The 461373-nt window shown below is 41.2% G+C and carries 259 protein-coding genes, 13 pseudogenes, 2 riboswitches and 2 other annotated features (1 of these 276 only partly in view); of the genes and pseudogenes, 170 read left to right on the top strand and 102 right to left on the bottom strand.

What is annotated here, in order from left to right; all coding sequences use genetic code 11:
- Nucleotides 1–94: 94 nt before the first annotated feature.
- Complete coding sequence (locus GOP56_RS03515; RefSeq protein ID WP_163244520.1) at nt 95–457, bottom strand: hypothetical protein; 363 nt, start codon at nt 455–457, stop codon at nt 95–97.
- Between the two features lie 346 nt (nt 458–803).
- On the opposite strand from GOP56_RS03515, the gene GOP56_RS03520 reads away from it, so the two are divergent.
- From GOP56_RS03520 to GOP56_RS03530, 3 genes are all read left to right on the top strand, one after another.
- Nucleotides 804–1262 (top strand): hypothetical protein, encoded by a 459-nt coding sequence (locus tag GOP56_RS03520; RefSeq protein WP_163244521.1) that lies wholly within the window; start codon nt 804–806, stop codon nt 1260–1262.
- A 67-nt stretch (nt 1263–1329) separates the two neighbouring features.
- The gene (locus GOP56_RS03525) at nt 1330–1872 is read left to right on the top strand and encodes an RNA 2'-phosphotransferase (RefSeq protein ID WP_003337317.1); all 543 of its coding nucleotides are present in this window, start codon (nt 1330–1332) and stop codon (nt 1870–1872) included.
- Nucleotides 1873–2142: 270 nt separating this feature from the next.
- Nucleotides 2143–2730, top strand: coding sequence for a hypothetical protein (locus tag GOP56_RS03530; RefSeq protein ID WP_003345484.1), 588 nt, complete (start codon nt 2143–2145; stop codon nt 2728–2730).
- A 187-nt stretch (nt 2731–2917) separates the two neighbouring features.
- Here the strand turns inward: GOP56_RS03530 and GOP56_RS03535 are convergent, their stop codons facing one another.
- A complete protein-coding gene (locus GOP56_RS03535) occupies nt 2918–3742 on the bottom strand; it encodes a CPBP family intramembrane glutamic endopeptidase (RefSeq protein WP_121474116.1) in 825 nt (274 codons plus the stop codon).
- Between the two features lie 471 nt (nt 3743–4213).
- Here GOP56_RS03535 and GOP56_RS03540 point away from each other — a divergent pair, with 471 nt between their 5' ends.
- From GOP56_RS03540 to GOP56_RS03560, 5 genes are all read left to right on the top strand, one after another.
- On the top strand, nt 4214–6187 hold the full coding sequence (locus tag GOP56_RS03540; protein ID WP_163244522.1) for an AraC family transcriptional regulator: 1974 nt from the start codon (nt 4214–4216) through the stop codon (nt 6185–6187).
- A 298-nt stretch (nt 6188–6485) separates the two neighbouring features.
- Nucleotides 6486–7136 carry a hypothetical protein gene (locus GOP56_RS03545; RefSeq protein WP_163244523.1) on the top strand — a complete coding sequence of 217 codons (651 nt, stop codon included), beginning with the start codon at nt 6486–6488 and terminating at the stop codon, nt 7134–7136.
- Between the two features lie 93 nt (nt 7137–7229).
- A complete protein-coding gene (locus GOP56_RS03550) occupies nt 7230–8006 on the top strand; it encodes a nucleotidyltransferase domain-containing protein (RefSeq protein ID WP_163244524.1) in 777 nt (258 codons plus the stop codon).
- A gap of 620 nt (nt 8007–8626) precedes the next feature.
- Nucleotides 8627–9241, top strand: coding sequence for a superoxide dismutase (locus GOP56_RS03555; RefSeq protein WP_163244525.1), 615 nt, complete (start codon nt 8627–8629; stop codon nt 9239–9241).
- A 95-nt stretch (nt 9242–9336) separates the two neighbouring features.
- The gene (locus tag GOP56_RS03560) at nt 9337–9987 is read left to right on the top strand and encodes a helix-turn-helix transcriptional regulator (RefSeq protein ID WP_068793395.1); all 651 of its coding nucleotides are present in this window, start codon (nt 9337–9339) and stop codon (nt 9985–9987) included.
- 300 nt (nt 9988–10287) lie between these two features.
- Here the strand turns inward: GOP56_RS03560 and GOP56_RS03565 are convergent, their stop codons facing one another.
- A complete protein-coding gene (locus tag GOP56_RS03565) occupies nt 10288–10842 on the bottom strand; it encodes a hypothetical protein (protein WP_163244526.1) in 555 nt (184 codons plus the stop codon).
- Nucleotides 10843–10930: 88 nt separating this feature from the next.
- The gene (locus tag GOP56_RS03570; protein ID WP_163244527.1) at nt 10931–11530 is read right to left on the bottom strand and encodes a CPBP family intramembrane glutamic endopeptidase; all 600 of its coding nucleotides are present in this window, start codon (nt 11528–11530) and stop codon (nt 10931–10933) included.
- 335 nt (nt 11531–11865) lie between these two features.
- On the opposite strand from GOP56_RS03570, the gene GOP56_RS03575 reads away from it, so the two are divergent.
- From GOP56_RS03575 to GOP56_RS24160, 4 genes are all read left to right on the top strand, one after another.
- Complete coding sequence (locus GOP56_RS03575; protein WP_003337328.1) at nt 11866–12480, top strand: hypothetical protein; 615 nt, start codon at nt 11866–11868, stop codon at nt 12478–12480.
- Between the two features lie 315 nt (nt 12481–12795).
- On the top strand, nt 12796–12945 hold the full coding sequence (gene scfA / locus GOP56_RS03580) for a six-cysteine ranthipeptide SCIFF (RefSeq protein WP_003346275.1): 150 nt from the start codon (nt 12796–12798) through the stop codon (nt 12943–12945).
- A gap of 77 nt (nt 12946–13022) precedes the next feature.
- Complete coding sequence (gene scfB, locus GOP56_RS03585) at nt 13023–14429, top strand: thioether cross-link-forming SCIFF peptide maturase (RefSeq protein ID WP_022585185.1); 1407 nt, start codon at nt 13023–13025, stop codon at nt 14427–14429.
- A 153-nt stretch (nt 14430–14582) separates the two neighbouring features.
- Nucleotides 14583–14714: a hypothetical protein gene (locus tag GOP56_RS24160; protein WP_256380002.1), complete on the top strand. Its 132-nt coding sequence runs from the start codon at nt 14583–14585 to the stop codon at nt 14712–14714.
- Nucleotides 14715–15066: 352 nt separating this feature from the next.
- On the opposite strand, the gene GOP56_RS03590 is transcribed toward GOP56_RS24160, so the two are convergent.
- Nucleotides 15067–16968: a BglG family transcription antiterminator gene (locus GOP56_RS03590; RefSeq protein ID WP_121474129.1), complete on the bottom strand. Its 1902-nt coding sequence runs from the start codon at nt 16966–16968 to the stop codon at nt 15067–15069.
- A gap of 167 nt (nt 16969–17135) precedes the next feature.
- Between GOP56_RS03590 and GOP56_RS03595 the strand changes: the two genes are divergently transcribed.
- From GOP56_RS03595 to GOP56_RS03620, 6 genes are all read left to right on the top strand, one after another.
- A complete protein-coding gene (locus tag GOP56_RS03595; RefSeq protein WP_121474130.1) occupies nt 17136–17762 on the top strand; it encodes a YczE/YyaS/YitT family protein in 627 nt (208 codons plus the stop codon).
- Nucleotides 17763–17922: 160 nt separating this feature from the next.
- Nucleotides 17923–18237, top strand: coding sequence for a PTS sugar transporter subunit IIB (locus GOP56_RS03600; RefSeq protein ID WP_003337342.1), 315 nt, complete (start codon nt 17923–17925; stop codon nt 18235–18237).
- Nucleotide 18238: 1 nt separating this feature from the next.
- Complete coding sequence (locus tag GOP56_RS03605; protein ID WP_003342177.1) at nt 18239–19489, top strand: PTS sugar transporter subunit IIC; 1251 nt, start codon at nt 18239–18241, stop codon at nt 19487–19489.
- Nucleotides 19490–19531: 42 nt separating this feature from the next.
- Nucleotides 19532–19885, top strand: a complete 354-nt coding sequence (locus GOP56_RS03610; RefSeq protein WP_163244528.1) for a PTS lactose/cellobiose transporter subunit IIA — start codon at nt 19532–19534, stop codon at nt 19883–19885.
- Between the two features lie 2 nt (nt 19886–19887).
- A complete protein-coding gene (locus GOP56_RS03615) occupies nt 19888–21324 on the top strand; it encodes a glycoside hydrolase family 1 protein (protein WP_163244529.1) in 1437 nt (478 codons plus the stop codon).
- Between the two features lie 119 nt (nt 21325–21443).
- Nucleotides 21444–22880 (top strand): glycoside hydrolase family 1 protein, encoded by a 1437-nt coding sequence (locus GOP56_RS03620; RefSeq protein WP_163244530.1) that lies wholly within the window; start codon nt 21444–21446, stop codon nt 22878–22880.
- A gap of 223 nt (nt 22881–23103) precedes the next feature.
- Here the strand turns inward: GOP56_RS03620 and GOP56_RS23280 are convergent, their stop codons facing one another.
- On the bottom strand, nt 23104–23271 hold the full coding sequence (locus GOP56_RS23280) for a hypothetical protein (protein ID WP_174250653.1): 168 nt from the start codon (nt 23269–23271) through the stop codon (nt 23104–23106).
- A gap of 617 nt (nt 23272–23888) precedes the next feature.
- Between GOP56_RS23280 and GOP56_RS03625 the strand changes: the two genes are divergently transcribed.
- Nucleotides 23889–25364, top strand: coding sequence for a protein adenylyltransferase SelO (locus tag GOP56_RS03625; protein WP_163244531.1), 1476 nt, complete (start codon nt 23889–23891; stop codon nt 25362–25364).
- A gap of 180 nt (nt 25365–25544) precedes the next feature.
- Here the strand turns inward: GOP56_RS03625 and GOP56_RS03630 are convergent, their stop codons facing one another.
- Nucleotides 25545–25748 carry a hypothetical protein gene (locus GOP56_RS03630; RefSeq protein WP_003342165.1) on the bottom strand — a complete coding sequence of 68 codons (204 nt, stop codon included), beginning with the start codon at nt 25746–25748 and terminating at the stop codon, nt 25545–25547.
- 141 nt (nt 25749–25889) lie between these two features.
- On the opposite strand from GOP56_RS03630, the gene GOP56_RS03635 reads away from it, so the two are divergent.
- Both GOP56_RS03635 and GOP56_RS03640 read left to right on the top strand, forming a co-directional pair.
- Nucleotides 25890–27194 carry an AAA family ATPase gene (locus GOP56_RS03635; protein WP_163244532.1) on the top strand — a complete coding sequence of 435 codons (1305 nt, stop codon included), beginning with the start codon at nt 25890–25892 and terminating at the stop codon, nt 27192–27194.
- 15 nt (nt 27195–27209) lie between these two features.
- Nucleotides 27210–28937: a VWA domain-containing protein gene (locus GOP56_RS03640; protein ID WP_163244533.1), complete on the top strand. Its 1728-nt coding sequence runs from the start codon at nt 27210–27212 to the stop codon at nt 28935–28937.
- A 104-nt stretch (nt 28938–29041) separates the two neighbouring features.
- Here the strand turns inward: GOP56_RS03640 and GOP56_RS03645 are convergent, their stop codons facing one another.
- Nucleotides 29042–29884, bottom strand: coding sequence for a 5'-3' exonuclease (locus GOP56_RS03645; RefSeq protein ID WP_050816505.1), 843 nt, complete (start codon nt 29882–29884; stop codon nt 29042–29044).
- A 294-nt stretch (nt 29885–30178) separates the two neighbouring features.
- Between GOP56_RS03645 and GOP56_RS03650 the strand changes: the two genes are divergently transcribed.
- Nucleotides 30179–30376: an alpha/beta-type small acid-soluble spore protein gene (locus GOP56_RS03650; RefSeq protein ID WP_003337354.1), complete on the top strand. Its 198-nt coding sequence runs from the start codon at nt 30179–30181 to the stop codon at nt 30374–30376.
- A 104-nt stretch (nt 30377–30480) separates the two neighbouring features.
- On the opposite strand, the gene GOP56_RS03655 is transcribed toward GOP56_RS03650, so the two are convergent.
- Both GOP56_RS03655 and GOP56_RS03660 read right to left on the bottom strand, forming a co-directional pair.
- Nucleotides 30481–31149, bottom strand: a complete 669-nt coding sequence (locus GOP56_RS03655) for a DUF2642 domain-containing protein (RefSeq protein ID WP_163244534.1) — start codon at nt 31147–31149, stop codon at nt 30481–30483.
- Nucleotides 31150–31190: 41 nt separating this feature from the next.
- A complete protein-coding gene (locus GOP56_RS03660; RefSeq protein ID WP_163244535.1) occupies nt 31191–32171 on the bottom strand; it encodes a hypothetical protein in 981 nt (326 codons plus the stop codon).
- A 237-nt stretch (nt 32172–32408) separates the two neighbouring features.
- Here GOP56_RS03660 and GOP56_RS03665 point away from each other — a divergent pair, with 237 nt between their 5' ends.
- The 9 genes from GOP56_RS03665 to GOP56_RS03705 all read left to right on the top strand — a co-directional run bounded on the left by GOP56_RS03665 (nt 32409) and on the right by GOP56_RS03705 (nt 39706).
- Nucleotides 32409–32687 (top strand): hypothetical protein, encoded by a 279-nt coding sequence (locus tag GOP56_RS03665; RefSeq protein ID WP_003337357.1) that lies wholly within the window; start codon nt 32409–32411, stop codon nt 32685–32687.
- Between the two features lie 133 nt (nt 32688–32820).
- Nucleotides 32821–33885 (top strand): nicotinate-nucleotide--dimethylbenzimidazole phosphoribosyltransferase, encoded by a 1065-nt coding sequence (gene cobT / locus GOP56_RS03670; RefSeq protein WP_121474137.1) that lies wholly within the window; start codon nt 32821–32823, stop codon nt 33883–33885.
- A 59-nt stretch (nt 33886–33944) separates the two neighbouring features.
- Nucleotides 33945–35048: a threonine-phosphate decarboxylase CobD gene (cobD, locus tag GOP56_RS03675; protein WP_121474138.1), complete on the top strand. Its 1104-nt coding sequence runs from the start codon at nt 33945–33947 to the stop codon at nt 35046–35048.
- 16 nt (nt 35049–35064) lie between these two features.
- The gene (gene cobU / locus GOP56_RS03680; RefSeq protein WP_163244536.1) at nt 35065–35661 is read left to right on the top strand and encodes a bifunctional adenosylcobinamide kinase/adenosylcobinamide-phosphate guanylyltransferase; all 597 of its coding nucleotides are present in this window, start codon (nt 35065–35067) and stop codon (nt 35659–35661) included.
- Complete coding sequence (cobS, locus tag GOP56_RS03685; RefSeq protein ID WP_163244537.1) at nt 35658–36428, top strand: adenosylcobinamide-GDP ribazoletransferase; 771 nt, start codon at nt 35658–35660, stop codon at nt 36426–36428. The genes cobU and cobS overlap by 4 nt, the downstream gene beginning before the upstream one ends.
- A complete protein-coding gene (locus tag GOP56_RS03690; protein WP_163244538.1) occupies nt 36422–37060 on the top strand; it encodes a histidine phosphatase family protein in 639 nt (212 codons plus the stop codon). Before cobS ends, GOP56_RS03690 begins: the two co-directional genes overlap by 7 nt.
- Nucleotides 37048–37743 (top strand): adenosylcobinamide amidohydrolase, encoded by a 696-nt coding sequence (locus GOP56_RS03695; RefSeq protein ID WP_003337363.1) that lies wholly within the window; start codon nt 37048–37050, stop codon nt 37741–37743. Before GOP56_RS03690 ends, GOP56_RS03695 begins: the two co-directional genes overlap by 13 nt.
- Nucleotides 37744–37745: 2 nt before the next feature.
- The gene (cbiB, locus tag GOP56_RS03700; protein WP_121474142.1) at nt 37746–38732 is read left to right on the top strand and encodes an adenosylcobinamide-phosphate synthase CbiB; all 987 of its coding nucleotides are present in this window, start codon (nt 37746–37748) and stop codon (nt 38730–38732) included.
- Nucleotides 38733–38872: 140 nt separating this feature from the next.
- The gene (locus GOP56_RS03705) at nt 38873–39706 is read left to right on the top strand and encodes a GTP pyrophosphokinase (protein WP_003342140.1); all 834 of its coding nucleotides are present in this window, start codon (nt 38873–38875) and stop codon (nt 39704–39706) included.
- Nucleotides 39707–39812: 106 nt separating this feature from the next.
- Here the strand turns inward: GOP56_RS03705 and GOP56_RS03710 are convergent, their stop codons facing one another.
- Nucleotides 39813–41192, bottom strand: coding sequence for a class II fumarate hydratase (locus tag GOP56_RS03710; RefSeq protein ID WP_163244539.1), 1380 nt, complete (start codon nt 41190–41192; stop codon nt 39813–39815).
- Between the two features lie 185 nt (nt 41193–41377).
- On the opposite strand from GOP56_RS03710, the gene GOP56_RS03715 reads away from it, so the two are divergent.
- The 8 genes from GOP56_RS03715 to GOP56_RS03750 all read left to right on the top strand — a co-directional run bounded on the left by GOP56_RS03715 (nt 41378) and on the right by GOP56_RS03750 (nt 48664).
- On the top strand, nt 41378–42607 hold the full coding sequence (locus tag GOP56_RS03715; RefSeq protein WP_003337368.1) for a D-alanyl-D-alanine carboxypeptidase family protein: 1230 nt from the start codon (nt 41378–41380) through the stop codon (nt 42605–42607).
- Between the two features lie 149 nt (nt 42608–42756).
- Nucleotides 42757–43593: a protein phosphatase 2C domain-containing protein gene (locus tag GOP56_RS03720; protein WP_163244540.1), complete on the top strand. Its 837-nt coding sequence runs from the start codon at nt 42757–42759 to the stop codon at nt 43591–43593.
- A 52-nt stretch (nt 43594–43645) separates the two neighbouring features.
- The gene (yfcE, locus tag GOP56_RS03725; protein WP_163244541.1) at nt 43646–44191 is read left to right on the top strand and encodes a phosphodiesterase; all 546 of its coding nucleotides are present in this window, start codon (nt 43646–43648) and stop codon (nt 44189–44191) included.
- Between the two features lie 61 nt (nt 44192–44252).
- Nucleotides 44253–44558 (top strand): ArsR/SmtB family transcription factor, encoded by a 306-nt coding sequence (locus GOP56_RS03730; protein ID WP_003337371.1) that lies wholly within the window; start codon nt 44253–44255, stop codon nt 44556–44558.
- Nucleotides 44559–44676: 118 nt separating this feature from the next.
- Nucleotides 44677–45702, top strand: coding sequence for an LLM class flavin-dependent oxidoreductase (locus GOP56_RS03735; protein ID WP_163244542.1), 1026 nt, complete (start codon nt 44677–44679; stop codon nt 45700–45702).
- A gap of 48 nt (nt 45703–45750) precedes the next feature.
- A complete protein-coding gene (namA, locus tag GOP56_RS03740; protein WP_096885475.1) occupies nt 45751–46767 on the top strand; it encodes an NADPH dehydrogenase NamA in 1017 nt (338 codons plus the stop codon).
- A gap of 259 nt (nt 46768–47026) precedes the next feature.
- Entirely contained in the window at nt 47027–47692 is a 666-nt protein-coding gene (locus tag GOP56_RS03745) for a GntR family transcriptional regulator (RefSeq protein ID WP_163244543.1), read from the top strand.
- 45 nt (nt 47693–47737) lie between these two features.
- Nucleotides 47738–48664: a DMT family transporter gene (locus GOP56_RS03750; RefSeq protein WP_163244544.1), complete on the top strand. Its 927-nt coding sequence runs from the start codon at nt 47738–47740 to the stop codon at nt 48662–48664.
- Nucleotides 48665–48873: 209 nt separating this feature from the next.
- Here GOP56_RS03750 and GOP56_RS03755 read toward each other — a convergent pair whose 3' ends face one another.
- The gene (locus GOP56_RS03755) at nt 48874–49980 is read right to left on the bottom strand and encodes an Ada metal-binding domain-containing protein (RefSeq protein ID WP_163244545.1); all 1107 of its coding nucleotides are present in this window, start codon (nt 49978–49980) and stop codon (nt 48874–48876) included.
- A 144-nt stretch (nt 49981–50124) separates the two neighbouring features.
- Here GOP56_RS03755 and GOP56_RS03760 point away from each other — a divergent pair, with 144 nt between their 5' ends.
- The 20 genes from GOP56_RS03760 (at nt 50125) to GOP56_RS03850 (ending at nt 69879) form a co-directional block, all read left to right on the top strand.
- Entirely contained in the window at nt 50125–50745 is a 621-nt protein-coding gene (locus GOP56_RS03760; RefSeq protein ID WP_121474850.1) for a bifunctional transcriptional activator/DNA repair enzyme AdaA, read from the top strand.
- Nucleotides 50729–51277 carry a methylated-DNA--[protein]-cysteine S-methyltransferase gene (locus tag GOP56_RS03765; RefSeq protein ID WP_163244546.1) on the top strand — a complete coding sequence of 183 codons (549 nt, stop codon included), beginning with the start codon at nt 50729–50731 and terminating at the stop codon, nt 51275–51277. The genes GOP56_RS03760 and GOP56_RS03765 overlap by 17 nt, the downstream gene beginning before the upstream one ends.
- Nucleotides 51270–51983, top strand: a complete 714-nt coding sequence (locus GOP56_RS03770) for a 2OG-Fe(II) oxygenase (RefSeq protein WP_163244547.1) — start codon at nt 51270–51272, stop codon at nt 51981–51983. Before GOP56_RS03765 ends, GOP56_RS03770 begins: the two co-directional genes overlap by 8 nt.
- Before the next feature lie 57 nt (nt 51984–52040).
- Nucleotides 52041–52862, top strand: coding sequence for an SPL family radical SAM protein (locus tag GOP56_RS03775; protein ID WP_163244548.1), 822 nt, complete (start codon nt 52041–52043; stop codon nt 52860–52862).
- A gap of 438 nt (nt 52863–53300) precedes the next feature.
- Complete coding sequence (locus GOP56_RS03780; RefSeq protein WP_163244549.1) at nt 53301–56585, top strand: collagenase; 3285 nt, start codon at nt 53301–53303, stop codon at nt 56583–56585.
- Between the two features lie 201 nt (nt 56586–56786).
- On the top strand, nt 56787–59273 hold the full coding sequence (locus GOP56_RS03785; protein WP_163244550.1) for an ATP-binding cassette domain-containing protein: 2487 nt from the start codon (nt 56787–56789) through the stop codon (nt 59271–59273).
- Nucleotides 59274–59295: 22 nt separating this feature from the next.
- Nucleotides 59296–59721, top strand: a complete 426-nt coding sequence (locus GOP56_RS03790) for a MarR family winged helix-turn-helix transcriptional regulator (protein ID WP_121474153.1) — start codon at nt 59296–59298, stop codon at nt 59719–59721.
- Nucleotides 59722–59733: 12 nt separating this feature from the next.
- Nucleotides 59734–60603, top strand: coding sequence for a GNAT family N-acetyltransferase (locus GOP56_RS03795; protein WP_163244551.1), 870 nt, complete (start codon nt 59734–59736; stop codon nt 60601–60603).
- A gap of 114 nt (nt 60604–60717) precedes the next feature.
- Nucleotides 60718–60891, top strand: a complete 174-nt coding sequence (locus GOP56_RS23285) for a hypothetical protein (RefSeq protein ID WP_174250654.1) — start codon at nt 60718–60720, stop codon at nt 60889–60891.
- A 124-nt stretch (nt 60892–61015) separates the two neighbouring features.
- Entirely contained in the window at nt 61016–61501 is a 486-nt protein-coding gene (locus tag GOP56_RS03800; RefSeq protein ID WP_163244552.1) for a GAF domain-containing protein, read from the top strand.
- 552 nt (nt 61502–62053) lie between these two features.
- Nucleotides 62054–62590: a DUF4241 domain-containing protein gene (locus tag GOP56_RS03805; protein WP_163244553.1), complete on the top strand. Its 537-nt coding sequence runs from the start codon at nt 62054–62056 to the stop codon at nt 62588–62590.
- A 421-nt stretch (nt 62591–63011) separates the two neighbouring features.
- Nucleotides 63012–63689 (top strand): helix-turn-helix transcriptional regulator, encoded by a 678-nt coding sequence (locus GOP56_RS03810; RefSeq protein WP_254068593.1) that lies wholly within the window; start codon nt 63012–63014, stop codon nt 63687–63689.
- A 254-nt stretch (nt 63690–63943) separates the two neighbouring features.
- A complete protein-coding gene (locus tag GOP56_RS24300) occupies nt 63944–64096 on the top strand; it encodes a laterosporulin family class IId bacteriocin (protein WP_158332768.1) in 153 nt (50 codons plus the stop codon).
- A gap of 88 nt (nt 64097–64184) precedes the next feature.
- Nucleotides 64185–64670, top strand: a complete 486-nt coding sequence (locus GOP56_RS03820; RefSeq protein WP_163244555.1) for a hypothetical protein — start codon at nt 64185–64187, stop codon at nt 64668–64670.
- Nucleotides 64671–64741: 71 nt separating this feature from the next.
- On the top strand, nt 64742–66523 hold the full coding sequence (locus GOP56_RS03825; protein WP_163244556.1) for an ATP-binding cassette domain-containing protein: 1782 nt from the start codon (nt 64742–64744) through the stop codon (nt 66521–66523).
- 4 nt (nt 66524–66527) lie between these two features.
- A complete protein-coding gene (locus GOP56_RS03830) occupies nt 66528–66962 on the top strand; it encodes a peroxiredoxin family protein (RefSeq protein WP_163244557.1) in 435 nt (144 codons plus the stop codon).
- 38 nt (nt 66963–67000) lie between these two features.
- The gene (locus GOP56_RS03835; protein ID WP_163246796.1) at nt 67001–67492 is read left to right on the top strand and encodes a MauE/DoxX family redox-associated membrane protein; all 492 of its coding nucleotides are present in this window, start codon (nt 67001–67003) and stop codon (nt 67490–67492) included.
- Nucleotides 67489–67905, top strand: a complete 417-nt coding sequence (locus tag GOP56_RS03840) for a hypothetical protein (RefSeq protein WP_163244558.1) — start codon at nt 67489–67491, stop codon at nt 67903–67905. Before GOP56_RS03835 ends, GOP56_RS03840 begins: the two co-directional genes overlap by 4 nt.
- Nucleotides 67906–67931: 26 nt before the next feature.
- Entirely contained in the window at nt 67932–68321 is a 390-nt protein-coding gene (locus GOP56_RS03845; protein ID WP_003337398.1) for a DUF6941 family protein, read from the top strand.
- 661 nt (nt 68322–68982) lie between these two features.
- Complete coding sequence (locus GOP56_RS03850) at nt 68983–69879, top strand: macrolide 2'-phosphotransferase (protein ID WP_174250701.1); 897 nt, start codon at nt 68983–68985, stop codon at nt 69877–69879.
- 152 nt (nt 69880–70031) lie between these two features.
- On the opposite strand, the gene nadE is transcribed toward GOP56_RS03850, so the two are convergent.
- The 5 genes from nadE to GOP56_RS03875 all read right to left on the bottom strand — a co-directional run bounded on the left by nadE (nt 70032) and on the right by GOP56_RS03875 (nt 74602).
- The gene (gene nadE, locus GOP56_RS03855; RefSeq protein WP_163244560.1) at nt 70032–70853 is read right to left on the bottom strand and encodes an NAD(+) synthase; all 822 of its coding nucleotides are present in this window, start codon (nt 70851–70853) and stop codon (nt 70032–70034) included.
- Nucleotide 70854: 1 nt separating this feature from the next.
- Complete coding sequence (nadD, locus tag GOP56_RS03860) at nt 70855–71493, bottom strand: nicotinate (nicotinamide) nucleotide adenylyltransferase (protein WP_003337402.1); 639 nt, start codon at nt 71491–71493, stop codon at nt 70855–70857.
- Nucleotides 71494–71507: 14 nt separating this feature from the next.
- Complete coding sequence (locus GOP56_RS03865; protein WP_121474164.1) at nt 71508–73142, bottom strand: nicotinate phosphoribosyltransferase; 1635 nt, start codon at nt 73140–73142, stop codon at nt 71508–71510.
- 53 nt (nt 73143–73195) lie between these two features.
- Entirely contained in the window at nt 73196–73750 is a 555-nt protein-coding gene (locus GOP56_RS03870; RefSeq protein WP_163244561.1) for a cysteine hydrolase family protein, read from the bottom strand.
- A 75-nt stretch (nt 73751–73825) separates the two neighbouring features.
- Entirely contained in the window at nt 73826–74602 is a 777-nt protein-coding gene (locus GOP56_RS03875) for an NUDIX hydrolase (RefSeq protein WP_163244562.1), read from the bottom strand.
- A gap of 328 nt (nt 74603–74930) precedes the next feature.
- Here GOP56_RS03875 and GOP56_RS03880 point away from each other — a divergent pair, with 328 nt between their 5' ends.
- From GOP56_RS03880 to ribE, 5 genes are all read left to right on the top strand, one after another.
- Nucleotides 74931–75314: a VOC family protein gene (locus GOP56_RS03880; protein ID WP_163244563.1), complete on the top strand. Its 384-nt coding sequence runs from the start codon at nt 74931–74933 to the stop codon at nt 75312–75314.
- A gap of 298 nt (nt 75315–75612) precedes the next feature.
- A riboswitch (FMN riboswitch) is annotated at nt 75613–75752 on the top strand.
- 318 nt (nt 75753–76070) lie between these two features.
- Nucleotides 76071–77225, top strand: coding sequence for a bifunctional diaminohydroxyphosphoribosylaminopyrimidine deaminase/5-amino-6-(5-phosphoribosylamino)uracil reductase RibD (ribD, locus tag GOP56_RS03885; protein ID WP_174250655.1), 1155 nt, complete (start codon nt 76071–76073; stop codon nt 77223–77225).
- Between the two features lie 16 nt (nt 77226–77241).
- Complete coding sequence (locus tag GOP56_RS03890) at nt 77242–77916, top strand: riboflavin synthase (RefSeq protein WP_163244564.1); 675 nt, start codon at nt 77242–77244, stop codon at nt 77914–77916.
- Between the two features lie 25 nt (nt 77917–77941).
- Nucleotides 77942–79138: a bifunctional 3,4-dihydroxy-2-butanone-4-phosphate synthase/GTP cyclohydrolase II gene (locus tag GOP56_RS03895; RefSeq protein WP_163244565.1), complete on the top strand. Its 1197-nt coding sequence runs from the start codon at nt 77942–77944 to the stop codon at nt 79136–79138.
- Between the two features lie 19 nt (nt 79139–79157).
- Nucleotides 79158–79631, top strand: a complete 474-nt coding sequence (ribE, locus tag GOP56_RS03900) for a 6,7-dimethyl-8-ribityllumazine synthase (RefSeq protein ID WP_163244566.1) — start codon at nt 79158–79160, stop codon at nt 79629–79631.
- 311 nt (nt 79632–79942) lie between these two features.
- Here the strand turns inward: ribE and loaP are convergent, their stop codons facing one another.
- Nucleotides 79943–80524: an antiterminator LoaP gene (gene loaP, locus GOP56_RS03905; protein WP_163244567.1), complete on the bottom strand. Its 582-nt coding sequence runs from the start codon at nt 80522–80524 to the stop codon at nt 79943–79945.
- Between the two features lie 546 nt (nt 80525–81070).
- Between loaP and GOP56_RS03910 the strand changes: the two genes are divergently transcribed.
- From GOP56_RS03910 to GOP56_RS04045, 17 genes and pseudogenes are all read left to right on the top strand, one after another.
- Nucleotides 81071–81736 (top strand): MBL fold metallo-hydrolase, encoded by a 666-nt coding sequence (locus GOP56_RS03910; protein ID WP_163244568.1) that lies wholly within the window; start codon nt 81071–81073, stop codon nt 81734–81736.
- Nucleotides 81737–81769: 33 nt separating this feature from the next.
- Entirely contained in the window at nt 81770–85066 is a 3297-nt protein-coding gene (gene fabD / locus GOP56_RS03915) for an ACP S-malonyltransferase (protein ID WP_163244569.1), read from the top strand.
- An 82-nt stretch (nt 85067–85148) separates the two neighbouring features.
- A complete protein-coding gene (locus GOP56_RS03920) occupies nt 85149–89813 on the top strand; it encodes a type I polyketide synthase (RefSeq protein ID WP_163244570.1) in 4665 nt (1554 codons plus the stop codon).
- Between the two features lie 29 nt (nt 89814–89842).
- Entirely contained in the window at nt 89843–100654 is a 10812-nt protein-coding gene (locus GOP56_RS03925; protein WP_163244571.1) for an SDR family NAD(P)-dependent oxidoreductase, read from the top strand.
- 23 nt (nt 100655–100677) lie between these two features.
- Nucleotides 100678–108684 (top strand): SDR family NAD(P)-dependent oxidoreductase, encoded by an 8007-nt coding sequence (locus tag GOP56_RS03930; RefSeq protein WP_163244572.1) that lies wholly within the window; start codon nt 100678–100680, stop codon nt 108682–108684.
- Between the two features lie 9 nt (nt 108685–108693).
- A complete protein-coding gene (locus GOP56_RS23675) occupies nt 108694–126312 on the top strand; it encodes an SDR family NAD(P)-dependent oxidoreductase (protein ID WP_254068595.1) in 17619 nt (5872 codons plus the stop codon).
- A 23-nt stretch (nt 126313–126335) separates the two neighbouring features.
- Nucleotides 126336–132776 (top strand): SDR family NAD(P)-dependent oxidoreductase, encoded by a 6441-nt coding sequence (locus GOP56_RS03995; protein WP_163244573.1) that lies wholly within the window; start codon nt 126336–126338, stop codon nt 132774–132776.
- The gene (locus GOP56_RS04000) at nt 132773–146425 is read left to right on the top strand and encodes an SDR family NAD(P)-dependent oxidoreductase (protein ID WP_163244574.1); all 13653 of its coding nucleotides are present in this window, start codon (nt 132773–132775) and stop codon (nt 146423–146425) included. The genes GOP56_RS03995 and GOP56_RS04000 overlap by 4 nt, the downstream gene beginning before the upstream one ends.
- A complete protein-coding gene (locus GOP56_RS04005) occupies nt 146422–146670 on the top strand; it encodes an acyl carrier protein (protein ID WP_163244575.1) in 249 nt (82 codons plus the stop codon). Before GOP56_RS04000 ends, GOP56_RS04005 begins: the two co-directional genes overlap by 4 nt.
- The gene (locus GOP56_RS04010; protein WP_163244576.1) at nt 146639–147874 is read left to right on the top strand and encodes a beta-ketoacyl synthase N-terminal-like domain-containing protein; all 1236 of its coding nucleotides are present in this window, start codon (nt 146639–146641) and stop codon (nt 147872–147874) included. The genes GOP56_RS04005 and GOP56_RS04010 overlap by 32 nt, the downstream gene beginning before the upstream one ends.
- Nucleotides 147875–147898: 24 nt before the next feature.
- On the top strand, nt 147899–149158 hold the full coding sequence (locus GOP56_RS04015; RefSeq protein WP_163244577.1) for a hydroxymethylglutaryl-CoA synthase family protein: 1260 nt from the start codon (nt 147899–147901) through the stop codon (nt 149156–149158).
- On the top strand, nt 149158–149922 hold the full coding sequence (locus tag GOP56_RS04020; RefSeq protein ID WP_163244578.1) for an enoyl-CoA hydratase/isomerase: 765 nt from the start codon (nt 149158–149160) through the stop codon (nt 149920–149922). Before GOP56_RS04015 ends, GOP56_RS04020 begins: the two co-directional genes overlap by 1 nt.
- A gap of 6 nt (nt 149923–149928) precedes the next feature.
- Nucleotides 149929–150672, top strand: coding sequence for a polyketide synthase (locus tag GOP56_RS04025; RefSeq protein ID WP_163244579.1), 744 nt, complete (start codon nt 149929–149931; stop codon nt 150670–150672).
- A gap of 31 nt (nt 150673–150703) precedes the next feature.
- The gene (locus tag GOP56_RS04030; RefSeq protein WP_163244580.1) at nt 150704–156508 is read left to right on the top strand and encodes an SDR family NAD(P)-dependent oxidoreductase; all 5805 of its coding nucleotides are present in this window, start codon (nt 150704–150706) and stop codon (nt 156506–156508) included.
- 312 nt (nt 156509–156820) lie between these two features.
- A pseudogene (locus GOP56_RS04035) lies at nt 156821–167878 on the top strand (SDR family NAD(P)-dependent oxidoreductase); the annotation flags it as partial.
- 51 nt (nt 167879–167929) lie between these two features.
- Nucleotides 167930–181033, top strand: coding sequence for an SDR family NAD(P)-dependent oxidoreductase (locus tag GOP56_RS04040; RefSeq protein ID WP_163244582.1), 13104 nt, complete (start codon nt 167930–167932; stop codon nt 181031–181033).
- A gap of 319 nt (nt 181034–181352) precedes the next feature.
- Nucleotides 181353–182366 carry a hypothetical protein gene (locus tag GOP56_RS04045; RefSeq protein WP_163244583.1) on the top strand — a complete coding sequence of 338 codons (1014 nt, stop codon included), beginning with the start codon at nt 181353–181355 and terminating at the stop codon, nt 182364–182366.
- Between the two features lie 304 nt (nt 182367–182670).
- Here GOP56_RS04045 and GOP56_RS04050 read toward each other — a convergent pair whose 3' ends face one another.
- Entirely contained in the window at nt 182671–183255 is a 585-nt protein-coding gene (locus GOP56_RS04050) for a LysE family transporter (RefSeq protein WP_163244584.1), read from the bottom strand.
- Nucleotides 183256–183369: 114 nt separating this feature from the next.
- Between GOP56_RS04050 and GOP56_RS04055 the strand changes: the two genes are divergently transcribed.
- Entirely contained in the window at nt 183370–183924 is a 555-nt protein-coding gene (locus GOP56_RS04055; RefSeq protein WP_003337418.1) for a helix-turn-helix domain-containing protein, read from the top strand.
- A gap of 633 nt (nt 183925–184557) precedes the next feature.
- On the top strand, nt 184558–185256 hold the full coding sequence (locus GOP56_RS04060) for a BclA C-terminal domain-containing protein (RefSeq protein WP_163244585.1): 699 nt from the start codon (nt 184558–184560) through the stop codon (nt 185254–185256).
- Nucleotides 185257–185461: 205 nt separating this feature from the next.
- On the opposite strand, the gene GOP56_RS04065 is transcribed toward GOP56_RS04060, so the two are convergent.
- Nucleotides 185462–186238, bottom strand: coding sequence for an ANT(4')-I family aminoglycoside nucleotidyltransferase (locus GOP56_RS04065; RefSeq protein ID WP_163244586.1), 777 nt, complete (start codon nt 186236–186238; stop codon nt 185462–185464).
- A 186-nt stretch (nt 186239–186424) separates the two neighbouring features.
- Nucleotides 186425–187453 carry a PocR ligand-binding domain-containing protein gene (locus GOP56_RS04070; protein ID WP_163244587.1) on the bottom strand — a complete coding sequence of 343 codons (1029 nt, stop codon included), beginning with the start codon at nt 187451–187453 and terminating at the stop codon, nt 186425–186427.
- A 197-nt stretch (nt 187454–187650) separates the two neighbouring features.
- Between GOP56_RS04070 and GOP56_RS04075 the strand changes: the two genes are divergently transcribed.
- The 3 genes from GOP56_RS04075 to GOP56_RS04085 all read left to right on the top strand — a co-directional run bounded on the left by GOP56_RS04075 (nt 187651) and on the right by GOP56_RS04085 (nt 191412).
- Nucleotides 187651–188784, top strand: coding sequence for a glycerol dehydrogenase (locus tag GOP56_RS04075; RefSeq protein WP_163244588.1), 1134 nt, complete (start codon nt 187651–187653; stop codon nt 188782–188784).
- A 1-nt stretch (nt 188785) separates the two neighbouring features.
- Nucleotides 188786–190549, top strand: a complete 1764-nt coding sequence (dhaK, locus tag GOP56_RS04080; protein WP_163244589.1) for a dihydroxyacetone kinase subunit DhaK — start codon at nt 188786–188788, stop codon at nt 190547–190549.
- A gap of 278 nt (nt 190550–190827) precedes the next feature.
- Nucleotides 190828–191412: a Crp/Fnr family transcriptional regulator gene (locus tag GOP56_RS04085; RefSeq protein ID WP_163244590.1), complete on the top strand. Its 585-nt coding sequence runs from the start codon at nt 190828–190830 to the stop codon at nt 191410–191412.
- On the opposite strand, the gene GOP56_RS04090 is transcribed toward GOP56_RS04085, so the two are convergent.
- Nucleotides 191409–192140, bottom strand: a complete 732-nt coding sequence (locus tag GOP56_RS04090) for a DUF4386 domain-containing protein (protein WP_163244591.1) — start codon at nt 192138–192140, stop codon at nt 191409–191411. The two genes, GOP56_RS04085 and GOP56_RS04090, sit on opposite strands and share 4 nt — an antisense overlap.
- 140 nt (nt 192141–192280) lie before the next feature.
- Between GOP56_RS04090 and GOP56_RS04095 the strand changes: the two genes are divergently transcribed.
- The 3 genes from GOP56_RS04095 to GOP56_RS04105 all read left to right on the top strand — a co-directional run bounded on the left by GOP56_RS04095 (nt 192281) and on the right by GOP56_RS04105 (nt 196059).
- Nucleotides 192281–193096, top strand: coding sequence for an AraC family transcriptional regulator (locus GOP56_RS04095; protein ID WP_163244592.1), 816 nt, complete (start codon nt 192281–192283; stop codon nt 193094–193096).
- Nucleotides 193097–193663: 567 nt separating this feature from the next.
- Complete coding sequence (locus tag GOP56_RS04100; protein ID WP_163244593.1) at nt 193664–194971, top strand: NtaA/DmoA family FMN-dependent monooxygenase; 1308 nt, start codon at nt 193664–193666, stop codon at nt 194969–194971.
- A 95-nt stretch (nt 194972–195066) separates the two neighbouring features.
- The gene (locus GOP56_RS04105; RefSeq protein ID WP_163244594.1) at nt 195067–196059 is read left to right on the top strand and encodes an ABC transporter substrate-binding protein; all 993 of its coding nucleotides are present in this window, start codon (nt 195067–195069) and stop codon (nt 196057–196059) included.
- Nucleotides 196060–196625: 566 nt separating this feature from the next.
- Here GOP56_RS04105 and GOP56_RS04110 read toward each other — a convergent pair.
- Nucleotides 196626–197492 (bottom strand): alpha/beta hydrolase, encoded by an 867-nt coding sequence (locus GOP56_RS04110; protein ID WP_163244595.1) that lies wholly within the window; start codon nt 197490–197492, stop codon nt 196626–196628.
- A gap of 201 nt (nt 197493–197693) precedes the next feature.
- Between GOP56_RS04110 and GOP56_RS04115 the strand changes: the two genes are divergently transcribed.
- The 11 genes from GOP56_RS04115 (at nt 197694) to GOP56_RS04165 (ending at nt 211558) form a co-directional block, all read left to right on the top strand.
- Nucleotides 197694–199376: a PucR family transcriptional regulator gene (locus GOP56_RS04115; protein WP_254068598.1), complete on the top strand. Its 1683-nt coding sequence runs from the start codon at nt 197694–197696 to the stop codon at nt 199374–199376.
- A gap of 183 nt (nt 199377–199559) precedes the next feature.
- The gene (gene allC / locus GOP56_RS04120) at nt 199560–200792 is read left to right on the top strand and encodes an allantoate deiminase (protein ID WP_163244596.1); all 1233 of its coding nucleotides are present in this window, start codon (nt 199560–199562) and stop codon (nt 200790–200792) included.
- A 55-nt stretch (nt 200793–200847) separates the two neighbouring features.
- Nucleotides 200848–202128 carry an MFS transporter gene (locus GOP56_RS04125; protein WP_003337435.1) on the top strand — a complete coding sequence of 427 codons (1281 nt, stop codon included), beginning with the start codon at nt 200848–200850 and terminating at the stop codon, nt 202126–202128.
- Between the two features lie 64 nt (nt 202129–202192).
- Nucleotides 202193–202957 carry a (S)-ureidoglycine aminohydrolase gene (gene allE / locus GOP56_RS04130; protein WP_022585260.1) on the top strand — a complete coding sequence of 255 codons (765 nt, stop codon included), beginning with the start codon at nt 202193–202195 and terminating at the stop codon, nt 202955–202957.
- Nucleotides 202958–203077: 120 nt separating this feature from the next.
- Nucleotides 203078–204127: an ureidoglycolate dehydrogenase gene (gene allD / locus GOP56_RS04135; protein ID WP_068793437.1), complete on the top strand. Its 1050-nt coding sequence runs from the start codon at nt 203078–203080 to the stop codon at nt 204125–204127.
- A 37-nt stretch (nt 204128–204164) separates the two neighbouring features.
- Nucleotides 204165–205214 (top strand): ureidoglycolate dehydrogenase, encoded by a 1050-nt coding sequence (allD, locus tag GOP56_RS04140; RefSeq protein ID WP_003341985.1) that lies wholly within the window; start codon nt 204165–204167, stop codon nt 205212–205214.
- A gap of 121 nt (nt 205215–205335) precedes the next feature.
- Nucleotides 205336–207078, top strand: coding sequence for an acyl-CoA synthetase FdrA (gene fdrA, locus GOP56_RS04145; RefSeq protein ID WP_163246800.1), 1743 nt, complete (start codon nt 205336–205338; stop codon nt 207076–207078).
- A 102-nt stretch (nt 207079–207180) separates the two neighbouring features.
- On the top strand, nt 207181–208446 hold the full coding sequence (locus tag GOP56_RS04150) for a YlbE family protein (RefSeq protein ID WP_163244597.1): 1266 nt from the start codon (nt 207181–207183) through the stop codon (nt 208444–208446).
- Nucleotides 208447–208472: 26 nt separating this feature from the next.
- Nucleotides 208473–209387: an oxamate carbamoyltransferase subunit AllH family protein gene (locus GOP56_RS04155; RefSeq protein ID WP_163244598.1), complete on the top strand. Its 915-nt coding sequence runs from the start codon at nt 208473–208475 to the stop codon at nt 209385–209387.
- Nucleotides 209369–210325, top strand: coding sequence for a carbamate kinase (arcC, locus tag GOP56_RS04160; RefSeq protein ID WP_003337444.1), 957 nt, complete (start codon nt 209369–209371; stop codon nt 210323–210325). Before GOP56_RS04155 ends, arcC begins: the two co-directional genes overlap by 19 nt.
- Nucleotides 210326–210574: 249 nt before the next feature.
- Nucleotides 210575–211558 carry a glycerophosphodiester phosphodiesterase family protein gene (locus GOP56_RS04165; protein WP_163244599.1) on the top strand — a complete coding sequence of 328 codons (984 nt, stop codon included), beginning with the start codon at nt 210575–210577 and terminating at the stop codon, nt 211556–211558.
- A 402-nt stretch (nt 211559–211960) separates the two neighbouring features.
- Here GOP56_RS04165 and GOP56_RS04170 read toward each other — a convergent pair whose 3' ends face one another.
- Nucleotides 211961–212356 carry a RidA family protein gene (locus GOP56_RS04170; protein WP_068793331.1) on the bottom strand — a complete coding sequence of 132 codons (396 nt, stop codon included), beginning with the start codon at nt 212354–212356 and terminating at the stop codon, nt 211961–211963.
- A gap of 425 nt (nt 212357–212781) precedes the next feature.
- Between GOP56_RS04170 and GOP56_RS04175 the strand changes: the two genes are divergently transcribed.
- The 7 genes from GOP56_RS04175 to GOP56_RS04200 all read left to right on the top strand — a co-directional run bounded on the left by GOP56_RS04175 (nt 212782) and on the right by GOP56_RS04200 (nt 223175).
- Nucleotides 212782–213777: a DUF2167 domain-containing protein gene (locus GOP56_RS04175; RefSeq protein WP_101668196.1), complete on the top strand. Its 996-nt coding sequence runs from the start codon at nt 212782–212784 to the stop codon at nt 213775–213777.
- 427 nt (nt 213778–214204) lie between these two features.
- Nucleotides 214205–214408 carry a hypothetical protein gene (locus GOP56_RS23685; RefSeq protein ID WP_254068600.1) on the top strand — a complete coding sequence of 68 codons (204 nt, stop codon included), beginning with the start codon at nt 214205–214207 and terminating at the stop codon, nt 214406–214408.
- 236 nt (nt 214409–214644) lie between these two features.
- On the top strand, nt 214645–216255 hold the full coding sequence (locus GOP56_RS04180; protein ID WP_254068602.1) for a fibronectin type III domain-containing protein: 1611 nt from the start codon (nt 214645–214647) through the stop codon (nt 216253–216255).
- 23 nt (nt 216256–216278) lie between these two features.
- Entirely contained in the window at nt 216279–221603 is a 5325-nt protein-coding gene (locus GOP56_RS04185; protein ID WP_254068604.1) for an RHS repeat domain-containing protein, read from the top strand.
- Nucleotides 221604–221622: 19 nt separating this feature from the next.
- On the top strand, nt 221623–221910 hold the full coding sequence (locus tag GOP56_RS04190; RefSeq protein ID WP_174250656.1) for a magnesium and cobalt transport protein CorA: 288 nt from the start codon (nt 221623–221625) through the stop codon (nt 221908–221910).
- A 585-nt stretch (nt 221911–222495) separates the two neighbouring features.
- A complete protein-coding gene (locus GOP56_RS04195) occupies nt 222496–222819 on the top strand; it encodes a hypothetical protein (protein ID WP_163244601.1) in 324 nt (107 codons plus the stop codon).
- A gap of 26 nt (nt 222820–222845) precedes the next feature.
- The gene (locus tag GOP56_RS04200) at nt 222846–223175 is read left to right on the top strand and encodes a hypothetical protein (protein WP_163244602.1); all 330 of its coding nucleotides are present in this window, start codon (nt 222846–222848) and stop codon (nt 223173–223175) included.
- Between the two features lie 452 nt (nt 223176–223627).
- Here GOP56_RS04200 and GOP56_RS23690 read toward each other — a convergent pair.
- Nucleotides 223628–223891: pseudogene (locus GOP56_RS23690) on the bottom strand (IS3 family transposase); the annotation flags it as partial.
- Between the two features lie 64 nt (nt 223892–223955).
- Between GOP56_RS23690 and GOP56_RS24305 the strand changes: the two are divergent.
- The 9 genes and pseudogenes from GOP56_RS24305 to GOP56_RS04240 form a co-directional block, all read left to right on the top strand.
- Nucleotides 223956–224336, top strand: a pseudogene (locus GOP56_RS24305) (RHS repeat-associated core domain-containing protein); the annotation flags it as partial.
- Nucleotides 224310–224858 carry a DUF3990 domain-containing protein gene (locus GOP56_RS23695; RefSeq protein WP_371807986.1) on the top strand — a complete coding sequence of 183 codons (549 nt, stop codon included), beginning with the start codon at nt 224310–224312 and terminating at the stop codon, nt 224856–224858. The pseudogene GOP56_RS24305 and the gene GOP56_RS23695, both read left to right, overlap by 27 nt.
- 20 nt (nt 224859–224878) lie before the next feature.
- Nucleotides 224879–225154, top strand: coding sequence for a hypothetical protein (locus GOP56_RS04210; protein ID WP_163244603.1), 276 nt, complete (start codon nt 224879–224881; stop codon nt 225152–225154).
- A 508-nt stretch (nt 225155–225662) separates the two neighbouring features.
- Complete coding sequence (locus GOP56_RS04215; RefSeq protein ID WP_254068608.1) at nt 225663–226100, top strand: hypothetical protein; 438 nt, start codon at nt 225663–225665, stop codon at nt 226098–226100.
- Nucleotides 226101–226289: 189 nt separating this feature from the next.
- Nucleotides 226290–226685, top strand: a pseudogene (locus tag GOP56_RS24310) (RHS repeat-associated core domain-containing protein); the annotation flags it as partial.
- Nucleotides 226686–227861: 1176 nt separating this feature from the next.
- A complete protein-coding gene (locus GOP56_RS04225; protein WP_163244604.1) occupies nt 227862–228488 on the top strand; it encodes a hypothetical protein in 627 nt (208 codons plus the stop codon).
- Between the two features lie 736 nt (nt 228489–229224).
- A pseudogene (locus tag GOP56_RS23705) lies at nt 229225–229566 on the top strand (transposase); the annotation flags it as partial.
- A gap of 135 nt (nt 229567–229701) precedes the next feature.
- Entirely contained in the window at nt 229702–231054 is a 1353-nt protein-coding gene (locus tag GOP56_RS04235) for a glycosyltransferase family 2 protein (RefSeq protein WP_163244605.1), read from the top strand.
- A gap of 161 nt (nt 231055–231215) precedes the next feature.
- Nucleotides 231216–231404 (top strand): hypothetical protein, encoded by a 189-nt coding sequence (locus GOP56_RS04240; protein ID WP_254068610.1) that lies wholly within the window; start codon nt 231216–231218, stop codon nt 231402–231404.
- A gap of 35 nt (nt 231405–231439) precedes the next feature.
- Here the strand turns inward: GOP56_RS04240 and GOP56_RS04245 are convergent.
- A pseudogene (locus tag GOP56_RS04245) lies at nt 231440–231589 on the bottom strand (helix-turn-helix domain-containing protein); the annotation flags it as partial.
- 1285 nt (nt 231590–232874) lie between these two features.
- On the opposite strand from GOP56_RS04245, the gene GOP56_RS04250 reads away from it, so the two are divergent.
- The 13 genes and pseudogenes from GOP56_RS04250 (at nt 232875) to GOP56_RS04310 (ending at nt 245776) form a co-directional block, all read left to right on the top strand.
- Nucleotides 232875–233327, top strand: coding sequence for a nucleoside deaminase (locus GOP56_RS04250; protein ID WP_163244608.1), 453 nt, complete (start codon nt 232875–232877; stop codon nt 233325–233327).
- 224 nt (nt 233328–233551) lie between these two features.
- Nucleotides 233552–233869, top strand: a complete 318-nt coding sequence (locus GOP56_RS04255) for a LysR family transcriptional regulator substrate-binding protein (RefSeq protein WP_254068694.1) — start codon at nt 233552–233554, stop codon at nt 233867–233869.
- Between the two features lie 62 nt (nt 233870–233931).
- Nucleotides 233932–235413 (top strand): HAMP domain-containing sensor histidine kinase, encoded by a 1482-nt coding sequence (locus tag GOP56_RS04260; protein ID WP_163244609.1) that lies wholly within the window; start codon nt 233932–233934, stop codon nt 235411–235413.
- On the top strand, nt 235410–236105 hold the full coding sequence (locus GOP56_RS04265; protein ID WP_163244610.1) for a response regulator transcription factor: 696 nt from the start codon (nt 235410–235412) through the stop codon (nt 236103–236105). The genes GOP56_RS04260 and GOP56_RS04265 overlap by 4 nt, the downstream gene beginning before the upstream one ends.
- 133 nt (nt 236106–236238) lie before the next feature.
- Nucleotides 236239–237720, top strand: coding sequence for an S-layer homology domain-containing protein (locus GOP56_RS04270; protein WP_163244611.1), 1482 nt, complete (start codon nt 236239–236241; stop codon nt 237718–237720).
- Between the two features lie 110 nt (nt 237721–237830).
- Nucleotides 237831–238490 carry an ankyrin repeat domain-containing protein gene (locus GOP56_RS04275; RefSeq protein WP_174250657.1) on the top strand — a complete coding sequence of 220 codons (660 nt, stop codon included), beginning with the start codon at nt 237831–237833 and terminating at the stop codon, nt 238488–238490.
- Between the two features lie 256 nt (nt 238491–238746).
- Nucleotides 238747–238869: pseudogene (locus tag GOP56_RS04280) on the top strand (helix-turn-helix domain-containing protein); the annotation flags it as partial.
- A gap of 181 nt (nt 238870–239050) precedes the next feature.
- Nucleotides 239051–239320: a CPBP family intramembrane glutamic endopeptidase gene (locus GOP56_RS23710; protein ID WP_254068695.1), complete on the top strand. Its 270-nt coding sequence runs from the start codon at nt 239051–239053 to the stop codon at nt 239318–239320.
- Between the two features lie 434 nt (nt 239321–239754).
- Nucleotides 239755–240438 (top strand): response regulator transcription factor, encoded by a 684-nt coding sequence (locus GOP56_RS04290; RefSeq protein ID WP_003337491.1) that lies wholly within the window; start codon nt 239755–239757, stop codon nt 240436–240438.
- Nucleotides 240439–241440: a sensor histidine kinase gene (locus GOP56_RS04295; RefSeq protein WP_163244612.1), complete on the top strand. Its 1002-nt coding sequence runs from the start codon at nt 240439–240441 to the stop codon at nt 241438–241440.
- 101 nt (nt 241441–241541) lie between these two features.
- Complete coding sequence (locus GOP56_RS04300) at nt 241542–242480, top strand: VanZ family protein (RefSeq protein WP_163244613.1); 939 nt, start codon at nt 241542–241544, stop codon at nt 242478–242480.
- A gap of 24 nt (nt 242481–242504) precedes the next feature.
- Entirely contained in the window at nt 242505–243188 is a 684-nt protein-coding gene (locus GOP56_RS04305; RefSeq protein WP_163244614.1) for an ABC transporter ATP-binding protein, read from the top strand.
- Nucleotides 243185–245776 (top strand): ABC transporter permease, encoded by a 2592-nt coding sequence (locus tag GOP56_RS04310; RefSeq protein ID WP_163244615.1) that lies wholly within the window; start codon nt 243185–243187, stop codon nt 245774–245776. The genes GOP56_RS04305 and GOP56_RS04310 overlap by 4 nt, the downstream gene beginning before the upstream one ends.
- 59 nt (nt 245777–245835) lie before the next feature.
- On the opposite strand, the pseudogene GOP56_RS04315 reads toward GOP56_RS04310, so the two are convergent.
- Nucleotides 245836–246186: pseudogene (locus GOP56_RS04315) on the bottom strand (DUF4062 domain-containing protein); the annotation flags it as partial.
- Nucleotides 246187–246958: 772 nt separating this feature from the next.
- Here GOP56_RS04315 and GOP56_RS04320 point away from each other — a divergent pair.
- Nucleotides 246959–247792 (top strand): hypothetical protein, encoded by an 834-nt coding sequence (locus GOP56_RS04320; protein ID WP_254068612.1) that lies wholly within the window; start codon nt 246959–246961, stop codon nt 247790–247792.
- Between the two features lie 513 nt (nt 247793–248305).
- Here the strand turns inward: GOP56_RS04320 and GOP56_RS04325 are convergent.
- Nucleotides 248306–249298, bottom strand: coding sequence for a DMT family transporter (locus GOP56_RS04325; RefSeq protein WP_163244616.1), 993 nt, complete (start codon nt 249296–249298; stop codon nt 248306–248308).
- Nucleotides 249285–249944: a GntR family transcriptional regulator gene (locus GOP56_RS04330; RefSeq protein WP_163244617.1), complete on the bottom strand. Its 660-nt coding sequence runs from the start codon at nt 249942–249944 to the stop codon at nt 249285–249287. The genes GOP56_RS04325 and GOP56_RS04330 overlap by 14 nt, the downstream gene beginning before the upstream one ends.
- A 108-nt stretch (nt 249945–250052) precedes the next feature.
- On the opposite strand from GOP56_RS04330, the gene GOP56_RS24315 reads away from it, so the two are divergent.
- Entirely contained in the window at nt 250053–250145 is a 93-nt protein-coding gene (locus GOP56_RS24315) for a hypothetical protein (protein WP_371807980.1), read from the top strand.
- A gap of 324 nt (nt 250146–250469) precedes the next feature.
- Here GOP56_RS24315 and GOP56_RS04340 read toward each other — a convergent pair whose 3' ends face one another.
- A complete protein-coding gene (locus GOP56_RS04340; protein WP_163244619.1) occupies nt 250470–251249 on the bottom strand; it encodes an alpha/beta fold hydrolase in 780 nt (259 codons plus the stop codon).
- A gap of 127 nt (nt 251250–251376) precedes the next feature.
- Between GOP56_RS04340 and GOP56_RS04345 the strand changes: the two genes are divergently transcribed.
- The 4 genes and pseudogenes from GOP56_RS04345 to GOP56_RS23715 form a co-directional block, all read left to right on the top strand.
- The gene (locus GOP56_RS04345) at nt 251377–251514 is read left to right on the top strand and encodes a hypothetical protein (protein ID WP_163244620.1); all 138 of its coding nucleotides are present in this window, start codon (nt 251377–251379) and stop codon (nt 251512–251514) included.
- A gap of 482 nt (nt 251515–251996) precedes the next feature.
- Nucleotides 251997–253160 carry a DUF2325 domain-containing protein gene (locus GOP56_RS04350; protein ID WP_163244621.1) on the top strand — a complete coding sequence of 388 codons (1164 nt, stop codon included), beginning with the start codon at nt 251997–251999 and terminating at the stop codon, nt 253158–253160.
- A gap of 108 nt (nt 253161–253268) precedes the next feature.
- A complete protein-coding gene (locus GOP56_RS04355; protein ID WP_003339259.1) occupies nt 253269–253517 on the top strand; it encodes a hypothetical protein in 249 nt (82 codons plus the stop codon).
- Nucleotides 253518–254086: 569 nt separating this feature from the next.
- Nucleotides 254087–254388, top strand: a pseudogene (locus GOP56_RS23715) (helix-turn-helix domain-containing protein); the annotation flags it as partial.
- Between the two features lie 1451 nt (nt 254389–255839).
- Here the strand turns inward: GOP56_RS23715 and GOP56_RS04365 are convergent.
- Nucleotides 255840–256118 (bottom strand): transposase, encoded by a 279-nt coding sequence (locus GOP56_RS04365; RefSeq protein WP_163244622.1) that lies wholly within the window; start codon nt 256116–256118, stop codon nt 255840–255842.
- A gap of 92 nt (nt 256119–256210) precedes the next feature.
- Between GOP56_RS04365 and GOP56_RS04370 the strand changes: the two genes are divergently transcribed.
- Nucleotides 256211–256441: a helix-turn-helix domain-containing protein gene (locus GOP56_RS04370; RefSeq protein WP_163244623.1), complete on the top strand. Its 231-nt coding sequence runs from the start codon at nt 256211–256213 to the stop codon at nt 256439–256441.
- Nucleotides 256442–257198: 757 nt separating this feature from the next.
- Nucleotides 257199–258416 carry an exosporium glycoprotein BclB-related protein gene (locus GOP56_RS04375; protein ID WP_174250658.1) on the top strand — a complete coding sequence of 406 codons (1218 nt, stop codon included), beginning with the start codon at nt 257199–257201 and terminating at the stop codon, nt 258414–258416.
- 1124 nt (nt 258417–259540) lie between these two features.
- Here GOP56_RS04375 and GOP56_RS04380 read toward each other — a convergent pair.
- On the bottom strand, nt 259541–260146 hold the full coding sequence (locus GOP56_RS04380) for a prolyl hydroxylase family protein (RefSeq protein ID WP_163244625.1): 606 nt from the start codon (nt 260144–260146) through the stop codon (nt 259541–259543).
- A 344-nt stretch (nt 260147–260490) separates the two neighbouring features.
- On the opposite strand from GOP56_RS04380, the pseudogene GOP56_RS04385 reads away from it, so the two are divergent.
- The 4 genes and pseudogenes from GOP56_RS04385 to GOP56_RS04395 all read left to right on the top strand — a co-directional run.
- Nucleotides 260491–260974: pseudogene (locus GOP56_RS04385) on the top strand (sigma-70 family RNA polymerase sigma factor); the annotation flags it as partial.
- Nucleotides 260964–261196: pseudogene (locus GOP56_RS23730) on the top strand (hypothetical protein); the annotation flags it as partial. The pseudogenes GOP56_RS04385 and GOP56_RS23730, both read left to right, overlap by 11 nt.
- A gap of 149 nt (nt 261197–261345) precedes the next feature.
- Nucleotides 261346–261429, top strand: a complete 84-nt coding sequence (locus GOP56_RS24320; protein WP_371807987.1) for a hypothetical protein — start codon at nt 261346–261348, stop codon at nt 261427–261429.
- 95 nt (nt 261430–261524) lie between these two features.
- Entirely contained in the window at nt 261525–261722 is a 198-nt protein-coding gene (locus GOP56_RS04395) for an LCP family protein (protein WP_163244627.1), read from the top strand.
- A 210-nt stretch (nt 261723–261932) separates the two neighbouring features.
- On the opposite strand, the gene GOP56_RS04400 is transcribed toward GOP56_RS04395, so the two are convergent.
- Entirely contained in the window at nt 261933–262340 is a 408-nt protein-coding gene (locus tag GOP56_RS04400) for a YybH family protein (RefSeq protein ID WP_101668220.1), read from the bottom strand.
- Nucleotides 262341–262455: 115 nt separating this feature from the next.
- Nucleotides 262456–262575, bottom strand: a pseudogene (locus tag GOP56_RS24325) (IS1595 family transposase); the annotation flags it as partial.
- Nucleotides 262576–262937: 362 nt separating this feature from the next.
- Here GOP56_RS24325 and GOP56_RS23735 point away from each other — a divergent pair.
- The 4 genes from GOP56_RS23735 (at nt 262938) to GOP56_RS04420 (ending at nt 266323) form a co-directional block, all read left to right on the top strand.
- The gene (locus GOP56_RS23735; protein WP_254068613.1) at nt 262938–263558 is read left to right on the top strand and encodes a hypothetical protein; all 621 of its coding nucleotides are present in this window, start codon (nt 262938–262940) and stop codon (nt 263556–263558) included.
- A gap of 565 nt (nt 263559–264123) precedes the next feature.
- Nucleotides 264124–265041 (top strand): stalk domain-containing protein, encoded by a 918-nt coding sequence (locus tag GOP56_RS04410; protein WP_163244628.1) that lies wholly within the window; start codon nt 264124–264126, stop codon nt 265039–265041.
- A gap of 99 nt (nt 265042–265140) precedes the next feature.
- Nucleotides 265141–265638, top strand: a complete 498-nt coding sequence (locus GOP56_RS04415) for an RNA polymerase sigma factor (protein WP_163244629.1) — start codon at nt 265141–265143, stop codon at nt 265636–265638.
- Entirely contained in the window at nt 265622–266323 is a 702-nt protein-coding gene (locus GOP56_RS04420) for a DUF4367 domain-containing protein (protein WP_163244630.1), read from the top strand. The genes GOP56_RS04415 and GOP56_RS04420 overlap by 17 nt, the downstream gene beginning before the upstream one ends.
- Before the next feature lie 252 nt (nt 266324–266575).
- On the opposite strand, the gene GOP56_RS04425 is transcribed toward GOP56_RS04420, so the two are convergent.
- The gene (locus tag GOP56_RS04425; protein WP_163244631.1) at nt 266576–268252 is read right to left on the bottom strand and encodes a multicopper oxidase family protein; all 1677 of its coding nucleotides are present in this window, start codon (nt 268250–268252) and stop codon (nt 266576–266578) included.
- 801 nt (nt 268253–269053) lie between these two features.
- Here GOP56_RS04425 and GOP56_RS04430 point away from each other — a divergent pair.
- A complete protein-coding gene (locus GOP56_RS04430) occupies nt 269054–269248 on the top strand; it encodes a hypothetical protein (protein WP_163244632.1) in 195 nt (64 codons plus the stop codon).
- 166 nt (nt 269249–269414) lie between these two features.
- Here GOP56_RS04430 and GOP56_RS04435 read toward each other — a convergent pair whose 3' ends face one another.
- Nucleotides 269415–269615 (bottom strand): hypothetical protein, encoded by a 201-nt coding sequence (locus GOP56_RS04435; protein ID WP_041752139.1) that lies wholly within the window; start codon nt 269613–269615, stop codon nt 269415–269417.
- A 168-nt stretch (nt 269616–269783) separates the two neighbouring features.
- Here GOP56_RS04435 and GOP56_RS04440 point away from each other — a divergent pair, with 168 nt between their 5' ends.
- Nucleotides 269784–270050 (top strand): hypothetical protein, encoded by a 267-nt coding sequence (locus GOP56_RS04440; protein ID WP_022586544.1) that lies wholly within the window; start codon nt 269784–269786, stop codon nt 270048–270050.
- Between the two features lie 163 nt (nt 270051–270213).
- On the opposite strand, the gene GOP56_RS04445 is transcribed toward GOP56_RS04440, so the two are convergent.
- The 5 genes from GOP56_RS04445 to GOP56_RS04465 form a co-directional block, all read right to left on the bottom strand.
- Nucleotides 270214–270546, bottom strand: a complete 333-nt coding sequence (locus GOP56_RS04445) for an AzlD domain-containing protein (protein WP_068793064.1) — start codon at nt 270544–270546, stop codon at nt 270214–270216.
- Entirely contained in the window at nt 270537–271265 is a 729-nt protein-coding gene (locus tag GOP56_RS04450) for an AzlC family ABC transporter permease (protein WP_022586542.1), read from the bottom strand. Before GOP56_RS04450 ends, GOP56_RS04445 begins: the two co-directional genes overlap by 10 nt.
- Before the next feature lie 79 nt (nt 271266–271344).
- Entirely contained in the window at nt 271345–272154 is an 810-nt protein-coding gene (locus GOP56_RS04455) for a TrmB family transcriptional regulator (RefSeq protein ID WP_096885679.1), read from the bottom strand.
- 527 nt (nt 272155–272681) lie between these two features.
- A complete protein-coding gene (locus GOP56_RS04460) occupies nt 272682–273161 on the bottom strand; it encodes a CBO0543 family protein (protein WP_338120865.1) in 480 nt (159 codons plus the stop codon).
- A complete protein-coding gene (locus tag GOP56_RS04465; RefSeq protein WP_163244633.1) occupies nt 273082–274269 on the bottom strand; it encodes a DUF2515 domain-containing protein in 1188 nt (395 codons plus the stop codon). The genes GOP56_RS04460 and GOP56_RS04465 overlap by 80 nt, the downstream gene beginning before the upstream one ends.
- Nucleotides 274270–274364: 95 nt before the next feature.
- Here GOP56_RS04465 and shc point away from each other — a divergent pair, with 95 nt between their 5' ends.
- Nucleotides 274365–276257 carry a squalene--hopene cyclase gene (gene shc / locus GOP56_RS04470; protein WP_163244634.1) on the top strand — a complete coding sequence of 631 codons (1893 nt, stop codon included), beginning with the start codon at nt 274365–274367 and terminating at the stop codon, nt 276255–276257.
- Nucleotides 276258–277004: 747 nt separating this feature from the next.
- Nucleotides 277005–277430, top strand: coding sequence for a 3-hydroxyacyl-ACP dehydratase FabZ (fabZ, locus tag GOP56_RS04475; protein WP_163246803.1), 426 nt, complete (start codon nt 277005–277007; stop codon nt 277428–277430).
- Between the two features lie 471 nt (nt 277431–277901).
- Here fabZ and GOP56_RS04480 read toward each other — a convergent pair whose 3' ends face one another.
- The 4 genes from GOP56_RS04480 to GOP56_RS04495 form a co-directional block, all read right to left on the bottom strand.
- Nucleotides 277902–279131: a DUF438 domain-containing protein gene (locus GOP56_RS04480; protein ID WP_163244635.1), complete on the bottom strand. Its 1230-nt coding sequence runs from the start codon at nt 279129–279131 to the stop codon at nt 277902–277904.
- Nucleotides 279132–279437: 306 nt separating this feature from the next.
- Nucleotides 279438–280127, bottom strand: a complete 690-nt coding sequence (locus GOP56_RS04485) for a Crp/Fnr family transcriptional regulator (RefSeq protein ID WP_121474236.1) — start codon at nt 280125–280127, stop codon at nt 279438–279440.
- A 220-nt stretch (nt 280128–280347) separates the two neighbouring features.
- Nucleotides 280348–281055: an iron-sulfur cluster repair di-iron protein gene (ric, locus tag GOP56_RS04490; protein ID WP_121474237.1), complete on the bottom strand. Its 708-nt coding sequence runs from the start codon at nt 281053–281055 to the stop codon at nt 280348–280350.
- A gap of 410 nt (nt 281056–281465) precedes the next feature.
- The gene (locus GOP56_RS04495; protein ID WP_003337573.1) at nt 281466–281984 is read right to left on the bottom strand and encodes a hypothetical protein; all 519 of its coding nucleotides are present in this window, start codon (nt 281982–281984) and stop codon (nt 281466–281468) included.
- Nucleotides 281985–282344: 360 nt separating this feature from the next.
- Between GOP56_RS04495 and GOP56_RS04500 the strand changes: the two genes are divergently transcribed.
- The 5 genes from GOP56_RS04500 to cyoE all read left to right on the top strand — a co-directional run bounded on the left by GOP56_RS04500 (nt 282345) and on the right by cyoE (nt 296714).
- The gene (locus GOP56_RS04500; protein ID WP_163244636.1) at nt 282345–285626 is read left to right on the top strand and encodes a non-ribosomal peptide synthetase; all 3282 of its coding nucleotides are present in this window, start codon (nt 282345–282347) and stop codon (nt 285624–285626) included.
- Between the two features lie 6 nt (nt 285627–285632).
- Nucleotides 285633–290294: a type I polyketide synthase gene (locus GOP56_RS04505; RefSeq protein WP_163244637.1), complete on the top strand. Its 4662-nt coding sequence runs from the start codon at nt 285633–285635 to the stop codon at nt 290292–290294.
- 30 nt (nt 290295–290324) lie between these two features.
- On the top strand, nt 290325–291563 hold the full coding sequence (locus tag GOP56_RS04510; protein ID WP_163244638.1) for a MupA/Atu3671 family FMN-dependent luciferase-like monooxygenase: 1239 nt from the start codon (nt 290325–290327) through the stop codon (nt 291561–291563).
- The gene (locus GOP56_RS04515) at nt 291560–295513 is read left to right on the top strand and encodes a non-ribosomal peptide synthetase (protein WP_163244639.1); all 3954 of its coding nucleotides are present in this window, start codon (nt 291560–291562) and stop codon (nt 295511–295513) included. Before GOP56_RS04510 ends, GOP56_RS04515 begins: the two co-directional genes overlap by 4 nt.
- Before the next feature lie 349 nt (nt 295514–295862).
- Nucleotides 295863–296714 (top strand): heme o synthase, encoded by an 852-nt coding sequence (gene cyoE / locus GOP56_RS04520; protein WP_068793051.1) that lies wholly within the window; start codon nt 295863–295865, stop codon nt 296712–296714.
- Nucleotides 296715–296865: 151 nt separating this feature from the next.
- Here the strand turns inward: cyoE and GOP56_RS04525 are convergent, their stop codons facing one another.
- Nucleotides 296866–297954, bottom strand: a complete 1089-nt coding sequence (locus GOP56_RS04525) for an ETX/MTX2 family pore-forming toxin (protein WP_163244640.1) — start codon at nt 297952–297954, stop codon at nt 296866–296868.
- A gap of 264 nt (nt 297955–298218) precedes the next feature.
- Nucleotides 298219–299682, bottom strand: a complete 1464-nt coding sequence (locus GOP56_RS04530) for a BglG family transcription antiterminator (protein ID WP_163244641.1) — start codon at nt 299680–299682, stop codon at nt 298219–298221.
- Nucleotides 299683–300210: 528 nt separating this feature from the next.
- On the opposite strand from GOP56_RS04530, the gene GOP56_RS04535 reads away from it, so the two are divergent.
- Nucleotides 300211–301056 (top strand): M15 family metallopeptidase, encoded by an 846-nt coding sequence (locus GOP56_RS04535; RefSeq protein WP_163244642.1) that lies wholly within the window; start codon nt 300211–300213, stop codon nt 301054–301056.
- 441 nt (nt 301057–301497) lie between these two features.
- A complete protein-coding gene (locus GOP56_RS04540; RefSeq protein ID WP_254068696.1) occupies nt 301498–302139 on the top strand; it encodes a L,D-transpeptidase family protein in 642 nt (213 codons plus the stop codon).
- Nucleotides 302140–302682: 543 nt separating this feature from the next.
- Here the strand turns inward: GOP56_RS04540 and GOP56_RS04545 are convergent.
- The 3 genes from GOP56_RS04545 to GOP56_RS04555 are packed head-to-tail and all read right to left on the bottom strand — an operon-like array spanning nt 302683 to nt 304706.
- Nucleotides 302683–303573: an alpha/beta fold hydrolase gene (locus GOP56_RS04545; protein WP_163244644.1), complete on the bottom strand. Its 891-nt coding sequence runs from the start codon at nt 303571–303573 to the stop codon at nt 302683–302685.
- A gap of 18 nt (nt 303574–303591) precedes the next feature.
- Nucleotides 303592–304098 carry a DUF1330 domain-containing protein gene (locus GOP56_RS04550; protein ID WP_163244645.1) on the bottom strand — a complete coding sequence of 169 codons (507 nt, stop codon included), beginning with the start codon at nt 304096–304098 and terminating at the stop codon, nt 303592–303594.
- Nucleotides 304095–304706, bottom strand: coding sequence for a DUF2239 family protein (locus GOP56_RS04555; RefSeq protein WP_163244646.1), 612 nt, complete (start codon nt 304704–304706; stop codon nt 304095–304097). Before GOP56_RS04555 ends, GOP56_RS04550 begins: the two co-directional genes overlap by 4 nt.
- A 364-nt stretch (nt 304707–305070) precedes the next feature.
- Here GOP56_RS04555 and GOP56_RS23580 point away from each other — a divergent pair, with 364 nt between their 5' ends.
- Nucleotides 305071–305202: a DUF4158 domain-containing protein gene (locus GOP56_RS23580; protein ID WP_163244647.1), complete on the top strand. Its 132-nt coding sequence runs from the start codon at nt 305071–305073 to the stop codon at nt 305200–305202.
- 72 nt (nt 305203–305274) lie between these two features.
- Entirely contained in the window at nt 305275–305421 is a 147-nt protein-coding gene (locus tag GOP56_RS24330) for a hypothetical protein (protein WP_371807981.1), read from the top strand.
- A gap of 932 nt (nt 305422–306353) precedes the next feature.
- Here GOP56_RS24330 and GOP56_RS04570 read toward each other — a convergent pair.
- From GOP56_RS04570 to GOP56_RS04640, 15 genes and pseudogenes are all read right to left on the bottom strand, one after another.
- Nucleotides 306354–307142 (bottom strand): arsenite methyltransferase, encoded by a 789-nt coding sequence (locus GOP56_RS04570; RefSeq protein WP_163244648.1) that lies wholly within the window; start codon nt 307140–307142, stop codon nt 306354–306356.
- 117 nt (nt 307143–307259) lie between these two features.
- Nucleotides 307260–307676 carry an arsenate reductase (thioredoxin) gene (gene arsC, locus GOP56_RS04575; RefSeq protein WP_163244649.1) on the bottom strand — a complete coding sequence of 139 codons (417 nt, stop codon included), beginning with the start codon at nt 307674–307676 and terminating at the stop codon, nt 307260–307262.
- A gap of 8 nt (nt 307677–307684) precedes the next feature.
- Nucleotides 307685–308746 carry an ACR3 family arsenite efflux transporter gene (gene arsB / locus GOP56_RS04580; protein ID WP_163244650.1) on the bottom strand — a complete coding sequence of 354 codons (1062 nt, stop codon included), beginning with the start codon at nt 308744–308746 and terminating at the stop codon, nt 307685–307687.
- Between the two features lie 38 nt (nt 308747–308784).
- Nucleotides 308785–309108: an ArsR/SmtB family transcription factor gene (locus GOP56_RS04585; protein WP_094701491.1), complete on the bottom strand. Its 324-nt coding sequence runs from the start codon at nt 309106–309108 to the stop codon at nt 308785–308787.
- A gap of 126 nt (nt 309109–309234) precedes the next feature.
- Nucleotides 309235–310728: a hypothetical protein gene (locus GOP56_RS04590; protein WP_163244651.1), complete on the bottom strand. Its 1494-nt coding sequence runs from the start codon at nt 310726–310728 to the stop codon at nt 309235–309237.
- A gap of 16 nt (nt 310729–310744) precedes the next feature.
- The gene (locus tag GOP56_RS04595) at nt 310745–311740 is read right to left on the bottom strand and encodes an ATP-binding protein (protein ID WP_163244652.1); all 996 of its coding nucleotides are present in this window, start codon (nt 311738–311740) and stop codon (nt 310745–310747) included.
- An 11-nt stretch (nt 311741–311751) separates the two neighbouring features.
- Nucleotides 311752–313698, bottom strand: a complete 1947-nt coding sequence (locus GOP56_RS04600) for a transposase family protein (protein WP_163244653.1) — start codon at nt 313696–313698, stop codon at nt 311752–311754.
- Entirely contained in the window at nt 313676–314353 is a 678-nt protein-coding gene (locus GOP56_RS04605; protein ID WP_163244654.1) for a TnsA endonuclease N-terminal domain-containing protein, read from the bottom strand. Before GOP56_RS04605 ends, GOP56_RS04600 begins: the two co-directional genes overlap by 23 nt.
- A gap of 1013 nt (nt 314354–315366) precedes the next feature.
- Nucleotides 315367–316107, bottom strand: coding sequence for a YheC/YheD family protein (locus GOP56_RS04610; RefSeq protein WP_174250659.1), 741 nt, complete (start codon nt 316105–316107; stop codon nt 315367–315369).
- 337 nt (nt 316108–316444) lie between these two features.
- A complete protein-coding gene (locus tag GOP56_RS04615) occupies nt 316445–317743 on the bottom strand; it encodes an MFS transporter (protein WP_163244655.1) in 1299 nt (432 codons plus the stop codon).
- Nucleotides 317744–317828: 85 nt separating this feature from the next.
- Complete coding sequence (locus tag GOP56_RS04620; protein ID WP_163244656.1) at nt 317829–337007, bottom strand: non-ribosomal peptide synthase/polyketide synthase; 19179 nt, start codon at nt 337005–337007, stop codon at nt 317829–317831.
- Nucleotides 337008–337734: 727 nt separating this feature from the next.
- A complete protein-coding gene (locus tag GOP56_RS04625; protein WP_163244657.1) occupies nt 337735–339270 on the bottom strand; it encodes an FAD-dependent oxidoreductase in 1536 nt (511 codons plus the stop codon).
- 161 nt (nt 339271–339431) lie between these two features.
- Nucleotides 339432–339721 (bottom strand): annotated as a pseudogene (locus tag GOP56_RS23740) (M24 family metallopeptidase); the annotation flags it as partial.
- A gap of 72 nt (nt 339722–339793) precedes the next feature.
- Nucleotides 339794–340171 (bottom strand): replication termination protein, encoded by a 378-nt coding sequence (locus tag GOP56_RS04635; RefSeq protein WP_022584904.1) that lies wholly within the window; start codon nt 340169–340171, stop codon nt 339794–339796.
- A 377-nt stretch (nt 340172–340548) separates the two neighbouring features.
- On the bottom strand, nt 340549–341223 hold the full coding sequence (locus tag GOP56_RS04640) for a DUF1232 domain-containing protein (protein WP_163244659.1): 675 nt from the start codon (nt 341221–341223) through the stop codon (nt 340549–340551).
- 196 nt (nt 341224–341419) lie between these two features.
- Between GOP56_RS04640 and GOP56_RS04645 the strand changes: the two genes are divergently transcribed.
- Entirely contained in the window at nt 341420–342016 is a 597-nt protein-coding gene (locus GOP56_RS04645) for a hypothetical protein (RefSeq protein ID WP_163244660.1), read from the top strand.
- 589 nt (nt 342017–342605) lie between these two features.
- Here GOP56_RS04645 and GOP56_RS04650 read toward each other — a convergent pair.
- The 3 genes from GOP56_RS04650 to GOP56_RS04660 form a co-directional block, all read right to left on the bottom strand.
- Entirely contained in the window at nt 342606–343472 is an 867-nt protein-coding gene (locus GOP56_RS04650) for an SDR family oxidoreductase (protein ID WP_163244661.1), read from the bottom strand.
- Nucleotides 343469–343882: a hypothetical protein gene (locus GOP56_RS04655; RefSeq protein WP_254068615.1), complete on the bottom strand. Its 414-nt coding sequence runs from the start codon at nt 343880–343882 to the stop codon at nt 343469–343471. Before GOP56_RS04655 ends, GOP56_RS04650 begins: the two co-directional genes overlap by 4 nt.
- A 227-nt stretch (nt 343883–344109) precedes the next feature.
- On the bottom strand, nt 344110–344652 hold the full coding sequence (locus tag GOP56_RS04660) for a MarR family winged helix-turn-helix transcriptional regulator (protein ID WP_163244663.1): 543 nt from the start codon (nt 344650–344652) through the stop codon (nt 344110–344112).
- Nucleotides 344653–345084: 432 nt separating this feature from the next.
- On the opposite strand from GOP56_RS04660, the gene GOP56_RS04665 reads away from it, so the two are divergent.
- Both GOP56_RS04665 and GOP56_RS04670 read left to right on the top strand, forming a co-directional pair.
- On the top strand, nt 345085–345567 hold the full coding sequence (locus GOP56_RS04665; protein ID WP_163244664.1) for a DUF2975 domain-containing protein: 483 nt from the start codon (nt 345085–345087) through the stop codon (nt 345565–345567).
- Between the two features lie 10 nt (nt 345568–345577).
- The gene (locus GOP56_RS04670; protein ID WP_163244665.1) at nt 345578–345796 is read left to right on the top strand and encodes a helix-turn-helix domain-containing protein; all 219 of its coding nucleotides are present in this window, start codon (nt 345578–345580) and stop codon (nt 345794–345796) included.
- Between the two features lie 469 nt (nt 345797–346265).
- Here the strand turns inward: GOP56_RS04670 and brnQ are convergent, their stop codons facing one another.
- The 7 genes from brnQ to GOP56_RS04705 form a co-directional block, all read right to left on the bottom strand.
- Nucleotides 346266–347636 (bottom strand): branched-chain amino acid transport system II carrier protein, encoded by a 1371-nt coding sequence (brnQ, locus tag GOP56_RS04675; protein WP_163244666.1) that lies wholly within the window; start codon nt 347634–347636, stop codon nt 346266–346268.
- Between the two features lie 59 nt (nt 347637–347695).
- Nucleotides 347696–347942, bottom strand: a binding site (T-box leader).
- A gap of 72 nt (nt 347943–348014) precedes the next feature.
- Nucleotides 348015–348267: a binding site (T-box leader), on the bottom strand.
- 109 nt (nt 348268–348376) lie between these two features.
- Complete coding sequence (locus tag GOP56_RS04680) at nt 348377–350161, bottom strand: ABC transporter ATP-binding protein (RefSeq protein WP_163244667.1); 1785 nt, start codon at nt 350159–350161, stop codon at nt 348377–348379.
- The gene (locus GOP56_RS04685) at nt 350152–351954 is read right to left on the bottom strand and encodes an ABC transporter ATP-binding protein (protein WP_163244668.1); all 1803 of its coding nucleotides are present in this window, start codon (nt 351952–351954) and stop codon (nt 350152–350154) included. The genes GOP56_RS04680 and GOP56_RS04685 overlap by 10 nt, the downstream gene beginning before the upstream one ends.
- Nucleotides 351955–352052: 98 nt before the next feature.
- Nucleotides 352053–371516, bottom strand: a complete 19464-nt coding sequence (locus GOP56_RS04690) for a non-ribosomal peptide synthase/polyketide synthase (protein WP_163244669.1) — start codon at nt 371514–371516, stop codon at nt 352053–352055.
- Nucleotides 371517–371620: 104 nt separating this feature from the next.
- Entirely contained in the window at nt 371621–382387 is a 10767-nt protein-coding gene (locus GOP56_RS04695) for a non-ribosomal peptide synthetase (protein ID WP_163244670.1), read from the bottom strand.
- A 98-nt stretch (nt 382388–382485) separates the two neighbouring features.
- On the bottom strand, nt 382486–385713 hold the full coding sequence (locus GOP56_RS04700; RefSeq protein WP_163246806.1) for a non-ribosomal peptide synthetase: 3228 nt from the start codon (nt 385711–385713) through the stop codon (nt 382486–382488).
- Between the two features lie 610 nt (nt 385714–386323).
- Entirely contained in the window at nt 386324–387340 is a 1017-nt protein-coding gene (locus GOP56_RS04705; protein ID WP_163244671.1) for an NADP-dependent oxidoreductase, read from the bottom strand.
- A gap of 175 nt (nt 387341–387515) precedes the next feature.
- On the opposite strand from GOP56_RS04705, the gene GOP56_RS04710 reads away from it, so the two are divergent.
- Nucleotides 387516–388193, top strand: a complete 678-nt coding sequence (locus GOP56_RS04710) for a TetR/AcrR family transcriptional regulator (protein ID WP_163244672.1) — start codon at nt 387516–387518, stop codon at nt 388191–388193.
- Between the two features lie 164 nt (nt 388194–388357).
- Here the strand turns inward: GOP56_RS04710 and GOP56_RS04715 are convergent, their stop codons facing one another.
- The 19 genes from GOP56_RS04715 to metE all read right to left on the bottom strand — a co-directional run bounded on the left by GOP56_RS04715 (nt 388358) and on the right by metE (nt 416285).
- A complete protein-coding gene (locus tag GOP56_RS04715) occupies nt 388358–391054 on the bottom strand; it encodes a cytochrome P450 (RefSeq protein ID WP_163244673.1) in 2697 nt (898 codons plus the stop codon).
- Between the two features lie 65 nt (nt 391055–391119).
- A complete protein-coding gene (locus tag GOP56_RS04720; RefSeq protein ID WP_163244674.1) occupies nt 391120–391692 on the bottom strand; it encodes a TetR/AcrR family transcriptional regulator in 573 nt (190 codons plus the stop codon).
- 737 nt (nt 391693–392429) lie between these two features.
- The gene (locus GOP56_RS04725) at nt 392430–392753 is read right to left on the bottom strand and encodes an ArsR/SmtB family transcription factor (protein WP_064017443.1); all 324 of its coding nucleotides are present in this window, start codon (nt 392751–392753) and stop codon (nt 392430–392432) included.
- Nucleotide 392754: 1 nt separating this feature from the next.
- On the bottom strand, nt 392755–393183 hold the full coding sequence (locus GOP56_RS04730) for an SRPBCC family protein (protein ID WP_003339359.1): 429 nt from the start codon (nt 393181–393183) through the stop codon (nt 392755–392757).
- Between the two features lie 277 nt (nt 393184–393460).
- Nucleotides 393461–394534 carry a DmpA family aminopeptidase gene (locus GOP56_RS04735; protein ID WP_163244675.1) on the bottom strand — a complete coding sequence of 358 codons (1074 nt, stop codon included), beginning with the start codon at nt 394532–394534 and terminating at the stop codon, nt 393461–393463.
- A gap of 126 nt (nt 394535–394660) precedes the next feature.
- Nucleotides 394661–395152 (bottom strand): DinB family protein, encoded by a 492-nt coding sequence (locus GOP56_RS04740; RefSeq protein ID WP_003339361.1) that lies wholly within the window; start codon nt 395150–395152, stop codon nt 394661–394663.
- 96 nt (nt 395153–395248) lie between these two features.
- Nucleotides 395249–396265, bottom strand: a complete 1017-nt coding sequence (locus tag GOP56_RS04745) for a helix-turn-helix transcriptional regulator (protein ID WP_163244676.1) — start codon at nt 396263–396265, stop codon at nt 395249–395251.
- A 280-nt stretch (nt 396266–396545) separates the two neighbouring features.
- Nucleotides 396546–397859 carry a cytochrome P450 gene (locus GOP56_RS04750; protein ID WP_163244677.1) on the bottom strand — a complete coding sequence of 438 codons (1314 nt, stop codon included), beginning with the start codon at nt 397857–397859 and terminating at the stop codon, nt 396546–396548.
- 10 nt (nt 397860–397869) lie between these two features.
- Nucleotides 397870–399468, bottom strand: a complete 1599-nt coding sequence (locus GOP56_RS04755; RefSeq protein WP_163244678.1) for an AMP-binding protein — start codon at nt 399466–399468, stop codon at nt 397870–397872.
- Nucleotides 399465–400493, bottom strand: a complete 1029-nt coding sequence (locus GOP56_RS04760) for a GNAT family N-acetyltransferase (RefSeq protein WP_163244679.1) — start codon at nt 400491–400493, stop codon at nt 399465–399467. The genes GOP56_RS04755 and GOP56_RS04760 overlap by 4 nt, the downstream gene beginning before the upstream one ends.
- Before the next feature lie 33 nt (nt 400494–400526).
- Nucleotides 400527–401846 (bottom strand): diacylglycerol/polyprenol kinase family protein, encoded by a 1320-nt coding sequence (locus GOP56_RS04765; RefSeq protein ID WP_163244680.1) that lies wholly within the window; start codon nt 401844–401846, stop codon nt 400527–400529.
- Entirely contained in the window at nt 401843–402985 is a 1143-nt protein-coding gene (locus GOP56_RS04770; RefSeq protein WP_163244681.1) for a BtaA family protein, read from the bottom strand. Before GOP56_RS04770 ends, GOP56_RS04765 begins: the two co-directional genes overlap by 4 nt.
- Complete coding sequence (locus GOP56_RS04775) at nt 402978–405656, bottom strand: PEP/pyruvate-binding domain-containing protein (RefSeq protein WP_163244682.1); 2679 nt, start codon at nt 405654–405656, stop codon at nt 402978–402980. The genes GOP56_RS04770 and GOP56_RS04775 overlap by 8 nt, the downstream gene beginning before the upstream one ends.
- Before the next feature lie 21 nt (nt 405657–405677).
- Nucleotides 405678–406604, bottom strand: a complete 927-nt coding sequence (locus tag GOP56_RS04780; RefSeq protein WP_163244683.1) for a UbiA family prenyltransferase — start codon at nt 406602–406604, stop codon at nt 405678–405680.
- Nucleotides 406597–407895, bottom strand: a complete 1299-nt coding sequence (locus GOP56_RS04785) for a hydroxymethylglutaryl-CoA reductase (protein WP_163244684.1) — start codon at nt 407893–407895, stop codon at nt 406597–406599. The genes GOP56_RS04780 and GOP56_RS04785 overlap by 8 nt, the downstream gene beginning before the upstream one ends.
- A 1198-nt stretch (nt 407896–409093) precedes the next feature.
- Nucleotides 409094–410116, bottom strand: a complete 1023-nt coding sequence (locus GOP56_RS04790) for a FecCD family ABC transporter permease (RefSeq protein WP_163244685.1) — start codon at nt 410114–410116, stop codon at nt 409094–409096.
- Entirely contained in the window at nt 410116–411132 is a 1017-nt protein-coding gene (locus tag GOP56_RS04795) for a FecCD family ABC transporter permease (protein ID WP_003339371.1), read from the bottom strand. Before GOP56_RS04795 ends, GOP56_RS04790 begins: the two co-directional genes overlap by 1 nt.
- A gap of 436 nt (nt 411133–411568) precedes the next feature.
- Complete coding sequence (locus GOP56_RS04800; protein ID WP_163244686.1) at nt 411569–413293, bottom strand: ABC transporter ATP-binding protein; 1725 nt, start codon at nt 413291–413293, stop codon at nt 411569–411571.
- Between the two features lie 697 nt (nt 413294–413990).
- Nucleotides 413991–416285, bottom strand: coding sequence for a 5-methyltetrahydropteroyltriglutamate--homocysteine S-methyltransferase (gene metE, locus GOP56_RS04805; protein WP_163244687.1), 2295 nt, complete (start codon nt 416283–416285; stop codon nt 413991–413993).
- Between the two features lie 165 nt (nt 416286–416450).
- Nucleotides 416451–416647, bottom strand: a riboswitch (cobalamin riboswitch).
- Between the two features lie 278 nt (nt 416648–416925).
- Here metE and GOP56_RS04810 point away from each other — a divergent pair.
- From GOP56_RS04810 to GOP56_RS04845, 8 genes are all read left to right on the top strand, one after another.
- Nucleotides 416926–417141 carry a spore coat associated protein CotJA gene (locus GOP56_RS04810; protein ID WP_035318030.1) on the top strand — a complete coding sequence of 72 codons (216 nt, stop codon included), beginning with the start codon at nt 416926–416928 and terminating at the stop codon, nt 417139–417141.
- Nucleotides 417142–417143: 2 nt separating this feature from the next.
- A complete protein-coding gene (locus GOP56_RS04815) occupies nt 417144–417425 on the top strand; it encodes a spore coat protein CotJB (RefSeq protein WP_003339375.1) in 282 nt (93 codons plus the stop codon).
- Nucleotides 417426–417441: 16 nt separating this feature from the next.
- Nucleotides 417442–418011, top strand: coding sequence for a manganese catalase family protein (locus GOP56_RS04820; protein ID WP_003337643.1), 570 nt, complete (start codon nt 417442–417444; stop codon nt 418009–418011).
- A gap of 237 nt (nt 418012–418248) precedes the next feature.
- A complete protein-coding gene (locus GOP56_RS04825) occupies nt 418249–419994 on the top strand; it encodes an ABC transporter substrate-binding protein (RefSeq protein ID WP_163244688.1) in 1746 nt (581 codons plus the stop codon).
- A gap of 132 nt (nt 419995–420126) precedes the next feature.
- Entirely contained in the window at nt 420127–421083 is a 957-nt protein-coding gene (locus tag GOP56_RS04830) for an ABC transporter permease (protein WP_003337645.1), read from the top strand.
- Between the two features lie 11 nt (nt 421084–421094).
- Nucleotides 421095–422024 (top strand): oligopeptide ABC transporter permease, encoded by a 930-nt coding sequence (gene opp4C / locus GOP56_RS04835; RefSeq protein WP_163244689.1) that lies wholly within the window; start codon nt 421095–421097, stop codon nt 422022–422024.
- A gap of 11 nt (nt 422025–422035) precedes the next feature.
- Nucleotides 422036–423121, top strand: a complete 1086-nt coding sequence (locus GOP56_RS04840) for an ABC transporter ATP-binding protein (protein WP_246329057.1) — start codon at nt 422036–422038, stop codon at nt 423119–423121.
- A complete protein-coding gene (locus GOP56_RS04845) occupies nt 423118–424086 on the top strand; it encodes an ABC transporter ATP-binding protein (RefSeq protein WP_163244690.1) in 969 nt (322 codons plus the stop codon). The genes GOP56_RS04840 and GOP56_RS04845 overlap by 4 nt, the downstream gene beginning before the upstream one ends.
- Before the next feature lie 234 nt (nt 424087–424320).
- On the opposite strand, the gene GOP56_RS04850 is transcribed toward GOP56_RS04845, so the two are convergent.
- The 8 genes from GOP56_RS04850 to GOP56_RS04885 form a co-directional block, all read right to left on the bottom strand.
- Complete coding sequence (locus tag GOP56_RS04850; RefSeq protein WP_305792560.1) at nt 424321–427404, bottom strand: cyclic peptide export ABC transporter; 3084 nt, start codon at nt 427402–427404, stop codon at nt 424321–424323.
- Between the two features lie 99 nt (nt 427405–427503).
- Nucleotides 427504–435282, bottom strand: coding sequence for an amino acid adenylation domain-containing protein (locus GOP56_RS04855; RefSeq protein WP_163244691.1), 7779 nt, complete (start codon nt 435280–435282; stop codon nt 427504–427506).
- A gap of 15 nt (nt 435283–435297) precedes the next feature.
- Nucleotides 435298–446706, bottom strand: a complete 11409-nt coding sequence (locus GOP56_RS04860; protein WP_163244692.1) for a hybrid non-ribosomal peptide synthetase/type I polyketide synthase — start codon at nt 446704–446706, stop codon at nt 435298–435300.
- Between the two features lie 60 nt (nt 446707–446766).
- Nucleotides 446767–448356, bottom strand: coding sequence for a serine hydrolase domain-containing protein (locus GOP56_RS04865; protein ID WP_163244693.1), 1590 nt, complete (start codon nt 448354–448356; stop codon nt 446767–446769).
- Between the two features lie 7 nt (nt 448357–448363).
- Nucleotides 448364–449599: an ACP S-malonyltransferase gene (gene fabD, locus GOP56_RS04870; RefSeq protein WP_163244694.1), complete on the bottom strand. Its 1236-nt coding sequence runs from the start codon at nt 449597–449599 to the stop codon at nt 448364–448366.
- Between the two features lie 78 nt (nt 449600–449677).
- Complete coding sequence (locus tag GOP56_RS04875; RefSeq protein ID WP_163244695.1) at nt 449678–459139, bottom strand: non-ribosomal peptide synthetase; 9462 nt, start codon at nt 459137–459139, stop codon at nt 449678–449680.
- Between the two features lie 13 nt (nt 459140–459152).
- Nucleotides 459153–460187, bottom strand: coding sequence for a TauD/TfdA family dioxygenase (locus GOP56_RS04880; protein WP_254068617.1), 1035 nt, complete (start codon nt 460185–460187; stop codon nt 459153–459155).
- 950 nt (nt 460188–461137) lie between these two features.
- Nucleotides 461138–461373, bottom strand: the 3' end of a protein-coding gene (locus GOP56_RS04885) for a hypothetical protein (RefSeq protein ID WP_163244697.1). 253 nt of this gene lie beyond the right edge of the window; 236 of the gene's 489 nt are visible here — the last part of the coding sequence; the start codon falls outside the window, past its right edge; its stop codon occupies nt 461138–461140.

A 461373-nucleotide genomic window follows, 5' to 3' on the forward strand; every position in this document is an offset into this window, starting at 1 on the left:
TTTCAGATTATTTCAAGTATGGTCATATATGGTTCAGATTAATTTTAAGCAAAAAACAGACCGTGAGAGGGGGAACCCACGGTCTGTTTGTGAATTAGAACCAAGTTATATAGATCCTGTAAGTCGTTTTACTTTTATGATCATGAATTAACGCAGGCTCAAATGGGGTAGGATTAAGAGCTATAACTTTTGTTCGGTTATTTGCAATATCCGGTTCAAGTCGAATCGTACCTGGTGCTCCTTCTACAAAAAATCCTGTATTTGGAATATAAAGATGATTGTCAACTACAAGGTTTTTCGTAACGATGCTATAACCAGGATACACAATGCTTGGTTGAATTGCATGTGCTGGGTCAGGGGATCGTTCAAGAGTAGAGTGTGCACTAACAGCTTGTGCTCCAAACATCAAAGAAACTGCTATTAGTGAGGAAGCAAGAATGTTTACTTTCTTCATCATTACCACTCCTTCAAATTTAGACACCCACAATGAGAATCAATAATATGTATTTTTTGAATATGAATCCTGCTACACAAAGGGCTATGTTTGAATTATATACATTTTTTACCATTTTTACATACAGAACAGAAGTCGAACAAACAATTAATTTTAGGCGGCTATTAACAAGAATAACACGAGCATAAATGAATAAATTACTTCTTCCCATTTCGTAGATTCCGAATAGAGATTTTTCTAAATAATCGCTATCTGAATATCGGACCAAACTGATATAATATGCTTACATGTAGCATGAAAAAATGGTTCCAATACATCAACGAAAGGGAAAGCCTAATAGGGAGATAAAATGAAACAAGAATTCCTTTATTTCATCTGTAAAATAACTAATGATGATTCCTTTAACGAATTAAAAAGCTTGTTCCATAAACTAAAAACAGCAAAAGAATCTGGTAAACTGCATGACGGTGACTATGTACTTTGGAAGTCATTTTTTAAGAAAGAGCAATTGGTAAAGTTTTGGAACCCGTCACAGCAAGAATTGGATGAGCATTGGAGCCTGTATCATTCGTTATCCGTTGACGAGAGAAATACAGATCCTAGATTAAAAGTACCATGGGATTTTGAATCATGGTTAGATGCAATCGCCAGTGCTGAATATACGATTATAAGCTGTGAACGTATAGATCAAAATAGAGGGAAATTTGAATATGACCCATGGGCATTTCCGTATGGAAGCGCTGATGCTCTTCGATTCTTACTTCATATTTTTGACTGTGACATTATTGAAGAAGAAACTGGATATTGAAAATAGTAGGGACCGGAAGCTGCTTTACATAATACAATGACAAACATTGAAATAGGAAGTGTAGAATATGAATTATCAAAAATTGAGTAAAGAAATTTCATATGCTTTGCGACATGCACCACATGAATATGAATTAGAATTAGATGAATATGGATGGGTTCAAACTGAGCAATTATTGCATTCCCTACATGAACAACCAGTATGGCGTAATGTGAGTGAAAAGGACTTGCAAGTTATGATTTCACAATTTGATAAGAAACGATTTGAAATGGAAAATGGAAAAATGAGAGCCCTCTATGGCCACTCAACAGCGAAAAGAGTTTTGAAAGAGGAAAGTGAGCCGCCAGAGTTTCTTTATCATGGTACACCAAAACGATTTGTTTCATTGATATTGGAACAAGGGCTATTACCTAAAGGAAGACAATATGTTCATCTATCAGAAGAAATTCAGACTGCAAAACAAGTGGGGAAAAGAAGGGATACGCATCCAACTATTTTAAAGATAGAGGCAAAAAAAGCATGGGCGAATAAAGTTACCTTTTATCATGGAAACGAAATGGTTTGGCTGGCGGATAAAATAGATAGGCAGTATATTTCGATCCTTGAATAAGGAGTAAATAGAGGGATACTGTTATTCCATTTTTTTGGACTTGAAGGATAAGTATACTTTTAGGTAGATCATTTGATAGCAGGCTTCAAAATGCTGTAAGGAAGCTGTTTTTTACAGAAATTAGCGGAATTGGTAAGAGAGAATTCCCCCTATAAACAAGGAAAGGAGGGTCAAAAAAGGTTCATGTAATGGACTAGGTGTATAAATATGCAATTCTACATTGCGTTGAGTCCTTTTATTGCTTATAATCATCAGCGAGGTGGTTAATATATGTCATTAACAGTTAAAATTACCATAAAGGACGACAAAGGAAAAGAAGCTGAAATAGAGCTACAAGAAACGGATAATCTAGCAAAATTAGTTATTGTTCAAAATGTATTTAACTTATTTGGTGTTGATAAAGATATACTGGACACAGTGAACGAATTTGAAAAGATTGGCAAGGCTTACAGTCATTTTTTTGACAATATGAAACAAGAAGAAGAGCAGTTGGAAGAAAAGGATATAAGGGAAAAACGCATTGTTAATAATGAACAAATTAGGGAACAAATGATCAAAAGCTTTCAGGAGATCGAAGAGACGAAAGAGGCTGAAGCTAAGCCAGTTGATGATTCAGATTACTTAACTACAGGTATCAAGGAAGACTCAAATGGCAAAAAACGCTATAAATTAAGATATGAATGTCCAATCTGTATGAATAAGGGCGTACATTATATTTACAAAAATTCGACTGAGACGTGGTGCCATTCCTGTGGAAGTAAGATGCCTATCAAAGCAGCACACAAGGATGGATTCCCAAATAGAGATTCACACGGGAATTTTTATCGAGCAGGAGATTACTATGATTACACCTGTTAACAGTGATTACTCATAGTTGAATCGAAATTACTTTGGATGAGATGTATAAAAGTGACATGAATCTGATGACCCCCAGAGGGTTTCTGGGGGTTTAATGAAGTGCTTGGTTTTCCGTCGCTTTTAGCTAGTAGGCCAAATACTAGGATTATGCCAGTATAAGTAGTGAAAGCATCATAAAACAAGTATTTTACAGGCTACTAATGGCTCTGACATTTTGTTTACGATATATTTTCCATGTAATAAACAGCGTAATCAGTAATATGCAAGCAGTTAGATAGCTCCCCTCAGCACCAAAAGCTCCTCCAGAAAGCATGGCATCCCCGATCGGTTGAACCTTTACAAGGGAAGGCGCTTCTGATTCGCCACCCGAAACTGCAAATCCAAAAGCAGATTGTAAGAAATTCCATATAAAATGAGCACCAATAGGCAGCCATAGCTTGCCAGTCATCTCTCTCATTACACCTAGAAACAAGCCATCGAGAAAGAGGAACAGCATTGGGAGAAGTGACTCGGTAGAACCTGTGTTAAACAAATGAATAGATGCAAACAAAAGAGAGGTAAGCAGAATTGAAGCTTTCATGCCAAATGACTCCTTTACAAGTCCCTGAATGTATCCTCTCACCAGTCCTTCTTCAACGATGGCAACCACTATCCACTTAGGAATGGTAGACAGAATAGCCGCCAGAAGATAGACATCTATTTGTACGCTTGTAAGCTGTACCCCACCGAATAACCAAATAAGTGCACAGGAAAGGAAAATTGTGCAGGCTCCTATTCCAATACCCATTATGAGCTGCTTCCAGCTTTCCTCTCTTCCAAATCCTAGAGGCCAAAGAGATTTTCTTTCAAATAGCCGATAGGTAATCCATACGCCAATCAGCATTCCTATTTGAGACAAATATTTGAGTGAGGCAGGCAATAGTGCATGGAGGAGAAATGAAGTGAGGAAGCCTATAAGGATTGTAAGTGCTATTTTTGCGATGACTTGTAGGGAGAGTACGATGGTTTTCATTGAAGAGGCCTCCTAGATCTTTTACCTATCATATCTTTCCATTTTAAGCGATTGGATGAGTATATGAAAGACTCATTACCTTATTTTCACAAATATTCCACCACTCGATTGAATCATTTTCATATAAAGCTACTGTTGCCAAATGACTGATCCATAACGTGATTATTCTACATTAAGAAGCAGGGAGCATTAACAGATCGGAGTAGTTTTTATCTTTGATGAATGGTAGATAACTCATCGTACAGTGCATTCATTGATAATGATAACTATTATCATATATAATGAAGGATGCATAATGATACAAGCTAGGATGACGAAAGCAACAATCCTATCGGTAACCATCCGGTGGGATTGTATGCGGTGTGCGGCAGTGCTGCCTGACAACTTGATGTCATAATTTTTGCATGATGGCAAGGGGCGCTCATTGTTTGTTCAGGTAGTCGTGATATGTAGCGTGCTTTAAGGAGATGAATGACAGATATGCAAATGAACGACTATTTTGTGTTGTGGAATCATGCTTTCATTCGGGTGTTGGATATCCGTCATGCGATCCTGAGGGTAGGAGAAGAGCTTGGCTCATATCGACTCCCCACAAGCAGTTTTTTGTATGCAACTCGTGGTGTTGCCCAAATACTGCTTGACGGGGAAGTTCATCGATCAGAGAGATTCCATGTACTCCATAGCGGGAAGGGGACATGCTTAGAGATTATAGGGATAGAAGACGAGTTTGAATACTATATGATTCTATATAAGGCTACACTTCCACGTCCATGTAGCCAGGACATTCTGGAACTGTTGGAAACTAGCAATCCTTTTCAAATACAGTACAGCTTTTCACCAAATGACCCAATCTCACTATTCCATAAAGTGAAAACTATGAATCAAGAATGGAAACAACCAAGGTCAATTGAACGTTTTTATGTTAAATCAGAGTTTTATCAATTTGTCTACAGTATTCTACGGCAGCTCCAAGGTCAAGAGATTGATGTAAAAGAGCCGGGAATTGTTACACAAGTGATTTTGTATATGCAAAAGCATTACTCGGAATCGATCACTCTCGAATCCCTTGCAGAGACTTTGAACTACAGTGTTCCCCACTTATCCGCTCTGTTCAAAAAGGAGACCGGGCACAGTCTGATTCATTATCTGATTCGGATAAGAATGGATAAGGCAGCAAGTCTACTAGTAGAAACGGATGCAACATTACGTGAAATAGCTGTCAGTGTAGGTTATGAGGACCCGTATTATTTTGGGCGTCTATTCAAAAAGTACAAGGGTGTTTCGCCTGCCCGTTATAGAGTTAGAGAGCTACAGCATCCAACAGAAGAAAGTCCTTCTAACTTCATTCGATCCTCCATTGAAGTTCAAAAGGGCTCGCGCTATATTGAGGGTGATATTCATGATCAATATAAGAGAGAGGGACTTACACCGATGTATAAACAATCTAGGTCAACTACTACGGCAACATTATTCCTTTGCTTTGCGTTGCTTCTCAGTGCGTGTTCTGTTGGCACTTCAAACACGAATACAGCAACTTCGGGAAAGCAATCGTCATCTGCTGGCTCAGTATCGCACAATTCTACTCAAACGAATTCCGGTCAGGCTTCTGAAAGCGCACCAACCAAAATAATATCGACGGTTAGCGGTGACATAAGAATTCCCGTTAACCCCCAAAGGATTATAGCTGACCAGTATCTGGGCAGTTTTATTGCGCTTGGTATTACCCCCATTGGAACTCCCGGACTGCACCGGAAAAATCCGTATTTTGGCGAAGCACTCAAGGAAGTGGAGGATATTGGTGATGTGGAGGGTTCATTGGAAAAGGTGATTGATTTACAACCAGACCTGATCGTAACAGGGTCGGCAGAAGATCATAGCAGATATCAGCAATTATCCAAGATTGCCCCTACCATATCAATTCCTTATGGCGAATTAAAAAATGCCCATGAAGAGCTGACTTACTTTGGCAAGCTACTAGGTAAGGAAAAAGAAGCTGAAAAATGGCTTGCGGAGTACGATCATCGTATTTCTGTAGCAAGAGAAAAAGCAAGGAAAGCAGTGCCTTCTAATGCTACCTTTTCTATATTTGAGCTTACACCCAAGGGGACCTATGCTTACGGGGACAATTTTGGACGAGGTGGTCAAGCTGTATATCAAGCATTGGGATTCAAGCCTCCAGCACCGATAGCAGCCGAAATTAGTAAAAAACAGTGGGTTGAGCTGTCTAATGAGTTACTACAACAATATGCAGGCGATTATATCATCCTGACCTCTGACGACCGTACCTTAGAGGACTTGAAAGCCGATCCGATCTGGGCTTCTCTTGATGCAGTCAAAAACAATCGTGTATACATATGGAAAGAAGAGCGATCCTGGTACTTTGACCCAATCGCAGTATTGTCACAAACAGAGGAAATCGCGGATTGGCTGGCAGGTCAGCGCTAAGTGTGTATAGAAACATTATTTATAAATGAAATTTGAATAAACAAAGCAATCACTCAGTGAAGTGTCCCGTATACATGTTAGGTAGCCTAGAGCTTTTCCATAGTCGATGTAAGAGGATGCTTCACTGTTTTGCTTGATATGAGCTTTATGGATGTTCTTGTTTCATATTTCACAATTTAACTCGTTATAATTATGAAAGAGGAATTTCCCGTTATTTACGAAAAGAATGCTTATAATACGTTATCCTAATTGCTTTCTATCCATTTATTGCTTATAATCATTTTCGAGGTGGTCTAAAATGTCATTATTAGTCAAAATTTCCATTAAAGATGATAAGGGCAAAGAAGCGGGAATCGAGCTTCAGGAAAACGACTATTTAGCTAAATTAGTGATTATTCAGAACGTATTTAATCTTTTTGGTGTGGACAAGGATATTCTAAAAACAGTAAACGAGTTCGAAAAGATAGGTAAGGCCTATAGTAATTTCTTTGAAAATATGCAGCAAGAAGAGGAGCAGAAGATAGAACAGCATTTGGACAATAATGATGAGAACCAGAAGATAGAACAGCATCTAGACAATAATGATGAGAACCAGAAGATAGAACAGCATCTAGACAATAATGATGAGAACCGAGAACAAGTAAGTGCGGATTTGCTGGAGGATAAGAAGTCAAATGAAAGTCATGAAAATGTTGTTCATGTTGCAGATTATCTTACAACAGGAATTAAAGAAGATGCAAACGGAACAAAACGCTACAAATTAAGATATGAATGTCCCATTTGCATGAATAAGGGCGTTCATTATATTTACAAAAATTCGACTGAGACCTGGTGTCATGCCTGTGGAAGTAAAATGCCAATAAAATCAGCACATAAAGATGGATTTCCCAACAGAGATTCACATGGGAATTTTTATCGAGCAGGAGACTATTACGATTACTCAAGCTAACATTTCTCCCAAAACTAGCAGGATATCTTACAACTTATGATAAAATAGGATATGACCAAAATTTATAGATAAACTTCATAGTGGGAGAAAAAGATGAAAGAAGCTATACAATATGAAATCAAAAAATTGGAACAAGAACACAATATCAGAATTTTATTTGCCGTAGAATCCGGAAGCCGGGCATGGGGATTCCCATCACAAGATAGCGATTATGACGTGCGCTTTGTCTATATCAGACGTCCTGAATGGTATCTTTCAATCGATGAAAAACGCGATGTAATTGAAGTACCCATTACTAATTTGCTAGACATTAACGGATGGGATATTAAAAAGGCGCTCAGACTGTTTAGAAAGTCAAATCCTTCCTTGATGGAATGGCTGAGTTCGGAAATCGTTTACCACGATGCTTATGGATTTAAGGATGAGATGATAAAGCTGAGGGAGCGTGTTTTTTCTCCACAAATTTCGATTCATCACTATCTTGGCATGGCGAAGGGGAATTATAGAGATTACCTCAAGGGAGAACAGGTAAAAATAAAAAAATACTTCTATGTTCTTCGGCCTTTGCTAGCTTGCATGTGGATTGAGAGATACAAGGTGAATCCACCCATACTGTTTCAAGAATTGGTAAATAAATTAGTAGCTGATGCAGCGGTAAAAAGCGCAATTGAGAAGCTGCTTAAAAGCAAAATGGCTGGAAAAGAAATTGCCCTTGAAAAGCGTATTGATGTGTTAAATGACTTTATTGAAGAGGGGTTTGCACATCTTAGCGACATTTCGCCTACGTATAGTCGTGAAATGAACGATCCAACTGCCCAGCTTGATGACGTATATCGCAAATACCTAAGGCTAGTCTGGGATTTCAAATAAGAGATTTATCGAAGCGTCTCTTTTTCATCGGGTGACGGATTGTTTACAGACATCTGATCTCGATCATTTTTTCGTTTAGGGATACATAATAGAATTGATTCTTGTTACTCTTGTGATGATTTCAGACACTACATTCAAATTACTTTACTAGGACAAGTTTGAATAATTTGAATAGCCGGCCTTAATGGTCGGCTATTTTTACATTTCTAAATGAAGGAGCATAATTACCTGAAACTAGGTGGGTGCAATAAGTACGCTGTATATTTTTCTTACAAAAATTTATTAATAAGCACAATCAACGCTGATCCAGGGCATTGATCAGCTTTCTATTAAAGGAACGCTATTATGCATATAGCGTTCTTTTTTGGTGGAATTTGACCTTATTTTCGAAATCAAACACGATCTTTCAGATGGAGCGAAATGATGGATATATGTCCCATTAAGAAGGGAAGTTATAAGGATTTTTGGGGAGGCAAAATTGTTCAAAGTCATGCGTGGATATTTCTTTTGAAATATATACCAAATAAGTTGCGTAGGGTAAAAATATTTGGTTGTGTACAAAATATTTTATATCGTGTAAACTAAGGATGTAATCAATCAAGATAGGAGGAAATAATTGAATGGAGCCATTTTCTTTACCGAAGCTGCAATACAATTATGACGAGTTAGAACCTTATCTCGATGCCAGAACCATGGAAATCCATCATGGCAAGCACCATGCAACTTATGTGACGAATTTGAACAAGGCAATCGAGAACTATCCCCAGTTCAAGAATGCTACTGTAGAAGAATTGATCAGCAATTTGAACGATGTACCGGAAGAAATTCGTACAGCGGTTCGAAATCATGGAGGTGGACATTATAGTCATAGCCTGTACTGGTCCATCATGAGCCCAACTGGGGGCGGGAATCCTGATGGTGATATAGCGAAGGGAATTGAAAAGCATTTTGGTAGCTTTGCAGAGATGAAGGATGAACTAACAAAAGCTGCTGTAAGCCGATTCGGAGCGGGGTGGGGATGGCTGGTTGTCAATGGGGACAAGTTGGAAGTTACCAGTACGCCCAATCAGGATACTCCTTTTATGGAAAATAAAACGCCGATTCTGGTCGTCGATGTTTGGGAGCATGCTTATTATTTACAGTATCAGAATAAAAGGCCAGATTTTGTCTCCTCCTGGTGGAATGTCGTTAACTGGGAGGAAGTTAATCGTCGTTATAACGAAGCGATTCGTTAATTTTGAATTTTCTAAGCTTTGCAGAAGAGACAGATATGCTTCTGCAAAGTTTTTTACTATAAATCTCTTATCTTGCTCAGAGAGGAAGGGTGTCCATGAACAAACACGCGGTTCGATTACGAGAACAATCAACAAGAAATGAGATATTGCTGTTGCTCAAGAAGCGTGGTTCAGTAAGTGTCCAGGAAATGTCGGAGCATTTGGGAGTAACGAGGATGTCTGTTCGCAAGCATTTATATGCGTTAGAGAAGGACAGTTATATCCAATCTAGTATTCTGCGTCAGCATGTAGGAAGACCAACTTATTCCTATCGACTTACGGTTTTATCCGAAGAATTATTTCCGAATGAATACGATAGTCTGGCCATGGAATTGATTCAGGAGATCAATGACATGTTCGGGGAATCGTTAGTGAATAGCTTATTTGAACGGAGAATGGCAAAGATCGAGAAAAAGTACCGTGAAGCGATGTCAGGACAAAATTTTGAGGAAAGAGTAGCAACCTTGGCCAAAATTCAGGATCAAGAGGGATACATGGTCAAATTAGAAAAAAAACAAGATGATACATATTTATTGGATGAAGCAAACTGTCCTGTTGTAGAAATTGCAATCCGCAATCGCCAAGCATGTCAATGTGAGGTTGCTCTATTCGCAGCGTTGCTTGACGCCGATGTGCAGCGTACGGAATGTATTGCGGACGGGAATGTGAGATGTCGTTATTTGATAAAGGAGAGGGGCAAGAGCTAAGGCTAGTGGGGGAGAAGAAGATGAATCGCAGCTGATAACGGAAATGATCAATGTATAGGGAGGAGAGAGTCGGGGTTTTGCATTAGCAACGCTATTATTTATGGTTTGGGAGTCAATAAATAAACTTGGTATAAAATATATCCTTACATAAGAAGAACGGTTTTTAAAGTCAATGTTTGAAAAGGAGAATTACAATCTATTGAGTTTGATACGTGATCATATAAAACAGGACAAAAAGGTAGTTTTATCTTTTTGTCCTGTTGATTTATTTTCTACAACTGGTAGGTCTGTCTATGATAACTAAAAGTGTGCCAGTAGGTATGTTTCTTTCAGTCTTTGAAAGTTTTCACTTGATTTTGCAAGATCGTTATTCAATCTTTCTATCTTTTTAATGAAATCGCCTGTTTTCGTTTTAAGTTCAGAAAGAAATTGTGCTTTATTTATAATCTCATTTTCCCATCCAGCATCATAGATGGAACAAAGCGGAACGGGAGTTACAAATTCCTTAGGAACCCTATCTGTTGCCAGTACGAAATCAATCAATACATTTTCATTCCTATTTTTAATTACGATCCAGTTATCGGGTTCTTCTATGGTTTTAATAGCAGCATATCCCTCCTTTTTTAACATGATTAGAGCCTCATTTAGCATTTGAAACCATGATATGATCCATTCTTCGAATAAGTTGAATTCATGGATCGTTGCATCTTCAGAATAATATCCATACTCCTGCTCATTAAAAGAAAAGAGTATCAATCCTAAGAAATCATCACCGTAATCTTCTATAAGCTCTTCATGCGTAAGGGAGGAAATTTCTGATTCAGACAAAGCAAGTTGATAATTAATACGAAACATATTAACTCCTTTCTAATAACCAAAATCTTTTAATGTGTATCTATGTGGACCATAAGCAGTACTAAGATCGAAATATCAGTAAACAAGGTTATTTTTTAACCCTTATTAAATTGTATTTGAATAATAGCGTTATTCCTAAGTTCATTAGAAAATGCACAACAAATGGTACTAAAATATTGTTTGTTTCAAAATATAACCAGCCAAAAGTAAAACTTGGTATGCTTATATTTATTAGCATGATAGGCTTTTTGAAGTATTGATTATGAAAACCTAAGAAAAATAAAGTAGTTGCTATAATTGCAATCCATTGGCTCTCTATAAATATGAAAAGTAAATTTTGAATAATTCCTCTAAACAAAAGTTCTTCAAATAACGCTCCTAAAAGCATAAAGACAAAAATAGGTAACAGTGAATAATTTTGATAACTCTTGTTTGTATCGTCAATGTATTTTGAGGGAATGTAAAGCGTTAAGATTACACCAAACAAAAGTAGAGCAAACGAAGCACTACATATATGCATTATCATTCTGATTGGTTTTTCGAACGATAGGAAATTATGAATTGTGAGTACATCATAAACGATAAGAATAAAAATGATGGCCACGCAAATGAATGTAAAAGAAGAGAATACGAAAACAGCGTCTTTTGGGTTGAAATCCTTTTTTGTTTTCTTGGTTTTGTCTTTCATAGCTTACCTTCTTTTCTGTGACTTTAAAATAATGAAAATACCTTATATTCCTATTTTATCAGAAGGTATAATATCTACAAATAATGATGTAAAAAGCAACAATCTTTTAGAAAACAGCCTAAAGAAAAAGGCAAACAAAAAGTCAGAAGGAGGAACTAGATCAAAATTTCTTTCAGAATGTAGCTGTAGATACGAAAAGAATTGAAGCAATTTTCCTACGATTTTCTAAACAAACATCTATTAACAAATATACTGTATACTAAAGACTTCTATTAGCAAATGGTATAACCCGATTTGTGATGAGGAAATTGATATTACGTAAGGGAGCATTAACAATGGGTAAAATGGATGAACAAATTTTAGTGGTAAAACGAACGGAACTATTTGATAATGAGCGGTTGGCTTTCCAAGGAATTGAAAAGGAACCTGACAGAATCACGAGGCTAATGAGTAATATTTCATCTCATTATTCTGTTATGAGACGCGGAGATGCTGAGGAAGATCAGGGCTTTAAGCAACCAATTCCATATGTAGTAATTCGCAAGGGCAATGAGCTGTTCATGTACAAACGTCTATCAGGCGGTGGAGAAGCACGCCTGCATGACAAGCTGTCTTTAGGTACAGGGGGTCACATGAATGACGAAAATAGCAGCAGCTTCGAGGAAGTTTTAGAGATTAACTTACTTAGAGAGCTAGAGGAAGAGCTGGACATACAAGCAGCAGATCGAGAGTTTAACACGATTGGCTTTATCAATGATGACGTAGAAGAAGTAGGTAAAGTACATATTGGACTTCTTGTAACACTTGATTTAGATGAAGATGCGACTGTGAGTGTAAGAGAAATTGATCAGTTGGAAGGCAAGTGGACAACCATCGAGGAATTGTTACAGCCGGATATATACGGAAGATTAGAAAGCTGGTCAAAATTCGTAGTAGATGTATTGAAGTAGAACGCAGCGGGGGAGCTGACTCCCCCAGTTGTTAAAATGAACAGGTAACGTGGTATGATGGCAAGGGTTTTTACATTTTTTCTAAAGAAAAACAGCGAGCATTTTACGAAAAAAAGATGATATTCTTCCGTGAATTGGTTTTTGAGGGTAGATGAGACATCTATATAAGCGAAATCAAGTGAAGTTTCACAGATAAGACATTAGCTATAATTGACGTCAACCAGAGGCGTTGTTAAAATTATCTAGGTAATATTGTGAAAAAAATCACGATATTGATTCTCATTGCTTCAAAATAGTGAAAAGGGGTTGTACATCATGAAAAGAATCGTAACATTGAGCACGCGTAAATTGCAGGATACCGCAAAGTTTGGTGGATGTGGCGCATGCCAGACATCCTGTCAGTCAGCTTGCAAAACTTCCTGTGGAATTGCTAATCAGCAATGTGAAAACAAATTGAACAGATAGGTAATGGAAATGTACCGCCCAACTGCTTTGCGGATGGGCGGCAATTTTTATGGGCAAAAGGAGCTTGATTATCAAGTATGATTCATCAATATAAACTAAACGGATACAACATTGTGCTTGACACCTATAGTGGATCGGTACATGTTGTCGATGACCTCGCTTATGAAATCATCGCACTTTACGAAAATACTTCTACAGAAAAAATAGTGGCAATGATGCTGGAAAAGTATGCACATGATTGTGCTATTACTGAGCTGGACATCCGTGAAACCATAGCAGATGTCGAGGAGCTAAAAAAAGACGGGCAACTCTTTACTGAGGATGAATTTAAGGATCTCTCTATTGATCTGAGAAATCGTCAGACCTATGTAAAGGCTCTATGCTTCAATGTTGCGCATACCTGTAATCTGTCATGTGAATATTGCTTTGCTAGTCAGGGGAAATACCACGGAGACAGAGCGATCATGAGCTATGAGGTTGGGCAAAGAGCTATCGATTACCTATTGGAAAACTCGGGTCACCACCGAAATCTCGATATCGATTTCTTCGGCGGAGAACCGCTTATGGCTTGGAAGGTTGTCAAGCAGATAGTCGCTTACGCAAGAAGTAAAGAAAAAGAGTACAAAAAGACATTTCGGTTCACCTTTACTACGAATGGTATGTTACTTAATGATGAGGTTACCGATTTCTTAAATCAAGAAATGTATAATGTTGTATTAAGCCTTGATGGCAGAAAAGAGGTTCATGATCGACTTCGTAAAACAGTCACTGGAGAGGGAAGCTACGATTTTATTGTTCGGAAGTTCCAGGATTTTGTCAAGAAGCGTGGAGACAAAGAATACTATGTACGTGGAACCTACACCCAGAACAATCTCGATTTTACCAATGACATTTTTCATATTGCAGACCTTGGATTTGATAAACTCTCGATGGAGCCTGTTATCTGTGATCCAAGCGAGCCCTATGCGCTAACCGAGAATGACCTCCAAGAGATTTATAACCAATATGAAATTCTCGCGAAGGAAATGCTTCAACGTAAGGAAAAGGGCAATGGGTTTACCTTCTACCATTATATGCTTGACCTCTCAGAAGGCCCTTGTATTCAGAAAAGAATCGCTGGCTGTGGTTCAGGAACCGAATACCTTGCTGTCACTCCATGGGGTGATCTTTTCCCTTGCCATCAATTTGTAGGGGATGAGAATTATTGTATGGGAAACATTTGGGATGGGATTACCAAACCAGAGTTGCAATACAAGTTTAAAGAAAGCAACTGCTATTCGAAGCCGGAATGTCAGGACTGCTGGGCAAAACTGTACTGTAGTGGTGGTTGTCCTGCTAATGCGCTTCATGTGACAGGCTCCCTCAATGGAACCTACGACTTCAGTTGTGATATCTTTAGGAAGAGAATTGAATGTTCCATGATGGTTAAGGTAGCCGAATCGATCAGCGCTATGGAGGAGCAAGTCGTGGACTGGGATCACTAATGTGTAATGTTTTAAAAATAAATAACCCATATGTTGTCAGTAGAGAAGAGTTCCTTTAGTAATATGGGACTCTTTTTTATATACATCAATAGTAAGGTGGTAACTAAGGGATAAAATGTGAAGTGGTACAGAAAAAGGTGGGGAGGTTTTCTTATGCAAATGAGGAACAGTGTTCTAGATATAGGAATTGGAAGGATAAAAGCTACTCGCCATGTCACATTAGAATTAGTTCTTGCAAGTTGCATTGTAGGTATTTATATCGTGTATAAGATATCTTTGGCTTGAATCAATCTGCCGCCGCAACTAGTGAGTAATTCGAAGGGATTAATACTTGTGCTAGTAAAGTAAAGTCATTCCGCTTATGGTTGAGGAGGAAAATTGGTATGCAATCTCTTCTGCTTGCTCTTGTGTAATAATTTCAAATGCATCCCCATAATGAGCCTCCTTTTATCACCTAGAACATTTCTTAGTTTAACAAGAAAATAAGATCTGGTTATACCTGATAAGCTGAGTTTATCATATGTGTTTATAAGAATGTAAAAAAGCAACTGCTCATAAAGTCAGTTGCTTCCATTATAAAGGTTTTTGCAGATATACCGTGATAGTCTTACAAAAGAAAATAGCAGCTTTTAAATAATTAGCTCTCATGTAAAAGCCTCGTCATCTTGTCCATAAAATCCTCATAGTCCTTGGCTTTAATTAGTTCATTGACATTTTTCCATTCCGATAGAATATTGATCACGCCTTCGAAAAAGGGGCTGAATAATTCGCGCTGATGTTTGTTGATTGAAATCATCACAATGGCTTGCACCTTCTCTTTTCCCCAATTTACCGGGCGGTCCAGAATCATAATGCAAATACCTGTCTTTTCAGCATCCATATGCATAGAATGTGGAACAGCTACATTGTTGTTAAAGGCAGTGGAGGACATTCGCTCTCTCTCTAATACAGACTTTCCGTAGTCTTGGGACACATAGCCTTTCTCATAAAGCAGATTCGACATGAATGCAATGTAGGCTTCATCACTGTCGAGATATACATTCTTCATAAATAAATCTTCATCAAAATATAAGTCAAGATATTGCTTTAGGCTGCGTATCTTTTTTTGCTTATTTAGTTTGTTTATTTGACTTTGAATATATTCATAATCTTCTTCTGTCAGGTAAGGGTGAACAAATACAGATGGGACTTGTTCCTTCTGTAAAGGCAGTGTGCTGATGATTAAGTCTATTTCCTCGAATAAAGCAACCTCACTGGAGTCAGATGAAACTTTAATAATCTCTAAAGAATCATGAAATTTCTTTTCTAGCTTTTGAATCAGTTGTACTTGCATATCATAGTAGTTAGGACAAATAACTGCACATAAAATCTTCTTTTCTAGGCTTACCTTTCGTTCAAAGTAAGACCCGATATGAAAAGCAATATAAGAAATCTCATCCTCCTTAATATGAATGTTTTCCATCAGCTGAATTTGATTGGATATAAAGACAGCCAGTTCATAAATGAGAGGATAGGAATGCTTTAATTTATGTGTTAAAGGATTTTTAGCCATTTGCTCATTCTTTGCCCGAAAAATTAAATTGCGTATATGGAGCGTGAAATTGACAAAAAATTCATCATCAAGGATTTCAATAAAATAACGTTCATGTACCTTCTCTAGCAATTTTTTAGAGAGGTTCACATAATGCTCATCGACATAATGATTTAAAGAGCTAGGCGTCAATGACTGATAATTAAGCAATGTCGTTTTACTTGATAAAAGCAAAATAAAATTATAGCGCTCCGATTCGTTAAAACGGATACTGTACTGTGCTTCCAGAAAATCAGCGATTTTATTGGCTGCTTTTGTTTCAAGATTGCTTTTTAATTTATGGAGATTAGTTGCTTGAATAACCGAGTTGTTATTTTTTATTCGGTCCACGGTAATAACAAGGTGGAGGAGGATATTATTCATAATATAATCGTTCACATACAAATTATGTTCGCTCAGAATGGAAACGATTTCATTTTTTAGTAAAGAAACATCATAATCCGGAAAGGAATCTTGAACAGCTTTTAAGCTTAAAAATTCGTTGGAGGTTTCTTGTGAAATAATAAAGCTCATTAATTTCCGCTTATCGCTCTCTTCACCTGTTAAAATGAGCATGTCTTTTCTATGGCGGATTTTTAATTGATAGGGCTTAATAATTTTATTTGCATGAACGATGTCATTTTCGATTGAAGAAACACTTAAAAAAAGTCTATCACCAAGATCAAAGATATTTACCCCTTCCGAGTGTAGAATTAATTCCTTCAATATGACTTTCATACGATCCATGGGAGAAGTAGGATTATCGTCTGTTTTTACTTGGTTCCTACTTACAAGCTGATATCCTTGGGGAGAGGAAGCGATAATGATTTGATCCTGGTTAATTTCGTTAGCATATTTTCTGATGGTTCTTGTGGACACTTTAAAATAATTCGCCAAGCTTGTCGCTGTACACCAATCATTTTTAGATGCTAGGTATTGAATGAAAGCCTCTTTACGATCATTTTTCATAACAGAGCTCCTTATATGAAAGATATAGGGTTCCTCATTTTATTATAAAAAAAGAATAATATGCATGCGAATAAAAAAAGTTCCTACAGATAGGAACTTTTTTTAGTTGGTTCCTTCAGAGGAAAGATGAAATACTTTCATACAAATGAACGCTAAATGAGGGAACTATGAAAATGAGTCAAAAAATGATGAATTATACACTTGTTGTCATTAGCACAGTTGTGACAGCCTTTGGGATTTCACTGGTTTTGCTGGCGGAATTAGGGGTAGATCCGATTAGTACGTTCTTATTGGGCGGACTACATTTTATTCCGATTCGATTTGGGACAGCAAGTCAGATCTTTAGTCTGACCTGTTTAGTCATTAATTATTTTCTTAACCGAAAGTTTTTCGGGGTGGGAAGTCTTATTTTCAGTATTGGATGCGGTTATTTTATTAACTTATTTCTTGCAATGGATGGAATGATTTCATTATTCCTGCAATCTATACCAAGTATATGCATTGCATTGATTGGTATCTTGATTTACGGATGTGGAACAGGTCTCTTTTTATCTACAAAAACAGGAATGGGACCGTTAGAAGGCCTTATGTTCTTTTTCTCCACGCGATTAAACGTGACCATAAAGGTAACAAGAATGACCATTGATGGAATTTTAGTCGTTACGGGGATTTTATTAGGTGGTTTATACGGTATCGGAACCATTCTTTGTATCTTTTTAGTTGGACCTGTTATTGAACTTTCATTAAAGGTTTTCACATCGTTATCAAAAAAAGTTGGAAAACGATCTATGTAGAAAGGATAGTATATTTGCTTTTTTGAAAGGTAGAGAATAGAAAATATGAGGTCAATTATCGTTCCTATGGGTAGGAACTTTTATTGTTGGTTTTAAAATTCGACCAATGCAATACTAAGCATGTAAGCGAAACCAAAAAATGATTCAGGGGGAATTACAAATGACAAGAGTATTGTTAATCTGTGGAGCAGGTGCTTCAAGCGGCTTTATGGCAAACGCTATTCGTAAAGCAGGCAAAAAAAGAGGAATGGAAATGTCTGTACAAGCACGAAGCGAGTCACAATTATCGGAGTATCTAAATGAAATCGATGTTTTGTTAATTGGTCCTCACTTGAAATATATGGAGGATGAATTGAAAGAGAAAGTAAGAGACTATCAAATTAAAGTATCTGTAATCCCGCAAATCATTTATGGCACTTTAGATGGCAATAAAGCGTGCGACCTTATTACTAACCTACTTGAATCGGGTGAATAACATGATGGAGAAAATAATGACTTTTATGAACGAATCGTTTAGTCCAAGGGTTAATAAAATCACGAAAAACCCGTGGGTATCATCGATCCAGGATGCGGTTATGACTATTCTGCCTCTAATCCTTGTCGGTTCGCTAATTACGATTGTCAGTCTATTAAATAGTGTATTTTCGTGGCTCCCTGATTTTTCTTTAATTAATACATTTACATTCGGTCTGCTGGGCTTATTCGTTTCCTTCTTAATCCCATATTTCATTATGGAGAAAAAGAAACTCGATAATAAAAAGCTAATAGCAGGATCAACAGGTTTGGCTCTTTATCTGTTCTTATTGTCGCCAGTCATCTTGGAGAACGGACAAATTCAGTTCATGCTAGATCGATTTGGAGCAACTGGTATGTTCCTGTCATTGATAGTCGGCTTGTTTGTTGGATTTGTACTTGTTCAATTCTCCAAATTCTCGTTTTTCTCAGAGGATTCATCAATTCCGGACTTTATCGTTGTTTGGTTTGACACACTTATTCCGATTACGCTGATTATGCTGACTGGATGGCTGATTGGTGTTCAAGCAAAAATTGATTTCTTTGAAGTAATCTTAGCGATCTTTAAACCCTTATCAAGTATTGTTCAAAGCTATCCTGGATTTGTTTTATCTGTCTTCATTCCAGCGTTTCTGTACACTTTTGGTATTAGCGGCTGGGTAATGATGCCAGTTATTTATCCCGTTTATTTATCAGGTCTTGCCGAAAATGCACAAGTAGCAGCATCTGGAGGAACCCCATCCAATATCGCAGTTATGGAAACGCTTTATGCCTTTACAAGCATGGGTGGAATCGGAACAACCTTACCTCTCGTTATCATGATGTTCTTCCTAGGAAAATCAATGCGTATGAAAGCTATTGGACAGGCAACGATCGTTCCCTCTATCTTTAATATCAATGAACCATTAATGTTTGGGGCGCCAATAGTCTTTAACCCATTTTTAATGATTCCGATGTGGATCACTGCAATTGTTATTCCGAGTATTACGTACTGGGTGCTGCATGCAGGCTGGGTAAGTATCCCGACGAAGACTTTCATGCTTTGGTATTTGCCAATGCCGATTTCATCATATTTGGCAACTCAAGATTGGAGAGCTATTGTTTTAGCAATGATATTATTTGTCGTAGCATTTATTATCTTCTTCCCGTTCTTTAAAGCTTACGATATTCAAGAGAGGAAGAAAGAATTAGAAGTAAGCGAATATGAACAGTAATTCGTTATAGCATTCCAAAACAACAATAAAGGAGATTGTACCATGATTGATAGAGAACAAGAACTAGAAGCGCTGTATTTAATATCAATGCAAATGATTTTACATGCAGGTGATGCCCGCAATGATGTCATGGAAGCATTAAAATGCTGCGAACAGGAGGAATACGACCGTGCTGAAAAAGTATTAGAAAAAGCAAATAAAGATATCGTTGCATCTCATAAGCTGCAAACAGAAACCGTACAAAAAGAAGCACAGGGAGAGGAAGCCATTTTCTCACTGCTGTTTGCCCATGCCCAAGATACGTTAATGACTGTAAAGAGCGAATATGAAATTGCCAAACGGTTAGTTCGCGTTTTTAGAAGAATTGATGAAAAAATTGATGGAAAGAAGGCATAACCATGAGAACGTTTGAAGGTACTTTTCCAAAAGATTTTCTATGGGGCGGTGCGGTTGCGGCTAACCAATGCGAAGGTGCTTTTGGGATTGGCGGAAAAGGAATTAGCCTTGCTGATGTTCACCGGTATCGTAGTGATCAAGATATTACAAGTCATGATTCTGATATGACTCTTGCGAAAGTGAAAGAAGCGATTGAAGACAAAGTCGGTTACTATCCGAAAAGACATGGAATCGACTTTTATCACACTTATAAAGAAGATTTACAGCTTCTGGCCGAAATGGGCTTTAAAACTTTTCGAACATCTATTGATTGGTCCCGTATTTTTCCGAATGGTGATGACCAAGAGCCGAACGAAGAAGGGCTTGCTTTCTATGATAAGTTAATTGATGAAATCAGAAGTCTTGGTATGGAGCCAATTATTACAATGCTTCACTACGAAACACCGTTAAACATTACACTTCAATATGGAGGATGGAATAATCGCAAAGTAATTGATTTTTTCGTCCGGTATGGAGAAGTATTGCTTGATCGTTACAAAGACAAAGTGAAATATTGGATTGTGATCAATCAAATCAATTTAATGTATCATGAATCCTTTAACTCGGTTGCGATTTGCAAAGACCAGGTGGATCATTTAGACGAGGCTAAGTACCAGGCTATTCACAATCAGATGGTTGCATCGGCTCGTATTGTTAAAAAGGCGCGAGAATTGAGTTCTTCTCTTCATATGGGCACTATGCTGGCCGATTGTACAGCCTATCCAGAGAGCTGCCATCCGGATGATATTGTACTGGCGCTGAAAAGAAATCGCCTACAATATTACTTTACCGATGTTCAATTTAGAGGCGAATACCCTGGCTATATGAGACGTTTCTTTCATGAAAATGATATTTCAATTAACGAACAGCCAGAGGATGCAACTATTTTAAAACAAAACACTATGGACTTTCTGGCCATCTCATACTACTATTCCTCCATGGTTTCAGCAAAAAGGAATGGTATGAACCCCATTGATTTAAGTAAAAACCCGCATCTTAAAGCAAATCCATGGGGCTGGGCTGTCGATCCTAAAGGCTTATATAACGCATTATGCCAATATTATGATCGCTATCAAGTGCCAATCATGATCGCTGAAAACGGTTTTGGCATGTATGACAAGCTGGAAGATGGGATGGTTCATGATGATTACCGTATCACGTATCTATCTGAGCATATCACCCAAGTTAAGGAAGCTGTTAAAGATGGTGTGGAAATTTTCGCGTTTTGTGCTTGGGGACCGATTGATATTGTCAGCTGTTCTTCGGCTGAAATGGAAAAACGCTATGGCTTCATTTATGTTGATATAGACAATGAAGGGAATGGCTCGCGAAAACGTATTAAAAAAGACAGCTTTTACTGGTATAAAAAAGTGATTGAAACGAACGGAGAGTTTATTTAACGGAATATTCAATCGGATCACCTGTGCATACCAGTTAAAGTTGGAAGAGTTTGTATACAAATAAAAAATGCTACATCCAGCAAAATGTATTGACAAGACAATAAAGGGAGGCAAGCAACTTGAGAAAAAATCCAGCTACATTTCCTAAAAACTTTTTATGGGGAGGCGCCATTGCGGCAAATCAAGCAGAGGGTGCTTATTTAGAAGGCGGAAAAGGACTTTGTGTAGCAGATATCAATAAGTTTACTGATGACGTGAGTATTAAGGAAAAAGGCAATTATGAATTGACAACAAAAGACATTCAGTTTGCTCTAGAAGATAAAGAAGGTCATTATCCAAAACGGTCATCGATTGATTTCTATCACCGTTATAAAGAAGATTTAAAAATGCTTGCAGAAACGGGAATGAATTCGTTTCGTACATCTATCAACTGGGCACGCATTTTTCCGAAAGGCGATGAGACAGAACCGAATGAAGAAGGATTGAGATTTTACGATGATCTTATTGATGAGATTATTAAAAATGGAATGGAACCTCTCATTACCGTTTCCCATTATGAAATGCCATTGCATTTAGCAACCGAATATAATGGATGGTATAACCGAAAAATGATCGATTTTTTTGTCCACTACTGTGAAGTATTATTTAACAGATATAAAGATAAAGTGAGATACTGGATTCTTGTAAACCAGATTAACTTAATTACGTTTGAATCATTCAATCACCTCGGTATTCCGGCAGATCGTGTGGAAAACTTGTTGGAAGCCAAATACCAAGGTGCACACAATGAGCTTGTTGCTTGTGGGAGAGCAACAAAAATAGCAAAAGAAATCAATCCTAAGATACAAATCGGAATGATGCTCTTTGATGCAATTTCTCATCCCGCAACATGTAAGCCGGAAGATGTACTGGCAACGGTAAAACGCAACCAAATGGAGTATTATTTCTCTGATATTCTCATGCGTGGTAAATACCCAAATTATGCGTTCCGCTTCTTTGAGGAGAATAATATTACGATTCAATTCGGAGAACATGATGAAGAAGATTTTAAAAATACAGCAGATTTCTTTAGCTTCTCATACTACTACACGCGAATTTCTGATGCAGAAAGTGCAAAGAAGCTTAACTCTGCATACTTAAATCCGGAGCTGAAAGCAAGCGATTGGGGCTGGTCCATTGATCCGATCGGTTTAAGAACTGCTTTAAATCTGTACTATGATCGCTACCAAAAACCGATCATGATTACTGAAAACGGTATTGGTGCATATGACAAGGTTGATGAGAACGGCGAAATTCATGACCCGTATCGCATTGAATTCCTTAAACGCCACATTGAACAAATAAAAGAAGCAATTAAAGACGGTGTGGAAGTAATCGGCTACTATCCGTGGGGACCAATCGATATTGTCAGCTGCTCATCATCCGAAATGTCTAAACGCTACGGTTTCATCTACGTCGAAAAAGATGATTATGGCAATGGAACACTCGAAAGAAAGAAAAAAGAGAGCTTTTATTGGTATCAGAGGGTTGTTCAGTCGAACGGAGAAGAGTTGTAATAAAAGAATCTTACAAAAAAGTTTACCTGATATTTTTACGAATCCCGAAAGATAATTGGTTAACCGGTGAAGCAATGTAGCGATGTCATTACATGTAAGAACGAAAAATGCCACCTGCTATACATGCGAGTCGTTTCATTTACTAATCAGGAAACTGTAACGAATTCCCTCAAAACCATGTAGGAAATACTGTTTTCCTACGTTGGTTTTGAGGGACTATGTTTTATTTCTTTTTAAAAATTATTTTTTTGAATATAGGTTCTAAAATAAATCCAGCAACTAATAAACCGAGTCCATTTGCTATCATATTACTTGGAATGAACATATTAAATAAATAAATCATCGTTCCGTAAAGTATAATTCTTAATGTTATCATTGCAGTATTAGACATATAATTATCTCTCCTTTTAGTTTGAATATTAAAAATAATACCAGATATCTATTTATTATCGGTAATAATGTCCATATTGTCTTTGAGAAATGGTATGCCGTTTAAATAGTTCTTTTCGTGGAAATGACTATGTGTGACAATCTGTTATGGAGACGATTAAGAATTGAAATACAGTATTAAGCTGTGTATAGTTTGCTATGATAAAAAATGAATACAAAACATTATGTAAGTTTGCTTAAGGAGTGGGATGGGGTATATTTTTATATGCTCAAGACTTACTTGTAAAGCAATTTTTATAATGCGGATAGGTTGAAGAATGATGGTCTGAAGGAGGGCAGGAGTAGCTCTCTTTTTTATTTTTCATAAAGTTGATTGCCTATCTGCTTAGTATAATAGGAATTTACTTGTTTTCAAAAAAACGAAACTAGATGAGAAAGTGTGCCATATAAGTGTGGAAAGGGTATAATAAATTGGAAAAAGTAGACACTAAAAGGGATTGGCTAGTGCTGGAATTGAGATAGAGATAGCCAAAAGTACATAGAATATCAATTGTTTTTGTGTAAAGGAAAAGTAAAGATACAAAAAACATAAATAAGAAAAGGGGAAATGGAGATCCGATGACGCAGAGAAAGGCAATGCAAGAAGCAGGATGGAACTTTGACAACAGTTATGCACGTTTGCCAGAATCATTTTTTTCAAGTCTCAACTTAAACCCTGTACGCTCACCAAAGCTGATTATTCTTAATAAAAAGCTGGCAGAAGCACTTGGGTTAAACATGGAGGCACTTCAAAGCGAAGATGGAGTAGAAGTGCTTGCTGGCAATCGAATCCCCGGAGGTGCTTTTCCTATTGCTCAAGCTTATGCGGGTCATCAATTTGGGCATTTTACGATGCTAGGAGATGGACGGGCTCTGCTGCTTGGAGAGCAGATCACCCCTCTAGGTAAACGCTTTGATATACAACTAAAGGGTTCAGGAAGAACATCATACTCTCGTCGGGGCGATGGTCGAGCAGCACTTGGGCCGATGCTACGTGAATATATCATCAGCGAAGCAATGCATGCGCTTGGTATTCCTACTACCCGCAGTCTAGCGGTGGTGACAACCGGTGAGACTGTCATTCGTGAAACTGACCTGCCTGGTGCAATTCTAACACGAGTGGCTGACAGTCATATTCGTGTCGGCACCTTTCAATACGTTTTAAAATGGGGCACGATTGATGAACTCCGAGTCCTAGCGGATTATACATTGCAAAGACATTTTCCAGAGGCTGAGGCTGGTGATAATCCCTATCTTTCATTACTTAAGGAAGTTATCAAGCGTCAGGCCTCACTGATTGCTAAGTGGCAACTAGTAGGCTTTATTCACGGGGTGATGAATACCGATAACATGGCCATTAGTGGAGAAACCATTGATTATGGTCCTTGCGCTTTCATGGATGCCTATGATCCGGCAACAGTATTTAGTTCCATAGACATTCAGGGGCGTTATGCCTATGGCAATCAGCCGCGTATTGCTGCATGGAATCTCTCGCGATTCGCTGAAACCCTCTTGCCTCTGCTCCATGACGATCATGAGCAGGCGGTCAAACTGGCCCAGGATGCCATTTCAGATTTTACTGAGTTATATCACAGTAATTGGATTGCGGGAATGAGAGCAAAGCTTGGGATCGGTAATGAGGAGAAACAGGATGAATCCCTTATTGAAGATCTCCTCACAATGATGCAGAAGTATCGAGCGGACTATACCAATACCTTCCTTGCATTAACCTTTGGTAGGCTAGAGGATACGGTTCTGTCTGGAACCTCAGAGTTTGCCCAGTGGCATGAAATGTGGCAGGCTCGCCGAGGCAGGCAGCAGGGATCGAAATCAACCTCGTATCAATTGATGCAAAACAGCAATCCTGCGCTAATTCCACGGAATCATCTGGTAGAAGAAGCTTTAGAGAGCGCAGTACAACAAGGCGATTACAGCGTGATGGAGCAGCTTCTTGTTGCTCTTTCCAATCCTTACGCTCACTCTATCGAACAAGCTGAATATTGTACACTCCCTCCGCAGTCAGCTATTCCTTACCGAACTTATTGCGGTACCTGATTATATAGAGCCGTTTGAGGATGATATGACTACATCCATTGTTTGTACAATCTTGGATTACCAAGCACCTGTTTTATTTATTGAAGCTTTGCTGAAGTAAATAATTAGGCAGTCAGGATATGTGAATTATTTCATGAAAAAAAGCTCGTGCTTCCTCTTGGAGTACCGAGCTTTTTTGTGTTAATACGAATTGCTTTTGGACTCAGCTTTTGGTAAAGCTTGCATGGGAGAGCGGCTGTCCACTTTTCCGAAATGGAGAATTCTCCATACTTCAAAGATAAGATGATGGGTCACGTGATCCAATTCTTCCGTACGAGAAATAATTTTGTAAATTCGATCCATCATGACCTGATATTCTTCTTCGCTTAAGTGCACGTGGGGCATATTGCAATCACCTTCCAATTTATGTGTTGTATCCTTATTGTCACCTTACCACCAGCGGTTTTAATCAGTGCTCAACTTTCTTTTTTTTCTTCCATATGTCATCATGGAAGCAGATTTGTTTCAGAGAGGAGCAGCAGATGTATGAAGCCAAATACGAAAGCTATGCAACGTGGTATACAAAGCGCTATTAAGCAATTGGAAGGGCGTTTTTTAGAGCGGGAGGAATTGATTCGTCTGCTGTTTTTAGCGGTCATGAGCGGTGAGAATGCTCTGTTAGTAGGCCCGCCAGGAACTGCAAAATCACAGCTAGCTCGTGCTTTCTCACAATTATTTGGTACCAATCATTGGTTTGAATATTTATTAACACGCTTTAGCACACCTGATGAATTATTCGGTCCCATTTCCATACAGCAATTAAAGCAGGATCAATATGTGCGCAAAACAAAAGGATACTTACCAACGGCACAATTTGCATTTTTGGATGAAATTTTTAAGGCAAACAGCGCTATCTTAAACGCCTTGTTATCTATCTTGAATGAACGCGTCTTCTTTAATGGTCAAGAGAAGGAGGAAGTACCATTATTGTTTGTGATGGCGGCCTCTAACGAGCTGCCTGACGATCAGGAGCAATTAGCGGCGTTATATGATCGGTTTCTTATTCGATGTGAGGTTGGCTATTTGAAGCTTGCTTCCAGTTATGAGAAGATGTTTCAGCTTGATTTTGAACCTCTTCCTACCTTATTTAACATGTACGAAGTAAAAGATGTACAAGGGGCGGCTTCTAAGGTGCATATACCGGAATCACTTGTTTACTTCTTATACAGATTAAAACAGCAAATGGAAGATAAAGAGTTCGTTATATCTGATCGTCGTTTGCGTAAAATTGCACTAGTATGGCAAACCTCCGCTGTATTGAATGGACGGGATGAGGTTTCTCTCTGGGATACGGTGTTTACTCCACATATGCTTTGGGATGTACCTGAGGATTTACCAGTACTGACTGAGCTGTACCAAGAGAGATTTATGGAATCCTTGAAGGTAGAGCTAGAGAAGGAGCTTCCCTTGCGCTATTATGAACAGATTTCAAGCAAATGGATGGAAAAAGAGGATGAGCTTCATGCTTTCCAATTTAAAAAGGAAATTGGCTCCAAAATGACTAAGGAAGCTTCAGAGCAAGCAAAAAGAATGCTGGAGCAGTGCCGGATAGAACTGGAAGAAACAGGACGTCATCTACAGCAAAAGCTGACGGACTGGCTTAAGCAGGAGGCGGACTTGCCTGGTTATCTTTTGGAGAAAAATTTCATGCTATTACATGTGGAGTCTTATACGGTGAAGTTCGCGCACCTGCGTCTGGAGGGAGAACGACATTTGCAAATCCTACAGGGCTTGTATCGCACGCTGTTTGACCGAGAGCTTCCCGGAGTCGAGTACGACTATACTTTGTAATGGTGGTGACGGGAGATGTTTGTACGACACCAGCGTGTAGATCGCTTTGTGTTTGATGCTTATTTTCGTTCTTCTCGTATTGCAAAGGAATGGGTCGAGGAAACGATGCGTAAATCGCCATGGTTTAGTGAGGCACTGTTGTTTGATTTCTTCTTAGCTTTTTATTTGAAGCAGCCAGAGGTAAATGAAGCTAGTGATGCTGTTCCTTTTCATCGTTGGATGGTTCGTTCTTTGTTGCGTCAGCATTTTTACCAAAGTATTCATCCAAGAACCATAGCTAGCGAGAGCGCCTCCTTTAAAACGGCGAGTAAGGCACTTATGTGGCTAGTCTCTAGCTTTGAAGAAGAGGTACAGCGGCGTAAAAAAATGGACAAGATACTAGGTGTTTCAGACCAATCACAGCAAGGGCAAAATATTGACCAGCAATCGAGTGATCCTGAGCAAACGGATCAGCTACTAGAACGCTTGACCCAAAAACAGCAGGAGCAATTACGGTTGGTAGGCTACACCTTACAGCAGGGGAAGCAAATGGTAGAGAATAAGGAAGAATCTCAATCTGCTCGTCCGCTGGCAGAAGAAGAGGTGCAATTACTGCGCAGTCGAATCATAGAGATGCAAGAAGAGATGAAAACGAATTATATAAAGCGTCCCAAGCTGTTGCAGAAGGTAAAAAAGCTGGAAGCAGAATTGATGCAGAGACAAAAGCAGGTAGAGCGTCTCATAAAGCAAGAAAAGTCGGCAATACAGCACCTAGAACAGGAATTGGGTGACTGGTTACAGCAATCTTTAAAGAAGTCATTACAGACCGAAGAGCAGGATACCTCCTATTTATTTGCCTTGGTAGAGGCGAGTCAACGTTTCTCGAATCGACGGTGGGGAAGTGATCTGGGGAAACTCAGAAGGGAAACATATGAAAAGTATTTAAAATGGGTGGAGCAGCTTTCCAAGCATCCAGACCTACTACACTTTTTGCAGGAAGTGGGACGTAATGTTCACGAATTTTCTATGCGTAAAAAAAAGCGTAAAGAACGACGTATGCCGGAAGAATATGATGATTTAAGGCAGAGTGGAGATTTGTCTCATTTGTTGGCGAGTGAAGCATTGTTACTTGCTGATCCTGATTTAGAAACCTATTTTATGGTTAAGGCGTTGGAACAAAAATTACTAACATACGACACGATAGGCTGGCGCGATGAGCCTCCTAGTGGACCTGTAATTTGCATGTTGGACAGTTCTCATTCTATGCGAGGTGCAAAGCTTCGGTTAGCCCAAATTTTTGTTATGACCTTTGCAGCTATCTCTTTATTGGAAAAACGTGATTTTATGCTTATGCTATTTGGCACAAAGAGCGAGGTTATTGAACGACCCTTGTATTACAAAAAGCCAGATTGGATGGGGTTTTATGAGCTAGCTCAGCAGGCTTTTGGTGGAGGCACTAATTTCGATGAGCCAATAAAGCGGGGCATACAGATATTGTATGAGAATCCCAAGTTCGAAGCTGCTGATTTCGTTATGATTACTGATGGTATCGGAGAAATATCTCCGCCGGTGCGTCAATTATTGGGCCAGATGGCTGTGGATAAGCAGGTTAAATTGCATTCCTTAATCATGGGAACGGCACGACAACATCTCGTTCAGACCTATGACCTGATTGGGATTTCCCATCAGGTACGCTTTGCTACCTCATGGGAAACCAATGACCCACAGAACAGCGGACTCTTCCTTGATGTGTTTGCTCCATAGCGGAGTGCTACAGTTTCATTAGTATGTCCAAAATAAAAAACTATATATCGAAAAGAGCTGTAGACCGATTAGGTTCCACAGCTCTTTTTGGTTTGCTCTTCTTCTTATCCAATCCGCGCAAGCATCGTTTTACTAAATTCTAATTCATTCATTTTTTCTAAAACCAATACTGGATCATATTCCCAGCTTGCTTCCTCTAACATTAACTCCACAGGAGCATCAGATAGAATGGTTGCTAATTTTTGACTTAGATATACCTGTTCTTTATTCTCTGTCAATTTGGCTCGCATTTTAGGTGTTAGCGAATCTACATTAGCATACAGATTATCTAGGGTACCATGCTCTGTTATTAATTTCACTGCTGTTTTTTCCCCAATGCCAGGACAACCGGGGATACAATCAGAGGTATCTCCTTGCAGGGCTTTTACATCAATAACCTGAGCAGATGTAATACCTTTTTGTTCGAGTAAGGACTGTGGGCAGTAATGCTCATGTTTCCCGCCGTTTTTCAAAATTTTAACATGTACCTGATCACAGACAAGCTGTAGGCTGTCATAGTCACCCGAGCATATGATTACTTCATGACCTTCTTCAGCAAATCGTTTGGATAACGTACCTAAGATATCGTCCCCTTCATAACCTGACAAGCCTACATTAGGTATAGAGAAAGCTTGGGTAACCTCCTTCACCAGCGAGAACTGAGGAATTAACTCGGCAGGTGGTTCGACTCGATTCGATTTATAACCATCGTACCATTGACTACGCAATAAGGACTCGCGTGAAGCAACATCCCAAGCAACGATCAGATGAGTTGGTTGAATGAGGTCTGCATAATCAAGCATCATTTTGGTAAAACCATAGACAGCATTCGTGTACAATCCGCTTTTGGTTTGACGAATACTGCCTGTCCATGAGGAGGCATAAAATGCACGGAAAAGAAAGCTCATGCCATCCAATAGTAAAATTTTATTCTTCAAAGCAAATAACTCCTCCCATAATAAACGCCAACTGTCTCTGTTTCGCTATTATAGCATGAAAGGCGGGGATTGGCTGATTTCTAGAAAATAGTAAAAAAAAGCAGGAATGAAAAAAATGAAATGATACATCATATAGATACACCTCCATAAACAGTAAAGAAATAGCGTAGCCGTCAGCATTGAGCCTATCCAAAGTGGATCGGTTGAATGCTGAAGGCCACATTAGCCTCAGCAAAAATCCAAATAGAATGGAGATGAAAGGTTATGGCAGCTAACAACAATTCTAGCAACAACCTTTTAGTTCCTCAAGCTAACCAAGCTCTTGACCAATTGAAATACGAAATCGCTACTGAATTCGGCGTACAATTGGGACCAGACACTACTTCTCGCCAAAACGGATCTGTTGGTGGAGAAATCACGAAGCGCCTTGTTTCTTTCGCTGAGCAACAACTAGCTCGCTAATTAAACAACAGCATACGTGGATGATGAGGGATGAAAACCCCCTCATACGAAAAGGAGGGTCGGTTGCCTTAAGCACCGATCCTCCTTTACTTTTTGCAGAGATGTTAGGAAGAAAGATGAATCGTTTTAATATGCTGTACATTCCAATTGGTTCGATCACCCGTCATATTGATAAGTTCTAACAAATTGTTTTCTAAACGGCTAACTATTCCAATCTTGTGAGGATCATCACCTGTATCAAGGATAATAAGTTCTCCTTCCAGCCGTTTCATCTGTTCTTCAAAAGAACGAGAAAGCGGAATTTGAGATGCTTTAATCTGTAGATGATGATTACTAAGAGAGAAGGGGATAAAGCTTCGGCTATAGGGGATCAGCCATTTTACATGATGGAGGGAAATAAACATAGTCTTAAAGACCGGGGAATAGAACACTAGATAATTGTTTAGTATAGTCGTCACATATCCGTGCAAAGAGTGTGAACCTGTTACATTAATTTCTATAAACAAGCCCTTTGCTTTGTTCAGAATATTCCGATAAGATAAAGCTTCTTTATTTAAAAGAATTGGACTTTCTTGTAGCTCAAAAGGATTGACTAGATCAGAGCATATCTGTTTGATTGATTTTACATGAATCCAGGGTACATAGATGTAACGTGTACCTTCATATAGAACGAGGATATCAATCCCCTGATCCATCACTTGGCCTACAACGTTATTATTCTCAGGTAATGTTACTTCAACAAACTGATTTAAAAAAGGAGAGATGGGTTCCAAGTAGAGCTTCCTCCTTTCCTAGGAGAACGGGAAAGTAACATCTATCTGTTCCATTTTGGATAAGACATACCTGGCAATTTTATGGTAACCGATTGGAGCGAATTTCCTCTTTGATTGAAAGGATATGGTGTTTTTAACGAAATTTGATGCTTTGAGGGCTTCTTTTTTGGATGAATTCTTACTGCAGGCGGTGTGGAGAAGTACTTTTGTTTCTGTCTATCGCGTTTTTTAACACGCAGACAGAAAACTTCTCGATTACCTACATGTCTAGCATTCTGATTAGCAGGGGAGACAGTGTCAGATGAAGATGAAGATGATGAAGATGATGATGAAGATGATCTTGTTGTTGTTGTTAAACTAGCAATAGTTGCTTTTGAAATCCAGACGAGTTCTTTATTATGGACTAAGGCAATTTGATTTTGATCAGCTTCGGTCAAAATTCCTGAGATGGGTTCATAACTAGTGAAATGAACGTGAACGAATGTATTTCGTAATTTGTCTAATAAAGCGGAGAAATTAGGTGCATCATGAAGTTGATATAAAGGGCTTTTCGTTCTAATTTTGGAATGAGTTCCATCCTTTTGAGAACGCCCATGTGTTTTGTTTAGAATACCAATGCACTTGATTTCACTTAGCTGATAATATACTAATGTCCCTTTTTCGGTTTGCAGGGCTACATAGTCAGTGCCAGCGAAACGAAGTAATCCTGTGTATGAATCTTTCCCAGTTCGATTAATTCGTACTCTTTTATTAACGAGCGATTTTAATAGCTGTTCGTATGATTCAGCTTCGATAACCTCCTGAGGGATTCCTTTTTTAATTTCAAAAGGCGGGTTTCGAAAATCCTCTTCAATACTAGTGAGCGGCGGCAAATAATAATACAAGACTTGGCTATCTTCTGTTAATTGAACGAGGTAGTTTGATTTGGTAGCCAGTAGGATTCCACGTATTGTTTCAGCTCTACCTCTATAGAGGCGCACAGTCTTGCCGACCAGAGACTGTAAAGTGGTGATATCGAACATGTTATACATAGCCCCTTTCATTTGACCAATCAGGATATTTACAATGCATGTATATGTATCCCCTGACATTCTTGCTGTAAACAAGAGCCCTTTTCTGGAATAATTCCACATTTGCCCTAGATTTTAGCCCTTTCTTGTTGCACTGGTTATTCACACAAACGGCAAGAGCGGACTAGTCATATGTTAGTAGGGAAATCATGTGCTTTTCAATCATGCACAGGAGAGGGGAAATAGTCAGTGAAAAAAAGTACCGCGAAACGAATTTTGCGTGATTATCCTGAATTTGAAGCGTGGCTAAAGCAACAGCCAACACGTGTTGCCAGAGTGTTAAGCAATCCTGCGACGATGGATAAATATTTAGAGCAATGGGAAAAAGAAAAAAAGAGACAACAGCGAACCTCTCTCGCATCCCTTGTTAATTTACAAAGTATTTCCGAAAAGACACGTAAAGTAAATGAGAAGCTGACCAGTTTGCAAAGTATTTTGGACGTTATTTCAGATAACAAAAAAATATAAGTGAATAATTTGTGGATTTTGTGGGGTGGTGGTGAGGAAGCCAACCCTTTTTTCTTTTATTCTGCTATACTAGAAAAGTAAGATATTTATTCTAAACGGGCAATCGACCTAGACATCTGAGGAGGAATTTGACATGAGCTTTAGCGATAAATTATCTGGAGTAATACATACGATACCAGCAATAGATCTGGTAGCAGCCGAGCAAGCAAAAAAAGAACTAAAACGTTTGACTAAACCTGTTGGAAGTCTAGGTGTTTTAGAAGATATAGTTGTTCAGTTAGCAGGTATTACAGGACAAGCTAAACCGCGTATCGGGCGCAAGGATGTCGTGGTCATGTGTGGTGATCATGGTATTGTGGACGAGGGTGTAAGCGCATTCCCTCAGGAAGTAACTCAACTCATGATGGTTAACTTCATCAATGCTGGAGCAGCAGTAAACGTGTTAGCTAGACAAGTGGGGGCCGAGGTAACAGTAGTTGACATTGGCTCTAAAGCACCCGAAGTACCTGAGAATGTAATCAATAAGAAAGTGAAAGCAGGAACAAACAACTTTGCTAAAGGCCCAGCAATGAGTAGAGAAGAAGCTGCACAAGCGATCTTGGTTGGAATTGAAACAGCGCAGGAACTGGCGAAAAAGGGTAGTAATGTCATCGCTTTGGGTGAGATGGGAATCGGAAATACAACGCCTAGCGCGGCGCTTACCAGTGTATTATTAGGTCGTCCGCTGGAAGAAGGTCTTGTAGGACGAGGTTCGGGTATAAATGACAAATCTCTTTTAATCAAACGTGAAGCAATTCAACGCGGTATTGAGGTAAATAAGCCTCAGGCAGACGATGCGTTGGATGTACTTGCTAAGGTAGGTGGCTTAGAGATTGCCGGGATGGCTGGGGTAACGCTTGGTGCTGCTCTTTCTCGCATTCCTGTACTATTAGATGGGGTGATTGCTTCTGCGGCGGCATTGGTAGCTGCACGTCTTCAACCAGCAATTATTCCTTATCTTATGGCCACTCATTTATCAGTGGAACCTGCCCATCAATATATTCTGGAAGACTTAGGAATTCGTCCATCTCTTCACTTAAATATGCGATTAGGGGAAGGAACTGGAGCTACATTATTTATGCCAATGATGGATTCTGCTTGTCGTGTACTGCAAGAAATGGCTACCTACTCTGATTTAGGTCTACCTGATCCAGAGTAATTGATCTAAAGATCGTTCAACTGAGATTAGGTGAGGCATTAAAGAAGAGGAGCATGATTATGATAGAGCGTTTTGGACATGGTGGCGACATATGGACGGCTGCAGAATCCTTTGGGCTAGAGGCAGATCGTATTCTAGATTATAGTTCAAATATTAATCCATTTGGACCTCCTGAGCAGCTTTTTTCAATATTGAATCAAGCGCTACCACAGGTCCTTCGATATCCTGATCCTACATGCCGTAATCTTCGCAAAGCGTTAGCAAGTTCGCTTGGATCTCATATACAACCGGAAAATATTTTGGTAGGGAATGGAGCTGCTGAGTGCTTGCACTTGGCGGTTTCTGCTCTCAAGCCACGGATTGTAGGGATTATTTGTCCCTCTTTCTCGGAATATGAAGCGATTGCCAAGCAAGCTGACTGTGAGATTCGCATGTTATTTACAACGAAAGAACAGCAGTTTTTACCTGATGTTGAGGAGCTATGCGGCTTTGTGCAACAGGTGGATATGCTGTTTATTGGACATCCTAACAATCCAACGGGGAATTTTTTACCACGTAACGAATTACAAAAGGTGGCTGTTGCTTGTGAACAACACAATACCTACCTTTGTGTGGACGAAGCATTTCTGGATTTTGTAAATCAAACTGAGGAGCATTCTTTAGTAACTGACTTACACAAGCTTCCCCATGTGCTTTTATTTCGCTCTATGACTAAAATGTACGCGATTGCAGGGCTGCGACTCGGTTACGTCATTGGTCAAGAGCAAGTGATTGAATGTCTAAAAGCTAAACAAATCTCGTGGAGTGTGAACCATTTGGCCCAAGTGGCAGGTGAATTCTTACTTCAGCAGCATGATTACGTACTGCGAACGCAGGAATATGTTGCTGCGCAAAGAGAGAGCTTGCTAAAATCTCTTGAAGCACTACAGGGGGTTACAACTTTTAGAAGCGAAACCAATTACTTATTAGTTCATATAGACTCTACTCCATCTCATCTTCTTCAGGAAGAGATGGCGAAAAGAGGCATTTTAATTCGAAATTGTAGTATGTATCCAGGTTTAGGTGAAGGATATATACGACTTGCGATAAAAACACAGGAAGAGAATGAACGAATGGTAAGCGTGTTCCGTGAATCCCTACAAATCCTGTCAACTAGGAGATAAAAGGAGCGAAGGTATCATGAGGATCATTCTTATTACAGGTGGCGTTCGATCGGGGAAAAGTGCTTTTGCTGAAAGGCTGGCCCAACAACAGAAGCAGAAGCATGGAGGAACCCTCGTGTATCTTGCAACAGGGCAAGCTTGGGATGAAGAGATGCAGAATCGGATTCATTTGCACAGGGAACGAAGAGTGAATAATTGGGAGACGGTGGAAGAGCCGTATGAATTAGAGTCGGCGATCCGGACCATGGCTGAATCCGATACGCATGAAGCAGCTTCAGAGTCATCGATTGTTTTATTGGACACATTCTCAGGCTGGATTGCGAACATATTAATGCAGATGCCTGAAGATCAACTAAGTAAGTCTGCCATCCGGCAAGCTTGTCAACAACAAGTCATCTCTTGTGTATCTGCTATGCGCTCCTTAGATCGGACATGGATAGTGGTAAGTGATGAAGTGGGATTAGGTGGGGTAGCGTTATCTAAATTAGGCAGGGCATTTCAGGATATTACTGGCTTTGCGAATCAGATCGTAGCACAATATGCTGATGAAGTATATCTAGTAGTGGCTGGTATCCCGATGAAGATCAAGGGGAGCGAGGCGAGTGACAAATGAATGCGTTTTGGAGCGCCTTAACCTTTCTTACGCGCATTCCGGTACGCTTTCAAGCGACAGAGCAGGATTGGTATCAAAGCGTAAAGTATTATCCTTATGTAGGAATGGTAATAGGAATTTTTTTAGCGGGAATCGCAGGAATTACGCAGTGGATTTTTCCTGATATTCTCCTTTCACTTGTAGTGATAGCTTCTTGGGTCTATATCACTGGCGGTCTGCATTTAGATGGTTGGATGGATACCGCAGATGGGCTCGGTTCTGCTCGTTCACGTGAACGGATGCTAGAAATCATGAAAGACAGCCGAGTGGGAGCAATGGGAGTCCTTGCTTGTGTTCTTTTATTGGCAGTAAAGGTGGTGTCTCTATACTGGATCACAACTAGCGTACCTTTGCTGTCACTTATTTACTTATTGATCATCATTCCATTTGCAGCTCGTGTTTCTTTGCTTGGATGCGTTTATTTTTGGCCTTATTTGCATAAAGGAAAGGGATTGGCGTCTGGATTTAGAGAGCATGTGTGTATGAAGCACATTATCATTTCAATCGTTATCTCATGTCTTGTCGCTATCGTTTTAGTTGGATACCAATTAGCGATCATTTTTTTCGTACTCACGGTGGTCACGCACTATCTGTTTAACCGAATGATTGTCAAACAGCTGGGCGGCTTAACGGGCGATACCTATGGGGCACAAATTGAATGCATTGAAATGGTATTGCTTCTTGGGGCGGTCAGCTACCTGTATCACGGAGGTTTTGTCGGATGGTAAAAGTTATTTGGTTACGTCATGCTGTAACGGCTGAAAATCTGGCAAAACAATATATTGGACACTATGATGCACCTTTATCGAACAAAGGAGTGTCACAGGCGCAGCAGGTCGCAAAATTCTTAGCGAATCAACCGCTCACAGCTATTTTTTCAAGTGATTTAATGAGAGCAAAGGAAACAGCGACGATCGTGGCAGAATTTCATCCAACGCTTTCGGTCCGAACCAGTAGTGACTTACGCGAGGTGTTTTTTGGTGAATGGGAAGGGTTGACGTACCAGGAGATCGAGCGAATGGATCGGGAGAGAATTTATCAATTTTATGATAACCCGTGGAATGTTGCTCCTCCTGGCGGGGAGAAATTACTCGAATTACAAAAGCGGCTAGAGCAATTCGTAAATAGAGAAATCAGCCCTTACTGTACCCAGACAAAATGTTATTCGAGTGGTACTGAAGAGAGGCTTCAGAAAGAACCAATTTTACTGGTGGTTACTCATGGTGGAATGCTGCGCTTGGTTTCTGCTCTTTTATTAGAAAATGATCCAGGTCGTTATTTTGATTCGTCCATTGGACATGGGCAATTTCTGGTTACGTGTTGTCGAGAAGACGGAGAGTGGGAAACATGCAATTTATAAAAGATTGGTATTTGGATGTAAACGAGAAACGGGTGCTTATTCACTATCCGAAAGGCTTTCGCGCCTGCTCTAGTGCTGTGTTTGGTGGTGGAATTAGCGAGGCGAAGTGGGTCCTAAACCAGTATGTTGGAAAGAGCTACTTATCAGATAATCCCGAGGAGGATATTCGAAGGTTTGTTTTGCAAAATCAAGCCATACCTGAACAAACTATTGGATTGTTGACAGCAGCTTGTGTGGAGGATGTAGGAGTCTCTACGTTAAAGGGAGACGAATTTGAACTTTGTGCAATTGTGACAACCGGTGTCGGCAATGCAGCTAGAGCAGGTACCGTAGAACAGCGCTATAATGCCTATGCAGCAGGTACGATTAATACTGTCGTATTCATTGATGGGAATTTGACAGACGGGGCTCTTGTAAATGCTGTTATTACAGCAACAGAGGCCAAAACGATTGCATTGGCAGAAATGGGAATTAGCGATGGAGAGGGCAGGGGTGCGACAGGAACCACCACAGATGCTATTGTAGTAGCGGCTACATGTGACCAATCACATTATCAGTCCGTCCATCCCTATGCTGGAACTGCTACGAACTTGGGCCATGCAATCGCTTGTGCAGTAAGGGATGCAACTCGCATGGCGCTTACCCATGAGCTAAATCGAAAAGAGCGTAGGAGTGCAGAATAATTATGGAAATAATGCTAGGAACTAGCTTGTTATGTGCCTATCTATTAGATCTCATTATTGGTGATCCACGTTGGATTCCACACCCCGTGATTGGCATGGGAAAAGTGATTAGCTGGTTGGATCGTCGTATTCGACCGGTATATCAGTCCCTTGTCAACCGCGGGCGTTCGGCCTTTCTCTCAGGTCGATTGCTGGGTCTTTTGTTTCCAGTGGTAGTCGTTGGCTTGGCTTTTTTAGTTCCCTATTATTTGCTAAAGGGACTCGCTAGCATTCATCCGTGGCTGTCTTATATCGCCGAGGTTGTGTTGATTGCTACCACAATTGCTACGAAAGGACTGGCTCAGGCTGGGCAAAAGATTTATGCGGCTTTACAGAAGGGCGATCTAGGAGAAGCTCGATTTCAATTGTCCATGGTAGTAGGGCGTGATACAGAGCAGTTGGATGAGAAGGAAATTTCACGTGGCACTGTGGAAACAGTAGCGGAAAACATTGTGGATGCAGTAACCTCCCCCTTATTTTTTGCCATGCTAGGTGGGGCCCCGCTCGCTATGGCATATAGGGCAGTTAATACGCTAGATTCAATGGTAGGCTATAAAAATGAGAAATACTTACACCTTGGTTGGGCTTCCGCGCGGCTAGATGATATCTGTAACTATATTCCCGCTCGGATCACCTTTATCTTTTTAATCCTAGCAGCGTTCTTACTGGGAAAGGATTGGAAAGACGCCTGGAAAACAGGAATTCGTGATGCAAGCAAGCACCCAAGTCCAAATAGTGGCTGGAGTGAAGCGGCTGTTGCCGGTGCCCTACACATTCAACTAGGTGGAACCAATACCTATCAAGGGGTTGTTTCTCACCGTGCACTCATGGGGACTCCAAAGGTGGAGCTTCAGGCAAAACATATTAAACAAACCATTCAGATTCTGTATGCAACCACTTTTTGCTATGCCTTATGCGCTTTCATTTTAAGAGGCTTGCTCTTATACTAAAAGAAGGATCGGTCCGAATAAGGTTGGAGTTTGCAGGATTTCGACACGAAAACGGCAGGATTTCTTGCTGCTACGTCGAAATACTATAAAAGAAATGCTAGACTATCGTGTCATCCGAGATTGATGGGGGTTCTTAACCTATGAGCGAAATTAAAAACATAAAAGCTCGCATACCCAAAAAAGTATTAAACCGACTCGTCACTATTTTAAATCCGTATGAGCAAGTTGTTGACGAATTAAAGCTAAAGGTAAAAGGAATAAAATATGGTTTTCTAAAAGGCGGACGCTACTCTCCAATTGAATTTGTAGTTGGGCGAGTCAAGAAAACAGATAGTCTAATACGAAAAGCCCTTCTTAGAGGCATTGATTTTGCCCAAGATGATTGGGAAAAAAGATTGTGTGAGGAAATTACCGACATCGCTGGTATCCGTGTCGTTTGTCGCTATATTGATGATGTGCGGGAAGTGCAGAATCTGTTGATGGAACGGGAAGATTTTGTGGTACATGACGTTAAAGACTATATTACCAATCCGAAAGAATCTGGCTATCGTAGTATTCATATGATTGGTGATTATACGGTGTATCATGGCAGTGAAAAGAAAATCTTGCCTTGTGAGGTACAAATCCGGACGTTGGGCATGAACTTTTGGGCAACAAATGAGCATGAATTACGCTATAAATATGACGGAAATATTCCTTCCGACGTATTAGAGCAACTGCATATTGCTTCAACTGTCACTAACCAGTTAGATGAGCTGATGAACAGTTTGCGTCAGGAAATTATGACCCCACCAGAGCTTGACACTGATATGGAAGAAAGATTGGAAGAAATCTTCTCACTTTATGTCAAACAAGATTTTGAATCAGCTGAAGCGTTATACAAGGAACACTTTATTGGGTATGAAGAAGCTTTTCTGGATAATCCAAAATTCCGTATGATCAATGAACTGTTAAGTAAACGGTTTGGAAAATAACAGATGTACGTATAACATAGAATAGCCTCAGTCTACGTGACGAGGCTATTTTACTATCAATAAAGCTTAGATTATATTTGTCGATAAGCTACTGGTTTGGTTTGGGTTAGACGAGCCGTTCAGGATTTAATAACTCATTGATTTCGCTTATTGTCAATTCGGTGTCTCTCGCAACGATTTCTCTGACCGTTTTATTCTCTTGATAAGCAGTCTTGGCGATTTTGGCGGCTTTCTCATAGCCAATTACAGGATTAAGGGATGTTGCAAGCGCCGTACTTTGCTCAACATAGTACTGACAACGCTCTGCATTAGCCTGTAGCCCCTCTATACATTTTGCACGGAATACTTCCATTGCGTTCGTCAAAATTTGAATGGAATGTAACAGATTATATGCAATAACTGGCATCATCACATTAATCTCCAATTGAGCACCCATCGTAGCGGCTGTGATTGTGGCATCGTTACCAATTACTTGGGCACAAACCATATACATCATCTCAGCCATCACAGGATTTACTTTGCCTGGCATAATAGATGATCCAGGCTGAACAGCAGGCAGGATCAGCTCGCCAAGTCCAGTGCGTGGCCCTGAGCCAAGTAAGCGTAAGTCGCTAGAGATTTTTAATAGATGAATCGCGAGCTCCTTAACAGCATGGCTTGCTTGAATGGCTCCTAAGGTGTTTTGCATAAAAGCGAACCGATCACGCGGCTTTTTAAACGGCAGGTCTGTTCGAAGCACAATCTCGCGTAATGTTCGATCAGCGTACTCAGGATGAGCGTTAATCCCGGTACCTACCGCATTTCCTCCGATACCAATCACGTATAGCTCCAACAGAGCATGTCGAATACTTTTTTCAGCCGTTACGAGTGCTGCTGCATAGCCACCAAATTCCTGCCCGAGTCGAATGGGAACAGCATCCTGTAAATGGGTTCGTCCTGATTTGATAATGGGATCGAATTGTCTGGCCTTCTGTTTTAGAGCGTAATGAAGCCGCTGAAGAGATGGCAGCAATTCTTTTTTTATCATCTCGACAGCACTAATATTGATGGCGACATGTATCGTGTCATTCGTTGATTGTGCCATATTCACATGATCGTTAGGATGGACAAGTGTGAAGTCTCCTTTTTGACCGCCTAATATTTCAATCGCGCGGTTTGCGATAACCTCATTAGCATTCATATTTTGAGAGGTACCCGCACCAGCTTGATAGACATCTACTACAAATTGATCGTCCCATTTGCCATTAATCACTTCTTCTGCGGCTGTTACAATAGCGCTAGAAATATGTTCGGGTAAATTCCCCACCTCTGTATTTGCAACAGCCGCAGAGGCCTTGATGATTCCTTGTGCTTTAATAAAGGCTCGTGGTAAACGAAGGCCGCTAATGGGGAAGTTATGGGTAGCGCGTGTGGTTTGCGCATCGTAATATACAGATCGTGGGATATATACCTCACCTAATGTGTCTTTGCTGATGCGTTCATCCATTTGTAACACCCTTTCCATAAAAAAATTATGTTAATAATGAAAAGCCAGAAATGCCGTCAATACAACATTTTTACCCATTTTCCCCAGCATTTTATCGATAGAATGTCCAAAATTGTACTTGTTCAATGCCTTTTCCATTTGATAGAGTGGTGAGGTAACTTGTTCGTAGAAAGGATTTTACAAGCATGAAAAAATGGATGAAAACGTTCTTGGCAATCGGTATTTCTCTAATTACGTTTGGAATTCAGCCAAGTTACGCTGCGCAGCCACCAGCCCTGCCGCTTGAAGAAATAAAAGGGGAAGGTGCTATTCTCATGGATGGCTCGTCAGGAACCGTGCTATTTGAGAAAAATCCCCAGCAGTATTTATTTCCTGCTAGTATTACCAAAATCGCCACCGCTATTTATGCTATTGAGAACGGAAATAGTAATGATATAGCGACCGTTTCTAATAAGGCGAGAACGGTAGAAGGTTCCCGGGTCTATCTAGCAGAGGGTGAACAAGTATCCATGCGGAATTTACTCTTTGGGTTGATTTTAAATTCAGGTAATGATGCTGCCATTGTGATTGCCGAACATATGGCTGGTTCCACAGAAGCATTTGCTGAAAAAGTGAATGCCTATTTAAAAGAAAAAGTGGGAGTGAAACATACTCATTTTACAAATCCACATGGGTTGCATGATGAGAATCACTACACAACTGCTGCTGACATGGCTAAGATTGCGCAGTATGCTATGAAGAATCCCTTCTTACGTGAAATTGCCGGTACAAAACGTTATGAATGGCACCAAAAAGAATGGGATACCGTGCTGGTCAATCATAATAAAATGCTAACTACCTATGAGGGAACGACAGGTTTAAAAAATGGCTTCACGGACCAAGCACGAAATACTTTGGTGGTTACAGCTAAACGCGGTGATACAGAACTGATCGCCGTTACCATGAAGGCACCATCTAATGTGGTTAGCTATCAGGATGTCCACAAAATGCTCGATTTTGGCTTTGCAAATTATGAATCGAAAAAGATCGTAAATGCAGGACAGTATCTGGTGTATCAACCCCAGAATGATACAGAGAAAGCAGCAAACTTTTATACGGATAAGGATTTATTCATCACGGTTCCCAAACAGACTACATACGAACAAAAGCTACTTAGCAACGGGGACCTTGTATTGACTTTATCCAACGGAGAAGAAAGAAGGCTACATCTGCAACCTGAAGTACTCCCGACAGCAGTGTCTACTACAGAGGCTGGTGAGCAGGCTCCTACTCATAATCCAATTGCTCTTTATGGCGTTGTCGTATTCTGGGCGTTACTTAACTTGTTTTTCATCCTTTTCTTCATTCGTTTATTACGCGCGAAACGACGTACGAGGCGTACGAATAATGTGGTGCTGAGAAAACGAGCGAACTAAAAATAAGCAAGCTCTATGAGCGATAGATGCGACAGAACAACCGGACATGCCGGTTGTTCTTTTTTTGCAGAAAAAAGTTATAATAGAAAAATAAGTATGATTATTTAAAATATAAACAGATACATTGAAGAATGTAGGAGGGTACTATAATGAGAATGGAAACGTTTACTAGCAAGGGTATCGGCTTTTTAAACGAAGATGCGTTGATTGTTCATCCAACCCTCCCTCTATTTGGTGTGGTTGATGGTGTTACTTCATTACATGGTTTCATGAATGATCTTAAACAGACCGGCGGATACTTGGCTTCAACAACCATTGCTCGTTATTTTACACAGATACATCGTCTTATTCCGTTACAAGAGCACATATCGACTGCTAATTTGCTCATACGCCTACATATGCAGGAGGCTGGAATTGATCTTTCTTCCAAACAGAATCTTTGGGGAGCCGCAGTTGGAATCGTGACAATCGAGAAGAACGGTATATCTTATGCTCAGACGGGAGATTGCATGATTTTTGCTGTATATGAAAATGACAATGTACGTATATTAACTCGTCAACAAGTGGAAGTTGTAGAAGAACGCACCTTGCAAAAATGGTGCGAGGGTATTGAGAATGGTTTACTATCTCGCACGGAATTAAGCCTATTCATTCGAGATTTGATGATTCAAAATCGTGAATTGCAAAATGAACCACATGGTTACGGCGTACTAAACGGAGAGAAACAAGCCATAGAATATGTGGAATATGGCAGAATAAATCGTGCGGGAGTAAAGCATGTGGTCATAATTACAGACGGATTATTTTGGCCATTAGCGAATCAGGAAAAGCAGGATTGGTCAAGGATGATTCATAAAATGATAGAGATGGGACTCGAAAACTATGCAAAAGCCTTAACAAAGCTAGAAGGAAGCGATCCAGAATGTGTGAAATACCCAAGATTTAAAACGTCTGATGACAAAACGGGTATTATTCTTACACTATAAGCGAAGATTGGTATAATAGGGGAATGAACCAAATGAAAAGGTGGTAATCAGCATGAAGTTATTTTTTCTCTCAGACATCCACGGTTCTTTGACCTATGCGAAAGCAGCCTTAGAAGCATTTGAACGTGAGCAAGCAACCCATATCATCCTAGTAGGAGATGTGATGTATCATGGACCACGCAATGCTTTGCCAGATGGATACAATCCGTCAGAAGTAGCCAATCTGCTAAATAGGTATGCTGACAGAATTGTAGCTGTACGTGGAAATTGTGATTCAGAAGTAGATCAAATGCTTCTTCATTTCCCGATTATGAGTGATTCTCATACAATAGTTATGGATAAACGGCGTATTTTTGTGACACATGGACATATTTATCATGAGGATCATCATCCAGCATTATCGGCTGGAGATGTGTTAATTCATGGTCACACACATATCCCGGTGGCCAAGAAAAAAGGAGATCTGTTTATACTAAATCCTGGTTCTGTAGCTATTCCTAAAGAGAATCATCCGCATACATATGGAGTGATTGAGAGGGATCAGTTCTGGATTAAAAGGTTGAATGGAGAAGTGTATATGGAGACTTCACTTATCTAGCACTGATTTGAAAATGAATACTGCTATTGACATATCGGAAAATATCGATATAATCAACGGTATGGATTATGTTATGATTTTTAAAGCTTTATCAAATGAAACCAGATTGCAAATGTTACATTGGCTAAAGGAGCCAGAGCTGCACTTTCCGCCATCTTCCTGTAATTACGAGAATTTTCCAGGGGGAATCTGTGTAGGACAAATTCAAGAAAAAGCAGGTCTTTCTCAATCAACTACGTCACAATACCTAGCGATTATGCAACGGGCGGGGTTATTAGAGGCTAGACGCTTTGGCCAATGGACGTACTACCGCAGAAATGAGGAAATGCTGCATAAGCTGGCTACATACTTCCGAGAGGAGTTGTAAAAGAAGAGTGGAACACCGTTTCATTTTTCTTTTTTTAAGCCAATATCGAAAATTTCCGATATACCGATTTATATTACTGTCGCGATTTCACATGAAGCATTTGCAAAAGGAGAGACCCATGAAAATTAGTGTACTGGATCAATCGTATGTAATAGAGGGTGGAACCCCAGAGCTAGCTTTGGAGCAAACGACTGAGCTAGCGCAGTACGTAGATGAAATTGGGTATCACAGGTATTGGGTGTCTGAGCATCATCATTCCGAAGCACTGGCTGGTTCTTCACCAGAAGTTCTTATCGCTTATTTAGCGGCAAAAACAAAAAGAATCCGTGTCGGGTCGGGGGGTGTAATGCTACCTCATTACAGTGCTTATAAAGTGGCAGAAAATTTTAATGTTTTAAGTGCTTTGGCTCCAGGTCGTATTGACGTAGGAATTGGCCGTGCGCCAGGGGGAATGCCGCTTTCAACTAGAGCCCTACAGGATTTACAGGCGCGTGATATTGATACCTTTCCAGAGCAAGTCCAGCATCTGACTAGCTATATTGATGACAAATGGAGTGAAAAGCAGCCTTTGCCAGGATTGAAAGCTACCCCAGTCCCATCGCATAAGCCTGAAATCTGGATGCTTGGATCTAGTGACAATAGTGGAATTGTAGCTGGACAATTGGGATTACCATATGCATTTGCACATTTTATCAATTCCCAGCCAGGGGCGATGGATCAGGCTATCAGCCATTATCTACGTACGTTTACTGCATCATCACGTCTTATGCAACCGAAAGTACTTGCTGCCATGAAAATTATTGTGGCGGATACGGATGAGGAGGCGAATGAACTCGCGTTAAGCGCGTTACATCTTACGCATTTATTGTATCGAGGGCGGTTGCAACCGCTTGCTAGTCCAAAGACGGTAAGCACCTATCCATATACAGCAAATGAATTAACTGAGTTAGAAGCGATGAAGCATTCTATTCTAATCGGATCTGTAAAAACCATTACCCTCAAAATCAGAGCGCTACAAGAGCGATATCCGATTGAAGAATTGATGGCCGTTTCCCCTATTTATGATATAAATGCCCGTAAACGATCCTATGCTTTATTACAGCAGGCTATTGCTGAAGCCGATACGGGTAAACCATACCGCTAAAAAACATTCAAATATATGCAAAAAAAACAAAATCGAGGAGGAAGTAAGATGACTGTTAAATTATTTCAACCCTATCAATTAAAAGAGGTTACATTGAAAAATCGGATTGTCATGGCCCCTATGTGCATGTATTCTGTAACTGAAAAGGACGGAAAAGCTACTGACTTTCATATTACGCACTATACAACGCGCGCAGTTGGACAGGTAGGTCTTATAATCGTGGAAGCAACTGCTGTTGAAGAGCAGGGACGGATTTCGGAATTTGACCTGGGAATATGGAATGATGACCACATAGCCGGATTACATAAAATTGTCGAGCAAGCACATCAGTACGGAGCTAAAATGGGAATTCAATTAGCCCATGCTGGGCGTAAAGCAGAGGTTCCTGGTTCCATCTATGGACCATCTGCGATTGCATTTGATGAGAGCAGCCGTGTTCCAGAAGAAATGTCAGTTGAAAAAATCAAACAGACAATAGAAGCATTTAAGCAAGGTGCGGTGAGAGCTAAACAAGCGGGCTTTGATGTTCTTGAAATTCATGCGGCTCACGGGTATTTATTACATGAATTTTTATCCCCGCTCTCTAATCAACGAACAGACGAATACGGGGGCTCTCAGGAAAATAGATACCGCATGTTATCCGAAGTAATAGCAGAGGTGAAAAGTGTTTGGGAAGGGCCATTGATGGTGCGTGTTTCCGCTACCGATTATACAGAAGGAGGCTTAACCATCGAGGATCACGTACAATTCGCAGCTTGGATGAAAGAGCAGGGCGTGGATCTCATTGATGTTAGCTCTGGTGCACTTGTACGGGCAGCTATTAATGTGTATCCAGGCTATCAAGTAAAATTATCAGAACAGATCAAAGAAGAAGCGAACATCCCCACTGGTGCTGTAGGGTTAATTACCTCTCCGTTACAGGCTGAGGAGATTTTACAAAATAATCGTGCAGATATAATCATCTTAGGCCGCGAGCTGTTGCGAAATCCATATTGGGCTAGAGGTGCGGCAGATGAATTACAAGTAGAGATTGAGGCACCTAGACAGTATCAAAGGGGCTGGTAAGCTACAATTGTGACCACATCAATTTCTTACAAGATGTAAATAGATTAACCATAAGAAGCTAGTAATCCTTTTAGCATATAGGATACTAGCTTCTTTGTGTAAAATGATATCTAAAAGGCCTATGCTACTTTAGAAATGTATAGAAAACCAGCAATTCGTTTGACCTTATAGATAAAATGTTATAAATTATAGTATATATATGAAATATATTTCTGATAATTTAAATAAAACCTAAATGATTTTATAAAGAGGGGTTACTATGCCAATTCCTAAGAATTACACTTCTTCTATTCGATTAACTGCGAAAGAAAAAGCTTTTCGTCAGCTACAAAGCTGGATTATCGATGGAACCTTAGAGCCAGGGGAGAAGCTATATGATGCTGAAATTGCAGAGGCGATCGGTGTGAGCAGGACTCCTGTGAGGGAAGCCTTTCAGCTACTAGAGGTTCAAGGCTTTATTGAAACATATCGAGGACGGGATACAAGAGTTACTACTGTTTCAAAGGAAGATGTACAGACAATGTATGTACCGCTTGCTTCACTTCAAGCATTAGCGGCCCAATTAGCTGCGACTGCAATTACAGAAGAGCAAATTGCTACATTAAACGAGATCAATGCCAGCTATAAACAGGCAATCTACGATAAAGATATACCAAAAATTGTAGAAATGGATAGTCAATTTCATACATTTATTTTAGAAATTGTGGACAATCCCTATATCATAAATTTTACATCTGTTCTGCAGCTACATATTCAACGCTTAGAATATATCTTTTTTAAACAACAGCACATTCCTAAGGAAGAGTCTATTGATGAACATGAGAGAATCGTGCAAGCCTTTGTCCAGAAAAATGGAAAACTAGCTGCAGAGATTATGGAACAAAATTGGCTGCGTCCTATGAAAGAAGTATATCAGCTGATGTAATGATATAAACAATCTTGAAGATGAACAGATCAGTGAGGAGACCATATGAAAACGGAACAGATTGTAATGTCGAGAAAATTCGGAGTTACCCTCGTACTAACAGGGGCTATGCTGTGGGGAATATCTGGGACTGTTGCTCAATATTTGTTTCAGCAACAAGGCTTCAGTCCTGAGTGGTTAGTCGTTATACGTCTTTTACTGTCGGGTATTATTCTATTAGCAGTTGCCTATAGAAAAGAGAAACAAAATATCTGGGGCATATGGAAAAACACCAAAGAGCGACTCAGCCTTATCTTGTTTGGTATTTTAGGAATGTTGGCTGTTCAATATACTTATTTTGCAGCTATTAAGCATGGAAATGCAGCGACAGCTACTATTCTTCAATATTTGGCCCCTGTGCTAATTACATGCTATGTGGCGATTCGTCTAAAAAGGCTACCCATGTTAAAAGAATTACTAGCTGTCGTTCTAGCTCTCTTAGGAACGTTCTTACTGGTTACACATGGAAGCATCAATAGCCTCTCTATTTCTGGCTTAGCATTATTCTGGGGGCTAGCCTCGGCGGTAGCATTGGCTTTCTATACATTACATCCACACAAGCTTCTTGCTAAATGGGGAGCAGCTATCGTTGTAGGCTGGGCGATGCTAATCGGAGGTATCGGCTTTAGTTTTGTTCATCCCCCTTGGAGGCTGGAGGGACAATGGTCGATGTCTTCCACTTTAGCCGTAATGTTTATTGTACTATTTGGAACACTGATTGCCTTTTACTGTTATTTGGAAAGTCTTAAGTACCTTAGTGCCCCCGAAACTAGTTTATTAGCTTGTGTCGAGCCTGTTTCTGCCGCCGTCCTATCAGTGATTTGGCTACAGATACCCTTTGGTTTAACGGATTGGTTGGGTACCCTGTGTATTCTTATTACCATTGCCATCCTATCCTTGGGTGGGCGTAGGGAAACAGCTAAGACCAATTAGCTTCTCCAACTTATCGAAACGAAAAATAAATAAATAGAGCAATACAAGGAAAAGGCCGGTATCCCGATAGGGAATACTGGCTTCGTGTTTTTGTGAATAAAAAAGAAAAGCTGTTCTCTGTAGGGGCAAATTCCTGAATACCTCCATTTTTGACTCCACTAAGCTATAACACTGATGAACAGTTCATCTGATACGGCTCTACAGCTAGGCTAATAGAGAAATCTCCACAAATAAAAGGTGGCATAGGCTTCCCAATTTGTCCATGTCGCAGAAAGCTTTACAATTTCTGCTTTCGTGGGCTTTTGTGGGGTGCCCTGAAGATATTTAATCGCATTGTGTAAACCTACATCATCTATTGGAAAAGCGGAGGGCATCCTCAGGCAACGCATTAAAACGTAATTAGCAGTCCATGGTCCAATGCCACGGATTTTGACAAGCATGTTTTCCGCTTTTTTATAATCTCCGCAGTTCCCTAATTGCTCTTTGGTTATGTTACCTTCCACCATAAGCTGAGCTACACCAATTAAATACTCACATTTTTTCCCTGTCATTTGTAATCCCTTCAAGTCTTCTATTGTCAGAGCGGCGATCTCACACGGGGAGGGGAATATCCAATACGTTTCACCATCACATTCAATGCTTCGGCCAAAGGCCTCCACCAGTCGTCTTTTCAGCGTATAAGCGAAGGGTAGATTGATTTGCTGCCCGATAATTCCCCAGCAGATTGCTTCGAACAGATCAGGAATTCCAATGTTTCGGAGACCACTAAAAGTAGTAACTGCTCTTTGTAGCAATGCATCTGATTTAGCCAAATCGTAAAAAGGGCGCAAGTCTGTATCCAAATCAAACCAATCTCTTACATAACGGGCGACCTCGGCTCGTATCCATTTGCAGGATGGTATTGTAGTTCCTAGAAAACGAATGTGTAGCATGTTATCCTGATCCGAACGTATTTCTACTACAGGTGTTTCGGCTTCAATAGGAATAGCTCTGTAAATTCGGTGGTTTTTACAATAAAATAAGCATTCATTAGGCTCTTTGGACAAATATTTCATATTTTCGTTAAAGCTGAATTCCTTTGGCACGACCAGTGTTAGCTCACTCTGTTTATCCGTCCAAGCGTCTATAGGAAGAGTGGAACAGCATTTTCTACAAGGCCGGTATCCTGCCTGTTCAGCATTCGCCCGCGACTGAAATTGAATCGTGTTTTCTGGATGAAACTTTTCCGTACACCATGGGAAACAATATATCTTCTCTATTTTTTTACCAGTGAAATAAGGAGCATCCCACTTCGGATACCTTGTTGTTTTTTCCATAAAAATCCTCCATTCCATGCAAACAAGCACACTACTAGTTGTAACATAAAAGGCCTCTATAAAATTTCACTATCTTGCTATTCCAATCATAAAATCGTACATAGGTTCGTTCTGGAGGGTATACTGTGGATGGAGGTGAACCAGATGAGAGATATCCAAAGGCAAGGAGAGAAGAATAATTATCTAACCGATGAAAAGTGGCAAGCAATCATTACTAACGATGCATCGTACAATGATACATTTTTTTATGCGGTGAAAACTACAGGTATCTTTTGCAGACCTTCTTGCAGGTCTAGAGAGCCTAAAAAGGAAAATGTTCGAATATTTTGTAGCGCAGAAGAGGCGCTGTCAGAAAATTTCCGACCTTGTAAGCGATGCAAGCCAACAGGACAACGTTTGCCTGATGTTGAATGGGTGGCACAGATTACGGATTATATCAAAAAAAATTACAGTGAAGAATTAACGCTAGAGCTTTTAGCAGATATATGCCATGGAAGTCCTTATCATATGCATCGAACTTTTAAACGCATTAAGGGAATGACCCCAATTGAATATATTCAACAGACGAGAATAAAGAAAGCCATGGATTATCTCATTCAATCTGATATGACGATTACCGACATCGCAATGACTGTGGGGATGCCCAACACACCGTACTTCATCACTTTGTTTAAGAAAACAACAGGACAGACGCCTAAAAAATTTCGTCAGTTAACTAAGAATACACAAGACATGGAGGTGTTGCATAGTGACAGCAAAAAGTAAACAGATCATTTATTATTCAAGGCTGGTTCATTCGGATTGGAACCTATATATTGCTGCTACAGCGGCGGGACTTTGTTATGTAGGTTCGCAAAATCATCCTTTTGAGGAATTGGAAAATTGGGTAAGGAATCGGTTTCCGAAAGGTGAATTGGTGCAGGATCATGAAAAATTACAAGGCTATGCAGCAGAATTGGTTGCGTATTTTCAAGGCACACGTAAAGACTTCTCTATCGACTTTGATTTATATGGTACTCCATTTCAGCTCGCGGTGTGGAATGCTCTTTGTGAAATACCATATGGGCAAACCCGTTCCTACTCTGATATTGCGCTTCAAATACAAAAACCAAATGCGGTACGTGCTGTTGGAACAGCAATTGGTGCTAATCCCGTTTTAATTACGGTTCCCTGCCATCGGGTGATTGGGAAAAATGGTTCACTAACGGGCTACCGGGGTGGATTGGAAATGAAAACCAAGCTTCTGCGCTTCGAAAATGAAAATAGTTTGGTAGAGGGGAGTAAGCTATATGCCTGATTGCCTCTCAGAACGGAGTGCCACCATAGATTGGAATACAGTGCAACAGACGATGGATGAGCAGGGCTATGCTACAATTCCAGCATTCTTAACGAAGAAGGAATGTAACGAAATAATAAACACGTATGAAAAAGAAGAGTATTTTCGGAACACGATTGATATGGCTAGATTTCGATTCGGCATCGGGGAGTATAAATATTATCAAGCTCCCCTTCCTACTATGTTGCAACAGCTTCGTGAAGGCTTCTATCCTGAATTGGCTAAAACGGCTAACCGATGGCTGAAGCAGCTTGATGATGAGGCATGTTACCCACCTTTGCTCTCAGAATTTCTTACGGAATGCCATCAGCAGGGGCAGACAAGATCAACACCCTTACTCCTTAAATACGAAGCTGGAGGGTATAATTGTCTGCATCAGGACTTGTATGGAGATGTCTACTTTCCATTTCAAGTAGTATTCGCCCTCTCTCAAAAAGAGATAGATTATACAGGCGGTGAGTTTTTGTTGCTGGAACAACGGCCAAGGGCGCAAAGCCGAGGGCATGTGATAACCTTAGAACAAGGATCAGGACTCATTTTTCCTACTAACAATCGGCCTGTACTAGGTTCACGCGGGTATTATAGGACCAAGATAAAGCATGGTGTCAGCACGATTACTTCTGGTACAAGATATACGCTTGGTATTATTTTTCATGATGCAAAGTGATCTACGCCTGACAAATATACCTAAAACAAACGAATATGCAGCAAAGGTGCGACTGAGATGAAGAGTGAGTTTTTTTATAAATATCCCAAAACACTGCTAAATAAAGGGACAGGCTTTCTTTCCGATTACACTCATTCGTTGAATCCTTATACGGGTTGTTCCTTTGGATGTTCCTATTGCTATGTACGACAAATGCCTGTATCGATTTTTCGTAGGGAGGAGTGGGGAACCTGGGTGGACATCAAACGGGAAGCGGCAAATGTATTACGTAAGGAGCTCAGAAGGGAAAAAAGCAAAGGGAAGGTAACAATATTCATGTCATCAAGCACAGATCCTTACCAACCAATTGAACATAAGGAAAAGGTGACAAGATCTCTTTTGGAGGTCATGCTGGAGAACCCTCCTGATTTTTTATTTATCCAGACCCGTAGTCCTCTTGTTAGTCGAGACATTGATTTATTATTACGCTTGGAGAAGAAGGTTCGAGTAAGCATGACCATAGAGACGGATCGAGAGGATATCCGGAAGCATTTTACACCTCATGCACCGCCTATTCCTGCCAGATTAGAGGCACTTCAGCGTTTAGCAGATGCAGGTGTACCCACCCAGGCAACCATCGCTCCACTATTGCCCAGCAGTGAAGAATTCCCTGATAAGCTACGAACGCTAGTTGATCGCATCTGTATTGATGATTATTTTATGGGGGACGGTAGTGGAGGAAGACGAACTAGGAATCTGGGGATCGACTCGTTCTATCATAAGCTAAATGCAGTCGAATGGTATCATCCCTCTGCCTATCAATTGGTGTATGAGCGATTTACACGTGTTTTTCCCACTGATCAGGTATTTGTAAGTCAGAAGGGATTTGCTCCTTACTGAAAAATCCAAACGATTAGTAGCATGTAGCGTCCTGTTAGGGAGGCTATTTTTTTGTGTAAAAATGAATAATCAATTGGAGTGCGGCTCGAAACTTTCTTAAATAGTTTTCCAAATTGAGTTGTAGCAGGGGTAGTTTCCATTAAAAGTAAGTTGTCTTTCATCCAATTTGAAAACGATAGGATTGTCATCGTGTCTTGAAGAATATGAGAGCAATTTTTTATTAACATAGGTAGCAAGAAATCAAAAATAAAATATAGTTTATTTTTCGAATTTTCAATAAACATTTTATACAAAACAATCATTTGGTTAACAATATTCTATATTTCGACACAATTTAGATAAAAATAGGCATTAGGGAATATTTCCAATTTTGGATTTTTAGCCGATACTATTGTATGGAAATAAAATTCCAATTTAAAAAAGGAGTCGATTAAAAAAATGAATTACAAGTGGCTAAGTATGATGACGGCAAGTGCAGTTTTACTCTCCAATGGTGCATTATGGCTACCTACACCTGCCAATGCAGCAACAAACACAGTAAACAAATCCGTATTTTCACTAAGTAAGCAGCCTCCTTTACCTCAGTTCAAAACAGGTGCAGGGGTACTCGGAGCTGAGGTGACTCCACTGGGAGAAGAGGAGCTCCGTACTGAAACTTTTTCCCAGCTAGAGAAAAAAAGCAAGCGAGCTAAGCGACAAGCCCTTCAAGCAACTCATGCTGAACAACAAACGTACAGTATGTCGGACTTAAATCGACTTAGCTATGACGAGCTAGTAGAAGTTCTACGTAAGATAGAATGGAAGAATATCCCTGATTTATTCAAATTTAATTCAGATTCAGTTGAATTCTATTCAGACCGCGATCGTGTCCAGGCCGTTATCAATGCCCTTCAGGACAGTGGCAGATCCTTCACTGATCAGGATGCACGCGGAATTTCGACATTGGTAGAGGTTTTACGTTCAGGTTATTATCTGGGCTACTACCATAAAGAGTTAAAATACCTTGATCAGTCAGATTATAAGGAAAAGGTACTACCTGCTGTTAAAGCCATCATGGCAAACAAGTATTTTGCATGGGGAAATAATACACAACAGGAAGTTATCGGTGCTACGGGGAAACTTATCTCAAACACTACGGTAGATGTTGAGATCATAACAAAGATGACTGGACTAGTTTCAGACTTTATTGATCATTTTGATGAGTATGGAAAAGATCGAGAGATGAGCAGTTCCTTTTATTCTGTAATTCAAGGAATTGGATACGTGCTCATGTGGCAAGTGCGTGAACCAGAGGATCAAAAAGCGTTCAATGGTAGTATTGATAATTACTTGGAACAAATGTTCCGCATCGCCCACAAGGATCGGGCATCTAGTGATCTTTCGTGGCTAGTGAGCAACGGTTTGTATTACACCGGTTCTTTAGGGCATTATCATAGTACCCCGGAGAAAGGTAATAAAATTTTGACGGAAGCAATGCATTTGTATCCAAAGCTTAGCGAATTGTATTTTGTGGCAGCAGAGCAGATTTCTTATCACTATGATGAAAAGGATTACTATGGTAACCAAATTGATCTGAAGCAATTAAAAGAAGAAGGAAAAAAGGAATATCTGCCAAATCGCTATGAATTTGATGGAGGAAAATTTATCTTCCGTACAGGGGATCAGCTAACGGAGGAACAGCTACAGCGACTTTATTGGGCTGCGAAAGAAGTAAAAGCTCAATTTCACCGTGTCGTAGGTAATGACCAGGAGCTAGAAAAGGGTAATCCTGATGATGTGCTAACTGTGGTCATCTACAATAGCCCTGATGAGTACAGAATGAACAAATCTTTATACGGTTATGAAACGGAAAATGGTGGAATTTACATTGAAGGGGATGGGACATTCTTTACCTATGACAGAACCCCAGAGCAAAGCATTTATTCACTGGAGGAATTGTTCCGTCATGAGTTTACCCATTACTTACAAGGTCGATATGTGGTTCCAGGATTATTCGGTCGAGGAGAGATGTATCAAAATGGACGCTTGCCTTGGTTTGAAGAAGGTGGGGCAGAATTTTTTGCCGGTGCTACCAGAACAGATGGCATTCATCCACGCAAATCTGTTGTAGGTAACATAAGATATGATGATCGAGCTAGCCGTATGTCTGTATCAGATACCCTGCATGCTCAATATGGTTCCTGGAATTTTTATAATTATGGATTTGCCATGCAGTATCATTTGTTCCAAAACGATTTTCCAATGATGGACCGCATTCATAATGCGATTATGAAAAACGACGTGGCCCAATTTGATCGATATATTGAGCAGTTGAGTAGGGACAAGTGGGTAAATGACGCATATCAACAGACGATTGATGAGCTGGTGCAAAATTATGAAGATTGGGATGTGCCACTGGTATCGGATGATTATCTAAAGGATGTGGAGCCAAAGCAGAAGGAAGAAATTTATGCGGAAATTTCTGAAGTTACAGGCTTGCGTGACATAGAGACCGCAGAGCACGAATCAGAATTTTTCAATACCTTCACCTTACACGGAACCTATATTGGCGACAGATCAGCAGGAGAAGAGCAAGACTGGAAAAAAATGAATCAAGTAACAGATGACTTCTTGAAAGAGTTAAGTAATAAGTCATGGAATGGTTATCAAACCGTAACCGCTTACTTTGTGAATTATAAGATAACGAAGGATGGAAGATTCTCCTATGATGTAGTGTTCCACGGCAAATTGCCAAAAGGTAGCGATAGCGGGAACCTAGCCCCTGAAGTAGAAATAAATGGTCCGTATACAGGAGTTGTAGCTGAGTCGGTTTCGTTTAGTAGCAAAGGAACACGCGATAAAGACGGAAAGATTATGTCTTACCAATGGGATTTTGGCGATGGTCAGACAAGCCAAGAAGAGAATCCAACACACGTGTATGCTGAAGCAGGAACCTACGAGATAAGCTTGCAGGTAACCGATGATGCTAAACAAAAAGTGACCAAAAAGACAACAGTAACCATTAGTGAAAAAGCGAATAAACCGTCAGATAACTCTAATGATTCTTTCGAAAATGCCAGCAAGCTAGAAGCATTTGGTAAACAATTGAAGGCTGAGCTGAACCAAAAGAAACAAAATGATGTATTCTATTTTGATGTGAAAAAAACTGATAACATTGATGTTTCAGTAGAAGTAAAGAATGGACAAGGAGTGGCGTGGAAATTATTCCACGAGGATGATCTGAAAAATTATATTGCCTATCCAAATCAAATCGAAGGCGATCAGTTAATGACGACTCTTGAAGCAAAACCAGGACGATATTATCTTAAAGTGTATTTAACAACACAGGAGCCCGTTTCCTACAAGTATCAAGTAAGTCTGGCTGGTGGCTCGAAGGATTTTGCAGAAAGTGAGCCTAACAATCGATTCGAAGATGCGAATGGTCCATTGCCGCTAGGTGAACCTGTTAAAGGAATACTAGATGAGGACGACAATGCAGATGTCTACCGTTTTGAACTGAAAAAAGAGAGTGATTTAGAAATTATTCTGAAGCATACGAAAAAAGAGGGAATTAACTGGTTGCTCTACCATGAGGATGATTTGAAGAACCCCGTTTCGTATCCAGTAGAGCTTGACAAGGGAAGAATGAGCGCTACTTATACAGCCGAACCTGGTCTATACTATCTATATGTCTATAAATATGAAGATGAGGTAATCCCATATACCGTATCGGTAAATAAGTAGGATTATAAAGCAGTAAGAAGCAATTATATTTATAATTATGCACCCCTTACAGTAAGCATTGATATCCTTTCTATGGATATCGAACAATGTGGCTGTAAGGGGTTTTCATGTTTATCTAGCAGTGAGGAGACTTTACAACATGGAATTCGATCCATATAATTGAGTGTGTCAACTATTAACTAACTCAAGTGTGGTGATCATATGAACAACAAACGGGATTGGATTGAAATTCGGGGAGCCAGACAAAATAATTTAAAGAATATTAGCGTCAAATTTCCAAGAAATAAGTTATCAGTGGTAACAGGTGTATCTGGATCAGGTAAATCTACCTTACTGTTTGATATTTTGTGTCAGGAGGGAGAGCGAAAGTTTATTGGTGCAACTGGTAGAGTACCGGATCATGTACAGAGACCTGATTATGACGAAATTTATGGATTATCTCCCATTATTAGTGTGAGTCAGCAGCAATTTAATAAAAATCCCCGGTCAACGGTCGGAACCTACAGTGAAATTTATACATACCTCCGGCTTCTGTATACAGCAATAGGAGAGAGGGCATGTCCGCATTGTGCCAAAACAATAGAATATTCAATTTTGCGCTCGTCTCCCGTTCATACAATTAAAAACGGTCATGAGGTCTTGGAGGTGTATGCTTGTCCTTTTTGTCGTAGGCCTGTAGAAAATATTACAATGGCCCACTTTTCTTTTAACACCTTAGCAGGGGCTTGTTCAAAATGCTTCGGCTTAGGGAAAATCGTCGAACCAAATTTTGAAACGATTCTTGATGCTTCTCTTTCTATTAAAGAAGGCGGGATTAAGGTTTGGAAGAAAGGCTTTGTTTGGCATTTCGGTCCTTTGCTTGTCCGGGCGGCCAATTACTATGAGATTCCTTTTCGAGAGGAGGATTTACATACTCCGATCGGTGAGCTTGATGAGATCATGAAAACACTGCTTTTCTATGGTACGGAGGATGAGCGAATCAGAGCCTTGAAACCAGATAAACCAGCACCTAAAGATATGAAAGAAGGAAAATACGAGGGTGCTGTTAATAGTCTGATGAGGCGTTATTTTGAAGAATCACAGCAAGATGAAAGCGTTGAAAGAGAAGAGTACATGCCGTTCCTACAACATGCAGTCTGCCCCGAATGCCAAGGGACTCGATTGAAGAAAGCTAGCCTAGAAGTAAAAGTGAACAACACACCTATCCACCAGCTCTTTTCAAAATCAATCGAAACGCTGAACGAATGGATTGATGCTTTGAAAAATCATTTGTCTATCTCCAATTATGAAGCCGTTCGTCCTATTTTGGCAGATCTGAAGGAGAGAGTCGAGAGTCTTTGTAAAGTTGGATTAGGATATTTATCTCTCGATCGAACTTTTACGACGCTATCAGGTGGTGAGACACAGAGATTACGACTGTCAGCTCTGTTAAACTCTAATTTAACTGGCATGGTCTGCGTGCTGGACGAGCCGACTACAGGACTACATCCGCAAGATACCGATAAATTGATCACCTCCTTGCAATTACTCCGTGATCTTGGCAATACAGTGATTGTGATTGAGCATGATTTAGAGCTCGTCAAGCACGCAGATTACGTTGTAGATATCGGTACTGAGGCGGGAAGTGAAGGCGGTTTTCTAGTTGTACAAGGAACACCTGATGAGTTACAAAATAAAGGAAACTCCGTAACAGGTAAATGTTTGAGACAGAATAGAGAAGCGATCAGGCAAACAACGCGGAGATGTCAGGCTGGCTTACCAATCAAACAAGCGAATAGCCATAATTTAAAGAATGTGGACGTGCATATCCCATTACATGTGATGACGGCTATTGTCGGTGTTTCAGGCTCTGGAAAGTCAACGTTAATCTTTAATGAGCTGCTAAAGAAGTGGGATCGTAACATGGAAGGGAGAGAAAAAATCAATCGAATAGTAGTAGTCGATCAATCCTCAATGGGCAGAATCGAACGTTCTAATGCGGCTACCTATACCAAGGTGTTCGATGATATTCGTCAGGCTTATAAAGAAACAGCACACAAACAGGGTATAAAAATGACAGCATCTGATTTTTCCTTTAATGTGGCAGGAGGTAGATGCGAACACTGTAAAGGCACAGGAAAAATAAAGCTACAAATGCATTTTATGTCCCCACGCTATCTGGTTTGTCCTACTTGTGAGGGAAAGCGTTATAATGAAAAAGTACTGCAAGTAAAAATAGATGGATATAACATTGCTGATGTATTAGAGATGACTGTCAAGCAAGCACTAGCTTTATTTTCGAAGATGGATAAAATCAAACAAAAGCTTGTCTACTTAGATAAAATTGGCTTAGGATATATAAAATTGGGTCAACCAGCGAATACCTTGTCTGGTGGAGAGGCACAAAGAATCAAATTGGCCTCGGAGCTAGCTACTGCTGCTGGACGAAACACACTGTATATTTTAGACGAGCCTTCAGTGGGATTACATGAAAGAGATACGGATAAACTCATTCAGGTTCTCCATGAATTGGTCGATAGAGGAAACAGTGTTGTTGTGATCGAACATCATTTGAGCTTGATCCGTCAGGCTGATTGGATTATTGAGATGGGGCCAGGCGGTGGGGAAGACGGGGGGCGCGTAATCGCTCAAGGAACTCCTCAACAACTGAAGGGCAATCCGAATTCTGTTATCAAACCATATTTATAGAGCTTTGAAGGAAGGTGCTTTTTTGACAAATTCATTGGAAGACAGCTTTATTCCGTTTCAATGTGAAATAGTAAGCCGTCATAATAAATTTAATATCGAGGGAATTACGTCTGCTCAGTACAATGTTTTAGAGCTTGTCCAAACTCAAGGTCCAAAAACAACAAATGAACTGGCAAGTGCACTAGGGATAACGGTATCAGGTATCTCAAAATTAACCAAAAAACTTTTGCAGAAAGGATTGATTGAACAACAACGCAGTCAAGCAGATAGGCGGTATTATCATATTGTCTTGACAGAAGCGGGAGTGGATTTTCTCAGGAAAGCAGAAAACTCACGCAAGGAAATCCTTCAATTAATCGGAAAAGCACTTTCAAAAGAAGAAATCGAAGCCTTTAGCCGAATTTGTTCCAAGTTGCATACATATTTGACTGATCATAAAGCAAAGTAGGTGACTGACCCTATGAATGGGCTAGAAAATGTAATATCCCCGATAACAAAATTTGAAGAGTCTGATATTCCAGGATTAGTAGAGCTCTCGTCTTCGGTAGGTTGGGATTATGACCAAAATGAAATCAACACCATTATGTTATCTGGCAACGTCTATGGACATAAAAACAAAGACGGGAGAATTGTCTCAAGTGCAGCCATTATTCCATACGGAGTGAAACTAGCCTCTATTGGCATGGTCATTGTAAGTCAGGAATATCGAGGACTGGGCTTAGGAAGAAAAGCTACACAAAAATGTTTAGAATCGATTCCTGATCATATGCCAGCTATGCTTATTGCTACAGAGGATGGGAAACCCATGTATGAAAGGATGGGCTTTCATTCTACAGACTGTGTTCATAAATATCTTTGTTCAACCTATCGTTTTACCCCTTCAAGTAGGAATATAGTAGCTCATATACAGCCGATGCATATAGAAGATTTCCCACAGGTCATAAAAATAGATAAAGATGCCTTTGGTGTAGAGAGAGGAGCTTTTCTTCGCCATAGATATAATCAGGCAAAAGAGGCAGTGCTTGTGAAAAGTCCTGACGGTCAGGTAGTAGGCTATGGTTTATCTATACTTGGGCCCATTAATCTCATAGTAGGCCCTATCGTCGCTCCGAATGCTGATATAGCATTCGCAATAGTGAATCAATTAGCTAAGCAACATTCAGGTAAGGTAAGAATTGACGTACCCTCAGACAATGAGTCGTTTATGTCTTATCTTGAAGCATGCGGGTTTGTAAAGGCGAATCAGCCACCTATCATGATTACAAAAGCAAATCATTTACCTGCTCGTAACAAAACATTATTCGGAATTGCAGCGCAGATATTTGGATGAAGCATTCCAATCTGAATGAAGCACCCGTTTTCTGCAATAGCAGGAACACACAAGACCCTGACATTCTCCTGTCAGGGTCTACTTATTCTGCAATGAAAAAGCAGTTACTCGCAAATGACAGACTATCAAATTTTGTCCCCGGATCGTCAAGTTCAAATGACAGCTTACGGAGCTGATTTGAAGGTTATGGCTAACATTTCAAAGCAGGATTTCACTCACAAAGGTAAACTCATAAAAGCCGGTTCGCTAATCATAATAGCTGGGGATAAGCAGATCGTGTATCAGTAGATAAAAGTGTAAGAAGATATACAATTTCAATTCTAATGGGAGGATAAAGCGTTATAATAGGAAAAAGAGAGAGTACTAACTGACAATCTCATTTCGCTATTAAAATCGTGAGGTGACCGCATCCATGTTTCAAGCAGAGGGATATACAGGCAATAAACAAGAGAATTATGAGCTTCTTATAAAACAGCTAGATGCATTAGTAGATGGGGAACCCAATGTGCTCGCTAATCTGAGTAATGCAACTGCTTTATTAAATCAATTTTTGACGGAAGTAAACTGGGTAGGGTTCTACCTATATGACAAGGAGCAAGATTCACTAACTCTTGGTCCATTCCAAGGACTGCCGGCTTGCACACGTATTCCAACAGGGAGGGGTGTGTGCGGAGCAGCAGTTTCGAAACGATGCACGATGAGAGTAGCAGATGTCCACGCTTACCCTGGCCATATTGCTTGCGATGCGGCATCTCGCTCTGAAATTGTTATTCCTATTTTTAAAGGGGAAGAAATCTTTGGGGTACTCGATATCGATAGCCCGATTACAGATCGTTTTGACGAAACAGACGAGAAGTATTTAGAAGAATTTGTCCTACGTGTAGCAAAGTGTGTGTAGAATAGAACAAAAAAGAATTGATAGCAGAATAGAAATGACTATCAACCAGGCGTCTCACGAATAAGGGCGCTTGGTTTCTTTTTGCTACATAACAATTAGTGGGTTTTATGACCTTTCATTATTTATGCAGAGGTGTAGTGGGTCTGGTTGCAGTGCCAGTACTTGCTGTCTTCTCTTTAGGAATGTACATTTGCTGCTTTGTCTCAGTGATTGGCGGAGTGCTGTATATAGCGGGGATTGACATACATATAAGCCTTTGGAAGTTTGGTCAGGTATCACTGCTATCTAGTTTTTTTAATGCAGTAATGTTTGGTGGGATTTTATTACTACTAGCTGTTGGAAGCTGGGGCTGTTTCAAGTATCTTGTCACTATGTTAAGAAAGGCTGAAATATACCGAATGGTTCATGTTGTAAGAAAAAAGAACCTGTATAATGAATAACAGGAAATCTGAATTCATTTTTATGCTGATCGTATCATTTTTTTCTCAACCTGTTTGGGAATCTCTTCTTTTTTACTAGTATATGTTGATCACTTTGAGGAGGAAACGAGGAATGATTAATCTAGGGACATTTCAAGTTGCATCTGGGGCATTAGTGGTATCAGATCCTTGCTATAATTATGAACAAGGCATTTCAGGAGTTGTAGAGGAAGCGGTAGTAGGTACGTGGATTGGCGTCATTGATCGAATAGACACAGGAGATTGGGGAGAGCGATGTGCCTTAGTATGTGCTTATCACGCGTCAATTGACCTTGAACAGGTGACGAATTGGGAAGTATGTAACTTTATTGTAGGAGTAGACAGTGGTCAAGCGGGAATCTTTGAGCGTCAAATCTATCGAGTGGATGAGTCTGTAATTGGAGAAACGAAATTCATGCCTGAGCAAAGATGGTATTCTTCCTGTTGCGACCAGACATTGAGTGAACTCCAAGCTGGAGTGATTAATGGTGGTGTCGTATCTAGCTCAGGATTTGGCGACGGTGGCTATGAGGCATTTATCGCGAAAAATGCTGAAGGAAAAGTAATAGCGGTACAGATCGTATTTATTACTGAAGAGGATTTACTTGAAGAGGAGGAAGACGAGAAGTAGCCTGACATCCAAAGGGACCTGGACGGTTCCTTTTTTTGGTGGTAGGGATACGTCCATGAAAGGAGAAGCCCATGAAGAAAAAGTTTACATACAAATTAGATAAATTTATAGATATCGGCACCTATACAAAGAATGATAAGATAGTAACCTCACCTTTTGTTGTCTTCTCTCTTTGGATAGACATGCAACAAAAAGGTTTTTTTATTTTTAGGAATTCGTGAAAGTAATGATATATAGCAAGGGTAGCGGAATTGTACGACTGGATATCCTACATTTAGTTGATAACTTAAATACAATTTTATGCGTGTAATAAAAATGTTTAATTTTTGAAAAAATATAATTTTCAGTCGACATCTGTTATATATTTTTGTTTTAATTTACAATATATGTTAGGTTTTATTAAAACATAAATATTAGTGAGGTGTTATCGTTGCAACAGCACACAGAGATACCGATAGTGACAATTAACCATTTGCTAGCGTATCTTAAAGAAGAAATTCACTTTGTTCAGCCTTTTTTTCATAATCCTCATTTCTTCATTGTTACCAACAAGGATGCGAACAGCATAGATTTCATGTGCTCAGATGGAAAGACGATGAATGAGGAGCTGGATGACTCTTTTAAGAAGAAAATGATAGCGTTCTCAATGGAAACGATCCAAGAGGCAAGTTCTACAAGAAATCCCGCAATTTGCTATGGAAATGAAATGTTTCCAAATGAACTGCCAGGATGGATCAGTCTTGGAAGTCCGATCTTTATTAATAATACAAAAAAGGGATATATTAGCTTAAACTATCAATCAGAAGAGCATATCTCCTACATAGTGAATATTTTTTGCTACATCATAAAAACAGTAGAATGGCAATTAAACAATGTAAGTACTTCTCACAAAGAGCAGGAACTGGAGAAAAAATGTAAAGATTTTCAGTTAACCAAGAAAGAATGCGAGATTGTCCATAGTCTTCTTGAAAATATTTCAATTAAAGATATTTCGAAACATCATTTTATATCGGTAGAGACGGTTCGAACCCATGTAAAAAATATATACAATAAGGTTGGAGTAAATAATAGAGTGGACTTAGTTAGAAGATTTGTATAACTACAGTAGAAAAATCCCCCCTGAAGGTGATTTTAAATGAAATTGGATATAATATAATAAAAATGTAAAAGTTACCACTTTGAATCACCTGATAGTTTTACCTCAGTATTCATTACTGGTAATTTTTCGAAGTGGTTCGCAGGTCTTTATATCTCTAGTGCGCTTTTTCCATGGAATAGAGTATGAAGTCTGTACCACAAAACAAAATGAATTAAATTCAAAAAATTCAAACATTTGAATGGAGGATGAAGAGTATGGCTTGCCAATGTCCAGATGCGATCTCAGGTTGGACGCATACAGATTACCAGTGTCACGGTTTGGAGAATAAAATGTATAGACATGTTTATGCAATTTGCATGAACGGTACTCAAGTATATTGCAGAACAGAGTGGGGTAGCAGCTGCTAGGTTCTACACATTAATAAGGGAAGAAAAGGAACACTCTATATTCATATAGAGTGTTCCTAGTCCTTTATGTAAAGGAGAGGATAAAAGAATGGAAACAGATAATCATAAAAAATTTTTCAAAAACCCCAATCGTTTTTTGGAAAAGATCGGGACTTATTTTCCGGAAGAAATGAATGTAATGAAAGATGGACCGGCCATAGATTTTACATGGGTTCGTAAAGAGGCTTGCGGAACCGTTATTTACATCATGAGTGAAACATGCAATTTTTGTAAATATGATGCGATAAAAGAATTCGCTGATAAATATAATAAGTTTAATCATCTGATTTTCTTATATGGATCAGAGGAATATAAAGAGCAGATAAAAGAAGAGTATGGAATCTCTATTCCGATCGAGTTAACGGATCTAAAAGAGATAGGGGAAAAATTATTTATAGAGTTGGTTCCCACTATGATTGCTATGAATCGTGTAGGCCAAATTATCACTTGCGGTAGTTTTCGCAATGAAGTGGAGTCACTTGAGATGAGAATGGAACCGTTTCTGGATGTCTATTACTCCTTGGAGAATATTTAAAAATGAGCCTAAATGGCAAGGGTTCTGTACATAGCTCGAGCAACCGAGAGCATTTGGGATTTTTTCAAAAGATGCGACACAGACAACAATTATTTCTGTATGCATGTAAAATCATCTGGAATTTTAACAAAACCTATATGCTTTTGGTCTGCTCCTTAAGTATTATTCTTGCTCTACAATCAAACGCTATTATTGTTGCGAATAAATATACAATCGATAATCTTGTCAGTTCACAAATCTATCTTGCACTACTTGGAATTGGAATAATGCTGTTCCTTGAACTGCTTCAGGAGACGTTTGAACTTTTCTTGCGATTCTATAATACGAAATGTGATGAACAATTTGGAATTTACAGGGAACAAATCTTATTTGACAAGCTAGCAGGTATGCAATTGCTAGAGCGTGAGCATCCCAGCTTTTTAGGAAAGATACAGGTATGGTCGCTTGGACTGATGAAAATACAAGCTACCTTTCAATCCGGAATACAATGTGTAAAAGCATTACTGACAGGGGGAATTTCCATTTATGTGCTGGTAAGTGGGTATTGGCTTATCGGTGCTATTATTATTGGGTTTTCCCTTGTAAAAAGTGTATTTGTGTTTAAGGTTATCGATCCGCTGGTTTCTATGAATTTACAAATGGCGCGGGCCCATAACCTATCTACATATTTTCGCGATCTGCTAGTTCGAAAAGAGGCACAAAAAGAGTTTCTCTTATTTCAGGCTTTCTCCTTTTTTAAAGAAAAATGGCTCGATGCAAAAACAAACATCATGAACATGAATATAGAAATCACGAAATTAAATGTAAGACCAGAATTTATAAGTAATTTGTTAACTGTATGCAGCAGATTAATGATTATGGTGATGATGGTCTTCCTTGTGGTAGAGAAGAGGATGACTATCGGAGATTTCGTTGCAATATCTTTGGCTGCCTCGTTGGCTGAACGAAATATCCTGTCTTTATTTCTCCAGTGCAAAAATCTATTAGAAAACCTGCGCTATGTAGATGAGTATCAGAAATTAGATTTGATTACTCCGAGCAAGAGGGAAAACCAAGCAGCGATAACAGATTTTCAGCTAAAGCAGGGGATAGAGGTAATCGATTTAACCTTCACCTATCCGAATAGGGAGGAAGCCGCACTTCATAAGATCAATCTCTCGATAAAAAAAGGGGAGAAGATTGCTATTATTGGGGATAATGCAGCAGGAAAATCTACGCTGATCAAGCTATTGCTAGGCTTATATCAGGCACCGGATAATACGATTTTTTATGATGGTGTGGAGCAAAAGCAATTAGATGTTGCAGGTTTATGGAAAAGCTGTGGGGCAATCTTTCAGGATTTTATGAAATATAAGGTAACGATTCAGGATAATATCTGCTTGGGAAATGAAAGGAAAGATGATCAGGAGCTGTATCATTTGCTTGAACATCTGAATATACAAGATTTTTATCGGTTAAAAAACGGTTTGTCTACCAAGCTTGGAGACATTCATGAGGATTCGGTAGACCTATCCGGTGGTCAATGGCAAAGAATCGCACTTGCTAGATTATTATATCGCAATCTGGATCTGATGGTTTTAGATGAACCCACTTCAGCATTAGATCCAAACAGTGAAGTGAAGGTATTTGACGATATCCTAGAGCTAGCGAAGGATAAGACACTCTTCATCATTTCTCATCGAATTGGAATCGGGAAAAAGGTAGATCGCATCTATTATATGAGGCAAGGAAGTATTATCGAGCAAGGAACTCACCAGCAATTAATGAATGCAAAGGGTGAATACTATCGAACCTGGGAACGTCAAAGCGAGTGGTACAATTCAGAATTAGTCTACGAAAATAGGGGGTCATAATACCATGTCAAAAAAACTAGTTCGTGATACCGGTTTAGAAATAGGTACACCCATTCCACACATTCACTTCATAAATTGGGATTCATCACAACTAGAGCTGAAATTTTTGCCTAAAGGGGCTGCTTTAGTTTTCGTCTCCGTCTTTTGCTCCTATTGTATCGATTTATTACCTCACCTTGGATCGATAAGTCAGAGTCAGGATATGCAGCTTTATCTTTTTTCGGATGGAGAAATCGAGGATCACGCAGAAATGGCAGATTATTTTGAATGGAATTTCCCCGTGATTCAACTGAAACATCAGGAAATGAACGAAATCTTTAAGGTTAGCTATCACCCGTTCCTCCTTCTTACTGATTCAAAGGGTGTGATTATTAGCAAAGGAGATATCTACAAGGCAGAAGATTTTCATAAAATTCTAGAAAGTGTAACACTCCAATGATGTCATATCTGCTCTTACTTCCGTATGGTTTTGCGTTCATGTTCTTTGTTTCCGCTATTACAAAGTGCTTTTCAATGTTTGAATTCAGACAATCGATTGTACACTTTGATGTTATATCGAGAAAATATGTGATGCTCAGCTCCTATCTGGTTATTCTTATGGAATTTGTCTTAGCGATTTGTTTTGCCCAGCTTGCTTTTTTACATGCGGCTTTTATCCTAACTGGCTTGCTGATGATTTTTTTTACCGGACTTTTCATACGAGCAAGTAAGCAGAAAAAAAGCTTTGCCTGTAGCTGTTTTGGGGGTAGTACCAAAAAGACAAACATAAAACTTGCCATCCTGCGAAATTGCTTGTTATTGCTTGGAGCGAGCGGAGGTTTTTGGATAGCTAACCAGCTAGAGGCAATACCAAATCCCCCTGAGCAGATCATGCCGTGTCTCATTGTAGCAGCGTTTTTCATACCGATTTACAAGGAATTGACCATTTTATCTAAACTGAGAAAGAAAATGAGGATGATGGTGCCATGATGGGTTTCGTGTTAAGTGTTGGGGGCATCATACTTGTTTTGATCATCGGAATGAAGATAACCAAAGCCTTCTATTATAAAAGGTATCTTCAAATCTATGTTTCTGGCAGTAAGGAGATTACGGATCTGCATGACAAGAGTATTTTTCTCTTTCTATCTTATACAGATCCTAGCAATGCTGAATATCTTGCGGAAATCAGCCACCGCTTCCCTGATTATCAGATCTATATCATCTATAAGGCGCCTGAATGGAAAGCAAGGGTGTTTTCTCGCCAAATCAATGAACATACGAAGCTACGGGTTGATGAACAGGGGATCGTGTCTGATGATTTAGGGATTTCAGCTTTTCCTGCTTTTCTTACTTACCAGGAGGTTTTCAAGAAAATATCGATTGTACGCTTTCATACGTATTAAAATTACAAGCGAGGTGTTTGTCTTTCATGCATAGTCAATTGGTAGTAGTAGATAACATCGAATTTAGCAAGGAACATAAAAAACACGACATAGGGCAAATCCTTCATGACATCACGATTCCAGCATTGCCCTGCGTGTATACTTTTCAGATGTTTATCGCTCTGAAAGAATTACCTGATCAGGCAACCTTTGAGCTTCAATTGAAAATCAAAGATCGGAATGGAAAAGATGTTGGGATTTCGAGTCCCATCACAATGTATCATGAACGCAAGGATGAGCAATCCTCTGAAATGGAAACATCGTTAAAAATGTCTACGGTACTTAGCTTGGAAGGAACATATAAAGCAGAACTATATTATGATGGAGAAGTGATTACAACTCATCCAGTCCATGTGCGGCTGGAGCAAGCATCATAGGAACAGGAAGCCTGCTTTTTATTGCAAGAGATAGTGAATGATCATTTTATGAAGCTACCTAAGCTTCGTTATTCATTAGGGCTTTTCGGAATTGCAAAAAAACAACTAAATGTGAAAGGCGCTGACAAAGCGGTATAAGCAAGAAAAAATTGTATTTTTTTTAAGACTTATGGTATTCTGAAACAAATTTATTGAACGGAGGGTTTTCTCATGGCATACATAAGATTCCGATTTACTACTTTGTCCCACTAATTTAATAGTGATCAAAGGCTCTGCCTGTGTGTAGAGTAATCGGGATTAGTCTGCCTTTTTATAAGAAAACTCTATGAGAACGATATAAAAAAGGGATGGACATTCGCTGTCTGTCTTTTTTTGTATCGTAAATTTATGTAAGCCAAGAGACGCGTGTAATGGTAAGATCATCATTTTGGGATAGAAGCACGCTGTTTTACTACCCTGATAGCTAGTAAAGAGTAGGCTTGCACCAAGTATTTACATGTTCTCTTGTATCGCGCCGTCTCACACGAACAACGTAAATGGCACCCGACTTATTTTTGGTGTTCTTTTCCCGTTACTCAAGCACAGGTAGCAATGCCTGTGTATTTTGTTTTGACACAGTTTCGGGTGTAAAAATACTAAAATAAAGGACGTGTAGCATATGATGATAAAAACAGACGAACAAATTCTGGCGGATGCGAAAAAGCATGGACTGCTACTAAAAGAGGATTCGTTAAAGAGAGATGATTCTGGAATAGATTTTCAGGTTGTTATGGTGCGCGATCTGAATGGAGTACAATGGGTGTTACGGTATCCAAGACGAATAGACGTTCTACCCTCGGCAAAAAAAGAGAGACAGATTCTACCCCTGATAGAATCGCGAGTGTCGGTACAAGTACCGATTTGGAGAATTTACTCAGAAGAGCTGATTGCCTATCAGTTGTTAAAAGGTGTACCAGCAGGAACGATTGATCCAGAAGCAAAGGCATATATTTGGGAAATTGACGAAAAAAATGTACCAGATGTCTTTCATGAAACGCTTGCCCTTGCAATCGCCTCCCTACATCGGATTAATCCGAACACTTGCAGAGAGGCTGGGATAGAACTGGAGACTGCTGAAGAAGCAAGGGCTTCGATGAGAGCGAGGATGGATAAAATCAAAATGACATTTGGAGTAAGTAATGATCTCTGGAATCGCTGGCAAAATTGGCTTGCAAATGATACGCTTTGGCCCACGAAAACGGTACTCATTCATGGGGATCTGCATGCGGGACATATCCTAGTTGATGAAGCATCACGAGTAACAGGCTTGATTGATTGGACAGAGGCAAGGGTAACTGATCCTGCCCATGATTTTGTGGCTCATTATCGGACTTTTGGAGAAGAAGCTCTGCAAAGATTAATCTATCACTATGAGCAAGCAGGTGGAAACGTTTGGCCGAATATGGCTGATCATGTTATTGAACTAGCTGCTAGTTATCCTGTTGCCATTGCTGAATTTGCCGAAAAATCAGGGCTAGAAGAGTACAAGCAGATGGCCAAACAAGTGCTGGGTGTATAATTCCTTGATAAGGAGAGCAGGCTCAGATTGAAAATGTATGGATTGAAAAAGCTGCCTCTCCGAAAAAGCATGATATTATCCCCTTCGAGTAGACAGTGTAAAAAGCTCTCCCACCTGACGGAGGGTGGTACACTCTACTTGGAGGGGACTTTTTACTTCCACCAGTCATCGAATGGAGTTACTGGCAAGCGGCGCTTGTGCTCGGTTTTATCATACTTTTCTTCGATTTTTTCCACGATTTCAGCAGATACAGGCTTCAGGGTTAAATAGTTATCTAAATCATCGTAAGAAAAGCCAAGGGCGGTTTCATCAGGTAATTGAGGATGGTCATCTTCAAGATCGGCTGTAGGAACTTTCAAATATAAAATTTCAGGTACTCCTAGATACTGCAGAATTTGTCTTACTTGCCCCTTGGTCAGACCGGAAAGGGGGACAACGTCAGCGCCTCCATCTCCATATTTAGTGAAAAATCCGGTAGTTGCCTCGACTGCCTGATCAGTCCCAAGAACTAATAGTCCTAAGTGACCGGCTATATCATATTGAACCTTCATGCGTTCTCTTGCCTTTGCATTACCCTTGTGAAAATCTGACAGTTCAATCCCCGTTGATTGTTTAAGCTGTTCAAGAGAAGTATCAACGGCCGGCTTGATATTAACCAGCATATTTTGATGAGGCTTGATGAATTGAAGTGCCTTCTGGGCGTCAGCTTCATCTATTTGAGTTCCGTAGGGAAGACGAACAGCCGCGAATTGATATCGTTTATCCGTCGCATGCGTAAGCTCATCGCAAGCAACCCGGGCCATGATACCCGTTAAGGTAGAATCAATTCCGCCGCTTACTCCCACAATGTATCCATTAGCTCCAGATATAAGAAGGTATTGCTTTAAAAAATCTACCCTGTCACGAAATTCACGTTTGGGCTGTGCATCTACATGAACATGTAGCTTTTTGATCATTTCTGTTTGTTTTGCCATCTCAACGGACCTCACTCACATATAATTGATGTTCCTTGATGTAATCCAAAACCTCCTCAGGCAGGAGAAAACTAGCTTCACCATCATTGCGAAGCTCACCGCGAATGTAGCTAGAGCTAATTCCCATACTGATTCCTTTTGACATCGTCAGGAAATTTTCATCATTATTGCGTAACAAGGGGTCCTTAGCGATTAAATCATCAGAATGATAGCCTTCTCTTGCCATGACAATAAACTTGTTGTTTTTCACCAATTTTTCAGCATTCCCCCAGGAGGATATGCCTTCTAAAAGATCTGCTCCCATGATAAAAAAGATTTCATCTTGCGGATACAGATTTTTGAAATGATTCATTGTGTCAAAGGTATATGTTTCACCGGGTAACGCGTTCATTTCAACGGTAGAGATTTCAAATAAAGGTTCCCCAAAACGATTTTTCTTGTTTTTGCACGTTTCTAAAGCAAGCTGAAGCATATGTAAGCGGTGGTGATCTTCAGTCTGAAGTATCTTATCTCTACGCAGGGAAGAGCAGGGAATAAAAAACACTTTGTCCAGACGTTTACGTTTTGCCACAGCAGCAGCTGTAAAAAGATGTGAATAGGTAATAGGATCAAAGCTACTTCCGTAAATACCATATCGCATGAAGGGTTCCTCCTTTAAGATTCTATGAGAGCAAGCTCGCGTATTTCGTTAATCATTTTATCTTTCAGCTCCCGTAATTCATCAGATAAAGTAACGGGATATACCTCTGGATTGTCTAAGCGAAGATATTCCTCCCAGAATGTATTCTTTTGGGCTTGATGGAACTGCTTGATTTCTTCCAGGGATGGTTTATCATAAACCAGCTTTCCTTCTTCAAAGATAGGAACTAATAGCTCGACTGTTGTAAAATGGCTTACACGCTTCATTTTTAATGGATGCACTGGATGCTTCAGTTGAATCTCCTTGAGGCCTTGAATATTCTCATGCTCAAGGCAAATATAATCACCTTTTGCCATACCATCCTGATCGTATATCCGATAGGTTTTTTTACAACCAGGATTAATAATCTTGTCTATATTTTCAGAGACTTTAATTAGAGCCACCCAGTCCTTTTCGGTTCTTCTTGCAACAATTTTGTGTACACCACCTAGGGCAGGAGTATCATAGGCAGTGATAAATTTGGTTCCAATGCCCCAAATATCAATTTTAGCTCCTTGATGCTTCAGAGAGGTAATCGTGTGCTCATCTAGGTCACTGGAAGCGGCAATTTTTACATAGGGAAAACCTGCATGATCTAGGATTTTTCGAGCTCGTTTAGATAAGAAGGCTAAATCGCCACTATCTAAACGAATGCCAGTAAGCTTCTGCCCATGTTCCTCCATCCGTTTAGCCACTTTAATGGCATTGGGAATACCTGAACCTAAAACATCAAAGGTATCGACAAGAAGAATACTTTTAGCGGGAAAAACCTCAGCAAAGGCGAGAAAGGCATCTAGTTCATTTGGGAAAAATTGAACAAATAAATGAGCATGTGTACCTGTAGTAGGAACACCATATTTTTTCCCAGCTTTCAGATTAGAGGTGTAGTCAAATCCAGCGATATAGGCTGATCTAGCTCCCTGTACGGATGCGTCACGTCCCTGAGCACGTCTTTTTCCCATTTCAATTACACTTTGCCCATCTGCTGCTGTCACAATTCGAGACGCTTTTGTCATGAGCAGGGATTCACTGTTCACTGTATTAAGCAATTGTGCTTCGATCCAGATACACTCCATGATAGGGGCAATCATTCGTATGTAAGGAGTGTTTGGAAAGACGATTTGACCTTCTTTCATTGCTTGCAAGCTCCCGGTAAAACGTAGTGAGCGAAGTTCTGACAGGAAAGCTTCCTCATACATGCCCTTGGACCGCAGATATTCAATGTCACTTTCATTAAAGTATAAATTCTCTACAATATCAATTAACTGGTCGAGTCCCCCAAAAGCAACGTATCCCCCTAGCTCACCAGTAAAATCACTGCTTGGCTTAACAAAAGGAGCTTTACGATAAAAATCATCAAAGACAACTATCGTGCGGTGTAGATTTTTTTTGTATAAAGCATACATCATCGTAATCGCATATTCATCCACATCAAGACCGTAATCTCTGGAGGGATCATAAAAGGGAAGGATTTCAAATTCTTGTTTTCCGCAAAGAGGGCAGGGAGTTTCTTCAGACGTCATTCTAAAAGCAGGTTGTTTACAGAAGAGGCACATATGAATATAGCGATATATTTTCGGATCAACAATATCAAAGATTGTTTTTGTCATTTTCGGCCAGTCCCCTCGTTATATATTCTTGAGTGAAAAGCATACATAATTAGTCAATAATGATTAACAACCTGTATTCCCATTTGGTTTTTAAAATGCTGTAATGCCCAATCGTGTCCTACAGGGTTGAAACTTGCAACTGCATCCTCATGAATAATCACCTCGAAGCCAAGATACCAAGCAGATACGGCCGTATGGAGAATACATATATCCGTGCATGTGCCGACAAGATGAATTTGGCGAATACCGCGCGTATGCAGTTGTAGTGCTAAGTCAGTTCCTTCAAATGCACTGTATCTTGTTTTATCCATCCAATAAATGGACGCTTCCTTTTGTTTATAGAGGCTATGTAGTTCGCCATATAATTGGCGTCCTTCACTTCCGATGATATTGTGGGGCGGATAGAGCTTCGATTCAGGATGAAATGGATCAATTTCTTTGTGTGCATCTACAGCTATTACCACAAATTCACCATTCTGAAGAAAGTGATTGGTAAGATGAACAATCCGCTTTTCGATTTTTTGGGCAGGCTCTCCGCATGTCAAAGCGCCATTGGTTGCAACGAAATCATTCGTGTAATCGATGATCAGGATAGCTTTTTGACTCATAAATATATACCTCCATTTTAATTGTTTGATTTAACATAGTTAATATGACTATATAAATGAGTAAAAAAAGAAGGATTAATAGATGCTCACAAATGGCACGTAGTCAGTAAATTTATATAATTTGGCTGGATTTTGTGAGTATTTATTCGAGTATTTAGCAGAACCTTCCGCATCTCTGACTTCTTCAATAATCCCTTTTCTATTTATGGTAGACACCAAGCGTCTGCTAAAGTTAGAGCGATCTACTTTAAAATCAGGTACGACTGTCTCAATGACTTGAAGCAACTCAGATAAGGTAAACTCTTCGGGTAGAAATTCTTTCGCGATATTAGTCTGAACCATAATCTCTTGGATTTTTTGTAGAGCATCCTTTAAGATTTCGTTGTGATCAAACGCCAAATTCATGGACATTGCTTCCCTAACCGTGAACAAACGCGCATCTACAGCATCGTCATCAGCCTTAAATCCAGTCAATGCCTGCTCATTAACAAGGGCATAATAGGCAACGGTTGGAATCCATCCCCCCGGATCACGGCCTGGAGTATAGTAGGCTTTTAGCTGCTTAATATGTACCTTCTCATTTAAGATGTGTGTTTCCTCACGCAGCTCACGTTCAGCACATTGATCAAGTGTTTCGTGTTCATTGAGAAAACCACCAGGAAAAGCCCAATACCCTGGAAAGCGATCGCTTTGTGGATCACGCTGAATCAGCAATATTTTTAGCTTACGATCGGGAAGGGATTTGTGCTTGGTATCTTTTCTAGGCTCCGATGTAATCGTAAATATACAAATGTCGGTAGGTAAGCCATCAGGAGATCGATAGACTGGCTTTTCCTTTGGAGGAATTTGCAAAGTGTGAAGCTCCTTTCTACGTGTTCTTGAGGTTATTTTATATAGTTATTTTTATATTGTCAATACGACTATATTAAATTCAGGACTTTTTACATACATTCTTTGCTTATGGGGAAGGAGTTGTATTTAATTATATATGTAGCTAAGGCTATATCTAAATACTTGTGCAAAAATTAGGGAAGCGGAAAGGGCAATCGGTCTTTTTAAGGAGTTGGAATGGAAGTGAAAGTTTGATCAATAATATAGATGGATAAATGCACAAATTCGTTCCATTTTGGTATATTCTCTGTGTTCAGCTTGAATTTATCTTAGAAGAAAGGGAATTTCAATGAAAATTAAACTAACAAGTATATTTGTCAACGATCAGGATAGAGCTCTTTCATTTTATACAGAGGTTTTAGGCTTTGTGAAAAAAAGCGACTTTCCAGTAGGAGATTTTAAATGGATAACGGTTGTTTCGCCGGAAGGCCCGGAAGAAATTGAATTGCTTTTGGAACCACTGGGGCATCCCGCTGCGAAAACATTTCAAAAAGAAATGTTTGAGGCAGGAATTCCTTTAATGACGTTTGCTGTTGACGATATTCACAAAGAGTATGAAAGACTGCTAAAACTGGGTGTAGTGTTTAAGAGTAAGCCTGTAGATATAGAAGGGACATCCATTGCTGTGTTTCATGATACATGCGGTAATCTTATCCAACTTTTTCAGGGATGATACACAAGCATGAAGTAAAAGCGGCTTGGAAGATTAGCAGACAGACATTACTAATGCTCCTTTTCAACATAAATGAACGTATTCTCCATGATGAGGATGTCGGCATTAGACGTTGGACAAGCAGTGACAATCAGGATAGTAGGACGTAGGTTTCTAGTGTAAACACAAAATTTTTCCCGTTACTAGGAAGACCAAGCTGTAGCTTATTATCCAACAAAATACAAAGCGTTTGACAAGAAGTCAGAAAAGTAGCCGTTCCCATGTATGGATACTTGTGTTATACTACAGGCAATTGCATAACCACCTTCAGGGCAGGGTGAAATTCCCGACCGGCGGTAATGACGATTATGTCTGAGCCCGCGACTCGCAAACCGTTTTTGCGACTGACTTGGTGAAAATCCAAGGCCGACGGTATAGTCCGGATGGGAGAAGGTACAAGGCTTATCACATTTTTCAATGAGGATACATGACTTAGATTGTGGTGGCCATCGCAGACTGTTTTTTCATAAATGAGAAGACGGTTTATTTAGATATATTCAAAATATGTCAGTCAAGGCATGATCTATTTGCGGTGGTGTAACACTTTATGTATCCGTTTTTTGAAAAATCCGATGGTAGGCTGTATTTCTCTATGCCCTTTTACTGAAAAGGGCATTTTTTTATTGTAAAAAATAGGTTATGAAAGTAACCAAGGTGCGTTTGCAAGAGTAAAAGCAAGATACACAGAACAAAAAAACACAGAAAGGAGGAACGCTTATGAATGAGCTTCAAGAATGGAAAAGGAGCGAATGTGAGAATCAAGTGCTGTTGGATCAAGCTTTTATGAAGATAGCAATTCAATTGGCAGAAGAGGCGAGTCATCAGACATCTCCTAATCCTACAGTGGGTGCTGTTATTGTGAAAAATGGGAGCATTGTTGGTCTAGGAGCCCATCTGCGGGCTGGTGAGTCTCACGCTGAAATTCATGCCTTACGAATGGCTGGGGAAAAGGCAGCGGGGGCGACTGTATACGTAACCTTGGAGCCATGCAGTCATTATGGGAAAACACCACCCTGCGTTCAAGCGCTACTAGATGCAGGAGTGGCACGGGTTGTCATTGCCATAGAAGACCCTAATCCACTGGTGGCAGGTAAAGGTGTAGCAGCTTTAAAACATGCTGGTATAGATGTGCAGGTCGGTGTATTCGAAAAGGAAGCCCGAGAATGCAATGAATCGTTTTTTCATTATATTCATACGAAAAGGCCGTTTGTTACATTGAAGACGGCCAGTACATTAGATGGGAAGCTGGCTACAGCAACCGGCGATAGCAAATGGATAACGAGTGAATTGGCACGCAGGGAAGTTCATGCGGAACGGGCTAAGTCTGACGCAATTTTAGTGGGTATAAACACGGTGATAAAAGATGATCCCTTACTGACAGCCCGGTTGTATGAAAAGGGAAGACAGCCGATACGAGTCGTTCTTGATCAAACCCTTCGTATTCCAAAGACAGCTACGATTCTCAAAGATACTACATCGCCAGTTTGGATTTTTACCACAAGAAGAGCTTCTCAACAAAAAGTAGATTTCCTGCGTGCAAAAGGAATTCGAATCACGGTGCAACAAGAGGATCAAGTAACGATACCATTTGTCCTCCAAACCTTGGGAGCGGCAGAAATTGTATCGGTACTTGTAGAAGGTGGCAGCAAGATAAGCGGGGCGTTTTTAGAGGCACAAGCGATTCAAAAGGTAATAGCCTATGTCGCTTTTACACTTGTGGGTGGAGTGGAATCTCCAGTCGCCTACGGAGGAAACGGTATTCCTTTGATGAAAGATGCGATTCAACTCAGAGATGTAGCAGTAGAGAAGGTGAGTGAACATGAAGTAAAGATAACGGGTTACCCACTTTGGACGGATAATGGCAATTCATAAGGAGTGAGGACGATACATGTTCACGGGGATTATTGAGGAAGTAGGTACGATCACTGGATTTTTAGCCAGTCAAAAGGCTGGCAGCCTGCATATTAACGCCAGGCTGGTTGTAGAGGGAAGTAAAATAGGTGATTCCATTGCAGTAAATGGAGTTTGTTTAACGGTTACCGAGTTGACCGCTAACGGCTTTGTAGTTGATGTTATGCCAGAGACGCTGAAGAGAACGAATCTGGGTGAGCTCCGGAATGGTGAGCTAGTAAATTTGGAGCGGGCGATGTCTATTGGCGACAGATTAGGTGGCCATCTGGTATCAGGGCATATTGATGGGAAAGGGAGAATTTTAGCGAAAAGGCAAAATGAAAATGCCATACTATTCGAAATAGAAGCGGGAGCAGATATCCAGCGTTATCTCATTCCCCAAGGCTCTATTACAGTAGATGGAATAAGCTTAACAGTGGTTGCCATCAAAGCCAACTCCTTTTCCGTCTCGGTCATTCCTCATACCGCAGCAGTTACTACGCTCGGAAAGAAACAGGTGGGGGACTGCGTAAATCTTGAAAATGATGTGATTGGTAAATATGTGGAACGGCTACTAGCTTCTCAAGGAAGCTTACTCCATTCTTTGCATTCTGCTTGCAACAAGCAACATTCTGTAACAGAAAGCTTTTTACGTGACAATGGGTTTGTCTAATACCAATGGCTAGGAGGGAATCTACATGCTTCACACGATAGAAGAGGCGCTAGAGGAATTGCGTCAGGGAAAGCCCATTATTGTGGTCGATGACGAGAATCGGGAAAATGAAGGAGATTTTCTGTGCATGGCGGAGAAGGCAACACCTGAGATGATTAATTTCATGGTTACCCATGGAAGAGGGCTGGTTTGCGTTTCGATTGAGGATAAAAGAGCTCGTGAGCTACAGCTAAGACAGATGGTGGAAAATAATACAGATCATCATGGAACAGCTTTTACAGTGTCCATAGATGAAAGGGATACGCATACAGGGATATCAGCGCATGAGCGTTCACAAACGATCATGGCAATGCTTGACCCGCAAGCAGAAGCTGATCGTTTCCGGCGCCCTGGACATATTTTTCCATTGGTTGCCAAGGAGGGCGGAGTATTAAAGCGGGCAGGACATACAGAAGCGGCGGTAGATCTGGCAAGGCTTGCTGGTGGGTATCCTGCTGGGGTAATTTGCGAAATCATGCAAGAGGATGGAAGCATGGCACGTTTACCTGCTCTATTAGAAATAGCGAAGCGTTTAGATGTAAAAATTGTTTCGATCGAACAACTGATTCATTATCGTATGCAAAGCGAATCGCTGGTGAAGAGGGAGGCAAAGACCATTCTGCCTACAGAATACGGAGATTTTTGCATTTTTGCCTACTCGAATACGTTGGATGGAAAGGAACATGTAGCTCTTGTTAAGGGAGATATTCGCCCTGATCAACCTGTCTTAGTGCGTGTGCATTCTGAATGCTTAACAGGCGATATATTTGGTTCTCTTCGTTGCGATTGCGGACCACAATTGCATGCTGCCCTGCAACAAATCGACGAGGTAGGAACCGGAATTCTGCTATATATGAGACAGGAAGGGCGCGGAATTGGCTTAATAAACAAATTAAAAGCTTATCAACTACAGGAAGAAGGCTTAGACACTGTTGAAGCCAATGAACGGCTAGGCTTCCCCGCTGATTTACGTGAATATGGAATTGGTGCACAAATCTTGCGTGATCTGGGGGCTAAGAAATTGCGTCTTTTAACCAATAATCCTAGAAAAATCGTGGCACTCAATGGATATGGTCTAAAAGTAACGGAACGAGTACCGCTTCAAATGAAAAGTCATCAGCATAATTACCATTACCTGCATACCAAGCAACAGAAACTAGGACATATGCTAACTATATTATAATGAAGAAATGAGGATGAATATGAAAATCTGGGAAGGCAAGCTCGTCGGTTCAGGATTGCGTATAGGAGTTGTTGCTGGTCGTTTTAACGAATTAATTGTCAGTAAACTAGTAAGTGGGGCTTTAGATACATTAAAACGGCATGGTGTGGAAGAAGCCCAAATTGAAATGGCATGGGTTCCGGGGGCCTTTGAGATTCCACTTATGGCGAAAAAAATGGCCGAAACAGCGCGTTTTGACGCGATTATTACATTAGGAGCAGTGATTCGCGGATCGACTCCTCATTTTGATTATGTTTGCAATGAATGTGCAAAAGGAGTAGCAGCTCTTTCTATGAGCAGTGGAGTACCTATTATTTTTGGTGTCCTGACGACTGATAATATTGAACAAGCTATTGAACGTGCTGGGACAAAGGCCGGAAATAAAGGATGTGAAGCGGCCACTTCCGCTATTGAAATGGCCAATTTGGCACGTAGCTTTGAACAAACCTGCTAAATGGTATTAAAATGTGAGCTACCGATAGATTCGGTAGCTCTTTTCTACAAAAAATAGAACGTTGTAATTGTTAATGAAAGAATACGAATAAAGCAGATTTATGTTTGGAACTTTAATAATTCTAAATCTATTTACGAACAGACTGAAGCTTTCTTACGAAAATCTATAAATGCTATTGAGATTGTAACTAAGCCAAGGAGCTTACAATCCGAAGATGCTTGATGGGTAGAACTTTTACGGGATGACTACAGTGATAGGCAGATAAGTGGAAGTAATCATCTGATAATGGCAAAAAAGTGAACAATAGTTCTTTAGTTGCTAATATTTAGATTTTTTAAGCTGGAAAGTATTTCAACACCAAGATCGACCAATTTCTCTGAACCCATAAATTTTATGAGTACTTTAGCGCGTTTTTTGTGTCGATCTACTTTTTTAATCTGTCCTTCCATTCCTTTCAAGGGACCAGAATTGACATAGACCTCTGAATTTTCTAAGTGAATTTTTGAATACGTAATGATGTCTGTATTGCCTAATAATCGTAAGAGCGGGGACATTTCTTCATCATCAATAGCTGAAAAATTCGTGATTGAAGTATCCTTCTTAGCATGATTGCTACTTGTTAATTTTGAATATATGGGACCTATATTAACAAATTTGTATAGGTTAGGTATTTCTTTGATTTTGTAAAAAATACTTGAAGTCATATCCGTTTTAATTAAGACATAGCCAGGGAATAAAATTTTAATATTGTGAAAAATGGCTCCGTTCTTTTTCTCAGGAACTTTTCTCTTAGGTATGAGAGCATACAAAGTTTGTTCATCAAAATAATAGTTCAAATGATCTTTAACTATTTCTTCGCCGCCTGATCTTACGTAAAGAGCATACCATTTCAAAGTAATTATTCCTTTCAAAAAGTTTTTTTACGTACATCTTTCAGTAGTCAAAATGTCTGGGTGCTATGTAAAGATTTTTATTTATGTTGAATATAATTATAGGCTAGTTGAAAAGTAAATCAACCATAATTTTTTCAAACTTTTGTTAATTAATAACCATAAAATGTTATTCAATTCTATTGTATAAAATAACAAATTGACAATTATCGACATTCCACAGTATTATTTGTATAATACCACTAATTATAAAATTAAGAATTTTTTCTTGATCATATAGGCAAAGCATTTTCACTGTAACGACTATTCATTCTCTAGTGGAAACTAATCGTTGTTTCGGCACGTTAGGGGAAACTAGGGTACATACATGAAATGATAAGTAGTGTACATATTTGTAGACGATATGGAGAAGGTATGTCTGCAAGCTTACATAGCATGCAAAATGTAACCGCAATCAGCGCAATTTACATACATAAAAAATGTAAGAGGGGAGTAATTCCTCTTTTTTGTTTTTAGATAAACAACTTTGAAAGGAGATATGCGGATCATATGAATGATACGTATCGTTTATACAAACTCAAAGTTGGTTTCAACTACAGTTATATCATCATGGATCAAGCTACGGGGAAGGCAGCAATTGTGGACCCTGCATGGGATTTGGAACGTATTACAACCATGCTTGCTGACCTCGGTGCAGAGATAACGATGATACTGCTTACTCATTCACATTACGATCACGTTCATTTGGTAGAACCGTTAGTGAATCGGTATCAGCCAAAGGTATACATGTCTTCCATAGAAATCGACTATTATCAGTATCATTCTCCTCATTTGCATTCCTTTGTTGATGAAGATGAGATTATGCTGGGAGAGACAAAAATCATTTGTCTTCTAACACCGGGACATACGGCAGGAGGTTCCTGTTTTCTCTTATCTGCTGCATTGTTAACAGGGGATACCATCTTCGTGGAAGGCTGTGGAATTTGCGATACGCCGGGAGGATGTCCAGATCAAATGTATGAAAGCGTACAAAAAATTCGAAATAGGGTCGATCCAAATGTTCGCGTATATCCGGGGCACTCATATGGGAAAGAGCCAGGATATCCCTTGGGCTATCTTTTGAAAAACAATATTTATTTCCAAATCGAAAATAAAGAACAATTCATCAAGTTTCGGATGCGTAAAAATCAGAAAAATTTATTTGATTTTAAATAAGGGTACTGGTTGTATGAGAAAGGAGGAGCGTGGATGGAAAAACCGATTGTGTTTATGTTTTCAGGACAAGGCTCACAGTATTTTCAAATGGGAAAAGAATTATTTGACCAGAATCCGAGATTCAGAAGATGGATGCTACAGCTAGATCGGATCTCATCTTCCATTACAGGGCAGTCCGTACTTGAGATTTTATACGATCCAACAAAAGCCAAAGGAGATAGGTTTAATCAGACGAAACATACACATCCGGCCATTTTTATGCTGGAATATGCATTGGCCAAGACCTTGATCGAAAGTGGTATTCGTCCGGCCTATGTACTTGGGAGCAGTCTTGGAGAATTTGCCGCCGCCGCTGTTGCTGGGATTTTAGACGCAGAGCAAGCTCTTACGGCCGTACTTAAACAGGCAGAGGTGTTTGAATCTACTTGCGTTCCTGGAGGTATGCTAGCTGTTTTAGCAGAGCCGGCCGTTTATGAAAATAGTATTCTAAAGAACGAAACAGAGCTTGTGGGAGTGAATTATCATTCCCATTTTGTTATATCTGGGGGTATGGTTCAGATACAAGCGGCTGAGAGATTTTTAAGGGAGCAAAATATCATTTCCCAGCAACTCCCGGTCTCTTTTGCGTTTCATTCGTCACTGATTGATCCTGCTGAGCTGGATTACAAAGCCTTTCTCTTTACACAAAGACAAAAGCAGCCTACTATTTCCTTTGTTTCAGGGGTAAAAGGAAGGGTGATAAGTGAAGTAGACAGCGATTATTTTTGGAATGTTGTACGACAACCGATCTGTTTTTTCGAAGCTTTGCAGGCTATGGAGCAAGAAAGCGATTATATCTATTTGGATATTAGCCCTTCTGGGGTCTTGAGCAATTTTGCCAAAAGGATTATCCGTTCTGATTCTCAATCGGAATGTTACAGCATTTTGTCATCATACGGGGTGCAACTAGAGGTAATCGAGCGTTTGCAATGTGCTGGTAAGGAAAAAAACATGCTTTCAAAGGGAAGGAAGAAAAAAAAGATGACAACCTTTTTGTTTCCAGGACAAGGCTCTCAGCATAAAGGCATGGGAGAGGCGCTGTTTGACGAATTTGCTGAGATAACTTCAAAAGCAGATGATATTCTCGGTTATTCCATTAAGGAGTTATGTCTGGAAGATCCTAACAAGCAGTTAGGAAGTACCGATTATACACAACCTGCTTTATACACTGTCAATACGTTAAGCTATCTGAAAAGAGTAAAAGAGACTGGACAGAAGCCGGATTTCGTGGCTGGCCACAGCTTAGGGGAATACAATGCTCTATTTGCGGCGGGAGCCTTTGATTTCGAAACGGGATTGAGAATAGTAAAAAAACGAGGCGAGCTCATGGCCAAAGCTACTGGTGGAGGTATGGCTGCCGTCATGGGCTTACGTGAAGAGCAAATCAATGCGGTTCTGCAACAAAACGGGCTTACATCAATTGATATTGCTAATTATAATTCGCCTTCTCAAATTGTTCTGTCGGGAAGAAAGGAAGAAATCGTACAGGCTCAACCAGTCTTTGAAGCGGCCGGAGCCGTCATGTATATTATTTTGAATGTGAGTGGGGCATTTCACTCCCGCTATATGGAGCAAGCAAAACAGGAATTCGGACATTTTTTAGAGCAATTTTCATTTGGAGCCTTGAGCATTCCTGTCATTTCCAATGTAACCGCCCGTCCTTATAAACAATGTGATATCAAACAAAATGTAATGAAACAGATAACGAGCTCGGTGAAGTGGACGGAGACCATCCGATATTTGATGGGAAAAGGTGAGATGGAATTCGAGGAAATAGGGCCTAAAGATGTTCTGAAAAAACTGTTGAATACGATTCGTCGAGATGCCACGCCGCTTGTAATTGATGAGCAAGAGGAACAAGTAAATAACGCAGATGATGCCCAGACAGGTGTCACTTCAATTGAGCCAGTGCTGCAAGCAGAGAATCAACCGATAAGCACCACGAGAGAGCTGACAGCGACTTCGATTGGAAATCAGGCATTTAAGCGCGACTATGGTTTGAAATACGCCTATGTTGTTGGGGCCATGTATAAGGGAATTTCGTCTAAAGAGTTGGTGGTCAAGGTTGGAAAATCTGGAATGCTTGGATTTTTCGGCAGTGGTGGTGTAAGCCTGGATGACATTGAAAAAGCTATTCAATACATTCAGAGGGAATTAAAGGATAATCAGCCTTATGGGATGAATTTTTTGCATCACCCAGATAAACCAGATTTAGAAGAGAAAACAATTGATCTTTACTTGAAATATGGAGTTACTGTGATAGAAGCCTCCTCATTCATGTCCATGACTCCCTCATTAGTTCGGTACCGTGCAAAGGGATTAAGCCTTGGTATAGACAAAACGATTACAATTCAAAACAAAGTGATTGCCAAGGTGTCGCGTCCAGAGGTTGCGGCAGCTTTTTTACGTCCTGCACCAGAGAGAATCATCGAAAAATTGCTTCACGAACGAAAAATCACTGCTGAGGAAGCAGAATGTTTACGAAAGATACCTATGGCGGATGATTTGTGTGTGGAGGCGGATTCAGGCGGACACACTGATCAGGGAAGTGCATATGCCTTAATGCCGGCTATGATCAAGCTACGAGATGAGATGATGAAACAGCATGGGTATCCCAAAACAATCAGAGTTGGTGCCGCGGGTGGCATAGGAACCCCGGAAGCGGCAGTGGCTGCATTTATGCTGGGGGCTGATTTTATTGTTACAGGCTCTATTAATCAGTGTACGGTTGAAGCTGGGACAAGCGATGCGGCTAAGGATCTGCTTCAGCAGGCAAATGTGCAAGATATGGATTACGCACCGGCAGGCGATATGTTTGAAATAGGGGCAAAGGTGCAGGTACTCAAGAAGGGACTATTTTTCCCATCCAGAGCAAATAAGCTATATGATCTTTACCGGCAGTATAATTCCTTAGATGAAATCGACGAGACCACGAAAAAAAGAATTCAAGAAAAATACCTGAAAAAAAGCTTTGAAGAAGTATACAAAGAAATCATCGCTTATAAAACACCACAGGAACTCGAAAAAATCGAACGCAATCCAAAAAATAAAATGGCTGCCATATTTAAATGGTACTTTGCCTTCTCGAATCGTTTAGCGATTAGCGGAAGCCCCGAGTATAAGGTTGATTATCAGATTCATTGTGGCCCTGCTTTAGGTGCATTTAATCAGTGGGTACAAGGAACTGCTTTAGAGAATTGGAAAAACAGGCATGTTGATGAAATCGGGGAATTTTTGATGAAGGAAACCACCGAATTACTAAAAAAACGCATCGTGTCATTCATAGGTTAATTGCTGAGCAAAGTTAATGAAATGACTGAATTTTTAGTCATCTAGTAATTGAACGGATTCCTAACGGAAGAAGGTGAAGCTAATGTCGGGAAATGAATTGCGAAATTTTGAAAAAAATTCAAGTGCAAACAGTCTGGATGTAGCCGTCATCGGTATAGCCTGTAGGTTGCCCGGAGCTAGGAATTACGAGGAATACTGGGAAAATCTAAAGCAAGGAAAATCCAGCATCCAGGAAATCCCCAAAGACCGTTGGGATTGGAGAGCCTTCTGGGGAGATCCGAGAAACGAGGATAATAAAACCGACAGCAAGTGGGGCGGCTTTATTGACGATGTTGACGCCTTTGACCCTAGTTTTTTTGGCATCTCAGCTACAGAAGCCGAGACAATGGACCCACAGCAACGAATTATGCTGGAGCTATCTTGGTCTTGCCTGGAAGATGCAGGGATTTGTCCTTCAAAAGTATCCGGCAATAAAGTTGGCGTGTACATGGGTGTTTTTAATTTTGACTATAAAGAATTACAAGAAAAAAATTCTCGCACCATTGAAACCTATTATTCTACAGGCACAGCAGCAGCAGTGGTTGCTAATCGGATTTCCCATTGCTTTAATTTAAAAGGTCCAAGCATAGCTTTGGATGGTTCCTGCTCAAGTTCATTAAACGCCATTCATCTTGCAGCCCAATCGCTACATTCAGGTGAATGCAGCATGGCACTAGCAGGTGGGATCAGTCTATTATTAACACCAACACGTCATATCTCTTTTGCGAGAACTGGAATGCTGTCTCCCACCGGCTCATGTAAGTCATTTGATGAAGCAGCCGACGGGTATGTGCGCAGTGAGGCGGCAGGTGTTCTACTGCTCAAACCGTTGAAGCAAGCAATTGAAGATAAAGATTTAATCTACGGGATTATCAAGGGCAGCGCAATGAACCATACAGGAAAGACACATACTTTAACCTATCCGAATCCTGAAGCTCAGGCAGAAGTCATTATTGATGCTTATACAAAAGCGGATATTGAACCTGAGGAAGTTACTTATATCGAAGCTCATGGCACAGGGACCCCCAAAGGCGATCCATTGGAATTTCAGGGGCTTCTCAAGGCATTTACAGCCATGGCTAAGAAAAGAGATCGGAAACTTCCCAACAACTTTTGTGGAATAGGATCAGCAAAATCCAATATTGGACATGCTGAATCAGCCGCGGGAGTTGCAGGCGTGATTAAAGTCTTGATGGCAATGAAACACAAGCAATTACCAGGGCTACAAAACTTCAATAAGCTAAATCATCGAATTACGCTAAAGGATAGTCCGTTTTATATGGTTGATCGATTGCAGGAGTGGAAGCCGCTCACTGGGGAAAACCATGAGCCCCTTCCCAGACGTGCGGGAGTCAGTTCCTTTGGATTTGGTGGAACAAATGCTCATGTACTCATTGAAGAAGCCCCTGACAAGGTTTTTGAATATGCCAAGTCCAAAAAGCAACGCCCATGCTACTTAATTTGCTTTTCAGCAAAAACAGATGAAGCACTCGTACGCAAAATGGAGCAACTTTCTGCTTGGCTGGACTCAAAAGGAAAAGAATGTCACCTTGATGATATCAGTTCCACTTTATTGAGGAACCGAGAGCATTTTCGAATCAGAGCAGCTTTTGTGGTAGAAAATAAACAACAGCTTATTGAGCGTATTACGGAAGTATTGAGAAATGGTAATACAAAACATTACTTCAAAGAGGCTGTTTCTAGGAACACAAAATTCACACAAGTCCTTTTTGCAGAGGTAAGTAAAAATATAATGAAAGAACTGGGGAGTGATGTAGTAAAACAAGAAGAGTATGTTGAAAAATTATTGGGTTTAGCTGAATTGTATGTGAACGGCTATGATTTGGAATGGGGATGCCTCTTTTCTGCCGAGACTGTTCATGTACAGCTTCCTACATACCCTTTTGCTGAGGAACGATATTGGATTCCTGAGCTACATGCGAGGGAAACAACAAATCATCAGAACATGGACATGCTTCACCCGCTGTTGCATAAAAATACATCTGATTTTTTCGAACAGCGATTCAGCTCGGTGTTTACAGGGGAAGAGTTTTTCTTAACGGACCATGTGGTGAAGCATCAGCGTGTTCTACCCGGTGTGGCCTATCTTGAAATGGCTCGGGAGGCGGTGGAACGATCAGCAGGAAGGGAGCTAGACGAAAAGATAAGAATAACCATGAGAAATGTGGTTTGGACACGTCCTGTGGTGGTAGCGGATAAGGACGTTTCAGTACATGTTGCCCTTACTACCGAAAATGATGGAAAATTTGGATATAACATCTATACCCAACCGGAGGGCGCTCATTCTGCGTCCGTTGTTCATAGTTATGGGGACATTCAGTTTATTCAGGCTGATGAACGCCAGATGGTAGATTTAGAAGCGATTCAGATGCAGTGTACAGAAGGCATGCTTCCTTCACAAATGTGCTATGAGTATCTTACACAGATGCAGCTTCAATATGGCCCGGCACACCAAGCTATCGAAAGCATCTTTATAGGGGAAGAACAGGCTCTAGCTAAGTTATCCTTACCAGCCGTTATCTCCACGACTCAGAATTGCTTTGTGTTGCATCCTAGTTTGATGGACGCTGCTTTGCAGGTGTCTATATGCTTTTTGGCAGTAGAAGAGAGCTTGCTCGACCTTGCAAACAATCAGAATGTGAAGCCTTCTTTGCCATTTGCATTAAATAAGCTTGAAATACTAAAAGCATGCACGCCTGAGATGTGGGCGTTTGTGCGATATAGCAATAGAGGTCAAGCGGGGAATAAGGTACAAAAACTGGATATTGATCTATGCGATGAACAAGGTGTGGTTTGCGTCCGAATGCAGGGTTTTTCTTCCCGAGTGCTGGAGGGTGAGTTCTTGTCCGGTCATCAGGAGGAAGAGAAGGCTTCTTCTGAGATCAGAGAAGAGCCACATATCGGGCTTACCACACTGGTTCCAGTATGGGATGCTGTTGCGTTGGAGAGAGGACAAGGCGGTTTTTCCGCGACAGATCAGATTGTCGTGGTGGGAGGAACGCAGGAAAATCACAAACAGCTTCAACAGTACGATCCAAAGGTACAAATTACAACGCTTCTAATTAAAGATAGCATCGAGCAAATCGCAGAAACATTAAAGTTGTATGAGCCCATTAACCATGTAGTGTGGATTGCATCCAATGCGTCATCGGATTCCCTACAGGACGATAATTTAATCGAGGAGCAGAACGCAGGAGTACTGCACGCCTTTAAAACGATCAAAGCCCTGCTGCAACTCGGCTATGGCACCAAAAAGCTGAGCTGGAGTGTGATTACGGAGCAGGCCCAGCCGATTCATTCCCACGATTCTATCAATCCAACCCATGCGAGTCTGCATGGATTAATTGGTTCGATGGCAAAGGAATATCCGAACTGGCACATCCGTCTGCTGGATATGGAAAGAGGCAGTGATTGGCCGCTTGCGGATATGCTTACCCTTCCTGTGGATGTGGAGGGGAATGCTTGGGTATATCGCAATGAGGAATGGTATCGCCAACAGCTAATTCCTGTACATCATACGAAACAGGAGGAAACGAAATACCGACATGGTGGTATTTATGTAGTGATTGGCGGTACAGGCGGTATCGGAGAGGTTTGGAGTGAATACATGGTCCGAACCTATCAGGCGCAAATCATTTGGATTGGACGCAGAGAAAAGGATGCATCGCTTCAGGAGAAAATAGATAGACTAGCTAGTCTGGGGCCTGAGCCGTACTACATCGCGGCAGACGCTAAGAATCGGGACGCTTTGGAACGAGCATATAAGGAGATAAAAGAACGGTTCACCCAGATTCATGGGATCATTCATTCCGCGATCGTATTACTGGATCAAAGTCTTGAGAGAATGGAAGAGGAGCGTTTTCATGCGGGATTATCAGCAAAGGTTGACGTGAGTGTACGAATGGCACAGGTCTTTGGGGCAGAGGCACTCGATTTTGTTCTGTTTTTCTCTTCGATGAACTCTTTTTCAAAGCCAGCCGGACAAAGCAATTATGTGGCTGGATGCACCTTTAAGGATGCATTTGCACATCAGCTAGCTAGAGAGTGGACCTGCCAGGTGAAGGTTATGAACTGGGGATACTGGGGAAGCGTTGGCATTGTAGCTTCAGATTCTTATAAGAAACGGATGGAGCAAGCGGGCATAGGCTCCATAGAGCCGGCAGAAGCGATGGAGGCTTTGGAGGCATTGCTTACTGGAGGTTTTAACCAAACGCTTGTAATCAAAACATTGAGGCCAGTAGCTTTAATAGGGACCACCCAGAATGAATGGATTGAAATTTATCCAGACAGTATTCAATCGACTATACAAACACTAAAGAATCGTACATTCTCGTATACAAAGGAAAACCGCGCCTTCTGCAAATCAACCGAGTCTACTACCCAAGAAACCGCGGAAACTGATCCATTGCTTAAGAAGGTGCAGACAGTTGTCATAAAACTGGCTTGTGGTATTCTTCAGGTTGATAAGGACGAAATTGATCTAGAGGCGGAGCTCAATGAGTATGGGTTCGAGCCTATCTATGTATCCGAATTAACAGACACGATGAACAGAGAATATGGGCTTGAGCTAGAGCCTGTTGAGCTTTTCGACCTTCCAACGCTAAACCATATTGCGAAATACTTATGCAACAAATACGAGCCGGTGTTTGCTAATCGTGAGCTGATGGTGCTAAACGGGCAGAATTAATGCAATATCAAAGAAAGGATGGCCTGCAAATGGAGGGATTCAGAGGAGGAAGCCTGCAAATGAGGTGGTGCGACGAGCTTCTGTACAGGTTGCTTTGGGGTCAGCTTCAATCTATGGGATTGTTTACAGAAAAACGTTCGACAATAGCTGCTCTCAAGGCAAAAATGGGATTGCGTGATCTATATAACAGATGGTTTGAGGAAAGCATAGCAGCGTTCGCAAAGAACGGATACCTAGAGGCCAATGGTGACTCGATCACGGTAGCTGATTGCAAGCTTGTAGATACTAAGCATTTATGGACAGCATGGGATCAGAAGAAAGAAAATTGGCTTCTCGATTCTAATATCAGGGCTCAAGTCGTCCTCGTGGAAACCACCTTGCGGGCATTACCAGACATTTTACGAGGAAGGATTCCTGCCACTGATATTATGTTTCCAAATTCCTCTATGGAGCTAGTGGAAGGCATTTATAAAAATAATCTGGTAGCTGATCATTTTAATGAAGTGCTTGCCGATATTGTGGTTGCGTACGTTCAAGAACGGTTGAAGCAGGATGAGTTTGCGAAAATCCGAATTCTTGAGATCGGAGCAGGTACAGGCGGAACCAGCGCGATGGTGTTTAAAAAGCTGAAGCCGTATCAAGCTAACATAGAAGAATATTGCTACACAGATTTATCAAGAGCTTTTCTCATACATGCAGAAAAAGAATATGGTCCAGATAATCCATATCTAACGTATCAGATATTTGACTTGGAGAAACCAATTGCTAATCAAGATGTTCCTGCTGGTGAATATGAACTAATTATTGCAACGAATGTATTGCATGCTACGAAACAAATCCGGCACACTTTACGAAATGCTAAGGCTGTTCTGAAAAAAAATGGCTTACTCTTACTTAACGAGTTAAGTGACAGTTCTTTGTTTACGCACTTGACCTTTGGATTGCTGGAAGGATGGTGGCGGTACGAAGATCCAGAGGTGCGAATTCCTGGCTGCCCTGGAATCTACCCCGACATCTGGAAAAAGGTATTGAAAAATGAAGGCTTTCACTCTATTTTCTTCCCGGCAGATGTGTATCATGCTTGGGGTCAGCAGATCATTGTTGCTGAAAGCGATGGAGTTGTTCGTCAGCAGCAGATCGAAGCTCCGTTACATTCCGATAAACCGGGCAAAAAGGATACACGTCCATCCACAGACTTAGCGAAATCGTTACACCCGAAGCAACAAAATAAAGGTCAGGTATCTATAGCTGGAAGAAAAAAGTCAGCAGAAGATATTACAGAACAAACTGTCAAGGATCATGTGAAAGAAACGATTAAAGAACAATTATCTGTAGCCTTAAAAGTGGATAGTAGCTTAATCGATGATGAGGAATCCTTTGCAGATTACGGAGTAGATTCCATCTTGGGTGTTCATTTGGTAAGGCTCATTAATGACTCTTTAGCGGTGGAGCTAGATACGACGAGCCTGTTTGACTATAGCTGTGTGAATCAATTGACAGCGTATATTTTGTCTACTTTCAAAGAGCAACTTGCAAACACACTGGTAGCACAGGTACGTACGTCAACGTCAACCGGTAGCTATAAAGCTCAGCTCCATGAGCCTGTTCCCACACTTATTCAGGATGAAGTTCCTGCTGCATCTAATCAGATGTCGTATCGGATGAAACCTGCACACAGAGAAGCGAAGTTCAGAAGCCATCAGGAGTCAGAACATACCAGTAGTACGAATGAGAAGGATCGTATTGCAATTATCGGAATGAGTGGTAGGTTTGCTCAATCTAACACCTTACACGAGCTATGGGAGCATATTTCGCGTGGTGACGACCTGATTGGGGAAATTAGCCGGTGGGATATCTCTACTGATGCTTCATGGGAAAAACAGAATGTGTGCAAATATGGCAGTTTCTTAGATGACATCGATCAATTTGATCCGATGTTTTTTAATATATCAGGATTAGAAGCTACCTACATGGACCCACAGCAACGACTCTTCCTAGAGGAATCCTGGAAGGCTTTAGAGGATGCCGGTTATGCTGGTGAGGCTATTTCCAGTCGGAAGTGCGGAATATATGTTGGTTGCTGTGGAAGCGATTATTCATTGCTATTTGACGAGGAATTGCCGGCTCAATCGTTTTGGGGAAACGCAGCTTCGGTTATTCCAGCACGAATTGCCTATTATTTAAATTTACAGGGACCTGCTGTTACGGTAGACACAGCTTGCTCCAGTTCGCTGACAGCTATTCATTTAGCTTGCCAAAGCTTATGGTCGCACGAGACTGAGATGGCTTTAGCAGGAGGTGTTTTTGTACAATCAACGCCGTTATTTTATCAAAATGCAAATCGAGCAGGAATGCTATCTCCTACGGGCCGATGTTATACCTTTGACGAGCGGGCTGATGGATTTGTGCCAGGAGAAGGAGTTGGGGTAGTTGTCCTAAAACGCCTTGAGGACGCTATTGCTGATGGGGATCACATCTATGGCATCATTTCGGGATCGGGACTAAATCAAGATGGCACGACAAATGGGATTACAGCTCCCAGCGCGAATTCCCAAGAACGTCTGGAATGTCAGGTATACGATCGTTTTCATATTCATCCAGAGCAGATACAGATGGTGGAAGCCCATGGAACAGGAACGAAGCTTGGTGACCCTATAGAGTTTCAAGCTTTAACCAGAGCATTTCGCCGATATACGGATAAAAAGCAATACTGCGCGGTTGGTTCCATAAAAACGAATATTGGACATACAACAGCCGCCGCAGGAGTGGCTGGAGTCATTAAGATTCTGCTTTCATTACAACATAAACAGATACCCCCATCTTTGCATTATCAAACAGGTAACTCCAATATCCGGTTTGAAGAGAGTCCGTTTTATGTAAATACGGCATTATCTGCGTGGAATGTGGAGTCGAGTCACAAACGACGGGCTGTGGTCAGCTCTTTTGGATTTAGTGGAACAAATGCACACATGGTTATCGAGGAGCCGCCGCAGGTAATGAGAGATTATGAGAAGAGACCGGGTTATCTCATTGCGGTATCGGCTCGCTCAGCAGATCAGCTTCGTCAACAGGTAGAGCAATTGCTTCATCATGCTCAGCATAAACCTGAGGTGGATTTGGGGAATATGAGCTACACGCTTCTGTTAGGAAGAAAGCAATTTCATCATCGCTTGGCTTTTGTCGCGGAAACGCTGGACGAGCTGATAAAATTGCTACGAAAGTGGTTGGAAAAGGGCAAGTCACCGCGAATCTATCAATCGGAGCTTGGAGAAAAGGAGAATCGGGAGCAACTGTCTCTTAAGGGCTACGGTGATGAATGTATTGGGCAATGTGTACAAACCGATCAGCCGAGCGTTTATTTGGAGCATTTATCCGTTGTTGCCGAATTGTACGTACAAGGCTACACATTGGAATTCGAACGGCTGTTTACCGGAGGAGGATATTCGAGAATATCGTTGCCTACCTATCCCTTTGCCAAAGAGAGATACTGGGTGTCTTCATCGAAAGCCAAGTCTCCTCTTACCCGTGAAACAGCTTTACTCAAAGCAGAGGTCTTACATCCGCTCGTTCATCGAAACACTTCAACCTTATCTCTACAGCGCTTTCAATCAACATTTACCGGTAGGGAGTTTTTCTTAGCCGATCACGTGGTGAAGGGACAACGGCTGTTGCCAGGGGTAGCTTATCTTGAAATGGCTAGAGCCGCCATGGAAGCCGCTGTAGAAGACAAGGAATATGCTATGACAGGGATGAAGCTAAAAAATATTGTATGGACCAAGCCTATTCCAGTTGACAAGGAACCCGTTCAGATTCATATCGGACTTTATCCTGAGGAAACAGGTGAGGTTACCTTTGAGATATCTAGCGAACCTGATGAGATGCACAGCAATCCCATATTCCATAGCACAGGCCAAGCAGTATTTGAGCAGATAAATCAAAGAAGATCGCTCGATATTCAAGAAGTAAGGTTGCAATGCACTCAAGGCTTGCTGACCTCAGCCCAATGCTATGAGACATTTAAGAATATGGGCATTGCCTATGGTTCTGGGCATCGGGGAGTACAGAAGATATACGTGGGAGAAGGCAGAGCATTGGCAGAGCTATTGCTTCCTGAATCCGTCTCTATTACGAAAAAACAATTCGTTTTGCACCCCAGCCTGATGGATGCTGCACTGCAAGCTGCAACACTTGTATTGCTACATATCGATGGCACGAATGCTGAAGAAAAAAACGTATCAAATAAGCCACCTTTGCCATTTGCATTGGAGGAGCTAGAAATAGTAGGGGAATGTGTTCCTAGAATGTGGGCACACATTAGATACAGTGAAGGAAGTCATCCGAAAGACAAGCTACCAAAGCTAGATATTGATTTATGCGATGAGCAGGGAACCGTTTGTATACGGATGAAAGGATATTCCTCAAGGGTGTTGGAAGCAGATGCCGTTTTGGAAACAGCTTGTACACAAGGAACCCTAATGCTACTACCTGAATGGAAAGAAGAAGCGATTAAATCGAACGTTTTGGCTCCTGAGTATGGAAGGCACATGGTTTTCCTTTGTGAACCGACATCAGCGCTTTCCAGTGAGCTACTGGCTATGCATACAAATATTGAATTCATCACATTGTATGCTGAACAGCAGGATGTCCATTTACGTTTTCAGGCATATGCACAGCAGGTTTTTGAAGAGATTCAAAGGGTGCTTATTGATAAACCAAAAGGAAAAGTACTGATCCAAATCGTAGTTCCGTCAAATCCCGAGCAAAGACTTTTCGCCGGGCTTATTGGACTATTAAAAACGGCTCAACTCGAAAATCCTAACGTCATTGGACAAGTAATCGAAAGTGGGGAGCAGGACGCAGTTCAAATTCTTCACAAATTAAAAGAGAATCAACATAGTCCCCAATCTGATCATATACGCTATCAGGACGAAAAACGTTTGGTAGCAGGCGTGAGGAGAGCAGAGCCTACCTACAGCCTAGAGAAGCTTCCGTGGAAAGAAAACGGTGTCTACCTCATCACGGGAGGGGCAGGCGGTCTGGGATTGATTTTTGCCGAAGAAATTGCCTCCAGCCAGAAAAGAGCAACAATCATATTAGCTGGACGATCGCCTCTATCTTTAGATAAAGCGCTTCATTTAAAGGAGATTCAGGAGAGCGGTTCCTATGTCAAGTATCAGCAGGTGGATATTACGAAAATTGAAGAGGTTGAGAGCCTGATTCAAAGGATTCAAAAAAGCTTTGGTCGGCTAGATGGGATTATTCACAGTGCTGGCATCATTAACGATAATTTCATCCTGAAAAAAAATAAACAGGAATTGGGTGAGGTCCTAGCTCCTAAGGTGTCAGGCTTAGTTCATTTAGATGAAGCGACCAAGCATATCAATCTGGACATTTTTGTCCTGTTTTCTTCCATAGTAGGATACTTGGGAAATGCTGGGCAGGCAGATTACTCTACAGCGAATGCTTTTATGGATGCTTATGCCAGGTATCGTAATGAACTGGTCATGGCGAAACAGCGGCAGGGTCATACTGTGTCGATCAACTGGCCTCTCTGGCAGGAGGGTGGGATGCGTGCTGGTAATGAAGCAGAAAAACAGTTGATGAACAGCATTGGTATGCTTCCGATGAGCACCTCGACTGGCATTAGTGCCTTCTACCAAGGAATTGCTGTGGGCGAGTCACAAATCATGTTTATGGATGGATACCTTGAACAGCTTCAAAAGGTATTTGTCGAGGCCCCCTCCTTGCCTGTTCGTTCCTTTACGGAGGAGCCCTCCTTTAAACAGCATAAGACTCCTGTACTGTCACCTGCAAAAGATCAGCTTCATGACAAAGTGATATTGCTGGTCAAAAAACTGCTTTCTTCTGTTATTAAGCTACCAGTCAATCGTATTGAAGAAAATGCCCCCATGGAGATATACGGGATCGACTCGATCATGGTTATGGATTTGACTGCGCAATTAGAAAAAACGTTTGGTTCTTTACCAAAAACCTTATTTTTTGAATTTCAAAATATCAAGGAGCTAGCAGCATATTTTATCGAGAATTATGAACAGCCATGTTTGGAGCTGTTAGGAATCAGGACGGGTAAAGCTTCAGAAGGAGACATTGTAGAAGCTGGTAAGAATTCTACAGTGGAGTCAAAGCCTGCAAAAGGGAATGTACCACGTCAACAATTACACCGCATTAGACCTCAGTTCAAACATATGCATCGTAGCGAAGACGAGGATAATATCGAGAGAAAAAGCGACGTAGGTTTATTGGATATCGCGATTATCGGGGTTTCGGGACGTTATCCGGGTGCAAAAAACGTACAGGAATTTTGGGAACATCTAAGAGACGGAGTGGATTGCATCACTGAGATTCCTCAAGATCGCTGGGATTTTAACCTGTACTATGAAAAAGATAAAATGACTCCCGGAAAGACAAATAGCAAATGGGGGGGCTTTATCGAAGGCGTGGATCAGTTTGACCCGCTTTTTTTCAATATTTCACCAAGGGATGCCGAATTAATGGACCCGCAAGAAAGACTATTTTTAGAATGTGTCTATGAAACCCTTGAAGACGCTGGCTATACCAGACACAATATCGGCAAAAACGATGACACTGGTATGCGGGGGAACGTAGGCGTTTTTGTCGGAGTGATGTACGAGGAATATCAGATGTATGGCGTTGAGGAAACCCTGCGAGGAAATCCGATTGCACTTGGTGGTAATCCTGCCTCGATCGCCAATCGGGTATCCTACTTCTGCAATTTTAATGGACCTAGTATAGCCATCGATACCATGTGCTCCTCCTCATTAACAACGATTCATCTCGCTTGTCAGAGCTTACAGCGTGGAGAATGCGAAGCGGCTGTTGCAGGTGGAGTTAATATTTCGATTCATCCTAATAAATATTTGTTGCTTGGACAAGGAAATTTTGTTTCTAGCAAGGGAAGATGCGAAAGCTTTGGACAGGGTGGCGATGGTTATGTGCCGGGAGAAGGAGTAGGTGCAGTCCTGCTTAAGCCGCTCGGGAAGGCGATTGCAGATGGGGACCAGATTTATGGTGTTATCAAAGGAACGGCGATAAATCATGGGGGAAAAACCAATGGATACTATGTTCCGAATCCAAATGCTCAGGCGAGTGTGATTGCAAAAGCATTTGAACAGTCCGGTATTTCTGGTAGAGCTGTCAGCTATATAGAAGCACATGGAACTGGAACTTCTCTAGGAGACCCAATTGAAATCGCAGGTTTAGCCAAAGCCTTCAGAAAGTATACCAAGGACAATCAATTCTGCGCGATTGGCTCAGCGAAATCAAACATTGGCCATTGTGAAAGTGCCGCTGGGATTGCAGCCGTAACGAAAGTGCTTTTACAGCTTAAATACGGGATGCTAGTTCCTTCCTTGCATTCTAACGCATTAAACCCAAATATTGATTTTACTCTTACGCCCTTTATTGTTCAGCAGGAGATATCTGAATGGAAGCGTCCCGTTATTGAAGTAAATGGGGAGGACAAAGAATATCCACGGATTGCTGGTATATCCTCTTTTGGAGCGGGCGGTTCGAATGCCCATGTCATTATAGAGGAGTACACACCAGAGGATCATCAGCATGCGTTTCCGTCTGTCATGCAACAAGGGCCAGCTATCATCGTACTTTCGGCAAAAAACGAAGAACGGCTACGGCTTCAAGTGCAACGATTGTTGGCTGAAATAGGAACTCATTCGTTCCACGACAAAGAGCTGTCTACTATCGCGTATACGCTCCAGGTGGGTCGAGAGGCGATGGAGGATAGGCTCGCTGTTATTGTGAGTACGATCCAAGAGCTTGAAGAAAAACTGACAGCTTTTTTAATGGGACAAGAGAATATAGAGGGTTTGTACAACGGACAAGTAAAGCGCAATAAGGATGCTATCGCTATTTTTGCCGCAGATGACGATTTACAACAGGCCGTTCATGCTTGGATGGATAAACGAAAATATGACAAGCTGTTGGATTTATGGGTTAAGGGCCTTGTTGTTGATTGGGATAAGCTCTATAGCGGTACTAGACCACGTCGCATCAGTTTACCTACTTATCCTTTTGAAAGAAAGCGATACTGGATACCTGAAGCAGTGGGTAAACAAACGGATGGAATAATGCAAGTATCTACCATGAACACTTACCTGCATCCGCTTTTACATCAAAACACATCTAATTTTGTCGAACAGAGCTTTTGTTCTACTTTTACTGGGAAAGAAGCATTTTTAGTAAAGGATGCAAGCACAGGGCAAAGAGTGTTAACCGGAGTAGCTTGTTTCGAAATGATTAGAGCCGCTATAGAGGAATCTGTAGGGGATGTACCTTATGAGCAATCTACACTACGCCTTACAGATGTTGAGTGGAAGCGGCCGATTGTGATAGACGAAGGGAGAGTCGGGACACATATTAGCCTCTCCCCAAAAGAAAATGGCGAGATTGTTTATAAAATTTATCAGAAACCATCAAAAGCTAGCACGGAACGAATCATATACGGTGAAGGTAAAGCCGTATGGAATCCAGTGATAGAAGAAATACAAACACTGGATATTCCAGTAATAAAAGCTCAATGCAACGAGAGCGTAACACAAAGCAGTGCCGAAACTAGTGAGGCAGAGCAAAAGTGGATAGAGACAGTCTATCTAGGAATTAGACAAGCTTTGATGAAACTGTCTTGTCCTGCTTCCGTTTTTGATAAATCAAGTCCTTTTATCCTGCATCCTAGCTTGATGGATTCCATTCTGCAAACTGCTACAATTGTGCAGAGTTATCCTGATCAAGCGTTAGAGAAGAACGTTAAACCGTCTTTCGTATCTTCTAATCCATTTACATTGCAGGAGCTTGAAATACTAAAGCCTTGCACGCCTGAGATGTGGGCGTTTGTGCGATATAGCAATAGAGGTCAAGCGGGAGATAAGGTGCAAAAACTGGATATTGATCTATGCGATGAACAAGGGATGGTTTGTGTCCGAATGCAGGGCTTCTCTTCCAGAGTGCTGGAGGGTGAGTTCTTGTCCGGTCATCAGGAGGAAGAAGAGGCTTCTTCTGAGATCAGAGAAGAGCCGTATATCGGCCTTACCACACTGGTTCCAGTATGGGATGCTGTTGAGTTGGAGAGAGGACAAGGCGGCTTTTCTGCGACAGAACCAGATCAGGTTGTCGTGGTGGGAGGAACGCAGGAAAATCACAAACAGCTTCAACAGTACGATCCAAAGGCACAAATTGTAGCGTTTCCAATTGAAGATAGCATCGAGCAAATCGCAGAAACATTAAAGTTGTATGAACCCATTAACCATGTAGTGTGGATTGCACCCAATGTTTCATTGGATTCCCTACAGGACGATGATTTGATCGAGGAGCAGAATGCAGGTGTACTGCACGCCTTTAAAACGATCAAAGCTCTGCTGCAACTCGGTTATGGCACCAAGAGGCTGAGCTGGAGTGTGATTACGGAGCAGGTTCAGCCGATTCATTCCCACGATTCTATCAATCCAACCCATGCGAGTCTGCATGGATTAATCGGTTCGATGGCAAAGGAGTATCCGAACTGGCACATCCGTCTGCTGGATATGGAAAGGTGCAGTGATTGGCCGCTTGCGGATATGCTTACCCTGCCTGTGGATGCGGAGGGGAATGCTTGGGTATATCGCAACGAGGAATGGTATCGCCAACAGCTAATTCCTGTACATTATACGAAACGGGAGGAAACGAAATACCGACATGGTGGTATTTATGTAGTGATTGGCGGTACAGGCGGTATCGGAGAGGTTTGGAGTGAATACATGATCCGAACCTATCAGGCGCAAATCATTTGGATTGGACGCAGGGAAAAGGATGCAGCGCTTCAGGAGAAAATAGATAGATTAGCTAGTCTGGGACCTGAGCCGTACTACATCGCGGCAGACGCTAAGGATCGGTACGCTTTGGAACGAGCATATAAGGAGATAAAAGAACGGTTCACCCAGATTCATGGGATCATTCATTCCGCGATCGTATTACTGGATCAAAGTCTTGAGAGAATGGACGAGGAGCGTTTTCATGCAGGATTATCAGCAAAGGTTGACGTGAGTGTACGAATGGCACAGGTCTTTGGGGCAGAGCCACTCGATTTTGTTCTGTTTTTCTCTTCGATGAATTCCTTTTTGAAATCCTCAGGGCAAAGTAATTACGTGGCTGGATGCACCTTTAAGGATGCATTTGCACATCAGCTAGCTAGAGAGTGGACCTGCCAGGTGAAGGTTATGAACTGGGGGTACTGGGGAAGCGTTGGAATTGTAGCTTCAGATTCTTACCAGAAACGGATGGAGCAAGCGGGCATAGGCTCCATAGAGCCGGCAGAAGCGATGGAGGCTTTAGAGGCATTGCTTGCTGGAAGTCTAAATCAGGTTGCCCTGCTGAAGGTTAGAAATAGTAAAGCTTTGAACGATCTGAGGCTGGAAGGATCGATTCAGTTATATCCAGAGCAGTACAAAATCAAGCTAGAGAGTGAAAACATAAGAAATCGGATTGTAATGCCTTCGATTCCTATGCAAGATCGTTTATCTTATTTTCCGACAGAAGAAGGCAATTTCAAGATACAGTCCACTACGGAAACAGTAATGAACACTTTGGTGTGCCTTGCCGCTCAGGTACTCAATGTCACAGCAGAAGACATTGATCCGGATACAGAGCTTAGCGAGTATGGATTTGATTCAATAAAGCTAGATGAATTAATGGAAAGAATCAATCAACGGTATCATCTGGAGATAACTGCTACCCTATTTTTAGAACATTCGACCTTAACAAGCTTCGGTGAATGTCTGGTTGAGCAGTTTGAACAATGTTTGAAGGCATAAAATCAAAGATGGGGGCTTTTTGAATGAAGGAGATGGAAGAGCTTCTTTGCAAGTTACTCTGGGGGCAACTACGGTTATTGGGGTTGTTTTCTAAGGAAGGTATACTTGAGGCCGAATTCGAAGCTAAAGCCGGAATAAAGCCGAAATATGACAGATGGCTTCATGAAACATTAATGGTTTTGACACAGCATCACTATCTGTCCTACAACGGAACAAGCTTCTTTGTTACCCATTCAGAAGAAGTTGATCTGGATGCTTTATGGAGCGAGTGGAATCTTCAAAAACGTGTATGGATAAAAGATCGGAGCATGAAATCTCGAATCGTTTTTGTTGAAGCGACACTGAGAGTATTACCGGACATTCTTACGGGGAAAGTACCTGCAACAGATGTCATCTTCCCGAACTCTTCTATGAAATTAGTTGAAGGCATTTATAAAGAAAATCCACTGGCTGATTACTATAATGAAGTGCTTGCCAATACGGCAGTGGCATATATGCAAGAAATACTTGCTCATGATTCTAAAGCCCGGTTTCGCTTGTTAGAAATTGGAGCAGGAACCGGGGGAACCAGCGCGATGGTTTTCCAAAAACTGAAACCATATCATGAGCATCTTGATGAGTATTGCTACACGGATGTATCAAAAGCTTTTCTACAGCACGCTGAACAGGAATATGGCCCGCATAATCCCTACTTAACCTATCAAATCTACGATGTCGAAAAGCCTGCGGACAGACAGAGCATTCAAATCGGTGAGTATAATCTAGTGATTGCCACTAATGTGCTTCATGCAACATCAAACATTCGGCAGACACTTCGGAATGCTAAGGTATTGCTGAAGAAAAACGGTTTGTTGTTAATCAATGAAATCAGTTGTAAGTCTGTATTCGCTCATCTGACATTCGGGCTTTTAGAGGGATGGTGGCTGTATGAAGACCCGTCCTTACGTATACCGGGATGTCCAGGATTAGTACCAACATCCTGGAAGCGAGCTTTAGAGCAGGAGGGTTTTCACTCTGTCTTTTTTCCAGCAGAGAAAGCCCATCATTTGGGTCAGCAAGTTGTGGTGGCTCAAAGCGATGGGGTAGCCCGATTGAATCACTTGTCTAAAAATAACCCTGCTCCTAAACAATCTGCATCGCAAAAGAAAAAAACTACTTTACAACCGACTTCAGCGCAGAGGGTAGACGATGTAACAGATCAGATGATTAGGGATTTTGTAAGAGATGCACTCATTGAAAAACTGTCGGATTCTTTAAAAATGGACGCTCAACTAATCGATGCCGACGAATCCTTTTCTGATTATGGATTAGATTCTATCACCGGGGTTCAATTCGTTACGGTATTGAATGAAACATTACAGACGGAGCTGTTGACGACAAGCTTGTTCGATTATAGCTCTGTTCATAAATTGACGGATTACATTGTGTCGGAATATAAGAAAGAAATTTCAGACAGGCTGGGCGTATCTGCTCAGCCTGTAAGTGTGAACATGCGTGTCCTAGAAAAACAACAAGAGCCCGTATCAGAGCATAGTGAACACAACCGATTCTTAAGTAAAGACGCACCTTTAGACTTACAGACTGCAGACAGCCTAGAATGTCAGCGTGAATCATTTTCGAAAGACCCCATTGCGATCATCGGCATGAGTGGAAAATTCGCCAAGGCGGATACTTTAGAGGAGCTATGGGATCATTTAGCCAATGGGGATGATTTGATAGAGGAAGTTACCAGATGGGATCTTTCTAAGTATTTTGGTAAAACAAAGTATTGTAATCATGGTGGCTTTATTAAAGACATTGATCAGTTTGATCCTTTCTTTTTCTCTATTTCAGGGACTGAGGCCGCTTATATGGACCCACAACAACGGCTTTTTTTGGAGGAAGCGTGGAAGGCATTAGAGGATGCTGGGTACGCAGGTACAGGGATGGATGGACGTGCCTGCGGAATTTACGTGGGCTTTAATATGGATTATTATTCCGAGCTGATTGGAGAGGAAGCCCCCGCACAGGCGATGTGGGGCAATGCTGGCTCGGTGATTCCAGCTCGACTCGCCTACTATTTGAATCTGCAAGGGCCTGCTGTTACTGTGGATACAGCTTGCTCAAGTTCGCTGGTATCCATTCATCTGGCATGTCAGAGTTTATGGTCACGTGAAACAGAAATGGCATTAGCGGGTGGTGTTTTCCTTCAGCCGACACCGGGCTTTTATATCAGTGCTAACCGAGCTGGCATGCTGTCTCCAAAAGGGCGTTGTTATACCTTTGACGAACGTGCAGATGGTTTTGTGCCGGGAGAAGGTGTCGGTGTGGTTGTGCTGAAACGACTACAGGATGCGATCGCTGATGGTGATCATATCTATGGAGTGATTCGAGGCTCGGGTGTGAATCAAGATGGCACAACAAATGGGATAACTGCCCCAAGTGCCAACTCACAGGAACGCCTGATCCGCCATGTTTATGATTCCTTTTGCATTGATCCACAAAACATACAATGGATTGAGGCACATGGAACGGGAACAAAGCTGGGAGATCCCATCGAATATCAAGCCTTAACCAGAGCATTTCAAGGGTACACAGACAAAACGAAATACTGCGCGATCGGTTCAATTAAAACCAATATTGGGCACACAACAGCAGCGGCGGGAGTAGCTGGGGTAATAAAAATTTTACTTGCTCTCAAGCATAAACAGATTCCACCTTCGATCAATTTTCAAACGGGAAATTCCAACATTCAATTTGCTGATAGCCCGTTCTACGTCAATACTTCACGTAAGGCTTGGGATGTGCAAACTGGATTAAAGCGATGTGCAGCAATAAGTGCGTTTGGCTTCAGTGGAACAAATGCACACATGGTAATAGAGGAAGCTCCACAAATCATGCATCGTCATGCGGATTTACCTGGAATTATATTAGCCCTATCCGCTCGTACAAGTGACGAACTTCGTGAACAGGTAAGCCAATTGATCAAATATTGCGAAAGAGATCGAGATGTCAACTACCATAATATGAGCTATACGTTACTCGTGGGAAGAAAGCATTTTCCGTATCGTGTTTCTTGTGTGGCGAGAAATGGAGATGAACTGGTCAGCACTCTTAAAGAGTGGCTAATGAAGGGGACAGCCGCAAGTGTATACCAGACAGAGCCGAACAAAAATGATCAGCGTGAAAAAGCGACCTTGAGACGGTATGGGAACGAATGTATCGAAAAGTGCTTGCAAATAGGCCATGAGGACGAGTATTTGGAGCAATTGTCAACAGTAGCGGAATTATACGCGCAAGGATACACATTGGAATATAAACGCTTATTTGCAGGGAAGACTTTTTTCAAAATTCCATTGCCAAAATACCCCTTTGCCAAGGAACGCTATTGGGTGCCCGATACAAAAAATCTGCCTAAGAAACATGAAGAATCAACAAAAAGAAAAGCAGAGCTCCTTCATCCGCTCCTTCATCATAATACATCAACCTTGTCTGGACAGCGATTTTGCTCGATTTTTACCGGGGAGGAGTTCTTTACATCTGATCATGTAGTGAAGGGACAGCGGGTATTTCCAGGGGTAGCATATCTGGAGATGGCCAGGGCGGCAGTGGAAGCTTCCGTGGGGGATCACAAGGAAAAACTGTCAGGCATTAAGCTGACAAACGTCATTTGGTTACGGCCTATTGTGATTAGTGAAGCACCTGTGGAAGTTCAAATCAAGCTTTCTTCTACAAATGAAGCGATTGCGTATGAAATATGTAGTGAGCCAATATCAAGTAACACCGAGCCTATATTGCATAGTCAAGGGAAGGCGATAGTGAGTTCATTTGCGAAAATACCGACTCTCCCTATTCCAGAAATTCAAAAGCAATGCAATGGTATAGAGATTACGTCTGAAGAGTGCTATGCGATGTTTCGTAAGATTGGACTAGACTATGGCGAGTGTCATCAGGGAATCGAATATTTGTATGCTGGCTCAGGTCAAGTCTTGGCAAAGCTAACACTGCCAAAAAAGATTTATGAAACAAAGGATTCCTTTCTGCTGCACCCTAGCTTGTTAGATTCAGCGTTACAAGCGGTGTCAGGTTTAACGTCAGTCACTATTCATTCAGATAAAACAGCATCCTTTCATCAAGTAAAGCCAGCTCTTCCATTTGCTTTGGATGAGGTGGAGATTTTCGGCGGATGTGTTCCTTCTATGTGGGCTTATATACGCAGCAGTGGAGATAGCCTTACAGATGCCAGAACACAGAAGGTAGATATCGATTTGTGTGATGAACAAGGAACGGTTTGTGCAAGGATTAAGGGACTCATGTTCAGGGAAATTGGAACAGAAGCTGAAGAAGGAATTATCACGACAGCATTGGAAAAAGAGGACACTACTACACTGCTTCTACAGCCAGAATGGATAGAAAAACCAGTTACTGCTCATGACAGCTCAGAGTCTGACTTGTTCCGTCAAGTGGTCATTTTATGTGAGCTTGATGAGGCTATCAGGGATGACCTTATTCGTACTGTTTACAAGGATGGTATCGATTATCTCGTATTGGATTCAAGCGGCACAAATAGCATGGCAGAGCGATTTCAACTATATGCTTGGCAATTGCTAGAAAAAATTCAAGGTCTCCAAAAGGGAAAAATAAAAGGAAAAATACTGATACAAATCGTAACGTCTAGCACACCGGAGATGCCGGTGTTTTTAGGATTATCTGGTCTTTTATTGACAGCTCGGATAGAAAATCCTCAAATTGTCGGACAAATGATAGAAGCAGAAGCAGGTGCTACTGCGGAGGCACTATTTCATAAGCTGGAGGAAAATAGCCGTTCCCCTCATGACTTCTCGATTCGATATGAGGCTGGTAAGCGTTTGGTTGCTACTTGGACTGAGGTTAAAGAGCTTTTCGAACAAACGAGTCTTCCTTGGAAAAACAGCGGAACCTACCTGATTACTGGAGGTGCTGGGGGGCTTGGTTTTATTTTTGCCTCAGAAATTGCACATCAAGTAACGTCTCCAAAGCTTATTTTAATTGGACGATCTGCAATCACGGAAGATGGCTTAGCTAAGCTTAAAGAATTGGAGCGCGCAGGCGCTTATGCTGAATATATGCAAGTAGATATAGCACATGAGCATCAGGTACAAGAAATGATTCGGCATATTCAGGAGAAGTTTGGCAGTATTCAAGGAATCATTCATAGTGCGGGAGTAGTTCAGGATCGTCTTATGCTCAATAAAACACAAGATGAACTAAACAATGTAATGGCCCCGAAAGTAGCTGGTCTCATTCATTTAGCCGAGGCAAGCAGGAATAGCAATCTCGATTGGTTTATCGTATGTTCCGCGGCCGCCGCTGTACTAGGTAATGCGGGTCAAGCTGATTACGCAGCCGCCAACGCCTTTACCGATGCTTATGCAGCGTACTATAACAAAAAGCTAGGTCAAAACCAAGGGCGGATGATATCCATCAACTGGCCATTATGGAAAGACGGCGGCATGAAGGTAAATCAAAGCACAGAAAAAATGCTAAAGGAATCGCTAGGGATGGTGGCTATGCCGTCTCAGAATGGCATCCGTGCTCTGTATCGGGGGATGGCAACTTGTCAAAATCAGATCGTCGTTTTGGAAGGAAATGAGCATCAGTTAAAGCAAGCTGTTGGAATTTTGCCGAGGAAGCAAGAGCTCAAGATCTATAATGTTGAGAATGCTCTATCTCAGGAAATGCTGGAAGAAAACACGATCAGCTTTGTAAAACAGGTGTTAGCGGAAGCCATCAATCTTTCAGTTGACCGAATTCAGCTTGGGACCACCTTTGAAAAATACGGACTAGATTCCATCATGCAAATTGAATTGATTAAAACGTTGGAAAAAGTGACAGGCGAGCTTTCCAAAACATTGCTCTTTGAATACAACACGACTCAGGAATTGGTTGAGTATCTCGTTGTTAATCATCGGGATAGATTAAACGAATGGTTCTTATCTCACAAAGAGGAAGCATCCGGACAAGCACCCGCAGTTGCTATTGATTGGAGCACCACTACGGATTTTTCCAATGAAAGTAAACAGGCACCGAATTCCCAAACTACACAGCTACCTGAACATTCCGTAGCAAGCAATATACAGGATAATGACGACATCGCGATCATTGGCATCAGTGGTCGATACCCGCTTTCGAAAAACGTAGAAGAGCTGTGGGAGCATTTGGTGAGGGGAGATAATTGCATCACAAAGGCATCCATAATGAGCAGGAGTTCTTCTTTTGTAGGCTCTTTATCGGAAAATTTATCAGAGGAGAATACACCACAATATTACGGCGGATTTTTAGATGATCGGAATCGATTTGATCACTATTTGTTTGAGATGGAGACATCTGAAGCTCTGGAACTCCCGCCAGAAGTCCGCTTATTTTTGGAGACGGCCTGGGAAACCTTTGAGGATGCTGGCTATTCCAAGGATGCCTTGCGAGCGTTTCAAAGGAAAAATGCAACCGGTATAGGTGTGTTTGTCGGAGCAATGTACAACCAATATCCATGGACAATGCCTTCTATGGAACAAGCGGTGCTGCATTCGAATCGGACTGATTGGCAAATTGCTAACAGAGCCTCCCATTTTTTTGATTTAAAAGGACCGAGCATCGCTATTAATACAGCTTGTTCCAGTTCACTCACGGCAATTCACCTAGCATGCGAGAGCCTGAAGCAAAATAGTTGCTCTATGGCTATTGCCGGTGGAGTTAACTTGACCTTAGATCCTTCTAAATACGTTTCACTAGACCAAATTAATTTCTTGGGAAGCGGCAATCAAAGTAAAAGCTTTGGAACAGGTGATGGGTATATTCCAGGGGAGGGTGTAGGAGCAGTTCTATTAAAGCCTCTCTCACTAGCTATGGAAGATCGGGACAAGATTTATGGAATCATTAAGGGGAGCTACATGAATCACAGTGGCGGAAGACAAAAGTACAGTGTCCCCGATCCAAAGCAGCAAACCGAATTAATTGAAGAGGCGATCAAACGATCCGGTATAGACCCAGAAACCATTACCTATGTGGAATCGGCCGCTAATGGCTCTGAGCTTGGCGACCCAATAGAAGTAGTTGCCCTTCGCAATGCGTTTGCAGCGTATACAAGCAAAAAGCAATTTTGTGCATTAGGCTCCATTAAATCCAATGTGGGACATCTGGAGGCGGCATCAGGAATATCTCAGCTAAGTAAAGTGCTTCTCCAGCTTAAACATAAAACCCTTGTTCCAACGATAAATGCGAGCGTACGAAACCCGAATATAAAGCTAGAGCACACGGCCTTTTATTTGCAAGAGAAAACGGAAAATTGGGATCAGCTACAAGACTTCGAAACAGGTCGCACCATTCCACGTAGAAGCATGATTAATTCTTTCGGTGCGGGAGGTTCGTATGCGAATCTGATCATTGAGGAATATCTCGGTGATACTCCTTCAAAAGCAAAGGATACTGATTCCGAAGAAGTTCTGCTTATTTTTTCTGCCAAAACCAAATGGAGCCTAATGGAGTATAGCAAGCGGCTGCTGGTACTGTTGAAAAAGAATGATTCTGTATCGCTTAGTGATCTGGCGAATTCGTTATACAGAATCAATCAGAATTTAACATATCGGATTGGACTACTTGCATCGTCACTAGAGGACGTAAAAGCAAAGCTGGAGTCACTTCTTCAGCATGAACCAGCAGAAGACAGTGTCTTTATCTCGTTAGATGTGCCATTTCAAGATTATACTCCTCCTTCAACCACTTCATCACAGGATGAAGGATTAAAGGGCCTAAGAGAGTTAGCAGAGGACTGGATAGCAGGTGCTTCTATCGATTTTTGGAAACAGTGCGGCAATATGGACTCTCCTTTGATCGATTTGCCTAAATATGCTTTTGACCATCACGTGGAGTTTGATTTTCATCTTGATCATTCTACAGTAATTGATGAAAATGCGGAGTTTAATGAAGAGTTTTATCGGGAAATCTTGGAGAAAGTTTCTAAAGGTGAAATTTCAAAAAACAAGGCATTGCAATTATTTAACAAATTAGAGGTGTAAGGTGAATATATGAAATCTAATGAATGGGATTCCCTGCTAGAAAAAGTGAAAAGCGGTCATCTCCAAGTTGATGAGGCAATGGAACAGGTAAAAGGCAGGATGGCTGAGCGTAAAAATGGCGTATCTTCTCTGCGCCTACGAGAAGAGCGAAATCTTGCGCCGGAAATCTATGAATGTAACGAAAGCTTTCTTAAAGATCATAAGGTTCATAAAGAAGAGGTTATTATTGGCGTGACGCATGCTAGTTTAGCATTAAATGCCTTTTTTACGTTGTTTCCTCAGGAAAACAATGCCTGCCTTCATAAACTCAATTTTATAGAGCCTATTGAGGTCAAAAAAGGGCAGCGTGTTGAGGTTGTAGTACAACCTTTTGAGAAGGGTACAAGCGTTGATTTTCACGTCATGTACAAACACGAACCATCTGCTGCATGGAAAATGACGGCAACGGGAAGCTTTCGAAAATCACAATTATGGAACAAGAGGGTAGATATAGAGAGCTTAAAAAAATCGTCTAAAGAATATGTTCTTATGGATCGTATTTACTCAATTAACTCTGTAGTTGAATTAGGAGACAGCTTTAGAAATATTAAAGAGCTGTATAAAGGTGATGATTACGTTCTTGCTCACGCTGTTCTAACGCAAGACTCTTTTAAAGAAAATCATGATTATGTACTTCATCCGCTCCTGATTAATAGCGCCTTTTTGGCTACGGTTCCTCTCATGAATCAGGGAGAGGACTGGGATGGTTTTTTACCTTTTGGCATCAAGGAGCTTACATTTTGTAAAACAGAAAAAGTAGAGCAGTGCTGGATCGTAATTAAACTGGTCAAGACTTCGGATGAGTTGATTATTTTTAACGCGGAGCTTGTAAATGAGGAGTCAGAGGTTATTGCCCGCTTCACGGAATGCTCCATCAAGCGTCTTCGTTTCACAAACAAAGCCATTAAACAGGATGAAACGAACCCTAGTTCCTTATCAAATACCAGCGATCTGTTGGGTAGGATTCAACAATACTTTGTAAATAAAATACGTTCCATTACCCAAGGTAGGCTTACGATCACCAATTTTAACGCAAACCTCATGGAGCTGGGCTTGGATTCTTCGCAGTTGATTACACTTACAAATGAGATCGAAAAGGAAATGTCTATCGAGTTAACTCCAACCTTATTTTTTGAATATCCCAGTATAAAAGAGCTTACAGCGTTCTTTTTCAGGGAATATAAGGATTTATTTCACGAGATGCTAGGCTCTTCCTCGGACGAGATGAGTCAGGCTGAGGCTCCAACCATGGCTACTCAGGATATGGTTATGCAGCAGTCAGATACAATTCAGACAGCCTTTCAAACGAATCAACAAAATATACAGACAGAGCTGGCCATATCGACAGGTACGCCTGATTCTGGCAAAGAAGATATCGCCATTATTGGTATGCACGGGGTATTTGCTGACTCAGCTAACCTAGACCAATTCTGGAGTCATCTCTTTCGTCAAAAGGACTTAATAAAGGAAATTCCGCTTGATCATTGGGATTATCGCCCTTGGTACGATGAAAATGCGGAAGCTCAAAATAAAACCTACTGCAAATGGGGCAGTTTTGTTGATGATGTAGATAAATTTGACGCGGAATTTTTTAACATTTCTCCACGGGAAGCGGAGTGGATGGACCCGCAGATTCGGCTTTTGCTACAAAGTATTTATGCAACTGGAGAAGACGCGGGCTATATCAAACAATTGCGAGGAAGCAACACGGGTGTATTTGTCGGCGCCTGCCTGCATGATTATGCAGATCGTATTGCAGAGATGAATCTTCCGGTAGATCCTTACATCGGTACAGGAAACGCCCAAACTGTTATTGCCAACCGTGTTTCGTTTATCTTTGATTTCAAAGGTCCGAGCATGGCTATAGATACAGCATGTTCGTCCTCTTTATTTGCTTTGCATTCGGCTTGCCAAGCATTACGAAACAAGGAATGCGACATGGCTTTTGTGGGGGGCGTGAATCTATTATTGTCCTCTTGGCATTATCGATATTTTTGCAGTATCGGTGCTTTATCACGCTCGGGTCGATGCCACACCTTTGATGAATCTGCTGATGGCTATGTACCGGGGGAAGGTATTGCGAGCATTTTATTAAAGCCGTTATCGCAAGCAAAAAAGGATAACGATCACATCTACGCAGTAATCAAAGGATCAGCCGCCCTGCATGGAGGTCATACGCCATCACTGACCGCACCAAGTGTAGCCGGAGAGGAAAATGTAATTCTAAAGGCTTGGGAGAATGCTGGTATCGAGCCTGAAAGCTTAAGCTATATTGAAGCCCATGGAACCGGCACTAAATTAGGTGATCCCATCGAAATTAGCAGTGTTAAAAAGGCGTTCAACCATTTTACAGGCAAGCAGCATTTTTGTGCGATTGGGTCGGTGAAGGCAAACATCGGACATACTGAGGGGGCGGCTGGTCTTGCCGGGGTGCTGAAGGTAATTTTACAAATGAAGCATAAGCAAATTCCTGCGATGCCGATGTTTCATAAACTGAATTCATACATTCAATTGGATAATTCCCCCCTGTATATTAATCGGGAAAATCAAGAATGGAAAAGTCCAAATGGAGTTCCCAGACGAGCCGGAGTTAGCTCCTTTGGCTTCTCCGGCGCTTATGCGCATGTAGTGCTTGAAGAATATTTGCCAAAGACGCAGGAGCGAGACAGCACGGGTTTTCAGGCTGAAAAACCTGTTGTCATTGTGATGTCAGCAAAGAATGAAGAGCGGTTACATGAACGTGTCAAACAATTCCTATCAGCAATTGACGACATGCAACTCACAGATGCTGATTTGCTGAGTATAGCCTACACCCTTCAGGTGGGCAGGGAGCATATGGAAGAACGCTTAGCAGTAGTTGTGTCTTCTATTATGGAACTCGAACAGAAATTGGAGGGGTATTTAGCAGGACACCCGAATACTGAAAACGTATGCAGAGGCTTGGCACAAAGCAATCATCAGTCTGTGTCCGCATTTGTGGCTTATGAGGAAGGGAAGGAAGCTGTTAACAAGTGGATTGCCCAAGGTGCATATATAAAACTGGCAGAGTTGTGGGTGAGGGGAGCAGATATTGAGTGGGATGAGCTATATAGCAAGAGTAGCCCCCGCCGTATGAGTCTTCCAACATATCCTTTTGCCCGGGTTCGCTACTGGATACCTGAAATAGAAGTAAAAAATAGTGTCTCGGTTCAGATTCACCCTCTGCTCCATGAAAATACCTCGGATTTTACCGAACAGCGATTCCGTTCCGTGTATACAGGCCGTGAGTTTTTCCTAGCAGACCATCTTGTAAAGGGACAACGTGTTCTTCCAGGGGTAGCCCATCTAGAAATGGCACGTGCCGCCGTGAAGGTTGCAGTGGGGGATTTAGAAGAAGACCGATCTGCCATATGCTTAAAAGACGTAGTGTGGACGAAGCCGATAGCTGTGGGAACTGAGCCGGAGTCGATATTCATTGGACTATTTCCGCATGAAAATGGAGATATCGCGTATGAAATCTATAGTGACTCTCAAATGGCAGGTAGCGAACCAATCGTACACAGCCAAGGTACAGCGTTTCTAAGCAATGTTTTAGAATCGCCCGTGTTGGACGTAAAAGGTATACTGGCTCAATGTAAAAAAACCAAATTAAACGGGACTCAATGCTATGCGTCATTTAAAAAAATGGGTATCGAGTACGGTGCAGGCCATCGGGGAATTGAGAATATCTACATCGGTACGGGACAGGCATTGGCAAAGCTTATGATACCTTCTACTGTTACGAATACAAAAGATGATTATACCCTGCATCCAAGCATAATGGATTCCGCTTTTCAAGCCTGCATTGGTTTGGTCGACGGCGTGGAAGAAGGTAGGCTTTCTTCTGCTAAACCGACTTTACCATTTGCCTTGCGTGAAATTGAAATTTTTGGCGGTTGCAAGCCAAGCATGTGGGCTTTCATTCGAGATGCCGCAGGTAATCATACAGAAGACAAGTTTCAGAAATTTGATATTGATCTATGTGATGATCAGGGCAAGGTTTGTGTTCGGATGAAGGCATTATCCTCAAGAGTTTTAGAGGGAGAAATACAAGTCAGGGATAGCTTCTCTCTTAAAGAAACAAATTCCCTGATAGATTACTCGGATGACATCAACATGCTGATCCCTGTGTGGGATGCCGTAGCGGTTAAGAAAACACAGACCGCTTTTCCTCATACTGACAGAGTGGTACTCATCGGAGGGGAACAAAAGAGTCGTGTTATAGAGCAAAAGCTCCCTTACGTTCATCGAATAAATATTCGCCCTGACGATGATGCAGAAGCCATTGTCCACAAGCTAAATGAATATGGTCAGATCGATCATATTATATGGATTGCACCACAGTATGAAATGGAATCCGTAACAAATGAAACATTGATTGAACAGCAGGAAAAAGGTGCTATTCTGTTTTTTAGAACACTCAAGGCATTGCTTCGTTTGGACTATGCTTCCAGAGAGTTAGCGTGGAGCATCATCACGACACAAGCTCAGGCTATCGATAAAAATGAGAAGGTTAATCCTACACATGCAAGCTTACATGGATTAGTCGGTACTATGGCGAAAGAATATGCCAACTGGGGTGTACGACTTTTTGATTGGGAAGCGAACGAGGATTGGCCTATTGATGATATGTTAACCATGCCCTATGATTCTCTGGGGAATAGCTGGTTGTATCGAACAGGGCAATGGTATAGACAAAAATTAGTTCCCTACCATAATCCGATATTGGAACATACAAGATACAAACAGGGCGGAGTCTACGTTGTAATCGGTGGCTCCGGCGGTATTGGCGAAGCATGGAGCGAGTATATGATTCAAACCTATCAGGCCCAGATCATTTGGATCGGTCGACGGCAAAAGGACGAAGCTATACAAGCGAAATTGGACAGGCTTGCTCAAGTAGGTAAAGCTCCTTATTATATCGCGGCAGACGCGACTGACTTACATGCCCTGACAATGGCTTATGAAGAAATAAAACAACAATTTTCGAAGGTCAATGGGGTCATCCATTCCGCAATTGTGCTGTTAGACCAAAGCTACGCTCAAATGGATGAAAAACGCTTTATAGCCGGACTTGCCCCTAAGGTTGATGTGAGCGTGCGGCTTGCGCAGGTTTTTCAGAAGGAAGAATTAGATTTTGTCTTGTTTTTCTCTTCACTTAGCTCATTTACCAAAGCAGCCGGGCAAAGCAGCTATGCCTCAGGCTGTACCTTTAAAGATGCCTTTGCCCATCAGCTTTCGCTGGAATGGAAATGTACCGTGAAGGTGATCAACTGGGGCTATTGGGGAAGTATAGGGACTGTAGCTACAAAGGACTATCAGGAGCGCATGAGACAGGCTGGTTTGGGTTCTATTGAGCCTGCTGAGGCTATGGATGCATTGGAAAAGCTACTCTCTGGACCAATCAATCAGTTAGCTCTGTTAAAGACGACGAAATCATTTATGATGGACGGTATTTACTTTGATGAAGCAGTGTCTGTGAACTCAGCTATTAGTAAGTCCAGCATCAATAGCATCCGTGAGCGGGAAGAAAACGCTAACGGCCTGTTGGAAAGCCTCCAAGACTCCTTAGCAAGAATGGCTTCTTCTATTCTGGAGGTGCATCTGGACGAAATCGATGGCGATGCTTGGCTACATGAATATGGCTTCGAACCTGTTACGTTAACCGAGTTTGGCAATAGTCTTAATCAGCAATATGGACTTGAACTGACAACCAGTATTCTTATTGAACTTCAAGCTCTAAATCGTATTGCTGAATATCTGATAGAAGAATATGGGGATGTTCTTGCTCCTTATTTCCTAAAAGCTATTTTACCTAAATCAAACACATCCATGATGGTTGAGCAAATGAAGCATATGGAAGCAAGGCTTGCTAGATTACTATGGGCTCACTTTTGTTCCTTAGAATGGATTCCATTTGATTTTGCCAGCATGGAAGATATAAAAGAGAAAGCGCGAGTTCAACACAAATACCACAGATGGTTTGAAGAAAGCATAGCGTTTTTTGTTGAACATCAGTATTTGACGCAGGAAGGAAAATCCTACAAAGCAATTGAAACCACATCGGTGGATATGCGGGAAGAATGGAAAAAATGGGATCAACAAAAGCAAGAATGGCTTGCGAATGAAGACATGAGGGCTCAAATCATTGTAGTGGACAAAATGATGAGGGCTTTATCCGATATTCTTTTAGGCAAGGTACGTTCAACTGATATTCTCTTCCCCAATTCCTCAATGGAATTGGTAGAAGGCGTCTACAAAAACAATTCATTATCTGATTACTATAATGAGCTGCTAGCTGATACGGTTGTGGCATATGTTCAAGAGAAAATCAAGGAAGATTCCTCCGTGCAGATTCGCATTTTAGAAATAGGGGCAGGTACTGGCGGAACAAGCGCTATGGTTTTTGCAAAACTGAAGCCATATCAAGCTTACATAGGGCAGTATTGCTACACGGATGTGTCAAAATCCTTCCTACTTCACGCCGAGAGGACATATGCAAAACAAAATCCATATGTAACCTTCCAAATCTTTGATGTGGAAAAATCGTTAGTCCAACAAGGGATTCCTGTAGGTGAGTATGATATTGTTATTGCGGCAAATGCGCTGCATGCTACCAAAAATATTCAGAGAACCCTACGTAATGCAAAAGCGGCGTTGAGGAAAAATGGGTTACTTCTTTTAAATGAACTTACTGGCAAGTCGTTATTTAGTCATTTGACCTTTGGCCTGCTGGAGGGCTGGTGGCTGTACGAGGACGCAGGACTGCGAGTTCTTGGCTGCCCAGGATTGAGTCCGATAGTCTGGAGAAAGGTGCTAGAGAGAGAAGGTTTTCATTCGGTATTTTTCCCAGCGCAGAAGTGCCATTCTTGGGAACAGCAGATTATTGTTGCAGAAAGCGATGGTGTGATTCGACAACAGCTCCCTGATTTCGAGGAAACAGGCGCAGACTCTTATTCACACGAGCAAAACAGCAATAAGATGCTCGCGTCCATTCATTCTACTGAGCCAGAACGATTACTGACACCAAATAAACCACAACCAATTCCACATAGTAGCATTGCTACGTTTGGAATTGCTGTGACGGATCAAATGCTAGAAGATCATGTCAGAACAGTCATTCGCGAAAATGTAGCAGCTTCTCTGAAGATGGAAGAGGATCACATCCGGAACGACCGCAGCTTTTCCGAGTATGGAGTAGATTCGATTGTAGCGGTCAATTTAGTGAACCTGCTTAACAAACAATGCAATGTAAAGCTACAAACAACCGTTTTATTTGATTTCAATAATGTAGATCAATTGACAAAGCATATCATTTCTGAATATCGAGACGTTTTATTAGAATCTCTACACGAAAATGTGCCTATTTTAGAGGAACCGAGCATGCAATACCAGGAAGCGTCAATGCCACAAGCTGTTGAAGAGCAAAAGCATAAAGCTTATAGCCGTACACGTCGTAGCTGGCGGAACAACCGTTTTTCTACATCGGCCGTTTTATCTGCCTCAGACACTGAACTTGGGCAGCAATCGACCTATTACCGGGTTGTGATGGATCGGCCAGGAGGAATAGAAGACATAAAGGTCGTTCGCTCTGAAATTCCAGCTTTGCAAGCGAATGAAGTTCGCATTTCAGTTCGTGCTTTCTCCTTAAACTTTGGAGACCTTCTTTGCCTGAGAGGGTTATATCCTACAATGCCTCCATACCCGTTTACACCAGGGTTCGAAGCCAGTGGTGTTGTTATCGATGTTGGTGAAAGTGTGACCTCGGTTCAACAGGGGGATGAGGTAATCGTGGCGCTGGGAGCATCCTTTGGAGGACAAGCCAGCTTGATTACTTGTCCGGAAGAGCAAGTGTTTATCAAGCCTTCAAGCATATCGTTTGAGGAAGCATGCACCCTACCTACTTCAGCCATGACCATGATAAATGCGTTTCGCAAAGCTGAGTTAAAACAAGGGGATAAAATTTTAATTCAAACAGCAACTGGGGGAACAGGACTTATTGCTGTTCAACTGGCCAAGCATTATGGCGCTGAAATCTATGCGACAGCAGGTTCTAAGCATAAGCTAGATTATTTAGAGAAGCTGGGTGTCCCTTACAGGATTAATTATGTTGAGACGGATTTTGAACAGGAGATCAAGCGACTTACGAATGGCGCAGGGGTAGATGTCATCATCAATACTTTGCCAGGTGATGCGATCCAAAAAGGATTGAACTGTTTATCTCCTAATGGTCGATATATAGAGCTTGCGATGACCGCTCTGAAATCAGCTAAAGCGATCGATCTATCTGTTTTAGGCAGTAATCAAACCTTCTATAGCGTGAATTCTAGAAAATTAGCCAACGAAAATCCGGAACAAGTAAGGGAATATTTCCATGAGATGCTGACTTTGGTTGAGGCAGGAATTGTGCAACCTACCATTTTTAAGGTTATCTCATTTGATCAAATCAAAGAAGCGTATCGTTATATGGAGGACAGAAAGAATATTGGGAAAATTGTTGTCAGCATCCCTGATGAATATCAATACAGAGAGACGGGACTAGCCGATAAAGCTCTTATTCCTACAACGGGTTCCAGAATGCTGGCATCACATCAAGATCAAATTGCCATTATTGGTATGAGCGGACGATTCGCCAAATCGGATTCAGTCAATGAATTATGGGAGCATCTTGCGAAGGGAACAGACCTGATTGAAGAAATAACAAGATGGAATCTGGCGGATTACCCGGCGTCCAAAGAAAATAATTTTTGCAAATACGGAAGCTACTTGGATGATATTGATAAATTTGATCCGTTATTTTTTAACATTTCAGGTCTTGAAGCCACATATATGGATCCACAGCAACGACTCTTTTTGGAGGAAGCTTGGAGAGCCTTGGAGGATGCTGGCTACGCGGGTACCGATAACGGAAATCGCAAGTTCGGCGTTTATGTAGGAAGCAGCGGTGGGGATTACACGCAATTATTCGATGACAAAGCCCCCGCTCAAGCTTTCTGGGGAAATGCGGGTTCAGTCATTCCTGCAAGGATTGCCTATTATCTAAATTTGCAGGGGCCTGCGGTCACCGTTGATACAGCATGTTCCAGTTCGCTTGTTGCCATCCATTTGGCTTGCCAAAGCTTACGGGCAAACGAAACAGAAATGGCGTTAGCTGGCGGGGTATTCATTCAGACTACTCCGACATTCCACATGAGTGCGAATAAAGCGGGAATGCTTTCTCCAACCGGTCGCTGTCATACCTTTGACGAGCAAGCAGACGGATTTGTCCCCGGAGAAGGGGTGGGAGCCATTGTTCTCAAACGCCTCCAAGACGCCATTGCCGACGGAGATCATATCTATGGTGTCATTCGCGGTTCAGGCTTGAATCAAGATGGAACGACCAATGGATTAACAGCCCCAAGTGCTATGTCACAAGAGCGTTTGATACGGGAGGTATATGACACGTATCAGATTGATCCAAAACAAATTCAGATGGTAGAAGCTCATGGAACAGGCACCAAATTGGGAGATCCGATTGAGTATCAGGCGCTGACGAAAGCGTTTCGGAGCTATACTGATCAGAAGGAATACTGCTCGATTGGCTCCATCAAGTCAAATATTGGACACGCGGCCGCAGCAGCAGGGATTGCTGGTGTTATCAAAATATTACTTTCCTTACAGCACAAGCAAATTCCGCCTTCTTTGCATTTTCATAATGGTAATTCTAATATCCAGTTTGATGGTAGCCCCTTCTATGTAAATACTGAGCTTAGAGCCTGGGATGTGGAAGATGAGGCGAAACGTTGCGCTGTTGTCAGTTCCTTTGGATTCAGTGGTACAAATGCGCATATTGCTATTGAAGAGGCGCCGAAGATTGAACGAAAACATGCGGAGAAGCCAGGTTACCTCATTGTTTTATCCGCGTGCACATACGATCAGCTAAAACAGCAGGCCGAACAAGTACTCTGCTTTTGTGAACAACAGGACAACCTCGACTGCGGTAATGTAAGTTACACGCTTATGCAAGGCAGAAAACATTTCCAGCATAGATTGGCTTTAGTGGCTCGTAGTCAGGATGAGCTGATCAGACTGCTCAAGAAGTGGCTGGAAAAAGGGAAAGCGTCTCAAGTTTACTATTCAGAGAGCAACAGCAATGATTCTAGAGTTCAGCAATCCTTAAAACGATTCGGAAATCAGTGCATTGCCGAATGCCAAAATACAATCAAAGCCACTGAATACCTAGAACACCTGTCATCAATCGCAGAGCTGTATGTGCAAGGCTATCCCTTATCCTATGAGCAATTATTTGAAAAGCAAAAGTACGCAAGAATTCCTCTGCCTACATATCCTTTTGCCAAAGAACGATACTGGATTTTGGATAGGAATGTAGAAACACAGCAAAATCGAAATGTTCATTCAGAGGGGCAAAAGGCTGGTTCAACTGCTGCAAATCAGATGACCAGAGCTTCTGTATTACATCCGTTGCTTCACCAGAATACTTCCGATTTTACAGAGCAAAGATTTAGCTCAACCTTTACAGGTGAAGAATTTTTCCTTTCAGATCATGTTGTAAATGAACAAAGGTTATTACCTGGTGTAGCTTATTTGGAGATGGCGAGAGCAGCGATGGAGTTGGCGACAGGAGGTAAGAATGACACGCTAGGCAACATCCGCTTGCAAAACGTAGTATGGGCAAGGCCGATCATTGTATCCCAGCAATCGGTTCATGTACACATTAGACTCTATCCTGAGGATAATGGCGAAGTTGTCTATGAGATTTATAGCAATACAGAAGCAAGTGGCGAAGATGTTGTCATGCATAGTCAAGGCAGAGGCTCTTTTGATGTTCATGATCAACCTGTACAGATTCTGGATTTGCAAGAATTACAGGCTATGTGTAATGGAAGAGAACTATCGGCTGAAGAATGCTATGAAGCTTTTACGGATATGGGAATTATCTATGGACCTAGCCATCAGGGAATCGAAAAAGTGTACGCAAAAGATGGCAAACTATTGGCTAAGTTATCCCTTCCTCCTAGCATTACTGATACGGAAACAGAATATGTGCTGCATCCAAGCATGATGGATTCTGCTCTACAGGCATCCATAGCCTTTTTGATCGGGAATACTGACTTCCAGCCCTCTCTGCCATTTGCTCTTCAAGAGCTTGAAATATTTGATAGATGCACGGCTGAGATGTGGGCTTTACTTCAATACAGCAGTGACGGACAGCCACAAGCAAATGTGAAGAGACTAGATATTGACTTGTGTGATTCGCATGGAAAGGTCTGTGTCAGAATGAAGGGTTTCTCATCGAGAGTCTTGGAAGGCGACCGGCAAAATGAACGTGTGCTTCAGACGGATGGGATTGAGCCAGCTAAGAAGTCATGGATGGAAACAAACCTGTTAACACCAGTCTGGGATAGGGTACAGGCAGATGAACAAGTAATTTTTCCAGCTTCACATCATCGTATTGTTATTGCCGGGGAAGAGGATGAGAGGCTTCAAGCAGTCAAACTGCATTTTCCAACAGCGCAGACCCTAAAGCTGGACTCTCAAGACTCAATCACTGAGGTTGAGGAGAAGCTGAGGTCTTACGGTACCATCGATCATATCGTATGGATAGCTCCGAAGCATTCCTTAGAAGCATTGGCGAGTAATGGACTTATTGATCAGCAAAATAAAGGAGTGCTTCAATTCTTCCGATGGGTAAAGGCTATCCTGCGTCTGGGCTACGGTATCAAAAACGTAGGCTGGAGTATCATAACCGAACAAACGCAACCCATTCATGCTAACGATTCTATTCATCCAGCACATGCGAGTCTGCATGGATTGATAGGCTCAATGGCGAAAGAATATCCTAATTGGTCCATTCGCCTAATCGATTTGGAAAAGGATCGTGCTTGGCCGATTGCGGAAATGTTTCGTTTGCCTGCCGATAAAAAAGGAAATGCCTGGGTGTACAGAGAATCGGCATGGTATCGCCAGCAGTTAGTTTCTGTTTCCCATTTTGAAGCAGATCACAGTAGGTACAGATATGGTGGCGTATATGTGGTAATCGGTGGTGCTGGAGGTATAGGTGAGGTATGGAGCGAGTATATGATTCGCACCTATCAGGCACAGGTTGTCTGGATTGGTAGACGCCAGAAGGATGAAGATATTCAGAAAAAAATCAACAGGCTAGGAAAGTTAGGACCAGAGCCAGTCTATATTGCAGCAGATGCGAAAGATCAGCATGAACTTACACAAGCATATGATGAAATTAAAGCGAAGTATATGCGGATTAATGGCGTAGTCCATTCAGCCATTGTTTTGTTGGATAAAGGCTTAGCTAATATGGATGAGGAGCGTTTCCGAGAGGGGCTGTCCGCCAAAGTTGATGTGAGTGTGCGGATAGCGCAGGTTTTTGATAAGGAACCTCTTGAATTTGTATTGTTCTTCTCTTCTATTACTTCTTATACGAAGCCAGCCGGACAAAGCAATTATGTGTCAGGCTGCACATTTAAGGATGCATTTGCGCACCAGCTTTCCCTAGAATGGTCCTGCCCGATCAGGGTGATGAACTGGGGCTACTGGGCTAGCGTGGGAATTGTAGCATCGAAAGCTTATCAAGACAAAATGGCACTGGCAGGCATTGGTTCTATTGAGCCAGATGAGGGCATGAAATCGCTTGAGGCCCTGCTTGCAGGATCATTACAACAAATGATGATGATTAAATCTACAAACCCAACTCTCCTAGAAGGAATGGTACTGGAAGAACAAATAAATGTCCTTCTTGAACGAATGACATCCCATGTACGAAATGTAGAGAATCGTGTTCCAGCAGAACAAGATTCGCGGATTCAATCTGTACAAACAGACATGAGCCAGCCAATGAAGGAGATGGAAGAGCTCCTCGGCAAATTGCTTTGGGGTCAGTTCCACATGATGGGATGGATAGACTATGACAATTGTACAGCCGGTAATCTACCATCTGGCTTGCAGACTTCATACCATAGATGGTTTGAAGAAAGTATAGAGGTACTGAAGAGTTGCTCTTACCTACAATGCTCTAGTGATATGAATGTAACGATCAAGACAAATGAAGTGAACCTTGAAGCGGCATGGAAGGAGTGGGAGAGTAAAAAAGAGGCATGGCTTTGTAACAACAATATGAAAAATCAGGTGATTTTAGCAGAAAAATCGCTGCGGGCTCTGCCTGATATTGTGACGGGAAAGGTGCTTGCAACTGATATTCTCTTCCCAAATTCTTCAATGGAGTTAGTAGAAGGCATTTATAAGCATAATTTGGTGGCAGATTACTTTAATGAGATGCTAGCTGATACCATTGTTGCTTATGTACAAGAGAAAGTAGAACAGGATAGTAGCTCAAAAATCCGCATTTTAGAAATTGGAGCAGGAACAGGAGGAACTAGTGCGATTGTCTTTGATAAGGTAAAACCTTATCAGGAGCATATCCAGGAGTACTGCTACACAGATTTGTCTAAAGCCTTCCTATTGCACGCAGAAAAAACATACGGCTCACAAAATCCTTATGTAACGTACCAACTTTTTGATGTAGAGAAGCCATTGGAGGAACAAGGCATTAGCGTAGGGGCATACGACTTAGTTATTGCGACAAATGTCCTGCATGCCACTCAAAACATACGGCAAACATTACGAAATGCGAAGGCAGCCTTACAGAAAAATGGCTTGATTCTCATCAATGAGATAAGTACAGCTTCATTGTTCACTCATGTAACTTTTGGGCTGTTAGAGGGCTGGTGGCTGTATGAGGATGCCGAGATACGAATTCCGGGATGTCCGGGATTATTTCCAAAAACCTGGAAGGAAGTGCTGGAAGCAGAAGGATTCCGTTCTGTTTTCTTTCCAGCCTGGAAAGGGCATGTGTTAGGTGCTGCCATTATTGTGGCAGAAAGTGACGGAATGATACGCCAGCCGCATTCCTCATCGGAGAGACCGATTATGCAAGGATATGATCAAATGAGCCGTCAATTGACGTTTGAAAGGTACGAATCAGCTAGTGAAAATCAAGGTTTGCAGGATTCGAACATACAGATTAATCATTCTACTAGACCAAAAACAAGCAGCGCTGGTCAAATCGGATTGGATGTAGGGGATCAAATGGTCAAATCAAAAGTTAGATCGCTGATACGTGAAAATATTGCTGAAGCATTACAAATGGAAGAGAAACGAATCCAGAATGACAGAAGCTTCTCGGAATATGGCGTGGATTCGATTATTGCTGTAAATCTAGTCAACCTGATTAATCAAAGATGCAATCTCACACTACAGACAACTATTTTGTTTGATTACAATAATGTAAATGAATTAACAGAATATATGATTCGTGAGCATAAGGCTCAGGTGGTTGAAGCTCTTTGCGAAAATAAAACGGATCAAGGATTAGGCTCAAGATCAGGATCAGGGTTAAGTTCAGGCTCAGTAGCAAGCGGTATTCAGATAAATCCCTCGGCTGAAAGCCTTGAGGATAAGCAAAGAGCCTATAGTCACAAGCCGCTTACCCGTAACCGTTTTAACAGACAGGAAGCAACCTTGACATCTGTTCCAGTCACTAATTTGGAAGACACAACCACCTTGTCAACCTATCATAGAGTAGTGATTGAACGACCGGGCGGAATCGATGATCTAGGGATGGTTCAATCAGCAATCCCTACCGTCAAAGCCAATCAAGTTCAGGTAGCTGTTCGAGCATTTTCCTTGAATTTTGGAGATTTGCTATGTGCAAGAGGACTGTATCCTTCCATGCCTCCATATCCATTTACACCGGGATTTGAAGCGAGTGGTGTTGTTGTCGATGTCGGAGAGGGGGTCACCTCCGTACAACGGGGAGATCAGGTAATAGTCGCTATGGGAGAGGATATTGGTGGACAGGCAAGTCTTATTACCTGCTCCGCTGAGCATGTCTATCATAAACCTGAAACTCTAACGTTTGAGGAAGCTTGCTCACTGCCTGCTGTCGCGATCACGATGATTGATGCTTTTCATAAAGCACGCATCAAACGCGGAGAAAGAATCCTAATACAAACAGCGACAGGCGGCACCGGACTGATTGCGGTTCAGCTAGCGAAATATTTTGGCGCGGAAATCTATGCGACAGCCGGCTCTCAGCACAAGCTTGATTATTTAGAGAAACTAGGTGTGCCTTATCGGATTAATTACCTAGAAACGGATTTCGAGCAGGAAATTAATAGACTCACGAATGGACAAGGGGTTCATGCTGTAATTAACACATTATCGGGTGACGCTATTCAAAAAGGGATGAACTGTTTAGCTTCGGGAGGAAGATATATCGAGCTTGCCATGACGGCTCTCAAATCGGCCAGAACCATTGATTTGTCTGTTTTAAGTAAAAATCAATCATTCTATAGCGTAAACATCAGAAGGCTAGCTCTCGAAGAGCCAGAAACCCTACGTGGCTATTGGGATCAAATGGTTGCTTATGTAGAGCAGGGGATCATTCGACCAACTATCAGTCAAATTGTTCCCTTCCCTCAGTTCAAAGAAGCGTATCACTGTATGGAAAACAGAAAAAATATTGGCAAAATTGTAGTGAGTATTCCTGAAGGATTCCAGCATCTAAGACCAACAGTAAGTGATAATTCCTTGGTAACCATGAATGATTCGGGAAATTCAGCCTTAAGGCAGGATGCGATTGCCGTTATTGGAATGAGTGGACGGTTTGCGAAATCGAACTCCGTACATGAGCTATGGAAGCATCTAGCTGCAGGCACTGATTTAATTGAAGAGGTTACCAGATGGAATCTTTCAGAGCACGATGCTGATTGCACTCCAGAAGGGATGGACTCTTGCAATCACGGAAGCTTTATGGATGAGATCGAGCAGTTCGACCCGCTCTTTTTTAATATTTCAGGCTTGGAAGCGACCTATATGGACCCTCAACAACGCCTTTTTTTGGAAGAATCCTGGAAGGCGTTAGAGAATGCTGGGTATGCAGGTTCAGGTGAACACACCCATCAATGCGGAGTCTATGTTGGTAGCTGTGGCGGCGACTATGCCAGATTATTTGGAAAGGGCGCTCCTCCTCAGTCCTTTTGGGGAAATGCCGGATCTGTAATCCCGGCACGAATTGCCTATTACCTTAATTTGCAGGGTCCTGCCGTAACGGTTGACACGGCTTGCTCAAGCTCGCTCGTCGCCATTCATTTAGCTTGCCAAAGCTTGTGGACAAAGGAAACAAACATGGCACTTGCCGGTGGGGTTTTCGTTCAGTCCACACCAGAATTTTATTCGGTGTGCAATCGAGCTGGAATGCTATCTCCAAGCGGACGCTGTTACACCTTTGACGACAAGGCTGACGGATTTGTACCCGGAGAAGGAGTTGGGGTTGTTGTCCTCAAGCGCCTTCAGGATGCGTTAGCTGATGGAGACCATATTTATGGAGTTATTCGAGGCTCAGGCATTAATCAGGACGGTACAACGAATGGAATTACGGCTCCGAGTGCGAATTCACAAGAACGTTTGGAGTGTCAGGTATACGATACCTTCCATATAAACCCTGAGCAGATTCAAATGATTGAAGCACACGGAACAGGAACAAAGCTAGGAGATCCAATTGAATATCAGGCGCTGACGAGAGCATTTAAAAAGTATACAGATAAAAAAGAGTATTGTGCGATCGGTTCGATCAAAACGAATCTCGGACATCCAGCCGCCGCCGCTGGTATTGCCGGATTTATCAAAGCTTTGCTCTCGCTTATGCACCAGAAGATTCCACCTTCCTTGCATTTTGAGTCAGGAAATTCCAACATTCGGTTTGAGGAAAGTCCGTTCTATGTCAATACAGCTCTCAAAGAATGGACAGTTGACGCGGGTGTCAAGCGACGTGCGGCTGTTAGTTCCTTTGGATTCAGTGGGACAAATGCTCATATCGTGATCGAGGAAGCACCACGGAATGAGAGAAGGCATGTAGAAAAGCCTGCCTATATGATTGTATTATCTGCCCGCACTACCCATCAGCTACGCCAGCAGGTCGAGCAATTGGTGCAATATTGTGAGCTTGAGCCTACTGCTGACTTTGGAAACATGAGCTTTACCTTATTAATGGGAAGAAAGCATCTTACTCATAGAATTTCTTGCATAGCCCGTAATCAGGCCGAGCTAATAGAATTATTGAAAACATGGCTGAAAAAAGGCAAGGCTATGCAAATCTATCAGGCTGAGCTTCATGGAAACGAGGAGAACATCCAACAAGCTCTGCTACGTTATGGAAATCAATGCATCGAAAATTGCCGACATCATAGCCAGGATCGAGATTATATGGAGTATCTATCTGTCATTGCAGATCTCTATGTGCAGGGATATCCGCTGGAATACGAACAATTATTTATAGGCGATGGATATGGGAGAATCCCTTTGCCTACATATCCATTTGCTCGTGAACATTATTGGGTTGAAGAACCGCGCTCTTCCAAAGAGAGGTCTGCTGTAAGCCATGGTCAGCATGCGTTTGACGAATCACTTTGGAATGAATTATTTGATCAGGTGATCAATGAATCAATTCATGTCGATACCGCTGTTTTGAAAGCGAAGAAATTCCTAATCAACTAGGAAGGTCTCTTAGTAGGAGGGATATGATGGAAGCTTTTCTACAATATATTTTTCGTGAAGTAAAATCCAATCGATTGTCCAAGCAAGCTGCAACCAGTCTCATTCGTCAGTTTCAAACAAAACCTGTTTCTATGGAGACAGGTTTTGTTCATCCTCTCTTGCATCGAAATACTTCTGATTTTACCGAACAGCGGTTTAGCTCTACGTTTACGGGACAAGAAGCGTTTTTTACAAATGACAGGAGTACAGAAAATGGGTCATTATTGGGATTGGCTCACCTTGAAATGGCACGAGCCGCATTACAGAGGGCTTTAGGAGCTTATAAAGAGGGCTTTGTTCCAATCCGATTAAACAATGTAAGATGGGCTCAGCCTGTGGCTATATCTGAGCAGCCGATTGAGGTTCATATAGGCCTTTTCCCCGAAAAAAGCGGAGAGATTGCATTTGAGATTTATAGTGAAACGAATCAGAGCGGGTGTGAAGCCCTCGTTCATAGTCAAGGTCAAGCGATTTTGCTACCAGATGGTTTTGAGGTACCACATATTGATATTGATTCTGTAGTAAATACATGTGAAAAAATCACATCCAGCTCAAAGTCTGGCCATGCTACGAATAACGCTGTGGGAGAGACAAGTTCTTCTGTTTATCCAAATGAGGAAGAAATCTATATAGGGGAAGGGACAATCCTTGCTTCCTTTACAATAACCGACTCGCTGTGGAGAGACTCCTTTGTGTTGCAGCCAGATGTAATGAATGAAATCCTGACGAGATTGCTAGGCTATTTGAAGGGCACTGAGGGAACGGATTGTTTTGTCCCTATGTCCTTGGATGAGATAGAGATATATCAGCGTTTTCCTTCAAAAGTTTGGGCTCTCATTCGTTACAGTGATTCTGCTGCAGAAGGCGATATGCTTGAAAAAATTGATCTGGATATTTATACAGAGCAGGGAAGCCTGTGTACTCAAGTCAAGGGCTTAACAATGAGTACATGGAAAATGGATTTACAGCAATCGCTCGCTATTTCAAGTACCTTCTTGCTTCAGCCTCACTGGGTAGAGCAAGCATATATTTGGCAGATTGCTAACCCACATTATACAGATCATTTCGTCATTCTTAGCGAGCCGCATGGACTCTTGCTAAAAAAACTTGAAGAACAAATAAATGGGGTACGTTTTCTGACGCTGGAATCGCTGGATAATCGAATGGAGGCAAGGTTTCAAAGCTATACAGTGCAAGTGTTTGAGGAAATTCAGAGGATCCTGCAAGAAAAGCCTAAAGGAAAAGTACTCATCCAGATGATTATGGGTATGAATGAAGAAGAACAGACAGACAGTGGGCTTTTGGGACTTTTAAAAACTGCTCAGCTTGAAAATCCAAAGCTATTCGTTCAGATAATTGAGATGGACGACCAAGATCAGCTCGTATCGAGGATAGCAGAAAATGTGGGATGTGAATCGGATCAGCATATTCGATATCAGGATGGCAAACGCTTTATTTCTGAATGGAAGCAAAGCGTTTTTTCTCATGAATTAGCAGATATTCCATGGAAAAATGGCGGAAATTACTTAATTACCGGTGGAGCCGGTGGTTTAGGCTTTATTTTTGCAGAAGCAATTGTTCAGCAGGTCCAAAATGCCACAATCATTTTGACGGGGCGGTCGACTTTAAGCAAACAAGCGGCTTCGAAAATAGAGAAGCTACAGGAATATGGAAGTCGAATCGAGTATAGGCAGCTCGACATAACTCAGGAAACAGCCGTTATCAGTTTTATTCAGAATATTCAAAATGAATTAGGCGGATTGCAAGGGATTATTCATGCCGCAGGTGTAATTCGTGATAGCTTTCTTTTGAAAAAAACCAAGGAGGAGCTAATCGAAGTCTTAGCTCCGAAGGTTACAGGACTTGTAAATCTGGATCAAGCTAGCCGAAATCTAGACTTGGATTTCTTTGCAATCTTTTCATCGCTAGCAGGGGTTTTTGGCAATCCAGGTCAATCTGATTATGCAACGGCGAATGCTTTCATGGATAGATATGCAATCTATCGAAACACTTTAATCACACGAAATGAACGCAAGGGCAAAACGATCTCTATTAATTGGCCTCTCTGGAAGGAGGGGGGAATGCAGGTTAATGAAGAGAATGAAAAGGTGCTCTTTGACAAAATGGGGATGACCGCCATGCCAAGTCAAATGGGCGTCCAAGCTTTTTATCATGCTCTTTCTTTAGGCTTGAGCAATCTGATGGTGCTTCATGGATATGATCCTAAAGTACAACAATTTCTAGCGTGTGCATCTCCAGAAGATCAGGAGTCACTTGCACCGGAGCTAGATGGAGAAATAGCGCCGCAAATATTGCTGGAAAAAACGCTTTATCAACTCAAGGTTTTATTTGGTGATATCACCAAGCTGGATGTCGATAAAATTGAAGCAGACGAGCTTCTTGAAATATACGGTATTGACTCTATCATGATCACAGAATTGAATCATAGGCTCTCCGCCATATTCGGAGATTTATCTAAGACCTTATTTTATGAGTATCAAACGCTAGGGGCTTTATCAGCTTACTTGGTTGCTGATTTTCCTAAAGCCTGCTTACGCTGGGTTGGTATAACGAAAGAGCCTTTATCAAAACCCAAAACCGGTCTAAAGCCTACCAAGCTCGAAAGCCACATTCCTATGCTGTCTTCATGGCGAGCTGGAAAGAAAACGCTGAGAGGCTTCAGCCAGATAGACGAGCCCAGAGAGCCGATAGCCATTATCGGGCTTAGCGGACGCTATCCGCAAGCAAGAAACCTAGATGAATATTGGAGTCGATTAGCGGAAGGGAAGGATTGCGTTACAGAAATCCCTAAGGATCGGTGGCCGTTAGAAGGATTTTATCATCCTAACCCTCAGGAGGCTGTAGCACAAGGCAAAAGCTATAGCAAATGGGGAGGATTTCTTGAAGATTGTACTCACTTTGACCCGTTATTTTTTAACATTTCTCCTTTTGAAGCAAACAGTATGGACCCTCAAGAACGAATATTTGTTGAGTCATGCTGGGAAGTGCTGGAGGACGCCGGATATACAAGAGAAATGCTGTTATCTAGGCACGATGGTCGAGTAGGCGTTTTTGCTGGGATCACAAAAACAGGCTTTGCTTTATACGGTCCAGATGTAAGGAAGCAAGGGGAGAGAATCATTCCTTTTACATCTTTTAGCTCTGTAGCGAACAGAGTATCCTATCTTTTTAATTTGCGTGGGCCAAGCATGCCTATAGACACGATGTGCTCCTCCTCGCTAACAGCCATTCATGAGGCTTGTGAGCATATTTATCGTGGAGAATGCGAGATGGCGCTGGCGGGTGGGGTTAACCTATATCTTCACCCATCCAATTATGTAGAACTATGCGCTCACCGAATGCTTTCAACAGATGACAAATGTAAGAGCTTTGGAAAAGGGGGCACTGGTTTTGTCCCAGGTGAGGGTGTGGGCGTTGTTCTATTGAAGCGTTTGTCTCACGCTATCAAAGATCGTGATCATATTTATGCAACAATCAAATCTACTAGCATTAATCATGGCGGGAAAACCAACGGCTATACGGTTCCCAATCCGATAGCACAGGGTGAATTGATTCGAGCAGCTCTTGATAAAGCAGGAATCAATGCGAGAGAGATTAGCTATATCGAAGCTCATGGCACGGGAACAGAGCTTGGAGACCCGATAGAAATGACTGGACTTACACAAGCTTTCCAAAAAGATACACAAGAGAAAGGTTTTTGCGCGATCGGCTCGGTGAAATCTAATATTGGACACCTAGAAGCAGCAGCGGGTATCGCAGGTGTTACCAAGATTGTGCTTCAAATGAAGCATCAAAAACTGGTTCCAAGCTTGCATGCCAAACAGCTAAATCCAAACATTCGTTTTGAGCAATCTCCTTTTGTGGTGCAACAAGAGCTAACAGAGTGGAAGCGTCCTACTTTCATAACGAATGGTGAGGCAAAAGAATATCCAAGAATGGCAGGGATTTCTTCCTTTGGTGCTGGGGGATCAAATGCTCATATTTTGATTGAGGAATATATTGAGGATAAGCAAGGGCTGCGTTCACCTGAGATTACACAACAAAATCCTGCGATATTCGTTCTATCGGCTAAGAATGAGGAACGGCTTTTCGAGCAGGCTAAAAAATTGCTTCATGCCATTCAAAAACAATCATTTTCAAACGAAAATCTTGCTGACATGGCATATACGTTACAAATCGGACGCGAAGCTATGGAGGAACGCTTGGCGCTCATAGTGAGCTCTTTAGATGAATTAGAACAGAAGCTACAGCAATTTTTGCATGGAAAACAGGGAATAGCCGATTTATACAGAGGTCAGGTCAAATCGAACAAAGAAACCTTAGGAATTTTCGCAGCAGATGAAGAGCTACAGGAGGGTATCAATCAATGGATACACCGCAGGAAATATGCTAAGCTGCTTCATTTCTGGGTTAGAGGCCTATCAATTGATTGGAACAAGCTATATGGCGAAAATAAACCGCGTTGCATCAGTATGCCAACATATTCATTCGCTAGAGAGACTTATTGGCTGCCAAAAGCTAAGTCAAGCTATTACGAGGATCAACCGCTGACAAACACCAGAGAAACAGAGTGCAGGCTAGACCATGCAGAAGGTATGACGGCTTCATCTGAACATGTAGAACCTCTGCCGGCAGAGACCATCATGCTGACACCTGTGTGGGATGAAACGTCAGCTCCTCGTCATTCTCTCTTTTTATCTCCAACGGATCGGATTGTCGTAATGGGAGGAAATCAAGAGAGTAGAAAATATGTCCAAAAGCAATTTCCTACTGCGCAGGTTTTAGAGATTTCCCCAGAAGCAAAAGCAGAGGATATCGCTACAAAAATAGGCGAGATGGGCACGATTGATCATCTTATCTGGATTGCCCCTGTAAGCCCGATAAAAGATTCAAAGGATGAGATGTTGCTAGAGCAGCAGAATCAAGGTGTATTTCAGGTATTCCGATTGATTAAAGCATTATTGCAGATAGGATATGGGACGAAGAAAATCGGATTGTTTTTTATTACCATTCAATCTCAGATTGTTCACAAGCAAGAAACGATTAATCCAACTCATGCAAGCGTTCATGGATTAATCGGCTCGATGTCGAAGGAATATCCGAATTGGAAGGTTCGATTGGTTGATGTAGAAGCCGAGAAGGATTGGCCTATTCGAGATATCTGTTCACTCCCCCATGATCCACAGGGGAACGCTTTCGTTTATCGAGATCATCAATGGTATCGCCAAAGCCTGATTCCTATTCAAATGCCTTTGGTACCTGAACAAACCCGGTATCGCAAAGGAGGCGTGTATGTCGTAATCGGCGGTGCTGGAGGGATTGGAGAGGTATGGAGCGAGTACATGATCCAAAAATACCAAGCGCAGGTTGTTTGGATTGGACGCCGTGAGAGAAATGAGAGCATTACAGAGAAGATGGACAGGCTAGCGCTTCTGGGTCCGTCTCCTATATATATCACAGCGGATGCGACCGATCAGCAGGCGATGCGTAATGCCTATGCCAAGATCAAAAAACAATTTCCACAGATTCATGGGGTTGTACATTCAGCGATTGTGCTGATGGATCAAAGCTTAGCGAACATGGATGAAGATCGTTTTCGGGCTGGACTCTCTGCAAAGCTAGACGTGAGTGTGCGTTTGGCCCAAATTTTTGAAAATGAAGCTTTGGATTTTGTTCTATTTTTTTCTGGAATGATGTCATTTGCCAAGAAGCCGGGACAGAGCAATTATGCATCCGGCTGCACGTTTAAGGATGCTTTTGCAGCACGTCTTTCTAAGGAATGGTCATGTGCTGTCAAGGTTATGAACTGGGGATACTGGGGAAGCGTAGGTATTGTCGCTTCCAAGGCTTATCAAGCTCGGATGGCTCAAGAAGGCATAGGATCAATTGAACCTGCGGATGCCATGAAAGCATTGGAAGCTCTGATAGCGGGACCAATGGATCAGATGGCTTTGATAAAAATGTCTACATCCTTAGACAAAGCAGCTAGCAGACCAGAGTGGGTGGAAATCTATCCTGATAGCGCTGCATCTGCTATCAGGGATGTAAAGAATCGAATCCAGCTTCCTGAAATCCCTATCACAACCTATCAGCTATCATCTTCTTTTAGTCGGGAAAATGTCTCGAATGTATTTGATAGAACGATAGATTTTCTTATACAGAAGATATCAGAGCTGCTTTTGGTAACTGTCGAAGATATTGATGCAGGGGCTGAATTAAAGGAATACGGCTTTGATCCTATCAAGCTGATCGAATTAACCAATAAGCTTAATCAACAATTCAATCTGGATGTAACATCAGCAGAGCTTACGGAATGTGTCACGGTAAAGCAAATGGCCCAATATATAGTTGACCGTGAAGGGAACTTTTTTGAGAAGAATGGAAAAGAGGGGACATCTACATGAATAAAATGGATGAGCTTCTTTGTAGGTTGCTCTGGGGACAGTTGCAGTCTATTGGCATGTTTAACAAAAAAATAATGAACATTTCGGAATTAAAGACGCTACTAGACCCTCAATACAGTAGTTGGTTGGAGGAAACCTTAAACAAATTAGCTGATAATCACTATCTAAGACGTGAAGAAGATTTATGTCATGTGATGGATACGACTTCCATAGATGTTAATGCGGTTTGGAAGCAATGGGATGCAGAAAAAACCGAATGGCTGTTAGACCCCAATCGGAAAGCACAAGCTACCCTTTTAGAAGCAGTAATGCGGGCTCTGCCAAAAATCGTCACAGGCAAGGTTTCGGCAACCGATATCTTATTTCCGAATTCTTCTATGAAGCTGGTAGAAGGAATCTATAAGCACAACCCCGTTTCTGATTATTTTAATGAAGTGATCGCCAATACAGTCATTGCCTACATTCAGAATCGGATTGAGCAAAACAACTCCGAGCGGATTCGCATCCTAGAGATTGGTGCGGGAACGGGCGGTACTAGTGCTATGGTGTTCCAAAAAATAAAGCAATACCAAGAGCTGGTGGAGGAATACTGCTATACAGACATTTCAAAAGCATTTCTCATTCACGCCGAAAATGAATATGGCCCTTCCACACCTTATTTGAGTTATCAAAGGCTAAATGTGGAGGAACCAATTTCGAGACAGAATATCCAACTAGGTACCTATGATATTGTAATTGCGGCTAATGTGCTACACGCAACCAAGAATATTTGCCAAACCCTACGAAATGCCAAGTCAGCTTTAAAAAAGCATGGCTTAATCCTGTTAAATGAGATGAGCGAAAATACTTTATTTACGCATCTAACGTTTGGACTGCTTGCAGGGTGGTGGTTGTATGAGGACCCATGGCTACGTATTCCGGGATGTCCAGGCTTATACCCGCATCAATGGAAGGAGGCTTTGGAGCGTGAAGGCTTCCATTCCATCTTGTTCCCAGCTCAACAAGCTCATGAATTGGGTCAGCAAGTAATAATAGGAGAGAGTGACGGGATAGTAAGATTACAAGAATCATTTCCAGCAAGCACGGCAGTGCTTAAGACAGAATCTGAGAAGAATTCGACCTCGTCCTCTGCAAGCAGTAGCATGGATGAATACTCAGAGAATCGTCGCTTAAGTCATGCTAAAAATCAGACAGAAACGGCGGAGCATCTCGTAACTGTGGATGATTACCTACTAGAGGATTATGTACGGGATCGTCTTAAAGCAAGTCTATCGGATGCAATACGAATTGATCATACAGAAATCATGGATGACGATTCTTTTGCCGACTACGGACTGGATTCCATTACGGGCGTTCACTTTGTGCAGTCTCTCAATGATGCATTTAACCTTACTTTGCGTACGACTGTCCCGTTTAATTATAGTTCAGTTCAAAAACTAACAGCGTATCTATTAGAAGAGTTCCGAGAAGCTATTTTAGACGCTTATCTGCAAAAGACGAAGCCAATACAAATACAGGGGAAAGAAACAGAAAGAGTAGAAGAAGTGGTAGTAGAAGTCAAAGAAGTCAAAGAAGAGAATCCCACAAGACCTGCTTATGCAGGAAACGATCAAGAAACAATGGACTCTTTGAAAAAAGAACCAATTGCGATCATCGGAATGAGCGGTCGATTTGCAAAATCAAATTCTGTAGATGAGCTTTGGGAGCATTTAACCAACGGTACTGACTTGGTTGCAAAAGTCACCAGATGGGATACACCTAGCTATTATGGTAGCTTACTTGAAGATTACGACCAGTTTGATCCTGTATTCTTCAATATCTCAGGAGTGGAAGCTACGTATATGGACCCACAGCAACGGCTTTTTCTGGAAGAATCATGGAAAGCGCTGGAGGATGCCGGGTATGCAGGGGCCGTTCTGGACGGGAAATTATGTGGTGTATATGTAGGCTACAATATTGGAGACTACATGCAGCTGATTGGTGATAATCCTCCTGCACAAGCGATGTGGGGAAATGCTGGCTCTATCATTCCAGCCCGAATCGCCTATTATTTAAATTTAAAAGGACCTGCCATTGCAATTGATACAGCCTGCTCCAGCTCGCTTGTTGCTATTCATCTCGCTTGTCAGAGCTTATGGGCAAAGGAAACTGATATGGCATTAGCGGGTGGGGTCTTCGTACAATCTACCCCGAGGTTTGTTGCGAGTGCAGAACGGGCTGGCATGCTGTCAGCGGGTGGGCGTTGTTTTACCTTTGACGATCGAGCAGATGGTTTTGTGACTGGAGAAGGTGTTGGGGCGGTTATGCTCAAACGTCTACAGGATGCTGTTACAGATGGAGATCATATCTATGGAGTAATCTCCGGATCTGGGATGAATCAGGACGGAACTACGAACGGGATCACGGCACCTAGTGGAAATTCCCAAGAACAATTAGAACGCTATGTCTACGATACCTTCCAAATTGATCCAGAGAGGATTCAAATGGTGGAAGCTCATGGAACAGGAACAAAATTGGGCGATCCGATAGAGTTTGAGGCATTAACGAACGCTTTTCGACATTATACAGATAAAAAGGACTATTGTGCGATCGGATCAATTAAAACCAATATTGGACATACAATTGCGGCTGCAGGAGTTGCGGGCTTTATTAAAATTCTCCTATCTTTGAAACATAAGAAAATTCCGCCATCCCTGCATTTTCAAACCGGTAATTCAAATATCCAGTTTACCAATAGCCCATTTTACGTAAATACACATCTCAAAGAGTGGGATATTGAACAAGGCGCTAAGCGTTGCGCTGTAATTAGCTCCTTTGGCTTTAGTGGAACGAATGCTCACATGGTGATTGAGGAGGCGCCTAGCCATGTAAGACTACATGCGGATAAGCCGGGCTATCTAATTGTATTATCAGCGCAGTCGTATGAGCAGTTACGAACACAGGCGAATCAGTTGGTGAAATACTGTGAAAATAACCCACAGGTGGATTGCGGGAATATGAGCTTTACTCTTTTGATGGGGAGAAAACATTTTAACCATCGATTGGCGTGTGTTGTCAAAGATGGCCAGCATCTGAGTGAACGATTGAACAAGTGGCTCCGAAATGACAACGATGCAGTCGTGTATGTTTCTGAAGTTGGCGAAGGAGAATTTCGGGAACAACAATCCATTAAAAGATATGGAATTCAATGTATTCGTAGCCTTCAAAAGGCTAACAGTTTAAAATATGCTGAGCTTTTGACTGAGATTGCTCAGCTATTTACACAAGGATACACATTCGATTTTGAACAATTGTTTTCAGATGAACAGTACAACCGTATTCCATTACCAACGTACCCCTTTGTCAAAGAGAGATATTGGATCTCTGAGAAGCAGAATGCTATAGGAGAAGCAGAAACGATGAAGCAAGAAAGTATCATTCATCCTTTAGTACACAAAAATACCTCCGATCTGTTAGAACAACGTTACAGTAGCACATTCACAGGTGAGGAGTTTTTCCTGACAGATCATGTTTTACATAAGAAGCAAATTTTACCGGGAGTTGCTTACTTGGAAATGGCTCGCCTTGCTGTTGAACTTGGTGGAGGCCCTGTCTTAGACGGTAAAAAGGAGGTTCAGCTAAACCATGTAGTTTGGGCACGACCGATTATTGTAGATGATCAATCTGTTCATGTGCATATTGGACTTTTCCCTCAGGTAAATGGAGACATTGCTTTTGAAATTTACAGCCTGTCACAACATGCCGATGATACCAAAAAGATTATTCATTGTCAGGGTCAGGCAACGAGAAAATCAAAAGGCGAGACGTATAACGTGAATCTTGATGAGCTACAAGCAAGATGTAACAAGAGCAGGTTTTCATCGACTCAATGCTATAAAGCCTTTCGAGAAATCGGTTTTGATTATGGCCCAAATCACCGGGGAATCGAACAGCTTTCGATTGGCTCGAACGAAGCTTTAGCTAAGTTGTCTCTACCGAATACCTTATTTGACACGAAAGAGCCATATTATCTACACCCTGGTATGCTTGATTCAGCTCTGCAAGCGATGGCGGGGGTGTTAGCTGCTGAAGGTGATTTTGAACCTTTTGGTAGTAATACTCGGTTAAAACCACATTTGCCTTTCGCTATACAGGAGATTGATATTATCAGTCCATGCACTGCTTCTATGTGGGCATATATTCGAAACAGTGAAGGATCTGAAGCGAACGAAGGAATCAAAAAGATGGATATTGATCTGTGTGATGCTCATGGAGCGGTTTGTGTCCGAATCAAGGGCTTTGCTTCTCGAATGCTGGAAGGAGAAGAATATTCAATCCATTCTAGTTCTGATACAGGTCTCTTATTTTTTGAGCCTACTTGGAAGCATGAAGCTGTGAATCCCACAGCGAAGGATTTTGATTATGAACAGCATTGGGTAATTCTTGGTGAATCTTGCGAAGCATTTCAAACCAGCATAGAAAGCCAGATAGCTGATGTACGCTGCATCAGCTTACAATCCACAGAGACAGCAATTGACAAGCGTTTCACTGCGTATGCCGAGCAATTATTTGAAGTACTGCATTCGATGCTAACAACACAATTACAGGGGCAAATCCTGCTGCAAGTAATCGTTTCCAGACAGGAAGAGCAGCAATTATTCGCTGGTTTATCAGGTATGCTAAAAACGGCACGATTGGAAAATCCAAATTTGCACACTCAATTAATTGAAATCGAAAACGCGGACTTTTCGCAGGACATCACACAACTCCTTGAGGAGAATAAAAAAACGCCCCACACTCAGCATGTTCGCTATGAAAATGGCAAGCGTTTCTACGCTTATTGGAGTGAGGTTGAGCGGCAGGCAGCAGAATCAATTGAAGCACCGTGGAAGGACGGAGGAATTTATCTCATCACTGGTGGAGCCGGTGGTTTAGGATTGATTTTTGCTGGAGAAATTGCAAAATGTACGAAAAATGCAACAGTAATTCTTACCGGAAGATCACCCCTGAATGCATCCAAACAAGAGAAAATCAAGCTGTTGCAGACACAAGGGCTCCAAGTAGAGTACCAGCAAGTGGATGTGGGCCAATTCAGTGAAGTACAAGGGCTAATTCAAAGGATTTGTACCCAATTTGGCTCTTTGAACGGCATCATCCATAGCGCTGGTCTGATTCGCGACAATTACATTATTCATAAAAACAAGGAAGAGCTTCGAGAGGTTTTATCTTCTAAGGTTTCGGGATTAGTCAATTTAGATGTATTAACTCAGCAACTGCCACTCGACTTTTTCCTTCTTTTTTCTGCTGTTGCTGGAGCCTTAGGAAACCCGGGGCAAGCCGATTATGCTACCGCCAATGCTTTTATGGATGCATATGCAACCTATCGAAATTCCTTAGTAGATTCGCAATTACGTCATGGTCATACATTTTCCATTTGTTGGCCGCTCTGGAAGGATGGAGGCATGCATATTGATGAAAAAATCGCGAAGCTAATAAAGCAAAGAACTGGAATGACAGCGTTGGAAAGTGACACAGGAATTCATGCTCTCTATCAGTGCAGGGCCCTTGGAAAAGATCAAATGATCGTAATCGAGGGAAACATGGAACGGCTGCGAGATACATTTCTAACACCATTCGCATTGGAGGATGTATCGAAGCCTATTGCTGACGTAAATAGCAAGGTAGCTCCTTCTACTAGAGAAGAATTGCTGCGTGAAAAGGCAACAACCTATTTTAAACAACGATTGTCTTCTGTTATTGGACTCCCATCACAGCGTATTGATGAGAATGCACCTATGGAAAAATACGGGATAGATTCACTTATGGTCATGCAATTGACGGATCAATTGGAGAAGTCATTCGGTTCCTTGTCCAAAACATTATTTTTTGAGTTTCCTAACATTAGGAAGCTGACTACCTATTTTTTAGAAAATTACCGGGACAAACTGATGGCGCTCATCGGGCTAGAGGAGCCAGTTGTTGAAAAGGAGAAAAGGCTCGTGACTCCCTTACAGACAACAGGAATATCGAATCAGACGATTGGAAGTAAGAGTAGAGCGCGTTTTTACGAGCAATCCTCCAAGATGGAAAATGAAGGGGAAGCCCGCAATCAAGACATCGCTATTATAGGCTTGTCTGGACGCTATCCAGGTGCAAGAAACCTTGAAGAATTTTGGGAAAACCTGAAAGTAGGCAAAGATTGCATTACTGAGATTCCCAAGGAGCGTTGGGATCACAGCTTGTTTTATGATGAAGACAAGAGCAAGCTGGGCAAAACGTACAGCAAATGGGGAGGCTTTATAGACGGCGTAGATCAATTCGATCCGCTTTTCTTCCATATTTCACCTAGAGAAGCAGAGGTTATGGACCCACAGGAGCGTTTATTTTTGCAATGTGTATACGAAGCCCTGGAGGATTCAGGTTATACGCGGGAAGCTCTTGGCTTGAATCGTATAAGTGGACAAGCTGGTAATGTTGGCGTTTATGTGGGGGTTATGTACGAGGAATATCAGCTATATGGAGCTCAGGAAACAGCGTCGGGCAGACCGATTGCCCTGTCGGGAATTCCTTCATCTATAGCGAATCGAGTCTCTTATTATTGTAATTTTACTGGACCTAGCATGGCGGTGGATACGATGTGTTCTTCTTCTATTACCGCTATTCATTTGGCATGCCATAGCTTACAGCGCGGCGAGTGCGAGGTGGCTGTAGCAGGCGGTGTCAATGTTTCTGTTCATCCGAATAAGTATTTATTTTTGTCGCAGGGAAAATTTGCTTCCAGCAAGGGGCGTTGTGAAAGCTTTGGTCAGGGCGGAGATGGTTATGTGCCGGGAGAAGGCGTCGGAGCTGTATTGCTAAAACCGTTGTCCAAAGCTATCGCAGACAAAGATAACATTTATGGCGTGATAAAGGCTACATCAATTAATCACGGCGGCAAAACCAATGGTTATTCCGTACCCAATCCTAATGCACAGGCTGAAGTGATCAGACGAGCATATCAAGAAGCTGGAGTAGATCCAGGGACGATCAGTTATATCGAGGCACATGGCACAGGAACCTCACTGGGAGATCCAATCGAGATTGCCGGGCTGACAAAAGTATTTGAAGAATATTCTAACGAGAAGCAATTCTGCTCAATCGGATCAGCTAAGTCAAATATCGGTCATTGTGAAAGCGCCGCGGGAATTGCTGGACTAACCAAGGTGTTGCTACAGGTAAAGCATTGTCAATTGGTTCCTTCTCTGCATGCTCAAAAGCTTAATCCGAATATTGATTTTATCAATACTCCGTTTGTTGTACAGCAGGAGCTTGCGGAATGGAAAAGACCTATTTTCAATAATAAGGAATACCCGAGAATAGCAGGTATTTCATCCTTTGGGGCAGGCGGCTCTAATGCACATATGATTATTGAGGAATATATTCCGCTAGAGGAACCAATTGCTGCTCAGTCTGTCGATCGTCAAAATCCGGCTATTATTCTGCTGTCGGCTAGGGACGAGGAGCGTCTGCGGGAGCATGCGGTACAATTATTGGAATTTATTGATAGACAGTCGTTCACAGGCTCTGTATTGGCCGATTTGGCCTATACACTCCAGGTAGGGCGCGAGGCGATGGAAGAGCGTTTGGCGATGATAGTGAGTTCGATGGAGGAACTAAAAGAAAAATTACACGGGTTTATAGAGGAACCTGCAAGACTGGACGACTGCTTCTGGGGGCGTGTTCACTCCAATAATGAGATGCTGCCTATTTTGACGCAGGATGAAGACTTAGCGCAAGCCTTTGACGTATGGCTGGAAAAAGGAAAATACGAGAAAATTTTAGGACTCTGGGTAAAAGGTGTGGATGTAGATTGGAGTAAGCTTTATGGGGAACGGAAGCCACGCAGAATAAGCTTACCAACCTATCCTTTTGCCAAAGAGAGGTATTGGGTTCCGCTATCTGGTGCAAAGACCGAGAGCATAGACAACCATGCGCTACAGTCTTCTCAGCTTCATCCGATGCTACATCACAATACATCTGATCTCTTACAACAACGCTTCAGCTCGACCTTTACAGGCAGGGAGTATTTCTTTACCGATCATCTTGTACAAGGGAAAAAGGTTTTACCCGGAGCCGCCTATATGGAAATGGCACGGGCAGCAGTAGATTTGTCTGCAGGAGCTTTCCAGAGTGCAGGAAACGGGATCATTTTTAAAAACATGACGTGGTTGCGTCCTTTGGAAGCATTCGAAGAGACTCTTGACGTGCATATAAGGGTATATACGGAAGAGCATGGTGATATTGCCTACGAGGTCTACAGTGAAAATCAGGAAGAAACACAGGAAATGATGATTCACAGCCAGGGTACTGCGCTGTTTGCTTCACTGGAGGATTCTCACATTTTGCCGCTCCAAGCGTTACTATCCGAATGCAATCAAAGAGTAATCCATGCGGACGAATGTTATAAAGCTTTTAAAGCAATGGGGATTGAATACGGTAGTGGGCATCAAGGGATAGAGAGCATCTATTTGGGGAGGGATCAGGTAATTGCGAAGCTATCTCTTCCAGCGACAGTGTGGGACACAAAAAATCAATATGTTCTACATCCAAGTATAGTTGATTCTTCCCTACAAGCATCTATCGGGTTATTTTTAAGCGATGTCAATCCCGTCATGAATGTAGCGAACAGTGAGGCAGGACCTTTCATTCCTTTTGTAGTGGAGGAGCTACAAATTCGTAATGGCTGCACTCCAAAGATGTGGGCGTGGATTCGTTCCAATTCTGCAACAAGCTCCGCTGATCAGGTGAAAAAGTTTGATATTGATCTGTGTGACGAACAAGGAAAGCTATGCGTCCGAATGAAAAACGTATCTGCAAGAGCTTTAAAAGTGAAGAAGAGCTACAGCGATGCCCCGATTGCAAAGGAAACGCTTCTGCTTGAGCCTTACTGGAAGGAAAGCACCGAACATCCATTGACAGGGGAAGTTCGTTATGAAAAACATGTAGTCATTCTTTGTGAGCAGGATGAAACATATAAAAAAATAATTGAACATGAACTAGCAGGCTCACATTGTCTAATCTTGCAGGCAGAATCCGAGAATCAGAGCATTGATCAGCGCTTTCAATCGTATGCAAAACGGATCATAAAGGAAATCCAAGAGATATTACAGCAGCATATGGAAGGAAAGCTATTGGTTCAAATCATAGTTCCTAGTAAGGGAGAACAGAGGCTCTTCGCTGGCTTAGCTGGAATATTGAAAACGGCAAGATTGGAAAATCCCAATATAGTAGGGCAGCTAATTGAATGGGATACGGATATTTCGGCACAAGCATTGCCTGAGATTTTGCAAGTAAATAGTCAAAAATCGCTGGACACCTACATTCAATACCAGGCAAATAAACGCTATATACAAGAGTGGAATGAAATAAAAGTTTCTGAGCAAGCTGAAGACCTGCCTTGGAAGGACAAAGGGATTTATTTGATTACGGGAGGTACTGGTTCGTTAGGGTTCATTTTTGCACGGGAAATAGCAGAGCGAGTCAAGGATGCAACCCTGATTCTCACAGGCCGTTCACCTTTGGATGATTCGAAGAAGGCTCGATTAACAGAACTGCGATCATTAGGAGCGAAGGCGGAGTATCGTCGAGTAAATGTTAGCGATGCAGGTGCAGTGAACGAACTGATTGATAGTATAGTAAATGTTACGGGTCCTCTAAACGGGATTATTCACAGTGCAGGCGTGACTAAAGACAGCTTTATCCTAAAAAAACAAACGGATGATATTACAGCGGTCTTGGCTCCTAAAGTGACTGGACTGGTAAATGTAGATCAAGCAACTAGTCATTTGCAGTTAGACTTTTTTATTCTTTTTTCCTCATTGGCTGGATGCTTGGGTAACTATGGTCAAGCTGATTATGCCGCAGCCAATGCCTTTATGGACACGTACGCTACATACCGGAATGAATTGGTAGCCTCTGGACAGCGTCAGGGTATGACACTTTCAATCAACTGGCCTCTATGGGAAGAAGGCGGGATGCGTGTTAATGAAGATACGATGGAGCTGTTTAAGCAACATACGGGGATGACTACCATGGGCACGAAAAACGGAATTAGAGCTATGTATCGCGGATTTATGGCCGGTGCAGATCAACTTCTGGTTATGGAAGGTGATTCCTTCCGCATGCGAGCAGCATTGCTTAGGAACGTGACCGGACCGGAGCAAAGAGTGCCTCTAGCTCAGCTAAATGAAATAAACAAAGCAGGGACAGCTATAGCTACTAACAGCGATGCCTTGCTTGACAAAACATCAGACTATTTCAAAGAGCTGCTTTCTTCCGTTATCAAGCTACCTGTCCATCGAATTGATGCAACTGCTCCATTTGAAAAATACGGAATCGACTCCATCACTATCATGCATATGACTAGTGAGCTAGAAAAGAAATTTGGGCCACTTTCGAAAACGTTATTTTTTGAATACCAAACTCTTCAGGAACTAACGAGTTATTTCCTAGAAGCTCACCGTGAGCGACTAATGGAAATCGTAGGCTTAAACGAACAACCAGACAAGCCTGTGAAAGAAGCGCCATCTCTACAGGGGTCAGTAAATGAAACAGGAAAACAAACGACTATCCTTCCTAAAATCAATCGTTTTGCTCATGGACAAGCTGGATTCCCAAAAATGCCGGAACAGAAAATGAGTCAAGCAGGATGTGAAGATATCGCAATCGTAGGGGTGGCTGGCCGTTATCCTGGTGCAAGCAACATCGAAGAATTCTGGAGAAATATAAGGGATGGCGTTGATAGCATTACAGAAATCCCTAAGGGTCGTTGGGACCACAGCCTGTATTTTGATAAGGAGCCGGGCAAGCTTGGCAAGACCTATAGTAAATGGGGCGGCTTCTTAGAAGGTGTCGATGAGTTCGACCCCCTTTTCTTTAATATCTCCCGCAGAGAAGCGGCATTTATGGATCCCCAAGAGCGGCTATTTTTGCAATGTGTATATGAGGCTATGGAGGATGCAGGGTATACAAGGGAGACTCTGAACAAGCCAGGCGGCGGTCTTGCCCATAGTGTAGGGGTTTATGTCGGCGTTATGTATCAGGAATATCAGTTATATGGTGCTCAAGAGACCATTCAGGGAAGACCAATGGCTCTTTCCGGCAGTGCGTCCTCAATTGCTAACCGAGTGTCATATTTCTGCAATTTCCATGGGCCGAGTGTAGCTGTTGATACGATGTGCTCTTCCTCTTTGACGGCTATTCATTTTGCCTGCCAAAGCTTACAAAATGGTGAGTGTGATGCGGCAATAGCAGGTGGGGTCAATCTTTCGATACATCCAAATAAATATGTAGCTCTTGGGCAGGGTAGGTTTGCTTCTAGTAAAGGAAGATGTGAAAGCTTTGGAGCAGGTGGAGACGGCTATGTACCTGGGGAAGGCGTTGGAGCTGTTTTGCTTAAGCCAATATCTAAGGCAATTGCAGACCACGATCATATTTATGGCATTATTAAAGCTTCAGCGATCAACCATGGCGGCAAAACAAACGGATACTCTGTACCAAATCCGCATGCACAAGCTAGTGTAATTGACAGGGCTTTGAAGAAAGCAGGGATTAACCCGAGAACGATCAGCTATATCGAAGCACATGGTACAGGAACCTCTCTAGGAGATCCAATTGAGATAAAAGGGCTGTCCAAAACGTTTGAAGCTTACACACAGGATAAGCAATTTTGCGCGATAGGGTCTGCTAAGTCCAATATTGGCCATTGTGAAAGTGCAGCGGGAATAGCAGGCCTGACCAAAGTATTGATGCAACTTAAATATGGTCAATTAGCTCCTTTGCTTCATGCAAAAACCTTGAATCCAAACATTGCATTTAGTCAAACCCCATTTAAGGTTCAACAGGAGCTTGCACAATGGAGCCGGCCAGTCATAGAAATAGATGGGGAAAGAAAAGAGTACCCGCGTATTGCTGGTATCTCGTCCTTTGGCGCAGGTGGATCAAACGCACATTTGATTCTTGAGGAGTATATGCAGGAGCAGCACACACAGGAGCAACCGAGAGTAGATGCTGACAACCCTGCCATTATTGTCTTATCTGCAAAGAATAAGGATCGTCTAAAAGAACAGGCGCAACGCCTTGTAGCTTCAATCAAAGATCGGGGAATACCGGACACGGAGCTTGTCAATATGGCATACACACTTCAGATAGGCCGAGAAGCATTCGAGGAACGGTTAGCTTTGGTGGCTAGCTCAATTCAGGAGCTTGCACGCCAATTACAGGCGTATGCACAGGGGATAGAAGACATTGAGGATTGTTATTCTGGACAAGCAAAAGGAACTAAAAAGACGGAATGGTCTGTTGAACAGCCGGATCAGAAAACGCTAGAAGAGTGGATTGCAAAGAAAGACTATGAAATGCTTCTGCAAAATTGGGTACATGGAATTCACATAGACTGGAATCTTCTTTATGCGAATGTGAAGCCTCGCCGAATTAGTTTGAATACCTATCCGTTTGCAAAAGAGCGCTACTGGATTCCAGCGACAAAAAGGGAAAGCTTTACTGATAATGGCTTGGGTGCAAATAAACAGCCTGAGCCTGCCGACATCCGTACTGGTAAACGTAGGATAATTGAAGCCACAGAACAACAGATGGACAGCAAAGATTCTGCTTCCCCAAAAGCCAAACAGCCAAACAGCGTCATATTACCGCTATTAAAAGAAGTGAATCAAGCAATTCAAAAACCGAACGAGCAGGAGCTGCAAGTACGGACACTTTCGTTGACTCATTTGAACGATCATCTCTCTGAACCTAATCAGGAAAGCAGTCCGACAAAGGAAAGCCTGACATTCGTGCATAAAGAAGCAAACTCATCTAAGCCTACTTACTCTTTGGAAACACTACGTGCAGAACTGACTGAGAGTCTGGCAAAAGCCATGTTCATGCAGCCTGAGGAAGTGGATGCTGATAGCAAATTTATCGATATTGGAGTCGACTCGATTATTGGAGTTGAGTGGGTCAAAGCTATAAATAAAAGGTACAAAACCGCAATTACTGCAACCAAAGTATACGATTACCCAAGTATTCGGGAAATGGCGGAATATTTGCACAAGGAATTGTCAGAGTCTAAGGGTGATGAAACGGCGGACATGTCTGAACCAGAACCCATGTTAACTGCTGGGCTAGAGAAGGAACTATCAACTGCTGTAGAGGAACTAAGCACCTCCACGATTTTGGGTACTGATCAAGCAGCAGCAAGTCCAATCAGCTTTACCAAAGAAACGAATCCAGACAAAGCTAGCATGTCCTTACAGTCCTTGCAGGAGGAATTGGTACAAAGCTTATCTGAAGCCATGTTCATGCAGCCTGAGGAAATAGATGTGGACAGTAAATTTATTGATATCGGTGTCGATTCGATCATTGGAGTTGAATGGATTAAAGCTATAAATAAACAATACGGCACTTCCATAACGGCTACCAAAGTGTACGATTATCCGAATATTCGAGAACTTTCGATGTACCTGATGACCGAGATAGATAAATCCTTTGCTACTACAGAAGTAGAGTCCACATCCAAGCGTTCATTTGAAACGGTTGATGACATTCTTGAGAGAGTAATAAACAAAGACCTAAATATTGAAGAAGCAGATCAGTATCTGAATCAATTCCTATCCGAGGGGGAGAAAAAATGAGCAGAGAAGACATTTTTAAACTCATCATCCAACATACTTGCGAAATTATACCGGACCTTGAAGATCATCATTTTCAGCCATCAGACAAACTTGTCGATCTTGGTGCAAACTCCGTGGATCGTGCAGAAATCGTCATGATGACGATGGAATCTGTTTCTTTGAAAGTACCACGTGTGAATTTAGCAGGAGCCACTAACATAGGAGAACTGGCTGATGTCATCTTCGAAAATTTACAGTCGCAATGACATTTTTATCACAGGAATGGGTGTCACTACCGCCATTGGACAAGGACAAGCGGCATTTACTGAAGCACTGATGCAGGGAAAGCACTCATTTGATGTCATGAAGCGTCCAGGCAGACAAAAGGGAACCACATTTTTGGGTGCTGAAATTACGTCCTTGCATCTCCCAGAGCGTTTATCGAAGCGCTTGTTACGGACAGCCTCCTTTTCAGGGCAGGTGGCGCTTGCTACTTTGCTAGAAGCCTGGGAGGACGCAAAACTAGACGATGCAGATAGTCACCGTATAGGGCTGGTTATCGGAGGGTCCAATCTGCAACAGAGGGAGCTTATACAAACCTATGAGGCCTATGCGGATCGAATTGATTTTATAAGGCCAACCTTTGGAATTTCATTTATGGATAGCGACTTTGTAGGGCTATGCACGGAGCAGTTTGGGATTCAAGGGTTCGGTTATACGCTGGGAGGAGCCTCAGCGAGCGGTCAAGCCGCGATCATTCAAGCGATACAAGCCGTCAGGTCAAATCAGGTGGATATCTGCATCGCAATGGGGGGCTTAATGGATCTGTCGTATGTGGAGCTTCAAGCGTTTCATGCATTAGGAGCAATGGGGTCAGAGCGATACGCGAATAATCCAGACTTGGCTTGCCGGCCTTTTGATCGTCATAGGGACGGTTTCATCTATGGAGAGTCATGCGGTGTTGTAGTGATTGAAAGGGCTGACTTGGCGTATAAACGTCGAGTCAGCCCCTATGCATGCCTTACCGGGTGGGCGATAACAATGGATGGAAATCGTAATCCGAATCCTTCTTATGATGGAGAGGTTCATGTCATTCGAGAAGCATTAAGACAGGCAGAGCTGTCTGCTGATCAAATTGACTACATCAATCCTCATGGAACGGGGTCACCTCTAGGCGATGAAACGGAAGTGAGGGCCATTTATGATTGCGGGCTTGCTCATGCCTATTTGAATGCTACTAAATCGCTTGTCGGACATGGATTGAGCGCGGCGGGAACAGTGGAAGCGATAGCAACTCTGGTGCAGATGAAAGAATCCAGATTACATCCGACCCGAAATTTAGATCAACCTATCCATGATTCTCTTAATTGGGTGAAGGGTCAATCCATTCGGCATGATATAGCGAATGCTCTTACTTTAAGTATGGGGTTCGGCGGTATAAACACTGCTTTATGTTTGCAAAAGGTGTAAAAAAGCGACAAAGGAGAATGTCTTTTGACTCTAGTTGGAATTGAATCGATGAACGTTTATGGCGGAACGGCCTATCTGGATGTCATGGACCTGGCCGTTCACCGCAATTTGGATACAACCCGTTTTGATAATTTATTAATGAAGGAAAAGGCCGTTGCTCTACCTTATGAGGACCCCATTTCTTTTGGCGTCAATGCAGCAAAGCCAATTGTTGATTCTCTTACCGAAGCAGAAAAAGACCGGATCGAATTACTCATTACCTGCACGGAATCAGGTATTGATTTTGGCAAGTCGATTAGTACCTACATCCATCATTATCTAGGGTTAAATCGCAATTGTCGTTTGTTTGAAATAAAGCAGGCCTGCTATTCAGGAACTGCCGGGCTTCAGATGGCTGTCAATTTTATCTTGTCCCAAACATCTCCTGGTGCTAAAGCCTTGGTTGTAGCTACCGATATATCGAGGTTTTTTGTGGCAGAGGGAGGAAGTGCTTTAACAGAAGATTGGTCTTATGCAGAGCCAAGTGCAGGAGCGGGGGCGGTCGCTCTGTTGGTTAGCGATAGACCATATGTGTTTCAAATCGATGTTGGTGCAAACGGCTACTATGGATATGAGGTAATGGATACTTGCAGACCGATCCCGGACAGTGAAGCAGGAGATTCTGATTTATCTCTTTCCTCCTACTTAGATTGCTGTGAGCAATCCTATTTAGAATACAAGAAGCGTGTCATCGGCGCGGATTACAAGGATACCTTTCAATATCTTGCTTTTCATAGCCCCTTTGGAGGAATGGTGAAGGGAGCTCATCGAACGATGATGAGAAGAATGCTCAAAGCTAAGCCCTTCGAAATCGAGGAGGATTTTAAAAAGCGTGTATTGCCTGGAATTTACCACTGCCAACGCGTGGGAAATATTATGGGTGCAACAGTTCTTCTGTCTTTAGCTAGCACGATTGATCATGGAGATTTCGACACGGCAAAACGGATTGGGTGCTTTTCGTATGGATCCGGCTGCTGCTCAGAGTTTTACAGTGGAGTAGTTACCGTGCAGGGGCAAGAGGTGTTACGGCGTTTTGAGATTTCTAAGCAGCTTGATGAACGCTATCGGCTACGCTTTGACGAATATCAAACATTATTAAAAGGGGACAATGCGGTGCGCTTTGGTACGCGAAACCTAAAGCTGGATTGGGGTATTATACCAGAGGTTTTTTCCGCGTCTCGAAAAAAACCAAGGCTGTTTTTAGATGAAATTCGTGAGTTTCATCGGATTTATAGGTGGACGTAATGAATTACGACACGATTAAGGTCCGGATTCAAGAATCGATATGCTTCGTACAATTTGATCGACCTGAGGCTAACAATGCCATAAACGATCGTTTAATAGAAGAATTAAATCACGTATTGGCTTATTGTGAAGAGAAAATGACAATTGTCGTACTGGAGGGGTTACCGCAGGTGTTCTGTATCGGCGCTGACTTCCAGGAGATTCATCAGCGAATGTCGAATGGGCAGGTCGGAAAGAGTAATCCGGAGCCGTTGTACGAGCTATGGACAAAGCTTACAACCGGCTCTTTTATCACTATCTCTCATGTTCGTGGAACAGCAAATGCGGGTGGAATCGGATTTATTGCCGCCAGTGATATTGTGGTTGCAGATGAAACCGCCCAGTTTAGTTTATCAGAGCTTCTGTTTGGGCTTTATCCTGCTTGCGTGTTACCGTTTCTGATTCACCGTGTCGGCAGACAAAAGTCCCATTATTTAACCTTAATGACTCAGCCGATTTCAGTTCAGCAAGCGTATGAATGGGGGTTAGTTGATGCTTGGGACGTGAAGAGTGATGTGTTACTTCGCAGGCATCTTGTCCGTCTAAAAAGGCTGCCTAAAGCAGGGATTGGCAACTATAAACGCTATGTAAACGATTTGGATCATTTTTTGCAACGATCTAAGGGGTTGGCTGTATCAGCCAATCGGGACATGTTTTCTGACCGCGGCATTCTGGAGGGGATATACAGATATGTCGACAAGGGCGAATTTCCGTGGGAGGATTGATAAAGCATGCAAACTGTTGATTTACGTGAAATTGAAGCTGGGATTGTTCAAATTACAATGCAAGACCGAGTTCATAAAAATACATTTTCTAATGAATTGGTACTCGGATTGGCCGAGGCATTTCAAACGGTTGAACAGAATGAAAGCTATAAAGTGGTTATTCTGACCGGCTACGACAGTTATTTCGCTTCGGGAGGTACGCAGGAGGCTTTGCTTGCCATTTATAATGGCCAGTTAAAATTTACTGATTCTAATATATATAGTTTAGCGCTAGACTGCCGTATTCCGGTCATTGCTGCCATGCAGGGCCATGGGATTGGAGGCGGATTCGTCCTAGGGCTGTTTGCTGATTTCGTTATCTTGAGCCGGGAAAGTGTATACACCACCAATTTTATGAAATATGGCTTTAGTCCAGGAATGGGTGCTACTTGTGTTTTACCCAGAAAGCTGGGGCTTAGCTTATCGGAGGAGCTTTTGCTAAACGGTGGTAATTATCGAGGAGCAGACCTTGAAAAACGGGGAGTGCCTTTTCCGGTTATGCCACGGGATCAAGTGATGGAATACGCACTAGATTTAGCTCGCCAGATAGTTGAGAAGCCAAGAGTGTCACTGATTGCATTAAAGGACCATTTGGTAGCGTCCCTTCGGGAGGAACTTCCGGGGTTTATTGAAAAAGAAGTCGCCATGCACGAAAGGACATTTCATCAAGCAGAGGTAAAGGAACGGATCATATCCTTATTTGGAAAATGAACATCAAATTTTCAAAAGTGAGGTAACTCTGATGAATTTTCAAGAGATTCTACGTGCATTGCAGGCTGGAGTGATCAATTCAGAAGATGCAAAAAAAATGATTACAGGTGTAGCGAAAACCACCGATTCAAGGCATCACTCAGCTTATTTAGATGAAAAAGCACATGGACCGAACGAGAAGGTTGCAACAAACGAACAGCACCTACATAAAGAAGTCGTTATGACAAAATCACATGGTCTTGTCTTATCGACTGTGCATAGCTTGGATGAGCTGTCTTTACAGGCATGGGATGTACCAGAGCCGGAGAAGGGAGAGGTGACTGTCCAAGTAAAAGCTTCGGCCATTAACTTTCCAGATACGATGTGTGTGAAGGGATTATATCCGACAATGCCGGATTATCCCTTCGTTCCCGGCTTTGAGGTGGCAGGAATCGTCACCAAGGTAGCCCAGGATGTAACGGAATTCCAAGTGGGTGATGAAATCATTGCCCTTACAGGAAAGCAATTGGGGGGACACGCCACTTATGTAAATGTTTCTGTAGCGAATGCCGTTCGCAAGCCGCGAAGTATTTCTTTTGAGGAGGCGTGTAGCTTACCAGTTGTCTTTTCCACCGTTTATCATGCATTTGAAACAGGGCAGCTTGGTTCAAAGGAGCATGTACTAATTCAAACGGCTACAGGGGGATGCGGTCTTGTGGCGCTTCAATTAGCCAATCTTAAAGGCTGTGTGTGTTACGGAACCTCCAGTAAATCAGAAAAATTAGAGATTTTAAAAAGAATTGGCGTTTCCCACGCTATCAATTATCGGACTACTGAGTTTGATCAGGAAATCAAAAAAATAACAAATGGGAATGGGATTGATGTTGTATTAAATATGCTGTCGGGTGAGTCTATTCAAAAGGGCTTAGATTGTTTGGGGCCATCTGGGCGATATGTAGAACTGGCTGTTCACGCATTAAAAACCAGTAAAAAATTGGATCTATCTAGACTAGTACAAAATCAAACCATCTACAGTGTTGATTTGCGTAGGTTAAGCGCTGCTAAAGGCTTTAATAAAGAGCTTCTCAATACGATGGTAACCCTTCTAGAAGCAGAAAAAATAGTTCCTATCGTATCAAGAGTCTATCCGCTTCGACAAATTGCTGAGGCATTGGAATATGTAGGGGAAGGTAAGCACATTGGTAAAGTTGTCATCAGTCATACGGCTGAAGATATGATGGATTATTCTGATCTTTTGATACGACGACTACAGCTACAAAAGGAAAAATCTGAAGACAGTTTATTTATACAACAAGAGAAAGCTGTCGTGAACCTGCAATCCATAAAAGCACAGCAGCACGAGGGAATTGCAGTTATTGGAATGTCCGGCCAATTTCCAAAATCAAAGAATATCAATGAATTTTGGAATAATCTAGCGCAGGGAAAGGATTGTGTGACAGAAATTCCACCCGAGCGTTGGTCGATAGAGGAGTATTACGATCCAGATGTGAATAGTCCTGGAAAAACCTATTGCAAGTGGATGGGTGCTTTAGACGATGTGGATAAATTCGACCCTTTGTTTTTTCATATTTCGCCTGTGGAAGCCGAATATATGGACCCCCAACAACGTTTGTTCTTAGAAAACAGTTGGAAATGCATTGAAGATGCTGGATTGAGTCCAGCCGCATTATCTGGTAGCCGTTGTGGAGTGTTTGTTGGATGTGGAACAACAGATTATGGCCGTTCTCAGGGGCAGCAGGAAATGAATGCTCAAAGCCTGATGGGAGCGTCTGTTTCGATTTTAAGCTCTCGAATTTCATATTTACTAAATCTAAAGGGACCTTGTTTGGCTATTGATACAGCTTGCTCTTCCTCGTTGGTTGCAATAGCGGAAGCATGCAATAGTCTTGCGCTTGGAAACTGCGACCTTGCACTTGCAGGCGGCGTCAGTGTGATGACCGGGCCATCCATGCACATTATGACCAGTAAAGCAGGCATGTTATCCAAGGATGGTCGTTGCTTTACTTTTGACAATCGTGCGAATGGATTCGTGCCTGGCGAAGGTGTAGGAGTTGTGCTCGTAAAACGCTTATCCGATGCGATTCGAGATAACGACCCGATTTACGGTGTGATTCGAGGATGGCGCATCAATCAGGACGGAAAAACCAATGGTATTACGGCGCCAAGTGTGAATTCACAAGTGAAGTTGGAGAAAGAGGTTTATGAAAGATACGGCATTCATCCTGGAAATATTTCCCTTATTGAAGCGCATGGAACCGGAACAAAGCTGGGCGATCCGATTGAAATGGAGGCACTTACAGAAGCGTTTCGTGCTTATACGAATAAACAGCATTACTGCGCGGTTGGATCGGTGAAAAGTAATATTGGACATCTGATGGCAGCGTCGGGTGTTTCTGGAGTCATCAAAGTATTGCTTGCCCTACAGCATCGTATGCTTCCACCGACGATTCATTTCGAGTCCTTAAATGAACATATATCATTGGAAAGAAGCCCTTTTTACATGAATACAAAGCTACAACCGTGGTCTACTCCTAACGATATTCCTAGATTGGCATGTGTTAGCTCCTTTGGCTTCAGTGGAACAAACGCCCATTTGGTAATAGAGGAGTACGTTGCCAAAACGCCTCGCCCCAATGTATCGGTCACAGCTAACAAGGATAAATTACTTCTGTTTCCTTGGTCTGCTAAAAACGGGGAGCAATTACATGAACAGGTTAAATTGATGAAAAGCTTTGTAGAACGTTCTGAAAACATTAGCTTAGAGGATGTTGCCTATACCCTACAGGTGGGGCGGGCTCCTATGGACTTTAGGCTGGCAATTGTAGCGAATTCAAAAGCAACGTTGATCACTGCGATGGAGGCATTTCTGAATGGCCGGACTTCTGTATCCATTTCGAAAGGACAAGTCATGAAGGGCAAGGAAGGATTGACCATTTTCGAAGAGGATGAGGAAGCCGCTGCTTTACTTACAGGCTGGCTTCAAAAAGGAAAGCTTAAAAAGATTGCGGATGTATGGGTAAAAGGGCTGACAATAGATTGGGATCAGCTAAACAGGAAAGCAGGGAGACGACGTATTCACCTTCCAACCTATCCTTTTGCAAGGGAAAGCTATTGGTTACATGAGAAAAAGCAAGAAAAGGAGTTCCCATCACAAGCTGTCATTCATCCTTTGTTGCAGCAGAATACCTCTCAGTTCGCAGAGCAGCGTTTTAGCTCCACCTTTACAGGTGAAGAGTTTTTCTTGAAAGATCATGTGGTATCGGGACAGAAGGTATTACCCGGAGTAGCCTATCTAGAGATGGTGAGGAAAGCAGTCGAGCAATCGATTGGAGATGTAGTCCAATCGGTCACACAAATCAGCTTTGCAGACGTAGTTTGGGCAAATCCTATTCGCGTGGGGGATGTACCTTTTAAGGTTCACGTAAGCCTTGTTCCAGAGGAAAATAATACGATCAAGTATTTTGTATACAGTAATCCAGTTACTGAATTAGATCGAGTCATACATGGTCAGGGAAAAGTTATTCTGCACCCTTACAAAGAAGGATCAGCCATGAATATCATAAAACTCCAAGCAGAATGTAGTCTACAAACGCTTTCATCAAAACAATGCTATGCCTCATTTGATCAACTAGGAATCCGTTATGGATCCAGCTTCAGGGGCGTAGAGAAAATTTATATGGGGCAAGGTAAATTACTTGCCAAACTGTGCCAACCGTCTTCGGTAACGAAGGGCGTTCACCCATTTGTTTTACATCCAAGCTTAATGGACTCAGCGCTTCAAGCGACTATCGGCTTTGCGTTACGAAGAGAAGAGGAAGATGCCATTCGCAAAGGTACTGCTATGAGGACATACCTGCCTTTTGCTCTGCAAAGTCTTGAAATATATGGGGAATGTACGCCGAATATGTGGGCCTTTATCCGTAGAAGCGATCAAGATGTAACAGATGATAGCCTGCAAAAATATGACGTTGATCTGTACGATGAAGAGGGAAATAGTAAGGTCAAAATATCGGGATTTACCACAAAAGCAGTCGGATCGAGTAGCAAATTAAATCTTACTCCCACCAGTGAAACAGGAAATGTCCTGAATGGAAAAATAAAGCTAACTCCTGTGTGGGATCGAGTAGTGCTGGAAGGACAAAAGCGATATACAGACGATTCGAAATCAGTCCTTATCGTTGGCGGCTCATTGGAGGACAAAAATCGAATGAAGCAGCTATATCAAGATGCATGCTTATTAGATTTTTCTTCTTCCATGACCATAGACGAGATTGCTAAGCAGTTAGAAGTGCATGAATCCATTGAGCATTTTATTTGGATGGCACCACATGGGAAAAGGCATTCCGTAACCAATCATGCCCTTATTGAGGAGCAAGAGCTAGGTGTATTACAGGTATTTAAAATCATGAAAGCCCTGCTTCGATTAGGCTACGGTAATAAAGAGATGCAGTGGAGTGTGATAACCATCCAAGCTCAGGCCATCAGAAAACAGGATGCGATTGATTCTACTCATGCTGGACTTCATGGGTTAATTGGCTCGATGGCGAAGGAATATCCGAACTGGAAGGTTAGGCTAATCGATCTTGAAGCAGATAAAGCTTGGCCGATCGAATCTATTGGTCATGTACCAATAGATTCGAACGGAAATGCTCTAGGGTATCGCGCTGGGCAATGGTATCGTCAGAGGCTGATACCGTGTGAGATTACCTCAACTGGTAGTTCATCTTATCGGAACGGAGGCGTTTATGTTGTCATAGGGGGAGCAGGTGGAATCGGTGAGGTATGGAGTGAATACATGATTCAAACATACCAAGCTCAGATTGTTTGGATTGGTCGACGAGGTATAGATGCTTCCATTCAAGCACGAATAGATAGACTTGCATCATTCGGACCAGCCCCTATTTATATGTCAGCTGACGCTACAGATCAGGATTCTTTACAGCAAGCTTACGAATCAATTAAATCACAGTATCAACGTATTCACGGAGTCATCCATTCAGCGATTGTACTGCTGGATCAGAGCATAGCGAATATGGACGAGGCTCGTTTTAGAAGTGGTTTAGCTGCCAAAGTGGATGTCAGTGTGCGGATGGCGCAAGTCTTCCAAAAGGAACCGCTCGATTTTGTGATATTTTTCTCATCTTTTAATTCCTTTCTTACATCTCCTGGGCAAAGCAATTACACATCTGGCTGCACGTTTACAGATGCCTTTGCACATCAGCTTGCAAGGGAGTGGCCTTGCGCAGTTAAGGTGATTAACTGGGGCTACTGGGGAAGTGTGGGGACAGTTGCTACTCAAAAACATCGCGAACGTATGGCTCGTGTTGGGATGGGTTCTATTGAACCACAGGAAGCGATGGAAGCGTTGGAGGCTCTGCTGGGAGGTAGTGTGGATCAGCTAGCATTTATCAAAACGACAAAGCCTTTGAAGATGAGTGGAATACGAGCGGATGAGAGTATTTTTTCCGTCCCTACACGGTCAGGTTCAATCATGGAACGAGTAAAAAGCCGTTTTACACAATCTCAATCCAGCTCTCCTTTTATCACTACAGAAGACATCCTAGTAACAGGAAAGGCCGATGCTAAGCTTTTACAACTCAATCGGCAGTTTTTGAGTACTACCGTGTCCAACATTCTGAAGGTGGATACGACGGAAATTGATATGGATGCTGAAATGACAGAGTATGGCTTAGACCTTTTAAAGCTGTCGCAGCTTGCCGATGCCATAAATCATGAATATAAGCTTGATTTGACACCTGGATGTTTGCTTGAACATGTGACTTTAACACAACTGGCAGACTTTCTTACTAGAAATCTACAAAAGTTCGTTCACTGATGTGAGTATAGAGGAGGCCTTCAAGTGAAGGGAATCGATGGGAGAGACTTACAAATAAAACGTCTTGATGAGCTTCTCTGCAAGCTACTGATCGTTCAATTGCAAAAAGTAGGTTTTTTTGTAAAGAGTAGAGAGGTCAAAGAGGAGCTCCATAAAAAGGTTGCATTGCATAGCTGGTATAATAAATGGCTCAAGGAGAGCATTAGGTTTTGCATCCAAAACCACTATGTGACCGATGATGGAGAACATTATGTCGTTCAGGCTAATTTTCCGACCGATTCTAATGAGGTGTGGAATGAATGGAATCATCAAAAGCAAGAGTGGCTACAGGATCCAAATGTTAGATCGCAGGTCATCTTGGTAGAAGCTACGTTGCGTTCATTGCCAGATATTGTAACAGGCAAAGTGCTTGCTACAGACATTATGTTTCCTCATTCCTCTATGGAGCTTGTTGAAGGTGTGTACAAGCATAATGATGTTGCAGACTATTTTAATGACATTCTCGCTGATTGTGTAGCTGTCTATGTAGAAGAACGGTTGGAACTTGATCCTTCTGCAAAGATACGCATTCTGGAAATCGGTGCAGGAACCGGGGGAACAACTGCCAGAGTATTGGGCAAACTGAAAGCTGTGCAAGCTCCTATCGAGGAGTATTGCTACACAGATATCTCGAAAGCCTTTCTGTTTCATGCGCAAAAAGAATATGGCCTTCACTATTCATTTTTGACCTACCAATTATTGAATGTAGAGGAGCCTATTTCAGATCAGGGGATTCATACGGGCTCGTATGATCTGGTCATTGCGACAAACGTACTGCACGCTACCAAAAATATTCGCTCTACGATTCGAAATGCCAAGGCTCTTTTACGGCAAAACGGGTTATTGCTGATCAATGAAATGAGCAGTAACCATTTATTTATCCACCTGACCTTTGGACTTTTGGAGGGCTGGTGGCTGTATGAGGATGAAGCACTTCGTATTCCGGGATGTCCTGGCCTATATCCAGAGGCTTGGAAAGCACTTTTGATAGAGGAAGGCTTTCAATCCGTCTTTTTTCCAGCAGAAGCCGAGCACGGAATCGGACAACAAATCATTGTTGCTGAAAGCGACGGAATTGTCAGATATAAACGCCCTACAGAAGCAAGTATTAGTCCAGCAAAGCATCAGATTAGTAAGCCTTCAGCAGAGCGTAAGAAAAGTCTACCTGCAACACAAGCAGTCGGGCAAGCAAGTATCCCACTGGAATTGCTGCGTGAAAAGAGCATAGAGGAGCTGAAAAAGCTAGTAGGTGAAACCTTGAAGCTTCCTTTCCATAAAATCGAATCCTCGGTATCTTTGGAATCATACGGTATTGACTCGATACTAGTTATTCAATTGACCGATCGCTTGCGTCAGGTATGTAAATCAGTATCGAGTACGTTGTTTTTTGAATACCCGACCATTGATGCCTTAGTTGATTATCTTATGGAGACAGAAAGAGAAGCGTTGATGTCCCTATCAGGTCTAAAAACATATCTACCAGAAGCTGAATCTCTTATTCCTGCGCAACCCTTAGCACAAGCAATAGATACTTCTCTTCAACTGATAAAACCCGATAGCAAGCGCTTTTGGAAGCCAGACGTCGAAGAGAAGCTTGAAGTAAAGAATCTACCTTCAGAAATACAAGACATTGCCATCATCGGTCTATCAGGCAGATATCCAGGAGCGGACAATGTAGAGCAATATTGGCAAAACCTGCGTACGGGGAAAAATTGTATTACCGAAATTCCTGAGAATCGTTGGGATTGGAAGGATTACTATGATGCCGAGAAAGGGAAAAAGGGGACTATCTATACGAAATGGGGAGGATTTATCGAAAATATAGACACCTTCGATCCTCTTTTCTTCCAAATCTCTCCGAAAGAAGCCGAACAAATGGACCCACAGGAGAGACTGTTTCTAGAGAGTGCCTATGCTAGTATTGAGGATTCAGGATATACACCAGATCAGTTAAGTGATAGTGGAAAAGTAGGAGTGTTCGTTGGTGTGATGAACGGAAACTATCCGACTGGCGCAAGTTACTGGTCGATTGCCAACCGGCTGTCCTATCTGATGAACTTTAAAGGACCGAGCTTGGCTGTAGATACAGCCTGCTCCTCTTCACTTACAGCAATCCATCTGGCTTTGGAAAGTCTCTACAGCGGAACCAGCGAGTGTGCGATCGCAGGTGGGGTCAATCTGGTTGTCGATCCAATCCATTATGTCAGGCTCTCAGCAATGACCATGCTATCTTCTACAGATCAATGTAAGTCGTTTGGAGATCAAGCAGATGGTTTTGTCGATGGTGAAGGTGTTGGAGCTGTTGTGCTAAAGCCGCTTCACAAAGCAATTGCGGATGGAGATCATATATACGGAGTTATTAAAGGTAGCATGCTAAATGCCGGGGGGAAAACGAATGGTTACACAGTTCCCAGTCCCTCTGCTCAATCACAATTAATCGCGGAAGCATTGAAACGTTCGAAGGTCCATCCTCGAATGGTAAGCTATCTCGAAGCACATGGCACGGGTACAACACTTGGCGATCCGATTGAGATCGAAGGGCTGACCAGAGCTTTTAGGTCGGATACGATGGATAACCAATTTTGCGCAATCGGTTCGGTAAAATCCAATATTGGACATTGTGAAAGCGCAGCAGGTATTGCAGGTTTGACTAAAATTCTGCTGCAAATGAAGCATGGGAAAATTGCACCGACTTTGCATGCCAACGCTTTGAACCCTAATATTCATTTTGAACAGACTCCATTTGTTGTCCAGCAAGAATTGTGTGAGTGGAAACGTCCCGTCATAGAACGGAATGGGGAGCTTCTGGAATGTCCTCGTATAGCAGGGATTTCATCCTTTGGGGCCGGGGGTGCTAATGCACATGTCGTGATTGAAGAATATCAGGAGACGCACACCCATACTTTTTCAGGATCAATGCATAAACCAGCGCTAATCGTACTATCCGCTAAAAATGAAGATCGATTAAGGGAACGGGCTAGACAGCTTGCGACAGTCATGCAAGCAGAATTATTCGATGATGAGGCTCTTCTGGATATCGCCTATACACTTCAGGTGGGACGACAGGCAATGGAAGCAAGATTGGCTTTTACAGCGGCATCGATTGGAGAAGTGAACCAAAAGCTGAATCGCTATTTGAAAGGAAGCATAGACGGCGCTGATATTTATAGTGGACAAGCGAAGCGAAATAAAGAGCCCCTGTTGGTACTAGGTGTAGACGAGGATATGCAAGGAACAATCGAGGCTTGGATCGCTAAAGGCAAGTACGGAAAGCTTTTAGAATTTTGGGTGAATGGGCTTGTGATGGATTGGAGTAAGCTTTACGGTGAAAGCAAGCCTCGTCGTATCAGCTTACCTACCTATCCTTTTGCTAAGGAACGCTACTGGATTGCAGCGCCAAAGGCTATAAAAAGGGACAGCCTGACAAAAGATGCAGCAGTTCATCCGCTTCTCCATCAAAATACCTCTGATTTATGGGAACAGCGCTACAGCTCATTCTTTACAGGAGAAGAGTTTTTCTTCAATGACCGGCTTTCGAGTGGGAAGCGGATGCTTTCACCAGTTGCCCTTTTGGAATTAGCAAGAGCGGCAGTAGAGCAATCTACGCCTCTTTGGATAGAGAATAAGAAAGGCTTCCGTGTTAAAAACATGTTGTGGTATAACCCGATTACTGTGGATGATTCGGGTGTAGCTCAGGTTAACATTGGGCTTTTCCCTACCGATGATACAGAGGTTACTTACGAAATTTATAGCGGCTCACAAGCATCCGCAAAAGAGCGTACCTTGTATGGAGAAGGAACAGCTTTACTTCAGGCGGTACAAGCTCCATTAGCTCTTGATCTGAACAGTATGAAGGCAGACTTTCAGCGTATTGAGGATTTTACAAGTATGCATGGTATGAAAGAAATATATACCAGACCAAAACAGGTATTAGCTAAGGTACATGTATCTGAGTCAATGAACGCTACGATAAATGAATTTGTCATCCATCCGTTCTTGCTTGAAGCCGTCCTACAATCAGCTCAACATTTAGATAGAAATAAGATTCATGCCAACAATGTACTTCCGTCTACACTTGAGGAACTTGAAGTGTATAGCAAATGCACACAAGATATGTGGGCGTGGATACGATACGGTGAAAATGAATTATCTGATGGAGAGATCAAGACTGTGGATATTGATCTGTGTGATCTGGATGGTACGGTTTGCGTTAGTATGAGAGGACTACGCTTACAGATATCGGATGAAATCCTAAGTGAGGCTTTGGAGGAAAAACAGAAGGCCACAGATTCACAACCATTTTTGGATGAGCCTTATGAAATCCTGACCTTTCAGGAAGGTTGGAGAGAACAGCCTATAGAGAAGCAACAGAAGCAATCTCTGAACACCATAGTTTGTTTTTTGACTGATCCCGTTCGCCAACGTTTCGTAACAGAAATGGCAGAGCGTATGAATTCAGAGGCAAAGCTTATTTTCATCTCACAGGATGCTGTCTACAGGAAACAAACTCGGCAAATCTATGCAGTGAATCGCAACGATCGTTCTCATTTTGAAGAGGCCTTTACGAGTATAAAAAATGATTTTGGCGCGATAGATGCCATCCTTTATTTATGGCCTTTAGAGGACGAGAGTTGTAGAAAAGACTATGCCAGCATTGTTTATATGGTGCAGGCTTTGGATAGCTCCAAGCTTAAAGCTGGCCGATTATTGCTGGGGGCAGCGTATAAGAATGATCTTGAACGCTGCCATGCAGAATCTTGGATTGGTTTTGAGCGTTCTCTAGGATTTATTTTAATGGACACTCAAATGTCAGTTGTCATTTATGCGGATGGGAATGCTGCCGGACAAACACTAGAACAGCATAGAATACAGATACTGTGGGCTGAGCTAGAAGGGGCCGATTGTAAGAATGTTCTGTATGCAGAAGGAAAAAGATATGTATGTGATATACAATCAACCCATCCACAAGTTGAAAAAAGCTTGATTGAACGTGGGCAAACCTACCTGATAACGGGTGGATTAGGCGGCCTTGGTATGCTCTTTGCGGAGTATCTAGCAAATACATACAATGCCAATCTAATATTGACAGGGCGATCTCAACTAGATCAAGCCAAGCAGGAGAAGCTTGCTAGACTGGAAGGTTTGGGAAGCAAGGTCTTTTATATTCAAGCTGATATTTGTAAGTTAGAATCCATGAAAAAAGGACTGGAGCAAGCAAAAGAATTTTTTGGTACCAACATAAAAGGTGTCATTCATGCCGCAGGTCTACAAAGTGATCGAAGCATATTAGAAAAAGATATGCTGAGCTTTTATGAGGTGCTTGAGCCGAAAATTGCGGGAACGAGTACTTTAGACGAATTGCTGAAAAAGAATGAACTTGATTTCATTTGTTTCTTTTCATCAGCCTCAGCCATTCTTGGAGACTTTGGCTCTTGTGATTATGCTGTTGGTAATCGTTTTCAAATGGCGTTCGCCGATTATTGGAACAAAGAGAGCCAAAAAGGACTTCGAAAGGGAAAAGCAGTTGTTATCAATTGGCCTTTTTGGAAAGATGGCGGAATGGATATCGGAGGAGACGAAAGTACGGTTATGTACTTAAAGTCTAGCGGTCAACGTGCTTTAGAATCAGAGCAAGGGATTGCACTGTTTGAACGCTTGCTTGCCCAGGCTAACACCCAGCATTTAGTGCTGTACGGACAACCAAACAGAGTGCAACGCTTTCTGAAGCATGTACAGGGAGGAAAAGAAGCTTCATTTAATAGCCAATCGATTGTTTCGGGGCGGGGCAGACGAGTGGAGATGAACGGATTTACTATCGAACAATGTCTGGAGTGGGATGTAAGAGAGAAAATCAGTCAAATCCTTAAAATTCCAAGAGATCGGATTGATAAGACAGATAACTTAGCTGATTATGGTTTTGATTCCATAAGCCTGACGGAGCTTGCAAAGGCTCTGACCAAGCATTTTGAGATTGAAATAACGCCAGCCTTATTTTTTGGTTATTCCACATTGGAGAAAATGATCCAATATTATCTGAAAGAGCATGTAGATCAGATAGAACAATTTTATCGAGAAGCCACTGCTAGCGATTCTGTACGGAAATCAATCCCAGCAGAGTCGACTGTGACAGCAAAGTCCAATCGAGAACAAGCTGGTAGAAAGCGTGAGTTCAGATCAACACGCTTCAGGGAAGAGAGAGCCTCAGCTAATCTTATAGAGCCTATTGCGGTCATTGGAATGAGTGGAAGGTTTCCTCAAGCAAGAAATATTGAGGAGATGTGGCAGATTGTAGTAGATGCCAAGGATACTATTCAATACCCTCCTGAGGAACGGCGCAGTTTAACTGAAGCTAAAATAGACCGGAAATGCGGCTGGGTTCCAGGGGTGGACGAGTTTGATCCTTTATTTTTTGAAATCTCCCCTCGGGAAGCAGAGCTGATGGATCCAAGGCAACGATTACTGCTTCAGGAAACCGTGAAAGCTTTAGAGGATGCAGGCTATGGGGAAAAGCAGATCAAGAATGGGAAGGTCGGAATGTTTGTTGGGGTTGAGGAAGGGGACTATCAGTTTGTTGTGAAAGAAGCTGGAACCATCACATCCAACCATAATGCGATTCTGGCATCACGTATCTCCTATTTCTTGAATTTCAATGGCCCGGTACTAGCGATTAATACGGCTTGTTCCTCGGGTCTTGTTGCTGTGCATCAGGCCTGCATGAGCCTGCGTAACAACGAATGCGAAACAGCTATCGCGGCAGGTGTAAGTCTTATGCTTTCCCCTGTATTTCTAGAGGGGATGAGCCGAGCTGGTATGCTGTCAAAAGACGGTAAATGCTTCGCTTTCGACAAGCGTGCGAATGGAATGGTTCCCGGGGAAGCTGTGACGGCTGTTGTACTGAAAAGATTATCCCAAGCTCAAGCTGATGGCGATCCGATCCATGCAGTAATTCAGGGAAGCGGCATTAACTATGATGGAAAAACCAACGGAATAACAGCACCAAGCTCAATTTCCCAAGCAAACCTATTACAATCCGTTTATGATCAATATCAGGTGGATCCAGAAGATATCGAATATATTGTTACTCACGGTACAGGCACAAAGCTAGGTGATCCAGTTGAAATTCATGCACTACAGGAGGCTTTTAAGAGATATACCAAAAAAGAAGAGTTTTGTGCACTTACCTCTACCAAAACGAATTTTGGACATTCGTTTGCAGCATCCGGATTAGTCAGCTTCATTAGCTTGATTCAGGCATTCCGCCATCAAATTATACCTGCGAGTCTTCATTTTGAACAGGAAAATGAATATATTCGCTGGAAGAACTCTCCTTTTTATGTCAATACCGAAAGCAGGGAGTGGACGGCTGCAAAAGGTAAAGCTCTAACTGGAGCCGTCAGTGCATTCGGTATGAGTGGAACGAATGTTCATATGGTTTTACAGCATTATCCTGATAAGTCAACGGGGTATGAAATGAAAAAGCCACCTTATCACATACTTGCTCTGTCAGCTAAAAGTGAAGAGGCTCTACAAGAAAAAATACGGGATATGATCCGTTTTCTTGAGGGAGAAGGGGCCAACATGAGCTTGCCGCAAATTAGCTATACCCTTCTAGAAGGACGACAACATTATCTTCACCGCTGTGCAATCGTGGTTCAAGATGTGGAAGATGCTTTAAACGCTTGGAGAATGCTAGTCGCGAGCAAGAAGGCTCCTCATGTTTTTCAGGGTAAGGTGTCGCGGGAATTTATTGCGCAAATGGCTATGGAGCGATTTATACAAGAACTGCTCAAACAAAGTGAAGCCCAGCATGAGCAAAAAACAAAATACCATGAAACGCTGCTTGCTTTGGCTGATTTTTACTGCCAAGGCTATCACATAGAGTGGGACAAGCTGTTTGGTAAAAACAAACCAACTCGTATCCATCTTCCTGCCTATCCATTTGCCCGTGAACATTACTGGGGGGCTTCTGTAGTTGCACAGTCAGCTAACAGCACAGCAACAACCCTTGATGCTCGCGAGTCCCATGCTTTGCCTAGCCCAGTGCGGCAGGAAAATCGTCTTTTGCAGAAACATTGGGAGCCATGCGAGCCGGTATTCTCTTCAGGAGATCGTAACGGCAGTATCGTTATCCTGACAACGAATCAAACAAGAGAATTAGCCATGGAAATTAGCAAACAGCTCCCTCGTAGCGAGATACGGGATGTGTGTGACCTTGATGTCATGGTCCTTCAGCAAAACGAGTGGGAATCCTATGCCGGTTGCATTGATTTAGTTGGTTGCTCAGGTGAACAGACACAATCACTATTAGGTATTTCATGGTTGCAGCAGCTCATTGACAAAGGCAACAAGAATGGCTTACTGCTCCTTGGGGTTACCAAAGGACTTGAAGCACTCCGCAACAATCACATTGAGCTGTCTGGAGCATGCCGAGCTGGATTATATCGAATGCTGCAAAGCGAGTATAGTCATGTTCGTTCACGCCACGTCGATCTTGAGGATAGTGAGGATACCCAACTGCTGGCTCAACATATTGCCGCAGAATGTAACACAATCGGTGAAGAATCCGAGATATGCTATCGGGATGGGCTACGGCTTCAGGCATGTCATGTGGAGGAAGAGGTTCCTTCAGAAAAATGGGACATGAAGCAATCATTAGATTTTCCACCCGACCAAGTGCTATTGATTACAGGTGGAACACGAGGGTTAGGGGCACTGTGTGCGAAACACTTTGTTGCTACCCATGGCGTCAAGAAATTGGTCTTAACCGGCAGAGAGACACTTCCTGCGCGAGAAAACTGGGATGATTATCTAGGGCAGGATACGTCTGTAGCAAAAAAAATACAAGTGGTCCGAGAATTAGAATCCCAAGGAGCATCGGTAAAGGTCCTTTCTGTTTCATTAACTGACCCAGAAGCTGTAAAGACCAGTATGATTGAAATTAAGAGTTCAATGGGACCTATCGGTGGAGTCATTCATTGTGCAGGAATTGGCGATCGAGATTATCCAGCCTTTATCCGAAAGCCTCTGGAACGAATTCAAGCGGTATTAGAGCCAAAGGTTGCTGGTCTTCAGGTGCTGTATGAATGCATTAAGAATGAGCCACTAGCATTTTTCCTATTATTTTCGTCCGTGTCTGCGGCGATTCCAGCACTTGCTTCAGGACAAAGTGACTATGCTATGGCTAATGCATATATGGATTATTTTGCTTGGGCAAAGAGACATGAGTGTCCGATTACAAGCATTCAATGGCCTAGCTGGAAAGAAACCGGTATGGGTGAGGTTAGAAGTATAGCCTACCAGCTTTCGGGACTGTATAGTCATACCGATGCACAAGGTCTGCGGTTACTAGATTTTGTGTTAGCGAACAAGCTGAATGCTGTTGTCCTTCCTGCAATGGTTAATCCAGATGTATGGAAGCTTGAGCATTCTATGCTGCGCAAGCTTCAGGGGCCAGCTACCGATAACGCGTCTGCTCGCGCTGTACCGATAGAAACAGGCCAAGCTTTGGGTCCGGTGCAGGAGGTAGCAAAAAACTGGTTACTTCAATTGTTTTCCAAGGAATTAAAAATAGATCAGGAAAAGCTAGAGACTAACATTCCGATACAGGATTACGGGGCCGATTCTATTATTTTAGCGCAATTAATGCGTTTGATTAGTCAAGAAGTGAATGAAGAGATAGATCCATCTATTCTGTATGAATATGCAACCATTGACGCGTTAGCGGGATGGCTGGCTAACACGTATAGTGACACCTTATCGCATAAATTTGGATCTACCTGGACTACTCCAAAAGCGTTAGATCAAAAGCCACAAGACGATTCATTTTCGGTATCACCAGCTCCGTTATCAGATTTGTCTGATAAAGAAGCTGATATTGCCGTAATAGGTCTATCATGCCGGTTGCCAGGGGCTAATCAGCTAGAAGAGTATTGGAGTCTTTTGGCAGAAGGAAGGAAAGCGATTAACTTTGTTCCAGAAGAACGCTGGGGCTATCAAAACCATTTTGTTGCAGGATTACTAAACACTGCCTCAGGGCTGGCTCACGCCTATTTCCATATTCCTGAAGAAGATGCTAAGGCAATGGACCCCCAAGCCCTAATGGTTTTAGAAGAGAGCCTCAAGACACTGTATCATGCTGGCTATACCCAAGATAATGTTAGGGGCAAGGCGATAGGAGTGTATCTTGGTGCACGTGCCCAGCATTGGCCTGATGAGGAACGACTTCGTCAAGCGAGAAACCCTATTGTGGCAGTAGGGCAAAATTATCTTGCTGCGAATATTTCGCAATTTTTCGACTTGCGGGGACCTAGTCTCGTGATAGATACTGCATGCTCGTCAGCATTGGTTGGCATGAATATGGGGATTCAAGCATTACTCAGTGGAGAAGTTGAAGCGGCCTTAGTAGGGGGAGTTAGCTTATTGAATGGAGATTTCTCCCATCGACTGTTTGAGCAAAGAGGCATTTTAAGCAAAGAGCCAGACTTCCATGTATTTGACCAGCGCGCCAGCGGGGTTGTTTTGGGAGAAGGAGCTGGCATGGTCTTGCTGAAGACGGTCAATCAGGCACAAAAAGACGGCGATCGCATTTATGCCGTGATTAAAGGAATTGCGATTAACAACGATGGCAGAACGGCAGGCCCTGCCACTCCAAACGTACACGCTCAAAAAGAAGTGATGCAACGGGCACTGGATAAGAGCGGTCGAGAGGCGAAGGATGTTGCATACATCGAAACAAACGCTTCTGGCTCAGAGGTCACCGATCTATTGGAATTGAAGGCCATCCAATCGGTATACCGTAGCAACAATACGCTTCCTTGCGCTTTGGGGTCAATGAAGCCAAATATCGGACATCCGTTAAGTGCTGAAGGAATCGCTAGTTTTATTAAAGTGGTGTTAATGCTCCAGAATCGCCGATTTGTCCCGTTTTTGTCGGGAGAACAGCCTATGAAACATTTTGATATGGAAAACTCCCCATTCTATTTCCATCGAAAGCTTACAGAATGGATAGGTTCTGTAAGAATGGCGGGAATAAATTGTTTTGGAGACGGTGGTACAAATGCTCACGTGCTGGTTGAAGCGTGGGAGGAAACAGAAGCCAGCCGTATAAAACGGTCTCCGATAGCTCCCCCCATTTTCATCAGTAAGAGGGAGCCTTCCGATTTGCCAAGAACAGAGACCAATGAGACAAATGAAAAACCGTCTGATGCTGAGATGAGTAAAGTGACAAAAAGCTCCTCTGTAGATAAACAACAAAGAAAGGGCAATATATGGAATTTGAATCAAGCCCAAAACGATCATCAAAGGAAAAGCACGTTTTGGAAACAGCACTAGAAAACATGACAAGGTTTTTGTTCCATTAGAAATAGAGGAGGAAGTTACTTCATGACAGAGCAATTTCTCTTAAGCGTTGAGCATCCGATATTACAGAATCATAAAGCGTTCGGTCAGGAATTGCTGCCAGGTCCTGCTTATATTGATATGATGTATCAAATATTTCGGGAGCATGGTTACGACTATAAGGAGCTGGAGCTACGCAATGTCTCCATTTACAATCCACTAGTTGTGGGTCAAGATTTCGATGTGCTAGTTAGCATTCAGTGCGAAGAAGTGGAAGAAGGACATTGGAAAATTGCTGTGGAGGGACAGGAAAAGCGAGGTCAACTCCTAAGCGATGAGAAAAAGAGGTACATCACGGCTGAAATGCATCGGGTGTGTCCGATTATGTTTGAAGAAACCGTGGATTTACAAAGAGCGAAACAGCAGGCAACCCAAAGTACGTCATTAGAACAAGCCTACGAGCAATTTAGAGCTCTTGGGCTTGTTCATACTGGCTTTATGAAGGCAATAGGAAACAGCTTTCATGCGGAAGCAGGGGTTCTGGTGGATATTTCCTTAGATGGAGAGGCACTTGAAAGCGCAAGTGATGTCATGTTCCATCCCACTTTAATTGATGCGAGCTGCGTTGGAGCTGCAATTCTATTGTCCTCTCTCGTGCATGAGGAAAACCAACTATTTTTACCGATCTTTTTTGAATCGTTTAGAGGTGAAATTCTTGTACAAGAAAGCTGCGTAACGAGGGTGCAAGCATCATCAGTCAAACGGAAAAATGAAGTCCTTAGTATGACGTTAGAGTTGTTCAATCAAGATGGGAAGAAAGTTGCTGAAGTTGCCAATTATACGATGAAAATTGTGCGGAGAGCTGAAGTAAACAATTCAGCCACTCTTGAAAAATCCCAAGCGGAAAAAGGTTTATCGTCGCTGCCATCATCTGGTAGCGACTCCACCCCAAACCTTGATCCGAAAAGTGTGACAGGAACGGAAGCTTTTTTACGCCAATTGCTGGCTACACGATTGGATAAGCCGGAAGAAGAAATCGACTCATACGTTGGTTATTATGAAATGGGATTGGATTCACCTGGCTTATTAGAGGTTGTGAAAGCAATCGAGATCAAAGTAGAAGAATCGCTTCCACCGACGCTATTATTTGAATATACAACTATTGCCGAATTATCTGGGTACCTGATGGAAAAGTACGCATCCCACTTCAACGATCATTACTCGGCGGAAAAGGAGATCGAGCAACGGATTGAGCAATCGCTTCATTTGAATTCCTCGCCGATTTGGCAGGTAAACGAACGAGAAACGACTGCTCACATGAATCAGGAAGCTCAATCGCAAGACAACGAGGGCGATATAGCTATTATAGGTATGGCTGGTCGTTTTCCAAAGTCCAATAACCTTGAAGAATTCTGGGCTAATCTTAAAGCTGGTAAAGATTGCATCAGCGAAGTCCCTCGATCTAGATGGGATTGGAAACAATTCGAAGGGCTTACATCTCCTTCAGGAAAAAGCGTCTCTAAATGGGGAGGCTTTATTGATGATCCAGACTGCTTTGATGCCCAGTTTTTTAGAATCTCGCCACGTGAAGCCGAAATTATGGACCCACAAGAACGTCTGTTTTTAGAGACATGCTGGGAGGCGATAGAGGATGCAGGCTATAAGCCGTCTACCTTAGTTGCTCCAAAGGGCAAAAATAAAAGAAATCACGTGGGTGTATTTGCTGGAGTGATGCATAAAGACTATGCCTTGCTTGGCTCGGAACGAATGTCACAAGGTCAGTTGCTACCGCTTTCACTAAGCCACTCGTATATTGCAAATCGTGTATCCTATTTTTGTAATTTCCATGGTCCGAGCATAGCGATTGATACGTTATGCTCGGCATCGCTTACTGCTGTGCATATGGCTTTAGAAAGCATAAAACGAAAAGAGTGTGAGGTAGCTCTTGCCGGGGGTGTTAATCTATCGTTACATCCTGATAAATATAAGACCTTGGGTATTGCCAATATGCATGCAAGCGATGGATATTGCCGCACTTTTGGCAAAGAAGGGGATGGATATGTTTCTGCGGAGGGAACTGGTGCTGTTCTCTTAAAGCCACTGCGCAAGGCAATCCAAGATGGTGATCACATCTATGCAGTTATTAAAGGTAGCGCGGTCAATCATGTAGGTACTGTAAGTGGAATCACCGTGCCAAGTCCAGTAGCTCAAGCTGACTTGATAGCGACTTGCCTTGAGAAAACAGGAATACATCCCAGAACGATCAGCTATATAGAGGCTCATGGAACGGGAACCTCATTAGGCGATCCAATTGAAATACAAGGCTTGGTGAAAGCGTTCCAGGAGTATACACAAGACCGCCAATATTGCTCGATCGGCTCGGTGAAATCCAATGTTGGGCATGGCGAATCGGCTGCGGGAATTTGTGGCTTGATTAAAGTCGCGTTGCAGCTCCATCACAAAACGCTAGTGCCTTCGCTACATTCAGAAGAAATAAATCCGTTTATTGATTTTACCCAATCTCCGTTTTATGTACAGCATCAAACAAATGAATGGAAACAACCTGTCCACACTGAAAATGGGGTTTCCGTCAGCTACCCTAGACGAGCAGGATTAAGCTCATTTGGGGCATACGGGTCAAATGCACATATCATTCTGGAGGAATTCATCCCGCGTGAGGAACAGCTTTCTTCACTAGCTGGTAAAAATTCCGAAACATTTGTCGTCCCTCTTTCAGCTAAAAATGAAGAGAGACTGCGTGCGTACGCCACAAAACTGCATCGATATCTAGCGGTAGAGCATTCAGCTAAATCTATACAGTCCAATCAGGACATGCAGGCTTTACAAATGGGGCCAATGCTTACAGCCATGCTCAAAAAAATGCTTGCAGACATTATCCAAGTAGAAGAGCACGAAATCGAAAACGAGCAAGAGTGGAACGAATATGGGATTGAGATTGCACATCTTACGAAGGTAAAAGAAGAAATTCTGAAATATTTGCTCATCGACATGGAAGTAAGCGAACTTATCCAGATGGGCTCAATTGCTTCTGTCGTAACTTATCTCATCGATCATCATACAGATAAGCTTATAGCTAGTGGTCTCATACTGTCTGATTCTCCAATAGCTGTCACCAAAAAACAGGAGGAGTTTTTACCAGAAAAAAGAGAAATGAACCTCGTGGATGTAGCTTACACGTTACAGATAGGACGTGAAGCGATGGAGGAAAGGGTAGTATTTGTTGTACAAGATTTGGCTGATCTTATCGGAAAATTAGAAGCATTCAGTGAAAGTAAGCAACCCATGGATCAATGCTGGAGGGGACGCATTCAAAAAAATAAGGAACACGATCGACATCAGGATGCTCACAAGCTTATGCCCGAATGGATAGCACAAGGAAACTACGCACAAATAGCAGAATCATGGGCTAAAGGACTACATGTGGATTGGAATTTGTTCTATGGGGAATGCCAACCTAAGAGAATTGCATTACCAACCTACCCATTTGCTAAAAATCGCTATTGGCTACCAGAGCTTGTAGCTAAATCACAGCCAGCACTACCAGACCAAGTAAGCAGTGCCGTAGTGCAGTCAAATTTGGACAAAAACATAAGTTCAGATTTGATCAACAGTAGCTCGAACCAAAACCCGAACCAAAGCTTACATGCTGAGGATTCATTAGTTGGCACCTTCATGCTTACTCCAGTATGGGATGCGGTGGACGTTCGCGAAGATCATTCCCTGTTTCCAGTTGTTTCAGACCGAATTCTGATGATCGGTGGAGAGGAACAAGCGCGTGATGCACTGAAAGCCATTTATCCCAACATGAAGATGCTAGATATTTCAATAAGTCATTCAATAGAAGAGATTGGGCGAATGCTAAAGGAATACGGTAGCATTGATCATATCCTGTGTGTGGCTTCTCATCGTCAGATTCAATCGATGGAAAACGAGACATATTTGCATGACCAAAAACAGGAGGTTCTCGTATGCTTCCGAATGATTAAGGCGCTCCTTTTGCTTGGCTATGGATCAAAAAATCTAGGTTTGAGCATCATCACCACACAAGCACAGCCTATCTCCAAAAAGGATGCAGTAAATCCGGCCCACGCTAGTATCCATGGATTGATTGGATCATTGGCGAAAGAATATCCGAATTGGAAAATCAGGCTGTTTGATATGGAGGCTGGTCGTGAGTGGCCGTTTGTTTCCATGCTTACATTACCTGTAGAACGTAAAGGGGGAGCATGGGTCTATCGCGATCGTGTGTGGCACCGAATGCAATTAATCCCTTCAGGTAGACCATCTATTCAGGAATCGCAATCAATGTACAGGCAGAAAGGGGTATATGTCGTCATCGGCGGCGCGGGAGGAGTCGGAGAGATATGGAGTGAATACATGATTCACAACTATCAAGCTCAGATCATCTGGATGGGGCGCCGACAGATTAATGATGGAATCCGTACAAAATTAAACAAGCTAGCTCGTATAGGTCCTGCCCCTATCTACATGGCAGCAGACGCATCAGATCGAAAGGCCCTGCAACAAGCATATGCCGAAATCAAACAGAAATTTGGGCAAATACATGGCGTTGTTCACTCGGCAATGGAATTGTTCGAGAAGCGTTTGGATGATATGCAGGAAGACGAATTCAACGCAGCATTATCGGCAAAAATGGATGTCAGTGTACGGATGGCTCAGGTCTTTTCCGAGGAGCCTTTAGATTTTGTTTTGTTCTTCTCATCACTGATTAGCTTCATCAAAAACCCAGAACAGAGCCATTACGCATCAGGTTGTACATTCAAGGATGCGTTTGCTCATCAGCTAGCTTCTGAATGGTCGTGTAGGGTGAGAGTAATGAATTGGGGATTCTGGGCGAATGCTGAGGTCGAGTCTTTGGAGCAGTATCAGATGCTGCATGACATGGGGATTGGTCTTCTTGAGCCTCGGGAAGGTATGCAGGCTTTGGAAATGCTGCTGACAGAGTCTAATCAACAGATGGCGGTGATGAAGACAACCAAGCCGATTCCCGTTGAAAACATGAATCCTAAGGAATACATGTCAATTTTAACAGGAAATACAACATCTAGTGCCGCGCACACACACCTGCTGACACGAATGGATACCTCCAACTCACTAATACAGCAAGTAAAGGCGGAGAAAAGTGAACAGGCTCAGGTTATGAACGAGCTGCTAAGTAAATTGCTGTTTGTCCAGCTGCAAGCGGCGGGCCTATTTACCGAAAAGATTTCTCATATCAACCAAATAAAAGATAGAGCAGGTCTCAATGGAGCGTACGAACGATGGCTTGAAGAAAGCCTTTCCTTACTGATAAATAAAGGATTCCTTCAAAAAGAGGAAGACTTCTATACTATTACGGTATCGCAGGAAATGAATGCTCAAGCCATTTGGAAAGAATGGGAGCTACAAACAAGTTCCTGGCGTGAGGATGCTAATTCACAGGCTCAGGTTGCTTTAGTAGGAACGATGCTTCGAGCCCTGCCAGATATTCTTACTGGATCGGTTCCTGCAACCGATGTTATTTTTCCAAACTCGTCTATGTCGTTAGTAGAGGGCATTTATAAGAATAACGCGATCGCGGATTATTACAATGGCGTTCTGGCGGATGCGGCGGTCGCCTATTTACAGGAGCGACTTGAACAAGAGCCGACCACACAAATCAGCATCTTGGAAATTGGAGCAGGGACAGGGGGAACCAGCGCTACCGTTTTTCAAAAGCTTGCCTCCTATCAATCTCATATAAAAGAATATTGCTATACAGATTTATCTAAGGCATTCTTCATGCACGCTCAGAAAGAATACGGTCCCAAGAACCCTTATGTAACCTACCAGTTATTTAATGTGGAGAAGCCACTATGGGAACAAGATATTCGTTCTGGTGAGTATGATTTGGTCATTGCTGCCAATGTACTTCATGCCACAAAAAACATTCGTCAAACATTACGAAATGCAAAGGCAACATTAAAGAAAAACGGATGGTTATTGATAAATGAAATTAGCGACAATGCTATCTTTACACATGTAACCTTTGGCTTACTAGAGGGCTGGTGGCTGTATGACGATCCTGAAGTACGCATTCCAGGTTGTCCAGGGCTGTATCCTCATACGTGGCAGACGTTGTTAGAGCGGGAAGGATTTGATTCCGTACTCTTTTTCGCACAAGAAAATCATGATCTGGGTCAGCAGATTATTGCGGCAAAAAGTGATGGAATCATTCGGCAGACAAGACGTTCCAAATCTATTGCATCTTCAGATAAAAAGAGCATAGAGGCATTAGAGAGACAACCAGCACACCATTCGAATGCACCTGCTGCTGTGAAAGGTATTGCTGCGAGTTCCACTTCCGCCGATGCTTTTGGAGTAACCGAGCAAATGCTACAGGATCATGTCAGAGAGCTTATTTCAGAGAATCTTGCACAAACCTTAAAGCTTGATATCAAGACGATCGATTTTGATGATTCCTTTGCTGATTACGGTTTGGATTCCATATCCGGTGTGCATCTGATTAACACGCTTAACGAAATGCTGAAAACAGATATGAAAACCACAGTCCTATTTGATTACAGCTCCGTCAATCAGCTTACAAATTATATCTTATCTGATTTTAAAGCTGTTGTTTCAGCATCAATCGGGCAAGAATTCCTACCAACAGATTCAATGGATGCAAAGAGCAAAGATTATCAAGCCATTCCAACAGAAGCTGAAGAAGCAACGGAAACAGATCATTCGGTTCAAAAGGAACCAATTGCGATTATTGGGATGAGCGGGCGGTTTGCAAAATCGAATACGGTTGACGAATTGTGGGAACATCTTGCAAATGGCAAGGATTTAATTGAAGAAGTGACGAGATGGGATTTATCTTCCGTTTCGAACGGAGCCACTCCATATTGCAAGCATGGTAGCTTCCTTGATAACATCGATCAATTCGATCCGCTTTTCTTTAATATATCTGGCTTTGAAGCTACATATATGGACCCACAGCAAAGAATTTTCCTGGAAGAATCTTGGAAAGCATTAGAGAATGCTGGTTATGCTGGGGATGGAATGAACGGACGCCCATGCGGTGTGTACGTAGGATATAACATTGGGGATTATGTACATTTGATCGGTGATGATTCCCCTGCACAAGCCATGTGGGGAAATGCTCCTTCCATTATTCCGGCTCGAATTGCCTATTATTTAAACTTACAAGGTCCAGCAGTAACGGTAGATACGGCTTGCTCCAGTTCCCTTGTGGCCATACACTTGGCGTGCCAAAGCTTGTGGACAAGAGAAACCGAAATGGCATTAGCTGGGGGAGTCTTCGTTCAAACCACACCAGCATTCTATATTAACTCAAATCGAGCAGGGATGTTGTCACCAACGGGCCGTTGTCATACGTTTGACAATCGTGCAGATGGATTTGTTCCAGGGGAAGGGGCAGGAGTGGTTGTCCTTAAACGGTTAAAGGATGCGATTGCAGACGGTGATCACATTTATGGGGTCATTCGAGGTTCCGCTATCAATCAGGACGGAACCACCAATGGGATTACCGCACCTAGTGCAAACTCTCAGGAACGTCTCGAACGATATGTGTATGATACATTTGATGTTCACCCGGAACAAATTCAAATGGTTGAAGCCCACGGTACAGGTACGCGTCTAGGTGACCCGATTGAATTTGAAGCATTGACCCGGGCATTCCGACACTATACAGATCAAAAACAATATTGCTCGATAGGCTCCATCAAGACAAATATTGGACACGTTACAGCAGCGGCAGGGGTTGCAGGGTTGATCAAAATTCTACTGTCGCTTCGACATAAACAAATTCCTCCTTCTCTGCATTATGAGGAAGGAAACACAAATATTCAGTTTGAAGAGAGTCCTTTCTATGTAAACACGAATCTTAGGGAGTGGGAAATTGATGCGAATTCAAAGCGCTGCGCTGTCACAAGCGCCTTCGGATTTAGCGGAACCAATGCCCATATGGTGATTGAAGAGGCACCGCACTCTGTACGAAGTCATCAGCAACAACTAGGTTACCTAGTAGTTTTGTCTGCGCGTAGCTATGAGCAACTGCGTCAGCAAGTGCGTCAATTACTAACACATTGTGAACGTGAACAGCATGTAGATTTGGGAAATATCAGTTATACGTTGTTACTTGGCAGAAAGCACTTGAATCATCGCTTCGCGTGCGTGGTGCGCAATGTGGATGAGTTAATGAAGCTCTTAAGTAAGTGGCTGGATCGAGGCAAAATGGCTCAAGTTTATGTATCGGAGTTATTGGAAAACAAGATTAGAGAACAGCCGTCCTTAAAGCGCTATGGAAACCAATGCATTCAAAATAGCCAGACATGCTTCTCTACAGATGAGTATCTGGAGAATCTGTCTACCGTTGGTGAATTATTTGTGCAGGGCTACACACTTCATTATGAAGGGCTATTTGCAAATGATTTCTATTCCAGAGTTCCATTGCCGACCTATCCTTTTGCCAAAGAACGTTATTGGATAGCAAAAGACAATAAAGCAGGACAGGATGTAATAAATAAGCAAGAGGTAACCTTAGAATCAGCTCTTCATCCCTTGTTACATCGTAATACCTCAGATTTTACAGAGCAAAGATACAGCTCAAGATTTACCGGAGAAGAGTTCTTTGTTACGAATCAGTTCGTAAGTAAGCAGAAAGTGTTACCAGAGGTCATTCATCTGGAAATGGCACGAGCAGGGGTAGTAATGGCGGCTGGAATCGAATATGAAGATGGTACAACGATTTGTCTCAAGGACGTTACGTGGGCTGACCCTGTTGTTCTTGGTACAAAGCCAGAGGATGTTCATCTTGGACTATATCCTCAGGAAAATGGTGATATCGCCTATGAGGTTTATACAGTTGCTCAGCCTGAAAGAAATCAGAGGATGATTCATAGCCAAGGTAAAGCAATTCTAGTTTCGAAAATAGAGGCCCAGACGCTCGATGTGAAAGACTTACTAGTACAGTGTAATCGGGAGGTACTAGTAGGTACACAATTCTATCAGACATTGACAAGTGCAGGATTCAATGATAGAGCCGGATATCCGGGAATCAAAGCACTTTATGCGGGTGACGACCAGATATTGGCTGAGCTGTCCTTATCGCAATCGCTCTCTGATTCAGTTGAGCAATACGTATTGCATCCCGGACAAATAGATGGGGTGCTTCAAGCTGCCATTGGATTATATTCGAATTGGGCAAATACAGCTTTAGAAAATTGTACAGGTAATCAGGTGAAGCTTGGTCTTCCAATCTCTCTTCAAGAATTGGAAGTTTTAGCTCCGTGTGTGTCTCAGATGTGGGCTTGGATTCGAAAAAGTGATATAGCCAGCCTTCAGGAAAATGTACAACAGCTCGATATTGATTTATGTGACCAAAAGGGGAATGTATGCATTAGGCTAAAAGGGATTTCTTCTCGAATCATAGGAATCGAGAACCATTCATTGAAGGATTCCCCATTAGACCGATACGTGTTGCCGACCTCGTCTTTGGGGGAAACTGCTTCTACGAATAATTCGGAAGCCATTTTAGCTAAATCAAATGAACCAATGGAAAAAGGGAAGAACACTGTTTCGACGCTGGACAAGAATAAGCTTCTGAAAAAAGCAAGCAACTATTTCCGACAGATGCTATCGACTTTTATCAAGATGCCCGCTAATCGAATCGACGAGGAAGCTCCGTTAGATAAGTATGGGATCGATTCGATTATGATTGTGCAACTGACAAATGAGCTTGAAAAGGATTTTGGCCCATTATCCAAAACACTGTTCTTCGAGTATCAAAACATGCGTGAAGTAAGTGAATATTTCCTAGAAAACCATCGTGAACGTCTACTGGAGCTTCTCAATGTGGAGGAACATTCACAGGTACATGGATGGAAGATTGTGGAGCCGATCAATTCAGCTAGTCCAGCAAACTCTTCGCTTATCTCAGATGCTTCTACTACATCAACGAATTCCTTAGGCAGTCATTCAAAAGGAAACTGTTTTGCTTCCAGCAGCACGAAACGATATCTGGGGTGTTCGCAGGAGAGTCAGGAAATTGCCATCATTGGAGTATCTGGACAGTATCCAGGAGCATCTAATGTAGAGCAGTTCTGGAACAATCTGCGAAATGGGATAGACAGTATTACTGAGATTCCGCAAGATCGTTGGAATCACAATAAATATTACGATCCGATCAAAGGAAAGCCTGGCAAGAGCTACTGCAAGTGGGGAGGATTTATAGAGAATATAGATCAATTCGATCCTCTCTTTTTCAACATTTCTCCATTGGAAGCAGAAGTAATAGATCCTCAAGATAGACTATTTTTGGAAACGGTTTGGAACTTAATGGAGAGTGTAGGCTATACAAAACATACGATTCAAAACCAGTATGAAGGTAAGGTTGGGGTTTATGTTGGCTCAACATATCAGCATTACCACCTGCTACATTCAGATAAGCTGAAAAATTCGCTTCTCTCTTTGGCTTCATCGAGCTCGATTGCGAACAGGGTATCCCACTTCTTTAATTTCCAAGGGCCTAGCATAGCGGTTGATACGATGTGCTCTTCTTCTGCGATCGCTATCCATATGGCTTGCGAAAGCTTAAGGAAAGGAGAATCTACACTAGCGATTGCCGGGGGCGTTAATTTAACATTGCATCCAGATAAATATGTTGGATTGAGCATGCTTCAAATACTGGGAAGTCATCCAGAGAGCAGAAGCTTTGGTTCTGGTGACGGTTATCTCCCTGCTGAGGGAGTAGGAGCCGTACTGTTAAAACCTCTGTCAAAAGCTATAGAAGACAACGATTCTATTCTAGCTGTGATTAAATCAACTGCGGTTAATCACGGAGGACGTACAAACGGCTACGGAGTTCCGAATCCTAATGCACAAGCAAAACTGATCGAGGATAACTTTAAAAAAGCTGGGATTGATCCGGCGACAATTAGTTACATCGAATCTGCTGCGAATGGGTCTGCTTTGGGAGATCCTATTGAGATCACTGCCTTAGGTAAGATATTTAACAAGACAACCAATGAAAAAACATATCCGATTGGTTCTGTTAAATCAAATATTGGACATGCCGAAGCAGCATCGGGAATTTCTCAACTGACGAAGTTGATTTTACAATTGAAATATCAACAGTTAGTTCCATCTATAAAGGCAGATAATCTCAATCCTAATATTCGTTTTGAAGACACTCCATTCTATGTTCAGCGAGAATTGGAAGAGTGGAAACGTCCTGTGATTCAAACAGGAGCACATGAGAGTGAATTACCACGGCGTGCTATGCTAAGCTCGTTTGGTGCAGGTGGCTCGAATGCCCATATCATTGTGGAGGAATATATTGCTCCACAGCCAAAGGATTCTGTCATCACCATTGAAAATACGCCACAAATGATTGTTTTATCTGCAAAAAATAAAACCAGTTTACAGGCATCGGCTCGCCAGATGCTGCAATTTATCAATGAAGCTGAGCATATTTCTCTTGCAGACCTAGCGCTTACACTGCAAACCGCACGAGAAGCGATGGAAACCCGCTTAGCAATCATCGTCGCAAACCGCGAAGAGCTGGTCAGAGGCTTACAAGAATATCTGTTCTCTACAGAGTCTGATACGGAGGAAGCATTTACTCTACCAATTTATACAGGAGAATTGGGACAGCAGCGTTCAGAGATTACACATTTGTTATCAGGAAAGACTGGAGAAATGTTTTTGCGCGTAATGGTAGCCGAGCTGGATTTAGAAAAGCTTGCGGTATATTGGACAAATGGGGGCGAGATTCCATGGAAGATGATCCACCAAAATCGGGTGGCCCGGACAATCTCCTTACCAACCTATCCATTCCAAAAGCGTCGTTGCTGGATTGGGACAAGACGTGAAACGGAGTCTGTCAAGGATTGTGATTATCAGGTAAACAATTCGCTAGATATTCCAGAAGCTCCTGAGAAATCGATGAAGGAACAGGTGCTCGATATTATTTCTCGTCTTTTAGGAATGGAGCCTTCTGAAGTCCATCTGGATCGGCCACTGCAACAATATGGTATGAACTCGATTCATTTTATCCAATTCCTACAACAGCTCCAGGTACATGTGAATGCTTCTGTTCACCTACTGCAATTGCAGGAATGTAGAACGGTTCAAGAAATCCTAGATATGCTTGCTACGCTATCGAAAAAGGATACAAAGGGTCCTCAGGTGCCTATAGAGACGCTCCTAGCAAAGACTTGGGCTGAGTTTCCTGAATTAGTACGCTTGAATAGAGGCGTACAAGGTCGGCCGGTGTTTTGGATTCATGGTTCTACTGGCGGAGTTGAAGTTTACAAGGAGATTGCCCAATACAGTGAACGTCCATTCTATGGGATTCAAGCCAAAGGCTGGATGAACGACTCATTACCATTACAGGGTATCTATGAAATGGCTGCCTACTACGTTAAGATTATTCGAAGTATACAACCCGAGGGTCCGTATGATCTGGGGGGATATTCACTAGGCGGCCTGCTAGCCTATGAAGTGACGCGCCAGCTTCAGGTAATGGGAGAGAAGGTTGATACCCTAGTAATGCTGGACACGTATTATGACTCAGAAATCCAATCGGCTGAAATCTCAACGAAGTCCAAAAATTTACAAACCATTAACATTGCTTTGGTAGCGGCAAAATCTGCTGAACAGGCTAATCCGATGCATTCCCTCATTCATAGGGATGAATTGAATTGCCTTGCGGATGATGAGACATTTTTGGATCAGCTTATTGAACTTGCTCAAGAAAGAGGAATTCCGGCTCCAAAGGATCAACTCAAGGCACAAATTCAGCAAAATGTAAGGATTCAAAAGGCTTTCGACCTAAAACATTACGCGGCATCTCCGTTAGTAGACCCACATGGAGTAACTTGCTATTATTTCCGAAATAAAAGTGAACTGTTTTTAGGGGAATTAGAGCCTTATTTTGTAACGGAGGAAGATTCCCTCTCTTTGGACCATCGAGCATATTGGCAGGGGTGGATAAGTCAATTGCCTAACCTAAATCTAGTAGATGTGGACTCACCTAACCATATGTTCCTCCTGGCAGAACCACAATCACTACAAGCAATAATTGCTATATGTGAAAAGCTGTACGCTACAGATGACAAGTAATTTTAATGATTACAATCGTTTTTACAATAAATCAGCGACATCAACGCTCGATCTTAGTAAGTTTCATCTATGATGTCGTAAAGAGACCTGTCCTTTTCTGGCGGGTCTCTTTTTTTTTTCAGATTTATTTGGCGGATTCACAAAATTTATTGCTCCAAACGAGCAAAAGAAAAACTAGGAATAGGAGAGGAGAGCAACCCTATCTTTTTTCGAAAGAGAACTTGTGTCTTCATCAGGCTCCTTTTTTTATTGATAAGTGTAACAATATCTGTTTTGCTGGATCAAATAAGTGATTAACAAACAGAAAGGATGTCATACGATGAAAAAACAAGCGCTTTTAGCGGTATGCACACTTACTCTATTGGTACAGACCGTACCATCTTTTTCTGGGGTGATATCATCCGTGTATGCAGCAGAGAATGTTTTACCGGCTACACAAATGAAACTACCATCCCTTACAGAACTAGACAAAAATGTGATTGAAACAATGAAGAAGGCCATGCAATCTATAGCAGAAGGGGTTGAAATTGAATTAGACGAAATTGTTGGGCAAAATCCGAGCTCCTGGGTCGTTAAAGCCAAAGATAATCGAGGCAATATCCTTGTCGATAAAAAAACGGGCGAGGTAAAGCATGTGAATGTCAGATTTTCATTTGAAGAAGTGAAACCCAGCTTACAAGAATCCGTTATGAGAACATTAAAGGGGCTAGATGAAAAACGAACTTTTAAGATTACTAGCGTAGAAAGAACGAAATGGGAGAAGGAGGATGTCTGGTTGTTTCGATCAGATAATGACTCAGCTTCTGTCTTACTTGATGCACTGACAGAACAGGTAATTTCTGCTGGAGCCTCGTATAAGACTGAACAAATTGATCCAAGCAAAGTAAAAATCGCCGAGAAAGCGATAAAAGAGCTGGCCAAAACTCAATCGGTTCAACTTCTACCAACTGCCAGAATCTATACTAGTTCGAAAGAAAGCATCGATAAAGTGTGGTCTTTTGGGGACAGACAGCACGGTTACTCCGTATATGTAGGTGCTAAAACAGGTAAATTGGTGTCAGTATCCTCAAGCAAAGAGGTTGACTATGTCTCCGATGAGGAACGCCAAAAGGTATTTGCAAAACCTTTCTATACCAAAGAAAAAGCGATACTCGCGGCCAGTCCAATGGTAAAAAAGTGGTTTCAATTAGACCTCAAAGGCTACGATGTTTCCGTTCATGATAATGAGTATACTTTTACTAAAAAAGGGATGCCAACGATCAAGGCTAGCATCAATAAGAAAGGAACCTTTTGGACTTTTTCTATTAAACCGGAAAAAGGGTTGATGAACTAAATTGATGATAGATTGTCCATCACTTATAGGGTTACTTCCTGTTTGAGAGAAGGATACAGTATCTACCCGCCAAGTAATCGTTTGGCGGGGATACTACCAATTGTCTTTTTGATCTGATTGTTCCTCGGTAAGTTCAGCACGATCTTGATCAGCGAGCTCTTGCACGAACAGATAAAGAGCGAGTCTTTTCCCTACATTTTGCTACTTCTGACCGAACTCAATTCCTCTGTAAAAAGGTAGTGTCAACACAGGTTTTTCGTCATGTAATCAAATCTTTCTTTGCAGATTTTTGAAACTCTTCTGCCTAAATGAAAAGGATCGAAATCGCACTATATAATAACAATAAAGCCATAACTACGTTACATTGATTTCTATACTTAGATAAGACTGTTTTAAAAATCGAACCAAATACACTCCAACTGAAAGTTCCCATAAAGCCAATAAAAGCTAGAAGCAATGAATTATATAATAAGCTAAGATGTAAAGTGTGATAGGGAATGATAAAAGTTGATATTACGGTTATGCCATATAAAATACCTTTTGGATTCACAAATTGTAAAAGCATACCTGCTAAAAAACTGTTACTTTTATCTCTATCAGTATCTTGATCATGATTTGTACTAGTAATGATTTTGATAGCCAAATATATCATATAGGCGGCACCTAGAATGGACATAATCAATTCAATTTTTGGAATAAAATTTTTAAGCACAAGATTAAAATAACAGCTCATTACGATGATGACGAAAAAACCAGCCCCTACTCCTAAACAAAATCGCAATGTCTGCTTAAAGCCATATTTATTCGCGAATAACATAGCCATAATGTTATTTGGGCCTGGTGTAAAACTAGAAACAAAAGCATACAGCAGCATTGATAAGAAAGGCATATCAGAACCTCCTTTTGTGTTGTATGTTATAATGTACAGAACGAACAATATAACGATTTACTTTTTATTGTACGAAACGAACGTTATCTTGTACAGAAGGATAGGAGTGTTTTTATGGAGGAGATACATCTTATCATTGCAAAAAACGTAAAAGCCTTTCGTGAAAGTAAGAAATTAAGTCTTGAAAGAGTTGCTGAACTAACTGGAGTAAGCAAAACGATGATCGGTCAAATCGAAAGAGGGGAATCGAGCCCTACGATTACAACTATCTGGAAAATCGCAAATGGATTAAAGATTTCTTTTACTTCACTCATAAATAATCCACAACCAGATACTCAAGTTGTTTTGAGAAATGAAATTAAAACATTATCTGAAGACAATGGAAAATATCGAGTCTTTCCCAATTTTTTGTTTGATGATGACAGACGCTTTGAAGTTTACTCAGTCGAGATAGAAAAGGGTGGTTTTCTAAGCTCTGATGCGCATATGGAGGGAACGGAAGAGTTTCTCACTATTTTTGAAGGGGAGCTAACTGTATGTGTAAATAACAATGAGTATACGATTAGAAGTGGTGATTCTATCAGATTTAAGGCAGATAGCCCCCATACCTATCATAATGCAGGAAGGACATTAACCCGATTGAGTATGATTTTGTATTATCCAACTTAATTCCTACTGCTAGGGGTATTTCATCATCTTTAGGCTAAACTTATATAAGTTTTATCTAAGCGGAATTTTTTAAATCACTTTGAAATTTTCTGAAAGGCTTAACAAGGGACTTCTATACACAGAAGTCCCTAATTCTTCTTTAAATTCCCCATTATCCATTCACAATACCTAATAGAAAAAGTTCTTTGAAGGAAGTATCTCTTCTAAGGATTTTTCTATTTTATCCCAAATTCCCCAAATAACTTTCTCTCCATATGATTTTGAAGCAAAATTCTACGTTTTACTTCTAGGAGAATACTATTCCCTCCATATACGTATTAAAGGATTTCTGATTCTTTTCATTAAGCTCCTCAAATTGATAAATTAATTTATCCCAATTATATGTCAAATGCATACAGTTTGGGGATTAGAGGTAGTTTATGTTTTTTTGGCCTCTTTACCTAGAATCTTATTTTGGAACCTTTATACATGAGCAACTCGACAACAAACTTAATCATATTTCTAATTCTGTTACAACTGTCATGTTTTATACGGTTTTTGCCCTTTAAAAGAACTAATTGGAGAAATAGTCCAATCGGACATTATCTCTGTAGCATACGATTTAGTAACGTATGTTAAAGGAGGAATTTCATTATGGGTAACCATGAAAGATGCTGGCAATGTGGACATAAAAAATGCAGATGTAAGAAAAATAATAGCAAGTGCAAAGTAAAGAATAAAATCAAGATTAATGTACCAACCGGAGCACAAGGAGCAACCGGAGCAACAGGAGCAACCGGGGCAACCGGGGCAACCGGGGCACCAGGAGCAACAGGAGCAACCGGGGCAACAGGAGGAACAGGAGGAGCAGGAGCAACCGGAGCAACCGGGGCAACAGGAGCAACGGGAGCAACAGGAGCAACAGGAGCAAGCGGAGGTCTTTTAGGTTTCGCAAATATATTTGACACAACACAACAAACCTTAGCATTAAATACTGCGGTCACTTTTAATACGAATGGAATCATCTCACCTCCAACTTTAGTTACCCATACTCCAGGCACTGCTCCCATCACGATAAATCAAACAGGTACTTATCTCATTACTTATGAGGTATTTCCACAACAGGGCACTTCCGCATTTGCTTTATTCAATGGTCTAGTACAAATACCAGGCTCAAATTTTGGAGCTGGTTCAGGTAACCAAACTTATAGCGGGCAAGTGATCACCACTTTTACAGCAGGGGATGTTCTTACCTTACGTAACATTGATGGGAATACCGTATTACAAAATAGTGTATCAGGTGCGGGTCCTGCAGTTGTAAGTGCCTCTTTAGTAATTGAAAAAATTGCCTAACATACAAAATATTCAGTGATTACTCTGTTTGAAGGCTGTTGAAAAAATTCGATGGCCTCTTTTTTTTGTAATTTTGCCTAACATCATAAATGATAAATCCATTTTTTCTTGAGAAAAATCACCATAATAGAAGAAAGCCCCACTAAAAAGCGGGGCTTTCTCAACAATCTAAGGCCTCTCTTGCAGGGGCTCGTTTTTTCCTTGATCAAAAAGGAATTCGTTCTGAATGAATCACATAATGATGTTCCGCTACCCAGGCTATGAGGCCATTCCAAAAATCTTCGCAGGCGACAATTATTTTGGACGGTTCTGCTAAGTTTCCAGACATCACCAGTCTAGCTACCTCGTCAAACCCTGCCGGACGATTCGCGAGTTCCAATGATTCGGGCAAAACCATGGCCCCAGTCGAGTAGAGTTTTTGATTGTGCAACCCGATCACCATGGCACCGTATTGTGCAAATTGCATGGTCAAATAGGGCAGATAGGTAAGATGGCCGTTTAGACGTGCATTTCTAAGCTTCCCGATAAATTCATACATTTCTCCTACAAGAACTCCATTGACTGCCTGTGTAAAATCTTCCTTTGTTGGTGAATCTGCCGCATTTTTTAGCGTTGAAAAAAAGTCCTTAGGATCATACAGACTAAGCAGGGCAAAGAAGGGGCCATGTGTAAGTGGCCAATCTCCTTCCACAGTAGCGGCTGTTTTCAGAAGGACATTTGCACTGTATACATTCACTTCAGCTTTCCAAGGTCCCGCTGACCATTCATAACTAAATTCTACGTCTTCGCTGGATTCTTCTAATACACAAAACATCTCAATGTCTGAAAAAGGGCCGTCTGTACCTCGGGAAACAGATCCATAGATTCCTATGGCCAGGACTTTATCTTTGTATACCTCATGTAACCTCGCGGCAATTTCTTGGCAGTTTTGAAGTCTTTCACTTCGAGAAATTTTTACAGGTCCATTCATATTCTCATACATCTCCCTTTGTAAATTTTGGGGTGAGGTTGATACAATACATGAATGGAGGACCTCGGGATTAACGGGGGACAATTTTTGGATGCATAAGAACTCCTCCCCATACATTATGGGGGATTATACCCAATCAGACTCAATTTCCTGCATGGGACAATTGGAAAAGGAAATCTTTCCCTGCCCATTTCTTCCCTAGGTACCATCCCTCTTACTATATACATTACGATAGACAGAAGGTGTTATCCTTTCGAATTTCTTGAATGTTTTAATAAAATAGCTAGGCTCGCTGAATCCTAATTCATTGCTGATTTGAGAAATGGAGAGATCGGTTGTCTCTAAAATTTGTTTAGCCCACTCTATCTTCAAGCGTGGAAGGAACACAGAAAAATTCTCCCCGGTTTCCTTGGTGAACAAACGACTGAAATAGCTAGGGCTAACATGGCAAATAACAGCCATATCCGCTAATGTAAAGTTTTCATTTTTATGAGCATAAATATAATCAAAGGCCGGTTGAAGAATGGTGCTGGTGGAAATTCTTTTATGGGTAGACATGTTTATGATCTGACTATCAATAAGCGTATTTTCCAGCTCTTTTTTTATGGTTTGGATATTACGGTACGAGTGATCGGCAATAGCATTAATAACAGGTTTGTCCGATGTGAGCGCATGACGATACATATCAATAGTTGAATTTTTCGTGATGGCTTCTTCCACAATGTAATTGCATAAGTGATACAGCATTTCAGAAATGGTTGTTATTTCATCATAGGACAAGACGGGAAGGGAGGCATAGTCTTGTTCCAAGCCAAGGAGCTTTTTATGGGTATCGACATTGGTTGGCCGGGTTACTATTTGTTCCAGCTCCAATGGATTATCACGTAATTTTACCTGCCCTGCCATAATAGCTCCAATATACTGATTGTTGACAATAATAGGGATGGCGATATCTATAATATGGAAATGGCACAGATAGATATACGGCCGATTCAGTCGCACAGCCTCCAATCCGCCTCTTGCATCACATTTTTGGCAGTATTCGGACAATGCAAGGTCTTTTCGTATCGCTTGACAGAAGCTCTGGCATTGGCTGTGCTGTGTCACGGGTACACCCTTATAATCAGTTGTGATAATCGCCATTTTAGTGACTAGAGAGAGTGAGTCTTGCAGTTTCTGCCACTTTGTTAGATCTATAATTTTGTCCAATTTAACATGCAAGGTCATGAGATCTACTCTCCTTTCGTACCTTCGCATTATTATAGCATAATAGTCTGATGGCAGGACAAGATAATACCATTTTGGGACATGCAGGACAAGATAATACGATGAGAAAGCGCTTTATTTGGAGTAAATCGTTCGATGATCTTCGGACAAGGTAGCTCTATAATGGGGATATAATCGCACAGAGGAGGATTATTCAAATGAGAAAAGCGTTTATTAGCCCAACTAAGTATGTTCAAGGTGAAAATGAATTAGTCAATCTAGGGTATTTCATCAAGACATTTGGTGATTCTGCTCTTCTAATTGCTCATCAGGATGACATAAATCGTGTAAAAGATAAGCTTGAACATACCATGGCACAATTTGGCGTAACGATAATTGAGAGCGGTTTCAATGGAGAGTGTTCTCGTAATGAAGTTCATAGATTACAACAACTTGCGAAGGAACACGCTTGTTCCTGCACGATTGGATTGGGTGGAGGAAAAGCGATCGATACCGCAAAATGCGTAGCAGAGGGCGAGGCGTTAATTATCGTTCCGACCATTGCTGCGACGGACGCTCCAACAAGCCATTCTGCTGTCCTTTATACACCAGAAGGGGAATTTGATGACTATGCCTACTTTAAACAAAGTCCAAGCGTAGTGCTGATCGATACAACTGTTATTGCCCATGCACCTACGCGTTTTCTTGTCTCGGGCATGGGAGATGCGCTTTCTACTTACTTTGAAGCTAGAGCAACTTCTAACTCTTATTCCAATGTGAATGCAGGAATTCCTTGTGGAGCAATATCTGGAGTAGGTCAGCCAGCCAAAGGAACAAAAGCTGCTCTTGCCCTTGCAAAGCTCTGCTATGAAACACTGCTGGAAGACGGACTTAAAGCTAAAATCTCTTGTGATTCTAATATTGTTACTCCTGCGCTTGAAAACATAATTGAAACCAACATTCTTTTATCAGGTCTAGGGTTTGAAAGCGGAGGTCTGGCGGCGGCACATGCCATTCATAATGGGTTAACCGCATTGGAAGGAACCCATTCGTATTATCATGGTGAAAAGGTCGCATTTTCAACACTTGTTCAATTGGTGCTTGAAAATGCAGACAGGAAAGAAATAAACGAGGTATTGAATTTTTGCGTAAGTGTAGGACTTCCGGTGTGTCTTTCTGATATCGGTGTAACGAGTGTCACCAGAGCCGAGCTGATGAATGTCGCAAAGAAAGCTTGTATACTAGAAGAGTCTATTCATTCTATGCCTTTTCCTGTGAGTGAAGAAGATGTAGTAGCCGCCATTATGGTAGCGGATCAAATCGGGCAGGAATTTAAGAAAAAGGGTGAGTAATGTGAAGAAAATCATGAACAAGCCGGAAACGCTGGTAAGAGAAATGTGTAGTGGAATGGTACTTGCACATCCGGATTTAGAATTTATAAGTAAACATAAGATAATGAAGAAAAGAGAAATCAATACAGATAAGGTTACGCTTATTAGCGGTGGAGGCAGCGGGCACGAGCCTGCACATGCAGGATTTGTTGGGAGCGGAATGTTAGATGTTGCTGTCTGTGGAGATGTATTTGCTTCGCCATCTCAGATTCAGGTCTATCAAGCGATCAAAGCCTCTGCCAGTAAGAAAGGTACGTTGCTGATCATTAAAAATTACAGCGGAGATATCATGAATTTTAAAAATGCGGCACATCTTGCAGCCGAAGACGGGTTGCTAGTCGATTATGTCAAAGTTGATGATGATATCGCAGTGGAAGACAGTCTGTACACTGTTGGAAGAAGGGGCGTTGCCGGAACCGTATTGGTTCATAAAATTGCCGGAGCAGCAGCAGAAGAAGGAAAGGAATTAAGTGAAGTAAAGGAAATAGCTCAAAAGGCTATAGATCGCACCAGAAGCATTGGCTTTGCACTTACATCTTGTACAGTTCCTGCTAAAGGGACACCTACCTTCGAATTGAGTGAGGATGAGATTGAGTACGGTGTAGGCATCCACGGAGAGCCAGGAATTCGCAGAGAAAAGCTTGTATCTGCTAATGAATTAGCCAAGAAAATGGTAGCAGATTTATTCCGAGATATGAACATCAAAGACAATTCACAACAAGAAATTGGCGTATTGATTAATGGATTCGGCGGATCGCCATTACAGGAATTGTATTTGCTGGCAAATGCAGTTGTTCGTGAAATCAATAAGAGCAACGTATCGATCTTTAAGGTATTCGTTGGCAACTATATGACAAGCATAGATATGGCAGGTGCTTCGGTGTCGTTCATCTCACTAGACGATCAACTTAAGCGTTATTTAGAGGCAAGCTGCGATACCCCAGCACTACAAATTAACCAGCCATTTAGCCCGTTGCGTGCAGACGAAGTAGTATTGGAGTCGCAACAACTGAGTCACACCGTTTCTTATCAGTGTGAGACGGATAAGCAATATGCAAAGATTGAGAACAATGTATTCTCGCTACACAACCTAATATATTTGATTGACAAAATGAGTGAGGTCATTATCGAAAATGAGGTTGCTTTCTGCGAGCTAGATTCTCATGCAGGCGATGGTGACTTCGGCATGAGCGTGGCGAAAGGCTTCAAGCAATTGAAAAATGAGTGGCAGGAAATTACCCAGCATCATGTCACCGATATAGGAGATTTTCTGAATGCCTGCTCCTTGGTCATTATGGAGCATTGTGGTGGGGCTTCTGGGCCGATTTGGGGATCAGCCTTCCGAGCCGCAAGTAAATTTGCCAAAGACAAGACCGAATTATCCGTTTCTGAGTTCGCTGGCATGATGAAGGCTGTTGTCAAAGGCATTCAGGATACGGGTGAAAGGTCCTTTGGAAGAGGAGCAGTGGTCGGCGATAAGACCTTGATTGATGCGCTTGTACCTTTTTCCGATTCCTGGGAGCAAAGTGCTAAAGAGGGCGATGATAGTAAGACAGCAGCTACCAAAGCGGCAGAAGCTGCAGTACTCGGAGCTAAGAAGACCGAGTCCATTGTCGCTAGAATGGGCCGAGCAGGAACAGTCGGTGAAAGAAGTCTCGGGTATCCAGATGCAGGAGCTTTTGCATTGGGAGTTATTTTCACACAGCTAGCTCAAGCTCTAGAGTAAACGGATTAAAGCAACTCCTAGATTAAAGCAACTCCCTAAATGTAAAATGGGGCTGTCCCTGAGTCGTAAAAGATGACAAAAGGCAGCCCTATTATTGTTACTCGTAATCATGTAAGGTGGGGATTATCAATACCTGCTCTCTTTTTCCCTGCGACAGAGAGTACTTCCGATCTAATGACAACAGCTTCTCAAAATAATGTATAGATGTCGGAGTATGATATAAATAAGAGATGAGAATACCCATAATTCCTTCATGTAAGAGAGAAAAGGAGAGAAAAATGAAAAGCACCTTGTTCAAGTATATGTCTAAGTTTACATCTCTTAGTGAAGAGGAACAAAAGGCTATCGCTGAAGATATCCTAATTGAGAAATATAAAAAGGGAACAGTGCTCCTTAGACAAGGGAATGTCCCCACAAAATGTTATTTCGTATTACGGGGATGTGTAAGACAATACATGATAGATGAAACAGGGAAAGAAGTCACGTCCAATTTCTACACAGAAGAGCAAGCGGTCTCGATTTTCAATCGTCATCAGCAAAATAAGCCATCTGCCTATACCTTTACTTGTATAGAAGACTGTATCATGGTTGTTGGTGATCTTAAAGTCGAAAAGGACATGTTTCAAAAACACTCACAATTAGAAACCATGATACGCAAGATGGTAGAGGAAAACCTGGGCGAGGTACAAGATGAATGGACTTCATTTATCGCTTCTACACCTGAAGAACGCTACAAAGCGCTATTGCGAAAAAGACCTCATTTAGTCAGTCGTGTACCCCAGCATCAATTGGCGAGTTATCTTGGTATTACTCCCGAGTCATTAAGTAGAATCAAGAAGCGGATTAATACCAGTGAGTCTTAGGAAGGCTGTGAAGCACTTTTGGGGAGTGTTCCTCCTCTGAGCAGTAGCCATATCCCAAAGCCTAGTTCGCCTGCAATCATTGGTAACGTAAATACAAGAGTAAGTATTGCAATTATTCCATCATATTGTGAAAAAAACGTTTTGCTTAGGTGAATGAGAATATAACCCATTGAAGCAAGCAGCAATAATATACTGATCACTTTAGGAATGCTGTCTGATTGGAGGGCCACAAAGCCAACCATCAACAGGTGTCCGCCAAAAACAATCAAACCAATAGACCAAATAGATTCGAATGTTTCAAGAAATAGCATCATAAGTGACTGAATTTGCTCGATTTTAAAAGAGGATAAATAATTTGGATATCTTGAGAGTAGTAGCACAAATACCAAGTTTAGTATGGCAATTCCCAATATTGTCGAATAGATTAGACGGAAGCATGCACCGAGTAATGAAAGGTTTTTATTAATGGGCTTCAGGAAAATATACAGGGCCCATGCTACTATAGTGTCACTTATCAGGATGATGACCCACCCAAAAATTTCGGCTTTGAATAGGCTATTTGATGACATGATGATATGAAATGTGGCGCTGGCATCGCCCTTTATCACAAGGCTTTCATGGACAAAACCATAGGAAAAAAATGCAGCAAGTGCCATGATGATAATTGATGTGCCAGCAGTTATGGCGGCTTTTCGCTCATTTGATAACGCTTTTACTGAGGTAACCATAAGATAGCCTCCTATATGACAATGTTTATCTTTATGTTAATAGGAGGAGCTTGACTGGTCATTGACGTAAATCAAGAGACCATACTTATTTGTTCGTTTTCAAATTTTTTACTATTGGATAAGGAGCAGGAGCATAAACAATGATAGATGTGGATAAATTAGCAGGGATATTTGCTAGTGGTTCCTATGATGTAGAAGGTGCCTACCGGTTAGTCATCCAGCCGAAAAGTATATTACGCGAATTTAGAACCGAAAGGCATGGATTTCTATTTACCATTCGTGGAGAAGCTAGAATGTGCGTGAATGGAACTGCCTACGAATTACATCCAGGAACAGTACTACATGCGGCTCCAGGCATGCAACTGGACTCGCAGGTTTTAGGCCAATCTGAGTACGAGTACTATTTGCTTTTTTATAGATTGGACAAGCTAGGTGATGAAAATAGCGGTCATGTATGCGACTCTCAATTCAAGCTGGAACCGGGAGCAAATCCGAGAGTGATAGAATTGCTGATCATGATGCATCAGAATGCCTATACACTTGGCGGGATTGAGAAACTTCGTGTCAAGGAATTATTCTTAAGCATCATGCATCAAGTTCTGGTAGGTTGCAAGCATCGAGAGAGTGGCTGTTCACCGAGTAAAAGGGTGATAGAGGAAGCCATTGCATACATTAACAGACATTATATGAATCCGCTGACACTCGACGAATTGGCTGAGTTGCATGGGATGAGTCCCAAACGCTTCTCCTACTACTTTCACAAATATACTGGGTTCCGTCCGATCGACTATGTCATTCATTATCGTATGGAAAGAGCGAGCGAATTACTGAAAGTGGGTAATTTTCCTATCAGCGACATTGCGGTCAGTGTAGGGTATGCCAATCCGCTATATTTCAGTAGAGTCTTTAAAAAGAAATTCGGTGTGTCTCCCTCCGCATACCTAACAAGTAGATGATCACATATCTAGAGTTATTGAAAGCAGGATTCCATTGAAGAAAGCAAGCCAAATCTTGGCTATGCTGTATTCGAGCGCGCCTTGAATCGACGAGCGAGTGCGTCATCAGGCTGCAACGGCTGGTGATGAATCTGGAGGGCAGGCTACTTCCTGTTTACCTCAGTATTCCTTTCCTGTACCGTCGTTGCCCTGTTCTGAATATCAGCTACTTAATCATTTAGCATACCTAGATTAGATAATGATGCATATGACATTCGTGATTTGTGCATTTGCTTTTGATTTAGTTCTTGCTACACTATTCATTGATAATGAGAATCATTGTTAATTTGGGGGGTGAATAAGTAAAGGAAAGGGCGTGCCCGTCAATGGTCGATTTGACCAAGAATACCTAGGACAGGCTCGACCGCGATAACGCTTTTGCCGAGCTTGGCTCAAATCTAGGCGGTTCTCATCATTGATCATCGCGATGTTACTATGGAGTGGCGATGTTGATGAATGTTCAATCGGTCGACTTCGCCTTCTAAAGCATGTTTCTGATCGAATTATTTAGTCTGAAAGGGTGATAAAATGACGGAAAATAGCCAATTGTGCATCGGATTATCTCTATCTGCAACTTGGATGAAAGGTGACGGATGGCGGCGCCCAGACAGCGGTGTGGAAAAAATGGGTTCTATAGATTATTACATTGATTTGGCAAAAATAGCGGAGAAGGCAAAGCTCGATTTTCTTTTCAGGGCGGATTATCTTTATGTGAGCCCACAGATGTTGGGCGATTCCGCTAATTTCGGTAGTCCTGACCCTACGATGATATTCGCAGCGATTGCTCGTGAAACCGAGCGGATCGGGCTGGTTACGACTATTTCTACGACTTTTAATCCGCCGTATGTTGTTGCTAGGCAGCTTCAGTCTTTGCATTGGCTTAGCAATGGACGTGCTGGCTGGAATATAGTCACTTCTATCGAAGGCGCCGAAAATTTCGGCGATTTCCCTATGCCTTCACCGGAAGTAAGATATACGAAAGCAATGGAATTTACAGATGTTGTACGTAAGCTCTGGGAAAGCTTTCCGAATGAAGCAATTATAATGGACCGGGAGTCAGGCATGTTTTCTGATAGGGATAAGGTTTCCTCAATTGATCATTCAGGTGAGTTCTTCAGTGTCAAGGGTCCGCTTACTATGCCCGCCCATAAATCGGGATCCATTCCTTTTTTTCAAGCAGGTGCGTCGGATACAGGACGGAATTTTGCCTCTACAGTAGCGGATGCTATATTTGCGGCGATGCCAGACCTTGAATCCGGAGTGGAATTACGAACTGATCTGAGAAAAAGAGCCAAGGAACATGGACGAAATCCGGACGCCATCAAAGTTTTGCCTGGATTATATTTTTTCTTGGCCGATACTCGCGAGGAAGCGAATGAATTACATAAGGCTGCACATGCACATTTGAGTATGGAGCGCAGACATGCATCGCTCCAATCAGTGCTCGGTCTTGATTTAAGCAGCTTTGCTTTGGATCATCGTGTCACTGCCGATATGCTGCCTGATCCCAATCAGCCAGTCCGTAGCCGAACCCATGCTGAGCTGTTGCGCCGGTATATTACTAACCATCAGCCTACAGTCGAAGAGGTGCTGGCAAGGCCGGAGGTTGTCGGATCTGCCCACTGGGTTTCTGTTGGAACGGTTGATGACGTGGTAAGCGATATTATTGAGCGGTTTGAGGCTGGAGCGATTGACGGATTTATAGCTCTTCCGGGCGGTTCAGAAAAATCAATGGAATTATTTTTTGATAAACTGATGCCGCAGTTAGTTGAACGCGGCTTGTTCAGAAGCCAATATACGGGTGTCACCTTGCGTGAGCATTTGGGGATTACATAAGCTATTGCTTTGAGACAGGGATTCAAGAATGGAACTAGATATCGATCATCAAAATTTCTATTTCGAAATTTTGTTAAAAGGGGCTCAGCTGAAAAATGAATAAAAAGCTTATGCTGGTTGGATTGATAGCATTATTCATGCTGGTTTTGGCTGCATGTGGAGGAGCAAAACAAAAAGAAGCAAGTTCAACCTCTATGAACAACAAAGAAACAGCACGAGCCGAAGTGGACAATGCAGGAGCGAGCGACACAAGAACGATCGAGTATCTCGGTGAAAAGTATACCGTTCCACAAAAGGTAGAAAAAATTGTGATTACTGGGGCTATGGAAGCGATGGAGGATGCGGTAGTGCTTGACGTTCACCCAGTAGGGGCAATATCGATAGGTGGAAAGTTTCCAGAAATGTTTGCTTCGGTAACGCGCAAGTCGGAATCAATTGGTGAAAAACAGGAACCCAACTTTGAGAAAATATTGCTATTAAAGCCAGACGTTATTTTAGGTTCATCCAAGTTCCAAAAAGAAGCAGTGGAGAAATTGCAAAAAATCGCTCCCACTATTTTGGTATCGCATATTGCTACAGACTGGAAATCTAATTTGAAGCTAATGGCAGAATTAACAGGAAAGCAAACAGAGGCAGACAAGATTCTATCTCAATATGAAACAGATACACAAGCAGTAAAAGCATTGTTGAAAGAAAAGCTTCAAGGCAAAAAAGTAGCCGCTGTTCGCATTCGTGGGTCACAAGCTTTCGTTAACCCGAGAGATGTTTACTTTAACCCTGTCTTATACGACGAAATTGGTTTGGAGGTTCCGCAACAGATAAGCATGGCGAAAACGCAAGAAGCGATCTCTATCGAGCAGCTGGCGGAAATGAATCCGGATTATTTATTTGTGCAATTCTCTACGAGTGAAACGCAAGAAGCGAAACATGCATTTGAAGACTTGAAAAAGAATCCCGTCATACAAAACCTGAATGCCTTTCAACAAGATCACGTATATGTTAACGTGGTTGATCCGCTTATGGAAGGAGGTCCCGCTTATAGTCGAATGAGGTTTCTAGAAGGTGTGCAAAAGCATCTAGATAAATAATTGAAAGAAGAAAAATTGCAGCAAATGGATCTGATGCTCATGAAAGGGACGATTTCATTTGCGATTGTTGGATGGTGCTTGCTTTTGTTGTCCCTCGTGGACATCGATCAAAGAGGTATGGCTGGAATCCATACATCATCAAAGATTAAAAAAGAGGTGTTTCACTTAAAGAAACCACTTCTTTATCAGAGTGATTGACTTTAGATACTGATGTGTATGTTGTGGTTAAATTGTATTTTTTGTTTAAAGATAGTTCGATGAACCGTCTCATAAGTAACGGATAAGTTGTTGAACTAACGGGTTCGATAGGTAAATAAAAAGAGGCAGTCAGAAGAATGTTTTTTCGTTCCTGACTGCTTCTTTCATTTTGAAATCAAAGTACATAAGCGATTTACATGTAGCTCTTACTATTTGTAATAAAGAACGACAGAACCACACTATTTTGTGTTTTTTATTGGTTTTATTTATTTTGAAAAAATAGAATTAATAGGTAGATAGTCATGTCGCTGGGAGTAGAAATCAGTAACTGGCTAGAATTACAAAAAAATACGTTTTTTTATCGTATTTTAAGTCAAATGACAATACAGAAAGTCAAGCACTTGAGCAAACGCACGCTGGACGTTTTCTTTCTCTGGTTGTCGATCAAATAAGTGGTCTTCACCAGGGAGGGTAAGGAGTGTATGCTCGATTCCAACGCCTTTTAACCGTTCGGCCATAGATATAGATTCCTCGCAAGGAACATCATGATCTGTTTCCCCATGTAGGAGCATAATAGGAGGGAGCGAGGGATTTACGTACACAATCGGACAAAGTAGTCTCAGCTCTTCCTGATTTCGTATTGGGTCCAGTCCTGTTGTTTCCCGAATCCAACTACCTTGCTGACGATAATATAAATAAAGACCGAATCTTTGCTGGATGGAGCTTTCTGTAAGTACTTCTTTCGTAATTAATTGATCGGCTAACTCCTTGGGGACAAGCGTTTTCTGTAAGTAAAAGGGACTCGGCTCTGACGCCCAATTCCCCCGAATATCCCCATACCCGTAAAAAGAGACGATTGCTTTTACATACGACTCTTTAGAGCCTGCAAGTAAAGCGAGATAACCTCCCGCAGAAGAGCCTATTACAGCAATCGCTGATGGCTCGATGCCAAGCATGCCCGGGGCTTGGTCACGAACCCATCGTAGAGCATCTTGAACATCTTCGGCTATAGCAGGCAGCTTGGTTTCGGGAGCCAATCGATAATCGATAGAGAAAACATGGAATCCAGCCTGATTATATTGCGTGATGTGTTCCGGCAAAATATCTTTTCTCGATCCAAAAATAAATCCGCCACCATGGATATAGACAATAACAGGGGCATTCGTTTTGCTAGTGCTATAAAAATCCCCGAGCAAATGAATCCCATTAACGGTTTTATAACAAATTGTTCTCACTTTATTTCTCCTTTTTAAGTCTGTCTTTTCTGTTACGATGTATCTTAACGAAGACTTCTAGTGATAGTATTGGTATGCTTATAGTACTGTCTTCTGTCATCAGACTCAATAGCTGGCATGGGAACACATAAGAAAATGGAGCCTTTTCTCTATATAAAGACAGCTAAGATTATTTCGAATGAAGGGGTTGGAGTTAAGGATATGGAGTTCAGGGTAGAGCATATACTGAGAATGCAGAGATTACAGGATGCGAAGGTATTGGGTGGCGAGAATGGGCTTTCCAATGTGATTAAAGGGATCACCATAATGGAAGCACCCGATATTGCAGATTGGCTAAAGGGTGGCGAGATGCTGCTGACTAGCTTATATCCGATCCGTAATTATACAGAGGACGAGCAACGAGAATTTGTCTTACGTCTTGCTGAAAAGAAAGTCAGTGCTTTGATGATCAAAAACCACCGATTCGTCCAAAAAATCCCGGATGCGATCGTGGAGGCGGGTGAACAGGTAGCTTTGCCCATTATCCAGATTCCTCAAGACATTCCTTATGTGGACGTGCTTTATCCAGTTATGGAAGAGCTATTTAATAATCAGGTGATGAAGCTTAAATACTTTATCGAAGTCCATGACCGCTTCACGGCGCTTTCCCTAACGGATGCCGGTCTGGAATCCATTATTACTACATTAGGTGAATTGATTGGAAACCCTGTCGCCATTTATGACCGGAATTTTGTTTGTATGACGGCTACTTCCTCATACACGATGCCTATCGAACAACGGGACAGTTTAGTAGAACGTGAGAAAGAAGTTGAAACCAAATTCCCTTATTACTGGTTGACGGCGCAGATTTTAGAAGGTGAATCGCAGCCTCAATTTGTCGAGCAGGTAGTCGTACCCATTCGGACGATCAATCATATTAAAGTGCATCTAGTCATCACGGAAGCCCATAAGCGGCTGGAAGAGCTAGATTTTATTGCGATGGAAAATGCTGCTACTGCCCTATCTCTTGAGCTAGTCAAGCAATTTGCCGTAGCAGAAGTGGAGCGGGAATTTAAAAATGACATTATTGACGATCTTTTAGCGGGTAAAAGCCAAATGCTAGAGACGGTTTATCATCGAGCTAATTTGATCGGTTGGGATTTAGATCGTTCCTATGCTGTGCTTTTATTTCATGTAAAAGAAGAGTTTACGTCATTGAGCCAAAATGAAATGGATAAGCTGCGAAGCACACGGAGCTTGCAAACAAAAACCTTCAGCGATTTACATGAAGCTGTGCGCTCTCATTTTGTGAATGGTATTTTTCGAAGACGAGGAGATACAATTATCCTGCTCTTGCCAGTTAACGAGCAGGAAGGAAAGGGGAAAAGCTGGCTATCTGCTGTGAAGGAGAGGGCACGTGAGATTCAAGAGAAGATCCGTGCTAAAGCCAAAGACATTGTTGTACAGGTCGGCATCGGTAATGTAGCAGAAACGGTAATGGATATTTCTCGAAGTTATCAAGAGGCACAGGATGCATTGGATTTAGGTGAAAAGCTCTATGGAAAAGAATCGATTACCGCCTTTGCCGAGCTTGGACTGTTCCGTTTGCTCTGTCAATTTCCAGACCCTGCTGTCCTAACTTCTTTCATACCTCCTTCTTTAAATAGATTGGTTGAAAGTAAGAGTGCTATTAAAAATGATCTTCTGCATACGCTTGAGGTATTTTTAGAGCATAACCAAAATGCTGCAAAAGCAGCCCATGATTTATTTGTCCATTATAAAACGGTCATGTACAGACTAGAACGGATTAGAGAAATAACGAGCATGGATTTTGAGGACTCGGAGGAGATGCTAGGAGTCCGGGTAGGCCTTAAGATTCTAAATCTGGTAAAAACTGAAAAATAAAATAACAAAAGCAAGATAAACGGGCCTATGCCCGTCTTTTTTTTACCCAAGATGGATAAATACCTAGCTTGACTTTTATCCACTCCTGTTAATGACTCTATGATAGTAAGCGCTTACAATGAGAGTGCAAGTTAGGAAAACGTCATACGAATCAATTCATCTTCAGAGAAAGGAACAGTGAGTATGGGAGAGTTAAGTAAAGAGATTGTACAGCATTTAGAGTGGCTGGGCCATTTTGGAAAAGAACCTGAAGGGGGCATTTCCCGATTTCTCTACTCGAAAGAGTGGTTAGAAGCTCAAAAAGCTTTAGAAGATTGGATGAATAAAGAAGGCTTTGACTTCCATTTTGACGAGGTAGGTAATCTATTTGGAGGCCTACGAGGAACAAAGTATCAGGATGAAACTATTTTAACCGGTTCTCATGTGGATACGGTAGGCAATGGTGGATTCTACGATGGCCAATACGGTATTATCGCAGGATTGCTTGCGATTAAATACCTAAAGGAAAAATACGGAAATCCACTGCGTAATCTACAAGTGGTATCCATGGCTGAGGAAGAAGGTAGTCGTTTCCCTTATGCATTCTGGGGTTCCAAAAATATCGTCTGCACAGCCAAGCGCGAAGAAGTAGAAAACATAGCAGACTTTGATGGCATAGCCTTTGTGGATGCGATGAGAGAATGCGGCTTTGGTTTTCGGAAAGAATCCACTGAGATTCGTAAAGATCTGAAAACATTTGTAGAAATCCATATCGAGCAAGGCAGTGTTCTGGAAAATGAGAAAAAATCTGTAGGCGTAGTCCATAGTATTGTTGGCCAACGCAGATTTACCGTAGAAGTGACAGGGGAAGCTAACCATGCTGGTACGACCCCGATGGGTTATCGCAAGGATACTGTTCATGCCGCTAGTGCCATGATCTGTGACGTGATGAACAGAACGAAAAAGCACGGAGATCCATTAGTAGCAACGGTAGGCAAAATTGAAGTTAAACCAAACGTGGTTAACGTGGTTCCGGGCTATACCCTATTTACAATGGACATTCGCCATACTGAGAAAGAAGCGCTTGTTCAATTTACGGAAGAAATTATGGCTTCTATGAATACCATTGCAGAAGAAATGGGCGTAGGCTTGAAGGTTGATATGTGGATGGATGCTGACCCAGTTCCTATGGATAAACGTGTAGTTGAAGTAATCGAAAAACAGTGTAAGGAAAAAGGTTTGAATTATAAGCTAATGCACAGCGGAGCAGGACATGATGCTCAAATTCTAGCGCCGTTTGTTCCATCAGCAATGATTTTTGTACCAAGTAGAAAGGGAATTAGCCACAACCCGGCTGAGTATACTGAGCCTCATGATTTAGCCGAGGGCGTAAAAGCTCTGATCGGTACACTTTATGAGCTAGCCTATAAAGAATAGGTGACATCTTGGCGTATTGTTTGCCCATAACCTCATCGTAAGGAGCAGAAAAGAGATGAACGAACATACACCAGCAGCTAAACAAGGTGGTCTTGAGTATTGGAAAAAGGTCGTCATTCTGTTTTGTCTTGGGTGGACTGTCATCTGGATTTACAGAACTGTACTGAACCCGATTTTACCAGAAATTAAAGTGCAGCTTGGTGTGGAATCAGATGCTAGCATGGGTCTAATCTCCAGTATGTTTTTTCTGGCGTATACCTCTATGCAGATTCCATCCGGCTTTCTCGCTGATAAATTTGGAAGAAAAATAATGCTGATCCCGGGCTTCTTAATCTTTGCTTTTGGAGCCTTTACAGTAGGGATTGCACCATCTTTGGCTTTCCTGTTAGTGGGAAGCTTCCTAGCAGGACTTGGACAAGGTACTTATTATGGGCCAGCTTATTCAATCTCATCCTCCGCAATCCCAAATGAGAAGCGAGGCTTTTCCACTGCCATTATTAACAGCGGCTCGGCGCTCGGAATGGCCCTAGGATACATCGGTTCCTCTTACATGGTAAAGGGACTCGGCTGGGACTGGAGACCTCTCATTTATGTTACAGGTGCTTTAATTATTATTGTTGTTATTGCCTTTGCTAAAGTGATTAAGGAAAAACCAGCAGAAAAAGCTGTTGAAGGAACAAAGGAAAAAGATCCGAATGATAAAGCAACAATGAAAACGCTTTTTGGCGATATTCGCATGGTTTCTGCTTATGTCATTTACTTTTCCGTGTGTTACGGGTATTACATGATTGTAACCTGGCTTCCTAGTTACCTGCAAATGGAAAGAGGCTTTCAAGGTGCTGCTATCGGCTTTGCTTCTGCTTTGGTTGCCTTTGCTTCAGTACCAGGGGCCTTATTGTTCAGCCGTTTGTCTGACAAGTTCAAGCATAAAAAGATAATGGTTGTTATTTTGCTACAAATTATAGCCGCAGTTACCTTGTATTTAACGGTGGCGGTGCAAAACAACGAATTACTGATTTTGTTCCTAATCATGTATGGATTCTTCGGTAAACTAGCCGTAGATCCAATTATGATCTCTTACGTGGCAGATATTGCTCCGAAACAAGGATATAGCACAACGTTTGGTGTGTTTAACTTTTTTGGAATGATGTCATCTGTAGTTGCTCCGTTTGTAACCGGTTTAATTTCAGACGCTACAGGAAGCAAAATCTTGGGCTTTTACCTCGCAATCGGTATTATTATAGTATGTACCGCATTCCTGTTCTTTGTGAATGTAAAATCCTCACGCAGGAAAAAGGTAGAAGCCAACGAACAAGACTTCAAATTTAGCAAATGATTTCGTTAGTCTTGTACTGACGGAAGCATGGCCCAAAAAAATAGAGAATTGGAGAGAAATGACAATGGGTTATCCAACTGACTTACTATCCAGCCGTTCCATCATTAAACATGGCAAGTATGCTTTGATTGCTCCGGAGGGCTTGGTTAATAACGTGGTTCCGGGTTTTGACAACTGCTCGATTTCTATTTTGGCAACTCCGAAGCTTGGAGCAAGCTTTGTCGATTATGTGGTTACGATGCATAAGGGTGGCAAAAATACAGATGGCTTTGGTGGACAAGACCTTGTCGAAACCTTCGTATATGTTCTTGAAGGTGAAGTAAAGGCATCTGCTGATGAACAGGCTTACACATTGACAAGTGGCGGATACCTATACTGCCCACCAGGAACAACCATGTATTTGGAAAACCTAAAGGATGGTGACAGCAAGCTATTCTTGTACAAGCAGAAACATAAACCGTTAAAAGACTTGAAACCATGGGTCGTTTCCGGTAACTCAAATGATATCCCGGAAGAAGATTATGATGGCATGACTGATATGCGAATTCAGGATCTTCTACCAAAAGAAATAGCTTTTGATATGAATTTCCACATTTTGACCTTTGATCCGGGTGCATGCCATCCATTCATCGAAACGCACGTTCAGGAGCATGGAGCATACTTACTCTCTGGTGAAGGAGTGTACAACCTCGATAACGAGTGGATTCCTGTGAAAAAAGGCGATTATATCTTTATGGGTCCATATGTGCAGCAGGCTTGCTACGCTGTCGGTCGAGAGAAGCTTGCTTATGTTTACTCGAAAGACTGCAACCGAGACGCGGATCTCTAAGAGAAGTGCCTCAGCAGACGAGGAAGATGGTAAAAGGTGACTGCTTTTTACCATTCTCCTTGTTATAGCTAAGGAGCAATCACAGTATTGCTGAAATCCAATGTAATAGAGGTGTCGGAATTGAGAGTATCCAGACAAGAGTTAAAAGATCTGATTACCAATAAACTGCACAAAGCAGGTTTGACCCAAGAGCATGCAGAAGGTGTGGCGGAGGTTCTGGTCCATGCCGACATTAGAGGCATTCATTCCCATGGAGCCATGCGTGTAGAATACTATGCAGAACGGATTGCAAAAGGTGGATTAAATACTGATCCTTCGTTTACATTTGAAAAAACAGGCCCTAGTACAGCGGTATTTGACGGGGATAATGGAGTAGGTCATGTAGCCGCTAAGCAGGCGATGGACGAAGCTATCAAGATGGCCAAAGAAAACGGGGTAGCTGTTGTTGGAGTCAGAAGAATTGGACATAGTGGAGCTCTTTCTTATTTTGTACGTCAGGCTGCAAAATCAGGGATGATTGGTATTTCTCTGTGCCAATCTGATCCGATGGTCGTTCCTTTCGGAGGTTCTGAGCCGTACTACGGTACCAATCCAATTGCTTTTGCTGCCCCTAGCAATGATAAGCGCATCATGACACTGGACATGGCGACAACTGTACAGGCTTGGGGAAAAATTCTTCATGCTCGATCTAAACAGGAATCCATCCCGGAAACTTGGGCGGTGGATAAAGAAGGCCATCCAACCACAGATCCTTTCAAGGTAAATGCCCTGCTTCCGATCGCGGGTCCAAAGGGCTATGGCTTGATGATGATGGTGGACGTGCTTTCAGGTATTCTGCTTAATCTTCCATTTGGGAATAAAGTTTCCTCCATGTACCATGATTTGACTGAGTATAGGAACCTTGGTCAGCTTCATCTTGTAATTAATCCAGCTTTCTTTACAGATGCAGATATGTTTAAACAACATATTTCTGCTACAATGGACGACCTGAATCAAATTAAGCCGGCACCCGGTTTTAAACAAGTGCTTTTCCCAGGTCAAAACAACGACATGATTCAGGAAGAATATGAAAAAAATGGCATTGAAGTTGTCGATGATGTCTATGAATACCTAGTTTCGGATATCGTCCATCGAAATGCCTATGATCATAAAGACCCCTTTGCTAAATAAAATAGGCGGTTGTAGTGTGAAAGGGAAGGTGGCATAAATGAGAGTAAGCAAACAAGAGCTAAAGGAGTTAATCACTCGCAAACTCCATAAAGCCGGATTGACAGAGGAGCATGCAGAAGGAGTAGCTGACGTTCTGGTTCATGCGGATGCAAGGGGTGTTCATTCTCATGGTGCCATGCGTGTAGAATACTACGCCGAACGGATTGCTAAGGGTGGTACCAATGCGTATCCTGCGTTTACCTTCGAAAAAACGGGTCCTTGCACTGCTATTTTTGATGGTGACAATGGGGCAGGGCATGTAGCGGCTAAGGTAGCAATGGATGAAGCTATCGCAATGGCCAAAGAGAACGGTCTTGCAGTTGTAGGTGTTCGCAGAATCGGCCATAGTGGAGCCCTCTCTTACTTTGTTCAGCAGGCAGCAAAAGAGAAGATGATTGGAATCTCTTTGTGCCAATCTGATCCGATGGTCGTACCATTTGGGGGCTCAGAGCCGTATTATGGTACAAATCCAATCGCCTTTGCTGCACCTGGGGATGGGGACGACATGATTACTTTCGATATGGCGACAACCGTACAGGCTTGGGGAAAAATCTTACATGCGAGATCAAAAAATGAAACCATTCCAGATACATGGGCGGTAGATAAAGAGGGTCATCCAACCACAGATCCATTCCAGGTGAACGCTTTGGTACCAATCGCTGGACCTAAAGGATACGGATTAATGATGATGGTAGATGTACTTTCCGGTATTTTACTCGGATTGCCGTTTGGAAATAAAGTGTCATCGATGTATCATGACCTGACAGAATACCGGAATCTGGGACAGCTTCATATCGTAATTAATCCTGCTTATTTTACAAGCATGTCTGGATTTTTACAAAACATTACCAATACAATGCAGGATTTGAATCAGATAAAACCAGCTCCTGGGTTTAAAGAAGTATCTTATCCGGGACAGCGTAGTAAAATTCGCGAGGAAGAGAGCGAGAGCAACGGGATCGAAATCGTGGATGATGTGTATGACTATTTAGTGTCGGACGTTGTTCATAAAAACCAATACGACAAGAAAGATCCTTTTGCAAAGTAAGTTCATAGCTAGCCTAGAAAGAGATGTCATCCTATAGCAGCATCCCTATTCTTTAATCAATTGACGCTGTGATGCTTTAATGAATAAATCAACTTATCTGACGGAAGAGGTGCTCGTACTAATGCTACATTCCATCATTAAAGAAAATTCCTATCAAGATTCGGTTAATCTCATGCTCCTAACAAACAAGATTTCCACGATGGATGGAGTCAAACAAGCCTCCATTATGATGGGAACACCTGCGAATAAAGAGATTTTCCAAAATACGGGTATGTTTACCGATGAGCTAGAAAAAGCAGGACCGAACGACATGTGCATCGTGATTGATACAGACGATGAAGACAAAGTAGCTCAGGTGCTGACCACCATTGAAGAGGAGCTGAAAAACCAAGCTATCAGCAGTAGCAAACAGGAATTCGAATCCGTTCGAACTTGGGATAAAGCGATGCAGGCTCTGCCTAAGGCTAATCTTGCTCTGATCTCTGTACCTGGTCAATATGCAGCCGAAGAAGCAGAAAAAGCACTTGATCGCGGTCTACATGCTTTTATCTTTAGTGATAACGTTACGATTGAGGATGAACTACGACTCAAACAAAAAGCCCATGAAAAAGGCTTACTGGTTATGGGGCCTGACTGCGGAACAGGGATTTTGTCCGGTGTTCCGGTAGCTTTCGCTAACGTGGTAAAAGAAGGCAACATTGGTGTCGTGGGAGCATCAGGTACTGGTATTCAGGAAGTTACCACTCTGATTGACCGTTTGGGTGGAGGCGTAAGCCATGCAATCGGAACAGGTGGTCGAGACCTTTCTGAAACGATCGGTGCAATTACAATGTTAGATGCTATTGCAGGACTTGAGAAGCATCAAGCTACCGAGGTAATCGTAGTTATTTCAAAACCTCCTGCAAAAGAAGTTCGTAACCAGGTGGTTCAGCTTTTACAGCGCATTTCAAAACCAGTAGTTGCTATTTTTGTAGGTGAAGAGCCTGAAACACATGAAGGCAGCGTATATTATGCTCACACATTGGAAGAGACTGCCATGATTGCCGTGGATCTGTCTAAAGGAAAAGAAATCAAGGCCAACTACAATATGCTAAGTACAGAGGCTCCGAAAGTTGAGCTGAAACCAGAACAAACCGCCATTAAAGGTCTGTACTCAGGTGGTACGCTTGCTTATGAAACCGCTATCCTGATGTCGAAAGGTCTTGAATTAGGACAACTCATTCATGAAGACGGCTATATGCTAAAAGCCAAAGGTCATGAGGTAATCGACTTAGGGGATGACAAGTATACACAAGGCAAGCCTCATCCAATGATTGATCCGGAGACAAGAATCCATTACATTGAGCAGGCAGCTTTGGATGAATCCACAGCGATCATTTTACTAGATGTTGTTTTAGGTTACGGTGCCCATGATGATATGGCTAGCGCATTGTTGCCTGTCATAGAGAAAGCTCAACGTAATGCTAGAGAAAAAGGCAAGAACCTGTATTTCGTAGCAACGGTGTGCGGAACTGAAAAAGATCCACAAGATTACCACGAGCAAAAGCAAAAGCTTGAGCAAGCTGGCGTTATCGTAAAAGAAAGCAACAATCAGGCTGTTCGGACAGCTCTCGCCATGATGGGAATCCAGCTTAAGGACAAGGAAAAATCACTGGTTGCTAGTAACCAGAATGAACAAGAAGATAACAAGGTTTCTGAATCCATTGTTAAGCTTTTGAGTGGAAAGCCGGTAGTGATTAATGTGGGACTCAAAAAATTTGTAAACGCAGTAACTAGCTACGGTGGAAGTGCTGTACATTTTGATTGGCGCCCGGTAGCTGGAGGAAATGAAAGAATGCGTAAGATCTTGAGCTTATTGAAGTAAGCTGTCATTTAGAACATAAACAATTCGTTATTATTAAAACGCTTACAAAGCATATATATAAGAACATACAAATAAACTAATATCCAATTAGGAGGATGTAGCATGTACGGACCTTATCAAACAATTGATGAAGCAAATCAGGCAGTTATTCAAAAAATTGTAGCTGGTGCTCCTTTTCTAGTAGATGTAGTTCCTGCCAAATCCGTAGTAGAGGAATTAAACGGTCGGGTGCTTCTCCACGCAGGTCCACCTATTCAATTCGAGGACATGACAGGACCAATGCAAGGGGCTTGCGTCGGAGCATGCTTATTCGAAGGGTGGGCGGCGAATGAAGAAGAAGCGATGACCATGTTAAAACAAGGGGACATCACATTCATTCCGTGCCATCATGTCAAAGCTGTAGGACCTATGGGCGGTATTACATCAGCCAACATGCCACTATTGGTTGTGGAAAATCAGACCGATGGAAATCGTGCCTATTGTACGATGAATGAAGGAATCGGAAAAGTACTACGATTCGGAGCCTATTCTGAGGAGGTTATCCAGCGTCTAAGATGGATGAGAGATGTTCTGGCGCCTACTCTCTCTATGGCTTTGCATCAGACTGAGAACGGCTTAAATATTAACGTCATGATGGCAAAGGCAATTACGATGGGAGACGAATTCCATCAACGCAACATCGCAGCCTCTCTTGTATTTTTAAAAGAAATCAGTCCTTATATCCTGCAAACCGATGCATCTGAAAAAGACAAATTCGATGTAGTGAAATTCCTAGCAGATACTGACCAGTTTTTCCTGAACGTTGCGATGGCAACCTCGAAAGCGGTGTTGGATGCTGCAAGAACAATTCAGCACGGCACAGTGGTAACAGCTATGTCTAGAAATGGAAAAAACTTCGGAATACGTATCAGCGGTATGGGAGACGAATGGTTTACAGCCCCAGTTAATACGCCTCAGGGATTATTCTTTACAGGCTATTCCCAGGAAATGGCGAATCCTGATATCGGTGATAGCGCTATTACAGAAGCATTTGGCGTTGGCGGTATGGCTATGGTTGCAGCACCAGGTGTTACGCGTTTCGTCGGTGCGGGCGGATTTGAAGATGCGCTAGCAACCAGCAATGAGATGACAGAAATTTGCATTGATCATAACCCTAACTTCACGATTCCAACTTGGAACTTCCAAGGTATCTGCCTCGGAATCGATGCACGAAAAGTAGTAGAAACAGGCATCACACCAGTCATCAATACTGGAATTGCCCACAAGGAGCCTGGTGTAGGTCAAATTGGCGCAGGTACGGTTCGTGCACCGCTCGCTTGCTTTGAAAAAGCTCTGGAAGCTTATGCACAAAAACTGGGATTAATTTAACAAAACGCAGAAAAGGGGAGAGCGACATGAAAGAATTACTACAGATAAACGGGATGTACAGCCAGTCTGTACACCCTCTCCTCCAAACCGGCACCCCCGGCTATATCCATAGTGTGTTTCAGAACGGATTTAATATCGGAATGGAAGATGGGCTTATTTTTATCGGGGGAACAAAGAACGGACTGCTTCCTTTTGGCATTCACGTGGAGGATAGTCTGGTACCCAAGCTTGTTTCTTTGATCAAGCAAGGGGAAATCGTTCGCTATGACAGCGGCATGTCGGCTCTTCTCTTTTCCACGTTTTATATAAAATTGAACCCTAAACATGCTTATCATCTCTATGTAGAACCGATGACGGAGCATCCTGAATCCTTGCTTCGGCATTTGAAGGCGTTTGTAGTTGAGCTAGTAGAGGATAATCGGCCTACAGGAGCTGATATTTCCGTAGAGCATTATATCCACTGCTTCATGAAGGAATCCTTTGGGTTTTGTTCGGAAAGCGAACGGAAGGTGTTACAACTGATGGATGCTGCTTCAACCGAGAGCTTCTCACAGATCGATGAAGTTCTCAGGTACTGGATTGGTCGAGGAAAAGGCCTCACTCCTTCTGGAGACGACATGCTGGTGGGACTGCTTGCAGTGGATGCGGTAACGGAAGTGCTGACGGACTCCTTCCGCTTGCACGTAACCAGTCTGGTGGAGAACGAAGCACTGACAACAGATATCAGTCGGGAATATCTGAAGTATGCGCTGAAGAGGGACTTTAGCTCGGTGGTGACAGATGTTTTACATTCTCTACTACAAAAGGATACAGACAGCTTGAATGAGAGGATTAGAGATTTGTTACGCGTAGGTCATAGCTCAGGTCTGGATACAGCATTTGGCATACTGATCGGTATGCTGATAATAAGGAGGAATTCAAATTGTCACAAAAAGTTGTAATTGCTCTTGGGGGCAACGCTATTTTACAACCCAAACAGCAGGCTACTTATGAAAATCAACTGGAGAATATCCAGAAAAGCTGCGAGGTAATCGCACGTATTGTGAAGCAGGGATACGAGGTAATTATCACACATGGAAACGGTCCGCAGGTCGGAAATATTTTGCGTCAACAGGACGAAGCAAAAGAAGTAGTTCCGCCATTCCCTCTTGATGTGTGCAGTGCAGAATCCCAAGGCTTTATCGGGTATATGATGAATCAATGCCTATTAAATGAGCTACAAAAGCTCGGACTAACTAATTCCGTAATAAGCATGCTGACTCAAACGGAAGTATCAAAGGAAGATCCAGCATTCCAAAATCCGACAAAACCGATAGGCGTTTTTTACAGTGAAGAAGAAGCCAAGCGCCTTACTGAGGAAAAAGGTTGGATTGTGAAGGAGGACGCAGGCAGAGGCTGGCGTCGTGTAGTTCCGTCTCCAATGCCAAAAGCGATTATCGGAGCTGACTTAATCCAATCCCTGACCGATCAAGAGAACATCGTTATTGCTGCGGGTGGAGGAGGTATACCTGTATCCCGTCAATCGGACGGAACTCTTGTAGGGGTGGAAGCTGTAATCGATAAAGATCGAAGTGGTTACCAGCTTGCTCAAGATGTGAATGCCGATATATTTATGATCTTGACAGATGTTGAGAATGTGTATGTGAACTATGGCAAACCAAATCAAAAATCACTTGAAACGATATCGCTGGAAGAAGCTAAGCAGTATGCTGATGAAGGTCAGTTCAGTGCCGGAAGCATGGGACCTAAAATGGAATCAGCCATAGGCTTTGCCGAAAAAGGTGGGACTGCTATCATTTGTTCCTTGGATCAGGCGGATTTAGCTTTGGCAGGAAAAGCAGGTACCCGCATCACTCAAGCTATATCTAGCGCAAAGTAAATAATAGAAGAGCTTATTTCGACACGAGCAGTTCTATAGTCATGTAAATGACAATAGGACTGCTCTATTCTACTTTATGACAAAAAAACCATTCCAACTAACAATCAACTACATATTTGTTATTTTTATGTGAGTAAAATGTCATCTCAGCATCATTGTAAAACCAATCAGATCAGTTATAGTATGTAAAAGTATGAATGTAATAAACACAACGTGAGCTATCAACAAGAGATGGAACAGGAGAAACCAATGAACATGATAAAGAAACTATTGAAACGAAAAATCGTCTGGATATGTCTTGTCCTATTTGTATTTATCTATGGTAACAACAGTTCTTTGTTTGCCCATCGACCCGATGGATCACCTCTGTTGCTTGCCCATCGAGGACTTGCTCAGACCTTTAGCATGGAAAATATCACGAATGATACCTGTACAGCCGAGCGAATAATGATGCCAGAGCATCCTTATTTAGAAAATACCATCCCTTCTATGGATGCCGCTTTTAAAGCTGGTGCTGATATAGTAGAATTCGATGTTCAATGGACAAAAGATAACAATTTCGTTGTTTTCCATGATTGGACTCTTGAGTGTCGTACGAATGGGAAGGGTGTTACAAGAGATTTTACAACCAAAGAGCTGCAAGCACTCGATATTGGATACGGCTACACGGCAGATGGCGGTAAAACCTTTCCATTCCGAGGGAAAGGAATCAATCTAATGCCAACTCTGGATGAGGTGCTAAACCATTTTCCTGATCGTTCCTTTCTGATTCATATCAAAAGCAATGATGCCAATGAAGGAATTCAAATGGCAGCTTATCTGCAAAAACTACCCGCTAGCCGGCTGGACCAATTAACTGTGTATGGCGGGGATAAGCCGATAGCTGAGATAAAAGTGCGAATTCCTAGCCTGAGAACCATGTCAAAGGCTTCGTTGAAAAAAGATCTTCTTACTTATATGGCAATAGGGTGGACCGGCTACGTTCCCGCTAGTCTAAAGCATGCCCAGTTACATATACCTGATCAGTTTGCTCCTTGGTTATGGGGATGGCCAAATCGTTTTCTGAATCGGATGGATGAAATGGACACACGAGTCATTATTGTAGGTGGAGATGGAGAAGGATTTTCAAGTGGATTTGACTCTCCTGAGGATATCAAACGCCTACCAAACAATTACAGCGGTGGGATATGGACAAATCGGATTGATAAAATAGCTCCTTTATATAAACAGTAGACTATCCTTTTCGGGCAAATAGATTTTTCTCGGTAGCACTTTCTATAGAATAGGCAGAAAGATAATAAGAGACGAGGCACATTTAAATAGGAAGGAATCGGTATAAAAATAATACACATAATATATATTATGTAAAGTTAGCTCTTCTTTTCATGAAGTTAGCATCCATTCTGCTAGGGTTCAGAGATATAAAACTACAACACTTCCCACACAAAATTGGCCAGAAACATTTTTAGATCACACCAACTTGCGAAACAAAAGCAAAAGTGTTTTTTGTAAACAGATAAGGACTAAAGATAGAAGCTCATTTATCTTAGTCTTTATCTGTTTTATTTATTTTAAGGTTTTATACAATTGATGATTATGTAACACAAACAGCAACTCTGTAAGGTACGTGAAAGGTCAGTTTCCTACCGCAATTGCCTCTACTTCAATTAATAGTTCATCTTTTATCAGTTTTCTAACTTCTACTGCTGAACTAGCTGGAGGATTCATTGTATTAATGTACTGATCCCGAATATCTCTAACAACTGGCATTTGCGAGATATCTGTCAAGAAAAAAGTTAATTTCACTACATCATGAAAGTTTAATTCCGAAGCCTCCAAAGCTATTCTGATATTTTCAAATACTTGTTTTGTTTGTAAAGCTAAATCTCCCATTCCTACTATATTACCCTCTGCGTTAATTGCAACCTGTCCAGAAACATATATTGTTCTACGGGCATTGCTAACATCTACTACATGGGAGTAACCAAAAGTCGCTGGCATTGCTTCAGGATTTATAAATTTTTTTTGCAAGGCGCTTCTCCTCCTTGTTTTATCAAACAAATTTTAGAGTGACATACTCACCTTGTAGATGAGAACCACCAAATCTAAATCTAAAAATTAGGATTCATATGGGGGTATAATTATGTCATTTCCCGTAAGATTGGTACAATTATTTCACATAAAATGACAAAAATCTACCTACTTAAGCCCTTTATGAATTGCTATACAAGGAACACAGGTCGCTATTCAAAAGGAAAATAGATAGAGAATAAAAGTGTAAAATGTATCCAAAGACTCTTGTAAAATATACATTAATCAGAATAATGCGGTTAGTTCCTAAATGCCCATGACTTTCTGCTTAATTATTCACAACTTATATATCATTTACCATTATTAAATCAATTGTTAAGATTACGTTTGTATATCATACTAATTTTGACAATGGAGGCATCTAGGTGAAATCAAAAAGCATTTATTCTGTCATTCTTGTATTACTTATTGCCGTTTTTACCACTTCTGTCTATGCAGCAGAAAATCTAAAGTGGGTGAAAGGGGGGACAACCGTTCATGTAGGAGATCGTTTAGCTACTTTTAAAATCCCTGATAAGCTTGCTTATTTGAACAAAGAAGATACAATCATGGTCCAAAAACAATTCGGTAACTCTACATCGTCACGTGAGATTGGAAGTGTATATCCTACTTCGGATCAGGAAAATTGGTTCGTAGTAATGGAATATGATGAAGTAGGACACATCATGGACGATGAGCAAAACAATATTGATCAAGATGCAATTCTGAAGAGTTATAAAGAAGGAACAGAAGAGCATAACAAAGAACGTAAGCCAGAAGAACAAATTCATGTAGTAGGTTGGGATGTACCCCCTTCCTATGATGCAAAAACACATACCCTGCAATGGTCAATGCTTGCCGAGGATAATAACAAAAATCCGATTATCAACTACAATTTGCAAATGTTAACAAGAAAAGGATATGTTTCGTTTATTCTTGTATCTGATCCAGCAACACTAGCGAAGGATAAAAAGACCTTAACGGAGCAAATTGTGCCTCAATTCAAGTTGGTAGAAGGAAATCGATACGACGATTATGATGCGTCTACAGATAAGCTAGCTGACTATGGCTTGACTGGACTCGTTCTAGGTGGTTTAGGCTTAGCTGTTGCTAAAAAAGTAGGTTTTCTTGCACTTATTTTAGTATTTTTGAAAAAAGCATGGATTGTTGTGGTTCTTGTATTAGGTGGTATCTTTAAAATGGTCATGAACATCTTCAAAAAGAAAAAGAACCCTGTGGAAGCATACGGTGTTATGGATGCGGAGGCTAATCCTACCTCTTCAATTGAGCAAGCTCCAGTAGTAGAATCAACTGAATCATCGGCTCCTTCTAATCAAACTGACTCGACATCTGCTTCAAACGATAATTCTAAAACGCTATAAATAGTGAAACCATCTTGGGTAACCGAGGTGGTTTTTTACTTTTTATAAGAACCGTATGTAAGTAGTAGAAAGAAGTAGAAATAAACGGTGGTCCAAATGTAATAATCAGGTGTTCGTTACTAGGTCCCCCAATACCTCCTGTTCTTTTATCTTCACGTTGTAGAACGCTATTGACTTAGTGTTCTTTTTTATTGTCAAAAGCAGTTTATTTTTGTCGAAAAATTTAATGCCGTTGCGAATAAAGTTAAAAAACTGAAATCGTAGAACAGCGTGGTAAAATATTGCTCTAAAGGAAGGGCGAGGGGAATGTCATTAAGATTTTTTATAATGGAATAAATTAACTTCATGGATACCCTTGTTACGATCCAGCTTTCATTATAAGACAACTATGTTTTGCCAATTTGGAAATGGGAGGTAACTATCTCGTATGTACAACATGATTAGAAAGTGGACGGCAATGATATGGATTATCACGCTGTGTATCAGTATCTTGCCAGGAGGTGAAGTCATTGCTTTAGAGCAAACAGATCAAGCAATACCATCAGAGCCAACGACAAGCCAGACGTTGGAACAGAGGGGATTTTACAGCCTGCGAAGGAAAAGACGCCCAGCTCTGATTCTTCCTCTCTAGCTACGCCAGAAACGCCAGAGCCCTCAGAAAACACGGCTTCAACCGTTGAACAAAAATCTGAGAAAGAATCTGGGATAGAACCTGACCAAGAAAAAAAAGAAAATCAGGAAAACCAGCAAAAACAACAGACCCAAGAGCCTGAAACAAACTCCGAACTCATTTCTATACCGGGAGATGAATCTTCCGTTTCCTCTCAGCTTACTCAAGAAAATGAGGTAACGCTTGAAAAAGAGACCGTGGAAAAAATTCTGCAAGAACAAGAGACAAAACAAGCTGTTACCATTTCTCTTACATCTGAACGAACATTACCACAAGAAGAGCTTGATCCAAGTAAACTTATCGAAATAGAGAAGTCGATGTATGAAGCTGCTGCACCAGAGATTACTTATAACGACAATCAGTATAGGGGTCAGCTGGTTAAAGGAAAATACTTCGCTACTGTACTAGATAAAGACGATCAAAAAACAGTGATTCTCAGCATTGAATACAGTGGGAACATTGAGCGTTCCCCGCTTACCCTTGAGCATTTTGAACTAGGAGACGAGCAGCTTACAAATCAACCTAAGGTTTCGCTTCGCAAGAAAAGATCGATTTTAGAAGAGGAAGAGCCGCCAACAAGACCCGGTCTTTTGAAAGCATTTGAAACGGATGATAAAAAAATGGTCATCAACTGGACTGGTTCGAAAAGCAATGTTGCTTTAGCAGGTTATGAAATCTATCGAAATGGGAAGCGCATTGCTATTACAAAAACGACTACGTTTACGGATAGTGATCAAGATCCCTTGGTTTACAGCTATGTGGTTCGAGCGATCGATTTAGCAGGTAGACGTTCCGAGCCAAGTAATGTCGCGGTTCCCATTCCCTATAAAAAATCGGTCCAAATCTATAAGAAAGAACGGTTTTATGATGATTCATCCTGCTTAACTAGAGAGGAATCTGCTTTCAGAGAGGCACCTAGCCGAATTACCTATCAGGATAAGGATAACTACAGTGGGTATGTAAAAAAGGATAGTTATATTTTCATCGGTTGTGGTGGAAAAAATGAGGATAAGTATGCTGATATCGATGTGATTTACAAGGGTGAGGTTTATCGAAGTTTACATGAACTTTCCACGAAGCCGGTTAATCTCGTAGCATCATCTGTTATCGAAAACGAAGTTACGTTAACATGGGACCCTGTCGTAAAACCAAATGATCCGATTCTATCGTATACCGTGATCCGAAATGGGGAGAATCCTAAAAATGTAAGCAATAATAAATATGTCGATAAGAATGTACAGCCTGGCATGCAATATCATTATCAGGTCGTTGTCATTTTTGAATCCTTAACCGTATCGTTACTCAGCGATGAGTTAAAAGTCCAGATACCTGGTACCGTGACGAATCCGCAGCTAATCCTATCTACGAATGTACTTCAGGAGTCAAGTCAAAACGATGGCAGCATAGCTACACCTTTAAGTGTTTATCTCAAGCAGGGAGTTTTTGCAAAAGATCTCTCTAGCGGGATCACGATTGAAAATTTGCCAGAAGGTTTAACGGTCTCGACAAAACGTGATTCAGACAATCAGATAACCATTCAATTGAATGGAAAAGCCAAGATTCATGATAAGCCAGTGGACAACCTGATGGTGAAAATAGAGAAAAAATGTATTGTTGGTGCAACTGCTGAAGCAAAAAGCGATGCCTTCTCGATTGCTTTTCGTGAGAACCATATCGCAGCCTTGTATGAATACGAATACAATGAGCAAAATCAATTAATCGCTATTAAAAAAGACGGAACAGTTATTCTTCATTATTTATACGATGAAAATGGAAATCTACTAACGAAAAAAACCGTACAGGAGTAAAATAAAGGGTTTGGGAGGAATTTATGTATAGAAAATGGGTTTCCTCTTTCTTATGTGTTGCCATTCTTTGGACAGGGTTATTTACAAACGCATTCGTTGTTGGGGCAACAGATGCGCCAGAGAAAAACGAGGAAATAAGAAAGACAAATGAAAAGGATACAAAAGATTGGATTATAGAGGAACAGAAAAAAGTAGAACAGCAGGAAAAAGAACCAACATCTACGAAAGGGGACGTAACTAAAGAACAAATAGCCCAAATGAAGTGGGAACAGCTTCCGCTTGCGTCTGTTCAACAGCTTTTTGATCAGGGGGATCGCACACTTTTACAAATCGTTGCCTATTATTATACCGATGTGCATCAGCTTTTGACAGAAGAAGAGATCAATCAGTTGTACACGTGGAATGACGAACAGGTCATGGGCCAGCTTGCCAACTTATCAGCCGAAAAAGTGAAGCTGTTAGAGCAATACGCCCCTAGTGTCATTCAGGCTTTACAGGATTGGAGAGACAAGGACAAACCAAAAGCAAGAGTAAAGCGCATGGCATCGGCTCTTGCGCCAAGTCCAAGCATGCACTTTACAGAAAAGGAACAGCCTATTCGTCATTTTACCAATCATGTGGAAAATCCCGTAGATGATATCTATCTAACCTCGAACATGCTGGAAACAGATTTGACACTTGAAGGAAAGCATGGAATGGATTTGGTTATCCAGCGCCGATATAACTCGTTATCTAGTAAAATTACGGCCCCGGGGTTCGAATATAGTGAAACGGCGAAAGAGAATAGAACCACGATCGTAAGAGAAGAATCCGGTACCTTGCCCCATACGGTAGGAACAGGCTGGAGCTTTAATCTTCCAACCTTTGATGAGATAACAAAGGAATTAGGGATTAACGTGCATGATTATAGTAATCAGCAATTTTATGAGGCAAAAAATACAAAACACCCTGTTTCCCAATTTATCATGTCCGGTGATGATTGGAGTACGATTGATAGTAGCAAAAAGCTTCCCTACCAGAATATTAAATTGCCTTCTCTTATGACAAACAGAGAGTTAGGTTTTGCAAAAGATGGTTATTCCTATTCCATTGAATATAGGGAAAAAGGTAGTACGTATATTGTTGAAAAGCAAAATATCTATGGAGATAAAATTACGTACAAGATTCCCGATTATAAAAGTACGATCGAAATTATTGATACCGTTGGAAGAAGAGTGGAGATTGGGTATGGGAAGGAAGGAACGATCGATTTCCTTAAGGTGTATAACCAAAAAAATAACCTGATCAAAGAGCTTAGATACCATTATGGAGATCCGAACAATACACAGCGGCTGGAGAGTGTAGAAGAAGTAAAGGATGGAAAATCTACTACAATTGCTAGATACAGCTATAAAACAGCAACTGCGGAATATAACTACATCAAGTCATACGAATTGCCAAAAGAAAATAACGAGGCTGTGAAGCCAGATCAGCTTGAATCGGAAGCCTATCTAGCAAAAGACAAACAAAAACGGCAGTTTATTGAATACTTACTACTACAAAAGGTAGAGTATCCTACACAGGGATTAACAGTAGATTATACCTACAGCACCTATAATCCCGAGCCTGCCAATCCGTTTGAACGCGGAGTCATTAGGCTTTATCAGGATAACCAAGCGATCTCCTACTATACGTATCATCCGGTCACCTCGGTTCGATTTAGCTATGATCAAACCTCATCTTTGTTTGGAAATACCGAACGAAAAAGCTTTATCTATTACTACAAATTCACCAATCAAGGAAAGCCGACAAAAGAGATTTGGAAGACTCCTAAGTCTGGTATTACGCGTTTGAGTAACCATCCGCTTCGTCAGGGAGACGTTGTGACCATAGAAGAAACCAATAGTTTTTCCTCGCAATCGACGGAAAGAACCTATCGGGTTAATGAAAACGAACATTTTAATCTGGTTCTTGAAAAGAAGACAAGTCCCAAAGAGCAATCCGAGCCGGTAGCAGCAGATGGGAAAGCTTATCGATATAACCCGGTGAGCTATACCAGCTACGCCTATGAAGGAATTAAAACAAAGCCAGCGTATGTCTATCATTTTGTAGATAACCTGCCAGAGGGAGAGGCTAAGCAGTATTTATTGGCACCTCAGATCGATAAGCGCGACAAGATCGAAAACCTCTCCTCCTTAGCAAATGAGACAAGCTATGAGTATGACCAAAATGGAGATGTGACAGAGCAAAAGGACCCGAATGGGTTAACAACCCATTACAGCTACAAAGAAGTAGGGACAATGCGACTACCTGTTCTCGTGGAACAAGCTGTCGGAGATGGACATGCCAAAAAGCAAGAGTATGTTTACAATCGGGACAATCTACTGGAAACAGAAACCATTACAGCCAAATATCCAGGACAGGAATATGAGGATAAGCTGCTTCGTACGTACAAGTATGGGGACAAAAAGCTTCCAATTTCCTTAACAGAGGTTCAATTTGGGGCAAGTGATGAATTCTCGCATTTCTCGAAGTCCTTTACCTATGACCAGAATGATCTGCATGTCTCTACGGAACAAATTACGGTCTATAACGGAGAAAACTCCCTAGAAACGTATGCATTTACCTATAGGTATGACGATTTAGATTTCTTAGTAACCAAACAATTTCCTGATGAGAGCATAGTAGGGTATTTCTACGATGAGCTTGGCAGGATTCAAAAGGAAATGTTTATTTCCGCAGATGGTGATAATCGGGAGACAAAATATTCGTATACAAACAGGGATCGTACAGTGATGAAATCGTTGCCTAACAAAACAGGTCTGATTACTTCATATACACCTGCTGGGGAAGTCGTGTTCTCCGTAGAGGTAGATAGTCAGGGCAATCGACGTACTCTTGTAGAAAATAGCTATGCAGAGGATGGAAAACGATTAGTAGCAACATATCCGTATGGGAAAAAGGAAAAAGGAACCACATACAGCTATCACAGTGATGGAACCATAAAGACTATCACAGACGCGCTGAAACGCACGACCACCATGCAATACGCTAATGAGGCCGAGGATAGCAGTTTGATAATTCCGGTAGAAAAAACGATTGCTCCCAATGGATTAGAAACCACAGAGCTTTATGATCGTTATGGACAAATGATTACCAGTATGGTTCATACGACAGACGGCACGTTATCAACGGAAACTCAAATGCAGTATGACCGCTTTGGCAATCCAACGCATAAGCAGATCACAAATGAACAGGGAGAAAAACGCAGCTGGGACTACAAATATGATCTGCGAGGAGAACCCATCTATGTAAAAGACCCGGAAAAGAATGTATATAAATTCCAATACGATGCAAACGGGAACCTGATGAGTACCTTTGAAAATGACAAGGAGACGGCCCGTTACGTATACAATGGTCTCTCATGGAAGCTTCGCGAGATTGACCCCGCTACTCAAAAGGTCAAAGAGAATTACGAATATGATCGGAGTGGGAATCTGGCAAGCTTTAAAGATCAGAAGGGAAATATTCGTAAATATACCTATACACCATTCTATGAGCTGGATACGATGCAGGTGTTGTCAGGTAAAAAAGTAGTAGAGACAGAGAAGAATACCTACGATCAAACGACACGTCAGCTCCTGACACAGCAAAACAACGATACAAGGGTTTCCTATACGTATGACAGCTTTTTACGTCCGACTTCCATGACCACATTTGGACGTACGTACGAACAAAGATACGCGGATGAAGATGATACCCCGGACTCGATTGTATATCCAGATGGAACTGCAACAGCTTACACCTACGATGAGCTAGGACGTATCTTATCCGTCAAACATCCAGGAATGGGCAAAATCACCTATGCGTACGACACATCTACGACAGGGGATACCGTGCATGTCCAGTATCCAAACGGTACCCAAATCGAGAAAGGCTTCAATTCATTTGGCCAGACAACAGACGTGCAGCATTTCCAAGCCAACAACAAAGCATGGACAGAGCAAAACCAATACAATGGTTTTGGAAATCTAGTGGAAACAACGGTAAACCAATCTGCTTCCACGTTCGGCTATGATAAACTGGATCGGATTCGTAAGGAAACAACACCGACAAGAGAACAAACGTACACGTACGACGAACGGGGCAATCGCCAAAGTATTTTGACGGCAAAATCTCCAACGATTGCAGACAGCTCGTACACCTACGATGCTCTTAACCGTCTTAAAACCTTTACAAAGAACGGAAAAGAAAGCACCTACACATACTTTCCGGGTGAGCTTAGAGCAAGTAAAGAAATAAACGGCAAGACAACTCACTATGTCTATCTAAATGGTAACGTGATTGAAGAGCTGGATGAAAAGAATAACCTCCAAGCCCGCAACATCTGGGGGAATGAGCTACTCTACCGGGATGATGTGAAAGATGACAAACAAGGCTATTACTATACAAATGCCCATGGTGACATTGTAGAAATAAAGGATATGGCCGGGCAGACCCTGAATAAGTATGAGTACGACCTCTGGGGAAATATAGAGAGCAAGCAGGAAACGATGTCCAATCCGTTCTTGTATGCGGGTGAGATGTATGATGAAGAATCGGGCTTGATTTATCTGCGTGCTAGGTATTATGATCCAAATGATGGAAGGTTTATAACAGAGGATACGTATAAGGGGCAAGTGGATAATCCGCTTAGTTTGAATCGTTATACGTATGTGAAGAATAACCCGCTGCGCTACATTGATCCTACAGGGCAATGGGAACAAAATATTGGTGCTAACTGGGTAATAAACGAAGCAAAGAATAAATGGGCTTTGGCTCAGACTGAGGGTGAGCGTAAATACTGGAGTAATTACGCTAATGATATAAGAGCGAAAATGACTAAAGCAGGATATGCCCAGTCAGATATTATGCAATCCTCGGATGCTATAATTCCTGATTCACAAGTGATGAAGATGGCACGAGAATCTTCTCCAAGGCTTACTTTTATCGCAGACTTTAATAAAGCAATATGGGATTATCCAGGAGAAGCCGCTGCAGTCAAAGGTGCGTTTATCATTGGAAGTATATTTAATAAGGGGAAGGGCTTTAGTAAGCTAGACGAAGGATTAAACTTTGCTGCTAAAGCTGCTCAGCATATGGATGAAGCTGGAAGATTTGTGCCTGTTCAAATTCAACAAGCGGTTATAAAATACGGGAAAGGATTTGCTGACCCAAGAGGCTCCCAAGCTAAGATGTATTACGATATAATTTATCGAAATGGTAAAAAGTACAATATAGAAGTGCTCTACGATGTAGCTACGAACACAGTCTATCATTTTGAATATGCAAGGAAGGCTATGGGTCATCTCCCAGCTATACCGAAGTAAAATGAATGAGGTGGAGAATGTGAGCGAACGAACTCCTAAAGAACGCTTGTATTGGCTAATTGAATTATTACAGAAAAACGAGATTGAATTACCAAAATTCTGTGATGAGTTTTCGTATACCTACAATATTGATCTCGATTATGATGAGTTAACAGAACTTGAGAGTGAGATGTTTCGTAATCTAGCGGACGTTGCCTCAAGATTTTCTCCCTACGAGGAGGATCATAAACTCGATCCAAAAGCATTTTATAAAATAGAGGATGTTAGAGAAGCGGTTAGTATAGTAGTAAATAAACTGAACATTTGAAGGAACACGTAAAATCGTTTTTAACCCCCTAAACGAGTATCAATGCTCGTCTGGGGTTTCTTTTTGGCCTGTAGAAAGAGGAGATGAAAAGAATAACCTCTAAACCTGTAAAATTTTAGGATATAGACTACTCTACCACAATGATGTGTAAAGACAAAAACAAGGTTATTACTATACAAATGCCCACGGTGATATCGTAGAAATAAAGGATAAGTCTGGTCAAACTCTAAATAAGTATGAGACGATCTATGGGGAAATGTAGAGAGCAAGCAGGAAAAGATGTCTAACCCGTTCTTGTATATGTTGATCCTACTGGGAATTGGTGTGAATCTAAGATGGAAAATGGGCACATCCTGGCGGATGTAGTAGTAAATCCAGCAAAAAGTCTCAGATAATGATCATAGTATCATTGAAAACGGTAAAGTTATTGGTGCTTTCAAATATGATGATGGTAGTGGGGCCAGAGAATTAGAAGGATTTGAAGATCCATTTACTTACATTACAGGTGTTGGTGGGCTACTAAAAGGAGCTGTAAAAACAGGAGCTAAAAAAGCTACACAAGAAGCTACCAACTTATTAATTAAAATGGACTTACAATTTTTTTCTAAAGGAACAAGTAAATATACTGAGCCTTGGATTCAAAAAAGTGCTTATAAAGGTATTACAGACAAATTTGGAAAAAATGGGGCCCATAAATTTGCAGAAGCAATGAAAAAAGGTTTGGTAGGTCCAAAGGGACAAGAAGGAATAAAACCACTTAAAGGATCTCTTAAAAAAAATGGAGTAATATATACACATGAAATAAAGGTTCTTGACAAACAACTGGGAGACTATCGAATTTATGGACGCTTCGATAAAGAACGTTCACAATTTATCTTTGATTGGTTTGATAAAGGATTGCATAATTAAAAATTTTAATTTGGGAGTGATAGTATTTGACTTTTGATGAATTAAGAGAATGGTCTATACAACATAATGTTGAAAAAAGGACAAAAGAAGGGTTTTTAGATGTTATTACGAACATAGGAAAAGATTCTCCTAATAGGATTGATGAATATTTTGAAGACAAATTCAATCCTGAATATCTGGAAATCAATATTTATAAAGTTGCTTTTACAATTTCAAATTGGCCAGAATGTGATTTTAACTATATTGCATCTTATGCCAAAATCGAATATAAAGGAAAGAATATGGGGGTTTATAAGCTAATTTTTAATCATGAAGGTGAAGTAGAAGATGATTACTGGTCTTCCAATGAAGATTAACATTTTTTGCAGTCTTCCTTGTAACAAGGCTCAGTGTGGATATGCTAGAAAAGGTGCTTCTTTATGGGGTATCTCCGAAAGAAGTAAATTGGCCAGTCGTTAAGTTCCAACAAGCAGGCGTTACGAATAAGAAGATATTTTATTTAATTCACATCCTTCGTCTTCAGACATCATAGGATTTATTATTGAGTCTGTGATATTACTGCTGTTAAGGGAAGATATCGGTGCTGAAGTGTATTACGAGAATGTGATGAGACTCTTTATTTGGTTATGATTATCTGACGGGTATCCATACAACACAATCTATCGAACCCATAGTTCCTAATATTAAAATATGGGGATGTTGTGGAACTCTAAAAAGACCTTTTTGGTGATATTATCCCCTTTGAGTAGACAGTGTAAAAAGCCCACCGACGGTGGGTGGTACACTCTACTTGGAGGGGATTTTCCCATTGAACTACTACTTCTGGTGACACCTCCTTTCCCACTCCTTGTACTTTTTTAAAACATCAAGTTGCTGTTTTAAGAACCTATTTTCTTGTTTCAATTTCTCCAACTCTGATATAAACTCCGCCCCTTTCCCATACGTGTACTGTTTACCTACAGGCTGCTCAAAACGATGTGTCTCGCCATTTCTATACCATCGCATCCATGTTTTTAATTTTAATACAAAACTGATCCATCACTTCTTTCACGGGGATACCAGCCAATCTCATCTCAACAGCCTTATGGGGTTTCTTTTTTCCTATAAAAAAAGCTAGATAAAAGAACAACCTCTAAGCCCGGAACATCTGGGGGAATGCGCTTCTCTACCGGGATAATGTAAAGGATGAAAAACAAGGCTATTACTATACAAATGCCCATGGTGACATCGTAGAAATAAAGGATAAAGCCGGTCAGACCCTGAATAAATATGAGTACGACCTATGGGGAAATGTAAAGAGCAAACAGGAAACGATGCCCAATCCGTTCTTGTATGCAGGTGAGATGTATGATGAAGAATCGGGCTTGATTGATCTGCGTGTCAGGTATTATGATCCAAATTATGGAAGGTTTATTACAGAAGATACGTATAAGGGGCAAGTGGATAATCCGCTTAGTTTGAATCGGTATACGTATGTGCATAACAATCCTTTGAGCAATGTTGATCCTACTGGGAATTGTGTATGGGATGCTTGCATAGGTGAGGCCGCGGCGGTAACGTATATAGCAGGTGCAGTTGTTACGCTAGCTACGGTTGCTCTTGGAATAGAAACTGGAAAGGCTTTACATGATTCGAGAACAAGAACGGATACAAAGCCTTTAGCTGTACCAATCGAGAACACACAAAACAAAAAGAAATTAATACCGCTATATCACGCAACTAGTAACTCTGGAGCAAAATCTATTTTAACCAATGGTATTGATGTAAAGTATGGACGAGCAAATTTGGACTTTGGACAGGGATATTACGTTACAAGAGATGTTAAACAAGCAGTTGATTGGGTTAATAGTAGATTTAGTGGAAAAGGCTCAATAATGATTTTCGCCGTTGATCCAGACGAAATGAAACAATTTCGTGGATTGCATCTATGGGGCGGTAAACAATGGGAGGAATATGTAAGAGACAATCGAGCGGGTAAGTTATTAAACGCTTATGATTATGTTGAAGGACCATATTTAGCAAATCCAAGCGCTTTATAATTAACGTGGGAGGTCGGAAGGTGATTAAATTTGACTTTGTTACTGATAAAGATGCAAACGAATATTGTCAAAAAATCATAAAGAAAATGAGGGAGTGTTTCGGTATCACTGAAGAAGAGGCAATCGGAAGGATAAATAATAAATGGAAGGGAATCTCATTTCTTGGTGAGGATCATATAATATATCATGAATTGGATGATTTTTGGGCTTATGATATTTACTACGGTTCTGATTCACGTTGGTGGGCAAGAAAGGGCGATCTAGACTTAAAACCAATACCGTTTCCAGAGAAATAATCGAAATTTGAACCTTAACCCTCAAACCTCAAACCCCAAACGAGTATATACTCATCTGGGGTTTCTTTTTGACCTTGTAGAAAGAACTAGATGGAAAAAATACCCTCTAATCCCGGAACATCTAAGGCAATGAACTGCTCTACCGCGATGATGTGAAAGGTGAAAAACAAGGCTATTACTATTCAAGCCGCAGCTGCAGGAACAAATATCCCTTTGTCTTAAATGGATTAAAAGCAGGTGGTCATGAAATATGGGCACACCCAAATGCAACTAAACATATGGTTAATTACCTAACTAAAAACCCTCTAGTGAAAGAACTCAGCCCGAAAAGTAAACAGATGATAGAACAGCTGACTAGTTTTAGGACAGCTGTGGAGAAGGCTATACCAAACCTTAAACTGGGAAAAATTTTATGAATATAGGACAGTGGGAAATTGGAATAAATGTCTCTGAGACTGAGGCCGTGATTTATCACGCCTTATTCAAATAATTGGGGAGGTATGTATATATGAAGTTACGTTATTCGTCTGTCACTGATAGTATTACTTCTACTTCTCGCAGTATTGAATATATGGGAGATAAGTTCGTACTTGTAACTATTACTATAGATGTCCCTACACCTGGAAAGTCATATTTCTTTAAAGGGGGCTTTCAGTGGAGGCTGTATGATAAAGCAGAACCTTTAATAGTTTCATTGAATATAAGAGATGATATAGATGTTAGTAATGGGATTTTGACAGAAATTAGATTTTTTATTAGTGAACCCTTTATTCAAAAATCTGTTAGGATGCTCAACCAAGAAAAAATACAAGGTGTACCTATATTAGGATTAGGCTGTAAAGAAACTAATGATGGATATTATCATGAGCAAATGGGAAATTACACCTTCTATCTTATTGATAACTTTTATATTGTTTATTTGGTGATATTGAGGTGGCAACAGTGATACAAATAAATGAGGAGTTTGGTTGTTTACTTGACTGTCAGAAGGAACTTTCAGGTTTTTTTATTAGCAACCTTAGCGATCAAGAGATAAAAGTGTTTCATAATGCTAACTTAGTATAATCTCATATTAATTGCCCCAACTAGTAATCACAGTTGGGGTTTCTTTTTTCCTATAGAAAAAGCTAGATAAAAGAACAACCTCCAAGCCCGGAACATCTGGGGGAATGAGCTTCTCTACCGGGATGATGTAAAGGATGAAAAACAAGGCTATTACTATACAAATGCCTATGGTGACATCGTAGAAATAAAGGATAAAGCCGGGCAGACCCTGAATAAATATGAGTACGATCTATGGGGAAATGTAAAGAGCAAACAGGGAAACGATGTCCAATCCGTTCTTGTATGCAGGTGAGATGTATGATGAAGAATCGAGCTTGATTTATCTACCGCCAGATATTATGATCCAAATGATGGAAGGTTTATAACAGAGGATACGTATAAGGGGCAAGTGGATAATCCGCTGTCGTTGAATCGGTATACGTATGTGCATAACAATCCTGTGAGTAATGTTGATCCTACTGGGAATTGGTGTGAATCTAAGGATGGAAGGTGGACACATCCTGGCTCATGTAATAACAAGGGCATTAAATTCAGCTAGATATCAATGGAAGTATTATCAAAGAAAACGGTAATAAAATAGATATCTTTGATTAGGAAATGCCTAATGATAGAATTCGTGAAGATTTAGAATTAGAGGTAAGGCTATTATTACTGTTAGCTCCGTTACTAAAGTTTTTCGCTTGGTAAATCTACACAAGTTACAAAAAGAGTTTAGAGTATGAAAAAGGGAGATTCAATAATCGCTGGAAGGCTTTCTGAAAGAATGGCTCCGGATACTCTACAGGCAAGAGTTGAACAAGAAGCTAGATCGATAGAATGAAAAGCACTAGCACGGGCTTGAAAAAAGGGACAAAGGTATATAGTGATTTTATTATGTTGACCCAATGGGGAATCCTCCTATGGTTGTTGAGAATGTGATAAAACGTGGAATGCGAATTGAAGGTAATACCGCAGGTACTTGGGTTTATAGACTTGGGAATGTCAGAGTTATTCAAATAGTGCAGGTAATGTAATTACAGTTATTCCAAAATAGAAATGAGGTAAATCATGTTTAGCAAATTTGACGAGTATGAATTATTAGAGCTATTTTGTAAAGAACCAATAGTCCTCCATGAAAAAGAAACAGGTATGTATATACTCAAAGCAGGACAAGCATGGGTTTAATCTACAATTGTATTTATCTGTTTTTGAGAATGTATGTACCTTGAGTTTGACCCATAAAGATCTGGAAGATTCAATTTTTGAATTTGAACTAATTGATGTTGAAAGTATAAGAACGGAGAGTGATCTTTTAATCATTAGACAATCAAACTCACATAGAGATATTCCTGTTAAATTTAAACCAAATTTTTCGTTAGAAATACAAAAATTTAAATAGACTCCAAAATACACTCCACATGAGTAGTACATGCTCGTTGGTGTGTTTTTTCTTTGATCATACTTAATTAATAGAGGATCAAGTATACCCCCTTTCAAACTTATTAGGTGGTCAACGACTTAATAGGATATGGTATAGGGATATGAGAAGAAAGGGATTAAGCTTCATTTTGAGTATAATCCAGAATCAAATCCGTATTATTTTATTTAACTATTGTACTAAAGTCTATCTCAATCAAGGGAAGGTAAAGGAAGGAGGGGGAGAATGAACGAGAGAATTGCCATTACTAAACTAGTTGACGATAAGGGACACGGTCATGATTCGAACCTTTATGTACGATTTAGAGAAAATGATACTGTTCATTTAATGTTGGTAGGAAAATCTCTGTATTTTGAAAGCAACGAAGCAACATATGATCAGAGTCTTCTTGAGTTAATAACAAAGTTACCAGAAGGATATAAACTAAAGTTCTTAAATAGTGTACAATCTACAAATGGTAATTCTATAGAAATACTAACGATAGAGGAATATATTGCTGTCACTAGACAATATGACCCTGACGAACCTCAATTAAAGTTCAGATTAGTATGCGACTACAGAGGCATAACCTTTGAAGCGGAAGCTATTGAGGATTTTTCCATCGCTTTACAAGCACTTCAAGACAAAATGGACGTATCCTTTACCATTTGTGCTTTTTGCTCAAATGGTGATTTCAGGTCAACTGGTGGAGAAGACTTAAGACATGGTTGGTACTGTTTACGGGATGTATTAAATCGTCACCCTGATTTACCTTGGTTTCAACGGGAACATGAATTTCAAGAAGCGTATTCGAGTGTCAATGCGTTTCATTGGTGTCCTAGTTACGTAAAAGCAGTGGATAGAATGTTTTAAATAGTGTACAACGGAACCCCAAACGATAAACTACTCGTCAGGGGGTTCTTTTTGTTTGAGTTGCCGGGGTACTTTTTAGAAGCGGGATCATACAAATACAATCAATAAAAATTAATAAATTTATTTGATAAAATTAGAAGGCTTATTCCAACTTGAACGATGAGAAGAAATGAGCACTTGTTCTTAAGAAACAATCACAAGCAGAAATATGAGGTAATCTTAGCGGAAGTAAGCAAACGAACAGGGAGAAAAACGTAACTGGGACTATAAATATGATCTATGAGGAGAACAGATCTATGTAAAAGATCCGGAAAAGAACATATATAAATTCCAATACGATGCAAACGGGAACCGATGAGTACCTTTGCAAAATGACAAGGAGACAGCCCGTTATGTATACAATGGTCCCTCATGGAAGCTCCACGAAATCGATCCTGCTACTGAAAAGGTCCAAGAGAATTACTAATATGACCAAAGTGGGAATCTAGCAAGCTTTATGGATCGTAAAGGAAATACTCGTAAATATACCTACATATGCCCAACTTCTATGACTACATTTGGGCGTACGTACGAACAAAGATACGAGGATGAAGATAATACACCGGACTCGATTGTGTATCCAGATGGAACTGCAACAACTTGCACCTATGATGAGCTAGGACTCATAAAATCACCTATGAGTACGATACATCCACAGCAGGGGATACCGCACATGTGCAGTATCCAAACGCCTGTATTACGTGAATGTACCCGATCAAAAAGTTGCCAAAAAGTAATTACTAGAAATGTCTGGGAAAACAGAAAAGAATGGGTTCGTCAGAACTGACTTAGTAGCCAGGAAGATATCCATATAGACTGCGCTATCAAACGATAGAGCGAAGTTTTGCAGATTCGAAAGAACTGCATGGACTTCGCTACAGCCGTTTATGGGGAAAAACAAATTAACAGGCGCAGATGCTACTGATGGCAATTGTACACAATATAAAAAAAGATCGCTCTTCACCTCGCTAGAGTAGCTAAGGTAGAGAACGATCATTTCGTGCAACAAGACAATCAAATACTGCTTGAGGTTAACTAATAAATTGGGTTTCTCGACAACCTGCTATTAAATTGTTAAATTTCCAAAATATACATTTTTACTTTCAATTGTATGTATAGTATTTTTTATAGGTATTTATTACTGCATCTTATATCTAAAAGAGGGGATAAGCTCATGAAACCTGAATTGAATCCCATTAACCCCCATACAGGACATACCTATAAGAAAACGTATATCCCAGTAATAACAAAATTCTGGATCAGTCACGCAGCTGCTTTGCTTTGGATGTGCTTTTCTATTTACTTGGCGCTTCCATGGTTAGAAGACCTTGCGCATATTGTATCCTTTCCTTTAGCTTTATTAATTATCGGAGGTATATCATACATTCCTGGCTATATGAATGCCTTTTTAGTAATAAGTTTAATTCTTGATCGTCAGCCTGCTTTCAAAAATGAATTTCCTCATGATGAGATTATCGTTCTTATAGCTGCCTATAACGAAGAGAGACAAATCTATCAAACTTTGCAATATATAAATAAACAAGATTATCACGGGAAAATTAAGGTATTTGTTATTAATAATTGTTCTACAGATCAAACAGTTCACGAAGTCATAAAAGCAAAAAAAGAATTAGGTATTGAAATTACATTACTTCATGAAGAAATGCCGGGAAAATTCCATGCCTTGAACCATGCTCTAAAATTTGTTGAAACTCCTTATGTCATTACGATCGATGCAGATACACTGCTTCCTAAATCCTCTATACGTTATCTTGTAGCACGTATGAAATCTAGCCCAGAAAATGTTTGTGCTGTTGCTGGCTCGGTTCTGACCAAAAACAGCAGAGAAAACTTTTGGACAAAAATTCAAGAATGGGATTACTTTTTAGGTATTGCGTCTATTAAAAGACTTCAAGGCCTATATCAAGGAACTTTAGTTGCCCAAGGAGCCTTTAGTATATATAAAACACAATGTGTAAAAGAAGTCGGTGGTTGGCCAGATGCTATAGGTGAAGATATTGTTTTAACATGGCGTTTACTTGAGAAAAAGTGGAAAGTTTATTTTGAGCCATTGGCAGTTTCATTTACTGAAGTACCTAGTTCCCTTAAGCATTTTGTCAGACAGAGAGCAAGATGGGCAAGAGGTATGATAGAAGGTTTAAATGAAATAAAGCCATGGAACCAGCCTCAAGTATTTGTTAAATACTTAACTGGAATTAATTTAATCATGCCTTATTTAGATCTTACTTATACACTATTTTGGCTTCCTGGGCTGATATTGACTTTTTTCGGTTATTACTGGATTGTTGGTCCAATGACACTTCTTGTTTTACCTTTAACCCTAATCAGTTATAGTGTTCTTTATTTTTATCAAAGAAATTTTGTATTTAAACCTTTAAATCTTAGAATTAGAAAAAACTTTATAGGCTTTATTTTCTTTATTCTTGGCTATCAAATGATTATGTCACCTATCTCTGTGTATGGTTATATACAAGAATTTTTTAAATTTAAAAGAAACTGGAAGTAAGAGAGTTATCGAAGAATGAACCATTAGCTTGGGGTGTATTAGTTCAGCAAGCTAAAGTAGCAGTCAAATATGTGTATTCCCGTCTACATAAAATTTTAATAGAACGTAACGAGTTTCTGGATAGTAATTTGTTCAAATCTATCTTATCAGCATGTAAACGTATGACTGATTTAAATTACACCAAGCAAGATGCAATAAAAATCTCTGCTAAAAAATTTAAGGTAACTCAAAAAGAAATTAAAAAATATGTAGATTTACTTGGTATAGAAAGTAAGAGGTATATTGAATCTAAGAAAATTTTTTTAACAAAAGACAACGCCAGCTTTGGCCACAGAGAGAGCAGGAAGTAACACAAGATATAAATGTGTCGTAACTAAGTGCGATGTTATTGTTTATTGTATTTCTCTGAAAGTCCATACCTTTTCATTTTGTTATAGAGGGTGCCGCGTGACATTCCTAATAGTTGCGCGGCTGCTTTTTTATTTCCATATGTGGGCTCTAATGCCTGCAATATTTTTGTTTTTTCCACATCGCCTTCTCTTCCGTACCGGGCTGGCACATATTCATTGGAAGAACAAATTGTTATGATACGTTGAAAAAGCTGGATGATGCGTCCACTATTAAATGATGGGGTGTTTGTGCTAATAAATCTTCAATTTAGTTTTTGATATATGAAAAACAAAACATTATTCTAACCAAACAACATGTTATTAACTACTTGATAATTTGTTTACCCCTTTGAATTTTAATATTGCTGAGACTACATATAGGAAACAACATACAGTAAACCAGATACCAGTACTTGAAAACATATAGTAGATGCTTAATGGTAGCGACCAGACGAATGAAATAATGATTACTGGTGGAGAAACGAATGACGATACTAATCCAAAAATAGCAGGAAATAGTATAAAGAACAAAAATACCAAGAATAGCCCTTTAATTGTTTCATCACGAATTATTGCTACATACCATAAATAAATGCTCATTACTGAAGCAATAAAACCACATAAAAAAACCGAAAAATAAATAAGGATTTCTTTTCATATTACTCACCTCTTATACAGTTCTAAGTATATGTTTACCAAGCAGATGTACGTATAATCTAAATTTGGAAAATATTGATATTTATTAATTTAGATTATATAATCGAATCGATTCTGTCCATATATAAATAGTTTGAAAAGGAGGGTGTTTTAACAAAAACAACTCAAAGATTACCTATAAGTTTATGCTAATTATTATAATGATGATTTTGGTCTTAAGAACTGGAGAACGCATGTAAATCAAGAACTTAAGATGATAGCCTTGCCTTTTAGTGACGGTGATGGAGGATTTGATTATTCATGGGATTATGATGCTAGTGGAGATTCTAGTGCATTGGTAAGCTTCACTTTAACACTAGCATGGCTTGATATCTAAAATTATTTCCAATGAATTATTCATTATTTTCAATATAGTTAATTTTATCTATTGCCATTCCTATTATAAATGAGTTACATAAATACCCCTACCATTACTTTAATTAACGGCAGGGGTATTTGTATCCTTGTTTCTATAGGTACCATGTTCTATGTAAAAAAGGTACAGAATAACAGGAAGTAAAATTGACAATTGTCGTATTAAGTAATTATGAGGATTTTGAAACTTACAAGTATGCTTATAAAATGGCAGAAATCCTTCTAGGAAAAAGCTTGAAAGAGTAAAGGGTAAAGAATAGATAGCATTGAATGAATTTGCTTTTTTCAGCGGTTGATTGTGTTGTTTGTCTTGTACACTTTATTCGCTAGAGTAAACAAATGAGATGGAGGTATAAAACAATGGATTTTTTGAAATTGGCTGCTGAAGCGGCGATCGAAGGCATGGATAATCAAGCGGGAGGGCCGTTTGGGGCAACCATTGTTAGAGGAGATGAAGTTATTGCCGCTGTAGCCAACACAATGATGCGGGATACGGATCCTACTGCACATGCGGAAATGGTAGCAATCAGAGAAGCTTGCAAAAAATTAAGCACAATGGACTTGTCTGATTGCGTAATTTATGCAACATGCGAACCATGCCCGATGTGTGTAGGGGCAATCATTTGGTCTGGCATAAAAAAAGTGTACTATTGCAACACCGCAAAAGACGCGGATAAGCACGGTTTTTCCGATATACATCTTCGTAAATATTTGACAGGAGAGGATAAGAGCATTCTGAACATGGTCAAGGTCGAGAAAAGAGAAGATTGCGATTATTTATTTGAGCATTTCCACAACCTGAACAAAAAATAGTTCATGTGGAGAAACAGATCCGGACCGTCCCTCTATTGTCAAACCCCAAGAAGCTGAACCTTTGTAAAATGGAAGCGACGAGCAGGAGAATGAGCTTTATATGCTGCTGGACCGCCTTGTGACCATCCCATAATGCAAGGAGGAGTATGTGTTGACAGTGTCTAAGGAGGCATCCGCTGGCTAACCGGACCTGCATTGATCTGGATGAACTGAGAGACCTTCCCATAGTCCCGTATCCCGAAGGTTTTCTGGGGCGTGATATCGTTGAAGAGATTGTCTGTCAATGTGGATGTAAGCTCCATTCCGTTCTTGAAACCAGCTCAGTTACCTCTTCGATTATGAATCTGATGAAAGCCAATATTGGTGCAACCGTACAGCCACATCCGTTAATACGGCAAATTTGTGAACCGGTTTTACACACGATACGCATCAAGGATGGCGCGCTCAGCCGCAGCTTGTCAATTATTTACCACTCCGACCGTTATCTGAGCCGAGCAGCCAAAGCATTTATTGAACAAATACAAGAGTATTTTCAAAGCTAGTCCAGGAGTTATAGTCAAAAAACGATGGTATGTTCTATTCCCCTATTCGAACGAGGTGAGCTATGTCCATTAGAGTCAAACTATTGCTGTCTTATACAGGTATGCTTATCATTAGCCTTTCGGTCTTTTTCTTGACTGCCAGTCTGGTCACGATCGCAGCGACAGGTGACATTAACAGTATTCGGGATCTCTATAAAGTCCATTACCAGCTTAATCCGCTGACTGAACAAGAGGAATCGATCTTTCTCGAATTAAAATATCTCGCCAAAAACGAACCAGATCATTTGCAAAATGAAGAGCTTTTGCTGGACTACGATTTCAAGCTTAAAACCGTGAGGGCAGGTCTCTTTGTCCGCCGGGAAAACCATCAAGTATTTGCGTCGCGTACCTTTAACCAGCCTGCATTGGAGGAGAATCTCCCTACCTATGATCTGGACAACAATCAGATTCGCAATACCTTTAACATTGGCGAAAGATTTTATGCCTACGCTAAATACGACTTCCGCTTCTCGGATGGCGCCAAAGGCGGCGTCTTCGTTATACGCGAGCGAAGCCCTTTTGGTGAAGTGATACGCAGGCTGTTACCCATCCTCATTCTGATTCTCATCGGCGTCGTCGTGGTTGCGAATATGTTGTTATACCGCTGGATTACCAGAAGCGTCGTCAAACCCCTTGATTTACTTCGGACCTCAGCTGATCACATCAAAGAGGGTAATCTCCAATTTTCACTTGATCTGCGCTCAAAGGACGAAATCGGTCAATTGAACGCGGCGTTTGAAAATATGCGAAAGAGACTGCTTGAATCGGTTCAGCTTCGATTGAAAGACGAGGAGAATCGGAAAGAATTAATCTCCAACATCTCCCATGATTTGCGTACGCCTATTACTAATATAAAAGGCTATATCGAAGGAATTCGAGATGGGGTCGCAGATACTCCTGAGAAAATGAACAAGTACGTGAACATCATTTATTCCAAAGCCGTTGATCTGGATAAACTCGTAGACGAACTATTTCTATACTCCAAGCTTGATTTAAAGCAAGTATCGTTCTTCTTTGAGCATGTAGATATTGTTGGTTTTTTGGATGAGTGTATTGATGAACTGTATTATGAATTGGAGGAAAAAGGAATCCTGCTTGAGTGGGGGAATCGTCCAGATCATAGCATTCAAGTAATTGCCGATGTAGAGAAATTAAAACGTATAGTACTTAATATTATTAGCAATGCTCAGAATTTTATGGACAAAGAACAAAAAATGATTCGCGTCTCCGTACAAGTTACCTCAGTATGGGTCACCATTGAAATACGGGATAACGGGAAGGGCATCCCACTTGAAGCCATACCCCATGTTTTCGAACGATTTTATCGTGCAGAGCAATCCCGCAATTCTTCAACAGGCGGAAGCGGACTGGGACTTGCCATTGCGAATCAAATCATAGAAGGACACGGAGGCTCCATCTGGGTAAGCAGCGAGCTAGGCATCGGCACGAGCCTGTTCTTTACCCTGAAACGAATAACGAACGAAGGAGGTATACCTAACCTATGACGACACGAATCCTCATCATTGAAGATGAAACTACGATCGCTGAGCTGCAGCGGGATTATTTTGAACTAAATGGATTTCTCGTTGATTTATGTTATTCAGGCAATGAGGGTTTACTGCTTGCACTTCAGGGGAATTACAATCTTATTATTGTGGACTTGCAGCTTCCTGTGATGAACGGCTTTGAATTATGCAATCAAATCAGACAAAGCAAGGAAGTGCCGATTCTGATTGTCTCTGCGAAAAAAGAAGAGATTGATAAAATTCGGGCCTTTAATCTTGGCGCCGACGATTACATTACCAAACCATTCAGCCCTAGTGAGCTAGTGGCGAGAGCCAGGGCTCATCTAGCGAGATATGAACGGCTATTGGGCAAACAGGAGAATGATCATAAGTCCAAAATTCATATTCGCGGCCTGGTCATTGATAAAGCTGCCCACAGAGTCTACGTACGAAATCAAGAAGTAATATTTACAACCCGTGAATTTAACCTGCTTGAGTTTTTTGCAAGCCATCCCAATCGTGTCTTTAGCAAAAATGAGTTATTTGAACGAATATGGGGCATGGATTCCAGTGGGGATATTGCAACCGTTACCGTACATGTTCGCAAGTTGAGGGAAAAGATAGAAGTCGATCCTTCCAACCCGCAGTATATCGAAACGGTCTGGGGTGCCGGATACCGATTTTCCGTGTGATCGTTTTTATAATTTGTTAAGAAAGATTTTAGAATCGGTTTATCCCGAGTTTCTTCGGGGTTTATATCCCTCCTTTATTATACAGTTATGACAAACTACTCACTATGCCTATTATTTGAAGGAGGAGTTACCGATGAATGAATATTCTAATAAACTGGCTGTCTTGATGCTGGCAGCTGCCTTGGGAACGGCATCCGTTCCATTTACGGCTCTGCATGTAGAAGCTGCATCAACGAGTCTCTCATCACAGGAAATTCAACAAGCAGTCAATAATCTCGCTGAGCTTCGCGTGATGCATGGCTACGAAAAAGGCTCCATACGGATTGAGAACCAGATCACTCGCGCCGAACTGGCGAAAATGGTCGTCCTCACGTTTGGTCTCCAAGGGAAAGGGGGCAATTTACCTAGCTTCACAGATGTAAATCAGGATGATTTGTACTACAAGTATGCCGCTGAACTGGTAGCACAAGAAATCATGCAGGCGGAAGAAGGACGCTTTAATCCACATGGAACTGTGACACATGCGGAGTTAGTACAAATCGTGTCCAAAGCGTTGAAACGTGATATGAAATCCGTGAATTACTGGATGGAGCGTTTTTATCGAGCCGATAACAATGCCACTCACGGCGAGACAGCGTACTTGCTGAATATCGCTCGTCAGGCGATTCCTTCGGCAAATGCGAAAATTACGAGCGTTCGTCCGTTGAATACCATTACCTTGATTGTGACTTTTGACGCTCCTTTGACAGCCGAGAATGAAGTCTTTGCCAAGACAAAAGAAGACTTTGTATTTAACGAAGGACTGAGCTTGAATAATATGCCGCGGTTAAAAACGGGTTCGATTGCTACGTATATTGTACCAACAACCGTACAAAAACCAGGCACAACGTATACCCTGACCTACAGAGGCAAAAAAGTGAGTACATTTACAGGAAACGCCACGAAACTTGACATGACGGAAGCTAGACAGGTTTCGAACGATACTTTCGAATTGGAAGCTCTCAAGGCTAATGGAGTTGTAGACTACGGATATGTTATCAGCGCATACAGCGGTGGCCGCGGAGCGAATGCATTCGTCCTGGATGAGGACAACAGAGCGGATGGAAGAACCTATCAGATCATCTCCTCCGGTCAAGGTAGAGAAGTCATGATTACATCGGAAGGCGGTCAACCGATCGTAGCTAAATACGTCCCGTTCACCCAATCAACGGATGGTAAGCAAGAACCAAAATTCCGTTTGCCGGAAGGTCAGGTGCTGACACCCGGAGTTAAGTATACCGTTACCTCGAATTGGACGGAAATCGCCAATCCGACATTCGTAGCCGAGAATATCCCACCGCTAAATATTGTCAAAGCGGAGGCAATCAGTGAAACATCTATAGCCGTTACTTTGGCGGAGGACCCGGGAGATGAGCTATTCTCCGGCCGCAGTGTGGAATTGACCGATGGAGAGGGTAATAAACTGACCGGTACTTATAAATATTCCAGTCGCAAGGGTGCAGTGGGCGTGTTCGATCTTGTGCAGGACAGCAAACTGACTAAAGGAGTAGCTTATACCGTTACACCCGTTGGCGACTGGGCCGGCCAGTCCAAGGTTGAGCTGACGGTCAAATAACAAATCTGTAGATGAAGCTTTAGAAATCAAAGGAAAGGTGTGGGTTCGCTGTGCTACGCGGAATTAGTCTTTTGATCTTGGCTATCACTCTTTCGGGGAGCGAGATAAATATGGACTCTTTGTTATCAAGCGGAAAGCGGCAAACAACCCAAGTGGTGAACGAAGAAATGGACAAGTTGAATCGCGCTCTGTTAAAAGCTGCAAATCAGGGAGACAAAGAAGCCATTTCGAAACTTCTGACGGATGGCGCTGATATTGACGCTACGGATGAAAGAGGCCGAACCTCTGTTATGATTGCCGTACACACGAACCAATTAGAGCTGTTTACGTTTCTAATCGAGAAGGGGGCCGATATTAACATCAGGGACAATCAACTTGACAATCCTTTACTCTATGCAGGAGCGGAAGGTAAGTTGGATTTTTTGAAAGCAGCCATTGTATCAGGTGCTGACACGACGATTACCAACCGTTATGGAGGTACCGCCCTTATTCCAGCGGCTGATCGCGGGCATGTTGAGATTGTTCGAGAGCTGCTCACGAACTCCGATGTAGATGTGAATCACGTCAACAATCTGGGCTGGACCGCTCTGCTGGAAGCCATTATTCTTGGAGATGGCGGCAAAAATCATCAGGAGATCGTAAATCTGCTGATTGAGCACGGAGCCGATGTGAATCTGGCTGACAGAAGTGGAGTAACACCTTTGCAGCATGCCAAAAAACACGGCTATCAGGAAATGGTTGACGTTTTGACGAGCGCTGGTGGAAAATAATCACTCAAAAAGGATAGAGCCCTGATGATTTCAGTATGGTTCTATCCTTTTTTGCTAGCATCGCCGATCTTGAATCGAAACGTGAATCTTGTTTGAAGTGATGCTTGATGAAAATTAATGTCTAATAATCTTTTTTTGTTTTCTTTGGAGATATCATTGTGTAGGGCATAGCCCAATGAGTAAGTGGGGGATAAATGTCGGTAGGCGTTAGCTTACTCCGTTGGTATAAATAGGTTAGTAATACTAAAAAGCTGAGATGAGAACAGTTATTGTAAACAAGGCGTATAAGTTTCGTATCTATCCGAATAAAGAACAAGAAATTTTTATCGCTAAAACAATCGGTTGTTCTCGCTTTGTTTTCAATCATTTTTTTGCGCAATGAAACAGCAGTAGAGCTATTCTTTCCATTGAGTGATCATCCGGGGATTGCGGCAAGTGCTGATGAAACTAGAACAGCAGCTTCATCATTAGTCTCGGAATTATTGATTAATAACGGTGTTCACAATTTATTCCTGTTGTTTTGGGAAGAACTTATTGTGATTTTACCATTTATTGCTGTAATGCAATTTTTCTATCAAAAAGCAAAATTTAGTCGTAAGAAGGCCATGCTCGTTGCCTTGCTATTATCATCTATTTTATTTGGATTATTCCATCTCCCAACGTATGAATGGAATTTAGTTCAAGCAATTGTTGTTATTGGGATAGGACGTATTTTTGATACTCTTGCGTATATTGTAACTCGAAATTTGTGGGTATCGTTTATTGTCCACTTCTTGTACGATATGATTATATTCTTAATGGTATTTTTGTCTGTATACTATGTAAAATAAACGTTTAATAAGGTAAAAAGAAGAAATTAAATACCTTGATGGAACCCGCTGAGTTACGGTTTTCGTCACCACTTGACTTGGGATCAGGAGTTGGCAAGAGCTTAAGTCAGAAATATGATAAAATGAAGGGATTGTTTTTCATGAAGGTGAGTAGTAAAGAATCTCTGAATAGTTTTTTTATGAAGAAAGTGAGACAAGCCCATATACCCGTTATTTTCTGTTCAACATTCTTTCTTGGATTACATTTCAAAAAATTGGGGTTATTGAAAAATACAAAAAGCATTTTAACGAACAAATAGAAACTGGGAGAATTATCAGGTAGTAGAATGCCACAGTAATTCATATCTGAGGATATCTTTTGAAAAAATAAAACACTCTCATTTCCGTAGTGAACTGACTTCATAAAAAACGACCCTACGTAAGGATGATCTGCATTGAAAATTTTATTAGTCGAAGATGATAAGACGATCGCGTCGGGACTGGAATATTCGCTGCAGCAGGATGGTTATTCAACCGTTCTCTGCCATGATTTCGCTTCAGCCAAAAAGGTGCTCGCCGAAGACATCGATCAGTTCGCTTTATGCCTGTTCGATTTACAACTTCCGGATGGAAGCGGTTATGAATTGTGCAAGATGGTGAAAGAGAGACGAGACATTCCGGTGATCTTCTTAACGGTGATCGACGATGAGGTTAACGTCGTGATGGGGCTCGACATGGGAGCCGACGATTACATTACCAAACCTTTTCGAGTTCGTGAGCTTCTCTCCCGGATCAAGTCCGTCTTGCGGAGATACCAGAAGCCGTCCCATGCCAGAGCGATCATCGACATCGACAATGTTCGAATCAATACGCTGGAAGGCAAAGTGCATAAAAACGGCGCCGAAATTCCGCTGACCGCCTTAGAATATCGCTTATTGCTGATCTTCGGCAACCACGTTGGACAGGTCCTCACAAGGAATCAGCTCTTAGAGCAAATCTGGGACGTGGCCGGCGAATTCGTGAACGACAATACATTAACGGTGTATATCAAAAGGCTGAGGGAAAAGTTGGAGGATGATCCAGGACATCCGACTTTGATCAAAACGGTACGCGGTTTAGGCTATAAGGTTGGTGATTAGATGCTGCGGAATCGGGAATTTCAAATGTTATTGCTCGTCATGGGCTCGATCAGCATAACGGCGACCGCCGTTTCTGCTTTCTTTTCGTCCGTCGCAGCGATATTCGTTTTCATTGTATCCATGCTGCTTATTGGTACGAGCTTGTTATTCACGAGATGGAGATATCGCGAGCTAGCGAAGCTGTCCGACTATTTGAGGGAAATAAGCAACGGTAATGATTCCCTCGACGTTCGCGATAACCAAGAAGGCGAGCTAAGTATTTTAAAGAATGATATTTACAAAGTGACGCTCATGCTATCGGAACACCGGTCGCTATTGCAGCGCGACAAAATTCAACTGACGGATGCCATATCTGATATTTCGCATCAGCTCAAAACACCGCTCACCTCCATGACGGTGATGGCGGATTTGTTAAGTGCCCCTGACCTGCCTCCGGCTAAAAGAACGGAATTCACCCATCATATTCGCATCCAGCTTGAACGCATCGACTGGCTTGTTTCTTCTTTATTAAAGCTATCGAAAATGGACGCGAAGACCATCCAATTCAAAAAAGATCGAATCCCCATGAAAAGCCTGATCCAAAAGGCATTAGAGCCGGTTATGATTCCGATGGATATTAAGGGACAGACGTTTTCCATCGCGGGCGATGACAACGTCTCTTTTGTCGGAGATTTCAATTGGACTGCTGAGGCGGTCATCAATATTTTGAAGAACGGCGTGGAGCATACGCCTGAAGGCGGAGCGATCGACATCGCATTTTCCGAAAACGCGCTATTTACGGAAATCGTCATTGCTGACAACGGAAAAGGCATTCCGAAAGTAGATTTGCCTTATATTTTCAAACGTTTTTACAAAGGAAAGAACGCTAGCGAAGGGAGCATTGGTATAGGGCTTGCGATGGCTCACAGCATCATTGCCAGCCAGAACGGCGTGATCGATGTGACGAGCGACAGTGAGAATGGTACGCAGTTTCGGATTAAATTTTATAAGCACGTGATTTAACGGCACTCCGTAAGTGACTGAATTGTCACCTCCATTGTCACTGGAAAGTCATTTTAGACAGATAAAATGATATTCAACAGATGAACGATGGAGGTAAGACAATGCATTTGAAGCAACAGCGTAAGATTATTTTTGCAATTACTATATTATATACCCTTTTGATTCTTTATTTTTTGTTTTTCGCTTTCGGCAGAGTAGGTAAGGTAGATCAAATCACCGAGTACACCTTTATTTTTTTACCGGACAGTTTTTTTAGGCTGCCAGGTCTATACGATCTTCTACATCCTACGCTGATGGATTTAATAGATTTCGGGAACATCGCAGCCTTCATCCCTTTTGGCATATTGATTCCGTTGTTATATCGAACCAACTTTGTACGCTTGATGACTTTGTTCATCCTGTCCATTCTCGTGCTGGAGACTATTCAGGCACTAACATTCCTCGGCAGCTTTGACATTAACGACGTCATACCGAACTCATTGGGTGCGGCAGTCGGATTCGGGGCGTACAAACTTGGCTTTCGTACAAAAAACAACTGGAGAAATATTGCCACTACGGGTATTTCCAGTGTTGTCTTGATGCTTGGGGTGTGGGGGGTCTTCGGGATGCTTGACCAAGTGTTCACCAAAGAAATGGGCCCCTTTGTGGCGATAAACGAATTGAAGGATAGTACCGGGAATCCATCAACGGGAACCAAACAGTCCAGTCTTAAGATTGGCGGTCAAGACGTGGAACCCAAATATAATGTGTATAGCATCGAAGGTAAAAACAAGGAAACGTACACGTATACGTTAGGCAATAAGAAGGAGTTGTATCTTTTCTTGAATTATGGAATTCCCGATCAAAAGGATTTCCAGGGCAGCATCAAGCTTACCGTTGATGGACATGAGTTCCTGGCCGTATCTGCAGAAGATCAACGCCATGAACCGGATACGAGCTTAATTTTTCTCCCACAAGCAAATGAGCTTACGATAACCATTGAGGGGAATGAAACCCTATGGGATGTTGGATTTAAAGAGATGGTATATACCTGGAATTGAGCATTTAGGGAAGGAGGTATGGACATGGAAATTTTAAAAATCGAGCATCTGTCTAAAGAATACGGCACAGGCGAATCGGCGGTGAAGGCGCTTGACGATGTTTCTTTTTCGATCCAAAAGGGCGAATTCGTGGCGATTATCGGCCCGTCCGGCTCGGGGAAATCGACGCTACTTCATATGCTGGGCGGTGTGGATCGGCCGACTGGCGGTAAAGTTTATGTTCAGGATACGGACATGTATGCCTTGAACGAGACGCAGCTGGCCATCTTCAGACGCAGGCAAATCGGCCTGATCTACCAGTTTTTCAATCTGATTCCCGTCCTGACGGTAGAAGAGAATATTACGTTGCCGCTCTTGCTAGATAAACAAAAGGTAGATCAAAAGCAGTTGAATGGTCTTGTGAATACGTTGAATTTGCAGCATCGATTAAACCACCTGCCGAATCAGCTATCCGGCGGACAGCAGCAACGGGTCTCGATCGGCAGAGCACTCATCGGCAATCCTGCCATTATGCTGGCTGACGAACCGACCGGGAATCTGGACAGCAAGAATAGCAGCGAGATCATCGACTTATTAAAAATGCTGAATAAGACCTATCATCAGACGCTGATCGTTATCACGCACGACGAACGGATCGCCTTGCAAGCCGACAGGATCATTTCGATTGAAGACGGGAGGATTGCTAAAGACGAGGTGATCCGACGATGAATATTGTCAATACATTAACCATCCGGCATCTGAAGCAGAACAAGAGACGAACGCTCGTAACCATCATCGGCGTCATCATTTCGGTTGCCATGGTGACCGCTGTCGCTACGCTTGTTTTTTCTTTTTCGGATTTAATGATCAGGCAAGCCATCGCGGATACAGGGGAGTGGCATGTCCAATATCAAGCTGTAACCAAGGAACAGCTTGCGGCGATACAGGGCGATGACGCAACCAAAACTGTTGCGATCTCAAGAGACCTTGGCTATGCCCCATTAGAAGGGGGGCAAAATCCCAATAAACCGTATTTGTTCATCAAGGAATATGATGCGCAGGGTTTCGCGCAATTTCCGATTGACCTAAGCAAGGGGCGTCTTCCGCATACGGACAAGGAAGTCGTTATCTCCGAGCCCATTGCAACGAACGCCAAAGTGAAGTACGAAATCGGCGATCGTCTAACTCTTCGTGTCGGCGAACGATTCGAACAAGGGGGCGATCATCCCTTGGATCAGACCGAACCGCTGCGTAGGGAAGACGGCACATTGACCGAGACGTTGCAGCATATCAAGACAAGGGATTATACGGTGGTTGGCTTCATCAAGCGTCCCGTATCGGAAACGGCTTGGGCCCCGGGCTATACGATCATTAGCTATGTCGATGACAATATCATCGGGGCAAACGATCGAGTCGATGCGGCGGTGGTCTTGCAGAAAGTCAATCCGTCCTTGTTCGCTCATGCAGAGGATTTGGCTAAGCAAAACCAAATTGAAACGGTCCAATATAATAACGGATTGCTACGTTATTACGGCTTGTCCAAAAGCGAAGCCTCGTACAGCATGATGTTCTCCTTATCGGCCATTATTATGGGGGTTATTATGATTGGCTCGGTTTCGCTCATCTATAACGCTTTTGCGATATCCGTCTCGGAACGTTCCCGCCATTTAGGGATGCTCGCGAGCGTGGGGGCTACGAAAAGGCAGAAGCGAAATTCAGTGCTTTTTGAAGGTATCGTCATTGGCTTGATCAGCATTCCCATTGGCATCCTATGCGGTATTGCTGGGATCGGGATCACTTTTTGGTTCATGAACGCGATGATTGAAGGGGCATTATGGACCAGTGAAAAGCTGAGGCTCATCGTCACGCCGTTATCGCTCTTGATTGCTTGTCTTGTTTCGATGCTGACGATTTTCGTTTCGACGTATCTCCCGGCGATCAAAGCATCCAAGGTATCTGCTATGGACGCGATTCGCCAAACTACCGATGTAAAGCTTACGGCCAAAGCAGTGAAAACGTCGAAGTTCATTCGCAAGTTCTTCGGGATCGAAGCGGAAATCGGGCTGAAAAACTTAAAAAGGAACAAACGGAGATATCATGCCATCGTATTTTCGCTTGTCATCAGCATCGTTTTGTTTTTGACGGTATCGTTTTTTACGGTCGGCATGACACAATCCCTGGAACTGTCACGGGAAGGCGTCAATTACGATATTGAAGTGTCGTACAGCAATGGAAAAAGAATAGATGAAGGGTTGATGCGATCGATTGTATCCCTGGATTGCGTCACTGAATACAACGTGATTCAAGAGTTATATGGGAACGCTTGGGTCGATGCAGCGATTATCGCCGATGAATTGCAAGACAAGGTTAAGAAGGATAAGAGTATGCTGCAAGACGGGAAATACCCTTACGATATTAAAATTCATGCATTGAACGATTCGAGTCTGCAAGCCTATGCCAAAGAGGTTGGCGCAGATTACGAACAGCTTACGGATCCGGATCATCCCGCCGCGATCGTGATGGATACGATTCATTACAAAGATATGGGCACGGGGAAATATGTTCAGACGAAGGCCATGTATACGAATGTCGGTCAAAGTATCGAGCTAACGAACTTCTATAAAGAGAATGGGGAAGAAACGAAGGCAAACAAAGTGATCGTTGCCGCATTGACGGATCAAGCCCCTATGGGGATGAACCCGACAGGCGTAGGCGGGTTAAATATGATCGTGTCGGAACGCGTCATGAATCGACTGGAAGACGACGAGGATCTAGTTAACGTTTCGACGTACCTCCACTTGAAAAGTACGGAACCGATGAGAACGCAGCAGGAAATTGAAGAGATGCATGAGACCAATCTGAATGTCTACAATGTATATCAATCCAGAAAAAGCGAAGAACAACAGATTCTATTGATGTCCGTCTTTTCTTACGGTTTTATAGTATTAATCTCTGCGATTTCCATTGCGAACATTTTTAATACGATCTCGACGGGGGTGTCTCTTCGCAAACGAGAATTTGCAATGCTGAAATCCGTAGGCCTGACGCCAAAAGGCTTTGCGAAAATGATGAACTATGAAAGTATTTTTTATGGGGTCAAATCGCTGTTGTTCGGGCTTCCCATTAGTTTCGTCGTGATGTATCTGACCTATAGAGCATTTTCGAACAAATTCAGCTACGGGTTCACCCTCCCTTGGATGAGCATTCTGTCTGTCATTGTCGCCGTATTTGTCATTGTCAGTTCCGCGATTGTTTATTCCGGCGCGAAAGTAAAAAAGGAAAATATTATTGATGCATTAAAGCAAGAGAATATATGATAGCCATCGGCCCTGACTTGGTTGAAGTCAGGGCTGGTTGTGCCAGCCCCTCTTTCATTCTTTTTCTCCAACTCCGCCTTTAATCTTGCATTCTCTTCCAACAGCTTTTGAACGTCCGAGACATCCTTGCCGGAAACCCAGCCATACAAATTGTCTCTTGCTGCATACGTGACAACATAAGTAAATCTAGGCTTGCCCGCTTCTCCGGCATACTCATATTCCCAATGCGTATAGCTCTTGGATTCATCAGGAAGCGTTAAACCATAGAATCCTCCGAGAATCAGGATATATACATCGGACTTGTCGATCCATCTCTTCCTAATTTTCATTGGACTTCCCTTGAAAAATTGCTCGATTCCAGCAGGAATATGACCGGCTTGAAGTACGGCTTCAACGGAGGTATGTTTATCAGAATCATATGAATTTCTTTATAAAAAACACTCCTTTCATATGCCTCTCACTTATAGTGGAGTTTGGTAGAAACATTTCCATAAAAAACTGATCAAGCAATGAAAACTAAAGCCTTTTAAAAAATAATTTTCATATATTACGATTCCTCCTTACTACAATGGATAGGGTATGTTGTGTATTCTGGCAACAGCGGGATGTTTGCTTTCTCCAGTATCTAGATGAAGATCTTTATTTTTGAGTGGTTAACTTAGTTAACTAGGTTAACCTGATATTTAATATTAAATGATGAAGTTAACTTGCTTAGAGTACCGGAAGTTGCCGGGTTCAAGGAAATTTTCCCAATTAAATTGGCTTGAGTAACGAAGAATTGCATGAATTATGGCACAATATGAAAGTAGAATAAACGTGGAAGCTTCAGTTAATAAAGTAGTCTTACACAATTTAAGAAGAAAAAGGAACGGTATATCTGGTTGGGTAGATAATGATTATCGTAATAATATCATCATTCGTTTACTTGGAATGTATAAGTTAATTTGCCTTCCTTCAAAGTCTTGGTATAAAAAGAAAAAAGATATAGTAATTAAATTGAAATATAACACAGAAAATTACTCATTGTAGATTATTTTTTTTAACTGAAGATGAACCACAAAGAATCATTACAAATTTTCAAGCGGGTAGATAAGGTAGATAAGGGTATGCAGTGTTCCTTCCACTATAGTAGAATAAATCTTTGATAATACATAAATTCTACCAACATCTATAGGGGGAGCTATGTGGGAAATAAAAGAAATGTGGAAGAGGTTTAATGAGGGTAGGAGATTCAGCAGGCATAAAAAGTATTTTTGGATAGGATATCATTTTGAACGTAAAGCCGATAATATTCGTCAGTGCATAATATTCGAAATTCTATTTCTTTTGTTCCTTGCAATCTATTACACTTGGAACTATACAGCATATAATATTATGATTATACTTGCTAGTTGTATGCTGGTTTACTATGGAATCAAATTTTATAGATCGTGCTATCATATTATATTCTGTGTATCCTTATCAGTGATTATGGCTATTTTATGGACGGTATTTGGCTATACTAGACTATTTAAGAATTATGGGCTATTAACAAGTGTAATCTTTGGATTGATTGGGCTTTATTTCCATCTAATTGGATTGATAAGGCATGATCTTTACACAAATGAAGGGGTTAAGAATAAAAAAGAACGGAAAGAAAGAATAAACGAGGTAATCGATTTAATTGAAGATGCAATTCAAGACCTTCAAGAAGATATTGAGCGTTATGAAACGGTAGTTAAAAAACTTGAGCAATTAGAAGCTAATGAAAGGAAAGAAGTAGAGTCTAATTTTTTACAATCATTAGTTGAAAACTGCGGTATCGAAGACGCGAGGGATTTATTAGAAGATTTTAAGATAGACTTAGAAGATTATATGAATAAATTATCTAATTCCAAAAGAAAGTCCTTAGAAGAAAAATACAGTGTTCTTGATGATATTATTGATGCATTAGAAGTCTATGAAGATGATAGGATTCAAGAATATATTGATCGACTAGAATACTGCATTCAAGAATTAGAATATACAACTAATTGACCGTTATAAGCGGTCTTTTTTTGTATTTTTGATATTATAAAATTCAGAATTCATTGTATAAGTAGGAAGTAAGAATATATGAAACAACTTAATTTATTAAAAAAGATGGACAGGCTATCTAACATACGTCATCATTGAGTCAGATAGCTCAAGGAAAGAATTGTTTTGCTTCTTTAATAAAAAATCGCTGGGAGTTTGCTTCAAGTTTTTGAGTCATGGTTGCTACGACTTGTCTGGTAATCGGAGTCGTACGGTCATACCTAGTTTACCCGCTAGTACTATAATCATAAAAGAATAAAGGCAAGGCATGAGCCCGGTACAATACCGGGCCCATGCCCAAGAAAGCTACCTAATGAAATAACGTGTCTAACTTTTGGGTGTCACTTCAAGGGCATCGGCTGTTGTTTATATTCTTTTACTTAATCAATCATTTTTTGACATGAAACTTATAGTACTACATGTTTCAAAAAGTAATAAAATTACCTATATTAAATATACATTTTAAAGAATTATTTAGGCACTACTATTTTGGTTATGTGCCACTTCACCCTTATGGGAAACATAACTATGTGCTATCATTCCTAACATTATTACAAACATACCGCACCAAGATAAAATAGAAGGAAATGAAGAATGTAATAAAACTAATTCTCCGATAACAGCAAACAGTACCTCCATGGATTGTGTCGCTTCCACAGTAGCTAATTTTTGCATATCTCCTTTAACTATATCAGTTGCTTTAAAAAATAAAATAGTTGCAATTACACCTGAACAAATAGCAACTAAGATAGATTGCATAGCTTGTTCTTTACTAGGTACTCCTGTTGTAAAAAGACCATACAAGGATAGTAAAAACCAGAATGGTAAGCTAGCTAATGTCATTCCAAGTACACGTTGATAAGCATCCAAACGATCTCCACAAACCTCCATCATCTTACGATTACCGAGCGGGTAAGCAAAAGAAGCCACAATAACAGGGATAATACCTAACAAAATATCTTTTACGTCAAGCGATTTTGCTTGTTCCATTTGCATAAGGAAAATACCAAGAAGAATAATCAATGACATTCCCATACCCTTCATTGGGATTTTTCCTCTTTTCTTAAGAATTCCATCTGGTGTTTGAATGGCTTGAATAAAAAGAGGAGCTAACAAAGATCCTGATATAATAGTAATTTGCCATGTCCCAGCAATTATCCATCCTGGTGCATGTGCAGCGGCAAAGCATAATGGAGCATAAAATAGACCAAAACCTACGAAACTCCATAAAAACCATGCTCTTAAATCCTCTCTCATAACTTGTAATAATACTTTTAATTTTTTCCTACTCATAACAAGAAGTAAAAGGAATGGAAGCATGAAAATAAACCTTAATGAGGCACTCCATATCCAGCTACCACCTGATAATTCCATTGCTCGATTCAATATAAATGTGAAAGCAAAAAAGAAAGCAGCACATATACCTAAAAAAATAGGGCGCAAATTTCTCACCTCAATCTGTCTCATAAGTCAGCAATTTCCCCAGACTTAACCAGTTTTGTTCTACAAGATGTGCTGTTGTTTCTTTATCTTTATTTTTGCACGCTTCTATAATTTGCTGATGTTGTTCTACTGATTTTAAACCATTTATAGAAGTGAACTGAGAAATTTCGAGGCGTTGAATCTTAAATATACTTCGTTCTAACGCACGAATGATTTCAGGATTTCCCGCCACATCTAAAAAAACATTGTGGAATAACTCATCAGCTTCAATTGCTTTTATAATATCTTTTTTCTCAATAGATAGTAGTAAGGCTTTATTACTGAACTCTAATTCTTGAATATCTGCCTCTTCGAGTAATGGTACTGCTAAACGAGCAGCTAATGAATGTAAAGCTGCTACTACAGTAAATGCGTGTTTCGCCTCCTCAAGATTTAATGGTGCAACACGAGTTACTGAACCAGGAATAGATTCAACAAGTCCTTCATCTTCAAGACGTTTTAAAGCTTCTCTAACCGGAGTACGGCTAATTCCGAATTCTTCTGCTAACTCTTGGTCATTTAAGCGTTGCTCCGGTTGCATCTCTAATGTAACGATTGCTTTTTTCAAAGTTAGATATACTTCATCTCTAAATGACATACGTTTAATGGGTTTAATAATATTTTTTTTCATAAAACCAATATATCGGATATTGGTTTTATAATCAACTGTAATTTTTCAATGAAATACATTCAATTAACAAGTTCTAAAAACAGACGTTTATGGAACATACATGATCGGATGCCTGTAATCCTCAAGCGAGAAAACGAAGCATTGTGGTTAGACAGAGAGGTGCAAGAAGGGGAATTATTGGAATCTTTATTATTGCCGTAATGATGAAAGTCAAATGAAAATATATTCTGTTTCGAAAATGGTTGGTAATGTTAGATATGATATTTATCAAGACCTAACTTTATAGAATCGATTAAAATAAGCTGCTTGACATATTGTACATGACTAATATGTTAAGTAGCTTATTTTCTTAAATAGGGATATGTAAGTAGAATACATTCTCTTGCTTTTTACAGAATATTACATTTGACTTATAATCGTGTAATGAGAACAAAGAAGAGGGAGCTATATTAATTAGCTACGGAAATTGGTCCCGGCATATCGGATTATATTTATGGGGAGAGATGGTGCGGCTAATCAGAGGCGTTATGCAAAAGAAGATAATAGTTGGTTGAATCTATCACGCTCCTCCAAAAAAGGGCAATGGCCGCTGTATTGGAATGGAACTAATCGCGAATTTTTAATCAGCTTATTTGTTTCCTGAGCTTGGGTAAACGGAACGACTTTATCATGAATTCCATGAATAATTAATGTGGGCACATCGATCTGTCCAAGATCATTGTAAACATTCTCGTCTCTTAGCGTGACCATAATGGCGGAAGTCGACCAATTCGCAGCTTGTAAACCCATTAGAAAGAACCATTCGGATTTCGGTTCAGAAATGTACTGAAAGAAAAAAATCCCCGTTTGGTTTTGCAGCATTTTCGGACGGTCATTGTTTGTTTCTTCGATTATTTTATTCGTAAATTCTTTTGGAACGCTTGATGGAGACGCAGCGTCGATCAGGACGAGTTTAGATACCCCGTACCCTTTGTAACGAGCCATATAACGAATCGAGATCGCGCCTCCGGTAGAGTGTCCTGCCAGTGTTATGTTTTTTAGCTGTAACGCTTCGATGACCATACGAAGATCATCTGCTAATCTGTCAAAACCGTAACCGTCGAATGGTTTATCCGAATTGCCGTATCCTCTCCAGTCTATTCCGATACAACGATATCCGAGCTTAGGAAGGAAATTGAACTGATATTCGAACTGGTTATGGTTTAGCGGCCATCCATGAATAAAAAGTATCGTTTTATTTCCCTTCGGATTGATGTCCTCTATAAATACTTTTACGCCCGGTTCCACAGTAACGAAGTATCCCAAGTGTATCACCTCAATTTTAAAAAATGTACTTCCCCATTAAGATATTCGCCCTAGGCAAGGTGAATGCCTAATTTCTGCGTCAAATTGGGTTTAGATAGTGCGTAGAGATTTCTGAGGAATAGCTTGAGTGAAACAATTTCTTCAGATCATTGAGCTAACGGGACACGAGAGCACAATGACAGCAGGCTGCCAGCATTTTCTCAGACAGTCTGTTCAACTAAAGGGCAGGTTTGTTTGGAAAGGAAATTTTATCCGTGGCGAATGAAATGGTGTACACCACTGTAATAGCGGAACTCTTGAAAGCAATACCAGAACTCAAGCTACTCTACGATGATAATTCGGATTTGTGGCTCGATGAATATCTGCCCTACTTGGATGAATCAAGGTATTTGAGGTTTTGTTTTGTCTGATTAATGTTTCTATTATGTAAAAAATAGAGATAAATAGTATCATACGAAACTATCTATCCTCTATTTATTATAGTCTATTTAAATGATATTCCTGATTGTATAGCTAAGATTTAACCTTGAGAAAGACATAGTGTATGTGGAAGTAAATTGCTATGGAATAAAAGAGTAGCCAATTACAGAAGAGAGAACAGAAGTAGTCATTAAAATGACTTTATTATTAGTTAACACCAGGAGATAATGTGGGTCAAAGGAGAGATGAGTGTGGGGAATTTTAAGTTGTATATAGACATACATAGATGCTATCATTATTGTATAAATATGGAAAAGGGGAGAGGACGTGCTAAGGCTAGATGAGGTCCTTCAAAGAATCAAAGATGATATGATTAAGACATTAGAAGATACAATGCCAGAACATTTATCTAAAAATAAAGATTTATTTGATTCCTATTTTGAAGTATTAAAATCAGTAGAACAATTAATCGAAACAAAAAAGAAAAACATGTCTAATTGGAGTAATCATTTAGATGAAGGTGGAGAAAAGAGATCGATTTCTACAGATGCGGAAATACTAATCACTAATAAACCAGACAAATTAGGGGATGTGAAACAAGAGGATACTATTAATTCTTCTGAATCATCTTTATTCGAAAATATTGATAATCAGATAGAAACAATTGAAAAGCCAATGTATCTCTTTGAACGAAAAATTTTAGGAGGATATCTTCCAAAAATTGATGCAATTGTTCCAGAGGGAATCGTAAGAAGATTGGGGCTTGAACACCACGATTATGTTTATGCGACTGAGGTGGCCTCTTTTCATCATTTTAAAAAATATCATTATGAACTTGCTAAAAAAGCAGATATTGTAATTCCAATCGATCGGGTTGAATATAAATATTGTCCGATTGAATCGGATGGATCACTTTTGGTTGTTCGAAAAAGCTTAGAAACCGATTTAGATATACGAATCGATGGGGTTCCACAATCTATTCGCATACCTGATTTTGAAATATCGAGAATTAAACCACCTCTAAGCGAAGGGGATATTATTGATATTGCATTTCCTGATGAAAAGCCAGAATTGTGTAGAATAACATATATCCATCGAGTTGAGCATTTAGAAATAGACCAGAAGAGTAACAAATTTCAAAAAAAAAAGGACATTCAATTTACTAAAGATCTAAAATCAGTTGAATTAAATTTAGAAGGAAAGCACGTACTTATTGTTGGAAACGATCCTAATAAGGTGCACTATAAAGAAAAAATTGAATCGAGAGGGGGCATTTTTTTATCGGTTGATGATAAAGATTCAATAGCATCCATTGAATCTTGTGTCAAAAAAGCCGATGTTGTTATCTTGCTTTTGGCTAGGTTAGGACATATCCTAATGAAACAAGTAAAAAAACTTTGTAAAGAGTGGAATGTTCCTTTCGAAACAACATTTAACATCGGTGCAGATAAAATTACTCAGATCGTGTCCGAAGCCCTTATTAGTAAATGAGGGATTTAAATTCTATATTTGGGTCCCACCACAACGCCTCAACTTAAAATAATTTAGTACCCCTAAAACGAAAAATACGCTATTCTTTCCGTAGATTCATAGGAGAGGATGGCGTTTTTTATAGAAATCTTAGACGAGCTACAGCTTTTTTCTCAAGAACTCCAGCGTTGCTTAGTGCCTGAAGCTCTTGAAGAGCTTGCCAAAGAAGCTGGTTTTACAAACGGAAAAGTAAAGTATCAGTCTCAGAAGTTAGTTACACGAACGGTTGTTATATTCCGTGAGATGAGAAAAATGAAGATACCCTTAAAGCATGCTAAAAGTTCTTTGTGGCTATTATCAGGATGGTTTATTGGTTAGTTTATAGAAGCAACTGGCATCTTTATACCGATCTATCCAGAAACGAACCATAGAAACCCCATAGCTGATCAGTTTAATTCCATTTTATGTGAATGATGTGACGGTATAGAGCAGCAACTCTGTGACTCCCCTTTTAACATACGATGTTTTTCTTGAAGAAAAGAAATCGTCTTCTGTACAACAAGATAACCGTTTGTGGTTATTTGTTAATGATAAATTGATTGGTATAGTATAGTATTATTGGGAGCGTCAGGCTTCGAATTGGTTAGAAGCTTTATTGGAACGGTGGATATGGAACAACCTTTTTTATAGCTTGGATAGACTATTTATTTAAATCTTGCCTTTAATAAGAGTAGGTTTTACAACATGGTCAGGGAATCAGCGTATAACACTACAAGAATTAGAATCACATTTATGGAAATCAGCGAATATTCAATAAGCCAGTGGCAGTCTAAGAGTTTTTTCGGTCCTAGATTGCTGCTGGTTTTATATTTGTGCACCAACCTTTTGACGGTTTCGCTAAGAATTGAATTACTTCTGATACGTGGATATGGGATGACAAAATCCCTTTAAAATCTACATGGTAGATTTATCAGAGGATAATCCATAGAGCCAATTTTTCATTACGGTAATGGCTGGTGTTAACCAATTAGAGCGAGATCTTATTCGTATGCGTCAACGTGAAGGGATTGATCTGGCTAAGAAAGAAAGTTTAAAGGCAGGTTAAAGAAATATCATAGAAATCACACAGGTATGAATTATACAGTAAAGCTATATAAAGAAGGAGGGTAAGACTGTAAATCAAATTTGTGAAATTACAAATGTATCTATAGCTTCATTATATAGAAAGCTATCGGAAGGGAAGAAATAATCCTCGTAGACGAGTGCTAAAGATATATGGTGCAATTTATGACATTGATTTTCCACACATGATGATTTATTCATCTCCAACGCCTTTTTACATTGGTAAACCTCTCAAACTGGTGATAAATCGCTCCTTACACGAGAGCGCGGATTGAAACTTAGAACGAACCATAGAAATAATTAAGGCAATTCTTATTGAATCACCTTATCTCCTTAGGATACTTATTTTCTATTTCTGTTTTTTAAGAGCAGTCTTGTTATAAGGAACGCTAATACTAGAACGATTAGACCTAAAAGGAAATAAGTTGGACCAATTCCGCTCATATATAATAACCTCCAATAATCATCTGTTTTTTTCCTAATTATGTCATGAGATCAACAATTAAACAATTAACAAAAAAGAGATTTGATATTTATGAGAAAACAGCAAAACGAGAAAATTATTAAAAAGAACGTTTGTTTGCTGACAACCTGCTGTCGCAAAAATATGGTACTCTTTCCTTAGGGAGTTGAACTTCCTCCCATCGGTGCAGGTAGATTCGTACCAGGTAAATAGCACGCGGAGAGATCTGACCACAAGCCCGAATATACCCGTTATTACGTAAGGAAAACGGGGAATCGCTTCTCGAAAGGACTCCCAGCCGGTGGATATGCTATGAAATGAAAGAGCTGTGGCATTCTGCTAAATCATCTAACGCACTAGCTCGGAAAGCGTCTTATCAGGTCTATAAATTAAGAAATATAAGCAATATGTAAGTGTCCGAACCCCAAAATCGGATGCTTGTTTCTGTTTACAGCGATTAGCGTTTTTAAGAGTATGATCTCGCTCACTTTCCATCTAACTTGCTTTTTGACATGATGGCCAATAAATAGTATAGAAACTGTTCGTCTGGAGGGGCAGGGACAAAATAGCGGGGCCTTTTTCCATCAAAGCCTCCCAAAGGATAAATGACGAATTTATCCTTTGGGAGGTGATAGCACTTGAATTAAGGTACAAATGCTAAAATATTCCAGTTTTTATTGTGGATTGTAATAGTAGATTATGAAACCTTCTAGTATACTAGTTTTTTCTGGATAGTATTGCTCCTTACGTAGGAGCGTGGATTGAAACTTAACAGTATTAATGACCTTAGTGTTATCCGCATTATCGCTCCCACACAGGAGCGCGGGTTGAATTTAGAGAGGATGCTTCTCATTTGCCCGTGAGGCACAAAAACTTCGATTCAGCTTGTTTTCGGAGATAACAACCCATGATCATTCCTCTTAATTTTTCATTTCCCAATTGTTTTGTGGTAGGGTGTTTCTCACGAGAAATCCACTTGTAAAAGCCACTACGAGATACTTTCGTAATTTTACACAATAATGTAATAGAGTACTTTTTAGACAATTCTTTAATAAGCTCGAAAAAACAGCGTTTATCTTTCGGTTTCGCCTCTTTTCTAGACCTAGCCACTTTTTTTAGAATTCGTTCTCTGCACGTAATCGAACTATCTCTTCCTCCATACTCTCTGGCCTTGTTAGTGGTTTTCCTCTAAGAGGATTTTTTGTTCTCCCACGTTTTTCATCTAGTCCCTGTATACCTTCCTTTCCATAATGATCAACCCATCCTCTTAAAATAGAAGGATCACTTATGCCGAGATCCCTTGTTAGTGTTTTATACCCTTGTTCACCACTCAAATAGAGCTGTACGGCTTTTAATTTAAAATCCTTTGAATACGTTTTTCTAATTTTCCCCATAGAAAATTCCTCTCCTAGTTAATACAGTAAGGGGCCTTGCTTCTTACTGTCTACTAAAAGGGGATAATATCACTTAGGGGGTGTAATTTTTTATGGCGGTTAAAGGACAAAAATGTAAAAGTTATCCAGAATCATTGAAAATGGAAGCCATTTGTTTACACATTGAGGAAAGCTGGACGTACAAACAAATTGTAGAGCATTTGGAAATTCAGGACAAAGATCGCTTAAAAAAGTGGATGAAAAAGTACAGACAACAGGGTGAGTTTGGACTTATAGATCGACACGGGGTTTTTTTGGTTTTATATCCACCAATGAATCGTTAGGTCCATATATTTTTAATGTGATACAGGATTCATTCAGTCATCATGTCTTTCATTCCATCCCATGATTTCATTCCTGAAGTAAATAGATGAGCTGCCAATAATGGAATATGGTTCGATAACATGTTCTTCCACCGTCTCATCATTCCATTTACTTATTTGTAAAGACGAATGATAACCAATTCCATTTTTCTTCTTCATGTTTTTTTGTTCCATCTACTTTATGTTATGAAAAATAAAAATTACAATGTTCAGATTAATTCCTGAGGAAATTTATAATCGTGTTACAGAGCATTCAGCATCAATTGCCTGATCATCCTAGTCCTCTACAAACCTTACACAGCGGAAAGTATGAAGCACGTGATTCAAGGGAACAAGCCAACCGATGTTGCAGCGGATGATTCGACCTTGATTCGGTGGCGTTATCCATCCAGTTTCTTTTAAGTTGAGTTGGTCAGTATTTTCGTCAACCGAGGAACAGCGGATACCGTCAAATTCCGGATAGTAGTAACATTATGCCTTTATCACAAAGAGGAGCATCCAACCATTTTATAGCAATGTTAGATAAATACCTTTACTCATTTATTGCTTATTTAATATAATACATAACTTTAATTCGGGAGGGAGGTTAGGAAATTGATTCCAAGGAAGAGATGTAAAAAGTGAATTAAAGAGGGAGGTTAGGAAATTGATCCCAAGGAAGAGATGTAAAAAGTGTGGGCTTAGACATTGTAAATGCAATTCGAAGCAAAAAGTTAATGTGTGCCAAAAAGTTAATGTAAGAGGGGTTCAAGGTCCTCAGGGGGCCACAGGAGCCACAGGAGCCACAGGAGTTACGGGAGCCACAGGAGTTACGGGAGCCACAGGAGCCACAGGAGCTACGGGAGCTACGGGAACCACGGGAGCTACGGGAGCCACAGGAGCCACAGGAGCTACGGGAGCCACAGGAGCCACAGGAGCTACGGGAGCCACAGGAGCCACAGGAGCCACAGGAGCTACGGGAGCCACAGGAGCTACGGGAGCCACAGGAGCTACGGGAGCCACAGGAGCCACAGGAGCTACGGGAGCTACGGGAGCCACAGGAGCTACGGGAGCCACAGGAGCTACGGGAGCCACAGGAGCTACGGGAGCTACGGGAGCCACAGGAGCTACGGGAGCCACAGGAGCTACGGGAGCTACGGGAGCCACAGGAGCCACAGGAGCTACGGGAGCTACGGGAGCCACAGGAGCTACGGGAGCCACAGGAGCTACGGGAGCTACGGGAGCCACAGGAGCTACGGGAGCTACGGGAGCCACAGGAGCCACAGGAGCTACGGGAGCCACAGGAGCTACGGGAGCTACGGGAGCTACGGGAGCAGGAGTAACCGGCGCGACTGGTCCAACCGGAGTAGGTAATCCTGGTCCTCCTGGAATCCCTGGTGCTCCTGGAGCCCCGGGAGCCCCGGGAGCCACGGGAGCAGCGGGAAGAGATGTTATTATCCCATTTGCATCAGGTACACCAGTTCTGTTAGTATCAGCTTTGTTTGGGACAGCTGGAACTCAAGGGCTTATTGGATTTGGTACTAATGGCACAGTGGTTACTGTCTTAGGGGGTACAATTGACCTTGAAGGTGGACCGGGTTTACTTGTAAACGAATCATTCTCCATGCCACGAGATGGTACTCTGAATTCAATATCGGCATATTTTAGTACAACAGCAGCTCTTACGTTATTAGGTGTTATTACTATTACTGCTCGGGTGTACACGTCCCCAACACCAGATAATATCTTTAACCAAGTTACTTCTGTTGCGTTAGCTCCAACCTTAGGACCTGGAATAGTTAGTATAGGTACTATCTCTAATGTAACTACAGCATTACCAAATATCCCTGTGACAGCAGGAACCCGTATATTAATCGTATTTACTGCTGAGACAGATGGTTTGGATATTGGAACAGTTGTTGCTGGTTATGCGAGTGCAGGGTTAGGTATTAGCTAGATAATTAATAGATAATAGCTTATCAATCAAATTGATTGGCTCAGATTGTTGACAAAGCCCCAATTTTACGGGGTTTTGTTTTTTTATATCAGCCAACGTACAAAAAAATTAGAAGACCGCCTGATCCAGCCCTCCCGGCCAGAATATGTATCTCTATCACGTAAAGAAGGCAAGACGCCCAGAGGAGATCTTTGAAGCCCAAGGGTTCAAAGATCTCTCTGAGAATGAAGCGTGTGGAGCAAAGTGCGGACCGTTGGAAGAAGACTTATGAGAGGGAAGGAATTATTGGCCTCACGGATTCCCGAAAAGAAACCGTAGGACGGCCGCTTAAACGAGAGATGTCACACGAAGAGATCATCGCTAAGCAAGATCCACGAATCAAGCTTCTGGAGTCCCAGCTTGAACTGCTAAAATAAGCAGATACGAAAGAAAGGTGGCTGGTAGCCAAACCCCTTCGGCCAAAAGCACTCTTGATTAATTCTCCAGCCTCTGCATCAAGTCGAGCCCTCTCTTTGCGGGCATCTGCGGCTTTTAAATAGTTGTAATAGCCTGAACGTGAGACGTTAAGCAATTCACATTGGTAACGCGTCATACGCTTAAATTGGCGGCGTTCAGTGGCTTTTCAGTAACTGCGTCTGCAAGGGTGTGTGTGGAATCCATGAGCAACGTCTTGGATTTGATAAGCCCTTTTCGATGCATTGACGAACAACGGCTTTGAGTACCTGAGTCGACATGGCAAAGACGCCGCTCGATCATTGAACATAAGAATGCCGAAACGAAAGGTTTCGCGGAATGGACCGGGCTAGATACCACGGTCTTATTCGAATGCGAATACAGTCAGTGCTAACAGCGTTTGTAGTGAATGCCAAACGAATGACAAAGCTAATAAGTAAAATGCAGCCCGCGTCCTAACCGGATACGCGCTGCATTTTTAATGTACACCTATGAGGCCCCCTTCACCGAAGAGCCCTTCTCAAAATACAAGGCTTTTGCAGTACTCTCCATAGACTAAACACCTTTTTTCTAAGTGTCTAGTCTATGGAACTAGTTTAAAGCGATCGTCTTTTCTTGATTTTAACATAACGCAAGAATACTCTCACTTCTAGATTTAATATAAGAAAGGTTTATACTTGATATTGTGGTCGCTCACAAAACCAAAGTGTACCAATCCACTTTTCCCCACTCTGTAAAATTTTTGATCCATGTAACGATCGTAGGTCAGGAATGGATGTATCTGGTTGGCAGTTTTCAAAAACTAATAACGTTCCAGTTGTAGGAGAAACTTCGATTTTTAAATTCGGAAAATATGTTTCTCCTCCAGACACAACATCATTCAAATAAAGGATCGCAGTATATAACCGTTGACCTGAATGCTCGAGAAATGTTTTGTTTGCTTCTTGCGAATCATAACAATCCAAATGAGCCTCAAATTTCCCGCCTGCTCCATAATGAGCAACTTGTAATTTTTCCGCGTAGTGAATTGGTTGCTCAACAATTTCTGCGATTTGCTTACATATGCTTTGTACAACTTCATTGTAATTATGGCAAAACCAAGCCAATTCTGAAATCCTTACATGAGAAACTTCTAACCCGGATTGACCGACAACGGTTGCCGGTGTTAACTGGCCACTTGCTAAATTAATCAAGGATTGACAAGCTTCTGAAGAGATCAACGAAGGATAGCACCCGATAAACGGTTGTTGATTCAGTAGCTGTGTAGGTTCTTGCATAGAAATTCATCTCCCAACATGTAAATTTAGTTAAGTTAATTTATGTATAGGACTTTTTTTGGTGATATTTCGCTCCTCCACGTATACATATTTTTCACCCTTATATATCACTTCACTAGCGTGTTTTGCAGAATTTCGCAAGAAACACGTAGGAGCTTCTTCTTCTATTTCCGAATTCCTACCAGCAAAAAAAGCCTGTTGCAGTGGCTTTTCTTTAGCTGCGTCTACAAGGGTGTGTATCTGTATCCAAAGTATCTAGAGTAAACTGTATTTTCTCTGCTTCTGCATTCATAATATGCGCCAATCAAGTTCTTCACTTAATTCACCGATAGCCTCTTGCACTTAACGTCTACCGGACAGTCTCCTTTCTGGTGGATCATCAGCAGGATCGGGAGATGTCATGAATGAGATCTATATGCAAATGTGGACCTCACTTGCTAACTACGATACGAACCGTCCTTTCCAATTCTGGCTACACGGCTTGGTAATCCATCAAGTGCAGAGATTTCGGGTCAAGAGTTGGAAGAAATTCCGAATTTTTGAACGCATTCGTATTTTCACTCGGGAAGAGTCTTATTGGGATCAACATACTACGTTGATGGATGGGATGAACCAGGAGATATCGCAGTCAATACGAAAACTAACCGACAAACAGCGGACAGTGTTATCTTCCGCTTTTTTCACGACTATACTCTTGTAGAAATTGGGACTTTGCTCGATATTCCGTTGGGTACAGTCAAGTCCAGATATTATGCTGGCCTCCAGACGCTTCGAAAAAACTTAAGGGATCTCCCCACGGAAAGGATGGAAAAGATCAATGACTATTGAACGCAAAATCCGTGAACATCTAAACAAAGAAGCAGAAACGATGGAGTGCCCTCCAGCCATTTCCAAACAAATAGAACGATCCTATGCTCAATATTTGCGACAAATAAGGAGCAAAGTAACATGAAAAAACGATTAATTGGTGGAATAGTTGCTGCTTCGATTTTGATTCCAACCGCAGCAGCATTTGCGATTGACATGCTTACTAGAACACCAATGACTGCAGGGGTACACTCAAGATTGAAACAAGTATGATTAGTAGGAGCGTCTGTTACCTCTTACAGATACTGCTACAATTTGCAAAACCAATTTCTATTGTCATTGTAGGAAAGGGCACTAGAAAGAAGGGGAGTAGCTTGAATACAGATGTCATTATGGTTATAGTCCTTAATCCTAAAGATAAGAAAATCACAATGATCTCTATTCCACGTGATACAAAGGAAAAATACAGGATATGAGTGTTCTATAAAGTTAACTCCGTTATGCTAGAGTAGAAATCGCCCGTATTAAGGGGAACAAGAAAAAAGATATCACAACTACGGGATCTGATTTATTGAAAAAGACTTTACAAGATTTATTAGGGATACCAATTTACCACTATGTTTTGGTGGATTTTGAGGGATTCCAAAGAATTATAGATCAAGTAAATGGTATTGATATCGTAGTTGATAAGCGAATGAACTATACTGATCCCTCAGATGGAACCAATATAAACTCACAACAAGGAATCCATCATTTGGATGGGAAATAAGCGTTAGATTTTGTAAGGCACCCGGTATGATGCTCTAGGATTAAATACTTTTCTAGTGGTATGGATAGGAATAAACGAAAGAAGTAGTAAAGGTACTTATTAATAAAATGGCTCTGTTAAACTTTACTATTGAAATTTATATAAATAATTAAGGGAAACCTATTTATCGAAGGTTTCCCTTATTCTTGCAGATAGTTTAAGTTCAAAATCTCACAATCCTTTTAAAGTCTCTTTATTAATTAATTCTGTACCATATGAGTTATCAATTGCACAAAGCCATTCGCCTTGTCGATTTTTCTTAAACACATATGTTGCCCTTCTATCCATTGAAAATTCCGAATCCTCTTTATCAGCATCAAGTAGCGTTTGGGATAAAACTAAAGCGGTATCTCCTGTTTCTAAAATAATCATTTCCCCTTGTGTTGGTACAATACTGTTATTAAAGTATTTTGCAATTGCAATAAATGCTTTTTTGATTTCCTCTTTGCCTCGTGCAATCATTCCAGGTTTTACAACTAAAATTGCATCATCTGTATAGTAATTCATCAATGTATCAAAATCTTCTTGCTTTATTGCAAGGTCACACTTTTTAATTAGCTCTTTTAATTCGTGTTCCATAAAATATCCCTCCCCTAAATAGTATATTAGATAAATTTTACATCATAAATATCTATTGAACTATCTTTCTATTAATGCTTCTGGTTGTGTGCTAATCTGACCCTTTGAATAGGGACTACACATTGAATGTTGACAATCGTAGGCTATCATAAGTATCTGTCATTTCAAATACAAATGATGTTAGCAGAAATTCTTTAATATGCTGTTTCGTGCTTTCATTATAATCCGGATCTAATCCGATTCGAGCTGGCAAGCGACAACCTTGAATGGGAACGCGGGGATCGTTATTGTAAACCGTTTTTCTTTTTCGATAGTCCTGAATTTAAAAGGCTAAAAGTTAACGCTAAACGTATCATTTTAAAAGCTGCTCTCCAATTATCTATTCAAAGTTCTTCTCGGAATGCGACTGTTGTAATGGAAAAAGAAACATTTTTCTCACGTAAACAATACCATTTGCGTAAATTACCTCTTGATAATGAACGCTTTTCGTTAGTAATTCGTTAGATAAATGCTAAGCTATTTGGAATTGTAGATGTACAAGTACATAAATCTGTTGAGTCAAAAAAAGAATTTGTAGTTTTTAACTTTGTTCCAAAAATGCTTACCCAATTTTATACGATCGAACGTGAAAGAAGCCTTCTTGAAGACACTTTTACATGCTACGGTATAGTAAAAAATCTCTCTCCAGAAACCTACCAAGGAATACTAGCGACCGCTAAAGGTTTTATTCACAGTTTAGTAAAGGAGTCCGAATTTCTACTGTTAAAAAAATATTCTATTCGTGCGACTTCTTATCCGAAAGCAGAAGAAGAAGAAATACTTAAACAAAAGCGTACTGTTCGTTATCTAGCCCGCTCCATTTATGACGAAGCAGTGCGTTATTTGGCGAGCAGTTTAAACTCACTAGAACTAGAATTAAACACACCTGATGCAATATCAGCCTATTTTCGTGGTATCTTACCCAATGTTTCCCTTGAAAAAATGACAGAAAACGCCAAGGGAATTGATAGATACCATAGCTTTGCTATGTCTTTTAATTCTCTTCCAGATTTTAAAGAGGGGAAATCAAAATATGAGTATCTAAACAAACTTGGCTTTGAAGGATTCACTATCATTGACCAAAAATCCTTATTTTATAGATATGATTTTTTTATTTCAGATTTTTGTGGAGATCAAACTGTGAATATGTCAAAAAGCTTGTTAGTATGTCAGTTGTAACCATGGATTGTTAGGTTATCCTGTGAATCTATTATTTTATCTGTTTATGCGCAAGAAAATCTCGATAAACCGTGTTATAGCTATCATTATTTACATAAGTTATCCTATTGTATTAATACATTATTTATATTTATTGTTATAAGAAACAGCTATAATATATTATATTTTGTGCAAATAAAAATATCCTTACTTATGAATGATGGAAATACCACGTAACACATAAGATCTTTTTCTTATGTGTTTTTTAATGTAGGAGGTATTTTAAAAATATTTCTTCTAATATTGATGTTTGAAGCATAGGGGTACAACCCGTTTTTTTTGCATGGTTGCTCGTCACTTCCAAGATATCAAACAAGAAAGGGAGTTCTTTGTCAATCGCGGAATTTTCGCGTTATTTCCCATGAGTCTCAAGAGGTTGCACCGAATTTAATGATGCGAAAGTTGAGTTCATAATTAAAACTCTAAATAATTTTTTTCAGCTTGCAACATTTTTCACTGCTCATTTGTATTTAGGATAGAAGTTCACATTCAAAACAATTCATACAAAGAAAGGACTGTTTTAAAAATGAAAAAAATACTTGTCGGTTTATGTGCTGCAACAATGATGTCAGTTCCTGCTTTTGCCGCTGAGCCAAGCAATGTATTCTCTCCGAAACACACTTCTGTAGTGAAGCAGATATCTCCTATAGCGCAGTATACTCTTACAATCAATAACAAGATGGTGGGGCTTGGAACTGAAAAAATTGTTGTAATGGAAGACCAAATTATGGTTCCGCTCAAAATTACGTCAGAAGCACTTGGATTCACCTTGACGTTGGATGAACAGAAGCAAACCATCCATATGGATAATGGTACCATGCAAACCGATTTAAGCATGGGTAATGCTACCTATTTTGCATACAGCAGCAAAGCGATCGGAATGACAGCACCTCTAAGCTTGGGTGTGGCTCCGGCAATCATTGAAGGATCAATCTATGTGCCTGTTGACCTCTACAAGGTATTATTGACTGATCCGAATTGTGTTAGTATAAAAGATCGTGTTATCAACATATCAAACGACTCGGTGAAACCGAAAAAACCAGATTCCATCGGACTACCCAACCCTTTGGTAAACTACAGCACGTTGGATGAAGCTCGAAAAGAGGTAGGATTTACGTTCGCGGTACCTGCAACCCTGCCTGATGGTTATCAAATGAAAGAGATTATCGTGATAAGTAACAATCTGGCCAAAATTTCCTATTTGAATGGTGACAATCAAATTACATACCGCACTGCCAAGGGAAATGCTGATATCAGCGGTGATTATAATGTTTATGATAAAGTTAAAACGATTCCTGTTGGAAATACCCAAATTACTGTAAAAGGTATAGGTGACAGTATCAATCTTGCTACATGGACAAAGGACGGAACAAGCTTCTCTCTATCCTTTGACGTACCTGTCAATGAGAAAACACTATCAACAATCATTGACGGGATCAAATAATAAGTTTATCTAATGAGAAAGGAGCTTTGGGTGATACTCTTTGCTCCTTTCTTAGATTCCATAGATTTTATACTTGTAGGCGAAAGGAGTGTAAGCAAGGTGCCAGATGTTTCATTGTGTACGGATGAGACAGTCGCACACGCATTGAAATTCTACGGCAATACGATAGTAAGATTGTCTTATTCGTATTTACATAATCTTTCTGATGCAGAGGATGTTCTGCAGGATACTTTGCTCAGTTTGATGAGGAATAAGCCTGCTTTTTCCAGTCCTGAACATGAAAAAGCTTGGCTGATGCGCGTCGCTATCAACCTATGTAAAAATAAACTAAAATCTTCATGGTTTAAAACCATTGCAATTCCCGAAAATCTTCAAATAGAAAGTATTACGGAAAAAGAATCAGACGTGTTGGAAGCAGTTCATACCCTGCCGGTAAAGTACCGCGAAGTCGTCCACCTCTATTATTACGAGGGTTATTCCACATTTGAAATATCTTCTCTTCTCCAAAAGAAAGAATCTACGGTACGTTCCCTTCTGTATAGGGCAAGAGATATGCTCAAAAAAAATCTGAAAGGAGCATATGATTTTGAAGAATAAATATCGTTCCGCAATGGAAAAAATCGAAGTTACTCCTCAAATGGAGGAAAGAATTCTAAGTAATTTGTCACGCAAAAGAGAAGCGAGTACCGTGATAAAAAAACAACAGTATCTCAAATGGATCAGGCCAGCGAGCACTATTGCTGCCTGTTGTGCCGTTGTACTTGGTGCTATGGCCATTTATCCATCATTGATAAATAACAACGGGGGCAATAAACAGATTCAAACATCTCCACATGCAGACAATGAGAAGGGAATGAGCGCCCAAACGGGAACGAATCGGGTTTTCGTTACTAGCCCGATTGAGAATATGAAAGGGATTGACGAGCTTAAAAAAGCTGTTCCCTTTGAACTGTTTGTACCGGGAAAACTCCCAACTGGGTATCAAATAGATAACTTTTCCGTTATTTCAGGAAAACTAGCACAAATTATTTATTCTGACGGAAGTAAAAAAATCACATATAGAGTAGCAAAGGGAGCAGAGGATATCAGTGGTGACTATACATCCTATGAAGAAAACGATGTTGAAAAAATTGGCGATATTGAGGTAACACTCAAGGGAAGTAACTCGCTTATCAACCTCGCCACTTGGATAAAGGATGGTTGTTCCTACTCCTTGTCTTTTTCAAGAGGAATAGAAAAAAATGCAGTGATTTTGATTATAGAAAGTATGGAAAAAGCATGACCGGTGCGAAAAGAAATCCTACTGCTAGGACGTTTGCTTATGCAAAAAGCCGTTTTTTTCCTACGCTAAGGTATTTTGAACAGCAATAAAGCCGGTATTCACTACGCTAAGGAGTAACCTGCTTTATTGCTATCCAAGGTAGGGGATAAAGAAGCTCTATATGCGATCATTTGGAGCAAACATATACCAGTTCAAAGATGAATGATTCCTACTAATCAACCTGTCTATCTGGAGGGGAGCCAATATCTTTTTTTATTTTTTAGGGTCGCGTTCTTTACATTTACAGTTTTCATCGTCTTTATGACAACATTGGGTGAATGAATCGTCCCGACATACACCTCGAATAGGGGTGCATGGATCAAAATCATGGTTTTTGAGTACTTCGTATGGTCGCATCATATCATGATCTTCATGTTCAAGGATATGGCAATGCCAAACATAAGTTCCGGTAAACGGCCCAAAACGTGCAATGATACGGGTAACTTCACCAGGGTTTGCACGTACCGTATCTTTCCAACCCATTTCATTCGGATCAGGTTCCTTTGCTTTTCCTACATCAATGATATTCCCATTTTCATCCACGGTAATTGGTGCTCGATTGAGAATCTGGAATTGAATCAGATGCAAATGAATCGGATGGGTATCAGGGGTTACATTATAAAGTTCCCAAATTTCGATTGTTCCATTATATGGTGTTTCTGTAATTAAATCGAACCACCTCATGTTATTGAGTAAGAGCAACGGTCGTCCAAATTGATCGGTACTTTCAACTAAAAAGTTTTTTCGGACAGTTATAGCATCTTTAGGATCAAGTTTCTCCAAGCAACTTAGTCTTTTGGGAACTTTACTGTTATCCTTCTTGGAACCTTTTTGTTTAACGCGAAATTCCATAATTTGCGAAATGTCTGGTGACGGAGGAGTTCCATCAGGAAAAGGTGCTGGTGCATCATTTGTCAGTATGATATTCTCCCCTTTATGTCTGGAGAAATCGACGATTACATCTGCTCGTTCTGCCGGAGCCAGTATAATTTCAGAAATCGGTACAGGTTTTTTCAATAACCCACCATCCGTACCGATTTGGATGAAATCTTGACCTGAACTCAATCGCATACGGTAAAAACGGGAATTGGAACCATTGAGGATTCGAAATCGGTATTTTCGCGGTTGGACTTCAAGATAGGGCCACACTTTTCCATTGACGAGAATCGTATTTCCGAAAAATTCCGGAACAACCGATGGATTCGGGAGGTCTGGATCGGTTGGAGGAGGTGGCTGTGGTGCAGGTGGTGGTTCTTGGCCGGGCTGGGATGGATAGAAGAGCTGACCGTCAGGATAGAAGGAACGATCCTGGATCACTAAGGGAATTTCATATTTTCCTCGCGGGAGATTCAGTTTTTCCTCTTTCTGGTCTCGAATAAGATAAAACCCTGCTAACCCGGCATACACATTTAATCGAGTGATCCCAAGGGCATGATCATGATACCAGAGAGTAGTCGGACGCTGACAATTCGGATAGTAGTAAACTTCATGCAAGAATTTGCTGCCGACGTTTTCGTAGTTTTTGGTAAACCAGGCTTCTGGATATCCGTCATTTTCCGGGCGAACACGCCCCCCATGCAAGTGGGTCACCGTTCTGACAGAAGGTTGACTAGGATCGGCACCATGAACGGTCGTATCTACTGGCAGAAGGTGTTGATAAGGTAGTTTATTTTCCCACTTCACAAGAATGGGACGATTCCTGCGAACATCAAATGTCGGACCTGGGTACATATCGTTATAGCCCCAAACGGTAGTCGGCGGTAGATCTCGATGTAGTTTTTGTTGGATTTGCCTCATCTTTACCTCATAAAAAGGTATGCCATCACGTTTACCTTTTGGTTCAATAACAGGAGGAATAGGTAATGCATCTACAAATTTCTTTAGAGACACTTCGTTCTCACTCCTTTAAACCAATTTAATATTGCTTTAGCTTGTTTATATTATGAGGGAATATATAAATAGGATTTGGCTAATGGTAGGGGGCCCACTAACATTTCGCAAAAATATATGTTAGCCCCGAACATATCCGATTTGGCGTTTTTTATACTCTGAGCTGGTCTGGGATATACCATTTAAGAACGGACAAGAATGGGCAATCGAGTACCAAAAATCGAACATGTCTCTAGATACTTTGATTAGACGAAGAGAACTATACGCAAAAGCAGATATTAATGACATATAGATTGTTGGAGAAAATCTAGCTAAGATTCAAAAGGGTGACTCAGTAAATTTTAAAAGGATTAGTCAAGAATTGATAAGCGAAAAACTTCCCTTGGAAGAAATTGCATTCTTCCATTAAATCCTACAACTATGAAGGTAGAAATTTATTGAATATCTGCAAGAGTAACGCAAGAAAATATAGGTCATACATGCACTTTTATGACTTAGAAAAGATAGAGTTTAATTTGATAGGGTGAATCATTTGGCTATCGAGATGTTATAGACTTTGAAGGAATAAACGATAGCTTTGTTCACAGAACAATTACAGTAACAAATAGGACAGAAAAAATCCATTCTTAGAAATACGGCCTGAAATAACCGTTATCCAAAAATGGATTTTTTCTGTCTTTTGCTTGATTTATCTGCGTGCACTTTTATTCATTGCGGAAGGTGCTCCAGGAATAGCCATTTCATAACAAAAAAACATTAAGCTAAGTAGTATATTATGAACCAAGACTGGCTTGGTATTATATGGGTGATTATGAACGTGGTAACGGATATGAACATGGTTTTCCAAATGCTTCGTTTTCAGAACAGTATCAAGATGGAAGTGGTGCGAATGGTAGTATACAAGAAGATGAATTGATTAAAAAATACAATATTAGATTGATAAGTTGGGATTATACCCAACCAATAAAAAATAATTTTTCAGCAACCCAAAAATAAGAGGAGCTAAAGAATTTCCTCACGATACGGCTAATCATTGTGTTGAGGTTCTTGTTTATTGGTATGTGCCTTCCGCCTAGCGTCACCTTTCATCGCCAGAATATTTAAAAAGTGATTTTTAACTTGGTGGCGTTAGCTACAAGATTAGTAGAGCGGATTGCGTAGATCAAACCGCAGAAAAAAGACCATCATCACTTTGAAAGGATAACGGTCTTTTATGCTTTTTCTGTTTCAATTTTTCCGCTTTTGTTTTCGTTCGACGCTGGGTCATATCGACAAGGGCAAAAATGCTCCTGTTAAGTTCGGGATTCCGTTTCCCTTCGCGGATCATTTTATCCCGGTGCTTGCGTGCGCTGCTCTTTGCCATTTAATTCACTCCTTTGTGATGTACGGCTTCGGTAGTGCTGTGTTTACTGTTATCATAATCCGGTTTTAGAGTCAATGCAAACAAAACAGGCTTGCCAAGCCTTGATAATTGTCCATTCCAATCAGCAGGGCATGCATATGATGATACTGACGGGAGGTGACATTCTGCATGCTCAAAAAAACAGCAACCCGCAAAGTCGAGAACCAAGTCTATTCCAACCGTGTCGCCAGATCCGAGTTCGACCGGAAATGGAGAACCATTGTGTCAAAAAGCGGCTACGTGATCTATATTGCAACAGCCAATCGGGCGAAAGTGACCGTCTTGTTAACTAACGGTTCGAGCAAGCTGCTCATTTTCAACAAGGGCGGACGAGTATTGGTTGGCGGCGGCGGAACGAGCCATTACAGCAAGCCGCATATAGCCAAGAATTTGTAGGTAGAATGTAAAAGAGGATGGTCCTGCTTAAACCTTTGTGGAGAGCAGGACTTCTTCTAGATGGACGAATCCCTAGTCTTGCTGGCTGACCATTTCGATCATTATTGGGCATGTATTTATCTGTGGGAACGAAATATGCATAGCACTTGCCCAAATAAAGTATTTAGATTTGAAACAAAAAGCGTAAAATTATAATGGAAATAATACCTCCCAGTACGGTTCCCAGTAAACTACGTGTTTTTATCGCAATATAAAAAGTCGGTATGGCTGCTAAAAATTCAATGTTATTTGTAAGGGATGCAATCTTTCCATCATGTATAAATATCTCTTGACCAATCAAAGCAGCTATAACAGAAATGGGGACATAATTTAACCATCGCATTCCCCATTCTGGTAATTCGAAACGACTTAGTACCATAAGGGGAACGACCCTTGGAATGAACGTTACAAAAGCTGACCCTAGAATAATCAAAAAAACTTCCCATCTTATTTCCATTTTTCCACCACCATTCCTATAGTTGAAGCAATAATTGTAGCAACAATAACACCCATACTGCTGGACAACAAGAAAGTACTTCCCACAGCAATGACAACTGCTATAATTGCGACAACTATATCAAGTTTGATTTTACTTCGTCCTAACATTGTTAGTATCAGAATTCCAATAAACATGGCTGGCAAGGCAAATTCTAGACCGAATTTTTCAGGATTTGAAATCCATTGCGCCAAAAATGCTCCTGCTAAATTAGCAACAAACCAATTTAGATAAGCTGTTATGTTGAGACCATGCATCCATTTTTCACTGATTTGGTTTTTTTTCGCAGTCTCACTAATAGCGACACCGAATGTCTCATCGGTGAGGAGAGAACCTACTAGCATGTTCCTAAGTGGAGAAAGATGCCGAAAATAAGGTGCTAGGGCTGCACTAAGTAAAATATGACGAAGATTTACAAATAAAATAGTAATAATAATGGCAGTAAGAGAACTACCTGTTGCCATCATTCCTGCAGCAATAAACTGAGCTGAGCCAGCATAGAGAATTAAACTGATCAGAGCTATCTCAGCTATGCTAAGTCCTGCAGCCTTTTGAATAACACCAGCAGCTATTCCGATACTTAAATAACCCAGTAATGTAGGGATACAATCTTTTACTCCTTTGATAAAGCTATCTTCATACCTCTGAGACGAATTCATTTGGACGTTCGATAGGCTCATTTCATTCCCTCCTTATTTTTGGAAATTAGAAGCTAACACACTAACTACTATGAAAAAATGAAAGAAAATACGGTTCAAGTTATTTGAACCGTTTTCCAGTAACAACATGAAATAGGTTAGGGTCGTTTTTCCAGAGAGCTTCTGTTTTCTCTGGACCAATTTCTTTAACTAATTCTGAAAACATAATGTCATGCCTAATGTATTCCATTGCGATCAATACAAGTGCTGGATCTTCTGTTTTTATCGCCCATGCAGGTGTATTTGGAGAAAAATTTGCAATTAATACTTCTTTATTGTCGCGCGCAACAATCGTTAATCGACCATTCATACGTTCCTCAGCTACTTCTGGAGCCATGTAATTGTGGTGAGTAGTTACACCAAGCTGAATCTCAGGTGCTCCAAAAAGAATAGAAAAAACATGGATTTCATCATTTACACGCCTATCTATAGCACTTTTTATACAAGAGACCTGTGGTTCCCAAATAGACAACCATAGTTCTTCTTCTGCTTTATCTATCATGTCAATCATTTCGGCATCAACATATTCATCACTGCTGATGCGTCGAATGACATCTACTTCCTGTTCACTTTCTAAAGCAGATAAATTCTTTTCAAGATAATCCATAGAATTTTCGAAGTTATTACGCAATCGGCGGATTAATTCTTTTGCCGGTAAGGGTGCATAGGTCACAGGGTCAGAAGGTACTACATAAACCGCACCTTTATCTATTAATTTTGCCAATACTTCATAGATCGTTGAACGAGGTACACCTGATCTTTTACTTATTTCATATCCTGTTATGGGGTAATTTTTTAAAAGTCCGATATATGCTTTACATTCATATTGCGAAAAGCCCCATTTCTGAAGTTCTTTGTAAAGTTCTTCCATGATAACTCCTTTAGTAGTTAGTGTAGTACTTACTATAATTCAAAATGAATTTTCTGTCAAAGCTATTTACTAATCCTAGTTCCTTATCTTCAACTAAACTGCCCCATTTGTTTAAAAGAAAATCTTCACCATTTTGATGCTATATTTTCGTATCATTCTTCAATTGTATTAGAAACGATACTCGATAATTTTGATTATTCGTAAGATTATGATGCTAGTGGAGATTCTAGTGCATTGGTAAGCTTCACTTTAACCACTAGCATGGATTGATATCTAAAATTATTTTCATCAAATTATTCGTTATATTCAAAGGAATAAACTCCATCTGTTGCCAGTTTTATTATAAATGAGTTACATAAATACCCCTACTATTATATTAATTAATGGCAGGGGTATTTATATCCTTGTTTCTATAGGCACCTACGATACATCCACAGCAGGGGATACCGTACATGTCCAGTATCCAAACGGTACCAAAATCGAGAAAGCTTTCAACTCATTGGTTCCTTTTTTTTGAAAAAATATTGTTAAGGGGCTTCTTCTGATAAATGAATGATCCATAGATGAAATTTCCAAACAAGCCACATAAATAAGATATAACCGAAAAAGGAATAAAAATGCTGCCATTCGCTGCTGTGGGCAAACAATCCCAGTTGTTCCGATATCTGTTCAATTCCTGCCGCTATTATGCCGGAAAACAGGATGAGTCCCTTTCTTTGCCATGAGTTCATCGACTGCAAGCAATGCAGAAAGATAGCTGTAACAATCGGCAATATACACAGAGTAAACATAATATTGATTTTAAAAATATCGGAAAACGGCCGCACTGGAAAAGAATACAATTGCTTCTCCACGAAGATGAGATCCAGATAAGTTCCCAACCAAGAAACAAATATCATTGTTGGAACATAAGATTTAAGTTTCTCTCTAAAAGATGGCTGTTTTGGCCATGACCGCAAGTTCGATTTTCTCCAGTGTTTTACAGTATTTATGATAGATCTCCCCATTTACGTTTTTTTCTTGATTGATAAAGTAGGTTAAGATTTTCCAATCCTCAAACCAATCCTCGATTTCCGCTTCACCATGCTCTATATTTTTCCAAGCGTACTGTAATTTTGGGCTGAATAATCGATTAGCTCCAGCTTTCAATTGACAATCATCCGTTCGCCTCTTATAGGGAGTTCTAGGCGTAGATGGCACAGATTCGTTTACGTCGTTAAACAGATGGGGCCAGTAATCTTTACGGGAACCCGTATGTGGATGATCTGCCGCCCAGTTTATTACGCCCTGTAGAATTTCAGAAGAGCCAAAAAGCACTGAATATAATCGTTTACCCAATAATATGCGTTCTTGAAGGGAAGCAAAATGATGAAGCGTTTGTCCGATAAGGTCAGGTACCTGACCGGGAACCCTGTTCATAATGTTACAACATGGGAAAAGAATTTGATTTAAACTCAATAAATCCTGAACTTTGAACTCTTTCGTTTCCAGAACCGTTTTTTGATAATGGGGATTCTGTATCACCCTTTTTTCCAGATAGCTCTGCTCGTTGATGACTAGGGCAATCGCCAGAAGATAGCGGTCTCCATTCTTCCAGAAATGATCCCACATAACCTCCATAAAGATGGATACATGAAAAAAAGAAAGCAGATAGAACAAGCTCGTCTCTCTTTTCAAACTTTCCTCATACAGCAGTAATTGAGGATAGACATCTTGGAAAATCAACCAATTGCCGCGCTCCAGAAACAGGAAATAATCGTTCTGTTCCGCGTCGGAAAGTAATTTGGACAGAAGCTCTCCCTTCAAATCCGTCATATTCCAGCCGCCATTTCGCGACACCATGTGACCCAACAAGGCCCAGTGTATCTCTGGATGTTTTCGATAGTAGTCAAAATACGCCGTAGTCCGCGTTACATTGTTCAAGTTTAGCTGGCGTGTGGATTCTTTAATTTGACGAATCAATATTTGATCTTGTTCGGGTAATTCCGCTTCTTTCATGAGAGGCTTGTTGACTTCTTTCAATCTCTTCTTCAATTTTTTGTTTATTTTAAGAAGAGGCGGAAATTGACTTTGTTTAAACCAGTCAAAATTCTTCTTCAGAATCCGGATTCCCATACTTTTTCCTCTCCCTTGTAAAGAACCCTTTGTCTAAAAGTGAATAGAGTGGATATAGGCATTACACTTGGGTTTTAGAAAGGTATGTTTGAAATATGAAAGAAAAAGCTGAATTAGAAATTAAACGCATAATCCATCTATTGCAAAAAGCTCAATCAGTTGACGGCGCCTGGCGTTATTGTTTGGAAAGCGGACCACTAACCGATGCATATATGATAATCCTATTACGGACCTTGATGATTGATGACGAGGAGTTAATTAGAAGTTTGGCTGATCGCATTACTATAAGGCAGGAGAAAAACGGAGCCTGGAAGCTGTTTCATGATGAAGAGGAAGGAAATTTGTCTGCAACCATTGAAGCATACTATGCCTTGCTTTTTTCAGGGTACAGCCGGAAAACGGATGAGCACATGCAATTAGCAAAGAAGTTTATATTAACCAAAGGCGGAATTTCGGAGGCAAGTATGCTAACAAAACTCCTTCTTGCCTTGACAGGGCAGTATCCTTGGTCGGGATACTTTCAAATCCCGGTTGAAATCATCCTGCTGCCGCACTGGCTCCCCATCAATTTTTTCGATTTTGTCGGATATGCTAGAGTACACATCGCACCCATATTGGTCGTTGCAGACCGCAAGTTCGTAATGAAAACAAAAAGAACACCAGACATGTCCGATCTTCGAAAAAACGACCTTCCAACAGCATTGGGCAACCATCCCTATCTGACAAATCAACGATCCCATCAATACCGTGCGTTTCTTAACACAATCTTGGATGGTTTCAAGAATCTTCCTTACCTTCCGTCGCAAATCCATAATATGGCGCTACGTCAGGCTGAACGCTATATACTGGAAAGAATTGAACCGGATGGAACCTTGTACAGCTATTTCACTTCCACGTTTCTTATGATATTCGCTCTACTATCCCTTGGATATTCGGCCAATCATCCAGTGATCACCCGTGCGATTTCAGGGCTGAAAGCAATGACTTGCCTGACCAATGGACATTTACATATTCAGATTGCGACATCAACGGTCTGGAATACCGCTTTATTGGCTCATGCTATGCAAGGAACCGGGGTTTCTGCATCTGAGCCTACAATTCAAAGCGCTGGCCGCTATTTACTCTCTCGCCAGCATCATAAATATGGTGATTGGATGATGAAAAATCCTTTTGTTTTACCAGGGGGATGGGGTTTTTCCGATATCAATACTATCAATCCCGACGTCGATGACACAACGGCTGCATTAAGAGCAATAGGCAATTTAAGAGAAACAGACCCGACCTTCCACCATTCATGGGATCGAGGTCTCAATTGGCTGTTATCGATGCAAAATGCCGATGGAGGCTGGCCGGCATTTGAGAAAAATACGGATAAAAGAATAGGAAATTGGCTTCCCTTCGATGCGGCAGACGCAGTTAGTACAGACCCTTCTACGGCAGATTTAACAGGTAGGACTTTGGAGTTTCTCGGCAACAATGCAGGATTTACCATCGGCCATCCCCAGATTCAAAAGGGGGTGAAGTGGCTTCTAAGCAATCAAGAAGCCAATGGCTCTTGGTACGGGCGATGGGGCATTTCTTACATTTACGGCACATGGGCCGCTATTACCGGCCTAATGGCTGTCGGAGTCTCTTCTGAACATCCTGCAATTCAGAAAGCTGTACAGTGGTTATTAAAAATCCAGAATGAAGACGGGGGGTGGGGAGAGTCATGTAAGAGCGATATTGTTAAAACATATGTTTCTTTAGGTGCCAGTACACCTTCTCAAACCGCGTGGGGAGTGGATGCCCTCATTTCAGTGTTCCAAAAGCCAATTCCGGCGATTGAACGTGGAATTCAATTTTTAATTGATTCCGAAAAAAATCAGGACTGGACGCTATCCTATCCGACAGGAGGAGGATTACCCGGCGGTTTTTACTTTCACTACCACAGCTACCGGTACATTTGGCCTTTGCTTGCTTTAGGTAATTATAAAAAGAAATATTAAATATCTCTTTATGTTTTTTGTTTCACAAGGATATATGGATAAGGTTTACACTCTGGATGAAAATGGACATTTTATGGTTTTGCTGAGGCTTATACTACAAATGAAATTCAATCTTGATAGGAGAATCAACGGTTCACTTAGAGATCCCACCCTCATTTAAGTAACATCAGGGAAGTTGCACCGAATAAAGAGCAGATTACGACTGCTCTTTTATTTTTGTGAAAAAGGGTGTTATTGACAGGGATTTATGTACCCAAATCATTTGCTACATTTAAACTAAGAGGGCAACCTTTCGTTCCGGAGCCGCCCGGTCCTAGATAAAAAAAACTCCATTCCAAGAAGAAGGTCCGAGGGGAGGATTACAACCTTTCGATTAGGTTCAAATTGTTGAAACAGGTCAAACTAGCTTCATGCCCCGTGTTGGCTATAATGCAATATAATTAATTTGATTTGCTGAATGCTAATTAAGAAACAGTATTCAAGGAGAATCTTTATAAATAACTTTCCACGAATGAAAAACCATCCCTACTACCATTGGGTATTTTAAGCATTTTCACAAATAAGTGCTGACCAAACATTCATTTCTTTTTTGTGATAAGGTAGATTTGTTATACAGCAATCAAAAATTACTATGGAACGGTCTAAAATCATTAGCGAGAGTAGGTGAGAGCTACCATTTTATAGTACTAACTATTAGTATGAAGTGATAAAATTGTGATAATCGGCAATTATTCAGGGGGAATAATGATGGTAGATACTCAACAGATTATGGATGTTATTAGACATCGTTATCCATTTCTTTTAGTGGATAGGATATTGGAGTTAGAAAAAGGGAAGAGAGCAGTTGGTATAAAAAATGTTACAGCGAATGAGGAATTTTTTACAGGACATTTTCCGAATGATCCGATTATGCCAGGTGTGTTAATTATAGAGGCATTAGCTCAGGTAGGAGCCATTGTGATGCTGACAAAGGAAGAAAATAAAGGGCGCTTAGGGCTTTTAGCCGGTATAGATCATTGTCGTTTTAAACATCAAGTAAAACCTGGAGACCAGATTCGTCTAGAGATTGAGATTACTCGATTAAAAGGTGCTATTGGGAAAGGCAAAGGTATTGCTACAGTTGATGGAAAACTAGCTTGTGAAGCGGAAATAATATTTGCATTTGGGGATTAAAAGACACTGATTAAATTGAAGAAAGAGATATGGAATAAACTATTCTTTTATTTCGTATTGGGCAGGATTCTGTTGCGCATAAAATAAGTTTGAACGTTATTTCCGCATGTAAAGCGAAAGTATTCAGAAGACCATAGGAGGTAGGTAAAGTTCAAATTAACGTAATAATTGTTATGTAAACTAAATTTAAATGAAGTAAAGATAATCTTTAAAAGTAGTCTGGTTACAAGCCCATAAGAGAGGTACCATAGCTACTAAATCGGGAATCCTCATTATTTTCTGGAGCAATAACGCGTTCAAAAATATAGAATATGATCATAAAAAAGCTCTCACAAACTCGAACCACTATTTATTTTTAATTGCCTAAGAATGAGTCAATAGCCTGAACCGCTGAGGGAGGTTGAATCGCTATACAGGCTAGGATTCAACCTCCTTCGAAAACGGTCAAGGTAATTCATGACAATCCCAAGCTTAGGAGAGTATTCGTTTTTCGCCTTCAATTTCTTGAATAGGACTAATATTTTGTGTAAACTCAAGGGTGCCCATATATTCACCATCTTCACTTCTTATAGCGAAATAGCGAATGTATACATATTTGTCCTGAAACTTAATCCAGAAATCTTCACAATCTTTATTACCAGCTTTAAAATCTTCTAAGAGTTTTTCAACGATATGAACACTTTTCGGAGGATGGCAGTTTTGAACTGTTCTGCCTATTACTGCTTTCGTGCGAGCAAAAATCCGCTCTTTTCCATGGGAGAAGTAACGTACCACATCATCCTGATCAATGAATGTAATATCCACGGGCAAGTGATTCATGAGCATCTCTAATTGCTTTAAAGAGAGAATGCCTGTTTCCATACGAATAAAACCTTCAGATATAGACTGTTGTGCGATAGCTTGTCTTTCAGGCTTCCATACACCGGCAGGACTTGTCAAGCAAAAGCCAATCTCATCACTTTCATGAGCAATTTTAATCCATTCGTCTTCCGTAAGATTTTGTAATGCCATAGGAAATAAGATATTTTCCTCTTTAAAAATCATTTCATTGACTTCGCGGATAACAAAAGAAAGGCCATCTAAGACTGCTTTTTTGTCTCCATTGTAGTTTGTTAATTTTTGTTTAACATTTTTAATGCTATTGCGAATACCATCATCGACGCCCCACATGACTTTTGTTGGCCCATAAATGCCATACTTCTCTAAGAAAGGGAAAAGTAAATTCTCTTTTCGGCTGTAATGTTTATCGATATCCAGCAACAGATTTAAATCTTCCATAAGCAAATAGACGTTTTCTTTCTTATCTTCTTTTTCAAAATGCTCATAATGCTGCTTCAGTTTGAAGTTCACAAGATGATTTATTTCTTTATTCTCAAGCTTAAAGGTATGAATCGGATGGCCAGGTTGGTCTTCTGGTTTGTCTGATCTATGGATTTCCTCAATGGAACCTTTAAAAATGGCAGCATGAACCGAGCATAAGCGCTGTACCTCTTCAACTGGAATTCCTTCTTCCTCCATGAGAGCTTGTTCTAATTGAGAAATTTCTGCAACCGTAATATTCCCAACAGCTTCTTCAAATTGAGCCTTCACATCTTCTACACTTTTCCCTTGATGGAGATTTTTTATAATTTTTTTTAAGATAGCTTGCCTTTCAAATGAGTTCATGCTTTTTTGTTCACGATTATTAATTATTTCACTCATAGGAATTCTCCTTTACTATTTGCTTGTGCTTATCATTTGATAAAGAACCAACGCGATCTATTTACCTAAAACCATCAATTTGCCAGTTTGCTCACTTTTAACAATAAGTGATAGTAATTCTCAATGAAAGTGTAGCATAGAGAGAATGAAAAGTTTGTGAGTGAAATCACAAACTTTTTGAAGGCTTTACTAGAATTTGTGTAAGGAAGCTGATAGGGGATAGCACTTAGGCTATGAAAAGATGCAGCTAATCAAACTTGAATGATGAACTTCTTATTTTGAAAGATTAGGCGGGAGAGGTTTCCATTATGCGATTTCTTCCTGCAATCTTTCTGGAGTCAGAATAAAGAATCCGTTTTCATCAATATCAATCAGCTTTTTTCTTTTTAATCGATTAATTGTGCGGTTAATTGTTTCCCGAGAAGTGCCAATCATACTCGCGAGTTCACGATTCGTAAATTGAGTCGTTATTTTGTATTTATCCTGAATCTGGATGCCATTTGATTTACATAAGCGAAGCAATAGCATAATAATTTGTTCATAGGTATCATGAAGAATTTTTTCCTCTAATCTATTCTGGAGATCCACAATCTTTTCTTCTAGAGTTTTAAACAATGTAATACATAATCGAGGATACTGAAGTAAAACATTCTCAAAATCAACGATTGGTATAACAACTAATTCTGCAAGCTCTAGTATCTCGGCATTTGCTGGGAAAGTACCTTTTTGGAAGAATCCCGCATGCGGAAACATTTCTCCAGCTTGGAGTACAGAAACAATCTGTTCTCTTCCGGTTTTATCTGTTTTTTGAATTTTCACCTTACCCGAATGGATAAAAAATATACGATCAAGTGAATCACCCTGTAAAAATACAAAAGACCTTGCTTTATACGTTCGAACCTGAGAAATATCCACTATAGTTTGAAGCTCTTCATCCAAAAGTTCGTTAAAAAGGGGGATACTTCGCACATGCTTCTGAATTAAATCTTCTTTCATATAGACAACTCCTTACCCAATCTAGGCATATTCTTTCTATATAATATCAATGGCTACATGTAGCAAAAGATGGTCTAGAAGGAAGGTTAGAGGGTTTTGCCATTGTATTTGCAAATTGGGACATTGCATGCTTCCTGAAATCTTATACTCAACCCATAAAATATAGAAGAAATGGGATATGAGTGACTTTTTACTCATGTCCCATTTCTTAGGAAGAGGCTTAGGTTCGTGCTATTGCACGTGGGAACAACACATTATTTTCTAGATGGATATGCTGGAATAAATCGGCTTCAAGTGCCTCAAGGCGTTGGTAGACCAGACGATAAGTACCGCAAGCTCCTTCTGGTGGGGTAAAGTCATTTGTAATGGTACGAAGCTCTTTGATAATATTGCCGGCGTGGCTATGCTCATTCTCCAATTCTTCCACTACCTTGCAGAGTTTTGTATAATTTTCATCTGTTGCATGCTGCTCAAATGCTAAAATCAATGGGAAATCCTCAGTCTCCTCTTTTATTAAATGCTGTTCCAATTCTGTTTTTAACTCATGAAATAACGTATGAATTCGAGCTAAATGTGGTTGTTGCGATCCATGAACGCGTAGCACTTTTGTTACATAAGGGCTTAACTGTGGCAACTCTTCATTTAAGTAACGATGATGTTTATTCACAATATAGTCAATTAATTCGCTATACGAGGCAGTTGTCCAATCAATTACAGATTCATTTAAAAGCTTTGTATCATGATACAGGGTGTTTAATTTTGTTATCACCTCATCAGCCAATAAATTTCTTTCTTGAATAGCGTCAATAAGGGGTCTATTACCACCGCAGCAAAAATCTATTTTATATAATTTGAAAAGGTCGCTTGCCTTTGGAAATTTTGTTACAATCTCACCAATAATAGAAGACTCGGTAAATGTATGTTCCATATGAATGCCTCCATAAAGTTTAAAATTTTGTATCTGGATTAAGAATATGAATAATTTTAAATTTATGTCGTGATTTCAATCACTTAAAATGTGTTAATTTTGTCATCACTTGTTTTAAACATCCATTCATTTTATAAAGGGAAGATAAAGTACGTATTAAAAAATAGGTAGTAGGTGAACGTATTTTAGCTGGAGAGCTTTTAGAGAACCAGGGGGTATTTTGGGGTGATGCTTTGCTTGTAGGCGAAGGGCAGAAGTAAGGGATTTCTTACGATACTCAAAAGAGACTAAATGGCTGTGTCCCAATCTGTTACATAACATAAAAACACCTCTTAAAGGTGGCAGTCCGTCACACAGGAAAGACAAGCAACTACGGTAAGAGGTGTTTTTCAGGCTATTAAACGTAACTTTTAATGGGTGATTGGAGTACCATCAGGAATGGTATTTTGCAAGGAATCGGGAAGCGTAATTATTTTGTTCCAATCAAAGCTGTATTTGTTAAATGCCGCCTCGCTAACAAAGCCGCGTTTCACAGTTCTTCCGTTCTCATGATCTATTAAATATACCGTTGGGTTGTTTTGATATTTGATCAATTGTGTATTTTCGTTAATAACGGGTCCATCAGGGATGCCATCAAGTGATAAGAATGATTGAATGCCATCCCATGAACGGAATAATCTGAAGTACACGGCCTCGCTAACAATTCCTCTTTTCTTTCCATCCATAATAAGAAATACGGTAGGTTCATCGACTACCTTAACACGTAAACCGTTGAATCGATTCGGATCGGAAACCGTTGCATCCAATGATTTTACATTTGTAATCGATTTGGAGTCAACTCCTGTTGCTTTTGTTGCAGCATAAGCTGGAGAAAAATACATGCTGGCTAAAAGTGTGCTGACCATCAGAGCGGCAAGACTTTTTTTCATTTGAACCCTCTCCTTGAATGAAATGTAGAAACATATATTCATTTCTATAAATTGGTATTCAATCCTTTTATTTCTTTAAAATTTATATGTAATAAAAATATTCAGATTTGATTGACATTTCAAGGCGGAATTAGGATAATTTAGTAAAGTATTGGTTAAATAATAAATATATACCTAAAAATCTATCTTTTATGACTACAGGAGGAATGCCTAAAAATCTTTTCGCCATGTGTTACTTACTAAATAGTTATCTATAGTTCGTTGTATAAAGGATAAGTTTTTATACAATGCTTCTTTTTTATGTGGAGGTAAGTTTTTGTGTCGTGTCGTTAAAATTTTACATATGGGAGGGCAGCATTTATGCACGTAGAAGCAGTTCCGTCCTATCCATTGACCAATGCCCAAAAGCGAATTTGGTTTGTGGAAAATATCTATCCAAATGTAGGGGCAACGAATCTAGCTACTTCGTTTGCTTTTTCTTCAAGCCTACAACATGATTTTTTGATTAAAGCAATTCATCATTTTATTAGTGAAAATGACTCAATTCGCCTCACAACGATCTTCAGCCAATCCGATACAAATAAGTTTCCCATGCAAATGATTTCCGAAGACACCCATCCAAGTATACCCATAATTGATTTTCGTTTTCATGAACAGAGAGAGCAGGCAATTCAAGAATGGCTTAGTCAAACCACGAAACAGCCTTTTTCCTTCTCGCAAGGGCCATTGTATTACTTTTCCATATTACAAAAAACAGATACCGAGACAATTCTCTATATGAAATTCAGTCATCTGATCGCTGATGGTGTAGCCATGCTATATGCCATTAAAGAAATCGTTGCTTGCTATCAGCAGCTAGCCAAAGGGGAAGAGCGGGAGAAGCAAGTAAAGCCTTCCTATATAGAGATGCTCGATAGAGAAAGGGAATATCTAGAGTCTAGGCGCTTTTCATTGGATGAGGCCTATTGGAGTAGTCAGTTCGAAAAGGCTCCAGAATTAGTAAGTCTTAGTGATCAAGATGAGTTGTCTCGCAATATCGCTAGTGGACGACATAGCCTGTTCATACAACATGATCTTCGTAATCAAATTGAATGCTTTTGTGATACATATGGGATCAGCCCTAATGTATTTTTTCTAGGTACCTTCTACTTATACCTCTACCGGATCACGGGTAAGAAAGATGTTACCGTAGGACATATTATTAGCAATCGCTCAAATGCTCGTGATAAACATTCATTTGGGATGTTTGCAAGCACGCTCCCGTTTCGCCATTTGATAAATCCTGATTTGGATTTTGTTAGCCATTGTCAAGAGATCGCGAAACAGCAAAGGCAGATGTTACGGCATCAGAAATATCCCTATCAAACATTATTGTCCAAGGTGAGAGAGCAGCACCCAGACGTCCAGCAGCTCTTTTCAATAGCAATGGAATTTCAGGTGTTAGAATTCGATATGCAGGATGATTTACGTTATACATCTGACATACAATTCAGTGGATACGAGGCACAGGAGTTAGTTCTACATATTAAAGATCGACGTGAGATGAAAAGCTATCAGCTCGATTTTGATCACCATCTGGAGATATTTACTCAAGAAGAGATTAGGGAATGGAGCGAGCGGTACCGAACAATCATTGAAAGTGCTTTAAGAGACCCGAAGAAGTGTATCAAAGAATTGGACCTGCTTTCAGTAGAAGAAAAAACAAAGATTTTAGTTGATTGGAATCGAACAGAAAAGGAATTTCCGCTAGAGAAAACCTTTGTCGATTTATTTGCAGAACAGGTAAGTAAGATACCAGAGCATCCTGCGGTAGAGTTTGGGGAGAAGGCACTAAGCTATCAGGAATTAGATGAGTTGTCTACTTGTATGGCACATACATTACGAGAAAAAGTTGGGAGAGAAAGCATAATCGCGATCATGGTTCCGCGTAGCATCGAGATGATTGTCAGCCTGCTGGCTGTAAGTAAAGCTGGTGCTGCTTATCTGCCTATTGACCCTGATTACCCACCGGAACGAATTGCGTACATGCTAAAGGATAGTGCCGCATCTATTTTGCTTACAACGGGGGAGTTTGCTCTATCGAATATTGGCTTTTTGGGAGAGAGGATCGACGTTTTGCAGTTTGTAGCGGACATAGAGCGCGCTCCAAGAGTAAAAAGTCACTTGGAAACACTATGTTCTCCCCATCCGAATGATTTGGCTTACGTCATCTATACCTCTGGTTCGACTGGCAGGCCAAAGGGTGTCATGATTGAACACAAAAGTCTCAGTAATTTAATCTTTGCAAGACGCGATTTGCATAAATTATCGCCTGAAACCAGGATGGTACAATTCTGTTCCTTTAGCTTTGACGCCTCAGTCTGTGAAATTATTCCGACACTTGCTAGCGGCGGTACAATATGCATGGATACGAAGGAACGCTTATTTCCAGGCAAACAATTGATTGATTGGTTGCATGAGAAAAGAATTACTATAGCATCAGTCCCAACCTCGGTAATGGCTATCCTTCCTGATGCAGAGCTTTCGCATCTTCAAACCTTGGAGGTAGGTGGAGAAGTTTGTCCTGCTACTGTTGCCATTCGTTGGGGGAAAAACCGTCGTTTTTTTAATTCGTACGGACCTACGGAAGCAACGGTATGTACAACTAGTGGCGAGTATGTATGTTCAAATAGACAAGAAGAGCTGAACAACCCGGTACCACCGGACATTGGACAGCCTATTTCAAATGCAAAAATATTTATATTAGATGAAAACCAGCAGCCTGTTCCTGTTGGCGTGATTGGTGAGGTGTATATCGGTGGTGCTGGTTTGGCACGTGGATATTTGAATCGAGAGGACTTGACTAGAGAAAGATTCATCTATCTTGAGTTTGAAGAGCTTGGGCAAGGGGCGATTCGACTTTATCGCACTGGAGATTTAGCTCGATTTTTACCGAATGGACGTATTGCATACGTAGGTCGAATTGATGATCAGGTGAAGATACGCGGGCATCGAATTGAAATCAGAGAAATCGAACATGTTTTATGTGAGCATCCAGTAGTCAAACAGTGCGTGACAGTAGTAGAAGATGATGAGAAGTACGGAAAGAAATTAGTCGCATATGTTGTGCCTATTTCTCAAGAAGAAGGAGCTTCTCTTTCTCTAGAAAAAGAATTGCGAGAATTTTTACAGGGAAAGCTTCCTTTCTTTATGATACCAAACGCAATCAGGTTACTCGATAATATTCCATTAACTCCAAATGGCAAAATTAATCGCAAAAAAATTAATTTTATTGAAACAAATCCGTCCAACAGTAAAGACGAGCAGACGGCAAATCTGGCTCCTATCTCAGAAATAGAAAGAACGTTGACAAAAATTTGGCAACAGGCACTAGGTGTTGAACAGGTGGGAATTCATGATCATTTTTTCCATATTGGCGGAGATTCCTATCGATTACTTCATGTTCATCAAGAAATTAATGAAATATTCAGAAGAGAATTGCCGGTTATTGATATGTTTCGTTACCCCACCATCCATACATTGGCACATAGACTGAGTCAGGAGTTGAGCAGTGTGCCAACGGTGACTGTAAATAGAGAAATAGCTTTAAAACGTAAGGAAGCAATGCAGAAACAAAAACAGATCAGAAAACGTGGGAGGTAAAAAAAGATGCATGAGTTGATAAGCGAGGATATGCAATCCTCCATTGCCATTATCGGTATGTCAGGGAGATTCCCGGGTGCTAGTAACATAGAGGAATTTTGGCAAAACCTTCGTCAAGGGAAAGAATCCATTCATTTTTTTGAGCCGAAAAATGAAAAAAAGATCCCAGCAATGGGTATTTTGGAAAATATGGCCGAATTCGATGCAGCGTTTTTTGAAATGACTCCACGGGAAGCAGAGATCACTGATCCTCAGCAACGCTTGTTCCTCGAAACAGCATATGAGGCCTTGGAGCATGCAGGGTATGATCCGGAGAAGTATAGTGGGAGAATTGGGGTTTACGCAGGCAGTGGACAATCCGGATACTTAGCTCATGTCCATAGTCATCCTGCAATTGTAGATTCGCTTGGAAGCTTTCAGATCATGCTTGGTACACAACCTGATTTTCTTTCAACGCGTGTATCATACAAGCTAGATTTAAAGGGTCCTAGTATAGCAGTGCAGACAGCTTGCTCTAGCTCCTTGGTAAGCGTACATATGGCATGCCAAAGCTTACTGACATACGAATGCGACATGGCTTTAGCAGGTGGAGTATCAGTTAAGGCAGATCAAAGTAATGATCTTGAATTACAAGAAGGCAGCATTTTGTCCCCAGACGGGCATTGCCGTGCCTTCGATTCGAATGCCCAAGGAACAGTAATTGGCAATGGGATCGGAGTTGTTTTGCTTAAACGTTTAGAGGACGCTTTGGCTGACAACGATCATATCCTAGCAGTTGTAAGGGGAACCGCTATTAATAATGACGGTAAGCAAAAGGTGGGCTTTACAGCTCCAAGCATTACTCATCAAGCTGAGGTAATCAAAGAAGCTCTTAGCATTGCTGATATGAATCCAGAAACGATTAGCTACATAGAGGCACATGGAACAGGTACAACACTTGGAGATCCTATTGAAATAGCGGCACTAACAGAGGCGTATCGTGAGCATACATCCAAGACCGGCTATTGTGCGATAGGGTCTGTAAAAACCAATATTGGACATCTTGATAATGCATCAGGAGTAACAGGCTTAATTAAAACAGTGCTGGCTCTTTCCCATAAACAAATCCCTCCAAGTCTGCATTTTGTAGAAGCTAATCGGCAGATCGACTTTGAACAAAGTCCCTTTTATGTAAATACGCAGCTTACAGAGTGGAAGACGGGTGACTATCCTCGCCGTGCCGGAGTCAGCTCGTTTGGCATAGGGGGAACAAATGCACATGTAATCCTAGAAGAGGCACCTGTATCTGCGAAAAGAGAAGTGGTTTCATCTAGTGAGTGGAATGTACTGCCTCTCTCTGCCAAGACACCAGCTGCCCTTATGCAGGCAAAAGAAAATCTAGCTGAATTCTTTGACAAAAATCCGGAGGCAAATCTAGGGGATGTCGCATATACGCTCCAAGCAGGAAGAAAGGAGTTTTCTCATCGAAGCGCTGTGATTGCTCGTGAAGCGACATCTGCGAAAATGCTTTTCCAAAACGAGTTTATTCCCTTTGCTCACTACCAGGGCACCTCAAAGGAACTGATCGTAGAAGGAAAAGTGGTCCAAAGTCCTTCCGTCGTATTCATGTTTTCGGGTCAAGGCTCTCAATATGTGAATATGGGGCGAGAGCTATATGAGACCGAGAAAATATTTAGAGAAACAATAGATTATTGCGCCCTACAAGTAACAAAACACATTGGCATGGATATACGTGAGTTGATGTATCCAGCTAAAGAGCTGGAAGAACAAGCAAAAGAACAATTACAACAAACCATCTATGCCCAACCTGCGCTTTTTATCATTGAATACGCTATAGCCAAATTGTTGGAATCATGGGGTGTTCGCCCACATGCCATGATCGGCCACAGTATTGGCGAGTATGTCGCAGCTTGCCTTTCCAGCGTACTGTCATTGGAAGACGCTCTGTCTTTGGTTTCAACACGAGGTGTCTTGATGCAAAAGATGGAGAAAGGCGTAATGCTAGCAGTTTCACTAGGAGATTTACAGGTTCGTGAATTATTGCAGGAACATGGTGGAGAGCTTTCAATAGCAGCTGTGAATAGTCCGATATCTACTGTTATTGCAGGTACATATGCAGATATTTGTAGCCTAGAGAAGGTAATGGAGGAAAAAGGCATTACATCGAAACGATTGATTACCTCTCATGCTTATCATTCGATGATGATGGAGCCTATGCTAGAAGAGTTTTATGAAGCGCTTCAGCAGAAGACCTTCCATGAACCGCTAATACCGTACATTTCTAATCTTACAGGGGAAAAAATTACTGCTTCACAAGCAACAGACCCTCTTTATTGGCAAAAACATCTCAGAGAGACTGTTCACTTCTCTACAGGAGTCCGCACTCTGATGGAAGAGCCAAATTGCATTTTTATGGAGGTAGGACCGGGCCAGTCGCTTGTCTCTCTTGTACGACAGCATAGAGAAACGCACCAGGCTCAACAAGTGATCACCATCACTACCCTTCCATCGGCGAAAAAGGAACACTCAGACATGGCTAGCTTACGATTAGCGGTTGCGGGCTTGTGGTGCCACGGAGTAGAGATGGATCAGTCTGCTTTAGGGAATCATGAAAACGCTCGTCGCGTTCATCTTCCAACGTACCCTTTTGAAAGAAAGACTTACTTCCTAGAGAAAAAGGAGAATCCAATAAGTAATCACGTCGATGCACTCGATCAAAAGAGAAGGGAAATGGCTGATTGGTTCTATATTCCTGTGTGGAATCAATCGGGCACAGCTTACTCTATCGAAGACGCAGAAAACGTTACTACCAATCAAAGATGGTTGATTTTTCAAGATAAGCAAGGCTTAGGCAAGCAAGTAGGGGGTTATGCTGAAAGGCTCGGGCTTGAGGTAGTGACTGTCGTTCCTGGTCAGACATTTTCTAAAATTGATGAAAAAGTTTTTACCATCGATATCATGAGTGAAGAATCCTACCAAGAGTTGTTTAAAACATTGGATATGGACAATTTATTGCCAGATAAAATTATTCACATGTGGAGCATTCAGCATACAGACGAGCAAGAATCAGAGCAGGGGGATGAACAGTTAGAGCATTATGGTTTATACAGCATGCTATACATCGCTAAACAATTAGGAATATATGCTTTCCAACAAAAAATGGAAATCATAGCATTGTCGAATAATCTCCAGGAAATATCCAATGAAGAGATTCTTATGCCAGTACGATCAACCATACTCGGACCTCTACGTGTCATAGCACAAGAATATCCACAGATAAAAACACGTTATATTGATGTTCAACTGACAGATATGTTACCTAAAAAATCAGATCGCTTGCTCAAAAAAGTTTTGGATGAGATTTTGAGTACTACTTCTGATTTTATGGTCGCTATTCGCGGCACTCACCGATTTGTGCAAAAATTTGAACAAACAAGATTACTAGAGAAGAAATCCCACTCCTATTCTCCTTCTTTCCGTGATAAAGGCATATACCTGATTACAGGTGCGACTCAGGAAATAGGATTGTCGGTAAGTGAAGAGATAGCCAACTCAGTAAAAGCTTCCCTAATTTTAATAGGCGACCCGGATTTTCCAGTTATGGAGCAATGGGACAGCTACCTGCAAGCTCATGATGCAGAGGACGAGATTGCGAGTAAAATCAAACGAATCCGTCTCCTTCAGCAAAATTGTGAACAGGTACGTTATCACTCAGCTCATTTAACAGACGAAGAGGAAATGAGACAGGTGATTCGTTTAGCGGAAGATAGCGTGGGAAGGATTACAGGTATCGTTTATGCAGCAGAACGGTTTAGCTCTGGCTTTATTCCTTTGAAAAGTAAAGATTCCTGCTATCAAAACATTGCACAGCAAGTGTATGGCCCACTCGTCTTAGAAAAGCTTATTGATCATATGAACATAGAGTTTATGCTGCTATTCTCGCGTACATTCTCACTTACAGGCGGGGTAGGTCAAATGGACAATTGTGTAGCAAATGTCTTTTTGGATACATTCGCGAGGTATCAAACTGCAAAAGGAATACCTACGATTGCGATTAACTGGGGCATGTGGAAAAACGATAATTGGATTCGTAGCCAGACAGGGATGCCATTAGAGATGCAGTTGCATATGGAACAATTGCAAGAACAATACGGAATTACAGCCAAAGAAGGCACCCATGTCATGAACCGTATTCTTACAAGCGACTACTCTCAAGTGATTGTTTCTACACAGGACATTCATTCTGCGATTCATGAATTCAATCAATACGATACCTTACAATCAAGCACTTATTCTCACCGTGCTAATGATCATCGCAAGCAAGCAGCTGATACATATGTTGCACCACGTGATGAGACAGAAAGAAAAATAGCGGATATTTGGCAAGATCTATTTGGTATCCCTGCAATCAGTACGAAAGCTAACTTTTTTGAACTAGGTGGTAACTCTCTACTATCCATTCAGCTTGTTACACGTTTGAGAAATACGTTCTATAACGATATACCGATGGATATTCTTTTCCAATCTCCAACTATTGTTGAGTTAGCTCAAGCGATAACGATGTCTCAGATCGGGCAAGAGGAGATGGATGAGATCGAGCGTATGCTGAGCGAAATCGAGAAAATGTCACCAGAGGAGCTGTCACTCAAGCTTGTTAACGAAGTATAAAGGCGAGAACAATTAAGGAGAGAATAAAGAATGAATCAGTTAGATAAAAGGTTAGCAGCACTTTCTCCTGAACAACGGGTTTTATTTGAACAACGCCTCAAACAAAAAGGCATTCAACCCCCGTTTCCTACTAGATTATCTAACCAGGAAGTGAAAAATCGAAACAGCGCTGCAAGTAGCTTTGTGCCGAAGCGAAAAAGAAAAGTGGATAAGATGGATTTTAGTCTCTTCTTTTTCTCAGGTGATGGTTCTACGCAGGATCAGAATAAGTATGCTTTGCTCTTGGAGAGTACAGCTTATGCTGATCAGCATGGATTTGCAGGTGTTTGGACACCTGAGCGACATTTTGAGGACTTTGGGGGATTATATCCAAATCCTTCGGTGCTAAGTGCTGCTCTAGCTACGATTACAGAACGAATTGAGCTTAGGGCGGGAAGCGTTGTACTACCATTGCATCACCCAATTCGTTTTGTTGAGGAATGGTCTGTGGTGGACAATCTTTCAAAAGGACGCGTTTCGGTTGCCTTTGCGACGGGCTGGCATCCTGCTGATTTTGTGATTGCCCCTGTCCAAACCCCCGATTACTACGAGTCCAGAAAAGACGAGATGTTCAACTCTATAGATTTGGTAAAAAGGCTTTGGGCTGGTGAGCAGATTCCTTTTACAGATGCCAATGGAGCTGTTCACGAAATACGTACTTTACCTAGACCGTTGCAAAATGAACTAAATATCTGGATAGCGACTAACGGTAGTGCGGACACTTATGAGCGTGCAGCCAAAATCGGGGCTAATATTCTCACAGGAATTACGGCTGGTGATTTAGCGGATTTAGAAGCAAAAATTGAGTTGTATCGGAAGACTTTATCCCAAAGTGGATTTTCGCCGGCATCTCGCAAAGTAGCGGTGATGCTTCATACTTGCTTAGGAACAAGTGATGAAGAGGTCAAGGCGAAGGTAGAAAAGCCGATGAAGGAATATTTAAAAACCTTTATGAAGCAACAGAAGAACATCCTGACAGATTATGCATCCATGGCTGCCTCTGACTTTGATGTCATTGTCGATCATGCGTTTGAATCTTATTTCCAAGAAAGTGCATTATTTGGAAGCCACGACAAATGTAAAAAGCTGATCGAGACGCTCGGTGATATTGGTGTAGACGAGGTGGCCTGCTTAGTGGACTTTGGCATTGATAATGAGACGATTATGAATAGCATCAGAATGCTGACTGATCTGAAGCAATCATGCAATCAAAAGGAGCTGACTTTATGAAAAGCTTGACGGACCGTATCAATTCACTTTCTGACGAACAACGTGAATTACTAGAAAAGCAATTGAAGAAGAAACATGTAGATGTGAACAAAATTGGGATTAATAAAGAAATGATTAATCCTCGCGGGCACACAAATGCAAGTCCCCTTTCGTATGATCAGGAACGCTTGTGGTTTTTCAATCGAATTCATCCAGAAAGTCACACCTATAACGTATATGGAGCCGCTAGATTAACAGGCACTGTGCATCATTGGGCTTTAGAGAAGAGCATCAATGAGATTGTGAAGCGTCATGAGGCATGGCGTACCGTGTTTGACAGCGTAGATGGACAAGCACGTCAAATTGTCTTGCCGGAACTCCAAGTAACGGTGCCAGAGGTTGATCTTCGTCTTGTTCCAAATGAAACCCGGGATGAAGAACTACAGAGACAAATGAAAGAAGAGGTCCAGCGGCTTTTTGATTTGAAAAAAGGTCCGCTCATCCGCTTTAAGCTGTTTCACGTAAGTAATACAGAATCAATGTTAGTCATGACTGTACATCATATTGTAATTGACCGGATTACTTTCTCGATCTTTTTCAAAGAGTTATCTTTGCACTATCAATCCATGCTTACTGGCATCCCCGTCCAGTTGCCGGAGCTTGCCATCCAATTTGCAGATTATGCTGAATGGCAACGAAATTATTTACAGGGTGAGACGAAAGCTAAATTACTAACATTTTGGAAAGAACAGCTAGCAAACTGTGACTATGTCTTGGATATCAGCACAGATTTTCCGCGTCCACCGGCTATTACCTACCGTGGTGCCAGATGCTTTATTCATACACCGCTCGAAGTATTGAATGGTCTAAAAGCGATCGCCCAAAAAGAAAACGCGTCTGCTTTCATGATTATACTAGCCGCTTTTAAATTGCTTTTATATCGATACACAGGTCAATCAGATATTTTGGTCGGTACTCCCCTTGCCAATCGCAGCCGAGTAGAGCTAGAGGAGGTAATGGGTTATTTCCTAACACTGGGTACACTCCGCACCCGAATGTCTAAGGATATGACATTTATTCAATTATTACATAGTGTAAGGGAAACAGCTCTCGCGGTATACAAGCATCAGGATATGCCGATTGGTTTATTAATTGATGAATTGAAAGTACCTGCGGATATTAGCCGAAGCCCGTTAGTTCAAGCTATATTTGTGTATGTTGATGTGCCAGAGGAAAAATTACAGTTGCCAGATCTTACTGTAGAATTTGAGATGATTGATGGTGAAACAGCCAAGTATGATATTACAGTAGGTTTTTCTGAAACGGAAAAAGGGCTGGAAGGATTTTTTGAATATTCACCTGATTTGTTCCGTCAAGACACGATCGAGCGGATGGGAGAGCATTGGCATCGCTTGCTTTACGCCATTTTAGAAAATCCACATGCCTCTATAAGTGATTTGGCTATGTTAACGGAGGGAGAAAAACAACAGCTCCTTATTGACTGGAATAGCAACAAGCAGCCATTCTCTGATCATGCTTGCATCCATGAATTATTTGAAGCCCAAGTAAAGAAAACTCCAGAGCAAATTGCTCTTACGTATAATGACCAAATCATTACCTATCAGGAATTAAACAATCGTGCGAATCAGGTGGCTCGTTTATTAAGAAAAAGAGGCGTAGAACGTGAGACGCTCATTGGTTTGTATATGGAACGTTCGATTGAAATGATTGTGGGAGTCCTTGGCATTTTAAAAGCAGGGGGAGCCTATATTCCAATTGATCCTATCTATCCAATAGAAAGAGTTCGACATATTCTCCAAGACTCTGGCTTGCAAATCGTCCTTACAAGCCAATCTTTACAAGAATTGATGGGCAAGGAAGGAATGCAGTGCATTTGTCTGGATAGTGACCAAGAGGCGATTTTAGGTGAAGATACTCAAAATCTTCCGTCACAAGCGAATGCTCACAGTCTTGCTTATATTATCTATACATCAGGCTCTACCGGGAATCCAAAAGGGGTCATGATTGAGCATCAAGGCTTATGTAACGTAATCGAAGACACCATTAACAGATTTCAGATTACTTCAGATAGTAAACTGGCCCAGTTTTTTTCTATCGGGTTTGATGCGTCCGCCCATGAAATATTTTCCGCTCTATGTGCAGGGGCTACGTTATGCCTGACAAGTCCTGATGATAGAGCGGGAGGAAAGAATCTTGTTGCCTTTTTACATGAAAGGCAGATTACCACTATGTTTATTACGCCTTCTGTTCTAGCAACGCTAATCCCAGATGAGCTGCCAGATTCCTTACAGACAATAGTAAGTGCAGGCGAGCTTTGCACCGTGGACATGGCTGAATGGAGTAAGGGATCACGTAAACTATATAATGGCTATGGTCAAACAGAGACCTCTATCATTAACATCGTACATTTATGTACAAAGGAGAGTCTACCGAGCCAAGTAGGTCGTCCATTTGCCAATACGCAGGCTTATATACTGGATGATTCTCTCAATCCTGTTCCAATCGGGGTAAAAGGGGAGATTTACATTGGTGGAGTCGGGGTAGCCAGAGGATATTTAAATCAGCCTGAATTAACAGCGGCCAAATTTATACACCATCAATTTACGCCAGATCAGTCCGTCCGTTTATATCGAACAGGTGATCTTGGACGCTTTTTGGTGGATGGCACAATAGAATATCTTGGACGCCGGGACAATCAGATCAAAATCAGGGGATATCGAATTGACCTCGATGAAATTGGCAATGCCTTAGTTCAACATCCTAGTGTAATTCAAGCTAAGGTAAGTGTTCATCGCGACAAAAACAATAATGATTCCCTAGTTTCTTATGTCGTGATAGAAGAAGGGCAAGACATAAGCTCAGCGGAACTACGCACCTATTTGCAGCAAAAGCTACTTGAATATATGGTGCCTCTCTATTATGTTTTTGTCGATTCTCTCCCAAAAACTACAAATGGCAAATTCAATCGGGAGCTTTTGTCAGCTCCTGAGGAGAGCTTCTCGCAACAGATGATTGAATATGTACCTCCAAAGAATGAATGGGAAAGTAAGTTGGCAAAAATTTGGGGACAAGTGCTTAATATTGAGCAAGTCAGCGTTGTAGGGAACTTTTTTGATCTAGGTGGTCATTCCTTGAAGACGGCGGAATTGGTTGACAAAATCAAAGAGACATTCCAAGTTGAACTTTTGCTTCGAAATGTATTTGAATACCCAACAGTACGGCAAATGGCCCATTTGCTTGAAAAGGGGATCGTGCAGAAGAGACCATTTATCTCCTTCCGTGATCAGACAGAGCATGCGAAGGAAGTCATTTGCTTCCCACCGATGACAGGGCAGGGGGTACTTTATAAAGCTCTACATCAAAAATTATCAGGTTGTACGCTACATGCCTTTGATTTCATTAGAGGGGAAGATCGGATTGAGAAGTATATACAGCATATAAAGGTAGCTCAATCAGAAGGGCCGTATGTGGTATTAGGATATTCAGCCGGAGGTAATCTCGCTTTTGAAGTCACCAAGAAATTAGAAGAATGCGGGTTAGCAGTAAGCGATTTGATCATAATAGATTCACCTCTACGAGTAGAGGCTGTGGAATTGGATGGCGAAAAAATTCAAACGGAAGCACAGAAGCTAGTAAACCTAATGGCAGAGCATTTAGGTGAAAGTATTCGTACAGTGGCAGATCAAAACATCGATGTGATTAAGGAGTATTATGACTATACCAATAAAATGATCAATAAAGGCGTACTGAATGCAAATATTCATATCATCACTTCCAATGAGACAACTAAGGATGATATTCAATCATGGGAAAGGTCCACTCTTCATCAGGTATATGTGTATAAAGGAGCGGGTGAACATATGAATATGCTTATTGACCCGAATAACCTGGCCGAAAATGCACGAATTATAGACTCAATTCTGAAAGGCTCTTCTGAAAGGCTCGAATAAATAAATGATGGGAGATTACAGAAAGTAGGACTTTCAATCGAACAGTGTATTCCGTTTGGCCCAACAAGCACTTACCTGTATGTATTAAAAGCCTAAGATTATAGACAAAAAATCTTTCCTGACTAGCTAATGCTGCTAAAAGGAAAGATTTTTTTGTCAAAGAGACTATTTGATTACTTTCGTGCCGATTCCAAGGCGTAATCATGAACAAAGGAGAGGGTCTGTTGTAATTACTATTACTTTTATGTATGATATTGTAATTGGTACGAATTTAGTGAAATTTTCAGTTATTCAAAAATATTCTTAGGTGTACATGTGACACCTTGTCTTATTTCAGGAGGTTTACTTCGTGTTTAAGGATATGATTGCATTGACGAAACCACGGCTCCTTCTGCTTAATGTATTTGCAGTTGTAGCTGGTTTCTGGGTAGCTTCCAAATGGAGTGTAGACTGGCTAGAGCTGACTTGGGTGCTAATAGGTACTACGCTAATCATTGCATCAGCCTGCGTGACTAATAATTACTGGGATCGCGAGCTTGATCAAAAGATGGAACGTACGAAAAACCGAGTGATGGCTACTGATCGCATTACGCCTGGTTTTGCTCTTGGTTATGGAATATTGCTCGGCATTCTGGGAACAGGCTTGTTATTTACCTTTGTTAACGCTGTTGCCGGCTGGCTTGCGCTTCTTGGCTGGTTTGTCTACATTGTGATTTATACGATTTGGTTAAAGCGAAGTTCAACCTGGAGTACATCAATTGGTGGCATTTCCGGAGCCATGCCGCCTGTAATCGGCTATTGTGCAGTAACGAATCAGGTTGATATAGGAGCGTGGCTCTTGTTTGCTCTTTTGTTCTTCTGGCAGCCTGCTCACTTTTGGTCACTTGGCATTCGGAGAGTAGAGGAATACCGAGCAGCAGGATTTCCGCTACTACCAGTTGTAAAGGGAATAAAACGTACGAAGTTGCAAATGATTCCCTATGTTGTATTGGTGATACCGGCTACCATACTCATGTTTTATTATGGCTATGTCGGTGTTATTTTTCTGACTGTTTCTGTTTTGGGAGGAGTGATTTGGCTAATTCACACCCTACAGGGACTCTATGTAAAAGATGATGAAAGCTGGGCGAAAACGAATTTTTTTATTTCGATTAATTATTTATCGATCGTCTTTATTCTTATGATTGTTAACACGACATAGTAGTATTGGCTTTTCTAATGGCTGTCTTACAGAGGAACTAATGAATCGGATTGATGAAGTAAGAAGAGGCTCATACTTATAGCGTATGAGCCTCTTTTATTATCGAAACGATTACACGCGGGGAGTGGGCAAATGTTGATTGCTTTCAAGCCTATTTTTCAGTAACGATAGCCTGAACAGTGTAGGTTTCTTCATCGATTGGTGTTAAAGCAGAAAAGTCCTTGTGAGCAGCATCTAAGCTAGAAACATCTCTCTTGCTTCTACCACCTTTTCTGTTATTCTGAAGCTGTTCATATTCCTCAAGGGAGTAAGTTTTCTTTTTAATGATAAATCTATCGCTATAAACAGATGAATCGGTTAAGATTTTACCATTTAGAATGACTTTTTTATTCTTTTCATCTAGTGTGACTGGATCGTCAGCCTTAAGTAAATCGTTATTAGCTACTTCATCATATAAGTTAAATTTTTGTGTTTTTTCCTTTTCCGGCTTAATATCGCCAGTCTCGATTAGGTCAGTCAGAATGCCAATACATAGTGGATCAGGAATAAATTTATGGGCAGGAATAAAGTAGTACTTTTTCTCATATTCCCCAGATAACACGGCGTTTACATCTGTATACGCTTTCGCTTTATTTTCTTCTAAACTATATTCTAATACGACTACGGATTTCGCCGGTGCTGTAATTGTTTGCGAAGGGTACTTAATCGTTTTGGAGGTAACGGTTGTATTACCTTCCTGATTTGTTCTATTGTACTCAGTGTTCAGCGTAACGTCTCCCTTGGTAAAGCCTAGGTCGAAGCCTGCCTTTACGCTTGCTCCTGCTTTAAAGCCTTGTGTTATCGTTTTAGAGTGAGTATCGGATACATTTTCTATTATTTCTCTAGTTGGAAAGGCTTGAGGCTCAGGGTCTTCATTTATAAACACATTCGCTGTCTTAAAGTTCGTTTTTTTCTTTAAGGAATCGGCAATGACTTCTTGTTCACCGAAGACTACATCTGCTTGTAACGTATCTAAATTTAGTACCGTTCTAGTAGAAGTGCTTAGATCGGGAAGAGCCATGTCATTTTTTGTATGCGTAAAAAGCAATGATTCTAAATCAAATACTTTGGAATCTATCTGATCTTGCAATACATAATTTTTTACGTGATCGGAGGCTAGGGCATTAACGGGGATGCCTGCTTCTAGTCCTGTTACTACGAGAGTCAATACGGCGGCGGTAGCGATAAGTTTTTTCTTCATAATAAAACCTCCCTAGATGCTCCTGTTGGGGATCAGTAATTTTTTAAATCCTCCTTTAATTGAGAACTTTTTCTTACAGTTAAATCGTATCAAAACTACACTAATCTTCACTATAGCAAAAACTATTTTTGACAAATGTTGTTTTCTATAAGAAATGATACAAAAATGAACATTGTAAAAACCCCCCTCGGATAACTCGTTAGCTTCTCAACTGAAGAAGCATACGAGCTGTCTAGGGGGGTGCGTTTGCAAGCAGACAGGATGTTAGTCGTCTATAAAATCCCGTATGTTTTCAATATCACTTTGCGAAATAATAGGGTTGATACAAATTGTTGATATCCCTTCGATTTCCAGAGGTGTCGTCGTAATAATCAAATCGATACCCATTGATAGTAATTCATCTTTCGTAAAGTCATTCATATCTTTTTGCACACAGTGAAGCTTTCCGCCAAAACGCTGGATTAGAGCGGCTCTTATGTAAGCCTTCCAGCTTTCACCTTCTGCAATCACAAGCATTGCCTTTTTGTGAGCAGTTGCAGCCAGCATGTTAGAGGCCTCGATCCGCAAAGTAACCTTCGCAATTTCTTCCTCATAAGCATTACTAGCCAACCCGTATTTTTGGACAAAGGTATCAAAGGCGATTTTCACCTGTTCATACGTATTAGCATACTTTTCTTTAATATACTTTGTAGTTATTTTTTCTGGTCTTTTGATCATGGACAAGCGCTGGAAACGATAAGGAATTCTTCTTAAATAATTGCAGATGTCAAAAATGAACTCTTCATTTTCAGTTAAGCGTTGCCCGGTTTCTTGTTCTAGCATGTTAATAAATTCTTTCGCGTATTGATAGATGGCTATTTTTCCTTCTTTAAAATAGTGGAGGAACGTTTGTTTCGCAAGATTAATATCCTTAAAAGTGTACCGAGAAGCATTAATAGCAATGGTTATCAGCACAGTATCATCAATTGTTAAAGAAATATTGAGTTCATCGCGTACTTTTTCACTTATTACTGACATCTTTTGATAAATACTTGTATCTACATAAGTATCTATTTTACAAGGCTCTAACTCTACTACATACCCTTGTTGCTTGCGTTTAAAGAAAATAGTTAGAAAAAAAGATAATTTTCGTCTGGAACTCTGATGAAAATTTATACCGGCTAGCTCTTCAAAACGATGAATATAACGAAGAATAGCTTCTTGATTGATCTCAGTAAATGGCCATTCATGTTCTGAATAGGCTTGCAGGTACAGATCATAAAACATCAAGATGATCTGTGATTCATTACCCACAATCCTCAAAGGCTTCTTCTCTAAATGCAAACCGTATAGCTGGATATGCTTCTGGATTTTTTTTAGATGGGTGTAGACAGAGCGGGGTTGCAAAAATAATTTCTCAGTCAAGTGACATACTGTCTTTACATCACCTTGCAGCAGCTCGTCAAATATTTCGAATGCCACCGATCGTCTGTATAACAAACAGAACAATTCATTATTAGAAGAGCTTGAGGGTTTTATTAATTGAATCCCTCTCCCTTTTTGACAAGTAAGCTCCCAGGATGGGGGTAAGACTTCATTTATAAATGAAATGTCTTTTCGAATGGTTTGATTTGAACCTCCTAATTTTTGCACCAGCTCCGAGATGGTAAACCATCTATTTTCACTTGTTATTAGTTTAGCAAGCTGAATACAGCGAAGAATTCCTTTTTCTAAATATAATGTTAGCATTATTTTGCATATTCCTCCTAGTCTTATATTTTTTATTTATATGATTTCTTGTAAGGTGTGTTGTAGTGTTTAGGATTTACGTTGCAGGTTAAAACGTAGGATATATTTTATCTTAAAATAAATAACAAATACAAAAAAATAATTAATACGTCATAAAAATTACAAATTTTCAGGAGGAGCGGGGTTAACTCGTGATTGCTTCAAAACATGTTAGTCTTTGATCGACAGTAACAGAAGCTTCATTATGATTTCTTAATAGGGAGAACCTGTAATTTATATATCGGGAATTATTCCCAAGCTCCTTAACAAATCTAGGCAATAAGAGATTATTTCTTTGACAAAATAGAGAATGAAGCCTGAAGAGAATAGGGGTTTTATTAGTTGAAATTAAAATGTGAGCAAAGCGGGAGGGAAAAGAAGGGGCTATGCGAGGCATCTACATTTAAGATAAATTTTATTTTTACCCTACTTTTTATTTAAATAGTTTTCTCTATTCTAGAAAAACAAGAGTAAGGAGGAAACTGAACAATGAAGAGGATTTTATTTTTCGCGATACTTTTGCTACTGGTCTATACAACTATTAACGTATACCAAAGCAATCGAGCGCAAACAGAGATTTCTGAAAAAAATAACCTAACAATAGAAATTTCTAAGGAACAGGTTCATCAAGGGAATCTATTATTAGTTAATAAGGAGATTCCAGTTCATAAAGAAGGCGTTAAATCCGATGTGGTCAATCTTTCGAAACATAAAGAACTGATAAGGGGATATAGATTATTTGACGAGCATATTTATTTATCGAAGAGTGTGGCTCAAATTTTTATAGAGCTGGTACGTGACGCTAAAAGGGATAACGTTGCGCATTTTATGATTAATAGTGGTTTTCGAAGCAGCGAAGAACAAAATGAGCTTTATCAAAAATTAGGCTCCGATTATGCTTTGCCTGATGGATATAGCGAACACAATTTAGGCTTGGCTCTTGATATTGGATCTACGCAAATGAAGATGGATCAAGCATCTGAGGGAAAGTGGCTTAAAAGGAACGCTTATAAATATGGTTTTATTTTACGTTATCCAAAAGAAAAAGCAGGTATTACGGGCACGCAATATGAGCCTTGGCATTACCGCTTTGTTGGGTGGCCACACAGCGCTATTATTCAGGAGCATGATTTTGTATTAGAAGAGTATTTGGATTATTTGAAAGCAGAAAAATCGATTTCATTTCATGATCATGGCGAAACGTATAATATTTACTATTATCCTGTTTCCAACGACCCAGATTTTACGATCAGCATACCAGAAAATCGGGACTATGAAATTTCAGGAAACAACATAGATGGAGTAATAGTGACCGTATACCCTAGAAAATCGTGATGAGAGGAATGTACATATTTAGCTTTGGGCTATATTAAGCACAGCAGTGAAAGAGCGATTGCTGAGTAGTAAGGCGAAATAATGTACGACAGGTAAACAGAAGTGGAGTAGTGTGCTAGCGCGGCTGCTCCATTTTTATTGCTCACAAATACGGCAAATGTGGATTGATAATTCGTATTGGAAGCAATAAAAGAGGGTAAGATATGTAGGAATGTGATTTCATTACTTTCGTTGAGGGGGATATCTCGACAAATATCGCGTGTGGACACATGCATGATTTTCCCATGTTATTTGGAGATATCTACTTGAGTATTAACAAAAGCAGCTAAACGTTGTACACGATATTGAATAACTATCAAATAAAGTAGTGATGAAATGATGAAACGAAATTCACGATATCCTTCCTGTCGAGGCGTTGTAGCTACTTTTCTCAGTCTGATCATGGTTGCAGTAATCAATTGCCAGCCCGCTTATGCAGAACCATCGCTACCTATTGGAGTTAGTCAGGGGATTTTTTCTATTGAAATTTATCCTCAGCAACATCAACTGATTGTGCGGATACAGGATCAAAAAATTAAGACTTATACTGTTGCCGTGGGTAATCCATCTACCCCTACACCGGTTGGTGAATATAGAGTCATATACAAAGGGAAAAACTGGGGACCCTCTTTTGGTCCACGCTGGCTAGGACTAAACGTACCATGGGGAATTTATGGTATTCACGGCACGAACAAGCCACATTCCATTGGACAGCATCTGAGCCATGGTTGTATCCGTATGCGTAATAGAGACATCCTTGAATTGTTCGATATAATTCCCATCGGAACAAAAGTTACGATTCATGGGCATGTATTAGGGGATCCCAATCATAATCCGAGATATTTAGCTGAAGGGGATGTCGGTGGAGATGTGCAGCTGATTCAATCACGTTTGAAAAGCGCTGGATATTTCAATGGAGTATGTGACGGAAAGTTTCGCTCAAATACAACTGCGGCTCTCAAAAAATTTCAACGCGATCATCACTTGCCACAGGACGGTGTTGTTTCAAAAATGGTTTACGAGGAATTTGGTTTGTTGGAGTAAGAAGCTGAAGCATCTGCTTTGAGAGGAACTGTACAGCAAAACAAAGGTGTGTTAGCTCGATAATGGGGAAGAAAAGCAGCGGCAATAGTTTAATGGTCAGAAAGGCGAGTAGGGAAGCTGTTTCCTTATTGGGGTAATACCAGCGTAGCTGTCATTAGGGGCAATGTAGATGGATATAAATGTACCAATTGCATTCTGTTCGTTGAACTATCGTGCTCGTTACTTGAATAATTCATTTCTGAATCTGACCATCGTCTGTTTGGAAAAATCCCCACAGAAAAAGCGCCGGCTCACGATGTTATCATGAGTCCGGCGCTTATTCGATCGATTCCACATATATGTTCAAATGGAGTCTCTGTTAGGAAGCCCCGTTAATTGTTGATGATATGGAGCTGCTTTAACAACCGTTCCAAGAGCACCGCCGCTTCCACCCGGGTCGTGTATGCGTCAAGGGTGCAAATTGATCAGCGCTGCGCCCCTGGACCTACTCAGCCCCATTGGGTACCGCGGGACTCCGGTTAGTTGCTATTCAGGAAGCGCGTGTCAATTGCGACGAGCCGTTCGCTCTATGCTATCAGCGGTTACTTTGTACAGTTGGTGCGGCAAGTCGTGTCCCATGCCGTCAACCAACATTAGCTCGGCGCCCGGAATGGCAGAAGCCGTGTCCTCGCCACACGCCGGGACGAACAGGGGATCGTCCATCCCATGAATGACAAGTGCTGGTACTTTTATGGTCGCCAGCCGCGGACGACGGTCACCGGAGACAGCGATCGCAGCAATTTGTCGTCCGACACTACCTGGATCGTAGGCTCGCTGGACTTCCTCCAGAATGAGCGCCCGATAAGCGTCCTCTTCAAACGGATAGCCGGTGCCGGCGATGCGTTTGGCAAAAGAGAGGCTGTGCGCCAAAAATCCTGCTTCATCCTCAAATGGGTTCGGCGCCGGTTTAGTCATCATCGCCATGACATCCGGGGAAGTTTGCGGAAGGGTGGGATTACCAGAACTGGACATAATGGAGGTGAGTGATAAAACCCGTTCAGGGCACTCACTGGCTGCAATCTGGGCGATCATTCCGCCCATCGACCTGCCAACGAAATGTGCCCGGTCAATTGAAAGGGCGTCGAGCAGTCCGATAGCGTCGTTGGACATGTCATCGAGAGTGTAAGGGATGTCCGGTCGCTGTCCCGACATGAGAGCAGTCGCCAGTGCGCCAAAATCCAGCGCCTGATAATAGCTAAAGTGTGTCGAGCAACCTGCGTCACGATTGTCAAAACGGATCACGCGAAAGCCCCGCGCTGCTAATATCCGACAAAATGGAACCGTCCATCGGATCATTTGGGTTCCAAGCCCGGCGATTAGGAGAATAGCCTCGTCATTTTCGTTACCGAAACTGTCATAGGCCAAATCAACGCCGTTGACTTTCAGAATGTTCATGATCATGTTCTCCTCCAATTAATTCGGTATCGGAAGTTCTGCCATAGGCAGAAGGCGTGAATCTTCGATCGCTGCAGTCCGATGTCCGATACCGGCTAGGTAGTCTTGATGACTTGAGAAAGCAAGAAACGACTGCGCGCTGCTCTGGCGGATCAGCATGACAAGATCCCATCTTTCGTCTTCGGGTCCGATAAGAAACTCTCCGCCATCGCCAAGAAACATGACTTCACCTCCGCTTTCACGGAGAAATGGGAGGGTGTGCTCAATATAGCGGTTGAAAGCTTCGGCACCGCTGATTGGGACCTCCGGTGTTAGTTCAGGATTGGCTGTGTAATCGGCAACATCACGAAAACGCAGCAGGTTCAACATGACGATGCTGCCCTCAATGCCTCGCTGCATGAACCTCATGCCAGCGCGTTGCGATGGTTCGATGTAACGAATAGATCCAAACTCCGTCATAGCGGCTCCTTTCGTAGTTCCTTTTTTCATTCTAGATTCTTTACGCCTCCACATGCCTTCATTCATAAGTTCTCTTCAGGGAATGCATTAGCGGCTAAACTTTTGATATAGTTTCTGATATCAGGTGCCCAGTCATCGATGAAGTGGTAAAAACGATCCGAATCACCAGCATACATTGCCCGCAGAGCTTCTTCGTATTGATGGAAGTTCCCGGCCATAGCTGTCATAAAGTGATATGTTGCTTCTTGTGACTCTCGTATTTTGCTCTGTTTTCCTCCTGCACGGCGAGCTTCATCAACGAGTTTTCGTAATGTTACCGACGCCCCTCCAGGTTGACTCTTGAGCCATTCCCAATGCCGTGGCAATAACGTAACCTCACCGGATACAACCCCAAGCTTGGGTCGACCGACCCGCCGTGTAGGCTGGTGATTCACTTCCGTACCAGGCAAGTCACCAAACTGTTCTCCTAATCGTTTGAGCACGTCATCTGTCTTCCCACGAAAATCAACATCTATTTGCTTCCCCGTGGTATCGTCAAATATAAGCAGCTGTGTGAGGTCTCTGTCATCCAGAGCATCCTTCACTGTAGAAACAACGTGCTGTAACGACCCCCTGACGACGACTCCCACACCCAAAAATGCCGTGCAGTAAAAGTGGGTTAGGTCATTTCTCATGCTACACCTCCTCCTCTAATGTTTCACTAATTTTACCCGGGTAAAAATAAAAAGTCAATAGTACCCGGGTAAAATGCATTTTGTCGTTCGCTATGGAGGGAATAAATGCAAAAGACGCGGCCTAAGAGGAACCGCGCTGTTGAGGGCTAGTGTTTGCTTTATGTTGTACATGCTGTGTTTTGTCGCTAAACTTCCCGTTACTTAAGTCCCCGTTAATAAATTAAAGTTCCGATTTTGTTTTTGTAAATGGAACTTCAAATTATTTGAGACTCATATAGTCTGAAATATACAGCTTGGATATACTTGTTCAAGTAATAAGTTCCAATACTCGCAGTAATAGGAACTTTCAATTGGAGGGAATACAGTGAAGCGAAATTGGAAACTGGACGAGCTGATTGAGCATTTTACTTTTCTTCCGAACGAAATGCAGCAAATAGGGAATAAGAGCGGCGAAACGAGGATCGGTTTCGCGGTCATGTTTAAGTTTTTCCAATAGGAGGCGCGATTTCCGTTCCACAAATTTGAAGTTCCTAAGGATGTCATTTCATACATCGCCAAGCAAATCGAAGTGCCGGCAGAACTGTATGCACAATACGATTGGAACGGTCGGATGATTAAATATCATCGTGCTCAAATCCGAGAATTTTTTGGCTTTCGAGAAAATACCGTTCAAGATTCACAAGAGATGTCGGAATGGCTATGCCAGCATATCTAAGTTATATGGTCTTAGAGTCGACTCAAAGCCTTTCCATCAAACCAACGCAGGAAAATGATATATTCTATGGGGGATTGAGGATTGAGTGGGTTAATAGATATTCTTCTTTTAATTCTCTTTATTTTTTATTGAGTCCGATAATATATATTATGTAAACAAATAAAACAAAAAGAAAATACAATGAGGCAGACAATAAGACATTAGGTATCTTTATATGATAATACGACGAGTTGTATTCGATTGGAGGTTTTCATTACATACCTTGGGATGTTTATGTATCAATTATAAGCCGCTTGAATTTTGATTTATTTACATATAGTGATATTTAGAAGTAATTTAGGAGCTTTAGTGGCACTGTATTGGTTATTAGTAAGGGATAAATCGTTTTAAAAAACAGTCGAGTTTGCTGATATAAAATGGGCTGTTCCTGATTACGTACAAACCGTCTAGATCAGATTGGTTATAAAATTAACCACAGCTATTACTGAACAACGATCGTGGAAGCTAAATCTGTTAGTAAACATCAAATGGACAAGTTTTTTTCCTGTCGTTTTTCACATGCTGAAACTAGATAAAAAGTACGTTTCCTCAACATACATAATTGAACAAGCAGGAGAGAAACTAATGGGATAGTGTTGGGAAAAGGAATCGAATTTATTATTTTAATTTCAGTTCATGAAATGGCTGTTTTAAGAACTGAAATTAGGAATTTTTTAAGGATTACAGATTTCCATCGTTTCTGTCTAATTGTCTAATGACACAAATTCGGTTACCTTATTGACGTAAATAAATCTGGTTACCCACGAATAAGCTCTTATTAATTGACACAAATGTGGTTACCACATTGTTTAATGGTAACCACATTTGTGTCACAGTATTTAAGTTCATCTTAATGCACACATCGTTAATTTTACCTTATATACCGCATTGTCTTATGGTTTAATGGCTTTAATAACTGCTGATACAATATAATCATCGACATTTTTCCCAGGTGCCCAATCTTTTATAAATTCTTTTGATTCATCCTTCGGATCTATTTGAATATCTATAAAACCGGCATTAATTAAATATTGTTTTAGTTCATTTATTGGAGATGAACCAGATATGCAACCAGAATAAAGCTGAATATCTTTACGTATCTCATCAGGTAAGTCATTAGTCATTACAATGTCTGAGATGGCCAAGCGACCACCTGATTTTAGTACACGATATGCTTCCTGGAACACTTTTCCCTTATCGGGAGATAAGTTAATAACGCAATTTGACATAATTACGTCCACAGTGTCATTTGCAATTGGTAAATTTTCGATTTCACCAAGTCTAAACTCTACATTTGTATATTGATTCTTGTGAGCATTTGCACGTGCTTTCGATATCATTTCAGGAGTCATATCAACCCCAATTATTTTACCTTTATTCCCCACTTGTTTTGAAGCTAGGAAACAGTCAAATCCTCCTCCACTCCCTAGATCAACAACTACTTCATTTTCTTTTAATTCGGCTATTGTTTGTGGGTTTCCGCAACCTAATCCAAGATTTGAGCCAGCAGGTACTGATTTAATTTCTTCAATTGAATAACCAAACTGAAGTGATACATCTGAATCTGGGGAACAACAACTTGTAGGACCACAGCAACTTGAATTATCAGTTGCACTAAGTGCTACCTTTTTATAATTATCTCGAACCGATTCTCTGATTTGATCTTTTGTTACTTCATTCATAGTAAGACCTCCCAAATGTTTTTTGGCACCTATTTCAATCATGTGCACGAAAAAATATCAATTACTGGTTATTATTAATCAAAAAAGTTGATTAATGGTATGATTATCTGAAGCTACCTACTCTCCCGAGTAGGCAAAACTCTTTATTCGATCACCAATTTCATTACATATGCGTTGGAATACTGCCCATTGCTCATCTTCTGTACCCATTGCTTTTGCTGGATCATCAAATCCCCAATGTACTCGATTCGTATCGCCAGGTGTTACAGGGCAAACGCGATCAGCATGATCGCACAAAGTTATAATTAGATCTGCTTTTTCTACTAATGCTGCATCAATAATGTCTGAAGTTTGATTAGAAATATCGATACCTACTTCACTCATTGCTTTTACGGCCCTTGGATTTACTCCATGAGCTTCAATACCAGCCGAAAATACTTCCCATGAATCGCCTAGATATTTTTTAGCCCAACCTTCAGCCATTTGGCTTCTACAAGAGTTACCTGTACACAAAAAGTAAATCGTTTTTTTCATGGTGCATCCTACCTTTCCAATAATTGATTCGAATAATATTTGCGTTTAAACCATAAGGCTACGTTTACAAGGGCAATCATGACAGGTACTTCTACTAACGGTCCAATTACAGCTGCAAAAGCTACACCAGAATGGATACCAAATACACCAACAGCTACAGCAATAGCAAGCTCAAAATTATTGCTACCTGCTGTAAAAGCAAGTGTTGTAGTGACTGGATAATTTGTTCCAAGTTTTTTCCCCAGATAGAATGAAACGAAGAACATTACTACAAAATAGATCAAAAGTGGGATGGCAATGCGAATGACATCAAAAGGCAGACTCACAATGGTATCTCCTTTTAAGGAGAACATCACGATTATGGTAAAAAGTAAGGCAATTAGAGTAATCGGACTGATTTTTGGAATAAATACTTTTTCATACCAGTGGCGACCTTTTATTTTTATCAGCGTAAAACGAGTGAGCATACCAGCAAAAAACGGAATTCCTAAGTAAACCAGAACTGATTTCGCCACTTCCAACATGGTTATGTTTACGACAGCACCTTCTAATCCTAACCATTCCGGAATTACTGTTACAAACAAATATGCGTATACAGAGAAAAAGAGCATCTGAAACACTGAATTAAAGGCAACAAGGCCCGCAGCATATTCGGTATCACCTTTTGCAAGATCATTCCACACGATTACCATAGCAATGCAACGTGCAAGGCCAATCATAATCAAGCCGACCATGTATTCTGGTTTATCGTATAAGAAAATAACTGCTAATCCAAACATTAAAATGGGACCAATAATCCAGTTTTGGACAAGTGAGAGTAGTAATACCTTCGTATCTTTAAAAACCCGCCCCATCTCTTCATAACGTACTTTAGCAAGAGGTGGATACATCATTAAGATTAGACCAATGGCTAATGGTATTGATGTTGTCCCTACTTTCAAACTATTTAATCCTGAAACAAACTGAGGATAGATAAAACCTAACCCAATACCAATTCCCATGGCTAAAAAGATCCATATTGTTAAATATCGATCTAAAAACGATAACCGTTTTTTACTTAGAGTACCCATTAGAGGTACCTCCTTATCTCTTTTGTATCTCTTCGAGATTACTCACATGTAATGGAAAGATTAGCTTCTTTTAGCATCTCAAAGTCTTGTTTACAATCTGGTAGTTGAGATAAAGAAATTCCGATTTTCTCTATGGTTGTGCGGTTTAATGAATAGAAGACCCACTGCCCTTTTCTTGTTTCTTTTACTAAGTTCTCTGTTTTTAGTCGACTCATATGTCGTGAAATGGATGGTTGAGAAATGCCAAAAATCGGGACTAATTCACACACACAACAATCTCTTTGATTTAAAAGAGCAATAATTTTTAATCGAGTTGGATCGCCTAAAGCTTTTAAGGCCGCAGATAGTTGGATCAAATCCATTACCATATTCACCTCCTCTGTAATGATAATATAGCTATATGGCTATATTATCATTTTAATTTCATATTCTCAACTATACCTTATTCTTATTCTTATTCTTGAATAATGTGTCACGAATTTATTTTATTACTCTTGTTCCGTAAGGAACATCTTTCTGTGGTTTAGCCGTTCTCTTTTTATTTTTGTATGTGGACAATTTAAAGTGGCTAGAAATGCTGAGCGTACTTGTTCTGTTTCCAGGTACATGTGGAAAGGTTCTTTTTTTAAGAAATCTATAGTGAAGAAAAAAGGCCGAATGTTTTCTGTTTGGAATGGTACGATATAAGCGCTTTGATCGAACTCTTTGTTAATCGATGCATAACGTAAGTATTGATAAAATAATAAAAGTGATACATGAGCTACTGATCTACCGAATATCCATTTAAGTGAAGAACGTGATTCTTCTGTTATATCATGTGAAGCCTTGCTCCATTGAGAAAAGAGTTTTTCAAAAAAATCATTGTGCGCTTGAAATGGAAATTTTACTTCTTCGGGGGTTACAATCATAGGACTTGAAATAGAGGTTATATCTTGCGAATTACGATATCTTTCTACTTGAGTTCTCCAATGGATATATGCAAATGCAAAGGGACATTTAGGTGCATTATCCTTATCTACATAGTATCGTTTAATACAATTTTTATGGCTATGTAGTATTGTGTGTCGTAAATGACGTGCTATCGATGAAATAATCCTGCAATAGCTAGGGTATAAATCCTCATGAAGTTTTTGCACTCGAAAAGCATGTCTAATATGTTTTTCTTTTATGTTTTCAAATTGACCATTTTCTTGTATTTCACGTTGACCTTTTATTTCTCTGATTCTTGGGGTACTTTTGATCGTAATATAGGAGCTAGTTTTAAGAAGATGTGGTAATGCAGCTTCCAACAACCCATCTAATGTTTGAGGAGAATACTGTAACTCTTGTGAAGGATACATTTGAAGCGTTTGGAAGACTTCCCTTTGCTCATTTTTTAAATCCACCCACTTTTTAACTTTATCGTCCTTTAGAATTTGATTAATAGACCATGTAGAGTAGAACGTTTCAGATCTTTCGACCTGAAAAAGTCTGTATCCACAATTGCAGGTAAATGCTTCAGAAAAACCCTTATCTGTGCATCCATACTTGAATTCCTGATTACATTTCGGACATTTGTGATGTAAACTTTCTAGATGAAATGGACAGTTTTGTAGAAAGGTAACTTGGTGAAGATGACTGTGATACCCTTTTTTTAAACACTCTTTACAAAATGAAAGGGTTGACCGCATGAAGAAGTTCTCGTTGGTCCTGAATGGGAAGTACTTAAATAACAGATCAAGGTAATAACGGTTTTGTAATAAGAGATCATCTATAAATATCTCTTTGGTTAGTTTGGGATCAAATCCACGCATAGCAATGAAATTCGTATTGAGCTCCCCGACTTCTCCTCTAATTCTCTGGACTCTTTTTGTACCAAGAATTTGTAATAAGTACCGGGATGATATGTCATTCGCATATTTGAATTTTTCAACTATTGACCAAGGAGATTCAAACCATCTGATCCAATCATTTCGCCAGGTATAAGAATGTCCCTTATTCATTTTATTCTCCTTTTAGTCAGTCATGGTGAGTCTGAATTTTCAATTCAGCCAATAGATATCCAGATTCATAAATTGCTTCCTCCCACAATGCTTTAGTCAACCATTTTTCATTTAGACCATCTGCCCCATATTCCAGAAAAGCGTATTCGATCGTAGTAATGAGATACTGCATTGGTATATCTAAAGGTCCTGTTATTTTTGCTTCTTTTCTAATCGTGTGAAACAAATCGAAGATTTCTTCTGTGAAATCCCCCAATCTGTGACCCAACGCAAAGGCTTCTGGAAAATAGTATCGTGTATAAGACCAGCCACTTTCTTGTGGGTACTCTGTTGTATTGTCGTAACACTGTAAACAGATTCGTAAGTCTTCTATGTTTCTTACACCCCGAAATTGATGCTCATTTACCATAAACCTTCCAACTAATTGATGTCGATTTGTTTCAAGAAACAATGATCTTCTGTGCAATAACTCTAATTGGCCAACAAGAATAACAGTCATTGCAATACGGTATGAGTCTAGTTCATTATAAATATCCATTAGCCAACCATATTGAATCTCATGTAAACATTGAGCTTCATCAATAAATAGTACGACCCGTTTTAATTTTGAGTTGTCTCCTTTTTCAATCAAAAATTTATTTAGTCGACTTCTTTTTATTGCACTTTTACCTGTATATGGAATGCTGTGGCCAACGTCTTGAAGGAGTGTTTGAAAAAAGTTATTTTCGTTGGCTATTTTTTCATGTAAAGTTCGCACATGAAAGATCGGAAGATCATAGCTAAATTCATTGGGTAGTGTACGAATAAGATATTCGATTGCTCTAGTTTTGCCTAAACGTGGCCGACCATAAATAATTCCTCCTGGTGAGCGATACTTTATCCATCTATGAACAGCTTGATACATTCGCAAAACTTCATTACTTGGAATAATATAGGCTCGTTCTTCAACGGGATGAGTTCCTTTCGGAACAGATGGTCTTGGCTCAATGAGTTGACTCTGTACTTGTCCCATTATAGGTCTCCTTAAATATTTATTGTTTTAAACTTTTTCCGTAGCGAAGCTAGTTCCTCCTCGGTTCTTTTTGTTTTATGCGATTGAATTGCGTTAGAACGGCTACACGATGTCTGCTCTTCTTTAGCTTGTTTAGCATCATCTTTATTTTGATCTAAATATCGTTTAGCAGCTGCTAATTTAGTTCGTGATTTTTTATCCCGGATGGCTTTGCTTTCTAAATAGTGTTGTAAAGCTTCCACAGGATCATCGAGATTTGTATAATGGAGCAATCGTTTGCGATAAAGCGCATTCACTTGTTTTCTCATTTGAAGAGTATGCGGCGTAATCCCCCATCGCCCAGATGCTGTTACATAACCAATTTCGGAACCATCTTTTAAAAATGCTTTTAGAAATCGAATGTCTTGTGTATTTACTAAGAGAATTATTTGTGTTCCGATTAAATCAAAAGTGGAAGATAAAAGCTCATTTCGATACGTTACACCTTCGTAAGTAATGTAAGGACGTTTTCCAGTTTTTAAGTTTCCTCTAATGGTTCTAATGGCTGTCATTTCAAAAAAACCAACTTCTCTTCTAGCATCTTCTGGCAATACTCTTGGTTCCATTCCCTTCATCACCCTTTGTTTCATTACTTCTAATGGAGTTAAGTTACCTAAACCACTATGTGGAGTTCGATTGTAATTTGCAATCAATACAGCTGTAATTTGCTCTAATTCTTCAACGTTCAGAGCGTATTTTTTTATCATTTTTTCATGGTACTTTCTTTTAGGATCTGAAGGACTACTTCCAGTCGTAATGGGAAGGCGATGATATCCATTTTCTTCTAACAATCCAAAGAAGCGCTCAACAAATGGTCTTCTCTCTGGCATGTTTACAGGACCAGGATTAATAGAGCAACCTACTATTTCTGTAAGGCGATTGGTTACTATTTTAGCGAGATTTGCCTTGGCATTATCATAGCTAAACTCATTCCACAATGCCCATTGTGCTTCTGGTATAACTTGATGATGAAATCCACCATTACTGGGGTACTTCAGTCCTGGAATTGTAAGTGTTTTTATGTGATTTGGTTCTATTGAATTACGAATACATGATAATACATCACTTGAGGAGTACTGGGAAGCAATTGAAATGTGATAACCCAGTACCACTCTGGTTGCGATATCTATAATGACTAATAACCAAATTCTTTCTATCGTGTCAGTACAATCATCTCCGTATTGATTTTTAAAAGTTAGGGTAAGGGTTAAATCTATGGAGTGACCATCAAATTCAACACGTTGGAAAGGACGTAAAGAATTTGGCTTTTTATCGCCTATACCTGTATTTTTAAGATGCCTGGCGGCATCTATTCCATAACGGTTAGCAGCTAGTTCCGGACATGCATGTTCAACAATTTTGATATAACGATATAAAGACCGAACAGCTAGATCTTTTGTGTTGAATGGATAATCGGACATGGTTAAACCTGAAGCTCTACATGCATCTAAAAATTTCCGATGGATAAATTTTGGCTTTATTATGGGGTCAGTTGCATTGGAGTGTTTAGTTTTTAAGATTATCTCGTCGAGTATTTTTTTTATAGAAGGATAATTTGATAGTAACATTTGAAATGAGCCGGTAAATTTTTTCACGTTAATAAGGGATTTTCTTCGGGTGTAAGTTTTGATCGTTTTATATGGAATAAGGGCGCGGTATCCCCAAATCATTCCGTTATGATCAAGAGATAGGCATTTTCTCACATATCTTAAAATAATTTGCTTATGGATTCCTGTTTCCTCAACAATATTTTTGATCGTATATTTTGGATTCATATACATATCAATAGCGCGTTTTCTTTTTAAAAATATATGTCTGTCCTTATCACTCAAACTATCTAATAGTACAGATGGCCAAGTAGATACATCTAAGAGTGAGGAATCAATAGCAATGTTCTCAAATAGCTTCCTGTATGCCATGTTTCCACACCTCTGTGGTAAGACCTATCGATACTTCGTTAATATTGGAATCTAGTTCTCCAGAATAAATCATATAGTAAAGGGAGGTATTCAGTCGAGAAACAGATAAATGATTAAGTTCATCTCGAATTTGCTTAAATGTTAAGCGTTGATTTTGGAGGGTTTTCGTTATTTGGTAATGATCCATTTCATTAGGAATACGATTATAACGAATATAGGGGATAATTTGCTTCAAGTTATCTAAAAGCACGTGGTTTTTTCTTATTTCATTCTCAGTTTGAACTAAATAATCATAGCCATTCTCTTCACACCACATTTTTTGAATGGTAGTTTGTCTTAAAGAACGCTTTGATTTAGGATTGTTTGGATCTAATTCACTTTTATACTTCACTTCAATAAAACATTCACTTCCATCGACTCTTTTGACCCACATGTCAAAGACTGAAGTGACTAGGGTATTATCAAAGGAGATCTGAATCCTTTTAGGCTGTTCGCAAAAATGAGTAATATGACAATTTGATTCCACCAGAACCCAATGGTCGTACTCAAGATCGCTGAAAAGATGAACCATACGGTTCATTTTTGGGCTAAAAACATACCAGTAATTACTACCATACTTACTACTTCTTTTGGTTGTAATGGGTTTATCAAACATAATTAGCCCCCCCTTATAATCATAATATCATTTTTGAAAAAATCTTAAAATCATTAAAAATATACGAATAAAAGATTCTCTTTTTATCTAACATCATTTCTTCGAAATAACAGGAAGGTAACCAGATTTGTGTCAAAAGAAAAGAAGGTAACCACATTTGTGTCATTTTTTTTTGACACAAATGTGGTTACCTAAAAGAAAAAACATATGATTTTATTATAACTGCAAGTAACCGAATTTGTGTCATTGGACAGTTTCTTGCTTCCTAATGACTTAGATATGGATATCATATATTGTATATAAATTAGATATATGAGTTACACTTTAATTTTTCAAATATGTCCTAAATGATCAGATTTTCTTTAATACCTTTACTGATAACAAGGATTCAATCTTACTTTTTACATTCTTTCTGGAACCCAATCTTACTTATAAGATATCTTTTCACTCATCGATCGAATACTATCTCTTTAAAAGCATCATTAACTGTAAATAGTCCCCATTCCTTTAAACTGGGTTCATTTAATTGAGTTGATACAGGTATGCAGCTAATTTCAGATGTCATGTATAGCTGATAACTTGCCACTTTCTCTGCCTGTTTGGAGACAAAAAACAGTTAAATCCCTACTCCATTATCTTAGATCACGACTTCTTCCGCTTTTTATTATCCGGAAATACGTTTGTAGATATAACTTTTGGTGGTTTTATTTGTTTAAAAAAGGCTTACGCCATAGCTCTTCTCCATCCGTATTCAATATTAATTCTGATCGAATGGATCGTGAAAGATACATGTGAACTAGTAAAAAACGTAGCTTACCCCCATTAGGCAATTTGTTAGAAAGCCGATTCCCTATTAAAAGGGAACCGACTTATCCATTACAGGGTAATACGGTGAGTATTTTACTAGAAAAAAGAGAGAGTCTTTGATATATTTCACAGCAAAAAAGAAATTGTTACTTACTATATACTGATTTCAGATTTACATAGACTCTTTCATTTCTAGATCATTTTTTTCACCACCGGAGTCTATCTTTACGAATCAAACGTTTATTTTCCTTAATTTTACGCAACGAAGATTTGTCTGAGAGCCGAGTAAACAACATATGACCAGGCTTCGAATTTACTTCAATAATCCAAATTCGGCCACTTTTTTCAATTCCAAGATCGATTCCCATTTCACGAAACGAATGATGTTTGCTCATCGTTCGAGCAATGAGATAAGATAGATTTTTTATTTTTTTTAGTGTTCTTTTCACTTTTTCTCTATCTTTGAAGAGCTTCCATAGCACCTTTTCGAGTTGTACCCCATACCCCCCTTTTTGATAATTAGTCACAAAAAGATTCGGGGCGGCAACACGAGCAACAATACCAGGAATGACCCAATCTCTTTTCGGCTTCTGCATGTAGATTCTTATATCAAAAATAGAGCCTTTGTAGGTTGCCAATTTAATTCCTCTCTGTACAAGATAACACTTGGAGGCCTTCTGATAATACCGAATTTCCTTGTACACTGAACTAGCACCAACATAACTAACATAACGACCGCGTCGAATCTCATAACCACATGTAAGCTTTTTAGCTCTAATTATCCCCGATCCTCCGCTACCGTGGTTGGGTTTAATATAGATAGTTGAATGCGATTTCAAAAGCTTTAAAGCCTTTTTATTCGTAAGCCAGTGTGTCTCAGGTAAATGGTGTCGCAGTACGGAATGCTGTAACATTTCCTTATGCTTTCTCATTTTTCCAATTCCCACAGGTATCCTCTTTTCAATTTGACATGTTAAACATTTTATGAATCAGCATTTATTGAGACACGGCGTATATCTACATTTCCAAAATAACTTTTTACCGTGCATGGAAACAAAATAGAAAAAAAGTCTATTGCCTTTTCAAGCTCAATTCGCTATTGTCGACCACTAACAGACTTCGTATCGATTTGAACGCAAAAAAAGAGTCGCGATACCAAGCGACTCTTTTTGTATGCCAGATATGTTTTTTCATAGTTCTTATTTTTAAGGTTCCTTTCTCGCTTTGCTAGGTGAATCTATTGCTACAGGGATTACTACTCCCCCTATCTTCTCATTCGTATCCTTATGCAGAAGTCGAATCTGGATTCTTCGGTGCTGATGCATCATGTTCATATCCGGCAAGTGCAAATTTAATGTAAAGACTAAGAATGACACTGACGATAGCAGAAAGTACCATCGGGATATAGCTACTATCGGAAAAGCGATCAAACAGCAAACCATACATCAGTTGTCCAAGTGGTATTGCAGCCATTGTCATGGATGTAACCAGTGCCATTACACGACCAAGCATTTCATTTGGTGTATCGTTTTGTAACATGGTCATCCCAACGATAGAAAGAATCGTAATAGAAGCCATGATACCAAATCCACATATTGTAAATATCCAGAACGGAATTGTTGCATCTCGGAAAATACTTGTGAAAGATGGGAGAATGGAGCCACTAGTGGCTAATAGGAAAATACCTGATAGAAAAAGCATGGACACAAAAGCATTTTTCACCGTCAGTTTTTTCGTTAATAGACTCAAGGCGATCGGAGCCATGAGACTACCAGCCATGATTACTCCTTCGCTTAATCCGTACATTTGATCCGACATTTTCAAGTTTATTTTCGTGATATAAGCAATTCCAACTGTAAAAATCGGTGATATGAACACATTTGCAATAAGAGTCGCAAAGATTAATTTACCAAGATATTGGCTCTTCCCTACGAATTTGAGTCCTTCTTTTAAATCATTCCCAAAGTCCGAAACGATACTGGAGGATTTGGCACGGATTGTTTGTGGGATAACCATAAACATTTCAAGAATTGCCGCCAATAAAAAACTAATTCCATTGATTAGCAGAAGAGCATCCAAGCCAAAGGTCCCATATAATATTCCTGCAAGAATTGGACCTGTCATATTAGCTAGCGTCATGAACAAGCTATTAAGCGAATTGGCATTAAGAAGCTGTTTCTCCTCTACTAATGAAGGTATAGATGCTTGTACAGCCGGTTCGTAAAAAGCAGTGAAAACCGATAGTAAAATTACCCCTATGTAGATTGCTGGCAGGTCTAGTAGTCCGTTTTTAGACAAGAGTAGCATCACACCGACGATAATTGCACAAAGAATGTCCAGTACAATCATGATATTTCGGCGACTAAACCGATCAGCGAATACACCAGCGATTGGTCCTAGTAGAATGGTTGGGATTAATGACATAACCAGAACAGAAGCAAATAACGTACCTGATCCAGTAATCCCAAGGACATACAAGGAAAGAGCAAAACGCTGGATGATACTGCCCGTAAACGAAATAACTTGACCAATCATGAGCAAGGTAAAATTTTTATTGGTAAACAACGATTTCATTTCTCCCATGCTTGTTCTCCTTACAATGAGATAGAAGAAAGGAACTGGGAGTATCCCATATTATGAACCCCCAGTTCCATGTAAACGTTACTTCTTAATGGGATACCTTAACCTGATCCAGCAACAATTCCAAAATTTCATGAATTAGATAAGCATGTTGTTTGGCATATTTCTTGTCAACCATTTCATGGTGCGTAGAAAAGCCCTGGTATTCCATGTAGGTACCCATCGTCGACTCCTTCCATTTAAGTTCCTCTTCCCGTTCAATCTCTTTTGCTAAAATGAGGTGAATGCTTGCCTCAACCATACCGTCATTGATGATAGTATTGAGCAATGCACCGTAATTCTCGATGTTTTGAACAATTTTGTTCCGTATGCTCGCTACCTTGAGTATTTCATTCTCTTCTGCTGCTTTATCAATCAGTGCTACATTTTCACGAATTTCTTCATCATTTACAAGCTGATACTCGGTCTGCCTTAGCGTATCTAAAAGAATGATTCCCTGAACGTGATGACCTTTTTCTTCTAGTACTTTGGCAACCTCGAACGCCAGATTTCCCCCTGCTGAATACCCCATCAGTAGATATGGTCCCTCTGGTTGGATATTCAAAATGTGGTCGACATATTCATTAATCAGATAGTCATGCGCGATAAAATCAAATGAATAGATCGAGTAATCAGGAAGCTCACTTGCAATTTCTTTAAATGCAGCACCTAAACCAGCGATTGGCGGGAAGGCAAAGACGATTGGTTTTCCTCCTTCATTTAGCAGTGTAACAGGAATTTCTTCATCCACCTGCACATATTGCACGACAGTTAGCTTCTCGGCTAGTGGGCGAATGCTACGGTAGCGGAATACAAGCTGAAGTGGCATTTCTATTCCGATATCTCTACTAATAGCGGAGACAAGCTGAGCTGCTTTGAGAGAGTGTCCACCTAGCTCAAAGAAATCCGACTCTACACTGATTTGTTTCATACCAAGCACTTCTTCCCAGATAACCGCAAGCTTCTCCTCCATCTCAGTCTGCGGAGCAATGTACTCATTACCGATAACCATATTTTCTTCAGGTGCCGGTAAAGCCTTTTTATCAATCTTACCGTTTACCATTAGCGGCATGCTCTCTAGTTGAACAAAATAAGAAGGAATCATATAGGCTGGTAGAGTTTTTGCCAGTTGCTCTCGCAGCTCGGAAACCGTAATTGTCCGTTTTGCTTCGAAGTATGCACATAATTGATTTTGACCTGTTAAATCCTGAGTAACAGTCACTACCGCCTCCGCAATATCTTCAAGCTCTAGAATATGAGATTCAACTTCAAGCAACTCGATGCGGAATCCACGAACTTTGACTTGATCATCAATCCGGCCTAAAAACTCAATGTTTCCATCAGGAAGCCATCTAGCTAAATCACCTGTTTTGTATATCTTTTCACCTACAACAAATGGGTTCGTAATGAACTTCTCTGCTGTCAAATCAGGACGATTGAGATAACCGCGGGCAAGCCCTATTCCTCCAATGCATAACTCTCCTGGTACCCCAATAGGCTGTAGCTGATTTGTTTGATTTAAGATATAGATTTGTGTATTTGCTACCGGACGTCCGATCGGTAGTGCCCCATCGAGTCGTTCCTCTACAACCCACTCTGTTGATTGAATAGTAGTCTCTGTTGGTCCATATGCATTGATGAAACGAACATAATCTCTCCATGCTTTGGCTACTCCAGGTGTCAAGGCAGAGCCACCTGTTGAGACAAAACGAAGTGAAATGAGTCTTTCTGGGTTGACTACACTAGCGAATGCTCCAGGTATTTCTGCTACTGTTATTAGGTGTTTATTGATAAATGTCTCATACAACGCAGGGTCTTGAGTTGTCTCCTTGGTAGGGATGTATAGCTGTGCTCCATTGTGTAATGCCAAGAAAATTTCCATGATGGATGGATCAAACGATTGGCTTGTGTATTGAATGATACGGTCTTGCTCGCTCACACCATATTCTGCTTGGATATGATCTAATAGGTTAACCACTCCACGATGCTCTAGCATGACACCTTTCGGCTTACCTGTTGTGCCGGATGTATAGATGATATAGGCAAGATTCCTTGGTGAAGCTGGCAGTGCTAGATTTTGTGGTTCTCCTTGGAACAGAGACTGGTCATGTAAAGAAATAATTTCAAGGCTGTCTGAAATGTTAGCTTGTACGTCTACGGTTGTGTGTGTAAGCAGAATTTGTGCTTGACTGTCTTCGAGAATAAAGCGAATCCGTTCCATTGGATATGCGGGATCGATTGGGACATAAACACCATTCGCTTTGAGAACAGCTAAAATAGCGATATACATTTCAAGAGAGCGGTCAGCCATAATTGCTACGTTATCCTCCGCCTTTATCCCTTTTGCAACCAGTACACGCGCCAATTGATTTGCTTTTTCATTCAACTCCTGATAAGTCAAAGCTTGTCCTTCATAATAGAGAGCGCTATTAGCTGGGTGTAATTCTGCTTGAGCTTCAAAGAGCTGATGAATCGTCTTATTAGATTGGAAATCCCTATTTGTATCATTGAATTTTGTTACCAATTGATGTTTTTCCCTATCTGTCACCATGTCTATATCAGCTAAAATGACGTCAGGGCTCTTACTAATTGCACGTAGTACCTGTGTAAAATGGTCTGCGAAACGCTCCATACTTTCACGCTTAAACAATTTCGTGCAATAATTTAGATCAACACCAATTCCTTCTTCAGATTCATGAGCAGTCATAGTAAGGTCAAAGGTCGCCATATTTTGCTTGGTTTCATATAACGAGACCCTGGCTTCACCAAAGGATAAACCGCTTTCTGGACCATCCATATTTTGTAGAGTGAACATAACATCAAAGAGTTGATTACGGCTCATGTCACGTTTGAGGTCTAGTTTTTCTATCAGCACTTCAAATGGATAGTCTTGATTCTCATAGGCATGAAGCGCTGTATCTTTTATCTCAGCTAAGAAGCTCGAAAAACGCTTCTCGGCTTCTGGGAACCCACGCATGACTAACGTTCCTACAAACATCCCGACAATTTGTTGTAAATCAGTGTGTGGACGTCCAGCGATCGGGCTACCGATAAGAATGTCATTTTGACCACTGTATTTGGCAAGCGTAACCTGTAATGCTGCTAGTAATACCATATACATAGTCGTACCAGTTTCCATGGCCAGTTGTCGTAGAGCGCTTGAAAGTTCCTTGTCCACAGTAAATGGAACATTGTCACCATCATAGCTATAAACAGGCGGTCTTGGATAATCTGTTGGCATTTGGAGAACTGGCAAGTCGCCGGATAGATTCTCAAGCCAATACAGCTCTTGCTTCTGCATTTCATCAGATGTAAACATTTTTTGTTGCCACATAGCAAAATCCTTATATTGGATTGATAATGCGGGTAGTTCTTCTCCTGCATAAATCTTAGCTAGCTCTGTGAGTATGATACTCATGGAAACCCCGTCAGAAATGCTATGGTGCATATCAAGCAATAAAAGATGTTCCTTATCCTTATAAGTGACAAGGTGCGCTCTCAAAAGCGGTGCTTGATTCAAATCAAATGGTTGTGTAAATGTCGAGACGATTTGATTGCACTCATCCTCTGACCCTACTGTATGAACCAAATGGAACATTGCAGATTCATGAACAATCTGTCTCATTTGTCCATCTGTCCAATCAAAAGATGTCCGCAAGCTTTCATGACGATTGATTAGTTCTCGGAATGAGCTTTCCAGTCGAGCAGCTTCAATATCACCTGAAAGCCTCAAGGCTATTGGCATATTGTAGCTCAGCTCAGCTCCTTCCAGCTGTGTTAGGATAAGTAAGCGTTTTTGAGCGGAAGAGACTGGATAACTTTCTGCTATCTCCACAGGGTGTATTTCCTCAAAGGCACTCTTCTGTCCTTGACTGATGAGTGTGGCCATTTCTTCGAGTTTTGTGTGTTTAAAAATCTCACGAAGAGATGTCTCTGTTTCGAATTCTTTATGAATCTTCGAGAGGAGTACAGTCGCTTTTAATGAATGCCCTCCCAGTGCAAAGAAGTCATCAAGGACACTGATTCGTTCTACACCCAATACCTCTTGCCAAATCGAAACCAGCTTAGATTCGATTTCATTGCGTGGGGCCACATAAACTGATCCTGTGTCAACATTTTTGTCTGGTTTTGGCAGACTACGCTTATCGATTTTCCCGTTTAGTGTCACTGGCATTTTCTCCAATTTAATGAAGAAGGCCGGAATCATATAGGAAGGCAGGCTTTGCTCAAGATAGTGACGCAATTGGGTAATGGCTATGTTATTCGTGCTGACAAAATAAGCGCATAAATCAGTTTGTCCTCTCTCATCTGTAAGAGCAAGGACGACCGCTTCAGTAATGTCCTCATGTGATAGCAGGTGGGCTTCAATTTCTCCTAGCTCTATTCTAAAGCCACGAACCTTTACCTGATCATCTACGCGACCAAGATACTCAATATTTCCATCAGGAAGCCATCTTGCTAAATCACCTGTTCGATACATTTTTTCTCCAGGAACAAATGGATTGTCTACAAACTTTTCACGCGTTAGCTCAGGACGATTGAGATAGCCCCGTGCCAGCCCTACTCCACTTATGCAAAGTTCTCCTGGAATGCCAATCGGCTGTAATTGGTAATCGACTCCAACAATGTAGATCTGGGTATTATCAATTGGACGCCCGATCGGTAAGAGTCCATCTGCTCTTTCTTCTGTTACCCAGCCTGTTGCTTGGATAGACGCTTCAGTTGGCCCATAAGCATTGACGTATACTGTTTGGTCTTTCCATGCTTGAACCAGATCGGTAGTGATTGCAGACCCACCTGTAAATAAAAGGCGCAAGGTTGTTATGTTATCAGGATTTACATGTACGAGGAAGACAGGTGGTAAGGCCGCCACAGTAATGTGATGACGATTTACGTAATCTTCAAATAAGGCAGGGTCTTGAGTCGTCTCCTTCTTAGGCACGTACAACGTTGCTCCATGTAACAAGCAAGCAAAAATTTCTTTCACAGATGCATCAAAAGAAGGACTAACGTATTGTAAAACGCGATCTTCCTGATACATGCCGTAATGATCAAAAATATGCTGTTTTAGTTTAACAACCCCGTGATGCTCCAGCATTACACCTTTTGGCTTTCCTGTTGTTCCAGATGTATAGATGACATATGCTAGATCAGCTGGTGTGATTGATAGCTTCAGATTAGTAGAATCTCCCTGATACAGCCTATCATCTGAAAGCTCTACAATTTTGCCCTGATACGTAGCGATATCCATATGAACAGATTCAAGTAGATGACTTTGTGTTAAAAGAACCTTAGCTTGGCTATCTTCTAAGACATATGCGATTCTCTCACCTGGATAAGCTGGATCAATTGGGACATAGGCTCCTCCAGCTTTTAGAACGGCCATAATCGCCACAATCATTTCGATGCTTTTGTCTGCCATAACTGCAACAATTTGGTCTGTTCCTATTCCAAGTGCAAGTAATTCTCGTGCCAACTGGTTTGCCTTATCATTTAACTCTTGATACGTTAGTTGATCACCCTCAAAGTAAACAGCAGGATGATGTGGATGTTTCATGACCAGCTCTTCAAAAATCTGCGGAATCGTCTCGTCTTGTTCAAACGGGGCCTGCGTATCGTTAAATTCCACTAGTAATTTTTGTCTTTCTTCAGCAGAAACAATGTCTATTTCACTAACTTTACTAGATGGATCTGCTAGAATGCTTCGGGCGATTTGTTGCAGATTAGCTGCAATGCCCTCCATCATTTGCTTGTTGTAGACATGTGCGTTGTACATAAACTTAATATATAGCTTCTCACCAGGTCCCACTGCTATATTGAAATCGTAGTTGGTTTGCTCATATACCTCCATTTGCTGGAAGTCAATGTCTATCTTTTTAGCTAAATGAATATGGGTATCTTCTGCTGGAGTCGGATAATTCTCAAAAGCAATCAAATGGTCAAGCAAGCCCTGGCGTAATTCACTTGTGGATTGAATCTCGGCAAGTGAAAGATAGTCATAATCAGCAGAAGCAAGGGCATCTTCTTGTACCTGCTGCAATACTTGAGTAAATTGTGTCTCTGCATCTAGTTGGATACGAACAGGAATGGAATTGATAAATAAACCGACCATTTGTTCAATACCTGTAACATTAGCATTCCGACCAGAGACTACAGCACCGAATACCACATCATTAGTACGATTATATCGAGCTAGCAATATCCCCCAGATCGTTTGGAATACACTGTTTAAAGTGGTTTGGTATTGCTTGGCTATCTGCTCTAAACCACTTGTCATCGCTTTATCGAAGCAAAACTCATACAATTCTGTCTTGTATTCTACAGCTTCAGCCTTTCTTTCCTTTGGTATTGTAGCCAGTTGTTCGTATCCTGTCACATATTCCTTCCAATATGAGATTGCTTCTGCTTTATCTTGTTTTTCCAGCCAATTGATGTAGTCACTATACGGATAAACCGGACCAAGTGATAATGGAAGAGCATTAAGCAGAGAATGGTACGTATGAATAAATTCTCCCATGATGATCGGTATGCTCCAACCATCTGTAAGAATATGATGGAAGCTTAAAATCATAAGATATTCCTCTGCTGCTGTTTGCAGGATGGCCAATCGAATGAGTCTATCACTAGATAGCTTAAACCCGCGTTCTTTATCCTGTTGTTTAAAGTCCTCCGTATAGTTCACTCGATCCTCTTGAGCTAAAGCAGAGATATCTTCAAAGTGAACAGTGGCTTTGCGCTCATTAAGAACTACTTGCAGTGGACGTGTTAGGTCTTTTTGTACAAATATGGAACGTAACACGTCGTAGCGTTGGATGATTGAATTAAAGGCTTGTTCCATTTTAGAAAGATCCATATGCCCCGATATCGGCAGGCTGTATTGCTCCACATACATAGAGGTATTTGTATCTAGGTTTGCATGGAATAGCATTCCTTCTTGCATAGGAGAAAGTGGATATAACTTGCTGATTTCATTGGTTTTCAATTCAGATAGTACAAAGGTTCGAATTGTATCCCACTCTTCAATAGATAGACCTGCATAACCTAAGTCAGAAGGAGTTAATTCAGGTGTTGATTGGCTTGTGCAATGTCTGATGATGAGAAGGAGGTTTGATGTGAAGACTTCGATTAGCTTTTCAATACTCTCCTTCTGGAAGGCAAGGTGGTTATATACAAATGACAATTGCAGCTTGCCTCCAACGGTTGCACCAGTAATATCGATTAATTGCTCCCGATTCATCTCTGGATTTACAAGGCAACCTCTCGACATTTTTGAAATGGTAAATACCGCTGTTGTTACCTCCTGGTCAAACTGGCCTAAGTAATTAAAACTTATCTCTGGTTGTATGGTAAACGACATATCTAGCTTTTGATCTTCTGGGGTCAAATACTTGAGTATTCCGTAACCAATCCCTTTATTAGGAATTTTGTGTAGGGTTTCTTTGACTTGCTTAATTCCGTATGAAATGTCTGACACCTTAGACATAGGTAGCAGGACTGGGAAGGCAGATGTGAACCAACCGATTGTTCGATTGATGTCTATCTCTTCCATGATATCCTCGCGACCGTGTCCCTCAAGTAAGATAGCTATATCATTATTTGACGTCCATTCTTTAAGCGTTATCCCAAGCGCTGTTAGCAGGATGTCGTTCATCTCAGTACGATATGCACGATGCACGTCTGTTAATAGAAGAGCTGTATCCGTCTCGGAAAGTTCCATTGATAGAGTAGAACTATCCTTCATACGGTTATGACTAGTTATGAAATCAGTTGGAATCGGATCAATGCTTGTTTGTTCTAGTTGATCCCAATAACTCTTCTCTCTAAGTAGCTCTTTACTTGTAGAGTAATCCTCTAATCGTTTTGCCCATTCCTGCAACGAAACGGTCTTCGCAGGGAAAACGATTGGCTCCCCATTTTGTGCTTGTTCATAACCTGTTGTAAAATCCTCCAGTAAGATACGCCACGAAACACCGTCAATGACAAGATGATGAATGGCGATCAGAAGATGATCACCTTCTGTAGTTTTGAATAAGCCTAATTTGACCAACGGCCCTTGATGAAGCAAGCCCATACTGCTTTGAATACGGTTTGCCTCTTGGTCAATCCGTACAGCCAACTGTTCTTCGCTTGATTCCTCCAACAAATCAATAACTTCTATAGTAAAAGAGGCTTCCGTGTCATTGATTCCTCGATTTACTTGTTTTGCCATATCGTTTGGAGTAAAGGAATAAGCCATGCGTAATGCATCGTGATGATGGACAATTTGGGTAAATACCTGATGAACATGCTCTACGTTAAATCCTTCTGGTCGGTAGAGGAAGTTCGCCTGGTTAAAATGATGCAGGCTTGCACTGTGTTCCGTGAATAACCAGCGTTGGATTGGTGTAAGTGGTACGTTTCCTTCAACCGATCCTTGATCGAAGGCTTGAGTGCCTGCTTTTACATACGAACTTAGCTGTGCAATCGTCGGATTTTTAAACAAATCGCTAATTACTAGTCTTTGGCCTTCCTTATGCAGGCGGGAGGAAATTTGAATCGCCTTGATTGAATCCCCACCTATTTCAAAGAAGTTATCATGAATACTGATCTGTTCTACTCCTAGAACAGCTTGCCAGATACTTGCAAGTGTTGCTTCTATTTCATTTCGTGGCGCTACATATTCTCTACCAGTTGAGTTTGATGTAGCTGGCTTTGGTAATCGTTTTTTATCAACTTTTCCGTTTACTGATACCGGTATGCTTTCTAACTGCACAAAGTAAGCTGGAATCATGTAAGAAGGTAAATGCTGTCCAATTTGCTGTCTTATATCAGCTATATTGATTTCATGATCAGCAACGATATATGCACATAAATCGGGTTGTCCCTCTTCATTCGTAAAGGCTATTACTACTGCTGCGTGGATCTCATCAAGGGAAAGCAAATGTGCTTCAATCTCGCCTAATTCGATACGGTAGCCGCGTATTTTTACCTGATCGTCTATCCGTCCAAAGTATTCGATCATTCCGTCAGGTAGCCATCTTACTAAATCTCCTGTTTTGTACATGCGTTCGCCTTCTGCAAATGGATGCTCAACAAACACCTTTTCGGTAAGCTCTGGTTTATTGAGATAGCCACGGGCTAGGCCTGCTCCGCTAATGCATAATTCGCCTAAGACACCAATCGGTTGCAACTGGTTCTGCTTATTAAGAACATAGGCTTTCGTATTTGGAATGGGGCTACCAATCGGTAAAGCCTCATCTTCACGATCTGTACCAATCCATGTAGTAGCTATAACAGACGATTCAGTCGGTCCATAGGCATTCATATAGGTCGTTCGATTCTTCCAAGTAGCTACAATTTCATTATTCGATGCAGAACCGCCCGTTAGTAGAAGACGCATCGATGATAATTTGTTTGGCTCCACGTTGCCGATATATACAGGTGGTAGTAAGCCTATCGTAATTTGGTGCGCCTCTATATAGTCCCCAAAAGCAACCGGATCGTAAATTGTATCTTGGGTTGGAATGTATAATGTTGCTCCTGTTAGTAAGCTAATCATGATTTCCCAGATAGAAACATCGAAAGAAGAGCTTGCAAATTGCACCATACGATCGCCAAAGCCAATGTCAAAGTCTGATTGGTAATAGGTTTTCAAGCTAATGATTCCGTGGTGTTCAACCATAACCCCTTTTGGTTTACCGGTAGTACCTGAAGTATAGATCACGTATGCTAGGTCTGTTGGTGAAGCTTGTATGTCTACATTAGTTACTTCACCCTGATAGAGTTTTTCGTCATCTATATCGAGGATACTACCATCAAAAGGCACTTTGTCCATAAGATGCTTCTGTGTAAGGAGAACCTTTGCATTGCTGTCCTCCAGCATATATTGAATTCGATCTGCCGGATGGACTGGATCAATTGGTACATACGCACCACCAGCCTTGAGTACGGCTATAATCGATACAATCATCTCTATTGATCGATTTGTCATGATAGCGACAATCTTGTCCTTCGCTACCCCTTTGCTCATTAACAGGCGTGCCAGTTGATTTGCTTTTTCATTTAATTCCTGATAAGTGAGTTGTTTCCCCTCAAAATAAATAGCTACCTGCTCTGGTGACAAAGCTGCTTGTTTATCAAACAACTGCTGGATCGTTGCTTGGGTATCGAACTCTCTGTCAGTATCATTAAATGTGAAGAGAAGCTGTTCTTTTTCTGCTGGTGTGACCATGTCAATTTGAGAAATTTGAATATCGAGATTATTGACAATGGAACGCAATACTTGCACAAAATGTCCTGCTAAACGATCAATGGTGTCCTTTCTAAATAGTTTCGTACTGTAGTTTACGTAGCAACTGATCTCTTCTCCTACTTCAAATGCCGCTAATGTAAGATCAAATTTAGCTAGATTGAAGATGGCTTCATAAGGAGTTGTTGCAACCCCATCTATTTTCAGCATTTCATTGCCGACGTTTTGTAAGGCAAACATAACGTCGAATAACGGATTGCGGCTCATGTCACGATTAACATCAAGCTTTTCCACGAGTTCTTCAAACGGATAATCTTGATTTTCAAACGCTTGCAAAGTGCTTTCTTTTACCTCTTTAAGATAGCTGGTAAATGTCTTTTCGAAAGCCGGGAATCCTCTCAGAGCAAGTGTTCCAACAAACATTCCGACCGTTTCCTCAACATCAGCATGTTGTCTGCCTGCCACAGGGCTTCCTACAATTATTTCTTCTTGTCCGCTGTATTTAGTAAGCAAGACCTGGAACGCCGCAAGAAGAACCATATACATTGTTGTACCCGTTTGTGAGGTGATTTGATGAAGGCTCTTGGTCAAATCAGCATCGATGTCAAACGAAAGAATGTCTCCTTCAAAGTTTTGGATTGATGGTCTAGCATAATCTGTCGGCATTTGAAGTGTCGGTATTTCTCCTTCAAATGTTTTTAACCAATAGGCCTCTTGCTTTTGCATCCTATCAGTCTGATATAGATCTTGTTGCCATGCCGCAAAGTCCTTGTATTGAATTCGTTGACCTGGTAGCTGTTCCCCGGCATACAGCTTCGATAGCTCACGAAGTATGATGTTTGTGGAGACACCATCTGAGATGATATGGTGCATATCAATCAGGAGGATATGCTCATCTTCTTTTATGGTGACTAATTCCACTCTAAATAACGGAGCTTGATTTAGATCAAAAGGTCTAATAAATGCCTGTACTGCACGAGCTATGGCTTTTTCATGAGTTGAATGATCAGTGGACAGCTCTTTGCAAGACATGTTGAAATCAACAGATGGATGAATAATTTGCACAGGCTCCCCATCAATCCAATCAAACGAGGTACGCAGACTTTCGTGACGTTGTACCAGATTTTTGCATGCTTCTTCCAATCGATCCCGGTCGATACAACCACTTAATTTGTATACAACAGGCATATTGTAGGCTAATTCTGCACCTTGCATTTGGGCAATAATTAACACGCGCTTCTGTGCAGAGGACACAGAATAATACTGGCTTGGCTTAACCGGTTGTATTTCCGAATAATGAGTCTTCTGTGTATTTGTAATCAGTGTTGCCAGTGACTCTATGGTTTTATATTGGAACAGATCACTTAATGCAATTTGTACATCACATTCTTTATGCAATCTAGATGCAAGAATGGTAGCCTTGAGAGAATGTCCGCCGAGTTCAAAGAAATCATCATGTATCCCGATAGAACTGATGCCAAGCAATTCCTGCCATATCACAACCAGCTTTTCTTCTACTTTTGTGCGCGGAGCAATATATTCAGCAGTTTTTCCAATAAATTCGTCTTTGGGCAGCGCTTTTCTGTCAATTTTACCGTTTGGAGAAAGCGGCATTTTTTCAAGCTGAATAAACCGTGCTGGAATAAAGTAGCTAGGTAGATCATTTGCTAAAAAGTCCCGCAATTCAGCGGAGTCTATTTCTTTCGTAGCTACAAAATAGGCACATAAATATTTTTCCCCTTGACTATCTTGACTTGCAATCACAACGGTTTCCTTTATACCCTCAAATGCCAATATCTGGGTTTCGATCTCGCCAAGCTCTATACGGAATCCCCGAATCTTCACCTGATGATCGATACGACCCAAATATTCAATATTTCCATCCGGCATCCATCGTGCAAGGTCCCCGGTACGATACATTCGTTCGCCGTTTACATACGGATTCGAAACAAATTTTTCAATGGTTAGCTCCGGTCGATTCAAATAACCACGTGCTACTTGTACCCCGCCAATGCAAAGTTCACCTGCTACTCCTACAGGCTGAAGCTGATTTTCTTTACTGACAATGTATAACTGCGTATTATCAATCGGTTTTCCGATCGGTACAGTATCCATTCTCTCTTCTTCTACGGAGCATTCAAATACCGAAACGTCTACAGTAGCTTCTGTTGGTCCGTATAAATTCACTAATTTGGTCTGGTACGCATTGTGAAGAAGCGATTGGAAACGTTCTACATGTGCGACTTGCAATGCCTCACCAGAAGCAAAGACCGTACGTAAGCTTGCCAGCCTTTCGATTTCCGCTACGTGTAAATGGACATGCTCCAGGAAGGCATGAAGCATCGAAGGTACAAAATGAATGGTCGTCACACGCCGGTGTTCAATTGCATTTACAATAGTAGACGAATCCTTTTCTCCTTCCGGTATGAGGAAGCACACCTTGGCTCCTACAAATGCCCACCAGAACATTTCCCATACAGAAACATCGAAGGTAAACGGAGTCTTTTGCAGGATGACATCATTTTCAGTGAGCGGATATGCTTTTTGCATCCAGAGCAGTCGATTAAGTACAGACGTATGTTCAATCATCGCGCCTTTTGGTTTGCCAGTCGAACCAGACGTATAGATAACATAAGCAAGATCGGTCGCTTGATTCACATGTTCTAGATTGGTGCTGTCTGTGTGATAGGCAGCAGGTTGATCTATCTCGATGACAAGACCATTAAAATCGACTAGTCCAGTGTATGTTGATTGGGTTAATAAGATTTGTGCCTTACTGTCTTCTAGCGTAAATTCTAAACGATCCTGTGGATGCTTCGGATCTAGTGGCAGATAGGCTCCTCCTGCCTTCAGAATCCCCAAAATACCGATTATCATCTCAAAGGAGCGATCAAGCATGATTCCTACAATACTGTTCGGTGTTACACCATTCGCTCGTAATGTTCGAGCTAGCTGATTCGTACGCTCATGTAACATACGATAGGTCAATTCTTCATCCTCAAAATAAACAGCGGAATTGTCGGGAATTCTTGCAACAGTTTCTTCAAATAGCTGATGTATCGTCTTATGTCGTGGGTAATCTGCTGTTGTTTGATTAAATTCGTAAAGGATCTGATGTTTCTCAGCCTCAGATAAGATATTGATATTGCCTAGCTTCATTTCTGGCTGGGAAACAACCGCACGTGCCAATTCTGTCAAGTGGGAAGCTATGCTTTCTACAAGCTGAGGTGCATAGATTTGTTCGTTGTATCTAAAATTTACATATAGCTGATCATAAGGGGCAACGAGCACATTGAAATCATAGTTTGTCTGCTCAAATACCTCCATCCTTGCAAACTCAAAATCCAATCTCTGCTGATTGGAGGAAGCTCGTTCTTTGTCAGGCGTTGGATAGTTTTCAAAAACGAGAAGATGGTCTAATAATCCTTGCTTTAAGGAGCTCATAGCCTGTATTTCGGCAAGTGATAAATAGTCGAATTGCGACGCAGCAGTTCCACGTTCTTTTACCTGTTGTAATAACTCAGTAAAGCTTAGTTCGGCAAAAGGCTGCACACGTACAGGTATCGTATTGATAAATAAGCCCACGATTTGTTCAATACCTTGTATATCTGCGTTCCGGCCAGAGACAACAGCTCCAAAAACAACATCGTCTACTCCGTTATAGCGACCTAAAAGAATGCCCCATAGGCTTTGGAAAACATTGTTTAATGTAGTATGATGTTGTTTTGCCAATCGTTCTAGTCCAAGCGTCGTCTCGTTATCAAAATGGAAAAGATGGTTAGCTTGAACGTAGTTTCTTGTTTTCTGCGAGCGCCATTTTGGTAGAGTAGCTAGCTGCTTATATCCGAGAAGTTCATTTTTCCAATAAGAAAGAGCATCTTCTCTGTCCTGCTTCTCCAACCATTCAATATAGTCGCTATATGGATAAACAGCATGAAGCTGAATGGCTCTATTGTTCAGCAGGGAATGGTACGTTCGTATCAGTTCATCCAATACGAGAACGAAGCACCAGCCGTCCATAATAATATGATGGAAGCTTACGAGCAATTGATAGGTGTCCTCCCCTGTTTTTAACACCGTAAGTCGTAGGAGAACGTCCTTATGGATTGCAAACCCTTCCTGCTTATCCTTCTCTTTGCAGGAATTAAGATATGATTGCTGGTTGGCCTCGTCTAAATGAGAAATGTCTTCAAACTGGATGGTTGTTTTCCGCTCTTGCAGAACAACCTGTACCGGGCGTTTCAATTCCTGATGGACAAACACAGTTCGTAATACATCATAGCGAGCTAGTACTGCGTTTAAGCTTTGTTCAAGAAGAGCTAGATCAAGGGTGCCATGAAGCGGAATGCTATTTTGCTCAAAATAGGCGGGACTGTCAGGCTGTAATTCAGAATGAAATAGCATACCTTCCTGCATAGGTGAAAGCGGATATATTTTACTAATGCTTGTCTGACCAATCATCTCTTGTAATATGGCTTGAATGCTTTCGAATTCCTCGATAGAGAGATTCTGGGCCCCTACATCGGATGGAGTCAGCTCGCTTGTTGTTTTTATCACGCAATGGTCAACAAGTTGGAGCAGATTTGTCTTAAACTGATCGGCAATATGTTGAATCGTGGATTCATGATAGGCGTGATGATTGTAGGTGAAAATCATTTGTAGCTTACCATTGAAGATTCCACCATTGCATTCTAGTAATTGATTACGCACAAAGTATGGACTGATTGCTTCCCCGTTAGACATCTGCGAAGAAGTGAACACCTCTGTTGCAGTGTCTTGATCGAATTGCCCAAGATAGTTAAAGCTAATCTGTGGCTGTAACGTAAACGACATTGATTCAGTATGCTCTTTTGGGGTTATATATTGTAGGATACCGTAACCAATACCTTTATTTGGGATGCTTCTTAATGCTTCTTTCGTAAGCTTAATTTGTTTCGACAATTCATCTTCTTTGATAGGCAGAAGAACCGGATAGGCAGATGTAAACCAGCCGATCGTACGAGTAACATCCATATTCGCAATGATATCTTCACGACCATGTCCTTCGAGTAATAGGAGTACGTTCTCTTCTCCTGTCCAGTTTTTCACTGTGAGACCTAATGCAGTCAATAAGAGGTCATTGATTTCCGTGTGATAAGCATGGTGTACATCTTTTAATAGCTGTTTAGTTTGTTGTGGAGTAAGTTCTATGTGAATATCCGAGCTGTCCATTTTGAGATTATTTGTAATAGGTCCATCAGTTGGTAAAGGCTGAATTGTAGTTTGCTCCAACTGTCTCCAATAAGGTTTTTCTTTAAGAAACGCCTTACTAGCTGCATAGGATTGCAACTGATTCGACCATTCTTTAAACGAGACTGTTTTTGCTGGAAGCAAGAGAGCTTCTCCTCTAGCTGCTTGACTATAACCTGTTGATAAGTCCTCCAATAAAATACGCCAGGAAACTCCATCTATAACCAAGTGATGAATCACGATCAATAAATGATCTCCTGAAGTAGTTTTAAACAAACCTACCTTAACCAACGGCCCCTGATTTTCGAGATCGATGCTTGTTTGAAGACGATCGGCATGCTGTTTCATTTGATCTTTTATGACTGATTCGTTTGTTTCATCGGTCAAATCAATTATTTCAAAATCAAAACGATCAGCAGTGAATGCTTGATTTACCTGCTGAATGCTTTCATTTTCTAGAGTAGAATAGGTCATTCGTAATGCATCATGGTGCTCGATGATGCGCTCAAACACCTGTCTAATTATTTCAGCATCAAATCCCTCTGCCCGATACAGCATATTGGCTTGATTAAAATGATGTCTATTGTTTCTTTGATTCTGGAAGAACCAATGCTGAATAGGAGTAAGCGAAACATCACCTACCACCATGCCCTGATCATAGGAGTTTTTCACTACCTTGACGTATTTGCTTAGCTCGGAAATAGATAGATGCTTAAATATATCGCGCATTTCTACTTTTAAGCCATCTTTATGCAGACGTGCTGAAATTTGAATTGCTTTAATCGAGTCTCCACCGATCTCGAAAAAGTTGTCCATAATACTGATACGCTCTACGCCGAGCACTTTTTCCCATGCGCTGGCGAGTAATTCCTCGACCTCATTTCGCGGTGCCACATATGGCAAGCCAGTATGGAGCGTTCCCTCTGGTTTTGGAAGAGCCTTCTTGTCAATCTTGCCGTTTACAGTAAGCGGCATTTCGTCAAGCTGCATAAAAGTAGAAGGAATCATGTAAGCTGGTAGGTTTTTCCCAATGGATTGGCGCAGCTCCAGGACGCTCATTTCTCGTGTCGCCACAAAGAAGGCACATAGGTCAGTCTGTCCATTATCGTTGGTAAACGGGATGACGGTAGTTTGAACAACCTCTTCGATTTCTAGCATTTGTGCTTCGATCTCTAGTAATTCAATACGGTAACCACGAATTTTTACCTGATCGTCCATACGTCCCAGATATTCTATGTTGCCATCTGGCATCCACCTTACCAGGTCACCTGTTCTGTAGATTTTCTCACCAGTTTTAAGTGGATGAGCGATAAATTTTTCTTGGGTTAACTCAGGGCGGTTAAGGTAACCACGCGCTAGTCCCACACCGCCTATGCATAGTTCTCCGGCTACACCTACAGGCTGTAGCTGATGCTCGGAGTTAAGAACATACACCTGAACATTATCAATCGGCTTACCAATAGAGATTATGCCGTCTTCTCGCTCTTCAGCAAGCCATGCCGTTGCCTGAACGGATGCCTCTGTGGGACCGTATGCATTTACATACATCACACGATCTTTCCAAGTGCGTACCATTTCTAATGTCGTTGCAGATCCGCCCGTAAATAAGAGACGTAAGGAACGGAGCTTGTCTGCATTTACATGAACTGCAAAAACAGGCGGTAATACGGCCACTGTGATTTGATGATTACTCAAATAGCTTTCATATAGGGCTGGATCTTGTGTTGTTTCCTTGGTCGGAATATACAAGGTAGCACCGTGTAGCAAGCACATGAAGATTTCTTTTACAGATACGTCAAAAGAGGAGCTAGCATATTGAACGACTCGATCCTGCTTGCAGAGTCCGTATTGTGTAGAAAGGAATTGTTGTAAATTGACAATTCCACGATGCTCAACCATAACCCCCTTTGGCTTACCTGTTGTTCCGGAAGTGTAGATGACATAAGCAAGATCAGTCGCTTGCACTGACCATGTAGGATTTGCAGTATCTCCAACGAAAAGCTTCTCATCCTCTAGCTCAAGGATGTGTCCGTCAAACGATATATCTTTTACATATTGTTGTTGAGCCAACAGAATATTGGCCTCACTATCCTGTAGCATGTAAGAAATCCGCTCTGATGGATGTACAGGATCTATGGCAACATAGGCTCCTCCTGCCTTAAGAATAGCTAACATGGAAACAATCATTTCCACAGAACGATCTGCGAGTATGGCTACTAGCTGATCAGTAGTGACTCCCATATCACGAAGGCAATGGGATAGTTGGTTTGCCTTTTCATTTAATTCTTGGTATGTGAGCCTTGAACCCTCAAAGTAGACAGCTATTTGCTCAGGGTTCATTGCCACCTGCTCTTCAAAGAGTTGATGAATCGTTTTCTCTTGTGGGAATGGCTTCACAGTTTGATTGGATAAAGCAATAAGATTATGTTTTTCCCTTTCCGAGAGCATTTCTAGCTCAGCTATCTTCTTCTCTGGGAATGAGATTGAATCTTGGGTTATACGTAATAGATGATCAGCCAGTCTATTTATTTCATCTTCTGTATACATTTCCGCTACATAATCTATTTCAATAGTCAATAAGTCCTTATCTTTATGCTCTTGAATATGTAAAGCGATCTCTTCTGTCATATGACCTACAAACAACTGTTCTACTGTATAACGAACCCCTGCTATTTGTTCAAAATCGAGGATTTGATACCCGGCAAAAAGGCGAAACAGACTATTTACATGAGGATGCTTGTCACGAACCTTTTGCATGACTTGATCATATGGATATTTCTGGTGACGAAATAATTTATTCTGCTTCTTGGCTACATCCCGAATAAACGTAAGAACATCTTGTGCGGGATTGCCTTGAAACCTAAACGGCATCGTACTAACTAGCATACCAACCATATCTTTTTCTTTACGCTGTGTCCGATTATTGCAGGTTGTACCGATGGTGATGTCTGTTTGTCCTGTCAAACGATACACATAGGCATGAAACATCGACATGAATAGTGTGAAAATACTAATATTATTTTCTGCGCAAAATTGTTGTGCCCGATCTCGTAATTCCTGTGGTACTATGATTCTTTTTCTTTTTGCTTTCGTACTTACAGAATAAGCGTCATAGGCTTTAAACCCAGTAAATTCTGGTAAGGTAGCAAACTCCTCATGCCAAAATTCTCGATCTTTTTGGAAACGCACTGAGCTTATGTACTTTTCCTCATCGTGAATAAAATCGATAAAAGAAGCTGGTATATGCATGTTTTGGGAGTTTAATACATCTGTACCGTCAAGCAATTCTGTATAAATGGAAATGATATGATTCACAATGTGAACATAAGCCATGCCGTCCGTAATGATGTGATGAGTTTTTAGGTAAATATACCCTTTCTGTTCATTACACTTAATGACGGAACATTCAAACAATTGTTTGTTTATAAGTTCAAATGGTATTGCAAATCTTTCATTAGCCCAAGAGTAGAGCTCATCCTCAGTCGTTTTATCACTAAAATCTATGATGGGCAGTGCCTCTTCACGATAAGGTGCAATATACTGCCTTGGTTCATTGGTCTGAGAATCCACCATAATGCGTAGGCGAATCGAATCATTCATTTGAATAAATGTTTGGATTGCTTTTTGCAACAGGGCATAGTCTAGCTTTTCTGCTTGTAGCCTAATAAGACCCCCAATGTTTGAAATACTGGTGTTAGGAAAAAATTCCTCTGTAAACCAGATACGTTTCTGGGAGTGAGTGAGCGGGTAAATCTGTTCGTGGTTGAGCATCCCAATTTTTCCTCCTAATAGAATTTAGTGTAAGTATTTGTTAATAAGTTGTGTTTTTACAATTGTAGCATTATTTTTTAAAGTGAAATTATCAATATTCTGTCTTTTCATTCTGTTTTTTATTACCATTTTATCAAGTAAAAGTAATAAACAAAACCAAAAATAACAGGAAAGTTAAAAAATAAAAATCCTAAAATACGAAATAACAAAGGTTAATTGTGCATGTTTACATTACAAATTTATAACTAGTAAAAGAGTTATTTGCTACTTTAGAGCATAAAACAATCAAAGTCTTCATTATATCTATCAATGTTTCTAAAGCTTACAAGCTAATTCTGATTCGATTCTCTCCCCCATCTTCTTGATTTGTAAATGATAGGGTTTTCTTTACAATAATCAAACAGGCTATGCTAATGAACCTTTTGCAAAATAGTAGACTAAAAAACAAGAATCCTATTTATTCTTGAAAATGTAAAATAGTTACATATAATTACATGTAAAAATTAACCAATAACAGACTGGCGAAGGAGCTTTTTTCCTGATCAAATCCAAAGATGCTAGTTTGCATCATTTACTGTTTCAAAGAAATAATATATAATACTTTAATTATTTAGATTTCAATGTATCCTCCAAACGATCCCTTGAGGCGTAAAACCGCAAAAAAGAAAAGCCAATTCCTTTTTTAGTGAAGGAATCGACTTATTGATTGCTCTCTTTTCTAAGAGACCTAATGTAATCTTTTTAAAGGAAGCTCTGCTGGACCCTCAAGAACTTCGCCCGTATGTGAAAATCTTGAGCCGTGGCAAGGACAATCCCAGGTCCGGTCGCCATGATTCCACTCTGTTTCACATCCTAAATGTGTACATGTCGTATCTACGACAAATAATTGACCTTTTTCATTCTTATAAGCACCCGCACGTTCTCCATTATATAGAACAACACAGCCTTCCCCATCCGCTAAATCTTCTATTTTTCGATCAGGGACTTCAAGTTTCCCACTAATTAAATGCTTAGCGACATCAAGATTTACTGCAAAGAATTCCTTTAAACTAGGATTTATATAAAACCGTGAAGGACGATATAGCTCAAGATAAGGGTTGTCTCTTTTTAGCACAATATCTCGAAGAAGCAGTGCTGCGGCAGTACTATTTGTCATTCCCCATTTTCTGTAGCCCGTTGCCACTAGAACATTGTGATGATTGGCAGTGATCTCTCCAATATATGGAACCTTATCTAAAGTGACGAGATCCTGAGTTGACCAGCGATAAAGGATTTCCTTTACATCAAATACTTCATGAGCAAATGCTTCTAAGGCTTTGTAATGTTCAAGAGTGTCCTTTCCTTGCCCGGTTTTATGACCATCTCCTCCGATCAGCACAAGATCTTCTCCATTCATGCTTACGGATCGTAGAGATCGCGTTGGCTGATCTGCGCTAATATACATACCACCTGGAAACTCTTTTTTCGTTTTAATGGCAACTACATATGATCTTTGTGCTTGCAATCTTGTAAAATAAAAACCCATCCCATCGTAAAAAGGAAAATGGGAACACGAAAGAACATAATTTGCTGTGACTCGTTGACCTTCGCGGGTAATTATAGTTGGCTGATCGCCTTCTTCGAGATCGACGGCCATCGAATTTTCAAAAATGAGGCCTCCATTTTCAACAACCAATTGTACAAGCTTGTCTAGATAGGCTAACGGATGGAATTGTGCTTGATCTTTCATTGATAACGCATTATGAATGTTAATATCAAAGGGGATGTCATTGACGAGCTCCCCAGGAATACGAAGCTGTTGATAGGCCGAATACTCTTGCTCCAGCTTATGGGCATACTCTTTGGTAGTAGCATAAATATAGGCATCCTGTTGACTAAAATCACAGTTGATTTGATGCTCCGAAACAGTCTGCTTAATAAATTGGAGTGCTTCTGAATTGGCTTCATAATACAGTCTTGCTTTTGTTTGTCCCATATGGCTGATTAATTCATCATAAATCAAATCGTGCTGGGCTGTAATTTTAGCTGTTGTATGCCCAGTAGTTCCATTTACTAACCGATTGGCTTCTAGTAATGCTACCTTCAAGCCTTCCTTTACGAGAAGATAGGCAGCTGTGATGCCAGTTATTCCTCCACCAATAATAACCACATCTACCTTTAGGTCTTCTTGCAAGGCCGGAAATGTCGGCAATTGAATGAAATCTTTCCAGTATGGGTCGGGAAAGCGTGGTAGGTCTTCCCTTCCTATGTCATTACGTGTCATTCGTTATCCTCCGTTTTTCAATCCTTGTTGAAAACAGTTGTTTCCAAAAACCATGGGTTCCTATACCTTGTAAGAGTATTTGGAAGTAATCTTTTTCACGTTTTGAATCTCTGGAAAGGAAATAAAAGAAGAATAGCATGTTTCGTCATACTGGAGAGGAATTACTCTTGTTCCGTAAAAACCAGAGGTCCATCCTTAGTTACCGCCACAGTATGCTCATATTGAGCGGAGAGTTTACCATCAACAGTGAGAGCTGTCCAAGCATTTGCATCTATTTTCACATGCCATGAGCCAACATTAACCATAGGCTCCTTCGTAATCTGCAATAAATGTCTGGCTTCTTCAGAAATGGTACCGACTGTATGTGTCCAAGCGAATCCGCAAGACCACCATGCAAGTTAGCAACAAAGTCTATGGTTGCGATATCCCCATTTTTTAACGGCTTATCGGTTGATTTCATTTTGACTTTTTAAGGTAATCATGTAAGAGGGCTCCTTTGGTTCAGTTCTTGGTCATGATCTTCTTAATAGTTATCTGCAACTGCTTTTCGCAATATTTTGATACATCTGTCTAAATCCGTTTTTACGTTTGCCTTATAACGCATCGCTGCTTCAAATCCGCCGTCCGAAACAAAATGATAATAAACAACTTCCTTATGCTTCGAATTCATATTAGGCTGAAGCTTTTTTACACGATACAAAATTCCATCCTCTACAAGATCATCAAGAGAACGATAAATCTCCGCGTGATTCGGTCGATAACCAAGATTTTTAAAGTCATGCTGTAAAATATCAAGCATTTGTAGGGCATATCCTTTTTTCATTTCCACCATAGTAATCAAATATAGCTTAAGAAAGGCTCTTTGTTTCATTAAAAACCCAGTGCTTTCTCGTTCTGACATAGTGGAGTGTCACCTTCTTTCTATTATTGTACTATGTACTAATTGTACATAAAAGGAAAAAATATACAATGGTTTCTTTTTCTTTCCCCCTTTTGGTAAAAGGAATAAGTACTTTCGTTTAAACTGATAAGCAGTGAGCTATAAGAGGAAAAGGAGCTATTACAAACCACAATGTTTCTAAAATCTATATATACAATTAGTACATAGTACAATTTGTTTTTGATGCTTTTTATTAACCATCAGACTCTATCGTATGCCATTTATATGTACCTTCTATTTTCTACTCATCATAATACAAAAACACTTGTTCTTGATCAAGAACAACTCTTACGTTTATATCTGAACAAGCCTCCCTGTTATTAATCAGTTGAAACGTTTTATTCCCTATCCCCATTCCTCCTCTGCTCTTCTAGCATCTCTAGTTTTTGCAATGTCAGTTGAACCGCAATTGCATCATCCAGATATCCAATGGGAAAGACATAATCAGGAATGATGTCAACTGACAAAATAAAATAGAGCAGCGCACTGCCAATCACAGCCTTCTCTAGTGCTTGAATCTCCTCATGGCAAAATCGCCCATACATTTCTTTTAATTGCTCAATAAACGGTCCTTCTCCATTCACATTCTCCACTTTCTCTTGAAACTCTTCTTTAATGATTCTACTTCCTTCATTCGTTTGTGCATGCTTTTCATATTTTTCTAATTCTTGTTGCACCTGCTTCGTTGTATATTTCCAGTCGAATAAGCCTGATGATTCAAGAACCTTTTGGATGTGGTCAATGGAGGTATGAATATCAGATGGGAGAGGCTCTCTAGAGATTGTTAAAGGATATCCAGCCGCTACATATAAAAGGTCCATTGATACTTCAAGACACTTACTGATTTGCTCCAAATGCCTTGGGCGAGCAGCTTGTTTCCCATTTATAATTCGAGAAATGGTTGCCACATTGATTCTAGACTGCTTGCTTAGTTTGCGCATGGACATTGACCGTTCTTGAAGTAATTTCTTAATGAGAATTCCTAATTCTGTCTCTTTTGACTGGTTTCCCATTACCCATCCTCCCCCATTTACATTTATGAATGCAAACCTGTTTAGATAAAGTAAACATTGGGCACTGGCAATACGCACATTTTCTAAACGTTTTCGTAACATACAAGTAAGAAAAAGCTTTTTCATGATATAGATAGCTTTCACGTAGGAAAAGTAACTAACAACTAAGTTCATTATCAAAAAGGAGTGTATTCCAATGAATGCATTGTTATTAGTTGGTCTTGCCTCATCATCTAGTCTGGATCAATTAGGTGCTACCTTAGCTCATAGCTTAAGAGAACTTCATAATTTGAATGTAACTGCGATATGGATCCCTCTGATCTATTTACTCGTTAGCCTAAGCAGCATTTATTTTGGTCAGTGGATTTCCCTTTTCGTCGTTGGCTTCTTAGTAAGTGTAATTGTTAGTCAAATTATTTTATTAGCGATCGATCGAAAAAATGTGATCGTTCTTGAAAACATTTTTTCCAAACAGCTTACGCACATGCTAAGCACTGCTGAATGCTCCTATTGTCATAAATCTGCTCCACTAAAAATAGGAGAAGCAACGATTCTGCTACTTGCTTTTTCGATTCATGCCTTATCAAATAAAGTAATTGCTTTTTTTCATAAACTCCCAGCGATTACGATCACTTTCACAGTATCTCTCTCCAGCTTTTTCACTCTATGGATGAGTCTAGCCTTTGGAGAAAAAGTAAGAAAGATCAAAATTTGCTCCTTGCATCTTGGCAAATTTGGGACCCTCATCAGCGGCACAATCATCCTATTATGCGTGCTTGAAATGTTTCTGTAAGTGAGATGTCTGTTCCACTCATCACCAACACGTAAATAGACCGGCTTCCCCTATTACATCAAGGAAACGGTCTATTGTTAAAACAAACGGATGTAAAAATAGGATTGCTGTAACTTGCAAAAATCCAAAAATATCATGAGGAGAAGAGGTCTTTTGGAAGATACTGTAGATAAAAGAAGTCGTCCTGAACCGTTTTTGCGTGCCAGCTTTGATAAGAATAGGAGTAATGGCCAAAGATATGCAAACGGATCAGGACTTGAAAGGATTTAATACCCTCGGGATTTTTTAGCCCTAAGGGTTTTTATTTGCTTTCCTATGATAGCCAAGCCTTTTTTCATACTATGCCTTTTTCTCATCAGTTAACCCTTCAGCAAGCTCCTCGGTCTGTGACAAAGTAGCAATAGGATCAAAATACCGGGATTTATCACGTTTCATGCTATTCAGCACAATGAAAAACATTCTAATTGAAAAATATTCACAACGTCAAACTACATGCCATTTCGTTACCAGGAATGAAGCTACGCATGCAAAGCAAAGATTACGAACCATCTAATTATTCCTACGTGTATAAGGGGGATTCGACCCATATCTACCGGAATTGCTCAATATTCTCAACAAGAAAAGCGTCCAGTGTGCGGGGAGCGCGACCAAGTAAGAGATTTACTGTGTCAGTCGGCTTCTCAGGCACTACCGTAGACATGGTTTGAATTTCAACCACATGGCTAGCAAGCCAAGAAGGCATGTGCTCAAACTCGATTAAATGGCGTAGTAGTACTTGTCCGTCCATGTCAACGTAGCGTATCTGGCGACCAAGCAGAGTAGATAATTTGCACGCGATTTGAGGATAACTGAAAGTCTCCGAACCGGTTAGCGTATAGATTTGTCCTGATACCCCCCGATTCGTAAGAGCCTCAACAGCAACATCTGCAATATCTCTACAATCAATAAAGTTACATGGTGATTGGCCCATGGTGCCATAAAAAACATGTCGTGCCTCAACCGTTGGGGCGTAACGGAGTAAGTTTTGCATGAACGCATATGGGCGTAACACTGTGTAGGTGAGAGCAGAATTGCACAAAAGCTTCTCGATTTCCTGATGCCACCCTGCTACTGCCACTGGAGATCGCTTCTCGTAAGCTGGACTAGAAATCTTTACGATATGTTCAACTCCAGCTTCAATAGCAATCTGAATGATCGAGGTCTCAAACTCAATCTGTCTTGGGCTGTTAGATATTGCAAGGAAAATCTGGCTAGCTCCATGAAATGCAATTCGCAACGATTCGGGATCAGAAGCATCTGCCGTTATGATCTCAATAGTCGAATTTCCCAGCTCCCCGATCTGAATACGTAATTTCTCAGGCTTTCTGCTCAGCGCTCGTACAGGCACTCCAAGTTTCATCAAACGTTCTAAAACGAAACTGCCAATCGTACCTGTTGCTCCAACAATAACGATCATCTTCTATCTCCTCCATTGTGGGTTGTTGAATTAGTTGTATTGCATTGACGCCAACGCCATATCACTATCGAGCTAGCAATCGTCGCAGATAAGGCAAAATCAGTCCAAACACGAATAAGCCAAACCAATTGATCGAGCAAATTAAAAATGCTCAATAAACTACATGTCAGCCATACTATGGATACTCCAAATGAAACCGCGGCCAAGGCAAACATTCCTACTACGATGAAGTAAGGTGCATGTATGACCCAATGTTTATGGCCTCCTCTATTGCGCAGCCAAAGACCGACTAACAAGGCCACCAAGGCTGAAGCTCCTCCTATCGTGGTTAACGCTCTGATTTGAAGATTGTTTTCAGCAGTAATCCATCCCCCAATACTTGCCATGAGAGCAGGTGCGGCATATGCCATTAGAACCTCACGCCACAGCACAAAAACCTGACTGTCACAACCAGTTTTTTTAACCTCATTGCTATTTTGTATGCGATTTGAGCAGTTCATCTTGTCTATGTAAATTCTCCTCCCTTTACGTAGTCGTTGTAGAGATGCTTCTACTATATAATTAGGAACCTAACTATATGCCGTAAATAATGGGCTAGCTTTTTTCTAGCCCTGTTTTCCTCCTGCCAGATATGATTCTAAAATTCAACAGAATCATCCGTAAGTGCTGAGATGCCTTGCGTAACTCGATCGAGAAGATCAAGAAATACGGTACGCTCTTCGATACTCAGTAACCCTACCATTGCTTCTAAACGCGCGAAATGTTCAGGTGCCATTTCAAGCAGCTTCTCTCTTCCTTTCTCCGTCAAAATAACTGATTTCTGTCGACCATCTACCGAACTTGATCGTCGTGCTACTAAACCATCTCGCTCAAGAGTTTCGATAAGACCAGTCACTGTAGCCCGTGTAACACCAAGATGCTCTGCCAACTGCGAGGGTAATTCTTCTCCTCCATTATCTTCAAGGTCTGCTAATAAACGATATCGCCCTGTTGATAAACCAAATCTAGAGAAATGAATTTCCGCAGCATGTCCAAGCTTTGTTCCTGCTGCCATTAGCCTCGCTGCGACAAGTATCGCCTGTGCGTCTACATCTAGGTTATAACGTTCAATCTGACGCTTAGATTGGATAAGCGAGGGAATTGCATTACTATGAATTGATTGTTTCCTATCGTTGTTCATAGATATAGTATGGCACCTAACTATTTGGTTTGTCAACTCTGTGAGTTATAATAAATACTGACACCAATTATAATTAATTTTGACACCAGTTTTTAATTATATTTGACACTAAATTATTAATCCTGTTATGACAAATCATTGTCATAACAGGATTTTTTTAAACTAAACTTCCAATAAAATTTTTGCATAATTTATTGTTGAGCAGACTACCGCAGTCTGCTTATTTTATTGTTTTGTTAAACAAGTTGTAAATTTAACATTTTAAAGTAAGAGCATTTCTTTGTAATGAGAAATGCTTTTTATTTTTTTGCTTAAAATAAAAAGGATATTCCATTAACAATAACAATGTAATAAAAAACGATATAAATTTATTGTAAAACAATAAATTGCGTGTTAAAGTCATTTTATAATTAAATTAGCGAGGTGCTCTTTATGAAACGGGAAACAACACTCTTTTTGAAGATAGCTAATATTCTTATTGGAATCCCAGTTCTTGCATTGTGCATATTTTTGGTGCCTAAGATCGGGAATTTTGCTGGAGAATTGTATCCAGATATTGCTTATATGAAATCCCTCGTTTTAATCGATATGTACGCGGCAGCGATACCTTTTTACTTTGCTCTGTATCAAGCTTTTAAACTTTTAAGCTATATTGATAAGAACCAAGCGTTCTCGGAATTATCCGTAAAGGCTTTAAAGAATATAAAATACTGTGCCATCACAATCAGTACCTTGTACCTGCTAGGTATGCCACTCTACTATCTCATGGCGGAGAAAGTTGACCCTCCAAGTTTCATACCAATCGGATTGGTCATTATTTTCGCCTCTATGGTGATCGCCGTTTTTGCTACTGTTCTCCAAAGACTTTTACAAGAAGCTATTAATATAAAATCAGAAAATGATTTAACGATCTGAGGTGTATATCATGGCGATTATCATCAATATTGATGTAATGTTGGCAAAAAGGAAAATGAGCGTAACGGAACTTTCGGAGAGGGTTGGAATTACTATGGCGAATCTTTCCATTCTGAAAAACAGGAAAGCAAAAGCGGTTCGTTTTTCAACATTAGAAGCGATATGTAAGACTTTGGATTGTCAGCCGGGTGATATTTTGGAGTACAAAAGCGACGAAGACACTCAATAAAAACAGACAACAAATTTATTTAACTAACGGGTTCGATAGTATATTAAAAAGAGGTAATTCAGAAACATGTTATTTCGTTCCTGAATTACCTCTTTAGATTTTCCAATTAGATTTCTAAGCACATATGCGATAAACATGTAGTTCTTTAAATTTGTAATAAAGAGCTACAGAAAGACTTTATTTTCAAGTTTTAGACTGCATTTATTTATATTAGTTAACACAGTCTAAAACATATTTATTAGAGACAGAAGCTATTAAAGTTTGAGAACCCGCACCAGTTTTGGAGTGCGAGTCTAAAGCCTTATTTTTCGTGAACGTCTGATAAAACTTTAGTATAATGACAATTCATGTTATAAAAAACAAAGCTAATGACAAAATATATTATAATTCGTGTCAAAATTACACTAAATAAAGATGAAAAAAACAAGTATTTAGTGACAACAGTAAGTAAAACTCACACCTTATCTATTTACTGGCCCTCCTCTATTTGTGAAAAGGAAGTATGGGATGTTTTCCCTAGCTGCAACTGATTTTCTTTTCCCTTCCCCCATAAAAAGCCAATGCATGCACCAATTAAGGCTGGTAGCACCCACCCTATTCCTTGCTCATACAACGGAAGGTAACGATATATGTTTGTAATGAACGAAACATCTACGAATTTACTTTGTTGTAAGGCGTCTACTAAACTAATCATAGCCGTTCCCAGCAAGCTCATTTTATAAACTGACTTATATCCTTTAAAAAGGGAATGTCCAAAGGATAAAATGATTAAAACAATTGTTAATGGGTAAATCACTAACAGAATGGGTACTGAAAAAACAATAATTTGATTAAGTCCCAAATTAGCAATAATCATACTCGTAAAGCACACGATACCCGTCCACACCGTATAAGAAAAACGTGGCATAAGCTTTGCGAAATACTGTCCGCAGGAGGTTATCAGGCCAACCGATGTTGTAATACAAGCAAGAGTAAATACTGTTCCTAGTAAGATCGTTCCGTATTGTCCAAATAAATTGGTGGAAACAGCCGTCAAAATTTCTCCTCCATTTTGATAAGAAGGCAATAAGCTTTGGCTAACCGCCCCTAAATACCCCAGCATAAGATAGATTATAGCTAGTAGGAATCCAGCAAATACCCCCGTTCTCATCGTAAGACGGGCAATTTGTTTTTTATTCGAGATATTTTTTCTCTCAAAGGCTGCAACGATTACTCCTCCAAATAGTAATGCAGCTAATGTATCCATTGTCATATAGCCTTCCATAAAGCCTTTGAAGGTAGCGGACTGTTGGTACGCCTCAACTGGTTTCCCCAAATCACCAATCGGATAAAACTGGCTTTGTATAAAAATGATTGTAATCATGCTAAGTAAAATAGGGGTTAAAATTTTTCCAATACGTGCAAACATCTTAGAAGGATTGAGACAGAGCCAAAAATTGATGACAAAATAAATAACTGTATACACTGTTAATGTCAATGAATTAGCACGTAAAAAATCAGGTAAAAAGGGAACAACACCCATTTCAAATGCAACGTTACCTGCACGCGGTATAACTAAAAAGGGCCCCAAGCATAAGTAAGTCGTCAAGGTAAATACGATAGCAAAAATAGGATGCACCCGATTCGTTAAGACATCTAAGCCCCCACTTTTCGCAATCGCAGTTACCCCTAAGATTGGTAGGCCAACAGCAGTAATGAGAAAGCCAAGCATGGCCTGCCATAAATTTTCGCCTGCCGAAAAGCCCAGTGCAGGGGGAAATACTAGATTACCTGCTCCAAAAAATAAAGCGAATAACATAAGTCCAATATACAACTGTTCCTTCCATGATAGCTGTTTCATTTTTCTTCTCCTTTTTCTCAAAAAAATAAAACCTCTCGCCTTATCATCGTAGAAATGATGACTGAGGCGAGAGGTTCGCGGTACCACCCAGTTTTCTCTAATTCACTCACGAGAATTAGACATTATGAAGTCATAGACTTTCATCCTATAACGTGGATCACTCGGTGTATATTACTTGGGCATTTGCTTTTCACATACACTGCTCATAGGCGACTTCGGAAAAAGATAGTGACCGTTCTCTCAGCCGTGGAACGGATTTCTGTACATCTAGAGCTTCTTTCTACTACTCCTATTCATTGCAAGTCATGAAGATATGAAATTTTACATCATTTATAAAAAAATAAAAAACCTCAGAACGAAATGACATTTATCATCTCATTCTGAGGTGTATATTTTACACGGTACCACTCAGCTTTCTTGCTTTTTCACAAAAACAAGCTCTGTAAGTCAATTATCATGACTCGGGTCTATTAACGAGACCAACCGTTACTCACTACTCGATCTTACTCAATCTTTGGCGAGTAAAGCTCAAAGGTGACATTCAATAATCAGTCCGTCACCACCCTTCCAGCCAAGGGGCAGCTCTCTAATCACACACTTGATTATCTACTATCCTTTTCAATGCTTTTTATATGTAAATGTTAACAAGCAGAAAACATAGTTGCTTTTTATTTATTATAGTCAGCTTTTTGCTACTGTCAAGCGATACGTTGTTATTTTTGCTATGAGAGAAAAAATGGTTAAACAGAAGATGCTTTAAGCCCATGCTCCTCTGAAAGGCTTGTTTGCATCTTATACAAGGTAGAGTAAAACCCATTTTTCGAAAGAAGTTCTTGATGGTGCCCGTTCTCAACCACCTTTCCTTGATCTACAACATAAATCATATCAGCTTCCTCTACTGTAGAAAGACGATGTGCGACGATTAGAGTTGTTCGATCTTTCATGAGTTCGGCTAAGGCTTTTTGCACCCAATATTCTGATCCAGAATCCAACGCTGAGGTGGCTTCATCCAATAAAAGGATAGGTGCATTTTTTATAATGGCCCGAGCAATCGCTATTCGTTGACGCTGACCACCAGACAGCATGGCGCCACGCTCCCCTACACGGGTTTCATAGCCATTTGGAAGACCCATGATAAAATCATGCGCGTATGCTGCTCTAGTAGCTTCAACGATTTCCTCATGAGTAGCGTCTAGCTTTCCATAGCGAATATTCTCTTCAATTGTTCCCTCAAATAAATAAGCATCCTGTGGAACATAAGCGATCAGGCTTCTCATTTCTTGAAGGCTATATTCTCCAATTGTTTTGCCAAACATGAGGATAGACCCGCTTTTAGCTGGATAGTACCCCAGTAATAATTTAATCACTGTGCTTTTTCCACTGCCACTGGCTCCTACAAGAGCAGCTGTTTCGCCCTCTCCAATCGAGAATGAAAAATCATCTAATACTTTCGCGTCAGAATCATATTCAAAAACAATCTGATTCATTTCTAACACCTTATCCTTTTGATAAGGTAGCTCATCGGGTAAGGGGATATAACGTTCAGGTTCAATTGGTTCTGAAAGGAGCTCAATAACACGAGAAGCACCTGAAAGAGAGCTTTGTAGAATCGATAAAACCTGGCCCAGATGAAGAAATCCTACTGTTACTAATAGTTGCTGTTGAATGATTGCTACAAGAGAGCCTACACCGATTACGTCTTGAGCAACCATGATAATCCCAAAAACCAGCATCCCACCAAAGCTTAAAAAGTTAATGAAAAAGTTGGTTCCTTCTAACAATGCATTCTTATGACCTTGTTTAATTGTTGAAGAGGTTACATGTTCATTCATCTCGATGTAGCGTTGTGTGACAACATGTTTTAAATGGAATATTTTAATAATAGGCAGCCCGGCTAAAAAATCATTCAATCTTTCCGTCAAAACTCCCTGTTGTAGTTGTGTTTTATCACTTATCTTACGCACTGATTTAGCAAATCGTGTATTAATATAAAGAGTTATTGCACTAAGGCCAACCAGTACTGAAGCAAATCTCCAATCTAATAAAAACATACCTGTCAAGGAACCTAGTAAAGAAATGAGAACGATCGCAATCGTCTTGATATGTTCTGAATACGTCCGCTCCATCGTCAGTAAATCATTACTCAATCTGGACATAATATCGCCGGAATGATGCTGTTCATAGTAGCGGGATGGCAATCTCCCTACTTGTTTAAATAAGATCAGCCTCACTTCAGCCATTACCTCTTTGACCGTACGACGATACATATAGCTAAACGTTGGGGACAAGATACTCACTAGCAGCAGAGTTCCACTGATCATGAGTACCGCTCGAATTAACAAAGCGGTATCCCTGCCGCTGCCGCTAGCAAAATCAGTTACATCTTTAAATACAAACGGTAAAACGATCACAATACCAGCTTGAATAAAGCCGTCACCTAGCATACCAAAGATATATTTCTTCTTTCTAGAACCCATAAAAGATAGCAGATATACAAGTTCGTTGAGCCATTTTTTTAAGAACATGAGTATACCTCCTCGTCTGCCATCCTTTTATTTTCCCCCTCAATAAATTGCTTTTTATAAAGTCTCGCATATACTCCATGTTTCGTGAGTAATTCCGTATGTGTTCCACGCTCGACAATATGTCCCCTATCTAATACCAGCAATTCGTCGGCTTCCTTAATCGTTGAGAGGCGGTGGGCAACAACAAGAACCGAACGATTTCTTATCATCTGTTCAAGTGCTTCTTGCACCAGTGCTTCGGATTGGGTGTCTAATGCGGAGGTAGGTTCGTCTAGTAGCAGAATAGGTGCATCTTTTAAAATAGCCCGAGCAATTGCAATGCGTTGTTTTTGTCCCCCGGATAATCGTGATCCTCTTTCCCCAACGATAGTTTCGTAGCCTTCAGGAAGCTGCATAATGAATTGATGGGCATTTGCTGCCTTTGCTGCGGCAATGATCTCATCTCTTGTAGCATCTGTTTTTCCGAACCCTATATTTTCGGCAATAGATACGGGGAAAAGATAGGTGTCTTGAGATACCAGGGAAATATACTTACGCATGTCGCTTAGGTTCCATTCCTGTAGAGTGTGACCATAAACAGTGATGCTGCTACCTTCCTTCTCATCTATCGCGGAGTAAAAACCACATAATAGTTTTAAGATTGTGCTTTTTCCACTTCCACTAGCCCCTACTAATGCAATTGTTTTATTCTCAGACAAAGTAAAGCTAACCCGATCCAATATTTTTTCATGACCATCATAAGCAAATGATACGTTGTTAAAAACAACTGGTTGTGTGTTTGCTCCCACGTCCAAGCAAGGCTTGTCCTCTTGTTCAATTGGCTGCTCCAGAATATCGAACATACGTTTAGATGCACCCGAAACCTCTTGAACTTGTGCAAATAATACAGGCATGAGAGAAAGTGGCTCTATAATGTAGGTAAGCAAATAACTAAACAAGACCAAATTTCCTAAATCTAACTCCCCTGTTTGAATTAAATATCCTCCGTATGCGATAAAAAACACGATTGGCGCAGAGAAAAGCAACATACCAGGTGCAGTCATCCATGCCCGCTTCTTTTCTACCAAAATTCCTTTCTGCAAAACGAGAGCCATAGTAGAAGAATATTTCTCAAATAACACGTCTGTTAAATTAAAAGCTTTGACCATATGTATCCCTGCCAGCGTATCTTGAGCGATGGAGTTAGCTTTCCCGAGGTTCTGTTGTAATTCTTCCGTATGTTTTTGTAAAGGTTTACTCAAAAAATTCATAATCAAAATTGCTACTGGCAAAATGGAGATGCTTAACACAACCAATTTCCAATTAGTAGAAACAAGTAAGCAAAGTGCTCCAATAAAAATAATTGGCATATAAAAAATTTGATAGAAATGCTGCTGCAAAAAATTCTGTAATACCGTAGCATCGTTTGTTAAGCGAGAGGTAATATCTCCAGAGTGATATTTTTCAACCGCCGAAATAGGCATTTTTTCGATATGATCAGTAACATTATTTTTTAAATCTCGGAGAGCGTTTGCGCTAAATTTTACGGCTGAAAATTTTATGAAATATTTTGAAACAAAGCCGACAATCGTTAATCCGAAAATCAGGGTAGCAAAGCTTATTAGCTTCTGATAGTCATTTGTATTTTCAACCATCGTTCTAATTAAGATGCCCATCCAAATTTCGACTGTCGCTACAATAAGAGAAGTAACGATACAGAGAAAAACCCAAAAACGATATGGTTTTACATGTGTTAATACCCACTGGAATACAGTTTTTTTTAGGGGGGCTTGCTCTTGTTTTTGAAAACTCATCTGCTGCTCCTCTCGAAAAGATAGATAGTGATTTCCCCTACAAATTCAGATTCTTTATAGGGGAAATCACGAAAACGAAACTTTCATCGGTACAACATTTACTTCAGGACAAAAATCTCTTGGAGAATGCTTTCGAGCATGGAAGCATTTTTAGGAATCTGTTCACCGCTAAGCATTTTCGAATGTTCCCCATAGCCACGATAGTTTATAAATTGCTCAGATGCTTGTGCCCACACTTCCTCATTCCATTTCTCAGCCTCATAGGCCGCTATGTTTTCTGATTCATACTCGGATTGGATAAGATGAATTGGAGCCTTTATCCTGCCTTCATTTACCAATTGGTTGTAAAACATCAGATAGCTGAGCATGTTTTGAATAAAGCTTTGTTTGACAAAATCGTTGGTTACGAACAGCTCAAGATCCTCTCTTGTCATATTAAACATCTCGTTATGAGTTCCTATTTCTGTGAAGAAGGCTTCTATTTCTTTTCTTGCTTCAATAGCTGTTTGCTCGATTTCTTTCTCCTTCCAATAAGAATCAAATAGTATAATGCTTGACACCTGATGTCCTTGGTTTTCCAATTCTTTAGCAACTTCAAAAGCTAAGTTACCGCCAGAGGAATACCCCATCAACGTGTACGGGCCCTCAGAATCAATCTGTATCATGGCATTGATATACTGCTCGATGCGATTCTCGGCCTCTATGAAGTCAAAGCTATACAAAGAAACATCATGGATTTCTTTAGCAAGCTTTTGATAGAAGGTGCTGTGGGCTCCAATCGGTGTAAAGCTAAATACAGATCGAATTGTTTTGTTATTTAATAGAATGGGGTGACCCGCGTTTTGCTCGTACTGCTTATGCAAGATAAATTCTGCCATTTTTTGAATCGTTGGTTGCTGGAATACGAGATGCAAAGGCAACTCTTCCTGCATGTACTCATACACCTTTGATATGAGAAGCATTGCTTTTAAGGAATGTCCCCCGATTTCAAAGAAATGATCGGTGATGCCAATTTGCTCTACTTCTAATACTTCTTGCCAAATAGCGGCCAATTGTTCCTCTATCATGCTGCTAGGAGCAACATATTCTCTTCCTACAACGCCTACATTTTGAGGCATTGGCAATGCTCTCTTATCTACTTTTCCATTAGCAGTAGTCGGTAGATTCATAAGCTGTACGAAATAGGTAGGAACCATATATGCAGGCAGTGCCTTGGAAACAAATTTTCTCAAATCAGCCAGAACAACTTCCGTGTCAGCTACAAAGTATGCACATAAATATTGCTGTGCATGTTGATCCTCTTGAGCAGTGACCACTACCTCCCCAACACCTTGATACTGGAGGATGGTAGATTCAATCTCTCCTATCTCAATGCGGAAACCTCGTACCTTGACTTGCTCATCTACACGGCCAACATACTCTATCGTTCCATCTGGACGCCATTTGGCTAAGTCACCTGTTTTGTACATGCGTTCCCCAGGTACGAATGGATTACGAACGAACTTCTCTTCTGTCAATTCTGATCGATTTAAATAACCTCTGGCTAGGCCACGTCCTGCTATGCATAGCTCACCTACTACACCGATAGGCTGCAAATGATGCTCGGCATTAACAATATAGACAGCTACATTGGCAAGCGGATGACCAATTGTAATCGCTTGGTCTACTTCAATTGCTCTTTGAATCGTCGTAACTACACTATTCTCGGTAGGTCCATACTCATTGTTAATCTCAATAGCAGGATTTTTTTGTTTAATCTTTTGTACAAGTTGCAAAGATAATTTCTCTCCTCCAAGAGTGACACAACGTAACTTGCTAAGATCCTCTGTTGTAGCACTATCCACGATGGCATTAAATAGACTTGGAACGCCATAGTAATGAGTGATCGATTCAGAAGCAAGCAATTTTCGCAAAGCAAATGGATCTTTTGCTTCTTCTTCTCTTGGTAAGATCGAAGTAGCTCCTCCAAGCATGGGGGCAAACAGACTGGCAACAAATCCATCAAAAGCAAATGAGAAGATCTGCAACGCTTTATCCTTTGGAGTAAAGGCATACTCGTCTCTTCTCCATTGCAGGCAGTTCACAATGGACCGATGTTCAATCATAACACCTTTAGGCTGTCCCGTTGTACCTGAGGTATAGATTACGTAGGCCAGGTCTGTTGGTTTGTTAATCGCTTTTACATTCGTCCCATCGGATACATAATTCTTCTGCTCGTCTAAATCCAGCCTCGTTATATTAGCTGATGAGCTATAGCTCAAATGGGACTGTGTCAGCAAAAGAGTTCCACCGCTATCCTGTAAGACATATTCAATCCGGTCAATAGGATAAGCTGGATCAATAGGAACATACGCCGCCCCAGCTTTCAAGATTCCCAATACGCCAATAATCATTTCAACGGAACGTTCTGCCATAATCGCTACTAGCTGATTAGCAACGACTCCTTTATTACGTAATGTACGCGCTAACTGATTGGCTTTTTCATTTAGCTTTTGATATGTTACTTTCTGCTTGTTCCAAATAAGTGCTACTTGATCAGGTGTTTTTCTTACCTGTTCTTCAAAAAGCTGATGAATCGTTGTATCCGGCTGGTCGTTTTTCTCTGTGTTAGTAAACTCGAATAAAAGCCGGTTTTTCTCTTCATTCGTCAGCATTTCGATAGCAGCTAATTTCACATCAGGATTATCTATGATGGCTCTCATGATCTGGAGGAAATTAGCCAGGAATCGTTCAATCGTTTCGGACTGGTACAATTTCGTGCAATATTCCACACTAATCATGATTTGGTCACTTTCTTCAGTAGCGATTAAGGTTAGATCGAATTTAGAGTGCTTTGATTTATTGTCTCCTTCATAGCCGACAAATCGTAGCTCGTCTACTTCTATTGCCTCTTCGCCTCTGTTTTGGAGAGTAAACATGGTATCAAACATTGGATTTCTACTTACTTCACGTTGTAGTTGCAGTTTCTCCACCATCTCTTCAAATGGATAATCCTGATTCTCATAGGCTCGCAATGCATTTAGTTTTACTTCTAATAAAAACTCCCTAAAGGATTTTGATCTAACTGGTTTATTTCGCATGGCCAAAGTATTGACAAACATCCCAACAGTGCTCTGTAAATCAACATGCGATCGGCCTGTAACCGGAGTACCCACAATCAGATCCTCTTGACCGGAATATTTGGAAAGCAGCACATTATATGCCGCTAACAAGACCATATAGAGAGTGGTACCTGTATCGGTAGCTATTTTATACAAGCCTTCCTGGAGCTCTTTGCCTGTTCCCATTGTGATTAAATCACCTTCAAAGCTTTGTGTAGTAGGTCTTGGAAAATCTGTCGGTAAATTTAACACAGGGATTTCATCTGCAAATGTTTGAACCCAGTGCTCTTCCTGTTTTTTATACATAGCTGTCTGAGACTGTTCATGCTGCCATACAGAAAAGTCCTTATATTGAATCGCAAGCGCTGGTAACGTATGCCCCTGATACAATTCCACTAATTCATTGATGATGATCCCAGATGATACTCCATCAGAAATGATGTGATGCATATCTACCAGTAACAAATAACGATCCAATCGGGTTTGAACAAGCTTGACGCGAAGCAATGGTGCCATATTTAGCTGGAATGGTTTAATAAACTCGTCAATGATCTCTTCCAGTTCTTCGTCAACAGCTACCTGATGGGTAATAGCAAAATCAACTGCTGTATGAATTTTCTGTACAGGAGAACCATTCACTAACTCGAAGGATGTGCGTAGGCTCTCATGACGGTTGATTAAACCTTTAAACGCTGTTTCTAGTTTTGCTAAATCGAGTTTTCCTTCCAGCAATATGATAGAAGGCATGTTATAGCTGATATCTACCCCATCAAACTGAGTAAGAATAAACATTCTTCGTTGTGCTGCTGAGACTGGATAGTAGTCTTGCTTTGTAGCAGGTAGGATCGAAATGATCTGCTTCGTGCGCTCTCTTTCTAGGTATTGCGCTATTTCTTCAATCGTTGGTTTTTCAAATAGAACACGTAAAGGAATATCGAGTTGATACTCTTTATGCATGTGAGAAATAACCATCATAGCACGTAGAGAATGACCACCAAGTGCGAAGAAATCATCCTTGCTTCCAACTCGCTCGATGCCTAAAACTTGTTGCCAAACCGTAGCAAGCTGTAATTCCAGTGGTGTTTGAGGAGCAACGTAAGTGCTAGTAAATAAAGCATGATGCGGATCTGGTAAGGAACGCTTATCAATTTTTCCATTTGCGGTTAATGGCATCGCCTCAAGTGAAATAAACGTAGTAGGAATCATCGCGATTGGTAGCTGAGTTGTTAAATGGGCACGTATTTCCGCTGTGCTTACCTCTCTATCTGTGACCATATATGCGCAGAGGAATTTTTCCTTTGCTTGATCTTCCTTCGCTACAACCACTACTTCTCTGAGGCCATCAAGCTTCCGCATTTGTGACTCAATCTCACCAAGCTCGATCCTAACTCCCCTGATCTTTACTTGATGATCGATTCGGCCAAGGAACTCTATATTTCCATCAGGTAACCACTTTGCTACATCTCCTGACCGATATAGCTTCTCTCTAGGTACAAACGGATTCTCCACAAATTTCTCAGCAGTAAGCTCTGGTCGATTTAGATATTCTCGGGCAACCCCCGCTCCTCCAATGCATAATTCCCCTACTACTCCGATTGGTACCAGCCCTCCATTGTGATCCATGATATACATTGTGGTGTTAGGAAGCGGTTTACCAATTGGTGCGGTTCCCACTGAAGGCAGAAGTTCTAACGGTTGTTCAAAATAACTAGAATCGATGCAGGCCTCTGTAACACCATAGCTGTTAATGATTCGAATGGAGTGACCAAATTTACCAAGTAGCAAGCTGTAATCCTCCATCGAGCAGCTATCTGCTCCGATAATTAAGAGTTTCATATGACTAATATCTAGCTTATGTTCATAAATATATTCCATCAAAGGTACAGCTAGAGCTGGTGTTGATTCAAAAATTGTTATTTGGTATCTATTTAACATGTCATAAAGGGAAGCTGGATCAAGTTTTACCTCATTTGGGCATATCACCAATTGTCCGCCATGAAGTAAAGCTCTAGCAAAATCGCCAGCAGATACGTCAAAAGAGAAGCTGGCCATCTGAAGCAACCGAACAGGGAATGTCTCTAGGTGATACTTCTCTCTCCATGCAAATGCTATGTTGATATAACTCTGATGCTCGATTACGACTCCTTTTGGTTTACCCGTTGTCCCAGAAGTATAAATAATGTAAGCCATATGATGTTTTTCAGTGACATTCAGTAAATTAGTACCATCACCTTGGTAATTTCCAGCTTGATCCAAATACAAAATCTCATTTGCAAATGCAAGCTGCTCTGCTAGATTTTGCAAGGTAAGCAACAGCATCGCATTGCTATCCTTGAGCATAAATTCCGTACGATCTTGAGGATAATCCATATCAATTGGGACATAAGCTCCACCTGCTTTTAATACGGCTAACATACCAACGACCATATGCAGCGATCGATCTACCATAATGCCTACAGTCCGCTCGGGTCTAACTCCCTTTTGTCGTAATACGCGTGCTAGTTGGTTTGCTTTCGTATTTAACTCCTGATAGGTTAGCTGTTCATTTTCACAAATAACAGCAAGATTGTTAGGAGTTTTCTCAACCTGCTCCTCGAATGACTGGTGGAACATTTTATTCATTCGATAAGACGCCTTGGTTGCATTGAAGTCAAAAACAATTTGATTTTTTTCTGACTCTGACAATATGCTGATTTCCGAAAGCTTTTTATCTGGATTCGTAACGATAGACTGTAAAATTTGAGTATAGTGGATTGCCCAACGCTCGATGGTATCTTTTCTGAATAATTTGGTGCAATAGCTAAATTGAAGCTGAATGTCATCCTGCATTTCAAAGGCATCCAATGAGATATCAAATTTAGCTACTTCTCCTTTCATTTTATAAGGGATATAGCGGAGTCCATCTAGCTCAAATCCAATTGAGTCTGTTTTACCCAAGCTAAACATAGTGTCAAACACTGGATTTCTACTTAAATCACGTCGGATTTGTAGCTTATCTACAAGGCTTTCAAAGGGATAATCTTGATTTTGGTAAGCCTCTAGTGCATTTTCCTTCACTTGGGCTATAAATTCACGGAATGTTAACTCACTGAATGGTCTGTTTTTCAGGGCTAACGTATTGACAAACATACCCACAATATTTTCTACATCTGCGTGTGATCTACCAGCAATTGGTGTACCAATGACAATCTCTTCTTGACCCGTGTATTTGGACAAAAGCACGTTGTAAGCTGCCAACAAAAGCATATACAAGGTTGCTTTCGTCTCATTAGACAGATTCTGCAATTCAGCCATTAGCTGTTTTCCAGTGTTAAAAAGGATATGGTCACCTTCAAAGCTTTGCACAGAAGGTCTCTGGAAATCAGTTTCAAGATTTAGAATTGGCAATTCGCCTGCAAATGTATCGAGCCAAAACGCTTCTTGCTTCTGAATCACTTCAGATTGGAACAGCTCATTTTGCCATACAGCAAAGTCTTTATACTGAATCTTAGAGTCAGGCAGATGCTGTCCATTATACAACTGGGCGAATTCCTTGATGATAATCTGCATAGATACACCGTCAGAAATGATATGATGCATATCCATTAAGAAGAGATGTCGTTTTTCTGATAGACGAACAAGACTTATTCTAAATAATGGAGCTATTTCCAAATCAAATGGTTGAATAAATTCATCCACGATTTGTTCGACTTGATCCTCTGCCGCCTCTTGATAAGCAACGGCAAAGTCTACATGATCATGAATAATCTGAACAGGATCACCATTGATCGTTTTAAAGGATGTCCGCAGTGCCTCATGTCGGTTGACCAAACTTCTCATCGCATAGTCAAAACGCTTGTCATCCAAGCAACCCTCGATGAACAGCACGCCTGGAACGTTATAACTGATACCAGAGCCTTCAAATTGATGAAGGATATACATCCGTTTTTGTGCAGAGGAAACGGGATAAAAATCGGCTTTGACAGCTTGCTGAATGGCTACGTACTTTCCTTTTTCTACACCAGTAATATAGGCGGCTAGTGCATAAATTGTTGGTGATTCAAAAAGAATTTTTAAAGGTAATTCAGCATGAAACACCTTATGCACAAAGGAAATTACGGTCATAGCTTTTAAGGAATGTCCTCCCAATTCAAAGAAATTGTCCATAACCCCGATCTTGGAGACACCTAATACATTTTTCCAAATCTCAACTAATTTTTCCTCGATCTGATTGCTTGGAGCTAGGTATTCTGTCCCTGCACGTAGGTCACCATCTGGTATCGGTAATGCTCTACGATCTACCTTTCCATTTCCTGTAAGCGGCATTTTCTCCAGATGGACAAAAAAAGTAGGAACCATATAGGATGGCAGCTCTTGAGCTAGCTGTTCACGCAATTGTGGTATAACAGCAGCATCCTCTGAAACGTAATAGGCACATAATGCTTTTTGACCAAGCTTGTCCTCTACTACAGTTATGACAGACTCCTTCACCTTATCTTGTCTAGCAAGAACAGATTCAATCTCACCAATTTCAATTCGGAATCCTCTAATTTTTACCTGTTGATCAATTCGTCCTAAATATTCAATTGTTCCATTAGGCAACCATCTAGCCAAATCGCCTGTCCGATACATTCGCTCTCCTGGAACAAATGGGTTAGACACGAATTTTTCGGCTGTTAACTCAGGCTTGTTCATGTATCCCCTAGCAACGCCTTCTCCTCCTACACATAGCTCTCCTGGAACCCCGATTGGTTGCAGGTGATTATAGTTATCAAGGATATAGGCAGTCGAGTTGCTTATTGGTTTACCAATCGGTATGTTATCGAGGAATTCCTCATCAATTCTAAAGCATGTTGAGAAGGTGGTGTTCTCCGTTGGCCCATAGCCATTCCAAATTACAAGCTGGGGATTGATTTGTTTTACCTTGTTGATGTGTTTAGGCGATAGGACATCTCCCCCGACAATTAAATCTGTAAGACTGGCAAACATGCTCTCATTGTCTTGTGATAATTGATTGAATAACGGCGATGTAAGCCACATCGTTGTAATTTGATTTGCTTGTAGGAAGCCAGCTAATAACGCTGAATCCAACAAGATATCCTTATGAACAAGGTATAAACGCGCTCCATGCAGCAATGCTCCAAAAATTTCGAATGTCATAGCATCAAATCCAATAGCACCTGTTTGAATCATTCGATCTTCTGGTCTCACCTGAACATAATTAGCATGTATGACAAGGCGAATCACATTTCGATGTTCAACCATTACGCCTTTTGGCTTACCAGTCGAACCAGACGTGTACATGATATAAGCTAAATCACCTGGACGTGAAATACTTTGAAGATTAGTCAGCTCCTCTTGATACAAGCTCTCATCATCTAGTAAAATTATGTCCGCTTCTTCCTGAAGTCGGAGAGCCAAATGACGCAGGGAAAGAACAATGCTAACTTGGCAATCTTCCATCATGTAAGAAATTCGTTCAGATGGATACTCAGGATCAATGCCGAGATAAGCTCCTCCTGCTTTAAGAATTCCCATGATTCCTACAATCATCTCATGTGATTGGTCAGCTAAAAGACCGACAACGTCATTTGCCACAACACCCTTTTGGCGAAGTATACGTGCAATTTGATTTGCCCTATTATTTAACTCTCGATACGTTAATGTATTGCCCTCTGCTACAACAGCTATATGATCTGGATGCTTCTCTACTTGCTCCTCGAACCATTGATGAATGGTGAGCATTCTAGGATAGTCTGTTGATGTTTCGTTAAATTCACCAAGAATTTGATGCTTTTCTTCTACAGATAACAAGCTGACCTCTGACAAGGCTAATTCTGGTTGTTTCGTAATAGTATCGAGTATTTGCAGGAAATGACCAGCCATTCTTTCGATGCTTTCCTTCTTGAACAACCTCGTACTAAATACGAGCGAGAACTGTAAGCCAGATGACTCTTCGTTTGCTTCTAATGTCAAATCGAATTTTGAATAGCCCCTTTGTGTAACATGAGGTGTTATTTGTAGATCATCTAGTACAAACGCTTTTTTCTCCATATTTTGCAAAATAAACATAATGTCAAACAAAGGATTTCGCCCTAAGTCCCTTTGTATTTCTAATTTTTCGACAAGTGATTCAAATGGATAATCCTGATTTTCATAGGCTTCCAATGTATTTTGTTTTACTTCTGTTAAAAATGCTTTGAAAGACTTCTGAGCACTTGGATTGTTTTTCAACGCTAATGTATTTACGAACATACCCATTACTTTTTCTGTATCAGGATGAACTCTACCAGCAATGGGCGACCCTATCACGATTTCTTCTTGACCAGAGTACTTTGAGAGTAGGACATGAAATGCAGCTAACAGTACCATAAACAATGTTGTTGAAGTTTCACTCGCCAGCTTGTATAAATCCTCCGTTACTTTCTTTCCGGTATGAAAAATAACTTGGTCCCCATCAAAGCTCTGTACAGTAGGTCTAGAATAATCGGTTGGTAAATGGAGAACAGGGATTTCACCAGCAAATGTGTTTGTCCAGTAGGATTCCTGTTTTTTGATGGCGTCCGACGCGAATAATTCATTTTGCCAAACAGCGAAGTCCTTATATTGAATCTGAAGTTCTGGCAAACTCTCCCCACGATATAGCGTTGCAAATTCCTCAAATAAGATTCCTGCTGATACCCCATCTGAGATAATATGGTGCATATCCATTACGAAAAGATGTTTTTCTTCCTCTAATTTGATGAGCCCAATCCGTAATAAAGGAGCTACTTCAAGATCAAACATTTGAATGAATTCATCTACAAGCTGATCTACTTGATCTATCGAGGCTTCGCTATAGAAAATGGGAAGTTCAACTGACTGATGTACACGTTGCATTGGTTCACCGTTTACAGAATGGAAGGAGGTTCGCAATGCCTCATGTCGGTTTATTAATTGCTGTAGAGTCTCTTCAAAGCGTAAATAGTCTAGCTTGCCCTCCATGTAAAGCGCATTTGGCATGTTGTAAATGGTTCCTGCTCCATCAAACTGACGAAGGATATACATCCTTTTTTGCGCAGATGACACCGGGTAATACTCTTTTGGCGAAACAGCTTGAATAGGGACATACTTACTTTTCGCAGCCTGATCAATGAATGTAGCTAATTGGGCAATTGTAGATTTTTCAAATAACACCTTCAAAGGCAATTCTACGCCACATTCCTTATGCACAAGCGACATCACTGTCATAGCTCTTAATGAATGACCGCCTATATCAAAAAAGCTATCATTCACACCAATTCTCGCAAGTCCCAGCACATTCTGCCAAATCTCGACTAACCTGGATTCAGTTGCATTTCTAGCAGCTACATAGATTGTCCCTAGTATCGGATCACCTTCTGGCTTAGGTAATCCTCTACGATCCATTTTTCCATTTGGAGTTGTAGGGAAAGCCTCTAGCTGCACAAAATAGGTTGGAATCATGTAATCAGGTAATGCCTTTGCTAGATGCGCTCTCAGTTCAGCTAATGTGATCTTCTCTTCTGCTGTAAAGTAGGCTATTAATAACTGTTGCTCGGTTGAATCCTCTGAAATGACAACAACTGCCTCATTGATCAGATCGAATGTCAGAATAGCCTTTTCGATCTCGCCAATCTCAATTCGATAGCCCCTAATTTTAACCTGTTCATCCATCCTGCCAATATATTCAATCGTGCCATCTGGTAACCATTTCGCATAATCACCCGTTTTATACATTTGTTCACCTGGAACGAATGGATTAGGCACAAATTTTTCTTCTGTAAGGTCTGGGCGATTTAAATAACCTCTTGCTAAGCCTCGGCCGCCGATGCACAATTCACCGATTACCCCAACTGGCTGTAACAGATGATTGCTATCAAGAATATACACGGCTACATTGGCAATAGGACGGCCAATTGTAATTGTTTCCCCTACCTCAATTGAGCGCTTAATTGTTGTAATAACACTATTCTCTGTTGGACCATATTCATTATTAATTTCGATTGCAGGATTTATTTGCTGGACCTTTTGTACAAGCTGAGGAGTTATTTTTTCTCCCCCTAGCGAAACGTTACCCAACGAATCTAGATCCTCGGCTGTTGAGCAATCCAGAATGGCATGAAACAAACTAGGCACGCCATGGTAATGCGTTATATTTTCACCTGCTATTACATTTCTAAGAGCAAATGGGTCTTTGGCCTCTTCCTCTCTAGGTAAGACAGAAATCGCTCCTCCCATCATAGGAGGGAACAGACTAGCAACGAATCCATCAAAGGCAAATGAGAAAATCTGCAAAATCTTATCATTAGGGCTAAAGCCATACTCCTCTTTTCGATACAGCAAGCAATTGATAACAGACTGGTGTTCTATCATGACTCCTTTTGGTTTGCCTGTCGTACCGGATGTGTAAATGAGATAAGCCAGGTCAGATGCTTGATTTACGTTGAATAGATTCTCGCCACTTCCTACATAAATGTGCTCATCCCCAAGGTTTATCCATTCGATATCAGTTGGGAGTTGTTTCATCAGATGCGATTGAATCAAGAGTATGGAAGCACCGCTATCCTCAAGCAAATATTGGATACGATCTTGTGGATAAGCTGGATCAATAGGCAAATAAGCTGCTCCTGCTTTTAACACCCCGTAAATCGCGAAAATCATTTCAAAGGATCGTTCTGCCATGATCCCTACAATTTGATTAGGTTGTACTCCTTTATTTCGCAAAAACATTGCCAGTTGGTTAGCTTTCTCATTTAACTGGCGATACGTCAATGTTTGGCCTGCATAACAAAGTGCGATATGGTCAGGTGTTCGTTCTACCTGTTCTTCAAAGAAGCTCTGAATTGTTCCTGTAGGATATGACACGTGATTATCATTAAAATCAACAAGTACCTGTTGTTGTTCTTCTAATGTAAGCATATTGATTTCAGATAAAGTGACCTCTGGATTCTCAGTTACTGCTCGTATAATTTGTAAGAAATGAGACGCCATACGTTCAATGGTTTCCCTCTTAAAGAGCTTAGAGCAATATTCGAGGCAGAATACGATTTCCCTATTCTCTTCTGTTGCTTCTAAAGTGAGATCGAATTTTGCTTGGGTAACATCTGTAATATAGGGATGGAAAGTTAACTTATCAATCTCAAAGATCTTTTTGTCCGTATTTTGTAAAATGAAAAGCGTGTCAAATAATGGGTTTCGACCCAATTCACGATGTACATCCAATTTTTCGACTAACACCTCAAATGGGTAGTCCTGATTTTCATAGGCCTGTAAGGTATTATGCTTTACTTCCCCGATAAATTCTCTAAACGGTTTTGTTCCAACCGGATAATTTCGTAAAGCCAAAGTATTTACAAACATTCCTACTATTTGATCTACATCAGCATGAGTTCTGCCGGCAATAGGCGAACCAACAATAATATCCTCTTGACCAGAATACCTAGAAAGGAAGATATTATAGGCTGCTAATAAGACCATGTACAGAGTTGTCTCTGTCTCATTTGCAACTCGATATAAATCCTGCATCAGGTTCGTGCCTGTACCAAAAACAAATCGATCCCCCTCAAAGCTTTTCACAAGCGGACGCGGGAAATCAGTCGACAAATTCAGAAGAGGGACTTCTCCTGCAAAAGTAGTAAGCCAATACGTCTCCTGTTTATTTAATACACCAGTTTCAAACCATTCATTCTGCCAAGCAGCAAAATCCTTATACTGCAAACGAAGCTCCGTCAATTCCTCTCCTTGGTATAGTTGAACAAATTCCTTGATAAAAATTCCTAAGGAAACACCGTCCGCTATAATATGATGCATATCTACTAAGAAAAGATGACGTTCTTCTGTTAATTTGACTACTCCAGTACGTAATAGCGGTGCAAGTGAAAGATCGAATGGCTGCATAAAGTTTGTAATCAGGGTATCTAGTTGATCTTCAGTTGATGACCAGTAAGATATGGAAAAGTCGATCTCTTCATGTATACGTTGAACAATTTCACCATTAACGGAGTGGAAGGAAGTTCGCAGCGTTTCATGCCGTTGAACGAGTGCCTTCATTGCTAGCTCAAGCCGTTGTACATCCAGCTTCCCGTCAATATACATTACACCTGGCATATTATAGCTAAGATCAGCTCCAGCTAACTGACGCAGGATATACATTCTCTTTTGGGCTGAAGATACAGGATAATATTCTTGCAGCGGAGCCGGTTGAATATCCACATAATCGCTTTTTTCAGCTTGGGAAATGTATGTAGCCAATGTAGCAATTGTCGGATTTTCAAAAATTGTTTTAAATGGTACCTCTATCTGAAATGCCTTGTTTAATTTAGAAATCATGCTCATTGCTTTTAATGAATGGCCGCCTAATGCAAAAAAGTTATCTTCTACCCCAAATTTGGTAACAGAAAGAACTTCACTCCAAATGTCACTTATTTTCATTTCTATATGGTTTCTCGGAGCTACGAATTCTGCGCCTGTAATAATGGTTCCCGTAGGCTTCGGAAGAGCTTTGCGGTCTACCTTGCCATTTGGTGTAAGTGGAATTTTATCCATACGAACAAAATAAGAAGGAATCATATAGGTGGGTAACATGCTACCCACATGCTCTCGCAAATCAGATACTGTAATTTCTTGTTCAGAAACAAAGTAAGCAAACAGTGAGTGAGACTCTTCTTCTTGTACAGCAATAACAACTGCCTCTTTGATGAATGTATGCTGTAATAATTGTTTTTCAATTTCACCCAGCTCAATGCGATACCCGGCAATTTTAACTTGCTGATCTGCTCTTCCTACATATTCTATATTTCCATTTGAGAAATATCTCGCAAGATCACCTGTACGATACATAATCGTCCCGGGGTTAAATGGATTTGAAACAAATTTTTCGTCTGTTAAACTAGGCTGGTTCAAATATCCTTTAGATACACCTTCACCACTAATACATAGCTCTCCAACAATGCCAGGCGGAACTATCTGACCTCTTCCGTCAAGAATGTATACCTGTGTATTAGCAATCGGACTACCTATAAACGGTCGGTTTGCAAATTCCTCACAATTATCTGCATGCAATATAGAAGTGATGCACCCAATGGTTGTCTCTGTTGGACCATAGTGATTCATTATCTGTGCAGAAGGGTATTGATCAACATATGCCATCACATCGGTCACTCGAATTGGCTCTCCCCCCATTACAATCAAACGTAGGGAATCGCAATCATTTGTCTTCATGAATGACTCGCTTTGAACGACTACACTAAAAAGAGAAGGAGTCAATTTAACATAAGTGATTTGATTTTCACTGATATACGATAGTAAGCGTTCGGTATTGATATATTCATCCTTTGTTAATAAATGTAATTGGCTGCCTGACAAAATAGCAGAGAAAATCCCTGTATAGCCTAAGTCAAATGCGTAGGAAGATACGAGCACTGTCTTGTCTTGCCATGTTACATTAGCCTGACGCGAAAATGCGAAAACATAGTTTATTACGTTACGATGAGTAATTTGCACTCCTTTTGGCATTCCGGTCGTACCAGATGTGTAGATTACATAAGCCAAATCCTCTGAACTCACCTTCGTTGTAGCAGGTATCTGTAGCTCATGATCCAGCATTGCTTTATCCAGCGCAAGGGTACTTACTGATGCTGGAAGAGCATTTGACAAATCGTTCAATGTTACAACAACGTCTACCTTGCTGTCTTCTAGCATATAAGTAATTCTCTCTATTGGAGCATCCGAATCGATTGGTAGGTAAGCTCCACCTGCTCTCCAAACCCCCATGATCCCAACCATCATTTCTAACGATGGAGGAGTCATAATTCCAACGATCTTATTGGGACGTACCCCTTTTGCCTGTAATAGAGCTGCAACATGGTTTGCCTTTTCATGTAGGTCCTGATAAGTCAGTTTATCGTTTCCGAACACGACAGCATTTTGTACGGGGTATTTGTTTACGCATGCTTCAAACAAATCATACATCGTCATATCACGTGGAGGATCTGCTTTTATTCCAGATGTTCTTGTCAGAAGGTCAGCTTGTTCTTCTTTTGTTAATAAAGGAATTTCGGCTAGCTTGATCCCGATATTTTCCGTAAAGACACGCATGATCATTCGGAAATGCTTGGCGAACTGCTCAATGGTCTCGCGCTTAAATAACTCTGTGCTGTATTGTAATTTACAATGAATTTCTCCGTCTGCCTCGGAAGCAAAGAGCGTCATATCTACTTTCGAAATGGAATGGACAAAGTCATATGGTGTTATTCTTAATTGATCTAGCTCCAATGTGGTTTGATCCATGTTTTGTAGGACAAGCATCGTATCATATAACGGATTTCGACTAAAATCACGAGGTACATCTAATTTATCTACTAAGGCTTCAAATGGATAATCTTGATGCTCGAATGCACCTAATGTCATTTGTTTCACTTCAGCAATGAACTCGTATACTGTCTTACCTGCCTCAGGATAGGTTCGCATCGCTAGCGTATTAATGAAGCTTCCCATCATTCGTTCAACATCAGCATGTCTTCGTCCAGCGATGGGTGAACCAATAACGATTTCTTCCTGGCCCGCATACTTGGATAAAAGAACACTATAAGCCGACAACAACACCATATACAGGGTAGCTCCTGATCTTGCTGCTATTTCATAGAGCCCTGAAGTCAACTGTTTTGAAATAACAAAGTCAACCCCATCCCCTTCAAAGCTCTGGGTAGCGGGTCTGGATGAATCCGTAGGTAGCTGAAGTACCGGTATTTCACCTTTTAATGTGTTGATCCAATAGTTTTCTTGCTTTACAAACATCTCGGATCGGAACAGCTCATTTTGCCAAACTGCAAAATCCTTATACTGGATACGTAGCTCAGGCAAGCTCTCACCACGATAGAGCTTCATAAACTCCTCGATAAATACAGAAATAGATACTCCATCGGATACGATATGGTGGATATCTAACAGGAAGAGATGCTTTTGCTCTTCTAATGTAAGTAAGCCGACTCGAAGCAATGGTGCTAATGATAAATCAAATGGTTGAATAAAATCGCTAATAATCTGCTCTATTTGGTCTTCCTTAGAATTCATTCTCACTATTTCTACTTGCACAGATGGATGTACCTTTTGTGAAGGCTCACCTTCTATCGAATGAAAGGAAGTGCGCAACGCTTCATGCCGGTCTACTATGCTTTGCATTGCATATTCAAAGCGTTGTATATCTAAATTCCCTTCCATGATGAGCGCACCTGGCATGTTATAGCTAACGCTCTCCCCATTAAGCTGATGAAGAATAAACATTCTCTTTTGAGCAGAGGAGACCGGATAATACTCCTGCAATGCCGCTGGTTCTATTGCTGAGTACATTCCGCTTTCTGTGTTAGCTATATAATGAGAAAGGGCAGCAATCGTAGGTGTATCAAATAATACCTTTAAAGGTAAATCAACATGGAATGCTTTCGAGATTTGAGAAATAACCGTCATTGCCTTCAGAGAATGTCCGCCTAACTCAAAAAAGTTATCTAAAACACTAATGTTATCTACGTTTAATATTCCCTTCCAGATCGTTACCAATTGGTCTTCGATAAGGTTGCGTGGTGCTACAAATTCAACTCCTGTACGGATTGAGCCATCAGGTTTTGGCAATTTCTTTCTCTCCACTTTACCATTGGCTGTTAAAGGGATTTCTTCCAGTCGAATAAAGTAAGAAGGGATCATATAAGCTGGCAAAGTACTTCCTATATGTTCGCGCAGTTCAGATACAGGCAGTTCAGCATCAGAGACAATGTAAGCATAGAGAACATTCTGCGCTGATTCATCTTTTTCGACAATGACGACAGCTTCTTTGATCATTTCATGCTGGACTAATTTTGCTTCAATTTCTCCCATCTCTATGCGATGACCCCGTATTTTTACCTGATGATCCACTCTTCCCATATATTCCATATTGCCATCTGGCAACCATCTCGCAAGGTCCCCGGTTCGATACATTCTTTCTTGGGGTTTAAAGGGATTTTCTATAAATTTTTCTGTAGTCAATTCAGCTCGATGTAAATAGCCTCTAGCAACACCATCGCCAGCAATGTATATTTCTCCAATCGAACCAACTGGCATTGGCTGTAAGGCTGTGTCTAATAAGTAGATCTCTACATTGTCTGCTGGGACCCCGATTGGTACAGAATCTTGAGAGGTATGTTTCGGATCAAATGTATAGAGCATGCAACCTACTACTGTTTCCGTAGGCCCATATTCATTCATAATTTGTACAGTTCCACCAAAATTACGAGCTATTTTGCTAGCAAGCTGTGTTTGTAAATTTTCGCCTCCCACTATAAATCTCCTGATGTTACTATTCGTACCATCGAATTCTTCTATTAGTTTTAGATGTGTAGGGGTTAATTTTATGATTCCAACTTTATTATCTCTGAGGATGTCTTGAATAACCTGTACCTTATCTTCTCCCCCATAAATATAGATCGTATTGCCAGAAACTAGTGGGGTAAAGATAGATGTGACGGTCAAATCAAACGAAATGGACGAGTAAAGCGGAAAATGAATGATTTCATTTTGTACATACACTTTTTTAGCCCACCAAATATAATTGACAAGCCCTTGATGAGTGATCATTGCTCCCTTCGGATTTCCAGTCGAGCCTGAGGTATAAATGATATAGGCCAGATCGTTCACGCTGCTTTTATTATTCAGATTAGCGGTACTTCCCTGATACAGCTCTTGATTGTCTAGATAGAGGCTCTCTATATTGTGGCCAACAATTTTATTGGAAAACGTTTGTTGGGTTAGCAATAAAGTGCTTTGACTATCCTCTAGCAAATACCGAATTCGATCTTCTGGATAATCTGGATCAATCGGCAAATAAGCAGCTCCAGATTTTAAAATAGCGAGTATCCCGACAACTAATTCCAAGGAGTGCTCTGCCATGATGGAAACAACGCTACTAGCAGTAACCCCTCTCTCTCTTAGAACATGCGCGAGTTGATTGGAGGATTCGTTTACTTCCTGATAAGTCAGCTGTTTTTCTCGGCATACGGCTGCTACTTGATGTGGCGTTTTAACAACCTGCTCCTCGAATAGCTCATAGATTGTTTTTGTTTTTGGATAGTCAGAGGCTGTGTTATTATACTCTACTACTAGCTGTTGTTTTTCCTGCTCTGTCAGAATTGTTATATCCTTGAGGAGTATATCAGGGGTGTTAATGACCTGTGTCACAATGTTTTGAAGATGATCTTGCATTCTAGTAATAAAAACTGAATCATAAACATTAGCATTATAGCTGAATTTAATCATCATCTCGTTCCAAGGTGCTACCGCTACCACTACGTTTAAGTCATAGGTTGTTTGCTCTTCTCCATTATCAATACGGATACGAAATCCCAAGGCTTCCTCCAAAGAATCCATGTTGTTGTCTGGGTAATTTTCGAACGTAACCAGATGGTCAATTAGCTCTTGTTTTACCACTGACTGACTTTGTATCTCATATAAAGGAGCATAGTCATACTTCGTAGATTGAATTGCATTTTCTCGTGCCTTGTTTATTACTTCTTGAAAAGACAGCAAGGGGTTGACAGATAATCGAGTCGGAATGGTATTGATGAACAGGCCTACCATATTTTCAATGCCTTGGATTCCAGGAGGCCTACCTGAGACGACTGAACCAAATACAACATCTTCCGTATTTTTATATTTACTTACCAAAACGCTCCAAACGGCATGGAATACATTGCTTAACGTTGCCTGATTACGGTTCGCGATCTGTTGAAGATTTTTGGTTGTTTCCTGATCTAACGTAAAAAGTGTCTCCTTTAGCTCATAGCTTCTCTGACCAGTCTGAGGCTTGTTTTTAGGAAATTCCGTATGCAGTTCATAACCTTCCAAATACTGATTCCAATACTTTAGTGCCTCTTCTTTATTTTGCTTCTCTAGCCATTTTATATATTCACTGTATGGCTTAGTCACTTCACGTGGAATTGGTTTATTTGCCTTCAAGACAGCATAATAGCTAAGAAGCTTATGAATAAGAACTCCTAATCCCCAACCATCTATGATGATATGATGAAAAGCCCAAACAAATTGATAGCTGTGATCACCGGTTTTAAAAATGGCGGCCCTCATTAGCACGTCCTTCGTTACATGAAAGCCTTGGTCTTTCCCTTTGTTTTTATAAGTTTCAATATATTCTTTTTGTTCATCATCTGCAAAACGCGTGATATCCTCAAAATATACCTGCATTTTTCTCTCTTTAAACACTACTTGTCTAGCACGTTGTAAATTTTGATATACAAATGCTGTCCGGAGAACCTCATAGTTTTCGATTAGCTTATTCATGCTTTGTTGAAACAATGGAAGATCGAAATCACCCTGAATCGTGGCGGTCATCTGGAGATAGTAGGCACTTGTTTGTTCATCCAAAATAGAATGAAATAACATGCCCTCTTGGAGCGGAGTTAATGGATACACTTTTGCAATATTATCTTGTTTTTTCATATTGGCACCTCAGCTATGTGATATGAAAAGAGAAAAAGGTTGTTCCTCCAACGAAACTATAGCCTGTGATCCTCTATTGGAGGAACAATCGCATGAATCATGTATTAAATGAGCTCAAGTATGTTTTCTAAATCCTCAAATGAAAGATCATCATCGCCCAAATCACTTGGGGTTAATTCTCCTCCTTCCTTGGACATGCAATGCTCAATGATTAGCAACAAATACTTTTTATAGGTTTCTGCTAATGTGGCAATTGTCTCTTCCTTGTATTGGAGCTTATTGTATCCAATACTAATTTGCAATTTTCGTCCTTCAACAACAGATGAAATATCTAATAAAAATGGTCTTTCAGATTCTGGACTAAACAAATTGCCTGTATTGGTTTGCGAAAGTGCAAATACACCGTCTTTTCCATCAGAATCAAATTGCCCTAAATAATTAAAGCTGACCTCTGGTTGTAAACCAAACGATAGGGAAGGTCGCAACTCCTTAATCGTTAGATAACGCAGGATGTCATATCCGATCCCTTTCTTTGGAATATGCCGCAGGTTTTCTTTTACAAGCTTAATTTGAAGCGAAATGTCCTCCGACTCGTCCAAATCTAATACAACTGGATATTGAGAGGTGAACCAGCCTACGGTTCTAGAAATATTCATATCATTTCCAATATCCTCGCGTCCGTGTCCCTCTAGGTTAATAATCACCTGATTGGTATGAGCCCAGTCTTTAAAGGCTAATCCTACCGCAGTCAGTAAAATATCATTAACTTCCGTGTGATACGCATGATTTACATTTCTTAATAGATTCTCTGTTTGTTCGCTCGTAAGCTCAGTTTTAAGAAGATGGGTGTTCTTCTGCGTATTTTCTACTTCGTTAAAGTCTCTTGGGAGCATCGTCATCTTTGCTGTTTTCTCTAGATTCTCCCAGTACTCCATTTCTTTGATGATTGTTTCACTATTGGCATACTTTTGCATTTGAATAGCCCAGTCTTTCACTGAATCTGTTTTATCCGGCAATGTTATGTCCTGATGTAAAAGTGCCTGCGAATAAGCGGTAGAAAAGTCTTCGAACAAAATTCTCCACGATACACCATCAATCACTAAATGATGGATAACAATCAGCAAATAATCTCCTGTGCCTGTTTGAAAAATCGCTACTTTCACCAATGGACCTTCTGTAAGATCAATACTGCTTTGAATCTCATTGGCTAACTCCAAGATTTTATTGTCTACATTGATTTCTTCTTCCAAATCAAACCTGTAAAGATCAAATAAATGATTCTCAATGCCCCGATTCCATTGAATGATTTTATTATTTTGACGTTTATACACCATACGTAGGGCATCGTGATGTTCTACTATTTTTTGGAATGCGAGTGCTACTGCCTCTTGATCAAAGCCTTTTTCCCTGTGTAGCATAACGGCTTGATTCCATTGATGCATTCCCGTAAATTGATTTGTGAAGAACCAACTCTGGATCGGCGTGAGCTCTATTTCTCCTTCTACTACACCCTGATCGCTTTTTTTATGGCTAGGTGTGACATAAGAAATGACATGCTCGATGGCTGGATTTTGGAACAAATCTTTCATTTCTAATTTCCAACCAGCAGTAGTCAGACGAGTCAGCACTTGAATGGCCTTAATTGAGTCTCCGCCTAATTCGAAGAAATTGTCTCGAATTCCAATTTTCTCTATACCTAAAACGTCTTGCCAAATCTCTGTTACCAATTGTTCTAATTCGTTTCGAGGAGCGTCGTATGCTTTTTTTGTATCAAAATTTTTATTTGGTTCAGGCAATGCTCTGCGGTCAATCTTATCGTTTGGTGTCAGCGGCATTTTAGCGAGCTGTACAACATAGGATGGAATCATATAGCTGGGCAAATCATCTGCTAGATATCCCCTTATCTCGGCTACAGACAATGCTTCGTCAGAAACCAAATAGGCACATAAATAAGATTGTCCTTGCTCATCCTCACGCGCTAATACTGCTGCTTCTTTGATCTGATGATGCAATAACAGAAGACTTTCGATCTCACCAAGCTCTACTCGGTGTCCACGTATCTTCACCTGATGATCGATTCTACCAAGATACTCGATGGTACCATCGGGAAGCCATCGTGCTAAATCCCCCGTTTTGTACATTTTTTGACTTGGGTTAAAAGGATTCGTAACAAATTTCTCAGCAGTTAGTTCTGGTCGGTTCCAATATCCTCTGGCTAGACCTACACCTGCTACACACATTTCTCCTGCTATTCCAATGCCCTGTAGCTGATGGCGCTGATTTAGAATATAGACTTGTGCATTTTGAACAGGAGCACCTATCGGAACAGACTGAGCTATGCTTGATCTTTCAGAGGCTTTCCAGTACGTAGCACAAATAGATGTTTCAGTAGGGCCATACCCATTAATATAGGTTACCTTGTCTTTCCATTTATCGACCAGGCCAAACGATGTAGCAGAACCTGCCGTGATCAGTATTCGTAATGTAGAAAGATGTTCTGGATGAAGATGGATAGCATACGTTGGCGGTAAGGTAAGAACTGAAATCCTTTGTTGGTTCAGAAATTCCTCGAATTTGACAAAATCATTAATGGTGTCCCTTGAAATGATAACGAGCCTTCCCCCGGTTACTAAAGCCATGAACATTTCCCAAACAGAGGCATCAAATGACTGGCTGGCAAACTGACCGATATGATCTTTTTTAGTTACGCCCAAATTCTCCTCAAAGAACGTTTTTAAATTTGCTATTCCGGTGTGCTCTAACATAACTCCTTTTGGTTTCCCTGTCGTACCAGAGGTATAAATTACATACGCTAAATCGGTTGGTTGACTGATAGAAACTAGATTGGTAGGAGCAATGGTAGCTGGTAGCTGCGTGGAGACATTGATAAATTCTGCATCTGAATCTACACCGTTCATCAAATGAGGCTGTGCAAGCACCCATTTCGTCCGACTATCTTCTAGCATGTACCGTATCCGATCCTTTGGATAATCTGGGTCTATTGGTAAGAAGGCCGCGCCTGATTTTAAAATCGCTAAGGTACCTATCACCATGTCTAGAGACCGTTCAACCATGATGCCCACTAATTGATTGGGTTGTGCGCCCTTTTCTCGGAGTAGCCTTGCAAGCTGATTCGCTTTAGCGTTTAATTCCTGATACGTCAATTGGACCTGTTCATTAACAACAGCTATTTCATGCGGATGCTTTTCTACTTGCTCTTCAAACAATTGATGAATCGTTTGATCTGATGAGAACACGGCTGAATTGTCATTAAATTGGACTAGCAACAGTTGTTTTTCCTCATCCGTTAGCATGTCAATATCAGACAAAGTAACCTCTGTGTTAGCAATAATGGTCCGTATAATTTGCAGGAAATGGCCTGCCATTCTCTCAACAGTCTTATGGGTAAATAGCTTTGTACTATATTCAATGCGGAATACAATCTCGTCTGGGCCTTCCGTCATATGAAACGCCATATCAAATTTTGATACTCCTAGGGTATCCCCTTGTTCATATGGGCGCATCACAAGCTGATCAAAGACTCTTGTTTCCACATCGCCATTTTGAAGAATAAACATCGTATCAAAAAGTGGATTTCTGCTTGGGTCTCTTTCCAAATGCAATTTTTCTACGAGCTCATCAAATGGATAATCCTGATTTTCGTAGGCTTGTAGGGCATTCTGTCTTACTTCTTTAAGAAAATCTTGAAAGGTTTTATTCCCTACCGGCTTATTTCTCATCGCCAGTGTATTAACAAACATCCCAACCATATTTTCAACATCAGCATGTGACCGACCGGCAATAGGGGTACCAACAATAATATCCTCCTGCTCAGAATACTTGGAGAGTAGAACATTATACGCTGCTAACAAAACCATATAACGCGTTGTACCTGCCCCAGCCGCTACCTTTTGCAGACCATCAAATATCTCTTTTCCCGTTCTCATCATGAACTGATCTCCATCGAAGCTTTTTACGGCTGGTCTGGTATAATCTGTCGGTACATTCACCACAGGTATTTCGCCAGCAAACCTGTTCAACCAATATTCTTCTTGTTTTTTTATGGCATCCGTTAAGAAAAATTCATTTTGCCAAGAAGAGAAGTCTTTATACGTTATAGGCAGTTGAGGAAGCTGTTTGCCCTCATAAATATCAGCAACCTCTCTCAGAATTATTCCAATCGAAGTACCATCTGAAGCAATATGGTGAACATCGAACAGGAACAAATGTCGTTCCTCTTCTAGCTTGACGAGACGGCTTCTACATAATGGGGAGACAGCAAGATCAAATGGCCTTACAAACGATTGGAAGATTTCACTTATTTCCTGTTGTTGAGCTTGCATATACTCCATGTCAAACTCTACATGCTCCTGAATGCTCTGAACGATTTGATCTTGCACCACCCGATAGCTAGTTCTCAGGCTCTCATGCCGATTCATTACTTCTTGCAATGCCCGTTTGAAGCGATCCTTATCTAAAGCTCCTTCCATTACCATCATTCCGGGCATATTGTAGCTAATGCCTGTCCCCTCAAGCTGATGAAGAACGTACATCCGTTTCTGAGCTGACGACACGGGGTAGTATTCTTGGCGCGAAACAGTTGGGATAGGCGTGTAGAGCTGTTTTTCAGATAAAGAGATATACTCTGAAAGAGCTTCAATTATTTGAGCTTCAAAAAAAATTTGTAAAGATAGCTCAATTTGGAATGCTTTATGGACTTGTGTGATCACCGACATTGCTTTGAGTGAGTCACCACCCAATTCAAAGAAATTATCCCTTATACCTATCTTTTCAATCCCTAAAACAGCTTGCCAGATATCTACTAGTGATTCCTCTATCTTGTTTCGTGGGGCATCAAATGATTTTCCTGAATCCTGATTTTTATCAGGCTCGGGTAAAGCCTTACGATCAATCTTATCGTTTGGAGTTAACGGCATTTTATCTAGGTGCACAAAATAGGACGGGATCATATAGTTTGGCAATTCATTTGCTACATACTCCCTTACCTCAGTTACCGTGACTTGTTCCTTTGAAACGATATAAGCACATAAATATGATTGCCCTTGATGGTCATCACGTGCTAGAACAACAGCCTCTTGTATGGCAGGATGCTGTAATAAAAGACTCTCGATTTCACCTAGCTCTACTCGATGTCCACGTATTTTGACTTGATGGTCCATTCTCCCCAAGTATTCAATGTTTCCATCAGGTAGCCATTTTGCTAAATCTCCGGTTTTATACATTTTTTCGCCGGGTATAAATGGGTTATCCACAAATTTTTCAGCAGTTAGTTCTGGTCGATTCCAATATCCTCTCGCAAGCCCTACCCCACCAACGCACATCTCGCCTACCTCGCCAATCCCCTGAAGCTGTAGATATTGATCTACGATATAAACGCGAGCGTTTTGCATAGGAATACCAATCGGAACTGAATTTCCTTCACTCTCTGCTTCTGCCTTCCAATATGTCGCGCAAACAGAGGTTTCAGTGGGACCGTATCCATTGATGTAGTTCACCTTATCCTTCCATTTATCCACTAAGCCAAATGAGGTAGCAGACCCTGCAGTGATAAGAGTACGTAGAGTAGGTAGATGTTTTGGCTCAAGATGAATGGCATAGGTTGGTGGTAAAGTAAGTACGGTAACTCCTTTGCAAGTAACATAGTCTTCGAATCTCATAAAATCGGAAATCTTCTCTTTTGAAATGATCGCTAGTCTAGCACCTGTAGTTAGAGCCATGAACATTTCCCAAACAGAAGCATCAAATGAATGGCTAGCAAATTGGCCAATGCAATCCTGTTCACCGATGCCTAGGCTATTTTCAAAAAATGCTTGAAGGTTAGCTATGCCAGTATGCTCTAGCATAACTCCTTTTGGTTTCCCTGTTGTACCTGACGTATAAATCACATATGCTAAATCAGTTGGTTGGCTGTTAGGAGGAAGGTTAGTGCTAGCGAAACCAGCTAAAATAGGTTCCGAGACATTAATATACGTAGCATCGCATGCAACCTTATTCATCAAGTGTGGTTGAGCAATCACCCATTTTGCCTGACTATCCTCAAGCATGTAGCGGATACGATCTTCTGGATATTCAGGGTCAATTGGCAAGAAAGCTGCTCCTGATTTTAAGATCGCTAACGTGCCTATCACCATATCAAATGACCGTTCAACCATAATGCCAACTAGTTGATTAGGCCGAACCCCTTTTTGGCATAGTAATCTCGCAAGCCGATTTGCTTTTTCATTTACTTCTTGATAGGTCATCTGATCCTGCTCGAAAATAACAGCCACCCCAGTGGATCGCCTTTCTACCTGGTGTTCAAATAGTTGTTGGATCGTATGCTCCGAAGAAAATTCAGCTTGCGTATCATTAAATTGCTTGATCAATTTCTGTTTCTCGTCTTCTGTTAACATATCGATGTCAGACAGGCTAATCTCTGGATTCTGCACTACTGTACGGATGATTTGAAGCCAATGACCTGCCATTCTTTCTATTGTTTCTTTCTTATATAAACTCGTGGAGTACTCTAGGCAGCACTTCAATGTATTGTTACCTTCACTTACCTCTAAAGAGACATCAAATTTAGCGTGCTTTCCTTTTGGAACATATGGCGTACATTTTAGTTCGTCTAATTCAAAAATGGTATGCTCCGTGTTTTGCAGAATAAACATGGTATCAAACAAGGGATTTCGACTTAAATCCCTCGGGAGCTTTATTTTTTCTACCAGAAGCTCAAACGGATAATCAGCATGTTCAAAAGCAAGCAAAGCATTATTTTTTACGTCCGCTAGGAACTCAGAGAATGTTTTGCTTCCTACAGGCTTATTTCTCATCACCAATGTATTGACAAACATGCCTAATAGACTTTTCGTATCTGCATGTGATCTTCCCGCTATTGGCGTTCCTATCATAATCTCTTCTTGATCTGAATATTTTGAAACCAACACATTGTAAATTGCTAGTAAAACCATGTAGAGAGTTGTTTGCGTCTCTTGAGCAATTCGATACAAGCCATCTACTAGCTCCTTTTCCATTTCAAAAGAGTAGCGATCACCTTCAAAGCTTTGAATCGTAGGCCTTGGATAATCTGTCGGTAAATTCAAAGGTGCTACTTCTTCTGAAAATGCAGTCAGCCAGTACTCTTCTTGCTTGTTAAAAGCTTCCGTTTGGAAGAAGTCCTTTTCCCACACAGCGTAATCCTTATATTGGATTCGTTGCTCAGGAAGTGTTTCAGCTTGATATAATTTGGTTAATTCATGTATAAAGATATTTGCAGATACACCATCTGAAATAATATGATGCATATCCACAAGTAAATAATGGCGCTCTTCCGTCACCTTAACTAAACCTACTCGTATTAACGGAGCTGATTCAAGAGGGAACGGCTGAATAAATTGCTCAATCATGAGGCCAATATGCTCTTCTTTTGCCTCCAAAAACATTACTTTCATGTTGACAGTTGGATTCACTCGTTGGACAGATTCGCCATTTACGGTATGAAAAGAAGTCCGTAGAATTTCATGGCGATCCACTAATCTCTCAACTGCCCATTCAAGACGTTTATATTGTAGAGGGCCCTCTATCATCATGACGGTTGGAATATTGTATCCCGTACCTTCCTTTGAGAGCTGGTGTAAAATAATCATACGCTTTTGTGCAGATGACACTGGGTAAAATTCCCTGATTGAAACTGGTGGTATAGAAATATACCTCTCGTCTACCTCTTTACCCCCACTTTCCAAGTATCTAGCAATGGCTTGGATCGTTGGAGTTTTAAATAATATTCGTAACGGAAGATCAATCCCACACTCTTTCTGGATGAGAGAGATAAGACTCATTGCCTTTAAAGAATGGCCGCCGAGTGAAAAGAACTGATCATGGACGCCAATCCTGGCAACACTTAGTACACCCTGCCAAATAATAGCTAGCTTTTGTTCTAATTCAGTGGATGGAGCCACATAGGCTACATCTGCTCCAATCGTTCCCTCAGGTTTTGGCAAGGATCTTCTATCAATTTTTCCGTTAGGAGTTAGAGGAATTTTGTCTACTGACACAAAAAATGAAGGAACCATATAGTCAGGAAGAGTTTTCCCCATATAGTTGCGCAGATCCATATCACTTACTTTTTTGCTTAAAACAAGATATGCGACTATATGCTTTGTCTGTTTTTCATCCATTTGATCTATGACAACTGCTTCTTTAATATCCTTATGATTGAGCAGGTGTGACTCGATTTCGCCAAGCTCGATCCGATGACCGCGTATTTTTACTTGCTGATCTATTCGACCTAAATATTCGATATTGCCGTCTGGTAACCAACGGGCCAAATCTCCCGTTCGATACATCCTTTCCTTTGGTTTAAAAGGATTGGCACTAAATTTTTCAGCAGTCAGCTCTGAATTGTGAATATATCCTCGGCCTACATTGGCACCTGATATAAATAATTCCCCTGCGATACCGTGTGGCTGTAGCTTCTTTTCTTTATCTAAAATATAAACGCCAGTGTTTGAGATTGGTTTACCAATCGACGGGATTTTAGGAATCTCATGGTTAGGATCAATCGTATAGGTTGTTACAACATGAGTTTCTGAAGGGCCATAATGATTATGCAAATATACCTGATTGTTACGTAAATATCGCTTCAGCTCATGGGTCACCACTAATTGCTCACCGGCTGTAATGATATGTTTCACACAAGTTGGAAATATCTTAGAAAAGCTTTTATCGTTAAAAATGAATTTTAAAAAGGCACTAGGCAGTGATAAAATACTTATTTTTTCCCGTTCAATGAATGTGAACAGCTTCTCTACATTACGTCTGGTATCTTCGGTAATGAGATACAGCTCTCCCCCACTTAATAGTGTAGAGAATATTTCCTGATAGCATACATCAAAACTACAAGTCGTATATTGTAATACCTTTTCCTTATACGAAATATTGGTTGTTGCAAAGGTAAATTGCATTAAGTTAACCATATTCTTATGCTCTAGCATTACCCCTTTTGGTTTCCCTGTTGTTCCAGATGTGTAGATAATATAAAACAGGTCATGAGAGGAATTCAGGTTTGCTACATCGTCCATGCTTTCTGACCAAATGCTACTAGCTTGGATATCTACTATTTCTATTGAAGTAGGATTTTTATACATGAGATGTTGCTGTGTCAGAAGGATTTGCACGCCGCTATGCTCCAGCATATAGCTAATTCTTTCGGCTGGATATGCAGGATCAATCGGTACAAATGCTCCTCCCGCCTTTAGAATTCCTAGTATACCTATCATCATCTCTATCGAGCGATCCATCATAAGTCCGACAAGCCGATCTGGCCCAATTCCCTTGTTTCTCAAAAATCGAGCTAATTGGTTTGATTTTGCATCTAGCTGTCTATATGTGAGGCGTTTATTTTCCAAAACAACAGCAATCTGATCAGGGGTTTTCTCTACTTGTTCTGCAAACAACTCATGAATGGTCTTATCTGGATACGGAGTCTCTGTGTCGTTTAACTCAACAACTACCTGCTGATATTCCTCCTGCGTAAGCATCGTAATATCCTTTACAGCCACATTTGGATTATTTGCCACGCATGCTGCTATTTGCTTCAAATGTCCTTCCATTTTTTTCATAAACGCTGTAGTAAAAACGAAAGCATTATAATCTAATCGAACATGAAGTTCTTCTCTTGGCTGAACCATAATGGTTAAATCATAATTGGTTGGCTCAAACATCTCGACCGAAAGAACCGAAAAACCAATCTTTTGCATGATACTGTTCTTTTTCAATTCTTCCACTAATGGATAATTTTCAATAACAACAATATGATCAAACAGGTTTTGTTTTAATTCAGAATGATTTTGAATCTCGTACAGAGGAACATGTTCGTACTGTTGGAAGCTTAGCGTTCTTTGATGAACATCTTTTACTACTTCACAAAAGGCTTGCTCTGCACTTGTTTGAACGCGAAAAGGAAGAGTATTAATGAATAAACCAACCATTCTCTCGATTCCTTGTAAATCAGTTGGACGACCCGACACAACTGAGCCGAAAATTACATCGTTTGACGAATTATACCTTTGCAGTGCTAGTCCCCAAATGGTTTGAAAAATGACAGGTAGGGTCACCTGATTATTTTTAGCGATTTGCTGTAGCTGCTGCGTTAGCGCACGATCAAATGAAAAATGATATTGCTTTGGCAAAAACGCTGACTTTTCTCCAGAAGAACCTTTTTTCGGCAATACAGCTTGATGCTCATAATCTTTTATATATTCCGCCCAATACTGAAGCGATGTCTCTTGATCTTGTTTCTCCAACCATGCAATAAAGGTGCTGTATGCTTGTACTGGTTGTAGTGACAAAGGCTTATTTTCGACTAAAGAATCATACATCTGAATGAGTTCATCAAAAATAATACTGAAGCACCAGCCATCCATAATAATATGATGAAAGCTCCAAATGACCTGATACTCATTTTCCTTCATTTGTAGGATGATCACTCTCATGAGAGGATCTTTGGTTATATGAAACGTAGCTTCTTGGTCTTTTCTTTTCATTTGATCCGCTTGTTCCATTTTTGTTCGCTCGTCAAAGGAACTCAAATCATGAAATTGAATGGGAATGGCGCGTTCCTTCAAAACGACTTGGACTGGCTTTTTCATTTTCTCATGCAAAAACGTTGTTCGAAATACGTCATATCGGGATACCAGCATTTGTAAACTTTTTGCAAACAAATCAACATCCATTTTTCCTTGAATGTGGATCGTCATCTGTACCAAATGAGAGTTATTATCCCCGTTTAGTAAGGAATGAAACAGCATCCCTTCTTGCATAGGAGATAGTATATACATATCCTGAACCAGTTCTCTCCTAAAAGTACTCACCCAGCATTCCTCATTTCTATTTTTTACTTTTATTAAAAAAATAACAGCAGGAAAGTGTAAGTACACCTCGTTTCATTCGTCACCTATCCTTCTAGGGATTACTTCATGGATTCTTCTAGTAAACCAAAAATATCGTCCACATCTTCCAGTTCAAGACCTTTTATACTAAAATCACTAGGTGTACGTTCAGTTTCCTCCTTCTCCATACAGTGTCTAATCAAGCGTAGAAGGTGATATTTGTATTTATCGCCAAGCTGTTTAATCGACTCTTCCTTATATTGTTGGTCACTATATGAAAAAGATAGATTCATCCTGCCATTCTCAATCACCCCAGTGATATGTAAAACCATATTGCTTTCCATTTCCGGACTGATATTGTTCTTCCCATCCGCACCAAGAGAATTTCCCTGACTATATGGTGAACGGGTAAAACCTTGACCCTCCAGATCAGAATCGAATTGTCCCAGATAATTGAAAGTAATCGAAGGTTGAAGAGAAAAGGAAAGAGAAGTGTTTATTTCTTTTGCAGTTTTATATTTTAAGATTTCATAGCCGATCCCTTTGTTCGGAATCTTCCGCAAATTCTCTTTAACACTCTTTATGTGATAAGACAAATCATCTGATTTATCCATCTTTACTAGAACAGGATATTGGCAAGTAAACCAGCCTACTGTTCGTGCTATATTAGCTTGTTCGATAATATCCTCTCGTCCATGCCCCTCTACATTTATGAGGATTTGATCTACTTTAGCCCATTCCAGAAGTGCAAGACTTAACCCGGATAGTAAAATATCATTTATTTCTGTTTGATAAGCATGATTCACGTTTTTTAATAAATGTCCCGTGTCTTCCACTGACAATTCCATTTTCATATGCTGGATACTATTTTGTTTGACTAAGGAATTCTCAAAATCTTTGGGGAGAGGAGTAGGTTTTGCAATAGATTCGAGCGCTTGCCAATAAGGAATTTCATGTAAAAGCTCCTTACTAGTAGCATATTTCTCAATTTCCAAGGACCACTCCTGAAATGAATCCGTTTTTTCTGGTAAAGCTATCTCTTTTGATTCCAATACTTGCGCATAAGCTGTACTAATATCTTCAAATAATATTCGCCACGAAATACCATCTACTATCAAATGATGAATAGCAATAAATAAATGGTCACCCTTTTGGGTATGAAATAATCCAAGCTTTACTAATGGGCCTTCATTTAGATTTATTTGGCTGTGTAAACGATAGGATTCCTCATAGATAGCTTGCTGCACATCTTGATTAGATCTTAGGTCAAATGTGAAAAAGTCGTATAGTGGACCTGTTTTCCCTCGATTGATCTGTTTAATCCTTCCATTTACTTGCTTATATACCATCCGAAGAGCATCATGATGCTCAATCATTTTGTCAAATACCTTTCGGATGAGTATCTCGTCAATTCCATTCGGGTGGGAAAGCACATATGATTGGTTATAATGATGCATGTTAGTAAATTGTTGATCAAAGAACCATTGCTGGATAGGGGTTAATCCTACTTCTCCCTCGACAATGCCTTGCTCACTCTTTTTACTTGTTTGCTTTAAAAGGGGGACAATTTCTGTAATGGTTGGATGCTTGAGCAAATCCTTTGTTTCAAGCTTTAGCTGATGGGCATACAATCGAGCAGCTACTTGGATCGCTTTAATTGAATCTCCTCCAAGAGCGTAAAAGTTATCATGAATACCAACTCTCTTATTCCCTAATACACTCTGCCAAATCTCTGCAAGGATGGCTTCTATTTCAGTAGTCGGTGCTTCAAATTCTGTTGTATCAAGTAGAGAGGCATGTGGTTCAGGCAGGGCTTTTCGATCAATTTTATCATTCGGAGTTAGTGGCATCTTATCCAAGCGTACAAAATAGGAAGGAATCATATATACGGGTAGGTCTTTTGCAACATGCTCTCTTAATTCAGCAGGTGAGACTTGCTCTGTTTCGACAAAATAGGCGCATAAATAAGCTTGTTCCAGCTCATCTTTCTTAGCAATGACAGCGGCTTCTCTAATCTTGTGATACCGTAATAAAACAGTTTCTACTTCTCCCAATTCCACTCGGTGTCCCCTAATTTTTACTTGATGATCCATACGTCCTATATACTCAATGGTCCCGTCTGAACGCCACTTCGCCAAATCCCCTGTTTTGTACATTTTTTCACCGGGTAGATACGGATGAGTAATAAATTTCTCGGAAGTTAATTCTGGACGATTCCAATAGCCTCTTGCTAGTCCAATCCCACTGATACATAGTTCACCCGTTTCTCCAAAAGGTACTTCTTCTAAATTTGGATTGAGAATATAAATCTGTGTATTTTGAATAGGTGAACCAATGGGGACTGCCTGCTGCCCTGCGTCTTCTGTTTTTGCTATCCAGGTGGAAGCACAAATGCTCGATTCGGTTGGACCATATGCATTCATGTAGGTTACTTTATCTTTCCATTTATTCACTAGGGGAAAAGAGGTGGCTGAACCTGCTGTGATGAGTTTACGCAAATATAAAATGCGCTCTGGGTTCAAATGAATAAGATACGTGGGTGGCAGTGTGATAATCGAAATTTTATGCTGGTTCATAAATGTTTCAAAGCTTACAAAATCGTTTATCGTATCCTTAGAAATCATATATAAGCTAGCACCTGTTAGCAATGCCATAAAGAACTCTGATACAGATGCATCAAAGGAAATGCTGGCAAATTGCCCGACTCGGTCGTTTGGTGTAATTTCAAGTGTTTTTTGGAAATAATCGATTAGATTTACAATACCTTTATGCTCCAGCATGGTTCCCTTTGGATTTCCAGTCGTACCGGATGTATAAATTACATAAGCTAAATCGGTACTCTTGCAGTCCAAATTAAGATTTAATTCCGCTTGCATCATAATTGCTGGATCCTCAAAAGTAATAACTTGACCTTGGAAATCAGCTTCGCGGATAAGACCAATAAGAGCATGCTGGGTTAAAACTATTTTGGTTTGACTATCTTTTAGCATGTATTGAATTCTCTCTTGCGGATATTCAACGTCGATCGGGACATATGCCCCGCCAGCTTTTAAAATCGCTAGAATGCTAATAACCATTTCTATCGATCGATCCATGAAAATACCAACAATTTGATCAGTCTGAACGCCTTTTTCTATCAATAATCGTGCGAGTTGATTTGCTTTGGAGTTAAGCTCTTGATAGGTAAGCTTTTCTTGTTCTAAGATAATGGCAGGATTGTCTGGGGTTTTTTCAGCTTGGCTTTCAAAAAGCTGATGAATTGTCTTGTCAGATAGATAGGGTGTTGTGAGCGAATGACTGTGTATCATCACAGTTTAACCTCCTATGCTTGAAAAATATACAAATACTTCTTTTTCATATATCTGTGCCGATGATATTCAGCACCTAACCCCCGTTCTATTCGTAGATTTTACTCTGTGGGATATCACTTTTTAGAAAAGCAGAACAAAAGGAATTTTGGATCGTAATTATAGTAATCAAGGAGTGTTTCATAGAGGAAAAAAGAATCATTGATCTTGGAGATTATAAAAGGTCTCGCCATCTTATAAAAAGAGGTATATTATCGTATTATCAAGCTACAACCTCATTTATACTATATCGAGCAAATCGACAGTTAACATCAACTTTTTGTAATTTTATCTTACATTTCCATGATGGATGTGTAAGCATTACAGCCATAACATGCATTTCAGCAAATTGCTTTATTTTACAAATGCTCATCTTGGATTAAATTTACAATAAGTTACATAAAATTACAATATCCAAAACTAAATTCATTCATCATATAAAGATTTATTCCATAATATTTTGAGTTTGACAAGCGGTTCCATGATTACTTACTAAAAAAACCAGACCTTCTATTGAAAGCCTGGTTTTTCTTTATGAAGGATATAAGCTTCGTTTCTTATATTACATTTTTTAACAATCAGAAACTTTTACCAATTGCTTACCAGTGTTCTCTCCAGTAAATAGCCCAAGGAAAGCTTCCGGTACATTCTCCAAACCTTCTACAATATTCTCGGAATATTTTATTTTTCCTTCCTTGATCCACTGGGCCATCTGTGTCATTCCCTCATGATAACGATCTGTATATTGAGTCACCAAAAAACCTTTCATAGTAGCTGTTTTCTTGAGGAGCTGCACCTGAACCCTAGGTCCAATATCCTGCTTCTCTGAATTGTAGAGAGAAATCTGACCGCAGAGAGGAATTCGCGCTCCCTGATTAATCAAGCTCAGAACGGCATCTGATATCGGACCACCCACATTATCAAAATAAACGTCTACCCCGTTTGGGCAAGCTTTTTCTAATGCTAGTTGCATATTTGGTGTTGTTTTATAATTAATTGCGGCATCAAATCCGAGCTCTTCTGTTACATACTGAACTTTATCATCAGAACCAGCAATCCCTACAACACGTGCCCCTTTGATTTTTGCTATTTGCCCGACAAGCATTCCCACCGCTCCTGCGGCCCCTGAAACAACTACGGTTTCCCCTGCCTGTGGTTGGCCGATGTCCAATAGACCAAAATAAGCGGTCATTCCAGGCATTCCAAGTACACCCAATGCGGTTGTAGTTGGTGCTATATTTGTATCGATTTTTTGTACTTCTCCAGCATCAACCACGGAGTAATTTTGCCATCCCAATAGACCAAGGACAACATCCCCGACTTGAAATTCTGAGGACTTCGTTTCTATTACTTCTCCAATTACTCCACCGGTTATCACTTGATCTAGCTGAAATGGGGGTATATAAGATTTTTGATCATTCATTCTCCCCCTCATATAGGGATCAACAGATAGGTATAGAGTACGTATTAAAAGCTGATTGTCATTGACTTCAGGAATAGAGGATTTGATGAAGGTGAAATTATCTCTTGTTGGAACGCCAACTGGCCGACTAGAAAGTAAAATCTGATTATTAACTGCTTCACTCATTAGAATACCCTCCCTACTTATTAGGAAACGTTACCTTTGCAACCTTATATTATCATACAAAATGAATTAATTAAACTTTTTTTGTGTATTTCGTTTAGTTAAATAGCAGTTATATGTGTAATAGCTAATTTTACGTTATAATGTAATTTGATGTTTTAGATTGGGAGGCATTGAAGTGACAAACACTCGAGGCAGATCACGTAAAAATGAGCAAGAGACGAAAAAAGAATTGATTATTCGTCTACTTCCCTTTCTTAAAAAGCAAGGGATCAGCTCTTTGAAAATGGAAGACATTGCAAAATATATGGATATAAGCAAAGCAACGATGTATAAATATTTTTCTTCTCGAACAGAAATCTTAGAAGCGACAGTAGAAGTGTACGTTGATTATATCCTTGAGAACCTTCATGACTTATCTGATAACGAATCCGCTTCTTTCGTACGCCGCTTCCAAAAGGTTTTTGAAAACTCGGTGGTTCTGGCTATTTTTTTATCAGATTTATTATTACAGGAATTAAAAAGCATGTATCCTCATTTATACCAGCGAATTGTTGAGGCGCAAAAAGCTCGTAACGATCATATTAAAGCTTTTTATGAAGCTGGTCATAGAGAAGGTGTGTTCCTTTCCGTTAATCCTTCTTTAGTAATCGCTCAGGACGAGCTACTCCTGCCAAGTTTACTTAGTCCTGTTTTTTTGATTCAAAATCACATGACTTTAGAACAAGCCTTATTTGATTACTATCAGATGAAAAAGCATCAACTGCTCAAACCCGAGCTTATTCCTGACGTAGATGACTCATTCATTCCCATGCAGGTAGGGCAATGTATTCAAAAAATTACGTGGAAAGAGTAGCTCATATAAAGCGTGTAAGCTACATTGCAAATCAGACTAACTGTGCTCAACTGTCCCTATTCCATATAGGATATTCGTTGGGAATTGAATATACAGTTAGAAAGCTTGCACTTCTTTTCAGACCATAATAGCCGGTGTTCTTGAATGTTTTCAGGAGTTGGATATTAAGATTCTGGTGTACTGATGAACATTATAATTTTCTCTTCTGGGCGGCAATCAGCTAAGTAATGATCGAGCATTCCCAGATGTACTCCGCATTCACTTTCTAGAGAATCAGCTCCTATCATAATACTAGCCTGATGGGGACTGTTCTCTGGAGAACTCGATATCGTATAATATTTCGGCTGAAGCGGGGGCAACAGCTCGATAACCCTTTCGAAGGGCATCTCGCAGGCTTCATATTTTTCAAGCAGTTCTAGCATCGACATCCCGTTCTTCTCTACCTGCTGTTCATAGGTAATCTCATCTAACAAAGCCTCCAATTCACGTTTATGTGGAGGACAAACCGTGTAAGCTGCAAGCTCACGTAGCTGTGCATGAGTCACGGTTGCTTGCAGATCTACATTTTGACTCAGCAAATCATCAAGTCGTACTGGTCGATCCAGCGGAAGATGGGCTATGTTACGTCCATCTGCCCTCATAATCAAGTGATCGTTCCCGTTTAAGCCAAAGCGTTGTAAAATTCGTTCGACATGCTCCTTCCTATTTTTCGGTAATACCCCGATTTGATCCCCCTCCTGATAGTTAAGACCATCTGGCAGTATGATTTCTACTTGCCGGATGCTTCGCCCACAATTAGCACTCTCAAGTTCCCGGTTTTCTTTTATATAGGCATAGACAGCATTATATTTGAGGGCGAGCGGTACATCTGACAAGTCATTCATAAATTGAATCGTAAGGGTTCCGTGATCTTTTTCCTCAAGGTTTTCCTGTAGAATAAAAGTCTCCATGACGTCAAGCCACATACGCTTCTGCCAGTCTTCTAGCTGTTTTTCGAAGTCTCCGCTAGTGTCAGCTTCGCCTCGCAACGAAAGCCTTTTTGCTCCTTTTAAAGTAAGCTGCTCATCAATAAATCTCGGGACGTCTTGATAGGTATTTGCCCAATTGCGGTCTCCACATCCAAAAACCGCATACGTAACTCCTTGAAGCGCACCTGCCTCTACTCCTTCCAACCATTGCACGAATTTTCGGGCATTATTAGGGGGCTTTCCATTATAAGAAGCGGTAACGATCAGTACGACTCCCTCTTTCGGTAACTTTCCTAGCCAATCATCAAGCGGTGCCATCTCACTTCTGATACCGAGCGAACCCGCATTAGTAGAAAGCTCTCGTGCGGTACGCTCTGCTGTGCCTAAATTTGACCCATAAAGGATTAATAAAGATGCATGGTTGACCCTAGCTATGGATGTTTTAATCTGTTCCCATCGACTATCTGTCCCTCGTATGTTTACAGCTCCTACTTCTGGCTCTTGGCTAGATTGGTCTAGCTTCTGTTTCTTTCGCTGTTTGACACGTATGTAAAATTCTTCTGGTTTGATCGTTAATGTTTGTTGAATGCTTAACTGATAGTTCGTATGATCAATTAATTCAAAGTTCTGGAGAATCATACCTAGAACTAAAGTGGCTTCATGCAATGCAAATTGCATCCCAATGCAGGCTCGTTGACCATTTCCAAAAGGTTTATAGGCATGATGGGGGACTTTATCAGGGTCCTCAAATCGCTCGGGGCGAAATTCATCAGCATCATCTCCCCAAGCATCTTTATCTCGATGAAGCTGGGGTAAGAGTAATGCAACAACTTCGCCTTTTTTTATGGCATACTTCCCTCCAATGATTGTATCTTCCCGAGCGGTAAGTTCAAATCCCGGGGCTGTTGGCCATAAACGTAAAGATTCCTGTAAAATCATACGCACATATGTAAGTTGTAGAACCTGCTGATACGATGGAGATACACCGGTTAATACCCGATCCACTTCCTGGTACGCTTTTTCTCGCACCTTTGGGTTTTTCAGCAAAAAATAGAGAGCAAATGATAATAAGCCGCTTGTTGTTTCATGTCCTGCTATTAAAAATGTGATGATTTGATACCGGATATTTTCGTCATCCAGTCTCTCTCCAGTTTGCGGGTCCTTCCCGTTAAGCATGCGGGTAAGCAAATCGATTTCACCCTGATCGCCATTCGCCTTTCGTTCCTCGATGATTTTGTCTACTAATGAAAACATCGTTTCAATATCTTGGGTAAACTGACGTCTGGTTCCCACCATTAATGTGTTTTGAATTTTCAATCTTCCACTCTGATGCATCGCTTCTTGAAGTGCGCGAACCATACTGTTGATAAAAGGGCTGTGTGTTTCTCTATAAAAACTATTAAAGCGATAATTAAAGCCGCATATCCCAATCGTATCCAATGTAAGTCGAGTCATATCGCCAGGAACATCTATACTTTCATTAGGATTAAGACGTGCCCATTTTTGGATCAACTGCAAGGCAATATCCACCATCATTGAATGGTATCCTTTCATTGCTTGTTGACTAAAAGTAGGTAGGAGGATATTATGGGCCTTTTGCCAATTAGGCTCCTCAATCCTGCTCGTAAATAAACCATCTCCACTAAAGGCACGAACATTTTCCAAATCACCTGTAATGTTTTTGAAGAAACGCGACTCGTCACAAACCTCAGTCGCTAGTTTATGACCAGAAATAACCAAGCTTGAACTTCCAGAAAGGGTTAATCGGTAGATTGGACCGAACTCTTCTGCAAGTTTACAGAGTGAAAGTGTCGGTGTATCTTTGTCTATTAAGGGGTAATTGCCAAGCGGACCATACGTTTTGGGTTGCGGAATATATCCTACTTCTTTCATCACAAACATCCTTTCAGATTCATTCGCGAAAGTGTAGTTACCCTGCTACGCATCATCAAATCTGCTTATGATTTTTCTTGTTTAAAACCATGATAAAGTGTGTCTAAAAGAAGTGACGCGGCCGATCTTTTCGCAATATGACCTTCTTGAACCTGCTGCCATGTCATAAAGAGAAGTGAGTACAGGACATTCAAAATCCATTCGCTGTTCATATCGGCACGGAGGTAACCTTTGCGTTGCAATACCTGAATGGAGTGTCGAATAGGTTCCTTTACCTCCTCCTCAGTTTCAATCATCTCTTGACTGTAATACAGCGTAGATTCATGTGCTAGAAAATAAATCTTAGCCCCGAGTGGAATTAACGCCTCAACCAATTGTGAAATATAGGATTCGATGTTTTCCTCGTCTAACGGAATTTGCTTTATCGTCTCTCTGAACACCTGAGAAGATCTTAATCCTAGTTGCAGGATCAATTGATCCCTATTTTCGATGTATCTGTGCAGAGTCGCAATGCCGATACCGGCATATTCGGCAATTTCATTCAAAGATGCAGTTGGCTTTTCGACTAGTAATTCTGTAGCCGCATCCAAAATGGCATTAAGCCTAGCCTCCTTTGTCGCTGATCTGGCATTTTTCATCTTGAAGGCCCCTCTTTCTTTTTGATCGGTTCATTTTTTGATAGATGAAACTATCACTTGATAGAATTTTACACCAATTATTATATAAATTCAACTTTTCTGATAAAAATTCCATCAACATAATCTGGGTTCCCTACCTGACCTGTTTCTACAGGCTATGTACGGTCTTCCCTGATAGCATTGTGTTACAGATTTTTCTCTCAAGCTGTCCGTTCCTAATTTTTTCCTGATATAAATATGTTCATGAGAGTGATTTCTCTCTAAAATGATGAAATTACCGGGGTGCGAACATTAGTTCTGTTTTATGATTTTCTAGCTCCTGCTCCTCGGAAACAAAATCAACTAACTTCGTAAAATGCTTATATTTATGGGCTTTTTGTGTTATCAGCAGGTGCTTTAAGACAAGCAAAGTATGATTATGCTGGTTATTCTTCATCCCTTTTACGATTGAACAAAATGAAGATTTTCGGCCTAATAATTTGTAAATAACAGTATACAAATCCATTTATATACATGAAAACCTTTAAAATAATCCAGTTGTATCTAAGAAAAATGCCGTTTTCTCCGGTGTAGGAACATTTGTTCTATTCGTTTGTTCACAGTTTTATGTAACCCTGAACGCCTAGTCTGCTTTCACTTATAAATATTTTTTAGCTATCTCAGAAAGTAAATCTTCCTGCAAGGCTATACAAAAACAGAAAAAGGCCGCTATTTAACGACCTCTTTCTTCCACTGCCTTATTCTTCTGCTTCTACATAACGTTTCAACGCAGACAATTTATTTTCCCAGAATCGTTCATAGTATTCGAGCCACTTCTTCAATTCAAGTAATGGATCTGCTTTAAGTCGATACCTTGTTTCACGTCCCACTTTTCTTTCCGTGAGTAGCCCAGCCTCTGTTAATATCCGTAAATGCTTAGAAACTGCTGTCCGAGTCATCGGAAAATGGCTACTGATTGCGGTAACAGACAGCTCCTGATCACCTAACAATTCCAGTAGCTGCCGTCGCGTTGGGTCAGCAATGGCTTGAAACACATCATACTTGTGAGCTGGTGCACTCATATTACGCCTCGACGTGAGTACGTAATGCTTTCAGTAAGCCTACCCAGCCATTTGCCATTCTGTCTCGCACGACGATATGGGTTTCACCAAACTCGGTGACTGTATCTGGGTCCCAGCCGCTGTGAATCAGCGTAAACTCTGTTGTTCCATCCTCTAAGGTAGTTAGTTCAAAAGTAACGGTCCAATCTTTTCCCCATGTAAAGGAAAGACGCTTAGGCGGATCAAGCTCCATTACCTTACAAGGAGACATACCAAAAGGGCCAGCATTCAACTGGAACTCATACCCCTTGATTGGCTTAAAATCATTAGGCATAAACCATGCAGCAATTCCTTCTGATGTCGCAACAGCTTCCCATACTCGCTCAATTGGTGCATTGCACACGATTGTTTGGCGAATCTCAGGAATCTTGTTTGATTGATTCGTTTGCATTTATTACCTCCATCAATTTGTTACTTATCTGATATTTGTCGCCAAGTAAATATAAGCTGACCCATATCCATTTTTGGTTATACAACAAAATCTTCCACATCATGAATTATTTTGTTCGATTCGTGCCAAACTATCCCCGGTTGGCAATCTTAAGGAGATAAATCTATAACACGTTTATTCGAAACGATTTGGTTTCACTTTGTGATTATATGACACCATTTAGTTTCATGTCAAACCATCTTAGCTAACAAATAATTCCTTCCTCCATCATCTTTGTTTATGTGAATACGTATTCCTCAACAACTCTTCCATTACGTCCCTTCGTTGTTCTGGCTTTAGATAATGAGTTAAGAATTGCTTCCTCTGTCGCATCACTTGCAGCAGTGAACAATAGATTCATTACAGGATGATCCTCACGTAGCTGCATTCGTTTTTCTACAAAATGATCACTATGATGTGGAATTTTATGTGCGGTTGAAAAAGCAATCACAATATCTCCGCTACCATGACCATAATAGCTACCTGTTCTCCCAAGTCCGATGGCACAACGCTTGGCCAAACGTAGCAATTGCCGCTCATTGACGGGGGCATCGGTAGCAAGGACAATCATGATTGAGCCATCCGACGTATGTTCAATAGCATTGGAGGAACGCTGTACATTTGCCAATTGTTGTTGATATTTATCTCTTTGAAATTCTTCTTTTTTTCCAAAATTGCTTAGCACAAGTACACCAACTGAATATTCCTTACCATCTATCTGGACGAGACGAGAAGAACTCCCTATCCCGCCTTTATACCCAAAGCAAACCATACCTTTTCCAGCGCCGACAGCTCCCTCTTCGGATTGATTCTCCGTCGCATTCATAATCGCTGCTCTAGCATCTTCTGGTTGAATAACACATCTACGGATAGCATTGAGATAACCGTCATTACATTCACCAACTACCACATTAATCGTACCTGTCGTATCACCAATCTCAGGATTTTGTGCTAGCATTTCCTGTAAGGTCCCTTGCGTAACTGCCGGCACCGAAAACGTATTAGTCAGCATGATTGGCGACTCCAGCACTCCTAATTCATTTACCTGTACAAGACCTGTTGTTTTGCCAAATCCGTTGATAACATAACTTGCTGCTGTCACTTTTTCCAAAAATAAATTGCCCCCATGAGGCAAAATGGCGGTAACACCGGTACATGCATAATCTTGCGTGCCATCATCTAGCGGTCGATCTATGGTTACATGACCAACTTTTACACCGCTAACATCTGTAATGCAATTTTTCCTTCCTGTTGGCAACGTTCCAATCACGATTCCTAGCTCACGAACTTTTTTTCTTGTAGGTTGACTCATGGATGCACATCTCCCCAGCATTCATCTATCTTTTATTATTACATTCAGCTTTCAGCATAAAAATTAACATCTTCCATAGTAACAAGCCTTTAGCAGCATCTGTTACAAGCATTCACACACCACTCTTTATTCAACATACAAATCAAACATGCTCACCTCATATCCTCGCAATTTTAAATAAGTAAATAACTGTGAGCGATGATGGAACATATGGGTAACGCTCTCCGTAAACCAGTGAGCCTGAGAAGCAGAGTGTTCATGATAAAAAGGAGTTGTTTTCTTGTTGAAAAACTCATCTTCTGACATAGCTAACAGATAAGAGATGCACATCTGGTATCCTTGTTCCATCTCTTGTGCCAGGGACTTGGCCGTATCTAATGTGTTGTATTTTTGTTCAATCTGTCTTATGGTATCCTCTCCTTTCTCCTGCATAATAAGAAGGTCTACCTCAGGAATTGCTACTAGATGACAGGCTAATTCGTGTAGAGTACGCATGTTCGGAGCAGGTCGATACCCCCAATCCTCTTCTTTAATCTTCTGAAGAAGTAAAATTGTACTTTTCATAGCTACTTTCATCTGATGAAATAACTCATCCCGTAACTTCACAACATTGGACATGCTTTACACCTCTTTAGTCTATTAGATTTCTCTTCTTGATTCTAACAGCTAATAGTGACAAACTCTGTCATAATGGAACGCATGAAAAAAGTTTATTTACCGATAATGCTCCGCCATTTTTGTAATCTTTTCCCTCACATAAGAAATAAGTTCTTGCGGCTCCTTCGCCATCGCCTCCATGCCTAGATTCCAAACAAGCTCAGCATAGAAGGGAATTTCAGTACGCGGAATCCTTGTATCGATCCAGCCTGTCCCATCGCTGCGCTCTTCAACCACCCGGACTAAATCTAATATCGATTTCGCTTGTCGTGTACCGTCTCTTGTCAGCTCGACGACAAAAGGAACGAGATTTTTCCCGTTTTGTTCACTGTTTATAAGCCAATCCATGATGGAGCAATAACGTAGTTTATCCTTTCCCGATTTATTCTGTATGGGGGCCCTTTTTTCACAATCTGCTTGCGATTGAATCTGCTTTAAAGTAGCTGTATCAGGATCGCTTATTTCTGCTTGCGTAATCCGATCTGCCCGAAACAGTCGATACGCTTGTCGCTGTAAACAATAAGCTGGGCAATACCAAAATCCATTGTAGCTATACAAGCCGATTGGTTGAATTCTTCTCTTGGTTATTCCCTTTTTACCATCGTATTGAATAGTCAGAATGGATTGATCCATGGCTGCTTCAAGCAAGACTTCTAAATGATGAGAAGATTGAGCGTACGTAGGATTCCAGAAAACAACTCTGTCTCGCATTTGGTCAATGCGTTCCTTCACATCTTCTGATAGATAGTGATAAAACTTTTTTAATGCTGCTTTCGTTTCTGTTTGAAAGGGGAGGGAATCAAAAAATTGCAACGATTGATAAGCAAAAAACATAGCAGTTGCTTCTGTTTCTTTAAAGAAAATAGGAGGCAGCATGCGATCTTGTAATAAATAATAGCCACCCCCTGCTCCCACCTCTGAATAGATAGGAACTCCCATTACACTTAGTTCATTTAAGTCACGTAAAATGGTGCGATACGAAACCTTGAATTCCTCTGCCAATTCCCGTGCCGTGAATTTTCTCTTCGCATTCATCGTCATCATAATTTCAATCAAACGTTGCGTTTTTGCCATTCTTTAGCCCCCGTATTTCATCATATCTATTTCTTTTACTAGAATATAGCAAACTTTTAAAAGGAAAAACCAAAAAGACTGTGTAGCAACCTACAACAAAAAAAACAGCATTGAACCCCCTCTTTATCCAAGCTCGGTTCACACTGTTTTTATATCATTTCCCATTTTTTGTTTACCCGGTTACCTCTAACGATAGAACGGTATTGTTTTCATCTATTTTCCCTAAAAGCTCTTTTTCTCAGTATTTGGCATTTTCATTTCTTATATCAATGGTAGATGGTTACATCCGTTTATTTACAACCATATGCAAGGCTTTTGGGGATAGAGTTATCGAAGCGTTTACCTCTAGCTTGTCCTGATTAACTGCTGTTAGCTTGTAGCGTTGAACAATGGTAGCCAAAATCAACACGGCCTCTGCCATTGCAAATCGTTGTCCAATGCACATACGCGGTCCACCGCCAAAGGGAAAGTAGACAAACGTCGGTAATTTTTTTTCAAGCCCATCTGCCCAGCGTTCTGGACGAAATACCAGTGGGTCTTCAAAATAACGGGGATCACGGTGCATGACATACTGACTAACTAACACAATCGAATCTTTTGGAATCATATATTCGCCAATCTGAATGTCTTCTGCAGCCTGACGAAGCAAGATATAAGCTGGAGAACGAAGCCGGAGGGTCTCATTTACCACCATTGTGGTATATTGTAGATTTGGTAAATCTTGAATATTGGGTAAACGACCATCAAGCACTTCACTAATTTCAGCCACCATTTTCTCTGTAACATCAGGATTTTCAGATAGAAGATAAAAAGCAAACGCCAGCGCTGCGCTAGTTGTCTCATGTCCTGCAACAATCAAGGTCATCACTTCGTCGCGAATTTGACGATCATCAAGTCCTTCTCCATTTTCATCGCGCATGGAAAGAAGCATTCCTAATAAGTCATCTCCATATATACCTGATGATCTTCGTGAAGAAATTAACTGCAAAATCATGTCATCCATCTCTTTTGCACAGCGCTTATAGTTACTATAACCTGGAAGTGGTATAGGGAACATGACTGCCTTAGCGTAATACCTTAGAATCGTCTGCAAGGCCTGAATTAATTTTCCTTCGTCAATGGTATTGTTATGTCCAAACAAACTTTTCATTACGACATCAAGTGCTAAATTGAGCATATCGATCTTGATTTCGCGCGTTTCGCCTTCTTGCCAGTTCTCAATGTAACGATTCGTTACTTCAATGATCGTCTTTCCATAGCTTTCTATCCGTTTTTGGTGGAATTCCGGGGCCATCATCCGTCTGTTCCGAAGCCAATGCTCTCCGTTAGCGGTGAATAAACCTTCGCCTAAAATATTTTTGATAAGCTTTGCTTGTAATCGATCATTCTTTATAAAACTCGATTGTTTTTTGATAAATACTTCTTCTATAAGCTCCGGCTTATTTAATTGATAAATGCGTTCATTGAGCAACGGATAATACACGACGTCTCCATACTTGTCTGCGTTTTCCTTAATGAAATCCAGAATATTGTGCAGAGTACGGAACACGTTGTACAGAGGTTTATTTGGTCCAGGCGGAAGTGTAAGAATCATAATGTCCTCCTCAAACGGAAATAGTTTGTTGCTCAAATTTTCCTTGTTCCAATGCCTTGTTCAAAAGACTATAATCCACTTTAGCATTGTGCCGCTTATCAACTGGAATCTGATCCATATAGATAATGGCATCGAGGTTTGCCCATTCTAGCATTTCAGCCAATTCAGCAGTCATGTAGCTCTTACTATTTCTTTCCACAATTAATACACGACGACCGCGATATTGTGTTAAAGCAGTTCGTCCGATCGACTCATCAAACGATAACACGCTCTCCACAGCAAAAGGGTACAAAACTCCCCTTTCATCTTTAATTCGTGCGGCTACTCTTCCCAGAAGCCATAATCTTCCCGATTGGTCAAAGTACCCAGCATCCCCGGTTCGATGCCAGACTGTTCCATCCACGCGGAATTTCGTCTCCTCATCTCCTCTTCCATGCAAATATCCGGAAAGCACATGTGGACCTGTGACCACAATCTCTCCCGCTTCCTCAGGAGTCAGGCAGATGTTTTCAAATTCTGTACTGGATAAAGAACCAATCGGTTTGCCCCACTGATGACGAACAATCCGTACCTGAATCTCTGGAACAGGGGTTCCTACTAAAAGACCTTTTCCTGACTTGATTGCAATAAGATCATTCGTATGGATATCGTTCCAATCTACTTCTGCAATTGGCTCAGCCTCGGTGGACCCATATACGGCCATTATGCGAGCGTTTGGAGCAATCCGTTGTAATCTGGACATGAGTCGTGGGAATACTGGTCCACCGCCACTGAAGATATATGTAAGCTCAGTTAGAACGATGTCATGTTTTTCACAGTACCCCAACAGTTGTTCAAAAAACGCTGGTGAAGCTACGATTCTCTGAGCATGTTGTTTTTGGAGCTGAGCAATGACGGGCCCCGGTTCAATCGCTCCTGGCCGGCGCAGGTCACCATTAGGAATAATGCTCCTCATCCCAGCCCCAAGATTGCACAGAGCAAAAATAGGTAGTGTTGTCATATCGATTGCTCCAGCTTGCATGTCAAGACTGCGCCTGAGCACCTCGTATTGATCAATTAAAAATCCATGAGTACGCACAGTCGCTTTTGGCTCCCCAGTGCTACCGCTGGTAAAGGTGATGAGCGCAGGCGTGTCATGTTGACATGAATGGTATTGACTGTACTCTGTTGCATTGGTTTGTGAGGTTAAAGAAATGGCTCCAGGCAATCTCCTCCCAATCACAAATTTTTGCGGAATTTTTCGAATAGCTGGGGATAACAGCCTCAATAGTTGGGCTTTTGGGCTTGCAATTAACGCTTTAGGTGGGTTTAATGTACAGCATCGTTCAATATGATTTTTACCAGCAGATGGATCAAGAAACATCGCGATCAATCCAAGTCTGAAGATTGCTACTAAGGTGATATACAACTCAATCGACATTGGATAAAAGAGTAGAACCGTATCGCCTGCCACTAACCCTTGTTTCTTGAAAATCCCTGCGACTTGAGCAGAACGTTTGTCCAGATCGGCAAAAGTTAGATGACGGGTCTCTTTGTCTGGCATATCCTGTATCGCGATCGCATTGGGGCAATTTTGAATATGAGGTTTGACAATTTCAAAGATATTCATGCTTCCCTCTCCAATTTCTTAGCAAATAAGGTGTAATCACGAAGAATGTAGCCTTCATTCGCGTTAAACCTTGTGGATCGATTTTCTTGGATCATTAACGCATTAATCGCACGTTGATAACCTAGCTTCTGAGCCAAATCGTAGACTGCCTTTACGAGGAAGGAGCCTATTTTATACCCTTGGTAATCTGGATCAACAGCCAGCGTCTTTAAGATTACCTGATCGACCGCCTTTCCCATTTGGGCTTGCATCACATCTGGTAAGGTGAACATAAAGCCGACCAGTCGATCATCATGCTCGGCTAACAAAACCAGTTCTGGCTTAATATATGGAACAATCTTTGTGTATTGTTTCAAGAATTCATTTTCACTTATCTCGGTGTACAAAAAATTTTGATGAAAAGCTCGTATCGAGAGTTCATAGATTCGTGTAAGCTCTTCATCGATTCGAGTCAAATCCAACTGCCGGATACGAATGCCGCGTTCATTCATATGCTGTGTCAGTTGCTTGTACCGTTTTTTCTCATACTCCTGCCCCGCTTCGCCCAAATCTCTATGATCAAGATCAACAATACGCGAAATATAGTGAGATAGCGGTTCGAAGCCATCCTGTGTAAAATGATCTGCCCATTCCAAGGGTGTATTTGGCTCAAGGAAGAAAGGAAGATCTCCTTTTGTTTTCGTAACCAATCGGTGTGTCCCCCACGTATTTCCATCCATTGGGCCTATCACGATTGTACATCCCTTTTTAGCCAATTCTCTTGAACACAGTTGTAGTAGCTCACTTGCTGCTGCAGCATTTCGAGCTGCATAGTGTCCGATTACACCAACCTGATGTTCATGATATGCTGGTACGTTTGACCACCATAGTGAACAGCGTGCGGCTACGCCTTCCTTGTCTAGTATCATCCAGTGAGTATCAGCATTCGATTCGTCTAGAGAATCGATCCGATTTGCAGAAGGCCCCGGTAGTGAGCAAAACTCTTCCTTCATCTTGGTATTCGTAACCTGTACTGCTTTTAACATGTCGAATATCCTCCCTACTCTTTTCGCTGATCATTAAAAAAGCAGAATTCCCAAAATAGAACCAACCGCCGCGCATATTGGTTGGATTAACACGGCTGCCTTCGACCTCTTAAAGACAAAGAGATAGTAAATACCGCTGGCCATAAGCATGCTTACGGCCGCCCAAATCGAATGAACAACCACTTCGCTGCTTAGACCTGAACGAAGCACTAAAGCCGTCAATGTCAGCCCCCAGTTTTTCAAAATGTTTAAAAAAAGATAAATTAACAGATGCCTTTTCTGAGACGACTGAAAGATTTCCGTGAGACTAAAACAAATGGATTGGGCCAATAGACCGATCAGGAATGCGAAGAAAAAAACTTCACTTTGTGTTTGCTGGTACAAAAATAACCATACAAAACTCATTGTATATGTGGCGATGAATAGGCCTATTTTTTTGCTGGAAAACAGCTCAGTTGAACTCTTCAAAATAATGGGCGATGACACGGTATGCAGCAGTAATACCAATAGAAAATCTATTCCACCAATAGCCCAGCTCACATACGAAATGACTGATATTCCCATCAAAGCCTGTGGACACACGACCTTCGTTCTTCTGCATGCTTCAAGCAAGATAAACAGTAAGAGTGCTAGAGTGAGCGCCAACAGCAAATGGGCATTGTCCTTTACGATGAGAAACTTGAGCATCATAAAGCTCACAATTGGTACAACTAAATTATCCTTCCCGCCCCAGGAAACGGACTCAGCTAAAGTGGCTAACAGTGACACTGTAATAGAAATCATTAAATTAGCCATTCCGTCCATCGGAAAAAACAAAAATAAGGTGATGTGAGTCGATAAAAAAGCAACTAAAAAGAAGGCAAATGACCCTTCTATGCTCTTCATACCCTCGGGAACTACGTATCTCACCTGACCGTAGCGAACGCCGACAAGAGCAGCGATCGCATCAGCTAACGTGAGAATGATGAGAGAAATACTGTACAAAACCCGTTCTTCTTGTTCCGTAAAAAGGAGAAGAATCGCAATACTCATCACAAAGTACATCTCACCAAATGAATAACGCGAAACATCAGATAAAATTTTTCCGGGTCCATTCTTTAGCCGAGTAACTCGGAAAAGAAATAGAACAATTGCGACAAACCCTAACACAACCAATACAGGCCAATCCTGACCAAAAAGCCATGGAGCAATCAATGCGAATGTACCGGAGCTCATATGAAAAAGCTTACGAACCCATTCTGGATCAGGCTGGTACCTGACCTGGTAAAAACGCAATCCTGAAATCAACAATGCTATGGCGGCAAGCAGCAGCACAATACCGAACCATGGATGTAAGGGAATAATACCACTCATATGATTTCCTCCAGTACAAACGCACTGTAAAAGAAAGCCTTATCCTGCTTAAAAAGTTCCTGACTCAAGCTGGTGAGTGGACGAAGTGACTCCTCCATGCTCGCAGGGCGACTTCGGGGAACCAGCATATTCCAGTAAGCCAGTCGTCCTTTTTTCCTCCCCGCTTGTACCAAAACCTTCAGTAAATTTTCATATTGGTCTTCGGACATATATTCAAAAATGTCACTCAGATTGTACTTATCAAATGCGTTTTGGCCCACATGCTGTAAATACTCTTCAACTGATAAGCAATGCCATTCAATTCGATGCAGGTTGTTTCGTATAGCATCAAAATTTTCAGGTCTTAATGCATACGGTAATGCATGACTATGTCGTCCTTGTAAAATCCACTGGAGATAAGGATTTTGCATAGGATCAAGCTCAGTTAGGGCATATTGGGCTCTTTGTAAAATCCTTGCTGCTACACTGCCCTCTACATAGCGGAAAAAACGGGTATCACGCCCTAGCCTTCCCATGACAAAACGGGAAAAAAAGAACTGGAACATCAATCTCCAGCGTAACGTATTCCACTCTTTTTGATAAAACGTGCGGCGATCCTTTGGCGTGCGGTTCTGAAGAAGCTTTTCCACCCGAGAGCGAGAATGGACAAGAGGTAAGATTGAATTGCGAAACATTGAAAAATACTGCTCAAATTTCCCAATGCTTCCAATCCCAGATTCTATAGCGGTTGATTGAGAATCCCAATAGTTTTTTACTAGCGGTGTGAGCTGCTTGCGGCATTTTTGGTATAGTTCATTTCGCCGGTTACTTGGGATTGAGCCCATAAGTTCTAACAGTTCAGTATGTGTCAGAGCAGAATAGGCTGCCACGCGTAATTCCAAGCAGGCAAGCTGGGCGTGGCTCAAATCTAGTGCGACAACGCGCTCTGGCGATTTGCTTAGCATCGCTAGTGCATTGTCCCCAGAAGAGGCGATAGCTAAACAGTTATCTCCAGGCTGAATATCTAGTGCCTCTAGGAGGATGTCAGCATCCTCCCAGCACTGGGCATAACGGATTAAGGAAAAGTCAACTTCGCTAGCTAGCTTGGGGCGCGCATCTATCGTTACTTTCTGGGCGAGATTTCCAATATTACTAGGCACTGATCGATCCCTCCTCCGGGGTGATCTTACGAATGACCCCTGTACTACCGTCAAATTCAACCCAATCTCCTGTTTTCAACCATCGAGTCAAACCAGTTACAGAAACGATTCCTGGAATACCAATCTCACGACAAACAATAGATACATGGGACAGCAGACTTCCACGTTCGACCAGCAATCCGGCTGCTGAGGAGAAAAGCACAATCCAGCCTGGATCAGTCCGCTCAGCTACAAGGATTTCTCCTGGAAGCAACGTCACATCACGGGGATCCGTAACCACACGAACCGGACCACGTACGACACCCGCCGCACAACCGATTCCTTTCATCACATCCCCTGTCAGTGGTTCTTTAGGGCTTTTCGCTTTAAACGTATTACCTTTATAAATGACGCCATACGTTTCAAAGCGATCCTCAGGCACATCCATTTCATGATATTTTTCAAATTCAGCTTTTCGCAGTGCTACTAGGCCCTTTAGGTTGCTGCATGTTGCAGTTCCGTCTGCCATACCTAGCAATTCTCCCACTTCCAAATAGAATACATCGCGGGGATCGTCAAGCAGATCGAGTGCATAAAAGCGACGCCCCATTTCTAGAAAGATGGAACGGCAACGACCAAAGACCCGTGTTCGTTCGAATCGTAGGTTTTCCCGATCACGAACGCGCAATCGCGCATTTTTAAGTACCCAGCGAAAAAGGACTCGACGAAACAGATTGAAGCCGATAGATTGAAATGCTTGCTCCTCTGCCATGCGTCTTATTTCTTCCTCGCTTGGTCCCATCTCAGTTGGGGCGGGACGGGATGCAAGATGGCCAATAGAGCGCAACAACGGAAGCGGGTTGTCAAACAGATTAACGCTCTCTAGCTTGAGTTCATCCAAACAACGATCTCCGAATTTGTCCAAATAAGCCTCGTACTCTTCTTTAAATGCAGGGAATCGATCCATTTCCTTCATGATTTCTGCTAGAGTGCCATTGCAGAGGATGTCGATGAAGGTGGCATCTTGGTTCGTTAGCTTCATCAGCTTTTTCATACGCATTGCTGGTTCTGCACTGATAATGCCACCTTCTGCTGCGAGCAGTGAATTCTGTAGGGTAGAATCCTCATCATTGCACCATTTAGTCGTCAGCTTTCGCAATAAACCGTAGTAGATCATAGCTCCAAAATCATTAATCAATGGGGCATCCCAACGAGTTAGAAGCTGACCTTGTAGCTTCAGATAGTAGTTGGCTAGCTCGACTGTACTGTATTGTTGCAGGTCTGGGCGGGTAATACCAAGCGCATTGTTTAAGCGTTGGTAAAAAACGTCGATCGTCTTCGGCAAACGTCTAAAATTGCCAATCAATTTAACAATTGTCTTACCAAGACGCATTGCATCCTTGAGTTTGTCTTGCATGCTCACCTGCTGCTGAACATTATCCGTCAGTTGCTGGGGAAGTGCTTCCTTAACCCCCATCATCTGTTCCATAAAACCTCGATTCATTTGATAACCAGGAAGCAGTGCCAGACAACGATACCAGTTCAGCAGGTTGTAATACACTCGTCCATTGACAAGGCCAATCATGCAACGGAACACGGAATCCCGATTAACAATCTCCTCAGCGGAAACCCCCATTATTCGACAGAACGACTTGTATACCTCAGCATAGGCGTGACGGGCAAATGAAAATGTCAGGGGGGTTGTGATACCGCCATAGCTTTCTGAAATATTGCTGTTATCCCATAGATTAAACTCATCATCAGGATCAATCATTTCCGCTAAGTTGGTAATTGGACGTGATTGCAAGAGATAGAGCTTTCCATCCTGAATGGCCCACTCAATATCCTGGGGTCGTCCGAAATGACGTTCGCAACGGCGGGCTAGCTCTGCAACTGATCGCACTAGTTCATCTGTAAGGGCTGGCTGATTTGCCTTCTCAACCGCTACCTCTTCACTCTCCACGCCCTCATCGCTGTCCATTGAGAAACGATGCGCAATCAGCTTTGTCGCTATTTCACGCTCCACAATCTCCCCATTACGATTCACTTTATACGTGTCTGCATCGCATTCCCCTGATACTAGCGCTGTTCCAAGCCCGTACAAGGCCCCCACGATGGCAATTTTTCTTTGTCCCGTCAAGGAATCTGCACTGAATGCTACCCCGGCTGTTTCTGAGTCAACCATTCGTTGGATCAGAACTGCGGGTGGCTGGGGCAGCAAGCTAAGCCCCTTTTCTTTTCGATAGGTCAAGATTCGTTGACTAAAGCCAGATCGCCAGACCTGAAGAACCTTAGCTGGCACATCCTCTGGTTTGACAAACAAGTAGCTTTCTAGCTGTCCAGCAAAGGAGTGTTCAGCCCCATCCTCATCTAATGCAGAGGAACGGACAGCCACCAATTCATTGTTTGCGCAAAGTATCTCAACTTCTTTTTTTAGCATCGCTTCCACATTCGGTTCTAAAGTAATGTGCCTTAAAACTCGCGTGACTGCCTCTTCTGATTGAAGGACCGCTCCCTTTAACTCCTCCATAAGACTTTTGGGTACACTTTCCATAAAAGCCTCTGGTGTAAGAACAAACCACTCGGGAATCACCATACCTGCCTGTCCCAGCAAAGCGAGGGCACGAGCTTTACCGCCCATCTTTTGCAGCTCATTCTCCTCTGCACGGTTCATTTGTAAAATATACGTCATGTGCTATAACCTCCTTTTCACTTAAAATAAAAGTGGAACAAGTCCCAGGCTAAGATACAGCAAGATAATGAGTAGACCCGAAACTTTTTCTATAGCCTGTGCTACTTTCGTTGTCATTGATTTAAGAAACGTCACTGCCATCCAAACTGCGATCAGCACATTTAATCCAGCACACCACATCACGATTTGGCCAGCACCCACTTGTACGGAAGCCATCCAAACCACGAAAGATGTCAAAAACACAACGGCCACCCATATCCAGGTTGCCCTTTTGTAGCCCCACAAAAAGCTGTAGGTCTCGACACCATATTCCTCATCCTCGGGGATTCGAATCTTGCGCCCAATCTCCAAAATGATTCCGTTTCCGTAGCTGGCTAGTAAAAGCCAAGGAAGCCCAGAAGGAATTGTATCTGAAGCTGTCACCCAGTCGCATGCCACGATATACATCACAATCATCGGCATCATTACCATATGGGACAGCAGGTAAATAATTGGGTGAGCTTTTAACCATTCCTTGACAAAAAATTCCTTACTCATTAAAGCTAGATAGCCCCATGCAAGCACTAACCAAAAAATAAGCTTTGGAGACAACCAATATGCCATACCAAGCTGAAGAAGTCCTATGAAAACACCAAGCACTCCGAGATGCTTCAGGGTTACAACCCCACGCGGAACAGCCCGATACGAACGAAATCGGGAGTCTTCCTCAAAGTCCTTAAATTCATCAGCAATGCGCAACAGCAAAAAGAACAAAAAAGTCGACAAGAAACCAATTACAAGCGACTGGAAACTGGGTGAAGCTCCGTTTCTCAGAATAGAAGAGTAAAGCATCGTAGATATACTGAATACAGCGACCACGATTCCATTTTGAACAACGGGAAATCTCTCCCGCTGATAAATCCACCAACGTCTCGACCAAGAAAGCTGTTGATAGCTCACATTAGACATATTGCTTCACCATCCCTTGAGCTGTTCCATCTGTGCCACGAGAAAGCTTATGATGGGCTCTAGTAAAATCATCAGCGGCCAATGCCGCGATGATCGACAGTTCCCCGGCTAAAACTAGACCGGCACATACCTCCGCAAGCGCGTGTACATGTCCAGCACCTGAAAGTCCCATAATTTCAAGGCATGCCTTTTGACTCGGCAACCCTGTACCTCCGCCCACCGTACCCACAATAACATTCGGTAACGTTATCGATGCATACAGGTCCCCATTTTCTGTCAGTTCGAATCGTGTAACGCCAACGGACGATTCAGATACACAAGCAACGTCTTGTCCTGTTGCTAGATACAAGGCAGCCAAACCATTAGCTACGTGACCTTGGGAACCAATCATGCCTTGCAGAACTCCACCTACAAATGCCATTCTCCAGTACTTTTCCATATTTTCAGGAGTAGTGTGGAAGCGTTGGCTAACTAATTTTGCAGGTAATACCACTTCAGCACAAACCTTTTTCCCTCTCACGGTCATGAAAGATTTTGCAGAAGCCTTCTTGTCTCCCGAAAAGTTCGCTTCAACAAAGCTATTCTTGAACGGAACTGGTGAATGCTGTCGAATATAGTTGCAGATTTCTTGTGTTGCGATCGTTACCATGTTTTGTCCAGATGCATCTCCAGTTGAAAACTCGAAAATGAGATACACGTAGTTACCCTCGATCATATGATCCATTCTAATAAGCTGACCAAAGTTTGTTGTGCTCTGGGCAACCTCGCGGAAGGTATCAAATTCAAAAACCGCCCAGTTAGCAAATCGACTCGCCTCTACTACGCTCTCAAAGATAAAGCCAGGGGTCCTCCCAATTGCTTCTTTCAAAATCACGGTTCTGCATCCACCTGCTTGGCTAATGACCTGCGCACCGCGATTATAAGAAGCTACGAGAGCAGCCTCGGTAGTAGCTAAAGGAATATAGTAATCACCTTGGGCATAAAGACCATTGATCCGTAAAGGACCAGCCAAGCCTACCGGAATACTGACTGTACCGATCAGATTCTCAATGTTTTTTTGATACAACTCAAGTTGGTCTACGGTTTGATTGCCTAGTAATTGTTCCTTGGCCTCAGGTCGAACCGACAGTAATTCCCATCTAGACTCGATAGCTTTGGACGAAACTCTTGCTCCCCCGGGTACACGTTTTGGAAGGGGGCTATCGTCGGTAGCAAAATGCTCCTGATATTGATTGTCATCAACACTACGCAGCATGTGATTATCTACTTTTTTACTAGTTGAACATTTCATCGTTTTATCTCCTTTGCAATATGGCACTGGTATAGTTCTAGAATCATTTAAATGAGCCTCTCCCAAGCTTTTTTGCGAATGGAGAGCCTCTGGATGAAAGAGCTACATAAAATTTTTAATATTAGCAAAATTACTGTCATAAGAAACCAGTACCAAGCACAATTTATACTACTATCCAAATGAATAGCCTTGCTTTTTGTCTATCTTGGCCTATCAGATTCAATATGATTGTTTCTCTTGTTCAAAAAACTGGTGTTTTACGATACATTTTTCTTATCCTAAGTGGGTTGTGGGGGATTAGTTCGCTCCTTAAAAACCCAATTAAGAAATTTCTATTAATTCAAGCGACAACGATACAGTTTTATAAACCTAGTAAGCAAATCTGACTCACAAAAAACGACCGCTGAATCTGCTAGAAATGAGTGAATTACGCAATAACAAAAATCATTTTCCACACAAAAATGAGTTATTACAAAAAATTAAACAATGCGAAACTGCTAGAAAAGCTATTATTCCTCCTCTCTTTAGGGAATCTATTCTGAACACTTAAAATTACCCTTGCTGAATACTAGCACAATATGTCAAAAAATACAACTTTTTGTAATTCTCACTTCCTGAACATAGTAAGCCCAGATTCTTGTTCGCAAGACATGCAATCCTAACCTTTTTCTTAGAACAAGATAAGCTCTCAGCAACATATTGATACTGGGATTCTTTGCTTGTTTCTGGAAAAACGTTACACCTTAAATGTAAATCAAGTTTCTTTTTACATAATATATATTTTTTTACAATTTATTGACATTTAGTAACATTCTTTTTCACTTTTTTCACTTTCAAATGTAATTCGACTACAAGTAACAAGCAACAGTGCTTTCCCTGCCTATCTAACCAAGAGTTAGGAGTTATCTTTGAAGCACTGCTGCCAATATTCGACTTTACAGCTTACATTTGTAATCATGGACAACAATCTAGCCTTCCCTGTAATGAAAAGAATTAATGGTTAATGTAGAAAAAGTGTTAAAAAGGATAGTGATTTACCTAAAAAATTAAAACAACTCAATGGAATTGATAATTGTAAGAACAGGAAGAAAGAACTAATTTGTACAAAAAACAGGTTATCTTTTACTCGATAACCTGTCAGCTTGAAGAGTCTCCTATTTGTAGCCTCGTATACGTCTTTTAAAATGTATTAATCTGTCTATGACTTCGATTTCATTAACAAATAAATAAAATAAGGAGCCCCTAAGGCAGATACTACAATTCCGACTGGTAATTCCGATGGGGCTAAGATATTGCGTCCAATCGTATCGGCAGAGAGTAAAAGAAGTGCTCCAAGCAGTGCAGCCGTAGGAATTAAAATTTGATGCTTCGGTCCTACCATTTTTTTAGCCAGATGAGGAGCAACCAAACCAAGGAACGATATTCCTCCTCCAACCGCCACGCAAGCACCTGCTAACGCAACAGCCGTTGCTAGTAACAATCTTCGTTCCCTCTCCACATTCGTCCCTAAACTCACAGCAATATCATCGCCTAGATGCAACACGTTTAAATAGCGTGCCTTATACATGGTATAAGGAATAAGAAAAACAATCCACGGAAGTGTAGCCAGTACATATGTCCAATTCGTACTCCAAATGCTCCCGGACAACCAGATCATAGCCTTCATAAAATCTGTATTGTTCATTTTAAGCTGGAACACAATTAAGAATGCACCCAATATTGCGTTCAAAGCAATCCCGACCAAAATCAGCCGTGTTGGAGTCACACCATTTTTCCATGCTAACAGATAAATGATAAAGGCAGATAGCGAAGCTCCTAGTAATGCTATTACTGGCAAAATAAAAATAGACATGGTGCCAATGGCTGTCATCGAGCCACTAAATAGATAAATATAGATGACGACAAACAAGCCTGCTCCAGAATTAATTCCGATAATTCCCGGTTCAGCTAATTCATTTTGCGAGACACTTTGCAAAATAGCTCCAGAAATAGCAAGACCAGCTCCAATTAATAAAGCAATAACCATCCGTGGTAGCCGGAACTCAAATAATATCAACTGATGATCCGCTGTTCCAAATCCAAATAAGGTTACTATGACATCCAAGGGTGCAATGCGAATAACTCCTAAATGTAGACTGACAAAAAATACTACGATGATCAACGATGTAATCAATCCAAGAACTACCCAGGGGCTTTTTCTTCCTTTTTGCAGTACTTGCATTATAAGCCCCTCCCTTCACGTCTAGCCAAATATAGAAAGAACGGTGCTCCTAGAATGGCAGTCACAGCCCCCACTGGCGTTTCAAAAGGGGCATTTACTAAACGAGCACCAATATCAGATACAATGAGCAACAGTGCTCCTAGTAAAGCGGAGCAAGGAATAATCCAGCGATAATCTACTCCTACTAATGAACGTGTTATATGTGGAATTACCAGCCCAATAAATCCAATAAAACCAGCTACCGCTACAGATGCTCCTGTCAGTAGCAGCACCACCAAGGTACAAATCACTTTAATGATAAAATTGCGTTGTCCTAAGCCTTTCGAAACATCTTCACCTAGACTAAGAATCGTAATAGAACGCGCTAATAGTAAAGCAATCGGGAGCCCGATAGCACCCACAAGACATAACAATTCGACACTGATCCAGGGCGTATTTGCCACCCCTCCTGCAAACCAGAAGCTTATATCCTTAGCTACATGAAAATGAATCGCGATGGCAGAAGATAGCGAAGTAAGTAATGCGCCTACCGCTGCACCAGCCAGTGCTAATTTTACGGGAGTTAGCCCCCCTTTAGACAATGATCCAACAGCGAATACGAGACCAGCACCTAATCCTGCTCCCATAAAAGAAAAGGCCATCATGCTCATGTTTGACAGACCTGGAAAAAAGGCAAAGGCCAGCGCAATCGCAAACCCCGCTCCATTCGTTATACCCATAATGGACGGGTCCCCTAGGGGATTTCGGGTCATGCCTTGCATAATAGCTCCCGATACAGCCAAAAAAGCCCCCACTAAACCTGCGGCTATTGACCGAGGCAAGCGTAATTCTTGAATAATCTGATGGGAGGTTTGGTCAGGATTAAAAGAAACAATGCTTGACCACACCGTCAAAAAATCAATATCTGCTGCTCCCAAAGAAATAGAAGCCACCATTACAAAAACAAGTGCTATGAACAAACCAATAATCATGATAAGAGCAATTGCGGGTCTAGATTTGTGCTTTAGCTGTTTCATTGCCCCGTCCTGCTCATTTTGTGATTCGTGGGATACCATTACTCTATCATTCCTTTGTAAAATTCATCCTGTTATCTATTGATTTCTATGAATGATCTGTCTGAAAAAAGATGCATCTGCCCCCTTGTCGTATGTATCATGGATTCCTTATAAACAGAAACAAGCCTCTTTTTCAGTACAGTATCCTTGAAAAAGCGCCTCTTGTTACATCAATGATTATCATTCTCAAATGATAGTATCATATCTTCTACTACTTTTACATAGAAAAAATGAGGTCTAATCGAAGACCACAAGCGATTCAGTAATTCTCTTTCAAGCCGAAAAACCACCTTAGAACCAACAACTATAGATTCTTTCTACTAAAAAAAGCATCCCATTTTATCCATTTTATTCGGATATTGTGGAATGCTTTTTTCGTGACACGTAAAAATGACTTTTATTGTACTAATGTAGAAAATTGCGCTTCATGCAATCTACTATAAACTCCTTTTGCCGCAAGTAACTCCTGATGATTTCCTTGCTCTGTAATTCCGTCTTTTGTCACAACCACGATACGATCAGCATTTTTAATCGTTGCTAAACGGTGTGCAATGACAAGTGTCGTTCTTCCTTCAGACAGTTTTTCCAGTGATTTCTGGATCGCTAGCTCTGTCTCTGTATCCAAGGCAGAGGTTGCTTCATCCAAAATAAGGATAGGCGGGTTCTTTAAGAACATACGCGCAATGGCTAAACGTTGCTTCTGCCCACCTGAGAGCATGACACCTCTCTCACCAATAATCGTTTCCAATCCATCCTTTTGAGAGAGAATGAATTCTTCCAATTTAGCATGACGCGCAGCATTCCATATTTCCTCATCGCTAGCTTGTAAGTTTCCATATTTAATATTCTCTCGAAGTGTTCCTGAGAACAAGAAGACATCCTGCTGAACAATCCCAATCTGTTTACGTAAGGATTCTAGCTTCAAATCTCGAATATCCATTCCATCAATGGTAATTTTGCCTGAGGTAACATCATAAAAACGTGGCAATAAACTGCACAGCGTTGTTTTCCCAGCACCGGACGGCCCGACAAAGGCTACAGTTTCACCTGCACGAATGGTTAAATTGATACTGTTTAGGATATTTTCTTTATTTTGATAGCCAAAGGTAACATCGTGATATTCTATGTTTCCTTTTAAATGATCTACAGCGATCGCGTTAGTAGAGTCAGCTATATCTGGAGCAGTATCTAAAAGCTCCACATAGCGCTTGAAGCCAGCAATCCCTTTTGGATAAAGTTCAATAACTGCGTTAATTTTTTCAATAGGTTTAAACAATATATTTGTGAGCAATACAAAACCTACAAATTCACCTGCTGTCAAATGCCCCTTAATGACAAACCAAGTTCCACAAATCAAGACAAATAGTGTCACTAGCCGCATAAGCAGGTAGCTGATAGACATATTCATAGCCATGATTTTGTAAGAGAGCAGCTTGGTCAAACGAAAACGACCATTATTAACAGCAAATTGAGCTTTCTCATATTCCTCATTACCAAATGCTTGTACCACACGAATGCCACCAATGTTATTCTCCACTCTCGCATTAAAATCTGCAATATCGGAAAACATTCTTCGAAAAGCAACCGTCATTTTCTTGTTAAAGAAAACGGTTAGCCAAATCAAAAAAGGAATAACGAGGAATGTGAGCAAGGCTAATTGCCAATTAATATACAACATGACACCAAATGCACCGCAGAGGGTCATGATAGCGATGAACAAATCCTCTGGCCCATGGTGAGCTATCTCTCCAATTTCCATCAAATCATTTGACATGCGAGACATTAAATGTCCTGTCTTGTTATTGTCAAAAAACCGGAATGACAGCTTCTGGATATGATCAAACAACTTTTTCCGCATATCCGTTTCAATATTAATGCCAAGCATATGTCCCCAATATGTGACAACAAAATTAAGGGCTGTGTTTAAAAAATAAATTCCCAACAAAGCAAAGCAAGCCCCAATAATCAGCGACCAATTTTGCCCCGGAAGCAGTTTATCGACAAATTGATTAACTGCCAAAGGAAATACTAATTCTAGTAAGCCTGCAATAATGGCACATGAAAAATCCAAAATAAATAACCCTTTATAAGGGCGATAATAAGAAAAAAACCGGCGTAACACGAATCTATCACTCTTTTCTCTCTTGTCTACTAATGAAAACATTACTGCTAAGTATAAACGATCAAAAACTGAAAGTGAATATCTTTCTCAATTAGAAGTGTAGGTAAAAATTTTTTGCTCTTTTTTGTAAACTTGATACCTTTATTACTCTACTCACACGTTGACGTTACTCTCCAACAAAATGTTAGAAGAAAATGGTTGTATTTTCCACAATTCCAGCTTACATTGTATCCTAGGGATCAAAAAATAACTAGAATGGAGCTAAATCTACGCCCTGACGGTTTTATTGCTTGGAACACTTCTGATGAATCTTCACTCATACCAAATATTGAAAAGACTCTGACTGTCATCATGCTGCCCTAGTTTCTGAGTCTGTAACTATCCATTTTCTTCTATTGTTCCTTGTGTAAGAAAACAACTATCGTTTCCCTTCTTATAGCACATGAATCTTCGTTATAGAACCTTATATAAAATAGAATGGCAGCATTTCAGTGCTTAGGGTATCACCCCATGTAGAAATGCTGCCAATCAACTAACCCGGTTGTTTTTGATCTTTATCTTCTCTGTCCTTTACTTATTTTCAGTATTGTATTGTGATGATTCGTATTGGGGAAACACAGGATCTGTGAAGGTATGTTTTGAATCTCGTACTCTTTTTTCTGGTAAATCCATTTCTCCCCTTCGACTCTAGTAAATCCTAGGGAATAGCTGTTATGGTGTTACGAACTAATCGAGTAGCAGTCACCATATTTTCTAAGGAAGCGATCGTTTCCTTACGCCCTCTTGTTTTTAAACCGCAATCGGGATTAATCCAAAATTGTCTGGGTTCAAGGACCTGTAGAGCATTCTCTATCATTTTTATCATTTCTTCTACAGCTGGAACGCGGGGACTATGAATATCATAGACACCTAGACCAATTCCTTTCAGATAGGAATGATTATGGAAAGCATGGATTAGCTCACCATGGCTGCGTGATGTTTCTATTGAAATAACATCTGCATCCAATTCGCTGATAGAATCGATAAAATCATGAAACTCGCAGTAGCACATATGGGTATGAATTTGGGTCGTGTCTTTTACAGTAGAAGTCGTTAAGCGGAAGGCTTTTACAGCCCATTCTAAATATGCTTCCCATTCCGTTTTCTTTAACGGTAACCCTTCACGTAGTGCTGGTTCATCAACCTGAATCATCGTGATCCCACTAGCTTCTAACGCCTCTACTTCTTTTTGTAAGGCGAGTGCAATTTGATAGGTTACCTGCTGTCTGGAAATATCGTCACGCACAAAGGACCAATTTAAAATTGTGACAGGTCCTGTAATCATTCCCTTGACCGGTTTCGTTGTAAGAGATTGTGCATAGATACTCTCCTTAACTGTCATCGGCTCAATAAACTCTACATCTCCGTAAATAACTGGTGGTTTTACACAACGTGAGCCATAGGATTGCACCCATCCGTTTTTAGTAAAAGCGAATCCACCTAGTTTTTCGCCAAAAAATTCCACCATATCTGTCCGTTCAAATTCCCCATGAACCAACACATCAAGCCCAACCTTCTCTTGTATGTCAATCCATTCCCGGATTTCTGCTTGCAAAAATTGCTCATATTTCTCTGCCGACCATTCCCCCTTCCGCCATTTATTTCTCGCCTGACGAACTTCTGTTGTTTGTGGAAAACTACCAATCGTTGTAGTAGGGAGAATTGGTAACTGTAATTGGTGCTGTTGTTGTTTTCGCCGTTGTTCATAATCAGATGCACGGCCGATCTGATCTAATTGCAAGCTGGCAACAGCCTCATGTATATGTGGGCGATTGCGAGCTACAGAGTTCGCTACCCGTTCTAAAATGGTTTGATTCTCAGCAAAAATCTCTTTAACGCTTTCCTCTCGGTTCTGCAACCAATCTGTAATATGCTTGATTTCAATTAGTTTTTCATCTGCAAACGCCAATGAATCTTTAACTAGTGGATCAAGCTGTGTCTCTTGATTTAGACTGATTGGAACATGAAGTAGACTACTAGATGGCTGAATCCAGATACGGGATGCATCGACATGCTCTTTGATTGTAGCAAGAAGATTTGTCTTTTGAGTCAGATTTGCCCGCCAAATGTTCCTACCATCAATGATGCCCGCCCCAAGTACTTTATCCTGAGGGAAACCATTTGTTGTGATCTGCTCAAGGCTGCGTCCTGCATCATGGACAAAATCTAATCCAATTCCTGCTACAGGTAGCTTAATCACTTCTTTGTAAAATGTAACGGAGCCAAAATAGGTTTGTAGCATGATTTGTAGTTGTGGAACAGCCTCATGAAGCTGTTCATAGATGTAGGAGATCGTCTTCATTTCGTCTTCGGATAATGATGTTACTAGAATGGGCTCATCCATCTGAACCCATTCCACGCCTTCCTGCGCTAATTCTGTTAGAACCTGCACATAAAGAGGAACAAGCTGTAGGATAATCGCCGGTATCTGGAGCCGATCGAACCCTTTGGATAGCTTAATAAAGGTATACGGTCCTATTATGACAGGTTTTCCTTTAATCCCTAGCTCCTCTTTCGCCTCTTTATAAGCAAGAAGCGGTTTATTTTCGGTCAGGACGGGTTTGATGTCCTGAAACTCCGGCACGATGTAGTGATAATTGGTATTAAACCATTTGGTCATTTCGCAAGCAACTGCATGCTGATTTCCTCGTGCCATTGCAAAATAGGTGGACAAAGGTACTACCCCACCAGCATATTCATAGCGTTTTGGAACATATCCAAACATCACAGCCATATCCAACATGTGATCATACATAGTGAAATCATTGACCGGGATCAGATCAATCCCTATTTCCTTTTGTTTTTGCAGGTGCTGGAGTCTGCTTTGTTGCATTTGGGCAAGAAATTCCTTCTTTTCAATTGTCCCGGCCCAAAATGCTTCTAATCCCTTTTTCCATTCGCGATTTTCCCCAATGCGTGGATATCCTAAATTGCTACTTATTCCTTTATTCATGCTTGTTCGCCCTCCTAAACAGGTTATATTTTCAGTAAAAAACACAACTCAAACAAAAAAGCATCTCTCCCCGTTCAAAAGATGGTTAGAGATGCCCGAACAAGCAGTGAATATACTTGTACAACTGCCACAGCTATCTAACACCTCCCTATCTCCCGTAGGTCACACAGTGTTGTTGAAATAGGCAGGTCTCCTGACTTAAGAATCCACATCAGCACATACCTTCCCAATCCTTCGTTGATCAGTGGTTTTTTTGTACTGACTCCTCTTTTACAGTGGCGGGACCGTGACGGATTTACACCGTGCTTCCCTTTTCATCCTTGACACTCATAGTTCAAAGAACCTATTTCCACATATTTAATTCATCCATATCACCAAGATATATACCTACCCTTTATTCTAGGTATGCTTGCTATCATAATATAACTTCACATAAAATTCCATATTTTTATTTAATTCAGTTTCCTATTGTCGCAGGAAACTTCTGCCACTTCCATGGCAAACTGAATTTTGCCCGCCCTTTTTGTCAAATTGCACGAAAAAAGGGGGATTCCTTCTCTTTTTACCTATGTTTTCTGTTCTACTCTCCTTGTCCAGTTGATAAGCATATAAGGACATCTACAGGAAAGGAGGCAATCATATGAGTCGAAATCGAAAGGCATACTTTCCTTTCATCGGTCCATGTGATCCTTGTCCGCCACAACGGATTGTAACTTATGAGACACCACCACAGCTTTACTTAGGATTTCAACCTCCGAATTTACCGCAATTTGATCCATGCAAAGCTCTTTGCTTAGGTACCCTCTGGCCTGCTCTGTATGCGCCTTATGAAAATCCGTACAAGGGAGGCAAATAAAAATGAGCGATCATGATACTTCTACGGATGAACGCCAGCAACAATTTTATGAGCTGCTTCACCAAATTCAGGCGATCGACTTTGTTTTAGTGGAGCTAAACCTGTATCTTGATACACATCCTACTGATATGACTGCTATTAGGCAATTCAACGATATGGCTCAGCAAAGTATGACACTAAAGCGCGAATATGAATCTTTATTCGGACCTCTGATGAATTTTGGCAATAGCTTTTCACAGTACCCTTGGTCGTGGAACGAAGTACCTTGGCCTTGGCAGGTCTAGAAAGGGGGAATTTTGAATGTGGATTTATGAGAAAAAGTTACAGTATCCTGTTCGCGTAAGCAAATGCGACCCGAAAATGGCAAAGTACTTGATGGAACAATACGGTGGAGCTGATGGAGAATTAGCGGCCGCGCTACGTTATATGAATCAGCGCTATACGGTTCCTGATAAGGTCATTGGTCTTTTAAACGATATTTCCACAGAAGAATTTGCCCATCTCGAAATGATTGCAACAATGGTATATAAGCTAACGAAGGACGCTACTCCTGAACAGCTAGAGGAAGCTGGTCTTGGCGCACATTACGCAAGCCATGATAAGGCTTTGTTTTTTCATGATGCGGCCGGTGTGCCTTTCACAGCTACATATTTTCAAGCAAAAGGTGATCCTATTGCAGACTTGTATGAGGATATTGCTGCCGAAGAAAAGGCACGGGCTACTTATCAATGGTTGATTAATATGACTGATGATGTCGATTTAATCGATAGCCTTTCTTTCCTTCGTGAACGTGAAATTGTACATTCTCAACGGTTCCGTGAAGCAGTGGAAATTCTAAAAGCAGATCGGGAACAGAAGAAGATTTTCTAACTACGTAACGAATTAGACACTACAAGTGAATATGAAAGGCTAATTGACCAAATTTCTAGTAAGAGATTTGGTCAAATGTTTTTTTCTACGCGCTATTTTCCTCTACGCTCATGTCCAGCCTTATGTCAAAAAGCTTTTCAAGTGGGAATTGTAGAAATACGATTAATTCATACTTTACAGATCGGAATTATAAGAATATAATGAGTCTACATTTTCCCATTTATAAGGAGGAGCATCATGAGAAGAGCTTTTATACATTCATTCTTCACATTTCTATTAGGAGCTTCCTTATTAGTCGGTTGCAGTAGCGAAGGAGCAGCTCCATCCACCTCTAATACTCCAGCCGATGGTCAGGCAGATACTCAGGCTCAAACACTACGGGTACAGAACGCAGGAGATGCTGTTATCGCTGCTACTGACAAATCGAAATCGCCTCAATCGGCGAAAAATCGAAAAGATACGGTTGTAGTAGCTTTAACTGAACCAGGTGGGGTTTTCAATCCATATTTTTATCACAATGGTTATGACGGTAACGTTACCTCCGTGATGTTTTCTCCACTGGTTGATATTGATAAGAGTGGCAAACCAGTTCCTAAATTGGCAGAAAAATGGGATATTTCCGATGATCAGCTTACGTACACCTTCCATCTACGTAAAAATGTAAAATTTAGCAATGGAGATCCCTTGACTGCTGATGATGTCGCCTTCACCCTCACCCTTTTGCATGATAAAACGTATGACGGAGAAACAGAAATCGCCGAAGCACACATTAAGGGCGGCAAAGCTTATAAAGAAGGAAAAGCAAAAACCATTGAGGGAATTACAGTCATCGACCCACAGACAATAAAGATAACCACTGAGAAAGTAAACGCTCGATCTCTTCTTCTGCTTGGTGGTCACGTGCTGTCCAAAGCTTATTATGGAAAAGGCTATGAACCAGGTAAGCTTGACTATCTGCGTACCTTGCATACAAAACCAGTCGGAGCTGGCCCATATAAATTTGAAAAGTTTATCCCCGGTCAAGAAGTGAGATTCGTAGCCAATGAGTATTATTACGAGGGAAAACCGGCCATTCCGCATTTTATTTATAAAACAACCGATGGAGATACTACGCAGTTTTTCCAAACAGGTGAGACTGATTATAGCTCCTTCCCTGCAAATGCCGATAATCTGGAGCTTTTAAAGAGCCTTGGTTTTGCAAACATCAATATTTATACTTCGACTGCCTACAGCTATCTTTCCTTTAACCATAGCAAGCCTTATTTAAAAGACAAGCGTGTTAGACAGGCGCTAATCTATGGGCTTGATCGTCAACAAATTGTGGATGCCGCCTATCAAGGTTATGCACAAATAGCTAATGTCCCCATATCTCCAGTATCCTGGGCGTATACAGAAGATGTGAATCCCTACGATTATGATGTGAATAAGGCTAAACAGCTACTGGATGAATCAGGTTGGAAAGAAGGCTCGGATGGCATCCGTGAAAAGGACGGAAAAAAACTGGTTCTTCACTATCTGACAACGAAAAGTAAAGTAAGCGACATTCTTATTCCTATCGCGAAGGAAAACTACAAATTAATTGGCGTTCAACTAGAGGCAGAATTAATGGATTATCCAGCGCTTGTTGCAAGAACTGACAAAGGTGATCACGACCTTGCTTCCTTTTCTACTACCATGCTAGGTGATCCATCAGATGGTGTTGTTCAGTTTTCTTCTACAGGTGGCGGTAGTTTTACGAATACACATGGTTATTCCAATCCTAAGGTAGATGAACTGCTCGCAAAAAGTGTAGGGACACTTGATATTGAAAAACGTAAGGAAGCTTATAAGGAGCTTTATCAAGCATTAAGCGACGATCCTCCCTTTATTTTCCTGAACTATCGAAAGATTTTATCAGGCCATAATGCACGAGTGGAAGGATTTGAACCAAACGGTTACACCGGGATAAGCTCAAGCCTACCTAATCTGAAAATTGTGGAATAAAACGCCCATCGAACATGCTCAGTCCCTATGTACTTGATAGGTAGGACTGAGCATATTCCTTCATTATTCATTCGTTATATCAAATGAAAGGTACCCCTTCCATCTATGTTTTAGCTAGGAGGCGCTCTGTCCATGAAAACCTACATGTTCAAAAGACTGATGATTATGATCCCGACCTTAATCGGCTCTTCTCTCTTAATCTTTTTTCTCTTTGCGCTGACTCCCGGTGACTATGTTGATACCAATCCTAAGCTAAGTCCTGAGAGAAAAATAGAACTAAAAGCATTATACGGTTTAGATAAGCCGATTATAGAGCGTTATTTTGTTTGGGCAGGCAATGTATTACGAGGAGATTTGGGATATTCCCTTCAATATCAGCAGCCTGTAACGACCATCTTAGGTCAATATATCTGGAGTTCTTTCTTAATTGCTATCACCTCCACCACATTAACCTGGATCATTGCCATCTCGATTGGTGTATTTTCTGCAAGCCGACAATATTCATGGTTTGATTCGCTTGTAACAATCGGTGTTTTTGCGGCCATGGCCTTGCCGGCGTTTTTCGTAGGTTTGCTAGCGATTAAAATTTTCGCGGTTGACCTAAAAATACTGCCACCAGGAGGAATCCTGACAACGGGGAGCAATGCTACAGGTCTAGACTATGTGATTGAAGTTATGAAGCACATGATTTTGCCTGTCACAGTATTAACCATGTTGAGTGTCGGTTCCCTCACTCGCTATTTCCGTACCAATATATTAGAAGTGATTCGTCAGGACTTTATTCGAACAGCTCGCGCTAAAGGACTGAAGGAAAAAGTAATTACCTATAAGCATGCTCTGCGCAATGCTTTGCTACCAGCGATTACCTTGCTTGGGTTTGAACTGCCAGCTCTGTTTGGAGGAGCAATTATTACGGAGAAAATTTTTAACTGGCCCGGAGTAGGTCAGGTGTATATGCAAGCGTTATCACTTAGGGATTATCCCCTACTAATGGGATTTACTATGTTCATTGCATTACTTACCGTTGTCAGTAATTTGCTGGCTGACTTGTTATATGGTGTTGTTGACCCACGGGTGAGATTGAAATAGGAGGAGCACATATGAACGCGATTGGTAAAAATAACATAGAGACTGGCATCAATACGGCCTCCTCTTATTCAAAATCCTCACTATGGGGACAGTCCTTTAGGAAATTACAAAAGAACAAAATAGCAGTTATCGGTCTCTGTTTTCTCGTTGCCATCTTTCTCTTTTGTTTTCTGGGACCACTGCTTTCCCCTTATACATTAGGAAAAATTAATGCTGCAATGATCAACAAACCGCCAAGTATGTCTCATTGGCTTGGAACAGATGCTCTGGGGCGTGATATTTTAACTCGTCTGATGCAAGCTGGTCGAATCTCTTTGACGGTGGGGCTTGCTTCCATGGTTCTTTCTGTTTTTCTTGGAACCTTGCTTGGTGTTTTAGCTGGATATTTTCGCGGATGGGTCGACGCACTGATCATGCGTGCCTCGGATATCCTGATGACAATCCCTGAATTACCGATGCTGTTTATCCTAGCGGCTGTATTATCTGAGTGGAAGGTTCCTTCTAATTACCGTCTATATATTGTCATGATTATGCTTAGCTTCGTTGGCTGGGCAGGTTTGGCTCGTCTGGTTCGTAGCCAGATTTTGAGTCTGCGCGAGCAAGAATATATTCAAGCTGCTAAGGTTCTAGGTCTTCGCAGTAGTCGAATTTTATTTCGCCATCTGCTTCCCAATGTTTTACCTTTGCTGATTGTTGTAGCAACCTTACGCGTTGGCGGAGCAATCCTGAGCGAATCAACACTTAGTTATTTTGGACTTGGCGTCGTCCCCCCTACCGCAACCTGGGGTAACATGATTGATTCTGCTAACACTCTCATTGATTTTCAAAAAAGACCGTGGCTCTGGATTCCGCCTGGCTTAGCCATTTTTGTAACAGTCATCTCCATTAATCTATTAGGAGATGGATTGCGGGATGCGCTAGACCCGAAAATGAAAAAGTAGGTGGACGACATATGAATCATTCAAATAAACAGCCTTTTTCCTTACATCCAATTCAACATCGTGATGAGCTAGGCCCTATTTCTGGAACCGAAAAAACACATGTACACACTGAGGAGCCACCAGAGACAGTCTTGGATATTAAACATCTCTCCACCCATTTTTATACGGATGAAGGGATTGTAAAAGCCGTCGATGATGTAAGCTTTCAAATCAATGCGGGGCAAATCGTCTGTATTGTAGGTGAATCGGGATGTGGCAAGAGTGTTACAGCGATGTCTCTTATGGGGCTTATCACTGGGCCCATGGGTAAAATCGTCAATGGGGAGATCTGGTTTGATCATAAAGATCTTTTGAAGCTCAATTCTTCGGACATGCAACAATTACGCGGAAATGAATTAGCCATGATTTTTCAGGAACCGATGACTTCTTTAAATCCTGTATTATCTATCGGTGAACAAATCATGGAACCTTTAATCGAACACCTTCACATAAGCAAAAAAATAGCGTTTGAAAAAGCAATCGAGTTAATCTCCCTAGTAGGAATTGCCCGCCCAGAGGAGATTGCTCATTCCTATCCTCATCAATTAAGTGGCGGGATGCTGCAAAGAATCATGATTGCCATTGCTCTTAGCTGCAACCCGCGTTTATTGATTGCTGACGAGCCTACTACGGCACTTGATGTAACAATTCAAGCCCAAATTTTAGACTTATTGCGAAAAATTAAGCAACAATCAAACACCGCTATCCTTCTGATTACACATGATTTAGGTGTCGTTGCAGAAATGGCTGATTATGTCATTGTTATGTATGCAGGCAAAGTGATAGAAGAAGGGCCTGTTATTGATTTATTTCTCCAGCCAAAGCACCCTTATACACAGGGATTATTACGTTCCAAACCAGTGATGAACCAACGAACCACTCGGCTCTATTCAATACCGGGCCAGGTTCCGAATCCGATTGGGTTAGGTGATTCCTGCTACTTTGCAGAACGCTGTGAGCATCGTAAACCACAATGTGTAACGAAACAGCCCCACCTATCCCCCGTATCCAATAAACAGAAAGTAGCCTGCTGGTTGTATGAGGAGGAGCACGCATGAATGAGCTATTACTTGATGTACAGCATCTAAAAAAATATTTTCCTCTAGGGGACGGTCCCTTTCCTGCTGGCAGAGGGCAGATAAAAGCAGTTGATGACCTCTCCTTTACGATCAGTAAGGGAGAAACCTTCGGACTGGTTGGTGAATCAGGCAGTGGAAAAAGTACGGCGGGACGCACAATCCTGAGAATGATTGAGAAGACTTCAGGGGATGTCTTTTACAAAGGGATTGATCTATCTACCCTCTCACCTAAAGAGCTACGAAGGCTGCGCCCTTCCATGCAATTTATTTTTCAGGACCCATACAGCTCTCTTAATCCTCGTATACGGATTGGAGATGCCATAGGAGAAGCACTGCTGGATCATGGGTTGGTAGCCAAGCGTGATCTACGTGAACGGGTTCAACAGGTAATGGACCTATGCGGTCTTGCCCCTTATCATTATGATCGATTTCCGCATGAATTTTCTGGCGGTCAACGACAACGTATCGGCATTGCTCGGGCTATTATTTTACAGCCTGATTTCATCGTTGCAGATGAACCTGTATCAGCACTTGATGTTTCCATTCAAGCCCAAATAATCAATTTATTTCAGGATTTACAGGAGAAGCATTCCCTTACCTATCTATTTATTTCACATGATTTAAGCGTGGTAGAACACCTTTGTACCACGATTGGAGTGATGTACTTAGGCTCCTTTATGGAGGTGGCACCGCGAGATGAATTATTTGCACATCCCCAGCATCCTTATACTCAGGCACTTTTATCTGCTGTGCCTATTCCGGATCCAACGGTTCGACGAGAAAGAATCGTATTAAAGGGCGAAATTCCAAGTCCAGCTAATCCTCCATCTGGCTGTAAATTTCATACTAGATGTCCATATGCAACGGCATTGTGCTTGGAGCAAGTTCCCCTTTATCGGGAAATCGGGACCAATCATTATGTTGCGTGTCATTTTGTTTCATGATTCTAAAAGCCTAAATCTGTCCTAGGTTTTCAGAACAAAAAGCAGGCCTGATTTCATCCTCCTTGAAATCAGGCCTGTTGGCACTAGCTCAGTTCAGAGTATATTGTACATTACATTTAATAACCAAAATTCCCCTAGAAATGAATCATCCTACAATCGGTATTGAGCGTTGAGTGGATCTTTTCGCGTGAAATATTGAGGCTGCTCATCTCCTCTTTTTTATATGATGTTGCATCAGGCATGCGAAAGAGTTTGCTGAGTTATAATTCGCCCGCTCTCCATTTTAACCACCTGATCAGCGAGGTCAAAGTAACGATCGTCATGGGTAATCGCAATTACACATTTTCCTTGCTTTTTCATTTCTGGTAACAAGGATTCATAAAAGAACTGCCGATACTCTGGATCTTGATCCGCTGCCCACTCATCGAAGAGAAGTATCGGTCTGTCTTTTATCTGACTTAGCATCAAGGCAAGACGCTTTCGTTGACCTGTAGATAGCTTGGTCGTGCTAAACATCCCGGTTTGATCCACTTCGACTTTGTCAGCTATACGAAGCACCTCTAAATGCTTCCGTATCTCGTCTTGTTTGGCTTGGTAATCAACACCATACATTTTCTCGAATAGATAGAAATCACTGAAGATAACTGAGAAAAATTCACAACGTTGATCGGCATTCACTTTTTGCCCGTTTATGAAAAACTCGCCATCATCCTGCTCATACAATCCTGTAATCAGTTTGGCAAAGGTAGATTTTCCACTCCCATTCCCACCTACAATGAAGACGATTTCTCCTTTGCGACAGGAAAAATCAAGTGGTCCCACCGAAAACTCCTCACCTTCCTTGTTTTTGTACCTGAACTGCACCTGATCAGAGGTAAATGTCTCAAAATCTTGGACAGCAAGACCAGCTATATCTACATCATCCCTTCTCTTTTCCGAAGATAACGAATCTAGCAAGGCATTTAACCGTTCCCAGCTAATCTTAATACGGATCAGCTCAGGTACCGCATTTAATATGCCGTGAACCGGCCCCGTCATATACAGGAAGACAAACACGTAGCTTACCAGCATATGCTTTGGGATCTGCGGGAAGAAAATGGGGAACAAAAAGGTAACGGTCCCGATTACCACTACAAACAGCAATTCTCCCACTAAATACACATTTACAAACTTGAATTGACCTGCAGATCGCTTGTGTCGATATTCATAACAGCTTCTATCCATGTGTTCTTCAAATTCCCTGCTTTGTGCGCGAGTAAGATATAGCTCCTTAAAGCCCCCTATCATATCGTTAATATAGGAGAAAAACACATTTTGGATGTCTCTGGTTTCCTCCCATACCTTGTTTGCCGAACGGCCTGCCAGTGTATATAAGCCGGCCGCTATTATTATGACAGCCAGACAAAACAAGAATCCGTAAAGGCTCATTGCAGCTAGATAGATAAAGCAAAATACCAGTGTAACCGTACTGGTCAGTGCTATAACGACAATATTAGAAATCGTACTGATGGTTTCCGTATCGTTGTTTAAACTCGCATAGATCTGGCCGTTATCAATCCGTTCATATTTTTGATAGGGAGTCCTGAAAATTCTGTGAACTAGCTCCATTCTTTTTTCATATACCACCTGATTTGTTATAACAATGAGGCGGCTGCGAATCATTTTCTCCCCAACAATATATAGCGAGATACCTAACAGAAAATACAAAAAGACAGAAACGTGAAACGTATTAATGGAAGTGAGCGCTATATTGATCATGAAAATAATCATCGCATTTCCAAATCCGCTGACAAGCCCCTGTATGATGATAGGGGTCAGGGAGGTTTCCTTGGATTTCGGAAATAAACGAATCATGGTTAGGTAGACGGTAAACAAAGTGACGGATGCTAGCAAGACGTACATTGCGTAAAAAATGGTTATCGGAAGCCAAACCTCAATAAACTGCCACGGTAAACCGAAGAAAAACACATCTGGCAAGAAGTATACAGCGGCTGACAAAACACCGCATGTTATCACAAAAGCAAACAAAGATGTCAGACAGATGCGCCCGGGATTTGAGGCAAGTTTACGATCACCTCGAAGGATCTGTACTATGGTCTGACCAATTGCAACAGTAAGGACCGCCACAAGGACACTAAGGATCACGAGAGTAATGCTTGCCAATCGATCTGTTTGTAGATTGGTGTCATCCACTACTTCTGGAACTTCTTTTCCTTGCAATAGCTTGACGGCTCCCTCCGCCATAACGGACACATTCATCGAGTCAATATTCGTCAAAACGATGGCACCCAGCTTTTCCTCTGGACGAAACACCATGTATGAGGAGAAAGTAGGATTGTTGCCACCGTGTGCAATTTGTCCACCGCCATTTTGAAAAATCATCCAGCCTGAGGCATACGAGGAACCGTTTGCCGCAGGAGCTACAGATCGATCTGGCAGATGGGAGGCATGTATTAACTCAGCAGGAAACCCTGAAGCCTCCAACCCTAATTGAATATGCAGCCAACGCTCCATGTCGTTGAGACTTGATACCACGTAAGCCGCCGGTGTGTTTCCACGATAATCCGGTGCATCATACACTCGTGGGGAAAAGAAACCGATTTTGTGCCCTCTTGCCATTTGCTCACTCGGTGCCTGTGCCTTCATAAAGGTGTTGGTTAGGCCCAATTGAGTAATAACTTGCTGTTGGACATACTGTTCATAGGATTGCCCGGTAACTTTTTCAACAATATAGCCTAGAATATCGTAGTTAACCGTTGCATATTCAAACTCTGTTCCTGGCTTGCGGGCTAATTCCCTGTTATTGAGCGCACGTACGTTTTCTTCAAGGGCCCGCTCACTGGATGAAATGGGGATAAAACCAATGCTTTTAAACGGAAAACCACTGGTATGATATAACAGATGCTTTATCAGGATCGTTTCCTGCTGTCCTTTATATGTAGCTGAAAACCAAGGTATGATGGATTGAACAGAATCGTCTAGCGAAAGACGTTTTTGCTCGATAAGCTGTTGGACGGCTAGTGCCGTAAATGCTTTGGTGTTCGAGTTGATTTCAAATAGTGTTTCAGCAGTTACGGGGGTTTGCTTTTGAATGTCAGTAACTCCAAATGATTGTTTGTAAATCGTTTTCCCCTCTTTGACAACAATAATGGCTGCACCCGGAATTTTCTCCGACTCCATCGTTTTATTGACCAATTGTTCGATCGCCGCACCGGCTTCCCCACTTCCCATTTCGGCATACACGGTGGTGCTCATTTGAAGTGCGAGGATCAGGCACATTAGCATTACGAATCGTGCTCGTTTCACTACTTCTTTCATTAGAGGCAGAATTATCCTCTCCTTTTTTAGAAACTGTGTCTATGTCAGAGAAAGCGGGCAACCAGCCCTTCTACGCCGGCTGCCCCTTTTATCGTTCCATTACACAGGTGAATGATGATAGAAGGAAGTAATCTTTTTTGAACTTTCTTGCCATTGACCAACAATTTCTTCCCATTCTGCTTGTGTTGGCAGGGTAAGATCGGCTATTGTTATCCGTTCATTTTCCGCTATTTGGCCCAAAAGATGAACAAAGCTCGCTGCAATGCGCTTCGCGGTATCCGTAGCGTACAGCTTAGTAGCATACACTAAGGAGAATTCCAATCCATCTGGTCTTTCTTCCGCAATCATTGATAGATCGAATTTGGCTACAGGCTGATCAACCGGATACACCGAGATCGTAAGTCCGTCCAACTGTAGCTGGGGAGTTTCAAAATTGTTCAGGGTAAACATTGTGTCAAACAAAGGATTACGGCTCAGGTCAAGCTCAGGGTATATCTTATCGACTAGACTTTGGAATTGATAATCCTGATTATCGAATGCCTCCAGAACATTTTTCCTTACCTCTTCTAAAAAAGCCATGAATGTCTGAGAATCATCCACTTTTTGACGCAACACTAGGGTATTGATAAACGAACCTACTACATGTTCTAAGTCAGTATGAGGTCTTCCGGCGACAGATGTACCCACGCTAATATCTGATTGACCGGCAAGTTTGGAGAGCAGAATGTGATAAGCTGCCAATAAAGTCATAAACATGGTTGAGTTCGACTTCTCTGTAATAGTGCGGAAGGCACTCCACACCTGCTCATCTGCATGAAAGACAATCTGCGCCCCGGCAAAAGACTGGATAGGCGGCCTTGGGTAATCCGGCGGAATGTTTAAAATAGGAATTTCACCCTCAAACTTGCTCAACCAGTATGTCTCTTGCTTTTTTACAGCCTCAGTTTGTAGCATCTTGTTTTGCCAAACGGTAAAATCCTTGTACTGAACAGTCAACCCCGGCAACTCTGCACCATGATATAGCTGCATGAAATCACCCAGGATGATACTAATTGACAGTCCATCAGAAATGATGTGATGCATATCAAACAGGAACAGATGAACATTCGGCGCTATCTGAATTAGACCTGCCCGAGCAAGCGGGGCCTGCGCAAGTTCAAATGGACGAATAAACAACTGCGCCACTTCGCTTGCTTGCTCCTCTTCCATTTCTAAATAGGTGACATCTAGCTCTACTGTGTCTGCGATGCGTTGAACGAGTTCGCCATTTACATATTCGAAAGAGGTTCGCAGGGATTCATGCCGATCTACAAGCTTTTGCAAAGCTGTAGCAAAGAGCTCTTTATTCAAATGTCCTTCGATTTTTAACACGCTTGGCATGTTATAGGCAGTCTCTGCTCCCTCTATTTCCCGTAGCAAATACATCATTTTCTGAGTCTCTGATGTAGGATAGTGCTCCTGTTTTGCAACTGGCTCAATAACTTTATAGCTCTCTTCCTCCGCTCCTATAATCAGCTTCGCGAGCTTACCGATGCTGTCATTCTGGAAGAAGATATCGAGCGGAATCACCTTTTGGAATGTCTTGTGAATCCGTGCCAACAGCATGATTGCGCTCAAGGAATTGCCGCCTATGCTGAAAAATGGATCATTCACTCCGATTTTCTCGATTTTCAATAGACTTTTCCAAATATCTGCTACTATTAATTCTGTTTCAGTTGTTGGTTCTTCAAAAACCCCTAGCTGTTCGTCCTGTCCATTCGGTTCAGGTAACGCTTTGAAATCAATTTTTCCATTCACTGTGACCGGAATCTTGTCTAGAGATACGAAATGGGAAGGAATCATGTACACAGGTAATGAGAGCGACAAATAATCGACTAGCTCATTTGTGTTCCATGTACGATCGGACACGATATAGGCGCACAAATATTGGTGCCCTTCGCCATCTTCTCGTGCTATGACGACTGCTTGGTCAATCTCTTCATGCTGTTGCAGATATGCCTCGATTTCACCGATTTCAATCCGATGTCCCCTGATTTTTACCTGATTATCAATCCGACCTACATATTCAATAACACCGCCAGGTAGCCAGCGTCCCGTATCTCCTGTACGGTACATTTTCTCTCCTCGGATAAACGGATTTGCAACAAACCGCTCGTTAGTCAGTTCTGGCCTGTTGAGATATCCTCTAGCAACACCCGCTCCTGCGATAAAGATTTCTCCTGTTACCTCAGGCGGAAGAAGATTCGCGTTCTGATCAAGAATGTAAATCTGCTGATTTGCAAGTGGAGCCCCAATCGGTACGGATGTCCTTTCATCCAAGTGATCCGGATTTACATGGTAGTAGGTAGAGTCGACGGTGCACTCCGTGGGTCCGTATACATTCGTAATTGCAAAGGATTCGCCCGCGAATCTGGTATACAGCCCTTTGACAACACTTTCTCGTAACGGCTCTCCGCCGACAACAAAGTGCTTAACCGTAAGCTTATGTTCAATTTCAGACACGGCATTCTGCAGCATCGACAGATGAGTTGGTGTACCATCAGCCATATCAATCTGGTTCTCTCTGTAAAAACGAAGCAGTCCTTCCCCGTCTACGCGAATATGCTCCGGCACGAGGTACAAGGTATGACCAAGCAACAACGCACCGTAGATCGGCTTTACAGACATGTCGAAGATAAACGGGGCTATCTGCGCTATGCGCAAGCAACGATCGTAGGCGTTGTGCACAATATCATGTAAACTCATGACAAAATTTGTGACGTTTCGATGTTCCACCATGACCCCTTTTGGTTTACCTGTCGAGCCAGAGGTATAGATGATATAAGCGAGATCCTCAGATTTAGCTGTATCCGGCAAGTTTGTGGCATCCCCATGATATAAATGGGGATCATCCAACAGGATCGTCTCGTATTCGCTGAGGGAAGACTGTTTGGTGGAAGATAGCGTAAGCAAAATTTTAGCTCCACTGTCCTCCAGCATGTAGCGAACCCTTTCCTCTGCAAATGTGTGGGAAATGGGCAAGTAAGCTCCTCCCGCTTTTAGTACAGCTAGCATGGCAATAATCATTTCTATGGAAGGCTCTGTCATGACTGCAACCAGATCATTAGTCTGCATCCCGCGTTCGCGTAGATTCCGCGCAACTTGATTTGCTTTTTCATTGAGTTGCTTGTAAGTAAGCTCGCTCCCTTGAAAAACAACTGCGCTACGCTCAGAATGTTCACCTACCATTTTTTCGAACATTCGGTGCATCACTACATCAGTCGGATAGTCCGCTTTATTTTGATTCCAAGTACGTAGCAACAGATGCTTTTCCTTGTCGGCAAGAATTTGTTCCTTAGCGATGACGGCATTTGGTTTGTCGGCAATCAGTTGCAGGATGCGAAGATAATAATCTAGCAGGCGTTGCACATCTACGCTATCTAACACTGCTTCACTGTAGGCTATCTGAATTTCTGATTGTCGGCGGATATAAAACTCAAACACGCGATGATCGACAATGTGCTCCTCCAATTGCCATTCTTTCTCCTTCAGCGCGATTTGATCCTTGCCCTCCAACTGATCAAAAACATGGAAATCTATATAGCTAAAGGTAGAATCAAAAAATTCACTGCCAGCATCTACATCTGCGGCCATTTTCGTAATCTCAAACAATGGGAGACGTCCATACAGCTTCAGATCAATCATTTTTTGATTCATCTGTCTAAGCAAGTCTATCCATGTCATCTGTGTCTTTAGCTTGACTCTTACTGGTACAGTATTTAAGAAACAACCAAGGATTTGGTCCGCCTTCTCACACTGTGGTCGATTGTGCTCCACCAAGCCCACCGCAATGTCATTCTCGTAGGATAGCATGTGAAGCATCATGCTATAGGCTGTAAAGCAGACCGTTTTCAGATTGGTCTGATTCGCCGCAGCAATACGCTCCAAACGCGTTACCAAATCAGGATCAAGTGGATGGATGAGCTGATGCATACGATTTGTTTCATCTGTGTTCATTTTTTTTGGAAAACGGAAAAGCTGCATATCGTTTAGTTCATTTTGCCAATAATCACGTACTTCTGGACTGTTTTTGACAATCATCTGATCTAGAATAAATGCCTCGTAGTCATGCGGTAGCCATTCAGGAAGATAGCTGTCATCCACTCTTAGCTTCGTATAGGTATTAGAGAGCTCTGTGATAAAGGATGCCACACTCCAACCATCCAAAATCGCATGGTGGAAAATCATGCACAGTACATGCTCTTCGTTGCTTACCGTAAAAATTCTCAACTTCCACAGTGGTTTGTCTAAAGCGAAAGGTACCTTTCGCTCTTCAGACAAATAATGATTGATAGCCGTTTCTTGATCGTACTCATTCGTTATGTCCATATGTTGCAAATCAAGATGGAACGCTTCTTGCTTGTGAACGATTTGAATCGGCTCAGGAAAATCCTGTAGGTTAAAGGTGGTCCGTAAAATCGAATGTTTTTTCACAAGTAACGAAACAGCTTTTTGAAGCAGGTCGAGATTAAATTCTCCATCTTTAAACGGATACAGCATTTGATCATGATAGACTGCCTTTTCAGCATTTTTTCCTGAGGCGTATAGCATTCCAAATTGGATATCACTCATCGGGCAGATGCTTTCAAAATCCTCCGGTAATTTTTCAGCCAATGGAAGCTTGTCCACTATTTCAGTCTGCCATTCCATAAGCTTCGCTTTGGCCGTATTCCATTGATCACTCCAAGCAGGTGTCCCGTTTTGACGAATCAATTCGGACTGTTTTCGAATAGTAGGCAACTTATACAGATCCTGTACGCTTACTGCCGTTTCCAGTTGGCTATTTACCGCTGTTAACAACCGAAGCACCTTGATGGAATCTCCTCCAAGTGCAAAAAAGTCCTGAGTTACACCAATTCGCTGATTCTCCAGATCAAGCACCTGTTGCCAGATGTTCTCCAGCTTTTCCTCCGTCTCATTTTCAGGAGGAATAATCTGAACATCGCTCTCCAGCTCCCAATCGATCTGCAATAACGCGTTTCGATTCACCTTCCCGTTTACGGTTACGGGAATTTTTTCGATTTGTACAAAACGAGCTGGCATCATATATTCAGGAAGCTTTTGGCTGATGTGCTCGCGTAACTGAGCTGTTGTTACTCTTTGCTGAGCGGTGAAGAAGGCATGCAACTGGTTTTGTGCATGGCGATCTTGAATCGCCAACACGACAACATCTGTCACATCAGGGTGTTTCAGTAATATATTTTCAACTTCACCAAGTTCGATCCGATGTCCACGAATTTTGACCTGCAAGTCCATTCGTCCCAGATACTCCATATCACTTGAAGGTAAAAACCGGACTAAATCTCCAGAGCGGTATAAACGTTCCTCAGGCTTATACGGATTCGGTACAAATCTGCTCGCGGTCAACTCTGGCTTATTCAAATAGCCACGTGCAACACCCTCGCCTCCCACATACAATTCTCCGGGCACACCGATTGGGACCAGCCGTTGCTTTTGATCCATCACGTAAGCTGTAAGCGTAGGGATCGGTTTACCGATGTTACTTGCATTTCGTTTCATTTCTTCCTTTTGAATTTCCTTGTAGGTAACGTGCACCGTGGTTTCTGTAATTCCGTACATGTTAACTAATTTGACGTCTGGATACATCTCATGCCAGCTTGTCAGCATTTGAGGTTTTAGTGCTTCCCCGCCGAAAATCACGTAGCGAAGTGCATCCAGTCCTTTCACCTGATTCTTGCAAACAAACTGAATGAGGTTAGCAAATGCAGAAGGCGTCTGGTTGAGGACGGTTACCTTTTCTGACTGAAGGAAGTGGCTACATTTTTCTGGATCGCGCACAGCTTCTTGGGATACCAGAACTAGCTTACCTCCATAAAGTAATGCCCCGTACATTTCCCACACGGCGAAGTCAAAGCTAAACGAATGGAATAAAGCCCACACATCATTATGGTCAAATTCAAATAGGTTCCGATCGTTATGCAAAAGGCGAACGACATTTTTATGTTCGATCATTACGCCTTTTGGCTCCCCTGTTGAACCCGATGTATAAATGATGTAAGCAAGCTGCTCTGGGCTGTCAAATCCATTCAAATTGGAGGTATCATAATGTTCTATTGCCTCATCGGAAATAGTAACCAGTTGCCAGGAATCCGAGAGTGCTCCCGCAAGAGCAGGATGAGTAATAATCACTTCCGGCTTGCTGTCCATGAGCAAATATGTAATTCTTTCCTGAGGATACTCTGGATTAATGGGTAAGTACGCACCCCCGGCTTTTAACACACCCATAATGCTTACCACCATATCAATGGATCGATCCAGCATAATCCCTACTATACTTTCAGAACCCACACCCCTGCTTTGCAACAAACGTGCAAGCTGATTAGCTCGCTCGTTTAGTTCACGGTAAGTTATTGTTTGTTCACCATTTACTACAGCGATTCGCTCTGGATGCCTAGCTACTTGCTCCTCGAATAGCCCGTGGATTGTTTTCGTTGAAGGATAGCCTGCTTGTGTACGGTTGAATTCGGTTAATAGCCTGTCTCTCTCTGTTTGCGAAAGTAACTCGATTCCATCCACCACTGCATTCGGATTGTCTGCGATTTGTTGCAGGATGCGCAAGAAGTAGGTAGCAAGCTGATCTACGGTCTCCTCCTGATAGACATGGGCATTGTATTGCAATTTTAATATCGCCATCTCATCAGGAATTACAACTGCCATGAAATCAAATTCTGTCTGTTCAGAGATTTCAACGTCTTTAATGGAAAAACCGAGCTTCGTCTCTTCCCCTGCCTGTGCGATAGCTTGATCTGCTGGGTAGTTTTCGAAGACGAAGATATGTGAAAATAAATCTTTTTTCAATTCAGATTTCTTCTGAATCTCACTCAGCGCGAGATAACTGTGAGGCTCACTTTCCAGAGTCGATCGTTGGACTTCGTGTAGTAGCTCTGCAATTGACTGATTCCCTTCTGACTTGATCCGTTTTGGAATTGTATTGATAAACAAGCCCACCATATCTTCGATGCCCGACACCTCGGCTGGACGCCCCGATACAACCGTTCCAAATACAACGTCATCCACATTATTCATTCTTTGTAATAGCAGTCCCCACGCCGTACTAAATACCGTGTTCAGTGTCACCTGTAGATGGTTGGCAAGCTCCTGTAGCTTTGCCGTAGGAATGGTGTAAGACTTTTCGTTACTTTCTCGTTTCTTCCCTTCTGAATCACTGCGATAAACAGGCAGGATAGCTTGATGCTCGTAATCATCTAGGTATTCACTCCAAAAAGTCGCGGCCTGCTGTTGATCTTGTTCCTGAAGCCACTGAATGTAATCTGTATAAGCAGGAGGTGTGTCATCTGGTAAAGGATGGCCATCACGCAGGGCAAGATAAATGCGGGCAAAATCGCGAAAAAGAATCCCAACGCACCAGCCATCCATCAGGATATGATGAAAGCTCCATATAATCGTATGAGCTTGTGGAGCATTTGTCAGAATAGCAACCCGCATAAGCACATCTTTGGAAAGGTCAAATTTTCTGTCGCGGTCTTGTTTTTTCCATGCCTCTATGTAGGCTATCTGCTCTGTCTCAGGCATCTGAGACAAATTCTTATGGATTACCTCAGCAGGTCGTTGTTGCAAAACGACCTGCAAAGGTTCCTCCACTTCCTCGTATATAAAGATGGTACGTAAAATATCATAACGTTCAACCAGTTTTTCCATACTTGCAGCAAATAGGGCCACATCTAGTTCGCCTACTACTGTCATTGTCATCTGCTCAACATACGCTTCTGAATCCCGATCCATTAAATAGTGTAGGAGCATTCCCTCTTGCATAGGAGCAAGAGGGGCAAGCTTGGTAATCTCTATGTTCTCATTCATCTGAAACCTCCGAATTCACAGTTTTCTTGAGAGCAAGTTTTGCAGCTTGGAAAGACCTTCGATCGACATTTTTGAATAGCCCAAATCTGATGGAGTGACAGTTGTTTCCTCTTTTTTCATACAATGCTCGATGATGCTTAGCACATTCTTGTTCAAGCTGGTCAGCAACTGCAATATCGTCTCCTCGTTATATTCCTTGCTGTTGTAAGTAAGCGAGAGAGTAAACTGACCTCGCTCCACCATGCCGATAAATTCGAGTGAATGCTTTCTGATATATTCTTTGCTGATCGCTTCTCCAGTGTAGTCAGGTGAGATTTGTACAAGATGCTCAGGCATGTCCTGATCGAATTGTCCCAGGTAGTTAAAGCTGATTGGCGCAGTGTAGTTAAGTGACTCATCCTCGTTATCCTCTGATCCATATCTAAGAATTCCATAGCCAATCCCGTTTTTTGGAATTTGACGCAAACTCTGCTTAGCAAATTTGATCTGATATTCCAAATCCTCTGCCCGCTCTGTTGAAAGAAGCACCGGATATATGCTGGTAAACCAGCCTACTGTTCTGGAAATATCCAGCTCAGGCAGAATATCTTCTCTACCATGACCCTCTAGGTCAAGCAGAATTTTGTCCAGTCCGGACCACTCTTTGATAGCCAGACCAAGCGCCGCAAGAAGCACATCATTTACCTGCGTGTTATAGGCCTGATGAATGTGACGCAGTAGCTGGTCTGTTTTTTCAGGATCAAACGTAAAGGACTGCGTCTTGGTGTCTATTATTCTGTTCTGGTGAACGACCGCATCTACTGGAAGCGAGGAAACAGGCGTCTGTACCGTTTTTCTCCAATACGCATACTCTTTTTTCAGCCTTTGGTTTTTGTTATAGGCTGTAATCTGCTCCGCCCATTGCTTAAAGGAATCTGTTTTCTTTGGAAGCTTAATTTCCTCTCCCTGTTGTATCTGTTGATACGCTTTGGCGAAATCCTCCAAAATAATTCTCCAGGAAACCCCGTCTACAACTAAGTGATGAATGACGAGCAACAAATGATCACCGTCCACACTTGTAAACAACCCTACTTTTACCAAAGGACCTGTTTTCAGCTCAATACTGCTTTGCAATCTATTCGCATGCTCCTCAACTTTTTGTGCAAAGTCAGGATCATCAGCAAGATCAACAACCTGAAACGTAAAGAGCTCCTCCTCCATGCCACGGTTATACGGGGTTACCCGATTCTCCTCGAAGGTAAATACCATACGTAAGGCATCGTGGTGTTGCAGTAACGCCATAAGAACCTCTTCCACCATCCTCGGATCAAAGCCCTCTTTCCGATACAGCATGATAGCGTGATTATAATGATGAACATCGTTTCGTTCACCAGTAAAGAACCAGTGCTGAATGGGAGTCAGCGGAGCATGTCCCGTGACGATGCCTTGTTCGCTTTTTCCACTCTTCTGTTTAATCAGTGGAGCTAATTCTGCAATTGTTTTTCGTTGAAAGAGATCCTTCACCTCTAGGTGAAGCAGTCTTTCCTTTAGACGGGCGTTCATCTGAATCGCCTTAATGGAATCTCCTCCCAAAGCAAAAAAGCTATCATGAACACCAATCGTTTCAACTCCAAGCACTTGTCTCCAAATATCAGCAAGAATCTCTTCTTTTTCGGTGCGAGGTAATACTAAATTTGTGTCCGAAGATAAATGGGTATGCGGTTCCGGTAGCTTTCGTTTATCCACCTTACCATTTACTGTAAGCGGCAGCTTGTCCATCCGCACTATGTATGCCGGAACCAAATAATCCGCAGCGTTTTGCAGTACATGCTGTTTGATCTGAGCTGGTGCTACTTCGGAATCAGGTACATAGTAGGCGCAAAGCTCATTGTGTCCCTGAGCACTTGTTCTGACGACCACAACAGCATCGGAAATATTCGGATGTTCCAACAGTTTAGCTTCAACGTCCGCCAGTTCTACACGGTGTCCCCTGATTTTGACTTGTCCATCTGTTCGACCGATGTATAAGAGATTTCCGTCAGGCAACCGCCTTGCCAAATCGCCTGTCTTATACATCCGTGCTCCTGGAATATACGGATTAGACAGAAAACGCTCGGCTGTCAGGTCAGCACGGTTATAGTATCCTCGTGCTACTCCTTCTCCCGATATATACATCTCCCCAATACTTCCTACGGGAACGGGCTGAAGATATGGATCGAGTAAGTAAATCTGTACGTTATCGGCAGGCATTCCAATTGGGACAGAGCCTTTGCTATCTCTCTCTTGATTGAACACATAAATCATGCAGCCAACTACCGTTTCGGTTGGCCCGTATTCGTTGTAAATTTTCACTCGGCCGTTAAACCGCTGAACTGTTTTCGTTGCCAGCTCTGCTTTTAAATCCTCCCCGCCTACAATTAATTTTTGTATGCTAGAACGTGAGCAGTCTAATCCCTCTAGCGTATGCAGATGGGAAGGAGTCAATTTCACGATGTCCACCTGATTGTCCTCTACAATCTTGCGGATAACCGTTGCTTTGTTCTCTTCCGAGTAAATGACGATTCTGTTTCCGGAAACCAATGGCGTATAAATCGAAGTAACGGTCAAATCGAACGCCGGAGACGAGTACAAGGCAAAATCGAGCTGTTCCCCCTCGAGATATACCTTTTCTGCCCAGCAAATATAATTGGTCAGACCTTGATGTGTAATCATGGTTCCTTTCGGTTTCCCAGTCGTCCCTGAAGTGTAAATAAGATAGGCGAGATGATCTGAATCCACCGATTTTTCTGGATTAGATGGGTCACCCTTATAGAGTGCCGGGTCATCGGCCATAATCAAACGTCCTGAAAAATCGGTCAAATTCGCCAAATTGGCTTGGGTAATGATGATCTGTGCCTGACTGTCTTCCAATAGATAATTGATTTGCTCTCGTGGATATTGCGTATCTATAGGTAGGTATGCTCCCCCCGCTTTCATTACGGCCAGCATGGAAATAACCAATTCAAAGGAGTGATCTAACATAATCCCTACCACTACCTCTTTTGTTACACCAGCTTGTTGTAGGACTCTTGCCAGTTGGTTCGCTCTGTCGTTTAGTTCGCGATACGTAAGCTCTTGATCATCATGTACCAAGGCTACTCGATCTGGCCCCTGCTCTACCTGACCCTCAAACAAAGAGCTTACTGTTTGTTTTTTCGGATATGATATAGACGTTTGATTCCAGTCGTAGATGATTTCGTCCAGCTCTTCACCCGCAAGCATTTCAATTTCACATAGCTTTTGATGTGGTTTTTCTGTCGCTTCACGCAAAATAGCTAGGAAATGCTTGTACATACGTTCCACCGACTCACGTTTGAATAGCTCGGTGCAATATTCCATGGTGACAGACAAATCCTGATTCCACTCTGAGACAAACATCGTTATATCAAATTTGGCTACCTGAAAATCGAAATCATAAGGAGTTACGCCATACGTGCCCTTTTGCAATCGTTGATCATCTATGCTCTGCATGACAAGCATGGTATCGAACAACGGATTTCTGCTGAGATCTCGATTGATCTGTAGCCGCTCTACTAAGCTTTCGAACGGATAATCCTGATTTTCATAGGCTTGCAGTACACTTTCCTTTACCTCATACAGAAAATCGTAGAAGGTTTTATTTCCTCTAGGTTCATTTTTTATCGCTAGAGTATTCACAAACATACCGATCACCTTTTGCAGTTCCAGATGATGTCGTCTGGACACAGGTGTTCCTACGATGATCTGCTCATCTCCTGTGTATTTGGCTAACAGGATATTATAAATGGCCAGCATCACCATATAGGTTGTTGTTCCCGTTTCCTTGGCCAGCTTTTCAATTAATTGACGATCGGACTTGGAAATCTCAAACGAAATCCGATCACCTGCAAAGCTCTGCACTGCCACCCGCGGGTAATCTGTAGGCAACTGTAAAATCGGAATTTCGTCCGAATATTGCTTCAGCCAATAGTCCTCCTGTTTTTTCATGTCGCCTGATTGTAGAAAGCCTTCATACCAAACAGCAAAATCTGTGAACTGAATGTCAGGAATCACCCTCTCTTCCTCATGGTACAAAGAGAATAAATCCTGCATGAGTATCTGAAGTGACAAGCCATCAGCAATGATGTGATGGATGTCAAAAACCAGAAGATCTTCTTCCGACTTAGTACGGAACAATCCAACTCTCATCAGGGGAGCCTTAAACAAATGAAACGGGCGAATAAACGATTGAATTTGTTGATTCCATTCATTCTTCTCCACTAGTTCAATTGTTAGTGAAATTTTCACAGCTGGATGAACCCGCTGAATCGGTAGACCATCTTTGAAATCAAAGGATGTTCGTAGCATCTCGTGCCGTTCTGTCAATTTGACCAATGCTTGCTCCAATTTCTTTGCATCCAGTTTATCTTTGAGAACATAGGCACTCGGCAGATTATAGGTGATGCTACCGGCCTCCAATTCCTGAAGAAGATACAGCCTTCTTTGAGCTGGAGTAACAGGATAATGTGTCTTTTCATTCGATTTTTGAATAGACAGGCAGTTTCCGGTTTCTATAGCTTCAAGCTGTTTAGCGAATTCTTGTATTGTCGGTGCTTGGAAAATAACACTGATCGGAACCTTAATCTGAAGGCGTTGTTGAACCTGTCCTATCATCAGAGCTGCCTTAAGAGAGTGGCCTCCTTTTTCAAAGAAATGATCGGTTATACCCAGCTTCGTATCGCCAAGCACCTCTTGCCAAATCTCCACGAGCTGTTCCTCTAGTTGGGTTGCTGGCGGCGTATATTCCCTTGAGGTAAATGAATCGGCTGTTGGCTTTGGAAGGGCTTTTCGATCAAGCTTTCCATTCATAGTCAACGGTAACGCATCCATAATAATGAAGCAGACTGGAATCATGTAATCTGGTAAATGACGTGATAAATACTCACGCAGTTCCGTAACGTCGAACGGCTGCTCCTGAACATAATAGGCACACAGATTTTTCTCTCCGGTGTTATCAGTGAAGTCGATGACAGCCGCTTCTTTTATCTTGGAGAAGCTTAGAATTTTCTCCTCAATTTCACTTGGTTCTATTCGATATCCACGAATCTTCATTTGATTGTCAACCCGTGCAAGATACTCTATATGCCCATTCGGTAACCATTTCACTAAATCTCCCGTACGGTACATGCTTCCTGAACCAAACAGATTTGAAACAAACCTCTCTGCCGTAAGCTCCGGCTGATTCACGTATCCTTTAGCTAAGCCCGAACCAGCGATACACAGCTCCCCAGAAACACCGATAGGTACAAGCTGGTCGTAGCGATCTACAACGTAATAACTCACCCCTGGGATTGGTTTGCCAATATCCACCTTATCTGCTGTCGTCAGATCGCTTACAGACGCCCATACTGTCGCTTCCGTAGGTCCATACACATTGTAAATCTGAGCTTTAGACAGACCTTGTATCTGATGGAGCAACGTCTCAGATAAGAATTCTCCGCCGATCAAAATGGTTTTAATCTGTGAAAGCACCTCTTTGCATTGCTCGTTACTCAACAACAGGCTCATGCGAGACGGTGTTATTTGCAACAATTCTATCTGCTGCTCCATGATTAATTCACTCAACGCAAATGGGTCTGTTTGCTGTTGTTCATCAGCGATTACCACCTGAAGACCTTTTGTTAGCGGTACAAGTGTCTCCAAAACAAAGATGTCAAATGAAATGGTTGTCAACGCCAAAATATTTTTGTTTTGTTCTAAAGGAATCGCTTCTGTCATTGCCTGTATAAAGTGAACGAATGCACGCTGTTCAATCATGACCCCTTTTGGATTACCAGTAGAGCCGGATGTATAGATTACATACGCAAGGTCTTCTTCGCTTGCCTTTGAAACCACATTTTGCTCGCAAGTTTCTGATTGAACAGACAGCATGTTACTATCAACAACTTCGCATGGCAGCTCAAATCGCTCGATAATAGGTGCCTGTGATAGGACGAGAGTCGCATTGCTGTCCTCTACCATAAAGCGAATTCGTTGGGCTGGAAAAGCTGGATCAAGAGGAAGATAGCATCCCCCACTATGCAAAATACCCAGCAGGCAGACGATCATATCCACCGAACGATCTGTCATTAGACCAACGACACTTCCTGGCCCGACGCCCTTTGCCTGTAGCATTGCCGCTACTTTCATCGCGCGTTGATGCAATTCTGCGTATGATACTTTTTCACCATTACATACAACTGCGGTTCGATTTGGTGTTTTTTGCGCCTGAAGCGTTAGTAACTGTTGAACGGTCATTCCATCGTGATTACTAGTATTGCCTTTGTACTGAGTCTTCTCTACCAATAGATGTCTTTCTGTTTCCGTCAGCATTTGAATCCTATAAATTGGCATGGACGGGTTGGAAACAATGCTTTTTAGGATTTGCACAAAATGCGTACCCATTCGGTGAATTGTTTCCGGTTTAAAAAGCTTCAGCGCGTATTCTACGCTTACACCCAAACCATCGTCCTGATCAGAAATCATCATTGTGATATCATATTTTGCCTTCGTAGCATCAATCGGATAAGGCGTAACAGCGATCCCTGGGAGCTGTAATTCTTCTGTGTGAATGGTATGCATGATAAACATCGTATCAAACAATGGATTGCGGCTGATATCACGCTGTACGTTCACTTGTTCCACCAATTCTTCAAATGGATACTCCTGATGCTGTAATCCCGCGAGCACTTGGTCCCTGACTTCGGCAACAAACTGATTAAACGGCTTGTCTCCCTGTGGACGACTTCGCAGTGGCAACGAATTGACGAACATCCCTATCATTGTTTCCGTATCCTTGTGTAGTCTGCCCGCTACAGGAGAGCCAATGACGATATCCTCCTGCCCACTGTATTTAGATAGTAAGACATAATAGGCGGACAGTAGTAGGACATAGAGTGACACTCCTTGACTTGTGGCCAATTCCTTCAATGCATTCTCTAAATCAGGAGGCAAATAAAACTCATGTACCTGTCCATCGTAGGACAAGATCGGAGGACGGGAATAATCCGTCGGTAATTGTAGAACGGGTATTTCTCCAGAAAACGTTTGTAGCCAGTACGCTTCGTGCTGTTTTTTGATTTGAGAGCTCTCGTTTCCTTTTTGCCAAGCAGCATAATCCTTGTAATGAACACGCAGTTCAGGCAAGGTTTGACCTTGATAAAGTGAACAGAATTCCCGGAGCATAAGATTAACTGATTCTCCGTCTGAGATGATGTGGTGCATGTCCACAAATAAGACATGCTGCTCCACAGACAATTCAAACAGGCCTACCCGTAATAACGGTGCACGATTCAGATCAAAGGGTTGGCTATACTGATTGATTTGTTCTGATAGGCTTGCCTCATCTGAATGGAAGAAATCTACCTGAAACAACATCTCGTCATGAATTCGTTGTACAACGATATTTTCTCTCATTTCAAAAGAGGTTCGGAATGCCTCATGCCGGTTAACGATCGTCTGAAATGCTTGAGTGACCGCCTGTTTGTCAAGGGGCCCCTCCAATTCAACAGCCGCCGGCATGTGATAAGCTAGCTGTGCTCCCTCAAATTGGCTGAGTAGGAAAATGCGTCCTTGCACGGACGATGCTGGATAAAACTCTTCCCTAGGAATGGGAGGAATAGATCGGGAGCTATCGCTTTGACTGCTTTTGCCCTCCTTTGCTTCCAGATAAGCAGAAAATTCTTCAATCGTCTGACACTCCAGCACCTTGCCAATCTCGACAGTGATTCCATAATTCATTTGGAATGTATTTACCACTCGCATGGCATGAAGAGAATCTCCACCAATCTCATAGAAGCCTGCCGTAACCTCTATCTCCTCATATCCTAGAACCTCGCCCCATACATTGGCCGTTTTTTGTTCGGTTTGAGAATAAGAATTGTTGGCACGTCCAGCCAGCTTCACCTGTTTGCGGGCAGGTTCGATCGCAACAGCGGCTTCAGCTACTGCGCTGCCTGCTGTTTTTTTACTGCCTACGATTTGAAGCTCATCGGCTAAGGCAAAGGGAAGCACTTGTTGCTGTAGCAGCACATGATCGAACCGAATCTTCCCAATAAATACACGACTGATCTTTTTGGACATCACCTTCTGAAAAGCAGCAACAGCCAATGCAGTTGAAAGAGGGACAAAGATCCCGTTCTCATCATTACCAGCCTCAAATGCCATTCCCGTTTCCTTCCAAGCAGACCAATTAATCGTGATTACCGGTTTGTTCTGTTTTCTTCGATAATCCGCAAAAGAATCCAGATAGGCATTCGCAGCCGTGTAGTCAGCCTGCCCCGCGGAGCCGAATAAGGAGGTTCCTGAAGAGAAAAGAACAAAAAAGTCTAGCTGATCCTGCTCTGTCAGCTTGTCTAACAGCCATGTTCCCTGAACCTTCGGGGCCAACACTGCCGAGAACTCCTCAGGTTCTTTGCGGATGATAAATCCGTCTCCTGGAAGGCCTGCGCTGTGGATGATTCCGTCAATTCGCCCAAAACGTGTCCGCAGGTCTTCTAGTACATATTGCAAATCAGCTTCTTTGGATACATCTGCCTGATAGTACAAAATCTCGCTACCCATCCGCTCTATTTCCTGAATAGCTGTGAGCTTACGAATTGTTTTTTGGCAAACATCATTTCGAGTAAGCATACTGTCCCAGTCATCTTTTTCAGGTAAATAAGAACGACCGAGCAAAGCCAGCTTCACACTTTGCTGTCCAGCCAAATACTTGGCAATCGCGAGCCCTAAGCCGCCGGTACCACCAGTGATCAGGTAAACACCGTTTTCACGAACTGTCACATCACAATCGGCAGAAGCGGAAAGAGCCTTTCTGCGAAACTCTTCTACATATCGTTTTCCTCTACGATAGGCGACAACTTTACTTGTCTGCTCTTTCGTAGCTTCAAGCAGAAGTTCCTTTACACCCACCATCTCGTCAGCATCCACACACGTACTTACCAACTGAGGATACTCTTGCTGGATTACTTTTGCTAAACCAAAGAGTGTTGCATATTCCGGATTGAGTGTACTTTCCGCTCCTGTCACCTCATGCACATTGTGGGCGACTACTGTAATGCCAAGCTTTCTGGCTACATTAGAATGAGCAACTAATTGTTTTGTTAACGAAAATAAACTATGAACGCCACGCATCTGTGCAAGCTCAAGCTCGGACAAAGCTTGTATACTCTTGTGATCCGTTACGCCAAACATATGGAAGACATGGCCGATATCACGTGAGTCAAGCTCCTCTAGCAAACGGCGATAATCCTCTTCCTTGGCGCTTAAAACAAACTGGTGTTCTGTCTGTTTTTCAAAACATGCTCCAAATGAAACTTCAATGACATCATTTCCCATTTCACGAAGCTGTCGTGCCAACTGATCGCCTAATTCCCGTTCGTCCTTCAAGATTAAAACCGCTCCAGCTATGGTCTGTTCACTTGCTTCGTCAACCATCGCTTCCTTCCAGCCTACTTCATAGAACAAGGAATCCTTTAGTTCCTCAGCTTCATCCTTGACCTCTGGTATCTCAATCCAGCAACGCTTCGGTTCAAATGGATAAACGGGTAGGCGACTCTTCTTATACGCTGCACTAGAATAAAGCACATCCCAGTCTATGGAAGCTCCTTGCATATAAAGGAGAGCTAGCTGTAGATAGATTTCTACCCGCTCCGATTTATCCGCTTGTGAAAGCTTTTCGAGCAACTCGACTGCTTTTCGCGTTGCCTCTTGACTTTCCTGTTTGGCATAGCCATACCCGGCAGTAGCGATATCTCCCTTTTGGACAGCATCCGCATCCAGTGAAGCAAGGGCCTCCTGAAATTCACCCGGATGGCTTAATACCAGTGCTATCCTGTATTCGTGGTGCCATCTTCCAGTATTGGCAGTGTGGCAGGCATCAGCTATCTCGTTTTCGTTTAATGTACGGCTAAAGCTCTGATGCCTCCTAATCAGTTCCGCCAAAGCAGCAGTAGATTTCGCAGATAATGTATAGAGGTGAGGCCATTCTAGAGCTGTTTCTATGGCTGAAGCAGTTGGGGCTTCCTCCAGCACCATGTGACAATTGGTTCCACTCATCCCAAACGAGCTAACGCCGCACCGTCTCGGCTGCCCATTTGTCTCCCAATCGCTAAGCATATCGTTTACATAAACAGGTGAGTTTTCAAACGGAATGTTTCGATTGGGCGTGGTAAAATGCAAGGATGGCGGTAGCTTTTTGTTATACAATGCCAATACCGCTTTTACAAAACCTGCTATACCCGCAGCATTGTCCAAATGACCCATGTTTGTCTTCAAGGAACCAATCGCACAAAACTGACTTTTCTTTGTAAACCTGCGGAATGCTCTGGTTATTCCGTCAATTTCGATCGGGTCTCCTAGCTTGGTGCCTGTTCCATGTGCTTCGATATATCCAATGCTCTCCGGCTCGATTTTTGCTTGCTTCCAAGCGCGGAGAATCACATCCTCCTGAGCAAGGACATTTGGGGCCGTAATTCCCACAGAGGCACCATCCTGATTGACGGCACTACCTTTGATCACAGCATAAATATGATCGCCATCACGCAGCGCCATTTTTAACGGCTTCAGCAAAACCGAGACAATCCCCTCGCCCGATCCAGTCCCATCTGAGCTGTCGTCAAAGCTTCGCGCTCGTCTATCTGAAGAGTCAATGTTTAAGTCAACACTTAGTGAGCTAAGCGGCAAAAGATCAATCTTCACGGCCCCAGCTAATGCCATATCGCACTCCTGATTGCGTAGTGCCTGGCAAGCCTGATGAACAGCGATCAATGAAGAGGAGCATGCTGTGTCAATCGCCATACTAGGCCCTCTAAAATCTAGTAAATACGCAATTCTACTGGCAATCATGGTCGGAATATTTCCGACCATTGCCATCTGTGCCAGTTCAGGATCAATTTCAGTGATCATTTGGTAATAATGATTAGCCTGAAAACTATTGATTCCAACAAACACACCCGTACGACTGCCTGTTATTCTAATTCCGCCATAACCAGCGTCCTCAATCGCCTCCCATGCACTTTGCAAGAACAAACGCTGAGAAGGATCGATTGCACTTGCCTCTTTAGGCGATATACCGAAAAATGAGTAATCTAAGGTGTCCACTCGATCTAAATAAGCCGCCTCCAAATACTCGCCACCCTGCATCCCTGCATGCCGGACAAACGCCTCTGCATCGTTTCTCCTCGACTTGGGGAACGGACCGATACAATCGATTCCGTTTGCAATGGTTTGCCAAAACATATCTTGATTTTCTGCCAAGGGAGCCTTCACGGAAATGCCAATGACAGCAATCTCATCATGAGTGACGTTACTTTCTTCCTGCTTGATACGTTTCAACAGCTCAATAGCCGTCTGTTTTTCAATGCTACCTATCGTTGACTGCTCGATGACGTATTTCAAGAGATTATTCATTTTCGTTTAGATCACCTCTTTATTCTCCGCATGCAATGTTTTTTGAAAAAATGATCTTGTTTACGCCCTTACATATCGCCAGGTATTCTGAAAAGTAAGCATCATACCTTCTTCTTCTTCCGTAAACTCCATTAATCCAAATTCATCTACATAGAACAGATTATCCTTAAGAGGAACACAAACCGTCTCGGTGTCCTCATCAATTAAAACAGGGCCTCTATCATCCACTCGGAATGAAAAATTGAGAACGTTGTCCGTGTAATCCCCTTCAAACTTATACCACAGGGATGAATCAGATTGATACAGACGTTCGGTCGTTCTTTGGCATGCGGAACTGTTGACCATGATGTACGGAGCAGCTTCCCCGTCTTTAGGTATAAAACCGATATGATCGAGCGGTTCCTGTTCGTCATCGTAGGTGATAAAAAAGTGCTCTCTGACGTAACATAGTTGTCTTTCTTCGCCATTCAAATTCAAATACAGCTCATTATCAGACATTCGCACCTGAGCCGCGCCCTTGAGAAAACCGATATACGTTCCTTCATAGCTTGACCATTGCGATTTATCCACGGGCGGTTCCTGGAAGCTGGCTGCTGCAAAAACTTTCGGCATTTGCTTAGGTAGCTCAAGCATTTGGTCAAGAATATCATGTGCCTCTGTCCAGCCATAATCCTGCGAGGAAAGAGTTATGACACCTACTTTTTGTTCCGGTACAAGAAGAATTGCACTGTTGTATGTGCTGATTGCCCCGGCGTGCCTTATCATCTGAACTCCCTTGTAAGTATCCCTAAAAAATGTAAGTCCGCTTGCCAATCCAGACAGGGTGAAGCGGTCCGCCTGTAGCGAATGCATCTCTTCGATGGATTCTGGCGAAAGAATCTGTGTTTGACCAACACGCCCCCTATTCAGATGCATAAGGGCAAACGTAGCTAAATCATTTACCGTTGACATCGCAAAGTAGGACGGGTAATTCGCTGCATTTTCTGGAAAGTTATGCTGAACGCGTAAAGAACCGTCAGGATGTCGGTCATGGGCAAGCGCCAATGAATAGGTGAAAGCCACCAAAGGATCATACATTGTCCGGCTCATTTGAAGAGGATCAAATAACCATTCTTTCATGAATTCTGGAAAAAACTGACCCGTCACCCGTTCTGCTACATATCCCGCCAGATTCAAATGGTGATTGCTATAGGAATGCAAAAATCCTGGTGGTGCCATTAGGGTTAATTGAGAGATTTCTTCCCGGACATATTCCCCTAATGCCCCTAGATCACGCTTGCCAACCATATCACCGCCGTCTGGAAATCCTGCCGTATGGTTGAGTAGCATACGCAATGTTACTTTCCTAGCGGCCTCTGGATCGCTAAGACGGAATTCAGGTATGTAATTTATAATCGGTATATCGAGCTCTACCTTCCCCGCTTCTACAAGCCGCATGATGGCACTTCCAGTAAGTGGCTTCCCCAAAGAGCCAATGCGGAAAATTGTATCGCAAGTTACAGGGGTCCCCCCTTCTTCCTTGTTAATACTGCCAAAGCCCTTAGCATAGACGACTTCCTCACCCTTGAGAACGGCTATTGCAAAACCTGGAATGCGTGTTTCGTCAAACGTTTGCTGAATAATTGCATCAATGCTTTCAATAGATAGCATTCTGACATCAAACCTCCACATGTATAGAATTAACGCATCCTTTTTGTTTGTATCCCGTGATCTGATACAATTGATCCATTCTTCTTTCCTGTTCCTCCAAAGGCGTCTGTTTTGCAGCTAGCATCATCTGCAAGCACTTCATCGCCTCGTCTATTTCCCCAAAATCAGGTCGTCTTCCACACTCCTTCAGCTTATGCCCAAGCTCTTGCAATCTATGATACGGCTGCACAAATCCTTTTTGGTATGCTGCTTCATCATTGTTACGATTCTTTGTGCAGATACCAATCCGGATGCACGTCTGCACCACGGTCGGAAATTCCTCTTCAAGCTTCTGACGATCTGATGGTTCATCAAAGGAAAAAGCCCTAAGTGTCGGAACGTTTTTCCTTGTCAGATTACGAAGCACCGTTTTTGGCCCGAACTCAATAGCAAGTTCTACTCCTTGGTTATGAGTATCCTGCATAATTTGCGCCCATCTGACTGGCTCAGTCATTTGTCTAGTCAGTAACTCGGCAATGCAAGCTTGATCATCATACGGCTTTCCAGTCACATTGGAATAAACCGGCCATTTCAATGTATCAACATTGACCTTCACAAGCTCAGCATGCAAACGTTCGGCTGCTGGCTTCATCAGCATGCAATGAAAGGGAGCACTTACCTGTAACGAGATAAGCTGCGCACCTTGTCGCTTTATCATCTCGCTCACCCTGCTGACTGCCTCCCGATGACCGGCAATCACCACCTCATGCAAAGAATTGTAACAAGCGATCTCCACTGCCTTCTGTCCCTCAGATACGCTGTGGCACATGTCAGCTACTAGGGTAGCGGGGATATTACGTACAGCTACCATACTTCCTTCACCCGGCGAAACCGCTTCCTGCATGAACTGTCCTCTTTTGGAAACAAGTAGAACAGCATCCTGAAACGAAAGGGCTTCTGCGCAAACCAGAGCAGAATATTCACCCAGACTATGACCGGCTAGATAGGATGGCTCGATTCCAAACTCTTGCATGAACACCCGAAATGCCGAAACGCTTACGGTCAGAATGGCTGGCTGTGCTATTTCCGTACGTGTTAGTTCTTCCCGACTGCTTTGCTCACAGCACTTTTTTAGGTCAAATCCCAAGGTATCACTTGCTTCCTCAAACGTCTGCCGAGCAATTTCAAAGTCTGTATACAAATTCAAGCCCATTCCTACATATTGGGAGCCTTGTCCCGAGAACATCATGGCGAGCTTTTTCACTTCTTCCTCCTCACTCTCGTAGAAGCTTGAGAATCCTGAGGGCAGTCATTTTTCGATTGCCCATCAGGAAACTGACTCTTATCGTTTAATTTCCATTTCTTCCAATAAGGCTAATGCATCTTCCATGCTCAAATCTCCTTCTTCTACCTTTTCTAGCATCGTCGCTAGTTTCTGGTCCATGCTTTCCTCCGCCTCTACTTCTTCTGCTACTGGTTCTAGCTGTTCTTGAATGTATGCTGCCAACTTACTCACAGTAGGGTAAGCAAACAAATCAGTGACACTGACCACGTTAGGATAAATTTTTGCCAATTCCCCCTGCATCTGAACCAAAAGTAGAGAATGTCCTCCCAGATCGAAGAAATTATCATGTAAACCGATGCTAGGGTTTTGTAATAACTTCATCCAGATAGATAACACCTGTTCTTCTATATCATTTTCAGGTATCTGCAACTGAGCTTGCTCACCATGCACTACTTCTGGCATCGGTAGCTTCTTATAATCTATTTTTCCATTAGGTGTAAGTACCAGTGCTTCCAGTTGAACGAAAAAGGATGGCAGCATGAAAGCTGGCAACGTCTGACTTAAAAACGTACGTAGCTTTACTTCGGCTATCGGCTCAGTTGATAAGTAATAGGCACATATCGCTGGATAACCTACATGTTCAATCACCTTTACGACAGCTTCTTGCACCAAATGATGCTGTAATAACCGAGCTTCAATCTCTTCTAATTCAATTCTGTACCCTCGAATTTTGACCTGAGTATCCCTTCGCCCCAAGAACAGGACGTTACCATCAGGCATCCATTTTGCAAGATCGCCTGTTTTGTACAGCCTTTGCCCGGGTTTAAACGGATGTGCTATGAATTTTTCAGCTTGAAGCTCCTGCCGTCCAATGTAGCCTCTTGCTAAACCTACCCCTCCTATGCATAACTCACCGGGCACACCGATCGGTTGAAGTCGGTTGAACAGTGGGTCCAAAATGAGTATTTCTGCATTAGCGATCGGTTTCCCAATCGGAATCTCTGATGGGGTCGACTGATCAATCGGATAGACCATACTCGTGACTGTACACTCGGTCGGCCCATAAGAGTTGACCACCTGATAGCTCGTCGGCGAAATTTGCTTTAGCCTATCGCCACCCACTAGTAGCATCCGCAGAGAACGATTTGGCAGTTTCATAAATTGCTCTCCTATTGCAGTCGCCAAATAACTGATCGAAATTCCGTTTGCCTCGAAATACTCATGTAATTTTGGCAGGTCTAGTCTGATCTCTTCTGGAATGATATGAATACAAGCACCACTTATCAGATATGGGAAAACCTCCCAGATAGAGGCATCAAACCCAAATCCTGCATACTTAGTGGTGGCGTCCTGCTTTGAAACCTTAAAATAGTCACGGTACCACAAAGATAGATTTAACAAGGAGCCATGCTCGATTAAAACACCCTTAGGCATACCAGTCGATCCTGATGTATAGATGACATAAGCCAAATCCCGTTGTTCGACAGGAAGCTGGAGATTGGAATCATCCTCCATATCAAGCGTAAGTGTAGTCATATCTAACCATGACTCGCTGTTGCCGTTATATGCCTCTTCTACCCCAGCAGAGGCCAAAACCGTCTTCACTTTACTATCTGCTAAAATATATTGAATCCGCTCTGCTGGATACGCTGGATCAATTGGGAGAAAAGCCGCTCCTGCCTTTAACACCGCGAGCATTCCCACTACCATTTCCAGAGAATGATGAGCGATGATACCAACGATTTCGTCACTTCTCACTCCCGATCTGCTAATCACTCTGGCCAATTGGTTCGCCTTTCGATTGAGCTGGTCGTAGGTCAAGCTCTGATCCTTGAAAACGAGTGCAGGGCGCTGAGAAGCTATTTTTGCCTGTTCTTCTATACACGCATGAATGGATGGATATACTGGATAGTTCGTTTTTGTGTTGTTAAAAATTTCACTGATCTGCACTTTCTCCTCATCCTGCAAGATCTCTAATCCACAAATCTGGCCCGTTGGCTGCTCTATTACCCGGGAAAGTAGCGTACGAAAATGTTGCAGCATTCGCTTGGCTGTCTCCTCAGAAAATAGCTGAAGATCGTAGGACAAGGTAATATGCAGGCCGCTCTTTGTCTGTTTGGCAAATAAAGTGAAGTCGAATTTTTCGATCGGATTTGGATCATGTAAGCTGACAAACTGTATATCTCCTGCACGGAAGCTATCCGTTTGATCCTCCTCGAAAACCAGAACGGTTTGGAAAAGCGGATGACGACTGGAGTCCCTAGGTAGCTGGAGGTTCTCAATCAGCTTTTCAAATGGATATTCCTGATATTCAAAGGCTTGGAGAGAAAGAGCTTTTACTTCTGTAAGAAAGTCTATGAAACGCTTGTGACCTGCTGGTTGGCTTCGCAAGCCGATCGTATTTACAAACATCCCTATCATTTCTTGCAAATCAGAATGGAACCTTCCAGCAACTGGTGACCCGACAATGATATCCTCCTGCCCCGAATATCGTGAAAGAAAGACATGATATACCGCCATGAGTAACATGAACTTAGTCGTTTCTGTCTCCACCGTCAACCGTTCCAATGCGGCCATGTCATCTCCAGTCAATGTAAAAGATACCTTGCCACCTGCATGTCCCTTCATCGAGGGCCTTGGAAAATCAAGAGGCATCTCTAAAATTGGGATATCGTGCGCAAATGCATCTAACCAAAATTGCTCATGCTTCTGGAAATGAGCCGATTGAAAACGCTCATTTTGCCAGGTGCTGAAGTCCTTATAATGTACAGACAATGGGGATAGCTTGATGCCCTGATAAAACGCCGCCATGTCCCTAATTAGGATTTGCATGGACAAACCATCAGAAATAATGTGGTGCATATCAAATAAAACCGTGTGTTCTGTCTCGCTTTGACGGACGAGTCCGACACGAACCAGCGGAGCATCGGCAAGATCGAAAGGCCGAATAAAATGGGTGATGATCGTATCAAGCGTCTGTTTTTCCGAAACCTCGAACATCTCGATTTCTACTGGACAACTTTGGGAGATACGCTGAACAGGTTCACCATTTACCAGGTCAAATGAAGTTCGCAGAGCCTCATGACGATCCACTAGCTGCTGATATGCCTCCTGCAATCGCTGTTTATCCAGCTGGCCCGTTGCCCGTAAGATTCCTGACATATTGTATGAAGTATTGCTGTCCTGCATTCGATCCAGCAAAAACAAGCGTTTTTGTGCAGAGGAGACTGGATAGTGCTCGCTCTGGGTTACTTGCTGAATGGGTAATTCGATCTGTTTAGATTTTCCTTTGATCCGTGTAGCCATTGCTTGTAAAGTAGCGTGGCTAAATATCTCGGTCACTGAGATATCCGCATCAAACGATTGCTTTATAGCTGTCGCAAGCTTAACGGCACGCAGGGAATCTCCCCCTATGGTGAAAAAGTGATCCGTCGCTCCAATCCGCTCTAAGCCAAGAACATCAGACCATACTTCTGCCAATCGCATTTCCCAATCCGTGGTAGGAGGCACATAACCCTTCGTCCGCAGGCGTTGCTCGCTCGGTTCTGGCAGTTGATTTTTTGCTACTTTTCCATTCGGAGTAACAGGAATACTCTCAATTTGCACAAAGCTTGCAGGGATCATATAGATTGGAAGCCTCTCTGCCAAATACTCACGTAATTCCATTAGGTCGCTCTCCTTCTGGAACACGATATACGCACATAAGTAAGCTTCGTCCTCTGCATCCTCTCTTTTTATCACACAAGCATCAGCGATCGCCGGATGATCTAGGAGGACAGCTTCAATGTCTCCTAGCTCCATTCGAAATCCCCGTATCTTCACCTGCTGGTCAATTCTGCCCAAAATCTCTATATTTCCATCAGGTAGCCATTTTGCTAAATCTCCTGTTCGATATAACCTCTCCCCTGAAACAAACGGATTTTGAATAAATTTATCTGCTGTTAATTCTGGCCGATTGACATATCCTCTAGCTATGCCTGGTCCAGCAATGCATAGCTCCCCTGGCGTGCCAATGGGCAGCAGTCTTCCTTCCTGATTAAGGATATACACGTGATAATTGCTTATCGGTTTTCCAATAGGAATGCTTCGCTCTTCTCTATCCTGAACATGAAAATAGGTAGCGCACACCGTTGCCTCTGTTGGCCCGTATGTGTTGTAAATCGCTACTCGGTCTGCGTAGCTGGTATAATATGCAGGCTTTAACACATCTCCGCCACTGATGATCAATCGAAGACTCGGGATAACCGGGTATTTATTTAGTTCATTTAGCAGTAGGGGTGAACAACTAATGACAGTTACCTGATGTTCGCGCAAAATGGAAGCCAAAGCAGATACATCCCTGATTTCCTCACGGTGTGGAATTACCATGCAGCCACCATTCAAGAGAGTCGGATACATCTCCTCAACGAATGCATCAAACGAATACGATGCTTGCTGCAAAACCACGTCATCAGCGGTTATTTGGAACTCTTTGTCAAAAGCATGCAGATACGCAAGCAGATTACCGTGTTCCACCATTACCCCTTTTGGTTGTCCTGTAGAGCCTGATGTGTATATGACATATGCCAAATCAGTTAGCTTATTAACACATGGTGGGTTAATGTCCTCCTCCTCTGCAAGCGAAGGGTCATCCAAAGAAAGTATGTCTTCAATAAAATCAAGTTGTTCCGCGATACGGGATTTGGTCACGAGCAATGGAAAACCACTGTCTTCCCAAATGGCTCGAATTCGGTTCATCGGTAGCTCTGGATCAATTGGCAAATAAGCTCCGCCCGCTTTCAGCACAGCCAAAATGACTGCTACCATGTCGGCAGAACGCTCTACGATCAAACCGACAACCGTGTCTGGGCCTACTCCCTTTTTCTTCAATCTGCTAGCCAAACGATTTGCATATTCATTTAGGAACCCATAGGTATACGACTTTCCGTCCGCGATGATAGCTGTTTTTTCTGGTTGTCGTTTTGCCTGTTCTTCAAATAGCTCTTGTACCAATTTCTCCGTGCTATATGTAGAAGTCGTCGTATTAAACTCGTCGAGTATCTGCTGTTGCTCCTGTTTGGACAACAGACTGATTGCCGACAGTTGCTCATCTGGGGACGCAGCAATCTGCTTCAGCACGCTAATAAATTGCTTAGCTAGGCGGACAATTGTTTCATTTGTAAACAATTTGGTAGCATACTCAAATTCAAAGCACAGGCCGTTTGCTTCCTCTCGGGCGGTGACTGACAAATCGAATTTAGCCACTTGCTGTTTACATTCAACCGACCGGAATGATAGCTCTTCGCCAATCGAAAACGAATGGATAAGCGCAGATTCTAATGTGAACATCGTGTCAAACAGAGGGTTTCGGCTGGAGTCACGCTCTACGCATACCTTGTCGACCAGCAATTCGAATGGGTAGTCTTGGTTTTCCAAAGCCAGAAGCATGTTTTGTTTCACTTCTGCCAGAAAATCTTTAAATGACTTCTCGCCCGACGGATAATTGCGCAACGCCAAAGTATTAACGAACATGCCGAGTAGATTGTCCAACTCCTCATTGCGCCTTCCCGCCACAGGCGTTCCCACCACAATATCGGTCTGTCCAGAGATATGCATGAGCCATACATAATAGCTAGCTAGCAATACCGTATACAAGGTCGTCCCATTTTGTAATGCAATTCGGTTCAGTGTCTCAGCCTCCGATTGATCCAAAACCATCTTGACAAGACCCCCAGCAAAGCTTTGAACGGCACTGCGCTGATAATCAGTAGGCAATTGTAAGATCGGGATCTCACCAGCAAAGCTTTCCAGCCAAAATGTTTCCTGTTTTTTGCATTCTTCTGATGATAGCCATTCACTCTGCCAGACAGCATAATCCGTATATTGAACTGGCAGTGCTGGTGGCTCTATTCCTTGATATATCTTGACAACTTCCTGAATGAAATTAGAAATCGTTACACCGTCACCAATGATGTGGTGCATATCAAAGAAAAGCAGATGTCGATCTTCAGCCGCCTTTGCCAGTCCCAATCTCAGAAGGGGAGCTGTTGTCAAATCGAATGGTTGTATAAATCGGTCGGCTATCTCATCGACGGTTGTTAGGTCAAACGACGGATCAAGAGAAAGCGACTGGAGGGAGAGAGTGATAGTTGGTTCCACTCGCTGAACAGGTACCCCATCAACCCATTCAAACGAGGTCCGTAATATATCATGACGTTGTAAAATCTGTACAAAAGCCTTCTCCAAGCGCTCCTTGTCTAATTTTCCCTCGATTTGCATCACAGCCGAGATGTTGTAGTTGACGCTGGCTCCATCAATTTCGTGTAATAAAAACAATCGTTTCTGTGCTGATGAGACAGGATAATACGAACGCTTCTCTACCACTGGGATGAGCGATGAGTTAGCTGATTGCTGCGTGATAACATATTGTGCCAGCTTTTGTACCGTTGGGTTTTCAAAGAGTGCCGAAATCCTCAGTTTCATTTTCAGCATCCGGTGAACCCTGCCGACCAACTGCATTGCCTTTAACGAATGACCTCCCCTTTCAAAAAAATGATCTAGAACGCCGATGTTATTGATCTCTAACACTTCTTGGAAAAGCGCGAGCAACGTTTCCTCCATCTCATTACTCGGTGGTTCATAAGAAACGGCTTGTTCAAAAATGATAGTAGGCTTAGGCAACAAAGCTTTATTGATTTTTCCGCTTGTGTTTAATGGCATCTTCTCTATTTGTTCAACCCAATCAGGAACCATATATGCCGGTAAACGCTGCGACAAGTAGTTTCGTAGAATGGAAGACTCCAGCAGTTGATCTGCCACATAATACGCGCACAAATATTTTTGCTGTTGCTCGTCTTCTCTTACGATTACACATACTTCCCGTACCGATTCGTACTGAAGTAATACATGTTCGACTTCAGTTAGCTCAATGCGGAATCCGCGAATTTTCACCTGATTGTCGATTCGCCCTAAATATTCAATGCTACCGTCGGGCAACCATCTGGCCAAATCTCCTGTCCGGTACATCATTTCATGATCAGCAAAAGGACTAGCAACAAACACACTCTCTGTCTGCTCAGGTCGATTCAAATACCCACGAGATACACCATCTCCAGCCACACACAGCTCTCCAGGAAAGCCGATGGGAACTAGCTTGCAATTCTTATCCACAATATAGGCTTTCGTATGACTAATAGGCTTGCCTATCGGAACATTCACCTCATAATCCGAGGTGACGGGGAAAAAGGTTGAAAACACTGTGTTCTCTGTTGGACCATATCCATTCACGATCAATAATTGTGGACATTGCTGACGAACTCGGTTGACGTGTATGGGAGAAACTGTGTCCCCACCTACAATCAATGTATGTACATCCGAGAAGAGGGATGGATTCTCCATAGCAAACTGGTTGAACAGCGGACTAGTCAGCCATAGTAGTGTGACTTTATTTTGTTGTAACGTTTGTCTAAAATGATCGACGTCTAAAAGCTGTTCTTTTGTAAGTAAGCAAAGCGTAGCACCATTTAACAGCGATCCAAAAATCTCAAATACAGAGACATCAAAGACAAGCGAGCTTGTTTTTAATAGACAATCCTGTGCTGAAATCCGAACAGTCTGTTGATTTTGCACCAAATGGATGACATTACGATGCTCCACCATGACCCCTTTTGGCAAACCACTAGAACCGGACGTGTAAATAATATAAGCCAAATCTTTTGGACTAACAGAATGAATCATGTTTTCCTTAGAATAGGAGCCCAATGCTGAATCCTGGATGTTGAATATGCAGCCGTTGTACTCCTGAAGCAAAGACGTAAAGCCGGTCTGCGTAATTACTACTTTGGCGCCACTATCGTTGAGCATGTATTGAATTCGTTCTAATGGAAAACTAGGATCAATAGGCAGATACGCCCCGCCTGCCTTTAGGATGGCTAAAGTGGCGATAATAGATTGCATCGGCTCCTCCACGAGAACCGCAATCACACTCTCTCGTGATATACCCAATTCGATCAGCTTCCATGCTAGCTGATTTGCTTGTTCATTCAGTTTTTGATAGGTTAAACTTTGATCATCATGAATTAATGCAACATGATTAGGGTGTTCCTTTACTTGTTGTTCAAACATGAGCGGTATGGATTGATAGAGGACGTATTCATCTTGTTTATCGTTAAATTCTTCTAATATCTGTTTCTCCTCTTGCAATGTCAGCAACGAAAGTTTTGATACCTTCTGTTCCACATCCTCTGTCATACACTCAATAATCCGTCCATATAGGGTAAGCAATCTACCAATCGTCTCATTAGAAAAACGATCGGAACTGTATATAGCCTTTATCTCTACCTGTTCATATTCAGAAATGACCAAGGTGAGATCGTAGTTTGTCATTTCAAAAATAGAATACTCCTGAAGCGATAAAGCATCTGTGTTTCCTAATTGTTGATCCAGTGGATAATTCTCTACCACCACAATTGAGTCAAATAACGACGGGACATGGGCTATTTGACTGTAGCCTTTAATTTCTGCCAAGGAGGTAAACTCAGCGTCATCCCGTCCCATCATGGTCGTGTTCACTTGCTTTACTACATCAAGAATCGGAAGCTGTTCACTGGCTCTCACCCGCAACGGTAGTGTATTAATAAACAGTCCAACCATCTGCTCGATACCGGGAATTTTAGCGTTTCTCCCCGAAGAGGTGACGCCAAACAAGACATCCTCGCATCGGTTGAATTTTTGCAGCAATACCCCCCACGCGCTGTACATAAAAGCCGAGAATGTTACCCCATGCTGTTTGGCAAGCATCTCCATTTTCTCTTTCGTCCGTATAGGTAGCATCAACTGCCGGGTACTTACAACTGCGCTATCCACTTCGTCCCTATTGTAATCATGGGGTAACATTGTTTTTGAATCGAATCCATCCAGATACTCTTGCCAATAAGTAGCTTGTTTGTTTTTATTCTGCTTTTGTATCCATTGGATAAACTCTTTATATTTCGTTTTTTTTCTATATTCCGTTAATTCATTATTCAGTAACGATTGATAAACATCCCAAAATGTCTGAAGCAAAATCCCTGTACTCCAGCCGTCAAATAAAATGTGATGGTTAGTAATCATTAACACACATTCTTGTTCATTCAAGAGGACAAAGGTAATACGATAAGGGGCTGAACTTAAATCAATCCCTTGGTCCAGATCATTGCTTTTGATGATTTCTAGCTCGTTTGCCTGCTCTTCCCTATCCCTGTTTTGAAGTGAAAAAACTCGAAAAGGAATGGGATGCTCCTTCAAAATAATCTGTACAGGACTTCCTGTTTTTTCCCAGCGGTAAATCGTGCGAAGCATCTCATTTTGCTTGGCAACGATGTTCCACGCCTGTTCGAACAGCTCTGTCCGAATAATTCCACGGATCGTTAGCGAAAGTTGTTCTATGTATTGTCTGGAATTCTGATGTTCCAGGTAATGAAACAACATGCCTTCCTGAAGCGGAGTCAGACCTAGAATATCCTCAACATTTTTCCGATCCAATGTGGCTACTCGACTCATGGATACACCCTCCTCAGTTTAATGCTGAATCAAATTCAAATGTGTAGTTCGTCGATGGATCAGCCATCGCAACCACTACCTTCCGAGGGCCTACAAAAGGGGCACGGCCATGTGATACAAGCATATTATCTAGCATCATAACGTCTCTCTTCTCCCAAGGAAAATAGACGGATGTGCGCTCGAAGACATTTCGAATTTCCTCAAGAATAGCTAGATCTATCGGCTGCCCATCACCAAAGTATGTATTACGTGGGTAGTTCTCTTCTGGTACGGCCATCATGATGTAGTCGCGAATTTCCTCTGGCAGGTTGGTTACATGGAATAGGTGAGCTTGATTAAACCAAACCCATTCGCCCGTTTTTGGGTGCTTCGCAACGGCTGGACGCAGGGAGCGAGTTCGTAGGCAATCGCCGTTTAGCCACTCATATTCCATCCCCATTTTCTTGCAGTACTGCTCCACTACTGTTTTATCCTCTGTTCGAAACACATCTTGCCATGGCAAGTCGAGCCCTCCGCCGTAATTACGAACATACATGACTTTCTTTTCCATAAAACGCCTTACGATAGCAGGATCAAGCAGCGATAAAACCTCTCGGCTGTCAGCAATCGGTGTCTCTCCTCCCTGTTGAGCCGGCTGTGCACAATAGAACCAGATTTTCATCGCCCATTGGTGGGCATATGAGTTTTCGTTATGCTGCGGAATGCTCTGGTCCGCTGGATATTCCGTCGAAGTGTACACTCTTCCCTGCACCTCTGTTCGTGGAGTAGAGCGTTCACCGTACTCTACAAGCTCAGGAGCGAATTGCTTCGTTAGGTTTTCGAAGCTCTCAATGGTCGGTACGTCAAAACCTCTGAAAAGAATACCACCGTATTTCAGCAAGCTTTTTTCGATTTTGTCAGCATGTTCCTTTACCCATGCATGCAAATCAAGCTGTTCATCTATCGGTCGAATAACGAGCGGAAGCGTCCCCTGTGCATTTGGCAATAGCTCTACTCTTACCTTCTGATCAAACATCGTTTCCTGAATCGCTACCACTTCTTTTTGCATCTTAATCCCCACTTTCTTCATTCCTATTTATAAACTTTTTATTCCTATTTCTACCAATCAAGCTTTTTAATTCAAAGAGGTAGATTCAAATCAGATGGCGATACCTGCCTTGTCCTGTTCCTGACAGTATATAACCAAGTCGTGAAATTGCTCCCTGAAATTCCGCTAATTCTAGCGTTGTAATAGATAGAAAAGTCATTTTTCCGAAAAATTCAGTTATATCGAGATAATATCTAATAGTATATTCAATAAATGGAATAATTTCCATATATTTTCCAAATCCATAACCGAAAACATAAAAGTTAAATCAGCAACACTAGCGTGCAAAATTTCTTGGGGTTTCCTACACTACAGGAGCTGTAGCAGATCATCTACCACCGCCTCCGAATAAGACGGAGATGATGGTCGTATGGTTCGTTCAAAAAAATGAACAAGGACTGTGTATCTCTGCATACTGTCCTTGTTTCAAATGGCTCTACATTACACGTTTGTCAGATTGAACTAAGCATCTTGCAATAAACACTCCCCCAATGCATAGCCATCTATCAGAAAGATAGCCAAAAATGCTAGTAACAGCATAAGTAGATATAAAACTGCTAGACTAGTCATACATGAAAAGAAGCTTGCTTGCTCTAATGGAGCTGTGTTTACTTAATAAACATTATGTAAAGTATTAGTGTCACTAGATTGTATCTATACTATTCGTACATATGTAAAACTGAATCTTTTTTCCTACTTTCCGTGATATAGAGGTATTCTTCACAAAAAATATTGGATTTTTTGGGTTCAAGTCCTACGTTATTCTAGCGATTTCGCCCTCTCTTACTTTCAACTAGAGTTCACGTAATTGGAAGGCTTACATATGTAAAGGGTGCTCCTATATAAGGGCACCCTTTACGAATTCGGTCGGTCATAATTTTACACATTTTATTTAAGAAAGCATCGTTCTGCTACTGAACAGTATCAGATTCCTTTGCTTGTAAGGTTACTACATCAATTTTTTGATTATCCCAAGAGGTTAAAAATGTTAGCATCTCATTTCCAAAGGTATAAACATAATTTTCACACGTAGCAGATTCATAACAAGCCTTTACTTCCATTTGATACTCTGTCCCATACGTTTTGAAGACCTCTTCCTTTGTTTTTGGCAACTTGTCTCCCTCAAGATACTCCATATAAAAGGTGC

Origin of the sequence: Brevibacillus sp. 7WMA2, from assembly GCF_010748895.1 — a bacterium.
In the GTDB taxonomy this organism is placed as follows: Bacteria; Bacillota; Bacilli; order Brevibacillales; family Brevibacillaceae; genus Brevibacillus_B; species Brevibacillus_B halotolerans.

What these genes read in the sequence shown, in the direction of transcription:
- GOP56_RS04325 (WP_163244616.1), bottom strand. Translation starts at nt 249,298, where the DNA reads ATGAGACAGATTGAGGTGAGAAATTTGCGCCCTATTTTTTTAGGTATA.
- GOP56_RS04640 (WP_163244659.1), bottom strand. Translation starts at nt 341,223, where the DNA reads ATGGGAAACCAGTCAAAAGAGACAGAATTAGGAATTCTCATTAAGAAA.
- GOP56_RS04765 (WP_163244680.1), bottom strand. Translation starts at nt 401,846, where the DNA reads ATGAGTGGTATTATTCCCTTACATCCATGGTTCGGTATTGTGCTGCTG.
- GOP56_RS03605 (WP_003342177.1), top strand. Translation starts at nt 18,239, where the DNA reads ATGATGGAGAAAATAATGACTTTTATGAACGAATCGTTTAGTCCAAGG.
- GOP56_RS04620 (WP_163244656.1), bottom strand. Translation starts at nt 337,007, where the DNA reads ATGCTCAACCACGAACAGATTTACCCGCTCACTCACTCCCAGAAACGT.
- cobT (WP_121474137.1), top strand. Translation starts at nt 32,821, where the DNA reads ATGAGCTTTAGCGATAAATTATCTGGAGTAATACATACGATACCAGCA.
- GOP56_RS03715 (WP_003337368.1), top strand. Translation starts at nt 41,378, where the DNA reads ATGAAAAAATGGATGAAAACGTTCTTGGCAATCGGTATTTCTCTAATT.
- GOP56_RS04275 (WP_174250657.1), top strand. Translation starts at nt 237,831, where the DNA reads ATGGACTCTTTGTTATCAAGCGGAAAGCGGCAAACAACCCAAGTGGTG.
- GOP56_RS03530 (WP_003345484.1), top strand. Translation starts at nt 2,143, where the DNA reads ATGTCATTAACAGTTAAAATTACCATAAAGGACGACAAAGGAAAAGAA.
- GOP56_RS04380 (WP_163244625.1), bottom strand. Translation starts at nt 260,146, where the DNA reads ATGCAAGAACCTACACAGCTACTGAATCAACAACCGTTTATCGGGTGC.
- GOP56_RS04540 (WP_254068696.1), top strand. Translation starts at nt 301,498, where the DNA reads ATGGTTGCAGTAATCAATTGCCAGCCCGCTTATGCAGAACCATCGCTA.
- GOP56_RS03695 (WP_003337363.1), top strand. Translation starts at nt 37,048, where the DNA reads ATGCAATTTATAAAAGATTGGTATTTGGATGTAAACGAGAAACGGGTG.
- GOP56_RS04625 (WP_163244657.1), bottom strand. Translation starts at nt 339,270, where the DNA reads ATGACACGTAATGACATAGGAAGGGAAGACCTACCACGCTTTCCCGAC.
- GOP56_RS04645 (WP_163244660.1), top strand. Translation starts at nt 341,420, where the DNA reads ATGAATGCATTGTTATTAGTTGGTCTTGCCTCATCATCTAGTCTGGAT.
- GOP56_RS03705 (WP_003342140.1), top strand. Translation starts at nt 38,873, where the DNA reads ATGAGCGAAATTAAAAACATAAAAGCTCGCATACCCAAAAAAGTATTA.
- GOP56_RS04240 (WP_254068610.1), top strand. Translation starts at nt 231,216, where the DNA reads ATGACTGATTTAAATTACACCAAGCAAGATGCAATAAAAATCTCTGCT.
- GOP56_RS03880 (WP_163244563.1), top strand. Translation starts at nt 74,931, where the DNA reads ATGAAAATTAAACTAACAAGTATATTTGTCAACGATCAGGATAGAGCT.
- GOP56_RS03760 (WP_121474850.1), top strand. Translation starts at nt 50,125, where the DNA reads ATGAGAGATATCCAAAGGCAAGGAGAGAAGAATAATTATCTAACCGAT.
- GOP56_RS04525 (WP_163244640.1), bottom strand. Translation starts at nt 297,954, where the DNA reads ATGAAGAAAAAACTTATCGCTACCGCCGCCGTATTGACTCTCGTAGTA.
- fdrA (WP_163246800.1), top strand. Translation starts at nt 205,336, where the DNA reads ATGCTACATTCCATCATTAAAGAAAATTCCTATCAAGATTCGGTTAAT.
- GOP56_RS03730 (WP_003337371.1), top strand. Translation starts at nt 44,253, where the DNA reads ATGGATTATGTTATGATTTTTAAAGCTTTATCAAATGAAACCAGATTG.
- GOP56_RS03755 (WP_163244545.1), bottom strand. Translation starts at nt 49,980, where the DNA reads ATGGAAAAAACAACAAGGTATCCGAAGTGGGATGCTCCTTATTTCACT.
- GOP56_RS03750 (WP_163244544.1), top strand. Translation starts at nt 47,738, where the DNA reads ATGAAAACGGAACAGATTGTAATGTCGAGAAAATTCGGAGTTACCCTC.
- GOP56_RS04815 (WP_003339375.1), top strand. Translation starts at nt 417,144, where the DNA reads ATGAGCGATCATGATACTTCTACGGATGAACGCCAGCAACAATTTTAT.
- GOP56_RS03550 (WP_163244524.1), top strand. Translation starts at nt 7,230, where the DNA reads ATGAAAGAAGCTATACAATATGAAATCAAAAAATTGGAACAAGAACAC.
- shc (WP_163244634.1), top strand. Translation starts at nt 274,365, where the DNA reads ATGAAAGAAAAAGCTGAATTAGAAATTAAACGCATAATCCATCTATTG.
- GOP56_RS04370 (WP_163244623.1), top strand. Translation starts at nt 256,211, where the DNA reads ATGGCGGTTAAAGGACAAAAATGTAAAAGTTATCCAGAATCATTGAAA.
- GOP56_RS04355 (WP_003339259.1), top strand. Translation starts at nt 253,269, where the DNA reads ATGGCGTTTTTTATAGAAATCTTAGACGAGCTACAGCTTTTTTCTCAA.
- GOP56_RS03690 (WP_163244538.1), top strand. Translation starts at nt 36,422, where the DNA reads ATGGTAAAAGTTATTTGGTTACGTCATGCTGTAACGGCTGAAAATCTG.
- fabZ (WP_163246803.1), top strand. Translation starts at nt 277,005, where the DNA reads ATGGTAGATACTCAACAGATTATGGATGTTATTAGACATCGTTATCCA.
- GOP56_RS04295 (WP_163244612.1), top strand. Translation starts at nt 240,439, where the DNA reads ATGCTGCGGAATCGGGAATTTCAAATGTTATTGCTCGTCATGGGCTCG.
- GOP56_RS04495 (WP_003337573.1), bottom strand. Translation starts at nt 281,984, where the DNA reads ATGAAAAAAAGTCTTGCCGCTCTGATGGTCAGCACACTTTTAGCCAGC.
- GOP56_RS04320 (WP_254068612.1), top strand. Translation starts at nt 246,959, where the DNA reads ATGTGGGAAATAAAAGAAATGTGGAAGAGGTTTAATGAGGGTAGGAGA.
- metE (WP_163244687.1), bottom strand. Translation starts at nt 416,285, where the DNA reads ATGAATAAAGGAATAAGTAGCAATTTAGGATATCCACGCATTGGGGAA.
- GOP56_RS04585 (WP_094701491.1), bottom strand. Translation starts at nt 309,108, where the DNA reads ATGGATTTGATCCAACTATCTGCGGCCTTAAAAGCTTTAGGCGATCCA.
- yfcE (WP_163244541.1), top strand. Translation starts at nt 43,646, where the DNA reads ATGAAGTTATTTTTTCTCTCAGACATCCACGGTTCTTTGACCTATGCG.
- GOP56_RS04860 (WP_163244692.1), bottom strand. Translation starts at nt 446,706, where the DNA reads ATGAATAATCTCTTGAAATACGTCATCGAGCAGTCAACGATAGGTAGC.
- GOP56_RS04030 (WP_163244580.1), top strand. Translation starts at nt 150,704, where the DNA reads ATGAATTTTCAAGAGATTCTACGTGCATTGCAGGCTGGAGTGATCAAT.
- GOP56_RS04825 (WP_163244688.1), top strand. Translation starts at nt 418,249, where the DNA reads ATGAGAAGAGCTTTTATACATTCATTCTTCACATTTCTATTAGGAGCT.
- GOP56_RS04365 (WP_163244622.1), bottom strand. Translation starts at nt 256,118, where the DNA reads ATGGGGAAAATTAGAAAAACGTATTCAAAGGATTTTAAATTAAAAGCC.
- GOP56_RS04445 (WP_068793064.1), bottom strand. Translation starts at nt 270,546, where the DNA reads ATGGAAATAAGATGGGAAGTTTTTTTGATTATTCTAGGGTCAGCTTTT.
- GOP56_RS03575 (WP_003337328.1), top strand. Translation starts at nt 11,866, where the DNA reads ATGGGTAAAATGGATGAACAAATTTTAGTGGTAAAACGAACGGAACTA.
- GOP56_RS23685 (WP_254068600.1), top strand. Translation starts at nt 214,205, where the DNA reads ATGTACAACATGATTAGAAAGTGGACGGCAATGATATGGATTATCACG.
- GOP56_RS04150 (WP_163244597.1), top strand. Translation starts at nt 207,181, where the DNA reads ATGTACGGACCTTATCAAACAATTGATGAAGCAAATCAGGCAGTTATT.
- GOP56_RS04655 (WP_254068615.1), bottom strand. Translation starts at nt 343,882, where the DNA reads ATGGCATATGCCGCACCTGCTCTCATGGCAAGTATTGGGGGATGGATT.
- GOP56_RS04440 (WP_022586544.1), top strand. Translation starts at nt 269,784, where the DNA reads ATGCTCAAAAAAACAGCAACCCGCAAAGTCGAGAACCAAGTCTATTCC.
- GOP56_RS04040 (WP_163244582.1), top strand. Translation starts at nt 167,930, where the DNA reads ATGACAGAGCAATTTCTCTTAAGCGTTGAGCATCCGATATTACAGAAT.
- GOP56_RS03820 (WP_163244555.1), top strand. Translation starts at nt 64,185, where the DNA reads ATGGAAACAGATAATCATAAAAAATTTTTCAAAAACCCCAATCGTTTT.
- GOP56_RS03610 (WP_163244528.1), top strand. Translation starts at nt 19,532, where the DNA reads ATGATTGATAGAGAACAAGAACTAGAAGCGCTGTATTTAATATCAATG.
- ric (WP_121474237.1), bottom strand. Translation starts at nt 281,055, where the DNA reads ATGGAACATACATTTACCGAGTCTTCTATTATTGGTGAGATTGTAACA.
- GOP56_RS03535 (WP_121474116.1), bottom strand. Translation starts at nt 3,742, where the DNA reads ATGAAAACCATCGTACTCTCCCTACAAGTCATCGCAAAAATAGCACTT.
- GOP56_RS04460 (WP_338120865.1), bottom strand. Translation starts at nt 273,161, where the DNA reads ATGGGGAGATCTATCATAAATACTGTAAAACACTGGAGAAAATCGAAC.
- GOP56_RS04730 (WP_003339359.1), bottom strand. Translation starts at nt 393,183, where the DNA reads ATGCAAACGAATCAATCAAACAAGATTCCTGAGATTCGCCAAACAATC.
- GOP56_RS04840 (WP_246329057.1), top strand. Translation starts at nt 422,036, where the DNA reads ATGAATCATTCAAATAAACAGCCTTTTTCCTTACATCCAATTCAACAT.
- GOP56_RS04810 (WP_035318030.1), top strand. Translation starts at nt 416,926, where the DNA reads ATGAGTCGAAATCGAAAGGCATACTTTCCTTTCATCGGTCCATGTGAT.
- GOP56_RS04865 (WP_163244693.1), bottom strand. Translation starts at nt 448,356, where the DNA reads ATGCTATCTATTGAAAGCATTGATGCAATTATTCAGCAAACGTTTGAC.
- GOP56_RS04500 (WP_163244636.1), top strand. Translation starts at nt 282,345, where the DNA reads ATGCACGTAGAAGCAGTTCCGTCCTATCCATTGACCAATGCCCAAAAG.
- GOP56_RS03600 (WP_003337342.1), top strand. Translation starts at nt 17,923, where the DNA reads ATGACAAGAGTATTGTTAATCTGTGGAGCAGGTGCTTCAAGCGGCTTT.
- brnQ (WP_163244666.1), bottom strand. Translation starts at nt 347,636, where the DNA reads ATGAAACAGCTATCATGGAAGGAACAGTTGTATATTGGACTTATGTTA.
- GOP56_RS04115 (WP_254068598.1), top strand. Translation starts at nt 197,694, where the DNA reads ATGGAGTTCAGGGTAGAGCATATACTGAGAATGCAGAGATTACAGGAT.
- GOP56_RS04775 (WP_163244682.1), bottom strand. Translation starts at nt 405,656, where the DNA reads ATGACGTATATTTTACAAATGAACCGTGCAGAGGAGAATGAGCTGCAA.
- nadD (WP_003337402.1), bottom strand. Translation starts at nt 71,493, where the DNA reads ATGCGATATGGTATTTACGGAAGTAGCTTTGATCCTATTACCTATTCA.
- GOP56_RS03890 (WP_163244564.1), top strand. Translation starts at nt 77,242, where the DNA reads ATGTTCACGGGGATTATTGAGGAAGTAGGTACGATCACTGGATTTTTA.
- GOP56_RS04635 (WP_022584904.1), bottom strand. Translation starts at nt 340,171, where the DNA reads ATGTCAGAACGAGAAAGCACTGGGTTTTTAATGAAACAAAGAGCCTTT.
- GOP56_RS04430 (WP_163244632.1), top strand. Translation starts at nt 269,054, where the DNA reads ATGGGTGATTATGAACGTGGTAACGGATATGAACATGGTTTTCCAAAT.
- GOP56_RS24160 (WP_256380002.1), top strand. Translation starts at nt 14,583, where the DNA reads ATGCAAATGAGGAACAGTGTTCTAGATATAGGAATTGGAAGGATAAAA.
- GOP56_RS04550 (WP_163244645.1), bottom strand. Translation starts at nt 304,098, where the DNA reads ATGAATGAAGGCATGTGGAGGCGTAAAGAATCTAGAATGAAAAAAGGA.
- ribE (WP_163244566.1), top strand. Translation starts at nt 79,158, where the DNA reads ATGAAAATCTGGGAAGGCAAGCTCGTCGGTTCAGGATTGCGTATAGGA.
- GOP56_RS03615 (WP_163244529.1), top strand. Translation starts at nt 19,888, where the DNA reads ATGAGAACGTTTGAAGGTACTTTTCCAAAAGATTTTCTATGGGGCGGT.
- GOP56_RS04420 (WP_163244630.1), top strand. Translation starts at nt 265,622, where the DNA reads ATGATTTTGAAGAATAAATATCGTTCCGCAATGGAAAAAATCGAAGTT.
- GOP56_RS04065 (WP_163244586.1), bottom strand. Translation starts at nt 186,238, where the DNA reads ATGTATGAGAATATGAATGGACCTGTAAAAATTTCTCGAAGTGAAAGA.
- GOP56_RS04705 (WP_163244671.1), bottom strand. Translation starts at nt 387,340, where the DNA reads ATGAGTGAAGCAGTTAATAATCAGATTTTACTTTCTAGTCGGCCAGTT.
- GOP56_RS03865 (WP_121474164.1), bottom strand. Translation starts at nt 73,142, where the DNA reads ATGACAAAAACAATCTTTGATATTGTTGATCCGAAAATATATCGCTAT.
- GOP56_RS04400 (WP_101668220.1), bottom strand. Translation starts at nt 262,340, where the DNA reads ATGGAACACGAATTAAAAGAGCTAATTAAAAAGTGTGACCTTGCAATA.
- GOP56_RS04750 (WP_163244677.1), bottom strand. Translation starts at nt 397,859, where the DNA reads ATGATTCTTACACTTCCGCCTGGACCAAATAAACCTCTGTACAACGTG.
- GOP56_RS04155 (WP_163244598.1), top strand. Translation starts at nt 208,473, where the DNA reads ATGAAAGAATTACTACAGATAAACGGGATGTACAGCCAGTCTGTACAC.
- GOP56_RS04735 (WP_163244675.1), bottom strand. Translation starts at nt 394,534, where the DNA reads ATGAGTCAACCTACAAGAAAAAAAGTTCGTGAGCTAGGAATCGTGATT.
- GOP56_RS04745 (WP_163244676.1), bottom strand. Translation starts at nt 396,265, where the DNA reads ATGGCAAAAACGCAACGTTTGATTGAAATTATGATGACGATGAATGCG.
- GOP56_RS03745 (WP_163244543.1), top strand. Translation starts at nt 47,027, where the DNA reads ATGCCAATTCCTAAGAATTACACTTCTTCTATTCGATTAACTGCGAAA.
- GOP56_RS04085 (WP_163244590.1), top strand. Translation starts at nt 190,828, where the DNA reads ATGAAAAGCACCTTGTTCAAGTATATGTCTAAGTTTACATCTCTTAGT.
- GOP56_RS04055 (WP_003337418.1), top strand. Translation starts at nt 183,370, where the DNA reads ATGGAGGAGATACATCTTATCATTGCAAAAAACGTAAAAGCCTTTCGT.
- GOP56_RS04070 (WP_163244587.1), bottom strand. Translation starts at nt 187,453, where the DNA reads ATGACCTTGCATGTTAAATTGGACAAAATTATAGATCTAACAAAGTGG.
- GOP56_RS03640 (WP_163244533.1), top strand. Translation starts at nt 27,210, where the DNA reads ATGTTTGTACGACACCAGCGTGTAGATCGCTTTGTGTTTGATGCTTAT.
- GOP56_RS04455 (WP_096885679.1), bottom strand. Translation starts at nt 272,154, where the DNA reads ATGGAAGAACTTTACAAAGAACTTCAGAAATGGGGCTTTTCGCAATAT.
- GOP56_RS03800 (WP_163244552.1), top strand. Translation starts at nt 61,016, where the DNA reads ATGTTTCAAGCAGAGGGATATACAGGCAATAAACAAGAGAATTATGAG.
- GOP56_RS03710 (WP_163244539.1), bottom strand. Translation starts at nt 41,192, where the DNA reads ATGGATGAACGCATCAGCAAAGACACATTAGGTGAGGTATATATCCCA.
- GOP56_RS04235 (WP_163244605.1), top strand. Translation starts at nt 229,702, where the DNA reads ATGAAACCTGAATTGAATCCCATTAACCCCCATACAGGACATACCTAT.
- GOP56_RS04330 (WP_163244617.1), bottom strand. Translation starts at nt 249,944, where the DNA reads ATGAAAAAAAATATTATTAAACCCATTAAACGTATGTCATTTAGAGAT.
- GOP56_RS03930 (WP_163244572.1), top strand. Translation starts at nt 100,678, where the DNA reads ATGAAGGAGATGGAAGAGCTTCTTTGCAAGTTACTCTGGGGGCAACTA.
- GOP56_RS04725 (WP_064017443.1), bottom strand. Translation starts at nt 392,753, where the DNA reads ATGAGTGCACCAGCTCACAAGTATGATGTGTTTCAAGCCATTGCTGAC.
- GOP56_RS04185 (WP_254068604.1), top strand. Translation starts at nt 216,279, where the DNA reads ATGTATAGAAAATGGGTTTCCTCTTTCTTATGTGTTGCCATTCTTTGG.
- GOP56_RS23280 (WP_174250653.1), bottom strand. Translation starts at nt 23,271, where the DNA reads ATGTCTAATACTGCAATGATAACATTAAGAATTATACTTTACGGAACG.
- GOP56_RS04880 (WP_254068617.1), bottom strand. Translation starts at nt 460,187, where the DNA reads ATGCAAAAAGAAGTGGTAGCGATTCAGGAAACGATGTTTGATCAGAAG.
- GOP56_RS03565 (WP_163244526.1), bottom strand. Translation starts at nt 10,842, where the DNA reads ATGTTTCGTATTAATTATCAACTTGCTTTGTCTGAATCAGAAATTTCC.
- cobS (WP_163244537.1), top strand. Translation starts at nt 35,658, where the DNA reads ATGAATGCGTTTTGGAGCGCCTTAACCTTTCTTACGCGCATTCCGGTA.
- GOP56_RS04820 (WP_003337643.1), top strand. Translation starts at nt 417,442, where the DNA reads ATGTGGATTTATGAGAAAAAGTTACAGTATCCTGTTCGCGTAAGCAAA.
- GOP56_RS04830 (WP_003337645.1), top strand. Translation starts at nt 420,127, where the DNA reads ATGAAAACCTACATGTTCAAAAGACTGATGATTATGATCCCGACCTTA.
- GOP56_RS04225 (WP_163244604.1), top strand. Translation starts at nt 227,862, where the DNA reads ATGAACGAGAGAATTGCCATTACTAAACTAGTTGACGATAAGGGACAC.
- GOP56_RS03540 (WP_163244522.1), top strand. Translation starts at nt 4,214, where the DNA reads ATGACAGATATGCAAATGAACGACTATTTTGTGTTGTGGAATCATGCT.
- GOP56_RS03870 (WP_163244561.1), bottom strand. Translation starts at nt 73,750, where the DNA reads ATGAGTCAAAAAGCTATCCTGATCATCGATTACACGAATGATTTCGTT.
- GOP56_RS04410 (WP_163244628.1), top strand. Translation starts at nt 264,124, where the DNA reads ATGAAAAAAATACTTGTCGGTTTATGTGCTGCAACAATGATGTCAGTT.
- GOP56_RS03650 (WP_003337354.1), top strand. Translation starts at nt 30,179, where the DNA reads ATGGCAGCTAACAACAATTCTAGCAACAACCTTTTAGTTCCTCAAGCT.
- GOP56_RS04590 (WP_163244651.1), bottom strand. Translation starts at nt 310,728, where the DNA reads ATGAATAAGGGACATTCTTATACCTGGCGAAATGATTGGATCAGATGG.
- GOP56_RS03845 (WP_003337398.1), top strand. Translation starts at nt 67,932, where the DNA reads ATGCATAGTCAATTGGTAGTAGTAGATAACATCGAATTTAGCAAGGAA.
- arsC (WP_163244649.1), bottom strand. Translation starts at nt 307,676, where the DNA reads ATGAAAAAAACGATTTACTTTTTGTGTACAGGTAACTCTTGTAGAAGC.
- GOP56_RS04855 (WP_163244691.1), bottom strand. Translation starts at nt 435,282, where the DNA reads ATGAATGAGAACATAGAGATTACCAAGCTTGCCCCTCTTGCTCCTATG.
- GOP56_RS24315 (WP_371807980.1), top strand. Translation starts at nt 250,053, where the DNA reads ATGCCTGTAATCCTCAAGCGAGAAAACGAAGCATTGTGGTTAGACAGA.
- GOP56_RS04095 (WP_163244592.1), top strand. Translation starts at nt 192,281, where the DNA reads ATGATAGATGTGGATAAATTAGCAGGGATATTTGCTAGTGGTTCCTAT.
- GOP56_RS03595 (WP_121474130.1), top strand. Translation starts at nt 17,136, where the DNA reads ATGAAAATGAGTCAAAAAATGATGAATTATACACTTGTTGTCATTAGC.
- GOP56_RS04510 (WP_163244638.1), top strand. Translation starts at nt 290,325, where the DNA reads ATGAATCAGTTAGATAAAAGGTTAGCAGCACTTTCTCCTGAACAACGG.
- GOP56_RS03785 (WP_163244550.1), top strand. Translation starts at nt 56,787, where the DNA reads ATGAACAACAAACGGGATTGGATTGAAATTCGGGGAGCCAGACAAAAT.
- allC (WP_163244596.1), top strand. Translation starts at nt 199,560, where the DNA reads ATGGGAGAGTTAAGTAAAGAGATTGTACAGCATTTAGAGTGGCTGGGC.
- GOP56_RS03635 (WP_163244532.1), top strand. Translation starts at nt 25,890, where the DNA reads ATGAAGCCAAATACGAAAGCTATGCAACGTGGTATACAAAGCGCTATT.
- GOP56_RS03660 (WP_163244535.1), bottom strand. Translation starts at nt 32,171, where the DNA reads ATGTTCGATATCACCACTTTACAGTCTCTGGTCGGCAAGACTGTGCGC.
- GOP56_RS04435 (WP_041752139.1), bottom strand. Translation starts at nt 269,615, where the DNA reads ATGGCAAAGAGCAGCGCACGCAAGCACCGGGATAAAATGATCCGCGAA.
- GOP56_RS23735 (WP_254068613.1), top strand. Translation starts at nt 262,938, where the DNA reads ATGCTTACCCAATTTTATACGATCGAACGTGAAAGAAGCCTTCTTGAA.
- GOP56_RS03770 (WP_163244547.1), top strand. Translation starts at nt 51,270, where the DNA reads ATGCCTGATTGCCTCTCAGAACGGAGTGCCACCATAGATTGGAATACA.
- GOP56_RS04845 (WP_163244690.1), top strand. Translation starts at nt 423,118, where the DNA reads ATGAATGAGCTATTACTTGATGTACAGCATCTAAAAAAATATTTTCCT.
- GOP56_RS04125 (WP_003337435.1), top strand. Translation starts at nt 200,848, where the DNA reads ATGAACGAACATACACCAGCAGCTAAACAAGGTGGTCTTGAGTATTGG.
- GOP56_RS04195 (WP_163244601.1), top strand. Translation starts at nt 222,496, where the DNA reads ATGGACTTACAATTTTTTTCTAAAGGAACAAGTAAATATACTGAGCCT.
- GOP56_RS04570 (WP_163244648.1), bottom strand. Translation starts at nt 307,142, where the DNA reads ATGAATGAAGTAACAAAAGATCAAATCAGAGAATCGGTTCGAGATAAT.
- GOP56_RS04010 (WP_163244576.1), top strand. Translation starts at nt 146,639, where the DNA reads ATGTCATCTTCGAAAATTTACAGTCGCAATGACATTTTTATCACAGGA.
- allD (WP_003341985.1), top strand. Translation starts at nt 204,165, where the DNA reads ATGAGAGTAAGCAAACAAGAGCTAAAGGAGTTAATCACTCGCAAACTC.
- GOP56_RS04270 (WP_163244611.1), top strand. Translation starts at nt 236,239, where the DNA reads ATGAATGAATATTCTAATAAACTGGCTGTCTTGATGCTGGCAGCTGCC.
- GOP56_RS04090 (WP_163244591.1), bottom strand. Translation starts at nt 192,140, where the DNA reads ATGGTTACCTCAGTAAAAGCGTTATCAAATGAGCGAAAAGCCGCCATA.
- GOP56_RS03625 (WP_163244531.1), top strand. Translation starts at nt 23,889, where the DNA reads ATGACGCAGAGAAAGGCAATGCAAGAAGCAGGATGGAACTTTGACAAC.
- GOP56_RS03910 (WP_163244568.1), top strand. Translation starts at nt 81,071, where the DNA reads ATGAATGATACGTATCGTTTATACAAACTCAAAGTTGGTTTCAACTAC.
- opp4C (WP_163244689.1), top strand. Translation starts at nt 421,095, where the DNA reads ATGAACGCGATTGGTAAAAATAACATAGAGACTGGCATCAATACGGCC.
- GOP56_RS04045 (WP_163244583.1), top strand. Translation starts at nt 181,353, where the DNA reads ATGAAAAAACAAGCGCTTTTAGCGGTATGCACACTTACTCTATTGGTA.
- GOP56_RS04600 (WP_163244653.1), bottom strand. Translation starts at nt 313,698, where the DNA reads ATGGCATACAGGAAGCTATTTGAGAACATTGCTATTGATTCCTCACTC.
- scfA (WP_003346275.1), top strand. Translation starts at nt 12,796, where the DNA reads ATGAAAAGAATCGTAACATTGAGCACGCGTAAATTGCAGGATACCGCA.
- GOP56_RS03735 (WP_163244542.1), top strand. Translation starts at nt 44,677, where the DNA reads ATGAAAATTAGTGTACTGGATCAATCGTATGTAATAGAGGGTGGAACC.
- GOP56_RS04105 (WP_163244594.1), top strand. Translation starts at nt 195,067, where the DNA reads ATGAATAAAAAGCTTATGCTGGTTGGATTGATAGCATTATTCATGCTG.
- GOP56_RS04760 (WP_163244679.1), bottom strand. Translation starts at nt 400,493, where the DNA reads ATGTTAAAAGCAGTACAGGTTACGAATACCAAGATGAAGGAAGAGTTT.
- GOP56_RS04605 (WP_163244654.1), bottom strand. Translation starts at nt 314,353, where the DNA reads ATGTTTGATAAACCCATTACAACCAAAAGAAGTAGTAAGTATGGTAGT.
- GOP56_RS04480 (WP_163244635.1), bottom strand. Translation starts at nt 279,131, where the DNA reads ATGAGTGAAATAATTAATAATCGTGAACAAAAAAGCATGAACTCATTT.
- GOP56_RS04305 (WP_163244614.1), top strand. Translation starts at nt 242,505, where the DNA reads ATGGAAATTTTAAAAATCGAGCATCTGTCTAAAGAATACGGCACAGGC.
- GOP56_RS04545 (WP_163244644.1), bottom strand. Translation starts at nt 303,573, where the DNA reads ATGAACATTCTGAAAGTCAACGGCGTTGATTTGGCCTATGACAGTTTC.
- GOP56_RS03805 (WP_163244553.1), top strand. Translation starts at nt 62,054, where the DNA reads ATGATTAATCTAGGGACATTTCAAGTTGCATCTGGGGCATTAGTGGTA.
- GOP56_RS03795 (WP_163244551.1), top strand. Translation starts at nt 59,734, where the DNA reads ATGAATGGGCTAGAAAATGTAATATCCCCGATAACAAAATTTGAAGAG.
- GOP56_RS03515 (WP_163244520.1), bottom strand. Translation starts at nt 457, where the DNA reads ATGATGAAGAAAGTAAACATTCTTGCTTCCTCACTAATAGCAGTTTCT.
- GOP56_RS03520 (WP_163244521.1), top strand. Translation starts at nt 804, where the DNA reads ATGAAACAAGAATTCCTTTATTTCATCTGTAAAATAACTAATGATGAT.
- GOP56_RS24320 (WP_371807987.1), top strand. Translation starts at nt 261,346, where the DNA reads ATGGTTATAGTCCTTAATCCTAAAGATAAGAAAATCACAATGATCTCT.
- GOP56_RS04465 (WP_163244633.1), bottom strand. Translation starts at nt 274,269, where the DNA reads ATGGGAATCCGGATTCTGAAGAAGAATTTTGACTGGTTTAAACAAAGT.
- GOP56_RS03720 (WP_163244540.1), top strand. Translation starts at nt 42,757, where the DNA reads ATGAGAATGGAAACGTTTACTAGCAAGGGTATCGGCTTTTTAAACGAA.
- GOP56_RS04515 (WP_163244639.1), top strand. Translation starts at nt 291,560, where the DNA reads ATGAAAAGCTTGACGGACCGTATCAATTCACTTTCTGACGAACAACGT.
- GOP56_RS04740 (WP_003339361.1), bottom strand. Translation starts at nt 395,152, where the DNA reads ATGTCCAATGTTGTGAAGTTACGGGATGAGTTATTTCATCAGATGAAA.
- GOP56_RS03995 (WP_163244573.1), top strand. Translation starts at nt 126,336, where the DNA reads ATGATGGAAGCTTTTCTACAATATATTTTTCGTGAAGTAAAATCCAAT.
- GOP56_RS04025 (WP_163244579.1), top strand. Translation starts at nt 149,929, where the DNA reads ATGCAAACTGTTGATTTACGTGAAATTGAAGCTGGGATTGTTCAAATT.
- GOP56_RS04310 (WP_163244615.1), top strand. Translation starts at nt 243,185, where the DNA reads ATGAATATTGTCAATACATTAACCATCCGGCATCTGAAGCAGAACAAG.
- GOP56_RS04060 (WP_163244585.1), top strand. Translation starts at nt 184,558, where the DNA reads ATGGGTAACCATGAAAGATGCTGGCAATGTGGACATAAAAAATGCAGA.
- GOP56_RS04450 (WP_022586542.1), bottom strand. Translation starts at nt 271,265, where the DNA reads ATGAGCCTATCGAACGTCCAAATGAATTCGTCTCAGAGGTATGAAGAT.
- GOP56_RS04720 (WP_163244674.1), bottom strand. Translation starts at nt 391,692, where the DNA reads ATGAAAAATGCCAGATCAGCGACAAAGGAGGCTAGGCTTAATGCCATT.
- GOP56_RS03840 (WP_163244558.1), top strand. Translation starts at nt 67,489, where the DNA reads ATGATGGGTTTCGTGTTAAGTGTTGGGGGCATCATACTTGTTTTGATC.
- scfB (WP_022585185.1), top strand. Translation starts at nt 13,023, where the DNA reads ATGATTCATCAATATAAACTAAACGGATACAACATTGTGCTTGACACC.
- GOP56_RS03835 (WP_163246796.1), top strand. Translation starts at nt 67,001, where the DNA reads ATGTTCTTTGTTTCCGCTATTACAAAGTGCTTTTCAATGTTTGAATTC.
- GOP56_RS04100 (WP_163244593.1), top strand. Translation starts at nt 193,664, where the DNA reads ATGACGGAAAATAGCCAATTGTGCATCGGATTATCTCTATCTGCAACT.
- GOP56_RS04505 (WP_163244637.1), top strand. Translation starts at nt 285,633, where the DNA reads ATGCATGAGTTGATAAGCGAGGATATGCAATCCTCCATTGCCATTATC.
- GOP56_RS03590 (WP_121474129.1), bottom strand. Translation starts at nt 16,968, where the DNA reads ATGAAAAATGATCGTAAAGAGGCTTTCATTCAATACCTAGCATCTAAA.
- GOP56_RS03925 (WP_163244571.1), top strand. Translation starts at nt 89,843, where the DNA reads ATGGAGGGATTCAGAGGAGGAAGCCTGCAAATGAGGTGGTGCGACGAG.
- GOP56_RS04690 (WP_163244669.1), bottom strand. Translation starts at nt 371,516, where the DNA reads ATGAAAAAACAAGATAATATTGCAAAAGTGTATCCATTAACTCCGCTC.
- GOP56_RS03645 (WP_050816505.1), bottom strand. Translation starts at nt 29,884, where the DNA reads ATGAGCTTTCTTTTCCGTGCATTTTATGCCTCCTCATGGACAGGCAGT.
- GOP56_RS04670 (WP_163244665.1), top strand. Translation starts at nt 345,578, where the DNA reads ATGGCGATTATCATCAATATTGATGTAATGTTGGCAAAAAGGAAAATG.
- GOP56_RS04850 (WP_305792560.1), bottom strand. Translation starts at nt 427,404, where the DNA reads ATGAAAGAAGTAGTGAAACGAGCACGATTCGTAATGCTAATGTGCCTG.
- GOP56_RS04755 (WP_163244678.1), bottom strand. Translation starts at nt 399,468, where the DNA reads ATGAATATCTTTGAAATTGTCAAACCTCATATTCAAAATTGCCCCAAT.
- GOP56_RS03850 (WP_174250701.1), top strand. Translation starts at nt 68,983, where the DNA reads ATGATAAAAACAGACGAACAAATTCTGGCGGATGCGAAAAAGCATGGA.
- GOP56_RS04165 (WP_163244599.1), top strand. Translation starts at nt 210,575, where the DNA reads ATGAACATGATAAAGAAACTATTGAAACGAAAAATCGTCTGGATATGT.
- GOP56_RS04780 (WP_163244683.1), bottom strand. Translation starts at nt 406,604, where the DNA reads ATGTCTAATGTGAGCTATCAACAGCTTTCTTGGTCGAGACGTTGGTGG.
- GOP56_RS04665 (WP_163244664.1), top strand. Translation starts at nt 345,085, where the DNA reads ATGAAACGGGAAACAACACTCTTTTTGAAGATAGCTAATATTCTTATT.
- GOP56_RS04615 (WP_163244655.1), bottom strand. Translation starts at nt 317,743, where the DNA reads ATGGGAGAAATGAAATCGTTGTTTACCAATAAAAATTTTACCTTGCTC.
- GOP56_RS04535 (WP_163244642.1), top strand. Translation starts at nt 300,211, where the DNA reads ATGAAGAGGATTTTATTTTTCGCGATACTTTTGCTACTGGTCTATACA.
- GOP56_RS03825 (WP_163244556.1), top strand. Translation starts at nt 64,742, where the DNA reads ATGCGACACAGACAACAATTATTTCTGTATGCATGTAAAATCATCTGG.
- GOP56_RS04595 (WP_163244652.1), bottom strand. Translation starts at nt 311,740, where the DNA reads ATGGGACAAGTACAGAGTCAACTCATTGAGCCAAGACCATCTGTTCCG.
- GOP56_RS03560 (WP_068793395.1), top strand. Translation starts at nt 9,337, where the DNA reads ATGAACAAACACGCGGTTCGATTACGAGAACAATCAACAAGAAATGAG.
- GOP56_RS04650 (WP_163244661.1), bottom strand. Translation starts at nt 343,472, where the DNA reads ATGATCGTTATTGTTGGAGCAACAGGTACGATTGGCAGTTTCGTTTTA.
- GOP56_RS04260 (WP_163244609.1), top strand. Translation starts at nt 233,932, where the DNA reads ATGTCCATTAGAGTCAAACTATTGCTGTCTTATACAGGTATGCTTATC.
- GOP56_RS04715 (WP_163244673.1), bottom strand. Translation starts at nt 391,054, where the DNA reads ATGAAAGAAGTAGGATATATTCCGCAACCCAAAACGTATGGTCCGCTT.
- GOP56_RS04485 (WP_121474236.1), bottom strand. Translation starts at nt 280,127, where the DNA reads ATGAAAGAAGATTTAATTCAGAAGCATGTGCGAAGTATCCCCCTTTTT.
- GOP56_RS04005 (WP_163244575.1), top strand. Translation starts at nt 146,422, where the DNA reads ATGAGCAGAGAAGACATTTTTAAACTCATCATCCAACATACTTGCGAA.
- GOP56_RS04000 (WP_163244574.1), top strand. Translation starts at nt 132,773, where the DNA reads ATGAATAAAATGGATGAGCTTCTTTGTAGGTTGCTCTGGGGACAGTTG.
- GOP56_RS03775 (WP_163244548.1), top strand. Translation starts at nt 52,041, where the DNA reads ATGAAGAGTGAGTTTTTTTATAAATATCCCAAAACACTGCTAAATAAA.
- GOP56_RS04265 (WP_163244610.1), top strand. Translation starts at nt 235,410, where the DNA reads ATGACGACACGAATCCTCATCATTGAAGATGAAACTACGATCGCTGAG.
- arsB (WP_163244650.1), bottom strand. Translation starts at nt 308,746, where the DNA reads ATGGGTACTCTAAGTAAAAAACGGTTATCGTTTTTAGATCGATATTTA.
- allE (WP_022585260.1), top strand. Translation starts at nt 202,193, where the DNA reads ATGGGTTATCCAACTGACTTACTATCCAGCCGTTCCATCATTAAACAT.
- GOP56_RS04555 (WP_163244646.1), bottom strand. Translation starts at nt 304,706, where the DNA reads ATGAGAAATGACCTAACCCACTTTTACTGCACGGCATTTTTGGGTGTG.
- GOP56_RS04875 (WP_163244695.1), bottom strand. Translation starts at nt 459,139, where the DNA reads ATGAGTCGAGTAGCCACATTGGATCGGAAAAATGTTGAGGATATTCTA.
- GOP56_RS04685 (WP_163244668.1), bottom strand. Translation starts at nt 351,954, where the DNA reads ATGAGTTTTCAAAAACAAGAGCAAGCCCCCCTAAAAAAAACTGTATTC.
- GOP56_RS03920 (WP_163244570.1), top strand. Translation starts at nt 85,149, where the DNA reads ATGTCGGGAAATGAATTGCGAAATTTTGAAAAAAATTCAAGTGCAAAC.
- namA (WP_096885475.1), top strand. Translation starts at nt 45,751, where the DNA reads ATGACTGTTAAATTATTTCAACCCTATCAATTAAAAGAGGTTACATTG.
- GOP56_RS04050 (WP_163244584.1), bottom strand. Translation starts at nt 183,255, where the DNA reads ATGCCTTTCTTATCAATGCTGCTGTATGCTTTTGTTTCTAGTTTTACA.
- GOP56_RS23710 (WP_254068695.1), top strand. Translation starts at nt 239,051, where the DNA reads ATGCAATTTTTCTATCAAAAAGCAAAATTTAGTCGTAAGAAGGCCATG.
- GOP56_RS03780 (WP_163244549.1), top strand. Translation starts at nt 53,301, where the DNA reads ATGAATTACAAGTGGCTAAGTATGATGACGGCAAGTGCAGTTTTACTC.
- GOP56_RS24300 (WP_158332768.1), top strand. Translation starts at nt 63,944, where the DNA reads ATGGCTTGCCAATGTCCAGATGCGATCTCAGGTTGGACGCATACAGAT.
- nadE (WP_163244560.1), bottom strand. Translation starts at nt 70,853, where the DNA reads ATGGCAAAACAAACAGAAATGATCAAAAAGCTACATGTTCATGTAGAT.
- GOP56_RS03545 (WP_163244523.1), top strand. Translation starts at nt 6,486, where the DNA reads ATGTCATTATTAGTCAAAATTTCCATTAAAGATGATAAGGGCAAAGAA.
- GOP56_RS04795 (WP_003339371.1), bottom strand. Translation starts at nt 411,132, where the DNA reads ATGAAACAGCTAAAGCACAAATCTAGACCCGCAATTGCTCTTATCATG.
- GOP56_RS04530 (WP_163244641.1), bottom strand. Translation starts at nt 299,682, where the DNA reads ATGCTAACATTATATTTAGAAAAAGGAATTCTTCGCTGTATTCAGCTT.
- GOP56_RS03525 (WP_003337317.1), top strand. Translation starts at nt 1,330, where the DNA reads ATGAATTATCAAAAATTGAGTAAAGAAATTTCATATGCTTTGCGACAT.
- GOP56_RS03570 (WP_163244527.1), bottom strand. Translation starts at nt 11,530, where the DNA reads ATGAAAGACAAAACCAAGAAAACAAAAAAGGATTTCAACCCAAAAGAC.
- GOP56_RS03630 (WP_003342165.1), bottom strand. Translation starts at nt 25,748, where the DNA reads ATGCCCCACGTGCACTTAAGCGAAGAAGAATATCAGGTCATGATGGAT.
- GOP56_RS04680 (WP_163244667.1), bottom strand. Translation starts at nt 350,161, where the DNA reads ATGTTCTTAAAAAAATGGCTCAACGAACTTGTATATCTGCTATCTTTT.
- GOP56_RS04660 (WP_163244663.1), bottom strand. Translation starts at nt 344,652, where the DNA reads ATGAACAACGATAGGAAACAATCAATTCATAGTAATGCAATTCCCTCG.
- GOP56_RS04700 (WP_163246806.1), bottom strand. Translation starts at nt 385,713, where the DNA reads ATGATACACAGTCATTCGCTCACAACACCCTATCTATCTGACAAGACA.
- cobU (WP_163244536.1), top strand. Translation starts at nt 35,065, where the DNA reads ATGAGGATCATTCTTATTACAGGTGGCGTTCGATCGGGGAAAAGTGCT.
- fabD (WP_163244569.1), top strand. Translation starts at nt 81,770, where the DNA reads ATGGAAAAACCGATTGTGTTTATGTTTTCAGGACAAGGCTCACAGTAT.
- GOP56_RS23285 (WP_174250654.1), top strand. Translation starts at nt 60,718, where the DNA reads ATGACAGACTATCAAATTTTGTCCCCGGATCGTCAAGTTCAAATGACA.
- cbiB (WP_121474142.1), top strand. Translation starts at nt 37,746, where the DNA reads ATGGAAATAATGCTAGGAACTAGCTTGTTATGTGCCTATCTATTAGAT.
- GOP56_RS23675 (WP_254068595.1), top strand. Translation starts at nt 108,694, where the DNA reads ATGAAATCTAATGAATGGGATTCCCTGCTAGAAAAAGTGAAAAGCGGT.
- GOP56_RS04300 (WP_163244613.1), top strand. Translation starts at nt 241,542, where the DNA reads ATGCATTTGAAGCAACAGCGTAAGATTATTTTTGCAATTACTATATTA.
- cobD (WP_121474138.1), top strand. Translation starts at nt 33,945, where the DNA reads ATGATAGAGCGTTTTGGACATGGTGGCGACATATGGACGGCTGCAGAA.
- GOP56_RS04020 (WP_163244578.1), top strand. Translation starts at nt 149,158, where the DNA reads ATGAATTACGACACGATTAAGGTCCGGATTCAAGAATCGATATGCTTC.
- GOP56_RS04075 (WP_163244588.1), top strand. Translation starts at nt 187,651, where the DNA reads ATGAGAAAAGCGTTTATTAGCCCAACTAAGTATGTTCAAGGTGAAAAT.
- ribD (WP_174250655.1), top strand. Translation starts at nt 76,071, where the DNA reads ATGAATGAGCTTCAAGAATGGAAAAGGAGCGAATGTGAGAATCAAGTG.
- GOP56_RS03555 (WP_163244525.1), top strand. Translation starts at nt 8,627, where the DNA reads ATGGAGCCATTTTCTTTACCGAAGCTGCAATACAATTATGACGAGTTA.
- GOP56_RS03895 (WP_163244565.1), top strand. Translation starts at nt 77,942, where the DNA reads ATGCTTCACACGATAGAAGAGGCGCTAGAGGAATTGCGTCAGGGAAAG.
- GOP56_RS04790 (WP_163244685.1), bottom strand. Translation starts at nt 410,116, where the DNA reads ATGCAAGTACTGCAAAAAGGAAGAAAAAGCCCCTGGGTAGTTCTTGGA.
- GOP56_RS04785 (WP_163244684.1), bottom strand. Translation starts at nt 407,895, where the DNA reads ATGAAATGTTCAACTAGTAAAAAAGTAGATAATCACATGCTGCGTAGT.
- GOP56_RS04215 (WP_254068608.1), top strand. Translation starts at nt 225,663, where the DNA reads ATGAAGTTACGTTATTCGTCTGTCACTGATAGTATTACTTCTACTTCT.
- GOP56_RS04250 (WP_163244608.1), top strand. Translation starts at nt 232,875, where the DNA reads ATGGATTTTTTGAAATTGGCTGCTGAAGCGGCGATCGAAGGCATGGAT.
- GOP56_RS03830 (WP_163244557.1), top strand. Translation starts at nt 66,528, where the DNA reads ATGTCAAAAAAACTAGTTCGTGATACCGGTTTAGAAATAGGTACACCC.